At 63.8% G+C, this 445339-nt stretch carries 420 protein-coding genes, 2 tRNA genes, 3 pseudogenes and 1 riboswitch (1 of these 426 running past the window's edge); of the genes and pseudogenes, 188 read left to right on the top strand and 237 right to left on the bottom strand.

The features are described 5' to 3' along the window. The 4 genes from X741_RS163830 to X741_RS163845 all read left to right on the top strand — a co-directional run. A partial coding sequence (locus tag X741_RS163830; protein ID WP_023776095.1) for an LLM class flavin-dependent oxidoreductase occupies positions 1 to 479 on the top strand: 479 nt, incomplete at its 5' end. Between the two features lie 123 nt (positions 480 to 602). Then, positions 603 to 1772 carry an AI-2E family transporter gene (locus tag X741_RS163835; RefSeq protein WP_023765481.1) on the top strand — a complete coding sequence of 390 codons (1170 nt, stop codon included), beginning with the start codon at positions 603 to 605 and terminating at the stop codon, positions 1770 to 1772. 72 nt (positions 1773 to 1844) lie between these two features. Beyond that, positions 1845 to 2678: an arylamine N-acetyltransferase gene (locus X741_RS163840; RefSeq protein ID WP_023776094.1), complete on the top strand. Its 834-nt coding sequence runs from the start codon at positions 1845 to 1847 to the stop codon at positions 2676 to 2678. Beyond that, on the top strand, positions 2675 to 3676 hold the full coding sequence (locus tag X741_RS163845; protein ID WP_023776093.1) for an LLM class flavin-dependent oxidoreductase: 1002 nt from the start codon (positions 2675 to 2677) through the stop codon (positions 3674 to 3676). The genes X741_RS163840 and X741_RS163845 overlap by 4 nt, the downstream gene beginning before the upstream one ends. A 46-nt stretch (positions 3677 to 3722) precedes the next feature. On the opposite strand, the gene X741_RS163850 is transcribed toward X741_RS163845, so the two are convergent. The 6 genes from X741_RS163850 to X741_RS163875 are packed head-to-tail and all read right to left on the bottom strand — an operon-like array spanning position 3723 to position 10853. Further along, the gene (locus X741_RS163850) at positions 3723 to 4178 is read right to left on the bottom strand and encodes a MarR family transcriptional regulator (RefSeq protein ID WP_023765484.1); all 456 of its coding nucleotides are present in this window, start codon (positions 4176 to 4178) and stop codon (positions 3723 to 3725) included. Then, the gene (locus X741_RS163855; protein ID WP_023765485.1) at positions 4175 to 4759 is read right to left on the bottom strand and encodes an amino acid synthesis family protein; all 585 of its coding nucleotides are present in this window, start codon (positions 4757 to 4759) and stop codon (positions 4175 to 4177) included. Before X741_RS163855 ends, X741_RS163850 begins: the two co-directional genes overlap by 4 nt. After that, the gene (locus tag X741_RS163860; RefSeq protein WP_023776092.1) at positions 4752 to 5636 is read right to left on the bottom strand and encodes a thiamine biosynthesis protein ApbE; all 885 of its coding nucleotides are present in this window, start codon (positions 5634 to 5636) and stop codon (positions 4752 to 4754) included. The genes X741_RS163855 and X741_RS163860 overlap by 8 nt, the downstream gene beginning before the upstream one ends. Continuing rightward, positions 5636 to 7177: a hypothetical protein gene (locus X741_RS163865; protein ID WP_023776091.1), complete on the bottom strand. Its 1542-nt coding sequence runs from the start codon at positions 7175 to 7177 to the stop codon at positions 5636 to 5638. The genes X741_RS163860 and X741_RS163865 overlap by 1 nt, the downstream gene beginning before the upstream one ends. Then, positions 7174 to 9981: a molybdopterin-dependent oxidoreductase gene (locus tag X741_RS163870; protein ID WP_198023924.1), complete on the bottom strand. Its 2808-nt coding sequence runs from the start codon at positions 9979 to 9981 to the stop codon at positions 7174 to 7176. Before X741_RS163870 ends, X741_RS163865 begins: the two co-directional genes overlap by 4 nt. A gap of 17 nt (positions 9982 to 9998) precedes the next feature. Further along, positions 9999 to 10853, bottom strand: coding sequence for a xanthine dehydrogenase family protein subunit M (locus X741_RS163875; protein WP_023776089.1), 855 nt, complete (start codon positions 10851 to 10853; stop codon positions 9999 to 10001). Positions 10854 to 11110: 257 nt separating this feature from the next. Between X741_RS163875 and pncA the strand changes: the two genes are divergently transcribed. Together pncA and X741_RS163885 are read left to right on the top strand one after the other, a co-directional pair. Next, on the top strand, positions 11111 to 11725 hold the full coding sequence (gene pncA / locus X741_RS163880; RefSeq protein ID WP_023776088.1) for a bifunctional nicotinamidase/pyrazinamidase: 615 nt from the start codon (positions 11111 to 11113) through the stop codon (positions 11723 to 11725). Between the two features lie 220 nt (positions 11726 to 11945). Continuing rightward, complete coding sequence (locus X741_RS163885; RefSeq protein ID WP_023776087.1) at positions 11946 to 13328, top strand: sodium:proton antiporter; 1383 nt, start codon at positions 11946 to 11948, stop codon at positions 13326 to 13328. Here the strand turns inward: X741_RS163885 and X741_RS163890 are convergent, their stop codons facing one another. The 8 genes from X741_RS163890 to gcvA (X741_RS163925) all read right to left on the bottom strand — a co-directional run bounded on the left by X741_RS163890 (position 13329) and on the right by gcvA (X741_RS163925) (position 22352). Then, positions 13329 to 14051, bottom strand: coding sequence for an ABC transporter ATP-binding protein (locus X741_RS163890; RefSeq protein ID WP_023776086.1), 723 nt, complete (start codon positions 14049 to 14051; stop codon positions 13329 to 13331). It lies immediately after the preceding gene. 11 nt (positions 14052 to 14062) lie between these two features. Next, positions 14063 to 14788 carry an ABC transporter ATP-binding protein gene (locus X741_RS163895; protein WP_023776085.1) on the bottom strand — a complete coding sequence of 242 codons (726 nt, stop codon included), beginning with the start codon at positions 14786 to 14788 and terminating at the stop codon, positions 14063 to 14065. Further along, positions 14785 to 15747 carry a branched-chain amino acid ABC transporter permease gene (locus X741_RS163900; RefSeq protein WP_023776084.1) on the bottom strand — a complete coding sequence of 321 codons (963 nt, stop codon included), beginning with the start codon at positions 15745 to 15747 and terminating at the stop codon, positions 14785 to 14787. The genes X741_RS163895 and X741_RS163900 overlap by 4 nt, the downstream gene beginning before the upstream one ends. After that, positions 15744 to 16625: a branched-chain amino acid ABC transporter permease gene (locus X741_RS163905; protein WP_023776083.1), complete on the bottom strand. Its 882-nt coding sequence runs from the start codon at positions 16623 to 16625 to the stop codon at positions 15744 to 15746. Before X741_RS163905 ends, X741_RS163900 begins: the two co-directional genes overlap by 4 nt. 218 nt (positions 16626 to 16843) lie before the next feature. Continuing rightward, on the bottom strand, positions 16844 to 18148 hold the full coding sequence (locus tag X741_RS163910; RefSeq protein WP_023776082.1) for an ABC transporter substrate-binding protein: 1305 nt from the start codon (positions 18146 to 18148) through the stop codon (positions 16844 to 16846). Between the two features lie 153 nt (positions 18149 to 18301). Next, the gene (locus X741_RS163915) at positions 18302 to 19741 is read right to left on the bottom strand and encodes a hypothetical protein (protein WP_023776081.1); all 1440 of its coding nucleotides are present in this window, start codon (positions 19739 to 19741) and stop codon (positions 18302 to 18304) included. Positions 19742 to 19937: 196 nt separating this feature from the next. Further along, on the bottom strand, positions 19938 to 21242 hold the full coding sequence (gene pncB / locus X741_RS163920) for a nicotinate phosphoribosyltransferase (RefSeq protein WP_023776080.1): 1305 nt from the start codon (positions 21240 to 21242) through the stop codon (positions 19938 to 19940). A gap of 135 nt (positions 21243 to 21377) precedes the next feature. Next, complete coding sequence (gcvA, locus tag X741_RS163925; RefSeq protein ID WP_023776079.1) at positions 21378 to 22352, bottom strand: transcriptional regulator GcvA; 975 nt, start codon at positions 22350 to 22352, stop codon at positions 21378 to 21380. Between the two features lie 212 nt (positions 22353 to 22564). Here gcvA (X741_RS163925) and speB point away from each other — a divergent pair, with 212 nt between their 5' ends. From speB to X741_RS163955, 7 genes and pseudogenes are all read left to right on the top strand, one after another. Further along, positions 22565 to 23626: an agmatinase gene (gene speB / locus X741_RS163930; RefSeq protein WP_023776078.1), complete on the top strand. Its 1062-nt coding sequence runs from the start codon at positions 22565 to 22567 to the stop codon at positions 23624 to 23626. 81 nt (positions 23627 to 23707) lie between these two features. Further along, positions 23708 to 24517, top strand: coding sequence for a transporter substrate-binding domain-containing protein (locus X741_RS163935; RefSeq protein WP_023776077.1), 810 nt, complete (start codon positions 23708 to 23710; stop codon positions 24515 to 24517). Between the two features lie 6 nt (positions 24518 to 24523). Further along, positions 24524 to 25180, top strand: a complete 657-nt coding sequence (locus tag X741_RS163940; protein WP_023765502.1) for an amino acid ABC transporter permease — start codon at positions 24524 to 24526, stop codon at positions 25178 to 25180. Next, positions 25177 to 25824, top strand: a complete 648-nt coding sequence (locus tag X741_RS163945) for an amino acid ABC transporter permease (protein ID WP_023776076.1) — start codon at positions 25177 to 25179, stop codon at positions 25822 to 25824. The genes X741_RS163940 and X741_RS163945 overlap by 4 nt, the downstream gene beginning before the upstream one ends. Before the next feature lie 300 nt (positions 25825 to 26124). Then, entirely contained in the window at positions 26125 to 28809 is a 2685-nt protein-coding gene (locus tag X741_RS163950; RefSeq protein ID WP_023776075.1) for an EAL domain-containing protein, read from the top strand. Positions 28810 to 28990: 181 nt separating this feature from the next. Further along, positions 28991 to 29098 (top strand): annotated as a pseudogene (locus tag X741_RS1000000169470) (amino acid ABC transporter permease); the annotation flags it as partial. Positions 29099 to 29323: 225 nt separating this feature from the next. Beyond that, on the top strand, positions 29324 to 29758 hold the full coding sequence (locus X741_RS163955; protein ID WP_013891815.1) for a peptidylprolyl isomerase: 435 nt from the start codon (positions 29324 to 29326) through the stop codon (positions 29756 to 29758). 64 nt (positions 29759 to 29822) lie between these two features. Here X741_RS163955 and X741_RS163960 read toward each other — a convergent pair whose 3' ends face one another. Further along, the gene (locus X741_RS163960) at positions 29823 to 31226 is read right to left on the bottom strand and encodes an MATE family efflux transporter (protein WP_023776073.1); all 1404 of its coding nucleotides are present in this window, start codon (positions 31224 to 31226) and stop codon (positions 29823 to 29825) included. A 251-nt stretch (positions 31227 to 31477) separates the two neighbouring features. On the opposite strand from X741_RS163960, the gene X741_RS163965 reads away from it, so the two are divergent. From X741_RS163965 to ugpC (X741_RS163990), 6 genes are all read left to right on the top strand, one after another. Next, positions 31478 to 32395 carry an AraC family transcriptional regulator gene (locus X741_RS163965; protein ID WP_023776072.1) on the top strand — a complete coding sequence of 306 codons (918 nt, stop codon included), beginning with the start codon at positions 31478 to 31480 and terminating at the stop codon, positions 32393 to 32395. Between the two features lie 229 nt (positions 32396 to 32624). Then, positions 32625 to 33896, top strand: coding sequence for a sugar ABC transporter substrate-binding protein (locus X741_RS163970; RefSeq protein ID WP_023776071.1), 1272 nt, complete (start codon positions 32625 to 32627; stop codon positions 33894 to 33896). Between the two features lie 150 nt (positions 33897 to 34046). Continuing rightward, entirely contained in the window at positions 34047 to 34913 is an 867-nt protein-coding gene (locus X741_RS163975) for a sugar ABC transporter permease (RefSeq protein ID WP_023776070.1), read from the top strand. Next, positions 34910 to 35722, top strand: a complete 813-nt coding sequence (locus tag X741_RS163980; RefSeq protein WP_023765510.1) for a carbohydrate ABC transporter permease — start codon at positions 34910 to 34912, stop codon at positions 35720 to 35722. The genes X741_RS163975 and X741_RS163980 overlap by 4 nt, the downstream gene beginning before the upstream one ends. A 15-nt stretch (positions 35723 to 35737) precedes the next feature. Beyond that, entirely contained in the window at positions 35738 to 36784 is a 1047-nt protein-coding gene (locus tag X741_RS163985) for an NAD(P)-dependent alcohol dehydrogenase (protein WP_023776069.1), read from the top strand. A 7-nt stretch (positions 36785 to 36791) separates the two neighbouring features. Beyond that, positions 36792 to 37880, top strand: a complete 1089-nt coding sequence (gene ugpC, locus X741_RS163990) for a sn-glycerol-3-phosphate ABC transporter ATP-binding protein UgpC (protein ID WP_023776068.1) — start codon at positions 36792 to 36794, stop codon at positions 37878 to 37880. 8 nt (positions 37881 to 37888) lie between these two features. Here ugpC (X741_RS163990) and X741_RS163995 read toward each other — a convergent pair whose 3' ends face one another. From X741_RS163995 to gcvA (X741_RS164035), 9 genes are all read right to left on the bottom strand, one after another. Further along, positions 37889 to 39475: an FGGY-family carbohydrate kinase gene (locus X741_RS163995; RefSeq protein ID WP_023776067.1), complete on the bottom strand. Its 1587-nt coding sequence runs from the start codon at positions 39473 to 39475 to the stop codon at positions 37889 to 37891. Then, positions 39472 to 40155, bottom strand: coding sequence for an HAD family hydrolase (locus tag X741_RS164000; protein ID WP_023776066.1), 684 nt, complete (start codon positions 40153 to 40155; stop codon positions 39472 to 39474). Before X741_RS164000 ends, X741_RS163995 begins: the two co-directional genes overlap by 4 nt. A 15-nt stretch (positions 40156 to 40170) precedes the next feature. Beyond that, complete coding sequence (locus X741_RS164005) at positions 40171 to 41649, bottom strand: mannitol dehydrogenase family protein (protein WP_023776065.1); 1479 nt, start codon at positions 41647 to 41649, stop codon at positions 40171 to 40173. A 166-nt stretch (positions 41650 to 41815) separates the two neighbouring features. Then, on the bottom strand, positions 41816 to 42586 hold the full coding sequence (locus tag X741_RS164010) for an L-iditol 2-dehydrogenase (protein WP_023776064.1): 771 nt from the start codon (positions 42584 to 42586) through the stop codon (positions 41816 to 41818). Further along, positions 42583 to 43587 carry an ABC transporter ATP-binding protein gene (locus X741_RS164015; protein WP_023765515.1) on the bottom strand — a complete coding sequence of 335 codons (1005 nt, stop codon included), beginning with the start codon at positions 43585 to 43587 and terminating at the stop codon, positions 42583 to 42585. The genes X741_RS164010 and X741_RS164015 overlap by 4 nt, the downstream gene beginning before the upstream one ends. A 71-nt stretch (positions 43588 to 43658) precedes the next feature. Continuing rightward, positions 43659 to 44483, bottom strand: a complete 825-nt coding sequence (locus X741_RS164020; protein WP_013891802.1) for a carbohydrate ABC transporter permease — start codon at positions 44481 to 44483, stop codon at positions 43659 to 43661. A gap of 11 nt (positions 44484 to 44494) precedes the next feature. After that, on the bottom strand, positions 44495 to 45367 hold the full coding sequence (locus X741_RS164025; RefSeq protein WP_013891801.1) for a sugar ABC transporter permease: 873 nt from the start codon (positions 45365 to 45367) through the stop codon (positions 44495 to 44497). Positions 45368 to 45506: 139 nt separating this feature from the next. Further along, complete coding sequence (locus X741_RS164030; RefSeq protein WP_023765516.1) at positions 45507 to 46817, bottom strand: sugar ABC transporter substrate-binding protein; 1311 nt, start codon at positions 46815 to 46817, stop codon at positions 45507 to 45509. Between the two features lie 284 nt (positions 46818 to 47101). Then, positions 47102 to 48007: a transcriptional regulator GcvA gene (gcvA, locus tag X741_RS164035; RefSeq protein ID WP_023776063.1), complete on the bottom strand. Its 906-nt coding sequence runs from the start codon at positions 48005 to 48007 to the stop codon at positions 47102 to 47104. 110 nt (positions 48008 to 48117) lie between these two features. On the opposite strand from gcvA (X741_RS164035), the gene X741_RS164040 reads away from it, so the two are divergent. Next, a complete protein-coding gene (locus tag X741_RS164040; RefSeq protein ID WP_023765518.1) occupies positions 48118 to 48303 on the top strand; it encodes a hypothetical protein in 186 nt (61 codons plus the stop codon). A 41-nt stretch (positions 48304 to 48344) separates the two neighbouring features. Here X741_RS164040 and X741_RS164045 read toward each other — a convergent pair whose 3' ends face one another. Next, the gene (locus tag X741_RS164045; RefSeq protein ID WP_013891797.1) at positions 48345 to 49304 is read right to left on the bottom strand and encodes a sugar-binding transcriptional regulator; all 960 of its coding nucleotides are present in this window, start codon (positions 49302 to 49304) and stop codon (positions 48345 to 48347) included. 246 nt (positions 49305 to 49550) lie between these two features. On the opposite strand from X741_RS164045, the gene X741_RS164050 reads away from it, so the two are divergent. Next, positions 49551 to 50183: an HAD family phosphatase gene (locus X741_RS164050; protein ID WP_023776062.1), complete on the top strand. Its 633-nt coding sequence runs from the start codon at positions 49551 to 49553 to the stop codon at positions 50181 to 50183. Between the two features lie 12 nt (positions 50184 to 50195). On the opposite strand, the gene X741_RS164055 is transcribed toward X741_RS164050, so the two are convergent. From X741_RS164055 to ureC, 8 genes are all read right to left on the bottom strand, one after another. Beyond that, the gene (locus X741_RS164055) at positions 50196 to 50963 is read right to left on the bottom strand and encodes a class II aldolase and adducin N-terminal domain-containing protein (protein WP_023776061.1); all 768 of its coding nucleotides are present in this window, start codon (positions 50961 to 50963) and stop codon (positions 50196 to 50198) included. 86 nt (positions 50964 to 51049) lie between these two features. Beyond that, on the bottom strand, positions 51050 to 51691 hold the full coding sequence (ureG, locus tag X741_RS164060; RefSeq protein WP_013891794.1) for an urease accessory protein UreG: 642 nt from the start codon (positions 51689 to 51691) through the stop codon (positions 51050 to 51052). Beyond that, complete coding sequence (locus X741_RS164065) at positions 51688 to 52128, bottom strand: DUF3995 domain-containing protein (protein WP_023776060.1); 441 nt, start codon at positions 52126 to 52128, stop codon at positions 51688 to 51690. The genes ureG and X741_RS164065 overlap by 4 nt, the downstream gene beginning before the upstream one ends. After that, positions 52125 to 52796, bottom strand: coding sequence for an urease accessory protein UreF (locus X741_RS164070; protein ID WP_023776059.1), 672 nt, complete (start codon positions 52794 to 52796; stop codon positions 52125 to 52127). The genes X741_RS164065 and X741_RS164070 overlap by 4 nt, the downstream gene beginning before the upstream one ends. Further along, complete coding sequence (ureE, locus tag X741_RS164075) at positions 52789 to 53403, bottom strand: urease accessory protein UreE (protein ID WP_023776058.1); 615 nt, start codon at positions 53401 to 53403, stop codon at positions 52789 to 52791. Before ureE ends, X741_RS164070 begins: the two co-directional genes overlap by 8 nt. 184 nt (positions 53404 to 53587) lie before the next feature. Then, positions 53588 to 54181 (bottom strand): hypothetical protein, encoded by a 594-nt coding sequence (locus X741_RS164080; RefSeq protein WP_023776057.1) that lies wholly within the window; start codon positions 54179 to 54181, stop codon positions 53588 to 53590. A 50-nt stretch (positions 54182 to 54231) separates the two neighbouring features. Next, positions 54232 to 54720 (bottom strand): DUF29 domain-containing protein, encoded by a 489-nt coding sequence (locus X741_RS164085; RefSeq protein WP_023776056.1) that lies wholly within the window; start codon positions 54718 to 54720, stop codon positions 54232 to 54234. A gap of 202 nt (positions 54721 to 54922) precedes the next feature. Beyond that, positions 54923 to 56638 carry an urease subunit alpha gene (gene ureC, locus X741_RS164090; RefSeq protein WP_023776055.1) on the bottom strand — a complete coding sequence of 572 codons (1716 nt, stop codon included), beginning with the start codon at positions 56636 to 56638 and terminating at the stop codon, positions 54923 to 54925. Between the two features lie 166 nt (positions 56639 to 56804). On the opposite strand from ureC, the gene X741_RS164095 reads away from it, so the two are divergent. Then, positions 56805 to 57179 carry a hypothetical protein gene (locus tag X741_RS164095; protein WP_023765527.1) on the top strand — a complete coding sequence of 125 codons (375 nt, stop codon included), beginning with the start codon at positions 56805 to 56807 and terminating at the stop codon, positions 57177 to 57179. A 114-nt stretch (positions 57180 to 57293) separates the two neighbouring features. Next, a complete protein-coding gene (locus X741_RS164100; protein WP_023776054.1) occupies positions 57294 to 57788 on the top strand; it encodes a hypothetical protein in 495 nt (164 codons plus the stop codon). Positions 57789 to 57883: 95 nt separating this feature from the next. Here X741_RS164100 and X741_RS164105 read toward each other — a convergent pair whose 3' ends face one another. From X741_RS164105 to X741_RS164125, 5 genes are read right to left on the bottom strand one after another with little or no spacing between them, the layout of a single operon-like run. Then, positions 57884 to 58189, bottom strand: a complete 306-nt coding sequence (locus tag X741_RS164105) for an urease subunit beta (protein WP_023776053.1) — start codon at positions 58187 to 58189, stop codon at positions 57884 to 57886. Positions 58190 to 58195: 6 nt separating this feature from the next. Beyond that, positions 58196 to 58783: a HupE/UreJ family protein gene (locus tag X741_RS164110; protein ID WP_023776052.1), complete on the bottom strand. Its 588-nt coding sequence runs from the start codon at positions 58781 to 58783 to the stop codon at positions 58196 to 58198. A gap of 33 nt (positions 58784 to 58816) precedes the next feature. Further along, positions 58817 to 59071: a DUF1272 domain-containing protein gene (locus tag X741_RS164115; protein WP_023776051.1), complete on the bottom strand. Its 255-nt coding sequence runs from the start codon at positions 59069 to 59071 to the stop codon at positions 58817 to 58819. Between the two features lie 10 nt (positions 59072 to 59081). Next, the gene (locus X741_RS164120) at positions 59082 to 59384 is read right to left on the bottom strand and encodes an urease subunit gamma (protein WP_013891781.1); all 303 of its coding nucleotides are present in this window, start codon (positions 59382 to 59384) and stop codon (positions 59082 to 59084) included. A 28-nt stretch (positions 59385 to 59412) separates the two neighbouring features. After that, positions 59413 to 60198 carry an urease accessory protein UreD gene (locus X741_RS164125; protein WP_224689673.1) on the bottom strand — a complete coding sequence of 262 codons (786 nt, stop codon included), beginning with the start codon at positions 60196 to 60198 and terminating at the stop codon, positions 59413 to 59415. A gap of 259 nt (positions 60199 to 60457) precedes the next feature. On the opposite strand from X741_RS164125, the gene X741_RS164130 reads away from it, so the two are divergent. The 3 genes from X741_RS164130 to X741_RS164140 all read left to right on the top strand — a co-directional run bounded on the left by X741_RS164130 (position 60458) and on the right by X741_RS164140 (position 62851). Further along, positions 60458 to 60712: an acyl carrier protein gene (locus X741_RS164130; protein ID WP_013891779.1), complete on the top strand. Its 255-nt coding sequence runs from the start codon at positions 60458 to 60460 to the stop codon at positions 60710 to 60712. 4 nt (positions 60713 to 60716) lie between these two features. Beyond that, positions 60717 to 61925, top strand: a complete 1209-nt coding sequence (locus tag X741_RS164135; RefSeq protein WP_023776050.1) for a beta-ketoacyl-[acyl-carrier-protein] synthase family protein — start codon at positions 60717 to 60719, stop codon at positions 61923 to 61925. A gap of 221 nt (positions 61926 to 62146) precedes the next feature. Further along, positions 62147 to 62851 carry a glutathione S-transferase N-terminal domain-containing protein gene (locus X741_RS164140; RefSeq protein WP_023776049.1) on the top strand — a complete coding sequence of 235 codons (705 nt, stop codon included), beginning with the start codon at positions 62147 to 62149 and terminating at the stop codon, positions 62849 to 62851. Positions 62852 to 62875: 24 nt separating this feature from the next. Here the strand turns inward: X741_RS164140 and X741_RS164145 are convergent, their stop codons facing one another. From X741_RS164145 to X741_RS164160, 4 genes are all read right to left on the bottom strand, one after another. Then, on the bottom strand, positions 62876 to 63184 hold the full coding sequence (locus tag X741_RS164145; protein WP_023776048.1) for a hypothetical protein: 309 nt from the start codon (positions 63182 to 63184) through the stop codon (positions 62876 to 62878). 93 nt (positions 63185 to 63277) lie between these two features. Beyond that, positions 63278 to 63889, bottom strand: a complete 612-nt coding sequence (locus X741_RS164150; RefSeq protein ID WP_023776047.1) for a nucleoside triphosphate hydrolase — start codon at positions 63887 to 63889, stop codon at positions 63278 to 63280. A gap of 135 nt (positions 63890 to 64024) precedes the next feature. After that, positions 64025 to 65119 carry a hypothetical protein gene (locus X741_RS164155; protein ID WP_023776046.1) on the bottom strand — a complete coding sequence of 365 codons (1095 nt, stop codon included), beginning with the start codon at positions 65117 to 65119 and terminating at the stop codon, positions 64025 to 64027. Positions 65120 to 65209: 90 nt separating this feature from the next. After that, a complete protein-coding gene (locus X741_RS164160) occupies positions 65210 to 67066 on the bottom strand; it encodes a hypothetical protein (protein WP_023776045.1) in 1857 nt (618 codons plus the stop codon). A gap of 288 nt (positions 67067 to 67354) precedes the next feature. On the opposite strand from X741_RS164160, the gene X741_RS164165 reads away from it, so the two are divergent. The 3 genes from X741_RS164165 to X741_RS164175 all read left to right on the top strand — a co-directional run bounded on the left by X741_RS164165 (position 67355) and on the right by X741_RS164175 (position 69685). Further along, positions 67355 to 68248, top strand: coding sequence for a D-alanyl-D-alanine carboxypeptidase family protein (locus X741_RS164165; protein ID WP_023776044.1), 894 nt, complete (start codon positions 67355 to 67357; stop codon positions 68246 to 68248). A gap of 321 nt (positions 68249 to 68569) precedes the next feature. After that, entirely contained in the window at positions 68570 to 69499 is a 930-nt protein-coding gene (locus X741_RS164170) for a DUF1003 domain-containing protein (protein ID WP_023776043.1), read from the top strand. Positions 69500 to 69608: 109 nt separating this feature from the next. After that, positions 69609 to 69685, top strand: a tRNA-Arg gene (locus X741_RS164175). Positions 69686 to 69794: 109 nt separating this feature from the next. Here X741_RS164175 and X741_RS1000000167855 read toward each other — a convergent pair. Continuing rightward, positions 69795 to 69929 carry an SEC-C metal-binding domain-containing protein gene (locus X741_RS1000000167855; protein ID WP_245272627.1) on the bottom strand — a complete coding sequence of 45 codons (135 nt, stop codon included), beginning with the start codon at positions 69927 to 69929 and terminating at the stop codon, positions 69795 to 69797. Positions 69930 to 70086: 157 nt separating this feature from the next. Between X741_RS1000000167855 and X741_RS164180 the strand changes: the two genes are divergently transcribed. Both X741_RS164180 and X741_RS164190 read left to right on the top strand, forming a co-directional pair. Next, positions 70087 to 70287, top strand: coding sequence for a KTSC domain-containing protein (locus X741_RS164180; protein ID WP_023769281.1), 201 nt, complete (start codon positions 70087 to 70089; stop codon positions 70285 to 70287). A 281-nt stretch (positions 70288 to 70568) separates the two neighbouring features. Next, positions 70569 to 71429, top strand: a complete 861-nt coding sequence (locus X741_RS164190) for an ATP-dependent DNA ligase (protein ID WP_023776041.1) — start codon at positions 70569 to 70571, stop codon at positions 71427 to 71429. 107 nt (positions 71430 to 71536) lie between these two features. Here X741_RS164190 and X741_RS164195 read toward each other — a convergent pair whose 3' ends face one another. The 3 genes from X741_RS164195 to X741_RS164200 form a co-directional block, all read right to left on the bottom strand. Beyond that, complete coding sequence (locus tag X741_RS164195) at positions 71537 to 72181, bottom strand: outer membrane protein (protein ID WP_023776040.1); 645 nt, start codon at positions 72179 to 72181, stop codon at positions 71537 to 71539. Positions 72182 to 72416: 235 nt separating this feature from the next. Next, positions 72417 to 72593: a hypothetical protein gene (locus tag X741_RS1000000169465; protein ID WP_023776039.1), complete on the bottom strand. Its 177-nt coding sequence runs from the start codon at positions 72591 to 72593 to the stop codon at positions 72417 to 72419. Positions 72594 to 72621: 28 nt separating this feature from the next. Beyond that, on the bottom strand, positions 72622 to 73323 hold the full coding sequence (locus tag X741_RS164200; protein WP_023776038.1) for a haloacid dehalogenase type II: 702 nt from the start codon (positions 73321 to 73323) through the stop codon (positions 72622 to 72624). A 265-nt stretch (positions 73324 to 73588) separates the two neighbouring features. On the opposite strand from X741_RS164200, the gene X741_RS164205 reads away from it, so the two are divergent. Beyond that, complete coding sequence (locus X741_RS164205) at positions 73589 to 73819, top strand: hypothetical protein (RefSeq protein ID WP_023776037.1); 231 nt, start codon at positions 73589 to 73591, stop codon at positions 73817 to 73819. Between the two features lie 59 nt (positions 73820 to 73878). Here X741_RS164205 and X741_RS164210 read toward each other — a convergent pair whose 3' ends face one another. Continuing rightward, positions 73879 to 75012 carry a LacI family DNA-binding transcriptional regulator gene (locus X741_RS164210; RefSeq protein ID WP_023776036.1) on the bottom strand — a complete coding sequence of 378 codons (1134 nt, stop codon included), beginning with the start codon at positions 75010 to 75012 and terminating at the stop codon, positions 73879 to 73881. Positions 75013 to 75617: 605 nt separating this feature from the next. Between X741_RS164210 and X741_RS164215 the strand changes: the two genes are divergently transcribed. From X741_RS164215 to X741_RS164225, 3 genes are all read left to right on the top strand, one after another. Further along, positions 75618 to 76580 (top strand): sugar-binding protein, encoded by a 963-nt coding sequence (locus tag X741_RS164215; RefSeq protein ID WP_023769273.1) that lies wholly within the window; start codon positions 75618 to 75620, stop codon positions 76578 to 76580. Positions 76581 to 76694: 114 nt separating this feature from the next. Beyond that, positions 76695 to 78233, top strand: a complete 1539-nt coding sequence (locus X741_RS164220; protein ID WP_023769272.1) for a sugar ABC transporter ATP-binding protein — start codon at positions 76695 to 76697, stop codon at positions 78231 to 78233. A gap of 54 nt (positions 78234 to 78287) precedes the next feature. Beyond that, positions 78288 to 79283, top strand: coding sequence for an ABC transporter permease (locus X741_RS164225; RefSeq protein WP_023769271.1), 996 nt, complete (start codon positions 78288 to 78290; stop codon positions 79281 to 79283). A 47-nt stretch (positions 79284 to 79330) separates the two neighbouring features. Here the strand turns inward: X741_RS164225 and X741_RS164230 are convergent, their stop codons facing one another. The 11 genes from X741_RS164230 to X741_RS164280 form a co-directional block, all read right to left on the bottom strand. After that, complete coding sequence (locus X741_RS164230) at positions 79331 to 79546, bottom strand: hypothetical protein (RefSeq protein ID WP_023776035.1); 216 nt, start codon at positions 79544 to 79546, stop codon at positions 79331 to 79333. Further along, positions 79543 to 80298, bottom strand: coding sequence for a COG4280 domain-containing protein (locus X741_RS164235; RefSeq protein WP_023776034.1), 756 nt, complete (start codon positions 80296 to 80298; stop codon positions 79543 to 79545). Before X741_RS164235 ends, X741_RS164230 begins: the two co-directional genes overlap by 4 nt. A 258-nt stretch (positions 80299 to 80556) precedes the next feature. Beyond that, positions 80557 to 81186 (bottom strand): phosphonate metabolism protein/1,5-bisphosphokinase (PRPP-forming) PhnN, encoded by a 630-nt coding sequence (gene phnN, locus X741_RS164240; protein ID WP_023776033.1) that lies wholly within the window; start codon positions 81184 to 81186, stop codon positions 80557 to 80559. Further along, positions 81183 to 82322, bottom strand: a complete 1140-nt coding sequence (locus tag X741_RS164245) for an alpha-D-ribose 1-methylphosphonate 5-triphosphate diphosphatase (protein WP_023776032.1) — start codon at positions 82320 to 82322, stop codon at positions 81183 to 81185. Before X741_RS164245 ends, phnN begins: the two co-directional genes overlap by 4 nt. Positions 82323 to 82363: 41 nt before the next feature. Next, positions 82364 to 83071: a DUF1045 domain-containing protein gene (locus X741_RS164250; protein ID WP_023776031.1), complete on the bottom strand. Its 708-nt coding sequence runs from the start codon at positions 83069 to 83071 to the stop codon at positions 82364 to 82366. Between the two features lie 153 nt (positions 83072 to 83224). Continuing rightward, positions 83225 to 84037 (bottom strand): 5-deoxy-glucuronate isomerase, encoded by an 813-nt coding sequence (iolB, locus tag X741_RS164255; protein ID WP_023776030.1) that lies wholly within the window; start codon positions 84035 to 84037, stop codon positions 83225 to 83227. Positions 84038 to 84380: 343 nt separating this feature from the next. Beyond that, complete coding sequence (locus X741_RS164260; protein ID WP_023769264.1) at positions 84381 to 84599, bottom strand: hypothetical protein; 219 nt, start codon at positions 84597 to 84599, stop codon at positions 84381 to 84383. Positions 84600 to 84642: 43 nt separating this feature from the next. Continuing rightward, positions 84643 to 85560: a myo-inosose-2 dehydratase gene (iolE, locus tag X741_RS164265; protein WP_023776029.1), complete on the bottom strand. Its 918-nt coding sequence runs from the start codon at positions 85558 to 85560 to the stop codon at positions 84643 to 84645. An 82-nt stretch (positions 85561 to 85642) separates the two neighbouring features. After that, complete coding sequence (gene iolD / locus X741_RS164270) at positions 85643 to 87493, bottom strand: 3D-(3,5/4)-trihydroxycyclohexane-1,2-dione acylhydrolase (decyclizing) (RefSeq protein ID WP_023776028.1); 1851 nt, start codon at positions 87491 to 87493, stop codon at positions 85643 to 85645. A gap of 51 nt (positions 87494 to 87544) precedes the next feature. Further along, entirely contained in the window at positions 87545 to 89479 is a 1935-nt protein-coding gene (iolC, locus tag X741_RS164275) for a 5-dehydro-2-deoxygluconokinase (protein WP_023776027.1), read from the bottom strand. A 223-nt stretch (positions 89480 to 89702) separates the two neighbouring features. After that, positions 89703 to 90548: a MurR/RpiR family transcriptional regulator gene (locus tag X741_RS164280; protein ID WP_023776026.1), complete on the bottom strand. Its 846-nt coding sequence runs from the start codon at positions 90546 to 90548 to the stop codon at positions 89703 to 89705. A 158-nt stretch (positions 90549 to 90706) separates the two neighbouring features. Between X741_RS164280 and X741_RS164285 the strand changes: the two genes are divergently transcribed. Then, positions 90707 to 91816, top strand: a complete 1110-nt coding sequence (locus X741_RS164285; RefSeq protein ID WP_023776025.1) for a Gfo/Idh/MocA family oxidoreductase — start codon at positions 90707 to 90709, stop codon at positions 91814 to 91816. A gap of 168 nt (positions 91817 to 91984) precedes the next feature. Here X741_RS164285 and X741_RS164290 read toward each other — a convergent pair whose 3' ends face one another. Further along, positions 91985 to 92683 carry a YafY family protein gene (locus X741_RS164290; RefSeq protein WP_023776024.1) on the bottom strand — a complete coding sequence of 233 codons (699 nt, stop codon included), beginning with the start codon at positions 92681 to 92683 and terminating at the stop codon, positions 91985 to 91987. Between the two features lie 148 nt (positions 92684 to 92831). On the opposite strand from X741_RS164290, the gene X741_RS164295 reads away from it, so the two are divergent. After that, positions 92832 to 93467, top strand: coding sequence for a LysE family translocator (locus tag X741_RS164295; RefSeq protein WP_023776023.1), 636 nt, complete (start codon positions 92832 to 92834; stop codon positions 93465 to 93467). A gap of 47 nt (positions 93468 to 93514) precedes the next feature. On the opposite strand, the gene X741_RS164300 is transcribed toward X741_RS164295, so the two are convergent. From X741_RS164300 to X741_RS164335, 7 genes are all read right to left on the bottom strand, one after another. Continuing rightward, complete coding sequence (locus X741_RS164300) at positions 93515 to 94606, bottom strand: 3-deoxy-7-phosphoheptulonate synthase (RefSeq protein ID WP_023776022.1); 1092 nt, start codon at positions 94604 to 94606, stop codon at positions 93515 to 93517. A 545-nt stretch (positions 94607 to 95151) separates the two neighbouring features. Continuing rightward, positions 95152 to 95946, bottom strand: a complete 795-nt coding sequence (locus X741_RS164310; protein WP_023776020.1) for an SDR family oxidoreductase — start codon at positions 95944 to 95946, stop codon at positions 95152 to 95154. A gap of 31 nt (positions 95947 to 95977) precedes the next feature. After that, positions 95978 to 96973 (bottom strand): inositol 2-dehydrogenase, encoded by a 996-nt coding sequence (iolG, locus tag X741_RS164315; protein ID WP_023776019.1) that lies wholly within the window; start codon positions 96971 to 96973, stop codon positions 95978 to 95980. 121 nt (positions 96974 to 97094) lie between these two features. Continuing rightward, on the bottom strand, positions 97095 to 97877 hold the full coding sequence (locus tag X741_RS164320; RefSeq protein WP_013891716.1) for an ATP-binding cassette domain-containing protein: 783 nt from the start codon (positions 97875 to 97877) through the stop codon (positions 97095 to 97097). Positions 97878 to 97879: 2 nt separating this feature from the next. After that, on the bottom strand, positions 97880 to 98956 hold the full coding sequence (locus X741_RS164325; protein ID WP_023776018.1) for an ABC transporter permease: 1077 nt from the start codon (positions 98954 to 98956) through the stop codon (positions 97880 to 97882). 104 nt (positions 98957 to 99060) lie between these two features. Further along, the gene (locus X741_RS164330) at positions 99061 to 100002 is read right to left on the bottom strand and encodes a sugar ABC transporter substrate-binding protein (RefSeq protein ID WP_023776017.1); all 942 of its coding nucleotides are present in this window, start codon (positions 100000 to 100002) and stop codon (positions 99061 to 99063) included. Positions 100003 to 100299: 297 nt separating this feature from the next. After that, complete coding sequence (locus X741_RS164335) at positions 100300 to 101331, bottom strand: LacI family DNA-binding transcriptional regulator (RefSeq protein WP_023776016.1); 1032 nt, start codon at positions 101329 to 101331, stop codon at positions 100300 to 100302. A gap of 160 nt (positions 101332 to 101491) precedes the next feature. On the opposite strand from X741_RS164335, the gene X741_RS164340 reads away from it, so the two are divergent. From X741_RS164340 to X741_RS164350, 3 genes are read left to right on the top strand one after another with little or no spacing between them, the layout of a single operon-like run. After that, positions 101492 to 102583 carry a fatty acid desaturase family protein gene (locus X741_RS164340; RefSeq protein ID WP_023776015.1) on the top strand — a complete coding sequence of 364 codons (1092 nt, stop codon included), beginning with the start codon at positions 101492 to 101494 and terminating at the stop codon, positions 102581 to 102583. Between the two features lie 25 nt (positions 102584 to 102608). Then, complete coding sequence (locus X741_RS164345) at positions 102609 to 102923, top strand: MocE family 2Fe-2S type ferredoxin (RefSeq protein WP_023765670.1); 315 nt, start codon at positions 102609 to 102611, stop codon at positions 102921 to 102923. Beyond that, on the top strand, positions 102923 to 104158 hold the full coding sequence (locus X741_RS164350; RefSeq protein ID WP_031249659.1) for an FAD-dependent oxidoreductase: 1236 nt from the start codon (positions 102923 to 102925) through the stop codon (positions 104156 to 104158). Before X741_RS164345 ends, X741_RS164350 begins: the two co-directional genes overlap by 1 nt. A gap of 124 nt (positions 104159 to 104282) precedes the next feature. Here X741_RS164350 and X741_RS164355 read toward each other — a convergent pair whose 3' ends face one another. The 5 genes from X741_RS164355 to hslV form a co-directional block, all read right to left on the bottom strand. Continuing rightward, positions 104283 to 105242, bottom strand: a complete 960-nt coding sequence (locus X741_RS164355) for a DUF1402 family protein (RefSeq protein ID WP_023776013.1) — start codon at positions 105240 to 105242, stop codon at positions 104283 to 104285. 235 nt (positions 105243 to 105477) lie between these two features. Further along, a complete protein-coding gene (hslU, locus tag X741_RS164360) occupies positions 105478 to 106788 on the bottom strand; it encodes an ATP-dependent protease ATPase subunit HslU (RefSeq protein ID WP_023776012.1) in 1311 nt (436 codons plus the stop codon). Positions 106789 to 106790: 2 nt separating this feature from the next. Beyond that, entirely contained in the window at positions 106791 to 107390 is a 600-nt protein-coding gene (locus X741_RS164365; protein ID WP_023776011.1) for a DUF2585 domain-containing protein, read from the bottom strand. Positions 107391 to 107394: 4 nt separating this feature from the next. After that, complete coding sequence (locus X741_RS164370; RefSeq protein ID WP_023776010.1) at positions 107395 to 107913, bottom strand: GNAT family N-acetyltransferase; 519 nt, start codon at positions 107911 to 107913, stop codon at positions 107395 to 107397. Between the two features lie 70 nt (positions 107914 to 107983). Then, positions 107984 to 108535 (bottom strand): ATP-dependent protease subunit HslV, encoded by a 552-nt coding sequence (gene hslV, locus X741_RS164375; protein ID WP_023776009.1) that lies wholly within the window; start codon positions 108533 to 108535, stop codon positions 107984 to 107986. Positions 108536 to 108762: 227 nt separating this feature from the next. Between hslV and hisB the strand changes: the two genes are divergently transcribed. The 8 genes from hisB (at position 108763) to coaA (ending at position 114344) form a co-directional block, all read left to right on the top strand. Continuing rightward, entirely contained in the window at positions 108763 to 109362 is a 600-nt protein-coding gene (gene hisB, locus X741_RS164380) for an imidazoleglycerol-phosphate dehydratase HisB (protein WP_023776008.1), read from the top strand. 4 nt (positions 109363 to 109366) lie between these two features. Continuing rightward, on the top strand, positions 109367 to 109843 hold the full coding sequence (locus tag X741_RS164385) for a DUF2628 domain-containing protein (protein ID WP_023776007.1): 477 nt from the start codon (positions 109367 to 109369) through the stop codon (positions 109841 to 109843). 1 nt (position 109844) lies between these two features. Then, positions 109845 to 110495, top strand: coding sequence for an imidazole glycerol phosphate synthase subunit HisH (gene hisH / locus X741_RS164390; protein ID WP_023776006.1), 651 nt, complete (start codon positions 109845 to 109847; stop codon positions 110493 to 110495). 59 nt (positions 110496 to 110554) lie between these two features. Next, on the top strand, positions 110555 to 111304 hold the full coding sequence (gene hisA / locus X741_RS164395) for a 1-(5-phosphoribosyl)-5-[(5-phosphoribosylamino)methylideneamino]imidazole-4-carboxamide isomerase (RefSeq protein ID WP_023776005.1): 750 nt from the start codon (positions 110555 to 110557) through the stop codon (positions 111302 to 111304). Further along, positions 111301 to 112137: an arginase family protein gene (locus X741_RS164400; protein ID WP_023776004.1), complete on the top strand. Its 837-nt coding sequence runs from the start codon at positions 111301 to 111303 to the stop codon at positions 112135 to 112137. The genes hisA and X741_RS164400 overlap by 4 nt, the downstream gene beginning before the upstream one ends. Next, positions 112137 to 112928: an imidazole glycerol phosphate synthase subunit HisF gene (hisF, locus tag X741_RS164405; protein WP_031249657.1), complete on the top strand. Its 792-nt coding sequence runs from the start codon at positions 112137 to 112139 to the stop codon at positions 112926 to 112928. The genes X741_RS164400 and hisF overlap by 1 nt, the downstream gene beginning before the upstream one ends. Before the next feature lie 108 nt (positions 112929 to 113036). Continuing rightward, the gene (locus X741_RS164410; protein ID WP_023776002.1) at positions 113037 to 113360 is read left to right on the top strand and encodes a phosphoribosyl-ATP diphosphatase; all 324 of its coding nucleotides are present in this window, start codon (positions 113037 to 113039) and stop codon (positions 113358 to 113360) included. Positions 113361 to 113384: 24 nt separating this feature from the next. Beyond that, a complete protein-coding gene (gene coaA, locus X741_RS164415; RefSeq protein ID WP_023765656.1) occupies positions 113385 to 114344 on the top strand; it encodes a type I pantothenate kinase in 960 nt (319 codons plus the stop codon). A 72-nt stretch (positions 114345 to 114416) separates the two neighbouring features. Here coaA and X741_RS164420 read toward each other — a convergent pair whose 3' ends face one another. The 4 genes from X741_RS164420 to X741_RS164435 all read right to left on the bottom strand — a co-directional run bounded on the left by X741_RS164420 (position 114417) and on the right by X741_RS164435 (position 118982). Further along, the gene (locus X741_RS164420) at positions 114417 to 115958 is read right to left on the bottom strand and encodes a DegQ family serine endoprotease (protein ID WP_023776001.1); all 1542 of its coding nucleotides are present in this window, start codon (positions 115956 to 115958) and stop codon (positions 114417 to 114419) included. A gap of 196 nt (positions 115959 to 116154) precedes the next feature. Then, positions 116155 to 116871 (bottom strand): MBL fold metallo-hydrolase, encoded by a 717-nt coding sequence (locus X741_RS164425; RefSeq protein WP_023776000.1) that lies wholly within the window; start codon positions 116869 to 116871, stop codon positions 116155 to 116157. Beyond that, positions 116871 to 118037, bottom strand: coding sequence for a diphosphate--fructose-6-phosphate 1-phosphotransferase (locus X741_RS164430; protein WP_023775999.1), 1167 nt, complete (start codon positions 118035 to 118037; stop codon positions 116871 to 116873). The genes X741_RS164425 and X741_RS164430 overlap by 1 nt, the downstream gene beginning before the upstream one ends. A 174-nt stretch (positions 118038 to 118211) precedes the next feature. After that, a complete protein-coding gene (locus X741_RS164435) occupies positions 118212 to 118982 on the bottom strand; it encodes a L,D-transpeptidase (protein WP_023775998.1) in 771 nt (256 codons plus the stop codon). A gap of 364 nt (positions 118983 to 119346) precedes the next feature. Here X741_RS164435 and X741_RS164440 point away from each other — a divergent pair, with 364 nt between their 5' ends. Then, positions 119347 to 119970: a LysE family translocator gene (locus X741_RS164440; protein ID WP_023775997.1), complete on the top strand. Its 624-nt coding sequence runs from the start codon at positions 119347 to 119349 to the stop codon at positions 119968 to 119970. Between the two features lie 72 nt (positions 119971 to 120042). On the opposite strand, the gene X741_RS164445 is transcribed toward X741_RS164440, so the two are convergent. Next, positions 120043 to 122832: an autotransporter outer membrane beta-barrel domain-containing protein gene (locus tag X741_RS164445; RefSeq protein ID WP_023775996.1), complete on the bottom strand. Its 2790-nt coding sequence runs from the start codon at positions 122830 to 122832 to the stop codon at positions 120043 to 120045. A gap of 225 nt (positions 122833 to 123057) precedes the next feature. Between X741_RS164445 and X741_RS164450 the strand changes: the two genes are divergently transcribed. Further along, positions 123058 to 124380, top strand: a complete 1323-nt coding sequence (locus tag X741_RS164450) for a tetratricopeptide repeat protein (RefSeq protein WP_023775995.1) — start codon at positions 123058 to 123060, stop codon at positions 124378 to 124380. Positions 124381 to 124461: 81 nt separating this feature from the next. Next, positions 124462 to 125916: a xylulokinase gene (gene xylB, locus X741_RS164455; RefSeq protein WP_023775994.1), complete on the top strand. Its 1455-nt coding sequence runs from the start codon at positions 124462 to 124464 to the stop codon at positions 125914 to 125916. A gap of 197 nt (positions 125917 to 126113) precedes the next feature. On the opposite strand, the gene X741_RS164460 is transcribed toward xylB, so the two are convergent. Continuing rightward, positions 126114 to 126476, bottom strand: coding sequence for a nuclear transport factor 2 family protein (locus tag X741_RS164460; RefSeq protein ID WP_023775993.1), 363 nt, complete (start codon positions 126474 to 126476; stop codon positions 126114 to 126116). A gap of 124 nt (positions 126477 to 126600) precedes the next feature. Here X741_RS164460 and xylA point away from each other — a divergent pair, with 124 nt between their 5' ends. Then, positions 126601 to 127926, top strand: a complete 1326-nt coding sequence (xylA, locus tag X741_RS164465) for a xylose isomerase (protein WP_023775992.1) — start codon at positions 126601 to 126603, stop codon at positions 127924 to 127926. Positions 127927 to 128129: 203 nt separating this feature from the next. Continuing rightward, positions 128130 to 128333 (top strand): hypothetical protein, encoded by a 204-nt coding sequence (locus X741_RS164470; protein ID WP_013891685.1) that lies wholly within the window; start codon positions 128130 to 128132, stop codon positions 128331 to 128333. A 16-nt stretch (positions 128334 to 128349) separates the two neighbouring features. Here X741_RS164470 and X741_RS164475 read toward each other — a convergent pair whose 3' ends face one another. Beyond that, on the bottom strand, positions 128350 to 129330 hold the full coding sequence (locus X741_RS164475; protein ID WP_023775991.1) for a GlxA family transcriptional regulator: 981 nt from the start codon (positions 129328 to 129330) through the stop codon (positions 128350 to 128352). A gap of 77 nt (positions 129331 to 129407) precedes the next feature. Between X741_RS164475 and X741_RS164480 the strand changes: the two genes are divergently transcribed. The 7 genes from X741_RS164480 to X741_RS164510 all read left to right on the top strand — a co-directional run bounded on the left by X741_RS164480 (position 129408) and on the right by X741_RS164510 (position 137248). Further along, on the top strand, positions 129408 to 130325 hold the full coding sequence (locus X741_RS164480; protein WP_023775990.1) for a 3-keto-5-aminohexanoate cleavage protein: 918 nt from the start codon (positions 129408 to 129410) through the stop codon (positions 130323 to 130325). A gap of 16 nt (positions 130326 to 130341) precedes the next feature. Next, positions 130342 to 130971, top strand: coding sequence for an HD domain-containing protein (locus tag X741_RS164485; RefSeq protein ID WP_023775989.1), 630 nt, complete (start codon positions 130342 to 130344; stop codon positions 130969 to 130971). Beyond that, complete coding sequence (locus X741_RS164490; protein WP_023775988.1) at positions 130968 to 132062, top strand: carnitine 3-dehydrogenase; 1095 nt, start codon at positions 130968 to 130970, stop codon at positions 132060 to 132062. Before X741_RS164485 ends, X741_RS164490 begins: the two co-directional genes overlap by 4 nt. A gap of 4 nt (positions 132063 to 132066) precedes the next feature. Further along, entirely contained in the window at positions 132067 to 133230 is a 1164-nt protein-coding gene (locus tag X741_RS164495; RefSeq protein ID WP_013891680.1) for an acyl-CoA dehydrogenase, read from the top strand. A gap of 3 nt (positions 133231 to 133233) precedes the next feature. Continuing rightward, positions 133234 to 135312, top strand: a complete 2079-nt coding sequence (locus X741_RS164500) for an acetate--CoA ligase family protein (RefSeq protein WP_023775987.1) — start codon at positions 133234 to 133236, stop codon at positions 135310 to 135312. Then, positions 135305 to 136087 carry a carnitinyl-CoA dehydratase gene (locus tag X741_RS164505; protein WP_023775986.1) on the top strand — a complete coding sequence of 261 codons (783 nt, stop codon included), beginning with the start codon at positions 135305 to 135307 and terminating at the stop codon, positions 136085 to 136087. The genes X741_RS164500 and X741_RS164505 overlap by 8 nt, the downstream gene beginning before the upstream one ends. A gap of 222 nt (positions 136088 to 136309) precedes the next feature. Then, on the top strand, positions 136310 to 137248 hold the full coding sequence (locus X741_RS164510; RefSeq protein ID WP_023775985.1) for an alpha/beta hydrolase: 939 nt from the start codon (positions 136310 to 136312) through the stop codon (positions 137246 to 137248). A 21-nt stretch (positions 137249 to 137269) separates the two neighbouring features. Here X741_RS164510 and X741_RS164515 read toward each other — a convergent pair whose 3' ends face one another. The 5 genes from X741_RS164515 to X741_RS164535 form a co-directional block, all read right to left on the bottom strand. Beyond that, positions 137270 to 138928, bottom strand: coding sequence for an FAD-binding dehydrogenase (locus tag X741_RS164515; protein WP_023775984.1), 1659 nt, complete (start codon positions 138926 to 138928; stop codon positions 137270 to 137272). 39 nt (positions 138929 to 138967) lie between these two features. After that, the gene (locus tag X741_RS164520; protein ID WP_023775983.1) at positions 138968 to 139954 is read right to left on the bottom strand and encodes a Gfo/Idh/MocA family oxidoreductase; all 987 of its coding nucleotides are present in this window, start codon (positions 139952 to 139954) and stop codon (positions 138968 to 138970) included. Between the two features lie 122 nt (positions 139955 to 140076). Further along, complete coding sequence (locus tag X741_RS164525) at positions 140077 to 140652, bottom strand: YceI family protein (protein WP_023775982.1); 576 nt, start codon at positions 140650 to 140652, stop codon at positions 140077 to 140079. Between the two features lie 116 nt (positions 140653 to 140768). Continuing rightward, positions 140769 to 141341 carry a cytochrome b gene (locus tag X741_RS164530; RefSeq protein ID WP_023775981.1) on the bottom strand — a complete coding sequence of 191 codons (573 nt, stop codon included), beginning with the start codon at positions 141339 to 141341 and terminating at the stop codon, positions 140769 to 140771. Between the two features lie 77 nt (positions 141342 to 141418). Continuing rightward, positions 141419 to 142309: a LysR family transcriptional regulator gene (locus tag X741_RS164535; protein WP_023775980.1), complete on the bottom strand. Its 891-nt coding sequence runs from the start codon at positions 142307 to 142309 to the stop codon at positions 141419 to 141421. A 96-nt stretch (positions 142310 to 142405) separates the two neighbouring features. Here X741_RS164535 and X741_RS164540 point away from each other — a divergent pair, with 96 nt between their 5' ends. Beyond that, the gene (locus tag X741_RS164540; RefSeq protein ID WP_023775979.1) at positions 142406 to 143401 is read left to right on the top strand and encodes an aldo/keto reductase; all 996 of its coding nucleotides are present in this window, start codon (positions 142406 to 142408) and stop codon (positions 143399 to 143401) included. A 252-nt stretch (positions 143402 to 143653) separates the two neighbouring features. Here the strand turns inward: X741_RS164540 and X741_RS164545 are convergent, their stop codons facing one another. The 8 genes from X741_RS164545 to infC all read right to left on the bottom strand — a co-directional run bounded on the left by X741_RS164545 (position 143654) and on the right by infC (position 150615). Beyond that, a complete protein-coding gene (locus X741_RS164545; protein WP_023775978.1) occupies positions 143654 to 144256 on the bottom strand; it encodes a nucleotidyltransferase family protein in 603 nt (200 codons plus the stop codon). A 95-nt stretch (positions 144257 to 144351) separates the two neighbouring features. Beyond that, positions 144352 to 146760: a phenylalanine--tRNA ligase subunit beta gene (gene pheT / locus X741_RS164550; protein ID WP_023775977.1), complete on the bottom strand. Its 2409-nt coding sequence runs from the start codon at positions 146758 to 146760 to the stop codon at positions 144352 to 144354. Beyond that, the gene (locus tag X741_RS164555) at positions 146757 to 147179 is read right to left on the bottom strand and encodes a GFA family protein (RefSeq protein WP_023775976.1); all 423 of its coding nucleotides are present in this window, start codon (positions 147177 to 147179) and stop codon (positions 146757 to 146759) included. Before X741_RS164555 ends, pheT begins: the two co-directional genes overlap by 4 nt. After that, positions 147176 to 148228 carry a phenylalanine--tRNA ligase subunit alpha gene (gene pheS, locus X741_RS164560; protein WP_032927370.1) on the bottom strand — a complete coding sequence of 351 codons (1053 nt, stop codon included), beginning with the start codon at positions 148226 to 148228 and terminating at the stop codon, positions 147176 to 147178. The genes X741_RS164555 and pheS overlap by 4 nt, the downstream gene beginning before the upstream one ends. Before the next feature lie 187 nt (positions 148229 to 148415). Beyond that, on the bottom strand, positions 148416 to 148817 hold the full coding sequence (rplT, locus tag X741_RS164565) for a 50S ribosomal protein L20 (protein WP_006201247.1): 402 nt from the start codon (positions 148815 to 148817) through the stop codon (positions 148416 to 148418). Between the two features lie 92 nt (positions 148818 to 148909). Continuing rightward, a complete protein-coding gene (gene rpmI / locus X741_RS164570; protein WP_006201248.1) occupies positions 148910 to 149113 on the bottom strand; it encodes a 50S ribosomal protein L35 in 204 nt (67 codons plus the stop codon). A 182-nt stretch (positions 149114 to 149295) separates the two neighbouring features. Then, on the bottom strand, positions 149296 to 149922 hold the full coding sequence (locus X741_RS164575) for an isoprenylcysteine carboxylmethyltransferase family protein (RefSeq protein ID WP_023775974.1): 627 nt from the start codon (positions 149920 to 149922) through the stop codon (positions 149296 to 149298). A gap of 156 nt (positions 149923 to 150078) precedes the next feature. Next, positions 150079 to 150615: a translation initiation factor IF-3 gene (infC, locus tag X741_RS164580; RefSeq protein ID WP_010912915.1), complete on the bottom strand. Its 537-nt coding sequence runs from the start codon at positions 150613 to 150615 to the stop codon at positions 150079 to 150081. A 219-nt stretch (positions 150616 to 150834) separates the two neighbouring features. Between infC and X741_RS164585 the strand changes: the two genes are divergently transcribed. From X741_RS164585 to X741_RS164600, 4 genes are all read left to right on the top strand, one after another. After that, positions 150835 to 151602 carry an alpha/beta hydrolase gene (locus X741_RS164585; RefSeq protein WP_023775973.1) on the top strand — a complete coding sequence of 256 codons (768 nt, stop codon included), beginning with the start codon at positions 150835 to 150837 and terminating at the stop codon, positions 151600 to 151602. A gap of 5 nt (positions 151603 to 151607) precedes the next feature. Further along, entirely contained in the window at positions 151608 to 152750 is a 1143-nt protein-coding gene (locus X741_RS164590; RefSeq protein WP_023765625.1) for a benzoate/H(+) symporter BenE family transporter, read from the top strand. A 117-nt stretch (positions 152751 to 152867) separates the two neighbouring features. Then, positions 152868 to 153350, top strand: coding sequence for a DUF2852 domain-containing protein (locus tag X741_RS164595; protein ID WP_013891662.1), 483 nt, complete (start codon positions 152868 to 152870; stop codon positions 153348 to 153350). A gap of 99 nt (positions 153351 to 153449) precedes the next feature. Beyond that, positions 153450 to 154208, top strand: a complete 759-nt coding sequence (locus X741_RS164600) for a M48 family metallopeptidase (protein ID WP_023775972.1) — start codon at positions 153450 to 153452, stop codon at positions 154206 to 154208. A 6-nt stretch (positions 154209 to 154214) separates the two neighbouring features. Here the strand turns inward: X741_RS164600 and X741_RS164605 are convergent, their stop codons facing one another. After that, positions 154215 to 154433, bottom strand: coding sequence for a hypothetical protein (locus X741_RS164605; RefSeq protein WP_023775971.1), 219 nt, complete (start codon positions 154431 to 154433; stop codon positions 154215 to 154217). 112 nt (positions 154434 to 154545) lie between these two features. Between X741_RS164605 and X741_RS164610 the strand changes: the two genes are divergently transcribed. From X741_RS164610 to X741_RS164635, 6 genes are all read left to right on the top strand, one after another. Further along, on the top strand, positions 154546 to 155205 hold the full coding sequence (locus tag X741_RS164610; RefSeq protein WP_023775970.1) for a phosphoribosylanthranilate isomerase: 660 nt from the start codon (positions 154546 to 154548) through the stop codon (positions 155203 to 155205). 28 nt (positions 155206 to 155233) lie between these two features. Beyond that, positions 155234 to 156484 carry a tryptophan synthase subunit beta gene (trpB, locus tag X741_RS164615; RefSeq protein WP_023775969.1) on the top strand — a complete coding sequence of 417 codons (1251 nt, stop codon included), beginning with the start codon at positions 155234 to 155236 and terminating at the stop codon, positions 156482 to 156484. A gap of 2 nt (positions 156485 to 156486) precedes the next feature. Continuing rightward, the gene (gene trpA, locus X741_RS164620) at positions 156487 to 157326 is read left to right on the top strand and encodes a tryptophan synthase subunit alpha (RefSeq protein ID WP_013891653.1); all 840 of its coding nucleotides are present in this window, start codon (positions 156487 to 156489) and stop codon (positions 157324 to 157326) included. 79 nt (positions 157327 to 157405) lie between these two features. Further along, complete coding sequence (accD, locus tag X741_RS164625; RefSeq protein ID WP_023775968.1) at positions 157406 to 158332, top strand: acetyl-CoA carboxylase, carboxyltransferase subunit beta; 927 nt, start codon at positions 157406 to 157408, stop codon at positions 158330 to 158332. A gap of 119 nt (positions 158333 to 158451) precedes the next feature. Beyond that, positions 158452 to 159777, top strand: coding sequence for a folylpolyglutamate synthase/dihydrofolate synthase family protein (locus tag X741_RS164630; RefSeq protein ID WP_023775967.1), 1326 nt, complete (start codon positions 158452 to 158454; stop codon positions 159775 to 159777). Between the two features lie 25 nt (positions 159778 to 159802). Then, positions 159803 to 160222: a VOC family protein gene (locus X741_RS164635; protein ID WP_023775966.1), complete on the top strand. Its 420-nt coding sequence runs from the start codon at positions 159803 to 159805 to the stop codon at positions 160220 to 160222. Positions 160223 to 160243: 21 nt separating this feature from the next. On the opposite strand, the gene X741_RS164640 is transcribed toward X741_RS164635, so the two are convergent. The 13 genes from X741_RS164640 to X741_RS164700 all read right to left on the bottom strand — a co-directional run bounded on the left by X741_RS164640 (position 160244) and on the right by X741_RS164700 (position 178215). Further along, a complete protein-coding gene (locus X741_RS164640; protein WP_023775965.1) occupies positions 160244 to 160525 on the bottom strand; it encodes a cupin domain-containing protein in 282 nt (93 codons plus the stop codon). Between the two features lie 132 nt (positions 160526 to 160657). After that, positions 160658 to 160981 (bottom strand): thioredoxin, encoded by a 324-nt coding sequence (trxA, locus tag X741_RS164645; protein WP_013891648.1) that lies wholly within the window; start codon positions 160979 to 160981, stop codon positions 160658 to 160660. 75 nt (positions 160982 to 161056) lie between these two features. Beyond that, positions 161057 to 164557 (bottom strand): double-strand break repair helicase AddA, encoded by a 3501-nt coding sequence (gene addA, locus X741_RS164650; protein WP_023775964.1) that lies wholly within the window; start codon positions 164555 to 164557, stop codon positions 161057 to 161059. Continuing rightward, on the bottom strand, positions 164554 to 167688 hold the full coding sequence (gene addB, locus X741_RS164655; protein WP_023775963.1) for a double-strand break repair protein AddB: 3135 nt from the start codon (positions 167686 to 167688) through the stop codon (positions 164554 to 164556). Before addB ends, addA begins: the two co-directional genes overlap by 4 nt. After that, complete coding sequence (locus X741_RS164660) at positions 167685 to 168413, bottom strand: nucleotidyltransferase family protein (protein ID WP_023775962.1); 729 nt, start codon at positions 168411 to 168413, stop codon at positions 167685 to 167687. Before X741_RS164660 ends, addB begins: the two co-directional genes overlap by 4 nt. Then, positions 168410 to 169921 (bottom strand): tRNA (adenosine(37)-N6)-threonylcarbamoyltransferase complex ATPase subunit type 1 TsaE, encoded by a 1512-nt coding sequence (tsaE, locus tag X741_RS164665; protein ID WP_023775961.1) that lies wholly within the window; start codon positions 169919 to 169921, stop codon positions 168410 to 168412. The genes X741_RS164660 and tsaE overlap by 4 nt, the downstream gene beginning before the upstream one ends. Before the next feature lie 9 nt (positions 169922 to 169930). Beyond that, positions 169931 to 172486, bottom strand: a complete 2556-nt coding sequence (locus X741_RS164670) for a PAS domain-containing sensor histidine kinase (RefSeq protein WP_023775960.1) — start codon at positions 172484 to 172486, stop codon at positions 169931 to 169933. A 199-nt stretch (positions 172487 to 172685) separates the two neighbouring features. Next, positions 172686 to 174086, bottom strand: a complete 1401-nt coding sequence (gene ahcY / locus X741_RS164675) for an adenosylhomocysteinase (RefSeq protein WP_023775959.1) — start codon at positions 174084 to 174086, stop codon at positions 172686 to 172688. Positions 174087 to 174265: 179 nt separating this feature from the next. Continuing rightward, entirely contained in the window at positions 174266 to 174562 is a 297-nt protein-coding gene (locus tag X741_RS164680) for an HPr family phosphocarrier protein (protein ID WP_013891641.1), read from the bottom strand. After that, positions 174559 to 174960 carry a PTS sugar transporter subunit IIA gene (locus X741_RS164685; RefSeq protein WP_013891640.1) on the bottom strand — a complete coding sequence of 134 codons (402 nt, stop codon included), beginning with the start codon at positions 174958 to 174960 and terminating at the stop codon, positions 174559 to 174561. Before X741_RS164685 ends, X741_RS164680 begins: the two co-directional genes overlap by 4 nt. Positions 174961 to 175124: 164 nt before the next feature. Then, entirely contained in the window at positions 175125 to 175589 is a 465-nt protein-coding gene (locus X741_RS164690) for an HPr kinase (protein ID WP_023775958.1), read from the bottom strand. Next, positions 175586 to 177370 (bottom strand): sensor histidine kinase, encoded by a 1785-nt coding sequence (locus X741_RS164695; RefSeq protein ID WP_023775957.1) that lies wholly within the window; start codon positions 177368 to 177370, stop codon positions 175586 to 175588. Before X741_RS164695 ends, X741_RS164690 begins: the two co-directional genes overlap by 4 nt. Before the next feature lie 143 nt (positions 177371 to 177513). Continuing rightward, entirely contained in the window at positions 177514 to 178215 is a 702-nt protein-coding gene (locus X741_RS164700) for a response regulator transcription factor (protein ID WP_010912942.1), read from the bottom strand. Between the two features lie 342 nt (positions 178216 to 178557). Here X741_RS164700 and X741_RS164705 point away from each other — a divergent pair, with 342 nt between their 5' ends. The 3 genes from X741_RS164705 to X741_RS164715 all read left to right on the top strand — a co-directional run bounded on the left by X741_RS164705 (position 178558) and on the right by X741_RS164715 (position 181545). Further along, on the top strand, positions 178558 to 180168 hold the full coding sequence (locus X741_RS164705) for a phosphoenolpyruvate carboxykinase (RefSeq protein ID WP_023775956.1): 1611 nt from the start codon (positions 178558 to 178560) through the stop codon (positions 180166 to 180168). A 95-nt stretch (positions 180169 to 180263) separates the two neighbouring features. Further along, positions 180264 to 180701 carry an alternative ribosome rescue aminoacyl-tRNA hydrolase ArfB gene (arfB, locus tag X741_RS164710; protein WP_023775955.1) on the top strand — a complete coding sequence of 146 codons (438 nt, stop codon included), beginning with the start codon at positions 180264 to 180266 and terminating at the stop codon, positions 180699 to 180701. A 214-nt stretch (positions 180702 to 180915) separates the two neighbouring features. After that, on the top strand, positions 180916 to 181545 hold the full coding sequence (locus X741_RS164715) for an alpha-ketoglutarate-dependent dioxygenase AlkB (protein WP_023775954.1): 630 nt from the start codon (positions 180916 to 180918) through the stop codon (positions 181543 to 181545). Positions 181546 to 181583: 38 nt separating this feature from the next. On the opposite strand, the gene X741_RS164720 is transcribed toward X741_RS164715, so the two are convergent. The 8 genes from X741_RS164720 to X741_RS164755 form a co-directional block, all read right to left on the bottom strand. Next, positions 181584 to 183056, bottom strand: coding sequence for a nucleotidyltransferase family protein (locus X741_RS164720; RefSeq protein WP_023775953.1), 1473 nt, complete (start codon positions 183054 to 183056; stop codon positions 181584 to 181586). Beyond that, positions 183056 to 183748, bottom strand: a complete 693-nt coding sequence (locus X741_RS164725) for a glycosyltransferase family A protein (RefSeq protein WP_245272626.1) — start codon at positions 183746 to 183748, stop codon at positions 183056 to 183058. Before X741_RS164725 ends, X741_RS164720 begins: the two co-directional genes overlap by 1 nt. Further along, the gene (locus tag X741_RS164730; protein WP_023775951.1) at positions 183733 to 184485 is read right to left on the bottom strand and encodes a glycosyltransferase family A protein; all 753 of its coding nucleotides are present in this window, start codon (positions 184483 to 184485) and stop codon (positions 183733 to 183735) included. Before X741_RS164730 ends, X741_RS164725 begins: the two co-directional genes overlap by 16 nt. A 36-nt stretch (positions 184486 to 184521) precedes the next feature. Then, entirely contained in the window at positions 184522 to 185274 is a 753-nt protein-coding gene (locus tag X741_RS164735) for a glycosyltransferase (protein ID WP_023775950.1), read from the bottom strand. Then, positions 185271 to 186320: a hypothetical protein gene (locus tag X741_RS164740; protein WP_023775949.1), complete on the bottom strand. Its 1050-nt coding sequence runs from the start codon at positions 186318 to 186320 to the stop codon at positions 185271 to 185273. The genes X741_RS164735 and X741_RS164740 overlap by 4 nt, the downstream gene beginning before the upstream one ends. A 52-nt stretch (positions 186321 to 186372) precedes the next feature. Further along, entirely contained in the window at positions 186373 to 186804 is a 432-nt protein-coding gene (locus X741_RS164745) for a PqqD family protein (RefSeq protein WP_023775948.1), read from the bottom strand. Positions 186805 to 186951: 147 nt separating this feature from the next. Continuing rightward, positions 186952 to 188052, bottom strand: coding sequence for a hybrid-cluster NAD(P)-dependent oxidoreductase (locus X741_RS164750; RefSeq protein WP_023775947.1), 1101 nt, complete (start codon positions 188050 to 188052; stop codon positions 186952 to 186954). A 57-nt stretch (positions 188053 to 188109) separates the two neighbouring features. Further along, complete coding sequence (locus tag X741_RS164755; RefSeq protein WP_023775946.1) at positions 188110 to 189357, bottom strand: aromatic ring-hydroxylating dioxygenase subunit alpha; 1248 nt, start codon at positions 189355 to 189357, stop codon at positions 188110 to 188112. 113 nt (positions 189358 to 189470) lie between these two features. Continuing rightward, a riboswitch (cobalamin riboswitch) is annotated at positions 189471 to 189673 on the bottom strand. 491 nt (positions 189674 to 190164) lie between these two features. On the opposite strand from X741_RS164755, the gene X741_RS164760 reads away from it, so the two are divergent. The 4 genes from X741_RS164760 to X741_RS164775 all read left to right on the top strand — a co-directional run bounded on the left by X741_RS164760 (position 190165) and on the right by X741_RS164775 (position 191303). Next, positions 190165 to 190380, top strand: coding sequence for a DUF680 domain-containing protein (locus X741_RS164760; protein WP_023765597.1), 216 nt, complete (start codon positions 190165 to 190167; stop codon positions 190378 to 190380). 78 nt (positions 190381 to 190458) lie between these two features. Further along, positions 190459 to 190656, top strand: a complete 198-nt coding sequence (locus tag X741_RS164765; protein ID WP_023765596.1) for a DUF680 domain-containing protein — start codon at positions 190459 to 190461, stop codon at positions 190654 to 190656. A gap of 65 nt (positions 190657 to 190721) precedes the next feature. Beyond that, complete coding sequence (locus tag X741_RS164770; protein ID WP_023775945.1) at positions 190722 to 190928, top strand: DUF680 domain-containing protein; 207 nt, start codon at positions 190722 to 190724, stop codon at positions 190926 to 190928. Positions 190929 to 191057: 129 nt separating this feature from the next. Continuing rightward, positions 191058 to 191303, top strand: a complete 246-nt coding sequence (locus X741_RS164775) for a DUF680 domain-containing protein (RefSeq protein ID WP_023775944.1) — start codon at positions 191058 to 191060, stop codon at positions 191301 to 191303. Positions 191304 to 191377: 74 nt separating this feature from the next. Here the strand turns inward: X741_RS164775 and ugpC (X741_RS164780) are convergent, their stop codons facing one another. From ugpC (X741_RS164780) to X741_RS164800, 5 genes are all read right to left on the bottom strand, one after another. After that, the gene (gene ugpC / locus X741_RS164780) at positions 191378 to 192490 is read right to left on the bottom strand and encodes a sn-glycerol-3-phosphate ABC transporter ATP-binding protein UgpC (protein WP_023775943.1); all 1113 of its coding nucleotides are present in this window, start codon (positions 192488 to 192490) and stop codon (positions 191378 to 191380) included. 26 nt (positions 192491 to 192516) lie between these two features. Next, the gene (locus tag X741_RS164785; protein ID WP_031249654.1) at positions 192517 to 194181 is read right to left on the bottom strand and encodes an alpha-glucosidase; all 1665 of its coding nucleotides are present in this window, start codon (positions 194179 to 194181) and stop codon (positions 192517 to 192519) included. Between the two features lie 4 nt (positions 194182 to 194185). Next, positions 194186 to 195340: a carbohydrate ABC transporter permease gene (locus X741_RS164790; protein WP_023765593.1), complete on the bottom strand. Its 1155-nt coding sequence runs from the start codon at positions 195338 to 195340 to the stop codon at positions 194186 to 194188. A gap of 1 nt (position 195341) precedes the next feature. Next, positions 195342 to 196355 carry a sugar ABC transporter permease gene (locus tag X741_RS164795; protein WP_013891616.1) on the bottom strand — a complete coding sequence of 338 codons (1014 nt, stop codon included), beginning with the start codon at positions 196353 to 196355 and terminating at the stop codon, positions 195342 to 195344. 234 nt (positions 196356 to 196589) lie between these two features. Next, positions 196590 to 197945, bottom strand: coding sequence for an ABC transporter substrate-binding protein (locus X741_RS164800; protein WP_023775941.1), 1356 nt, complete (start codon positions 197943 to 197945; stop codon positions 196590 to 196592). 361 nt (positions 197946 to 198306) lie between these two features. Here X741_RS164800 and X741_RS164805 point away from each other — a divergent pair, with 361 nt between their 5' ends. Beyond that, positions 198307 to 199329: a substrate-binding domain-containing protein gene (locus X741_RS164805; RefSeq protein ID WP_023765591.1), complete on the top strand. Its 1023-nt coding sequence runs from the start codon at positions 198307 to 198309 to the stop codon at positions 199327 to 199329. 115 nt (positions 199330 to 199444) lie between these two features. Here the strand turns inward: X741_RS164805 and X741_RS164810 are convergent, their stop codons facing one another. From X741_RS164810 to puuE, 15 genes are all read right to left on the bottom strand, one after another. Continuing rightward, positions 199445 to 200899, bottom strand: a complete 1455-nt coding sequence (locus X741_RS164810; RefSeq protein ID WP_023775940.1) for a S8 family serine peptidase — start codon at positions 200897 to 200899, stop codon at positions 199445 to 199447. Next, positions 200889 to 201557: a hypothetical protein gene (locus X741_RS164815; RefSeq protein WP_023775939.1), complete on the bottom strand. Its 669-nt coding sequence runs from the start codon at positions 201555 to 201557 to the stop codon at positions 200889 to 200891. Before X741_RS164815 ends, X741_RS164810 begins: the two co-directional genes overlap by 11 nt. After that, positions 201554 to 202120, bottom strand: coding sequence for a sigma-70 family RNA polymerase sigma factor (locus tag X741_RS164820; RefSeq protein ID WP_023765589.1), 567 nt, complete (start codon positions 202118 to 202120; stop codon positions 201554 to 201556). Before X741_RS164820 ends, X741_RS164815 begins: the two co-directional genes overlap by 4 nt. A 167-nt stretch (positions 202121 to 202287) precedes the next feature. After that, positions 202288 to 203127, bottom strand: a complete 840-nt coding sequence (locus X741_RS164825; RefSeq protein WP_023775938.1) for an alkaline phosphatase family protein — start codon at positions 203125 to 203127, stop codon at positions 202288 to 202290. A gap of 51 nt (positions 203128 to 203178) precedes the next feature. Further along, positions 203179 to 204849, bottom strand: a complete 1671-nt coding sequence (locus tag X741_RS164830; protein WP_023775937.1) for an ABC transporter ATP-binding protein — start codon at positions 204847 to 204849, stop codon at positions 203179 to 203181. Further along, positions 204849 to 205673: an ABC transporter permease gene (locus X741_RS164835; protein WP_013891607.1), complete on the bottom strand. Its 825-nt coding sequence runs from the start codon at positions 205671 to 205673 to the stop codon at positions 204849 to 204851. The genes X741_RS164830 and X741_RS164835 overlap by 1 nt, the downstream gene beginning before the upstream one ends. Before the next feature lie 9 nt (positions 205674 to 205682). Next, the gene (locus tag X741_RS164840; protein WP_023775936.1) at positions 205683 to 206642 is read right to left on the bottom strand and encodes an ABC transporter permease; all 960 of its coding nucleotides are present in this window, start codon (positions 206640 to 206642) and stop codon (positions 205683 to 205685) included. 16 nt (positions 206643 to 206658) lie between these two features. Continuing rightward, positions 206659 to 208245, bottom strand: a complete 1587-nt coding sequence (locus X741_RS164845; protein WP_023775935.1) for an ABC transporter substrate-binding protein — start codon at positions 208243 to 208245, stop codon at positions 206659 to 206661. 154 nt (positions 208246 to 208399) lie between these two features. Continuing rightward, the gene (locus tag X741_RS164850) at positions 208400 to 210385 is read right to left on the bottom strand and encodes a CocE/NonD family hydrolase (protein WP_023775934.1); all 1986 of its coding nucleotides are present in this window, start codon (positions 210383 to 210385) and stop codon (positions 208400 to 208402) included. 79 nt (positions 210386 to 210464) lie between these two features. Beyond that, positions 210465 to 210851, bottom strand: coding sequence for a type II toxin-antitoxin system MqsA family antitoxin (locus X741_RS164855; RefSeq protein WP_084018235.1), 387 nt, complete (start codon positions 210849 to 210851; stop codon positions 210465 to 210467). Positions 210852 to 210880: 29 nt separating this feature from the next. Then, entirely contained in the window at positions 210881 to 211228 is a 348-nt protein-coding gene (locus X741_RS164860; protein ID WP_245272625.1) for a type II toxin-antitoxin system MqsR family toxin, read from the bottom strand. A gap of 22 nt (positions 211229 to 211250) precedes the next feature. Then, positions 211251 to 211844, bottom strand: coding sequence for a nucleoside deaminase (locus tag X741_RS164865; RefSeq protein WP_023775931.1), 594 nt, complete (start codon positions 211842 to 211844; stop codon positions 211251 to 211253). A gap of 66 nt (positions 211845 to 211910) precedes the next feature. Beyond that, positions 211911 to 212402, bottom strand: coding sequence for an ureidoglycolate lyase (locus tag X741_RS164870; RefSeq protein ID WP_023775930.1), 492 nt, complete (start codon positions 212400 to 212402; stop codon positions 211911 to 211913). After that, positions 212399 to 213262, bottom strand: coding sequence for a bifunctional allantoicase/(S)-ureidoglycine aminohydrolase (locus X741_RS164875; protein WP_023775929.1), 864 nt, complete (start codon positions 213260 to 213262; stop codon positions 212399 to 212401). The genes X741_RS164870 and X741_RS164875 overlap by 4 nt, the downstream gene beginning before the upstream one ends. Before the next feature lie 10 nt (positions 213263 to 213272). Beyond that, entirely contained in the window at positions 213273 to 214691 is a 1419-nt protein-coding gene (puuE, locus tag X741_RS164880) for an allantoinase PuuE (protein WP_023775928.1), read from the bottom strand. A gap of 202 nt (positions 214692 to 214893) precedes the next feature. On the opposite strand from puuE, the gene uraH reads away from it, so the two are divergent. From uraH to xdhC, 4 genes are all read left to right on the top strand, one after another. Continuing rightward, complete coding sequence (gene uraH / locus X741_RS164885) at positions 214894 to 215268, top strand: hydroxyisourate hydrolase (protein ID WP_013891597.1); 375 nt, start codon at positions 214894 to 214896, stop codon at positions 215266 to 215268. 3 nt (positions 215269 to 215271) lie between these two features. Next, positions 215272 to 216753 carry a xanthine dehydrogenase small subunit gene (gene xdhA / locus X741_RS164890; protein WP_023775927.1) on the top strand — a complete coding sequence of 494 codons (1482 nt, stop codon included), beginning with the start codon at positions 215272 to 215274 and terminating at the stop codon, positions 216751 to 216753. Further along, on the top strand, positions 216753 to 219077 hold the full coding sequence (gene xdhB / locus X741_RS164895; protein ID WP_023775926.1) for a xanthine dehydrogenase molybdopterin binding subunit: 2325 nt from the start codon (positions 216753 to 216755) through the stop codon (positions 219075 to 219077). Before xdhA ends, xdhB begins: the two co-directional genes overlap by 1 nt. 60 nt (positions 219078 to 219137) lie before the next feature. Next, positions 219138 to 220226, top strand: a complete 1089-nt coding sequence (gene xdhC, locus X741_RS164900; RefSeq protein ID WP_023775925.1) for a xanthine dehydrogenase accessory protein XdhC — start codon at positions 219138 to 219140, stop codon at positions 220224 to 220226. 7 nt (positions 220227 to 220233) lie between these two features. Here the strand turns inward: xdhC and X741_RS164905 are convergent, their stop codons facing one another. The 3 genes from X741_RS164905 to X741_RS164915 all read right to left on the bottom strand — a co-directional run bounded on the left by X741_RS164905 (position 220234) and on the right by X741_RS164915 (position 223482). After that, positions 220234 to 221487, bottom strand: a complete 1254-nt coding sequence (locus tag X741_RS164905; protein ID WP_023775924.1) for an LLM class flavin-dependent oxidoreductase — start codon at positions 221485 to 221487, stop codon at positions 220234 to 220236. Further along, positions 221484 to 222443, bottom strand: coding sequence for an LLM class flavin-dependent oxidoreductase (locus X741_RS164910; RefSeq protein WP_023775923.1), 960 nt, complete (start codon positions 222441 to 222443; stop codon positions 221484 to 221486). Before X741_RS164910 ends, X741_RS164905 begins: the two co-directional genes overlap by 4 nt. Positions 222444 to 222561: 118 nt before the next feature. After that, positions 222562 to 223482, bottom strand: coding sequence for a LysR family transcriptional regulator (locus X741_RS164915; protein ID WP_023775922.1), 921 nt, complete (start codon positions 223480 to 223482; stop codon positions 222562 to 222564). Between the two features lie 236 nt (positions 223483 to 223718). On the opposite strand from X741_RS164915, the gene X741_RS164920 reads away from it, so the two are divergent. The 4 genes from X741_RS164920 (at position 223719) to X741_RS164935 (ending at position 228161) form a co-directional block, all read left to right on the top strand. Further along, on the top strand, positions 223719 to 224936 hold the full coding sequence (locus X741_RS164920) for a urate hydroxylase PuuD (RefSeq protein ID WP_023775921.1): 1218 nt from the start codon (positions 223719 to 223721) through the stop codon (positions 224934 to 224936). A gap of 2 nt (positions 224937 to 224938) precedes the next feature. Next, a complete protein-coding gene (gene guaD, locus X741_RS164925) occupies positions 224939 to 226255 on the top strand; it encodes a guanine deaminase (RefSeq protein WP_023775920.1) in 1317 nt (438 codons plus the stop codon). Between the two features lie 140 nt (positions 226256 to 226395). Beyond that, positions 226396 to 226899 carry a heme-degrading domain-containing protein gene (locus tag X741_RS164930; protein ID WP_023775919.1) on the top strand — a complete coding sequence of 168 codons (504 nt, stop codon included), beginning with the start codon at positions 226396 to 226398 and terminating at the stop codon, positions 226897 to 226899. Next, complete coding sequence (locus tag X741_RS164935) at positions 226896 to 228161, top strand: glycerate kinase (RefSeq protein ID WP_023775918.1); 1266 nt, start codon at positions 226896 to 226898, stop codon at positions 228159 to 228161. Before X741_RS164930 ends, X741_RS164935 begins: the two co-directional genes overlap by 4 nt. 9 nt (positions 228162 to 228170) lie before the next feature. Here X741_RS164935 and X741_RS164940 read toward each other — a convergent pair whose 3' ends face one another. The 3 genes from X741_RS164940 to X741_RS164950 form a co-directional block, all read right to left on the bottom strand. Next, positions 228171 to 228818, bottom strand: coding sequence for a UdgX family uracil-DNA binding protein (locus X741_RS164940; protein WP_023775917.1), 648 nt, complete (start codon positions 228816 to 228818; stop codon positions 228171 to 228173). A 90-nt stretch (positions 228819 to 228908) separates the two neighbouring features. Next, positions 228909 to 230309 (bottom strand): glutamine synthetase family protein, encoded by a 1401-nt coding sequence (locus tag X741_RS164945; protein ID WP_031249649.1) that lies wholly within the window; start codon positions 230307 to 230309, stop codon positions 228909 to 228911. 11 nt (positions 230310 to 230320) lie between these two features. Continuing rightward, the gene (locus X741_RS164950) at positions 230321 to 231703 is read right to left on the bottom strand and encodes an aspartate aminotransferase family protein (protein ID WP_023775915.1); all 1383 of its coding nucleotides are present in this window, start codon (positions 231701 to 231703) and stop codon (positions 230321 to 230323) included. Between the two features lie 157 nt (positions 231704 to 231860). On the opposite strand from X741_RS164950, the gene X741_RS164955 reads away from it, so the two are divergent. Then, a complete protein-coding gene (locus X741_RS164955) occupies positions 231861 to 232313 on the top strand; it encodes a hypothetical protein (protein ID WP_023765566.1) in 453 nt (150 codons plus the stop codon). Positions 232314 to 232328: 15 nt separating this feature from the next. On the opposite strand, the gene X741_RS164960 is transcribed toward X741_RS164955, so the two are convergent. Further along, entirely contained in the window at positions 232329 to 233303 is a 975-nt protein-coding gene (locus X741_RS164960) for a WD40 repeat domain-containing protein (protein ID WP_023775914.1), read from the bottom strand. 311 nt (positions 233304 to 233614) lie between these two features. Next, a complete protein-coding gene (locus tag X741_RS164965) occupies positions 233615 to 234670 on the bottom strand; it encodes a GTP-binding protein (RefSeq protein ID WP_023775913.1) in 1056 nt (351 codons plus the stop codon). A gap of 417 nt (positions 234671 to 235087) precedes the next feature. Here X741_RS164965 and X741_RS164970 point away from each other — a divergent pair, with 417 nt between their 5' ends. After that, on the top strand, positions 235088 to 235558 hold the full coding sequence (locus X741_RS164970; RefSeq protein ID WP_013891578.1) for a MarR family winged helix-turn-helix transcriptional regulator: 471 nt from the start codon (positions 235088 to 235090) through the stop codon (positions 235556 to 235558). 16 nt (positions 235559 to 235574) lie between these two features. Here X741_RS164970 and X741_RS164975 read toward each other — a convergent pair whose 3' ends face one another. After that, positions 235575 to 236450, bottom strand: coding sequence for an AraC family transcriptional regulator (locus tag X741_RS164975; protein ID WP_023775912.1), 876 nt, complete (start codon positions 236448 to 236450; stop codon positions 235575 to 235577). A 47-nt stretch (positions 236451 to 236497) separates the two neighbouring features. On the opposite strand from X741_RS164975, the gene X741_RS164980 reads away from it, so the two are divergent. From X741_RS164980 to X741_RS165000, 5 genes are all read left to right on the top strand, one after another. Beyond that, a complete protein-coding gene (locus tag X741_RS164980; protein ID WP_023775911.1) occupies positions 236498 to 236905 on the top strand; it encodes a DUF2000 family protein in 408 nt (135 codons plus the stop codon). Positions 236906 to 237102: 197 nt separating this feature from the next. Further along, positions 237103 to 237987 (top strand): DMT family transporter, encoded by an 885-nt coding sequence (locus X741_RS164985; RefSeq protein ID WP_032927365.1) that lies wholly within the window; start codon positions 237103 to 237105, stop codon positions 237985 to 237987. 78 nt (positions 237988 to 238065) lie between these two features. After that, positions 238066 to 239088, top strand: coding sequence for a LacI family DNA-binding transcriptional regulator (locus tag X741_RS164990; protein WP_023775909.1), 1023 nt, complete (start codon positions 238066 to 238068; stop codon positions 239086 to 239088). Further along, entirely contained in the window at positions 239085 to 240068 is a 984-nt protein-coding gene (locus X741_RS164995; protein WP_023775908.1) for a 2-hydroxyacid dehydrogenase, read from the top strand. Before X741_RS164990 ends, X741_RS164995 begins: the two co-directional genes overlap by 4 nt. A gap of 85 nt (positions 240069 to 240153) precedes the next feature. Beyond that, positions 240154 to 240558 (top strand): hypothetical protein, encoded by a 405-nt coding sequence (locus tag X741_RS165000; protein WP_023775907.1) that lies wholly within the window; start codon positions 240154 to 240156, stop codon positions 240556 to 240558. On the opposite strand, the gene X741_RS165005 is transcribed toward X741_RS165000, so the two are convergent. Beyond that, complete coding sequence (locus X741_RS165005) at positions 240559 to 241332, bottom strand: gamma-glutamyl-gamma-aminobutyrate hydrolase family protein (protein ID WP_023775906.1); 774 nt, start codon at positions 241330 to 241332, stop codon at positions 240559 to 240561. A gap of 261 nt (positions 241333 to 241593) precedes the next feature. On the opposite strand from X741_RS165005, the gene X741_RS165010 reads away from it, so the two are divergent. Continuing rightward, positions 241594 to 242703, top strand: a complete 1110-nt coding sequence (locus X741_RS165010) for a TRAP transporter substrate-binding protein (protein ID WP_023775905.1) — start codon at positions 241594 to 241596, stop codon at positions 242701 to 242703. Between the two features lie 77 nt (positions 242704 to 242780). Here X741_RS165010 and X741_RS165015 read toward each other — a convergent pair whose 3' ends face one another. The 4 genes from X741_RS165015 to X741_RS165030 form a co-directional block, all read right to left on the bottom strand. Continuing rightward, entirely contained in the window at positions 242781 to 243809 is a 1029-nt protein-coding gene (locus X741_RS165015) for a zinc-dependent alcohol dehydrogenase family protein (protein ID WP_023775904.1), read from the bottom strand. 13 nt (positions 243810 to 243822) lie between these two features. Beyond that, positions 243823 to 245613, bottom strand: a complete 1791-nt coding sequence (locus X741_RS165020) for a TRAP transporter large permease subunit (RefSeq protein ID WP_023775903.1) — start codon at positions 245611 to 245613, stop codon at positions 243823 to 243825. Beyond that, positions 245610 to 246194 (bottom strand): TRAP transporter small permease subunit, encoded by a 585-nt coding sequence (locus tag X741_RS165025; protein ID WP_023775902.1) that lies wholly within the window; start codon positions 246192 to 246194, stop codon positions 245610 to 245612. Before X741_RS165025 ends, X741_RS165020 begins: the two co-directional genes overlap by 4 nt. Positions 246195 to 246380: 186 nt before the next feature. Beyond that, positions 246381 to 247286, bottom strand: a complete 906-nt coding sequence (locus X741_RS165030) for a branched-chain amino acid ABC transporter permease (RefSeq protein ID WP_023775901.1) — start codon at positions 247284 to 247286, stop codon at positions 246381 to 246383. A gap of 145 nt (positions 247287 to 247431) precedes the next feature. On the opposite strand from X741_RS165030, the gene X741_RS165035 reads away from it, so the two are divergent. From X741_RS165035 to X741_RS1000000167835, 6 genes are all read left to right on the top strand, one after another. Continuing rightward, positions 247432 to 248040, top strand: coding sequence for a CGNR zinc finger domain-containing protein (locus X741_RS165035; RefSeq protein ID WP_023775900.1), 609 nt, complete (start codon positions 247432 to 247434; stop codon positions 248038 to 248040). Continuing rightward, positions 248033 to 248572 carry a hypothetical protein gene (locus X741_RS165040; protein ID WP_023775899.1) on the top strand — a complete coding sequence of 180 codons (540 nt, stop codon included), beginning with the start codon at positions 248033 to 248035 and terminating at the stop codon, positions 248570 to 248572. Before X741_RS165035 ends, X741_RS165040 begins: the two co-directional genes overlap by 8 nt. A gap of 217 nt (positions 248573 to 248789) precedes the next feature. Then, positions 248790 to 252269 carry an indolepyruvate ferredoxin oxidoreductase family protein gene (locus X741_RS165045; RefSeq protein ID WP_023775898.1) on the top strand — a complete coding sequence of 1160 codons (3480 nt, stop codon included), beginning with the start codon at positions 248790 to 248792 and terminating at the stop codon, positions 252267 to 252269. Between the two features lie 143 nt (positions 252270 to 252412). After that, positions 252413 to 254725: an EAL domain-containing protein gene (locus X741_RS165050; RefSeq protein WP_023775897.1), complete on the top strand. Its 2313-nt coding sequence runs from the start codon at positions 252413 to 252415 to the stop codon at positions 254723 to 254725. Between the two features lie 185 nt (positions 254726 to 254910). Then, the gene (locus X741_RS165055; protein WP_348625667.1) at positions 254911 to 255651 is read left to right on the top strand and encodes a hypothetical protein; all 741 of its coding nucleotides are present in this window, start codon (positions 254911 to 254913) and stop codon (positions 255649 to 255651) included. A 170-nt stretch (positions 255652 to 255821) separates the two neighbouring features. Then, the gene (locus X741_RS1000000167835; RefSeq protein ID WP_023775896.1) at positions 255822 to 255971 is read left to right on the top strand and encodes a DUF3096 domain-containing protein; all 150 of its coding nucleotides are present in this window, start codon (positions 255822 to 255824) and stop codon (positions 255969 to 255971) included. A 63-nt stretch (positions 255972 to 256034) separates the two neighbouring features. Here the strand turns inward: X741_RS1000000167835 and X741_RS165060 are convergent, their stop codons facing one another. Beyond that, positions 256035 to 256850 (bottom strand): alpha/beta hydrolase, encoded by an 816-nt coding sequence (locus tag X741_RS165060; protein ID WP_023775895.1) that lies wholly within the window; start codon positions 256848 to 256850, stop codon positions 256035 to 256037. Between the two features lie 220 nt (positions 256851 to 257070). Here X741_RS165060 and X741_RS165065 point away from each other — a divergent pair, with 220 nt between their 5' ends. The 4 genes from X741_RS165065 (at position 257071) to X741_RS165080 (ending at position 260488) form a co-directional block, all read left to right on the top strand. Continuing rightward, a complete protein-coding gene (locus tag X741_RS165065; RefSeq protein WP_013891558.1) occupies positions 257071 to 257295 on the top strand; it encodes an aa3-type cytochrome c oxidase subunit IV in 225 nt (74 codons plus the stop codon). A gap of 86 nt (positions 257296 to 257381) precedes the next feature. Beyond that, positions 257382 to 258662: a Re/Si-specific NAD(P)(+) transhydrogenase subunit alpha gene (locus tag X741_RS165070; RefSeq protein WP_023775894.1), complete on the top strand. Its 1281-nt coding sequence runs from the start codon at positions 257382 to 257384 to the stop codon at positions 258660 to 258662. Next, a complete protein-coding gene (locus tag X741_RS165075; protein WP_023775893.1) occupies positions 258659 to 259084 on the top strand; it encodes a proton-translocating transhydrogenase family protein in 426 nt (141 codons plus the stop codon). Before X741_RS165070 ends, X741_RS165075 begins: the two co-directional genes overlap by 4 nt. 6 nt (positions 259085 to 259090) lie before the next feature. Next, positions 259091 to 260488 (top strand): NAD(P)(+) transhydrogenase (Re/Si-specific) subunit beta, encoded by a 1398-nt coding sequence (locus X741_RS165080; RefSeq protein WP_023775892.1) that lies wholly within the window; start codon positions 259091 to 259093, stop codon positions 260486 to 260488. A gap of 84 nt (positions 260489 to 260572) precedes the next feature. Here X741_RS165080 and X741_RS165085 read toward each other — a convergent pair whose 3' ends face one another. From X741_RS165085 to X741_RS165095, 5 genes are all read right to left on the bottom strand, one after another. Further along, positions 260573 to 261499 carry a membrane protein gene (locus X741_RS165085; protein WP_023775891.1) on the bottom strand — a complete coding sequence of 309 codons (927 nt, stop codon included), beginning with the start codon at positions 261497 to 261499 and terminating at the stop codon, positions 260573 to 260575. A 236-nt stretch (positions 261500 to 261735) separates the two neighbouring features. Continuing rightward, positions 261736 to 264207 (bottom strand): DNA topoisomerase (ATP-hydrolyzing) subunit B, encoded by a 2472-nt coding sequence (gene gyrB / locus X741_RS165090; RefSeq protein ID WP_023775890.1) that lies wholly within the window; start codon positions 264205 to 264207, stop codon positions 261736 to 261738. Positions 264208 to 264352: 145 nt separating this feature from the next. Continuing rightward, the gene (locus tag X741_RS1000000170695) at positions 264353 to 265291 is read right to left on the bottom strand and encodes a tetratricopeptide repeat protein (RefSeq protein ID WP_245272624.1); all 939 of its coding nucleotides are present in this window, start codon (positions 265289 to 265291) and stop codon (positions 264353 to 264355) included. Next, positions 265233 to 267059 (bottom strand): caspase domain-containing protein, encoded by a 1827-nt coding sequence (locus X741_RS1000000170690; protein WP_245272623.1) that lies wholly within the window; start codon positions 267057 to 267059, stop codon positions 265233 to 265235. Before X741_RS1000000170690 ends, X741_RS1000000170695 begins: the two co-directional genes overlap by 59 nt. Before the next feature lie 82 nt (positions 267060 to 267141). Then, positions 267142 to 267711: an NADPH-dependent FMN reductase gene (locus tag X741_RS165095; RefSeq protein WP_023775889.1), complete on the bottom strand. Its 570-nt coding sequence runs from the start codon at positions 267709 to 267711 to the stop codon at positions 267142 to 267144. 214 nt (positions 267712 to 267925) lie between these two features. On the opposite strand from X741_RS165095, the gene X741_RS165100 reads away from it, so the two are divergent. Continuing rightward, a complete protein-coding gene (locus tag X741_RS165100) occupies positions 267926 to 269293 on the top strand; it encodes a cytochrome P450 (protein WP_023767459.1) in 1368 nt (455 codons plus the stop codon). A gap of 53 nt (positions 269294 to 269346) precedes the next feature. On the opposite strand, the gene X741_RS165105 is transcribed toward X741_RS165100, so the two are convergent. Continuing rightward, a complete protein-coding gene (locus tag X741_RS165105; RefSeq protein ID WP_023775888.1) occupies positions 269347 to 270324 on the bottom strand; it encodes a complex I NDUFA9 subunit family protein in 978 nt (325 codons plus the stop codon). Positions 270325 to 270606: 282 nt separating this feature from the next. Further along, positions 270607 to 270888, bottom strand: coding sequence for a hypothetical protein (locus X741_RS165110; protein ID WP_023775887.1), 282 nt, complete (start codon positions 270886 to 270888; stop codon positions 270607 to 270609). Between X741_RS165110 and X741_RS165115 the strand changes: the two genes are divergently transcribed. Continuing rightward, complete coding sequence (locus X741_RS165115; RefSeq protein ID WP_023775886.1) at positions 270887 to 271117, top strand: hypothetical protein; 231 nt, start codon at positions 270887 to 270889, stop codon at positions 271115 to 271117. The genes X741_RS165110 and X741_RS165115 overlap by 2 nt on opposite strands. Before the next feature lie 9 nt (positions 271118 to 271126). On the opposite strand, the gene X741_RS165120 is transcribed toward X741_RS165115, so the two are convergent. The 5 genes from X741_RS165120 to X741_RS165140 all read right to left on the bottom strand — a co-directional run bounded on the left by X741_RS165120 (position 271127) and on the right by X741_RS165140 (position 275784). Beyond that, positions 271127 to 272131, bottom strand: coding sequence for an Ldh family oxidoreductase (locus X741_RS165120; protein WP_023775885.1), 1005 nt, complete (start codon positions 272129 to 272131; stop codon positions 271127 to 271129). Between the two features lie 304 nt (positions 272132 to 272435). Beyond that, the gene (locus X741_RS165125) at positions 272436 to 273245 is read right to left on the bottom strand and encodes an ABC transporter permease (RefSeq protein WP_023775884.1); all 810 of its coding nucleotides are present in this window, start codon (positions 273243 to 273245) and stop codon (positions 272436 to 272438) included. Then, complete coding sequence (locus X741_RS165130) at positions 273245 to 273958, bottom strand: ABC transporter permease (protein ID WP_198023926.1); 714 nt, start codon at positions 273956 to 273958, stop codon at positions 273245 to 273247. The genes X741_RS165125 and X741_RS165130 overlap by 1 nt, the downstream gene beginning before the upstream one ends. 159 nt (positions 273959 to 274117) lie before the next feature. Further along, positions 274118 to 274915, bottom strand: coding sequence for a transporter substrate-binding domain-containing protein (locus X741_RS165135; protein WP_023767465.1), 798 nt, complete (start codon positions 274913 to 274915; stop codon positions 274118 to 274120). Between the two features lie 53 nt (positions 274916 to 274968). After that, the gene (locus tag X741_RS165140; RefSeq protein ID WP_013891542.1) at positions 274969 to 275784 is read right to left on the bottom strand and encodes an ABC transporter ATP-binding protein; all 816 of its coding nucleotides are present in this window, start codon (positions 275782 to 275784) and stop codon (positions 274969 to 274971) included. Between the two features lie 210 nt (positions 275785 to 275994). On the opposite strand from X741_RS165140, the gene X741_RS165145 reads away from it, so the two are divergent. The 4 genes from X741_RS165145 (at position 275995) to X741_RS165160 (ending at position 280032) form a co-directional block, all read left to right on the top strand. After that, complete coding sequence (locus X741_RS165145) at positions 275995 to 276867, top strand: dimethylarginine dimethylaminohydrolase family protein (protein WP_023775882.1); 873 nt, start codon at positions 275995 to 275997, stop codon at positions 276865 to 276867. After that, positions 276837 to 277511, top strand: coding sequence for a TetR family transcriptional regulator C-terminal domain-containing protein (locus tag X741_RS165150; RefSeq protein ID WP_023775881.1), 675 nt, complete (start codon positions 276837 to 276839; stop codon positions 277509 to 277511). Before X741_RS165145 ends, X741_RS165150 begins: the two co-directional genes overlap by 31 nt. Then, on the top strand, positions 277508 to 279088 hold the full coding sequence (locus X741_RS165155) for a 5-guanidino-2-oxopentanoate decarboxylase (RefSeq protein WP_023775880.1): 1581 nt from the start codon (positions 277508 to 277510) through the stop codon (positions 279086 to 279088). Before X741_RS165150 ends, X741_RS165155 begins: the two co-directional genes overlap by 4 nt. 236 nt (positions 279089 to 279324) lie before the next feature. Then, positions 279325 to 280032, top strand: coding sequence for an SDR family NAD(P)-dependent oxidoreductase (locus X741_RS165160; RefSeq protein WP_023775879.1), 708 nt, complete (start codon positions 279325 to 279327; stop codon positions 280030 to 280032). Here X741_RS165160 and X741_RS165165 read toward each other — a convergent pair. From X741_RS165165 to aroA, 4 genes are all read right to left on the bottom strand, one after another. Next, positions 280017 to 281489, bottom strand: a complete 1473-nt coding sequence (locus X741_RS165165; protein WP_245272622.1) for a hypothetical protein — start codon at positions 281487 to 281489, stop codon at positions 280017 to 280019. The genes X741_RS165160 and X741_RS165165 overlap by 16 nt on opposite strands. A gap of 529 nt (positions 281490 to 282018) precedes the next feature. Then, positions 282019 to 283716, bottom strand: a complete 1698-nt coding sequence (gene rpsA, locus X741_RS165170) for a 30S ribosomal protein S1 (protein WP_013891536.1) — start codon at positions 283714 to 283716, stop codon at positions 282019 to 282021. Positions 283717 to 283921: 205 nt separating this feature from the next. Beyond that, positions 283922 to 284572 (bottom strand): (d)CMP kinase, encoded by a 651-nt coding sequence (gene cmk, locus X741_RS165175; RefSeq protein WP_023775877.1) that lies wholly within the window; start codon positions 284570 to 284572, stop codon positions 283922 to 283924. Between the two features lie 242 nt (positions 284573 to 284814). Further along, positions 284815 to 286173: a 3-phosphoshikimate 1-carboxyvinyltransferase gene (gene aroA / locus X741_RS165180; protein ID WP_023775876.1), complete on the bottom strand. Its 1359-nt coding sequence runs from the start codon at positions 286171 to 286173 to the stop codon at positions 284815 to 284817. A gap of 206 nt (positions 286174 to 286379) precedes the next feature. On the opposite strand from aroA, the gene X741_RS165185 reads away from it, so the two are divergent. Beyond that, positions 286380 to 286766: a TIGR02300 family protein gene (locus X741_RS165185; RefSeq protein ID WP_023767474.1), complete on the top strand. Its 387-nt coding sequence runs from the start codon at positions 286380 to 286382 to the stop codon at positions 286764 to 286766. A 172-nt stretch (positions 286767 to 286938) separates the two neighbouring features. Next, a tRNA-Ala gene (locus tag X741_RS165190) sits at positions 286939 to 287014 on the top strand. Between the two features lie 280 nt (positions 287015 to 287294). Here the strand turns inward: X741_RS165190 and X741_RS165200 are convergent. From X741_RS165200 to dgoD, 3 genes and pseudogenes are all read right to left on the bottom strand, one after another. Beyond that, positions 287295 to 287534, bottom strand: coding sequence for a hypothetical protein (locus X741_RS165200; protein ID WP_023767476.1), 240 nt, complete (start codon positions 287532 to 287534; stop codon positions 287295 to 287297). Positions 287535 to 287663: 129 nt separating this feature from the next. Continuing rightward, on the bottom strand, positions 287664 to 288392 hold the full coding sequence (locus X741_RS165205; RefSeq protein ID WP_348625666.1) for a Crp/Fnr family transcriptional regulator: 729 nt from the start codon (positions 288390 to 288392) through the stop codon (positions 287664 to 287666). Between the two features lie 114 nt (positions 288393 to 288506). Then, positions 288507 to 289077: pseudogene (dgoD, locus tag X741_RS1000000167830) on the bottom strand (galactonate dehydratase); the annotation flags it as partial. Here dgoD and X741_RS01000000166150 point away from each other — a divergent pair. The 12 genes and pseudogenes from X741_RS01000000166150 to X741_RS165260 all read left to right on the top strand — a co-directional run bounded on the left by X741_RS01000000166150 (position 289058) and on the right by X741_RS165260 (position 301457). After that, positions 289058 to 289408, top strand: a complete 351-nt coding sequence (locus tag X741_RS01000000166150) for a hypothetical protein (protein ID WP_245272621.1) — start codon at positions 289058 to 289060, stop codon at positions 289406 to 289408. The pseudogene dgoD and the gene X741_RS01000000166150 sit on opposite strands and share 20 nt — an antisense overlap. Positions 289409 to 289751: 343 nt before the next feature. Continuing rightward, positions 289752 to 290924 (top strand): FMNH2-dependent alkanesulfonate monooxygenase, encoded by a 1173-nt coding sequence (ssuD, locus tag X741_RS165215; protein ID WP_023775871.1) that lies wholly within the window; start codon positions 289752 to 289754, stop codon positions 290922 to 290924. Next, on the top strand, positions 290921 to 292381 hold the full coding sequence (locus X741_RS165220) for an FAD/NAD(P)-binding protein (protein ID WP_023775870.1): 1461 nt from the start codon (positions 290921 to 290923) through the stop codon (positions 292379 to 292381). The genes ssuD and X741_RS165220 overlap by 4 nt, the downstream gene beginning before the upstream one ends. A gap of 163 nt (positions 292382 to 292544) precedes the next feature. Continuing rightward, positions 292545 to 293648: a dimethylsulfone monooxygenase SfnG gene (gene sfnG / locus X741_RS165225; protein WP_023775869.1), complete on the top strand. Its 1104-nt coding sequence runs from the start codon at positions 292545 to 292547 to the stop codon at positions 293646 to 293648. Between the two features lie 123 nt (positions 293649 to 293771). Further along, positions 293772 to 294707: an ABC transporter ATP-binding protein gene (locus X741_RS165230; RefSeq protein WP_023775868.1), complete on the top strand. Its 936-nt coding sequence runs from the start codon at positions 293772 to 293774 to the stop codon at positions 294705 to 294707. After that, a pseudogene (locus X741_RS01000000166145) lies at positions 294707 to 295611 on the top strand (branched-chain amino acid ABC transporter permease). Before X741_RS165230 ends, X741_RS01000000166145 begins: the two are co-directional and overlap by 1 nt. Before the next feature lie 3 nt (positions 295612 to 295614). After that, entirely contained in the window at positions 295615 to 296655 is a 1041-nt protein-coding gene (locus tag X741_RS165235; RefSeq protein ID WP_023775867.1) for a branched-chain amino acid ABC transporter permease, read from the top strand. 81 nt (positions 296656 to 296736) lie between these two features. Beyond that, the gene (locus X741_RS165240; RefSeq protein ID WP_023775866.1) at positions 296737 to 298074 is read left to right on the top strand and encodes an ABC transporter substrate-binding protein; all 1338 of its coding nucleotides are present in this window, start codon (positions 296737 to 296739) and stop codon (positions 298072 to 298074) included. A 78-nt stretch (positions 298075 to 298152) separates the two neighbouring features. Then, complete coding sequence (locus X741_RS165245; protein ID WP_023775865.1) at positions 298153 to 298959, top strand: ABC transporter ATP-binding protein; 807 nt, start codon at positions 298153 to 298155, stop codon at positions 298957 to 298959. A gap of 24 nt (positions 298960 to 298983) precedes the next feature. Beyond that, positions 298984 to 300231, top strand: a complete 1248-nt coding sequence (locus X741_RS165250; RefSeq protein WP_023775864.1) for an SfnB family sulfur acquisition oxidoreductase — start codon at positions 298984 to 298986, stop codon at positions 300229 to 300231. 61 nt (positions 300232 to 300292) lie between these two features. Continuing rightward, positions 300293 to 300853, top strand: coding sequence for an FMN reductase (gene msuE / locus X741_RS165255; protein WP_023775863.1), 561 nt, complete (start codon positions 300293 to 300295; stop codon positions 300851 to 300853). Positions 300854 to 300971: 118 nt separating this feature from the next. Then, positions 300972 to 301457: a hypothetical protein gene (locus X741_RS165260; RefSeq protein ID WP_023775862.1), complete on the top strand. Its 486-nt coding sequence runs from the start codon at positions 300972 to 300974 to the stop codon at positions 301455 to 301457. Here X741_RS165260 and X741_RS1000000167825 read toward each other — a convergent pair. Together X741_RS1000000167825 and X741_RS165265 are read right to left on the bottom strand one after the other, a co-directional pair. Then, entirely contained in the window at positions 301447 to 301767 is a 321-nt protein-coding gene (locus tag X741_RS1000000167825) for an FAD-dependent oxidoreductase (protein WP_084018218.1), read from the bottom strand. The genes X741_RS165260 and X741_RS1000000167825 overlap by 11 nt on opposite strands. 94 nt (positions 301768 to 301861) lie before the next feature. Further along, positions 301862 to 302521 (bottom strand): TetR/AcrR family transcriptional regulator, encoded by a 660-nt coding sequence (locus X741_RS165265; RefSeq protein WP_023775860.1) that lies wholly within the window; start codon positions 302519 to 302521, stop codon positions 301862 to 301864. Positions 302522 to 302801: 280 nt separating this feature from the next. Between X741_RS165265 and X741_RS165270 the strand changes: the two genes are divergently transcribed. Together X741_RS165270 and X741_RS165275 are read left to right on the top strand one after the other, a co-directional pair. Continuing rightward, entirely contained in the window at positions 302802 to 304241 is a 1440-nt protein-coding gene (locus X741_RS165270) for an aldehyde dehydrogenase family protein (RefSeq protein ID WP_023775859.1), read from the top strand. A 75-nt stretch (positions 304242 to 304316) separates the two neighbouring features. Further along, positions 304317 to 304892 (top strand): DUF1349 domain-containing protein, encoded by a 576-nt coding sequence (locus X741_RS165275; protein ID WP_023775858.1) that lies wholly within the window; start codon positions 304317 to 304319, stop codon positions 304890 to 304892. Between the two features lie 69 nt (positions 304893 to 304961). Here X741_RS165275 and X741_RS165280 read toward each other — a convergent pair whose 3' ends face one another. The 6 genes from X741_RS165280 to X741_RS165295 form a co-directional block, all read right to left on the bottom strand. Then, on the bottom strand, positions 304962 to 306536 hold the full coding sequence (locus X741_RS165280; RefSeq protein ID WP_023775857.1) for a glycosyltransferase: 1575 nt from the start codon (positions 306534 to 306536) through the stop codon (positions 304962 to 304964). Then, the gene (locus tag X741_RS0133795) at positions 306533 to 308665 is read right to left on the bottom strand and encodes a glycosyltransferase (RefSeq protein WP_031249639.1); all 2133 of its coding nucleotides are present in this window, start codon (positions 308663 to 308665) and stop codon (positions 306533 to 306535) included. Before X741_RS0133795 ends, X741_RS165280 begins: the two co-directional genes overlap by 4 nt. Positions 308666 to 308695: 30 nt before the next feature. Further along, a complete protein-coding gene (locus X741_RS0133790) occupies positions 308696 to 309307 on the bottom strand; it encodes a bifunctional DNA primase/polymerase (RefSeq protein ID WP_245272620.1) in 612 nt (203 codons plus the stop codon). Between the two features lie 167 nt (positions 309308 to 309474). Then, positions 309475 to 311004: a mercuric reductase gene (locus tag X741_RS165285; RefSeq protein WP_023775855.1), complete on the bottom strand. Its 1530-nt coding sequence runs from the start codon at positions 311002 to 311004 to the stop codon at positions 309475 to 309477. Beyond that, positions 310994 to 312343, bottom strand: a complete 1350-nt coding sequence (locus X741_RS165290) for a glucoamylase family protein (protein WP_023775854.1) — start codon at positions 312341 to 312343, stop codon at positions 310994 to 310996. Before X741_RS165290 ends, X741_RS165285 begins: the two co-directional genes overlap by 11 nt. A gap of 234 nt (positions 312344 to 312577) precedes the next feature. Beyond that, positions 312578 to 313330 (bottom strand): SDR family NAD(P)-dependent oxidoreductase, encoded by a 753-nt coding sequence (locus tag X741_RS165295; protein ID WP_023775852.1) that lies wholly within the window; start codon positions 313328 to 313330, stop codon positions 312578 to 312580. Positions 313331 to 313678: 348 nt separating this feature from the next. On the opposite strand from X741_RS165295, the gene X741_RS165300 reads away from it, so the two are divergent. Beyond that, a complete protein-coding gene (locus X741_RS165300; RefSeq protein WP_023767499.1) occupies positions 313679 to 314992 on the top strand; it encodes an O-antigen ligase in 1314 nt (437 codons plus the stop codon). Then, a complete protein-coding gene (locus tag X741_RS1000000171380; RefSeq protein WP_280940325.1) occupies positions 314989 to 315111 on the top strand; it encodes a hypothetical protein in 123 nt (40 codons plus the stop codon). The genes X741_RS165300 and X741_RS1000000171380 overlap by 4 nt, the downstream gene beginning before the upstream one ends. Before the next feature lie 169 nt (positions 315112 to 315280). Here the strand turns inward: X741_RS1000000171380 and X741_RS165305 are convergent, their stop codons facing one another. After that, the gene (locus tag X741_RS165305; protein ID WP_031249635.1) at positions 315281 to 316537 is read right to left on the bottom strand and encodes a polysaccharide biosynthesis/export family protein; all 1257 of its coding nucleotides are present in this window, start codon (positions 316535 to 316537) and stop codon (positions 315281 to 315283) included. An 85-nt stretch (positions 316538 to 316622) separates the two neighbouring features. Continuing rightward, positions 316623 to 317300, bottom strand: a complete 678-nt coding sequence (locus tag X741_RS165310; RefSeq protein ID WP_023767502.1) for a sugar transferase — start codon at positions 317298 to 317300, stop codon at positions 316623 to 316625. Positions 317301 to 317899: 599 nt separating this feature from the next. Between X741_RS165310 and X741_RS165315 the strand changes: the two genes are divergently transcribed. Continuing rightward, positions 317900 to 318172 carry a hypothetical protein gene (locus X741_RS165315; RefSeq protein WP_031249634.1) on the top strand — a complete coding sequence of 91 codons (273 nt, stop codon included), beginning with the start codon at positions 317900 to 317902 and terminating at the stop codon, positions 318170 to 318172. A gap of 25 nt (positions 318173 to 318197) precedes the next feature. Here the strand turns inward: X741_RS165315 and X741_RS165320 are convergent, their stop codons facing one another. The 6 genes from X741_RS165320 to X741_RS1000000167820 form a co-directional block, all read right to left on the bottom strand. Continuing rightward, entirely contained in the window at positions 318198 to 320057 is a 1860-nt protein-coding gene (locus X741_RS165320) for an ABC transporter ATP-binding protein (protein ID WP_023775849.1), read from the bottom strand. Further along, complete coding sequence (locus X741_RS165325) at positions 320050 to 321027, bottom strand: HPr kinase (protein ID WP_023775848.1); 978 nt, start codon at positions 321025 to 321027, stop codon at positions 320050 to 320052. The genes X741_RS165320 and X741_RS165325 overlap by 8 nt, the downstream gene beginning before the upstream one ends. Next, the gene (locus tag X741_RS165330) at positions 321024 to 322964 is read right to left on the bottom strand and encodes a lasso peptide isopeptide bond-forming cyclase (protein WP_023775847.1); all 1941 of its coding nucleotides are present in this window, start codon (positions 322962 to 322964) and stop codon (positions 321024 to 321026) included. Before X741_RS165330 ends, X741_RS165325 begins: the two co-directional genes overlap by 4 nt. After that, positions 322961 to 323314 carry a lasso peptide biosynthesis B2 protein gene (locus tag X741_RS165335; protein ID WP_245272619.1) on the bottom strand — a complete coding sequence of 118 codons (354 nt, stop codon included), beginning with the start codon at positions 323312 to 323314 and terminating at the stop codon, positions 322961 to 322963. The genes X741_RS165330 and X741_RS165335 overlap by 4 nt, the downstream gene beginning before the upstream one ends. Positions 323315 to 323462: 148 nt before the next feature. Beyond that, positions 323463 to 323762, bottom strand: a complete 300-nt coding sequence (locus X741_RS165340) for a PqqD family protein (RefSeq protein ID WP_023767508.1) — start codon at positions 323760 to 323762, stop codon at positions 323463 to 323465. 153 nt (positions 323763 to 323915) lie between these two features. Next, positions 323916 to 324068 carry a lasso peptide gene (locus tag X741_RS1000000167820; RefSeq protein WP_010913078.1) on the bottom strand — a complete coding sequence of 51 codons (153 nt, stop codon included), beginning with the start codon at positions 324066 to 324068 and terminating at the stop codon, positions 323916 to 323918. A gap of 517 nt (positions 324069 to 324585) precedes the next feature. On the opposite strand from X741_RS1000000167820, the gene X741_RS165345 reads away from it, so the two are divergent. The 8 genes from X741_RS165345 to X741_RS165380 all read left to right on the top strand — a co-directional run bounded on the left by X741_RS165345 (position 324586) and on the right by X741_RS165380 (position 333022). After that, positions 324586 to 325710 (top strand): nucleotidyltransferase family protein, encoded by a 1125-nt coding sequence (locus X741_RS165345; protein WP_023775845.1) that lies wholly within the window; start codon positions 324586 to 324588, stop codon positions 325708 to 325710. Between the two features lie 71 nt (positions 325711 to 325781). After that, positions 325782 to 326804 (top strand): glycosyltransferase family 2 protein, encoded by a 1023-nt coding sequence (locus X741_RS165350; RefSeq protein WP_023775844.1) that lies wholly within the window; start codon positions 325782 to 325784, stop codon positions 326802 to 326804. A gap of 286 nt (positions 326805 to 327090) precedes the next feature. Continuing rightward, positions 327091 to 327492, top strand: a complete 402-nt coding sequence (locus tag X741_RS165355) for a hypothetical protein (protein WP_023775843.1) — start codon at positions 327091 to 327093, stop codon at positions 327490 to 327492. Positions 327493 to 327640: 148 nt separating this feature from the next. Beyond that, positions 327641 to 328513 (top strand): family 16 glycosylhydrolase, encoded by an 873-nt coding sequence (locus X741_RS165360; RefSeq protein WP_023775842.1) that lies wholly within the window; start codon positions 327641 to 327643, stop codon positions 328511 to 328513. Between the two features lie 49 nt (positions 328514 to 328562). Further along, positions 328563 to 329894 carry a UDP-glucose/GDP-mannose dehydrogenase family protein gene (locus tag X741_RS165365; protein WP_023767513.1) on the top strand — a complete coding sequence of 444 codons (1332 nt, stop codon included), beginning with the start codon at positions 328563 to 328565 and terminating at the stop codon, positions 329892 to 329894. Between the two features lie 76 nt (positions 329895 to 329970). Continuing rightward, complete coding sequence (locus X741_RS165370; RefSeq protein ID WP_023775841.1) at positions 329971 to 331413, top strand: GMC family oxidoreductase; 1443 nt, start codon at positions 329971 to 329973, stop codon at positions 331411 to 331413. Between the two features lie 13 nt (positions 331414 to 331426). After that, a complete protein-coding gene (locus X741_RS165375; RefSeq protein ID WP_023775840.1) occupies positions 331427 to 331876 on the top strand; it encodes a hypothetical protein in 450 nt (149 codons plus the stop codon). 66 nt (positions 331877 to 331942) lie between these two features. Next, positions 331943 to 333022 (top strand): glycosyltransferase, encoded by a 1080-nt coding sequence (locus X741_RS165380; protein ID WP_023767516.1) that lies wholly within the window; start codon positions 331943 to 331945, stop codon positions 333020 to 333022. 54 nt (positions 333023 to 333076) lie between these two features. Here X741_RS165380 and X741_RS165385 read toward each other — a convergent pair whose 3' ends face one another. Both X741_RS165385 and X741_RS165390 read right to left on the bottom strand, forming a co-directional pair. Continuing rightward, positions 333077 to 334099 (bottom strand): phosphoribosyltransferase family protein, encoded by a 1023-nt coding sequence (locus X741_RS165385; RefSeq protein WP_023775839.1) that lies wholly within the window; start codon positions 334097 to 334099, stop codon positions 333077 to 333079. Between the two features lie 54 nt (positions 334100 to 334153). Then, entirely contained in the window at positions 334154 to 335650 is a 1497-nt protein-coding gene (locus X741_RS165390) for a lipopolysaccharide biosynthesis protein (protein ID WP_023775838.1), read from the bottom strand. Positions 335651 to 335834: 184 nt separating this feature from the next. Here X741_RS165390 and X741_RS165395 point away from each other — a divergent pair, with 184 nt between their 5' ends. From X741_RS165395 to X741_RS1000000169455, 7 genes are all read left to right on the top strand, one after another. Continuing rightward, entirely contained in the window at positions 335835 to 337007 is a 1173-nt protein-coding gene (locus X741_RS165395) for a glycosyl transferase family 1 (RefSeq protein WP_023775837.1), read from the top strand. Between the two features lie 15 nt (positions 337008 to 337022). After that, positions 337023 to 338012, top strand: coding sequence for a glycosyltransferase family 2 protein (locus tag X741_RS165400; protein ID WP_023775836.1), 990 nt, complete (start codon positions 337023 to 337025; stop codon positions 338010 to 338012). Further along, on the top strand, positions 338012 to 338962 hold the full coding sequence (locus X741_RS165405) for a glycosyltransferase family 2 protein (RefSeq protein ID WP_023775835.1): 951 nt from the start codon (positions 338012 to 338014) through the stop codon (positions 338960 to 338962). The genes X741_RS165400 and X741_RS165405 overlap by 1 nt, the downstream gene beginning before the upstream one ends. Further along, positions 338952 to 339920 (top strand): glycosyltransferase family 2 protein, encoded by a 969-nt coding sequence (locus X741_RS165410; protein WP_023775834.1) that lies wholly within the window; start codon positions 338952 to 338954, stop codon positions 339918 to 339920. Before X741_RS165405 ends, X741_RS165410 begins: the two co-directional genes overlap by 11 nt. A 74-nt stretch (positions 339921 to 339994) precedes the next feature. Then, positions 339995 to 340891 (top strand): UTP--glucose-1-phosphate uridylyltransferase, encoded by an 897-nt coding sequence (locus tag X741_RS165415; protein WP_023767523.1) that lies wholly within the window; start codon positions 339995 to 339997, stop codon positions 340889 to 340891. A gap of 234 nt (positions 340892 to 341125) precedes the next feature. Beyond that, the gene (locus X741_RS165420) at positions 341126 to 343519 is read left to right on the top strand and encodes a polysaccharide biosynthesis tyrosine autokinase (RefSeq protein ID WP_023775833.1); all 2394 of its coding nucleotides are present in this window, start codon (positions 341126 to 341128) and stop codon (positions 343517 to 343519) included. A 13-nt stretch (positions 343520 to 343532) separates the two neighbouring features. Then, the gene (locus X741_RS1000000169455; RefSeq protein WP_156934482.1) at positions 343533 to 343778 is read left to right on the top strand and encodes a hypothetical protein; all 246 of its coding nucleotides are present in this window, start codon (positions 343533 to 343535) and stop codon (positions 343776 to 343778) included. A gap of 197 nt (positions 343779 to 343975) precedes the next feature. On the opposite strand, the gene X741_RS165425 is transcribed toward X741_RS1000000169455, so the two are convergent. Continuing rightward, entirely contained in the window at positions 343976 to 345058 is a 1083-nt protein-coding gene (locus X741_RS165425; RefSeq protein ID WP_023767527.1) for an acyltransferase, read from the bottom strand. A gap of 135 nt (positions 345059 to 345193) precedes the next feature. Continuing rightward, positions 345194 to 347101 carry a propionyl-CoA synthetase gene (locus X741_RS165430; RefSeq protein WP_023775832.1) on the bottom strand — a complete coding sequence of 636 codons (1908 nt, stop codon included), beginning with the start codon at positions 347099 to 347101 and terminating at the stop codon, positions 345194 to 345196. A 155-nt stretch (positions 347102 to 347256) separates the two neighbouring features. On the opposite strand from X741_RS165430, the gene X741_RS165435 reads away from it, so the two are divergent. From X741_RS165435 to X741_RS165450, 4 genes are all read left to right on the top strand, one after another. Beyond that, positions 347257 to 348087 (top strand): DUF2259 domain-containing protein, encoded by an 831-nt coding sequence (locus X741_RS165435; protein ID WP_023775831.1) that lies wholly within the window; start codon positions 347257 to 347259, stop codon positions 348085 to 348087. 439 nt (positions 348088 to 348526) lie between these two features. After that, a complete protein-coding gene (locus X741_RS165440) occupies positions 348527 to 348811 on the top strand; it encodes a PqqD family protein (protein ID WP_023775829.1) in 285 nt (94 codons plus the stop codon). Between the two features lie 33 nt (positions 348812 to 348844). Then, positions 348845 to 349279, top strand: a complete 435-nt coding sequence (locus X741_RS165445; protein ID WP_023775828.1) for a lasso peptide biosynthesis B2 protein — start codon at positions 348845 to 348847, stop codon at positions 349277 to 349279. Then, positions 349276 to 350262: an HPr kinase gene (locus X741_RS165450; protein WP_023775827.1), complete on the top strand. Its 987-nt coding sequence runs from the start codon at positions 349276 to 349278 to the stop codon at positions 350260 to 350262. The genes X741_RS165445 and X741_RS165450 overlap by 4 nt, the downstream gene beginning before the upstream one ends. A 9-nt stretch (positions 350263 to 350271) precedes the next feature. Here the strand turns inward: X741_RS165450 and X741_RS165455 are convergent, their stop codons facing one another. The 15 genes from X741_RS165455 to X741_RS165525 all read right to left on the bottom strand — a co-directional run bounded on the left by X741_RS165455 (position 350272) and on the right by X741_RS165525 (position 364383). Then, a complete protein-coding gene (locus X741_RS165455) occupies positions 350272 to 351294 on the bottom strand; it encodes a nucleotidyltransferase family protein (RefSeq protein WP_023775826.1) in 1023 nt (340 codons plus the stop codon). A 62-nt stretch (positions 351295 to 351356) separates the two neighbouring features. Then, positions 351357 to 352343 (bottom strand): dihydroxyacetone kinase subunit DhaK, encoded by a 987-nt coding sequence (gene dhaK / locus X741_RS165460; protein ID WP_023775825.1) that lies wholly within the window; start codon positions 352341 to 352343, stop codon positions 351357 to 351359. A 31-nt stretch (positions 352344 to 352374) separates the two neighbouring features. Then, positions 352375 to 352800: a hypothetical protein gene (locus X741_RS165465; RefSeq protein ID WP_013891462.1), complete on the bottom strand. Its 426-nt coding sequence runs from the start codon at positions 352798 to 352800 to the stop codon at positions 352375 to 352377. Positions 352801 to 352811: 11 nt separating this feature from the next. After that, entirely contained in the window at positions 352812 to 354386 is a 1575-nt protein-coding gene (gene ptsP / locus X741_RS165470; RefSeq protein ID WP_023775824.1) for a phosphoenolpyruvate--protein phosphotransferase, read from the bottom strand. A gap of 41 nt (positions 354387 to 354427) precedes the next feature. After that, on the bottom strand, positions 354428 to 354730 hold the full coding sequence (locus X741_RS165475) for an HPr family phosphocarrier protein (RefSeq protein ID WP_013891460.1): 303 nt from the start codon (positions 354728 to 354730) through the stop codon (positions 354428 to 354430). Between the two features lie 22 nt (positions 354731 to 354752). Beyond that, on the bottom strand, positions 354753 to 355142 hold the full coding sequence (gene dhaM / locus X741_RS165480; protein WP_006325214.1) for a dihydroxyacetone kinase phosphoryl donor subunit DhaM: 390 nt from the start codon (positions 355140 to 355142) through the stop codon (positions 354753 to 354755). Then, the gene (gene dhaL / locus X741_RS165485; RefSeq protein ID WP_023775823.1) at positions 355139 to 355741 is read right to left on the bottom strand and encodes a dihydroxyacetone kinase subunit DhaL; all 603 of its coding nucleotides are present in this window, start codon (positions 355739 to 355741) and stop codon (positions 355139 to 355141) included. Before dhaL ends, dhaM begins: the two co-directional genes overlap by 4 nt. A gap of 72 nt (positions 355742 to 355813) precedes the next feature. Beyond that, the gene (locus tag X741_RS165490; RefSeq protein ID WP_023775822.1) at positions 355814 to 357457 is read right to left on the bottom strand and encodes a dihydroxyacetone kinase subunit DhaK; all 1644 of its coding nucleotides are present in this window, start codon (positions 357455 to 357457) and stop codon (positions 355814 to 355816) included. 73 nt (positions 357458 to 357530) lie between these two features. Continuing rightward, the gene (locus X741_RS165495; RefSeq protein WP_023775821.1) at positions 357531 to 358544 is read right to left on the bottom strand and encodes an ABC transporter ATP-binding protein; all 1014 of its coding nucleotides are present in this window, start codon (positions 358542 to 358544) and stop codon (positions 357531 to 357533) included. Continuing rightward, entirely contained in the window at positions 358537 to 359649 is a 1113-nt protein-coding gene (locus X741_RS165500) for an ABC transporter ATP-binding protein (protein WP_023775820.1), read from the bottom strand. The genes X741_RS165495 and X741_RS165500 overlap by 8 nt, the downstream gene beginning before the upstream one ends. Before the next feature lie 2 nt (positions 359650 to 359651). Continuing rightward, positions 359652 to 359855, bottom strand: coding sequence for a hypothetical protein (locus tag X741_RS165505; RefSeq protein ID WP_023775819.1), 204 nt, complete (start codon positions 359853 to 359855; stop codon positions 359652 to 359654). Between the two features lie 214 nt (positions 359856 to 360069). After that, complete coding sequence (locus tag X741_RS165510; protein WP_013891454.1) at positions 360070 to 361020, bottom strand: carbohydrate ABC transporter permease; 951 nt, start codon at positions 361018 to 361020, stop codon at positions 360070 to 360072. Further along, the gene (locus X741_RS165515; protein WP_031249631.1) at positions 361017 to 361964 is read right to left on the bottom strand and encodes a sugar ABC transporter permease; all 948 of its coding nucleotides are present in this window, start codon (positions 361962 to 361964) and stop codon (positions 361017 to 361019) included. Before X741_RS165515 ends, X741_RS165510 begins: the two co-directional genes overlap by 4 nt. A gap of 111 nt (positions 361965 to 362075) precedes the next feature. Further along, on the bottom strand, positions 362076 to 363407 hold the full coding sequence (locus X741_RS165520; protein ID WP_023775817.1) for an ABC transporter substrate-binding protein: 1332 nt from the start codon (positions 363405 to 363407) through the stop codon (positions 362076 to 362078). 286 nt (positions 363408 to 363693) lie between these two features. Further along, positions 363694 to 364383, bottom strand: a complete 690-nt coding sequence (locus X741_RS165525; protein ID WP_023775816.1) for a PIG-L deacetylase family protein — start codon at positions 364381 to 364383, stop codon at positions 363694 to 363696. 27 nt (positions 364384 to 364410) lie between these two features. Here X741_RS165525 and X741_RS165530 point away from each other — a divergent pair, with 27 nt between their 5' ends. From X741_RS165530 to nhaA, 5 genes are all read left to right on the top strand, one after another. Continuing rightward, positions 364411 to 365301: a DMT family transporter gene (locus X741_RS165530; RefSeq protein WP_023775815.1), complete on the top strand. Its 891-nt coding sequence runs from the start codon at positions 364411 to 364413 to the stop codon at positions 365299 to 365301. Between the two features lie 47 nt (positions 365302 to 365348). Further along, positions 365349 to 367811 (top strand): ATP-dependent helicase HrpB, encoded by a 2463-nt coding sequence (hrpB, locus tag X741_RS165535; RefSeq protein ID WP_023775814.1) that lies wholly within the window; start codon positions 365349 to 365351, stop codon positions 367809 to 367811. 332 nt (positions 367812 to 368143) lie between these two features. Next, positions 368144 to 369475 carry an ActS/PrrB/RegB family redox-sensitive histidine kinase gene (locus tag X741_RS165540; RefSeq protein ID WP_032927349.1) on the top strand — a complete coding sequence of 444 codons (1332 nt, stop codon included), beginning with the start codon at positions 368144 to 368146 and terminating at the stop codon, positions 369473 to 369475. A gap of 63 nt (positions 369476 to 369538) precedes the next feature. Continuing rightward, positions 369539 to 370102, top strand: a complete 564-nt coding sequence (locus X741_RS165545; protein ID WP_013891447.1) for an ActR/PrrA/RegA family redox response regulator transcription factor — start codon at positions 369539 to 369541, stop codon at positions 370100 to 370102. A 294-nt stretch (positions 370103 to 370396) separates the two neighbouring features. Next, positions 370397 to 371587, top strand: a complete 1191-nt coding sequence (gene nhaA, locus X741_RS165550; RefSeq protein ID WP_023775812.1) for a Na+/H+ antiporter NhaA — start codon at positions 370397 to 370399, stop codon at positions 371585 to 371587. Between the two features lie 14 nt (positions 371588 to 371601). On the opposite strand, the gene X741_RS165555 is transcribed toward nhaA, so the two are convergent. After that, complete coding sequence (locus X741_RS165555; protein WP_023775811.1) at positions 371602 to 372102, bottom strand: MmcB family DNA repair protein; 501 nt, start codon at positions 372100 to 372102, stop codon at positions 371602 to 371604. 110 nt (positions 372103 to 372212) lie between these two features. Here X741_RS165555 and X741_RS165560 point away from each other — a divergent pair, with 110 nt between their 5' ends. The 5 genes from X741_RS165560 (at position 372213) to X741_RS165575 (ending at position 375500) form a co-directional block, all read left to right on the top strand. Further along, positions 372213 to 373166, top strand: a complete 954-nt coding sequence (locus tag X741_RS165560) for an IS1595 family transposase (RefSeq protein WP_023775810.1) — start codon at positions 372213 to 372215, stop codon at positions 373164 to 373166. A 189-nt stretch (positions 373167 to 373355) separates the two neighbouring features. After that, entirely contained in the window at positions 373356 to 373913 is a 558-nt protein-coding gene (locus X741_RS165565; protein ID WP_023775809.1) for a hypothetical protein, read from the top strand. A gap of 177 nt (positions 373914 to 374090) precedes the next feature. Beyond that, the gene (locus tag X741_RS1000000169450) at positions 374091 to 374261 is read left to right on the top strand and encodes a hypothetical protein (RefSeq protein ID WP_023775808.1); all 171 of its coding nucleotides are present in this window, start codon (positions 374091 to 374093) and stop codon (positions 374259 to 374261) included. Continuing rightward, complete coding sequence (locus tag X741_RS165570) at positions 374262 to 374810, top strand: ATP-dependent Clp protease proteolytic subunit (protein ID WP_023775807.1); 549 nt, start codon at positions 374262 to 374264, stop codon at positions 374808 to 374810. 447 nt (positions 374811 to 375257) lie between these two features. Continuing rightward, the gene (locus X741_RS165575) at positions 375258 to 375500 is read left to right on the top strand and encodes a hypothetical protein (RefSeq protein ID WP_023775806.1); all 243 of its coding nucleotides are present in this window, start codon (positions 375258 to 375260) and stop codon (positions 375498 to 375500) included. A gap of 103 nt (positions 375501 to 375603) precedes the next feature. Here X741_RS165575 and X741_RS165580 read toward each other — a convergent pair whose 3' ends face one another. Continuing rightward, positions 375604 to 375978, bottom strand: a complete 375-nt coding sequence (locus X741_RS165580; protein WP_023775805.1) for a hypothetical protein — start codon at positions 375976 to 375978, stop codon at positions 375604 to 375606. A gap of 269 nt (positions 375979 to 376247) precedes the next feature. On the opposite strand from X741_RS165580, the gene X741_RS1000000169445 reads away from it, so the two are divergent. Then, positions 376248 to 376418 (top strand): hypothetical protein, encoded by a 171-nt coding sequence (locus X741_RS1000000169445; protein ID WP_156937824.1) that lies wholly within the window; start codon positions 376248 to 376250, stop codon positions 376416 to 376418. Positions 376419 to 377238: 820 nt separating this feature from the next. Here X741_RS1000000169445 and cueR read toward each other — a convergent pair. Then, positions 377239 to 377655, bottom strand: coding sequence for a Cu(I)-responsive transcriptional regulator (cueR, locus tag X741_RS165590; RefSeq protein ID WP_023775802.1), 417 nt, complete (start codon positions 377653 to 377655; stop codon positions 377239 to 377241). 226 nt (positions 377656 to 377881) lie between these two features. Here cueR and X741_RS165595 point away from each other — a divergent pair, with 226 nt between their 5' ends. Beyond that, on the top strand, positions 377882 to 378499 hold the full coding sequence (locus X741_RS165595; protein WP_023775801.1) for a L,D-transpeptidase: 618 nt from the start codon (positions 377882 to 377884) through the stop codon (positions 378497 to 378499). Between the two features lie 133 nt (positions 378500 to 378632). On the opposite strand, the gene X741_RS165600 is transcribed toward X741_RS165595, so the two are convergent. The 3 genes from X741_RS165600 to trpS all read right to left on the bottom strand — a co-directional run bounded on the left by X741_RS165600 (position 378633) and on the right by trpS (position 380998). Continuing rightward, a complete protein-coding gene (locus tag X741_RS165600; RefSeq protein ID WP_023775800.1) occupies positions 378633 to 379202 on the bottom strand; it encodes a NifU family protein in 570 nt (189 codons plus the stop codon). A 146-nt stretch (positions 379203 to 379348) separates the two neighbouring features. After that, complete coding sequence (locus X741_RS165605) at positions 379349 to 379840, bottom strand: universal stress protein (protein WP_013891439.1); 492 nt, start codon at positions 379838 to 379840, stop codon at positions 379349 to 379351. A gap of 90 nt (positions 379841 to 379930) precedes the next feature. Then, positions 379931 to 380998: a tryptophan--tRNA ligase gene (gene trpS / locus X741_RS165610; RefSeq protein WP_023775799.1), complete on the bottom strand. Its 1068-nt coding sequence runs from the start codon at positions 380996 to 380998 to the stop codon at positions 379931 to 379933. 240 nt (positions 380999 to 381238) lie between these two features. Between trpS and X741_RS165615 the strand changes: the two genes are divergently transcribed. Together X741_RS165615 and X741_RS165620 are read left to right on the top strand one after the other, a co-directional pair. Beyond that, positions 381239 to 381484, top strand: coding sequence for a type II toxin-antitoxin system VapB family antitoxin (locus X741_RS165615; protein WP_023766315.1), 246 nt, complete (start codon positions 381239 to 381241; stop codon positions 381482 to 381484). After that, on the top strand, positions 381484 to 381888 hold the full coding sequence (locus tag X741_RS165620) for a type II toxin-antitoxin system VapC family toxin (RefSeq protein WP_023775798.1): 405 nt from the start codon (positions 381484 to 381486) through the stop codon (positions 381886 to 381888). Before X741_RS165615 ends, X741_RS165620 begins: the two co-directional genes overlap by 1 nt. Here the strand turns inward: X741_RS165620 and murJ are convergent. The 4 genes from murJ to X741_RS165640 all read right to left on the bottom strand — a co-directional run bounded on the left by murJ (position 381863) and on the right by X741_RS165640 (position 388354). Further along, complete coding sequence (gene murJ / locus X741_RS165625) at positions 381863 to 383461, bottom strand: murein biosynthesis integral membrane protein MurJ (protein WP_023766317.1); 1599 nt, start codon at positions 383459 to 383461, stop codon at positions 381863 to 381865. The genes X741_RS165620 and murJ overlap by 26 nt on opposite strands. 148 nt (positions 383462 to 383609) lie before the next feature. After that, positions 383610 to 386411 carry a [protein-PII] uridylyltransferase gene (locus X741_RS165630; protein ID WP_023775797.1) on the bottom strand — a complete coding sequence of 934 codons (2802 nt, stop codon included), beginning with the start codon at positions 386409 to 386411 and terminating at the stop codon, positions 383610 to 383612. Between the two features lie 89 nt (positions 386412 to 386500). Beyond that, positions 386501 to 387298 (bottom strand): glycosyltransferase family 25 protein, encoded by a 798-nt coding sequence (locus tag X741_RS165635; RefSeq protein ID WP_023775796.1) that lies wholly within the window; start codon positions 387296 to 387298, stop codon positions 386501 to 386503. Between the two features lie 213 nt (positions 387299 to 387511). Further along, positions 387512 to 388354 carry a glycosyltransferase family 25 protein gene (locus X741_RS165640; protein WP_023775795.1) on the bottom strand — a complete coding sequence of 281 codons (843 nt, stop codon included), beginning with the start codon at positions 388352 to 388354 and terminating at the stop codon, positions 387512 to 387514. A 190-nt stretch (positions 388355 to 388544) separates the two neighbouring features. Between X741_RS165640 and X741_RS165645 the strand changes: the two genes are divergently transcribed. The 3 genes from X741_RS165645 (at position 388545) to X741_RS165655 (ending at position 392410) form a co-directional block, all read left to right on the top strand. Next, on the top strand, positions 388545 to 391043 hold the full coding sequence (locus X741_RS165645) for a heavy metal translocating P-type ATPase (protein ID WP_023775794.1): 2499 nt from the start codon (positions 388545 to 388547) through the stop codon (positions 391041 to 391043). 43 nt (positions 391044 to 391086) lie between these two features. Next, entirely contained in the window at positions 391087 to 391479 is a 393-nt protein-coding gene (locus X741_RS165650) for a DUF305 domain-containing protein (RefSeq protein WP_023775793.1), read from the top strand. Positions 391480 to 391564: 85 nt separating this feature from the next. After that, the gene (locus X741_RS165655; RefSeq protein ID WP_023775792.1) at positions 391565 to 392410 is read left to right on the top strand and encodes an aldo/keto reductase; all 846 of its coding nucleotides are present in this window, start codon (positions 391565 to 391567) and stop codon (positions 392408 to 392410) included. An 81-nt stretch (positions 392411 to 392491) separates the two neighbouring features. Here X741_RS165655 and mutS read toward each other — a convergent pair whose 3' ends face one another. Next, positions 392492 to 395221, bottom strand: a complete 2730-nt coding sequence (mutS, locus tag X741_RS165660; protein ID WP_023775791.1) for a DNA mismatch repair protein MutS — start codon at positions 395219 to 395221, stop codon at positions 392492 to 392494. A 211-nt stretch (positions 395222 to 395432) separates the two neighbouring features. Here mutS and X741_RS165665 point away from each other — a divergent pair, with 211 nt between their 5' ends. Then, positions 395433 to 397712: an NADP-dependent malic enzyme gene (locus tag X741_RS165665; protein ID WP_023775790.1), complete on the top strand. Its 2280-nt coding sequence runs from the start codon at positions 395433 to 395435 to the stop codon at positions 397710 to 397712. Between the two features lie 62 nt (positions 397713 to 397774). Here X741_RS165665 and X741_RS165670 read toward each other — a convergent pair whose 3' ends face one another. Together X741_RS165670 and X741_RS165675 are read right to left on the bottom strand one after the other, a co-directional pair. Further along, positions 397775 to 398467 (bottom strand): antitoxin Xre/MbcA/ParS toxin-binding domain-containing protein, encoded by a 693-nt coding sequence (locus tag X741_RS165670; protein ID WP_023775789.1) that lies wholly within the window; start codon positions 398465 to 398467, stop codon positions 397775 to 397777. A gap of 392 nt (positions 398468 to 398859) precedes the next feature. After that, the gene (locus X741_RS165675; RefSeq protein WP_023775788.1) at positions 398860 to 399852 is read right to left on the bottom strand and encodes an adenosine kinase; all 993 of its coding nucleotides are present in this window, start codon (positions 399850 to 399852) and stop codon (positions 398860 to 398862) included. A gap of 224 nt (positions 399853 to 400076) precedes the next feature. On the opposite strand from X741_RS165675, the gene X741_RS165680 reads away from it, so the two are divergent. Both X741_RS165680 and X741_RS165685 read left to right on the top strand, forming a co-directional pair. Then, entirely contained in the window at positions 400077 to 400979 is a 903-nt protein-coding gene (locus X741_RS165680; RefSeq protein ID WP_023766327.1) for an EamA family transporter, read from the top strand. Between the two features lie 88 nt (positions 400980 to 401067). Continuing rightward, positions 401068 to 401775 (top strand): sulfate transporter family protein, encoded by a 708-nt coding sequence (locus tag X741_RS165685; protein ID WP_023775787.1) that lies wholly within the window; start codon positions 401068 to 401070, stop codon positions 401773 to 401775. A 46-nt stretch (positions 401776 to 401821) separates the two neighbouring features. Here X741_RS165685 and X741_RS165690 read toward each other — a convergent pair whose 3' ends face one another. The 5 genes from X741_RS165690 to X741_RS165710 form a co-directional block, all read right to left on the bottom strand. Then, entirely contained in the window at positions 401822 to 402622 is an 801-nt protein-coding gene (locus X741_RS165690) for an oxaloacetate decarboxylase (protein ID WP_023775786.1), read from the bottom strand. A gap of 79 nt (positions 402623 to 402701) precedes the next feature. Further along, entirely contained in the window at positions 402702 to 403550 is an 849-nt protein-coding gene (locus X741_RS165695; RefSeq protein WP_023775785.1) for a hypothetical protein, read from the bottom strand. A 78-nt stretch (positions 403551 to 403628) separates the two neighbouring features. Continuing rightward, positions 403629 to 404288 carry an HAD family phosphatase gene (locus X741_RS165700; protein WP_023775784.1) on the bottom strand — a complete coding sequence of 220 codons (660 nt, stop codon included), beginning with the start codon at positions 404286 to 404288 and terminating at the stop codon, positions 403629 to 403631. Then, positions 404288 to 404773: a dUTP diphosphatase gene (gene dut / locus X741_RS165705; protein WP_023775783.1), complete on the bottom strand. Its 486-nt coding sequence runs from the start codon at positions 404771 to 404773 to the stop codon at positions 404288 to 404290. The genes X741_RS165700 and dut overlap by 1 nt, the downstream gene beginning before the upstream one ends. A 229-nt stretch (positions 404774 to 405002) precedes the next feature. Beyond that, complete coding sequence (locus tag X741_RS165710; RefSeq protein WP_023775782.1) at positions 405003 to 405473, bottom strand: Lrp/AsnC family transcriptional regulator; 471 nt, start codon at positions 405471 to 405473, stop codon at positions 405003 to 405005. Positions 405474 to 405587: 114 nt separating this feature from the next. Here X741_RS165710 and X741_RS165715 point away from each other — a divergent pair, with 114 nt between their 5' ends. Together X741_RS165715 and X741_RS165720 are read left to right on the top strand one after the other, a co-directional pair. Beyond that, on the top strand, positions 405588 to 405836 hold the full coding sequence (locus X741_RS165715) for a DUF6356 family protein (RefSeq protein WP_023766333.1): 249 nt from the start codon (positions 405588 to 405590) through the stop codon (positions 405834 to 405836). Positions 405837 to 405846: 10 nt separating this feature from the next. Further along, the gene (locus X741_RS165720; protein WP_023775781.1) at positions 405847 to 406647 is read left to right on the top strand and encodes a class II glutamine amidotransferase; all 801 of its coding nucleotides are present in this window, start codon (positions 405847 to 405849) and stop codon (positions 406645 to 406647) included. A gap of 42 nt (positions 406648 to 406689) precedes the next feature. Here X741_RS165720 and X741_RS165725 read toward each other — a convergent pair whose 3' ends face one another. Further along, a complete protein-coding gene (locus X741_RS165725) occupies positions 406690 to 407640 on the bottom strand; it encodes a hypothetical protein (RefSeq protein WP_032927345.1) in 951 nt (316 codons plus the stop codon). Between the two features lie 324 nt (positions 407641 to 407964). On the opposite strand from X741_RS165725, the gene X741_RS165730 reads away from it, so the two are divergent. The 3 genes from X741_RS165730 (at position 407965) to X741_RS165740 (ending at position 410300) form a co-directional block, all read left to right on the top strand. Next, on the top strand, positions 407965 to 408207 hold the full coding sequence (locus X741_RS165730) for a hypothetical protein (RefSeq protein WP_013891414.1): 243 nt from the start codon (positions 407965 to 407967) through the stop codon (positions 408205 to 408207). A 120-nt stretch (positions 408208 to 408327) separates the two neighbouring features. Continuing rightward, positions 408328 to 408552 carry a hypothetical protein gene (locus X741_RS165735; protein ID WP_013891413.1) on the top strand — a complete coding sequence of 75 codons (225 nt, stop codon included), beginning with the start codon at positions 408328 to 408330 and terminating at the stop codon, positions 408550 to 408552. Positions 408553 to 408926: 374 nt separating this feature from the next. Further along, positions 408927 to 410300: an amidase gene (locus tag X741_RS165740; protein ID WP_023775779.1), complete on the top strand. Its 1374-nt coding sequence runs from the start codon at positions 408927 to 408929 to the stop codon at positions 410298 to 410300. Here X741_RS165740 and X741_RS165745 read toward each other — a convergent pair. Further along, the gene (locus X741_RS165745; protein WP_023775778.1) at positions 410294 to 411370 is read right to left on the bottom strand and encodes an FAD-binding oxidoreductase; all 1077 of its coding nucleotides are present in this window, start codon (positions 411368 to 411370) and stop codon (positions 410294 to 410296) included. The genes X741_RS165740 and X741_RS165745 overlap by 7 nt on opposite strands. Before the next feature lie 141 nt (positions 411371 to 411511). Between X741_RS165745 and X741_RS165750 the strand changes: the two genes are divergently transcribed. Further along, entirely contained in the window at positions 411512 to 413104 is a 1593-nt protein-coding gene (locus tag X741_RS165750; RefSeq protein WP_023775777.1) for a peptide chain release factor 3, read from the top strand. A gap of 82 nt (positions 413105 to 413186) precedes the next feature. On the opposite strand, the gene X741_RS165755 is transcribed toward X741_RS165750, so the two are convergent. After that, positions 413187 to 413654 (bottom strand): VOC family protein, encoded by a 468-nt coding sequence (locus X741_RS165755; RefSeq protein ID WP_023775776.1) that lies wholly within the window; start codon positions 413652 to 413654, stop codon positions 413187 to 413189. Between the two features lie 265 nt (positions 413655 to 413919). Between X741_RS165755 and ilvD the strand changes: the two genes are divergently transcribed. Continuing rightward, the gene (gene ilvD, locus X741_RS165760) at positions 413920 to 415764 is read left to right on the top strand and encodes a dihydroxy-acid dehydratase (RefSeq protein ID WP_023775775.1); all 1845 of its coding nucleotides are present in this window, start codon (positions 413920 to 413922) and stop codon (positions 415762 to 415764) included. A gap of 166 nt (positions 415765 to 415930) precedes the next feature. Here ilvD and X741_RS165765 read toward each other — a convergent pair whose 3' ends face one another. Beyond that, positions 415931 to 417685, bottom strand: coding sequence for an ABC transporter ATP-binding protein (locus X741_RS165765; RefSeq protein WP_023775774.1), 1755 nt, complete (start codon positions 417683 to 417685; stop codon positions 415931 to 415933). 150 nt (positions 417686 to 417835) lie between these two features. On the opposite strand from X741_RS165765, the gene X741_RS165770 reads away from it, so the two are divergent. Further along, positions 417836 to 419116 (top strand): amidohydrolase family protein, encoded by a 1281-nt coding sequence (locus X741_RS165770; RefSeq protein ID WP_023766342.1) that lies wholly within the window; start codon positions 417836 to 417838, stop codon positions 419114 to 419116. A 107-nt stretch (positions 419117 to 419223) separates the two neighbouring features. Next, positions 419224 to 420156 carry a DMT family transporter gene (locus X741_RS165775; protein WP_023775773.1) on the top strand — a complete coding sequence of 311 codons (933 nt, stop codon included), beginning with the start codon at positions 419224 to 419226 and terminating at the stop codon, positions 420154 to 420156. Here the strand turns inward: X741_RS165775 and X741_RS165780 are convergent. Next, positions 420153 to 421055 carry a phosphotransferase family protein gene (locus X741_RS165780; protein ID WP_023775772.1) on the bottom strand — a complete coding sequence of 301 codons (903 nt, stop codon included), beginning with the start codon at positions 421053 to 421055 and terminating at the stop codon, positions 420153 to 420155. The genes X741_RS165775 and X741_RS165780 overlap by 4 nt on opposite strands. Positions 421056 to 421153: 98 nt before the next feature. On the opposite strand from X741_RS165780, the gene X741_RS165785 reads away from it, so the two are divergent. Then, positions 421154 to 421786 carry a class I SAM-dependent methyltransferase gene (locus X741_RS165785; protein WP_023775771.1) on the top strand — a complete coding sequence of 211 codons (633 nt, stop codon included), beginning with the start codon at positions 421154 to 421156 and terminating at the stop codon, positions 421784 to 421786. Here X741_RS165785 and X741_RS165790 read toward each other — a convergent pair. Further along, a complete protein-coding gene (locus X741_RS165790; protein ID WP_023775770.1) occupies positions 421783 to 424236 on the bottom strand; it encodes an FAD-dependent oxidoreductase in 2454 nt (817 codons plus the stop codon). The genes X741_RS165785 and X741_RS165790 overlap by 4 nt on opposite strands. Further along, positions 424233 to 425120, bottom strand: a complete 888-nt coding sequence (locus tag X741_RS165795) for a phosphotransferase family protein (protein ID WP_013891401.1) — start codon at positions 425118 to 425120, stop codon at positions 424233 to 424235. Before X741_RS165795 ends, X741_RS165790 begins: the two co-directional genes overlap by 4 nt. Before the next feature lie 420 nt (positions 425121 to 425540). On the opposite strand from X741_RS165795, the gene X741_RS165800 reads away from it, so the two are divergent. From X741_RS165800 to X741_RS165830, 7 genes are all read left to right on the top strand, one after another. Beyond that, positions 425541 to 426317, top strand: a complete 777-nt coding sequence (locus tag X741_RS165800; RefSeq protein ID WP_023766347.1) for a DeoR/GlpR family DNA-binding transcription regulator — start codon at positions 425541 to 425543, stop codon at positions 426315 to 426317. Between the two features lie 118 nt (positions 426318 to 426435). Further along, complete coding sequence (locus tag X741_RS165805; protein ID WP_023766348.1) at positions 426436 to 427347, top strand: LysR family transcriptional regulator; 912 nt, start codon at positions 426436 to 426438, stop codon at positions 427345 to 427347. Positions 427348 to 427486: 139 nt separating this feature from the next. Beyond that, on the top strand, positions 427487 to 428641 hold the full coding sequence (locus X741_RS165810; RefSeq protein ID WP_023775769.1) for an ABC transporter substrate-binding protein: 1155 nt from the start codon (positions 427487 to 427489) through the stop codon (positions 428639 to 428641). A gap of 179 nt (positions 428642 to 428820) precedes the next feature. Further along, positions 428821 to 429819: an ABC transporter ATP-binding protein gene (locus tag X741_RS165815; protein WP_023775768.1), complete on the top strand. Its 999-nt coding sequence runs from the start codon at positions 428821 to 428823 to the stop codon at positions 429817 to 429819. Between the two features lie 223 nt (positions 429820 to 430042). Further along, a complete protein-coding gene (locus X741_RS165820) occupies positions 430043 to 431008 on the top strand; it encodes an ABC transporter permease (protein ID WP_023775767.1) in 966 nt (321 codons plus the stop codon). After that, on the top strand, positions 430998 to 431813 hold the full coding sequence (locus tag X741_RS165825; protein WP_023775766.1) for an ABC transporter permease: 816 nt from the start codon (positions 430998 to 431000) through the stop codon (positions 431811 to 431813). The genes X741_RS165820 and X741_RS165825 overlap by 11 nt, the downstream gene beginning before the upstream one ends. 107 nt (positions 431814 to 431920) lie before the next feature. Then, on the top strand, positions 431921 to 433348 hold the full coding sequence (locus X741_RS165830; protein ID WP_023775765.1) for a gamma-aminobutyraldehyde dehydrogenase: 1428 nt from the start codon (positions 431921 to 431923) through the stop codon (positions 433346 to 433348). Between the two features lie 183 nt (positions 433349 to 433531). Here X741_RS165830 and X741_RS165835 read toward each other — a convergent pair whose 3' ends face one another. The 10 genes from X741_RS165835 to X741_RS165880 all read right to left on the bottom strand — a co-directional run bounded on the left by X741_RS165835 (position 433532) and on the right by X741_RS165880 (position 444040). Next, on the bottom strand, positions 433532 to 433846 hold the full coding sequence (locus X741_RS165835; RefSeq protein ID WP_023775764.1) for a hypothetical protein: 315 nt from the start codon (positions 433844 to 433846) through the stop codon (positions 433532 to 433534). Positions 433847 to 433980: 134 nt separating this feature from the next. Beyond that, positions 433981 to 434343, bottom strand: a complete 363-nt coding sequence (locus tag X741_RS165840; protein WP_023766355.1) for a nuclear transport factor 2 family protein — start codon at positions 434341 to 434343, stop codon at positions 433981 to 433983. 83 nt (positions 434344 to 434426) lie between these two features. Next, a complete protein-coding gene (locus X741_RS165845) occupies positions 434427 to 434906 on the bottom strand; it encodes a carboxymuconolactone decarboxylase family protein (protein ID WP_023775763.1) in 480 nt (159 codons plus the stop codon). Between the two features lie 108 nt (positions 434907 to 435014). Continuing rightward, on the bottom strand, positions 435015 to 436568 hold the full coding sequence (locus X741_RS165850) for an alpha/beta fold hydrolase (RefSeq protein ID WP_023775762.1): 1554 nt from the start codon (positions 436566 to 436568) through the stop codon (positions 435015 to 435017). A gap of 112 nt (positions 436569 to 436680) precedes the next feature. Continuing rightward, complete coding sequence (locus tag X741_RS165855) at positions 436681 to 436992, bottom strand: formate dehydrogenase subunit delta (protein WP_013891388.1); 312 nt, start codon at positions 436990 to 436992, stop codon at positions 436681 to 436683. Further along, positions 436982 to 437812 (bottom strand): formate dehydrogenase accessory sulfurtransferase FdhD, encoded by an 831-nt coding sequence (gene fdhD, locus X741_RS165860; protein ID WP_023775761.1) that lies wholly within the window; start codon positions 437810 to 437812, stop codon positions 436982 to 436984. Before fdhD ends, X741_RS165855 begins: the two co-directional genes overlap by 11 nt. Before the next feature lie 179 nt (positions 437813 to 437991). Next, positions 437992 to 440904 carry a formate dehydrogenase subunit alpha gene (gene fdhF, locus X741_RS165865; protein WP_023775760.1) on the bottom strand — a complete coding sequence of 971 codons (2913 nt, stop codon included), beginning with the start codon at positions 440902 to 440904 and terminating at the stop codon, positions 437992 to 437994. A 10-nt stretch (positions 440905 to 440914) separates the two neighbouring features. Further along, entirely contained in the window at positions 440915 to 442471 is a 1557-nt protein-coding gene (locus X741_RS165870) for an NADH-quinone oxidoreductase subunit NuoF (RefSeq protein ID WP_023775759.1), read from the bottom strand. Next, entirely contained in the window at positions 442468 to 442947 is a 480-nt protein-coding gene (locus tag X741_RS165875; protein ID WP_023775758.1) for a formate dehydrogenase subunit gamma, read from the bottom strand. Before X741_RS165875 ends, X741_RS165870 begins: the two co-directional genes overlap by 4 nt. A gap of 193 nt (positions 442948 to 443140) precedes the next feature. Continuing rightward, positions 443141 to 444040 (bottom strand): LysR family transcriptional regulator, encoded by a 900-nt coding sequence (locus tag X741_RS165880; protein ID WP_023775757.1) that lies wholly within the window; start codon positions 444038 to 444040, stop codon positions 443141 to 443143. A 167-nt stretch (positions 444041 to 444207) separates the two neighbouring features. Here X741_RS165880 and X741_RS165885 point away from each other — a divergent pair, with 167 nt between their 5' ends. Next, entirely contained in the window at positions 444208 to 444849 is a 642-nt protein-coding gene (locus tag X741_RS165885) for a DUF47 domain-containing protein (RefSeq protein ID WP_023775756.1), read from the top strand. 3 nt (positions 444850 to 444852) lie between these two features. Continuing rightward, a protein-coding gene (locus X741_RS165890; protein WP_023766364.1) for an inorganic phosphate transporter crosses the window boundary here: on the top strand, positions 444853 to 445339 show its 5' end (the start). It continues 518 nt past the right edge of the window; the window shows 487 of its 1005 coding nt (coding positions 1-487); its start codon is at positions 444853 to 444855; the stop codon falls past the right edge of the window.

Raw genomic sequence — 445339 nt, 5'->3', positions numbered from 1 at the left:
TGGCGCTCGCCATCATCGGCGGCGAGCCGGCACGCTTCGCGCCGCTGCTGGACCTCTACCGCGAGGCGGCCAAACGCGCCGGCAGCGACCCGGCGGGCCTCGCCACCAGCATCAACGTGCACGGCTTCATCGCCGAGACGACCGAGCAGGCCGCCGACGATTTCTACGGGCCGCAAGCCGAGGTGATGAACCGCATCGGCCGCGAGCGCGGCTGGGGCCCGACATCGCGGGCGCATTTCGACCAGTCGCGCGGTCCGAATGGCGCCCTGTTCGTCGGCAATCCCGAGCAGGTCGCCGAAAAGATCGTCGCCCAGCACAGGATCTTCAACAATGACCGCTTCCTGTTGCAGATGGCGATCGGCACCATGCCGCATGCCAAGATCATGAAGGCGATCGAACTCTACGGCACCAGGGTGGCGCCGATCGTGCGCAAGGAAACCGCGAAGTCCGCGCCGGTAGTGGCAACACCCGCCGCCTGAGCGGCGGGCGGGCTCGCCAGCCACGCCCGTTCGCAAAGCCGGCTCATGGAACCTACAGCCTGAACTTCGCGTTTCCTGCAGGCAATTGCCGGCCGCGGAGAGGTGGACGGCTCGAGGGTGACCATGAAAACCGAACCCGCTGCCTTGGGCGCAGGCGCCGCCGACGAGCCGGATCCGCGCGTCGAGGCGCGCGCCGACACGCATCTGATGCGATCGCTGCTGGTCGGCATTTTCCTGTTCATGGCCATCTACGCGCTCTACTTCGCTCGCGCCTTCTTCATGCCGGTCATCCTGGCTTTTCTGCTCGCCCTGACGCTCACCCCGATCGTGCGGATACTGCGCAAGCGCGGCATTCCCGAAGTGGCCTCGGCGACCCTTCTGGTGCTGCTGTCGATCTGCGTCTTCGCCAGCGCCGGCTACCTGCTCTCCAGCCCGGTCATCGACCTCATCAACAACTCCTCGTCGATCGGTCAGCAGCTTACCGAGCGGCTGGCGCAATTGCGGCGCCCGCTGGAAAAGATCATGCAGATTTCGCATCAGATCGAGCAGCTGACCGAGACCTCGCAGGAGTCCGGCATCCAAAAAGTCGCGGTGGCGCAGTCCGGTATCCTGTCGGCGGCCGCCAGCAACATCCTGTCGGCGGGAACCAGCCTCACCATCATCTTCGTGCTCTCGCTGTTCCTGCTCGCCTCGGGAACGATGTTCTACGAGAAGATCATCCAGTCTTTCGCCAGCCTCAGCGAGAAGAAGCGGGCGCTGCGCGTGGTCTATGACGTCGAGCGCGAAATCTCGCACTATCTGCTCACCGTAACCGTCATCAATGCCGGCCTCGGTACGGTCATCGGCCTTGGCCTGTGGGCGCTCGGCGTGCCCAATCCGCTGGTCTGGGGCGTGGCCGCCGCCCTGTTCAACTTCCTGCCCTATGTCGGGGCGCTCTTGACCATCGTGCTGGTCGCGGTGATTGCGCTGATCAGCTTCGACACCATTTCCTACGCGCTGTTGGCACCCGCCTTCGTGCTTTTGTGCGACGTCGTCGAAGGCCAGTTCGTGACGCCGATGGTGGTTGGCCGACGCCTCGAGATCAACGCCGTGGCGATCTTCATCGCCATCGCCTTCTGGTCGTGGCTGTGGGGTTTCGTCGGCGCCCTGATGGCGGTGCCGTTGCTGGTCGTCATCAAGGTGTTCTGCGACCATTTCGACGGGCTCAGCCATGTCGGCAATTTTCTCGCCGCGCAGCACACCGCCGTGGTGGAAGAGGAACCAGCCGAGGAGGACGGCAAGGCTTCGGCATGAACGGCTGGCCGTGTTTGCGGCGCCGGGATCGAATGCCTATATCCGGCCGATCAATGCCCGGTGCCCTTCCCGATGAGCGATGCTCCCTTCGACCTCGACGCCTATTTCGCCCGCATCGGCTATGCCGGTTCCAGGGATGCTTCGCTGGATACGCTGAAGGCGCTTCACTTCCTGCAGCCGCAGGCAATCCCCTTCGAGAACATCGATCCGTTTCTCGGCCGCCCGGTCAGGCTCGACCTTGCCGCGCTGCAGGACAAGATCGTCGCTGGCGGGCGCGGCGGCTATTGCTTCGAGCACAATCTTCTATTCATGCATGCGCTGAAAGCGCTTGGCTTCGAGGTTGGCGGCCTTGCCGCGCGCGTGCTTTGGGGGCAGGCGGAAGACGCCATCACCGCGCGCAGCCACATGCTGCTGCGCGTCGAACTCGATGGCCGGACCTATATCGCCGATGTCGGCTTCGGCGGCCTGACCCTGACCGCACCGCTGCTGCTGGAGCCCGGCACCGACCAGAAAACCCCGCATGAGACCTTCCGTATCGCCGCGGCTGACGATCATTTCCGCCTGCAGGCCGCCATTGGCGGCGATTGGCGCTCGCTTTACCGCTTCGACCTGCAGCCGCAATACGAGGTCGACTATTCCATCGCCAGCTACTTCCTGTCGACTAACCCGATATCGCATTTCCTCACCTCTGTCCTGGCGGCGCGCGCCGCGCCCGACCGACGGTACGCGTTGCGCGGCAATCGGCTGTCGATCCACCACATCGGCGGCCGCACCGAGCAGAAGGACATAGCCACTGCCGCCGAACTCGCCGACACGCTGGAAGGCCAGCTCGGCATCATCATTCCAGACCGTGCCGGCTTCGAGGCCAGGGTGCGCGAGAAGAAGATCGTGGAGACCAACGCATGACCAAACTGTCCGTTCTCGACCTGTCGCCGATCGTCGAAGGCAGCGATGCCTCGCAGTCGCTGTCCAATTCGCTCGATCTCGCCCGCCATGCCGAGCGGTTGGGCTACAAGCGCTACTGGCTGGCCGAGCATCACAACATGCCGGGCATCGCCAGTGCCGCGACGGCCGTGGTGATCGCCCATGTCGCCGGCGGCACCAGGACCATTCGTGTCGGCGCGGGCGGCATCATGCTGCCCAACCATGCGCCGCTGGTGATTGCCGAGCAGTTCGGCACGCTGGCCGCCTTGTTTCCCGGCCGCATCGATCTCGGCCTCGGCCGCGCGCCCGGCACCGACATGAATACCGCGCGCGCCTTGCGCCGCAACCTCGAAGCCGGCGTCGACAATTTCCCGCAGGATGTCGTCGAGCTGATGGGCTATTTCCTGCCGGCCGAGGAGGGCCAGCGCCTGCGCGCCGTGCCCGGCGAAGGCCAGACCGTGCCGATCTGGATCCTCGGCTCCAGCCTCTATGGCGCGCAGCTCGCCGCCATGCTCGGCCTGCCCTACGCCTTCGCCTCGCATTTCGCGCCGGCGGAGCTCGACCACGCGCTCGACATCTACCGTTCGCGCTTCCAGCCCTCCGAACAGCTCGACAAGCCGCATGTCATGCTCGGCCTCAATGTCTTTGCAGCACCCACCGATGCCGAGGCGCGATTGCTGTTCACCTCGCTGCAGCAGGCCTTCGTCAACCTGCGCACCGGCCGGCCCGGCAGATTGCCGCCGCCGGTCGAGAATTATGATCGCGACCTCGACCCGATGGCCAAGACCATGCTTGGCCAGGCGCTGTCCTGCGCCGTCGTCGGCTCTCCCGAAACGGTCCGCCAGGGCATCGATGCGTTCGTGCGCCGCACCGGCGCCGACGAACTGATGGTCACCGCGCAGATATCGGATCATGCCGCCCGGGTGCGGTCGTTCGAGATTTTGGCGGAGGCCCATAAATCGCTGTCGCAGGCGGCCTGAGGCGGCGTGGCACGGGATCGTGCGAAAAAAATGGGGCTGGGCAGCCTTACGCCAGCTTCACCAGCAGCCTCATGAAGGTAGCGGCCTCCTTGGCCGACAGTGGCGCCAGCGTTTCCGCGGTGATTTCGCGCGCCAGCGGGATCAGGCGTTCGATCGCTTCACGCCCTTCGGCGGTCAGGTTGACCAGCAGCCGCCTTTTGTCGACCTCATGCTTGGAAAGCTCGACCAGGCCGCGCGCCTTCAGCCGGTCGATGACGCCCTTCACCGTCGCCGCATCCATGGCGATCAGCGTGCCGAGCTGGTTCTGCGAGGTTTCGCCGACGTCGCGCAGCTTGGCGAGCGCGGCGAATTGCGGCGGCGTCAGGTCGCCGATATGCGCGGCGAAGATCGAGACATGGCGCTGATGCGCCTTGCGCAGGATGAAGCCGACCTGCTCCTGCAGGAGGTAATCCTCCGGCGTCTCGACCTCGACCAGCTTGAGCAGATTGTCCTCGCCGCTCACCGCAAGCCGTCCCATGCCTTGATGTCGTCGGCCGCCAGCCCACCCATGCGATTATGGATGCGCGGGCCGCAAGTCATGGCCAGGCAGAACAGGATCTCATCGGGGCGCGGGCCGTCGCTGATGCCGACCTCCATGGCGTCGAAATGGCTGCGCACATAGGCTGCGTTGATGTGGCCGAGCGGCACGTCGAGCTTCGAGCCGAAAGCGCCGACCTTCTTGGCCGACGGCACGATCGCCTTGGCGTCGCCCAACCGTTCGCGCATCGCATAGCCGCCAGGCACATGCCAGAGCGCGCCGTGCTCGAGCTCGCCCGCTATGCCGACAATGGCGCCCTTGCCGTAGCCGTCGATCTGCTTGACGTCGCCACCGAGCGCTGCGATCAGCCGGTCGGCGAGCAGCAGGCCGAGCGGTTTCAGATCGTCCATGGCGCTCTGCAGCTCCTCGGCATAGCGCCCGGCGAACGGATTTTTCACCAGCGCCATGGCGGCTGCGCGCCGGCGCGGCACCTTGGCCGCCGGTCCGCCCTCGTGAAAGATCTCTTCGGTCAGGACAGCGATCTTGCGGATCGGAAACTCAGGCATGCGCAACTTCCTCCCTCGAATTTTCGTTGGGCGCCGCAAGCGCAACGGAGCCGCTGACGCGGGCCTCACCGCCAAGAAACAGCGCCGATCCGGCGATCAGGCCGCGCCGGCGAAAATCTTCGGCGACAGCAAGGCCGTTGTCCAGCGCCCGCGCTACTTCGCCAGGCGCAAGCGTGCCGACGTTTTGTGTCACCAGCCGCGGGCCGAGATCGCTGTCGGGGGACAGTTCGCTTGCGGGAATGCGCTTGATGGCGGGGTTGCCGGGCAGATCCACGGCGTTGGCAATGAGTGTCGCCGCCGCGTCGGCCTCGGCGCCAGTCCGCGCCAGCACGGTGACGGCGTCGGCAATACCAAGCGAGAAGGAGCGGCCACGCCAGCCGCTGGTTGCAACGCCGCGCACACCATCCTGCGCGCGGATCATGATCCGGTCGGCCATGTCGTGGCCCGTGCCGGCGATCGCCAGCTTCATCGAAAGGCCGTTGCCGATATGGAGTGCGCTGTCGCCGCCATTATTGACATAGGCGCGATCAAGCTTGCGACCCGCAAGCAGCGCGGCGAGCATTTCGTCGGCTACCGACCCGGCAACGGCGGCCATCGGCGTGATGAAGCATTCCGCCAACGGGATGACGGCCGCCTCCATGCGACGCGCGGTCGGGCCGTCAAAGGCGCGCGGCGCCAGGAAAAATGCCGGCAGCCGCAATTCGGGAAGCTCCTTGACCAACTCGATCAGGATCGTCTGGAAGCGCGCCACGGCTTGTTCGTAGGCGGCACGGCACTCATCCGCCTCGCCAAAGGCTTCGACGATCAGGTCGATCGGCCCGTGGTTGAGGTGCAGCCGCTTGCCGTCCTGCAGCCACTGGACCTGCGGGCCTTGCATCACCCGGCACCGTTCGCGGGCACACGGTGCAATTGCGCCAGCGGCGGCCACGGATTGCTGCCCGGCGCGCCGGTACCGCAGCGCGCATTGAGGTATTCGCCGCCCTTGGCAACGATGTCGTGGACACTGCGGATTTCGGCCTCGTAGCCGCCCAGCTTGATGTAGTCGTCGCGGCGCAAGGTGAATTCGATCGGCGCCACCAGCGCCGGTGTCGGCACATAGCCGAAGGCGCCTTCGGGCACCCGCGTGACATCGACCATCAGCGTGATGCCGCCGCCCGGCCAGACATAGACCGGCGCGCCGCCGACCGTGACATAGGTCTTCAGCCCTTGCACCGAACGGGTAAGATTGACCGGGTTTTCGGTGACGCCGGCGCGCAGCGAGCCGCCGGCGCCGCCGACGAACAGCACGGTGCACAAAGCCGGCTCGCAATTGTCCTCGATCAGACCGACCGACTTCTGCAACCGCTCGGGGAACGGCTTTTCGACCGGCTTCAATTCGTCATCGAGCTCGTAATAGGCGAACTGCTCGCCGGTGGTCGAAACCATCAGCAGCGACAGGCCGGGCCGCGCGCCCTTCTTGGCGTTCCATTCGCCGAGGATCGACAGCGGGTCGGAAATCGAGGTGCCGCCCCAGCCAAGGCCGGGTTCGGAGACCTTGAAATAGCGTCCCGGCGTCGAACGGCGGCCGATGATCTTGATGCCCGTATCCTGCCAGCCCAGCACCTTGCCGGCCTGATGCTCGGAGACGACGCCGGTGATGTGGTCGTCGACCACCACCACCTCGTCGACCAGGCCGCGCCATTGCGTGGCGAACATGCCGATGGTGGCCGAGCCGCAGCCGACGCGCATTCGCTGTTCCTGCTTGCCATCGATGACAGGCGGTTTGCCGGCTTCGACGATGATGGTGGCGCCGCCGTCGATGGTCAGTTCCACCGGCTTGCGGTTGCACAGATTGAGCATCGCGTCGCAGGTGGCGCGCCCCTCCGCCTTGGAGCCGCCGGTCAAATGATGCACGCCGCCCAGCGACAGCATCTGCGAGCCGTATTCGCCCGTGGTGACATGACCGATCGCCTCGCCTTGCGCGCGCACGATTGCTGTTTCGGGGCCGAGATGACGGTCGGTGTCGATCTTCACCTTGACGCCGCAATAGGAGAAGATGCCTTCGGTGACGACGGTCACCAGATCGACGCCCTCGACCTCCTGGCTGACGATGAACGGGGCCGGCTTGTAGTCGGGATAGGTGGTGCCGGCGCCTATTGCCGTGACGAAGCGGCGGCCGGTGTTGACCAACTCGCCGTCCCACGCTTCGCCTTCGGCGACGAAAGGCACCATCGCGGCTCCGGTCTCCGCCGCATGATCGAGGATGGTCAGCGGGTCCATGCGCACGATGCGGCCGCCGACATTGCCGTAGCGGTCGCAGGCGCCGGTGCGGCCATCGGCGATGTAGCACATCACCGGGCAGGCATCGCAGCGGATCTTCTCAGCCACCAGCTTCTCGCCCGGATCATGCGTCTCAAAACGCTCGGCAAGCTCGCTCATCGGCGTGCCTCCTGTTCGCGGATGCCATCTTGTTCGCGAATGCCAGCGCGGATACGCGTCGGCGTCGCCGGAACCTTGGTGACCAGGACGCCAGTGGCGTGGCGGATGGCGTTGAGGATCGCCGGCGCCGTCGGGATCAGCACATGCTCGCCCAGGCCCTTGGCGCCGAACGGCCCCTCGGGATCGGGAACCTCGACCAGTATGGTCTCGATCGGCGGCACGTCGCCAATCGTTGGGATGAGATAGTCGTGCAGGTTTTCGGTGCGCCCCGGAATGTATTCTTCCATCAGCGCCATGCCGATGCCTTGCGCGATGCCGCCTTCGATCTGGCCCTCGACCAGCAGCGGGTTGATCGCCTTGCCGACATCGTGCGCGGCGGTGATCTTGATCAGCTTCACCGTGCCGAGCTTGAGGTCGACCTCGAGCTCGGCGATCTGCGCGCCATAGCCGTAGACGGCGTAGGGTTTGCCCTGGCCCTTGGCATCGAGCGGCAGCGTCGGCGGATCGTAGGTCTCCTCGGCGCGAAAAACGAAGCCACCGCCATCCACCTCGAGCGAGGCGAGATCGATACGGCGCGTGGCCTCGCCCTCGCGGATGACGATTGCCACGCCATCGAGCTGCATGGTGGCTTTTTCGGAAACATTGGCAAAACGCAGGATCTTTTCGCGCAAGGCGCGCCCAGCCTTTTCGGCCGCCTTGCCGGTGACGAAAGTCTGGCGCGACGCGGATGTCTTGCCAGCGTCCGGACTGATCGCCGTATCGGCGCCCTTCAGCCGGAATTTGTCCAGCGGCAGGCCAAGCGCATCGGCGCAGATCTGGGCGATGACGGTGTTGGAGCCCTGGCCGATATCGACGGCGCCCTGGTGCAGGATGACGTCGCCCGATGGCGAGATGCCGACCCGGATGGTCGACGGATTGGGCAATGACGTGTTGCCGCAGCCATACCAGCACGAGGCGACGCCAATGCCGCGCTTTTTATCCGGATTGGCGCTGTTGAATGCATCCGCGTCCGCCATCGCACGTGCCCAATGCGGACGAAGCGACTCCAGGCACTCGGCAATGCCGACGCCGGACTCCAGCCTCTGCCCCGTAACCGTTTCGGAGCCGTTCCGAAGGCAGTTTTTCAGCCGAAAATCGAGCCGGTCGATACCGAGCTTGCCGGCCAGCTCGTCATAGAGCGTCTCCTGCATGATCGTTGCCTGCGGCACGCCGAAGCCGCGGAAGGCGCCGGAAATCGGCCCATGCGTATGCACGGCGCGGCCCTCGGCGCGGTAATTCGGCGTCGCATAGGGGCCGGAAGCATGTACAGGCACGCGGTTGGCGACGGTCGGGCCCCAGCTTGCATAGGCGCCGGTGTTGAAATCGCCTGAAAAAATCATGCCGGTGACATGGCCGTCGGCATCGGCGCCGATGGTCGCCTTCATCTCAGCGGGATGACGCTTGGTGGTCGAAATCATTGATTCGTTGCGTGTGTAGGCAAGTGCTGCCGGCCGTCCGGTCTTCAGCGCCACCAGGCCGATCAGCGGCTGCAGCGAGACATCGAGTTTCGAGCCGAAGCCGCCGCCGGTCGCCGTCGGCACGATGCGCACCTTGTCGACGGCAAGGCCGAGCACCTTCGCCGTCTCGTCGCGGTCCATGTACGGCGCCTGGGTGCAGGCGACGACGACCAGCGTGTCGCCATCCATATAGGCATGGCCGGCTTCGGGCTCGATATAGGCGTGCTCGACATAGGACGTGTCGATCGCGCCGGAAACCGTGACGGCGGCACTGGCGAGCGCTGCCTCGGGATCGCCACGCTCGACGAAGCCCTTGGTCAACAGGTTGGCCGGGCGGTGTTCATGAATTGATGCAGCACCTTCGGCCTGTGCTTCGCCAGGCTGCAGAAAATGCGGCAATTCGCTCCAGCGGACTGGAAAATCCGACAAATCGAGATCGAGCATCGCCTCACGCTCGCCGGCAACCAGCGCCACCGCTTCGCCGCGAAGCCGCGCCAATCCGTCGGCCAGCGCCGGCTGGTCGGCGAACGGGCTGATAACACCGAAACAGTTTTTTCCCGGAATATCGGCCGCCGTGAACACGCCGACGATGCCGGGGTGTGCCTTTGCCCAACTGTCGAGATCGCCGAAGGCAAAACTGGCGTGATAATGTGGCGAGCGGACCACCAGCACGGCAAGCGCATCGGCGGGGAAGGCATCGCCGCCGAATTTCTCAGCCCCGGTGACTTTCGGCACGCCATCGAGCCGGATCGGGGAGGAGCCAATGGCGTGGCCGGACTGAGGCAGGCGGAAATCCAGGCTTGCCGGCTGCAAGGAGGCATCCATCACCGCCGCGATGATCTTCCGATAACCGGTGCAACGGCACAGAATGCCGCCGAGCGCGTCCTGCACCTCGATCTCGGTCGGGCTGGCCTTCTTGTCCAGCAACGCCGTCGCCGCGACCAGCAGCGCCGGCGTGCAGATCCCGCATTGCGCCGCGCCATGGGCAAGGAATGAGGCCTGCAAGGCCGACAGCCGGCCATCGGCAAGCCCTTCGACTGTGGTCACCGATGCCCCGGCGGCGGAGGCCGCCGGCACCAGGCAGGCGCAGACGGGATCGCCGTCGACCAGCACCGTGCAGGCGCCGCAGTCGCCGGCATCGCAGCCGACCTTGGTGCCGGTCAGCTGCAATTCGTCGCGCAAAACCTGCGACAGCCGGCGCAGCGGCGGCACGTTGACCGAGACGGCGGCGCCGTTGACCGCGAAGGCGATGTCGGCGCGTTCGAGGCCGAGCGGAACGCCACCCAGATCGGGCAGAGCTTCACTCATTTCAGGCAGAACCTGGCTCATGCCGCCACCATGTGGTCGTTCATCGGTCCGGCGGCCGTTAGCACGGCGCGGGCAACGATTTCGCGCACCGCGTCGAGCCGGTACTCGGCACTGCCGCGCACATCGGCGATCGGCGACAGCTCGGCCATTGGCGCGGATTGGACCGCATCGGCGAGCCCGCCATCCACTGCCCGCCCACGCAACGCCCCCTCGACACAGGCAAGCCGCTTGGCGACGGCCGAACACGAGCCGACAGCTATCGCCGCGCCCGTGACCGTGCCGCCCTCAACGACCAGGCGCGCCGCCACCATGGCGATGGAAATGACGAGGTAGCGCCGCGCACCGAGCTTGACGAAGGCGGACGTACCCGCGGGCTTCGGCACGCGGATGGCCATGACCATTTCGCCCGGCTGCAGGGCCGTGCGGCGGTTGCCGAGAATGAAATCCGGCAAGGGTAGATGGCGCGTCGCCGCCGCCGAGCGCAGCTCGACCTCGGCGTCGAGGATAAGCAGGCCCGGCACGCCGTCGGCGGCCGGCGAGGCGTTGCAAAGATTGCCGGCGACCGAGGCGACGTTCTGGATCTGCGCCGAACCGACCTCGCGCGCTGCCTGTTTCAGTGCATCGAAGGCCGGCGGCAAGGGGTGGCGGATGATGTCGGTCCACGTCGTGCGCGCGCCGATGACAAAGTGGCCATCCGTCTCGGCAATACCGCGCAGCACCGTCAGGCCGTTGATGTCGAGGACATTGTCGCGGAACGGCTTGCTGCCCTGTGCCGGATAGAAATCCGTGCCGCCGGCAAGAATGCGCCAGGCGCCCTCGCCAAGCAAAGCGAGCGCCTCGTCGACCGTGGTGGGTTTCGCGTAACGGATCACGCTTTGCCTTACCGAAAAGAGGCCTTCCAGAGCTGGTACTTCGAAGATCCTTCCAGCGCAGGGCCGGGAAATTCATTCGTATGCAAATGATATCAAGCCGGCAGGAATTGTCAAAGCCGGAGTTTGCGGCGGCTCCGCCTCCACGCATTTGTTACGCTTCCAGAGGTTGACGCAGGCGGCCATCTGGTCAAGTTTCTGCGTCCGGTCGCGTCAGCGGCATTTTCCACTGGAGCCTGCATACGGAAGAGGAAAGCCCCATGGCCGACGAAGCGCTTGTTGTCATCGACCTGCAGAACGACTTTTGCCCCGGCGGCGCGCTGGCGGTTGCCGGCGGCGACGAGATCGTGCCGCTGGTCAACGATATGATACGGCATGCCGACCATGTAGTGCTGACGCAGGACTGGCATCCCGCCGGCCATTCGAGCTTTGCCTCCAGCCATCCGGGCGCGCAGCCTTTCACCGTGATCGAGATGCCGTACGGGCAGCAGACTTTGTGGCCGGACCATTGCATCCAGGGCAGCCTCGGCTCGGACTTTCACTCCGGCCTCGCCTGGACCAAGGCCGAGCTCGTCATCCGCAAGGGATTTCGCCCCGCCATCGACAGTTACTCGGCCTTCTTCGAGAACGACCACAAGACGCCGACCGGCCTCGCCGGCTATCTCAGGGAACGCGGCATCGACACGCTGACCCTGGTCGGGCTGGCGACCGATTTCTGCGTCGGCTTTTCGGCGCTCGACGCCGTCAGCCATGGCTTCAAGACCACGGTCCGGCTCGATGCCTGCCGCGGCATCGATCTCAACGGATCGCTTGATGCCATGCTGCAGCGCATGCGCGACGCCGGCGTGACGCTAGAAAACCAGTTGTCGGACTGAAAGGCCTTTGGGAAAGAACCCCCTCACCCGGATTGCCAACCGAATTGCGAAGGGCAATTCGGGGCAATCCGACCTCTCCCCGAGGGGAGAGGAGGCCGCTGGCGTTGGCGCTTCTCTCTTCTCCCCAGCGGGGAGAAGGTGGCCGCGAAGCGGCCGGATGAGGGGGCCTTTCTTATATCCAATCTCCCTATGGGCCACATATGCCATAGTCGCTTTCGCGATGCTGCTTCCCACACCGGCTTTCGCGGCGGAAGAACACGGCCTGCCCGGCGCCGCGATGTCGCTGTGGTGGGCGCTGCCATTCGCCGGGCTGCTGCTGTCGATCGCCACCGGTCCGCTGCTGTTCCACCATGTATGGGAGCATCACTACGGCAAGATCACAGCCCTATGGGCGGCGCTGGTGATCGTGCCGTTGGCGCTGGCCTTCGGCGTCCCCTCGGCGACCGAGGCGGTGCTGCATGCGCTGCTCACCGAATACATGTCGTTCATCATCCTTCTGTTCGCGCTCTACACGATCTCGGGCGGCATCCTGCTTGCCGGCAACATCCATGGCACGCCGCTGGTCAATGCCGGGCTGCTGCTTGCCGGCGCGATCCTCGCCTCGGTGATCGGCACCACCGGCGCCTCGATGATCCTGATCCGGCCGATCCTGCGCGCCAACGACAACAGGCCGTTCAACGCCCATGTCGTCATCTTCTTCATTTTCCTGGTTTCCAACATCGGAGGCTCGCTGACGCCGCTCGGCGACCCGCCGCTGTTCGTCGGCTTCCTGCGCGGTGTCGATTTCTTCTGGACAACGACCAATCTCTACCGGGAGACGCTTTTCGTCGGTCTCGTCGTGCTGGCGGTGTTCCTGGTCATCGACATCGTCCTGCACAGGCGCGAGGCCGGCGCGCCGAAGATCAAGGACCCGACGCCGGATACGAAGGTGCGCCTGCGCGGCCTGGCCAACCTTCCGCTGCTGGCCGGCGTCATCGCTGCGATCCTTTTGTCGGCAGCCTGGAAGCCAGGCGTCAGCTTCTCCGTGTTCGGCGTCGGTCTCGAACTGCAGAACCTGGTGCGCGACGCCTTCATCCTGGCGCTGGCCCTCCTGTCGCTCCCCCTCTCCTACAAAAGCCACCGCGAAGCGAACGGCTTCAACTGGGGGCCGATCGCGGAGGTGGCGAAATTGTTTGCCGGCATCTTCATCTGCATCGTGCCGGTCATCGCCATCCTCAGGGCAAGCCACGAGGGAGCATTGGCGCCGCTGGTGTCGCTGGTCAGCTCTCCTTCGGGCCAGCCCAACGACCTCGCCTATTTCTGGCTGACCGGGGCGCTGTCGTCCTTCCTCGACAATGCGCCGACCTACCTGGTGTTCTTCGAGCTTGCCGGCGGCGATCCCCAGCATCTGATGACCGAGTTCGCCTCCACTCTGGCGGCAATCTCGGCGGGCGCCGTGTTCATGGGCGCCAACACCTATATCGGCAACGCGCCCAACTTCATGGTCTATGCCATCGCCCGGCACCGCGGCGTCAGGATGCCGGGCTTCTTCGGCTACATGCTGTGGTCCGGCCTGGTGCTGATCCCGACGTTTCTGGTTGCGGGCTTTCTGTTCTTCGGCTGATCAACCGACGCCCACGTAGCGCCTGACCGCCGATGGGTCGGTGCGTAGGTCCTCGACATCCACGGTTTCGCGGTTGCGTCCGTTCTCGATGAACGAGACCCGGTCGGCGACCGACAGCACCGCGTCGACCCGTTGTTCGACCAGTATGGTCGAGACGCCCATGTCGCGCAGCTTGGCCACCGTCTCGCGGATTTTGGCGATCATCGACGGCATCAGCCCTTCGGTCGGCTCGTCTAGCAGCAGCACCTGCGGTTCGAGGCAAAGCGCGCGCGCCATGGCCAGCATCTGCTGCTCGCCGCCCGACAGGGTGCCGGAACGCTGCCGCAGCCGCTGGCGAAGCAGCGGGAAGAGGTCGAGGACATTTTCCCGCACGTCCTTGCCCTTGCTGCGCGCCATCAGCCCGATCTCGATGTTTTCCGCCACCGTCATCTCGGCGAACAGCCGCCGTCCCTGCGGCACATAGGCGACGCCGGCCTTCGGCACCTCATGCGCCGGGAGGCCGGTCAGTTCCTGGCCGCCGAGCTTCATCGAGCCGGCGCTTGAGGTAACCAGTCCCATGATCGCCTTCAGCGTCGTCGTCTTGCCGGCGCCGTTGCGGCCGAACAGGCACAAAACCTCGCCCTTGTTCAGCACGAGATCGAGACCATAGAGCACCTGGACCTCGCCGTAGAAACAGTCCAGTCTCGTGATCCGCAATGCTTCTGGCTTGCCGGTCTGCGTCATCTTCGTTTCAATCATGGGGCCGTCCCCAGATAGGCTTCCTGCACCGCAGCGTTTTCGCGGATCGCCTCGGGCGTGCCCTCGGCCAGGATCTTGCCGGCATTGAAGACGGTGATGCGGTCCGCAAGCTGCATGACGACCGGCATGTTGTGCTCGATCAGGAGCACCGTGGCGCCGTTGGCTATGTCGCGCACAAGCGCGATAAAATTGTCGATCTCGCTGTCGGCCAGCCCCTGCGTCGGCTCGTCGAGGATCAGCAGGCGTGGTTTCAGCGCCAGACCCATCGCCACTTCCAGCAGGCGCTGGTGGCCATAGGACAATTGCCCGGCCGGCATATGGGCGCGATCGCCCAGTCCCGTGCGTTCGAGCGCCGACATGACGCCAGCACGCACGGCACCCTTCGAGCGGCCGTCGCTCAGCGTGCGCTGCACCGGCAGCGCGACATTGTCGTAGGCGCTGAGATTGGCGAAGACGCTGGTGATCTGGAACGTGTAGGCGATGCCCTGGCGGACCCGGACATAGGCCGGCAGACCGGTGATGTCGGTGCCATCGAAGACGATCGCTCCCGAAGTCGGTTGGATGCGGCCGCTGACCAGGCTGACGAAGGTGGTTTTCCCCGCTCCGTTGGGGCCGATCACGGCGCGGATCTCGCCCGGCATCAGGGTGAAATCGACACCGTCGACGGCACGCAGACCGCCAAAACTGCGCGACAGGCCTTTCGTCGTCAGAAGCGGCGTCATGGCAGCCATCCGAGCCAGCGCTGGCGGAGGCTGCCCAGAATGCCCTTCGGGAAGAACAGCACCAGCAGGATAAGCGCGATGCCGACGATCAGCAGATAGGCCGAGGTGTAGCCGCTGGTGATGTCGATGACGTAGTACATGAACAGCGTGCCGATCAGCGGTCCAAGCGTCGTGGCGGCGCCGCCGAGCAGCACCCACAGCAGCGGCAGGATCGAATACTGCACCGAGGCGAAGCTCGAGCCGATATAGCCGAACAGCAGCGCATAGGCGGCGCCCGACGCCGCACAGATCGCGCCGGAGACGACGACGGCGGCGAGCTTGTTGGAGAAGGTGTCGTAGCCCAGCATCTTCGTCCGCTCCTCGTTCTCGCGGATGGCGACCAGCACGCGGCCATGGCGGGATCGGACGATGGCCAGCGTGATCATGAGCACGAGCGAGAACAGCGTCAGCGCACTCATGTAGCGCACCGTCGGATTGGTGAGGTCGAGCGAGGTCGCACCGAGATCGAGCACGCGTGCCGGCTGCGGCACGACCTGGCCCTGGTCGCCCCCGGTCCACACGGCGAAGTAGAGGATGAGCAGATAAAACACCTGCGCGAACATCATGGTGACGATCATGAAGGCGACGCCGGTGGTGCGCAGCGCCAGAAGGCCGATCACCAGCGCCAGCACGGCGCCGCAGGCAATTCCGGCGGCGAAGGCCAGCGGCACGTTCCAGCCGAGTTGGATGACGGCGAGGCCAGCACCATAGAGACCGGCAGCGAAGAACATCGCATGGCCGAGGCTGAGCAGGCCGACATAGCCGAACAGCAAATTGTAGCCCATGGCGAACACCGCCAGCACCAGGATGCGGGCGAGCAGGCCGTGATAGTAGTCGGGCAGCACGAAGCTAAGCACGAACAGCAGCGCGATCACGCCGAGGTGGATCGCGTAGGCCTTAGCCGGCGAAGCTTCACTCATCGCGATGCCGTCCCGAACAAGCCTTGCGGCCGGAACACCAGCACCATGGCGACCAGCAGCGTGGCGATGATCTTGGCCAGCGTCGGCGAGAAGAACATCGAGATGATGCCGTCCGACATGCCGATCAGCACGGCGGCGACGACCGTGCCGCGCAACGAGCCGAGGCCGCCGATGATGACGACGATGAAGGACAACAGCAGCGGATCCTGTCCCATCAGGTAATGCGCCTGGCTGATCGGCACGATCAGCACCGCGGCGATGGCCGCCAGCATGGCGCCGAGAGCGAAGACGCCGCCATAGACGCGGCCGACAGGAATGCCGAAGGCCTGCGCCGTCTCGCTGTCATACTGCGTGGCGCGCATGACGAGGCCGGCCTTGGTGCGCGTCAGCACCAGCCAGGTCGCGATCAGCAAGAGCGCGGAAGCGGCGACGACAGACAGCTTGTAGCCAGAATAGCCGAACCACGGCAAAAGGATGCGGTAATTGAAGGGCGGCTCCACCGGCCGCGCCTCCGGACCGTAGAAGGTCAGTGCCAGCTGCTGGATGATGTAGAGCATGCCGATGGTGGCAACGATCGTGGCTTCCGGATTGTAGTTCAGCCGGCGCAGCACCAGCCGCTCGGCGACGAGCGCAATGGCGCCGACGATCAGCGGCGCGATCACCAATGCCGCCAGGAAACCGAGCGCCGGATGGCCGCCGATCGCCGTCGAGATCGCCCAGGCGAGCACCGCGCCCAGCATGAAGAACTCGCCATGCGCGACATTGACGACACGCATGACTCCGAACACCAGCGACAGCCCAAGCGCAGTCAGCGCCAGCACGGCGGAGGTGACAAGGCCTTCGAGGGCGGCGAGGAGGAGATGGGGTCCGAAGTGCATCGGCTAGACACCAGCGGATGCGCGAGGCACCCCCCTCTGCCCTGCCGGGCATCTCCCCCGCAGGGGGGGAGATTGGCAGTTTCCGCGAAGGCGGCCACCTACTGACCTTGGCGATTGGCGAATCCGGTGGACACAGCCAATCTCCCTCCTTGCGGGGGAGATGGCCGGCAGGCCAGAGGGGGGTGCCTTGGCGCTCACGCTTACAGGCAAAGCTGGGTCTACAGCGCCTGCGTCGTATAATCCCCCTCGGCCTCGTAAAGCCCGTCCTCGATCTTGGTCTTGTGCACGACCTTGAGCTTGCCGCTCTCGACCTTGGAGATGTTCTGGATGCCGAAACACTGGTGGATCTTGCCGTTGAAGGTTTTCGGCCCCTGCGGGTGCTCCGGGCCTTCGGCGAAGGCGGTCAGCGCCTCGGTTGCCTCGACCAGCTTGGCGCGGTCCTCCGGTCCCTTGTAGCCGGCGTCTTCCATCGCCTTCTTGACGACATAGAGCGTCTCCCAGCAGCCGAACATGTGCGCGGCGGTGGAGACGTCCTTGGGGTCGCCGACGGCCGCCCCATTGTCGTCGATGCCGACAGCGGCGCGATAGGCCTTCTGCGCTTCGCTGTCATCGGGCTGCGCGTAGCGCGGCGAGCCTTCCCAGAAATGGCTGCCGTCGAGGAATTCCAGGCCGGGGCTGTTGATGTCGGTGGCCTCGAGCGAATCGATGAAGCCGAACAGCTGCGGCCGGTTGGAGCCGTAGAATTCGCCGAGTTCCTTGACGAAGGTGAGCACCGCCGGGCCGACCATCACGTGGTAGATCACTTCGGTCTCGGCCGGGATCTGCGGGAAATATTTGGTGAAGGACGATTCCGTCGGCGGGATGGCGATCTGTGCGATGACCTCTGCGCCTTGCGCCTTCAGCGCCGGCGGCAGGTAGTCGCGGTGGTCGTAGCCGAACGCGAAATCGGGGAATATCTGGGTCACCTTCTTGCCGGCATTGGCCGCGATCCACGGCGCCATCGACTGGATCTGGCTCTTCACATCGGTGATGCCGGGCTGGAAGACATAGCGGTTAAGCTTCGTCGATGCGACGTGGTGGCCTTCGCTAACGACGAAATAGGGCATCTTGTTTTCGCCGGCGGCGGGCGCCGAGCCGATGACGACGTGCGAGAACAGCGTGCCGAAGACGACGTCGGTCTTGTGCTGGGTGGCGAACTTGCCGACCACCTCGGCGCCACGGCCGGGGTCGGTGCCGTCATCTTCGATGATGACCTCGACCTGGCGGCCGTTGATGCCGCCGGCGGCGTTGATCGCCTTCACTGCGGCGGCGGTGGTCTTCTCGTACCAGCGGCCATAGGCGGCACCAATGCCGGTGCGGTGCGATTGGAAGCCGATCTTGATCGGCGCCGAACTCTGCGCCTGGCTGTAGCGCACGAAGCCGGGAGCGAGCGTCAAGCCGGCGCCGGCGGCGAGGCCCTTCAGCGCCGTGCGGCGAGAGAGCGTGGTTTTGGAGAGATCGAAAAACCCATTCTTGTCAGTCACGGCAGTTCCCCTGTTTTTTGAGTTTTGACCTATGGCTGTAGCGCGGCGGGCCGCCCTTGTCGGAGGGCCGAAATTGCATGTGTACAAACTAAATCACCAAAGCCCTGATGTAGCAAGCGAGCTTTCCCCAACGACATCGGGGCCGCTCTTTTCTCATCCAACTGTCGGCGTGGCAAGCAGCCAGAGGCCGAAGACGGTGTAGGCGATCATCGGCAGCGTGAGCGGAAACTGGCTGAGCGCGGCGCGGGCAGGCCGCGGATGCAGACGCCAGGCAAGCCGGTGGGCGACGAGGACGGCGAGCACATGGCCAAGGATAATGGCGCCGGCCTGGACGTTCCACAGCCACCAGGCCGAGCCGGCGCCAGCGACGATGCCGGCCTCGACCTGCATTTCGGCGGTGCCGAACAGGTTCCAGCCCAGCGCGAACGGATCGGACAGGGCGGCCAACGCATACTGGCCGTCGACCAGCAGTGCCGTCAGGTAGTGCGCGACATGATAGGCAAGCGCGATCGGCACGATCGACCAGACCAACAGGCCTGCCGCCTGGCCAAATGGCCGATCGAGACCGGCAAGTCGCTGGCCGAGCCAGACCGCAAGAAGAAAAATCGCCGCCAGCAGCAGGAACGTCAGGACGAGCCCGAAAGTGCCGCTGCCGATCACGGCGGTGCGGCCGGGGAATTCGAGCGGGTTGACGCCGAACAGGCCTAGCCAGAAGAAGGTTTTGGACAGGCCATCGAAGGACACCGACGACAGCGCAAGCAGCAGGAAGGCGATGCCGCTGGGCGGCAACGGCTCGGCGGCGAGCAGCTTTGCGCCGGGCCAGCAGAGCGCGAGCCGGCCGGCGTCGTTGCGCTCGACGGGCGCGAAGCGCGCCACCATCGAAAAGAAGACCGTCAGGAATTCGCCGCCGCGGCTCCAGCCGCGATAGCCGAATGCCAGCATGGCCAGGAAGGTGAGCAGCCAATAGACACCGGCGGCAACGGCAAGCCGCGCGGGATCGTCGGGTGCAGGATCGACGAGTTCGAACCAGGCAAAGGCGAAAAACAGGATGACGGCTGGCCAACAGCCGAGCCATCGGGGAAGCCGCAGTATCCCTTCATCGCCCGCGCGCAAGAGACCTGAGATCAGACGCCAAGGCCCGTACCAGGGATTGAGCCATGACCAAAGGTCGCCGAACACGCCCTGCAGCAGCGTGAGGCCGGCCCACATCAGCGTCCAGACCAGCAGCGGCAGCGGATTGGAGAGCGGGTCGCGGCTGCCGAACAGGCCGGCGGCAATGAGAATTGCAAAGCCGGCAAAGGATATCAGGCTGACGGCGGTGCGCGCCCCGTCGCTGACGGTGAAGAGTTGCAAGCGCCGACGCCAGAATTTGTCGAGAGCCACGTGCGGCAGCAGGGCCAGCACGAGGAAGCTGACGGCCACGGCGAAAGCGCCGCCGGCGAGATAATAGCCGGTCGGCAAGAGCAGAACGTGGCCACGGTCGGAGGCGTGGGCGAAGGCGGGGGTGGGGAGGAGGGCCAACAGCGCCGCAGATAATAACGCCAACAGCAGATGGTAGCGCTCTACGGCGCCCCCCTCTGTCCTGCCGGACATCTCCCCCACAGGTGGGGAGATCGGCTGAACGGTCTGTTGGCGCCATTCACCAAGAGTTGGAGATTGGCGAAAGCAGAGACCAAGTCTAATCTCCCCCCTTGAGGGGGAGATGTCCGGCAGGACAGAGGGGGGCGCCAAGGAACTCAGCCTATCCAACTTTGAGGCTCATATGGCGATGTCGGAAGCCCCGCCCCCCTCACACCTTGACCAGCTGCTCCACGCGATCCTTCTCGCCAAAAATCCTGAGATACCGCTCGATCTCCCTAGGGTTCCCGGTCGCCTTGGCCGGGTTGTCGGAAAGCTTCACCGCAGGCCTGCCATTGGCCTCGGTGACCTTGCAGACCAGCGATATGGCGTCCAGCCTGTTGGTTTCGATCGGTGCGCAGTCCTCGAAATCATTGGTCAGATTGGTGCCCCAGCCGAAGGACATGCGCACCTTGCCTTTGAAGTGGCGGTAGGTCTCCTCGATGGTCTCGACCTCGAGCCCGTCGGAGAAGATCAAAAGCTTCTGCTTGGGATCCTTGCCCTTCTCGCGCCACCAGGACAGGATCTTCTCGCCGCCCTCGATCGGCGGCGCGCTGTCGGGGCGGAAGCCGGTCCAGTCGGCGACCCAGTCCGGCGCGTCGCGCAGGAACGAGGCGGTGCCGAAGGCATCGGGCAGCACGATCAGCAAATTGCCGCCATAGTAGCGCTGCCAGTCCTGCAGCACCTTGTAGGGCGACTCTCTCAGCTCTTTTTCCGAGTTGGCAAGGGCGGCAAACACCATCGGCAGCTCGTGCGCGTTGGTGCCGAGCGCCTCGAGATCGTTGTCCATGGCGAGCAGCACGTTGGAGGTGCCGGTGAAGGCTTCGCCGATGCCTTCCTTCAACGCTTCGACGCACCAGCGTTGCCACAGGAAGGAATGCCGCCGGCGCGTGCCGAAATCCGAGATGCGGATGCCGGGCAGCGCCTTCAGCCGCTCGGTCTTGGCCCACATCTTGGCCTTGGCGCGGGCATAGAGCACATCGAGCGCGAAGGGCCCGAAGGCCCGCATGGCGGCGCGAGACCGAAGCTCGTTGATGATGGCGAGCGCCGGGATCTCCCACAGCGTGGTGTACATCCATGGCCCGCTGAAGGTCAGCTCATACTGGCCATCACGCTTCGACAGCTCGTAGTCGGGCAGCCGGAAGCCTTCCAGCCAGGCAAGGAACTCCGGCTCGAAGATCTGCTTGCGGCCGTAGAAAGTGTTGCCGCCGAGCCAGATCATCTCCTTCTTGGAGAAGCGCAAGGTACGGGCATGGTCGAGCTGTTCGCGCAGCTCGCCTTCGTCGATCTCGTCGGCAAGCTTTACCGAGGTCGTGCGGTTGATCAACGAGAAGGTAGTGTCGACCTTGGGATACATGCCCCAGATCATCTGCAGCATCAAAAGCTTGTAGAAATCCGTGTCGAGCAGGCTGCGCACGATCGGATCGAGCTTCCAGGTGTGGTTGTAGACGCGCCGCGCTATATCGGTTTTTGCCATGCTCGCTGCCGCCTTCGCTGCCTGCCATCCACAATCGCGACAGGCCTCATAGCATCGAATTGGCCAAAACGCTGCCCGCTTTCAGGCTGGCCCGACAAAAAAAGAACGGCCTGCGTATGGCCATCTGCGGCCGGCTCAACCCGCGGTCTTCGCGCCGATGACCTTGAGCGCCGGACGCTTGCGGCGGCTGATGATACGGCCGGCGACCGGAGCGCCGGCGCGGCCGTCATCCCCGGCCTTCTCGGCGAACAGCCAGTCGATGAACACCTGCACGATCGGCGTCGCCCGCATTTCATTGCGGCAGACGACGTAGAACTCATCGACCGCCGGTACGGACAGGCTGAACGGCGCGACCAGCATGCCCCTGGCCAGCAGCGCGCTTGCCGTGACGGAGTCGCCCAGCGCCACGCCATGGCCGTGCACCGCGGCCTCGGTCGCCATGCGGGCATCGCCGAGATGATGGCGGCGGCCACGTTCGAGGTCCAATGCGTCGGCGGCGGCCAGCCAGGTGTGCCACTCGCGGCCGTCGTCGCCATGCAGGAAGACATGGTCGGCGAGATCCCTGACGCTGCGGATCGGACGGTTGTTGGTCAAGGTCGGGCTGACCACCGGGAACAGTTCGAGGCCCGACCATTTGCGCATCCAGCAATCGGTCCAGGTTCCGTTGCCATAGTGCACGCAGACATCGATATGCGGCGCACGGATATCCCTGGCATCGTTGGAGGGGATGAGCGTCAGCTGGATGTCGGGATATTGCGCGGTGAAGCTGCCCAGCCTCGGCGTCATCCACAAAAGCAGCAGCGCCGGCACGCAGGACACCGACAGCGCGCCGCTGCTTGCCGGCCGTGTCAGCCGCTGCGTGGCGGCGGCGATGCCGTCGAAGGCGGTCGATACCGCCGGCAGGAGTTCGGCGCCATGCGGTGTCAGCTTGACCCGCTGGCCGACCCGCTCGAACAACTTGACACCGAGCGACTGCTCCAGCGCCTTGATCTGGTGGCTGACGGCGCCATGCGTGACGTTGAGCTCACTCGCCGCCTTGGTCAGCGAGCCATGGCGCGCCGTTGCTTCGAAGGCGCGCAGCGGGTTCAGGGGTGGCAGGCGCTTGGCCATCTAGCACTCTAAACTTTGTGAGTTTTTCTCACAGAAAACACCCTAACAATATCAATTGCTTTTTCAAGGCGGCTGCCGGACACTTTGGCACGGAATAGCACCAAGACGTCAAATCTGCAGGCAGCCAGCGGGACAGCCGACCCGGCCGGATGACGGCCAGTTCGCATCGGATCGTCGACGGGCCGCACTGCATCAGCCCAGGAGGAGCGGATATGGGTTACGATCGCGGCAAGCTCGACGCGTTGCGTCGGAAATATGGCGAGAGCCATGGCGGCGAGATGTTCGACCCGAAGTTCCGCAAGGTCGCCGACAAGATCTTTTCCAAGAGCGGCACCCGGCTTGCGCCCTATGCCGGCATCCCGACCTTCCTTGCCGCGCCCTACCGCGAGATAGCGGCCGAGAATCCGGATTTCGGCGATTTGCAGGTGGCGATGATCGGCGTGCCGATGGACCTCGGCGTCACCAACCGGCCGGGCTCGCGCTTCGGGCCGAGGGCGCTGCGGGCCATCGAACGCATCGGCCCCTACAATCACGTGCTGGAATGCGCGCCGACCCATGAACTCAGGGTCGCCGACATCGGCGATACGCCCTTCCGCAGCCGCTATCGGCTCGAGACCAGCCATGAGGACATCGAACGCCGTACCAACCAGATCGTCGATGCCGGCGTCATTCCGCTGTCGGTCGGCGGCGACCATTCGATCAGCCATCCGATCCTGAAGGCCGTCGGCAAGAAAGCGCCGGTCGGCCTGATCCACATCGATGCCCATTGCGACACCAGCGGCCTGTTCGACATGACCAAGTTCCACCACGGCGGTCCGTTCCGCAACGCGGTGCTCGACGGCGTGCTCGACCCGACCCGCACCATCCAGATCGGCATCCGCGGCTCGGCCGAGTATCTGTGGGAGTTCACCTACGAGTCCGGCATGACGGTCGTTCACGCCGAGGAGGTGACCGGGCTCGGCATCCCGGCCATCATCGAGAAAGCGCGCAAGATCGTCGGCGACGGTCCGACCTATGTGTCCTTCGACATCGACAGCGTCGATCCGGCCTTCGCGCCGGGCACCGGCACGCCGGAAGTCGGCGGTCTGACCACGCGCGAAGTGCTGGAACTGCTGCGCGGCCTCAAAGGCCTTAACATTGTCGGCGGCGACGTCGTCGAGGTGGCGCCGCAATATGACGCCACCACCAACACCGCCCATGCCGCCGCCCAGGTGCTGTTCGAGATATTGAGCCTGATGGTGTTCAGCCCCGCAATTACTGGCAAGAACGCCTGACGTTCGAAAACGCAAAGGCGGCCGCCGCGCTGGAGCCGGCGGCCGACCCAACAATCAAAGCTTCCAGACAGGGGAATGACAATGACAATCCGCACGACACTCAAATCATCCATCGCCGCCGTCCTGGTGCTCGGCGCCGCCGGTATGGGCTTCGCCACGCAGGCGGCCAACGCCGACGCGCTGGCCGATATCACCAAGGCCGGCAGCATCAATGTCGGCGTCTTCGCCGACTTCCCGCCCTTCTCCTCGGCCAGCGCCGACATGAGCCTCAAGGGCTACGACATGGACGTCGCGCAATACATCGCAGATACGCTCAAGGTGAAGCTCAATCCGGTCGCCGTCACCGGCCAGAACCGCATTCCCTATCTGAACGACCATCGTGTCGACATCCTGATGAGCGTTGGCTATTCGAAGGAGCGCGAGCAGGTCATCGACTTCGCCGCCGCCTACGCCCCCTATTACATCGCGGTGATCGGGCCGGCCGCGATGGCGGTCAAAGGCAAGGAAGATCTTGCCGACAAGTCGATCGCCGTCAATCGCGGCACGCTCGAAGACACCTCGCTGACCGAGGCCGCGCCCGCCTCGGCCGACATCAAGCGTTTCGACAATTATAATTCGGTGATCCAGGCCTTCATCTCCGGCCAGACCCAGCTGATGGTCGTCGGCAACGATGTCGGCGCGCAGGTGCTGGCCAAGCAGGACGCGCTGAAACCGGAGCAGAAATTCCAGCTTCTCACCTCGCCCTCGCATATCGGCCTCAACAAGAATGAGGACGGACTGAAAAAGGCGGTCAACGATGCCATCGCCAAGATGCTGGCCGACGGCAAGCTGGACGAAAGCTCGAAAGCCTGGCTGAAGACGCCGCTCAATCCCGACAACCTCAAGGATTGAGTTTCCGTGGCCTTCGGCTGGCTCCCAGGTGCTGTGGGCGACATTGCCCACGGCGCCGCCACGACGATCCTTTTGATCGCCGTCACAACGCTGGCCGGAACGCTGCTCAGCATCCTTGGCGCCGCGGGACGGCGGAACGGTCCCGTGCCGCTCAAACGGGCGATCGCCTGCTATGTCGAGGTGATGCGCAACACGCCGTTCCTGGTACAGCTGTTCTTCATCTTCTTCGGCCTGCCGAGCCTCGGCATCAGGCTCGATCCGATCCTGGCCGCCATGCTGGCGATGACGCTCAATATGGCGGCTTACACCATCGAGATCGTTGGCGCCGGGCTCGACGCGGTGCCGGGCGGGCAGACGGAAGCAGCCCTTGCGCTCGGGCTGCGCCCGCGCCAGGTGTTCATCAAGATCGTGCTGCCGCAGGCGCTCAAGATCATCTATCCGGCACTCACCAGCCAGATCGTCATCATGATGCTCGAATCGGCCGTGGTGTCGCAGATCGCGGTGCGCGAGCTGACCTATGAGGCCGACATGCTGCAGGCGCGCACCTTCCGCTCGTTCGAGACCTATTTCGTCGTGACGCTGGTCTATCTTTTGCTGTCGATGGCCTTGCGCCGGCTTCTGGTCACAGGCGGGCGCCAGGTTCTGGGGGCTGGCGTGTCATGATCGATTTCACGCTTTGGGACATCATTCGCAACCTTCTCCTGGCCGCCCGGTGGACGGTGTTGTTGTCGCTGGCCGCCTTCATCTGCGGCGCGATTGTCGGCATGATTGTGCTGTTCTTCAGGATATCCAAGAACACATGGAGCCGGCGCATCGCCTCGGGCTACATCGCGCTCTTCCAGGGAACGCCGCTGCTGATGCAGCTCTTCCTGATGTTCTTCGGCCTGCCGATGCTCGGCCTGCGCATCGAGCCATGGACGGCGGCCGTGCTCGGCCTGACCTTCTTCGCCAGCGCCTATCTCGCCGAGATATGGCGCTCCGGTGTCGACGCGCTGCCATTGGGTCAGTGGGACGCCGGCGCCAGCCTCGGCCTGCACTATCTGCAGGAGCTCAGGCTGATCATCCTGCCGCAGGCGTTCTCGATCACCCGCGCGCCGACGGTCGGCTTCCTGGTGCAGCTGATCAAATCGACGGCGCTGACCTCGATCATCGGCTTCGAGGAGCTGGTCAGGACATCCAACGCCATCAACAACGCGACCTTCGAACCGTTCAAGGTCTACGGGCTGGTGGCGCTGATCTTCTTCGTCATGTGCTTTCCACTGACGCAATACGCGCGGCGGCTGGAGAAGCGGGTGCAAGCTCGCTGAGCTGAGAGCATGAGGGCGCAGATGACTGTTGCGCTTCATGTCGGCCGTATGGATCAGCTTCACCATTCCCGAAAGCTGACGTCGCAGGCGGCCGCCTTGGGATCGTGGTGTCGCCACAAGCCGATTCGAGTCTCCGGCGGCAGAAGGCAATCACGGCTTCTCACCATGAGACCGATCGCAATGCGTTGGCAAAATCCTGTCCAATTCACCTGCGGTCAGTCAGTTTTCAATAACGTTTACGGGCTAGGCTCAATCTGGGTTTGTTGCTTTCGGAGGAGTAGCTAACCGGAGGAGCCCAGCTTGGCATCAAAATCAGCGAAGAAGGCGGTAGAAGATTCGGAGTCGGTAGGGCTTGCCGCATTGGCCAAACTGGTCAGGACTTCCTACGGAGGTCGCCAGTCCGATTTGGAAGCTAAACTTCAAAATCTCGAAGCTCAGGCCCTTCGGCTAGCGACTGTCATTGATAACATCTCCCAAGGTATCTGTTTATTCGATCCCGAGGAGCGGTTGATATTATCGAACCCTCGGTACTCTGAAATTTACCGGGTGCCGCCCGAGCGTCTTGTCCCGGGCATTACACTACGGGAGATCGTGGTGCACCGCGTCGCCGCAGGGACATCCGCAATGTCGGTCGACGAATATCTTGCTTTGGCCAGATCAGTTAATTCAGGTGCGATATCGCGAACGTGGGCTGCCGATCTTGCCGACGGACGAACGGTGCAAGTCTATCATCACCCTATGCCGGACGGAGGTTGGGTTTCGACCCACGAGGATGTCACCGAGCTAATCGCTACACGCCAGATAGTCGACGAGCGGATATCGCTGCAGACCTTGATCGACTGGGTACCCGATTATCTTTGGGTCAAAGATTCGGAAAGCCGCTTCATTGTGGCCAATAGGTCGCTCGCAGCTGACAGCGGACGCGAAACGACCCGCGACATGATTGGATTGACAGACTTCGATCTTCACGCCCCCGAACTTGCGAGCAAATTTCGAGCTGACGAATTGAGTGTTCTGCAGACAGGGCAGCCGATGATCGATGAGGAAGAATTCGTTGTCGATCGATCAGGGGCGGGCAAATGGCTTTCCTCAACCAAGGTACCGTTGCGCAACGACCGAAATGACGTCTTTGGCTTGGTCGGCATTGCTCACGACATAACAGGCCGCAAGCGGGAAGACATGCTCCGCACCGGGCAGGCGCAAATCCTTGAGATGATTGCGACCGGCGCGCCGCTGGACGACGTGCTGGACCGCCTGATGCATCTCATGGAATCGCAACTCACGGGGATTCTGGGTTCGGTGCTGCTCCTCGACAAGGAGGGCAGGCATCTGCGGCACGGCGCGGCGCCGAGCTTGGCGGAAGGGTACATAAATGCCATCGATGGAGTCGCCATCGGACCCAAGGTCGGATCTTGCGGGACCGCTGTGTTTCGACGCGAACCGGTTGTAGTTGCGGACATCATGCGAGATCCTCTCTGGGAGGATTATCGCGACCTGGCGGAGAGGTACGGTTACCGCTCTTGCTGGTCCACTCCGATAGTTTCCCACCAAGGCGCTGTTCTGGGTGTCTTTGCAATGTACTCTATGACGGTTCGTGAGCCCGCGGAGGCCGAGACCCGTCTGATCAACTTTACCACTCGCATCGCCGGCATCGCCATTGAGCGCAAGAAGGCGGAAGACCAGATCCACTTCATGGCTAACCATGATGTGCTTACCGGACTGCCCAATCGAGCCCTGCTTCAGGACCGACTTTCGCAAGCGATTTTACACGCCGAAAGATATGATCGCTGGGTTTCGGTCGTCTTCATCGATCTGGACAATTTTAAGCTCATCAATGACACACTCGGCCACAACGCAGGCGACAGGCTGCTAAAAACGGCCGCCGAACGGATGGTGGGGTGCATCAGTTCGACCGATACTATTGTTCGACTTGGCGGTGACGAGTTCGTCCTTGTGCTTTCGGATCAACCGAAGAACGTCGACCTCATCGCAGAAACGCTGCAGAAACTCCGCACAGCAATAGCGGAGCCGCTTCAATTGGGCGACCATTGCGTAAGGGCGACAGCAAGCTTCGGTATCGCAAATTACCCAAAAGATGGAAAAGCCCCGGAAAGCCTCGTGGCCAATGCCGATGCTGCAATGTACCGGGCGAAAGAGGTCGGGCGCGACAACTTCCAGTTCTATGCTCCTGAGTTCAACACCAGAGCCCATGAACGCTTCTTATTGCAGGAAGAGCTTCGAAATGCGCTGGAACGATCAGAGTTCGAACTCTTATATCAGCCGCAGATAGATCTCCGATCCGGGCAGATCATGGCGGTAGAAGCGCTGATACGCTGGACCCATCCAACACACGGGACGATGGCTCCAGTTGGCTTCATCCCCACGGCCGAGGAGACAGGCCTGATCGTGCCCATAGGCGATTGGGTCCTGCATGAGGCTTGTCGACAGAACAAGGCATGGCAAGATATCGGATTGGAGCCGATCACCGTTTCCGTGAATGTCTCGGCTCGCCAGTTCAGTGAAAAAAACCTGGTTGAACGTGTCGTTCACGCGCTCAATGAGAGCGACCTGGAGGGCTGCTATCTCGAACTTGAGCTCACAGAGAGCCTGATCATGCAGGATGTCGGTCTGGCAGTCACAACGATGAACAAACTCCAAAGCTTAGGGGTTCAGATTTCGATCGACGATTTCGGCACAGGGTATTCAAGCTTGACTGCTCTCAAGACATTTCCAATCGCACGGCTAAAAATCGACAAGTCCTTCATCGACGACGTCGCTACGAACGAAGACGATCAGGCGGTCGCGAGTGCCGTCATATCGCTCGGTCAAAAACTCAATATGAGAGTCATTGCGGAAGGAGTTGAGACTGACGAGCAGGTGGCGTTTCTCCGCAAAAACAATTGCGATGAGATGCAGGGTTATCACTTCAGCAAACCGGTGTCCTCCCGACAGATCGAAAGGTTGCTGGAGAGCCGCAGCAGATAGCTCAGATTGCATTGATCACCGGCGCCGACCGAAAAGGCTTCAGCCCTCACGCGATGGCGATCCACACAAAGTGTGAATGAGTAGAGGCGGTCGCGGCGGAGCATCGATTCCCCTGCGCCGTCGAGGAGTTTGCGGAAATCTGGACTGTCCCGACTGAGGGGGCATGACCGCCTACGCGATCTTCGAACCGTTCAAGGTCTACGGCCTGGTCGCACTGATCTTCTTCGCCATGTGCTTTCCACTGACGCAGTATGCCCGCCGCCTGGAGAAGCGCGCGTCGGGGCACTGAGCCGCGAGGACGTTGTATTGACCCGGCATCGACGGCGACTACATCGAGTGATTTCGGTGGTGAAGGCGGCACACGGGGAAGCCGGTTGGCAGCTCCAGCGCTTTACATCTGCGGCCGGGCACCTAGTTTTAGAGTTTCGCGCCGTGCACCTCAGTGCGTGGATGATCGAAACGGGACCGTGACCTCTGGCCGGTCCCCTCAAAAGCTCCCAAAAGGATGACTGCCATGACACAGGCCAAGAATGGCGACACCGTGCGCATCAATTATACTGGACGTCTGGCCGACGGCACTCAATTCGATGCTTCCGGCGGCGAACCGTTGCAATTCACCCTGGGTGAAGGGCAGGTGATCGCCGGTCTCGAAACCCATGTCGAGGGCATGGAGGTCGGCGCGAAAAGCACCGTCACCGTTCCCGCCGAAGCCGCCTATGGCCCCCACCGCCCCGAAGCGGTCATGACCATCGATCGCGCCCGCGTGCCGGATAACATCAATGTCGATATCGGTACTCGATTGCAGGTCAGAACCAGCGAGGGCCGCCCCATGCCGGTGACGGTCGTCGGCGTGAACGACGCCAGCGTCAAGCTCGATGGCAATCATCCGTTGGCCGGAAAGGACCTGGTGTTCGACGTTGAATTGGTCGAGATCGTCCAGGCGGCGTAGTTCTTACGTCAACGGGATGAATCCCGGCTGAAAGGTGGTGGCGGGCAACCGGCGATGGGCTGTTTCAATGCCCGAACGCCAGCGGCGGTGCGATCTGATCCCGCCGCAGCCAGCGCCCCAGAAGCAGGGCCGCCACCACGGCCAGTCCCGACGACAGCCCGATCCAGATGCCGACCCCGTCGAAGCCGAAATGGAAGGCGAGCAGCACGCCGAGCGGCAGGCCGACGCCCCAATAGCCGATCGCTGCATAGATCATCGGCACCTTGGTGTCGTGCAGGCCGCGCAACATGCCGGCGGCCACCGCTTGCGCGCCGTCGAACACTTGGAACAGGGCAGCAAACACCAGGAACGACACGGCAAGCGCGATCACCCTGGCATTGGCCGGGTTGGCGAGATCGATGAAGGCGCTGATCAAAAGGTGCGGCCACAGGACCATTACCAAGCCCATCAGCGCCATGAACGAGACGCCGATGACGAAGGCGGTCCAACCGGCGCGCGACACGCCTTCCGGATTGCCGGCGCCATGGGCAAGACCAACGCGCACCGTCACCGCCTGATTGAGGCCAAGCGGCACCATGAAGGAGATCGAGGCGATCTGGATGGCGATGGCGTGCGCGGCAAGCGAGTCCGCGTCGATCAGGCCCATCAGCAGCGCCGCCGCATTGAAGATCGTCACCTCGAAGGCAAGGATGCCGGCGATCGGCAGGCCGAGCCGCAGCAGGCCCTTGAAGCGCGGCCAGTCGGACCGCCAGAAGCGGCCGAACAGGCGGTAGCGCCGGAACTTCTTCTCCAGCATCACCACCACAGCCATGCCGGTGAACATCAGCGTCGAGGACAGCGAGGTGGCAAGGCCCGAGCCGGCGATGCCCATCGACGGCACGCCGAGATTGCCGAACATGAACACCCAGTTGAAGAAGGCGTTGCAGGCGACGGCGACGAAGACGATGACCAGCGCCCAGCCCGGCCGCTCCAGCGCCGAGATGAACGAGCGCAGCACGATATAGCCATAGAACGGCAGCACCGCCCATTCGAGCCAGCGCAGGTAAATGCCGGCCTGATGCGCCAGGGCCGGTTCCTGGCCCATGGCCAGAAGGATGGCCTCGCCATGCCAGAGCACCAGCCAGATCGGGATCGAGATCAGGATCGCCAGCCACAGGCCCTGGCGCACGGTGCGGCGCAGGTCGCGCACCGAATGGCGGCGACGGCCAAGCTCGGTGGCGATCATCGGCGAGGTCGCCAGCATCAGGCCGAGGCCGAAGATCAGCGGCATGAAATAGAGATTGGCGCCAAGCGCGCCGCTGGCCAGCGTGTCCGGCCCCAGACGCCCCATCATCATGACGTCGGTCGCCGTCATCGCGGTCTGGCCCAGATTGGTCAGCACCATCGGCCAGGCGAGCGCCAGCGTCGCCCTGATTTCCTGACGCCAAAGGTTTTCCGGCGCGCGAGCGCCGGCTTCGATCGCAGACATTGTTCCGCTCTTTCCAGATACGGCACGTCGGCATTAAAGCCGGAAGCCGCATATCAAACGGCAAAACCTTCGGTTTCGCGGCGTTTGCGCCAGCTTTTGGACGAAACGCGACATGAAGGCAAGGGAGGAGGGGCGGGAACAGATTGAGCCAGCACCGTTCCAGGGAAGCGTTGCCTCGTTCCCTTGCCGGCCACGGGCTGTTACGGATTGTCTCGGAGATAGGCAGCCGGCGAACCCGCCGGGAGGAATGGATGGCGTTCAGACAGCGAAAAAACCCGGTTGCGACGCTGCGCACGGCGCCGGCCTTCGAACATATCGTCACCGAGGCGAGCGACAGTTTCCTGTGGCGGCTCGACGACTATCCGTGGGAGCGCAACGTCTGGAACTTCCATCCGGAATACGAAATCCATCTGTTGCGGAAATCCTCCGGCGTGGTCCTGGTCGGCGATCATATCGGCGAGTTCGGGCCGGGTTACCTGACCATCGTCGGCGGCGGGCTGCCGCACGATTGGGTGACGGCGGTGCAGCCGGGCGAACTGATCGAGGGCCGCGACATCGTCCTGCAGTTCGATGCGCAGAGGCTGCGCGGCTCGGCCGGCCTGTTGCCTGAATTGCGCGAACTGGAACCATTCCTGGAGCGGTCGGCGCGCGGCATGGTCTTTCACGGCCGCACCGCGTTGGAAGGCGCCGCGCTTATGGAGCGGATGGGAACCGTGCATGGGCTCGCCCGCCTCTGCCTGTTCCTCGAACTGGTCGATCTCCTCGCCAGGACCGACGAATACGAACTGCTGTCGTCGCCGGATTTCTCGCCGGTCCTGGATGCCGCCTCGTTGGACATCATCCAGCGCGCGCTGACCTATCTCTTCCAGCATTTCGCCGAGGACCTGAAGCTGCCGGAAGTGGCGGAACTCGCGGGGATGACCGAGAGCACGTTCTCGCGCTTCTTCCAGAAGAACACCGGCAACTCCTTCAGCGACCACCTCGCCAAGCTCCGGCTCTGGCAGGCCTGCAAGCTGTTGGCCGACACCGATATTCCGATCACCGACATCTGTTTCCAGGTCGGCTACATGAACATCTCGAACTTCAACCGTGCGTTCATGCGCAAGCACAAGATGACGCCGTCGTCCTATCGCAAGCTGTCGCGGCAGCGGCTGACGATGCGCGCATAAACCGCCATTTCAGGTGCAATCGGTACTCACGTGAATGGTGCCCTGGATGGGCGCCCTTTTTTGCGCTGCACAATGCATAAAAGTACAGGTCTGCTGCAACGGAGCTTCTAGCACGAGCCGCCGCAACTCCGCATTTTGGCGATGGGTGGCATGTCGCTCGGGCGATGGTGAGGATCGCTGAACCGAGGACTTTGCGCTTCCTGCGAAGTGTACCTGGAGGAGAAAGACCATGAAACCAGTTCGGCTCGCTGCCAGCCTTGGCGCAGCTTTTTTGCTTTCCGCTACCGTTTCCACCCTCGCGCTCGCGCAGGCACCTGTCTGCTCGGCGCCGGTCAAGGTGCTGGCTCAGCCACGCGATGGCCTGACCCTTCTGGAGGACTCCAAGGCCGAGTTCGAGAAGCTAGCCGGCGCCGGTTTCCAGATCGATTATCTGAACGAGAACGACCGCCGGGCCAAATCGCGTGCCGATGCGTCCACTGTCGGCAACTACAATGTCTATTATGTCGACGAAGCCAACGTCGCGTTGTTTGCCTCCTCGAAATGGATCGTGCCGCTGACCGATTACTATCCGGCTGACTATGACTACGCCGACTTCGATCCTGGCCGCCAGAAGGTCGCGACCTATGACGGCAAGGTGTGGTTTGCGCCGCTGACCGGTGGCGGCGACCTGATGGTCTACCGCAAGGACGTGCTTGAAGCCGCCGGCATCCAGCCGCCGAAGACGCTGGACGAGCTGATCGCCGATGTGCCGAAGCTGACCAATCCGGACAAGGGCATGTACGGCATCGCGCTGCGAGGCGCACGCGGCTCGGGCGCCAATGTCTGGCGCTGGATGCCGTTCTTCAAGGCCTATGGCGGCCAGTGGTTCGACGGCGACAAGCCGGCATTCAACTCGGATGCGGCGGTCAAGGCAACCGAGACCTACCTGAAGCTGTTCAAGGATTCTGCGCCCGGCACGCAGACCGGCAGCTGGGATGAATCGACCGGCGCCTTCCTGTCGGGCCAGGTCGCCATCCTCGTCGAATCGACGCCGCTGTCGGGCATGGCGGTCGACCCGAAGACCTCGCAAGTGGTCGGCAAGATCGGCTTCCTGCCGCCGCCCTCGCCGCTCACCGGCGGCGGCTATGGCCATGGCCTCGCCATCGCCACGAAAGCCAACGCCGACGATGCCTCGAAGAAATGCGCCGGCCTGTTCATTGCCTGGGCGACTTCGAAGGAAAACGAGAAGCGCCGGCTCGATGCCCACCAGTTCGGTGAGCTGAACCGCACCAGTGTCCTGTCCAGCAAGGAATTCGCCGATATCTACGGCGCCGATCTCGGGCAGGCGCTGGCCGAAACCGGCAAGGTCACGGCGGTCAACTTCTGGCAGGATCCGCGCTGGCCGGATCTCGGCGACCGCTGGGGCATCATCCTCGAGGAACTGGTCACCGGCACCCGCACCGACATCAAGGGCGGCCTCAACGAGCTCGAGGCCTATGCCAACGATCTGGTGAAGAAATAAGCTATCCTCCCCCCGCGGCGCACGGTCCAAGGCATTCAAGCGGATGTCGGGACCTGTGCGCCGCGGGTTCCCATCATTGCCGTTCGAGCCAGCCATCGCGAAAAGGTCCAGCCATGCTCAATCGCTCGAGACGCAGCCAGGGATAGACAGATGCCACGACGCTCTTCCTTGCCGGTCACATTTGTGGTGCCGACGCTCGTCATTCTCTTGATCCTGTCGATGGTGCCGACACTCTATGCCATTGTCATCGCCCTGCAGAACCGCGAGCTCTCTTCGACAGCCTATTCCTATGTCTGGCTCTCGAATTTCGCCGACCTGTTCGCCGACCGGCGTTTTCTCAACGCTGTCTGGGTGTCGGTGAAATGGGAGTTCGTCACTGTTGTCGCGACGATGGCCGTGGCCATTGGCCTCGGCGTCCTGATGTTCGAGGTCGCCAGCCCACGCCTGCGCAATGTCTACTGCCTGCTGTTCATCATCCCGGTGCTGCTGCCGCGCGTTTCGGCGGCCTTCGTCTGGAAGTTCGCCTATCACCCGCTCTACGGCATCGCCACCTACCCTTATCGCCTGCTGACCGGCGGGCTGATCTTCGACCCACTGTCCAAGCCGGCGACGGCGTTGTTCGCCGTCGCCTCGGTCGATGTCTGGCAATGGGGCCTGTTCTTCGCCGTCATCGTCCTGAAATTGCTGGAAACGCTGCCGCCGCAGCCGATCGAGGCCGCGCGGCTCGACCATGCCAGGCGCTGGCAGATCCACGCCTATGTGACCTTGCCGATGCTCAAGGCGCCGCTGATCAGCCTGATGTTCGTCAAGATGATCGAATCGCTGCGCTCCTTCGACCTGATCTATGTCATGACCCGCGGCGGTCCGGGCGTGGCCACCGAAACGCTCGACATGTACGCCTTCTCGCAAGGCTTCATCGAATCCGGCAAGGTGTCCTACGCCTCGGCGATGGCCGTGCTGATGATGATCGCCACCGTCATCACCTTCACCATGCTGTGGAAGCGGGTGCAGGCATGAGGCCGGGTAGGCTCATCGGCAAGGCCGTGCTGGCATTTGCCGGCTTCATGGCTGTGTTTCCGCTGCTGTGGACAGCGCTCAATTCGCTGAAGAACAATGTCGACATCATCACCCGCGTCCCGCGCCTGGTGTTCACGCCGACCCTTGCCAATATCAGCTACATCATCGGCCGCGACAGCGTCATGACCGGTCTCTACAACTCGGTCATCGCCTGCGGGGTCGCGGTGCTGATCGGCGTGGTGCTCGGCCTGCCGGCCGCCTACGCCGTCGCGCGCTATCCCAACCGCTGGGCCGGCGACATCCAGTTCTTCGTGCTGTCGCTGCGCTTCCTGCCGCCGGTGGCGGTCGCCATCCCGCTGATGGTGATCTGGCTTCAGCTCGGGCTCTACGACACGCTGGCGGCGCTGATCGTCACCTATTCGCTGCTCACCATCTCGGTGATCATGTGGCTGGCCATTCCCGCCTTCCAGGCCGTGCCGAAGGAAGTCGAGGAAGCTGCCTTCGTCGATGGCTACGGCGCCTATTCGGTGTTCTGGCGGATCGCGCTGCCCGTGGCTGCCCGCTCCCTGGCGGGCGCGGTCGCCTTCAGCTTCGTGCTGGTCTGGAACGAGTTCCTGATCGCGCTGATGCTGTCCAGTTCCAACGCCAAGACCTTGCCGATCGTCGCTTCGGAACTGTCCCAGCAAGGCATGAACGTGCCGTGGGGGATACTCAACGCCTCGGTCGTGCTTTTGTCGCTGCCGCCGCTTTTGTTTCTCGGCGTGCTCAGCGGCTTCCTGAATTCCGTTTTCCGGCAAAAAAAGACTTGAAGCGAGGACGATACGATGCGGGCACTGGTGCTTGAGAAGAAGGGTGAGCTGGTCTTGCGCGAGATCGCGTTGCCGCTCGATGTCGGGCCGGACGACGTCAGGATCGCCATCCACACGGTCGGTGTCTGCGGCAGCGACGTGCATTACTACACCCACGGCGCCATCGGCAGCTATGTCGTGCGCGCGCCCATGGTGCTCGGCCACGAAGCGTCCGGAACGATTATCGAAATCGGCGCCAATGTCAGGACGCTGAAGGTCGGCGACCGCGTCTGCATGGAGCCGGGCGTGCCGAACCTGTCGTCGCGCGCGACAAAGCTCGGCATCTACAATGTCGACCCGGACGTCACCTTCTGGGCGACGCCGCCGGTGCATGGCATTCTCGCCCCTGAAGCCGTCCATCCGGCCGCGTTCACCTACAGGCTGCCGGACAATGTCTCCTTCGCCGAAGGCGCGATGGTCGAACCTTTCGCCATCGGCATGCAGGCGGCCGCCCGCGCACGCATCGTTCCGGGCGACGTCGCCGTCGTCGTCGGCTGCGGCCCGATCGGCATCATGATCGCGTTGGCGTCCCTCGCCGGCGGGTGCTCGAAGGTGCTGATTTCCGACTTCTCCGCCCCCAAGCTCGAAATCGCGGCGCGTTATCCCGGCATCGTCCCGGTCAATATCGGCGAACAGTCGCTGGCCGATGCGGTGGCGGTAGCGACCGACAATTGGGGGGCCGATATCGTTTTCGAGGCCAGCGGCAGCCCAAAGGCGTTCACCAATTTGTTCGACGTCGTGCGCCCCGGTGGCGCGGTGGTGCTGGTCGGGCTGCCGGTGGAGCCTGTGTTGCTCAACGTGCCGGCGGCCATATCGAAGGAAGTACGCATCGAGACGGTGTTCCGCTACGCCAACATCTTCGACCGCGCCTTGCAGCTCATCGCATCGGGCAAGGTCGACCTCAATCCGCTGATCACCGGCACCTATGATTTCTCCGACAGCATCGCGGCGTTCGAGCGGGCGGCGGCGGGCAAGCCGGAAGACGTCAAGCTGCAGATCCTGATTTCGAGCGAGAAGGCCTGACCAGAGCATGTCCGCGATCGTCTGTTCCCATGTCGACAAATCCTACGGCGCCACGTCAGTCATCCGTGACCTGAATCTCGCCATCGAGGATCACGAGTTCGTCGTCTTCCTCGGCCCATCCGGCTGCGGCAAGTCGACCCTGCTCAGGATGCTGGCCGGCCTGGAGGACATCAGCGGCGGCGAGGTCTCGATCGGCGGCAAAGTGGTCAACGACCTCGATCCCGGCGATCGCGGCATCGCCATGGTGTTCCAGAACTACGCGCTCTACCCGCACATGACGATCTTCGACAACATCGCCTTCGGCCTGAAGCGGCAGAAGGTGCCGAAGACCGAGATACAGCAGCGCGTCGAGGCGGTCTCGAAGACCCTGGGTCTCGACCCCTATCTCGGCCGCAAGCCCGCCGAACTGTCCGGCGGCCAGCAGCAGCGCGTCGCCATTGCCCGTGCCATGATCAAGACGCCGAAAGTCTTCCTGTTCGACGAGCCGCTGTCCAATCTCGATGCCAAGCTGCGCAACCACATGCGCGTCGAGATCGCCCGGCTGCACCAGTCGTTGAACACGACCACCGTCTACGTCACCCACGACCAGCTGGAGGCGATGACGCTCGCCGATCGCATCGTGCTGCTGCGCGACGGCAGGATCGAGCAGATCGGCTCGCCGGCGGAAATCTACGAGCGGCCGGGCAATCTGTTCGTTGCCGGCTTCATCGGAACGCCGAACATGAATTTCATCGAGGTGACGGTGGGCCGGAAAGGCAATGGCTGGACGCTGACCAATGGCGCAACTGTCTTCACCGTCGATGGCTCGCGCTTCAAGCTTCAGCAGGGCGAGCAGGCGGTGCTTGGGATCCGGCCTCCCGATCTGAGGATCGCGGCAGCCGACCGCTCCGAAAATATCCTGGCGGGAACGGCCGATCTCATCGAATTCCACGGCAACGATGCGCTGGTGACGTTCGCTCTCGGCGGCAAGGAGATCAGCGCGCTGGTATCAAGCCGCGCCTGTCCCGTTGTCCGCAGCGATGTCCGCTATACGTTCGACGAATCGAACATGCATCTGTTCGATGCCAAATCCGGCCTGTCCTTGCTGGCACGGTAAGGCGCGTTCTACCGGATCGCGTCGAGCGCCTGCCGCTGCCGGTGCATCTCGAGGAAGATCCGGTAATCACGATCGAAACGGGCGCCGGCGGCCGGGTTCGCGGCGCGCGTCTTGCCGCCCTGCTGCATGGCGAGGCAGGCCGCGTTGAGGTCGGGGAACAGCCCGGCCGCGGTCGCCGCCACCATGCCGGTGCCGAGCAGCACCGCCTCGTCGGCCAGCGGCTCGACCACCGTGCAGCGGGTGGCGTCGGCATAGAGCTCCATCAGGAGCGGGTTCTTGGTGTGGCCGCCGGTGACATGCAGCGTGTCGATCAGATAGCCGTTCTCGTTCAGCGCCTCCAGCACATGGCGCACGCCGAGCGCGATACCGACGGCGGTGCGCCAGTATAGCTTGCACAGACTGTCGAAGGAGGAATCCAGCGTCAGTCCGCTGACCACGCCCACGGCATGTGGGTCGGCGAGCGGCGAGCGGTTGCCGTGAAAGTCCGGCAGCACGTGCAGCCTTGCGGCGAGATTGTCACCTTCGGCGGCGCGCAGTTCGGCGACACGCTTGGCGATCCTGGCATGCATCGCTGCGTCCGGTTCGCCGCCGGCGCCATGCCAGCGGATGATGTGGTCGAGCAGGGCGCCGGTCGCCGACTGGCCGCCTTCCGACAGCCACAGCTTCGGCAGCGCCGCGCCGTAGTAAGGCCCCCAGACGCCGGCGAAAGGCTGCGGGTCGGGCGACATCGCCATGACACAGGAGGATGTGCCGGCGATCAGCGCCAGATGCCGGCCGATATTCTGCTCGTCGCCGGCAAAGCCGCCGAGCACGCCGAGCGCGCCGGCATAGGCATCGATGACCCCGGCGCCGACCCGGCATTTTTCGGTGAGACCGAGCTCGTCTGCGGCTCGTGCCGTCAACGAGCCGATGTAGCCGCCGACGGGGCTCGCCCGCTCGGGCAGATTGCCGTGTTCGAACAGGTCATCGAGGCCGACGAGCGCAAAGAAATCGCGCTGCCATGCGGCGTCTTCGTGTGCCAGATAAGTCCACTTGGCCGTCAGCGTGCATTGCGATCTGGCCAGGGATCCCGTCGCTTGCCAGGTCAGGAAGTCAGTGAGGTCGAATAGATAGCCGGCTTCATTCCATGTCTTCGGCAGGTTGCGCTTCAGCCACATAAGCTTCGGCGTCGCCATTTCCGGCGACATGACGCCACCGATATAGTTGAGCACCTCGTGGCCGCTCGCCGTGCATTCGTCGGCTTCGGCGATGGCGCGGTGGTCGAGCCAGACGATGGTGTCCCAACGCTTGTCGCCGGTGGTCGAAATGCTGAGCTGACCGCCCTGCCGGTCGCGCACCACCAGCGAACAGGTGGCGTCAAAGGAGATGCCGGCAATATCCCCAGCGGCGACGCCGGCCTTTTCGCGCGCCGCACGCACGGCGGCGCAGACGGCCGACCAGATATCGCGCGAATCGTGCTCGGCGTGATCGGCCTTCGGCTGGTTCATGGCGATCGGCCGCTCGGCGCGGCCGAGTAAGCTGCCACCAGTGTCGAGAATGCCCGCGCGGGCGCTCCCGGTGCCGACATCGACCGCGCAAACAAACTGTTTCGTCAAGATGCTCTAACTCTCGCTCCCAGGCCTGCAATCAGATCGGGCAATTGCAGCATGTCAGCGAATATAAAGTCCGGTTCACTCGACGCAAGCCGCGCTTTCAGTGCGGGGTTGCCGGCATGCGCACCGCCGGTGAAGGCAAACACGCGCATGCCCGCCGCCCGCGCTGCCGCGATGCCCGCCGGACTGTCCTCGATGACCAGGCATTTGCGCGGATGCGCCCGCATGCTGGCGGCGGCATGCAGGAAAAGGTCGGGCGCCGGCTTTCCCTTGGCCACCATGGCGGCGCTGAACAGATGCGGCTCCAACAGCCCGAGCAGGCCGGTGACGTCGAGCGCGTAGCGGATGCGTTCCAGCGTCCCGGAGGAGGCGACGCAGAACGGCAGGCCGAGCTTCGGCAGCACCTCGCTGATGCCGGGGATCGGCTTCAGCTCTTCACGAAACTTTCGCATCAGGTCGACGCGCATGGCGGTGAGGTGCTGGTCGCTGATCTCCAGGCCGAAGTCGCGGCCGAGGATTTCGCGCACGCTTTTCATGCTCTTGCCCAGGAAATGCTCGTAGGCGGCGTCCTCGCCGACATTGCCGCCGGCCAGTGCGATCATGCCGAGCAGCGCCGAAACGGAGAGCGCCTCGCTGTCGACCAGCACGCCATCGCAGTCGAAGATGACCAATTCAGGCGTCATGGGCGTCGACGGCCCTCAGAGCTTGCCGGCGATGTAGCGTGCCAGCGTGGCGCGCGCGCCATTCGCCCACAGCACGTTGAGCGCATGGGCAAAGGCCTCGACGAACGCCGTCGCGCGGCCGACATCGCCATAGATGTCCTCCATGGCAAGCCAGGCGGCGGGCGCGTCCTTTGCCGCCTTGGCCGTTGCCTGCATCCGGTCCCAGCTCGGGTCGTTGGGCTCGATGACGGCGCCGCTGTCCGACGTGCCGAAGCAGTAACGGCACCAAAGCGCCGATTCCAGCGCCAGACCCGCGACGCCGTTTCCGGCCTTCAGCCGGTCGGCGATGGTCGGGATGATGAATTTCGGCTGGCGGTTGGAGCCATCGAGGCAGAGCCTGCGCACCGTGTCGCCGATCTTCGGGTTGGAGAAGCGCTTCTCGATGAGCTGGTAGTAGTCTTCCAGCACCGTGTCCGGTACCGGCGGCACGGTCGGAATGATCTCGTCGTGCTCGAGCTTGTCGAGAAAGCCGCGCACCAGCGGCTCTCGCATCGCCTCATGGACGAAATGGATGTCCATCAGCCCGGCCGGATAGGCGATGGTGGCGTGGCCGCCATTGAGGATGCGGATCTTCATCAGCTCGTAGGGCGCGACATCCCTGACGAATTGTACGCCGACCTTTTCCAGCGGCGGACGGCCATCGGTGAAATGGTCTTCCAGCACCCACTGCCGGAACGGCTCGCAGAACACCGGCCAGCCGTCCTCGACGCCAAAGTCCTTGGCCAGGATGTCGCGCTCGCGATCGGTGGTGGCTGGCGTGATGCGATCGACCATGCCGTTCGGGAAGGCGACATGCTCGCTGACCCAGGCCGCCAGATCCTCGTCGATCAGGCGGGCCAGGCCAATGACCCCATCCGACGTGACGTGGCCATTGTGGGGGATGTTGTCGCAGGACATCACGGTGAACGGCACGATGCCGTCGTCGCGGCGGCGCATCAGGCCGGCGAGGATGATGCCGAACACCGTCTTCGGCGTGGCGCCCGGTTGCGCGTCGGCGACGATGTCGGGATGGGCCGAGTTGAAGACGCCGGACGCCGGATCGATAAAATAGCCGCCTTCGGTGATGGTCAGCGAAACGATCTTGATCGCCGGGTCGGCCAGCCTCTCGATGATTTCAGCCGCATCGCCCGGCATCAGGAAGTCGATCATGGCGCCGGTGACGCGGGCGCTCATGTGACCTTCATCCTGCTCGACCACCGTGGTCAGCCAGTCCTGCTCTTCCAGCTTGCCGCGGCCGATCTTCTCGCCCTCGAATACGCCGGCGCCGACCAACGCCCAGTCATGGCCGATGCCCGCATTGAACAAATCGTCGAGATAGACGGCCTGGTGCGAGCGATGGAAATTGCCGACGCCGAAATGCACGATGCCGGCCTTGAGCTTCGAACGGTCGTATTTCGGTCCGGCGACGTTGGCCGGAAGCCTGGCGAGATTGGAGGAAGAGAGTTTCACGGTCATCTGCTTACCCTTTGGCCGGGCTCCGGCCTTCGTTACGCTCCTCTCCCCGTCTTCTACGGGGAGGGCAAAGGCGAGGGCGGCGCATCATCGGTACGAATGCTCGCCTCTCACTGGACTGTCGGCCTCCTCTCCCCGCGGAGGTACGGGAAGAAGAGGCCGTCCCCCCTCAACTCATCCACTGGCCGCCATCGACATTGTAGGTCTGGGCGACGATGTATTCGGCGTCGTCGCTGGCCAGGAACACGGCCATGCCGGCGAGATCCTCCGGTCGGCCCATGCGGCCGTAAGGCACGCCTTCGCCGACCAGTCTTTTCTTCTCGCCCTTGGGCCGGTTCTCGTATTTGGCGAACAGCGCATCGACCTGATCCCACATATCGCTGTCGACGACGCCGGGCGCGATGCCGTTGACGTTGATGCGGTGCTTGATCAGGTCGAGCCCGGCCGACTGGGTCAGCGAGATGACGGCGGCCTTGGTGGCGCAATAGACGCCGACAAGGGCCTCGCCGCGCCGCCCGGCCTGGCTCGCCATGTTGATGATCCTGCCGCCCTTGCCACACGCGATCATCGAGCGGGCCGCAGCCTGCAGCATGAACAGCGTGCCGGCGACATTGACGGAGAACAGTTTCTCGTAGCTTGCCCGCGATATCTCGACGATCGGCGCCAGGTCGAACAAGGCGGCGTTGTTGATCAGGATGTCGAGGCCGCCGGTCCTGGTCTCGACCGCCTTCACCGCCGCATCGATGGAGGACTGGTCCGTGACATCGAGTTTCACGGCGTAGGCTTTGGCACCGATCTCGGCGGCTGTCTTCTGCGCAGCTTCCAGGTTGATGTCGGCAATCGCCACGACAGCGCCTTCGCGCGCGTAGGCTTCGGCGAAGGCCCTGCCGATGCCACGGGCCGAACCCGTGATCAGCGCCGATTTGCCGTTCAACCTCACTGCACCATTGCCTTTCCGTCGGCGCCGAAGCGATGCAGCTTGGCCTTGTCGGGCGTGAGATAGATGGTGTCGCCGTGATGAACCGCCAGCTCGCCGTCGGCGCGCACCGTCAGCGGCCCGACGCCATCGGCCTGGACATGCAGGAACGTGTCCGATCCCAGATGCTCGGCGACACCGACGGTCGCCTTCCATTCGCCCGCCGTGGTCGAGATTTCCATGTGCTCGGGACGGATGCCGACGGTCTTGGCGCCATGTTTGGCCGCCGGTGCGCCTTCGATGAGGTTCATCTTCGGCGAGCCGATGAAGCCGGCGACGAAAAGGTTGCGCGGCGTCTTGTAGAGCTCCATCGGCGAGCCGACCTGCTCGATGTTGCCGGCGTTGAGCACGACGATCTTGTCGGCCATGGTCATGGCTTCGACCTGGTCGTGGGTGACATAGATCATCGTGGTTTTGAGCTGATGATGCAGTTCGCTGATTTCCAGCCGCATCGTGCCCCGTAGTGCGGCGTCGAGGTTGGACAGCGGCTCGTCGAACAGGAAGGCCGATGGCTGGCGCACGATGGCGCGGCCGATGGCGACGCGCTGGCGCTGGCCGCCCGAGAGCTGGCCCGGCCGGCGCTCGAGATAGTTGGTGAGGTTGAGCACGCGCGCCGCATCCTTCACCTTCTTGTCGATGGTGGCCTGGTCCTCGCCCGCCATCTTCAGCGGGAAGGCGATGTTCTTGGCCACCGTCATATGCGGGTAGAGCGCGTAGGACTGGAACACCATGGCGAGCTTGCGCTTGGCCGGCGCCTCGCCGGTGACATCACGGCCATCGATGTTGATGGTGCCGCCGCTGGTGTCCTCCAGCCCGGCGATCAGCCGCAGCAGCGTGGACTTGCCGCAACCGGACGGACCGACGAAGACGACGAACTCGCCATTCTCGATGACCAGGTCGAGGCCGGGGATGATGGACGTCGATCCAAAGGATTTGGAGACGTTCTTGAGCGTGATGTTTCCCATGGTTTCCTCCCCGAGGGGTTATTTTCCTGCCGGTTGCTTCAGGCAAATTCCGTTACTTCACCGCACCGCCATTATTTGACGGCGCCAAATGTCAGGCCGCGCACCAGCTGCTTCTGGCTGAACCAGCCCATGATCAGGATCGGCGCGATGGCCAGTGTCGAGGCCGCCGAAAGCTTGGCCCAGAACAGGCCTTGCGGACTGGAGAAGGAACTGATGAAGGCGGTCAGCGGAGCAGCGTCCGTGGTGGTCAGCCGGATTGTCCAGAACGCCTCGTTCCAGGCCAGGATGATGTTGAGCAGCATGGTCGAGGCAATGCCGGGTACCGCCATCGGGGTCAGCACATAGACGATCTCGTTCCACAGCGATGCGCCGTCCATGCGTGCCGCTTCCAGGATCTCGCCCGGGATTTCGCGGAAATAGGTGTAGAGCATCCACACCACGATCGGCAGGTTGATCAGCATCAGCATGACCATCAGGCCGATACGGCTGTCGAGCAGTCCGAGATTGCGGAAGATCAGGTAGATCGGGAACAGCACGGCGACCGCCGGCATCATCTTGGTGGACAGCATCCACATCAATATGTCCTTGGTCCGCTTGGTCGGCGAGAAAGCCATCGACCATGCCGCCGGAATGGCGACCAGCAAGGCCAGGATGGTCGAGCCGACCGAGAGCAGCACCGAATTGAAGAAGAATTTGAAGTAGCCGCTCTGCGCCTGGACCTCGGTATAGCTCTCGAATGTCCCCGACGGGATCAGGTTGAAGCCCTGGATCGCCTCCTGTTCCGACTTGAACGAGGTGATGATCGTATAGAGGATCGGGAAGAAGATCAGCAGGGCGACAATCCAGGCCGCAACGGTCGCGATCGTCTTGTGCTGGGTGGTGACTGAGCGTGCCATCGTATCCTCCCTTACTTGTCCAGGTTCTTGCCGACGGCGCGCATGGCGAAGAAGGCAACGATGTTGGCGAGAATGACGGCGATCACACCGCCTGCGGATGCCTGGCCGATTTTGAATTCCAGCAACGCCTTTTGGTAGACCAGGAAGGGCAGGTTGGTGGAGGCGTATCCCGGGCCGCCATTGGTGGTGACGAGGATCTCGGCGTAGACCGACAAAAGGAAGATCGTCTGGATCAGGATGACGACGGTGATGGCGCGCGACATGTGTGGCAGCGTCAAGTAGATGAAGCGGCTGATGAAGCCGGCGCCGTCCATCTCGGCGGCCTCCTTCTGCTCGCCGTCGAGCGACTGCAGGGCGGTGAGCAGGATCAGCGTCGCGAAAGGCAGCCATTGCCAGGCGACGATGATGATGATCGCCGTCATCGGATGCTGCCCGAACCAGTCGATCGGCTGCGCCCCGAAGAAGCGCGCTATATCGGCGAACACCCCGTATTGCGGATGCATGATCATGTTCTTCCAGACCAATGCGGCCACCGGCGGCATGACGAAGAACGGCGAGATGACGAGGATGCGCACAATCCCTTGCCCCCACATCGGCTGGTCGATCAGCAGCGCCAAAAGGATGCCGCCGATCACCGTGATCAGCAGCACGCTGATCACAAGCACCAGCGTGTTGAGGATCGACTGCAGGAAGGCTGGATTGGAATAGAACAGCGCGTAGTTGGAGACACCGACGAACCCGTCGCGGATCGGATTGAGCGGATTGTACTGCTGGAAGGAGAACCAAAGCGTGAGTGCCAGTGGGACGACCATCCAGACCAGGAGCAGGACGACAGATGGCGCCATCATGAAACGGGCAAGCGAACGGGTCTGCTGAGTAGCCATGACGGTCACCCTCCAAAGGTCAGCTGGATTTTAGAGTTGCGCCAGAAATTCCAGGATTTTGAAGATGGCCGCCCGAACTGGGACTCGGGCGGCCATTGCCGGTCATGATGCGCGACCGGCATTCGGCACCGGGAGGAGCCTACTTGATATAACCGCCTTCGGTCATTGTCGCCGTGGCGGCGTCCTGGGCCTGCTTCAGGGCATCGTCGACGCTCGACTGGCCGGCGAGAGCCGCCGAGAACAGCTGGCCGACAGTGGTGCCAAGGCCCTGGAATTCAGGGATGGCGACGAACTGCACGCCGACATAGGGCACCGGCTTGACCGTCGGATGCGTCGGGTCGGCCGCGTTGATCGAGTCCAGCGTCATCTTGGCGAACGGAGCCGCCTTCTGGTACTCGGCATTGGCGTAGAGCGAGGTGCGCGTTCCTGGAGGAGCGCTGGCCCAGCCCAGCTTGGAAGCGACGAGCTCCGAGTAATGCTTACTGGTCGCCCAGCCGACGAACTTCTGGGCTGCGTCACCCTTCTGCGTACCGGCCGGAATGGCAAGCGACCATGCCCACAGCCAGTTGCCGCGCTTGCCGAGGCCATTGTCGGGCGCCAGGGCGTAGCCAACCTTGTCGGCCACCTTGGAGCTCTTCGGGTCGGAGACCATGGATGCGGCGACCGTGGCATCGATCCACATGCCGCACTTGCCCTGCTGGAACAGCGCCAGGTTTTCGTTGAAGCCGTTGGATGACGCCCCCTCGGGGCCGTCGGCCTTCATCAGGTCCACATAGAACTGCAGCGTGTTCTTCCATTCCGGCTGGTCGAACTGTGGCTTCCAGTTCTCGTCGAACCAGCGGGCGCCGAAGGAGTTCGACATGGCGGTCAGGAAGGCCATGTTTTCGCCCCAGCCGGCCTTGCCGCGCAGGCACACGCCGTTCACGCCATTGGCGCGGTCGGTCATCTTGTCGGCGGCCTGCTTGATGAAGTCCCAGGTCGGCGCATCGGGCATCTTCAGCCCGGCCTTGTCCATCAGGTCCTTGCGGTACATGACGAACGAGCTTTCGCCGTAGAAGGGCGCGGCGTAGAGCTTGCCGTCGACCGAAAGACCGCCGGCGATGGCCGGGAGGATGTCCTTGGTGTCATAATCGTCGCCGAGCTTGTCGAGCGGCAGGAGCCAGCTCTGCTTGGCCCAGATCGGAACCTCATAGGTACCGATCGTCATCACGTCGTACTGGCCGCCCTTGGTGGCGATGTCGGTGGTGACCCGCTCGCGCAGCACGTTCTCTTCGAGCGTCACCCAATTGAGCGTGATGTCGGGGTTCGCCTTGGTGAAGTCGTCGGTCAGCGTCTGCATGCGGACCATATCGGCATTGTTGACGGTGGCGATGGTGATGGATTCGGCGTGCGCAGCGAACGCCAGCGCGCTGGTCGAGCACAAGCCCAGGATGAGCGTACGAAGTTTCATCAAATTCCTCCCATGGACCAAGATGAGCATTTGCCTTGGCTGTGGGCAATTACTCATTAAGTCCCATATTATGTCAAGCCAGATTCGATGCTGCAGCGCAGCACTCGACGACGCTGGCCGGATATGGAGTGGAGGAAATAGCCGGGCAGGCTGTGGCTGCTGCCTCTCATAATTCAGAGGTCGCGCAGCCCGATCGGATCCGGAGGCCAAAACGACCGGCATTTTGAACGGCATGCATGAAGACGCGTCGCGGAACTTCGCTTCGAAGCGATGCGCCTTGCCAGTCAGCAGGCTATTTCGGCCAGCAGCCAGTCGCGGAAGGCGCGGATCTTCGGCACGTTGCGCCGTGCCTCCGGATAGACCAGCCAGTAGGCGTGGCCATCGTCGCCGACGAGATCGAAGGGCTGGATCAGGCGGCCGTCGGCGAGTTCCGCCTTGAACAGCGCCCTGGTCAGGATCGCCACGCCATGGCCGGCGATCGCCGCATTGGCCTCATAGGCCTGTGCGCCCATGCTGCTGCCAGGCCGCTTGGCGAGATCGTGCGAATGCACGCCGGCAGCCTCGAACCATTGCGTCCACCAGACGTCGCCGGGATCGAGGATCGGCAGCCGTAACAGGTCCGCCGGTTCCCTGACGCCGCCGATGCTTGCCGCGAGCTTCGGGCTCAGCATCGGCGTGAAATCGGCATCGAGAAGCTTGTAGGCTTCCAGCCCCGGCCACTTGCCGCCGCCCGAGCGGATGGCGAGGTCGACATCCTCGCGGGCGAAATCCGTCAGCCGGCTCGACGTTTCGAGCCGCACGGCGAGCGAAGGATGAGCGATCTGGAACGAGCCCAGATGGTGCGCCAGCCAGTTCGAGGCGAAGGTCAGCACGGTGGTGACGCACAGCACGCCATCCGCGCCGCCGCGCGCCGCGGCATAGGCCTGGCCAAGAATGGCGAAGGCCTCGCTGACCGCCGGCGCGAGGCGCTGTCCGGCCTCGGTGAGTGCGATCTGGCGCGGCCGCCGCAGAAACAGCGGCGCGCCGACCCGTTCCTCCAGCACCTTGATCTGATAGCTGACCGCCGCTTGCGTCATGGCGAGCTCCTCGGCCGCCCTGGTGAAGGAAAGGTGCCGCGCCACCGCTTCGAACACCCGGATCGCCTGCAGAGGCGGGAGCTGCGAAACCTGCCGCGAGCTGAGGTCCGGCATAAAGCCTCCTTATGGGTCCTTATCGACGTTCGATTGGCCAAGGCGGCCGGCAAGACCGACATTCAGCGTCAACCCGTCATGCGGGTCCAGGATAGCGAAGGTTGACGATCATGACCATGGCACAGCAAAAATGCACTCCCGCACCCGATCATCGCTGGATTTCGTGGCTCGCGGACGGATTCGGCTGGTTTTCAGTGAGAAAAAAGGCACATCTCGACATCAGGGACCTGTCGCCGCATCTGCAGCGCGACCTCGGGTTCCTCGACGGCAACGACCCTTTCGGACGGCACGGATAGCATTGCTCTCTTTATCGCAAATCGCTCGCAGCGGGTTCCAGTCAGATGCTGGCCAACAGCGCGGCTGCCGTCCGCTCGTCGGTGATGAGCCCGTTGACCAGCCGGCGGTTCACGGCCGCCAGGATACCCGGCAGCTTGCGCTCGCCCATGGCCAGCGCAATGACCAGCGATTTCTCGCGCGACGGCAGCGATGCCGACGACACCCGGTCATTGGTGATGCCCTCGATCATGCGGCCTTCGCGATCGAACACCCAGCCGACGATCTCGGCGATGCCGCCCGCCTTTTGCAGGGCTTTCAGCTCGCTTTCTGAAATGAAGCCGTCCTCGTAGAGCGGCGCCTTCGGGCCGAGGTCGCCGATGCCGATGAAGGTGACGTCGGCCTCGGCTGCCAGCGCCAGAGTCGGTTGGATCATCGGCTGGTTGAGCAGCATCTCGCGCTCCTGCGGCGAGGAGGCGATGACCGGCAGCGGCATCGGAAAGGAGCGCGCCTTGACCCTGTCGGCCATGGTGAAGATGACGTTGTAGAAGGCGGCCGAGCCGTCCGGCGAGATGTTGCCGGTCAACGACACCACCTTGTGCTGCGGGCATTCCATCGGCGGCAGCTGTTCGATTGCCGCCTTCAGCGTGCGCCCGGTGCCGATCCCCATGACGATCGGCGTCGGTGACCGCAGCCGGCGCTCGATCTCGGCGGCGGCCGCCTCGGCGATACCGATGGTGGTGGAGGATGAATTCGGGTCGCTCGGCACCACCTCGACCAGGTCGAGCGCGAAACGCGACTTGAGCCGGGCCGCGAGGTCCAGGCAGTTGGCGATCGGATGGTCGACGCGCACCTTGATCAGCCCTTCCGACACCGCCAGCGACACCAGCCGCTGCGCGGTCTGCCGCGATATGCCGAGCGTCGCGGCGATCTGGTCCTGTGTGTTGCCGGCAACATAGTAAAGCCACCCGGCGCGCGCCGCGTCGTCCAGCCTGTTGTTGCCGCCATCCTGCCGCGTATTCACGTCCTGCCTCCCCGAGTCCGCCGGTCATCGAGGCGGTCCATGCCTAGTTTCGCAGGGAACTGCCTACTGTGCAATTGCCAATCGAAAGGGCAAATGCCTGCGTCTGTCCAACCCGGATTTTGCATCCACCAATGTCTGGTCGGAGAAGCAACGCGGCGTCGGTTGCCGGCCGGAGCCGCGTTCTGCCGCCTCGAAGGTTTATCTCCCGGCGCAAACCCTTTAAGGGATCGAAAAAAGGAGCGCTGCATGACACCGAAAGCGGTTTTCTGGGACATGGATGGCACGCTGGTCGACAGCGAACCACTGCATGAGGCAGCCCTCGTGGCGGCGATGCGCAATGCCGGTCTGATACCGCCTGATAATTTGCATGAGCGGGTGCTCGGGGTTGCCGCCTGGCCGGTCTACGAGATGATGCGCGACGAGTTCGGCCTGGACCTGCCCTTCGACGAATGGATCGTCCACAAATACGAGCACTATCTGCCGCTGGTCGAAAGCTTGCAGCCGCGCCCCGGCGCGATCGAGGTTTTCAACGAATTGCGGTCAAAGGGCGTGGCGCAAGCCGTGGTGTCGAATTCGGACCGGATGATCGTCGATGCCAATCTGCGCATGGTCGGGCTGACCTATCCGGGCATGAAGACGATCAGCCGCAACGACGTGCGCGAAGGCAAGCCGCACGCCGAACCCTTCCTGCGCGCCGCCTATCTGGCCGATGTCGATCCCGCGCACGCCGTGGCGATCGACGACAGCTGGCCGGGCGCTCTGGCGGGACTGGCGGCGGGCATGAAGACGATCTTCTGGCCGGAGAAGCCGATGGAAGGACCGCCCGGCGCCGTCGTCATCAACAGCACCGAAGAGTTGCGCGGAGAGCTTGGGCTCTGAGTTCTCAGAAACTCAGTTCCGGTAGACCGGTTCCTGCTCGTCGAGGATCGCCTTCAGTTCGCTGAGATGGCGCTCGGCCTGGCCGGGATAGTCGTCCATTTCGCTGGCCGTCTTCTCGGCGATCGCGTCGGACAGCGTGCGCAGCGGCCGGCCGGTCCAAAGTGCCTTGATGTAGGTTTCGGCGGCGCGCTCGAAATAGAACATGCGGTTGAAGGCGTCCGCGACGGTATCGCCGATGACCAGCACGCCGTGATTGCCCATCACCATCACCTTGACCTTGGGGCCGGTCAGAAGCTGCGAGCAGCGTTCGCCCTCTTCCTCGAAGGCCAGCCCGCCATAATGGGCGTCGACGACATGGCGGTTGAAGAACATCGCCGAATTCTGGTCGATCGGCGGCAGGCGGGAATCGGCGAGCGAGGCCAGCACCGTGGCGTGGATCGAATGGACATGCATGACGCAGCGCGCGTGGCGGACATTGCGATGGATGGCGCCGTGCAGTCCCCAGGCGGTCGGGTCGGGCGCGTTCGGCCCCGTAAGCGTGTCGGGATCGTTGGCGTCGATCATCAACAGGTCGCTCGCCTTGATGCGCGAGAAATGCACCTGGTTGGGGTTCATCAGGAATTGCGTGCCGTCCTCGTTGACCGCTAGCGAGAAATGGTTGGCCACCGCCTCATGCATGTTGAGCCGTGCCGTCCAGCGGAAGGCGCAGGCGAGATCGACGCGCTCCTCGTAGAAGGGCAGGTTGGTCAGCGTTTCCTTCTGCAGGCGGGCGATGCTCATCGAAAATCCTCCGGTTTTGCAAAGAATGCCGCGACCCACGTCCGCCCGCAACGGGTTTCGGTTGGTGCAGAAGAGGCGGCTGCTGGTCAGGCCGCCGTGCTGGCGGCAATGCCGGCCCGCAAGCCGCCATGCTCGACGATGAAGTCGATAACCTCCTGCAGCCCTTTGCCGCGCGACAGGTCGGTGAAGCCGAACGGGCGCTTGCCACGCATGCGGCCGGCGTCGCTCTCCATCACGTCGAGGTTGACGTTCACATAGGGCGCCAGGTCGCTCTTGTTGATGATCAGGAAGTCCGAGCGGGTGATCGCCGGTCCGCCTTTCCGCGGGATTTCTTCGCCCTGGCAGACCGAGATGACGTAGAGTGTCAGGTCGGCAAGGTCCGGCGAGAAGGTGGCGGCAAGGTTGTCGCCGCCGGATTCGATGAAGATGATGTCGAGATCGGGGAACTTCCGGTTGAGCTCGGCGATCGCCTGCAGATTGATCGAGGCATCCTCGCGGATGGCGGTGTGCGGGCAGCCGCCAGTTTCCACACCGACGATGCGGTCCTCCGGCAGCGCCTGCAGCCGCGCCAGCATCATGGCGTCTTCCCTGGTGTAGATGTCGTTGGTGACGACGGCGATGGAGAATTCATCGCGCAGCGCCTTGCAGAGTTTTTCGGTGAGCGTCGTCTTGCCCGAGCCGACGGGGCCGCCAATACCGATGCGAAGGGGACCGTTGGCTTGGGTCATGTCGGGAACTCCGTGATGGCAAGGACTGCGAAGCCGAGCCCGATCAACAGGCACAGCGGCGAATAATAGCTGGTATCGAGCCGCGCGAAGGGCTGCTCTGGGGTCAGCCGGCGCCACCAGGGTGTGAAGCCGGCAATGCCGCGCCCGAGAAACACCAGTCCGATGAGCAGCGCGGTGGCGGCGAGGCCTTCCCTCGGGAACGGCGATGCGAAAAAGCCGATCAGCGCCAGAGGCCACAACGTTGCCAGGGCGAGACAGGCGGCAACGGCGAAACTGGCGGATGGCGTCGGCATTTCATCGACGCCGCGAAAACCGACGACGGCATGCGCGCATGACCTGGCATCCCTGCCCGGCCAGATGCCGCCAATGCCCCAATAGACATGCAGCGCCGTGATCAGCAGCAGGACGAATGAGAGGATGAAGGCGAGGGCGATCATGAGCGGAACAGCCGCGAATATTGGGTTTCGTGTTTCATCGCCATGACATCGGAGACGAAGGCGCAGCCGCCGAGATCGTCGAGCGAGGAACTGGCGGCGCGGGCAGCGGTTGCCAGGGCTAGCGGCTCGAAGCCGGCAAGCAGCACTGTTGCTTCCGACTGGCCGACGACACCCAGCCTGATCGCCGCCTGGACAAGGTTGGAGAAGAAGGCTTGCAGGAAGGCGGACAACGCGTCCCGCAGCGCAATGCCATTGCCGCCGGCGATGGTCCCGACAGCGACGCAATAGGCGCATTCCGCCGGCAAGCGCTCCAGCACGGGATTTCGCCAGGCCGATGCGGCCTTGATGAAGGCGGCACCTTGCAGCATGGTCTCGGTGTGGCGTTCGCGCGAACCGGCGAGCGCCTCGGCGAGCGCGGCCACTTCGACGAGATCGCCGGCGTTGCGGGCGCGGCGCCAGGCCTCGGCGAACAGCACGGCATCGTTCCAGCCCGAGCCCATCTCGACCAGCGTTTCCAGCCATCCGGCGAGGCTTGCGGCATCGGCCACCAGCCCGCCATGCACCGCGCGCTCCAGACCGTGGCTGTAGGCAAAGCCACCGACCGGAAAGGCCGGCGACAACCACGCCATCAGCCGCAGCAGGGCGATGTTGGAGGGCTGGTCAGTCATGGTCGTGGTGGTGATGGTCGTGGGCATGGCTGTGCGAATGGGAACGCTGTTCGCCGTGTGCGTGCGAATGCGCCTCCGAGTGGCTGTGAGCATGCGCCTCCGCGTGATGATGGCCGTGATCATGACGATGGGCACCACCATGGGCTGAATAGGCGCCGCGCACCGGCTTGAACGGCTCGGAGACCTCGCGCACCGTGGCGCCGAGCCCCTCCAGCATCGCCTTGATGACATGATCGCGAAGGATGACGATGCGGTCCGCCTCGATGCCCGCCGCGAGGTGACGGTTGCCGATATGCCAGGCAAGCTCGGTCAGATGCACGGCGTCGCGGGCTCGGATGTCATAGACGTCCTCCGGCGCCGCGATGATCTCGATATGGCCGCCATCCTCCAGCACCAGCCGGTCGCCATCGTTGAGAGCGACAGGCTCGGGCAGGTCGACCAGCACCTTGCTGCCGTCGGCAAGTTCGATGGCGCGGCGGCGCAGATGCCGTTCGTCATGGGCCAGAACCGCACGGCCCGATGGCGCGCCGGTTCCGGCATTGCCGGCGGTCAGCACCGAGACGGCGCGCGGGAATTTCGTGAAGTCGGTGTTGAGATTGAGCTTCATTTCATCGAGCCTCCATTAGCCTGTGCCCGGACGAGCGCAGGGCGCGCCAGAACACGGTCGAAATACGCGTTGACGCGCCCGGACTCGATCGGAAATTTTCCGGCGCGGGCCCAGCCTCGCGATCCGACGGCCTTGTACATGGTTGGACCCTGCCTTTCTCTGGACTCTAGACCATGCGCCCTGGTCATACGATCGTGTCGAAGAGCCGCAGGATGAACGATATCTGATAGATCAGCGCTGCCGTGACAAAGGCGATGTGAAAGCGGCGGTCGCGCACCAGGATCGCGGCGATGCACAACGCGACGAAGACCGGCGTGCGGAACAGATACTCGTTGCCGAAGCGGGCGAAATGCTCCGGCCCTTTCAGCAGCGTATCGATCACATCGAGCAGATATGTCGCCGCCAGCAGGCCGAAAAACCAGGCGCGGCGCGAATAGAAGAAATCCTCGTAGCTGGTGTAGTCCAGCATCGAATCTGGAAACAGCAGCGCGCACAGCAGGAACAGCGTGATCGCGTAGAAGATGATGAACAGGTATTTGCCGAAGGTCCATGTTTCGATGGCGTAAAGGCCGAACTCCCACCACCAGAAATGCACCAGCATCAACAGCACCGAAGCGACCCAGGCCAGATGCACGGGATAAAGCCGGTATTGGCCCGGATGCTGGACGATGCGCGCCACGCCCGACAGCAGGCGGGCGACGCCAAGCCCGATCACCATGCCCATGACGATGCGGATATGCGGGAAGATGTCGTGGGGAGAGGCTATTTCGGTGGCCATCGGCGGATAATAACAATGCTCACGACGGGATGCGACGGGCCACTTCGCGGCTACTCGCGAATAAGTTTATTCGAAGCCCACGGCGTGCCTGGAAAATAGCCATGGTCCAGAATTTCCCTGATTGTAAATGGGCAATCAACAGGAAAATCGCGATCGCTCAAGCCGGTTTCGTCCAGCGCCTTTAACCTCGCTATCTTGAACTCTCGTCCGAGCATCTGCGCCGGATACGCTTTCAGGCTCGGACTTTCATCGAGCAGATTTTCAATCCGATGTCGCTGTTCACGGATTGTGAGCAGCCATCCGGTTTTGCGCTGCTCGGGCTGAAACTCCCATTTGAGCAAATGCAGGATCAAGGTGCCAAGCCTGCTCGCAATTTCCCTTTTGTCGCTCCGCCCCAAGCTCTCGATCTCCTCGGCAAGATTCTCGCGATCAAGATCGGACAGACGACCTTCGCGCAACAGCGCGCCTTGCTCGGCGCACCACTGAGCATAGTCCGCCTCGTAGGGCGTCAATTGCTGTTTGCGAAAAATCTTGTTCATGCAGCCTATATTGCTCCAATGGCCCCGAATTTCCAAGTTGGAAGCAAAGGATAGGGGCGATAAGGCGATCCAGCGAAAACTTTGTCGGCGTCGAGGTTGACCAACCGTGTACGGTTTTTGCGCTAGCGATTGACGCAATGCGCGCATCTTCAGTCAGACGCATCTAACCGAATTCATGAACCAGTCACGACCTGGGGAGGCATCAAAACAGAAAATACCGCTGCGCCATCGGCAGCACCGTTGCCGGCTCGCAGGTGAGCAATTCACCATCGGCGCGGACCTCATAGGTTTCTGGGTCGACCTCGACATGCGGCGTGGCGTCGTTGAGCACCATCGAATGCTTGCCGATGCCGCCACGGGTGTTTTCGACCGCGACCATCTGCTTGTCGACGCCAAGCCGGCCATGCAGCCCCGACTCGAGCGCTGCCTTGGAAACGAAGGTCACCGACGAGTTGGTCCTGGCCTTGCCATAGGCGCCGAACATCGGCCGGTAATGCATCGGCTGCGGCGTCGGGATCGAGGCGTTGGGGTCGCCCATCGGGGCGGCGGCAATCATGCCGCCGATCAGCACCATATCCGGCTTCACCCCGAAGAAGGCCGGGTTCCACAGCACCAGGTCGGCGCGTTTGCCGACCGCGATCGAGCCGATCTCCTTCGACAGGCCATGCGCGATGGCCGGGTTGATCGTGTATTTGGCGATGTAGCGGCGGACGCGGAAATTGTCGTTGTTGCCGGTCTCCTGCGGCAGCGAACCGCGCTGGCGCTTCATCTTGTCCGCCGTCTGCCAGGTGCGGATCGCCACCTCGCCGACGCGGCCCATGGCCTGGCTGTCGGACGAGATGATCGAGAAGGCGCCGATGTCGTGCAAGATGTCCTCGGCGGCGATCGTCTCCTTGCGGATGCGGCTTTCGGCAAAGGCGATGTCCTCGGGGATCGACGGCGACAGATGATGGCAGACCATCAGCATGTCGAGATGCTCGGCCAGCGTGTTGACCGTGTAGGGCCGCGTCGGATTGGTCGAGGACGGGATGACGTTGGGCAGGCCGCAGACCTTGATGATATCGGGTGCGTGGCCGCCGCCCGCACCTTCGGTGTGGAAGGCGTGGATGGTGCGTCCCTTGATCGCAGCCACGGTGTTTTCGACAAAGCCGGATTCGTTCAGCGTGTCGGTGTGGATCATCACCTGTACGTCATGATCGTCGGCCACCGACAGGCAGCAGTCGATGGCCGCCGGCGTCGTGCCCCAGTCCTCGTGCAGCTTCAGCGAGCAGGCGCCGCCCAGCACCATTTCTTCCAATGCCGCCGGCAGCGAGGCGTTGCCCTTGCCCGACAGGCCGATATTCATCGGAAAGGCGTCGAAGGACTGGATCATGCGGGCCATGTGCCAGGGTCCCGGCGTGCAGGTGGTCGCCAGCGTGCCGTGCGCGGGGCCGGTGCCGCCGCCGAGCATCGTGGTGATGCCTGACATCAGCGCTTCCTCGATCTGCTGCGGGCAGATGAAATGGATATGCGCGTCGAAGCCGCCGGCGGTCAGGATCTTGCCCTCGCCGGCGATGATTTCGGTGCCGGGGCCAATGATGATGGTGACCCCATCTTGCGTGTCTGGATTGCCGGCCTTGCCGATCGCGGCAATGCGGCCGTCCCGGAGGCCGATATCGGCCTTGAAGATGCCGGCGCTGGCGTCGATCACCAGCGCGTTGGTGACGACCGTGTCGACCGCGCCCTGGGCGCGGGAAACCTGGCTCTGGCCCATGCCGTCGCGGATGACCTTGCCGCCGCCGAATTTCACCTCCTCGCCATGGATGGTGAAATCCTTCTCGACCTCGATGAAGAGTTCGGTGTCGGCAAGCCGCACCCGGTCGCCGACCGTCGGGCCATACATCTGCGCATAGGCGGCACGGGTGATTCTAGCCATCAGCGATTGCTCCCGAATTGCGGTGCGGTTGAAGCCGGCTTGCACATTGTCGCCATCCAATGGTCATGCAATGACCCGCTGGGCGACACCTTCTGATCCCATTTGGCGGTTGAGGTTTGGGGGGGTCACCCCAAAACGACCGTTTGCCAAATCGATGGAAGGAAGATCCATGCGCAAAGCGATAGTTCTTGCAGCCGCCGCCACCCTCATGCTGGCTGGCGCCGCCAGTGCCCAGCAGCAACCCGCGCAACAGCCCGCCCAGGCGCCGGCAGCGCCCGCTCCTGGCGGTCAGCAGGCCGCGCCGGCGATCCAGAGCGTCAACATCGTCGACATCACCGAGCTGCCGAAGGACACCCAGACGCAGGTCAACCAGGTGATCGCCCAGCGCGGCGATGACGGCCTGAAGAAACTGCGCAGCTCGATCGATGCCACGCCCAAGGTCAAATCCGCGCTGGAGGCCAAGGGAATGACCTCCGCGCAAGTGGTCGCGGCCAGCATGGAGCCCAATGGCGCGCTGACCCTGATCACCAAGAAAGCCAGCTGACGATCCGGCCTGGCGGGCCGGCATCCGGTCCGCCGGGCGCATCGTGAAGGGAACCGTGGCAAGGCTGGAAGCGTTTCGTTTCCCAGAGGTTGGAACGAACCACGAAAGCGAGCGATGACCGTCACGATACTGCCCGATGCCAGATGGCCGCATGCCTTTGCGGCGGCGGCTTTTCTCGCGGCAAGCATCCCCCAGGCCGTGTTGAACGCGCAGGGCCTCGAAAGTCCGGAGACCGTCGACAGGATCGTCGGATCGCAGGTCAATCAGGAAGAGGCTAAGGCCACCGCGGAAATTGGAAAAGTCAGTTCGGCGATCGACCGCACGCGTGAAAACATCAGCACCGTGCGCAAGACGTCCAAGCTCGACAAGGTCGACATCGTCTTCCTCACCGATGCGGCACGCAGCGAAGGCGGCCCGCCGCCGGTCATCGAGAACAAGGTTCGGCAGCATCAGGACGATGTGGCGGAGCTGCGCAAGGAAATCGAGGCCAACGCCTTGCTCTTCAATGCCATCGATTCGCGGCGCGTGCTGGCCGAGGACGTCCTTGCCGTCGAGTTCGACGATCCCGGAAAGATCGTCATCTATGCGGCCGCCAAACCGCCTGGCTGAAAATCGCCCGGCTGGGCTGAAAGCACCGTGTGCTAGTGCGCTTGCCCCAAAGCCTGTCGCCGTCTTGGCGCCCCACGCATGAGATCCCACCGATCTCACAGCTTGCCCATCACCTTCTGCTGGAATCCATAGACCTCGCGCTTGCCGCCGAGTGGCACCAGCGTGACGTCGCGTTCCTGGCCCGGTTCGAAGCGCATGGCGGTGCCGGCGGCGATGTCGAGGCGCATGCCGCGTGCCCGTTCGCGGTCGAACTTCAGCCCTTCATTGGTTTCGAAGAAATGATAGTGGCTGCCGACCTGGACTGGCCGGTCGCCGCTGTTGGCGACTTTCAGGGTGATGGTCGCCAAGCCCTTGTTGAGTTCGATGTCGCCTGGTGCGGGGATGATTTCGCCGGGGATCATTGGACCTCACACCACGCCGAAGGCAAGGCCGACGCCGATCGCCGCGCAGGCCGCGCCCGCGATGCGGGCCAGGCCGCGAAACCTCTGGCCGAGGCTGAGGCCGGCGGCAATGCCGGTGGCATGGAGCAGCACGGTGGCGACGGCAAAGCCGGCCATGTATTCAAGCCCGCCGGCATTCTCCGGCACTTCGGTGCCATGGGCATGGCCATGAAACAGCGCGAACAGGGCGAGGATGGCGGCACCCGTGGACACCGGGAGATCGGTCGCCAGCGCCACCAGCAGCCCAAGCGCCACGACCGACGCCAATATGCCCGGCTCGACGAAAGGCAGCGGCATGTGCAGCATGCCGAGTGCGCCGCCCACCAGCATGACGCAGGCAAAAGCTGCCGGCCAGGCCCAGATCGCCTTGCCGCCCTTGAGGGCCGCCCATAGTCCGACCGCGACCATCACCGTCATGTGGTCAAGGCCGGAGAGCGGATGCATGAAGCCGGCCGTGAAGGAGGATGTCGTGCCGATGCCGACATGGGCATAGGCCGGCATGGCGGCGGCCAGGAGCAGGATCGCCGAGAGGCACAGGCGTTTGGCAGGGATCATTCTACTTGCCTTTCATTTGCGGTGGCGAAAGGGTCACGCGGCCTTGCTCGGGCCGCAGCCCTCGGCCTTGAGGACGCGCTTGGTCGAAGCCGGGTATTTCTTCAGCATCGCGGCGGGACGGATCGGCCGGGCCGAAAAATTGCCGCCGCAGTTCGGGCAGACGCCACCCAGCACGCCTTCCGCGCAGTCGGCGCAGAAGGTGCACTCGAATGTGCAGATCAACGCGTCCGTCGCCTCCGGCGGCAGGTCCTTGTCGCAGCATTCGCAGTTTGGACGCAGATCCAGCATTCCGGTCTCCTCACCTGATGGGTTCGTGCACGGTCACCAGTTTCGTGCCGTCGGGGAAGGTCGCCTCCACCTGCACGTCATGGATCATCTCGGCGATGCCTTCCATGACCTGGGCGCGGCTGACGACATGGGCGCCCGCCTCCATCAGCTCGGCGACCGGGCGGCCGTCGCGGGCGCCTTCGACGACGAAGTCGGTGATCAGCGCGATCGCTTCCGGATGGTTGAGCCTGACACCGCGCTCCAGCCGCTTGCGTGCCACGATTGCCGCCATGGCGATCAGCAGCTTGTCCTTTTCCCTTGGCGTCAGGTTCATGCGTTTGCCTGAAATGATGCGAACAGAATCACAGTGACCATAATTTGGGCAGTCCCGCCTCTCCATTGAGCAATCCGACGAGCGGAACCAGCCGCTGGCGCAACTGGTAGCCGTCCTCGGCGTAAAGCCTCGCAAGAAGCTTGCCAGATGTCCCTACGCTCCAGACGCTGGCGCCACCCTGGTCGCCGATGATCTCCCGGACCGGATCGAGCAGCGCCTCTGCCCGTGGCGACACCAGCAGCAGCGTTGCCACCGCGATCGCGCCGCCGGCGACAGCCGGACGGCCAAGGATCGCGGCGATGTCGGGTCCGATGCGGAAATCCTCGGCATGGATGAGGGACCCATTGCCACGGACGCGCCAGCGGTCATGGAAATTGCCCTGCGCGGCACGTTCGCCCATTGCCAGGCGGCCAAAGACGGTCGCCTCCACCAGCAGCGCCTCGGCGCCGGCGGCAAGTTCGACATCCAATGTCCTGGCAAAGGCCGCCCGGTCGAAGACGATGGTTTCCTGGGGCAGCCACGCAATACGGCCGTTTTCGCCGACGGTCAGCTTGATCGACACCTCGGCGCGGTCGGACGCGGCGCGATAGACCTTCTCGCAGGCCTGGGTGGTTATCGCAGCGCTGGCATTTGCGCCGACATCCACGTCCCATCCGAGGCGGTCGCCGCCGGTCAGCCCGCCGGCGGTATTGATCAGCACCGCTTCCAGCGGTCCGGCCGAAACCGCCGGCAGCCTTATCTTGGCGGAGCCGTCCTGATAGAGGCGGCGCAGCCGCGTGCGGCCATCGATGCTGGCGCAGCCAAGCTGGGCCAGGCCAGCGGCGCGCTGGGCCGGTTGGCCTGAAAACTTCGTATATTCGATCGTGTCCACGCCGCCAGGTTAAGCACTGCGGCGGTTTTGTCGATATATAGCTTGTTGCTTGATGGCGTTTCCGTTTCTATAGAGGGAGCCACCTTGGTGCGGTCATGCGATGCCTGGCGGGGGTAGAAGGCGACAATCGCGGCCTGATATCGAGGACAAAAAGGCGCTGTTCAGTTGGCGTCGGGAAACGAAAAAGTGGGGAAGAAACCGAATGGCCGACCAACTGGCAACGGAAATCATCGAAAAGATCAAGGCCCATGCCGAGCCGGGCGGTGAGGAAATCACCACCGCCACCGAATTGACGGCGCTCGGCATCCATTCGCTGGAACTGACGGAGATCATCTTCGATCTCGAGGAGCAGTATGGCATCGAGATCGAGATGAACACGGTCGATGCCTGGAGCAATCTGAAGAACGTTGGCGACATGGTCGAGGCCGTTCGCGCGCTGATCGCGAAAAAAGCCTGACCGAATGCTGAAACGCGTCGTCATCACCGGCCTTGGCGGCATATGCGGGCTCGGCACCAATGCGCCGGCAATCTGGGGCGAGATGCGCGCCGGCCGCTCGGCTATAGGCCCGATCGAAAATCATTCCCTGCACGACCTGAAGGTCAGGACGGGCTGCGAGGTCAAGGCGCTGCCCGATCACGGCATCGAGCGCAAGCAACTGGTGTCGATGGACCGTTTCAGCCTGCTGGCGGTGATCGCGGCGCGCGAAGCCCTGCAACAGTCCGGATTGGCCCCCCACGCCGACAATACCTATCGCATGGGAACCATTGTCGGCGTCGGCGTCTGCGGGTTCGAAACGGTCGAGGAGAACTATCGCGCCATCCTGGTCGAGGGCAAGAATCGCGCCGGCATCTTCACCGTGCCCCGGGTCATGCCGGGTGCCGCCGCCGGCCAGGTCAGCATGCACCTTGGCCTGCGTGGGCCTGTGTTCGGCGTCACTTCGGCCTGCTCGTCGGCCAACCACGCCATCGCCTCGGCGGTCGACCAGATCAGGCTCGGCCGCGCCGACGTCATGGTTGCCGGCGGCACCGATGCGCCGCTGGTCTGGGGCGTGCTGAAGGGCTGGGAGGCATTGCGCGTGCTGTCGCCCGACACGTGCCGGCCGTTCTCGGCCGATCGCCAGGGGCTGGTGCTGGGCGAAGGCGCCGGCATGGCTGTCCTGGAAAGCTATGAACATGCGACGGCGCGCGGCGCCACCATCCTCGCCGAAATCGCCGGCGCCGGCCTGTCGGCCGATGCGTCCGACATCGTCGCGCCGACCATCGAGGGCCCGGAAGCCGCGATGCGCTTCTGCCTGGCCGATGCCGGGCTCAATCCCGAGGACATCGACTATCTCAACGCCCATGGCACCGGCACCAAGGCCAACGACCAGATCGAGACCACCGCCATCAAGCGCGTCTTCGGCGAGCACGCCTACAAGCTGTCGGTCTCCTCGACCAAGTCGATGCACGCCCATTGCCTGGGCGCCTCTGGCGGACTGGAGATGATCGCCTGCGTCATGGCGATCCGCGAAGGCGTCGTGCCGCCGACGGCGAATTTCCGCGAGGCCGATCCCGATTGCGACCTCGACGTGACGCCGAATGTGGCCCGCGAACGCAAGGTGCGCGTCGCGATCAGCAACGGCTTTGCCTTCGGCGGCACCAACGCGGTGCTGGCCTTCAAGGCTGTTTGATCGCTGCGGTCACCACCGCATCCCTGCGGTCACCACCGCATCCCTGCGGTCACGACCTGCCGGTGATTCCGATGCCACGGCGGTGGCGCTCCGTCCGGTCCGGTTGACGGTCGCTCATGGCGAAACCGTCGCCGCCATATTGATCACACCCGGCTGCGCGCCTAATTCTTTGCGGACCCGCCAGCACCGCGCTTTTGCGCATCCCCTTTCAGGAGTTCACCATGGCCGACCTGTCCGCCTTTCCAATCACCGCGCGCTGGCCGGCCAAGCACCCGGACCAGATCCAGCTCTATTCGGCAACGACGCCGAATGGAGTGAAGATATCGATCGCCCTGGAAGAGATCGGCCTGCCCTACGAACCGCATTGGATCAATATCGGCCAGAACGAAAGCTGGACCCCGGAATTCCTGGCGCTCAACCCCAACGGCAAGATACCGGCGATCATCGATCCCAACGGCCCGGACGGCAAGCCGATCGGCCTGTTTGAATCCGGCGCCATCCTGCTCTATCTCGCCGACAAGACCGGCCTGCTCATGCCCGTGGACGCCGCGCGCCGCTACGAGACGATCCAGTGGGTGTTCTTCCAGATGGCTTCGGTCGGTCCGATGTTCGGCCAGGTCGGTTTCTTCCACAAATTCGCCGGCCGCGAGATCGCCGACAAGCGCCCGCTGGAGCGCTATCGCGACGAATCGCGGCGGCTCCTCGGTGTGCTCGACGCCAGGCTGAAGGGCCGCAAATGGATCATGGCCAACGACTACACCATCGCCGACATCTCGCTGCTCGGCTGGGTGCGAAACCTGATCGGCTTCTATGAAGCCCGCGACCTCGTCGGTTTCGATGATTTTGGCAATGTGGCGGCATGGCTGGAGCGCGGCCTGACACGGCCGGCGGTTCAAAAGGGCCTTACCATTCCGGCAAAGGCCTGAGGCGGACTGCCCCCCTGCTGCCTGCTACTTCGCTTTCGCCTTCGAACTGCCCCTGCCGATCACGGAGGCGGCAAGCGAGGCGGCGCCGCGGGCGGTTGCAACCACCGCACCTGCGGCGACATTCGCCGCGGTTCGAACGGCACCGGCTTTGTTCGGCGCCGCTTTGCGCGGGCTGGCCGTCTTGGCGGCCGGGACCACTTTTCTAGGTGCCGCCTTGCCGAAAGCGCCTTTGGCGTCTTTTGAGCGTTCGGCTACCGCGGCGCCAGCACCGGCTTTCGCTTGCGTTGCCTTCGCGGGTTTCGTCTTTGCGGGTTTTCTAGCCTTGGTTGCCATGCAAAAATCCCTCACGCCACACAAACTGGTTCTGAGGCATAACGGCGCGAAACTCTTAAGGTTCCCGTCAAAGAATACCGAAAATTAAGCAGGTTAACCAATGACCAGGTCGGCCGCCCGACGCCGTGCCAGCACGCGTTCGATGTTCGGCATGTCGTTGGAGGCGATCCAGGCGCGCGCCTCGGCGTCGGAACGGCCATGCTCGTGCCAGCGCTCCATCAGGCGGCGCTCGAGTTCGTTGCGCGGCACGTCGACGAAAATCGAATAATCGAACAGCGGCGCCAGCCGCGACCACGGCTCCTCGTCGAGCAGCAGGTAATTGCCTTCGACCAGGATGAACTTGGTCTCGGTGCCGACGATCGCGGCAGCAGCGCGCGACAGCTCCAAGCCGCGGTCGAAGACGGGAATCGCGATATCGGCCTCGCCGGCCCGAATGCGCTTCAGCAGGGTTTCGAAACCGGCGAAGTCGAAGGTTTCCGGCGCGCCCTTGCGCGCGCGCAGGCCGCGCGCGTTGAGCACGATGTCGTCATAATGGAAGCCGTCCATCGGCACGACTTCCACGGCTCCTTCGGGCAAAAGGTCATGCAGCCTCGCCGACAATGTCGACTTGCCTGCTCCCGGTGGTCCCGCAATGGCGACGATGAAGCGCTTTGCCTTGCCGGCGCGCTTGAAGATGGTGGCGGCGAGGTGCGCGATTTCGGACATGGGAGCCTCACTTGCCCAGATGGTCGGCCCAGATGGTCGGCCCAGATGGTCGGCCCTGATGATGCAGGACAATTTCGCCCCCATCTTGGCGGCAGTCGACGGAAATTTCAAATCCGCCATTGCGCGATCTCGTGCCTATGCCGCGGCAGGCTGGCCGATGCGCAGGAAATCGCTGTCGAACGGCACGTCCCATGTCGAGCCGCCGGCCGACAGCCGCATGCGGCCATCCGTCGTGGCAACCTCCTGCGGCGGTTCGCCACCCGGCAGCGGCATGGCGCCGATGACATGGCGAAACGAGAAGCTGTCGCCGAGCGCAAAGGCGGTCGCCACGCCCTCGCGCTTCAGCCAGTTGTCGCCGATCGAGGCGGCGTGGCCGACGGCGGCGCGCCCATCCTCGATGCCGAGCACGCCCAGGTGGCGGCCGCTCCACGGCGCGTAGTCGCGGCCGCCATTGCTGAGCCACAGCATGGTAACAGGCAGTTCGGCCGGGTTCTTCAACACCAGCACCAGGTCGCCCTCGGCCTTGCGGGCCAGCGCCGTCCAGCCCGGCCCGCCATGGTCGGCCTCGACCAGGGTGACGAAATCCTCGCGCCGATCGTCCATGCGGTAGTCCGTCAGGTCGCGTGTGCCTCCGGCGGCGGCAGGAAAATGGCCGAGGTCGGCCGACCGCGCCGGATAGGCGAGCATGAAGCGGCCGCGTGCGGGATCGGGCTCCAGCGGGTCGGCCGGCGTCGCGGCAAAGCGCTTCGGCGAAAACGCCAGCCTGCCGCCGCCCTTCATCGCCGTCATCGGGTGATGGGCGACGGAAATCGCGCCTTGGCCGCCGGAAAACACGTGCTCCTGGTAGAGGAAGGGATGGCCGTCGATGAGGGTGAGGATCTTGTCGACGCTGGCGCCCATGACCTTGTGGCGCAGCCGGAAAACGGCGCGCCAGCCACCGTCCGTGGCGCTGCTTTCGGTGATGTCCCAGGCGCTGTTGGCCGGCCAGCCATGCAGCGGAGCGTCCTCGACATCGCTGCGCGAAAACGGCGCGCAGAGGAAATCGCCGGAGAGCCTAACGGTGCCTTGCGGCAGATCTTTCGGCAAGGTCTCGCCCGCGTCGACCCAAGGCGCGCGATGCAGAGGCTTCAACCGGCGTCCGTCGCCGTCGACGGTCATGTCGGCGATGTGGCCGACGGTGAGATCGAGCGAAACCGAAATGCCCCTGGCCTTGATCGTGCTGATGTCCATTGCGCTCTCACCCGATTCTGAAGCCGCAACCAGAACCCGTTCGGCGCGGCTTGCGCAAGCGTGATGTCGGGCATTTCGCATCACGCTGCCTCACCCTTCCCACAGGGAACACAAGGGGGAGGGTAAGCAGACCTGCTGCCGCTTGTATTCCCGCACCGGTGATTTTGTGCTGTCGGTGTAGGTGACCTGCACCGACATCGATTTCACGCTGTCCGCGACCTTGAAATAGGGCTGGTAGTCGTAGGGGATGGCATAAGGATCTTTCTTGTCGCAGGGCGGCATCTTGATCTGCTTGTCGAGTGCCGCGCCGTTCAGGCTGTAGCGGACTTCCTTGATGGCGCAGCGGTAGGACAGCATCTGCGTGAAATAGACCAGCCCATGATTGCCGCCGGCATCGAAGGCGATCCATGACGTCCAGAACTGGTCGAGGATCTGCTTGTCGCCTTGCTGAAGCGCCGCATCGGGATCGAAGCGGATGTCGAACGGACCGGTCTCTCGGCCCCGGATGTCGAGATATTTTATCGCGATGGTGGTCGCGGCCGTGCTGTCCGGCAACTCGAAGCTCGGATTGGGCATCGGCTTGCCGGTGCGCTGGTCGTTGAGTGCCAGCACGCCAGTATCGGTAAAGGCGCCGCTGTCGCCGAGACGCCAGGAAATCGCGGTCGCCGGCTCCGGCAGCGAGATGGTCATCGACCAGCCCTGGTTGGAGCGCATCGGCGTCAGCGACGGCGCGAAGCGGGCGGGGTCGAGCACGTCGCCAAGCGCTGTCAGCCGGCTGCGGCTGCGGTCCAGCCAATCGGCCAACTGGGTCTGGTCGACGAAATATTTGAGCAGCCCGCCATCCTTTTCGTAAGCGACGAATTTCGTCAGCGCCTGGACTTCGCCGCGCTTGTCGGCCAGCGTCTGGCTACCGAGGCGGTCTTCCGAAAATTCCTGCGCCAGGAGGTAATAGGCCGGCGCGTAGCCGGGATTGGCGGCGACGAAGGCATTGAGCTTGTCGACGCGCTGGGCGTCGTCGAACTGCAGCAGGTGGACGAGCTTGATCGACGGCGACTTGGCCTTCTCCGCAAGCTGGCCGAACACTTCGCGCGCGCCGGCCTTGCCGTCCTGCACCCGAAGCAGGGTGGCGAAGCGCGTATAGGGGTCGATGGCATCGACATCGAAGCCGGCAAAGGCAAGGTAGGCGCGCCGCGCGTTGAGCATGTCGCCCGACAGTTCGTAGACGCGGGCATTGTGGTAGAACTCGTCCGGCCGTTTTGGCTCGGCGATCGCCCCGCCCTGCGCTGCCAATAGGGCAAAGCCCTTGGCGATGGTGTCGATCGAGACGGCGATCTGCTCGGTCGTCACCTGCAGTTTCTCCGCCTGGGCCTGCTGCTGTTGCTGGCCGGCGGCAAGCGTGTCGGTGGTTTGCTTGACCGCCTCGACGGTCTTTTGCGTCTCGGCGCCCTGCTGCGTCTGCTGCTGCTGGGCGGACGCGATCTGATCGGCCTTCTGCGCCACCGTGTCGGTCGATTTCTTGACCTCTTCGACGGTCTTCTGCGTTTGCGTGACCGTCTGCTCGATCTTCGCCACCTTTTCGGAGACGATGCCGATCGACTGCTGCAGTTTCGCGACCGCCGGCACAAGGCTGGCGATGATGCCGTTCTGCGAGCTGGTCTCCTTCTGCACGGCATAGACGCCGCCCGCGACCGCCGCCGCACTGGTGGCGAACACCAGCGCCGGCAGCGCCTTGGCCGCCAGCACGAGCCGCAGCACGATGGCAATGGCGATGATGACCGCCGCGATCGAGGCGACCAGCGCGATATAGGCGGCGAACGGCGCCAGCGGATTGAGGATGTCGGAAACCGCGCCGCCGATAAAGGCGATGCTGCCGGCCCATTTGCCGGTGCGGCTGAGAGATGCCCTGATAAGCGAGGGCGCTGCGCCCCCGGCCCCGATATTCGTCATGCCACCCCCCAAGCCGCCAGATGCCGCGCCCCTTCCCACAGGAAACGCGATTCTGGCACAGAAAGATAGGAACGGGGCTATTTCGGGGCGGCCTTCGCAACCTCTTCCTCTCCCCACTCCGCAGGGCGATCGCATATCACCGACCCCTCGGTTAGGGAGAGGAACCCAGGTCTCCGATGGCCACCATATTCCTGGGGCTAACCATCATTAACCAAATGGACGCACCAATCGCGTTACGTTAGCTTCGCCGCATCTCGAGCAACGGCCTACCAAGAACAGACCTGCCCCTTGTCCCACCTGCATCCCCTTTCGTTCGTCCACAAAGTTCTCGCGGCATTTGCCTTGCTGGTGCTGCTGGCCGGCTGCTCGACCACGACGCCGCCGGATTCGGTTCTGGCCGTGCCCGCGCCGCCGCAGAAATATGCCGCCATCGTCGTCGACGCACAGACCGGAAAGCAGCTGTTCGAGGTCAACTCGACCGCGCAGCGCTACCCGGCCTCGCTGACCAAGATGATGACGCTCTATCTGCTGTTCGAGGCGATGGACTCCGGCCGCGTCACCAAGGAAACGCAGATCCCGGTCTCCGACCACGCCGCCTCGCAACCGCCGACCAAGATGCGCTTCCGGCGCGGCGAAACCATCGACGTCGATTCCGCCATCCGCGCCATCGTCGTCAAGTCGGCCAATGACGTGGCGGTGGCGGTCGGCGAATATCTCGGCGGCTCGGAGGATCAGTTCGCCGCCATGATGACCTCCAAGGCGCGCCAGCTCGGCATGGCCAGCACCACCTTCCGCAACGCATCCGGCCTGCCCGACGACAGCCAGATGACGACGGCGCGCGACATGGCGGTGCTCGGCATGGCGCTGCATTCCCGCTTTCCCCAGCATTTCCACTATTTCTCCGAGAGTGATTTCATGTTCCGTGGCCGGCTGGTGCGCGGCCACAACGACATGCTCGGCCGCGTGCGCGGCGTCGACGGCATCAAGACCGGCTACATCAGGGCCTCCGGCTTCAACATCGTCACCTCCTACAATGCCGATGGCCACCGCCTGATCGTGGTGGTGATGGGCGCCGACTCGGCCCGCCAGCGCAACGACCATGTCGAGGCGCTGATCCAGCGCAGCCTGTCGCCCATGGTGGCCGACACCAAGACCCGGCTGATGTTCGCCGAACAGCAGTAGTCCTGCGGCCTGAGCCGACAAAGGTGGGCAGCCGGCTATTGTTTCACGACTGTCACGCAATTGTCCGGAAGCCATGGCATAGGCTGCGAAGACCGACGGTGGCTATGCGCCGCCTCGTTGGCGTATCGTCTGCCTGCGACAGGCGGAAGGCCCAAGGTGTGTTGAGATTCAGGTCAGGCCAAGCTGAAAACGATGGCTTTCGAGAACCGGAGCGGAGCGTACTTTTCGTACGTGAGCACCGGAAGCGCAGAAGGCCGTCGTTTGCAGGCCGGCCTCACCTGGATATCATCACACCTTAGCGCCACAGCAGGAGCCAGCACCATGAGCACCGTTCCCAAGGCATCCGAGCAGAAGGCGGCGGACAATGAGAACGACAGCGGCGGCGAATATTTCGAGGCGTCGACCACGCAGGAAGACCTGCACGAGGTTTCCGACGAGCATTTCGACACGCCCGAGGTTCCGGACTCCGAACCTTCAGGCCCCGGCGCATCGCGGTTCAAGCCGAAGAAGAAACCGTCGGCTATCTCGGGCCGCAAATTCCGCAAGCGCGACCTCGTGCGCATCGACACGCTGCGCCCGAGCCTCGCCGACCGCATCCACGCGGATCATCCGGACCTGCCCAAGGGCGCCCGCATCAGCCGCGAGGAGCTCGGCCGCTACCGCATGCGCTACATGGAGGAGCTGCTGCAGCAGGAGCACGGCGAGTTCTCCGAGCTCGACCGCCAGGTGGTGGAATCGATCGCCCGGCAGGACACGATTTCCGAAAACTCGGAAGAAGAATTCGAGGAGCACCGTTCCTTCGCCGACCGGGTCTCCGACAACATGGCGGCCTTCGGCGGCAGCTGGTGGTTCCTGATCTCGTTTGGCAGCGTGCTTCTGATCTGGATCGGCATCAACCTGGTCGCGGGCATGAGCAGCGCCTTCGACCCCTATCCCTTCATCCTGCTCAACCTCCTGCTCTCCTGCATCGCCGCCATCCAGGCGCCGATCATCATGATGAGCCAGAAGCGCCAGGAGACCAAGGACCGCCTGCGCTCCTTCAACGACTACCGCGTCAACCTCAAGGCCGAGCTCGAAGTGCGCCACCTGCACGAAAAGCTGGATTACCTCATCTCCCGCCAATGGACGCGGCTCGCCGAAATGCAGCAGATGCAGCTCGATGCCATGCATGAGCTGACCGGCGCGAAGAAGGCGAAGCGAGCGGTGCGCGGGGTGCGGCGGCGGACGGTGAAGAGTGAGGCTGGGCAGTAGGGGTCCGTGCAGCCAATCGCCGATTGCCCGTTGAAGCCCGCCCCGGCTTCCGCTAAGAAGCCGTGACTTGCCGGTTCACCGGCTGGTTCGTTTTCCGGCCCGCCGGGAAGCACCCGTAGCTCAGCTGGATAGAGCGCTGCCCTCCGAAGGCAGAGGTCACAGGTTCGAATCCTGTCGGGTGCGCCAACAGAATCAGGGTCCGTTCCGGACACATAGGTTACGCGGAGAGATCTTCAATGGCTGATCTCATCCCACAGATTTGTCCCACATAACAACGAGATTGCCGCACGTTCCCCTATGCAACTCGGTAGTGACAGAATTTGTATTTGTCGCCCCTCCCGCAGGGGCAAGGTTCATTGCGCCCAACCTTCCGGGTGCCAGGTGGAAGCGAATCCTTTGGTTTGACCGCGGCGCTCGCAACCACAGACATGCCACGAATAATCCGAATCGGCCGAACCGGCCCACCTGCCGCGTCCGCCTGGATATCGCAACCAACCCCGCCGCGATTCGTTGACTCGTGCTGGTTGATCCCAGCGCACTCTAGACCTTCCCGCTGGCTCCGGCCGGCGGGCCTTTTCGGGCATGCCATGCCGTCGACCTCGATACGCAAGTTCGAATACGATCCAGACAGCAGGATTTTGTCGGTGTGGTTCGTGGCAAGCGGCAGGCATTACCAATTCTTGGACGTGCCGCCGGAGAGCTTTGCCGGGTTCAAATCTGCCTTTGCCAAAGGCCGCTATTTCAACGACCACATCCGCAACCGCTTTGCATTTCGGCTGGTGACATAAAGGGCAAAGCGTTCTCTAGGCATCCATCTCCAGCGGCTCGTGCCCTGGCTGCTCATGCCAGATGACCTGCCGCAGGTCGCGCTGGTCCACGGGCTGGCCACACGTCGGACAAGTATAGAGATGGTCAGCTTCGCTAGCCGGCGGCCCGCCGTGAAGCGTACCTTTGATAGCAGGTCCAAGGTCGGATAGCTTCGTCATAGCTATCAAACATTTGATTTACCTAAAATGTTCCGGAACCATTTTAGCGCGCGCTAATTGAATCGCACTATGCGGGTTAGCGCATGCCACTGAATTTCATCAAGCCCATGGAACCCGAGCTGGTCGACACGCCACCGCAAGGCGACGAATGGCTCCATGAAATCAAATTTGACGGGTATCGCACCCAGATCATCAAGGATGAAAACGGGATCCGTCTGTTCACCAAGAACGGTTACGACTGGACCGGCCGCTATATCGAACTTGCCGGAGAGGCGGAGGCGATCGAGGCGGAAAGTTTCATCATCGATGGCGAGACAATCACGGTCAACGAGGCTGGTTTGTCCGACTTCCCCGCCCTACAATCAGCCGTCACCAGCCGTAAGCCATCGCGCGCCCTGTATTTGGTGGCCTTCGATCTCCTGCACCTGAACGGGCATGATTTGCGCAACATGCCGGTGGAAGACCGCCGCGAAATCCTGCAGGAATTGATACCAGCCGTCGGCCGCATTCAGTTCAGCAAAGCCATGCCCGGCACCGGGGCCGCAGTCTATAGCCGGGTGGACAGGGCAGGGCTGGAGGGCATGGTCTCAAAGCGTAAGGACAGCGTCTACCGCAGCGGGCCGACGATGAACTGGCGCAAGATCAAATGCTATGCCGAAAAGGAAATGGATATCATTGGCGTGCAGCGCGAAGTGGGAAAGCCCGCAATGGTGCTCATGGCCGACAAGGGCAGATATGCCGGCAGCGCTTTCGTCACCTTCAAGGCCGATATGCGCCAGCGCCTATGGGATCGCGTGCAAGGAAAGGTAGGCGGGCCAGCGCCTGTAGGGCTCAAGAGCGACAAGGCCGAATGGCTGAAGCCAGGTCTCGTCGGTCGCGTGCGATTCCTGAAGGGTGAGGAGAAGCTTCGGCACGCGAAGCTGCTGGACTACCGGGAAAAGTGAATGCCTGTTGCAAACAGGATCAGGAGCGCATCGCAAAGTGACTGGCTGGCCACGCAAAGAAAAAGCCCCGGACGATGCCGGGGCTGGAGTCGCGGTCTGCTGATGGACTAAAACTTGTAATTCAGGCCGACGCGAACAGTGTGGAACTTGTCGGTGATGTCAAGGTTGGTCCCACCAATGGTGAACGTCGATTTGCCCAAGTCGGTGTAGAGATATTCAGACTTGAAGGTCCAGTTCGTGTTGATGGCATACTCAACGCCCCCTCCAACGGTCCAGCCGGCCTTGGTCTTGGAAAAACTGAATCCGCCGCCGGCAGAGGTCTTATCGTGACCATAGGCAAAGCCGCCAGTGCCATAAACCAGGAAGCGATCGACGGGCGTGTAGCCGATGCGGGCGCGCACCGTACCGAACCAGTCAATCTTTGTTTCGATGTCGCCGCCAAAACCAGAAATGGAGGACTTTACAGTGGAACCCTGGAAGTCGGCTTCCACGCCGTAGACGATCTGGCCGGATTGCCAGTTGTAACCAGCCTGGACGCCTCCCAGAAACCCACTTGCCGTGATGTCCAGACCAGTGCCGAGACTAGGTTCAAATTTGAACTTGCCGAAGCCGCCGCCGGCATTCACACCGATATAGGCGCCAGTCCAATCAAAAGAGGCGGCAATCGGAGCAGCCTCTGAGATCACGTCGGCAGCATAAGCGCCGCTGGAGAGTCCCATCAGAACGGTGGTCGCAAGCAGGATAGATTTCATAGAAAAGCCCCTTCAATCGAATGAACGCATCGCGGAAGGCCGGCGCCGTGTCGATGCCTTCGATCCTGGCATTGAACATCGCTGCCTTGGGCATTTCCTTCGCCCAAACGGCACCAGCCACCGTCGACCAGTGCGCAGCTTGTGGCCATCCTCCGCCCCGGTGATGAATGGCACCTCATCTGTCGGTGCGATGTTGTAGCGCGGCTCATCGTTGCCGCCGATTTCGGCCGCGCTGTCAGCCAGTAAAGGTGATGGAGACATCCTCGACATCGAGCGTCATGTCTTCAGGACAGAGAGAATTGGAGCTGCGGAGCTCTTCAAACTGCCGATGCGGGCCTCGGCCGTCTATGTCACCGGCAGTTTCGTTGAGAAGGTCCAGAACGCCGGTCTTCGCGGTGTCTCGTTCGCCCATGTGTGGACGTCTGCGGAGAAATGAGCAGTTAGAGCCACCCAGCCTTCTGGAAAAACCCCGGCACGTCATCCAGCCCATGCGCAATCGCGTCCGGCTCATAGTGCGCCGGCGCCCGCCGCCCAGTACCGCGATCGACCCATACGGCGCGAAAGCCGAGGTCGCGCGCGGCGGTCAGGTCGAGATGCGGGCTGGCGCAGATGTGCACCAGCTCTTCCCTGGTCACGCCAAGGGTCCGCCAGGCATGTTGGAAAATCTGCCGCGACGGTTTATAGGCTTGCGCCTGTTGCGCCGTGATGACCCGGTCTATTGCGCCGCCCAACTGCGCGACATTGCCGGCGATGATCGCGTCGTCGGTGTTCGAGATGATCGCCAGCTTGAAGCCGGCTTGCTTCAGCCGGCGCAACGTCGCGACAACTTCCGGGAAAGGCGGCATCCGTCCGATCGAGGACGTCAGCAGCTCCGCGTCGCCGGCATCCGCTTCCAGGGAAAAATCGCGCATCGCCAGCTGCAAGGCTTTTGCCGTGACGTCGGCGAAGGAGAGATGCGGCTTGGTATGCTCCAGCTGGTGTTCGTGCCGGTCGTAGACGGGAATGAATTCTTCCGCCTCGATCTTGCGGCCCTTGCGCGACAGGATCGTCTCCATCGCCGCCATCAGCCCTTCATCCCACTGGATCAACGTTCCGTAGCAGTCGAAGGTAAGCCAGGTAGGGCGGGGACCGTTGAGTGCCATTCGGGAGACCTTTGCGAAGAGCGGCTGGTCAATCATATTTGAGTAGCCTGTCGAGGAATGAAATATTCCAAACCCGCCTTTTATCCAGTCCATGGCGCCCGGATCGGTGCCCGTTCGCCAATCAAGTCGCCGTCAGCCGGCATTCACCGCCCTCACAAGCTCCGCTCCACCAGCGGGACTCCAGCTTGAAGGCGAGCCGGGAACATTATCTTGCGCGGATGCGTTCATGATCCTGCAAGGGACGGATTTTTTCCGGAGGCTGACGATGCACAGCTTCGAAATGATCGATCTGCTTTGCGTGGTCGAGGCGTGCAAGCGCGAGCACGCGGTTGGGAATTTCGTCTCGATGGCCGAAGGGGTGGAAGAGTTGCGGGTGCTGACCGGCGATTTCGTGTCATCTGACCACGCGGTGGCAAATGCGCTTTCGAAGGTGGCGCTTGCGCGAGGGTGCTCGGTTCTGTTCGACGAACAGGCGGGCGCTGAAATCCCTTTCTGAGGCCTGGACGGCCAAATCCTGGCCCCGCAGCCAGAGCCTTGCGGGGAGAACCCTCCCGTCTAGCCGCCCTTCACCGCCCGCACGCTCTCCCGTTCCACCAGCGGGCACTCCAGCTTGGTGATCGGATAGCGTCCTCGCCCAGGCGCCGGCGGCGCTTCCAGCTGTTCGATCGCCCACTGCCCCATCGCCATGTGCGGCAGGATCGAGGTGGTCAGCGGCGGGAACAGGTGACGGGCGATTTCCTCGTCGTCGTAGCCGACCACGGAGATGTCCTGCGGAATGTGCAGGCCGGCCTCCTTCAGCGCTTCGTAGCAGCCGATCGCGGTGCGGTCGTTCTGGCAGAAGATGGCGGTCGGGCGGTCTTTTAGCGCGAGCAATTTGACGGTCGCGGCATAGCCGGCGCTCGCCGACCAGTCGCCCTCGACCACCAGTTCGGGATCGAACGGGATGTCGGCGGTGGCGAGCGCGCGGCGATAGCCTTTCAGCCGGTCCTGCGCGGCCTGCATCCAGGGTTCGCCGGTGATGGTGGCGATGCGGCGGTGACCGTGGCTGATCAGGTGCCGGGTGGAACTCTGGCCGCCAGCGATCTCGGAGGGCACCACGGCCGGGAAGGCATAGTCCGCCGTGTAGCAGTTGAGCAGGATCACCGGGATGTCGAGGCCGTAGAGGTAGTCGGGCGCGTTGATCTCGCGGGTGAAGATGGTCATGTAGATCAGCGCCGAAATGCCCCGCCGGGTCAGCGCCTGGATGGCGCGCGGTTCCATCACGGCGTCGCCCATGGTCTGCGCCACCAGAAGCACGTTGCCGGCGTTCCACGAGGCCTGGCGGGCGCCCTCGATGGCGACCACCGCTTCCGGGCTGGTCGCCAACTGGTCGACGGCGAAGCCGATCACCCCGTCAAGTCCATCGAAGGCCGGTCCTTCGAAGACTGGCCCCTCGAAGGCGGCAATTGGCATCTTCAGCGCCGAGAAGGCGGGCGCGCTGTAGCCGAGCGCGCGGGCGGCCTCGATCACCCGTTCGCGGGTTTGCTGCGACAGTTTTATCCCCGGCGAATTGTTGAGCACGAAGGAAACCGTCGCCTGCGAACAGCCGGCGGCCCTGGCGATGTCGGTCATGGTCACCCGGCCCTTGGGCTTCGCCGCTGCCTTGCGGCGCCGCGCCGCTTCAATCGGGTCGTCCGTTGTCTCGCTCATTGCATTCGTGTCCCCAGATCCCGGCCTGTCCTAGCGGCGGCCTGGCCGTCCGACAAGATGGCGCGGCGTCGCCAGCTTATAGAAACTGTCGCGGCGTTTATATCTATTAGTAGACTGTCCGTCCATCGGCCATGTGACGATGTCCATCCCGGAACGGCAAGGACAGAAAGGCGTGAACGCCCGCGCGCCAACGCAGCGTTTTGTCGGCAAAGCGGCCACGATGTCGCAACGATGGATGCCTCAACAGGCTCAAACTAATACTGTTTACTAATACAAAAATGCGCTGTAACGTCGATCGGTCGCGTCCAGGTCCGGTTGGATCCGGAGCGGCGGGAGGTGCATGTAAACGGCCCGATGGCGAGCGGATAGTGCCCCGCGAAGCTTTGTCTCGGACATGTGATATGTCAGACAAATCGGACTATTTACGAATGAGGGATGAGTCTCTAAAGTCCGTGCTCGTGGCTGGAACGACGCCATTCTTTCAGTGCCGGGTACCCTTGAGGAGGAGGGGCGTCCAAGCCGCAAGCGGCATATTCAGGTGAGCAAGCAATTCTAGTGACTAAGACCGGTCAGCCGAATGGCTGCACCAAAACGGGAGGTTGAACATGAAATCCTTGATACGCAATGCATCCGTGGCCACCGCAGCGCTGCTGCTTGGCCTCACGGCGACAGCCATCGCGCGCGCCGACGACAAGCCGACGCTGGCCTTCGTCGTCAACGGCGCTTCCGATTTCTGGAAGGCGGCCGAAGCCGGCGTCAAGAAGGCGCAGGGCGAACTGCCGGACTACACGCTCGAGCTCAAATATCCGGAACAGTCCTCGGTCGCCATCCAGCAGCGGCTAATGGACGATCTGGTGACGGCCGGCGTCAAGGGCATCATGGTCTCGGCCGTCGATCCCAAGACCTCGACCGACGGCCTGAACAAGATCGCCTCGCAAACGGCGCTGTTCACCACCGACTCGGATGCTCCGCAGACCAAACGCGTCGCCTATATCGGCTCGTCCAACGTCGATGCCGGCAAGCAGGCGGCCGAAATCGCCAAGAAGGCGATGCCCGATGGCGGCAAGTGCCTGGGCTTCGTCGGCCTGCTCGGCGCCGACAATGCCAAGGAGCGTATCCAGGGCATGAAGGACGGTCTGGCCGGTACCAAGATCGAACTCGTCGACGTGCGCGGCGACGACATCGATCAGGCCCGCGCCAAGAAGAATGTCGAGGACGCGCTGGTCGCGAGCCCCGACGTCACCTGCATGGTCGGCTTCTATTCCTACAATACGCCGCGCATCTATGAAGCGCTGCGCGACGCCGGCAAGCTCGGCTCGATCACCGTCGTCGGTTTCGATGACGATCCGATCACGCTGGGCGGCGTCAAGGAAGGCACCATTGCCGCCACCGTCGTGCAGCAGCCCTTCGAATGGGCCTATCAGGGCATGAAGCTGATGGCCGCCTATCTCAAGGGCGACAAGTCGGGCATCCCGGAAGGCAATTTGATCATCATCCCGACCAAGATCATCGGCAAGGATGACGTTGACGCCTACGCCGCCAATCTGAAGGCGATGTCTGGAAACTAAGCCCAAAGGCAGTTCAGCCGGCTCAAGTCGCTTGAGCCGGCTGTTCGCATTGACGAACCCTTCGAGGACCGTCAGTCTGCCGGGAGGCCGGCCCGCCAACTGCTGTCAGGCATGATGAATTATTCCGACACATCCATCGCCGCGACCAACCCGTTTCTCAGCCTTGAGAACGTGCGCAAGACCTATCCGGGCGTCGTCGCGCTCGATGGTTTTTCCATGGAGGTGAGGCCGGGCGAGGTCATCGGCCTCGTCGGCGAGAACGGCGCCGGCAAATCCACCTTGATGAAGATCCTCGGCGGCGTCACCAAGCCGGACACCGGCACCATCACCGTCGACGGCACCGCCCACAACAGCCTGACGGTCGAAGGCAGCCTGGGTTCGGGCATCGCCTTCGTGCACCAGGAACTCAACCTGTTCGACAATCTCGACGTCGCCGCCAACATCTTCTTCGGCCGCGAGCCGCTGCGCGCCGGGCCGCTCAGGCTCGTCGATCGCGCCCGGCTGCGCGCCATGGTGGCGCCGCTGCTCAAGCGCGTCGGCGCCAATTTCTCAGCCGACATGCAAGTCGCCGACCTGTCGCTCGCCCAGCAGCAGATGGTCGAGATCGCCAAGGCGCTGTCGATCAAGGCGCGGCTGGTCATCCTCGACGAGCCGACATCGAGCCTGCCGATCGCCGAGACCGACAAATTGCTCGACGTCATCAAGGCGCTGAAGGCCGACGGCATCAGCGTCATCTTCATTTCGCACCGCCTGCACGAGATCGAGCGCGTCGCCGACCGTGTCGTCGTGCTGCGCGACGGCATGCTGGCCGGCACGCTTCAGAAACGCGACATCAACCACGACCAGATGGTCAAGCTGATGATCGGCCGCATGCTGAAGGAACGCGAGAAGGCCTCCGAAGCAGCCCGGGCCCCCGGTGCCGTTGCCCTTGCGGCCAAGGCGGTGCGCACCCCCACCTATCCCGGCCGGCCCGTCGACCTCGACGTCAGGCGCGGCGAAATCCTCGGCCTTGCCGGCCTTGTCGGCTCCGGCCGCACCGAACTGGCGCGGGTGTTCTTCGGCATCGAAGGCAGCCTTGGCGGCACGCTCGAACTCGATGGCAAACCGCTTGTGCTGGGCTCGGCCGCCGACGCCGTCGCGCGCGGCATCTTCCTGGTCCCGGAAGACCGCAAGCTGACCGGCATCCTGCTCGACCTGTCGATCGCGCAGAACATTTCGCTGCCCAATCTGCCGGCGCATGCCAAGCGTTCCCTGGTCTCGGCAAGTGCGGAAAGCGCCACCGCCGAGAAGCAGAAGAAAGACCTCGGCATCAAGGCGCCTTCGGTGCAGACGCGCACCGGCACGCTGTCGGGCGGCAACCAGCAGAAGGTCGTGCTCGGCAAATGGCTGGCCATGAACCCGAAAGTGATGATCCTCGACGAGCCGACGCGCGGCATCGACATCGGCGCCAAGGCCGAAATCTACGGGCTGATGCGGGCGCTCGCCGATGCCGGCGTCGCCGTGCTGATGATCTCCAGCGACATGGAAGAGGTGATCGGCGTGTCCGATCGCATCGCCGTCATGCATGAGGGCCAGATATCCGGCATTCTCGACAAGGACCAGTTCAGCCAGGAAAACGTGCTGCTGCTGGCGGTGGGCAAGCAGCCGAAATAGTTTTTGCCTCGGCGTCGCTGAAAAAGCGCCCGGGCAGGCATTGGGGAGAAGACGATGAGCAAGAAAGATCTCGGCCTGCTGATCCTGATCCTGGTGGTCGGCGCGATTGTCGCCATCATCAATCCGCGCTTCCTGTTGCCAATCAACCTTGCCAACACCTCGAACCTGATCGGCCTGTTCGGCATCCTGTCGATCGGCCAGGCCTTCGTCATCATCACCGGCGGCATCGAATTGTCGGTCGGCTCGGTGGTCGCCTTGCTGGGAACGCTGTTCATCGACTTCATCGCCGTGCGCGATCTGGACTGGCCGCTGGCCTTCGTGCTGATCATCGCGCTCGGCGCCATCATCGGCCTGGTGCATGGCTGGCTGATCACGCGGCTCAAGCTGCAGCCCTTCGTGGTGACCTTGTGCGGTCTTCTGATCTATCGCGGCGTCGCCCGCTTCTACACCGCCGACGGCACCGCCGGCTTCGCCTTCGGCCAGAATTTCCCCGAGCTGGAATTCCTCACCGCCGGCCGCTCCTGGGGTGTGCCGAACTCCTTCATCGCGCTGATCGTCATCGCCATCGTCATGTGGGTGGTGCTGCACCGCTCGGTGTTCGGCCGTTATCTCTACGCCATCGGCAAGAACGAGGAAGCGGCGAAATATTCGGGCATCCGCACCGGCCGCATCGTCATGGCCGCCTATGTCATCTGCGGCGTGCTGACGGCCTTGTCGGCGATCTATTTCGCCATGTACACGCGCTCGATCTCGCCCGCCAGCCACGGCCAGTTCTACGAGCTCTACGCCATCGCGGCGGCAGTGCTGGGCGGCTTCTCGCTGCGCGGCGGCGAAGGCTCGCTGATTGGCGTCGTTCTCGGCACCGTGCTGCTGCAGGAGCTGCAGAACCTCGTCAATCTGCTCGGCATTCCGTCCTCCCTCAACTTCGCGGTGATGGGCGGCGTCATCCTCATCGGCGTGCTGGTCGATCAGCAATGGGGCGTGTTCAGGGCACGGCGGCTGATGGTCGAGGCCGCCCGCAAGAACGTCGCCGGGGCGCCGGCGGAATAGCCGCGCCGCCAATTCAGCGGCAAGGAACATCCCGTGCGGGGCGGTCGCTATCGATCGGTCCGGCGGGCCGCGCGGCGAACGCTATGCAGCAGGACGGCGAGGCAGCCGACCAGCAGCAGCACGCCGCCGATGAGCGGCGGCAGCGCCAGCAGCTTCACCGCCGCCACGACGGCGGCCACCAGGACCAGCGCCAGCAGCGCCAGGTTGCCGTCATCGACGAACATGCCGAAGAACTCCTTGGCAATGAGACGAACGGCGTTCATCGGGCGAGCCCTCCAGCGGCGGCGGGATAGGTGCTGCGCAGCCAGCGCACCATGGCGAAGGACGCCAGCGCGACCATTGCGAAGATGGCGAGCAGAGCGAGATCGGCGCCCGGCCAGTCGGCACCAATGCCCTCGCCGGTCCAGAAGATGCCGAAGCTGGTCAGCATCAGCCCGACCACGAATTTGAGCGCATTCTCGGGAACGCGCGCCAGCGGCCGGTGGACGGCCGATCCGACAAGCATCACCAGGATGAATGCCACCAGCGCGCCCAGGCCGGCGTAAAGCGTCTGCCCGTGGGCCGCGCCGACGGCAATGACGATGAACACCACCTCGACGCCTTCCAGCACCACCGCCTTGAACGAGGCCAACCCGGCGAGGTAGTCGGCGCGGCGGTCATTGGCCTGTTGGTGCAAAGCGGCGGTTTCCTTGGCGAAGGCTGCTTCCTCGTCATGCAGGGCGATGACGCCGACACTGCGCAGGATGGCCTTCCGCAGCCAGCGCATGCCGAACAGGATCAAGAGTACCCCAACGGCGAATTGCAGCGCGGTGGTCGGCACCAGCGCCAGCAACGGGCCAAACGCCAGTACCAGCGCCGCCAGCACCGCCAGGGCCAGCGCGGCACCCGTCAGCGACGGGCGCCAACCGCGCGCCACTCCGACCGCAAGCACGATGGTGAAAGCCTCGACGACCTCGACGACGGACGCGAGAAACGCCGCCGTGACCGTCGAGAGGATGGGCGTCAGTGTTTGCATGAGAGGCTTCCTGTATCGTCTCGGTCGAGCATGATCTTTTTTGCTGTTCGTTTCCACCTTCGGAAGGGCAGTTCAGATCACTATGCGGTCAGCACCACGCAATGCTTCGATGGCAGCAAAAGCAAGCGAGGCGCTAGCCGGCGGAGCTTCGTCCAGTCGAGCCGCACACGCCGCGGCTGCAGGAGGGCAGGTCCTACCTCCGTGTTCGGCGCAATTCTGATTGGAAACCGTTTCACACTTTCCTGGATCTGCTCTTGATCAGATCAGGCCCGACATGTCGGAAAAGGCCATGGCCTTGCGCAACAGCTCGGCGAAGCGTTCGCCGGCGACTTCGCGCGCGCCGCTGTTGTCGATCGAGGTGACGCCAGGACCGGACAGGGTGACATTGGCGCTGCGTGCCAGCCGCGCCAGCACTTCGCCGCGCGACTCGCGGCCGCGCATCGCCAGGCGCTCGGCCAGCACATCGGGCGAGGCGGTGATCTCGACGATGGCCAGGTTGGCGTAGCGCTCGCGCAACACCGGAATGACCGCGCGCGATACATTCGCCACCGCAACGTGGCCGTTGGCCACCGACCAGTCGACATCGGCAGGCAGGCCATAGCGCAGGCCATGCGCCTCCCAGGAGATGGCGAAGGCGCCGTCGGCCTCGGCCTCGACGAAGGCGGCGTCGGCCAGCGTGTCGTGATCCTCGCTCGCCGCATCGCTCGGCCTTGTGATGACGCGGCGGACGAACTCCAGCCGGGTCTCGTCGGTGAACAGCGCGCGCGCGTAGCCGATCACCGTGTCCTTGCCGGCGCCGCTTGGGCCGACGATAGCGACGAAAACGCCATGGCGGATCGGAAACGCTTCCGCGGACAGTTCACGCTCGATCAAGGCCGACACCATCATGCAACCCGCAGTCCCTGCCGCCAGACGGTGCGCACCACCGGGACATGGTCGTCGACGCGCACGCGCACCAGGTCGGCGCGGCGGCCCTGCTCGATGATGCCGCGGTCGTTGAGGCCAACGGCTTCGGCCGGGTTCTTCGAAACCATGGCGACCGCCTGCGGCAGCGAAATGCCTTCGACCATGTCGCCGAGGAAGAAGGCGGACTGGATCAGGCTGAAGGGAATATAGTCGGATGACAAGATGTCGAGCAGGCCGTCGCTGGCCAGCGTTCGCGCCGAGACATTGCCCGAATGCGAGGCGCCGCGCATGACGTTGGGCGCACCCATCAGCACGCCCAGGCCTGCGGCCTTCGAAGCGCGTGCCGCTTCCTCGGTGGTCGGGAACTCGGCGACGCGCACGCCCTGTTCGATCGCCTCGCCGACGTGGCCAATGGTGGCATCGTCATGGCTGGCCAGCACGATGCCGCGCTCCTGGCAGGCGGCGGCGATGTGCACCCGGTTCGGCCTCGAATTGAGCGCCGACTCGCCCATTCGCTTCTCGCAGAACTTCTGGAAGTCGCGGTCGGTCAGCTTCAGCTTGCGCTGGTAATAATAGGCGTAGGTTTCCAGATTGACGAACTGGCGCTGTCCCGGCGCATGGTCCATCAGCGATGCCAGCTTGACCCGCTCGTCGCCGTCGAAATTGGCGAAGGCCTGCAAGCAGTCTGGCGCCGAAACCTCACAGCGCAGATGCAGGAAATGATCGGCGCGCAGACGATCCTGCGCGACGCTGTCCTCGATGGCATCGGCTAGCTTGCGGATATCGGCCAAGGTAAGATCGGCGTCCTCGTCCATGCCGACGCGCAAGGCGTCGAGCACGGTGGTGATGCCGGCCGTCGCCACCTGCGCGTCATGGGCAAGCACAGCCGCGATCGGATTCCAGCGCACCTTCGGCCTTGGTGCGTAATGGCCCTCGAGATGATCGGTATGCAGTTCGACCAGCCCAGGAATGACATAGTCGCCGCCCATGTCCTCGCCGGTCCGGCTGCTACCTGCATCGACGTCGGCGATAAACCCGTCGCGCAGCACCAGCGAGCCCTCGACGATCTCGTCGGCAAGCACGATGCGGGCATTGGAAAGAACGGTCTCGGCGGTCATTTCAGGCAATCCTTGGTTCTTCCTGTCGGAATTGTTTCGGTTCAGGCGGTCTTTCTGGCCGGGCGGCGCCCAAGCGCGTGATGGGAAAGCACCATGAACGGTGCTCCCGGCTCGAGTTCGACGAACAGCGTCAGCGCATCCACCAGCACCGGCTGCGAAAGCACCTCCGCGAACAGGCTGTCGATTGCTGCACGCAGACGTGGGCTTTCCTGTGGCCCGGCCCGGCCGGACAGCGTCATGTGGAAGCGGAAGGTCTCGAAGACATAAGGGTAACCCCACTGGCACAGGTTGCGAAACTCGGCCGGCTTCAGCGAATCCGGGCTGCGCCGCTCGATCTCGGCCTCGGTCAGCGGCGCGCGGAACCGGTCGAAATCGCGCACCACGTCATCGGCGAAACGGTTGAGCGGCGGCAGCGGCCCTTCCGGCAGGAGCGCGAAAAAACTGTCGATCTGGCTGACGACGAGACGCGGGATCGTCACCACCGGCGTTGCTTCGGCGAAATGGTCGAGTGCCGCGCGCAGCGAGGCCTCGGTCTCGTTGGCCGCCAGGCGGAAGGGCGCCTTCAGCGTCGCGTGGAAGCCGTAGCGGCGCGCCGAAGCGGTGTGAAAGGCGACTTCCGCCGCCGACAGGTCGGCCACCGCCTCGACCGGCTTCGTCGCGGCGCCGAACGGGTCGCGGCCCAGCCAGTTGGCTGCGATCCGCGCCAGCGGTTCGTCCTGCCGGGGGGTGAAATAAATGGCATAACGCATGAAAAATCCTCGTCAGTCTCGCTGCCATAGGTGATTTCCATGACGGATTGACGAAGCTTTGAAGGGTTTTCGATGGCAAATCGACCCCTGTCGGTCCTTAGCCGACGATTTTTCCGAGCTGGACCAGTGGCTTCGGCCGAAAACCCGGAAGGCTCAGGCCTTCATCAACCATTCGTGCTCGGGCGCGTTGTGGAATTTCCACGTCCGCTTCGGCCCGGCCATGACGTTGAGATAGTAGAGGTCATAGCCATGGCAGGCGGCGCAGGGATGATAGCCCTCGGGCACCAGCACGACATCGCCGTCCTCGATCGCCATCGCCTCGTCGAGCGCGCGATGGCCGCTCTTGTCGGCGTCGGTGTAGACGCGCTGGAAGGCAAAGCCCTGCGGCGGGTTGAGGCGATGATAGTAGGTTTCCTCGAGATAGGATTCGGCGGGCAGATTGTCCCGGTCATGCTTGTGCGGCGGGTAGCTCGATGTATGGCCGCCGGGCGTGATGACCTCGACCACCAGCAGCGAGTCCGCCGGCTGACCTTCCGGCAGTATATTGGTGACGTAGCGCGTGTTGGTGCCCTTGCCGCGCACCTCCTGGCCGAGGTCGTCGGGTCCGATCACCCGGACCGGCAATCCGCCGCCAAGGCCCGGTGCCGAGCAGATGGCGAGTTCCAGCTCGGTTCCCGCGGTCACCGACCAGTCCGATCCCTGCGGCACATAGACCGACCATGGCTTGCCTTCGAAGGGCGACATGCGTTGCCCGAGCAGGCCGAGATCCTTGCCGCCGGCCTTCGCCTTGCCCTTGCCGGTGACGAACACCAGGCAGATTTCGCGGTCGTCAGTCTTTCCGGAAGCCGTTTCGCCCGGCTTCAGCCGATGCAGGTCGAAACCGACATAGGTCCAGCCGGCGCTTTCCGGCGTCACATGAGCGACGCGGCCATGGCCCTTGTCGGCTTTGACGAGCAGCTTCGACATTTTTTGTCTCCTATTCCGTTGGCGTGAAGGCTCCGGGAAGCCAAGCCGTGTGTTTGAAAGGGCCATCGCAAATCTTCGGCCGGCGCCCTTCCGACTTCGTCATCCTAGGGCGTAGCAGGAGCGAAGCTCCGTCGCGAAGACCCTAGGATCCATGCCGTTACCTCAGTCCAAGAGCGCAGCGGAACGGAATTCTGCACCGTAGCGGCCGTCTTGATGTCCCGGCATGGATCCTGGGGTCTGCGCCGCGTCGCTTCGCTCCTTGCTACGCCCCAGGATGACGAAGCGGGAGGCGTTTTAGCCAATCTCCAACACACGCGACCTGTTTTGCACCTAACGGGCCGCTCTATTCCTTCGGTTCGCCCTCGGCCGGCGCCTTGTTCTCGTCCGCCGGCTTGTAGAGGTAGAAAAACTGCCAGACGCCGTAGCCGGCAAAGCCCAGCGCGATGACTCCCCAGAACGGGGTGCCGGTGGCGAATTCGATGATCGACCAGATGACGCAGACCGCGACGACGGCGACACGACGCCACAAGGGCCGGAAAAAGGGGTGCTCGGAATCTTTCATCGCGCCAATCTACAGCAACCTGCCTCGCCGTGAACCCATCGCGTCAGGCATTCGGGAAACCCTGGGTTTCCACTGTGTAACCGGCTGATGTCATCACCCGCATCAACTCCTTGTGGCCAACCTCAGCCATCTTGAGCGGCGGGTTTTTCTTCGGGTCCTGTTCGGCCTCGACCACGAACCAGCCCTCATAGCCATGGTCGGCGAAGCGCTGCACGATGGCGCCGAAATCCAGCGAACCGTCGCCCGGCACGGTGAAGGCGCCGAGCGCCACCGCGTCGAGGAAGGATTGTTTCGTGCGATCGAGCTTGTCGATCACCCCCATGCGCACATCCTTCACATGCACGTGGCTGATGCGCTTGTGGTGGTTGTCGATGGCGCGCAGCACGTCGCCGCCGGCAAAGGCCAGATGTCCGGCATCGAGCAGCAGCGGAATGCCTTCGCCGGAATGGCGCATGAAGGCATCGAGCTCCGGCTCGGTCTCGACCACGGCCGCCATGTGGTGGTGATAGGACAGCGGCATGCCTTGCCCGGCGCACCATTCGCCGAAAGCGGTCACGCGCTTGGCATAGGCCTTCATCTCATCGTCCGAGAGTTTCGGCTTGGTGGCCAGCGGCTTGGAACGGTCGCCCTGGATCGAGCGGCCGACCTCGCCATAGACGATGCAAGGCGCGTTCACCGCCTTGAACAGGTCGATCATCGGCTGGATGCGATCCTGGTTCTTGCTCATCTCCTCGTCGACCAGCGTGCCCGAAAACCAGCCGCCGCATAGCGTCACATCGGCCGCCCTGAGAATCGGCAGCATGACAGCGGGATCGTTGGGAAAACGCCGGCCCATTTCCATGCCGGTGAAGCCGGCCGAGCGCGACTGGCGCAGGCACTCTTCCAGCGACACGTCATCGCTGAGTTCGGCAAGATCGTCATTCCACCACGCAATGGGGGACATGCCCAGTTTGGCTTTCAAGTTCTAGCTCCGGTTTCTTGTTCACCCTCTCCCTTGTGGGGAGGGTCGCTGCGAAGCAGCGGGGTGGGGGGCGGCGCCGATATCAATCGCCAACGCTCTGCATCTGCCGCTTTTCGTCATAGGCCTTGCGTGCCGCGTTGACCTGGGGCCGCGCGGACACTTCCGGCACCGCCACATCCCACCAATGGCCGCCGGCATCGGTGGAGACAAGCGGGTCGGTGTCGATGACCAGCACCGTGGTGCGGTCGTTTGTCTTGGCCTTTTGCAGCGCGTTTTCCAGCCCGGCGATCGACGGCACTTTCTCGGCGATCGCACCCAGGCTCGCCGCGTGAGCGGCGAAGTCGATGTCGGGCAGGATCTCGTGGCGCGAGTCCTTCAGGAGGTTGTTGAAGTTGGCGCCGCCGGTCGCCATCTGCAGCCGGTTGATGCAGCCATAACCCCTGTTGTCGAGCACCACGATGGTGAGCTTCAGGCCGAGCATCACCGATGTGGCGATTTCGGAATTCATCATGAGGTAGGAGCCGTCGCCGACCATGACGACGACCTCCCGATCGGGCTTGGCCATCTTGGCGCCGAGCCCGCCGGCAATCTCGTAACCCATGGTCGAGAAGCCATATTCGCCATGGTACGAGCCGGGCGCTCCCGCCTGCCAGAGTTTATGCAGTTCACCCGGCAGGCCGCCCGACGCGTTCAGCAAAATCACGCCTGACCCCATTGAACGCTGTACGGCGCCGATCACCTGCGCATCCGAGGGGAAGGCGGCGTTGGTCGACGCCGTCACCTTGGAGGCGTCAACCTGCCAGGCCTTCTTGCCGGTGGCCGCATTCTCGGTCCAGGCGGAAGGCGCTTTCCAGCCGCCCAGCGCCGCACCCAGTTCGGCCAGCCCCTCGGCCGCGTCGGCCACCAGCGGCAGCGCGCGATGCTTGCCGGCATCGAAAGGCTGCACGTTCAGCCCGACGATGGTCTTGCCGGAGTTCTTGAACAGCGCCCACGAGCCGGTGGTGAAATCCTGCAGGCGCGTGCCGATGGCCAGCACCACATCGGCCTCTTCGGCCAGCCGGTTGGCGGCAGACGTGCCGGTGACGCCGACCGCCGCCATGTTGAGCGGATGATTGTCCGGCAGCGAGGATTTGCCGCCTTGCGTCTCGCACACAGGAATGCCGGCGCCTTCCACGAATTTCGCCAGTTCATCGGAAGCCTGCGAATAGAGCACGCCACCGCCGGCGATGATCAGCGGCTTCTTCGCGCCGTTGAGCGCCGCCACCGCCGCTGCCAGTTCGCCGCGATCCGGACGCGGCCGGCGCTGGTGCCAGACCCGCTCGGCGAAGAAGCTCTCGGGATAGTCGTAGGCCTCGGCCTGTACGTCCTGGCAGAGCGACAGCGTTACCGGGCCACATTCGGCCGGATCGGTCAACACCTGCATCGCGCGGCTCAGCGCCGGGATGATCTGCTCCGGCCGGGTGATGCGGTCGAAATAGCGCGACACGGGCTTAAAGCAGTCATTGACCGTCGCCGTGCCGTCGGAAAAGTCCTCGGCCTGCTGCAGCACCGGATCGGGAATGCGGTTGGCGAAGACATCGCCCGGCAAAAACAGGACGGGCAACCTGTTTACGTGCGCCAGTGCCGCCGCCGTCACCATGTTGAGCGCGCCGGGGCCGATCGAAGAGGTCGCGGCCATGAAGCGGCGGCGGAAATTGGCCTTGCCATAGGCGATCGCCGCATGCGCCATCGCCTGTTCATTATGGGCCCGAAAAGTCGGCAGTTCGTCGCGAACCTGGTAGAGCGCCTCGCCGATGCCGGCGACATTGCCGTGGCCGAAGATCGCCCAGACGCCACCAAAGATCGGCACTTTCTTGCCGTCGATCTCGGTCATCTGTCGGCTGAGGAAGCGGGTCAGCGCCTGCGCCATCGTCAGGCGGATTGTCTTGCTCATGGTGTTTTTCCTCCGCGGTCCTGCGTCGCGTCTTGCTATGCTGCGCTCTTCTTATGCTGCTTTGCGGCCGCGCGCGGCAAGCCACGCTTCGGTCAACTGCTCGAAGCGCGACGCCATGTCGGCGACGGCCTCGTCATCCGACATCTTGCCGGCCAGCCATTGTTCGGCCGCGTGGACGAAGATGGTGCGGCCAACGGCAAAACCCTTGACGATCGGCGCCTTGGCGGTAGCGGCGAAGGCCGCTTCCAGCTCGTCTTGCGGCGCTTCCAACCCAAGCAACACGATGCCCCGGCACCATGGGTCGTGCTTCAGGATGACGGCTTCGATCCTGGCCCAGGCGCCGCTCGACGCCTGCGGTTCGAGCTTCCACCAGTCCGGTTTGATGCCGAGCGCATAGAGTTCCTCCAGCGCGCGCGGGATTGTCGTGTCGTCGAGCTTGCCATGCTTGCCGGCGATGACCTCGATGAGAAGCTCCCGGCCGACTTTCCGCGCCGCCTCGAACAGCGCGCGCAGCTTCTGCTGCTGCTCTTCCTTGAGCGCCGCCGGATCGTCCGGGTGGTAGAAACACAGGCACTTGATGCAGTGATCGACAGGCCATTCCACCAATTGCGAGCCGATGTCCTGCGAGAACTCGAAGCGCAGCGGCCGCGAACCCGGCAATTCGACCGGCCGGCCGAGCCAGGCGAAGGGATGGTGGGCGAATTCGAACATCGCCTCGCGGCCATGTTTCTCATCGATCAGCATGCCGTAGCCGTCGCGCCCGGCGGCGACCCTGGCCGCCGCCTTGACCGCCAGCACCTTGAAATCGCGGATGCGCGCCGGATCGGCGCCGGCCTTCGCGGCGACATCCTCGAGCTGGATGCGATGGTCGCAGGCGAGCGCCATCAGCGAGGGAACGTCGCGCCGGCGGGTTGTCGCCCAATGAATGTGGTTGATCGCCTCGTCCTTGCGCAGCGCCCGATGCTTGCTGCCGTTCTTGAGGAAGAACTGCAGCTCCTCGAAGGTCGGATATTCCGGCGCGCACAGCAGCCGCGAGACGGCGAAGGCGCCGCAGGCATTGGCCCAGGTCGCCGCCGTCGCATGGTCTTCGCCGCCGAGCCAACCGCGCAGGAAGCCGGACATGAACGCGTCGCCGGCGCCCAGCACATTGTAGATCTCGATCGGAAAGCCCATGCCGACGACACCGTCTTCCAGATCGTCGCTGATCGGCCCGTCATAGACGATGCAGCCCATGGCGCCTCGCTTGAGCACGATGGTCGCCGAAGACAGCGCGCGGATCGTCTTCAGCGCGCTCAGGCAGTCGTCGGCGCCCGACGCGATCATGATCTCTTCCTCGGTGCCGACGATGAGATCGCAATCGGGCAGCACCGTCTTCAACTGGGCCGAGACCCGATCGGACTTCACATAGCGCTCGAAGCCCTCGGCATGGCCGGCGAGGCCCCACAGGTTCGGCCGGTAGTCGATGTCGAAGACCACCTTGCCGCCTTTGGCCTTCATGATGCGGATCGCCTTGCGCTGGGCGGCATCGCTGTTGGGGCGCGAAAAATGCGTGCCGGTGACGACGACCGCACGGGCCGAGGAGATGAACCCTTCGTCGATGTCCTCTTCGGCCAGCGCCATGTCGGCGCAGTCCGAGCGGTAGAAGATCATCGGCGAAACGCCTTCATCCTCGACCGAGAGCAGCACCAGCGCGGTCAGCCGCTCCTTGTCGGTCTTCAGGCCGTCGGTGTTGACGCCTTCGCGCTTCAGCTGCTCGCGGATGAAGCGGCCCATCTGCTCGTCCCCGACGCGCGTCAGCAGTGCCGAGCGCAGGCCGAGCCTGGCCGTGCCGACCGAGATGTTGGCCGGGCAGCCGCCGACCGACTTGGCGAAGGAGGTGATGTCCTCCAGCCGCGAGCCGATCTGCTGGCCATAGAGGTCGACGGAGGCGCGACCGATGGTGATGACGTCGAGCGGCGCCTGTCTTGCGTCCACGGCTTCGCTCATTGGAACCTCCCGTCGGTCTTGTTGTCATGAACAACATTGTTTGGGTAACACGCGCGAGCGGCAGCGTGGCGCCGGCAATATGAAATAATAATTCCAATCCATAGTCAATATGGAATGAGCATTCCCGGCCGAAAAGTGCGGGAGCATGATCCCCGATCGAAGCCGCGGCAAGCGACCGGCTGGGCCCGGCTCCCAGCCTCGGCCGCGTCGCGTCAGGACCTGCTCAGGCCTTGCGCTTGCGGCCGACGTCGCGCCGTTTCTCGCCGACGCCGACGGTCAGCGCCATGGCCAGCGCCATCGTTGCCGACAGCGAACGGAAGCCGGCGAAATCCGCCTCGGCAACCTCGAACCACACGCTGGCAAACTGGGCAAGCGGCGAAAACGAACTGTCGGTGATGGCCACGATCGGCACGCCCTGCTCGGAAATGGAGCGGGCTTCCTCGATGGTGGCCGGCGCGTAGGGCGAGAAGCTGATGGCGATGACGGCGTCCGCCGGCGTGGCGAAGGAGACCATCTCGGCGTTCAGGCCGGCTGCCGATTCGATCAGCTGGTTGCGGATCTTCAACTTGCCCAAAGCATAGGCGATGTAGCTCGCCACCGGGTAGGAGCGCCGCTTGGCCAGCACATAGATGGTCTGCGCCTTCGCCAGCAGCGAAATCGCATCTTCGAAGTGCGCGTCGTCAAGCGTGCGCGAAATGTCGTTGAGCGAGGTGCTGGCGGCGGCGACGAAGCCGTCGAAGATCGCCCGGTGGCCCGCGCCGGCATCGGCCTTGGCGCGCAGCGCCTGCAGCCGTTCGTCATAGGACGAATTGCGCTCGCGCAGCCGCTCGCGAAACACCTGCTGCAGGCTGGTGAAGCCATCGAAGCCAAGCTGCTGGGCAAAGCGGATGAGGGTGGAGGGCTGCACGCCGGCCGAGGCGGCGATGCTGGCCGCAGTGCCGAAGGCGATGTCATCGGGATTGTCGAGCGCATAGGCGGCGATCTGGGCGATACGCTTGGGCAGGCTTTCGCGACGATCGAGGATCGTGGCGCGCAGCGTCTCGAAGTCGCGAGGTACCCGTTCGTCCATCGTCGGCCCGTCCAAGCTCATCCGTGAAGCGTCCTCTGTGCCCCATCATAGCGAGCCTGCGCAAGAACACCATAAAAAATGAGGCAGACATTCCATTTCAGATAAAAATGGACTAATTCATCCACGAAACGTTTCTGTCAGTGGAGGAACGAGGGAAGATGGTCGGCGTAGGTCTTATCGGCACCGGGTTCATGGGCAAATGCCACGCCATCGCGTGGAGCGCCGTCGGTGCCGTCTTTCCGGACGTGGCCAAGCCACGGCTCGTCCACCTCGGCGAGGTCAATGAGGACTTGGCCCGGCGCAAGGCCGGCGAGTTCGGCTTCGAGAAAGCGTCCGGCGACTGGCGCGCGGTCGTCAACGATCCGGAGGTCGATGTCGTCTCGCTGACCACGCCCAACCAGTTCCATCCGGAAATGGCCATCGCGGTTCTTCAGGCCGGCAAGCATTTGTGGTGCGAAAAGCCGATGGCGCCGAGCTTCGCCGAGGCCGAGGCGATGGCGGCAGCGGCGAAGAAGTCGGGCAAGGTCGCCGCGCTTGGCTACAACTATATCCAGAGCCCGGCCATCCGTCACATCGGCGCGCTGCTCGACGAGAAGATCATCGGCGAGGTCAACCATCTGCGCATCGAGATGGACGAGGATTTCATGGCCGACCCGGAAGCGCTGTTCTTCTGGAAGCACGAGGCCGCTTCCGGCTATGGCGCGCTCGACGATTTCGCCGTGCATCCGCTGTCGCTGGTCACCGCGCTGTTCGGCCGCGTCGCCAGCGTCATCTGCGACATGGCCAAACCCTATGCCGACCGCAAGCTGGCGGCGGGCGGACGCCGCGCCGTCGAGACCTATGATATCGCCAGCGTCTTGATGCATCTGGAAAACGGCATTGCCGGCACGCTGCTGGTCAATCGTTCGGCATGGGGCCGCAAGGGCCGCATCGCCATCCAGATCTTCGGCTCGAAAGGGTCGATCCTGTTCGACCAGGAACGGATGAACGAGTTCCAGCTCTATCTCACGTCCGATCGCCCGACCGAACAGGGCTATCGCACCGTCCTGGTGGCGCCGCAGCACAAGCCCTACGATCTTTTCGTGCCGGCGCCCGGCCACAGCCTCGGCTTCAACGATCTCAAGATCATCGAGTGCCACGAATTGCTGACGCGGCTTGCCGGCGAGCCGGCACGGCTCATCGAGTTCGCCGAAGGCCTGGAGATCGAGCGCACCGTGCATGCAATGGCACGCTCCTTCGAGGAAAAGCGCTGGGTCGACGTGAGATAGAGCGGCTGCTTCCCTTCTCCCCCTTTGTGGGAGAAGGTGTCGCCGAAGGCGACGGATGAGGGGTGTTCCAGGGAACGCCAGCGTCTCATTCCGCTGGAACACCCCTCAACCGTCTCGGCGCTAACGCGCCGATCCACCTTCTCCCACAAGGGGAGAAGGGAAATCGCGTCAGCTGCCAACCGCCGCATTCGCCTCCCAGCCGTTGACCCAGACCTGCCGCAAGCGGTCGCCTTCGCCCTTGAAGCGCAGCCCGGTCGGCTGGCAATCCGCGATGCGGTCGCTGCGGAAATTGCGGATCGCCTGGCGCAGCTCGCACCAGGCGACGATGTTGGCGGTTTCGGCGTAATAGATGAGCGCGATCGGCCGGACGAGGCGCTCGGAGGCGCGGCCCATCTCGTCGCGATAGGAAAGGTCGAGCTTTTCCTCGTCGCGGATGGCGCGGCGCACCAGCGCCAGGTCGATGGTGCCGGCCGAGGGCGCGGCGAATCCCCACGCATGCAGCGCATTGGCGTCGAGCGTCTGCCGCAAAGGTGGCGGCACTGCGCCGGCGATCTTGGCGCCGACACGCTTGGCCGCCTGCTTGAGCTCGTCGTCTCCCGTGCGCTCCAGCAGCTTCAGCGACAGGACGATCGCCTCCATCTCCTCGATCGAAAACATCAGCGGCGGCAGGTCGAAGCCGGGACGCAATATGTAACCGATGCCGCGTCCGCCCTCGATCGGCACGCGCATCGCCTGCAGGGCCGCGATGTCGCGGTAGATGGAGCGGATGGTCACTTCCAGCTGCGCGGCGATCATTGCGGCCGTCACCGGCTGCCGCGCCAGCCGCAGGATCTGGATGATCTCGAACAGGCGTGACGCCTTGCGCATTTTCTCACCCGGCTCCGATCGCAACTGACACATCATCGTCAGTTGGGTTGGTCTATAGGACTGCCTATCGAGTTGAAAATCAACAAATTCCTCTGCGGCGCGCCGTCAGGAGGCGACGAGCAACTGACATGAATTATGCGGAAAATCCATGAATTATGCGGAAAATCTTTGGCTCTTCTTTATCCTCCTGTTCGGCATCATCGCCGTTCCGGGCATGGACATGCTGTTCGTGCTGGCCAATGCGCTGACCGGCGGACGCGACAGGGGGCTTGCCGCCACCGGCGGCATTATGGTCGGCGGCATGGTGCACACGCTGAACGGCGCCATCGGCGTCGGCCTGCTCATGCATTTCGTGCCGATCCTGTTCACGCCGCTGCTGATCGCCGGCGCCGCCTACATGGCCTTCATCGGCATAACGCTGATGCGCAGCTCGATCACCGTCGGTGATGACGGGCCCGCCGGCAGCCGCTCCGCATGGAAGGCGTTTCGCCAGGGTTTCGTGACCTGCCTGATCAACCCGAAGGCCTACCTCTTCGTGCTGGCCGTCTACCCGCAATTCCTGAAGCCCGACTACGGTCCGATCTGGATGCAGGCGACTGTCATGGGCCTGATGACGGTCCTGACCCAGGCGGCGATCTATGGCGGGCTCGCAATATCAGCCGGCCGCAGCCGCAAGCTTCTGATCGCCAATCCGCGGGCGACCGTTCTCGCCGGCCGGGCGGCCGGCTTGCTGTTGTTTGCGGTCTCGGTGTTCACCGCGTGGGAAGGGCTGAGGACGGCGTGATCCCTGGCTGAATCGGGAACCGCCGCCCTGCCTTGTGCCCGGCCAGATCAAGCGGCGCCCGGTCGGCTCTCCATCATGGCGCGGCGTGTCGAGCGGCGCCATTCGACGGCGCCGGCAAGGCCGTGCAGCACGGTCTCGGTGGTTGCCCAGTCGATGCAGCCATCGGTGATGCTCTGGCCGTAGACGAGCGGCTTGCCTGCCACCACGTCCTGCCGGCCGGCGACGAGATTGCTCTCGATCATGACGCCGACGATGCGCTCGTCGCCAGCCGCCACCTGCCCCGCGACATCCGCCGCCACCTTGGGCTGGTTCTCCGGCTTCTTCGAGCTGTTGGCGTGGCTGACATCGATCATCAGCCTGGGTACGACGCCGATGCGGCCGAGTTCCAAGCTAGCCGCCTCGACGCTCGCCGCGTCATAGTTGGGCTGAACGCCGCCGCGCAGGATCACGTGGCAGTCCTCATTGCCCGTGGTGGTCGCGATGCCGCTGCGGCCGCCCTTGGTCACCGCCATGAAATGATGCGGCTGCGCGGCGGATTTCACCGCCTCGGCGGCGATCCTGAGATTGCCGTCGGTGCCGTTCTTGAAGCCGACCGGGCAGGAGAGGCCCGATGCCAGTTCGCGGTGGATCTGGCTCTCGGTCGTGCGCGCGCCGATCGCGCCCCAGGCGACGAGGTCGGCAATGTATTGCGGGGTGGTCATGTCGAGGAATTCGGTCGCCGCCGGCAGGCCGAGATTGTTGACGGCGGACAGCACGTTGCGCGCCATCCGCAAACCCTTGTCGATGTTGAAGCTGCCGTCGAGGTCCGGATCGTTGATCAGGCCTTTCCAGCCGACCGTCGTGCGTGGCTTTTCGAAATAGACCCGCATGACGATCTCCAACCGGTCGGACAGGGCCTCGCGCAGCGCCGCCAGACGGCTGGCATAGTCGACCGCAGCGACCGGATCGTGGATCGAACAGGGGCCGACGACGACGAGCAGCCGGTCGTCGGTCCCGTTCAGGATGGCATGGATGGCGTTTCGTGACGCGCTGACGGTGCGCGTTGCCGTCAGCGTGCGAGGGATTTCCCGCATCACCTGGTCGGGTGTGCTCAGTTCTCGGATTTCCTTGACCCGAAGGTCGTCTGTGGTGGTCAACACGGCTTTCTGCTCCTTTTTTGGGAACCTGCCGGCTGAAACAAAAAAGCCGCCAGGTCTGGCGGCTGTTCGGATATTGTTGCTGCAATCTTCAGATCGAGCGCAATCCTCCCGCCGCCAGCGAGCTGCTAAAGTACCAATAGGTGGCGGTCAGGTGGATCATGCGGCTCATATAGTGGAAGCCGAGGCGTTTGTCACGTGCCGTAGATGAGTTGGCAAAATCGCTGGCGAGAGCCCCTCTCCCCGTCACTATACGGGGAGAGGATGCCGGCAGGCAGGTGAGGGGCGGCGCTTGCGTCAACGGATAGGACGGGGGCGAAAAGCACCGGCTTCAATCGAACCATGTAACTATCAAAGTCGGCGCTGCCCCTCATTGCCCTGCCGGGCATTTCTCCCCGTATAGTGACGGGGAGAAAGGGGGCCGGCNGAAAAGCACCGGCTTCAATCGAACCATGTAACTATCAAAGTCGGCGCTGCCCCTCATTGCCCTGCCGGGCATTTCTCCCCGTATAGTGACGGGGAGAAAGGGGGCCGGCCACTCAGCTGGCCTACTCCGGTGACGCCCCCGCAACGCTCTGGTCATAGTCGACCAGCGATCCGGTCATGACACCAGACTGCGGGCTGACCATGTAGCTGATCAGCCGGGCAAGCTGGTCCGGCTTCACCAGCTGGCCCATCGGCTGCGCGGCTTCGGCCTTGGCCAGCCAATCATCCGGCGCGTCGTGCCATTTCTTCTGCACGATGTCCTCGCCCTCGGTGTCCATCCAGCCGGGCAGCACGGCGTTGCAGCGGATGCGGTTGAAGCGATAGGCGTTGGCGACGTTCTTGGTCAGCGTCATCAGCGCGCCCTTGCTGGTCGAATAGGGCGTCAGGAACGACTGGCCGGTATGCGCCGACATCGACAGCACGTTGACGATCGAGCCGGGTGCTTTCTTTTCCAGGAGATGCGCCACCACGCCCTGCATCAGGAAAAACGGGCCGCGCACATTGGTGTCGAAGATCGTGTCGAACAGCTCTTCCGAGGTTTCGACCAGCGAGCCCCGTGCGGAAGTGGCGGCGGCGTTGACCAGCGCGTTGATGGTGCCGAAATGCGAGAGCGCGGCGGCGACCGCGCGCTTGCAGTCGGCCACCTTCGAAACGTCGGCGCTGATGAAGATCGCGTCGACGCCCGCTTTCTTGAAATGGGCGACCGCCTTGTCACCCTTCTCCTGCGAGCGGCCGATAAGCGCCAGCGCCCGGCAGCCTTCGTCGGCCAATGCTTCGGCGACGGCAAAGCCAATGCCTTGCGCCCCGCCGGTGACGATGGCGCGTGTGTTCGAATTGCGATCGGCTGATGCGCTCATCGCTTTGCTCCTGTGGCTTGGGTCCGGGTTCTTACTTGTCGAGGCGAACGGTCTTGCCTGATGTCGCCGACTTCAGCGCCGCGTCCGCCAGCTTTAGCGCCACCAGTCCGTCCGCGCCGCTCGGCGACGCCTTCTTGCCCGAGGTCGCGGCGGCAATGAACGCGGCTATCTCGATGGCATAGGCGTCGAGATAGCGGGTCATGAAGAAATCGTGCAGCGGCGGGCGGGTATAGCCCTTGTCGTTGGCGACTTCGATCGACACCGGCCGCTGGTTCTCGGCGGCCACCATGCCTTTCGAGCCATGCACCTCGATGCGCTGGTCGTAGCCATAGGTGGCGCGGCGCGAATTGGAGATGACGGCCTGCTTGCCGGACGCGGTCTCGAGGATGACGCTGACCGAGTCGAAATCGCCGGCCTCGCCGATCTTCTTGTCCACAAGCACCGAGGCATGCGCGCTGACCGCCACCGGTTCCTCGCCGAGCAGGAAGCGCGCCATGTCGAAATCATGGATGGTCATGTCGCGGAAAATGCCGCCCGAGCGCTTGATGTAATCGATCGGCGGCGCGCCCGGATCGCGCGAGGTGATGGTGACCATCTCGACGGTGCCGATGGCGCCGTCGTCGATCGCCTTGCGCACGGCGGCGAAATGCGGGTCGAAACGCCGGTTGAAGCCGACCATCAGCGTCGCCTTGGCCTTATCGACCACCGCCAGGCACTTCTCGACGCGCTTGACGTCGAGGTCGATCGGCTTCTCGCAGAAGATCGCCTTGCCGGCCTTGGCGAAGCGCTCGATCAGATCGGCATGGGTGTCGGTCGGCGTGCAGATGACGACGGCGTCGATATCACCGGCTTTCTCGATGGCATCGATGCTGCGCACCTCGGCGCCATAGGCGCTTGCCAGTTCGGTCGCCGCCTTCTCGAAGGCATCGGCGACGGCCACCAGTTTGGCCTGCGGGTTGGAGCCGACGGCGCGGGCATGGACCTTGCCGATGCGGCCGGCACCGAGGAGGGCGAAACGAACAGTCATGGATATTTCCTCTAGGGGGATGGGGTTCGAGAGAATTGTGTCTCCACCTTCCCGTCGGGAAAAGGTGGCAAGTTGTTTCCGAGCGCCGCGGATCGTCCCGGAACCGGGTGATCGCCCTGTTTTAGGCCGCGAGTTCCGCCTCTCCGGTCTTGGCCCCGGTGATGTAGGAGACGATGTCCTGCCCGTCCGTGTTCTCCTTGCGCAGATTGGCGACGATGCGGCCGCGCCGGAAGACGACGATGCGGTCGCAGAGGTCGAACACCTGGCGCATGTTGTGGCTGATCAGGATCAGCGGCTCGCCATTGTCCTTCAATGTGCGGATGATGTTTTCGACCTGTGCGGTCTCCTGCACGCCGAGCGCCGCCGTCGGCTCGTCCATAATGATCAGCTTGGAGGCGAAGGTCGCGGTCCGGGCGATCGCCACGCATTGCCGCTGGCCGCCCGACATATGGCGGATGGTGTTGGACAGATTGGGGATCTTCACCGCGGTGCGGATCAGCGCAGCTTCGGTCGCCTTGCGCATGTATTTGCGGTCTAGGATCGAGAACGGCCCGAGGTTGAACAGCACTTTTTCGCGGCCGAGGAACAGGTTCGACGGCACGTCGAGGTCGTCGGCCAGCGCTAGGTTCTGGAACACGGTCTCGATGCCGGCCGTGCGAGCCTCGATCGGCCCGGCAAAATTCACTTCCTTGCCATCGAACCAGACCTGGCCGCTGGTGCGCTGTTCGACGGCGGTGATCTGGCGCACGAAGGTCGACTTGCCGGCGCCGTTGTCACCCATGATGGCGACATGCTCCCCTTTGCGCAGCTCGAAATTGGCGCCTTCCAGCGCATGGACGCCGCCATAGCGCTTGGTCAGGTTTTCGGTCTTCAGGACGATGTCTGTCGTGGAGATATCTGGCATGGTCAAGCCCTCAATGCCCGCATACGCTGGCGCCATTGGTCGAGAACGACGGCGCCGACGATGATCACGCCCTTGACCATCTCCTGGTAATAGGCGTCGAGGCGCAGGAAGGTGAAGCCGGAGATGATGACGCCGAAGATCAGCGAGCCGATAACCGTGCCGACGATCGAGCCGCGGCCGCCCGACAGCGAGACGCCGCCGATGACCGCCATGGCGATGGCGTCGAGCTCGTACATCACGCCCATGCCGGACTGCGCGGTGAGGTTCTTGGAAGAAAGCACCACGGCGGCGAGCGCGGCGAGAATGCCGGCGATGACGTAGACCAGGATCTTGTGGTTGGCGATCTTGATGCCGGACATGCGCGCGGCGTCCTCGTTGGAACCGATCGCGTAACAGTGCTTGCCATACCTGGTGTAGGTCATGATCAGCTGGAACAGGATAGCCAGCGACAGGAAGATGATGACCGGCATCAACCCCTTGCCGATCGCCGCGAAACTTTCGGTGGGAAACGAGATCGGCTGGCCCTTGGACCACCATTTGGCGATGCCGCGCGCGGTGACCATCATGCCGAGCGTGGCGATGAATGGCGGAATGCGCGTGTAGGCGATCAGCGCGCCGTTGACCAGGCCGGCGAACAGGCCGCAGCCGATCGCCACCAGCACCGGCACGATGACCGGCAGGTCGGTCCAGCCTTGCGCCAAGAACATCGCCTTGGGATTGGGGTTGCCGTTGACCGTCGCCACCTGGGCGAAGCTCATGGCGATCATGGCGGTCGCGCCGACGATCGAGCCCGAGGACAGGTCGATGCCGCCGGTGATGATCACTTGCGTCACGCCGATGGCGATGATGCCGACGATCGACACCTGCAGGATGATGATCTGCAGGCGTGCCTCGTTGAAGAGACCGCCGACGTCGCTGCGTGTGTTGAACAGGAAACTGTCGCCGAGAAAGATACGGCCGATCAGTTCGAAGATGACGACCAGGATGACGAGCGCCAGGAAGACGTTGAATTCGGCCGGCCAGTTGCGCTTCTTCGCGTCATAGCTGACCCCGCCGACGCCGTGAGATGTCTGTGCCAATCTTCTATCCTCCATCAGCCACGGTCGTCCTCGGCACCCGAAGGCGCCCGGGGGAAGAGGAGCGGCGCTGTCTTTGCGAGAGCGCCGCTCCGTGGATCCGTTGCTCAGTTCTTCTTCAGGAACTTGTCGATGTTGGCCGGCGTCACCAGCTGGAAGGGCACGTAGACCTTGTGCTCGACCTTCTCGCCCTTGGCGAGCTTCAGTGCCGCATCCAGCGCACCGGCGCCCTGGCCGGCCGCGTCCTGGAACACGGTTGCGTCGAGGTCGCCGGCTTGCATGGCCGCCAGCGCGTCCTGGGTGGCGTCGACGCCTCCGACAACGACCGACTTCATGTCGATGTTGGCGGCTTTCATCGCCTGGATGGCGCCGATGGCGCTTTCGTCATTGTTGGCGATGACGCCGTCGAACGGCTTGCCGGTCGACAGCCAGTTGGTCATCAGATTCTGCGCTTCGTCGCGGTTCCAGTTCGACGTCTGCTTGTCGATGATCTTGATGAAGCTGCAATCTGGCGTGGCGATGACCTCTTCGATGTCCTTGGTGCGCTGCACGGCGGCCTGGTTGGAAAGCTCGCCCATGATGACATAGACATTGGCTTCCTTTTTGCCGGCTTCCTTGAACAGGCGGCAGACTTCCTTGGTTTCAAGCGTGCCGGAATCGGCCTCGTTCGAGGCGACGAAAGCCTGGTTGTCCGGCAGCGTGTTCACATTGACCGGCTCGCGGTTGACGTAGACCAGCGGGATCTTGGCGGCCGCTGCGGCGTCCGACATGGCCTGCGTGGCCGAGGTGTCGACCGGATTGACGATGATGGCGTCGACGCCCGAAGCCGCGAAGTTCTTGATCTGATCGAGCTGCTTGGCAACGTCGTTCTGCGCGTCTTCGACCTGCAGTTCGACGCCGCTCATGCCCTTGGCCTGCTCGATCATGCCGTTGCGCAGCACGGTCAGGAAGTTGTCGTCGAACTTGGCCATCGACACGCCGATCTTGGCGGCCATGGCCGATGAACTCATCAGCGCCGCGAAGGCGACGCCCAAAAGCAGTTTCTTCATTGTAATCTCTCCTCCACTTTTGGTGTCCGGTTGCACCGATCTATCCGGAATCCCCGATCTCCCCGGGGAATCTCTCCCTGATGTCATTCCGTTCCCTGTGGCTCCCGCATCGGCAGGAATGCCAAACCGTCTGTTTGAAACAGATATTCCGGAACGAAAGAACCAAAATACATAGCTAGTGAAATATTTATTCCATTCCAGCGGAACGTCAAGGGCGATTCCGCGGCCTCTCGCCGGAATTTCGGATCGTTCTGATGGATTCTATCATTTCCGGCCGCTACTCTCGGGCGGGAAAGGCTAGATATTTTCCGGCAGATAGATGTCGAAGGGCAGGAAGGTCTGGCCTGGCGCGTTGGCGGCGCCAGCCTCGATGGCATGCACCATTCGATCGACCAGTTCGCGGCAGAGCGCGGCCAGCGGCGTCGAGATCACCATGGTGAGGATGTTGTCGGCGAGTGCCGCGCGCGACGCGGCATTGATCTCGTTGCAGACGACCACCGGCATGTTTACGGGCCTTGCTGCCCGCAGCGCCGAGACCGCGCCTTCCATGCCGCCACCGGCGACGTAGCAGCCGGCAAGGTCCGGATAGCGCGCCAGGAGATCGATCATCGCATCATGGGTCACCTGGTTTGCCTCCAGATTGACCAGCGTTTCGAGCACGCTGAAGTCGGGTGCATGCTCGCGAAAGAACGAGCGGAAGCCGATCTCGCGCAACTCGTGGCCATGGAAGCGATGGCTGCCGACGAAGAGGGCGACTTTGCCGGGCTGCCGCGCCGCCCTGGCGATCATCCAGGCCGCGGTACGGCCGACCTTGCGGTTATCAAGGCCGACATAGCCCTCGCGGATGCCGGCTGCGAAATCTGACAGCAGCGAGAACACCGGTTGCCCTCTCGCCTTCAACGCCTCGACCGCCGCGGTCAGGGTCGGATGGTCCGGGCCAACAACGGCGATGGCCCTCGATTTTGCCGCCAGCCTGCGCATCTGGGCGGCGATCTCGTCTGGGACCAGGGAACTGGCGAAGTCGATGGTTGCGGCGCCACGGAACCGCTGCGACTGCGAGACCGCCAGTTCGAGCTCCGTTGCGAAGTCGCCGTAGAAGACGTCATTACCTCGCAAAAGCAGGAAGCCGAGCCGGTATTCGGGCAGTTCATGGCGCATGCGCTGCTTGATCAGGCCGGCCGCGTGATAGCCGATCTCGGTCGCGGTCTCATAGACGCGGCGCGCGGTTTCCTCGCGCACCGGCAGGCGATTGTTGAGCACGCGGTCCACCGTGGCCACGCTAACACCGGAGATACGCGCCAGGTCGGTGATGGTCGGCCGTTTCGCCATGATCGCCCTCATTCGAATTGCAGGATATCAATACGTCATTCTGATAGGAAATGATAGAAACTATCTTTATGATGTTGAGTCTATCATGGCTCGGCGTTATTTTGACGGTGGAAGCTGGCAATATCAGGCATTCGCCAATGCCCTGCCGAGGGAGGCAACCATGACCACAGCGCCGTCCCGGCGTGACTACAGCCTGATCGGCCGCGACGCCAAGCTTGCCGTGGAGAAAGGCCTGTCGGCGGCCGAGTGGTATCACACCGACATTCCGCGCAAGCAGATGAAGGAGCTGATGCAGCGCTCCGACGGTCCGGCGATCCGCGATACCGCGATCTGGATTGCCGCGCTCGTCGTCAGCGGCGCCGGCGGCGCCTGGTTCTGGGGCAGTTGGTGGTGCGTGCCGTTCTTCTTCGTCTATGGCGTGCTCTACGGCTCCTCGACCGATTCACGCTGGCACGAATGCGGCCACGGCACGGCCTTCCGCACGCAGTGGATGAACGACGTCGTCTACCAGATCGCCTGCTTCATGATCATGCGCAATCCGGTGACCTGGCGCTGGAGCCACACGCGCCACCACACCGACACCATCATCGTCGGCCGCGACCCGGAAATCTCCGTCATGCGGCCGCCGGACCTGGTGCGCGCCATCCTCGGCTTTGTCGGCGTGCTCGACGCCTGGCATGCGATGTCAGACATGCTGCGCAACGCCGCCGGCAACATCAGCGCCGCCGAAAAGACCTTCATTCCGGAGCAGGAACAGGGCAAGGCGATCCGCATTGCCCGCATCTGGACCGCCATCTATGCCGCGACCATCGCGCTGGCGCTCTATTCCGGCTCGTTCCTGCCCTTGATGCTGGTCGGCCTGCCCAGGCTTTATGGCGCCTGGCATCATGTCATGGTCGGCCTGCTGCAGCATGGCGGCCTGGCCGACAACGTCACCGACCACAGGCTGAACAGCCGCACCGTGTACATGAACCCGATCAGCCGCTTCATCTACTGGAACATGAACTATCACGTGGAGCATCACATGTTCCCGATGGTGCCCTACCATGCGCTGCCAAAGCTGCATGCGCTGATCAAGCACGATTTGCCGGCGCCGACCCCGTCGATCCTGGCCGGCTACCGCGAGATGATACCGGTCTTCCTGCGCCAGCTGCGCAACGAGGATTATTTCCTCAAGCGCGAACTGCCGCCGACCGCCAGGCCGTATCGCGAGGAATTCCACAGCGATGCCGTCGCCGCCGCGGCGGAATGACAATGCGATTTTTGCGGAGGAACAAATGAGCGACTGGGTCGAGGCCTGTGCTGCCGATGACATCGACGAAGAGGACGTGATGCGCTTCGATCATGGCGGCCGCACCTTCGCCATCTACCGCAGCCCTGACGACGAGTACTTCGCCACCGACGGGCTTTGCTCGCATGAGAAGGTGCATCTCGCCGACGGGCTGGTGATGGACGACATTATCGAATGCCCCAAGCACAATGGCCGCTTCAACTACAAGACGGGTGCGGCCAGGGGCGCGCCGGTCTGCGTCAACTTGAAAACCTATCCGGTCAAGGTCGACGCCGGCAAAGTCCTGGTCCAGATCGGGTGATGGATATGGCGCGCGGAATGGTCATCATCGGCGCCGGCGAATGCGGCGGGCGGGCAGCGCTCGCGCTGCGCGATCTCGGCTATGACGAGCCGGTGACGCTGGTCGGCGACGAACCGCACCTGCCCTATGAAAGGCCGCCTTTGTCCAAGGACGCGATGGCCAGCGACGCGCCGGAAATCAAGGCGATCGCCAGCGACGAGATGCTGGCTGAAAAGTCGATCCGCCATATCCATTCCGTTCAGGCCGTGGCGATCGATCGCGCGGCGCATGCGGTGCGCCTGTCGGATGGCTCGGTGGTGCCCTACGACAAGCTCCTGCTGGCCACCGGCTCGACCCCGCGCAAGCTGCCGATGCCCGGCCTTGGCGCGCGCTGTGTTTATCTCCGCACCTTCGCCGATGCGCTGGCCATCCGCGCCCATCTCAGCGCCGGCAACCGCATTGCCATCATCGGCGGCGGCTTCATCGGCCTGGAACTCGCCGCCGCGGCCCGCAAGCTCGGTGCCTCGGTCACCGTCATCGAGGCGCAGCCGCGCATCCTGATGCGCGGCGTGCCCGCCGAGATCGCCGAAATCATCCATCAGGCGCACATTGCCGAAGGCGTCGACATATTGTGCGGCGACGGCATCGCGTCGATCGCCGACGACGGCAGGCAGGTTCGCATCGCCCTTGCCGGCGGCCGAGAGGTATCCGCCGATCTCGCCATCATTGGCATCGGTGCCATGCCGGTGACCGCGCTGGCCGCCGAAGCTTTCCTGGCGATCGAAAACGGCATTGCCGTGGACGAGCAACTGCGCAGCAGCGATCCCGACATCTTTGCCGCCGGCGACTGCTGTTCGTTCCCGCTCGCCGTCTATGACGGCCGTCGCGTGCGGCTGGAAGCCTGGCGCAACGCCCAGGAACAGGGCGCACTGGCCGCCAGAAACATGCTGGGCGCCGGCGAGGCGCATGCGGCGGTGCCATGGTTCTGGTCGGATCAGTATGGCCTGTCGCTGCAGATCGCCGGGCTCTCGGACGAAGGCCGGAGCACAGTGCGCCGCGATCTCGGCGAAGGCGCCTTCATCCTGTTCCATTTGGCTGAGGACGGCAGGCTGGTGGCGGCGAGCGGCATCGGCCCCGGCAATGCGGTTGCCCGCGACATCAGGCTGGCCGAAATGCTGATCAGCAAGCGGGCAAAGCCCACGCCGGAAGCGCTGGGATCCCAGGACGTTAAGCTGAAGTCGTTGCTGGCGGCGTAGAGAGACTGGCCACCCTCCCCCTTGTGGGAGGGTCGCTGCGAAGCAGCGGGATGAGGGGCGGCACCGACCCCCACCCGGACCTTCGGTCCGACCTCCCCACAAAGGGAAGGTAGAGGGCCGCGCCCTAAAACAGCGCCTTCAGCTCCGACAATTTGTCGTTGACCAGCCAGCCGTAATAATTCTCTTCCGGCAGTTTCGCCGGCTCGCCGGCAGCGCGGCGCTTGTCGTTTTCGGCCTTCAGCGCATAGGCGCGCTGCTCCGGATTGCCGACATTGTAGAGCGTGGCGGTCAGTCCCGGATTGCCCGAAATGTCGAAGCCGGCAATGCTCTTGTAGGCGTCGATCGATTTCCGGATCGTCGCCGCCACGTAAGGCAGTGTCAGGTCCGGATCCATGATGGTCTTGTAGACCGCATTGGGGTCGGCGACGTCGAGCTCCGGCAGTCCGGACACCTTGTGCACGAGATCGCTCATCTGCAGGGCGGTCAGCGGGTTCAACTGGCCGAGCCCGAAAGTCTGGCCGGCATAGTAGGGCTGGAAGAAGGTGGCGCCGAAACGGTCGTCGGGAAAGCTTGTCCCGCCAACGGTCTTGCCGCGAAACGAGCGGTTCCACACCTGTTCGCGGCATTCCCACAAATCGTAGCTGTCCGACATACCGGCGCATTTCCTGAATTCCGGCCGCTGCACGAAATCCGTGATGTCCTCGCCGTCATAGGCGAAGGACAGCTTGCTGGAGAGATAGGAGATCGCCTTGACGTAGTAGGTCTGCAGCCGGTCATAGGCATCGACATTGTAGGTGTGCTCGCCGACGATGGCGCCGACGATGTGCATCGGATCGATGCCGTAGGCGGAAGCCGCCTTCTTGATCTTGGCGCGTAGGTCGGCGTCATTCTGCAGCAAAGCGTAGACCTTGCGGTATTTCGCCTGGAAGGTGGTGTTGGTCGCCTGCGTGCGCCGGCTCGAGGCACCCGGAATGTCCGGCTGCTCGGCATTGCGGTTTCCCGGCGGCACCAATGTCGCCGCTTGTGCGCCGAACAGCGTCGCCGCCAGCGTCAGGCCGAGAAGGACCAGGATCAGTTTTTTCATGCGCCGCCGCTGCCCAAGCAATTCCAAGGAAAGTGTGAAACGGTTTTCCGTCCGGAATTGCGTCAACCAAGAGATCGAGAATTGCCGCGCAAACTAGGTAAAGCTCTTGGTCGAGTCGAGAGCGCCCCCGCACAAGGCAAGACGAAAGGTGGCCAGATGGTACCATCTGGCCACACATGATGCTTTTGCCGGGACGTGTTGCCTGAACCGGCGCCGGATGAACCGGCGCCGGCTTTTAAAGGATGAATCGCGACAAATCTGTGTTTCGCGAGAGATCGCCGACATGCTTTTCAACATAGGCGGCGTCGATGGTGACCGATGTGCCGTTGCGGTCCGGCGCATCGTAGGAAATCTCGTCCAGCACCCGCTCCATCACCGTCTGCAGCCGCCGGGCGCCGATATTCTCGACGCTGGCATTGAGGTCGACGGCAATGCCGGCGAGCGAATCGATGGCATCGTCGGTGAAGGTCAGCTCGACGCCCTCGGTTTTCATCAGCGCGATATACTGCTTGATCAGGCTCGCTTCCGTCTCGGTCAGGATGCGGACGAAATCCTCCTTCTCCAGCGCGCGCAGCTCGACGCGGATCGGCAGGCGGCCTTGCAGCTCCGGCAAAAGGTCGGACGGCTTCGAGACATGGAACGCGCCGGAAGCGATGAACAGGATGTGATCCGTCTTCAACGGCCCGTATTTGGTCGCCACCGTGGTGCCTTCGACCAGCGGCAGCAGGTCGCGCTGCACGCCTTCGCGCGAAGGTCCGCCGGAAATGTCGGATCTCGCCGCGATCTTGTCGATCTCGTCGAGGAAGACGATGCCGTCATTTTCCGCAGCATCGAGCGCCCGGCGCACAACCTCGTCCTGGTCGAGCAGCTTGTCGGACTCGTCGTTGACCAAGAGGTCGTAGGATTCCTTCACCGTCGTCTTGCGCAATTTGGTCTTCTTGCCGCCCATCGCCTTCGACAGCATGTCGTTGATGTTGAGCACGCCGATATTGGCGCCCGGCATGCCGGGGATCTCGAAGCCGGGCATGCCGCCATTGCCGGTGTCCGCCACCTCGATCTCGATTTCCTTGTCGTCGAGTTCGCCGTCGCGCAGCTTCTTGCGGAAACTGTCGCGCGTGGCCGGGCTCGCCGTCTTGCCGACCAGCGCTTCCAGCACGCGTTCCTCGGCGTTGACGTGGGCGCGCGCCTTGACGTCCTCTCGCATCTTCTCGCGCACCAGGCCGATGGCGATCTCGACCAGGTCGCGGATGATCTGCTCGACATCGCGTCCGACATAGCCGACTTCGGTGAACTTGGTGGCTTCGACCTTGACGAAAGGCGCACCGGCCAGCCGCGCCAGGCGACGCGAGATCTCGGTCTTGCCGACGCCGGTCGGCCCGATCATCAGGATGTTCTTCGGCATCACCTCTTCGCGCATCTGGCCTTCAAGCTGCTGGCGGCGCCAGCGGTTGCGCAGGGCGATGGCCACGGCGCGCTTGGCGTCCTTCTGGCCGATGATGAAGCGGTCGAGTTCCGAAACGATTTCGCGGGGAGAAAATGTCGTCATAGCTAAATTCCACTTTGCCACTGCTTGATGGCCTCGAACGGATGCAGCAGCATGATCACGTTGAGTGTCAGGTTGTCCCGGATGAGATAGCCGGTACCCAGTTCGAAGAGGACGGCGAGGCTGACGATCACCCATATAGGTAGCTTTCGCGCCATCACAAATCCCATCACCATGGCCAGCGTGTCGGACACCGAATTGATGATGCTGTCGCCATAATAGTCGAGCGAGATGGTGCCCGCGCGATACCGTTCGATGATGAACGGGCTGTTCTCGAGCAGCTCCCAGCCGCCCTCGATGAAGACGGCGAAGGCCAGCCGCAAGCCGATCGGCGAACGCGGGAACAGGAACTGGGCCAGCGCATAGAACAGGAAGCCGTGGATGATGTGCGAGAAGGTGTACCAGTCCGAAATGTGCTGGGAGTTCTCCGAACTGTTCACCACGCCATGCCAGAGCTTGACGTAGCCACAGGTGCATATCGGGGGATGGCCCATTCCGTAGAGGGCTCCGGCCTGGAAGATGAGCAGCCCAAGGACGAGCAGAAGTCCCATGCGCCAGCTGTCTTCATAGGCCGAATAGCCCTCGTCAACGCCGGGTGTGCTCATTTGGTTATTTCCCCTCTTGTTCATCGTCGGCATCGATCGCCATCAGCACGACGTCGCCATAGACCGATTGCCTGCGATCAATGACCCGGAATCCGGCCTTTTCATAGGCCCGGATGGCCCGGATGTTGGCGGGGTCGGGGTCGATGATGACGCGCGGCACGCCCTCCTCGAACAATTGCTCGACGAACCGGCGCACGATCGCCGAGCCATGGCCGATGCCGACCAGCTCCGGCCGGCCGATCGACACGTCGATGCCGAGCGTGCCGAACGGCTGGTCGGCATAGGGATGATCGTCTTCCAGATGCGGGTCGTAGCTCTGCAGATAGCCGATCGGAATTCCGTCGAGTTCGATGATCAGCGGTTCGACGGAAATACTGTCGATGTGACCGCGAATCTCGGCGATTTCGGCCTCCGGATCGTCCCACCATTGCGCGACATGCGGCTCGGCGAGCCAGCCGGCGATCATCGGCAGGTCTTTCTCCGTCACTGGCCGAAAATCGTAGCTAGCTTCTTGTTTGGCCATGATCTCTTCCGAAAACCGGGCTCCACTTTTCGCTTATGCGGTCCTGCGGTTCGGGATCATGCTGGCCGGATCAGCCGGCATCGAGCATTTCGACGACGAAATTGTTGTTGGTGTAGACGCAGATGTCGGATGCAATCTGCATCGCCTTGCGGGCGATCTCCTCGGCATCCTTGTCGGTGTCCATCAGCGCGCGTGCGGCGGCCAGCGCGTAATTGCCGCCGGAACCGATGGCCATGACGCCAAATTCGGGTTCGAGCACGTCGCCGGTGCCGGTCAGTGCCAGCGAGACTGACTTGTCGGCAACCAGCATCATGGCCTCCAGCCGGCGCAGATAGCGGTCGGTGCGCCAGTCCTTGGCAAGCTCGACGCAGGCGCGCGTCAGCTGGTCGGGATATTGTTCGAGCTTGGCTTCCAGCCGCTCCAGCAGCGTGAAGGCGTCGGCCGTGGCGCCGGCGAAACCCGCAATCACATTGCCGCCCTTGCCGATACGGCGGACTTTGCGGGCATTGCCCTTCATGATGGTCTGGCCAAGGCTGACCTGGCCGTCGCCGGCGATCACCACCTTGTTGCCCTTGCGGACCGTCACGATGGTCGTGGCGTGCATGGTCAGATTATCAGACATTTTTAGCTCCGATTCGCGCGATCCCAAAAGGCGATTGGCGCGGTACGAGTGATTTTATCGGCCATATGTATGCATGGGAGCAATGATTGCAAACGGCTGGATAGCGGCGGGGATGGCAACTGGCAATCGCCGGATCATGCTGATAGAAGGCTTTCGTTTTCAAGCCCGCGAGCGCTTGAGGCCCGTGAACCGGTCACCATGTGAACCAATGGGACAAGGATAAAGTGATGGCGCCCCGTTCCGCCGAAGCCAGCCGCAAGACCAGGGAAACCGACATCTCGGTGTCGGTCCATGTCGACGGTTCGGGAAAATCCGATATCGCCACCGGCGTCGGCTTCTTCGACCATATGCTCGACCAGCTTTCACGCCATTCTCTGATCGACATGACGGTCAAGGCCAAGGGCGACCTCCACATCGACGATCATCACACCGTCGAGGATACCGGCATCGCGCTTGGCCAAGCCTTGACCAAGGCGCTTGGTGAGCGGCGCGGCATCATGCGCTATGCCTCGATCGACCTTGCCATGGACGAGACGCTGACGCGCGCGGCGATCGACGTCTCCGGCCGTCCCTTCCTGGTCTGGAACGTTTCGTTCTCGTCGCCGAAGATCGGCACCTTCGACACCGAACTGGTGCGTGAATTCTTCCAGGCGCTGGCGCAGAATGCCGGCATCACCCTGCATGTCACCAACCACTATGGCGCCAACAATCATCATATCGCCGAGACCTGCTTCAAGGCGGTGGCGCGCGCGCTGCGTGCCGCACTGGAACGCGATCCGCGTCAGCCGGACGCGGTTCCCTCCACCAAGGGATCTTTGAAGGGATAGCGTCATGGCCAGCTATGTCGTGATGGAACCACCCGGGCGCAGCGAGAGAGCCGGCGCAACGGTCTTTGTCCGTGACGGCTTTACCTGGCTCGGCCTCCTGGTGCCGCCACTATGGTTCGCCTGGCATCGGCTGTGGATCGAGGCGGCGCTGACCTTCGTCGTCATGGGCCTGCTTTCGATGCTTGGTGAGAAGCTCGGCCTTGGCCCTGCCGGCTCGCTGCTGTCCCTGCTCGTCTCGCTCTATGTCGGCCTGGAAGGGCAGGCGCTGCGCATCGCTGCGCTCCGCCGCCGCGGCTGGCATGAATGGGGCGTGGTCCAGGCCGGCTGGCTGGATGATGCCGACATCCGCTATGCGCTGGAGGCCGAGGCGCATGCGGAAGAAGCCGCACCTGCGCCGCGCATGGTTCCGGATGCCGCCTTGGCGCGTCCGGCGCAGCCGGGCATGGCGCTAGGACTGACCCACATTCCGGGACGGCGCTGACATGCGGGTGGCAATCATCGATTATGGCTCGGGCAATCTGCGCTCGGCCACCAAGGCATTCGAGCGCGCCGCGCGCGAAGCCGGCATCGAGGCTGAGATCGACCTGACGGCCGATGCCGAGCGGGTGCGCACCGCCGACCGCATCGTCCTGCCGGGCGTCGGCGCCTATGCCGACTGCGCGGCCGGCTTGCGCGCCGTCGACGGCATGTGGGAAGCGGTCGAGGACGTCGCCATCGCCAAGGGCCGTCCTTTCCTCGGCATTTGCGTCGGCATGCAGCTGATGTCCGAGCGCGGCCTCGAAAAGACCGTCACCAACGGCTTTGGCTGGATTGCCGGTGACGTCAAGGAGATCGCGCCAGCCGATCCGGCGCTGAAGATCCCGCAGATCGGCTGGAACACGATCGAACTGAGGCGTGAGCATCCGCTGTTTTCAGGCATTCCCACTGGACCGACGGGGCTGCACGCCTATTTCGTCCATTCCTACCATCTCGATGCGCGCCAGGCGGACGAGGTCCTGGCGGTCGCCGACTATGGCGGCCCGGTGACGGCCGCCGTTGCCCGCGACAATCTCGCCGGCACCCAGTTCCATCCCGAAAAGAGCCAGGCGCTCGGCTTGGCTCTGATCACCAATTTCCTGAAGTGGAGGCCCTGACGAGCATGAGCAAACTTGCCGCCTCATCAGGTCATTTCGTCATCGTCGAGGGCGCCTAGATGATCCTTTTTCCCGCCATCGACCTCAAGGACGGCAAGTGCGTGCGCCTGAAGCACGGCGACATGGCCACCGCGACCATCTACAACGATGATCCAGCCGCGCAGGCAAAAGCCTTCGAGGAGCAAGGCTTCGAGTGGCTGCATGTCGTCGACCTCAACGGCGCCTTCAAGGGCCAGAGCGTCAACAGCGCGGCCGTCGGCGCCATCCTCAAGGCGACGAAGAACCCGGTGCAGCTCGGCGGCGGCATCCGCACGCTGGAGCAGATCGAGGACTGGCTCGCCCGTGGCCTCGCCCGCGTCATCCTTGGCACCGTGGCGGTGCGCGATCCCGACATGGTCAGGCAGGCCTGCAAGGCCTTCCCGGGCAAGGTCGCCGTCGGCATCGACGCCAAGGGCGGCAAGGTCGCGGTCGAGGGCTGGGCCGAGGCGTCGAGCCTCGGCGTCATCGAACTGGCCAGGAAATTCGAAGGCGCCGGCGTCGCCGCTATCATCTACACCGACATCGACCGCGACGGCGTGCTGACCGGCATCAACTGGGACGCCACCATCGATCTCGCCGAGGCGGTGTCGATCCCGGTCATCGCTTCGGGTGGCCTCGCCTCGATCGCCGATATCGTGCGTATGACCATGCCGGACGCGCAAAAGCTCGAAGGCGCCATTTCGGGCCGCGCACTCTATGACGGCCGCATCGATCCGGCCGAGGCGCTGGCGATCCTGCGGGGCAAACCGGCAATGGAGGCGCGGTCGTGAAGCTCACCATCATCCTGGCCTCCTATGACAGCGGCCATTATCATGGCGGCATGGGCCAGGGTCCCGATGCGCTGATCGCGGGCGGCCTCGTCGACGCCCTGACCATGGCCGGCCACGACGTGACCGTGGAGGACATCGGCAGGGTCGGCGATGCCCAGGAACGCGAGATCGCCACCGGCTTTGCCGTCTGCAATGCCGTCTCAGGCGAGGTTCGCATTGCCATCGACAGGGGCCGGTTCCCCATAGTGCTGGCCGGAAATTGCCTGACGTCAGCCGGCGCGGTCGCGGGCGAGGGCGCCGATGCGATCATCTGGGCCGACCAGCATGGCGACCTCAACACGCCCGAGACATCCACATACGGCTTTCTCGACGGCATGGCGCTGGCGACGGTGCTCGGCCTGTGCTGGCGTCCGATGGCGGGCGCCATCCCCGGCTTCAAGCCGATCGATCCCTCGCGCTGCGTGCTCGTCAACGCGCGCGATCTCGATCCGGCCGAGGAAAAACTTGTCGAGACGCTGCCGATCATCCGCACGGAATGCCCCGGCGTGGGGCAAGCGACGGCAAAGCTGAAGGCTGCCGGCGCCGAACGCGTGCATATGCACCTCGATCTCGACGTGCACGATCCCGAGGAGCTGCAGGCCAACCGCTATGTCACCCCCGGCGGACCAGACCCGGAACAATTGCGCGACGCGGCTTGCGCCATCGCGCTTGCCGTGCCGATCGTCGGCATCACCGTTTCCGCTTACGATCCGGCCTTCGACGCCAAGGCCGACGTGCCGCCGCTGGTTGGCCAGCTGCTCAACGATCTCATCGCCACGATAGAGGGCCGCTGATGCTGAAAGCCCGCGTCATCCCTTGCCTCGACGTCAAGAACGGCCGTGTGGTCAAGGGCGTCAACTTCGTCGATCTCATCGATGCCGGCGATCCGGTCGAGACGGCCAAGGCCTATGACGCGGCCGGCGCCGACGAGCTTTGTTTTCTCGACATCACCGCTTCGTCGGACAATCGCGAGACCATCTTCGATGTCGTCGCGCGCACCGCCGAGCAATGCTTCATGCCGTTGACCGTCGGCGGCGGCGTGCGCCAAGTCGCCGACATCCGGAAATTGCTGCTGGCCGGCGCCGACAAGGTGTCGATCAACACAGCAGCGGTGACTAACCCGGATTTCGTCGCCGAAGCCGCCGACAAGTTCGGCAATCAATGCATTGTCGTCGCCATCGACGCCAAGAAAGTGTCCGGTGCCGGCGAAGCCGACCGCTGGGAGATCTTCACCCATGGCGGACGCGAGAAGACCGGCATCGATGCGGTCGAATTCGCTCGCAAAATGGTCGATCGCGGCGCCGGCGAGATCCTTTTGACCTCGATGGACCGCGACGGCACCAAGGCCGGCTACGACATCGCGCTCACCCGCGCGGTTGCCGACGCGGTGCGCGCCCCGGTTATCGCTTCGGGCGGCGTCGGCACGCTCGATCACATGGTCGAAGGCATCCGCGACGGCCATGCCGGCGCGGTGCTGGCGGCCTCGATCTTCCATTTCGGCACCTACACCATAGCCCAGGCCAAGGCACATATGGCCGCGGCCGGGCTGCCGATGCGGCTAGACTCCTCGGGCGATCGGTCCTAGAGCAATTCGGAATTGCGTAAAAACAAAGAGATAGAGCGGTTCGCCGTTTCCGTGAAACGGTGAAATGCTCTAGAGGCTTTCCGGCTAAGAAAAGGGGCCTCAGGCGCCATGGCTGAATTTTCGCTGTCCGACCTGGAAAAATTCCTCCACGAGCGCGCCCATTCCGGTGACCCCGACTCGTGGACGGCGAAACTGTTCGCCCGTGGCATCGACAAGGCGGCGCAGAAGCTCGGCGAAGAGGCGGTCGAGACGGTGATTGCCGCCGTCAAGGGCGACAAGCAGGGCCTCGTTTCCGAAAGTGCCGATCTTATATATCATTGGCTCGTCGTTCTCGGCCTCTCGGGTGTCCCGTTGAGCGACGTGCTCAAGGAGCTTGAAGACCGCACGGGGCGTTCGGGCATCGCCGAGAAGGCGTCACGGCCCAAGGGCTGACCGCGAGGAAGGGCAGGTATCTCGATGGATCAGCTCGCGCCGACCGAGAAATATTCCCCGTTTCGTTTCTTCTCCGCCGAGCAATGGTCGCGATTCCGCGCCGACACGCCGCTGACGCTGAGCGAGGACGAGTTCCGCCGCTTGCGTTCGCTGAACGACCCGGTCGACCTCGCGGAGGTCTCGCGCATCTATCTGTCGCTGTCGCGGCTGCTGTCCGCCCATGTCGAGGCGAGCCAGCTTCTGTTCCGGCAGCGCCAGGCCTTCTTCAACGCCGTCGATATCGTCAAGACGCCGTTCATCATCGGCATTGCCGGCTCCGTCGCGGTCGGCAAATCGACCACGGCGCGCGTGCTGAAGGAGCTTCTGGCGCGCTGGCCGTCGAGCCCCAAGGTCGATCTCATCACCACCGACGGTTTTCTGCTGCCCAACGAGGTGCTGCGCCGCGAAAACCTGATGGAACGCAAGGGCTTCCCTGACAGCTACGATGTCGGCGCGCTGCTGCGCTTCCTCTCCGGCATCAAGTCCGCGCTGCCCGATGTCCGCGCGCCTGTTTATTCGCACCTGACTTATGACGTCATTCCCGGCGAGTTCGTCACCATCGACCGGCCGGATATCCTGATCTTCGAAGGCATCAACGTGCTGCAGCCGGGCAAGCTGCCGCAGGACGGCAAGATCGTGCCTTTCCTGTCGGACTTCTTCGACTTCGCCATCTATATCGATGCCGACGAGAAGCTGATCCACGAGTGGTATATTTCCCGCTTCATGCGGCTGCGGGAGACCGCTTTCCGCAATCCGGACTCCTTCTTCCACCGCTATTCCCAGCTCTCGGAGGATTCGGCGCGGGCCATCGCCGAAGGCCTGTGGACCAACATCAACTTGAAGAATTTGCGCGAAAACATCCTGCCGACGCGTGCCCGCGCCGACCTCATCCTGCGCAAGGGCGCCGACCACCTGGTCGAGGAAGTGGCGCTGCGCAAACTGTAGTTGCGGTGCCCGCACGGCTGGCGGCTCGTCGTCGACAAGCCGCCACGCCGTTATTCAAGCCAGCGTCGCGTCTCAGCCATTGGCGAACGGCACGGCGACATAGATCTGGCTGCCGCCGCGTTCGACCAGCAACAGCACCGACTTGCGCCCTGATTTGCCTGCCTGGGCAACCGCCTGGGTCACCTGTTTGGCGCTCTTCACCGGAACCTGGTTGACGGCGACGATGATGTCGCCCGGCTGGATGCCGGCAGCGGCCGCTGCCTTGTCGGGATTGACGCGGGCAACAACCGCGCCACGCTCGTTATCGGCGAGGTTCATTTGCTGGCGAATGTCGGGCGTGATGTCCATCAGGCCGAGGCCGAGCGCTGGCGCACCGGAGCCCTGCTCGGCGCCAGGCGCGCCGGAGCCGCCGGTCGATGCCGTCTTCGCATCGTCGCTGTTGCGTCCGACATCGACGGAGATCTTCATGGCCTTGCCCTTGCGCCAGACATCGAGCGATTCCCTGGTGCCAGGGGCGACGTCGGCGACGGCCCGCGACAGATCCTTGGGATCCTTCACGTCCTGTCCGGCGAAGCCGGTGATGACGTCGCCGGTTTCGACGCCGGCAAGGGCCGCCGGGGAGCCGTCATTGACCTGGGAAACCAGCGCGCCGCCGGGATGATCGAGCCCCATGGCGCTGGCAACGTCCGGCGTCACCGGCTGGATATCGACGCCGAGATAGCCGTACTGGATGGAGCCGCCCTTCTCCAGCTTGGCGACCACCTTCTGGGCCTGGTCGGAGGGAATGGCGAAGCCGACGCCGACGCTGCCGCCATTGGGCGAATAGATCGCCGTGTTGATGCCGATGACATTGCCGCTCACATCCACCAGCGGACCGCCGGAATTGCCATGGTTGATCGGCGCGTCGATCTGGATGAAGTCGTCGAACGGCCCGCTGTGCAGATCGCGGCCGCGCGCCGAGACGATGCCCGCGCTAACCGTGGTGCCGATGCCGAACGGATTGCCGATCGCCAGCACCTGGTCGCCGGTCATCAATTTGTCCGAGTCACCCCATTTGACCGTCGGCAAGGGCTTGCTGGCCTTGATCTTGAGCACCGCGAGATCGTTCTTGGCGTCGCTGCCGACGACCTTGGCCGGCAGTTCCGTGCCGTCGTCGAGCGTCACCTTGATCGAGGAGGCGCCGTCGACGACATGGTTGTTGGTGACGATGGTGCCGTCGGCATCGACGATGAAGCCGGAGCCCAGGGCCTCGGTACGCGGCGCCTGCTGTTGTGGCGGCGTCCTGGGCATGGGCATGCCCTGGTCACCGAAGAACTGCCGGAAATAGTCGTCGAACGGGGAATTGTCCTGGAAGGGCGACGCTTCGTTCATGGCTTCCGGTTGTGCCTTCATGACGGTCGTTACCGTCACGACGGCCGGTTTGGTCGCGGCCACGACCGGCGCGAACGAACCGTTCGGCGCCGATATGCCGGGTAGCGGGGTCTGGGTGGTCGCGACGATCTTGGCAATGCCGTTCGTGTTCTGGGCGAATGAAACGACAACAGGGGAGATAATCAGCGCGGCGCCCAGCAGGGCGGCGACGCGATGTCTGCGAAGGATGCCTAGAGGTGACATGGTCGTTCTGTCCGGGCGAGAGTTGATCCGGCGCCGCGAGCGTGCCTGGGCAGCGCCCCTCGGCGCGTCGAGGACCGGGAGTGCCTGTCTCGCCGTACATGGCGGCCGGCCGGATCGACAACCAACTATCTAGGGCGCGGATCGGCCCGATTTAGGGTTTTTGACCGACCTTACGAAGATTTAATTCAGCGAGCGCTCACAGACCGGCATGCGAGCGCAGATAGGCCGTTGCAATCGCACGCATGCGCTCGCCGTCGAAGCTTGGGCCGTGGCCGCCGTGGCCGATGCGGATCGGCAGGTCGAGCAGGCGCCGCATGGTGCCGATATAGGCGGCGCGGTCGGAATCCGGCAGGCTGTCGATCAGCGTGTCGTCGTAGATGGCGTCGCCGCTGAAGAACAGGCCGTCGGCCTCGTCGAACAGCGCGATCGAATCCGGCGAATGCCCGGGCAGGTGCAACACGCGGAATTGCCGGCCGCCGAGATCGATCACGTCGCCTTCTTCGAGGGTCCGCGTCAGCGGCGCCGACGGGATCTTGTAGTCGGCGGCTTTCCAGCCGGGCTCAGGCAGTTTCGAAACGGCGCCTTCGAGATCATGGAACATGTAGGCGTAGGTCGCGGCCTCATCCATGCTTTCGAATTGCGCCGCACTCATCCTGGGTCCCGCCCGCCATGGAAATTCATGCAGCGAGCCGACATGGTCGAGATGGATATGGGTGGCGACGACCAGCAGCGGCTTTCCACAGCGCGTTTCGATCTCCGGCGCCAGCGGACGGATGCCCATGCCGGTGTCGACCAACAGGTCGGCGTCGCGCCCACGCAGATGCCAGATATTGGCGCGCAGATAATCATGCACGAACGGCTCGGTCAGCATCGTCGTCTCGTCGTCGACGATGTTCTTGCTGAACCATTCCATCAGACGAATGGCTTCCCGACCTTGTACTTTTCCGGCACCAGCCGCTTGAGATAGGCCTTACCGGCCTCGGACAACTGGTTGACGTCGGGCTTCATGAAATTGTCGGGCATGTGGCGGGTCTTGCCGGCGACGTTCTTCAGCGGCACCTTCTTCAGCACTGTTTTAGCGCCGTCATACTGCAGCGCCACCGAGCCGCCGCCTTGTTCGGCGACGGAGACGGCGAAGGCGCCGGCATCGAAGGCCTCTTGCGCGTCGACGGCGCTGATGGCGCCGACATAGCCGCGCGGCATGTAGCCGAGCGCGTCGACGCGGGCGCGCTTGCCCGGCAGGCCTTCGGCCAGAGCCCGCTCGAGCGCCGCCGGCAGGTCGCTGCCCGACAGCTTGACGTTGCCATGCGCGTCACGCTCGAGCTTGTCCGGCGGCACCAGGCTCTCGACCAGCGCCTTGCCGTCGGCGGTGCTGACACCTTCCGACACCGCGACGATGCAGCGCTTGTGGCGGTCTAGCGTGGCGCGCACGTCATCGATGAAGCCGGCGGCCGAGAATGGCCGTTCCGGCACGTAGACCAGATGCGGGCCGCTATCGGGATCGAGCTGCCAGGCGGCGGCGGCCGCGGTCAGGAAGCCTGCATGCCGGCCCATGACGATGCCGACATAGATGCCGGGCAGGGCGCGGAAATCGAGATCGACGGACAGGAAGGCGCCGGCGACGAACTCGGCGGCCGAGATGAATCCCGGCGTGTGGTCGTTTTCCTCGAGGTCATTGTCGATGGTTTTCGGCGCATGGACGAAAGCGATGCTGCCGCCGGCCGCATCGGTCAGGATTTGCTGTGTCCCCGACGTGTCGTTGCCGCCAATATAGATGAAGGCGTCGGCGCCGGCCTTTTTGAGGCCGTTGAGGATGACGTCGCAATAGGCGGCATCCGGCTTGTCGCGCGTCGAGCCCAGTGCAGCGCTTGGCGTTCCGGCGATCAGCCGCAGGCGGTCTTCGGGAATAGCCGAGAGGTCGACATAATTGCCGTCACGAATGCCGCGCACGCCGTGGATGGAGCCCAGCACCTTGGCGCCGGGATGCCGCTTGCGGATCTCCAGCGTCGCACCGACCACCGTCTGGTTGATGACGGCGGTCGGGCCGCCGCCCTGCGCGATGACAAAAGTTCCGGTCATTCCTGGCGTCTCCCGAAGCGATGATTTTCAAGGCACCTTGGCCTGTCTTTCCGCATCGCGCAACGGGAGAGTCCGGGGCAGGGCCCCGAACCGAAGGACTGCGTAAGGGGAAAGCGGACCGGTTTCGGAGAAGGTCCCGCTCAAAAATAGGACGGCCGCAAGCGGCGGCCACGATCACATGACGACCACCGGGTTTTTCTTCGAAACGCGGCTGTAGAGGTCGATGATGTCCTGGTTGATCAGGCGCACGCAGCCAGACGACATCGCCTGGCCGATGCTCCACCATTCGGGCGAGCCGTGAATGCGATAGCCGGTGTCCTTGCCGTCCTGATAGATGTAGAGCGCACGCGCCCCGAGCGGATTGGTCAGGCCGCCGGGCTGGCCGCCCTGCCATTTCACCAGTTCCGGCTTGCGCTGGATCATCTCGGGCGGCGGCGTCCAGGTCGGCCATTCCCTGCCATACTGGATGTTTGCGCGGCCGGACCAGCGGAAGCCGTCCTTGCCGATGCCGACGCCGTAGCGGATGGCATCGCCTCCCGGCTGGACGAGGTAGAGCATGCGCTCCTTGAGATGTACGACGATGGTGCCGGGCGCCTCGCCTGTGGTGTCGACGACGATCTGGCGGCGGAATTCCGGCTTGACCTTCAGGTACGGCACTTCAGGCACGTTGAAGCCGTTGTCGGTCAAGGCGGCGTACATGACATCGGCGCCGGTGATGTTCTTGTCGACGCTGATCGCAGGCCGCATCGGCGGCACCGAGCCGGTGACCGTATTGTCGAGTTGGAGCACCGGCATACCGCCGTCCCCGGAAGTCGAGCAGCCGGCGGCGCTGAGCAGCGCCAGCGCGCCTGCCCCGGTCAGGATGGCGCGGCGGGAAAGATGAAGATCGATATCGACTGCGCCGCCGTTTCGTGGCGGCGTCGGACCTTGCGGCAACTCACGCATGTACCCAAACCCTACGCTGTCGGCGGGAAGCACGGTCCGGCCGGATAGCGGGCATTTTCGTCATTCATGGTTGATAAAGCGTGAACGCCTTGTGTCGCCTGCGTTTGCGCGTTCCCCTGGCGCCGTTCGGCTGTCCGCAATGAACGCCAACCGGGAGGCTCCTCAACAAAATCACCTCGGCCGGGTGTCTCCTGGCCGATATCGTGAGCGCGCTGAGCGGCGCGAACCGACGACGAACTGCCGCCGGCGCACTGACAGCGTGGCAATTCCCAAGAGAGCGATTTGCGTAAAACAAAAATCAGGCCCCTTTACATTCTCCCAGGGCTCAGGATTTATCCTTCTCTTTAACCCTAGGGAGACAAGCATGTCGTTCGAAAACTGGGCCGCTTTCGCCGCCGCGTCGAGCATCCTCCTCATCATTCCGGGTCCGACGATCCTGCTGGTCGTGTCCTATGCGCTGGGCCAGGGCTGGCGCACCGCCTTGCCGATGGCGGTCGGCGTGGCGCTCGGCGATTTCACCGCCATGACACTGTCGATGCTGGGCATCGGCGCCCTGCTTGCGGCCTCGGCGACCATCTTCACCGTCCTGAAGCTGATCGGCGCCGGCTATCTGATCTATCTCGGCGTAAAGCTGTTTCGCGCCGGCGGCACGCTGAAGGCCGAGCCGCGCACCGATGCAGTGTCGGCGGCCAAGATGATGGCGCATGCCTGGCTGGTCACCGCTCTCAACCCGAAAAGCATCACCTTCTTCGTCGCCTTCCTGCCCCAGTTCCTCGACCGGCATGCCAATTTCTGGACGCAGATGCTGGTCTTCGAGACGACCTTCCTGGCGCTCGCCTTCGCCAATGCCTTCGGTTATGCGCTGGTCGCGGCGCGCGCCCGCAATGTCGTGCGCAATCCCAAGGCGATCCGCATCTTCAACCGCACCGGCGGCACGCTGCTGGTCGGCGCCGGCATCGCCACGGTGGCGATGCGCTCGGGCAATTGAGGCAAGGTAAGTTCAAGGAGTCGCGGCACCGCGAGCCCTGAAGGGACGCGCGGTGCTGCCGGGTCACAGGCGTTACCATTTGACGCTGAAGCCGAGATTGCCCTCGAGGATGCGGCGCTTGTCGCCGCCGAGATTGGTGGTGTAGTCGCCGGTGGCGAAGATGCTGACCTTGTCGTTCACCTTAGCCACAACGCCCCCGCCGAATTCGAACGAGGTCGATCGGCCCTCGGTCGTGATGTCGGTGGTGTCGAAGCTGACGGTGTCGGTGCCGCCGAAATCGTGCCAGAAATTGGCTTTGAGGTAGGGCTGCAAGGCCATGCCGTTGATCGTTGTCTCGCCTTGCAGCCTCGCGCCCAGCCGGCCGGTGGCGCTGCTGTCGGTGCCGAACGAAACCGACGAGAAGCGGTCCTCGGTATCGTCCAGCGACAAATGCTGCCAGACCAGTTGCGCTTGCGGCTCGAGCGTCCAGCCCTGTCCCAGCGCTATGGGATAGCCGCCTTCCAGCGATGCCGTGACACCGGTGCCGTCGACATCGATGCCGACGCCGCGCGACGATGTCGCGTCGCCACCGAAGAACGTGGCCATCAGGACGCCGTCCAGGTACCAGCCGCCTTGGCCGATGCGGGTCCAGTAACCACCGACACTGGTGCCGTTGACGTCGAGCTTGCCGACGGACAGATCGTTTTGTCCCAGCGCCTGGCCGCTCACGTCGCCGCGCATGCTGCCATAGGCGACGAAGAGGCCCGCGCGATCGATTCCACCTGAAGCGGTCTCGCGTCCGAACACGTCGAAGCCTGCCTGAAGCCCGAACAGCGTGCCGTCGAAGGAGGGCGACACCGTTCCCGACCAGCCCATCTTGGCGTCCTGGCCGAAAATGCGGCCCCATACCGGCGACATCTCGGTGTCCGACAGCAGACTCTGTTCGCCGCGCCGCTCGTGGAAGGTGCCGAGTGTCGTCATCGCCAGATGTTCGGCCACCGGCGGCAAGGCCGAATAGACCGGCACCTCGATGCGATAGAGCAGGATCTGCTCACCCGGTGCCGGGGTTGGCAGGTCAGGCACGACGGTAGGCACAACAGGTGGGGGTGGCGGTGGATCCGCAGGCGGTGCCGGTGGTGGTGGCGGAGGCGGCGCGGGTTCCGGGTCAGCGGCCTGCACCGGCGGCGTCGGGTCGACCGGCGGGTTGTTGATGTCGCCCTCGGTCGGCACAGGCACCGGTGGCAGATTCGACGGCGGTGGCGGTGGAGGCTCGGCCGCGGGCGGTTCGGGTTGGAGATTTGGCGCGGGTTCCAGCGCAGACGGCGCCGCCGCCGGCGATGTCGGCGTTATCAGCGTCGAGCGCAGATACCAGTTTTCCCCGCTACCGGCGCTGACGCCGCCCTTGAACAGATAATATTCGAAGGCGCCTGCCGCGACCGGCGCGTCGAGGGCAAAGGCACTGGCGCTGGATGTGGCACCGTTGATCGCCTGGACGACCATGATGCCGTCCGCGGTGGTCTCGGCGCCTGCGCCGCCGACATTGATCACTCCGATGCCGGTCGAGCCGGACGCCGTTCCTCCCGACAGGATCAGCCTGTCGGAAGCGGACGTGTCATCGCCAAGTTCGGTCTGGATGAGCAGCAGCCCGCCGAGTCCGGTATAGTTGCCTGATATCGTCAGCTGGTCGGTGGCGCCGGTTGTGCCGTTGGTCAGGTCGATACGGCCGGCATTGACGACATTGGCCAACTGGCCGGATGTGAAGGCTTGGATCGCCGAGTTGAAGCCACCGCCATAGAGCGTGCTTGCCTGATCGACATTGAGCGACCCGGTGCCCGTGCCGCTGTCGCCGAGCACGAGATTGCCGTCCAACATCAATTGGGTGTCGTTGGTGGCGTTGATCGTCTCCCAGTTCTGGACCCTGGCGATCCCCTCCAGCTTGACGTTGTCGAAGCTGAGCGTGTCGGCGCCTGCACCGCCCGTGATCGCCTTGGTGTCGCCGAGATTGCCATTGGTGAGGTTGCTGAGCTTGGCGGTGTCGTTGTCGCCGCCCAGATCGACGGAACCATAGATGATGCCGCCGCCGTTCCAGACGAAATTGTCGGAACCAACGCTCATCAGCACATCGCCGCCGACCGTGCCGCCGGTAACCGTCACGCTGTCGGCGCCGCCGCTGACACTGATGTTGCCGCCGATTATGCCGCCCGACAGGATGATGGTGTCCTTGTCGAAACCGGTGACGAGGTTGCGGTCGATGGTGCCGCCGGACATGTTGAAATAGTTCTGGTCGAGCTTCATGTTGACACGGCCGATGCGCCCGCCGGTCATCACGGCACGATCGCCGTCGTCGAAGAAATCCACGATGCGCCCACCGGTCATGGTGAACGTGTCCAGCCCGTCGCCCTGGTTGAGCGAGCCGATCAGGCCGTCGCTCATGTTGAAGTCGTCGATGCCGGCGCCCTGCTGCACATTGCCGGCGACAGTGCCGGCGCCAATGGTGAAGAAATCCGTGCCGCCACCCTGATCGACCGTGCCGGTGATGGTGCCGGACTGCATGTCGATCCGGTCCGTTCCGACGCCAAAGGTGACGTTCCCGCTGATCTGCCCGGTACCACCTGCGGGAAAGTTCAGCGTGTTGTCGCCGTCAGTATCGGTGAGGCTTCCGCCCGAATCGCCACTATCGCAGGTGTAAACGGTATTCCCCGCGGTTGGGCCCAGCACGCATGCCGCGAAGGCCGCGGAATTGGGCAGCAACGTCAGTGCTGTAGTTGCAAGAAAGCTAATAAGCCGTGGATTGATTCGTTGCTGCCCTTGCCACTGCAAAGCAACCGATTCGCTGGGGTACTCCGAACGACAGTTCGGAAGCTGTATTTCACTATGCCGCATCGCGTCCCCTCTCAGATCGCGATTTCAAGCCCGCCGCCGCGCCGCAATGAAGACACAATTCGTTCGCTTTTACAAAGCCTAATCTGCACCGCATGGTTGATGAACTGCAAAAACTACTGGAATGGACATGGGCAACATCCGGTTGGCGCGGCTGTGGCCCATGCGTTAAGATCGCTTTGGACCGAGGGGCAGCGTCCCCATGACGGTCCGATCGAGGGATTTCGCATGGCGATCAGGGATGGATTCGGCCTGGCATTTTCGGGCGCTACGGAAGCCGGGCTCACGCCTTACAGCCAGGCGGTGCGCGAATTGCAGTGCTTCATCGGCGATCCCGTAGCCTCGGTCGACCGCGCTATCGCGGAAAATCCCGGTTTCGTCATGGCCCATGTCTTCAAGGGCTATCTGTTTGGCCTTGCCACCGAGCAGGAGGCGACGGCCGTGGCCAGGGCCTGCCACGAGGCGGCCCTGCCGCTTGCCGCGACAACGCGCGAGCAGGCGCATGTCCTGGCCCTCGGTCACCTCGCCAACGGGCGCTGGCATGATGCAGCCGGCATTCTCGAGGACATCGCCATCGATTTCCCGCTCGACGCCGTGGCATTGCAGGTCGGTCACCAGGTCGACTTCTTCACCGGCAATGCCCGCATGCTGCGCGACCGCATCGCCCGCGCCTTGCCATCCTGGCAAAGCGGCATGCCCGGCTACCATGCCATCCTCGGCATGCAGGCGTTCGGGCTGGAGGAGATGGGCGACTATGGCAGGGCCGAGAGGCTTGGCCGCGCGGCGGTCGAGATCGAGCCGCGCGACGGCTGGGCGCAGCACGCGGTTGCCCATGTCATGGAAATGCAAAGCCGGCAAAGGGATGGCATTGCCTGGATGCGCGCCGATCCCGAGGCGTGGACGAAAGAAAGCTTCCTGCAGGTGCACAATTGGTGGCACCTGGCGCTGTTTCATTACGATCTCGGCGAGACCGACGAGGTGCTGGCGCTCTATGACGGGCCGATCTACGGCACGCCGTCGGCGATGGCGCTAAACATGGTCGATGCGTCGGCGATCCTGTGGCGGCTTTATCTCGGCGGCGTCGATGTCGGCGATCGCTGGGCTGCGCTCGCCGCCAACTGGCCCAAGGTCGGCGCCGGCAACTATGCCTTCAACGACGCGCACGCGATGATGGCCTTTGTCGGGGCGGGTCTCGACGCGGCAGCCCTTGGCTTGCTCGAGGCGCAGCGTGAGGCCATGCATGGCAGCGACGACAATGCGGCTTTCACCCGCGATGTCGGCCATCCGCTGACGCGGGCGATCAAGGCATTCGGCGAGGGCAACTACACCGAGGCCATACGTTTTATCAGGCCGATCCGGGCGATCGCCCATCGATTCGGCGGCAGCCACGCACAGCGCGACGTCATCGACCTGACGCTGATCGAAGCCGCCCTGCGAGCCGGTGACGGCGCGCTTGCCCGGGCGCTCACGGCCGAGCGTTCGGCGGCGCGGCCGGACAGTCCGCTGTCGGTGCTGTTTTCGCGACGCGCGGCCGATTTGTCGGAGAATTGACCCGAAGCGGATCTTGCCTTAAAAACTGGCTCGGCCAGATTTTTTCGAGATCCGAAAAAAATAATGGCATGGGAGGATAACATGTATCTCGGCCTCGACCTGGGCACGTCGGGCGTCAAGGCGCTGCTGATCGATGCCGGACAATCCGTCATCGGCTCCGGCCATGGTTCGCTTGACGTCTCGCGGCCGCATCCCGGCTGGTCCGAACAGGATCCTTCGCACTGGATACGCGCCTGCGAAGAGGCGATTGCCGAACTGAAAGCTTCCCATCCCCGGCAGTTCGCGGCGGTGAAAGGCATCGGCCTGTCGGGCCAGATGCATGGCGCGACCTTGCTCGATGCGGCCGATCATGTTCTGCGCCCCTGCATCTTGTGGAACGACACACGCAGCCATGTCGAGGCGGCAGCACTGGACGCCGATCCGCGTTTCCGCGCACTCACCGGCAACATCGTCTTTCCTGGCTTCACCGCGCCCAAGCTCGCCTGGGTGAAGAACAACGAGCCCGCGGTCTTCGCCAAAGTGGCCAAGGTGCTGCTGCCGAAGGATTTCCTGCGGCTTTGGCTGACCGGCGAACACATTTCGGAAATGTCCGACGCAGCCGGCACGGCCTGGCTCGATGTCGGCAAGCGCCGCTGGTCAGCGGACCTGCTCGCCGCCACCTCGCTCGGCGAGACACAGATGCCGTCCCTTGTCGAGGGCACCGCGAAGGCCGGCGGATTGCGCGCCGAATTAGCGTCGAAATGGGGCGTCGAGGCCGGCATCCCGATTGCCGGCGGCGCCGGCGACAATGCGGCTTCGGCCTGCGGCATGGGCACGGTCGGTGCCGGCCATGCCTTTGTTTCGCTGGGCACGTCGGGTGTGCTGTTTGCCGCCAACGCGTCCTATCTGCCCAACCCGGCAAGCGCGGTCCACACCTTCTGCCATGCGCTGCCCAACACCTGGCACCAGATGGGCGTCATCCTGTCGGCGACCGATTCGCTCAACTGGCTGTCGGAGATCACGGGCAAGGGCGCGGGCGAGCTGACAACGGAACTCGGCGATGCGTTGAAGGCACCGAGCGGCGTGTCGTTCCTACCCTACCTTTCTGGCGAGCGCACGCCGCACAATGATTCCGCCATTCGCGGCTCCTTCACCGGGCTGGCGCATGAATCGAGCCGCGCGGTGCTGACCCAGGCTGTGCTCGAAGGCGTCGCCTTTGCCTTCCGCGACAGCCTGGAAGCGTTGAAGACCGCCGGCACCACATTGACGCGCGTGACCGCGATCGGCGGCGGCTCGCGCTCGCGCTACTGGATGAAGGCGATTGCCACGGCGCTGCAGGTGCCGGTGGATATTCCAGCCGATGGCGATTTCGGGGCCGCCTTCGGCGCCGCCAGGCTCGGCCTGATCGCGGCGACCGGCGCGGATCCGCTGGCGGTGTGCACGGCGCCTAAGACGGACGCCACGATCGAACCGGATGCAGCACTTGGCGGCGCGTATGCGGATGGTTACCAGCGCTACCGGGCGCTCTACCCGGCGATCAGGGCTGTGACCGCGTGAGTGAGCGCGAGGCGCCCCTCTCTGCCCTGCCGGGCATCTCCCCCTCTAGGGGGGAGATCGGCAGCGTTGACGGCTTTGCTCGTCTTGCAAGGTTGATAATTAGCGAAGGCGGGAAAGACAACCAATCTCCCCCCTTGAGGGGGAGATGCCCGGCAGGGCAGAGGGGGGTGCCTCGCACCTGCCTTACCCGGAAACCCTCACTGCGCCGGCACCTTGTCGAGAAAACCGGTGACGCTCTTCAGGCGTCCGTTCTCGATAATGCCGATATCCGTGCCTTCGATGACGGAGGGCGTGCCCTCCGGGCCGAGGTTCCAGGAGAAGCGGATCTTGTCGGCAAACCCGTCCGGCGTGCCCTTCAGCGAGAAACGGAAGCCGGCAAAGCGCTGCTGCACGCCGTCGATCAGGGCCGCGACGCCTTCGTGTCCGTCGCCCTGCATGATCGGATCGCGATAGCTGACGTCTTCGGTGAAGGTGGCCTTCAGCAATTCGGCGCGGCGGCTGGCATCGCTTTCGTTCCAGGCGGTGATGTAGCCCTCGGCGATTGTGTTGAGGTCGGTCATGGTCAGTCTCCTTTGCTTGACGGCTTTGACATGAGCCTTTTCGACCACGGCGGACCCGAAACCAATTACGCCTGAGGTAATCAAGGCGAATTACCCGAGCCCTATTCGAGAGAGGACAGAAATCATGAGCAGCGGATTTTTCGGCGACATCCAGAAGATCAAATACGAGGGACCGGATTCGACCAATCCGCTGGCCTACCGGTTCTACAACCCCGATGAGGTGGTGGCGGGCAAGCGGCTGGAAGACCATCTGCGCTTCGCCGTCGCTTACTGGCATTCCTTCGCCTGGCCGGGCGGCGATCCGTTCGGCGGCCAGACTTTCGACCGCCCGTGGTTCCCCAAGGCCGGCGGCGTCGACACGATGGAACTGGCGAAACTGAAAGCCGACGTCGCCTTCGAGATGTTCTCGCTGCTCGGCGCACCTTATTTCTGCTTCCACGACGCCGACGTGCGGCCCGAGGGCAAGGATTTCTCCGAGAGCGCCGCGCGCCTGGATGAAATCGCCGATTATTTCGCCGGCAAGATGAAGCAGACCGGCGTCAAGCTCTTGTGGGGCACGGCGAACCTGTTCTCCAACCGCCGCTTCATGTCGGGCGCCGCCACCAATCCCGATCCGGATGTCTTTGCCTATGCGGCGGCGACGGTGAAAAGCTGCATCGACGTCACCAAGCGGCTGAAGGGTGAGAACTACGTGCTGTGGGGCGGCCGCGAAGGCTATGAGACGCTGCTCAACACCGATCTTGCCCGCGAGCAGGAACAGGCCGGCCGTTTCCTCAGCCTCGTCGTCGACTACAAGCACAAGATCGGCTTCAAGGGCACCATCCTGATCGAGCCGAAGCCGCAGGAGCCGACCAAGCACCAGTACGATTACGACGTCGCCACCGTTTACGGCTTCCTCAAGCGCTTCGGCCTGGAGAAGGAAGTAAAACTCAACATCGAGCAGGGCCATGCGATCCTGGCCGGCCATTCCTTCGAGCACGAGTTGGCGCTGGCCAACGCGCTCGGCGTCTTCGGCTCGATCGACATGAACCGCAACGACTACCAGTCGGGCTGGGACACTGACCAGTTCCCCAACAACGTGCCGGAAATGGCGCTGGCTTATTATCAGGTCCTGCAGGCCGGCGGCTTCAAGACCGGCGGCACCAACTTCGACGCCAAGCTGCGCCGCCAGTCGCTCGATCCGCAGGATCTGCTGATCGGCCATATCGGCGGCATGGATGCCTGCGCACGCGGCCTGAAGGCCGCCGCCCGCATGGTCGAGGATAAGGCACTGTCCGCGCCCCTTGCCGAGCGCTATGCCGGCTGGAACAGCGCCGAGGCCAAGGCAATGCTGTCGGGCAAACGCACGCTGGAGGAGATCGCCGAGCGCGTGGTGAAGAAGAAGATCGAGCCGCAGCCGCGCTCCGGCCGCCAGGAACTGCTGGAAAATATCGTCAACCGTTACGTCTGAGACGGAAGGCCGATTCGTATTGCTCGAGGGCGGCTGGGTAACACTCCCGCCGCCCTGGAACAGCCTGCGCCAAAGCGCCCGTCCGGCGACAAGCTTTTGCCCCCAGACGCCCCTCAATGGCCTCGCTCTTGCCTTCAAACAGCCGTCACGTATCTCGTATAAGAGGGACCTGTGGCGGGTGAAAAGGAAGGAGGCGAACCGATATGCAGCACGAACGCGAAATCGACGCCCTACTGGCATCCGGCGAGACCGGATCGATCATCGACCGGCTGATGGCGCTGCCGAGGCCGACCGACGACGTGAAAAACCAATGGGATCGCGCCGTCAGCAACCGTTTTGAAGTCCGGCTGGCGAGACAGATGCGCTCGCAGATCGACGCTGGCGGCGATCGTCAGAACGCCGCATAATCTCCCCGAACTAAAACTATCCTCGGCGCAGCCTGACCGGTGCTTCGCCGAAAGCTCTTGAAAACGCTCTGGAAAATGCCGCGGCGGACGAGAACCCTGTGCGCCCGGCAATATCCGCCATGGCCACCCGCGTGTCGACCACCAGCCGGCGCGCCGCGCCCAGCCGCAGCCTGAGATAGTAGGCGCCCGGGGTCTCCCCGATCGATCTCCGAAAAATGCTTTCCAAGGTGCGCGCCGTCACCCCGGCACGCTTGGCTATGGCCTCTATGGTCAGCGGCTGGTCGACATGCGATTCCATCAGCCGGATGGCCTGCGCCAGGCGCGGATCGTAGCCGTCGAGCCGGCCGAGCGAGACCAATGGCTGTGCGTCGGTCGCGGCACGGGCCTGGTCGTAGATGAAGACGCTGGCGACATCGAGCGCCACGGCCATGCCGAGCCGCGTGCGAATCAAATGCAACATCAGGTCGAAGGTCGGCGAGGCGCCGCCTGAGGTGAACACCGGCCCGTCGATGACATAGCGATCCGGGCGGACATCGACGCCGGGAAAGGCCGACGAGAAATCCTCCATGTCTTCCCAGTGAGTGGTGGCGCTGCGCCCCTCCAGCAGGCCGGCGCGGGCGACCAGCCAGGTGCCGGCCTCGACGCCGCCGCATGCGCGGGCCGCGCGAGCCGCTCGCCGCAGCCCTGACAGCAGCGCTGTCGTGGCATAATTCTGGGTGCCGAAACCGGCGACGACGACGAGAACGTCGGTTGGCTCGGCCGCGTCGAAGCGCCCGCTGACCGCCACCGGCAGCCCGCATGTGGTGACCGGAGCCTCGCCGGTCACCGAGACCAGCTTGAAACCGAACAAGGTCTCGCCGGAGATGCGATTGGCGGCGCGCAGCGGATCGACGGCCGAGGCCACGCACATGATCGACGAGCCGGAAAACACCAGCAGCGTCACCTTGAGCGGCGAGCGCTCGGCGCGAAAGATAGTCGGTTTTTCGCTTTTGATCATGGAAGCTTCGTAAAACGCAAAACAGTTTCCGGCAAGTCAGTCATTGTTGAAATCTGTTTCTATGGGAGGAGAGTTCCATGCCGCTCGCGATGAACCGTGAGGTCTTCATTACCTGTGCCGTGACCGGATCCGGCGGGTCGCAGGATCGCAGCCCGCATGTGCCGCGCTCGCCCAAGCAGATCGCCGATTCGGCCATCGACGCGGCCAAGGCCGGTGCCGCGATCGTCCACTGCCATGTCCGCGACCCCGAAACCGGCAAGCCCAGGCGCGACGTGCATCTCTACCGCGAAGTCACCGAGCGCATCCGCGAAGCCAATGTCGATGTCGTGCTCAATCTCACAGCCGGCATGGGTGGCGACATGGTCTTCGGCTCGCCCGAAGCCCCGCTGCCGCTCAACGAAAAGGGCACCGACATGGGCGGCGCCACCAACCGCATGGAGCATGTGCGCCAGTGCCTGCCGGAAATCTGCACGCTGGATTGCGGCACCATGAACTTCGCCGAGGCAGACTACGTCATGACCAACACGCCCGGCATGCTGCGCGCCATGGGCGGCATGATGACGGCGCTCGGCGTCAAGCCGGAGATCGAGGCCTTCGACACCGGCCATCTCTGGTTCGCCAAGCAGCTGGTCGAGGAGAAGGTGCTCAATCCCGATGCGCTGGTGCAGCTCTGCATGGGCGTGCCGTGGGGCGCGCCTGACGACCTCAACACCTTCATGGCCATGGTCAACAACGTGCCCTCGACCTGGAACTGGTCGGCCTTCGCCATCGGCCGCAACCAGATGGCCTATGCCGCCGCGGCGGTGCTGGCCGGCGGCAATGTCCGCGTCGGGCTGGAAGACAATCTCTGGCTCGACAAGGGCGTGCTGGCCACCAACGCGCAACTGGTCGAGCGCGCTGCCAGCATCGTCACCAATCTCGGCGCCAGGATCATCGGACCGGAAGAAGTGCGCAAGAAGCTGAACCTGACCAAGCGGGCGCCGATCGCCGCGTGATTTGAGGGAGTCGACGATGACAACCGTCAAATTCACCGCGATGAAGGATGGCGACAGGGACGACTACGAGTTCCTGACCGCGCATGAAGTCGACTACGCCGCCAAGACCGGCGAGCGTTTGCTCGACGCGCTGGTGCAGCTCGACGAGGGCCTCTCCGGCTACAAGATCACGCGGCTCGGCCATTCGCTGCAGGCGGCGACGCGCGCCTGGCGTGACGGCGCCGACACCGACTGGATCGCCTGCGCGGTGCTGCACGACATCGGCGACATCTACGCGCCCTATAATCACGATGAGTATGCCGCTTCGATCCTGAAGCCCTTCGTGCGCGAGCAATGCACCTGGGTGGTGGAAAAGCACGGCGATTTCCAGCGCCTCTATTACGCCCATCATCTCGGCGGCAATCGCCATGCCCGCGACCGCTTCGCCGGCCACGCCTATTTCGACGATTGCGACCAGTTTTGCGAACGCTGGGACCAGTCGAGCTTCGACCCCGACTACGACACGCTGCCGATCGAGTTTTTCCGGCCCTTCGTGCTCGAGGTCTTTGCCCGCAAGGCCTACGACCCCTCGGTCATTCGCGCCGGCGAGCGCGTGCCCCTCGTCGATCCCACAACAGCCAAGACAAGAACCGGAGCATCCGCATGAGCATCGTCAACAAGGCAGCCGCCATCGGCGGCGGTGTCATCGGCGCCGGCTGGGTGGCGCGCCTGCTCTTGAACGGCATCGACGTGTCGATCTTCGATCCGGATCCCGAGGCCTCGCGCAAGGTTTCGGAAGTGATGAAAGGCGCGCGGCGCGCCTACAAGCAGATGGTTCCCGGCGGCCTGCCCAAGGAGGGCAAGCTGACTTTCGCCAAGACCATCGCCGAAGCCGTGGCCGATGCCGATTTCATCCAGGAAAGCGTGCCGGAACGGCTCGACCTCAAGCACCGTGTGCTGGCCGAGATCGACACCCATGCGCCGGCCAACGCCATCGTCGGCTCTTCCACCTCCGGCATCAAGCCGACCGACATGCAGGTGGCGATGAAGAAGCATCCGGAGCGGCTGGTCGTCGGCCATCCGTTCAACCCGGTCTATCTGCTGCCGCTGGTCGAGATCGTCGGCGGCGAGCAGACCTTTCCCGAGGCGATCGAGGTCGCCAGGGAGATCTATGCCTCGATCGGCATGAAGCCTGTCGTCATCCGCAAGGAGATAGAGGCCTTCGTCGGCGACCGCCTGCTCGAAGCGGCATGGCGCGAGGCGCTGTGGCTGATCAAGGACGGCATCTGCACCGTCGAGGAACTCGACGACATCATGCGCTATGGCTTCGGCCTGCGCTGGGCGCAGATGGGCATGTTCCAGGTCTATCGCGTCGCCGGCGGCGAGGCCGGCATGCGTCACTTCATGGCGCAGTTCGGGCCTTGCCTGAAATGGCCGTGGACCAAGCTGATGGACGTGCCGGAGTTCAACGACGAACTGGTCGACCTGATCGCCACCCAGTCGGACGACCAGGCTCACGGCCTGTCGATCCGCGAGTTGGAAAAGATCCGCGACGACAATCTGGTCGCGATCATGGATGCGCTGTCGAAGCAGAACAAGGGCAAGGGCTGGGGCGCCGGCGCCCTGCACAAGGACTATACCAGGCAGCTGGCCAAGCTGGCGGCGAAGAAGCCGGCGGCCTCCAAGGCAGCCGAGAAGGCCAAGGCCGGCAAGCCGGTGAAGAAAGCCGAAAAGCCGAAGAAAAAGAAGAAGGGCTAAGACCATGGATTTCGGTCTGTCGGAGGAACAGAAGCTCATTGTCGAGACCACGCGCGCCTTCGTCGAGAATGAGCTTTACCCGCATGAGCGCGAGGTCGAACGCACCGGCGTGCTGCGCCGCGAACTGATCGAGGAGATCAAGGCCAAGGCGATCGAAGCCGGTCTCTATGCCGCCAACATGCCCGCCGATGTCGGCGGCGCGGGCCTCGATACGGTGACCTGGCTGCTCTACGAAAAGGAACTCGGTCGCGCCAACTACGCGCTGCACTGGACTTGCGTGGCTCGCCCCTCCAACATCCTGCTCGCCGGCACGCCCGAACAACGCGAGAAATACCTGTTCCCTTGCATCCGTGGCGAGAAATGGGACTGCCTGGCGATGACCGAGCCGGGCGCCGGCTCGGACCTGCGCGGCATGAAGGCGACCGCCGTGCAGGACGGCGACGACTGGGTGCTGAACGGCACCAAGCATTTTATCTCCCACGCCGATCTTGCCGATTTCGCCATTTGTTTCATGGCCTCGGGAGAGGAAGAAACGGCGCGCGGCAAGCGCAAGAAGATCACCGCCTTCTTCGTCGACAAGGGCACCAAGGGTTTCACGGTGCGCGACGGCTACCGCAACGTCTCGCATCGCGGCTACACCAACGCCATTCTTGAATTCGACGATTGCCGTTTGCCGGCAAGCCAGGTTCTCGGCGAGGTGCACAAGGGCTTTGACGTCGCCAATTCCTGGCTCGGCGCCACGCGCCTGCAGGTCGGCGCCACCTGTCTCGGCCGCGCCGAGCGGGCGCTCGGCCACGCTATCGAATATTCCGCGCAGCGCCAGCAGTTCGGCCAGCAGATCGGCAAGTTCCAGGGCGTGTCGTTCAAGCTCGCCGACATGGCGACGGAGCTCAAGGCCGCCGACCTGATGGTGTTCGAAGCCGGCTGGAAGTACGATCAGGGCACAGTCACCGACCAGGACATGGCCATGGCCAAGCTGAAGGCCACCGAAATGCTCGCTTTCGTCGCCGACGAGGCGATCCAGATCCATGGTGGCATGGGGCTGATGGACGACCTGCCGCTGGAGCGCATCTGGCGCGACGCTCGCGTCGAACGCATCTGGGAAGGCACGTCGGAAATCCAGCGTCACATCATTTCGCGGGCGCTGCTGCGCCCGTTCGGGGCATGACATATGCACAAGCTTGAGCGTCTCTTGCGCCCAAAATCGATCGCCGTGTTCGGTGGCGTGCAGGCCGCCGCCGTGGTCGCGCAATCGATCAAGATGGGCTTTGCCGGCGAAATCTGGCCGGTGCACCCGACCAAGGACGAGGTTGCCGGACGCAAGGCCTATCGGTCCGTGGCGGACCTGCCCGGCGCGCCGGATGCCGCCTTTGTCGGCGTCAACCGGCATTTGACCATCGAGGTCGTCAAGGCGCTGGCCGAGCGGGGTGCGGGCGGCGCCGTCTGCTTTGCCGCCGGCTTCCTCGAAACCGAGGCCTATGACGATGATGGCGAGCGGCTGCAGGCCGAGCTGGTGGCGGCGGCGGGCGAGATGCCGATCATCGGGCCCAACTGCTACGGCCTGATCAATTATGCCGATGGCGCGCTGCTGTGGCCCGACCAGCATGGCGGCATCCGGCTCGAACAAGGCGGCAAAGGCGTCGCCATCATCACCCAGTCCTCCAACATCGCCATCAACATGACGATGCAGAAGCGCGGCCTGCCGATCGCCTTCCTGATGACCGCTGGCAACCAGGCGCAGACCGGCCTCTCCGAAATGGCGCTGGGCCTGATCGAGGACGAGCGGGTGACATCGCTCGGCCTGCACATCGAGGCCTTCGATTCGGTAGCCGGCTTTGAAAGACTGGCGACGCGTGCCCGCGAGCTGAAAAAGCCGATCATCGCCATGAAGGTCGGCCGTTCCGAGCAGGCGCGGCAAGCGACAGTCTCGCACACCGCGTCGCTCGCCGGCTCGGACGCGGCCTCGGGCGCCTTCCTCAGGCGGCTCGGCATTGCTCGCGTCGATTCCATTCCAGCCTTCATCGAAGCCCTGAAGCTGTTGCACATCACCGGCCCACTCCCCGGCTACAGGCTGTCGTCGATGAGCTGTTCGGGCGGCGAGGCCTCTGTCATGGCCGACAGCGCCGAGGGCCGCTGGGTCAACTTCCCGGTTCTCACCGACAGCCATCGCGCGCATGTCAAATCGACGCTCGGGCCGCTGGTCGCGGTCGCCAACCCGCTCGACTACCACACCTTCATCTGGAACAACGAGCCGGCGATGACGGCCACCTTCACCGCCATGGTGTCGGGCGGCTTCGACCTCAACATGCTGGTGCTCGACTTTCCGCGCCCGGATCGTTGCTCGGTGACCGACTGGTGGGCGACACTGCGCGCCTTCGAAGCGGCGCTGAAGACCAACAAGGCGCACGGCGCCATCGTCTCCTCGCTGCCGGAGAACCTGCCCGAGGAATACACCGCAGAGCTCATGGCGCGGGGCATGGTGCCGCTGTTCGGCATTTCCGAGGCGATGGACGCCGCCCAGGCCGCGGCCTTCATCGGCTGGGTCTGGCGCGAGCCGCAGGCGCAGCCGGTCGACACCTCCGCCTCGGGTGCCGCCGGCGGCGAGCATGTCACGCCTGACGAGGCGCAAGCCAAGGCGCGGCTGATCATGGCCGGCTTGCCGGTGCCGAAGGGCGAGCGCGCCGGCAATGCGGTCGAGGCGGTGATTTCGTCGATGGCACTCGGCTTTCCCGTTGCCCTGAAGGCGCTGGGCGTCACCCATAAATCCGAGGTCGGCGCTGTCAGGCTGAACCTCAAGGACGCGGAATCGGTCAGCACGGCGGCGCATGATCTGCTGCCGCTCGGCACCGGGCTCTATGTCGAGCGCATGGTGCGCGACGGCGTCGCCGAACTGATCGTCGGCTTCACCCGCGATCCGATGTTCGGCGCGGTGATGACGCTTGGCACCGGCGGCGTGCTGGTCGAATTGCTGCGCGACAGCGTCACGCTGATGCTGCCGGCAACGCGCGACGACATCGAGGCCGCACTGCGCGGCCTCAAGCTGTTCCCGCTGCTCGAAGGCTATCGCGGCCGGCCGAAGGCCGATGTCCAGGCCGCCATCGATGCCATCGCGGGTATCGCCGCCTTCGTGCAGATGAATGCCGGCGAGATCGAGGAACTGGACATCAACCCGCTGATCGTCTGCGCGGAAGGCAAGGGTGCCTGGATCGCCGACGCGCTGCTGGTGCTGGGAGAGAACAAGAATGTCTGACGTCATTTCGACCCGCCGCGAGGGCACCATCCTCGAGGTCACGCTCGACCGGCCCAAGGCCAACGCCATCGACCTGAAGACGTCACGGCTGATGGGCGAGACCTTCAAGGCGTTCCGCGACGATCCGGAGCTTCGCGTCGCCATCGTCAAGACCGCTGGCGACAAGTTCTTCTGCGCCGGCTGGGACCTCAAGGCTGCCGCCGGCGGCGACGCGGTCGACGGAGATTATGGCGTCGGCGGCTTTGCCGGCCTGCAGGAGCTGCGTGACCTCAACAAGCCGGTCATTGCTTGCGTCAACGGCATGGCGGTCGGCGGCGGTTTCGAGCTGGCGCTGTCCTGCGACCTCATCTACGCCTCCGACCATTCCTCCTTCGCACTGCCCGAAATCCGCGCCGGTACGCTTGCCGACGCCGCGACGATCAAGCTGCCGAAGCGCATTCCCTACCATGTCGCCATGGACCTTCTGCTCACCGGCCGTTGGATGGACGTCGCCGAGGCGCATCGCTGGGGCCTGGTCAACGAAGTGCTGCCCAAGGACAAACTCGAGGACCGCGTCTGGGAGATCGCAAGGCTGCTCGCCGGCGGCCCGCCGCTGGTCTTCGCCGCGATCAAGGAGACCGCGCGCGTGGCCGAGGCGCTGACCTTCCAGGATGCCATGAACAAGGTCACGCGCCGCCAGTTGGCGACCGTCGACGCGCTCTACGGTTCCGAGGACAACATGGAAGGTTTTCGCGCCTTTGCCGAGAAGCGCGAGCCTGTGTGGAAGGGGAAGTGACGGTAGTTTGGAAATGATGGCGTTCCGTCACACCCCCCTCTGGCCTGCCGGCCATCTCCCCCGCAAGGGGGGAGATCGGATGTCACTTTCGCTTTCGCCAATCACGAGCGCTGCTAGAAAAGCGTTGCAACCGAAGCTGCCAATCTCCCCCCTTGCGGGGGAGATGGCCGGCAGGCCAGAGGGGGGTGCCCGGGCTCAGCCTTTGCAGTCGGCGCGGCCAGCATGACCGACTACAGCACCCTCATCGACGCCGAGACCTGGGCCTTCATCGAGCGCACCAATTCCTATTACCCGCCAGATACGATCGATTATACGATCGCCGAACAGCGCGCGATCTACGATCGCATGTGTCGGGAATTCTTTGCCGGCTATCCCGAGGGCGTTGCGGTCGAAACCTCCGCCATAGCGACATCGACGCACGACATCCCGATCCGCCTTTACCGAAGCGCGCGCCAGGCAGCGGCGACGGTGCTCTATATCCATGGCGGCGGCTTCATCCTTGGCGGGCTGGACAGCCATGACGATGTCTGCGCCGAATTCTGCGCCCGCACCGGCTATGAGGTGGTCTCGGTCGACTACCGGCTGGCGCCGGAGCACCTGCATCCGGCCGCCTTCGACGATGCGATGAGCGCCTTCGAATGGACTGCCGCAAATCGCGACCATCCCATCGTGCTTTGCGGCGACAGCGCCGGCGGCAATCTCTGCGCCGCCGTCAGCCATGCCACGCGCGGCCAGGCAAAACGCCCGTTTGGCCAAGTGCTGATCTATCCCGGCCTCGGTGGCGACCGCTCGCGCGGCTCTTATGTGACGCATGCCGAGGCGCCGATGCTGACGGCGCGCGATATAGAATTCTACAAGCATATCCGCACCGGCGGAGTGGACCGGACCGGCGACATAACGCTGTCGCCGCTCGCCGACGCCGATTTCGCCAATCTGCCGCCGACGGTGCTGATCACCGCGCAGTGCGACCCGCTGTCATCAGACGGCGAGGCCTACCGCGACCGCATCGTCGCGGCGGGCGGACGGGCGTATTGGTTCCAGGAACCGGGGCTGGTGCACGGCTATCTCCGGGCCAGGCACACGGTCGGCCGCGCCCGCGCCAGCTTCACCCGGATCGTCGACGCGGTGGCCGCCCTCGGCCAGGGCGCCTGGCTCTGGTGAGCGCAGGCTGGCCACCCAAGTTTACTGTATAGCCGCGGCCGCTGCCCGGCCTGCGCCGCGGCCGGAGAAGATGCAGCCGCCGAGGAAGGTGCCTTCCAGCGCGGCATAGCCATGCACTCCGCCGCCGCCGAAACCGGCGGCCTCGCCAACGGCATAGAGTCCGGGCACCGGTTGGCCATCCTCGCCCAGCACGCGGCTGTCGAGATCGGTCTGCAGGCCGCCCAGCGTCTTGCGGGTCAGGATGTTGAGACGCACCGCGATCAGCGGGCCGTTCGCCGGGTCGAGCATCTTGTGCGGCCTGGCCGTGCGGATCAGCCGGTCACCGAGATAGGCTCGCGCGCCGCGCAGCGCGGTGACCTGCATGTCCTTTGAGAACGGATTATCGAGCTGCCGGTCGCGGGCGCGGATTTCGCGCTCGACCTGCCCAAGCTCGAGCAGCGGCTCGCCGCCGGCCAGCGCGTTCATGCGGGCAACCAGCTTAGAAAGATCGGCCTCGACGATGAAGTCCTCGCCCTTCTCCATGAAGGCTTTCACCGGTCCCGGAATGCCCGAGGTGGCGCGTCCGAGAACCTGGCGCCAGCTCTTGCCGGTCAGGTCCGGGTTCTGTTCGGAGCCCGACAGGGCGAACTCCTTCTGGATGATTTTCCTGGTCAGGATGAACCAGGAGTAATCGAAGCCGGTGCTCATGATATGGCTGAGCGTGCCCAGCGTGTCGAAGCCGGGATAGAGCGGCACCGGCAGGCGTTTGCCCCGGGCATCGAGCCACAGCGACGACGGGCCAGGCAGGATGCGGATGGCGTGGTCGGTCCAGATCGGCGCCCAGTTCTTGATGCCCTCGACATAGTGCCACATGCGGTCGCGGTTGATGATCGAGCCGCCGGCCTGCTCCGTGATCGCCAGCATGCGGCCGTCGACATGGTCGGGCACGCCGGTGATCATGCGCTTCGGCGCCGCGCCAAGCCGCTTGGGCCAATTTTCCCGGACAAGCTGATGGTTGGCGCCGATGCCGCCGGAAGCGACGATCACCGCTTGTGCATGAAGTTCGAAATCGCCTGATATTTCGCGCGAGCTCTTGTGGCCGCGCTCGACCGTGCTCGGCTCAAGGATATCGCCGCGCACACCGGTGACGGCAGCGCCCGTCCGCGTCAGTTCGTTGACGCGGTGGCGGAATCTGAAGCTGATCAATCCGCGCTTTTGCGCCTCGCGCACGCGCAGGACGAAGGGTTCCAGCACGCCGGGACCGGTGCCCCAGGTGATATGGAAGCGCGGCACTGAATTGCCGTGCCCGATGGCATTGCCGCCGCCGCGCTCGGCCCAGCCGACCACGGGGAAGAACTTCAGGCCGCGCTCCATCAGCCAGGAGCGCTTCTCGCCGGCGGCGAAGCCGACATAGGCTTCCGCCCATTTGCGGGGCCAGTGATCTTCCGGCCGGTCGAAAGCGGCGGTGCCCAGCCAGTCCTCGAGCGCCAGATCATGCGAATCGCGGATGCGCATGCGCCGCTGCTCGGGTGAATCGACGAGGAAAAGCCCGCCGAACGACCAGAACGCCTGACCGCCCAGCGACTGTTCCGGCTCCTGGTCGACGATGATGATCTTCTTGCCGGCCTCGGCAAGTTCGGCGGCCGCAACCAGCCCGGCCAGGCCGGCGCCCACAACGATCACGTCCGCATCGTCAGCCATTTTCCCTCCCAGAATAGCCGGCTATTTTAATGCAAGCAGCTAGACAGCCTCCCAGCCATCCTTGCCGCCGGCGCGGAAGATGGCGTCGATGACCTTCTGGTTGAGCACGGACTCCTCCAGTGTGAAGACGCGCTCCTTGCCGCCCGCCGCTGCCCGCGCGAAGGTCTCGACCTCCAGCCGGTATTGCTGCGTGCCGGGAAAGCGGAACACCTGCGCCTCGGTGTGGTTCTGGTTGTGCAGTTCGATGCGGTGATGGTCGTAGAGCCCGGCGTTGAACGGAGAAAAAACCTCGATGAAACCTTTCTCGCCGTGGAACACCATCACCTGCCGCGCCGCCATTTGCGTCGACAAATAGAAGGACAGTTCGAAGTCGCCGAAATCGGCGCGGATCGAGGAGTAGATATCGGTGCCGAATTTCTTGTCGCGCTCGATCGTCGCCTGCACGCGAAGCGGCTCCTTGCCGGTCGAAAAGCGTGTCGACACGGTCGGATAGACGCCGATGTCGGGCAGCGCGCCACCGCCGAGATCGAGCTGGTTGCGCATGTTGTTGGGATCGACATTGTAATAGGAAAACGCGCCCTGCACGTGGCGCAGCCGGCCGATGGCGCCGCTGGCGATGAGATCGCGCACCTTGATCCACTGCGGATGATAGATGACCATGAACGCCTCGCAGACCAGCACCTTCTTCTGGTCGCGCAGCTTGATCAGCGGCGGGATGTCCTTGGCGTCGAGCGCCAGCGGCTTTTCCACCAGCACATGCTTGCCGGCTTCGATGGCCTTCGCCGTCCACTCGACATGCTGCGAGGTCGGCAGCGGGATGTAGACGCCGTCAATGTCCTTGGAGGCAAGCAGTTCCTCATAGGAGCCGAAGGCATGGTGCGCACCGAAGCGCTCGGCCAGTGTCTTGGCCTTCGACAGGTCGCGGCTGGCTATCGCCGACAGCACGCCGTTCTCCGCCTCGACAATTGCCGGCAACAACTGCTCGCGGCCGATCTTGGCCGTCGACAACACACCCCATCGGAACATCACGCTTCTCCATGTCGATTTTTACAGGCGACGAGGTTTGCCTGAAATCGCCGGAAAAGCCAATGCGATGTGCCGTGGCAACTAACCCCGTTTTCCCCGGGTCAGCTCCGCTTACCCCCGGGTCAGCTCCGCTTACCCGTCAGTGTCATTTCGAAGTCGACGATATTGGAATAGAGCGGCGTGCCGACATCCATGCCGTAACGCGACCTCAGCACCTTGCCGGTGACATGGAATTTGATCGTGCCGCCCTTCGACCCGTCGAACTCGGCGGTGAACTTTTCCGCAAACGTCTTGCGGCGTGCCGTCAGCCGGCCGGTGACAAGGGCCGATGTGTCGCCGGTGCGGGTCACGCTGGTCGAGCGAAACTGGATCTCCGGGCTGTTGGCGGCGTCGAACACCGCGTCGGAGCGCAGGAAGGCATCGATGCGGCCCTGGCCGGTGCCGACGCTTTCCGGATAGATGGTAAAGTCGACCTTGGAGCGCCCGACATCGGAATTGTCGATGCGGATCGTGCCCTTGAAGCGGCCGAAGGCGCCATCGAAGCCCCCGCCACCGGCCTTGCCGATGGTGAAACGGATGCTGGAGGCTGCCGGATTGATCGTATAGCTGCCGGCGGCCTCGCCAAGCGAAATGGCCGCTGAAACAGGCATGGCAAGACAAGCGGCAACCGCCGCAAATCCGAAGATGCGTGCATACATGGGGAGTAATCCTTTTTGGAGGCAACGCTGTTCGCGTCCTCGCCCCACCAACGAACCAACTGCCGGTTCTATTCCCGGCCTGATCTATTCCCGGCCAGATCTAATCCCGGCCAGATCTAATCCCGGCTTGACGAAGGCGTGATCATGCGCGTGAGCACGCTGTCGCGCAGCAGGAAGTGATGGCGCAACGCGGCGGCGACATGCAGCGCGACCAGCGCGATGCCGGCATAGGCGAGATACCAGTGCACCGATGCCCAGAGGCTTTCGGCAAAGTCGGACTCGGCGAGCGGCAGGTTGGGCATCACGAACAGATTGAACGGCATGGTCGGGATTTCCAGCGTCGAGACCGACACCAATGCCCAGCCCGACAAGGGCAGGGCGATCTGGAAGGCATAGAGCGCCAGATGCGCCATCGGCCCGGCGCGCCGCTCAAGCGTGCCGACCGAGGACGGCAAGGCAGGCGCCGCATTCCCGAGCCGCCATGCGATGCGCAGGATGACGAGGCCAAGCAGCAGGAAGCCCAGGGATTTGTGCAGTTGGATCAGCTCGAAGGCGGTGCGCTGGCTGCTGAGCCGCACCATGACGAAGCCGAGGGCGAACTGGCCGATGAAGATAATGCCGATCAGCCAGTGAATAAGAATGGTTGCCCAGCCGTAGCGGGTTCGGGTGTTGGTGATAGCAGATTGCATGGGAGGCGAACGAACGGCAGGACGGGTTTCTTCCAGCGCTCCTCACCCTCCCCACAAGGGGGAAGGTAAAGCGCGCCTCATGCGCTCACCTTGAAGAAATCCACGAAAGCCCTTAGCGCTGGACGCATCTGGCGGCGGCTCGGATAGTAAACGAAGAACCCGTCGAAGGACGGGCACCAGTCCTCCAGCACGCGGATCAGCCTGCCGTCGGCGAGCGGCGCGCGGACATAGGGCTCGAAGACGAAGGCCAGCCCGGCGCCGTCGACCGCGGCCTGCGCGATGAGATGGTCCTCGTCGAGGATCAGCGGCCCTTCCACCGCCATCTCGATCTCCTCGCTCCCCCTCTCGAACTCCCAGCGGTAGAGGACGCCGCTGGAGAAGCGGAAGCGGATGCAGCGATGATCGGCAAGCTCGCGCGGGTGGCGCGGTCTGGGCATCGCTCTGAAATAGGCCGGCGCGCCGACCACCGCACCGCGAATATCCGGCCCGATGCGCACCGCGATCATGTCGCGCTGCAGGCTCTCACCCAGTCGCACGCCGGCATCGAAGCCACCTTCCACCACGTCGGTGAAGCGGTCCTCGACGACGATCTCAAGCACGATGTCTGGGTAGGCCGATGCAAAGGCGCCGAGCCGTGGCGTCAGCACCAGATGCGCTGCCGTGCGCGGCACGCTGAGCCGCAGATTGCCGGCGGGCCGGTCGCGCGCCTCGACCGCCGTCTCCAGAGCCAGGTCGATCTCGGACAGCGCCGGCCGCAGCCGTTCCAGCAATTGCGCGCCTTCTTCCGTGGGCGCGACACTGCGTGTACTGCGCGACAGGAGGCGAACACCAAGCCGGGCTTCCAGGCTGGACACCGCGTGGCTGACCGCCGACGGCGCGATGGCCAACTCCCTAGCGGCGCCGCGGAAGCTGCCGCATTGGGCGACGGTTGCCAGCACGGCCAGTTGGGAAAGGTTCGCTCGGTTCATTGATCTATATTCTAGAACAGCCCGTGCAAATGAGAGCCGATTATCGAACACAAGGCAAGACGCTATTTCTCCCGCATCGCAACAAGGAGACGCGTTATGCAAACCCGCAAGCTAGGAACTGAATTGAACGTCTACCCCGTCGGCCTCGGCTGCATGGGCATGAGCTTCGCCTATGGCGGCCAGCCGGAGGCTGAAGCGATCGCCACATTGCGCCGCGCCGTCGACATCGGCGTCAATTTCTTCGACACGGCGGAGGTCTACGGCCCCTACGAGAACGAGGTTCTGGTCGGCAAGGCGCTGAAGCCGGTGCGTGACAAGGTGACCATCGCCACGAAATTCGGCTTCAAGATTCTGGAGGAAGGTGCCGGTATGGACCGCATGGCCGGCGTCGACAGCCGCCCCGAGCACGCCAAGGCTGTCGCCGAGGCGTCGCTGAAGCGGCTGGGCACCGATGTGATCGACCTCTACTACCAGCATCGCGTCGACCCCAACGTGCCGATCGAAGACACGGTCGGCGCCATGGCCGAACTGGTGCGCGAGGGCAAGGTGCGGGCGCTCGGCCTTTCGGAAGCGAGCGCCGCGACCATCCGCCGGGCGCACGCCGTGCATCCGATCGCGGCCGTGCAGAGCGAATATTCGCTGTGGAGCCGCGACCCGGAAGACGAGGTGTTCGCCGTCTGCCGCGAACTCGGCATCGGCTTCGTTCCCTACAGCCCGCTGGGTCGTGGCCTGCTGACGGGTACGATCGCCAAGCCCGAGGCCTTGAGCGACGATGACTGGCGCCGCACCTTGCCACGCTTCCAAGCCGAGGCGATGGAAGCCAACGCCAAAATTGTCGCCACGCTGGAGAAGATGGCGGCTGAAAAAGGCGTCACCTCGGCGCAGCTGGCGCTCGCGTGGGTGCTGCACCAGGGCGATTTCATCGTGCCGATCCCCGGCGCAAGAAAGATACGTCATCTGGAGCAGAACACGGCGGCGGCCGCGATCGAGCTGAGCGTGGCCGAGGTGGCGACGATCGGTGATGCGCTGTCGCCCGATAAGGTGGTTGGCAAGCGCTACACGGAGGAGTTGCTGGCGCTGGTGAATGGGTGAGGAGCGCTTCGGCGCTCCTTCTTCAATGCCGCGCGATGCAAATGACTGGGAAAATTGGCGCGAGGCACCCCCCTCTGTCCTGCCGGACATCTCCCCCGCAAGGGGGGAGATCGGCCTCATCTAGGCTTTCGCCAATCTTCGGCGCAGAAGGCGAGGCGGGACCGGGAAGCTGCCGATCTCCCCCCTTTGCGGGGGAGATGCCCGGCAGGGCAGAGGGGCGTGCCTCGCACCGGCATCTCTTATCCCTGACTGTCACCAAGGCACCACCGAAATTTCCGGCCAACATTCCTTCGCGCGCCGGCCCTTCGCATCATGCGTTCGCTGATTATCCATCACCCGGTTGGGCGTGATGCGGAACGAAAAGATATCGTCGAGCCCGAACGGCGCCACCAACTCCAATTGCCCGTCGGCATCGTATCGCACCCCGACCGCATGGGTCTTCGAGGCAAAATGCCCAACCGAGTCGCTGGAACTCGTATAGCGCGGGCAGGGCTGCCCGAACTTCTGCTGATACCACAGATGCACCCGAGCCTGGTTGCGCACCTCGACCGGCAGTGCCAGCCCTTCGAAATGCCGTGCCGCCCGGCGGATGACGGTGTCCTCGGCCTCGTAGGATAAATCCGCATCATCGAAATAGAACAAATCGACATCTTTGATGCCATAGCCCGACGGCTTGCCGGTTAGATGGTTCCAGACCGTGTTGTAAAGCGCGCCGGAAACCACCAGCCAGTCCGGCAGGTCGAGCGCTCGGGCACGCACCAGCGCTTCGCGGACGAGCGGATCGGCCGACACGATGTCGAGAAACGCTTCGCGTTGTGTTTCGAACGGCAGCCCGGAATAGCGCAGATGGTCCATCGCCTTTTGGAGGACGATTCGCCATCTGCCCGCAATCCGTAATTCCTGCGCAATTCCGGACGGGAAAACCGCTAAACACTCTTCCTGGAATTGCTTCAGCCGCGCAGAACACCACCGGTCTGCTTGCCGACATTCTCGACGATGCGCTTGGCGAGCGCCTCGAAATCCTCGTCGGTCAGCGTCCTTTCGACCGGCTGGATCGACACCTCGATGGCGATCGATTTCTTGTCGGCGCCGAGCGATGCACCCTCGAAGATGTCGAAGACCGAGACACCAGTGATCAGCTTCTTGTCGGCGGCAAGGGCGGCGCGCACCAGCGTGCCGGCCTCCACGGATCTATCGACGACGAAGGCGAAGTCGCGCTTCACCGCCTGGAAGGCGGACAGATCCAGTCTCGGCTTGGTCTTCGTCGGCTTGGCCTTCGGCTCGGGCACGGCGTCGACGAACACTTCGAAGCCGCACAGCGGCCCGGAGACGTCGAGCCCTTCCAGCGTCTTCGGATGGAACTCGCCGAAGGTGCCCAGCACCGTTTTCGGCCCGAGCTTGATCGTGCCGGAGCGGCCGGGATGATACCAGGCCGGACCGCCCGCCTCGATCTGCAGCCGGTCGACCGGCGCGCCGCAGGCTTCGAGCGCCGCGATCGCATCGGCCTTGGCGTCGAACACGCCGACCGGCCCCGAATTGCCGGCCCAGTTGCGGCCAGAGCCGTCGAGCTTGGCGGTGCCGCGGCGCACGCCGGCAGCGACGCGGCGCTGCTGGTCGGCGCCGTCGCCCTCATAGGTGCCCGAGACTTCGAACAGCGCCACGTCGCCGATGCCCTTGTCGGCATTGCGCTGGGCAGCGGCGATCAGCCCCGGCAGCAGCGAGGGCCGCATGTCGGACATATCGGCGGCGATCGGGTTGGCGAGCTTGAGCGCCGTCTGGCCGCCGCCGAACAGCTCGGCATGCCTTGCCGGGATGAACGACCAGGTGACGGCCTCCATCATGCCGCGCACTGCCAATGCGCGCTTGGCCGTGCGGGTGCGCACCTGCAGCGTGGTGAGGATTTTTGCATTGACCGCGTCATGCGCGCCGAGCGGCTGCGGCGCGATGTTGTCGACGCCGTGGATGCGCATCACCTCCTCGACCAGGTCGGCCTTGCCGTCGACATCGGGACGCCAGGAGGGCACGGTGACGTTGACGACATCGCCCGATCCGTCCGCCGTGAAACCGAGGCGCGAGAGGATGCCCAGGCTTTCCGCCCTGGGGACCTCGATCCCGGTCAGGCGCTTGATGTCCGACAGCGGGAAGGAGACCATCTTGGGCTGGTGGCCGGCATAACCGGCCACTTCGATCTCCGTCGGCGTGCCGCCGCAGAAATCGAGCACCAGTTTCGTCGCCAGTTCCACGCCTGGCACCATGAATTCGGGATCGACGCCGCGTTCGAAGCGATAGCGCGCATCGGTGATGATGCCGAGCGTGCGGCCGGTGCGGGCGGTGGTGATCGGATCCCAAAGCGCGGACTCGATCAGCACGTCGGTGGTGTTCTCGTCGCAGCCGGAATGCTCGCCGCCCATGATGCCGGCGATCGATTCGACGCCATCGTCATCCGCGATCACGCACATCTCCGGCGTCAGCGTGTATTCGCGGCCGTCGAGCGCCAGCACCTTCTCGCCGTCGCGCGCGCGGCGCACGACCAGGTTGCCGGCGACCTTCCTGGCATCGAACACATGCAGCGGCCGGCCACGATCGAAGGTGACGTAATTGGTGATGTCGACCAGCGCGCTGATCGGCCGAAGACCAATGGCGATCAGCCGCTGCTGCAGCCATTTCGGCGACGGGCCGTTCTTCACGCCCTTGACCAGCCTGAGCGCGAAGCCGGGACAGAGTTCCGGGGCCTCGATCGTCACCTTGACCGGACACATGCCGCTGCCGGCGTGGGGCATGATGGCGCCGCCGACGAGACGGCCGAGCCCGCTTGCCGCCAGATCCCTGGCGATGCCGTAGACGCTGGTCGCATCAGGCCGGTTCGGCGTCAGATTGATCTCGATGACCGGATCGTCGAGATGCGCATAGGTCGCGAAGCTGGTGCCGACCGGCGCATCGGCGGGCAGGTCGATGATGCCGTTATGCTCGTCGGAAAGCTCCAGTTCGCGCTCGGAGCACATCATGCCGTGGCTTTCGACGCCCCGGATCTTGCCGACCGTCAGCGTTACGTCGATGCCGGGCACATAGGTGCCGGGCGCGGCAAAGGCGCCGATCAGGCCCGCGCGGGCGTTCGGCGCTCCGCACACCACTTGCACCGGCGGCTTGCCGTCGCCGGTGTCGACGGTCAGCACCCGCAGGCGGTCGGCATCGGGATGCTGCACCGCCGTCAGCACTTTGGCGATGACGAAGGGTTTCAGGCCCGACTTGTCGTCGACATGCTCGACTTCGAGACCGATCGAGGTCAGCCGCTCGACGATCTCGGCGAGCGTGGCGTCGGTCTCGAGATGATCCTTGAGCCAGGAGAGGGTGAATTTCATTGAATTGTTCCGTCTGGTCTTTTGACGCTTGTTTTCAAATGTCTCGGCAAGTCGTCGGACATATGCAGGAAAGGAAGCTGCTCGCTCACATAGGCATGCTGCGTCGGCTTGAAATCGGCCGGCCTGTCCATGGCGCCGAGCACGAAATAGATATCGTCCTCGAGCCGATCGTCGACATAGGCGATCGGCGAGCCGCAGATGCCGCAGAACGAACGCGTCACCAGCCCGTTCTCGTACATTTTCAACGCCTTGCCCGTAAACGCCACCTTGTCGACCGGGAAGCCGACAAAGGCCGATACGGGCGCGCCGCTGGCCCGCCTGCAATCGCCGCAATGGCAATAGCTGACGTGGTGCGGTTCGACGGAGACCTCGAACCGCACGGCACCGCAGCGGCAGCCGCCGATGTGGGCTTCTGTCACGCGCTCAGGCCCCCAAACAGCGTCGGCATGTCGAGCGGCCTGAAACCGTAATGGGACAGCCAGCGCACATCGGCATCGAAGAAGGCGCGCAGGTCCGGCATGCCGTATTTCAGCATGGCGATGCGGTCGATTCCCATGCCCCAGGCAAAACCCTGGTACTCATCCGGATCGAGCCCGCCGGCGCGCAGCACGTTGGGATGCACCATGCCGCAGCCGAGGATCTCCATCCAGTCGGAGCCTTCGCCGAAGCGCACTTCGCCGGGCCGCGAGCGGTCGCATTGGATGTCGACCTCGAGGCTAGGCTCGGTGAACGGGAAGAAGGACGGCCGGAAACGCATCTTGACCGAGGGCACCTCGAAGAATGCCTTGCAGAACTCTTCCAGCACCCACTTCATGTTGGCGACATTGGCCGACTTGTCGATCACCAGACCCTCGACCTGATGGAACATCGGCGAGTGGGTGGCGTCGGAATCCTGGCGGTAGGTCTTGCCCGGAATGACGATGCGGATCGGCGGCTTCTGCTTCTCCATGGTGCGGATCTGCACCGGCGAGGTGTGGGTGCGCAAAAGCTTGCGCTCGCCCTTCTCGTCTGGCTGGAAGAAGAAAGTGTCGTGCATCTCGCGCGCCGGATGGCCTTCCGGGAAATTCAGCGCGGTGAAATTGTAATAGTCGGTCTCGATATCCGGCCCTTCGGCGATCGCGAAGCCGAGGTCGCCGAAGATCGCCGCGATCTCGTCGATGACCTGGCTGATCGGATGGATGCGGCCGCGCTCTGCCGGCGACTGCCGCACCGGCAGCGTCACATCGACCTTCTCGGCGGCTAGCCGTGCGGCGATCGCCACGTCCTTCAACTCGGTCTTGCGGGCCGTCAGCGCCTCGGTGACGCGGTTCTTGAGGCCGTTGATGGCAGGGCCCTTGACCTGGCGCTCCTCGGCGGTCATGGCGCCAAGCGTTTTCAGCATCTCGGACACGGTGCCCTTCTTGCCGAAGGCAGCGATGCGCACGGCCTCGATCGCCGGCTCATCGGCGGCCGACGCGATGTCGGCCATCAGGGAATTTTCGAGCGTATCCAAGCCGGTAGTTACGTCGTTCACGGTCAAACTCGCTACGTTGGAAGTCAGCTTTAAAGTGAAAGTCACTTCTAAGTTGAAAGGTCAGGCATAAGAAAAACCCGCGCCAGCCGTGCCAGCGCGGGTTCCCCAAATCAAGTGTCGAAGTGCTTGGGAAGCGCTGGTCTTAAGCGACAGCGCTCTCAAAAGCGTTCGGCGTGGTGTTCTTCAGATATTCGAGCGCGACCTTGGCCTTGGCGACCAGCGCGGCGAAAGCCTGCGGCTCATGAATGGCCATGTCGGACAGGATCTTGCGATCGATCTCGATGCCGGCCTTGTTGAGGCCGTCGATGAAGCGGCCATAGGTCAGGCCGTGCTCGTGGGTCGCCGCGTTGATGCGCTGGATCCACAGCGCGCGGAACGAGCGCTTGCGGTTCTTGCGGTCGCGGTAAGCGTACTGCAGCGACTTTTCCACCGCCTGCTTGGCGATGCGGATGGTGTTCTTGCGGCGGCCGTAGAAGCCTTTGGCGGCTTTCAGGACCTTCTTGTGCTTGGCGTGCGAGGTGACGCCTCTCTTTACGCGTGCCATGTCATGATCTCCTTAAAAGCAATTCCAGGAAAGTGTGTTGCGGTTTTCCGTTCGGAATTGCGTAAAAACAAACGCCGTCCAGACCGAATGCCTTAGAGGCCGTTCGGCAGAAAATTCTTGATGACCTTCTTGCCATCCGGTTCAGCCAGAACCATCGTGCCGCGGGCATTTCGAATGAACTTGTTGGAACGCTTGATCATGCCGTGACGCTTGCCGGCCGCAGCCGACAGGACTTTACCCGTACCTGTGATCTTGAACCGCTTCTTGGCGGCCGACTTGGTCTTCATCTTGGGCATTTTGCTACTCCGTCTCGTTGGCGCACTATCGCGCTTCTTGTTCGCTTCGGGCCGACCAAAGCCCGAAAAGCAAATGAAACCGCCACGGCATGCCCTGCCGGGCGGTTTTCTTGAACGGCGGTGCTATACGTCAAAGCGGGCTTGTGTGCAACACCCACCGCGCCGCGCCTTTGCAGCCTCGGTCAGGGCAGCGTGAACCAGACCGGCAGCATGCCCGACTGCTGGGCGCCGTCGATCAGTTCGAACGCCGGCAGCGCAATGAGGAACACCAGGCCATCGAGCAGCGTGGTCAACAGCAGACGCGGCTTGAAGCTACCCGTATCTCCCTCCTGGTAGAGGGAAAGGTTCGGGAAGAAGCGCGGCACCCGCGCCAGATAGGCGGCATAGGGCGCACCGAGCGCTTCCTTGAGGAATTTCTCCTCGCGCAGAATGACGATGTGGAAGGCGCCCGCGCAGAGCAGCGCGAACAGGATGATGCCCGAGAAGGAGCCGATCTGGGCGCCGACGCCGGCCGCCGCCACGGTCGAGAACACATAGAGCGGGTTGCGGGTCATCGAATAGGGTCCGCCCGTCACTACCTCGGACGATTTGCGCCCGCCGATATAGAGCGTCGCCCAGAGGCGGCCGACGATGCCGAGGAAGATCAGCAGCACGCCGAACATCTCGATTGTTTCATGCACCGGCGTGTCGGGTGGGAAGGTCGACTGGCCGAAAAGCAGCGCCAGAAACAGCACCACCACGAGCACGGCAAGCACGAGCCGGCGTATCTGCTGGTAATTGCCCAGCCCGTATTTGAGTTCGTTGTCCAAGGGGTGTCCGATCGTCGAGGAGCTTAGCCGGCGATCGCGGCTTTAGCCGAGAAACAGGCGTCCCGCCGATCGCCGGGACGCTCTGCAAGACAATTCAGGCGGATTTGGAGCGCTGGCCACGCCTGACTTTATCGTGATCTCAGATGTTCAGCACACCTAGCGCGGCGCCAGCACCATCATCATCTGGCGGCCTTCGAGCTTCGGCTCGGCCTCGACCTTGGCGATGGTCGCCACTTCTTCGCGCACCTTGTTCAGAAGCTGCATGCCGAGCTCCATATGCGCCATCTCGCGGCCACGGAAGCGCAGCGTCAGCTTGACCTTGTCGCCTTCCTCGAAGAAGCGGCGAACCGCCTTCATCTTGGTCTCGTAGTCGTGGCTGTCGATGTTCGGGCGCATCTTGATCTCCTTGATCTCGATGACCTTCTGATTCTTGCGCGCCTCGGCCGCCTTCTTCTGGTTGGCGTATTTCAACTTGCCGAGATCGAGGATTTTTACGACGGGCGGCACCGCATTGGGCGATATTTCGACGAGATCGAGCCCTGCCTCTTCGGCGAGCAGCAATGCGTCGTTGATGGAAACATCACCGCGGTTCTGGCCTTCTGCGTCGATAAGCTGGACCCGGGGAACCCGGATATCACGGTTGGAGCGCGGCCCATCCTTGGTCGGCGCCGCTGCTTTGAAAGGTCTGCGAATGGTCGTGGTCTCCTTGGCCGTTTCGTTCCGGGTTTCGTCGGTCTGATGTGTGGACGCGTCAATGTGGTGAGCGCGCGGGCGGAGTCAATAGCACAGCATTGACAGAAAATCACCCTGATCGCGGGCCTGCACCAAACAAAGAGCATCGTGAGCACTTTTCGCCACGCCTGTGGCTGTGTCACAAGAACCCCGCGCCGAACAGGGCCCGAGGAAAAAGCCATGACCGCCACGCCCCCAGCCTTTCTGGATGTCGATGGATCGCGCATAGCAGTGCGCCATTCGACGGGTTCCACGCCGGGCATTGTCTGGCTCGGCGGCTACAAGTCGGACATGCTGGGCACGAAGGCTGAGACGCTGTCGGACTGGGCCGCGAGCGAAGGCCGGGCTTTCCTGCGCCATGACTATTCGGGCCATGGCGAGTCCGGCGGCGCCTTTGCCGACGGCACGATTTCGACATGGCTGTCGCAGAGCCTTGCCGTGTTCCGGAACTTCGCCAGGGGTAACCAGATACTGGTCGGTTCCTCGATGGGCGCCTGGATCGCGCTGCGCATGGTGCAGGAATTGCGCAAGGCGGGTGATGCAAGCGTCGTCGGCCTGGTGCTGCTGGCGCCGGCGCCGGATTTTACCGCCGAACTGGTCGAACCAGTGCTGACCAAGGCGCAGAAACGCGACCTCGCAAAAAAGGGGTTCTTCGCCGAGCCGTCGGACTATTCCCAGGAACCCTACATCTACACGCGCGCCTTGATCGAGGACGGGCGCGACAACCGGGTGATGACGGGTCCGATCGACACCCATTGCCCGGTTCACATCCTGCAAGGCTTGGCCGATGCGGACGTGCCGTCGAGCCACGCGCTGAAGCTGGTCAGTCTGCTGCCGGCCGATGATGTGACGCTGTCGCTGATCCCCGATGGTGACCACCGCCTGTCGCGGCCGCAGGATCTCGACATGCTGGTGCGGTCGGTCAGTGACATGGCCAAGCGGGGCTGATGAGCATGCGCCTTTCCATCCCGATCTCAGCCTTTGTCGCGGCCATCGTCGGCTTTGGCGGCACCCTGGCCATCGTCATTGCCGCCGCCCATGCGGTCGGCGCGACGCAAATCCAGACGGCGAGCTGGGTGACGACTATCTGCCTTGCCATGGCCATCGAGAGCCTGTGGCTGTCCTGGCGCACGAAAATGCCCGTCATCACCGCATGGTCGACGCCGGGCCTGGCGCTGATGGCGGCGTCGAGCGGTTTTTCGATCGGCGAGGCCGTCGCCGCCTTCATCGTCACCGCCATCCTGTTGATCGCCACCGGCCTGTTCAAGCCGTTGACGCAGCTGATCTCCAGGATACCGCCCTCGGTTGCTTCCGGCATGCTGGCCGGCATCGTCGTCACCTTCGCCCTCAACGCGGTCAAGACCGTTCCCGTCGACCCCTGGCTGATCCTGCCGCTGATCGCGGCCTTCTTCATCATCCGCCTGTTCAACCCGGCGCTGTCGGTGCTGGCGGTGCTGATCGGTGGCGGTCTCGCCGCCTTCTTGACCGGCCGTGTCGGCGGCCTGCCGACACCCGAATTGTCGACGCTGACGCTGATCGCGCCCGATTTCACCGCCAAGGCGATGATCGGCCTGGCGCTGCCGCTCTATCTCGTCACCATGGCCTCGCAGAACCTGTCGGGCCTCGCCGTGCTGCGCGCCGCCGGCTACCACCCCGAGCCCGGCCCGCTGATCGGCGTCACCGGCTTGTTTTCGCTGCTGTCGGCGCCGTTTGGCGGCTCGACCACCAATCTGGCGGCGATTTCGGCGGCGATCTGCACCGGGCCGGACGTTCACCCCGACCCAGCCGAGCGCTGGAAAACCGGGCCGTTCTATGCGCTCGCCTATCTCATCTTCGCGATTTTCGGCGCCTCGCTGGTGGCGATCTTCGCCGTCCTGCCGCAGAGCCTGATCGTGCTGGTGGCAGGGCTCGCGCTGATGGCGTCGCTCGCCAACGCGCTGGCCATCGCATTGAAGGACGAGGGGCAGCGCATGGCCGCCACGGTCACTTTCGTCGTCACCGCCTCGGGGCTGACGCTGTTCGGCGTCGGCGCCGCATTCTGGGGGCTGATTGCCGGCCTGGTCGTGCTTTTCCTCGATACGCTCAAAAAGCGATAATCATTTCAGACCTTTGTCCGGTTTTGGCGGACATTGTCTTGAATCGCCGTTTTTGCCTTCCCATTTCGATTCCACGCAGCCGGTCCTGGCTGTCTCCAACCGAAGGAATGGGAGAAAATGAACACATCTGCATTGATCCGCCCGGCCTGGACGCCGGCGACCATCGCCTTGATGGTGATCGGCTTCATGGTGTTCTGGCCGCTCGGCTTCGCCATGCTCGCCTACATCATCTGGGGCGACCGGCTCGACGGCTTCAAGCGTGACGTCAACCGCGCGACCGACGGCATCTTCGCCGGCTGCCGCCGTGGTTCCGACAAGGCCGCGCGCTGGGGTCACGGCTCCGCCCGCACCGGCAACGTCGCTTTCGACGACTGGCGCGAAAAGGAACTTGAGCGCTTGAACGAAGAGCGCCGCAAGCTCGACGAGATGCTGACGCAGTTCGACGAGTATGCCCGCGAATTGCGCCGCGCCAAGGACCAGGACGAGTTCGATCGCTTCATGGCGAACCGCAACAAGTCGACTGCCCCGACGAAGACCGATCCGAGCACCGGAACGACCACCACCAAGCGTGGCAAAGGTTCGAACCTGCTCGACGACTGAAGCCTAGCGACAGGGCCAAGGTATGATGACGGCGTCGCGTGAGCGGCGCCGTTTCTTTTTTGTTCTATTCGTTTTTCTCGAATCGCGTATCGTCCCGCCATGACCATCGGATTCTTTCGCAATCTGACGAAGCCCAAGCCCACGCCCGCCGTGGAGCGGGAATATTGTGTCGCCGGCCGCACGCTGCCGCTCAAGATCGTCGAGAGCGCCAGGGCGCGGCGCCTGACGCTGCGCATCGATTCCGGCGGCCAGGGCCTGCGCATCACCGTTCCGCCGGGCCTGCGCCGAGGCGAGGTGGACCGGTTCCTCGAGCGCCATCAGGCCTGGCTGGAGCAGCGGCTGGCCAAGGTGCCGACCCGGCCGCAGGTGCGGCCCGGCATCAGGATCCCGATACGCGGCGTGCCGCACCGCATCGTCCATGAGCCGTCGAAGCGCGGCACAGTCACCGTCTCGCGCGACGAGCGCGGCCCGCTGCTCATCGTGCATGGCGACCGGATCCACCTGCCGCGCCGCATCGCCGATTTCTTGAAGCGCGAGGCCAAGAAGGAGATCGAGAAGCTGGTGGTCAAACACACCGGGGCGCTCGGCAAGCGCGCCAAGGCGATCCGCTACAAGGACACCTCCAGCCGCTGGGGTTCATGCACCTCGGAGGGCAACCTGTCCTTCTCGTGGCGCATCATGATGGCGCCGCAGCCCGTCATAAACTACCTCGTGGCCCATGAGGTGGCGCATCTCAAGGAGATGAACCACGGTCCGAAATTCTGGAAATTGTGCGAGAAACTCTGCCCCGACACCGACCGCTGCAAGGATTGGCTGAAGCGCAATGGCGGGGCGCTGCAGGCGATCATGTTCGAGTAGGGTGCCTCAATCGTCGTTCGCCGCATTGAGCTCATCCGGCCGCAGCCCCTCGTCGCCATGATGCGGCCAGGGCAGGAAGTCGCGGTCGAAGGCGTCGCTGCCGAAATAATCCAGTGCCCGGTGCGCCTCGGCGCCGTTGAAGGCGGCCTTGTCTATCAGGTGGGCGATGACCTCGCGCGCCTGCACGATCTTCTGCCTCAATTCGGCAACGGTTCTGTCGGCCATGATTGTGCTCCCGCCTGGCATTCACTCCATCAATAGGTAGTGCCTTTGGCGTTGCCGGCAAACAGCATGCTTTTTCTCGACTCTTGGCGCGTTTCATGCCAATTCCCGCGTCATGGCGCTCGACATCAAGATCTGCGGCTTGAAGACCGACCAGGCAATGGCCGCAGCCCTTGCCGGCGGTGCCAGCCATGTCGGCTTTATTTTCTTTGCCAAGAGCCCGCGCTATCTTGAACCGGCCGAGGCCGGTCGTCTGCGCGAAGCCGCGCGCGGCAAAGCCTTGGCCGTTGCCGTGACGGTTGACGCCGGCGACGGCTTCCTGGACGAGATCGTCGCCAAAATGCAGCCCGACATGCTGCAGCTGCACGGTTCGGAAACGCCCGAGAGGGTGGCCGAGGTCAAGGCCCGCCATAGCCTGCCGGTGATGAAGGCGCTGCCGCTCAGCGAGGCTGCCGATCTCGACCGGATAAGGCCGTTCATCGGCGTCGCCGACCGGTTCCTGTTCGACGCCAAGCGGCCAAAGGGTTCCGAGCTGCCGGGCGGCAACGGCGTCACCTTCGACTGGCGCATTCTCGCCGGCCTTGACGCCGGCGTCGATTACATGCTTTCCGGTGGGCTCAACGCCGCCAACATCGGCGATGCCCTTCGCCTTGCCAATCCGCCCGCAATAGACATTTCCTCGGGCGTGGAAAGCGCGCCGGGCGTCAAGGATCCGGCGCTGATCGAGCAGTTTTTCCGGGCCGTCAGGGCAGCACGCGACGATCGCGCCGCCTGAACAACTCTTTCAAACCAGGAGATCGGCGATGAACAAGCCGGCGACACCCAATTCCTTCCGCACCGGACCCGACGAGCAGGGCATGTTCGGCATCTTCGGCGGTCGTTTCGTCGCCGAAACGTTGATGCCGCTGATCCTCGACCTCGAACGGCACTGGAACGAGGTCAAGGACGATCCGGATTTCAGAGCTGAACTGACGGATCTTTCGACCCACTATGCCGGCCGGCCCTCGAAACTCTATTTCGCCGAAGGCCTGACCAGGCATCTTCGCGAGGTTTCCGCGGCGAAGGGCCTGGGCGGCGGCGCAAAGGTCTATTTCAAGCGCGAGGACCTGAACCACACCGGTTCGCACAAGATCAACAACTGCCTCGGCCAGATCCTGCTTGCCAAGCGCATGGGCAAGAAGCGCATCATCGCCGAGACCGGCGCCGGCCAGCACGGCGTCGCGTCCGCCACCGTCGCCGCCCGCTTCGGCTTTCCCTGCGTCGTCTATATGGGTGCCACCGACGTCGCCCGCCAAAGCCCCAACGTCTTCCGCATGAAGCTGCTCGGGGCCGAAGTGCGGCCGGTGACAGCAGGCCACGGCACGCTGAAGGACGCCATGAACGAGGCCCTTCGCGATTGGGTGACCAATGTCGAGGATACCTATTACCTGATCGGCACCGCCGCCGGCCCGCATCCCTATCCGGAGCTGGTGCGCGACTTCCAGTCGGTCATCGGCACCGAGGCGCGCGCGCAGATCCTCGAACAGGAAGGCCGGCTGCCGGACACCATCATCGCGGCTGTCGGCGGCGGCTCCAATGCCATCGGCCTGTTCCATCCCTTCCTCGACGACAAGGAGGTCCGCATCATCGGCATCGAAGCCGGCGGACGCGGTCTCGACGGCATCGAGCATTGCGCCTCGATGAACGCCGGCGCGCCGGGCGTGCTGCACGGCAACCGCACCTACCTCCTGCAGAATGCCGACGGCCAGATCATGGACGGCCATTCGATCTCGGCCGGTCTCGACTATCCCGGCGTCGGCCCCGAGCATTCCTGGCTGCGCGACTCCGGCCGCGTCGACTATGTGCCGATCCTCGACGACGAGGCGCTGGAGGCCTTCAAGCTGACGACGCGGGTCGAAGGCATCATCCCGGCGCTGGAATCCGCGCACGCCATTGCGCATGCGGTGAAGATCGTGCCCGCCATGGACAAGGACCAGATCGTCATCGTCAACCTGTCCGGCCGTGGCGACAAGGACGTGCACACGGTTGCCTCGATGCTGGGTATGGAGATCTGATCATGGTGACCCGCATCGACCGCCGCATGGCAAAACTGAAAGCCGAAGGCCGCCCGGCGCTCGTCACCTATTTCATGGGCGGCGACCCCGACTACGACACCTCCCTGTCGATCATGAAGGCGCTGCCCAAGGCCGGCGCCGACGTCATCGAGCTCGGCATGCCGTTTTCCGATCCGATGGCCGATGGCCCGGCGATCCAGGCGGCAGGCCTGCGTGCGCTGAAAGGCGGCCAGACGCTGGTCAAGACGCTGAAGATGGCGTCGGACTTCCGCTCCGGTGACAATGAAACGCCGATCGTGCTGATGGGCTATTACAACCCGATCTACATCTACGGCGTCGATCGCTTCCTCAAGGACGCCATCGCCAGCGGCATCGATGGGTTGATCGTCGTCGACCTGCCGCCGGAGATGGATGAGGAACTCTGCATTCCGGCGCTGAAAGCCGGCATCAACTTCATCCGCCTGGCGACGCCGACCACCGACGACAAGCGCCTGCCCAAGGTGCTGCAGAACACGTCGGGTTTCGTCTACTACGTGTCGATGACCGGGATCACCGGCTCGGCGCTCGCCGATACCGGCAAGGTGGCGGCGGCTGTCCAGCGCATCAAGGGCCATACAGACCTGCCGGTCTGCGTCGGCTTCGGCGTCAAGACCGCCGAGCAGGCGCGTGTCATCGGCGCCAATGCCGATGGCGTCGTCGTCGGCACCGCGATCGTTAACGCGGTCGCCAATGTGCTGGGGCCGAAGGGCGAGAAGACCGCCGACCCGGCGGAGGCCGTCGCCACGCTGGTCAGCGGGCTGGCGCAAGGCGTGCGCTCGGCCCGCCTTGCTGCCGCCGAATAGTTTCCTTACCTCTGGTCTTGTGCATGTCGTTCTCCCGCGTGGCCTGCACTAACTCTTCGTCAGGACAGGAGCCGAAGCGATGAACTGGATCACCAATTACGTTCGCCCGAAGATCAATTCGATGCTCGGCCGGCGCACCGACATGCCCGAGAATCTCTGGATCAAGGATCCCGAGACCGGTGAGATGGTGTTCCACAAGGACCTGGAGTCCAACCAGTTCGTCATCCCGTCCTCCGGCCACCACATGAAGATCTCGGCCAAGGAGCGGCTGAAATACTTCCTCGATGACGGCAAGTACGAGCAGCTCGAAAACCCCAAGGTGGTGCAGGACCCGCTGAAGTTCCGCGACGAGAAGCGCTACACCGACCGGTTGAAGGACGCCAAGGCCAAGACCGGCCTGGAAGATGCGATCGTCAACGCGCTGGGCTCCGTCGAAGGGCTGCCGGTGGTGGTGACGGTGCAGGACTTCGCCTTCATGGGCGGCTCGCTCGGCATGGCGGCGGGCGACGCCATCGTGCATGCTTTCGAGGTCGCCTTGCAGCGCAAGCGGCCGCTGATCCTGTTCGCCGCCTCTGGCGGCGCCCGCATGCAGGAAGGCATTTTGTCCCTCATGCAATTACCGCGCACCACGGTCGGTGTCGACCGGCTGAAGGAAGCCGGCCTTCCCTACATCGTCGTGCTGACCAATCCGACCACCGGCGGCGTCACCGCCTCCTACGCCATGCTGGGCGACGTGCACATCGCGGAACCCGGCGCCCTGATCGGCTTTGCCGGGCCGCGCGTCATCGAACAGACCATCCGCGAAAAACTGCCGGACGGCTTCCAGCGCTCCGAATATCTGATGGAGCATGGCATGGTCGATATGGTGGTGTCGCGGCTGGAACTGCGCCAGACCATCTCACGGCTGCTGAAGATGCTGCTCAAGATGCCGGAAGAGCAAAAGCCGCTGCAGCCGGAAATCCTGCCGCCGGCGGTGGTCTCCGCCGAGGCACGGCCGCAGGCCTGACGCGACACGACACGCCGCGACCGTGATTGCACGAGGGCAGTCGCGCGCTGTAGCCTTTTGATTGCCATGGCCATTCCGGAATTGATTCTGGTTCTCGGGCCATGCTCAGGGAATCTGTCATGACGACGCTCGCCGCCGACCGCGAAATCGAAGCCCTGATGGCGCTTCACCCGAAAGGCTTCGACCTTTCGCTCGAACGCATCACGCGGCTCTTGGAGCGGCTTGGCAATCCGCAGGATCTGCTGCCGCCGGTCATCCATATCGCCGGTACCAACGGCAAGGGCTCCTGCGCCGCCTTCTCGCGGGCGCTGCTTGAGGCTTCCGGCCGTCTCGTCCACGTCCACACCTCGCCGCATCTGGTCAGCTGGCACGAGCGCTACCGGCTTGCCGCCGAGGGTGGCGGCAGGCTGGTCGACGACGATGTCTTCGCCGAGGCCATCGCCCGCGTCGCCAAGGCCAATGACGGCCAGAAGATCACCGTCTTCGAAATCCTCACCGCCGTCACCTTCATCCTGTTTTCCGAACACCCGGCCGAAGCCGCCATCATCGAGGTCGGCCTCGGCGGCCGCTTCGACGCCACCAATGTCGTGGAAAGGCCCGCCGTGTCGGTGATCATGCCGGTGTCGATGGACCACGAGGCCTATCTCGGCGACCGGGTCGAGCTGATCGCCGCCGAAAAGGCCGGCATCATGAAGCGTGGTTGCCCCGTGGTGATCGGCTCGCAGGAAAGCGAGACAGCGCTGCAGGTGCTGATCGAAACCGCCGAGCGGCTGGAATGCCCGACCTTCGTCTACGGCCAGGATTTCCTCGCCTTCGAGGAAAACGGCCGCATGGTCTACCAGGACGAGGACGGGCTGATGGACCTGCCGCTGCCGCGCCTGCCCGGTCGCCACCAGGTCGCCAACGCGGCGGCGGCGATCGCCGCGGTCAAGGCAGCCGGCTTCGAGATCAGCCACCGCGCCGCCGAAAAGGCGATGGCCGCCGTCGCCTGGCCCGGCCGTATGCAGAAACNGGCGCAGGGCCGGCTGGCGGAGCTGGCGCCAAGGGGCGCCGACATCTGGCTCGACGGCGGTCACAATCCGGGCGCCGGCGTGGTCGTTGCCGAGGCACTGGCCGAACAGGAAGAAAAGAACCCGCGTCCGCTGTTTCTCATCTCGGGCATGATCAACACCAAGGACCAGAGTGGCTATTTCCGTGCCTTCAAGGGCCTCGTCCGGCATGTCTACACCGTGCCGGTGAATACGAGCGACGCCGGCGTGCCGAATGACGAACTGGCGATCCGCGCCACGGAAGCCGGGTTGACGGCCGAGCCGATGAGTTCCGTTGCCAACGCGCTGATGCTGCTGCGCGACACCTGGGACGGTCCGCCGCCGCGTATCCTGATCGGCGGCTCGCTTTATTTGGCCGGCGCGGTGTTGGACGAGAACGGCACGCCACCGACCTGAGGCCATTCACTGCAAGGAGCCAGTCATGATCAAGGTCAAGCAGCTCGCCCATGTCTGCATCTTCGCGCATGACCTCGAAGCGACGCGGAGCTTCTATCGCGACGTGCTCGGCCTCGACACGCAGTTCAACTTCGTGCGCGGCGGCAAGGTGTTCGGCTTCTATCTCAATTGCGGCGGCCGCAGCCATGTCGAGGTGTTCCAGAAGGATGGCACTGCATACAGCGAGCAGAACCAGATCAACCACTTCTGCCTTGAGGTGGAAAACATCGACGCGGCGATTGCCCATATCAAGTCAAAGGGCATCGAGGTCACGGCCAAAAAACACGCATGCGACGACACTTTCCAAGCATGGATCCGCGATCCCAACGGTGTGAAGATCGAACTGTTCGAATACACCGACGAAAGCGCGCAATTCGTCGGTGGCGACCGCATCGCCGACTGGTGATCGCTCAGCGGTGCGACCGGCTTATTTCAGCTCGACCTCGATAAACGCGTACTCGCCCTCATTGGCGTTGATGACATCGTGTTCAACACCCTCCTTGCGGAAATAGGGTGAGCCCTTCTTCATTTCGGCGAAGGTTTCGCCATCCTTGGTGACCAGTTTCACCTTGCCGTCCATCAGCGGCACCACGACATAGTCGTGGCCGTGGCGGTGCCAGCCGGTGTTGTCGCCCGGCTGGAAGCGGTACTCGGTGACGATGACGCGCTCATTGTCGATGAAGACGGTGGCCTTGGCGGATCCGGTCATGACGTTCTCCCTCTATCTGCTGCCACCAGTAGACATGGAGTGCCCGGACGTGAGGGCCAGAGAAGCCCAGCGATGACGCCAACAAAAAGCCCGGCGCGAGGCCGGGCTTTTCAATCCGAATTTTTCCGGGGGTCAGGCGAGGCTGCCATTGATCCAGTGCGAGAGCGCGGTCTTGGGTGCGGCACCAACCTTCATGTCGGCCACTTCGCCGCCCTTGAAGATCATGAGCGTCGGGATCGAGCGCACGCCGAACTGCGCGGCGAGTTCGGGGTTCTCGTCGATGTTGAGCTTGGCGATCTTCACTTTAGCGCCAAGTTCGGTGGCGATGTCTTCGAGCGCCGGGGCGATCATCTTGCAGGGACCGCACCATTCCGCCCAGAAATCGACGACCACCGGTACGTTGGCGTTAAGCACATCGGCCTGGAAATTGCTCTTGTCGACCTTGACCGTAGTCATGCGGAAAATCCTTTCGAAAGTTTTCGTCGCACCAAATGTGGTGGTTATCGCGCCCTTCTTCAAGCAGGTCTTGTGTCACGCTCCCGTGAGTCGGGCAAGGGCGTCATCCATGGCCCTGGCCGGCAGTTCGATCAGCCGTGGCGCTTCGGTAAACAGCAAGGCCGCCTTGACCTCGCGCCCTGGATAAAGCGGCTGCAAGAGGGCGCGATAGAGCGCCAACTGCAGCAGATAGGCCGGCGGGACCTCCGCCAGGGAGGCAGGCGCAGGCCGGTTGGTCTTGTAGTCGACGATCGACACCGCGTCCGCTGTCACCGCCAGCCGGTCGATCTTGCCCGAAATCGAGCGCGTTTTACCCCTTACCTCCAGGCTGCCCATGATCGCGACCTCGGCGCGCGAGGATGGCGCAAACAGCTGGCCGAGATGGGGGTCGGCAAGGATGGCGATGACCGAGGCCAGGGCTTTTTCGCGCTCTGCCGGCGGCCATTCCGCACCCGTTCGCGCGAGGTAGCGTGCCGCCGCGCCCTCCCGTTGGTCCTCGGCAATGCCGGGCAGCATTTGCAGCAATTTATGCAGCGCGAGCCCGCGCAGCACGGCAAATCCTGGCTCGGCATCGGCATCGAGCACCGGCGAAGCTTTGTCGACCACCGTTTCCTTGCCTTCTTCGATCAGCGCCGAGGCGCCGGACGGTGACAGGGGGCGCGGCAGATCCTCGAAGGGCGGCAAGGGCCGAAACAGGTTCGCCGGCAAAGGGCCGAAAGCATCGGTCTGGCGCCTCTGTTCGACAGCGCTTGGCGCGACCGGGGGCAGCTCGGTGACACGGAAACGGTACACCGGCTCGCCGCTGGCAGGATGCGCACGCTGTTCGCTCTCCGGCGCCCCGATCAGCGCACGGCTTACGATCGAATGCCAGGTGCCGGTGTTCGGCGCCCGCTTGCCGTGATAGCCGCAGACGATCAGCCGGTCCTCGGCGCGGGTCATGCCGACATAGAGCAGCCGGCGGTATTCGTCGTCGGCGAGTTCGCGAGCCCGCGCCGCTGCTGCCTTCGAGAAGCCGTTCGCGACATCGCTGGCCGAACGCCAGAGATAACCTTTGCCGACCCAGCCCGAGCCGTCGAATGGCATCAGGCGTGGCAAATGCTGGTCGCTGAACGGGGCGGAGCCGCCATCGACCAGGAACACGACAGGCGCTTCCAGGCCCTTGGCGGCATGCACGGTCATGACGCGGACCTCGTCGCGGGTCTGGTCCATCTCACGCTTGATCTCGGGCCCGGCGTTTTCCAGCGTCGACAGGAAGGCTTCCAGCCCGGGCAGGCCGGTTCGTTCCTCGGCAAGGCAGAAACTCAGGAACTCATCGAGAATGTCGCCGGCTTCCGGGCCGAGCCGCGCGATCATCTTGCGGCGCACGCCATCACGTGCCAGGAGGCCGGCATAAAATTCGAACACCGGCTTGAAGGCGGCCTCATCGGTCCAGATGTCGAGTTGGGCGACGACTAGCGCCAGCGCTTCGCTTTCGCCGGCATGCTGGCGCAGCGACGCGGCCAGCGACAGGCCGGGCGCTCGTTGCGCTGCCAGCGCAAAAAGCGTCTCCTCCGGCAGGTCGAAGATCGGGCTGCGCAGCACGGCTGCAAGCGACAGATCGTCCTGCGGCTGGATGAGGAGGCGGCCGAGCGCGATCAGGTCCTTGACCGCGATGTGGCCGGGCAAGCTCAGCCGGTCGGCGCCGGCGACCGGGATATCACGGCGCTTGAGCGCCCGCGTCAGCGCGTGGACGAAGCTGTCGCGCTTGCGCACCAGCACCAGCACGTCGCCCGGCCGCAGCCGCTTGCCGCGGCCCTCGATGATCTCTCCGCTGCCGATCCAGCCGGCAATCGTGGCCGCGACATTCTCGGCAACCCGCACCGCCGGCGCGTGGGCGTGGTCGATTGCCTGCGTCCAGTCGTCGGGCTCGTCGACGATATCGGCACCGATCGACGGCCACACCTCGACATAGCCCGGCGCGTCGGTGCGGATCGCCTTGTGGCTCAGCGGGTCGGGATCGTGGCTGATGCCGCGCCGCACGACAGGATCGGCAAAGACGCGGTCGACGGCGGAAAGCACATCGTCGGTCGAGCGGAACGACCAGGTCAGCTTGAGGTCGGCGAAGGAAGCCTCGGCATCGCGCACCCGCCCGGCGAACAGCAGCCGGCTGTCGGCGAAGGAATCTGGCGCGGCCCCTTGGAAGGAATAAATCGACTGCTTCTCGTCGCCGACCGCGAACACCGTGCGGTGGACACGGTCGCGGGCGCCGAAGCCGGCGAAAAATTCTTCCGCCAGCCGCTTCACCACTTCCCATTGATCCGGGCTGGTGTCCTGCGCCTCGTCGAGCAGGATGTGGTCGATGCCTTGGTCGAGCTTGTATTGCACCCACGGGCCGGCATCGGGCCGCGCCAGGAGGTTGACCGTGCGGGTGATCAAATCGTTGAAGTCGAGAAAGCCGCGGCCGCGCTTCAGCACCTCGTAGCGGGCGATCAGCCAGTCGGCGATGGTCAGCGCGGCAGCCGTGCCTTCCAGCATCCGGAACAGCGCCAGCCGGTCGACGGTCTCGATGATGGCGTTGGATGCCGACAGGAAACGCTCGGCCAGATCCGGCAGCCGGTCGGTCAGCGCTTTCTTGAAGGCCTTTGCCGGATCGTAGGGATGGCCATCGGTCTTGAGGAAGGCCCTTGCAAGCTGCTGCAGGCGGCGAACCGGATCGGTCTGGGCGAAGGCCTGGCGCGCATAGGGCAGGATGTTGTTCAGCACCGACCTGGCGTCGGTGGATTCGGCGGCCTGGGCAAAGCCGGTGAAATAGTCCGGCAGGAAGCCGGGCAGCGGCCAGGCCGAGGCCGCTATGCCCTCGGCGCTCTGGCCAGGGCGGAAATGGAATTCATCGAACAAGGGCTGGAAGCCGTCGCGCCCGACCGCTTCGAGGAAGTGGCGCAAGCCGTCGCGCTTGCGCACGATCTCGCCCAGCAAGGCGTCAAGCCCGGCTTCGCCGCCGCGCTCCAGTACGGTTGCGAAGGCCTCGGTCAAATCCGCGTCACCGGCGGCCGAAATCATCTCCCGGCGCGCGGCGGCAAAGAGCGACGCTTCCATCTGGCTGTCCAGCATCTCGAAATGGGCCGGGATGTTGGCTTCCAGCGGGAACTGGTGGAGCACGGATTCGCAGAAGGCGTGGATGGTCTGGATCTTCAGCCCGCCCGGCGTCTCCAGCGCCTCGGCGAACAGCCGACGCGCGCGGCGCATGGTGTCGCGGTCGGGCCGGCGGCCTTCCAGCGCTTCGATCCTGGCGGCGAGGTCCGGGTCGCCGAGGGATGTCCATTCCGACAGCGTCGAGAACACCCGGTTCGACATGTTGGCGGCCGCGGCGCGCGTGTAGGTTAGGCACAGGATCTTCGACGGATCGGTGCCGTTGAGCAGCAGCCGGATGACGCGCTGGGCCAGCACATGGGTCTTGCCGGAGCCGGCATTGGCCGACACCCAGGCGGAGTTCTGGGGATCGGCCGCGCGAGCCTGGCTGGTCGCGGTGTCGCTCGGGATGGGATAGGCCTTCTTCATGCCTCCCCTCCCTCGTCACCGGCATCGCCGCCGGCCGACCATTCGAGCACGCGGGCGAGGTGGTCGTAGTCGCCATCGGTCTCGCCTTCGCGAAACGGCAGCGCCCGCGACAGATAGCCGGTCTTAGAGTCGGCATAATTGATCAGAAGCTTTTCCAGCCGTGCCCAGGCTTCTTCCGCCAGATCGGAAGCGGTTCGCGGCTGGCGATTGTGTTCGAGGATGGACTCTTCGAACACCTCGCCGTTCGGCTTCAGCCGGATGAAGGCCAATTGGGAGGGCTCGCATGCGCCCAGATCCTTGAAGGCACCGCGCCTGAGCAGTGCGCCTTCGAGCGCCAGCTGCGGCGCCAGCAGCGTGTGTGCCTGTGCCTTGGAGGGCGAGGAGCCGGTCTTGTAGTCTAGTATGTCGGCCATGCCGCCGGCCAGCAGGTCGACGCGGTCGGCATAACCGGACAGCGTCACGCCGGACTGGCTGACGACGGTTTTTCCGGCGCGCTCCTCGGCATGCCGCCGTATCACCGCGTCGGCGCGGGTGCGTTCCCATTCGATGATGTTGGCGGCGAGTTTTTCGAAGCGCGGCCACCACACCGCCTCGACATCGGGCGGCAGGGCGGCCTCGGCAAAACAGGCGCGCCCGGCAGCGATAAGGCCGGCAAGCGCGTCTGGCGCGCGCGGGTCGGCCACGCTGGAGGAGAACAGGTGGAGAATGGCGTGGAACAGCGTGCCGCGCTCGGCCGCACCGGGATCGCGGATGAGCGGCTCGAGCGGCATCAGGCCGAGGATCCGCCTGGCATAGACGGCGTAGGGGTCGCGGCGCAGGGTCTCGATCTCGGTGACGGAGAAGTGCGTCGGGCGCACTGACAGCGGCGGCTTGGGCTGCGGCCGTGGTGCGAAATCTTGCTTAGGCCCGGTATCCAGCGCGCGCGCCCAGGCGAGCAGCTCGTCGCCTCGCCGGCGCAGTGTTGCCGCCTGGTCGCTGCCGATGAAGGTCAGCAGCCGCTGCAGCCAGCGCGACGGAACCGCCGGTGCGTCGCCGGAACGCGCCGAGCGCGCCAACAGCACCTTCCTCGCGCCCATCGCCATCTGGAAATCATGAGCGGCAAGGCCGATGCGCCGTTCGGGAGGCTCGAGGTCGATGCCGGTCTTCATCAGCCGCGACATGAAGCGGTCGCTCTCGGGCTTGCGCGGCCACACGCCTTCGTTGAGCCCGCCGATGACCAGCGTGTCGACATCCTGCAGCCGTGCTTCCAGCGCGCCCCAGATGGCGATGTTCCGGTCGGTGCCCTGTGCCGGCTTCACCGTTTCGGGCGCGATCAGCGCGTCCATCACGTCGGGCCACTCGTTCGCCGCGAACGACAGCGTTGCCGGAGCCGCGACCAGCCCGCGCAGCAATTCGGCGAGTTTTTCGCCGGCATCGCCGGCGTAGAGTTCGCCAAGCCCGCCATCGGCGGTACGGCCGAGATCCTCCAGCGCCACCACGCTGGCTTCCACCAGCGCGGCAAGGTCGGCGGTCGCCTGGCCGCGAAACGCTGCAAGCGGCGCCAGCGCTCGGTTGAGACGTTCGAGCAAATCCCGCGCGCTTTCAATGGCGCGCACGGTCAGCTGCGCAACCCAGAAGGGCGGCCGGCTGCCTTCGCCGAGGTTGGTGAGGCGGGCCTCGAACAAGTCCGGCAGCGAAGCGATGTCGGGGCGGCCGGTACCGCCGCGCAGCGCCACCAGTTCGACCAGTTCCGCCGCATGGCGCACGTCGGCTCTCCCCAGACCCAGACAGAGCAGGGGATGCTTGAGCAGGGACAAGAGACCGACCGGATCGCCTGGCCGGAACACCGCTTCGAGCGCCAGCCTGAGCAGGCTTGCCGCCGGGCTGTTGGCGAGCGGCGTGCCGCCGGAATCATCGGCGACGACGCCGAAGCGCTTGAGTTCGACCGAGACGCGTCGCGCCAGCGCACGGTCGCCGGTGACGAGAGCAGCCCTTTGGCCCGGTTCTTCGACCGCTCGCTTGAGCGCGACGGCGATGGCGACGGCCTCGTCGCGCTCGCTGGCGGCTTCGAGCAGCGTCACGTCGGCGAAGGCAGCGGCAATGTCCGGCGCGGAAAATGCGTTACGCGTCTCGGCCCACAATTCGGTGGTTTCGGCCGGCCGCAGCGCCTCGCCGACAAGGGCCGCGCGGAGCGCCAGCCGGGGTTCGGCCACGCCGATCTCCTCGACATCGCCGCGCAGCACGCCGATCTTGCCGATCAGCCTGGCCAGGCCGTATTGCGGATGGCCGAGCACGGCCGGCCGCGCGCCGGGTGCGACAAGCGCCTGGAAGGACGCTTCGTCCAACGTCCGGTCGAGCCCGGGCAGCACGATGGCGCCGCCGGGCAAGCGGGCTATCGCGGCAAGCAGTTCAGCCGTCGCGGGTATCGAACCGGTCGACCCCGCGGCGATCACCGGCCCGGCGGGCGGATTGCGCCGCAGCCGCGCGGCTTCCGCCCTAATCAGCGCGCTGCGATGCGCGGCCGGATTGGACCGGTCTTGCTCTTCGAGGAATTTCGGCCAGGCATCGGTGACGATGCCGAGGAACTCCAGCGTCACCTGCCACCATCCGGCAAGATTGCCGGTCACCAGGCCTTCAAGCTTCGCCCAGTCCGTGCCTTCCGTCTCGATCTCGTCCATCAGCCCCGCAAGGTCGCGCGCCAGCCAGATCGCGTCGGCGGTCGAGGCCGGAATGACGATCTCCTCGGAGAAAAGTTTGGCCACATGGGCCGGCAGCCGGCGTTTCCAGGCGCGCACCAGCGGCGTCAGCAGCAACAGCCGTTCGGTCGCCCCGATCGGTGGCGCAAGGTCGATCGCCGCCGACGGCTCTGCTTCGAAAGCGGCTTCGTCCTCGTCGAATTCGCCGAGCGGCCGGATGACCGGCAGGATCGCCGAACCGCCGCCGCCGCGCGCCTTCAGGCTGTCGACGAAGACGCCGCGCAAGGCCCGCGCCGCGCGGCGCGTCGGCACATAGATGGTGACGTCGGCCAAAGCGAGCGGATCGCCATCGAAGCGAAACCCTGGAACCAGTCGGCCGGCAAGCAGCGCCTCGGCCAGCGTCGGCAGGAACGGCGCACCGGAGGGAATGGAGAAAACGCGGCTTGGGCCGCTCATTGCGACTCGTATGGCGCGCCGGCGACTGCTGCTTCGGCGAGCGGGATGGCATCGGGCGTGCCGACGGTGATCCAATGACCGTGCATCGGCATGCCGAACAGGCGGCCGGCTGCAATGGCTTTGTCGAAATAGGCGTTGAGCGAATGCGGTTCGGTCGACGCATTCTTGAACAGACGCGGATGGATGATCGCCGCGCCGGCATAGATCAGGCCCGCCGGGTCTCCTTTCGAACGCCGCAAGGCGCCGTCTGGCGCCACGAGGAAGTCGGTGGAGCCGCAATGTCCGGTCGCCTGATGGAGATCCGCCAGCATCAGCAGAATATCCATTTTTGCCGCGTGCCATGCAAGGGCGAGGCGGCCGAGATTGAGCGGACCATGATCGATCCAGAACGTGTCGGCGTTGAGGATGTAGAAGGGTTGCGCGCCCAGCTGCGGCAGCGCCTTGACGATGCCGCCGGCGGAATCGAGCAGCCGCTCGCTTTCATCGGAGATGATGATGCGCGGCACATGGCGCGCCGCGACATGGGCGACGATCTGTTCGTGGAGATAGTGGACGTTGACCACGGCCTTGCCGACACCGGCGGCGGCCAGGCTGTCGAGACCCCAGTCGAGCAAGGTCTTGCCGGCGACCCGGACCAGCGGCTTGGGGATGGTGTCGGTGATCGGCCGCATGCGCTTGCCGAGCCCGGCGGCGAGTACGATCGCAGTGTCTGGTCTCGCTGTCACAGCGCACGTTCCTCCAGCAGCCCGTGCGCATCGTAGAACTCCCGCAGGCTGCCGAGCGCGGGGTGGGACAGTGCCCGGCGCAGATAGTCGCGGATGCGCGGCAGGTGCTTCAGATAATAGGGTTTGCCGTCGCGCTTTTCGAGCCGCACGAAAATGCCGAGGATCTTGGAATTGCGCTGCGCGGCCATGATTGCATAGAATTCCAGAAAGCTCGCCTCGTCGAAAGCGCCCGCCGCATGGCGCGCCGCGACATAGGCATTGAGCGTCTTTCTCTCGATCCCGGGCGATATGGTGACGCGGGCATCCATGGCAAGCGACGCCAGATCATAGGCTGAAGGCCCGATCAGCGCATCCTGGAAATCGACGATGCCCAGCCGGTCATGGCCGGAGCGGTCGCCGCGCCAGATGATGTTGGGCGAATGGAAGTCGCGCAGCATCAGCGTGTATTCACTGGCCCGCAGCCGGTCGAAAAGCGCGTTCCACTCCCTGGTATAGCCGGCGCGCAAATCGTCGCTTGGCGGACCGCCCGATATCGCCGGCACGTACCAGTCGACCAGCAGGTCGGCCTCGATCATCATCGCGGCGCGGTCGAATGGCGGTACGGTATGGAACCTGCCCGGCCCGGTTCCGAGGCGATGCGGCCAGGTCTTGCCATGCATCATGGCCAGCAGTTCGGCGGCCGCCGCGTAGCGCTCCGCCAGCGGCTCGCCATCTTTCCCGAGAAAACCTTCCGAGCCGAGATGTTCGATGAGCAGGAATCCCTGGTCCTGGTCCTCGGCATGGATGTCGGGAACGCTGACGCCGCCGGCCTTCAAGGCACGGTCGATGGCGACGAAGGCCGAGACCGACTGGGCGGTGTGGGCGATCACCGCATAGGGCTTGCCGTCGCGCACCGGCGGGCCGAGCACCAGCCGCGGCGAGTTCATCAGCACCCGCGGCTCCTGGCCGGCAAGCGACACGATCTCATAGGAACGGGCAGAGGCATCGCCGATGAAATGGCGACGTTGTGCCTCGCCCCAGCCGGCGCTTTCCAGAAAGCCGCGCATGGCCAGCGACCGTGCCGCGCGGTCGAAGGCCGCCCCTTGCCCCGACAAGCGTGCCAGACGCCCTTCGCCATGCTGGACAAGCTCGATCAACAGCGATGCCTTCGGCAGATAGCCTTCTGCCCGTTCAGGCCATTCGACCAGGGCTGCCCCTTGCGTCAGCGCTTCGTCGAAACCGAGTTCGTCGAGTTCGGCCGCCGAGGACAGGCGGTAGAGATCGAAATGATGGACCGGAATACGGGTGTCGTAGCTTTGCACCAGGGTGAAGGTCGGGCTCGGCACGTCGAGACCGGCATCGTCCGCCAGCGTCCGGATCAGGGCCCGCGCCAGCGTCGATTTGCCGGCGCCGAGGTCGCCCTTGAGCGCCAGCACGTCGCCCGCGCGCAGAGCCAGCGCCAGGTCCTCGCCCAGCCGCGCCGTCTCTGTCTCGTCCGCGAGCAAACGCTCCAGCACCAGGGCCGTCATCGAAGCGCGCTACTCGGCCGCGGCGCGGATGCCGGGCATGTCGGGGAAAGTGCAGATGACGGTCGTGCCCTTGTCCTTGCCGGTTTCGATGCGGACGCCGCCGCCATGCAGCTCGACGAAGCTCTTGACGATCGACAGGCCGAGCCCGGCGCCACGCCGGCGGCCGCCATTGGCGCGCGGCTCGAAGCGGCGGAACACCGAATCGAGCACATCGGGCGGCATGCCGGGCCCATCGTCATGAACCGAGAATTCCACCCCGTCCGCCAGATGGCGGCAGGCGAGCCGGATGGTGCTGGCCTCCGGCGCATAGTTGGCGGCGTTGCTGAGCAGATTGTAGAGGATCTGGCGGATGCGGGTCTCGTCGCCGTGGAACGTCTTGGGCGCAGCCTTGGCATTGACCTCGAGCCGGATCGAATGTTCCTGCAACCGGTCGGCAACCAGTTCGGCGGCCGCCTCGATGGTGCGGTCGACATGCACCTCGGAAATGTCGAGCTGCATGATGCCGGCATCCACCGTCGCGAGGTCCAGTATGTCGTTGACGATGGTCAGCAGCACCGAGGACGAAGAACCGACATGCTCGACATATTCGCGCTGCTTTTGCGTCAAGGGCCCGGTCGTCGGCAGCGAGAGCAATTCGGTGAAGCCGATGATGTTGGTCAGCGGCGAACGCAGCTCGTAGGACACGTGCTGGACGAAGTCGTTCTTGAGCTGGTCGGACTTTTCCAGGGCCTCGTTCTTGTCCTTCAGCGCGCGTTCGACACGGACGCCGTCGGTGACGTCGACGAAGGTCATCATCACCTGCCCGTTGGGCAACGGGATCATGGCGTAGCGCAGCACGGTGCCGTTGTTGAGTTCGGTCTGGCCGTGGCGGTCGCGGCGTTCGTCGTCGAAGCCGGTGATGGCGGCGACGAAGCTGGGCCAGGGACTGTCCACCGCTTGCCGGTCGCAAAGGTCGCGTATGGTGGAAACGTGCACATTCGGCTTGGTCGCTTCGGCATCCAGCCTCCACAGCGTGGCGAAGGCCGGGTTCGACAGCCGAAGCTTGCCATCGGGACCGAACACCGCCACGCCTTCGGCGAGATTGTCGAGCGTTTCGCCCTGGACACGCACGGCTGTCCGGTAGCGGCTTTCGAGATCCATTTTCTCGGTCAGGTTCTCGAACACCCAGGTGACGCCGCCCTTGGGTTGCGGGTTGGCGACGACGCGGATGGTCTTTCCATCCGGCAGGTGCCACCAGTGCTCCTGCGATTCGACCGCGCGGTAGGCGCCAAGCAGGCCTTCCTTCCAGCGGCGCCATTCGGGCTGCTCGGCGATCTTGCCTTCGCTGCGCAGCCGGTCGAGCAAGAGGGCGTTGTCGGGTGCGCTGTGCAGGAAGCCGCTGTCCAGCCCCCACAATTTCTGGAAGGCCTGGTTGAAGAAGCGCAGTTTCTCGTCGGTGTCGAAGATGGCGACCGCGGTGTTGAGCTGGTCGAGCGTGTCGGCGTGGCTTCGCACGGTGCGTTCATACTCGCCGCGAATGGACTCGATGGCGCTGGTGTCGCAGGCAAGGCCGGCCGAGCCGTCGGCGCTGGCGAAGTCGGTCACCGCGAACACCCGGCGATCGCCTTCGATCACCGTGGAGAGCGACTGCTCGAACACCGGATGCAGTTTGTGCTGGGCGTCGATCGCCTCGCGCGCCTGGCCGCCGAGGAATTCCTTGGCGTCGCGCACGGCGGCTTCCGCGCTCTCGGCTTCGACCGCGTCGGCATAGGCGCGGTTGACCCATTTCAGGCGCCCATGCTCGTCGCGCAGCCACGCCGGCATTTTCAACGCTTCGAGCAGGCCGATCATGGTGTCGTGGTCGGCGGCCAGCCGGTGGTTCTCGATCTTCAGCCGCGCCTGGCTGCGCTGTGTTTCGGAAAGCGACACAAACCGCACCAGCACATGCGCCGCGCTCTTGCGGCCATGCACTTCGAGCGGGGCGCCGGCCTGCGATTCGATGACGAGGTCGAAGGGTCTGGCCTTTTCGCGCAACGCCGCGATGGCATGTTCGAGCGCCGCCGCCGAGCGCGGCATCAGCCAGCGGCCGAAGGCGAGGAACGCTGCCCGTTCCTCCGGAGCGCCGCTTTCGACCGGCAATACGCCGACAAGCTCGGGTTTCTTGTTTTCCGAGGCCCAGACGATCACGCGCTGGTCGCGCAGATTGAGCAGCGCCTCCGAACGGCGCAGCGCCGCGTTGACGTCGGCGACGCGGCTTCTCAATTCGACATTCTCCGCCGAGGTGCGGGCGCGTTCGCGGATCAGCACGATAGCCGACAGAAATGCCGTGCCCGTCACGCCGACGAACACGGCAAGCTGCATGACCTCGATCGTGCTGATCGAAAGGCCGGCCGTCGATACACCGGCAGCCTGGGCACGCGCCGCCGCGCCAAACAGCGGGCTGGCAAGCATGGAGCCGGCAAGCAGCAGTCCCGCGCGGCCACGCCATGAAAGACGCTCGCGCCGGGTTGCGGAGCCAGTAGTCCCCGAATCGTCATGGCCGCCGGAAACGGCCTGTCCCGCTCCGTGCGGGTATTGCCCCGGCATGTCTTGGTCCTCTCCGCCGACTGAATGCAAGACCGCCCTGATACGCGCCTCTCTTGATCCCCTCTCGGGCCGGAAGCGTCGCGAATCACCTGACAATAAACCCTCGCCGAATCGCCGTGAAGGCTGATCGCGCGCAAAAATAAAGCCGGGCGAAAGTCAATCGCCCGGCGTCAATATCTGGTAGTAAATTTAGCTTTGGTTAATAGCGGTAGTGTTCCGGCTTGAAAGGACCCTGCGGCGTGACGCCGATATAGGCGGCCTGTTCGCCCGACAGTTCGGTCAGGCGGGCGCCAAGCTTGTCGAGGTGCAGGCGCGCGACCTTCTCGTCGAGGTGCTTGGGCAGGACATAGACCTGGTTCTGGTACTGCTCGCCCTTGGTGAACAGCTCGATCTGCGCCAGCACCTGGTTGGTGAAGGACGCCGACATGACGAAGCTCGGATGGCCGGTCGCGTTGCCGAGATTGAGCAGGCGGCCTTCCGACAAGAGGATCATACGCTTGCCGTCCGGGAAGGTGATCATGTCGACCTGCGGCTTGACGTTGGTCCACTTCAGGTTGCGCAGCGACGCCACCTGGATCTCGTTGTCGAAATGGCCGATGTTGCCGACGATCACCATGTCCTTCATCGAGCGCATGTGGTCGAGGGTGACGACATCCTTGTTGCCGGTGGTGGTGATGACGATGTCGGCGGTTGGAGCCGCGTCTTCGAGCGTGACGACTTCAAAGCCGTCCATCGCCGCCTGCAGGGCGCAGATCGGATCGACCTCTGTGACCTTGACGCGGGCGCCGGCGCCCTTGAGCGAGGCCGACGAGCCCTTGCCGACGTCGCCATAGCCGCAGACGACCGCGACTTTGCCGGCCATCATCGTGTCGGTGCCGCGGCGGATACCGTCGACCAGCGATTCCTTGCAGCCATACTTGTTGTCGAACTTCGACTTGGTGACCGAGTCGTTGACGTTGATGGCCGGGAAGGGCAGCAGGCCCTTCTTCTGCAACTGATAGAGCCGGTTGACGCCGGTGGTCGTCTCTTCGGTGACTCCGCGGATCGCCGCCTTCTGCTTGGTGAAGAAACCGGGCGAAGCCTTCAGGCGCTTTTTGACCTGCGCATAGAAATATTCCTCTTCCTCGCTCTGCGGGTTGGACAGCACGTCCTCGCCGGCCTCGGCGCGGGCGCCGATCAGGATGTACATGGTGGCGTCGCCGCCATCATCGAGGATCATGTTGGAGAGGCCGCCATCGGTCCACTGGAAGATCCGGTCGGTGTAGTCCCAGTACTGCTCCAGGCTCTCGCCCTTGACGGCGAACACCGGAATGCCGGTTTCGGCGATGGCCGCGGCCGCGTGGTCCTGGGTCGAGAAGATGTTGCAGGACGCCCAGCGGATATCGGCGCCGAGCGCCTTCAGCGTCTCGATCAGCACCGCGGTCTGGATGGTCATGTGCAGCGAGCCAGTGATGCGCGCGCCCGTGAGCGGCTTCTTTGCGCCGAATTCCTCGCGGCAGGCCATCAGGCCCGGCATTTCGGTTTCGGCGATATCCAGTTCCTTGCGGCCCCAGCCGGCAAGCGAGATGTCGGCGACCACATAGTCCTTGCTACCCGTCATGGCAGTGCTCCGTGCGAAGTGTTGTGCGTGGAATTGGTTGCGGATGCGCCCGCGTTGGTTGGCGCGTGGAAGGGCGCGAATTGCCGGCCTGACTAGCAGATCGGCGCCGAGACGACAATGGGATATAAAGAAATCTTTATCCCTGCATGTCCTTAGGACTGCTCGGGCTGGGCCCGGGATCAGCTTTCCTCGCCGAAACGGGAGGCGACGAGCTGCTCCAGCGCGTCCATGACCTCAAGCGCTTCCGGGCCGCTGGCGGTGACGCGGATCGAGTATCCAGGACTGGCCGCAAGCATCATCAGGCCCATGATCGACGTGCCGCCGACCTTGACGCCGTCCTTCTCGACATGGACCGAGGCGTCGAAACCGCTGGCGAGCTGGACGAACTTCGCCGAGGCGCGCGCATGCAGGCCGCGCTGGTTGACGATCGGAAACTCCCGGACGATCTGGTCTTTTTCCGGGGATAGTGCGTTCATTTGCTGCTCAGAAGCTGGCTGGCGACGTTGATGTATTTGCGGCCGGCGGCCTGCGCCTCGTCGAGCGCTGCGGCCATGTTGTCGCCCTTGCGGATCGATGACAGCTTGATCAGCATCGGCAGGTTCATGCCGGCGATCACTTCGGTGCGGCCGGACTCCATCACCGAGATGGCAAGGTTCGACGGCGTGCCGCCGAACATGTCGGTCAGCACGATCACGCCCGCCCCGGTATCGACTCGGGCCACGGCGTCGATGATGTCGCGGCGACGCTGCTCCATATCGTCGTCGGCACCGATCGCCACGGTTTCGAAATTGTCTTGTGGCCCGACGACATGTTCGACGGCATGTCTGAACTCGGTGGCCAGTTGACCGTGCGTTACAAGCACGAGTCCGATCATTCTTTGGTGGCTCCCGTCATCGCCGCTTCACAGGCGCATTTTATGCTCGCCAGCCATTCCAGGCGGCGGGAGCGCTATCTTGTCGACGCGAGGCCCGTTGACAAGCCCAAAATTGCGCCGGCCCATGCCATTTTGACGCATTGCAGCAAAAAACCCGGGGCAGATCATAGAAAAGGCATGATCGACAGCCGCGCCATCACGGCGGGCAGGGCAGCCTGGACATTGCGCTCGGCAAGATCGATCCGCGGTACCGCGCAGCCGGCGATGTCGTCGCTGGCGTCCTCCTGGAAGCGGGCGATTTCACCAGCCGGCAGCAGGCGCACATGCAGGTCGACGACGCAGGCAGGTTCGAACGCCAGCGGCCGCGGCCCAAGTCCCGGCACTTCGGCGAGACCTTCTATGGTGGCGGGGGCGCGGCACACCAGCCGCCCCGCAAGCGCCTCGGCGAAAAGCTGATCGTCGCCGACGAGCCGTGAGAACAGGCCGCGTTGGCGGCAATGGTCGATCAGCGCCAGCGCCAGCGTCGTCTTGCCCGAACCGGACGCCCCGCTGACGAGAATGCCGCGTTCGCCGATCAGCAAGCCCGTAGCGTGGATGTTTTCAGGCCGCACGACTGGACCAGCATTCACGCTTCGGCCGGCAGCGTCACGACGAAGCGCGCGCCCTTGATCTCGCCGGGCTTGGTGCCGGGGATGTTTTCGGCGGTCAGCGTGCCGCCATGGGCCTCGACGATCTGCCTGGAGATCGACAGGCCAAGGCCCGAATTCTGGCCAAACGCCTCTCCGGCCGGCCGGTCGGTGTAGAAGCGTTCGAAGATGCGGTCGATGTTGTCGGCGCGGATGCCGGGACCGTTGTCGTCGATGGTGAGGATGTTGAACTTGCCGGCACGCGCCAGCGACAGGCTGATATGGCCATGGTCCTCGGGAACGAAGGAGCGGGCGTTTTCGATCAGATTGGTGATGACCTGGCCGATGCGCAGATCGTGTCCGACGACGAAATAGCCTTTGACGCCTTGCGGCAGCTTGGCGACCTTGAACTCGATCTCGACTGCCTTCTTGTTGCGAGTTGCCTCGCGCGACACAGCGACGAGGTCGGTGATGAATTTCTTCAGGTCCACCGTTCCGGCGTCTTCGCGCGCGAGCTCGGCGTCGAGACGCGAGGCGTCGGAAATGTCGGTGATGAGCCGGTCCAGCCGCCTGACGTCGTGCTGGATGATTTCCATCAGCCGGCTGCGCGAATTGTCGTTCTTGGCCAGCGGCAACGTTTCCACCGCGCTGCGCAGCGAGGTCAGCGGGTTCTTCAATTCATGTGAAACATCGGCGGCGAAGCTTTCGATCGCCTCGATGCGCGCATAGAGCGCGTTGGTCATGTCGCGCACGGCGATCGACAGATTGCCGATCTCGTCCTGGCGGTCGGAAAAATCCGGGATTTCCTCGCGGCTCTTGACGCCGCGCCGGACCCGCACCGCCGCGGCAGACAGCCGGCGCAGCGGGTTGGCGATGGTGGAAGCCAAAAGCATCGACAGGATGGCGGTGACCAGAGCCGCGATGCCGAACACGCGCAGGATCGCCTTGCGTTCGGCGGCGACGATCTTGTCGATGTCGCCGCCTTCGGTCGACAGCATCAGCACGCCGAGGACGGCGCGGAAGCGCTGGATCGGCACCGCCACCGAAACGATCTGCTCGCCCTGTTCGGAGACGCGCACGATCGTCGACGGGCTGCCGGTCAGCGCCTTGACCACTTCCGGGAAGGCAGCGCCATTGCCGCCCGGCTGCTCGCGATAGACCGGCAGGTCGGTGTTGCGGAAGAAGTCGAAGATGAACTTCTGGATGCGCTCGACGAGGTCGGGCTCCTCCTCCTCGACCGGCGGCAGGTCGTAGCGCAGGATCTGGCCGCGCGAATAGAGATGGCGCGAATCGAGCAGCAAATTGGCGTCGCGGTCATAGATGCGGGCCCGTGTCCGCGTCGGCGAGATCAGCCGCCGCAGCACCGGCGCGACGCGCTCCGGATTGATTGGGAAGTCGAGATTATCGAGCTGGTCCGAACCGGGCCCGAGGCTTTCGCCGGCCTGCAGCTCCAGCAGCTTTTCCGGGTCGATGCTGATCGAATCGGTCTCGACCGTCGCCGACGCCGCGATCGCGCCGGCGATGATCTCGCCCTGCGTCATCAGGCTTTCGACGCGGGCGTCGATCAGCCCGTCGCGAAATGTGTTGAGGTAGAGGATGCCGGTGACCAGGACAGCCAGTCCGGCAAGGTTGAGGAACAGGATGCGCCGCGTCAGGCTGGAAAAGATGTGATGGCCGAGGAAGCGGCGCATCGGCACCGTGATCTTCGAAACGAAGGACGGCATGATGCGCGACGGCCGCCTGGCGGCGCCCGTCGGCCTGCTTCGCTGTGCTTCCACTGCCATCGAATAGCAGCTCCCGCCTAATTAGTGAGTAGTGCGTAGGCAGTAGGGAATAGAGAAGTGGCTGAGATCGTGGCCATGTGTGAGTGGCCGCTCGCACCATTCAAAAACGGACTACTGACTATTCCCTACTGCCTACTGCCTATTCACGCTTCGCGGAACCGGTATCCGACTCCGTAAAGGGTTTCGATCATCTCGAAGTCGTCGTCGACAGCCTTGAACTTCTTGCGCAGCCGCTTGATATGGCTGTCGATCGTACGGTCATCGACATAGACCTGTTCATCATAGGCTGAATCCATCAGCGCATCACGGCTTTTTACGACACCAGGGCGCTGCGCCAGCGAATGCAGGATCAGGAATTCGGTGACGGTGAGCGTCACCGGCTCGCCCTTCCAGGTGCAGGTGTGGCGTTCCTGGTCCATGACCAGTTGGCCGCGCTCGAGCGAACGGGCCTGCTGGCTGGGCGCTTTTGCCGCGGCCTCGCGGGCGCTGGCTCGGCGCAGGACGGCCCGTACCCGCTCGACCAGCAGGCGCTGCGAGAACGGTTTGCGGATGAAGTCGTCGGCGCCCATCTTGAGGCCGAACAATTCATCGATCTCGTCGTCCTTGGAGGTCAGGAAGATCACCGGCAGGTCGGACTTCTGGCGCATCCGGCGCAGAAGTTCCATGCCGTCCATGCGCGGCATCTTGATGTCGAGGATGGCAAGATTTGGCGGGCGCGCCGCCAGGCCTTCCAGCGCGGACGCACCATCCGTATAGGTCTCGACGCGATATCCCTCGGATTCGAGGGCGATCGACACCGACGTCAGAATGTTGCGGTCGTCATCGACAAGCGCGATTGTTGCCATTTCAAGCGGCTCCCTCATGAGCTGTCCCTTCTTTAGTAGAGAAGGGGCTTTTGCAGGACAAATTAGGTACAAAATGTGGCATAGGCCTTGTCCGCTGTCACGCGCGGGGTGCCGCCGGCCACAATCCAACCTCGACATGGATTGGACGAACGAACATCGCCAATCCTTTGGGCAACCGTGAAACTTTTCGCATATATAAACGATTTAAACAACTTTCAAAATTTTTAAATCGATTAATGATTTGATATCATTTGGCTTTTCTGGTTCTGACCATATTAGCCTGCGTGGTGGGCATGCCGGAAATGGCCGGCAAAGATGCGGAAAATCTAAGAAGGGACACCCATGTCGGAAGTCGGCATACGCAATCCTGCTTGCGCGATCGATCGTATCGGCCTGAAAACCTCTGGCGTGGTGCGCTACAATTTCGGTGCGGCGGCGCTTTACGAGGAATCGATCCGGCGCAATGAGGCCCGGCTGACCGCGCATGGCGCCCTGGTCGCCGAGACCGGCCAGCACACAGGCCGTTCTCCCAAGGACAAGTTCGTGGTCCGCGACGCTGCCACGGAGCCGCATGTCTGGTGGGACAACAACAAGGCGATCTCGCCGGCGCAGTTCGAAACGCTGCTTGCCGATTTCCGCGCCCACGCCGCGGACAAGGATCTTTATGTACAGGACCTGGTCGGCGGCGCCGATGCCGAGCTGAAGCTGCCCACCAGGGTAATCACCGAATTCGCCTGGCACTCGCTGTTCATCCGCAATCTGCTGATCCGACCGGGCAAGACGGAACTCGAGCAGTTCGTGCCCGAGATGACGATCATCGACCTGCCGTCCTTCCGCGCCGATCCCGCCCGCCACGGCAGCCGCACCGAAACGGTGATCGCCGTCGATCTGACCCGCAAGATCGTGCTGATCGGCGGCACCTCCTATGCCGGCGAGATGAAGAAGTCGGTGTTCACAATGCTCAACTATCTGTTGCCGGAAAAAGGCGTGATGCCGATGCACTGCTCGGCCAATGAAGGTGCCGGCGGCGACGCCGCCATCTTCTTCGGCCTGTCGGGCACCGGCAAGACCACGTTGTCGGCCGATCCGTCGCGCACGCTGATCGGCGACGACGAGCATGGCTGGGGGCCGCACGGCATCTTCAATTTCGAAGGCGGCTGCTACGCCAAGACGATCAAGCTGTCGGCCGAAGCCGAGCCGGAGATCTTCGCCACCACGCAGCGCTTCGGCACCGTGCTGGAAAATGTCATCCTCGACGCCGATGGCGCGCCGGATTTCAACGACGGCCGGCTCACCGAGAACACGCGCTGCGCCTACCCGCTCGACTTCATACCCAACGCCTCGAAGACCGGGCGCGCCAGCCATCCCAAGAACATCATCATGCTGACCGCCGACGCTTTCGGCGTGATGCCGCCGATCGCACGGCTGACGCCGGCGCAGGCGATGTATCACTTCCTGTCCGGCTACACCGCCAAGGTGGCCGGAACCGAAAAGGGCGTCACCGAGCCGGAGGCGACGTTCTCGACCTGCTTCGGTGCGCCGTTCATGCCGCGCCATCCGTCGGAATACGGCAATCTGCTGCGCGAACTCATTGCCCTTCACGGCGCCGATTGCTGGCTGGTCAACACCGGCTGGACCGGCGGCGCCTACGGCACCGGCAAGCGCATGCCGATCAAGGCGACGCGCGCGCTGCTTGCCGCCGCTCTCGATGGCTCGTTGAAGGCAACCGAATTCCGCACCGACGCCAATTTCGGCTTCGAGGTGCCGGTGGCCGTGCCTGGCGTTGATAGCGCCATTCTCGATCCGCGCTCGACCTGGGCCGACAAGGCTGGCTATGACCGGCAGGCAGCAAGGCTCGTCGGCATGTTCGCCGTCAACTTCGAGAAATTCGAAAGCCATGTCGATGCCGTCGTACTGGGTGCGGCACCCCGAATGCAGGAAGCGGCGGAGTAATCGCCAACCCGCTCGACATCGTTGCGTTCAGTGTCGTGTAGGCCCGGTTTCGATCGGGCCTTTTCTTTTTCGGCCCGCCGCGCCATGACTGCGGCATGCCGATCGACGACGACATCATCATATCCGGCGAAGCCGTGATCCATCCGGGCGACCTGCACGAGGATTTCATCCGCTCGTCGGGTCCAGGCGGCCAGAACGTCAACAAGGTGGCCACGGCGGTGCAGCTGCGCTTCGATGCGCAAAACGCCGCGGGCCTGTCGGAACGCGTGCGGACCCGCACCATCAAGCTTGCCGGCCAGCGCGCCACCAAGGACGGCGTCATCGTCATCGAGGCCGGACGCTTCCGCACCCAGGAACAGAACCGCGCCGATGCGCGCGCAAGGCTGACCGCACTGGTCGCCAAGGCCGCCGAGCCGCCACCGCCGCCACGCAAGAAGACGCGGCCCTCGAAAGGCGCGGTGGAACGGCGGCTGAAGAGCAAGGCCGGTCGCGGCACGATCAAGAAGCTGCGCGGCCGGGTAGAGAACGATTAAGCACCGCGAAAGCTGCAGCGAGGCAGCGAAATCGGGCGCCGCGCATCCCAAAGGTTGCGCGGCGTTTTCGATTCTACCAGCGGCGCTTCAATGAAGCCGTGATGCTGCGGCCCTGGCCCATCTAGCAATAGCCGCTGCTGCAGGCTTTCGGGTCGCCGTTTGCGTTCGATAGTGGCATGTTGAGGCGACGAAACATCGCCATGCGAGGCAATCCATGCTCGTCCTGCCCAAGGGCGTCCGCCATATGCCGGCCTATCTGCCGCGCGCTGCCCAGGAGGCGCTGGTCGAGGATGTGAGAAGCATCGTCCAGCAGGCTCCGCTGTTCGTGCCGGCCATGCCGCGCACTGGCAAGGAGATGAGCGTACGGATGACCAATTGCGGGCCGCTCGGCTGGGTCACCGACAAGGAACGAGGCTATCGCTACCAGCCGACGCATCCGGTGACCGGGATGCCGTGGCCACCTATTCCGGATCGTCTGCTCGACCTGTGGCGGCAGGTCTCGGGCTACGGGCATCCGCCGGAAGCCTGCCTGGTCAATTTCTACACGGCCGAAGCGAAGATGGGCCTGCACCAGGACCGCGACGAGGTGGATTTCTCGGCGCCTGTCGTCTCCGTCTCGCTGGGCGACGATTGCCTGTTCAGGGTCGGCCAGACGACGCGTGACGGCGGCACCAAATCCTTCAGGTTGAAGAGCGGCGACGTCGTCGTGCTCGGCGGTGAGGGCCGTCTGGCCTTCCACGGCGTCGACCGCATCTACCCGTCGACCTCGGCATTGCTGAAAAACGGCGGGCGGATCAATTTGACATTGCGGCGGGTGACCAAGCCGGACGAGGGTGCCGCATAAGCCCATACCATGGAGCCATGTGACGGCACGGCGTTCTGTCAGCGCAGCGGCGAAAATGTCGCCGAGATCAGTTGGAACGGCAGCGCGCCATAGGTGGCGACAGTCTCCGCATCGTCCCACCGGCGAAATTGCCGGGAGGGTCGCGCCTCCAGCGTCATGGCCTGCCGTTCGCCGTCAAGCGTCACCTTGCCGCGAAAATGCAGAACCCTTTCTCCACCGGATCGGCTGATGGCCATGGCGCGCAGGCGTGCGACATGGTCGTCATCGGCATTGATCTCCATTTCGATGCGGCGCCGGACCGGTGGCACACTGATCCTGACGGTGATGTCCAGCATCATGTCCCCCGCCGTTCGCGGACAGGGTATGGCCTGGGAGAACGCCGGTGGCGACGATGCATTCAGCGGTTCGGGGCGGCCCGGCTTGCTCCGCCAGGCTTTGGCGGGCGGTTCCTGCCGCAGGCGGCCGCTCTTGCGGCGAAGCCGCAATTGCTTGGCAAGGCCGCGTGACAGCCAGACCAGCCTGCCGAAATCGGTTCGTGGCTTGGCCTGCAGCACGCCGGACCAGCGCGAGGGGCCGGCGCTGTCGGCCATCTCCAGCACACGGGCCAGCACCTTGTCCGGCGCGGTCACGCCAATTTCAAGCGCGAGGTAGGAGAGCGCCACCGCCGCGGCAACGGCAAGGCCGCGCCTGGCCAAGACATCGAGGAACACGTCCCAGTCGACATCGCCGCCGCGAATGGCCACCGCACAATCGACCAGCCAGTCGCTGTGCGTGTGGGCGTCGAGCCCGCCATGCGCGATGGCAAGCGCGATGCGGTCGGCGGGCGACGGCACCAGCACGCCGACGCCGCTGAAAATGGCGGGGTCCGCCCGCCGCCAGATGGCGATGTCGTCTTCATCGCTTTGCTGCGAACCGTCATAGGCAAGCTGGTGCAGGTCGATGTCGCCAAAATTGCCCTTGAAGAAGTTCATCGAGCGCAGCGAGGCCAGTCTTGTCCTCAGATATTGCGGGCTGACGCCGGTGGCGATCTGCCATTCGCGGTCGCGCAGCACGTCGAAGGCTGTTTGCATGTCCTGCGGCCGCACCAGTATGTCGATGTCGTGCGCCACCCGGCCGCGCTGCGCCGCCGCGTCGAGGGCAATTCGGCTGGCGCCCTTGATGAGCATCACCATGCATCCGGCATCCGCCATCGCCTTCAGTGCCGGTTCGGCTTCGCGCATCGCCATCCGCGACTTGGTCCACAGCATCTTCTGCAGGCCGACAAGCCGTGGGAAGGCGGTATGGCCAGCCAATTTCCTGCCGAATCGGTCCGAAATGGCGGCCAGCAGCCGGTGTTCGCGGAAGGAGACGAGATCGATGTCGTTCACGGCCAACCAGTGCATCGCGCATTGGCTGGCCGCCTCCTCGTCATCGAGGAGTGCCGCCTTGAGCAACTGGTCGAGACCCCCGGTCGGCCAGGACCAGCCATAGTCGGGAAACCGGCGGGTGATGCGACGGACAGCCTTGGCCATCAGCCACCACCCGCTCTGCCTTGCGCGCGCCTTTTCATGGCCAGCCTTGCGACTTCGAGATAGCCGCGATCGCGCGCCGGGTCGCGTCCATAAGAGAGGCTGCCGGGCCTGATGCGGCGCAAGGCCAGCACGTCGTCGAGCATGGCAAGGACAAAGCCTGCCTCGCGAACCCGGGCGATCCAGTCGATCATTTCGCCGCGGCCGCCTTGTGGGTCGACAATGGGGCCGACGGCCGTCACCACCTCCTGGCGGATCATCATCGTCGTGCGCGACCAGCCTGCCACGCTGGCCGTCTCGGGCAAATCGGGCCTGTCGCCGCGAAACGTCCGCCAGTGCGCGAAGACGCCCGCTGTTCCGGGATCACGGTCGAGGCAGGCCAGCTGCTTTTCGATCTTGTCCGGCAGCCACAGGTCGTCGGCGTCGAGCGTCGCGACGAACGGGGTCGAGAGTGCGTCAAAACCCCTGGTGGTGGCGCTTCCGGGGCCTGCATTCTCTTGCCGCAGCACCGTCACCGGCAGGTTCATCGCCTCGATCACGGCAACCGTATCGTCGGTCGATCCGTCATCGACCACGACGATGGCTTCCGCCTTGACCGTCTGGGCCAGAACCGAGTTCAGCGCCGCGCCGATGGTTGCGGCCGCGTTGAAAGCCGGAATGACGACGCCATAGCCCGCCATTACAGGAACCGCCACTGCGCGAGATCCTTGAAGTCGAATATGCCCTCGACCCGCCGCAAGCCGGGGTCTGCCTTGCGGCGCTTCATCGACTTGTGGATGGCGCGCATGAACTCGCGAAAGGGCACGTCGGCTTCCTTGGTCATGTTGCCGGGATGACGCCTGTAATAGAGAGCCACCGTATCGGGCATAATGTATTTTGCCTGGCTCTCGAAGATGCGCAACAGATAGTCGGTGTCCTCCGCCTGCCTGAAGTCCTCGTCGAAGCCGCCGGTGCGCTCGATGAGTTCCCGTGCAAAAATCCCGGCTGACAGGTGGATTCCCCGCACGGTGATGGCGTGGCTGTCGGCGGTCGGCTCCAGCGTCTCGCCATCGATCTTGTCGACCAGCGTCATGCGCGAATAGGTCAGGTCGAGGCCAGGATCCTCTTCGAAGCAGGCGATATCCGCCGCGAAGCGCCCTATCGGCGAGATGTCGTCGGAATCGAGAAACGATACCAGCCGCGTCTGCGGCAGCAATTGTTTCAGCCCTGCATTGCGTGCCTTGGTGACCCCGCCATTGGCCTGCTGGAAAAGACGAATGCATGGGGCCTGGTCGACCAATGACCGCACGACGGCCGCCGAGCCGTCGGTCGAACCATCGTCGATGACGATGATGTCGAGATCGACGTTTTCGCGTTGCCTGAGCAGCGAGCGCAGCGCGAGGCCAACGAATTGTTCGCGATTGTGGACCGGCATGATCACGCTCAGCTTCATATGTCGCCCCGGATCATGAATTCGCCGCCCGACATATCACATGAACCGCCAGTCGGCGGAGTCTTTCAGGTCGAAAATGCCGTCGACCGTATGCAGCGAGGGATCCGCCTTGCGCCGCTTCATCGATTTGTGGATCGCACGCATGTACTCGCGAAGCGGTACGCCGGGCTCCCTGGTCATGTTGCCGGGGTGACGTCTGTAGTAGAGCGCAATGGTGTCTGGCATCACGAATCTGGGGCCGCTTTCAAAGACGCGCAGCAGGTAATCTGTATCTTCGGCCTGACGGAATGCCTCGTCAAAGCTGCCGATCCGGTCGATAAGGCTTCTGCTGAATGTTCCTGCCGCCAAGGAAAGCCCTCGGGCGATCTTGCGGCGGCTGCCAGGAGTCGGCTCCAGCATCTCGTCGTCGAGATCTTCAACCATCATCATCAGGGAATAGGTCAGGTCGAGGCTCGGATCGGCTTTGAAATGGACGAGGTCGGCCTTGAAGCGTCCGGATGGCGAGATGTCATCGGAGTCCAGGAACGATACGAATTGCGTCTGTGGCTGCAATTGGCCAAGACCGGTGTTGCGCGCACTTGCCACACCCTGGTGGGCCTGGTGGAAAAGCCGGATGCACGATGCTTCCCGCATGACGGCGCGGACGATGTCCACGGTGCCATCCGTCGACCCGTCATCGACGACGATGACATCGAGCTCGGCATCGTCCCGCTGCCTGAGCAGCGATCGCAAGGCCGCAACGACATAGTGCTCGCGGTTGTAGACGGGCATGATGACGCTCAATCTCACGCGTTGCTCCGCATGATGAAATCCGAAATCGTGCCGGCGATCTCCTGTGGGTGCGTCCCCAGCGAGAGTTGGTAGCATGGCAGCTGCCGGGTGAGGTCGCTGAAAAAGCGAAAGCCGCTCTCGCGCTCGCCAGGCATTTGCGAGATGCCGGACGGCGCCATTGCAATCATTGCCTCCTTGCGCGACACGGGCATGATCGAACTTGCCTCGCCCCCACTGATATGAGGCACCATCAACGCGACGATGTCCAGCCGCGCGGGTATTGCCCGTGCCGCGATGTCATCGATGCGGAACTGGTGCTTGCCTTGCCAGTTGAGCGGACCATAGGATTTCAGCCGATGTTCCAAGCCCAGCCGCTCGAAACCCGCGGGATCCTGTTTGAGCGTGGCAAACAACGGGTGCGCGGTCGGCCCGCCGGCAAGGTCGATCAGCACATAGTCGTCACCGACGCTGTCGAGCCCGTTGAGCAGGCCGGCGACGACCGTTCCCGATTTGCCGGCGCCGCCCGATCCGGCGAGGAGAATGCCCTTGCCGCCGACACCCAGCGTGCCCGCATGGGCCAGCCGCATGCCGCGCGCCGCATATTCCCAATGCAGGAAAGGGCGGAGCGGCGCCCCCGGCTCCCAAGGCGGGAACCTGTCATCGGCGGTCATCAGTTGCACGCCCAGACGGCGATCGGGGTCGTAGAACTGCCAGAAATCCAGGTCGTGGAAATGGTTGCCGCGCAGTCCGGCTTCCGCCAGCCGGCTGGCGAAGGCATGTTGCGTGAAGGGTCCCTGACCCCAACTGGCCGGCGCCGCGATGCCGTCCACGCCGGCATGGGCGACGAAGATACGGCAGGTATCGGCAGCTGCCGCGTTGCTCGAAGCAGCGACAAAGCCGTGAACGACGGCATTCGCCAACGCGCCGGCACTCAGATGCGCGGTCAGCTCCAGATGCGGCAGGCCCACCGTGCGCGTCAGCGGATAATGCGCGGCGCTGCTTTCGGCCTGCGCCAGCACATGACGTGCGTAGTCCGCCAGGTTCTCGAGAGTGACTTTCGGCATGGTTTGCCTGTTCCGACGCCGTCCAGCGACGAGAGTGCCTGATGCGCGCGCCTCAGTTGGCCTGCTTCACCGCGGGCCAACCGAAGGGTTCCTCGACCTCGTGGATGGGGTCAACGACGATGAGATCGGCAAGGTCGTCATGGATATCGACCTTGAGGGGCTCGCTGGCACCCGCAAGCTGAGCCAGCAATTCGCTGGGAACCGGTTTTGCAGCGGCATCGGCCACGGCCGCCAGCAAGCCGAATTCGAGCAATTGTGAAACAAAGCCGTCAATCTCGGCGACACCCAGCGCACCGGTTGCCGTTGCGGCGCCGACCAGTTCGGAGGCAGGCACGCCGGATGACAGCGCATCCCAAAGCCTGCTGCCTGAATCCGAGAAGCCGAAATATTTGCCCGTCGTCAGGTCGAGAACGACGGCTTCGCCGTCGAAGGATTCAAAGACGATGTCCTTGCTCGCTATGGCATAGATGCCGGATTGTCGCATGTTTGCTCCCCGCCGAAGCAGGCCGCGCGGATGATCGCCGGCCCTCACGGTCAACCCTACCGTTGTAGAGGCGTCTAACCATTTGCAGGGTTTTTGGCAAGATGGCCCGCAGGCCCGGCGAGCGCGACCGCAGGCCCTGCCTGCTGGTTACGCCTCGATTTCCAGTGCCGACAGCGGCTTGGAGCAACAGGCCAGGATGAAGCCGTCGTCGATCTCATGATCGAGGATGCCGCCATTGTGGCTCATCTCGACATCGCCGGAGACCTTCTTCACCTTGCAGGTTCCGCACAGGCCGAATTCGCAGGCGGCGGGAATCCGCACGCCCGAAGCGCGCGCCGTCTGCAGCACCGTCTGGCCGGCGACGCATTCGGCGTCGACCTCCGAAAGCGAGAAGCGGATTGGCGTTGCCGCTTCGACCGGAACAACCGTGCCGCCTTCCGCGGGCGCCGCGAACGGCGCCGGGACCTCCTCCACGGCAGGGGCTGCAAAGCTCTCCTGATGGTATTGCGTCATGTCGAAGCCGGAGGCTTCAAGCATGCCGCGCACGGCGCGCATGAAGGGATCGGGGCCGCAGCAGAAGATTTCGCGCTCGCGGAAATCCGGCGCCAGCAATGGCAGCCGGATCGCGTCGATGCGGCCCATATGGCCGTACCAGCCCTCGCGGCTCGACCGCTCCTCGATCATGAAGCCGAGCGACAGGCCGGGCATATGGCCGCCGAGCAGTTCGAGCTCCTTGCGGAAGATGATCTCTTCCGCGCGCCGCGCGCAATTGACGAAGCCGACATCGGTCCACGGCGCGCAGTCGTTCAGCCAGCGCAGCATCGACATCATCGGTGTCACGCCCGAACCGGCCGAGATGAACAGATATTTGGCCGCCGGATGGCTGTGCAGCGAGAAGTCGCCTGCCGGCCCGTAGGCCTTGACGTGCGAGCCGGGCACCAGATGGTCGAACATCCAGCGCGTGCCGATGCTGCCGGCCTGCGCCTTTACCGTCACCGCGATCGAGAATGGCCGCGACGGTGACGATGACAGCGTGTAGGTGCGCATCAGCGGCCCGTCCGAAGTCGGCAGCTCCAGCGTCACGAACTGGCCCGGCTTGTAGCGGAACCAGGTCTGGTTGTCGGACCGGAAGGTGAAGGTCTTCACGTCGGGCGCCTCATCGCTGACGCCGATCACTTCCAGCACCTGGAGCCGGTCGTTCCACGGCGCCATCTGGTCGAGATGGCGATAGAGGCCAAGATCGGTCATCGCATTCATCCTCTGGTCCTTGTTGCCCTGCTCATGTCGTGTTTGGGCGACATGAGCTCACGCAACGCTGCGCAGCGCCGGCTTGCCGTCTTCGGCAAGGCGCGGACCGATGAAGCGGGCGTACCAGTCGACGAACTGGATGACGCCTCCCTCGTGCAACTCCGAATAAGGGCCGGGCTCATAGGCCGGCGACAGGATGCCGAAGGCGTTCTCCTCGACGATGCGGCGGTCCTGGTCGTTGGTCTCGGTCCACACATGGGTGAGTTCGGCGAGATCGTAGTCGACGCCCTCGACCGCATCCTTGTGGACCAGCCATTTGGTCGTCACGGCGGTTTCCGTGGCGCTGATCGGCAGCACGCGGAAGGTCACGGCATGGTCGATGAGGATATGGTTCCATGTCGTCGGGTAGTGATAGTGCATCAAGGTGCCGATGCGGTCGGCCGAGACGTTGTCGGAGAGGTTCTTCCTCACCGCCCGCTTGCCGCTCATCGTGTAGCTGACGGCATCGCGCAGCAGCGGCGCGCGGGTGGCGCGATACTGCCCGGCCGGATCGATGCGGAACTTGCTCGGCAGGCCGGCCGCCTCGCATTTCGCCCAGTGCGCCAGCATCTCCGGATCGCTGTCGGCGCCCTGCACGCCGGTGACGGTCGGTGCTTCCGGGAATGTCTTGCACAGCTCCGGGTGATTGCCCGCGCAATGATAGCACTCGCGGTTGTTTTCCCAGACGAGCTTCCAATTGCCCTTCTCGATGATCGTGCTCTCGAAGGCGATCTTCGCCTCGCCGAGCCGGTGCGGCTTGAGGTAGGGTTCGATCATCGCCCGCATCGGCGCGAAGTCGGCCGGCTCCTTGCCCAGGCAGATGAAGATATAGCCGGCGACGCTTTCGCAGGCGACCGGCTTCAGCCCGAACTGGCTCTTGTCGAAACCCTCGGCCATCTGGCGGGCGAACAGCAGGCGGCCGTCCAGCTCATAGGTCCACTGGTGATAGGGGCAGACCAGTTTGGCGGCCATGCCCTTGTCGGTGTTGCAGACGCGGCTGCCGCGGTGGCGGCAGGAATTGTGGAAGGCGTTTATCTTGCCCTGCTGATCGCGCACCAGCACGACCGGATAGTCGCCGATCTGCACGGTGATGAAGCTGCCTGGCTTGGGCAGCTCGCAATCATGGCCGATGAACAGCCAATCGCGATACCAGATCAGCTCCATGTCGAGCTTGAAGTAGTCCGGATCGGTGTAAAAGGGCTGTTCCAGCGAAAAGCCCTGTCTGCGGCTGTTCAAGAGCCTCAGCATGTCGTTGCGAGCATCCATGTCCTGTCCTCATATCCAAGGACTGAACTGGTGGTGATGGAGGAAGGATCGGACGCAGGCCGGCGCCAGCCGGGAATGCATCATCCGCCCCTTGACCGCCCACCGCGATCAGTCGAGTTCTAGCAATCTCGGGCTGGTTTCCGGGCTCTGGAGTCGTCCTTGCGGACCATCGCGACACCTTCCCAGGCTTTCGCCCAGTGGTCTCCCGTTGCGACTTGAACTCCACCACCGTTGCGGGGGCAGCGCCGGATTCTGACCGGCTTCCCAATTCTCCACTCCGTCGTCACGAAGCGGCACCTGATTTGGCGTGATCTAATCACGGCACGCATCGCGGCGTCGGCATGAAAACGACATCGCATCCATGCGGCGCGACACGCATGCAAGATCGTCCCTACAAGGATCGCGACCGTTGAAACCGGCTCGTCGCCAGCACCCCAACGTTGTTTTTCGATCCTTGGCCGGAGCCAAAAAAAGGTTAACAGTTTCGAAAAGTGACTATTAGCGAAACCTAAAATCGAACCGAACGGTTCGTTTCTGTTGACGGTGCGTGCAGGACGTTGTGAACGCTGGGCCTCCGACACAGTTGGTGATAGCTCCCTTGATCCTTCTAACTGATTGATAAAAAAAGCAAAAAAATTGATGTGGAAGCCGGTGGTACAATTTCAAGTGGTGGATTCATGGTCCACGCGGAACAACTTCGTGATTGGAAACGGCCATCTGGCTTTCCCAAATCGGGGCTGTCCGAACGACGCGATTTCATCCCAAGACACGCCGCTAGACGGACGGAAAAATACTGGAGTACCCAAAATGAAAAAGATTGTTCTCACTGCCGCCGCCCTTCTGGCCATTTCCGGCAGCGCCTTCGCTGGTAGCGACCATTATAGTTCGGACCATTACGGCTCGAATGCGACCCCTGCAGCCACTGCCGTCGACAGCTCGTACACCGCTTCGGTCAAGAAGTCGGAACCGGCTGCTCAGACGCCTGTCCAGGGTGCCGACCACAACCTTTTCGGTAACCGCTAACAGGCGACCGCCGGTTGACGGCTGCTTGCCCGCCGTCCTGGCGAACTCAAAAACCCATCAAAATTCAGGAGACTTGAAATGAAGAAGATCATTCTTGCTGCCGCCGCCGTTCTGGCCATTTCCGGCAGCGCTCTCGCCGGCAGCGACAACTATGGCGCCAACCAGCCTGCCGTGACTTCGACCGACAATTCGTACACGGCTTCGACCAAGAAGTCGGAACCGGCTGACCAGAAGCCTGTCGTCGGCGCCGACCACAACCTCTTCGGCAACAACTAAAGCCGACCCGGCAATGGCGGGTTTGCCCGCCATGCCGTGGAATTCGAGACTTCAGGAGACTTGAAATGAAGAAGATCATCCTTGCTGCCGCTGCCGTCCAGGCCGTTTTCGGCAGCGCTTTTGCCGGCAGTGACAACTATGACTCCAATGGCGCCAACCAGCCTGCCGTGACTTCGACCGACAATTCGTACACGGCTTCGACCAAGAAGTCGGAGCCGGCTGACCAGAAGCCTGTCGTCGGCGCCGACCGCAACCTCTTCGGCAACAACTAATAGCCGACCCGGCAGCGGCGGGTTTGCCCGCCGCTGCCTTCAGGAGACTTGAAATGAAGAAGATCATCCTTGCTGCCGCCGCCGTTCTGGCGCTTTCCGGCAGCGCTTTCGCCNTTCAGGAGACTTGAAATGAAGAAGATCATCCTTGCTGCCGCCGCCGTTCTGGCGCTTTCCGGCAGCGCTTTCGCCGGCAGCGACAATTATGGCTCCAATGGCGCCAACCAGCCTGCCGTGACTTCGACCGATGTGGACGCTTCGCATACCGGTTCGATCCGCGACAGCGGCTCGCCTGTCTACAAGCTGCTCAATTCGTCGGGCAACGTGCAGAAGCCGGCCCCTCAGAGCAACGACCGGGACCACGTCGGCAATCACTAACAGTCGAAGTCGGTTTTAAAAATGAGCGGCGGGCATGGCCCGCCGTTTTTTTTGTCGTTAGGCCGGCTTTTAGCTCAAGCCGCCTTTGCTTCCGCCTCGTGCAGCGCGAAGGACCGCCCATCCGCGTCGAAGATATGCAGGTCCTCGGCATTGGCGCTCAGCCGCAATGTCGAGCCGCGCTTGACCTCGACATTGCCGGGCAGCTTGGTCACCAGCGGCAGGTCGGCGCGGCCGATGTCGACATAGACCAGCTGGACCTCGCCGAGCTGTTCGACATAATCCACCGTGCCTTCGAACAGATAGTCCGTGCCGCTGGCGATGATCAGATCCTCTGGCCGCACGCCGAAGCTTACCGCCGCGCCCTTCGCCGAAGCCGGCGTCGCGATCGGCACCGTCGCCTTGCGGCCACCGACGTGGCTGACGACGGTCGGGTTTCCGGTCTTGTCGATGGTCGCCGGCAGGATGTTCATGGCCGGCGAGCCGATGAACTGGGCGACGAACAGATTGCCGGGCTTCTTGTAGAGCTCCATCGGCGTGCCGACCTGTTCGATATGGCCTTCCTTGAGCACGACGATGCGATCGGCCAGCGTCATGGCCTCGACCTGGTCATGGGTGACGTAGATCATGGTCGTGTTGGGCATCGATTCCTTGAGCTTGGCGATCTCGATGCGGGTGGCGACGCGGAGCGCCGCGTCGAGGTTCGACAGCGGCTCGTCGAACAGGAACACTTTCGGATTGCGCACGATGGCGCGGCCGATGGCGACGCGCTGGCGCTGGCCGCCCGACATCGCCTTGGGCAGCCGGTCGAGATATTTGGTCAGCTGCAGGATCTCCGCTGCCTGGCGCACGCGACGGTCGATCTCGGCCTTGTTCTCCTTGCCGATCTTCATCGAGAACGCCATGTTGTCGTAGACGGTCATGTGCGGATAGAGCGCGTAGGACTGGAACACCATGGCGATGCCCCGCTTCGACGGCGGCACGTCGTTGACCACCTCGCCATCGATCTTGAGCTCGCCTGAGGTGATTTCCTCGAGCCCGGCTATGGAGCGCAGCAGGGTCGACTTGCCGCAGCCCGACGGACCCACGAAGACGATGAACTCGCCCGATTTGATATCGAGGTCGATGCCGTGGAGAATGTTGAGATTGCCGTAGGACTTCTTCACTTGCCTCAAATTGACATCGGCCATTGGTTCCTCCCAGTAATTCCTAAAATTCAGTCGATGCGTCCGAACCAGGCGCCGTAACCGCCGAGTTCGATCGAACCGGTGCTCGCCTGCCCGGAAAACCCGTGTCCCGGCAAAGGGTGCAGTGATCGGCCGCCAAGGTCAACCTTGGCCGGCTTGGCGCCAATGTTGAAGACACAGACGATCTGCTCGTTGCCGGCCCGGCGGGTGAAGGCGACGGTGTCGCCCTGGCTTTCGATGAAGGTGATATCGCCCTTGGCCAGCGCGGGGTGGGCGCGGCGGAAGGTGAGAAAGCGCCGGTAGTGCTCGAGCAGGGAAGTCTCGTCGCCCTGCTGCACATTGACGGCCTGCGACAAATGCTTGGCCGGCACCGGCAACCAGGGTTTTGCTAGGGAAAAGCCGCCGTTCTTGGCGATGCCATCCCACACCATGGGCGTGCGGCAGCCGTCGCGGCCCTTGAATTCCGGCCAGAAGCGGATGCCGTAGGGATCCTGCAGATCCTCGAAGCGCAGTTCGGCCTCGCCGAGGCCCAGCTCTTCGCCCTGGTAGATGCAGACCGAGCCGCGCAGCGACATCAGCAATGCCGAGATGACCTTGAGATAGGCGGTCGGATCGGCTTCGCCAGCCGCCCAGCGCGAGGCCGGGCGCATCACGTCATGGTTGGAGAACGCCCAGCACGACCAGCCGTCGGTTGCGACCTTGCCGAAGGTTTCCAGCACCGAACGGACCTTGGCGGCGCTGATCTTTTCCGGCGCCAGGAAGTCGAAGGAATAGCACATGTGCACGCGCTTGCCGCCGGCCGTATAGGCGGCCACCACGTCCAGCCCACGCTGCGAATCGCCGACTTCGCCGACAGCGGCGGTTGCCGGATACTCGTCGAGCAGGGCGCGGAAACGTTCGAGGAAACCGAGGTTCTCCGGCCGGCTCTTGTCGTAGATATGGTCCTGGTAGTTGTAGGGGTTGACCGCCGGTGCCGTCTGGTCGTTGCGCTCCTCGGGCGCCAGCGGTGGATTGTTTTCCAGGCCCTGGCTGTGGAAGTAGAAATTGATGGTGTCGAGCCTGAAGCCGTCGACGCCGCGCTCCAGCCAGAAACGGGTGACGTCGAGCAGGGCGTCCTGGACCTCGCGGCTGTGGAAGTTGAGATCGGGCTGCTCGGCCAGGAAATTATGCAGGTAATATTGCTGGCGGCTGGTGTCCCATTGCCAGGCCGATCCGCCGAAGATCGACAGCCAGTTGTTGGGCGGCGTGCCGTCGGGCTTGGCGTCCGCCCAGACATACCAGTCCGCCTTGGGATTGGTGCGGCTCGACCGGCTTTCCTTGAACCAGGGATGGATGTCTGCGGTGTGCGACAGCACCTCGTCGATCATCACCTTGAGACCCAGCCGGTGGGCTTCCGCCGTCAGCGCATCGAAATCGGCCAGCGTGCCGAACATCGGGTCGACATCGCAATAGTCCGAGACGTCGTAGCCGAAATCCTTCATCGGCGACGTGAAGAAAGGCGAAATCCAGATGGCGTCCGCACCGAGTGCGGCAATATAGGGCAGCCGCTGGATGATGCCCTTGAGGTCGCCAATGCCGTCGCCGTTCGAATCCTGATAGCTGCGCGGATAGATCTGGTAGATCACCGCACCGCGCCACCAGTCGCGATCGATGGCGAGGTCAGGTTTCGAACTGGCTTTCAAAGCGGATTGCATGGTCTCAGCCTCCTTTCACCGAGCCGGCAAGCAGCCCGCGGACGAAATAGCGCTGCAGCGAGAAGAACACGATCAGCGGCACGATGATGGTCACGAATGCCGATGTCGTCAGGATCTCCCAATCGCCGCCGCGTGAACCAAGCAGCGCATTGAGCTTGGCCGTCAGCACGATCTGGTCTGCTTCCGTACCGAGGAAAACCATCGCCACCAGAAGATCGTTCCATACCCACAGGAACTGGAAGATGGCAAACGAGGCCAGCACCGGGAACGACAGCGGCAACACGATCTTGACGAAGATCTCGAAATCGCTGGCGCCGTCGATGCGCGCCGATTCCATGATTTCGCGCGGCAGGCCGGCTATGTAGCTGCGTAGGAGGTAGATGGCGAAGGGCAGGCCGAAGCCGGTATGCGCCAGCCAGATGCCGAGATAGGTTTTCGACGGTACGCCGAAGAACGAGCCGACGCCGTTGTAGAGTTTCAGCAGCGGGATCAGCGACATCTGCAGCGGCACCACCAGGAGGCCGATGATCACCGCGATCAGCAGCGCCCGGCCGGGAAAGCGCATCCAGGCCAGCGCATAGGCCGCGAAAGCCGCGATCAGGATCGGGATCACCGTCGCCGGGATGGTGACGGTGAGCGAGTTCATGAACGAGCGGCCGATGCCTTCCGAAAACAGCACGGACCGGTAGTTGTCGGTGGTGAATTTCGGCGGCGCCGACGAGGCGTAATAGAGGCGCTGGCCGCGGTCGCCCTCGAAAGCCTTGGGCGAGGTCATGACGAAGCTGCCGTCGGCATTGACCTGCAGGGTCACGCCGTCGCCGAGATCGGCCGATGTGCCGGCCGCATATTGCGTCGGTGCCGCCGACTTGACGCCGAAGGCGCTGATGTCGCGCTTGGCGCCGTCGCCGAAGATATTGCCTTCCAGAACGAACTTGCCGTCCTTCTGGACTTGCGCCGAGGCGGGCGGCAGGCGGCCGGCCTCGGTCTGGGTGGAACTGGCGAACGAATTCCACCAGCCCGAGGCGATGATCTGGTCCTTGTCACGCAGCGAGGAGACCAGGATGCCGAGCGTTGGAATGGTCCAGATCGTCACGAAGACCAGCACCGCGATGTGAACGCCGAAGCGGCTGGCGAAGGAATTTCCGGTCGCGACGGCCATCTCAGTGTCCTCCCGTCTCTTTGTTGGCCTGGCGGATATTCCAGACCATGATCGGGATGACCGCGATCATGATGATGATGGCTATCGTTGCGCCGCGGCCGAAATCGCCGCCGCCGCGGAACATCCAGTCGAACATTAGATTGGCCAGCACCTGGCTGTTCCATTGGCCGTTGGTCATGGTCAGCACGATGTCGAACACCTTGAGCACGAGAATGGTGATCGTGGTCCAGACGACGGCGATGGTGCCCCAGATCTGCGGCACCATGATCTTCCAGAAGATCTGGAACGGGTTGGCGCCGTCGATGACGGCGGCTTCCAGCGTTTCCTCGGGAATGCCGCGCAGCGCCGACGACAGGATGACCATGGCAAAGCCGGTCTGGATCCAGATCAGGATCACCATCAGGAAGAAATTGTTCCAGAACGGCAGCGATATCCAGACCTGCGGTTGGCCGCCGAAATGCTGGATGATGGCATTGAGGATGCCGATCTGTACCTGGCCCTCGCCGCGATACTCGTAGATGAATTTCCAGATCACGCTGGCGCCGACGAAGGAGATCGCCAGCGGCAGGAAGATCAGGCTCTTGGCGATCGTGCCCCACCAGATCTTGTCGGTGAGCACGGCAATGATCAGGCCGAGGAAAGTGCAGGCGGCGGGCACCACGGCCAGCCACAACACGTTGTTGAGGATCGAGTTGCGGAAGTCGCGGTCGCCGAACGCCCACTGATAGTTGGCCAGGCCGACAAAATTGACGCCGCCGCGATCGAGGAACGACAGCCGTAGCGTCTCGATGACGGGATAGATCAGATAGATGGTCAGGATGATCATCGCCGGACCGACGAACAGCCACGGCCGCACCAGTCCCTGTCGGCGCAGATTGTCGATGGCCGCCGCGCCAGAGACGCCGCGCGACGGGAATATCAGGTCGACCAGTCTGTTGGCGCCCCAAAAATAGGCGACGCAGCCTCCGACGCCGATGATGATGACGAAAATAGCCGAGAAAATCTGAGCCGCCATGGGTCCCTCTCCCTGCGCATGATCGACCAGGCAATGCTGGCGATCGGATGCACCGACTTTCAGTCATTCGGAACAATTGAAACGCGAAGGTTACCGGCGGAAGCCGCCGGTCGGACCGGGCCGAAGCCCGGGTCCAGCATCGGGAGGACGACATGCATGAAACGAAGACCTAAAGCGCGTCGCGTGAATCCGTCTCGACACGACGCGTTTTAGGCTGCGGTCACCGCCGGTTGCCTACTTGATCCCGTCCCAGCTCTTCTGGATGTCGGTGGCGACATCCTGGGCGGACTTGCCGCCGACCAGGTCGATCATGCCGGTCCAGAATGAGCCGGCGCCGATCTTGCCGGGCATCAGGTCGGATCCGTCGAAGCGCACTGTCGTCGCGCCGACCAGGATCTCGCCCTGCTTCTTCAGCGCTTCGCTGCCATAGGCGTCCTTGTTGGCTCCCTTGAACGGGGTCACGAAGCTCTTTTGCGCCATCCACAATTCATGCGCGAGCGGCATCTCCAGGAACTTGATGAACTCGTGGGATGCCTTGGAATCCTTGGTGATCATCACCAATGTTCCGGCCACTTCCAGCGGCGTGCCCAGTTCCGGCTTGGAAGCGTAAGGCGGATAGTTGAAGAAGTCCGCATCCTGGCCGAGCTTTACGCCCTCCGGGAAGAAGGAGGGGATGAACGATGCCTGGTGGTGCATGTAGCATTTCGGCGGCACGCTGAAGAGGCCCTTCGGGCTATCGCGGAAGTCCGTCGCGGCGACCGCCTTGGCGCCGCCGTCGACCATCTTGTCGTCGGTGGCGATCTTGCCGAAAATGTCGATGGCGTTGACCACCGCCGGATCGGTGAACGGAATCTCGTTCTTCACCCACTTGTCGTAGACTTCCGGCGGCTGCGTCCTCAACATGATGTCCTCGACCCAGTCGGTCGCCGGCCATCCGGTGGCACCGCCGGAGCCAAGCCCGATGCACCAGGGCTTGCCGCCATCGGCAATGATCTTCTTTTCGAGCTCGGCCAGTTCCTCCTGCGTCTTCGGCACCTTGTAGCCGGCTTCCTCGAAATTATCGGGCGAGTACCAGACCAGACCCTTCACGTCGATCTTGTAGGGAAGCGCATAGAAGCCTGGCTTGCCGTCCTTTCCTGCGAAAGTGCCGAGCTTGGCCCAGGAATCGCCAGCCGCGTAGTTCTCCTTGACCCATGCGGCGACGTCGTCGCCCAACGGGGTCAGCACGCCCTTGGAGGCAAGGTCCTGGATCAGGCCCGGCTGCGGCAGGATCGCGATGTTCGGCGGGCTGCCCGCCTGCGTGTCGATGACGATCTGCTGCTCGTAGTTTTCGGACGAGGAATATTTGATCTCGGCGCCAGTGGCTTCCGCGAAATAATCGAGTACCGAACGGGCAAGCGTCTCGTCCTCACCGCGCCACGGGCCAAAGATCGTCAGCGTCTCGCCCTTGAGGTCAACCTTCTTGAGTTCGTCGAAGTTGGCCCAGTGAAACCGCGCGTCCTCGCCTGGCTTGAACTTCAGTTCGGCATGCGCGGGCACGTTCAGGGCGAGCGTGGCGAACGCGGCACCCAGCAAAAGCATTTTCTTCATCGGTATTCCCTCCCAGTGGGTCACACACACCGGACGGAACCTCCATTCCGCCCGCCGACGCCGCAGGACTGTGACTCAGTCGCAAGGGAACCGCAACCTTTCGAAGAGTCTTCCAAAGCGCTTTGGCTTTGGTGATCTCGCCATTGAATCGGTCCGGAGTCAAGAGGGTCATGCACTAATCGATTTAATTCGAAGCATTCAGGGTCAAAGAAGTGCGCTGCAGCATGCTTTTTTGGCGGTGCAGCAGCAATTTTTGTTTCAAACCCGCCCCGGGCACGCTTATGGTCATCGCAACATGGCCGCACCTTTATGGTGCTTGGGTCGATTCAATTTAAAAGCGCTTTGGGGATGGAGCCCTCTCGTGAACCTCAAGCAGCTCGCGCATATGCTGGCGCTTTCGCAGACCACGGTAAGCCGGGCGCTGAACGGCTATCCGGAGGTCAACGAGGAAACGCGAAGGCGCGTCATGGACGCCGCCAAGCGCCACGGCTACCGCCCCAATCCGAGCGCGCGGCGGCTGGCAACCGGCAAGTCGGGCATGATCGGCTATGTCCTGCCGACAGGTGCCGCCGTCGACATCGATCCGCATTTCGTCGAATTCCTGTCCGGCCTTGGCGATTATGCGCGTTCGCACGAACTCGACCTCGTGCTGTCGCCGGCCGACGCGGACGACCAGGAGACGACCTATCGGCGCATTGTCGCCAACCGCCAGGTCGATGCCGTCTATATCTCCTCTCCCAAGCCGCAGGACAATCGGGTGGCGCTGGTCAACACGCTCGGCATTCCCTTCATCGTCCATGGCCGCAGCGAAGGCTTCGATTTCGACTATCCCTATCTCGACATCGACAATGAGGGCGCCTTCCACGAGGCGGCGCGGCTGCTGGTCCAGCTCGGCCATCGGCGGCTGGCGCTGATCAATGGCGACGACGGCGAGACCTTCGCCATCCATCGCGAGCGCGGCGTGCGTCGTGCGCTCGCGGCGAGCGGGCTGGCCTTGAGCGAACGCCATGTCTGCTCTCTGGTCATGACAGAGGAGAACGGCTATCGCGCCACCAGGCGCCTGCTGGAAGCAAGCGACGCGCCGACGGCAATCGTCTGCTCCAGCCTGATCATGGCGCTGGGCGTCGTGCGCGCGGTGCGCGACCTCGGTCTGAGCATTCCGGGCGACGTCTCCCTGATCGCCCATGACGATGTCTTTCCCTGGCTGCGGCCGGAGAATTTTTCGGTGCCGCTGTCGACGACGCGCTCGTCCATCCGTCTCGCCGGCGCCCGCGTCGCCGAGCGTCTGGCGGCGCGGATATCGGGACTGGAAGAGGGGGCGCGAGGCGAGATCTGGCCGGTGGACCTGGTGATCAGGGGATCGGTCGCCGGGGCGCCCGCGTAGGTCGTGCCGACGATTGGCGAAAGCGGCGAAGCGAGTAATCTCCCCACTTGCGGGGGAGATGTCCGGCAGGACAGAGGGGGGTGCTGTCCCGCCGACGTCACAGGTCTGAGGGAACCTATTCCTTCCCCGCCCCAGCCGCCTTGATATCCAGCAGCCCATAACCGAAGTCGTTGTCGCGCCCCTTGGGGCCGAGATCCCTGGCCGTTGCCGCCAAGGCCTTCTCGATGTCGTCGGCCGAGCGGTCGGGAGAAGCATGGATGAGATTGGCGATGGCGCCGCTCACGATCGCCGCGGCGAACGAAGTGCCGGTGACCACATCCGAACCGGCGCCGCTCGGCGCCACCATCTCGACGCCGGGCGCCGAGATGAAGACATAGGCGCCGCGATTGGCCTGCGGCATCAGCCCATCCTTGGCGTCGGTTGCGGTCACCGCGATGACGCCGTCGAAGGCGGCCGGGTAGCCATAGGGCGCCTTCGGCCCGTTGTTCCCGGCGGCGGCGATCAGCACGATGCCCAGCGCGCGGGCATTTCTGCAGGCGACGCCGAGCAGGTCGTTCTTGGGCCCGACGAAGCTCATGTTGATGATGCGCACGTCCTGTTCGGCTGCCCAGTCGAGTGCGGAGAGAATGACGTCCATGGTCGACTTGCCGCCTTCGAAGGCGCGCGCGTGGTAGATCCTGGCGCCCGGCGCCATGCCTTCCAGCGCACCGACACCGGCGATCAGCCCATCGACCGAGGTGCCGTGATCGCGCTTTTCGATCGGCACGTCGGGCATGGCGTCGAACTGCCCGGCGATCACCCCGGCCAGCGCCGGATTGGTGTCGTCGATGCCGGTGTCGATCACCGCGACGCGGACATTCTCGCCGCTGGCCTGTTTGGCGTCGAGCGCGATGCGCTCGAAGGCATAGTTGACGATGCCGGCCGCCTGCTGCAGCGAATAGATGTGGTTGGGCTCGCGCCGCTGCGTGCGGCCGTCGGCGGCCAGCTGCGCCAGCACGATGCCGACCGGACGGCCGTCCGGAATGCCGAAGCGCACCAAAGTGGTGCCGAGCAACCTGGACTGGCGCTGCGAGCGCACTTCGAGGCCGAAGGAGGCGGCGATCTGCTGCACGGCGCCGGCATCGCCGTCGACGGTCACCAGCACCTCGTCGGGTACGAAATCGCCGGCCACCGCGCGCGGCGGCTGAACGGCGATGAGATCGGTCGGCGAGACGATCGGCCCGCCCGGCGGGGTTCCAGCCTGTGTATCGGCGGGCACGGCCGGTGAGGTGTCCGGGTCCTGGCGCGGAGCGGGCGTCGGCACGGGAACCGAGCTTTCGGCAGGATTGGGGAAGAGGTCGACGATCAAAGCAGGCATAAAGACCGCGCCGGTTTGCTTGGCACCCGAACCGCCCTTTTCCCCGCCAATGTCCTTCGCGCAGTCGGCTGCCGCCGCATTGGCCCCGTTGCTGCAATCGATTTTCGTCCGGTCGGGATTGGCGGCGTTGGTCTGTGCCGACGCGGGCACGGCGGCGATTATCATCGCCGCCGCAAGGATCGCCGCAAATCGAATGACCGCCTCAGCCGCCATCTGCCGGTTTCCTCCCCTCGATCACGGTGTCGGTGAAGGGCTGGGCGGCAATAAGGCCGATTTGCCTGGTGTAGTCGGCTGCGTTGGCGGCGGGAATGCCGAGCCGGAACACGCCGTCGGCGGTCGGCCCGCCGATCACCTTCAGCCCGTTGCCGCCGAGGAAGCCCGAAATATCGGACACCTTGGCGTCCGGCTTGAACTTGACCAGCGCGAACGGCATCTTTGCCAAGTCGTCTTCCGTGCCGGCAATCTCGAAATTGCCGCCCTTGCCGCCGGGCTGCACGAACGACTGCACCATGATCAGCGCCAAAAGGACCGCGGCCGCCGCCCAGGCGACGCCGGCGGGCAGCGCCACGAAGCGGCCCCAGGCCTGCGCCAGCCAGGACGAGCCTGCCGGCGCCCGCGCCGGTCCTGCCTCGGCGTCGAACGCCCTTGCGAAGCGGCTGAGCGCATCGGCCGGCGGGCGGATCGCCTCGTTGGCCGCCGATGCGCCCGAGAATTCGGCCTCGGCCTCGCCAAGGGCGGCCAGCGCGGAGGGATCGCTGGCCAGCCATTCCTCGACGGCTTCAAGGTCCGAGCCTTCCAGTGAGCCGTTCAGGTAGAACGGCAGCAGCGTTTCCATTTCGTCGCGGCGCGACATCTTTTCAGCGGCGCTCATGGCCACCCCCTGTCGTAACCGGCGGCCTTGAGGGCCTCGCCGAGTTTCTTGCGGGCGTAGAACATCCGGGTCTTGACGGTCGCGACCGGGATGCCGAGCACTTCGCCGATCTCGGTCACCGACTGTCCGTGGTAATAGGCAAGGTCGATCACCGTGCGGTGCTCTTCGGGCAAGGCGTCGATGAGGCGGCGCAAGGCGGCGGCCTTGTCCTCCTTCATGGTGACGACCTCGGGCGTGTCTGCGCTGTCGGGCACCGCGGCGGCGGCCTCGTCGTCGATCCAGTCTTCCTTTTTCTTGCGCAGCAGCGACAGCGCCTTGAACCGGGCGATGCCGAGCAGCCATGTCGAAACTTCGGAGCGACCCTCGAAGCCCGGCGCCTGGCGCCAAAGTTCGAGAAACACCTCGTTCGCGATATCGTCAGCCATCATTTCCGATCCCGTCTGGCGCACCACGAAGCGGTAGACCCGCGCGTGATGACGCATGAACAGGAGCCGCACGGCGGCACGGTCGCCCTTCGCGACCCGGTCGACAAGCGCGCGATCGGTGTCCGTCGCTGCCGTCATGACCGGTCGAGCCGCCTGGCTCCTGTCTGCTCTGTCGCTGATCGGTCCAAAAAGGTTCATCCTCCGCCAAGGAATTTGCGGAGGCTAACCGAAGAAAGGGGAGGTTGCCAGTGGTGCGCTCTCTTCCTTCCCCCACAAGGGGGGAAGGGGGAAGGCGTTGCGCTACATCACCCCAAAAACGCCTTCGCCTTCATCGTCGCCGGCACCGGCACGCCCAGACGGCTCAGCACCGTCGGCGCCAGCTGCAGTTGGTCGAGCAGCGTGTTCGCATCCGGCCCTTTCCCCAACCCGAAATAATACAGCGCGAAATCCTGCATCTCGTCGTCGTGGCCGCCGTGATGGCCGCGATCGGTCTGGCCGTGGTCGGCGGTCACCATCACCTCATAGCCGGCCGCGATCCAGCCCGGCAGGAACCCCGCCAGCATGGCGTCCATGGCATAGACCGCATGGTCCATCTCATGGCAGTCGTGGCCGAAGCGGTGGCCCATCGAGTCCAGCGTGCAGGTGTGCAGGATGCCGTAGTCGATGCCGTGGCGCTTGGTCAGCATGGTCAGCGTCGCGAACAGGTCGACATCGCTCGGCGTCATCTGGTTGCGCAGATTGTAGCCGGTCATGGTGTGGAAGCGGCCATGCGTAATCGGCCCGTCTGGCTCGTCGAATTCCATGTCCTCGATCAGGTCGAACGGATAGGACCGGAAGAACTCCGACCAGTAGGAGTGGGTGACCGCACCGGTCTTGCCGCCGGCCTTGCTGACCTCGGAGAAGATATCGGGCTGGCCGACGCGGAACCGGTTCTCGTTGGAGAGGATGCCATGCACCTGCGGCGACACGCCGGTGTGGATCGAGGCATAGCAGCAGGCCGAGGTCGACGGCAGCACGGAGCGCATCTTCCAGACCCGCGCCTCGCCCGATTGCACCCAACCCTCGAGATTGCCCATCAGCCGGCGCCAGTTGCGGTAGGGAACGCCATCGAGGACGATCAGCAGAAGCTTGGATTTGAGCGCCATGGGCGGCTCCATGCAGTCTTGTCGCAAGAGGATGACGGCAGTCGTAGGCCGCTAGTTCCCGGCGCTGGCCATGCGCCGTCCCTTGATCGCCTTTTCCAGCCAGCCGATCTCCATCTCGGGAACCGATGACAGCAAAAGGTCGGTATAGGCATCGAAGGGCGGCGTCAGCACCGTACTCTTCGAGCCGTAGCGCACCACTTCGCCGCGATACATCACCGCGATCGAATCGGCGATCGACTTTACCGTCGCGAGATCGTGGGTGATGAACAGGTAGGCGACGTTCTCCTCCTTTTGCAGTTCGAGCAAAAGCTTGAGGATGCCGTTGGCCACCAGCGGGTCGAGCGCCGAGGTCACCTCGTCGCAGATGATCAGCTTGGGCTTGGCGGCGAGCGAGCGGGCGATGCAGACGCGTTGCTTCTGGCCGCCGGAAAGCTCGGCCGGGTAACGGTCGGCAAAACCCTTGCCCATCTCGATCTTGTCGAGCAGTTCGGTCACGCGGGCGTCACGCTGCCTGCCGCGCATGCCGAAATAGAACTCCAGCGGCCGGCCAATGATGGTGCCGACGGTCTGGCGCGGGTTCATCGCCACATCGGCCATCTGGTAGATCATCTGCAACTGGCGCAGATCCTCCTTCGGCCGGTCGGCAAGCCGGTTGGCGAGCGGCCGCCCGTCGAAGGTCACCGTGCCCTGCTCTGGCGGCAAGAGGCCGGTGATGGCCCGCGCCAGGGTCGACTTGCCGGAACCCGACTCGCCGACGACGGCCAGCGTTTGACCCGGGTAGATATCGACCGAGACGTTCTTCAGCACCTTGACATGGCCGCCGGCATAGGCGGCGGTGACGTTCTTGACCGACAGGAACGGTGTCGTGCCGGGCTTCTGCTCGGCGTGCTCGATCTCATGCACCGAGACCAGCGCGTTGGTGTATTCCTGGCGCGGCTCCTTGATGATCTGGCGCGTGCCGCCCCATTCGACCAGCCTTCCATGGCGCAGCACCATGATCTCGTCGGAGACCTGGGCGACGACGGCAAGGTCGTGGGTGATGTAGAGTGCCGCCACATGGGTGTCGCGGATGGCGTCCTTGATTGCCGCCAGAACGTCGATCTGCGTCGTCACGTCGAGCGCCGTCGTCGGCTCGTCGAAGACGATCAGGTCTGGCTCGGAACAGAGCGCCATCGCCGTCATCACACGCTGCAGCTGGCCGCCCGAGACCTGGTGCGGGAAGCGCTCACCGATCGTTTCGGGGTTGGGCAGGCTGAGCTTCTTGAAGAGCGCGATCGCCCGCTTCTCGGCCTCGGCCCGTGTCGCGGTGCCATGCAGCAAGGTGGCTTCCACCACCTGGTCCATCAGCCGGTGCGCCGGGTTGAAGGCGGCCGCCGCCGACTGCGCGACATAGCAGACCTCGCGGCCGCGCAATTTGCGGAAGCCTTCCTTGCCGCCCTTCAGGATATCGCGGCCGTTGAGGAGGACCTCGCCGCCGGTGATGCGCACGCCGCCACGGCCGTAGCCCATGGACGACAGGCCGATGGTCGACTTGCCGGCGCCGGATTCGCCGATCAGGCCAAGCACCTTGCCCTTTTCCAGGGTCAGCGAGACATCGTGCACCAGCACGATATTCTTTGGCGCCTCGCCCGGCGGGTATACCGTCGCCTCGATGCGCAAATTGCGGATATCGAGCAGCACGCCTGGTTTTCGCTGTCCGGGCTTCGCTTTGGTATCGGCCATCACCCGCGTCCTCCCTTCAGGCTTGTCGTGCGGTTGAGGATCCAGTCGGCGACAAGGTTGACCGAGATGGCAAGCGCCGCGATCGCGCCTGCCGGGATGAGCGCCGCGGCGATACCGAAGACGATGCCGTCCTTGTTCTCCTTGACCATGCCGCCCCAATCGGCGTCCGGCGGCTGCACGCCAAGGCCGAGGAAGGACAAGGTCGACAGGAACAGCACGGCATAGATGAAGCGCAAGCCGAGTTCCGAGACCAGCGGCGACAGCGCGTTGGGCAGGATCTCGCGGAAGATGATCCAGCCACTGCCTTCGCCGCGCAGCTTGGCGGCTTCGACATAGTCCATGACGTTGATGTCTACGGCGACCGCACGCGACAGGCGGTAGACGCGGGTCGAGTCGAGGATACCCATCACCAGGATCAGCGTCACCAGGTTCGTCGGCAGCACGGAGAGCACGACCAGGCCCATGATCAGCGTCGGGATCGACATCAGGAGATCGACGAGGCGCGACAGGATGGTGTCGAACCAGCCGCCGAACACCGCCGCCGAGAAACCGAGAATGGCGCCGAGCGAGAAGGACAGCGCGGTGGCAAGCACGGCGATGAACAGCGTGATGCGGGCGCCGTAGATCATGCGTGACAACAGATCGCGGCCGAGATTGTCGGTACCCAGAAAGTGCGCCGCCGACATCGGTTCCCATACGTCGCCGACGATCTCGGCATTGTCGTGCGGCGAAATCCACGGTGCGAAGATCGCCGCCAGCACGAACAGGGCGGTCAGCACCAGGCCGATCAGGGCGGGAATGGGGATGCGTCTTATGTCAAGCATGCCCGCCCCTCACTTTGGATGTCTGAGACGCGGATTGGCGATGATCGCCGCTATGTCCGCGATGATGTTGAGGCTGATGTAGACGGCCGCGAAGATCAGGCCGACCGCCTGCACGACGGGCACGTCGCGCTTGGTGACATGGTCGACCAGATACTGCCCCATGCCGGGATAGACGAAGATCACCTCGACCACGACGACGCCGACGATGAGATAGGCGAGGTTGAGCATGACGACGTTGATGATCGGCGCGATGGCGTTCGGAAAGGCGTGTCTGCGGATGACCGCGAAGGCTGAAAGCCCCTTGAGCTCCGCGGTCTCGACATAGGCCGACTGCATGACATTGAGGATCGCCGCGCGCGTCATGCGCATCATGTGGGCGAGCACGACCAGCGTCAGTGCCGTTGCCGGCAGCGCGATGGCCTGCATGCGTTCGCCAAAGGGCATGCCGTCATAGACGGTCGAGATGGCGGGGAAGATCTGCCATTTCACGGCGAAGAAATAGACCAGGAGATAGCCGATGAAGAACTCGGGGAAGGAGGTCGACGCCAGCGCCAGTCCGGAGATCAGCTTGTCGACCCAGCCATTGCGGTAGCGAACCGCGATCAGGCCGAGGATGATCGCCAACGGCACCGCAACGACCGCCGCCCAGAAGGCGAGGAAGAGCGTGTTCCACAGCCGGCCCTTGATCGAGGTCGCGATATCCTGGCCGCTCGACATGGCGGTACCCAGGTCGCCGGTCAGCACGCCGCCGAGCCAGTGGAAATACCTGACATAGGCCGGGTCGTTCAGCCCGAGCTGCTCACGCAAATTGGCGAGCGACTCCGGTGTAGCCGATTGTCCGAGAATGGCTTGCGCGACGTCGCCGGGCAGAATCTGGGTGCCGGCGAAGATCAGGACCGAAATGGCCAACAAAAGGAGGATGCCCAGCGCAATGCGCTGGGCAATCAGTTTCAGGATGGGTGAAGACATATCCGCAAAGCCGGACTCAGGCCTGCAGCCAGCACTTCGCCAGGGCGTAGCCGTTCATCAGTTCCTGATGCGGATCGTCGACCCAGCCATCAACCTTGGCACCGGTCGCGTCGATGAACTGGTTGAACATCGGCAGGATCAGGCCGCCTTCGTCGCGCACCAGGACAGCCATGTCGTGGTACATCGCCTTGCGCTTGGCCTCGTCGAGCTCGGCGCGTGCCGCCAGCACCATCTTGTCGAAATCCGGGCGCTTGAAACGCGTGTCGTTCCAGTCGGCGGTCGACAGATAGGCGGTCGAATACATCTGGTCCTGCGTCGAGCGCCCGCCCCAGTAGGAAGCGCAGAAGGGCTGCTTGTTCCAGACCTCGTTCCAATAGCCGTCGCCGGGCTCGCGCTTGAGCTCGATCTTGATGCCGGCCTTGGCGGCGCTCTGCTGGAAGAGCTGCGAGGCATCGACCGCGCCCGGGAAGGCGACGTCGGAAGTCCTCAAAAGCACGGTGCCGTCATGGCCCGACTTCTTGTAATGGAACTTCGCCTTGTCCGGATCGTACTTGCGCTGTTCGATCTCGGTGAACAGCGGGTAGGCGGAGTTGATCGGGAAGTCGTTGCCGAGCGAACCGTAGCCGCGCAGCACCTTGGTCAACATCTCTTCGCGGTCGATCGCCAGCTTCAGCGCCATGCGCAAATCGTTGTTGTCGAACGGCGCCGTGTTGCAATGCATGATGAAGACGTAGTGGCCCGGGCCGGCGTGGTTGCGGATGGTCACGCCCGGCACGCGCTTGATCAGGTCGACGATCTTCGGCTCGACGCGGTTGATCATGTTGACCTGGCCGCCCTGCAGGGCCGCCGTGCGCGCGGTCGCATCGTTGATGACGATGATCTCGATCTGGTCGGCATGGCCCATCTTGTCGCTCTGCCAGTAATTGGCGAAGCGCTCGCCGCCATGGCGCACGCCGGGCTCGTTGGTGGTGACCTTATAGGGTCCGGCCGAGATGCCGGCGTCGGCCTTGTCCTTGCCGCCATTGGGCTGGACGATCAGGTGATAGTCGCTGAGCAGGTAGGGAAGGTCGGCATTGGCTTCCTTCAGCGTCAGCACCACTTCCTTGCCATTGGCCTTGATGGTCTCGATGCCCTTCATGTAGCCGAGCGCACCGGATTTCGATTTCTCGTCGGAATGGCGCTCGAGCGTCGCGGCGACGTCGTCGGCGGTCACCTTCTTGCCGTTGTGGAATTCGACGCCGTCGCGGATCTTCAGCGTCCACACCTTGGCGTCCTTGGACGAGCCGATCTCCTCGGCGATACGGTTCTCGAGCTTGCCGTCGGGCGACAGCTCGACGATCATTTCGCCCCAGCACTTGCCGAAGGCGAACGGCACCTGGGTCATGAACAGGGCCGGATCGAGACTGTTGGTGGATTCACCGCCGACCAGACCGGCCTTCAACGTGCCGCCCTTGACCGGACCGGCCGCCCGAGCCGCGCTTGAAAGCAGCGAGTTGGCGAAGGGTGCTGCGATGCCGAGCGCTGCCGCCCGGCCGAGAAAATCACGACGGCTCAGCTTGCCTGCTGCAACACGCCGGCTAAGGAATTCGAGTTCATTTGACATTTTGAGTTCCTCACTCTGTTGGTTCGACTCTGTGGTCGATTTTCTTGTTTCTTGTGAGGGGAATAATGACGGCAAGGCAAAGCGGTAAGCAAGACCGAATGCGACATGCCGTGGCGTAAATCGTATGTCGCATTTGGACCAACGGGTTCAGTCCTCAGACCAGCGCGCGCGGAATTTTTTCCTCGAAATTGCGTTCGAAGACGAGGATATCGCCTTCGTAAGCTTCGATTCTGGCGCTGACGACGAAGTTTTGCGCGTCCGATCGCATCTCCGCCCATGTCTCGGTGCGCACCGACCATTCATTTCGCGACAGGGTCTGCGTCCAGTGGGTCTTGCCCGACGCTGACAAGGGATCGTCAGGATGGATCGCCCAGGTCTCGCGGGCGATGCTGCCATTGGCCAGGCCATGGGCAAGATCGCGCACCTCGCCGAAGTCGTCCGCTATGGATAGCGTGACGATTCCGGTCTTTTCGTCGCGATCGACATGACGTTCGGAATTGGCGGGGCGAACCGTCTGGGTGGCCCAGGGCGCGGCGCCTTCCGGCTCGGCGAATGTCACCTCGCTGCCGGTGGCCAGCGGGCGCAAGGGAAGGGCCAGTGTCGCTGCCGACAAGGTGAGTTGAACCGGCTCCGGCGAGGGCCAGATCATTGGCCAATAGGCGTTCGACACCGCAACGCGCAGGCGGTGGCCGGCCGGAACGCGGTAGGCGCACTGGTCGAGTACGACGCGCGCCGAGATGGCCTCGCCCGGCACCAGCGCTTGCGGGAATTCGTGCGAGTCGCGATGCGTCAGGTTGAGCACGCCATAGGAGATCAGTTCCGACGCGCCGTCCGGATGCACGTCGCACAGTCGGATCGCGATGTTGGCTTGCGGACGATCGGACGAGAGCGTGACTTGGACCTCCGGTGCACCGACAATGTCGAGCGCCTCGGCGAGTTCCGGTTGGTCGAACCACACCGACAGAGCATCGTCGGGACGCTGGTCACCTGGCAGTTCCGGACCGAAGGTGAACGGGAAGTACTCGCCGCCAGCGAGACCGCAGCTTTGCGGCGAGGCTACGATGGCAGGTTTTTTGCCCTTGGAGATCAGCTCGATCGCTTGCGTCTTGATGGCGGGCGACGGCCATTGCTGTTCCGCCACCCAGCGGCCCGGCCGCTCGGGATGCCAGCGCGCCGGGCGCACGCTGTCCATCACATAGGCGCGATAGGCCGGGTCGGCCTCGACACCGGTGTCGGTGCCCTTCAGCCAGTGGTCCCACCAGCGCAGTGCTTCCTGCAGGAAGCCGATGGCCGGCTGAGGTCCGGCATAATGTGGATATTTGTGGATCCATGGGCCGACGATGCCCTTGACCGGTGCCTCGATGTTGCTGACGAGATTGGAGATCGTGTTGCGGTAACCGTCATGCCAGCCGCCGATCGACAGCACCGCTGCCTTGACCGCCGAAAAATCCTCGCAGATGGAGCCGCGTTTCCAGTAAGCGTCGCGGTGCTGGTGGCTGAGCCACAGCGGCAGAAGGAAGGACTGGTTCTCCAGCCGGGTCAGCCACAGATCGCGCCACCGGTTGTCGCCTGCAATCAGCGGGTCCGGCGGTCGTGACGAATAGGAGAGCATCGTCGACGCCCAGCCGAAATTCTCGATCAGCAGGCAGCCGCCCTTGTAGTGGATGTCGTCGGCGTAGCGGTCGACGGTCGAGCACAGGCTGATCACCGCCTTCAGCGCCGGCGGCTGTTTGGCCGCCACCTGCAGGCAGTTGAAGCCGCCCCAGGAAATACCCATCATGCCGACATTGCCGTTGCACCAAGGTTGAGCTGCCGCCCAGGCGATGACGTCGCAGGCGTCCTGCAATTCCTGCTCGGAATATTCGTCGTCCATCAGCCCTTCGGAATCGCCATTGCCGCGCATGTCGACGCGGATCGAGGCGTAGCCGTGGCCGGCAAGATAGGGATGCGTCAGCTGGTCGCGAAAGATGGTGCCGTCGCGCTTGCGGTAGGGCAGGTGCTCGAGAATGGCAGGCACCGGATCGTCGCCGGCGTCCTCCGGCATCCACACCCGCGCCGACAGCCGGCAGCCATCCGGCATGACGATGCCCATGTCCGGGAATTCGACGACCTTGCGGGGAAATTCGGTGACGGTTTTCATGGCAGGCATAACGCCCCGCCGCGCGGCAACTTTCAATTGTCATTCGCGACTGGAGCAGCGAAATATGCGACCTGTACCGCTACCGCAGTTCGTCCAGAAGTTCGGGATGTTTTTCCAATAATGTCATCAGTTGAATGGTCGGGCCGCTCGGTTCGATCAGGCCTCGTTCGTATTTGTCGAAAGCATTCTCGCCGACCTTGAACAGGGATCCCGCCTCGCGCTGCGAAAGTTTGAGCTTGGTTCGCATGCGGCGAATGGTTGCGGGGGCCGGGACGCCATCGATCTTTTCCTTGAGCGCGCGCAAGGCGGCATCGACCGCGGCCATGTCGTCGCCGACATGTACCCCCTCGTCCCCGGATGCCGGGTAGTAACCGGGAAGGTCGACAATCACGCTCTCCCCCTTATAGGTCACGGTGAATGGACGCACCTGACGCGTCAGGGTTTCCCCGGTTTCGGGGGAAATCATGCTCTCGTTTCCTTCTCTTGCCGTCACGGTCATTTCTCCTTGAACGACATGATCGTGAACTCGGTCACGACATTCGCCTGGAATTTCAGGTAGAGGATCAGGTCACGCGCAGGCACGTGGTAGACATCCTGCCAGACGCGATGATCCGCAAAAGTCGTCATCGACTTCACGAACATTTTCCGCGTCATGCCGCCGATCACCTCGACGACACCGACACGATCGAAGCCAAGACTAGTGGCATCCCGCAGCGCGGACGTCGTCATAGCCAGCGAATCCACAGACCCAAATGTCATCTTGATGGCATCAAGATCGTAAGTGGGTCTGCGTTTCTCGATAAGCGTAATATGCCACCATAAAGGTGGCAATTCAAGATGCATGACGAGTTCAGCGAGCGAACGATCAATTCAGCGGAATGTCGTTCTCATCCTTGTTCGCCTGGTAGGCGCCGGAGAGTTCATCGTAGCGCGCCGAAATCTTGCCGATGCGCGTTTCCAGCCGTTGGCGCTCGGCCTCAGGCAGCGCCCGCACCAGCCTGCGTATGGAAAAACTCTTCCAGTAGGCGTTCTCGGCATTGTAGCCGCCGGGATCGAGGGTGAAGACCTCTTTCAGGATTTTAAGATCGTGCGGGATGGCAAAGCTGTCGCGCGAATCCTCATGGCTGAACAGATGGTAGAAATTGTCGAAGCCGGTCCAGGTGATTGCCGACAGGCAGAGCGAGCATGGTTCGTGCGTGGCGAGGAAGATGGCGTCGCCAGTGTCGACACGCTCCGCCCTGGGCATCTCGTAAAACCGTTTCAGGCAGTGCACCTCGCCATGCCAGAGCGGGTTTTCGATCTCGTTGTTGGTCTCGGCCAGCACCAGCGAACGATCGTCCTTCCTCAGGATCGCCGCGCCGAACAGCTTGTTGCCGTGGGCAACGCCTTCCTCCGTCTTCGGCACGATGTCGTGCTCGATGACGTCGAGCAGGCGGTCGATCAGCGAAATGTCGGTCATGACGGCTCTCCTGCTGCATGTCGCCCAAAAGTGCCCCGGTCCTGGGGCAACGACATGCAGGAAAAATTAGGGAAGATGGATCTCGTAGGCGTGCGAGAAATGGAATTCTTCGAGATTGGAGCCGTCGCCGCCACGGTCGACGATCAGGAAGTCCTGAGCTTCGCCAAGCGGCGTCAGCACGCCATGCCAGAGATTGCGGGAATAGTTGATGCCTTGTCCGGGCGCGGTGATGAAGGCGTGCGGTTCGCCCGGCCCCTCCTTGCCGTCATGGCAGACGACGACCATGAACGGGCGCGGCGACAGCGGAATGAAGGCCTGGCTGCCCAAGGGGTGGCGCTCGACCATGGTCAGTTTCAGCGGCAGTTCGTAGGGCGTGCCGCGCACCATCGAGATCAGCACGCGCGCGTTCGGTCCCGTCGCCACAGCGGTGGCAAGATCGTGGTAGCGCTCGGCCTTGCCACCATTGATCGGGTAATGGTTGTCGCCGCCCATGTCGATGACGTCGCCGAAACCGGCAAACGCCTCGCGCGTCAGCGGCCGCGCGACGATGCGGGTCACCGCGTGCGACCGCCAATATCGGCACCGCCGAGCTTGGCGTGCCGGTTGACGTCCTTGTAGAGCAGATAGCGGAATTTCCCCGGGCCGCCGGCATAGCAGGCCTGCGGGCAGAAGGCGCGCAGCCACATATAGTCGCCGGCCTCGACCTCGACCCAGTCCTGGTTCAGGCGGTAGACCGCCTTGCCTTCGAGCACGTAGAGCCCGTGCTCCATCACATGCGTCTCGGCGAACGGAATGACGGCGCCGGGCTCGAGCGTCACGATGGTCATATGCATGTCGTGGCGCATGTCGGCCGGATCGACGAACCGCGTCGTCGCCCAGCGGCCCTCGGTGCCGGGCATCGGCGTCGGTGCGATCTCCTGTTCGTTGGTGAAGAAGGCTTCCGGCGCTTCGATGCCATCGACGGCCTCATAGGCCTTGCGGATCCAGTGGAAGCGAACAGCCGCCTTGCTTTCATTGCGAACCGTCCAGCCGCTGGCCGGCGGTAGGAAGGCAAAGCCGCCTGGCCGCAACATATGCTTCTTCCCGGCAAGCAGGACCGTCAACTCGCCCTCGACCACGAACAGAGCGCCCTCGGCGCCGGCGTCGGGTTCCGGCCGCTCGCTGCCGCCGCCGGGCGCGATCTCGACAATGTACTGTGAAAACGTCTCGGCAAAACCGGACAGCGGACGCGACAGGATCCAGACGCGGGTCTCGTCCCAGAACGGCAAGGCGCTGGTGACGATGTCCTGCATCACCCCCTTGGGGATGACGGCATAGGCCTCGGTGAAGACGGCGCGGCCGGTCAAAAGCTCGTTTTGGCCGGAATGGCCGCCATGTGGAGCATAATAGGTTCGCTCGGGCATCCTGATCGTATCCATGGGTTCAAACCTATTGCGGTAGCATGTCCCTGAGGCGGAGCAGCGCGATGCGCTCGACCTGTTTGCAGGCGGTCTCGAATTCCACGCCGCGGCTGTTGCCGATGCGGGCTTCGAACTCCGCCAGGATCTCCTCCTTGGTTTTGCCCTTCACCGCGATGATGAAGGGGAAGCCGAAGGTGGTGACGTAGGCGGCGTTGAGTTTGGAGAACAGTTCGCGTTCCTTGTCGGTCAGCGCGTCGAGACCGGCGGAGGCCTGTTCCCGGGTCGATTCCGCGGTCAACCGCCTGGCCTTGGCCAATTTGCCGGCCAGGTCGGGATGGGCGTTGAGCACGCCGAGCCGCTCGGTCTCGTTGGCGGAACGGAAGATGCGGCAGAGCGCATTGTGCAGGCCGCCGGCCGTGTCGTGCGCCGGGCCTAGTTCCAGTTCGTAGGCCCGCTCCGCGATCCAGGGCGAATGCTCGAACACGCCACCGAAGCTGTGAACGAATGTCTCGAATTCCATTTTCGACGGGCGCAGCGCCGCCGGCTTGTAGGGGTGGTTCTCCTGCCAGTGCCTGGCTATGTCGATGCGCCGCGCCAGCCAGACCTTGTCGTGCGACTTCACATAGTCGACGAAGCGCTTCAGCGCCGCCACTCGGCCCGGCCGCCCGACGAGCCGGCAATGCAGGCCGATGTTCATCATGCGCGGCCGGCCCGCCTTGCCCTCGGCATAGAGCGTGTCGAAACTGTCTTTGAGGTAGGCGAAGAACTGGTCACCCGAGTTGAAGCCTTGCGGCGTGGCGAAGCGCATATCGTTGGCGTCGAGCGTATAGGGGATGATGAGCTGCGTGCCGCCCGCATGCTCGTACCAGTAGGGTAGCTCGTCGTCATAGGTGTCGGAGACGTAGTCGAAGCCGCCTTCCTCGGCGACCAGCCGCACCGTGTTGACCGAGGTGCGGCCCGTATACCAGCCGGTTGGGCGCTGGCCCGTGACCTCGTAATGCAGCTTGATCGCGGCTTCGAGGTCGCGGCGTTCGTCCTCGGCGCTGTGGTCGCGGTAGTCGATCCATCTCAGCCCATGCGAGGCGATTTCCCAGCCGGCCTCCTGCATGGCCGTCACCTGGTCGGGCGAGCGTGCCAACGCTGTGGCGACGCCGTAGCAGGTCACCGGCACCTGGCTCTCGCTGAACAGGCGCAGCAGCCGCCAGAAACCGGCCCGCGCCCCGTATTCGTAGATCGATTCCATGTTCCAGTGGCGCTGGCCCACCCAGGCCGCGGCGCCGACGATCTCCGACAGGAAGGCTTCCGAAGCCTTGTCGCCGTGCAACACGCAGTTCTCGCCACCCTCTTCGTAGTTGACGACGAACTGCACCGCGACATGCGCGCCGCCAGGCCACTTGGGATCCGGCGGATTGGCTCCATAGCCGCGCATGTCTCTTTCGTAACGCATCGTCCCTCCCGCGGGGCATCGCCCGAAGTATGATCAGGATATCGAAAGGGTGCTTCTCGCATTCCCCCGAAAATTTTTGAAAGTGTTTTTGTCGCACTCCGCTCGACCGGGACTTATGCATCGCCTTTAATTGGCGCACAATTCATCGCTTGTGTTCGATTGTACCAGCCAGTTCGTTCATACTGGGAAAGGGAGGCGGCCAATGGCAGAGACGTCGAAAGCCGATGGCGGACGCCTGACGACCCATGTTCTCGACACGGCGACCGGCAAGCCGGCGGCGGGCCTGTCGATCGCTCTTTACCGTCTCGACGGTGCCGCCCGCACGCTTCTGAAGACGGTCGCGACCAATGCCGACGGCCGCTGCGATGCGCCGTTGCTTGTCGGCGGCGACTTCCGCACCGGCGAATACGAGCTGATCTTCGCGGCGGGCGACTATCTGCGTGGCCAGGGAACAAAGCTGCCCGAGCCGGCTTTCCTGGACCGCGTGCCGATCCGCTTCGGCATGGCGGAGGCGGTGCACTATCATGTGCCCTTGCTGATCTCGCCCTACGGCTATTCGACCTACAGGGGGAGTTGAGGCATGGCCAAGGTCAATATCCGCAACGAAATCCGTTTCATCCTCAATGGCAGGGACGTCGTGCTGTCTTCGGTGGCACCCGACACGACCTTGCTCGACTGGCTGCGGCTCGACCGCTCGCTACGCGGCACCAAGGAAGGCTGCGCGGAGGGCGATTGCGGCGCCTGCACCGTGCTCGTCGGCAAGCTCTCGGCCGGCGGACTGGTCTATGAAAGTGTCAATGCCTGCATCCGCTTCCTCGGCTCGCTGGACGGCACCCATGTCGTGACCGTCGAGCATTTGCGCGGCCTGCCCGGCCAACTGCACCCGGTGCAGCAGGCAATGGTCGATTTCCACGGCTCGCAATGCGGCTTCTGCACGCCGGGCTTCATCATGTCGCTCTACGGCCTGTGGATGAGATCATCGGACCCATCGAACGCGACGATCGAAAAAGCCCTGCAAGGCAACCTTTGCCGCTGCACCGGCTACGAGGCGATCATGCGCGCCGCCCACGCTATCTCCAGCTACGGCAAGGCGGCGAAAGACCCGCTGGCGGCGGAGCGCGAGGCGATCACGGCAAGGCTCGATGCCATGCACGATGGCGCGCGAGTCGAGATCGGCGACGGCAAGGCACTGCTGGTGGTGCCGGCCAATGTTGATGATTTCGCCGCCATACTGGACAAGGAACCCACGGCCACCATCGTTGCCGGGGCGACCGATGTCGGCCTGTGGGTCACCAAGCACATGCGCGATATCTCGCCGGTGATCTTCATCGGCAATCTCGACGGGCTTTGCACGATCTCCGAAGACAAGGGCGTCATATCGATCGGGGCCGGCGTCACCTACACCGAAGCCTTCTCGACGCTGTCGAAGCGTATCTCCGCGCTCGGACCATTGTTCGACCGCATCGGTGGCGAACAGGTGCGCAATATGGGCACCATCGGCGGCAACATCGCCAACGGCTCGCCGATCGGCGACACGCCGCCGCCCTTGATCGCGCTCGGCGCGCGGCTGACGCTGCGCAGGGGCAAGAAGCGGCGCACGATCTCGTTGCAGGATTTCTTCATTGCTTACGGCAAGCAGGACCGGCAGCCGGGCGAGTTCGTCGAAGCCGTGCATGTCCCTGTCCCCGCCAAGGGGACGAAATTCGCCGTCTACAAGATCACCAAGCGCCGCGACGAGGACATCACGGCCGCCCTTGGCGCCTTTTTCCTGACGCTGGCCAAGGACGGCACAGTCGCCGACATCCGTATCGCCTATGGCGGCATGGCGGCGACGCCGAAGCGCGCAACCGCTGTCGAGAAGGCACTGCTCGGCAAGCCCTGGACCGAAGCGACGGTCGAGACGGCGATGACTGAGTACGCCAGGGATTTCACGCCGCTCACCGACATGCGGGCGTCAGCCGAATACCGGGGGCTGGCAGCGAAGAACCTGTTGTTGCGCTTCTTTGTCGAAACCACCGGCACCAGGGCACCATTCCAGGTGTCACGCAACGAGGCGGCATGATGAACAAGCACGCCACCGCTAGTCTCAAGGCTGAGAAAATCGTCGGCGGCGTCGCCACCGACCAGCGGCACGATTCCGCCCACAAGCATGTCAGCGGCACGGCGGTCTATATCGACGACATGCCGGAACCGGCCGGCACGCTGCATGGCTGCCTCGGCCTTTCGGCTGCGACCCATGCCATGATCGTCGAGATGGACCTTTCGGCGGTGCGCGCCGCGCCCGGCGTCGTCGATGTGCTGACGGCGAAGGATGTGCCCGGCGAGAACGACATCTCGCCGACTGGCCGCCATGACGAGCCGGTGCTCGCCGACGGCAAGGTCGAGTTCTACGGTCAGCCGATCTTCTNGGGTGGCCTGCGTCAAATCGAGTTGCCGATGTCGCGACTGGATATCGGCGACCTCGACCCGAGGAAGGACAAGTTGGTCACGCCGCCTCTCACGCTGAGACGCGGCGACGCGGCGGCCGCGATCCGTCAGGCGCCGCGCCGGCTGAAGGGAAAGATGCGCGTCGGCGGGCAGGAGCATTTCTACCTCGAGGGCCATATCGCCATGGCCGTTCCCGGCGAGGACCAGGACGTCACCATCTACTCCTCGACCCAGCATCCGAGTGAAGTCCAGCACATGGTGAGCCATGCGCTCGGCGTGCCGAGCAACGCCATCACGGTGGAAATCCGCCGCATGGGCGGCGGCTTCGGCGGCAAGGAAACACAAGGCAACCAGTTCGCGGCATTGGCCGCGATCGCCGCCAAGAAGCACCATCGCGCGGTAAAAATCCGACCCGACCGCGACGACGACATGACCGCCACCGGCAAGCGCCACGACTTCCTCGTCGATTACGAAGTCGGCTTCGATGATGAAGGCAACATCCTCGGCGTCGACTTCATGTTCGCGGCGCGCTGCGGCTTTTCGTCGGACCTGTCAGGCCCGGTCACCGACCGCGCGCTGTTCCACTGCGACAACACCTATTTCTGGCCGACGGTGCATGCGCAGTCGGCGCCGCTCTACACCAACACTGTATCCAACACCGCTTTCCGCGGCTTTGGCGGCCCGCAAGGCATGGTCGGTGCCGAACGCGTGATCGACGAGGTCGCCTTCGCGGTCGGCAAGGACCCGCTGGAAATCCGCAAGAAGAATTTCTACGGCACCAGTGATGATAGCGAAGGGGGCCGCAACCTCACGCCCTATCACCAGACGGTCGAGGACAACATCATCCAGCGCATCGTCGGCGAACTGGAGGAAAGCGCCAGCTATGCGCGGCGACGGCGGGAAATTTCGGCCTTCAACGCCAACAGCCGTTTCATCAAGCGCGGCCTGGCGCTGACGCCGGTCAAATTCGGCATTTCCTTCACCGCCACGCACTACAACCAGGCCGGCGCGCTTGTGCATGTCTACACCGATGGTTCCGTGCATCTGAACCATGGCGGCACCGAGATGGGGCAGGGCCTCTACCTCAAGGTCGCGCAGGTGGTGGCGGAAGAATTCCAGATCGACCTCGACCAGGTGAAGATCACGGCGACCACTACCGGCAAGGTGCCCAACACCTCGGCCACCGCGGCGTCTTCCGGTTCCGATCTCAACGGCATGGCCGCGCAAAACGGTGCGCGTCAGATCAAGGACCGGCTCATCGACTTCGCCGCCGAAAAGTACCAGGTGCCGCACGACCAGGTGGTTTTCCTGCCCAACCGGGTGCGCGTCGGCAACCAGGAGATCGCCTTCGCCGACCTCGTCAACCAAGCCTACATGGCGCGCATTCAGCTTTCGGCGGCGGGATTCTACAAGACGCCGAAAATCCACTGGAACCGCGACAAGGGACAGGGTCGCCCCTTCTACTATTTCGCCTATGGGGCTTCCTGCTCGGAAGTCTCGGTAGACACGCTGACCGGCGAATATGTGGTCGAGCGCACCGACATCCTGCACGAAACCGGCCGCTCGCTGAACCGCGCCATCGATCTCGGCCAGATCGAAGGTGGCTTCATCCAAGGCATGGGCTGGCTGACGACGGAAGAACTGTGGTGGGACGACAAGGGCCGGCTGCGCACCCATGCGCCGTCGACCTACAAGATCCCGCTGGCGTCAGACCGGCCGAAGATCTTCAACGTGACCCTGGCCGACTGGCCCGAGGCGAGCGAGCCGACGATCCACCGCTCCAAGGCTGTTGGCGAGCCGCCTTTCCCGCTCGGCATGTCCGTTCTGCATGCATTGTCGGATGCGGTCGCCAGTGTCGCCGACCACAAGATCTGCCCGCGTCTCGATGCTCCTGCAACGCCGGAACGCGTGCTGATGACGATCGAGCGGCTAAAGAAAGCGGCCAGGGCTGGCGTTTAAGTCGCCAAAACGTGCAAAATCAGCGTGAAAAGCCTATATTTCCCAATTGGGAATGCAAAAATGAACTCGAAAGTGCAAAGCCTGAAAGCCTTTCTCGCCAGCGCCCACGGGGTCGCCCTGGTCGAAGTGGCTGGCACCAAAGGCTCGACGCCGCGCGAGAAGGGCGCCTTCATGCTCGTCTCGGCATCGGCCACCTTTGGCACGATCGGCGGCGGCCAGCTCGAATACATGGCCATCGACAAGGCCAGGCAGATGCTTTTCTCCCCCCTCGAGGGGGGAGAGGAGCGATCGGCCGTAGGCCGAGAAAAAGCCAACGATTTGGCTTTTTCAGCGACGAGCGCCCGGAGCGATAGCGAAGGGCAGGCCGCGAAGCGGCCAGAGGGGGTCCTCTCAAAAGGCACCGCAAGGACGTCGAGACCGGTCGATCCGACCCCACCCGGCGGCTTTGCCGCCACCCTCCCCTCAAGGGGGAGGGGAACCTGCATCGAGGTCGACGAAGCCTGCGCCACGCTCGACGTCCCGCTGGGGCCCGAAATCGGCCAATGCTGCGGCGGGCGCGTTGAGGTTCTGATCCGGCTGGTCGATGCCGCGCTTGCCGTCGATCTGATTGCGGCCGCGGAAGCCGAACAGGCGCACCTGCCGCATGTCTATATCTTCGGCGGCGGCCATGTCGGCCAGGCGCTGGCGTCGACGATAGCGCTTCTTCCCGTCCACGGCGTCATCATCGAAACGCGGGCCGAAGCGCTGGAATGCATGCCCGAAACCGTCGAGACGCGGCTGACGCCGATGCCGGAGGCCGAGGTGCGCAAGGCGCCCGCCGGCACGGCTTTCGCTATCCTCACCCATGACCACGCGCTGGACTTCCTGATCGTCGCCGAAGCGCTGAGGCGCGGCGACACCGCCTATGTCGGCATGATCGGCTCGAAAGCCAAGAAAGCGACCTTCAGGAACTGGTTCCTGAAATCGGCTGATGGCACGGAAGCGGAGTTTACCCGCCTCGTCTCGCCGATCGGCGGTGATGCCGTCAAGGACAAGCGGCCGCAAGTTATTGCGGCGCTGGCGGCGGCTGAGATCATGACGGCGCTGGTTGCTCACGCCGCTGCCCCGGGTGCCGACCATCAGGTCCAAGACAAGGCGATGGCCGGCTAAGCCGCGACTACACCGGCCGCTTCAAGCCCAGATGGTCGCGCAGCGTTCGGCCTTCATAATCCCTGCGGAACAGGCCGCGCCGCTGCAGCTCCGGCACCACGAGTTCGCAAAAGGCATCGAGTTCGCCGGGGAAGTAAGACGGCATGACGTTGAAGCCGTCGGCCGCGCCGCCTTCGAACCGCGCCTGCAATTCGTCGGCGATCTGGGCCGCCGTGCCGACGATACGCCAATGACCCCTGGCGCCGGCGAAATGACGGGCAAGCTGGCGGATGGAAAGGCCGTCGCGGCGCGATTGTTCGATGACCAGAGCCTGCCGGCTCTTCATGCCCTCGCTTTCCGGCAATTCGGGCAGCGGCCCGTCGATCGGATAGCGCCGCAGATCGGAGATGCTGAGATAGCTGGACAGCAGCGCCACGCCGACGTCGTCGGGGATCAGCGCCTGCAATTCCTCGAATTTTTCCCGGGCCTCGACTTCCGTTTCCGCCACCACGGGCGCGACGCCGGGCATGATCTTGATGTCGTCCGGCTCGCGTCTATAGATTGCCATGCGCCCCTTGAGGTCGTCGTAGAAGGCCTTCGCCTCCTCGAAGGTCTGCGCTGCCGTGAACACCACGTCGGCGGTTCGGGCGGCCAGATCGCGGCCGACATCCGAGGCGCCGGCCTGGACCATGACCGGCGCGCCCTGCGGCGAACGCGGCAGGTCGAGCGGGTCGCGAACCGAAAAGCTCTGGCCGTCATGGCCGGAAGCGCCGAGCTTGCCGTGCCAAAGCCCGGTTACCACCTCGGCGAATTCGCGCGCCCGCTCATAGCGGTCGGCATGGGGCTTGAGGCCGGTCGCGCCGAAATTGGCGGCCTCGATGGGGCTTGCCGATGTGACCAGGTTCCAGCCGGCCCGTCCGTGGCTCAGATGGTCGAGAGACAGGAAGGTCCGCGCCAGCCCGTAGGGCTCGTTGTAGCTCGTCGAGGCGGTGGAGACGAGACCGATGCGGCTGGTCTGCACGGCGAGCGCCGAAAGCAGGCTGATCGGCTCGAAGCCGATCGAGCGCGACGTCTGGCTGGCAATGCCGATATTGGCCTCGCGCAGGCCGGCGGCGTCCTCGCAGAAGATCATGTCAAACTTCGCCGCTTCCGCCGTGCGCGCCAGCTGGATGTAGTGATCGATGTCGATGCCGGCGGTCACATGCGCCTTGGGGTGGCGCCAGGCGGCGATGTGGTGGCCCGTCGCCCACAGGAAGGCGCCGAGCTTCATCTGCGCGGTCATTGGTCACCTCCGCCGGCAAGGCCAAGATGCGAGCGCAACGTCGTGCCCCGATAACCGTCCCGCAAAAGGCCGCGCCGCCGCAGCTCCGGCAACACGCGGCCGACGAAATCGTCCAGTGCCGGGGGCGGCATCGTGATGTTGAACCCATCGCAGTCTTGCGAGCGGAACGATGTATCGAGACGATCGACATCGGTATCGACGCCGACATTCAGCAACACCTTGACAGAGCCTGGTTCACGTCCGCAGACGGCCACGCGCCGCTTCAGATCGTCATGACGCGCCTTGGCGTCCTCGGCAGATCCGTCCAGGAGGATGACGTCGGCGGTCCGGGCGGCGATATCCATGTCGGCTTCGGACAGAACGGACAGCACCAGCACCGGCTGATCCTGCGGCGAGCGCGCGACGTTGAGCGGGCCGCGCACCGAGAAAAATTCGCCCTTGTGGTCGAGCAGGTGCATCTTTGCCGGGTCATGGAAGCGGCCGCCGCCCTTGTCGAACAGCAGCGCATCCGCGTCCCAGCCCTGCCACAAGCCTCGTACGATCCCGATATATTCCTCGGTGCGGCGGCGGAAATCATCGTTGGAAAATTCATCCGGCCGGCTGAAATTGGCCGCCTCGCGTGACGCCTGCGCCATCGTCGCGTGCCAGCCGGCGCGGCCATGGCTGATAATGTCGAGCGAGGCGAAACGGCGCGCCAGATTGTAGGGCTGGTGGGCGACGGTCGAGGCCGCGGCGACCAGCCCGATCCTGCTTGTCACGGTCGCCAATGCGGCCAGCAAGGTGGTCGCTTCGAAAGGGCTGATGGACGCGGGGGCATCTGGCGCGGAGTCTTCAAGGATAATCATATCCAGCCCGGCCGCTTCCGCCTGCCGGACAAAGCCGGCCACATCCCTGAAAGTGAGCGCGCTGGTCTGGCCGGCCATGGAAGCAATGTTGAGCGAAACGGTGAGATGCATTGTGGTTTGCTCGTCGCGCATTCATCGACCATGAGGCGTTGCATGCGAACCTAAGTTCGCCTTCGCGCAAGGCAACCCCTTAGACTGGGCCAGGAGCCGTTCACTTTCCAGCCAGTCCCTATTTGCCCGCCAGTATATCGTTGATCAGCCGCTGGCAGCGCTCGGCCATGAAGTCGAGCAGCAGGCGCACCTTGGGGTCCTGCAGCTTCTTGTGCGGATAGACGGCGGCGAACTGCACCGGCGTCGGCGGGGTGCTGTTCAGGATCACCTTCAGCCGCCGGTCGCGTATAAAGGGTTCGACCTCGAAGCGCGGCTTGTTGATGATGCCGCGCCCGGACAGCGCCCAGCCGGTCAGCACATCGCCGTCATCGGTGTCGTAGGGGCCATGCACTTCGAATTTCTGCGGCCCGGTGGGTGTCTGCAGTGTCCACACATATTCGCGCGCACCGGAATAGCGCAGCATCAGGCAATCGTGCTTGCGGCCGATCAGTTCCTGCGGCTCCACCGGTTCGCCGCGCGCCTCCAGATATTTCGGCGCCGCCACCAGCACGCGTTCGCATTCCATGATGCCGCGCATCCTGAGGCTGGAATCCTCGATGATGCCGAGCCGGAAAGCGACGTCGATGCCTTCCTTCATGATATCGACATTGTGGTCCGAGAGCCTCAGCCGCACCTCGATGTCGGGGTATTTGTCGTGGAAATCGGGGATGCCCGAGGCCACCAGCCGGCGGCCGAGGCCGAGCGGCGCGGTTACGCGGATGGTGCCGCGCGGCTGGCCGGACAGCGCCGAGACGGCGGCCTCCGCTTCGGTGATCGCTTCCAGCACCTGCTTGGCGCCCGCATAAAAAACCGTGCCGTGCTCGGTCGGCATCAATTGCCGCGTGGTGCGGTTGAACAGCCGCACGCCAAGATGCTTTTCCAACTCCTTGATGCGGTTGGAGGCGACCGCCGGCGAAATGCGCATGTCACGGCCCGCCGCCGACAGATTGCCGAGTTCGACGACGCGGACGAAAACGGCGATGTTGTCGAGATAGGCCATGCGGAGCACCTTCGCCGGTTTGCAGCGATTAGCCTAGCGCATGACCCCGAAAAATCGGAATCGATTTTCGGAAAGGATCATGCGCCAGATCAAAGTGCTACAGCGTCCTTTGCGCGTCCAAGAGGACGCGCGGCGCTGTAGTATTTTCCATTTTTTTTTGAAAGTCATCGTACACGTCGCCTCTTTTCGTTTGCGCGCGACACCGTAAAGTCGCGTCATCGGCAGGGACGACGTCAATGATGGATTTCGCGATTTTCTGGGACTGGCTGAGCTTCGCCGTGCGCTGGCTGCATGTCATCACCGGCATCGCCTGGATCGGCTCGTCTTTCTATTTCGTCGCGCTCGATCTTGGCTTGCGCCAGCGTCCGGGCATGCCGGTCGGTGCCTTCGGCGAGGAATGGCAGGTGCATGGCGGCGGCTTCTACCACATCCAGAAATATCTGGTGGCGCCGGCCGAGATGCCCGAGCACCTGACCTGGTTCAAATGGGAATCCTACGCCACCTGGCTGTCAGGCTTCGCCATGCTGTGCGTGGTCTATTATGCCGGAGCCGATCTGTTCCTGATCGATCCCAACGTGCTGCCGATGTCGGTACCCGTGGGCATCTTGCTGTCCATGGCGACAATCGGCGTCGGCTGGGTGGTTTATGATCTCCTGTGCCGCTCGCCGCTGGGCAAAAGCGATACCGGCCTGATGCTGGTGCTCTACTGCGTGCTGGTGTTCATCGCCTGGGGGCTGACGCACCTGTTCACTGGCCGCGCCGCCTTCCTGCATCTGGGCGCCATCACCGCCACCATCATGTCGGCCAATGTCTTCATGGTCATCATCCCCAACCAGAAGATCGTCGTTGCCGACCTCATCGCCGGCCGCAAGCCCGATCCGAAATACGGCAAGATCGCCAAGCAGCGCTCGCTCCACAACAACTATCTGACGCTGCCGGTGCTCTTCCTGATGCTGTCGAACCATTATCCGCTGGCGTTCGGGACCGAGTTCAACTGGGTCATCGCCTCGCTGGTGTTCATCATCGGCGTGCTGATCCGGCACTATTTCAACAGCGTCCATGCGCGCAAGGGCAACCCGCACTGGACCTGGCTGGGCGCCCTTGTCCTATTCATCATCATCATCTGGCTGTCGACCGTGCCGAGGGTGCTGACCGACGAACCCAAGCCATCCGCATCGGCGGAACTCTATATCGCCTCCGCGCATTTCCCCGCCGTGCGCGACACCGTGCTCGGCCGCTGTTCGATGTGCCATGCGGCGGAGCCGGTCTATGAGGGCATCTATCATGCACCCAAGGGCGTGATGCTCGACACCGACGCAGGTATCGCCGAGCATGCCCGCGAGATTTATCTGCAGGCCGGACGCAGCCACGCCATGCCGCCTGCCAATGTCTCGCAGATATCAGACAAGGAGCGGGCGCTGCTGGTGGCCTGGTTCGAAGGCGCAGGGAAATAGGCATGACCTCGATACTTCTGCGCGGCCGCACGCTGTCCTTCGAGCGCTGGCCGCAAACCATCGACGACCATTCGGCCTGGCGCTACGAGGAAGATGGCGGCCTGCTGATCGGCGATGGCAGGATCGTCGCCGCCGGTGCCTATGCCGACGTCGAAAAGCAGGCTGGCGAGGCGGTGAGAAAAATCGACCACCGGCCGCATCTGTTGCTGCCCGGCTTGATCGATGCGCATGCGCATTTTCCGCAGATGCAGGTCATTGCTTCCTATGGCGCCGAACTGCTCGACTGGCTGAACACCTACACCTTCCCGGAGGAGAAAAAATTCGCCAACGCGCAGCATGGACGCCGCATAGCGCGGCTGTTCCTCGACGAGATGGTGCGTCACGGCACCACGACGGTGGTCGCCTACTGCTCGGTGCACAAGGCCTCGGCGGAGGCCTTCTTCGCCGAATCGCACGATCGCAACATGCTCAACATCGCCGGCAAGGTGATGATGGACCGCAATGCGCCCGAAGGTGTGCTCGACACGCCGCAATCCGGTTATGACGACACCAAGGCGCTGATAAAGGAATGGCATGGCAAGGGGCGCCAGCTTTATGCCATCACCCCGCGCTTCGCCATCACCTCGTCGCCGCAGCAGATGGAGATGGCAGGAGCGCTCTGCCGCGAGCACCCCGACCTGCACATGCAGACGCATCTGTCGGAAAACCACGCCGAGATCGCCTTCACACAACAGCTTTATCCGTGGTCGCGCGACTACACCGAGGTCTACGAGCATTACGGCCTGCTGGGCAAAAAGAGCCTGTTCGGCCACTGCATCCATCTCTCCGAGCGCGAGGCGGACGCGCTGTCGAATAGCGGCTCGGTTGCGGTATTCTGTCCGACCTCCAACCTCTTCCTCGGCTCCGGCCTGTTCGATTATCAGCGCTACCGCAAGCGTGACAAAGCGCTGCGCATCGCCGCCGCCACCGATGTCGGCGGCGGCACCAACTATTCGATGCTGCGCACCATGGACGAGGGCTACAAGGTGATCGCGTTGAATGGCGAGAAGCTGAACCCGTTCCAGTCTTTCTGGCAGATCACGCGCGGCAATGCCGAGGCGCTGTCGGCGGTGGAAAGGATCGGCACGCTGACCGAAGGCACCGATGCCGACATCGTGGTGCTGGATGCGAACGCCACGCCGGCGATGCGGCTCAGGATGGAAACGGTCGAGACCCTGGCCCAGGAACTGTTTCTCCTGCAGACGCTGGGCGATGACCGCGCCGTGCGCGAGGTCTATGTCGCCGGGCGGGCAGCGAAGACAGACATGATCGCGGTTTAAGACCGACCGCCGAGGGGAGAGGACCGCAACTCGGTGGAGTGGGGGGGCGACGCTGGCGGGGCAAGACGACCGCTGCGACGGAGCTTGACCGGGCAGAGCTTGTCGTACAAACGACGTGTGACGATTTTCGGAGGAAGAAAATGGCCGCCGCGGACGACATCGCTCTGATCAAGAGACAGGAAGAGGTTCTTGTCTTTCCCGCCTTCGACGAGGCTGTCGCTTTCAAGATCGGTTCGGCCATCCGCGACCGCGCGCTTGCCGAGAACATGCCAGTTATCGTCGACATCAGGACTTTCGACCGGCCGCTGTTCTATGCGGCGATGCCGGGCTCGAACGCCTCCAATCCCGACTGGGCGCGGCGCAAGATCAACGTCGTCAGGCGGTATCTCAGGAGCACCTATCGGCTGGTGCTGGAGCAGCAACGCCCGGACCGCACCTTCAAGGTCGGCGAAGGCCTCGACATCTCGGACTATGTGTTGGCCGGCGGTGGTTTTCCGGTCACGGTCAAGGGCTCCGGCGTCATCGGCGTGATCGCGGTGTCCGGCCTGCCGGAGCGCGAGGATCACGGCGTGGTCGTCGATGCGCTGTGCGCACACCTGGGCATCGACCGCCAAGAGCTTGCCTTGCCGCCGGAAGCCAAATGACAGAGCTCGACCCCAAGGCCTTCCTCATCTCGATCTTCGACGCCGCCGTCGCCGCCGCCGATCCGGAGCGCACCATCAGGGATCATCTGCCGGCCAGACCCAAAGGTCGCACCATCGTCATTGGCGCGGGAAAAGGCTCGGCGCAGATGGCGGCGGCATTCGAGAAGGTCTGGGACGGGCCGATCGAAGGTCTGGTTGTCACCCGCTACGGCTATGGTGCCAAATGCGAGCGGATCGAGATCATCGAGGCGGCGCATCCTGTGCCGGACGCCGCTGGCCTGGAAGCCTCGCGGCGATTGCTGGAAAAGGTCCGGGGGCTGACCGCGGACGACCTTGTCGTGGCGCTGATTTCCGGCGGCGGCTCGGCGCTGCTGCCGTCGCCGGCCGCCGGCCTGACCCTCGCCGACGAGATAGCCGTCAACGAGGCGCTGCTTGCTTCCGGCGCACCGATCGCGGCGATGAACACCATCCGCAAGCACCTTTCCACCATCAAGGGTGGCCGGCTGGCGGCCGCCGCATGGCCGGCCAAGGTGGTGTCGCTGGTTGTCTCCGACATTCCCGGCGACAATCCTGCACTTGTCGCCTCCGGGCCAACCGTGCCGGACGTTGGCAGCCGTGAAGATGCGCTGGCATCGATAGCGGCCTATGGCATGAAGCTGCCGGCTGCGGTGATGGCGCACATCAATTCGCCGGCTGCCGATGCCCCAAATCCCGACGATCAGCGCTTTTCGCGCAACGAGGTGCATCTCATCGCCTCGGCCGGCGTCTCGCTGGAAGCGGCCGCGGCGGAAGCGAGGCGCCGGGGCATCGAAGCGGTCATCCTCTCCGACGCCATCGAGGGCGAAGCGCGTGAGGTCGGCGGCGTGCATGCGGCGATTGCGCGTGAGGTCGCGACGCGCAACCGCCCATTCCAAAAGCCGGTGCTGATCCTGTCCGGTGGCGAAACAACCGTGACTTTGCGCGCCAAGGGCAAGGGTGGCCGCAACTCGGAATTCCTGCTCGCCTTCGCCATCGGCACCAACGGCGTTGAGGGTGTCCACGCCTTGGCCGCCGACACGGACGGCATCGACGGGTCGGAAGACAATGCCGGCGCCTTCGCCGATGGTTCGACCGTTTCGCGCATGCGGGCGGCGGGTGTGGATGCCAAGGCCATGCTGGCGGGCAACAACGCCTGGACGGCGTTCGACGCCGTCGGCGACCTTTTCGTGCCCGGCCCGACGGGCACGAATGTCAATGATCTCCGGGCGATCCTTATACGTTAGGGTAACAACTCAAGCAGCCATCAACCGCTTCACCTGCTTCATGTCCTGCAGGAAGCGCTCGCGTTCGGCCGCCTTGTCCGCGGCCTCGCGGATGCGCAGGATGAAGGAGGGGTGGATGGTGACGAACACACGCAAGCCGTCCTCGCGCTCGATCACCTGGCCGCGCATCTTCGTCACCGGGATCGCCTTGCCCAGCAGCGACAATGCCGCAGTGGCGCCGAGCGCCACGGCGAGGTTCGGCTTGATGAGATCGAACTCCTGGTCGAGCCACCAGCGGCAAGCCTGAACCTCGCCGGCATTCGGCTTGGAGTGGATGCGACGCTTGCCGCGCGGCTCGAATTTGAAGTGCTTGACCGCGTTGGTGACGTAGACTTTTTGACGGTCAACGTCCGCGTCATCAAGGATGGCATCGAACACCCTGCCCGCCGGGCCGACAAATGGTTTGCCGGCGAGATCCTCCTGGTCACCGGGCTGTTCGCCGACGAAGATCACCTTGGCCCCATCAGGCCCTTCGCCGAACACGGTCTGCGTTGCATTGCGCCACAGCGGACAGCGACGGCAACCTTCCGCCGCCTCGCGCAGTTCCGGGATCGAGTTGGCATCAGGCTCGTCCGATTTCAGTTCGGCGCGTGGCGCGGAAACGCGCCGGGCCGGCATCTTCGCATCGCGCGGAAGGCCTGTGGTCGCCATCATCCTGCCTCGTCCATTCCAATATTGAAATGGTCGAAGGGGGCGATGGTTCCCTGCTCAGACCTCGTGCAGGTAGAGATGATAATCCAGTTCGCTCACCGTGCGCGCGACGCGAAGATATTCGGACTGCTTGATCGCCACGAAGGTGCGGTGCAAATCCTCGCCGAGCGCACCCTTCAGGAAGCTCGACCCCCTCGCGGCCTCGATGGCGGCGCGCCAGTCGGCCGGCATCGTCGTACGGGTGACGGCCGCCTCATAGCCATTGCCGGTCGTTTCGGGGCCGGGATCAAGCCCCTCGTCGAGGCCCTTGATGATACCGGCGAGCACTGTCGCGGCAATCAGGTAGGGGTTGGCGTCGACACCGGACGGCCGGTGCTCGATGCGCCGGTTCTTGGCGTCGCCCGCCGGCACGCGCAACGCCACGGAACGGTTGTTGACGCCCCAGGTCGGTGCGACCGGGGCGTAGGATTGCGAGACGAAACGCCGCCAGGAATTGGCGTGCGGCGCAAACACCAGCATCGATTCCGCCATCGTCTGGATCAGGCCGCCGAGACCGCGCAGCAGGGGCAGCGACCAGCTTTCGCCGCCGGCTTCCGAAAATACGTTTCGGCCCGCCTTGTCCTGCAGCGAGACGTGGAAATGCATGCCCGAACCGGCGTATTTCTCGATCGGCTTGGCCATGAAACAGGCGGTGACGCCGTGACGGCGCGCCTGTGCCCGCACCAGCCGCTTCAGCATGACGAGGTCGTCGGCTGCCCGCATCACGTCCTTGCGGTAGTTCAGCGTCAATTCGTACTGGCCCGGCGCATATTCGGAAATCACCGTCTCGGCCGGAATTCCCTGCACCTTGGCGGCCGCATAGATGTCGGAGAACAGCGGCTCCATGCCGTGCAGATGGTCGACGGAATAAACTTCCGTCTTGCCTGAGACCCGGCCGTCAAGCACCGCGCGCGCCGGCTGCACCTTGCCGTCGGCGTCGCGTTCGTTGGCCAGCAGGAAAAATTCGAGTTCGAAGGCACCGGCCGGATAGAGGCCCTTTGCCGCCAGTATGTCGACTTGCCGGGCCAGTGCCAGCCGCGGGTCCGAAGACATCGGCTGGCCTTCGAGATGGTACATCGCCATCAGCACTTGGCCGCGCGGCGGGTTGGTGCCATGGAGCGGCACAAGCGTGCCGGGGATCGGCCATGCCCGGAGATCGCCGTCACCGGTCGTCCAGATCAGTCCGGTTTCGTGCACATCCTCGCCGGTGATGTCGAGGCCGAGGATCGAGATCGGCATGTGGCGGCCGCCCTCGAAGATGCTTTTCAGCTCATGCCGGCGCACGATCTTGCCGCGGCCGACGCCATTGGCGTCTGTCAGCACGATATCGAAGGCTTCGATTTCGGGATGGGCGTCGAGAAAGGCTTGCGCCTCGGTGGGCGAGGAGCCCGAAGGTGAGGTCACGATGGCATTGTCCATGGCCGCTTGTCTCATGCCGCAAGCTTTGCCGCAACCGCGCCGAAGGCGGCGATCAGCCGGTTGACCTGGGCGCCTGACGTCGCCGGCGAGATCAGCATCATGTTGTGGAAGGGCGCGATCAACACGCCGCGATTGACCAGCGCGACATGGATGGCGGCTTCCAGCTCCGGCGCATGCGCACCCTCCGCCTCGGCGCCATTGCGCAGCGGGCCGGGCGCGCAGATGAACTCGACCCGGGCGCCGACACGGGCGACATGCCAGGGCAGGCGATAGCGGTCGATCGCGCCGGTCAGGCCGGCATCGAGCTGCCGTGCCAGATGGTCCATGCGAGCGTAATTGTCCTCGGTCATCACCTCTTCGAGCGTGGCGCGCATGGTGGCGAACTGCAGCGGGTTGGCCGAGAGCGTCGTGCCCATGCCGGAATAGCCCGGTTCCTTCGTCCTGTTGTAATCGGCGTAGCGCGAGGCGACCTCGTCGCTCATGCCCCAGACGCTTGCCGGCACACCGCCGGCGATCGGCTTGCCCAGCACGAACAAGTCCGGATCGAGCCCGTATTTCCTTGTGTAGCCGCCCGGACCGGTCGAAATCGTGTGCGTTTCGTCGATCAGAAGCAGCGTGCCGGTCGCGCGGGTGAGACGCCGCAACGCATCGTGGAAGCCGGGATCGGCCAGAACCATGCAGGAATTGGTCAGCACCGGTTCCGCGATGACGCAGGCGACATCCTTGTCCTTGAGCGCTGCCTCGAGCGCCGGAATGTTGTTGAACTCGATGACCTTGGCCGTTCGGGTCAGGTCGCGGAACTCGCCAGCCAGTCCCGGCCGGTTGACGGGCTTTCCGTCGATCAGCCGCACCATCGTCTCGTCCACCGAGCCGTGATAGCAGCCGTTGAAGACCAGGATCTTTTCCCGGCCGGTGACGGCGCGGGCGACGCGCAGCGCAAAGCGGTTGGCGTCGGTCGCCGTCGTCGCGATCTGCCAGAACGGCAGGCCGAAACGCTGCTGCAGCAGCGGCCCGATGGCGAGCGCGTCTTCCGAAGGCAGCATATAGGTCAGCCCGCGCCCGGCCTGGCGGCGGATGGCGCGCGCCACCGCTGGCGGCGAATGACCGAACATCGAGCCGGTGTCGCCGAGGCAGAAATCGTCGAGCCTGTTGCCGTCGATGTCGGTGATCGTGGCGCCCCTGGCGCTGTCGACCAGGATCGGAAATGGCGTTGGCCAGTCCTTCATCCAGTGCATTGGCACGCCGCCGAAGAAGCCGGGCAGGCCGTTGCCGACCTTCGCTTGCGATTTCGGCCGTGCCTTGCGGAACACTTCTCCTTCGGTCTCGCGCAGATTGGCGATGCGGTCGCGGCTGATGCCGCCGATGACCGTCTTTGACATGTCGCTGCTGTGCATGGAAACCCCTCTGATCGTTCCTCTTAGCCAATCCGTGTCGGCATCCGCAATTGGCCGGGCGCCCGTCCTCTATTGGCGCAGCGTTCGGCAGCGGCGCTTGACCGTGCCGCTGAAGTCAGCGCCAATATGAGTGTAGGATTGAGGTGGGGAGGCAAAAATGCGGACGATTGTCTGTGTGGCAATGTTTCTGTCGTCGGCCGGCGCGGCCCTCGCCTCGGGCGGCATCTGGTGCAACGCCGACGATACGGCTGTCACATTCGACGTCGGCGCCGGCGTCACCAGAGGAATGGGCGGCCCGACCTTCAACTTTCGCGGCGATCTCGAAATCAAGGCGCGGCCGGCCGGCGACGGATTGCGCAAGACGGTGTTCGAGGATTCCAACCTGACCCAGTACTGGCTGGACGACAAGGAGCTGCGGCTGAACATCTACCGCGAGTACGAGGTGGCAAGCACCTTCAATTCAGTTGAACTGACGATCCTGACCAAAACCAGCGACGAAGGCGTCTATGACGGGCAGTACACGCTTGCCGTCTATGACAATGCCGCCGACACGGACAAGGACGGCAAGCCGACGGAGTTGACGGGCAAGGTGTCGTGCGGCGCCGAGTGATCCGCTATTTTGAAACTACGCCGTGATGTCGATGACGCCGCAGTCGCCGGCGGCACTGCCGAAGGCGATGCGGCGTTCTTCCTTGTCCCACATCATCGAGGTGATCGCGCCCTTGCCTGGCCGCCGCAACAGCACTTCCTTGGCGTCCGAGAAGCGCACCGCCATCACCATGCCGTCATCATAGCCGACGGCGACGACATCCTGGCTCGGGTGGCAAGCGACTGCCGTCACCATGGCGTTGCCGCGCGTGCCGAGTTCCAGCGGCGCCTTGCCCATCGGGCCGTCCTTGCCTGAAAACGGCCAGACGATCGCCGCCGGCGCGCCGGAACTCGCCAGCCATTTGCCTTTGACGCTCCATGACAGGCTTTTGACCTTGCCGGGATAGCCGGTCATGCGCATGTGCTTGCCGTCCGCCAGCTTCCAGCCGTGCAAGGCGTTTTCCTGCATGGTGGTGACGAGGAAGGCGCCGTCCGGCGAAAAGGTGATGCCGGTGTGGGCGCCGGCCCATTCAAGTTCCACCGGCTTGCCCTCGGCGGCTGGGAAATGCAGCGTCGCGCCATTGTAGCGGGCAACACCGAAGCGCATGCCCTTGGGCGAAAACGCCAGTCCCTCGACCGAGCGCGGATGGACGAATTCCCGGGTCTTGCCGTCGGCGAAACGCACGAAGGCGGTTTTCCCCGTCGCATAGGCAATGGCGCCCTGCGGTCCGGCCGCGACGCTGGTGATCCACTTCTTGCCGGCTGTCGCCAATTCCTGTGCCTCGCCACCTGCCTTCACGGCAAACACCTTGCCGTCCTCACCGCCGGTGATCAGCCGGTCGTTGGCTGCGTCGTGGAAGGCCGCGAGCAGCCCGTCATTGGCCTGAACCGTCTTGTGGCCATTGTCGAGCCGGTGGACGGCGCCATCGGCCAGCACGAAATGCGGCACATCGCCGAGGAAGACGGCGGCAAGGCAGTGGCCTTCGAGATCAAGCGGGGCGACGGTGGGCATGTAAGAACATTCCATTCGATCGGAAGCCGCCAGCGCGGCTGGGTGCGCTCCGCCTTCTCCCCCTGTGGGAGAAGGTGGATCGGCGCGCAGCGCCGAGACGGATGAGGGGTGCGTGACGGAGTGCCGTCATTGCCAAGCTGGAACACCCCTCATCCGACCTCGCTTCGCGAGGCCACCTTCTCCCACAAGGGGAGAAGGAAGAACNGGCGCCAAGCTGGAACACCCCTCATCCGACCTCGCTTCGCGAGGCCACCTTCTCCCACAAGGGGAGAAGGAAGAACGGGCAGCGCTAGCGCTATAAACTTCGGAAATCAAGCAGCCTGGCAGGCGTCAAAGCTCTTCTTCAGCCGCTCGGCGTCGAGTTCGCGGCCGATGAACACCAGCCGGCTCTCGTGTTTCTCGCCGTCTTTCCAGGCGCGCTGGTGGTCGCCCTCGATGATCATGTGCACACCCTGGATGACGTAGCGCTCATCGTCGCCCTTGAGCGCGATGATGCCCTTCAGCCGCAGGATGTTCGGGCCTTCCATCTGGGTGATCTTCTCGATCCACGGGAAGAATTTCTTCGGGTCCATCTCGCCGCCGCGCAGCGACACCGACTGCACCGTCACATCATGGATGTCGGAGGGATGCGCATGATGGTGGTGGTCATGCCCATGATGGTCATGGTGATCGTGACCATCGTGGGCATGATGATGGTGATCGTGGTCGTCATGCGCCTCGAGGAAATGCGGATCGTTTTCCAGCGCCTTGGAGAGGTCGAAGGCGCCACGGTCGAGCACCTCGGAAAGGGCGACACCGGCGCGCGTCGTGCGGTGGATCCTCGCCGCCGGATTGATGGCGCGGATCGTCGCCTCGACCTTGGCAAGCTCTTCGGGCGTGACCAGATCGGTCTTGTTGAGCACGACGACGTCGGCGAAGGCGATCTGGTCCTCGGCTTCCCTGGAATCCTTGAGCCGGAGCGGCAGATGCTTGGCGTCGACCAGCGCTACCACCGCGTCGAGCTTGGTCTTGGAGCGCACGTCGTCGTCCATGAAGAAGGTCTGCGCCACAGGCACCGGATCGGCGAGACCGGTGGTCTCGACCACGATGGCGTCGAAGCGGCCGGGGCGGCGCATCAGGCCTTCGACGACGCGGATCAGGTCACCGCGCACAGTGCAGCAGACGCAGCCATTGTTCATCTCGTAGATCTCCTCGTCGGATTCCACGATCAGGTCGTTGTCGATGCCGATTTCGCCGAATTCATTGACGATGACGGCGTAGCGCTTGCCGTGGCTCTCCGACAGGATGCGGTTGAGCAGTGTCGTCTTGCCGGCACCGAGATAGCCGGTGAGAACGGTTACGGGGATCTGCGTCTGTGCGTCGCTCATGGCTTGCCTCGAACTGACTAGGCCAAAATCTGGGGCCGCGAAAGGGATTGTCGGTTCCATATAGGATGTGTGCCGGGCTTTTGCACGGGGCAAACCAATGGGCCAAGGCGGCCCCCCCGGGATTGTCCCACGATCCTGGCTGCGAAAAGCTTCGCTGCCTCCGCGACGTGACGACAAACGGGGCGTCCGTCCAGGTCTGCCGACCGTCACATCGCGCCCGCTCGGTGGCTGTGAATCCGCAACTGCCGAAACTCGTTTGTCATCTAACTGAAATAAACATCTGGCATTAGCCACGGCGGACACCGCAATGCTTGCCGGCAAAGCTGTTTGAAGCGCCGGAATCTTTTCGATCGTCGATTGCCAACCGGCCGGCTGCGTCTATGCTGCACGCACCGGTACGGCCGAAGAGGGATGACCATGGCCAAGGCGGACAAGACTGCAACGATGAGCCGGCTGCATTCCGCGGCAAGGCTGGCAAGGACCGCACTGGCGGCTCGGCTTCTGGCGCACGGCTTCTATGCCGGCCAGGACCAGATCATGCTGGCGCTCGACCGCGAGGACGGCCAGACGCCGGGCAATCTTGCCGGTCGCCTCGGCGTGCGCCCGCCCACCATCACCAAGACCATCAACAGGCTGCAGGCGCAGGGTTTCCTGGAAAAGCGCGCCTCCGAGGCCGATGCCCGCCAGGCGCACATCTTCTTGACCGACACCGGCCGCGAAACCATCCGCGCCATCGAAAAGTCGGTGAAGAAGACCGAGAAGCAGGCGCTGAAAGGCCTCGACAAGAAGGACCAGAAGGCGCTGTTCAAGCTGCTTGCCCGCATCGAGGCCAACCTCTCCAACGAGGAGCTGGTGTTGATGGACGACGACGCCGAGTCGGACGACTGATCGTCCGGTACGACGATCAGGCCGCCGCCATCGCGGCCGGTCCACGGATCAGCGAAGACCAGCGTCCCGGCGTCATGCCGAACGCCTTCTTGAATTGCCTGTTGAAATGGCTCTGGTCGCTGAAGCCGGCCTCGACGGCAATCTGCGCCAATGGTTCGCCGGCCATGATCATCCGCCGCGCGTGCTGAAGCCGGCGCATCACCAGGAAACGATGCGGGCTGGTTGAGAAGGCGGCGCGGAAATGCCGTGACAAGGCATAGCGGTCGAGCCCGGTGATCGCCTCCAATTCGCTCGAACCCACCGGACGGTTCAGGTTTTCCGTGAGATAGTCACGCGCGGCCGCTGCCGCTTGCCACGCCGTCCTGGCCATCGGCTTGCCCGGCTGGCCGGCGTGCCGCGAGAGCCTCTGTATCAGCTGCGCCAGGAAGTCGTCGACGAACAGTTCGTCGAGTTCCTGCTCCAGCGGCCCCAGTGCCGAAAGCAGCGTTGCGCAAAAGGCATCGTCCGTCACCACGGCGTCCCTGACGAAGGGCAACGATGCGCCGCCAAGGCAGTCGAGCATCAGCGACGGTTCGAGATAGAGCATCCTGTAGCGCAACCCGTCCTCGGTGCCGGCGCCGCCGTCATGCAATTCGTCGGGATGCAGCACGATGATCTGGCCGGGCAGGCTTACCCGCGTCGCACCACGATAGCGAAAGGTCTGCACGCCCTGCAGCGTCACCCCGATCGCATAGGTGTCATGGCGGTGCAGGTCGAAGGCGCTGCCGTGGAACCGCGCCTCGATCCGCTCCATGCCCGCAGGGTCGGGAGCGGAAATGATGCAGTTTTGCGCCGCATCGGCGCACAAACGTCCAAGACCCTCGAAGGCCTGGCTGCCTAGATCGTGCGACATCGTCTCCTTCAGCCTCGAATGGGGACAGTTCGAATGGGTAATGTCTCATGTTCGATACGAAATTTGCAATCGTGCTCAGGGAGGACCTGCCGGTCTGGCAGAAACTCAACGTCACGGCCTTCCTGACCAGCGGCGTCGTCGCCCAGTTCCCTGGCATCATTGGCGAACCCTACCGCGACCGGTCAGGCAATCTTTACAATCCGCTGTCGATCCAGCCGGTCATCGTGCTGTCGGCGGATCAGGCGACGCTCGCTGCGATCCACCGGCGCACGCTCGAGCGTGGCGTGACGACCTCGCTCTATGTCGAGAAGATGTTTTCGACCGGCTTCGACGCCGCCAATCGCGCCGTCTTCGCCGAGTTTGCGCCCGAAGACGCCAAGGTGGTCGGCATCGCGCTGCGCGCCGAGAAGAAGGTGGTCGACAAGGTTACCAAGGGCGCCCGCATGCACGCCTAGCGACATAGGCATGGACTAAGCCTGGCGGCACCTGTTGTTAGGCCAGCACGCTCAGGCGCGGCAGCGGGCGACAATTGGCTTGCCGGCAAGCGGCAATTCCCGCAAAGGTGGGCTTCAGCCCAGCTTTTCCCGGCCTGCAAGTGAATGCTCCCCAAAGACACTTAGAAAGCGCGACGCCGCCGGTGGCGATCCTGTGCATGCTTTCCACCTATGTCTTCTTCACCTTCCTCGACACCTCAAGCAAATATCTTGTCCTGGCCGGGGTCTCGGTGCTGATCGTCGCCTGGGTGCGCTTTGCCGTGCATGTCGTATTGGTCGGCGCTCTCCTGCGCGGCTGGCGCCAGCCGGTGCGGTTTCGCCCGGTCAGTCTGCCGGCGCATGTGCTGCGCGGACTGTTCCTGTTCGGCTCCACCATTTTCAACGTCCTGGCGCTGCGGTCCCTGCAATTGGCCGAGACGACATCGATCTATTTCTTTGGACCGATGGTGATCACCGCACTTGCCGGCCCGCTGCTCGGCGAATGGGCCGGCTGGCGGCGTTGGCTGGCTATCGTGGCTGCCTTCACCGGTGTTCTGATCATCACCAGGCCGGGTGTCGGCGTTTTCGGCATCGGGCATCTCTTCGCGCTCGGCTCGATGCTGTCGAACTGCTTCTACGTCATCATGACCCGCCGCATGTCGGCGACCGAAACTCCGGAAAGCCTTATCTTGTTTTCGGCGCTCGCGCCGACGGTGCTGCTGTTGCCCCTGCTGCCGTTCTCGTTCTCGCTGCCGCATGATGGCTGGCACTGGTTCATCCTGCTCATGCTTGGCGTGTTCGGCGGCGTCGGGCACTGGCTGCTGGTCCAGGCCTACCGGCTGGCGACGACAACGGCGCTCGCTCCCTATCCCTATTCGCAGATGGTGTGGATGATCATTTCCGGCTGGATCGTCTTCAAGCAGTTCCCCGACCGCTGGACGCTGCTCGGCGCGGCCATCATCGTCGCCAGTGGCCTCTACATCGTGCACCGCGAACACCGGCTTCGGCTGCAGAGCCGCGCGGCTTCCGATGTCGAGGCGGAAGCGCTGGCAAAAAAACTTTGATTTGCCCCCGATCGGTGGCATAACGCCGCCTTTAAACAGTTTAGGTCAGAATTCAGGTCGTTCGGGGAGCGCAAGGCGCTGGCACAAAAAATCAAGCTTTCGACGATCGCGGATGCGCTCGGCGTGTCCACGGCCACGGTTTCGCTGGCGCTGCGCGACAGCCCATTGGTCGCCGGCTCGACGCGCGACCGCATCAAGGAGCATGCCCGCGCCATCGGCTATATCTACAACCGCCGCGCCGCCAGCCTGCGCACCTCGCGCTCGGGGATTGTCGGCGTCGTCGTGCACGACATCATGAACCCGTTCTTCGCCGAGATACTGCGCTCGATCGAAAGCGAGCTCGACCGCAGCCGGCAGACCTTCATCCTGTCCAACCACTACGACCAGCTCGAGAAGCAGCGCACCTTCATCGACACGCTGCTGCAGCTCGGCGCCGATGGCGTCATCATGTCACCGGCCATCGGCACCCCGGCTTCCGACATCGTGATGGCCGAGGAGAACGGCCTGCCGGCGGTGCTGATCGCGCGCACTGTCGAGGGCGCCGACGTGCCGGTGTTCCGCGGCGACGATGCCTATGGAACGGGGCTCGCCACCAATCACCTGATCTCGCTCGGCCACAAGCGCATCGCCATGATCGGCGGCACCGACCAGACCTCGACCGGACGCGACCGCTATCAGGGCTATGTCAACGCCATGGAAGCGGCAGGAATGGAAGTCAGGCCGTCCTGGCGCATTGCCGGCCCGCGCACCAAGCAGGCCGGCTTCGAGGCCGCCGGGCAGTTCCTGGCACTGAAGGACAAGCCGACCGCGGCCTGCTGCTGGAACGACCTTGTCGCCATCGGATTGATGAACGGTATCGCGCGTGCCGGCCTGGTGCCCGGCGTCGACATCTCCGTCACCGGCTATGACGATCTCGAAGAGGCGGCGATCGCCACGCCGGCGCTGACCACCGTCTGGAACGGGCAGCGCGAGGTTGGCCGCCGCGCCGCCAGCGCACTGCTCGACAAGCTCAACGGGCAGACGGTGCGGCCCTCGCAGGAATTGATCAAGCCGGAACTGCATGTGCGCCAGTCGACCGGCAAACCGGTGGAGCGTGCATGATGAAGGCCGAAGAGTTGCAAGCCGTCGCCATTCTGGTGCCGGCGGGTTTCAGCGACCACGCGGTTGGGCGCATCGAGCGGACCTTCAGGCGCATCGCCATCGAGCGCGCCGATCCGGCGCTGGTCACCGACGAGATGAGCAGCACGGTGCGGGGCATTGCTTCGTTTGCCGGCATCAACGCGGCGATGATGGATGCGCTGCCCAATCTCGAACTGATCGCCTCCTTCGGCGTCGGTTATGATTCGGTCGATGTTGGCCATGCGGCGGCGAACAACATCATGGTCACCAACACGCCCGACGTCTTGACCGAGGAGGTCGCCGACACCGCGATCGGGCTGCTTATCAACACCATCCGTGACCTGCCGCGCGCCGAAACCTGGCTGCGCGACGGCAGCTGGGCGAAGAAGGGCGACTATCCGCTGAGCCGGCTGACCTTGCGTGCACGCCGCGTCGGCATTTTCGGCATGGGCCGCATCGGACGAGCCATCGCCCGGCGGCTGGAAGCGTTCGGCCTACCGGTCGCCTACCACAACCGGCGTCGCGTCGAAGGTCTTGCTTACCAGTATCACCCGACGCTCAAGGGCCTCGCCGAAGCGGTCGACACGCTGATTTCGGTGGCGCCTGGCGGCGCTTCGACACAGAAGGCAGTCAACGCCGAGATCCTGTCGGCGCTCGGCGCCAACGGCGTCTTCGTCAACATCGGCCGTGGCAGCACGGTTGATGAGGCCGCCCTTGCGGCAGCCCTGGCCAACGGCACCATCGCGGCCGCCGGGCTCGATGTCTTCGCCGCCGAGCCGAATGTTCCGAAGGCGCTGCTCGACGCACCGAACGCCTCCTTGTTGCCGCATGTCGGTTCGGCCTCGCAGCACACGCGCCGCGCCATGGCGGATCTGTGCGTCGACAATCTGGTGTCCTGGTTCGGCGAGCACCGCCCGCTGACGCCCGTGCCGGAGACTGCGAATGTGAGGGCTCGCGGCTGAGTGGCAGTTTGCCACATTTATTAACGTCGGCTTAACCCTTGGAAATCACTGTTTATCCTGTCCGTGTACAGGGATGAAGACCAGGATGAAGACGCTCTCCGCATTGATCGCAGCCGCTGCGCTGTTTGGCGGTATCCAGCTGTTTCATGGCGGCACTGGGGAAAGCGCGGCCAACGAGCCCGCCCCGTTCAACACCTACAGGCTTGTCGCCAATGGCGACGAGGCGGCTTGCGCGGTCAGCCGCGGCGCCGAAATTTCCGATGGCTTGTCGCTGGTTACCGTCGCGCCGACCTGCCGCCGGCTCCTGCCAGGTATCGAGCAAGCAAAATTCTGGCGTGAACAAACCGACGGCTCGGTCGCCTTCAGCGCCAACGGCATCGATCCGATCGTCACTTTCAGTATTGCCGACGGCAACGGTTACGAATCCTATGCCCCAGCCACGCCCTTGCTGTCGCTGGCAGCCACCGGTGGTTTGAAGTCGGAAGACTGATTATTCCGCAGCGGCCCGCGCACCGGCTTTCGCAGCCGCATGCAGGCGTACCGCATCGCCGAAGGCGCGGAAAATCTTGACCGAGTTGCTGTCCGATTTGACCCAGTATTCCGGATGCCATTGGACCCCGACGGCAAAGGCGCGGGCCCCCTTGACCGAAACCGCTTCGACCGTGCCGTCAGTGGCGACAGCCTCGATCTCGAGCTTCGACCCCAGCCGGTCGATCGCCTGGCGGTGCAACGAATTGACCTTCATGTCGCCGGCACCGAACACGCCGGCCAGGCAGCTGCCTGGCTTGATCGAAATGGTCTGGTGGATGGCGAAGCGTTCGTCCTGCTTGTCGCTCACGGGCGCGCGGTGGTCGAGCGAACCTTCGCGCTCCTGGATCTCGGTGCCGAGCGTGCCGCCGAGCGCGACGTTCAACTCCTGGATGCCGCGGCAGATTGCAAGCAGCGGCACGCCGCGCTCGATCGCCTTGCGGATCAGCGGCAGCGTGGTGGCGTCACGAGCCGGATCATAAGGGCCGTTGGCCTCGCTGGCGTCGCCGCCGTAAAGCGAGGGATGTACGTTGGACTTCGAGCCGGTGACCATGACACCGTCGACTGAGGACAGGAGTTCGTCGAAGTCGAGCCTGTCGCCGAATGACGGCACCAGCAGCGGGAACACGCCGGCGCCGGTGATCGCGGCTTCCAGATACTGCTGTGGGGCGGCATGCCAGGTGTAGTTGTCGAACTGACGGACGTCGGTCGATATGGCGACGAGCGGCTGGTGCATTTGGCTCTGTTTTCCATCTGGGCAAGGATGTCCTGCCTCCAAAATAGGCGATCTCCCGAAATTTTTCCATGCCAAGTTTCAGCATCTCGCATGGGCCACGAAACCGGCTGTTAGACTATAGTTGCAGGGCTGCACGGCTTGGTCACCAAATCCGGCCGCCGTGCTGGACTAGGCTTCTCGCCTGTGTATTGTTTCGGCCAACCGATGCGGGAGCCGAGGATTTCCCGAGGTCGGTCTGTTGATCCAATAGGGAGGAACTTCATGGATCGTCGTTCATTCATCCGCAGGGCCGGCGTGACCGGCGTCGGTGCCGCCGCCGCGGCCGCCACGCTTGCGGCACCGGCAATAGCCCAGTCAAATCCCAAGGTGACATGGCGGCTTGCGTCGTCCTTCCCGAAGTCGCTCGACACCATCTATGGCGGCGCCGAAGTGTTCTCCAAGATGCTGTCGGAAGCCACCGACGGCAATTTCCAGATCCAGGTCTTTGCCGCCGGTGAACTCGTGCCAGGCCTGCAGGCCGCCGACGCCACCACGGCCGGCACTGTCGAAGCCTGCCACACGGTGGCATATTATTACTGGGGCAAGGATCCGACATGGGCGCTGGGTGCGGCCGTTCCCTTCTCGCTCAACGCGCGCGGCATGAACGCCTGGCACTACCATGGCGGCGGCATCGACCTGTTCAACGAGTTTCTCGCCACGCAAGGGTTGTTCGGCCTGCCCGGCGGCAACACCGGCGTGCAGATGGGCGGCTGGTTCCGCAAGGAGATCAACACGGTCGCCGACCTCTCCGGCCTCAAGATGCGCATCGGCGGCTTCGCCGGCAAAGTGGTGCAGAAGCTCGGCGTCGTGCCGCAGCAGATCGCCGGCGGCGACATCTATCCGGCGCTGGAAAAAGGCACCATCGACGCCGCCGAATGGGTCGGCCCCTATGACGACGAGAAGCTCGGCTTCTACAAGGTCGCGCCCTATTACTACTATCCCGGCTGGTGGGAGGGCGGACCGACCGTCCACCTGATGTTCAACAAGTCGAAATACGAAGAGCTTTCGCCGACCTACAAGTCGCTGCTGCGCACCGCGGCCCAGGCCGCCGATGCCAACATGCTGCAGAAATACGACTATTTGAACCCTCCGGCGGTGAAGCGGCTGGTGGCCGGGGGCGCCAAGCTGCGTCCGTTCAGCCAGGACATCATGGCCGCCTGCTTCGAGAAGGCCAACGAAGTCTACGCCGAAATGGAAGCCTCCAACGCGCCGTTCAAGAAGATCTGGGATTCGATCAAGGGCTTCCGCAAGGAGCACTATCTCTGGGCGCAGGTGGCCGAATACAATTACGACACCTTCATGATGGTCCAGCAGCGCAACGGCAAACTGTAGCGCTGTCGAAGTCTACGCCGCCCCTCATCCGCCCGGCAGGGCGACAAGGGGCGGCGCCAACTCCGAAAGCTCGCCCGTCAGGCCAAACCGGGCACCACCAGCACCTTGACCTCGCCTGGAGCCGGTGGGTTGGCAATCACGTCAGCCGCCTCTTCGAGCGGCACTTGCCTGGAGATCAGCCGGTCGACCTCGATCGCGCCCGACGCGATCAGCTCGGCGGCGCGGCGGTGCGTGTAGGGATTGAGGAAAGAGCCAAGCACCTTGAGTTCGCGAAACAACAGGTCGAAGGGTTCGAATTCCACTTTCATGCCTTGCGGCGTCACGCCGACGATGACGACCGTGCCGCCGGCCCGTGCCAGCCGCATTGATTGCTCGACGGTCTCGCGCACCCCGGCGCATTCGAACACCACGTCGGCGCCGCCGGGCACAAGACCGGTTGGCCCGGCGATGGCATCGATGATGTCGCCGGCGATCGGGTCGACCGTCGCTGTCGCGCCTAACTCCTCGGCGAGTGCGCGCCGTGAAGCCTGCCTGGTCGACAGGATGATGGTCGTGGCGCCGGCCAGCCGCGCCAGTTGCACGGTGAGCAGGCCGATCACGCCGCCGCCGAGCACGACCACCGAGCTGCCGGGCTTGATCTCGGCCAGGTCCACGCCATGCAGGCAGCAGCCGAGCGGCTCGCAGAACGCGCCATGCGTCGGCTTCAAACCGGCGGGCAGGATAAAAGCCTGTTTCTGCGGCAGCACGACATAGTCGGCAAAGCCGCCGTCGCGGTGGATGCCGATGGCGTTGAGATTGCGGCAGAGATTGACCCGGCCGGCATGGCAATGCGGACACCGCCCGCAGGCGATATTGGGGTCGCCGGTGACGCGGTCGCCGACGGCAAAGCCGGAGACTTCGGCTCCAACAGCCTCGATGATGCCCGAGAATTCGTGGCCGGGCGTCACTGGCGGCCTGCAGGGAAACTCGCCGTGGAAAAGATGCCGGTCGGTGCCGCAGACGCCACAGGCTTCGACCCGCACCAGAAGATCGTCCGGTCCGGGAACGGGTTTGTCGACCTTGCGCAGCGAAATGCTGCCTACCGCTTCCAGCCGCACCGCTCTCATGGCGTGGTCCCCATCAGTTGAAGCTCGGCGGCTGCGAAAGGTCCGGCGTCGGTGTCGCCGGCTTGGCCGGCGGCGCATCGCCGAAACTCGGCGGTTGCGACAGGTCCGGCGTGCCGGGCGCGGCCGGCGCATTGCCGCCATTGGCAGGTGCGCTGCCGTCCTGCGGGGCGCCGAGCGGCGATAGAGAGGGCATTTCCGGTACCTTGTAGTCGATCGTGCCTGGATCGGTCGCCGTGCCTTTGTAGCGCATCACCATTTGCGGGAAGGAGATGGTCAGTCCGATCATGATCACCTGGATCAGGACGAACGGCACCGCGCCCCAATAGATCTGGCCTGTCGTCACCGGCGCGACCTGCTTGCCGGTGAGGCGGTCGAGATAGGGTACCCGCGCGGCGACCGAGCGCAGGTAGAACAGCGCGAAGCCGAAGGGCGGGTGCATGAAGCTGGTCTGCATGTTGACGCCGAGCAGCACGCCGAACCAGATCAGGTCGATGCCGAGCTTGTCGGCCGCCGGCGCCAGCAGCGGCACGATGATGAAGGCCAGCTCGAAGAAATCGAGGAAGAAGGCCAGGAAGAAGACGAGGATGTTGACGCCGATCAGGAAGCCGACTTCGCCGCCCGGCAGCGAAGTCAAAAGGTGCTCGACCCATATCTGGCCGTTGACGCCGTAGAAGGTCAGCGAGAACACGCGCGCGCCGATCAGGATGAACAGCACGAAGGACGATAGTCGCGTCGTCGAGGCGAGTGCTTGCTTGATCACATCCAGCGACAGCCGGCCCTTTGCCGCGGCCATCGCCAATGCGCCGACCGCGCCCATGGCGCCGCCTTCCGTCGGCGTGGCAATGCCGAGGAAGATGGTGCCCAGCACCAGGAAGATCAGCGCCAGCGGCGGGATCAGCACGATGACCACCTGCTGCGCCAGCCTGGACATCATGTGGATATTCAGCCGCCGGTCGGCAATCGCGACGATATAGATCACGATCACGCCGGCCGTGGCGCCCAGAATATCGGCATTGTCGCCATGCGCCGGCGCCAGATAGCGGTACGCCGCATAGGATATGGCCACCGCTGCCACCAGCGCCACCAGCAGCGACATCACGCCATGTCCAAGCGTGCGTGCTTCGAGTGGCAGCGCCGGCATCATCTTCGGCCGGAAGATCGACACGATGAGAATGTAAAGCGCGTAGAGTCCGGTCAGCACCAGGCCGGGGATCAGCGCGCCGGCATACATGTCGCCGACCGAGCGGCCGAGCTGGTCGGCGAGCACGATCAGCACCAGCGACGGTGGGATGATCTGCGCGAGCGTGCCGGAGGCGGCGATGACGCCGGACGCCAGCCGGCGGTCATAGCCGTAGCGCAGCATGATCGGCAGCGAGATCAGTCCCATGGCGATGACCGATGCCGCCACCACGCCGGTGGTCGCCGCCAGCAGAGCGCCGACGAAGATCACCGCGTAGGCGAGACCGCCGCGGATCGGTCCGAACAGCTGGCCGATCGTGTCGAGCAGGTCCTCGGCCATGCCCGATCGCTCGAGCACGATGCCCATGAAGGTGAAGAACGGGATCGCCAGCAGCGTGTCGTTCGACATCACCCGGCTGCCGTAGAAATTGTCCGGAAGCGCATAGAGCAGCGGCCAGGCGAGGTTGATCGCACCGCCCGAATAGGGCGTCAGGAGCACGCCGATAAAGAAGAACATCAATCCGTTGGCGGCGAGCGAAAAGGCCACGGGATAGCCGATCAGCATGAACAGGATCAGCGAGGCGAACATGATCGGCGCCATGTTCTGGGCAATGAACTCCATCACGAGCGCACCTCGTCGGCGAGCGCCTTGGCTTCGAGCTCAGCCTGTTCGTGCACGGAAATGAAGGGGTTGGGATCGTCCATGTCGCCGCGTATGATGGCGATCTTCTTGATGATCTCGGAAATGCCCTGCAGCGCCAGCAGGAAAAAGCCGACCAGCAGGATGGCCTTGGCCGGCCAAACGATCAGGCCTCCGGAATTGTTGGACATTTCGCCGCTGTGAAACGACAGCCGCACGTAGGGCACGAAATAGAACACCATCAGCGTCACGAACGGCATCAGGAACAGGAGATGGCCGAGAAGGTCGATCCAGTGTTGTACGCGGCGTGAGAACAGGCCGTAGACGATGTCGATGCGGATATGCTCGTTCTGCTTCAGCGTATAGGCGGCAGCCAGCATGAAGGCGGCGCCAAACAGATACCATTGCAGCTCCAGCCACGCATTCGACGAAATGTCGAAAACCTTGCGGATGACGGCGTTGACCGCGCTCACGAGGATCGCCAGCAGGATCAGCCAGGACACCGACTTGCCGATGAATTCGTTGAGGCGGTCGATCGCCCTGGAGAGAGCGAGAAGCCCTGCCATGCATTCCTCCCTTTTATCGGAGGCGTGCCGACTCCCCCTTTTTGTCGTCACGCCGCGTGGCCCAACGGTATGCCGCGCGTGGCCGGACGGGTCAACAAGGATGGAGGCAACAAAACAGCATCGATCAAAGCGAGGGCCAAAGACTGGCTGCCTGCCGCCGCGTCATGCAACCAAAGTCTGATCGGTTCAGGCGATTTTGCTGGTGTCGCGGCCAGCGCCGATCAGCACCAGCATGGCCACCAGGAACAGATACATCCACGCATCGCGCCATTCGATCGGGAAATAGCCGGCCCACAGCGATTCGGCCATGCCGAAGGCGGCTGCGCCCAGCGCTGCCCGTGGCGGCGAGAGATATCCGCCGACCGCCGTCACGAACAGGATCTTCAACCCGTAGACGAGGCCGGACCCGAAGCTGACATTGCCGTAATAGAGGCTGGCCATCACGCCGGCCAGCGCCGCGCACAAGCCACCGAACAGCACGGCGCGTCGGAACACAGCGCGCACGTCGACGCCGCACAGCGCGGCCGCGCCCGGGTCGTCGGAGACCGCGCGCCAGGACCGGCCGAAGCTCGAGCGAGCAAACACCCAGGTGGCGAGCAGAACCGCTGCCAGGACAGCCGCGCAGTCGAGCACCTGGATCAGCGTCAACGTCGCCTTGAAGCCGGCGCCCTCGGCGAAAACGATGGGCTGGGCCAGCATTGGCGGCAGCCACATATCATGCGTGTCGGCCGCGATGCGGCTCGCTTCCGATAGCACCAGCAGGATGCCGAGCGTCGTCACCACGATGGCATTGGGCGTGCGGTCGGCCAGCGGCTCGAAGACGCTGCGCGACAGGACATGGCTGATGAGCGCGGCATAGAGCAAGGCCGCGACGACGCCGAGCAGCACCGAAGCCAGCAGCGTCAGCCACAGCACCTGGTAGCCGAAGGCGACGGTCAGGATCATTGCCTGGCCGCAGAAGGCGAACAGCGCGCCATAGGCAAGGTTGGTGCGGTGCAGGATGCCGTTGGTCAGCACGTAGCCGAAGGCAAGCAGCGCATAGAGCGCACCCGAATGCAGCCCGTTCAGCACCTGCTGGAAGAAATAGAGCATGCAAAACCTGCAAAGCATGTCGCCCAAAGCGCAGCGGTTTGGGCAGACGGAATGCTCAAGACAAAGGCGACGATAGCGTACCCACAGGAGGTTTGCATCGGCGAATCTAACTTGTCAAATGCGATTTATCGGTTAGATTTTGGGCATGACAGTTGCCTGGACCCCGCATCGCTTCACCGGCGGCCTGCTCGCGCTCGATACGGCGAACACCGTCGTGCTGCGCGGCGATCCGCAGCGCACCTTCGACCGCTTCGACGATCCCGCCGAAATCGCCCGCTTTGCCGAGGCAGCCAGCGGTTTTCGCGCCGACGAGCTTGGCGACAGGCGGCTTGCGGTTTCCTCTCCCTCAGCGATCGCGCCCGTCGTGCTGTCGATCCGCGAGGCGACCGACCGGCTGTTTCGCGGTGCGGTGTCGAAAGGGGTGCTCGAGACCGCGGATATGCCCGGGTTCCTGACGGCCTGTGCCGAGGGCCTGGCTGGCAGCCGGACCGAGATCGGCGCACCGGGAAGGCCGTTCGGCGACCCCGTGACGCCGATCGCCTTCGAGACGGCGCTGGCGGTTTCGGCGCTGTCGCTGCTTCGGGACGATACAGTCGCGAGATTGAGGATCTGTCCCAACTGCAACTGGCTGTTCGTCGACAGGAGCCGCAATTCCAGCCGCCTTTGGTGCGACATGGCGGTGTGCGGCAACCGGCAGAAGGCAAGCCGTCACTATCGCCGCCGCATGGCGGCCCATGAGGTCAAGGATGCTTAGAAGGATTTCCCGTTCGGTCGTTGTCGGCGCAATGCTGATCGCCGCCGTTGCGCTCGGCGCCTGCCGGGATACTGGCAAGGACGGCGAAGGCAAGCTTTTCGAGGTTTCGGGCAAGATATTCGTCTTCAACTACCGTCTCGCCCGGGCGACCTATGTCGTGACGCTGCGGCCCTTGCAGCCGATAGGTGAGGGCCAGGTAGCGGTTGCCAGTTTCCAGAATCCGGCCGGCGGTGCGCCTATCGTGGTCGAGCAGAAGGTCTGGCCGAAGCTCGGCAAGGTGAGCCTCGAGAGCCCGGCGCTGACCTGCATCGTCAAGAACAAGCCCTATGCCATCGCCATCAGCATCAAGGGCGCCGACGGTGCGGTCCTGCAGAAGATCGAAACCACGCTGATGTCGACGGAAGACCAGTCGATCCTGCCCGACCGGCCGCTGGTCATCGACCAGCTCTATACGGCCAATCCCGACCTCGCCGGCCATCCCGATGGCAAGCTGCCCGGCGAGCCGAAGCCGGATTGTTCGAAAGCCGGCTGATACTCTCCGACCGGCATCGATTTGGCTGGAATTTTCGTGCGTCGTCGCACGATCGGGGCGCTTGTTCGTGCGCGATCCGGCACCTGCCGGACTGTTTGTTGCGCGTCGCCTGGTCCCTTCGATTTTGTTTGACCTGCCTTGCAAGGGGAGAAAGGATGCGTCATCCGATCCCGACGTTGGCTGCTGCCCCACGCGGCCTTCGCAGAGGAAATGCCTGATGACGCTGCATGATGTCGCGCTCGACGACAAGTTCGATCTCGGGAAGGAGCGCATCTTCCTGTCCGGCGCGCAGGCGGTCATCCGCATGCTTCTGATGCAGCGCGAGCGCGACCGTCGCGCGGGCTTGAACACGGCCGGTTTCGTCTCCGGCTATCGCGGTTCGCCGCTCGGCGGCCTCGACATGCAGCTGTGGAAGGCGAAGAAGCAGCTCGCCGGGGCCGACATCGTCTTCCAGCCAGGCCTCAACGAGGAACTGGCCGCGACCGCCTGCTGGGGATCGCAGCAGACGGAATTGCTGGGCGAGGGCACCCATGACGGCGTGTTTTCCGTCTGGTACGGCAAGGGGCCTGGCGTCGATCGTTCGGGCGACGTGTTCCGCCACGCCAATCTCGCCGGCTCGTCGAAGCATGGCGGGGTGCTCGCGCTGATGGGCGACGACCACATGGCCGAATCCTCGACCAATGCGCATGCCACCGAATTCCTGTTCGTCGACACCATGGTGCCGATCCTCAACCCGGCAGGTGTCCAGGAGATCATCGATTACGGCCTCTACGGCTTTGCCATGTCGCGCTTTGCCGGCACCTGGGCGGCGATCAAATGCGTCAAGGACAATATCGAATCGACGGCCTCGGTCGATGCCTCGCTCGAGCGGCTGAACATCGTCGTGCCGGAGTTCGACATGCCGCCCGGCGGCCTCAACATCCGTCACGAGATCGACATGCTGGGCCAGGAGGAGCGCCTGCATGAACACAAGCGCGCCGCGGCTTCCGCCTTCATCCATGCCAACGGATTGAACCGCATCGTCTATTCGGGCGGCCGCAGCCCGAAGATCGGCATCATCACGCTGGGCAAGAGCTATCTGGATGTGCGCCAGGCGCTGGAGGACATCGGCATTGACGAGGCGGCCGCCAACCGCATCGGCGTGCGGCTGTTCAAGGTCGGCTGCCCCTGGCCGCTCGATCTGCACCACATCGCCGACTTTGCCCGCGGCCTCGACACCATCGTCGTCGTCGAGGAGAAGCGCTCGCTGATCGAGGTGCAACTGCGCGAAAGCCTCTACGGCACCGCCTCGCAGCCGGTCATCGTTGGTAAGAAGGATGAGCGCGGCGACTGGCTGTTTCCGGCCAAGGGCGCGCTCGATCCCAACGAGATCGCGATTGCGCTCGGCGAGCGGATCGTGAAGACCATTGGTCCGTCGGAAGAGATTTCGGCGCGGGTGGGCAAGCTGCGCCAGTTCCAGGCGATGCTTGCGGACGCCACCGACATCGGCTCGCGCACGCCTTTCTTCTGTTCGGGTTGTCCGCACAATTCCTCGACCAAGGTGCCGGACGGCTCGATCGCCGCCGCCGGCATCGGCTGCCATTTCATGGCGCTGTGGATGGACCGCAACACGCTCGGCTTCACGGCCATGGGCGGCGAGGGCGCGCAATGGGTCGGCCAGGCGCCGTTCTCCAAGCGCGACCACATCTTCCAGAATCTCGGCGACGGCACCTACAACCATTCCGGCACGCTGGCGATCCGCTTCGCCCTGTCGAGCGAAGCCAACATCACCTACAAGATCCTCTACAACGACGCCGTCGCGATGACCGGCGGCCAGCCGCATGAGGGTGGCCTGACCGTCGACATGATCGCCAGGCAGGTGCGGGCGGAGGGCGTCGACCGCATCGCCATCGTCACCGACGAGCCCGACAAATATGCGGGCAAGGTCGAATTCCCCGCCGGCGCATCCATCCATCACCGCGACGACCTAGATCTCGTCCAGCGCGAGCTGCGCGACGTCAAGGGTGTGTCGATCCTGATCTACGACCAGACCTGCGCGGCCGAAAAGCGCCGCCGCCGCAAGCGCGGCACCTTTCCCGATCCTGACAAGCGCGTCTTCATCAACGAGCTGGTCTGCGAAGGGTGCGGCGACTGCGGCGTGCAGTCGAACTGCGTCTCGATCCAGCCGGTCGAAACCGAATTCGGCCGCAAGCGCAAGATCGACCAGTCGAGTTGCAACAAGGACTTCTCCTGCGTCAACGGCTTCTGCCCCTCCTTCGTCACCGTGCACGGCGCCAAGATCAGGAAGGCCGAAGGCTTGGCCGGCAAGGCCGATCCGCTCGACGGGGTGCCGACACCGGCCGAATTCCCGCTGGGCTCCGAGGGCTGGGCGGCGATCATCGACGGCGTCGGCGGCACCGGCGTGGTCACCGTCGGTGCAGTCCTCGGCATGGCGGCCCATCTCGAGGACAAGGGCTGCGGCATGATCGACATGGCCGGCCTCGCCCAGAAGGGCGGTTCGGTGTTTACCCATGTGCGCATCGCCCGCGCACCGGACGACATCCATGCCATCCGCGTTTCGGCGGGCAAGGCCGACCTGGTGCTTGGCTGCGACCTCGTCGTGTCGGGCGCCAAGAAGGTGCTGACGGCGGTGCGCGAGGGTCACACGATCTTTCTCGCCAACACCGCCGAGATCATGCCCGGCGAGTTTGCGCGCTCGGCCGATTTCTCGCTGCCCATCGAGCGGCTGAAGAAGGCGATCCGGAGCGCGGCCGGCGACGACAAGGCGCATTTCTTCGACGCCACCCGCACCGCCACCGCGCTGTTCGGCAATTCGCTTGGCGCCAACATGTTCATGCTCGGCTTCGCCTTCCAGCATGGCGGCCTGCCGCTGTCGGCCGAGGCGGTCGAAAGGGCGATCGAACTCAACGGCGAAGCCGTGGCGATGAACATCGCCGCCTTCCGCTGGGGCCGCCGCGCGGCACACGAGCCGGATTTCGTGCGTGGCCTCGTCGCGCAGCCGGGCAAGGCCGGGCAGGCCGCCCCGATCGCGCAGACGCTGGACGAGATCATTGGCCGCCGTGTCGCCTTCCTGACCGCCTACCAGAACGCCGCCTACGGCAAGCGTTATGCCGACACGCTGGCCCGCCTGCGTGCTGCCGAAACGAAGGCCGTGCCCGGTTCGACCGCCGTGACCGAGGCCGCGGCCAGGAACCTGTTCAAGCTGATGGCGATCAAGGACGAGTACGAGGTGGCGCGGCTTTACACCGACGGTTCCTTCGCCGCCGAGCTTGGCAAGCAGTTCCAGAGCTACGAAAAGCTCGAATTCCATCTCGCGCCGCCGATCATGGGACGGCGCGGCAATGACGGCAAACCGAGGAAATCGAGCTTCGGCCCCTGGATGATGAAGGGGTTTCGCCTGCTGGCGGCGCTCAAGAGGCTGCGCGGCACCGCTTTCGACCTGTTCGGATACACCGGCGAGCGGCGTATGGAACGGCAGCTTTTGGCACGGTATGAGAGCGATCTCGAGCTTGTCGCCAAGTCGCTGGCGCCGGGCAAGGTCGGGGCTGCGACCGCCCTCGTGTCGGTTCCGGCACTCATCCGCGGTTATGGCCATGTCCGGCAAGCCAGCGCCGAAAAGGCCGCCGGAGAGCGCCAAAGGCTCCTCGAACGCCTGTCAGCCGCCTCGAAGCGGCCGGAACTCCAGGCCGCCGAATGACGGATACGGCTTGTTTACCTGAACCGCATTTTCTCCACTTTCCCTAGCGTCAACTCCCTTGACCGCGAGCGGGCGACCGCTCCTCTAAATGTTTCTTAAGGCGAATATGGCACTGCTTGGCTCCCAAGGGTTGGGATTCAGGCGTGAATCTGAGAAAAAAGAACGAGATCCCGGTCGACGTCTACATTCCGTTCGTGGAAACCCTGTTTCGCGACGGACTGACGCTTTCGATCGGATTCTTTGCCCAGACCCTGCTGGTGGTGCTCGTCTATTGGAAAACCAGGGACCCGGCCTATCTTGCTGTGACCTTTGGTTTCCTGACCGTCGCCTTCCTGCGCTTGCGCAACATCCGCAAGTACCGGCACGCACCGACGCCCAAGAGCTGGGAGGAGGCCCGCCGGCGCGAGAACGACTATATTTTGTACGGCTCCATGCATGGTTTCATGCTGGGAGCCTTCTGTTTCGTCGGCATCTATCTTGCCTATGACGGATTTGCCGAGATCGCCGCGGTCTGCGTGACGCTGGCGTCGGCAACGTCGATCGCCGGCCGCAACTATGGTTCGCCCAGGATGGTGATGATCTTCATCATGACCATGACCTGGCCGATCTCTCTCGGCTTCATCCTGCGCGGCGATCCGTACCATTTCATTCTTGGCCTGCTTTCGGCGCCCTTCCTGTTCGCCATCAAGCGCTTCGCCGATCTGGTCCGCGAGGTGCTTTTCGCAGCGCTGTCGGAGGAAAAGAAGGCAAACCGCCTTGCCCAGCGTTTCAACCGGGCGCTCAACACCATGTCGCACGGCCTGGTCATGCTTGGCCCGGATGGCCGGGTGGCGGTCGCCAATGCCGAGGCCGCGCATTTGATGTCGCTCAAATCGGCCGACGCGCTGCTCGGACGATCGATCCACGGTCTCTTGATGCGCGGCGTCGCCGGCGGCATGCTGGCGCCGAAGGACTGCCGCTACATCGAGGCCCAGCTGACGCGCGCGCTGCGCGAAGGCCGCGACCGCAAGGTTCTAGTGTCCCTCGCCAATGGCCAGCATTATGAATTCTCGGCCCGCGAAGGCAGCCAGGAACTGGGGGTCATCACCTTCGAGGAAGTGACGGCGCGGGTCGAGGCGGAAGACAAGATCCGCTTCATGGCGCGCTACGACAATCTGACCGGCCTGCCCAATCGAGCCTATTTCCACGAACTGATCGGCGAGGCGATGGCTTCGGGCGATCGTGAGCGTCTCTGCGGCCTCGCCGTGCTCGACCTCGACGACTTCAAGAGTGTCAACGATACGCTTGGGCATCCCATCGGCGACGGGTTGATCTATGCGGTCGCCGAACGTCTTGCCGCCGTCGCCGGGCAAGGCATCACCGTCAGCCGTTTCGGCGGCGACGAGTTCATGGTTTTCTTCGACCGCATCGAGGATGAGAGTCACCTGACCATCGAGATCGACGAGATCTTTGCCGCGTTGCAGGGCGAAGTGGACGTCGCCGGCCACGGGCTGCGCATCCAGGCCAGCGGCGGCGCGGTGCTGTCGCGTGTCAGCGACAGCGATGTCGATGCCATGATCGTCAAGGCGGATCTGGCGCTCTACAAGGCCAAGGAACTCGGCAAGAACGGGTGGCGCCTGTTCGAGGCGGCGATGGACGCCGCCTTCCGCAATCGCCAGCTGATGAAAGCTGACCTGCGCAGCGCGGTGGAAAGCAAGGGCCTGCGGGTGGTCTACCAGCCGATCGTGGCGATGAGCACCATGCGCATCGCCAGCTGCGAGGCGCTGTGCCGCTGGGACCATCCCGATCTCGGACCGGTCTCACCAGGCATCTTCATTCCGCTGGCCGAGGAAATGGGCATCATTTCGGAAATCAGCACCTTCGTGCTGCATGCGGCCTGCACCGAATGTTCCAAATGGCCTGACCAGACCAGCGTCTCGGTCAACCTCTCCGCCAAGGATTTCCGCAGCCGCGACGTCATCCAGAAGGTTCGCGATGCCTTGGCGAGCTCCGGTCTCGCTGCCGGCCGGCTGGAGATCGAGGTCACCGAAACGGCGCTGCTCGACGATAAGTCGCTGACGCGCCAGTACATCGAGGAGCTGAAGCAGATTGGCGTGCGCATCGCGCTCGACGACTTCGGCACCGGCTATTCGAGCCTGAGCTATCTGCACAAGCTGCCGCTCGACAAGATCAAGATCGATCGATCGTTCCTCATGGACGTCACCCAGAACTCTCGTTCCCTGGAGCTGCTCAAGGGCATCGTCAATCTTTCGCGGCCGCTGGGGCTTTCGGTAACGGTCGAAGGCGTCGAGACCTTCGAACAGCTCAAGATCCTGGCGCTCGAGGTCAAGCCGGATCTCGTGCAGGGCTTCCTGTTCGGCTCCGCGCTCAGCGCGTCCGGTATCGAGACCATGTCGACCACGGTCTGGCCCTTCGCCAAGGAAATCAAAAGCGCCAAGAGGGCATCCCGCGGCTAGTTTGCGGGACGGATGCTTTTAATTTTAGTAAAATTTACCGATTGTTAACCTTAACGTTCGGTAAACAGTGCCCGGATCATTTTCATCTTTACATCCCGTGGTCTCGTCGTAGGGTTGAAACGCGGCGGCATTTACGGGGAAAGTCCATGGACGCGCATTTGACAGCGCTTCGCCAGGTGGCGGGCGTGAGCGAAGAAAATTCGCCCGACAACATGTCGAGCTTTGCCCGAAACATCTCAGCGATGTTGGAGCGCACTGAATATCGCCGCTGCGACAAGGGCGAAGACCTCGAAGACATCTACAGGTTGCGCTACAAATCCTATCGGTTGAGCGACATGGTCCCGGAGAATCCGGATCATATTATCCACGACGAGCTCGATGAAGCCGAGAACTGTTCGAAGTTCGGCATCTACATTGACGGCGACCTGGTCAGCACGCTGCGCATCCACCATGCCTGCCACGAGACGCCGCAGTCGCCTTCCACTACGGTTTACGGTGATATCCTGCGGCCAATGCTTGCCGCCGGCGCCCATTTTGCCGATCCGAGCCGCTTTGCCGCCGACCCGGACTGGTCGAGGGTTTATCCGCAGATCCCTTATCTCACGCTGCGCCTTGCCGGCATGGCCTGCTTCTACTTCGATGCGCCCTACTGCCTTTCCACCATCCGGCCTGAGCATGCGGGCTTCTATCGCCGCATCTATTGCTCCGAGCAGATCGGCGAATTGCGCGACTATCCGGGCCTGAACTACAAGGTCGTGCTCTACCGCGCCAACGTCAACGCGATCCGCGAGCGCTCCTTCTCCCGGTTCCCCTTCTTCCGCTCGACGCCGCTAGAGCAGCGCATGCTGTTCGAGACGCCTGGTGCGGGCGAACTGGCACCGCTGACCATCCTGCCGACGGCAAAGTATTTTCGCGAAGCCGCCTGAGGCCTCGCGACCGACGCCGCGCGCGATTTTTCCCGACATCCGTGGAGCTTCCAGGCGGTTTCCGCGTTCTGGGTGACGGCGGGCGCGCCGGGAATGTGCGCCGGCTGTCGCGTCGTTATCGCATGGGCCATACAGTCGTCGACCAGACAGGGTCGAAAGGAGTTCCCCATATGACCGTTTCAACGCTCGCGCTCACGCCGCTGATCTCCTTGATAGCCGGCGTGCTGATCCTCGTGATGCCACAGCTGTTGAACTACATTGTCGCGATCTACCTGATCATCGCCGGCCTGCTTGGATTGTTCCCGCACCTCGCCGGCTGAAGCCGGCGCAATTTCAGGAAAGTGTAAGGCGCTTTCCCTTGGGAGTTGCGTCAGCATCAACTCTCAGCCGGCGAAGAAGCGTAGCGCTGCGGCGACGACGGCCTCCGGCCTGTCCTCCTGCATGAGATGGCCGGAACCGGGGACGAGGGTCAAGGCGCAATCCGGCAACATGGCCGCGAGCCTTTGGCCGCTTTGCGGTGATATCCAGCGGTCGTCCTCTCCCCACAGCAAAGCGACGGGGCAGCGGAGTTCGCCGTAGAGCGGTTCGACCTCGTCGGTGAAACGCGGGTCCATCTGGGCGATCTGCCGATAGAAAGCCGGCTGGCCAATAGGCCCGGTCCAAGGCGCGATGTAGGGTTCCAGTTCGCTGTCCGACAGAGGCCTGGCCGCAGCGCCCGAAACATACGCCTTCAGGATCGCCACCTGTATGTAGTCAGGCACGCCGGCGAAGGCAGCCTCATGTCGTCGGACATGCTGAACGAAGGGCGAGCCCCATGGCCGCACCGCCACCGGGTCGATCAAAAGCAACCTGTCGTAGTCACGGCCGTCGATCAGGTGCGCGCGCAGCGCCGTGGCGCCGCCGAAATCATGGGCGATGACCTTGGGTCGATCGAGCTCCCAAAAGGCCAGCATCGCTGCCAGCGCCTCGTTCTGGATGCCCAGCGAAACATCCTGGCCATCCCGTTTGGTTGATCGCCCATATCCGGGGAGATCGTAGAAATACAGCGTATGCTCGCGCGCCAGTTCCGGTGCGACGCGATGCCAGACATGCGAGGAGAACGGCGTGCCATGCACGAGCACGATCGGAGGGCCTGAGCCGGCGGTCCCCCACGCAATGGCAGTGTCGTTCCAGTCAAATGTCTGTGTGGGCGTGATCATGGCACTTCACCACCGGCTGTTCATCCGGCGACGATACTCCCCCGCGACAACGTCCAGAACCGCCAAATTCTCACAGCAGCTTCAACGGAGCTGACACATGATGCTGGCAGTTTCAATTTTCCCTTGAGGCAGTTGTCGGCTGCCATGCGGCAATAGCGCCATTGCTCTTGGCCCGGCTTTTCGCTATGTGCCTCAAAGATGTCTTCGAAGGGGTATTCCTATGGCTGATCACACGCCGAGCGGTCCTGTAGAACTGGGCGCGAAGATGGACTACGCCGAGCATGACCGCACCTATGCGGGCTTTCTCATGCTGGCCAAATACGGATCGCTTTTCTGCGGCGCCATACTCCTGGCGATGGCTTTCGGCTTCTTCGCTGGCGGCTTCTTCTCGGCGACCATCCTGTTCATCCTGATCATGGCCGTTGGCGCTTTCATTCTGCGGTAGACTTTCCAAAACCCTCTTGCCTTGACGTCGCCGGACGCCCCGGCCGACACTTTGCGCAGACAGGTTCCAGCCGAAAGGATCATGCGGTGGGACAGACGGTTTTCATCCCTCGTGAGCTTGACGCGAACGAACCGCGTGTCGCGGCCTCGCCGGATACGGTGAAGCGGCTGGCCGGACTTGGCTTCGATGTCGTCGTCGAGACCGGTGCCGGCACCAGGTCGCGCATCCCCGACGACGAGTTCGCCAAGGCAGGGGCTGCCATCGGCAAGGCCGCGGATGTCGCCAAGGCCGATGTCGTGCTCAAGGTGCGCCGGCCGTCGGAAGCCGAGCTGAAGGGCTACAAATCCGGCGCCGCCGTCATCGCCATCATGGACCCCTACGGCAACGATGCCGCCGTCGCGGCCCTGGCCAAGGCCGGTGTCACCGCCTTCTCGATGGAATTCATGCCGCGCATCACCCGCGCGCAATCGATGGACGTCCTGTCCAGCCAGGCCAACCTTGCCGGCTACCAGGCGGTGATCGACGGCGCCTCGGAATATGATCGCGCGCTGCCGATGATGATGACGGCGGCCGGCACTGTTCCTGCCGCCAAGGTGTTCATCATGGGCGTCGGCGTCGCCGGCCTGCAGGCGATCGCCACGGCGCGCCGCCTCGGTGCGGTCGTCACCGCCACCGACGTGCGCCCCGCCGCCAAGGAACAGGTCGCTTCGCTCGGCGCAAAGTTCCTCGCCGTCGAGGACGAGGAATTCAAGGCCGCCGAGACGGCCGGCGGCTACGCCAAGGAAATGTCCAGGGAATACCAGGCCAAGCAGGCGGCGCTCACCGCCGAACACATCGCCAAGCAGGACATCGTCATCACCACGGCACTGATCCCCGGCCGGCCGGCGCCCAAGCTGGTGTCGGAGGCCATGGTCGCTTCGATGAAGCCGGGCTCGGTGCTCGTCGACCTCGCGGTCGAGCGTGGCGGCAATGTCGAAGGCGCGGTTCCAGGTCAGGTGGTGAACACGGCCAATGGCGTAAAAATCGTCGGCCACCTCAACGTGCCGGGCCGCGTCGCCGCATCCGCCTCGCTGCTCTATGCCAGGAACCTGTTCGCCTTCCTCGAGACGCTGGTCGACAAGACGACGAAGACGCTCGCCATCAACCGCGATGACGATCTGGTCAAGGCGACGATGCTGACCGATGGCGGCAAAGTCATTCATCCGGCCTTCGCCAAGGCCGACCAGCAGCCGCCAAAGGGCCAATATGTCGAGCCGGCCGCGATCCCGGCCAAGACCATGGTCGCAGACGCTTCGTCCAAGAAAGCCGCGCCCAAGAAGGCAGCCGCACCCAAGTCGCCCTCGTCGAAGCCGAAAGGGATCGCGTGATGGACCAGACCCTGCAGAAAGCCCTCGACCAGCTCGACCAGGCAAGTGCCGCCGTCCGGCTCGCGGTGCAGAACTTGGCCAATGCTCCCGGCGCCGATGCGGCGGGTGATGCCGCGCACGCGCTGTCGGGCGGCGCCATCGACCCCTTCGTCTTCCGTTTCGCCATCTTCGTGCTGGCGATCTTCGTCGGCTATTACGTCGTCTGGTCGGTGACCCCGGCACTGCACACGCCGCTGATGGCCGTCACCAACGCCATCTCCTCGGTCATCGTCGTCGGCGCGCTGTTGGCCGTCGGCATCGCCGCCTCCGGTGTTGCCGCCGGCTTCGGCTTCGTTGCGCTGATGCTGGTTTCGGTCAACATCTTCGGCGGCTTCCTGGTCACCCAGCGCATGCTGGCCATGTACAAGAAGAAGGACAAGTAGAGCGCCATGAACGCCAACTTCGCGTCCTTCCTCTACCTCGTTTCCGGCGTCCTGTTCATCATGGCGCTGCGCGGTCTGTCGCATCCGACCACCAGCCGCCAGGGCAATCTCTACGGCATGATCGGCATGGGCATCGCGATTGCCACCACGCTGGCACTGGCAACCCCGTCCGCCCCGCGCTTCGGCCTGATCGTGCTTGGCCTCGCCATTGGCGGCGGTGTCGGCGCCGTCACCGCGCGCCGCATCGCCATGACCTCGATGCCGCAGCTGGTCGCCGCCTTTCACTCGCTGGTCGGCCTCGCCGCCGTCATGGTGGCGGCCGCCGCCATCTATGCGCCGGAAAGCTTCGGCATCGGCACCGCGGGCGACATCCATGCCCAGGCACTGATCGAGATGAGCCTTGGCGTTGCCATCGGCGCCATCACCTTCACCGGCTCCGTCATCGCCTTCCTCAAGCTCGACGGTCGCATGTCGGGCAAGCCGATAATGATCGGCGGTCGCCACTTCATCAACGCCGCGCTCGGCGTGGCGCTGATCGTGCTGATCGTCCTGCTCGTCACCACCGAGTCAAAACTGGTGTTCTGGCTGATCGTCGCTGCCTCGCTGGTGCTCGGCATCCTGTTGATCATCCCGATCGGCGGCGCCGACATGCCGGTGGTCGTCTCGATGCTGAATTCCTATTCAGGCTGGGCGGCGGCCGCACTCGGCTTCACGCTCGGCAATCTGGCGCTGATCATCACCGGCGCGCTGGTCGGCTCGTCCGGTGCGATCCTGTCCTACATCATGTGCAAGGGCATGAACCGCAGCTTCATCTCGGTCATTCTCGGCGGCTTCGGCGGCGAGACGACTGCTGCCGCCGATGACGGCATCGAGCGCACGGTCAAGCAGGGCTCAGCCGACGATGCCGCTTACCTGATGATGAATGCCCAGAAGGTCATCATCGTGCCGGGCTACGGCATGGCGGTCGCCCAGGCGCAGCACGCGTTGCGCGAAATGGCCGACAAGCTCAAGGCCAACGGCGTCGACGTCAAATACGCCATCCATCCGGTCGCGGGCCGCATGCCTGGCCACATGAACGTGCTGCTCGCCGAAGCCAACGTGCCCTATGACGAGGTGTTCGAACTCGAGGACATCAACTCCGAATTCGCGCAGGCCGACGTCGCCTATGTCATCGGCGCCAACGACGTCACCAACCCGTCCGCGCGCGACGACAAGAGCAGCCCCATCTACGGCATGCCGATCCTCGATGTCGACAAGGCGCGCACCTGCCTGTTCGTCAAGCGCTCGCTCGGCTCGGGCTATGCAGGCATCGACAACACGTTGTTCTACAAGGACGGCACCATGATGCTGCTCGGCGACGCCAAGAAAATGACCGAGGAAATCGTCAAGGCCATGGATCACTGATCCGGCCGGCAGAAATCTCGACGTACACACGCAAAGAGCCCGGTTTCAAAGCCGGGCTCTTCTCGTTTCCATGGACGATTGCGTTCAGGGGTTCGCGAGAAATACCGCTTCCTCGTCGTCGCGTTGCCTGCCGCCCAGCGCCGCGGCGGCACTGGCGATGAAGGCGCCGATGACGAGTGACAGGGCGCCGAGCAGGGCGAAAGTCGCGCTTGCTTTTCGGGCTGTGTCGGCCGCCTGCTGTGCCTTGACCTTGGCATCCTGCGCCTTGGCCAGGACAGCATCGACACGCGTTTTGGCGTCCGCCTCGGAGAGGCCGGTGCGCGCGGCCACCAGTTGCGACAGGTATGTCTTGTCCTCCGCGGATACTTCACCCGCGACGGCACCGGCGATCAGGATGCGCGAGGCCTGCCCCGCCGCGGCGGCCTGATCGCCGGGGTTGCCGGTGGCGAGCTTGGCCGGATCGGCCGGCCGGAACAGCGAATCCACCAGATAGGAGGTCGCATTGTCGGCCGATGCCGATGCGTTGCTGGCATTGGCGGAGGCGCCCGCCGACGCTCCCATGGCGGCGCCCGAAGCCACATTGGATGCTGCCTGCACGCCCGTTCCAATCGCTGCCGAAAGTGCCGAGCCAAGCACGCCTACGACGAGCAAGGTGGCCAATGCCCAAGCGAGGAAGCCGTGAGCGGTGTCACGGAAATAGACTTCGTCGGTGTGGATGCCGACCCATTTGGTGCGCAGCCGGCCCGCCAGATAGCCGCCGACACCCGACGACAACCATTGCACGACGACCAGCCAGATCGCAGTCGATACCGCGAAACTGGTCGCCGAGAGGCCAGAGCCCGACCAGGGTGAAACCATCGTTAGCCCAAGCCCGGAGCCGAGCAGCATGAGGATGAAGGTCAGCGTCGAGGCCGCGAAGGCACCGGCGATGATCGGTCCCCAACTGACAGCCGTGGAGGATGATTCCGTTGCAGTCGATACGCCGACAGCCGATAGGGTGGAGGACTGCATGGAGGCCTCCTATCGCATGAAAAGCATGAGGAGAATGATGATCGGAATCGGAACTCCGAGCAGCCACAGTAGAATGCCGCGTCCCATGAAAGCCTCCTGTAAGAAATTGTGATCGACACTGTCACAATGTCTTTGAAGGCCTTCTGTTCCGGCAACTCCTCAATGATTTTGATTGTGCAAGCCGACATTGGCGGGCCCCGGGGCACGCCAATATCTCAAAAAAGCTTGCCGAGACCTCAAATATCGAGATTGGCGACCGACAGCGCATTGTCCTGGATGAACTCGCGCCGCGGCTCGACCTCGTCGCCCATCAGCCGCGAGAACAGCGAGTCCGCGTCGGTGGCATCATTGACCTTGACCTGCAGCAGCGAGCGCACATTCGGGTCGAGCGTGGTTTCCCAGAGCTGCTCGGCGTTCATCTCGCCGAGACCCTTGTAGCGCTGCATGGTCAGCCCCTTGCGGCCGGTCGCAAAGACGGCGTTGAGCAGCGCCAGCGGCCCCGACACGGTTTCGGACACATCCTTGCGGCGCAGCACCGGCGGCGTCCCATAGACCTCGCTGAGGCGCTGTGCGTAGCGGTCGAGCTGGCGGGCGTCGGCCGAATTGATCAGTGCCATGTCGAGATGGGCGTATTCCTTGACGCTGCGCACGGTGCGCTCGAACACATAGCCGCCGATCCCTTCGTTCGACGTCGACATCCGCCCCGTCCAGCCGCGCTCGGTATCCTCGGCTATGATGTCGAGACGTTGTGCGACCCGCTCCGCCATCGCATTGGCGCGGCCGAGGTCGGCAAAGACGTCGGGGTTGAGCCCGCCGGCGATCGCGGCCTGTTCGACCACGCCCCTGTTGTAGCGCGTGTGCAGGCCGTTGATGAGCTGGCGCACGGCCAGCGCATCGTCGATGGCGCTGCGCAGGTCCTGCCCGGCCCGAACCTCGCCGGAGCCCAGCGCAAGCGAGGCTTCCTCGAGCCCGGAGCCGATCAGGAATTCCTCGAAGGCGCTCTCGTTCTTGATGTATTGCGAGCTCTTGCCGCGCGTCACCTTATAGAGCGGCGGCTGGGCTATGTAGAGGTGGCCGCGCTCGATCAGTTCCGGCATCTGCCGGAAGAAGAAGGTCAACAGCAAGGTCCTGATATGGGCACCGTCGACGTCGGCGTCGGTCATCAGGATGATCTTGTGGTAGCGCAATTTGTCGGCATTGAACTCGTCCTTGCCGATCGAGGTGCCGAGCGCGGTGATCAGCGTGCCGATCATGTCGGAGCCGAGCATGCGGTCGAAGCGTGCCCGCTCGACATTGAGGATCTTGCCGCGCAAGGGAAGGATCGCCTGGTTCTGCCGCGAACGGCCACCCTTGGCCGAGCCGCCGGCGGAATCACCCTCGACGATGAAGATTTCGGATTTCGCCGGGTCGCGTTCCTGGCAGTCGGCCAGCTTGCCGGGCAGGGACGTGACGCCGAGCGAGCTCTTGCGGGTGATGTCGCGCGCCTTGCGCGCGGCTTCGCGCGCCGCCGCGGCCTGGATCACCTTGTCGATGACCACCTTGCCCTCGGTCGGGTGCTCTTCCAGCCAGGTGCCGAGCGCCTCGTTGACCAGCCCCTCGACCACCGGACGGACTTCCGACGAGACCAGCTTGTCCTTGGTCTGCGAGGAGAATTTCGGGTCGGGAACCTTGACCGACAGCACCGCCGTCAGGCCTTCGCGGCAATCGTCGCCGATCAGCGAGACCTTTTCCTTCTTGGTCAGGCCGGAGGAGTCGCCGTAGCCGGTGATCTGGCGCGTCAGCGCGCCACGGAAGCCGGCCAGGTGGGTGCCGCCATCGCGCTGCGGGATGTTGTTGGTGAAGGCCAGCACGTTCTCGTGGTAGCTGTCGTTCCACCACATCGCCACTTCGACGGTAATGCCGTCGCGCTCGGCCTTGATGGCGATCGGTTTGTCGATCAGCGGTTTCTTGACCCGGTCGAGATATTTGACGAACTCTTCGAGGCCGCCATCGTAATGCAGCTCATGCCGCAACACGTCGGCATGGCGGGCATCGGTCAAGACGATCCGCACGCCGGAATTGAGGAAGGCGAGTTCGCGCAGCCGGTGTTCCAGCGTGCCGAAGTCGAATTCGACCATGGTGAAGGTCTCGGCCGACGGAAAAAAGGTGATTTCCGAGCCGCTGCGCCCCTCATAGGTGCCCGGCTGCTTGTCCTGTTCATAAGTGCCGGTCACCTTCAGCGGCGCGTCCGCATTGCCATGCGTGAAGCTCATCTCGAAGATCTGGCCATTGCGGCGGATTTTGAGTTTCAGCCACGCCGAAAGGGCGTTCACCACCGAGACGCCCACACCATGCAGGCCGCCCGACACCTTGTAGGAATTCTGGTCGAACTTGCCGCCCGCATGCAGCTGCGTCATGATCACTTCGGCGGCCGAAATGCCTTCGCCGGTGTGGATATCGGTCGGAATGCCGCGGCCATTGTCGATAACCGTCACCGAACCATCGGGGTTGAGCGTCACCGTGACCAGGTCGGCGTGACCGGCCAGGGCCTCGTCGATGGCGTTGTCGACCACCTCATAGACCATGTGATGCAGGCCTGAACCGTCGTCGGTATCGCCGATATACATGCCGGGGCGTTTGCGGACGGCGTCCAACCCCTTCAAAACCTTGATGGAATCGGCGCCGTATTCGGCTTCAGCGCCGTTGGTGTTCTCGATCTGGTCGCTCATGAAAACCTGTTGTCTAGATGCCGCTTGTACAGCGCGAAAAATCGGCCCCGAATCGCGCCTCTGCTATGCACAAGATATAGGCGCTAAAGGCGGTTTTTCCAAGGTTTGCAGGCATTTCCGGCCCAAATGCCCAGCCGGCAGCCAGCTATTTTTTTCGGGCGCCGAATTTAGCGAGAAGCCCGCGCAGATATTTGATCGTGGGTTTGTCCCTGGGCGCCAGCCGGCCCGTGCGATCGAGCTCCAGCGTCAGGTTCAGCGCCTTGGTCAGCACCGCCTTCGGATCCTTGGCCACATACGCATAGTTGATGTAGGCCTGCACCAGGTCAAATTGCCAGATCGCATTGTTCGGGTCGGACCGGGCCAATTGCTGGCGAATGCCAAGGCTGGCTTCGAAGGCTTTCTTGGAGGCCTCGAAGTGGCGCTGCTTGGTCTCCAGCATACCGATTTCCGACAGGGTGATCGACAGATCGCGTTGCCAGTCGGAATTGCCTGGGTCGAGCTTCGCCAGCCGGTCGGCAATGGCAAGGCTGTCCTGGTAGTTTTGCAGTGCCTCGCTGGTATTGCCTTGGGCGTCGAGCACGCCGGCAACCTTCTCCAGGCAGACCGACAGGTCGCGCTGCCACTCGGTGTTGGCGGGGTCACCAGCGGCAAGGTCACGCGCCACTGCCAGTGCTTGCCGGTAGGAAGCCAGTGCCGCCGGCCAGTTCTCCTGGTCGTTGAGCGCATTGCCGATCTTGGCGTAACTGATCGACAGGTCGCGCTTCAAGTCGGTATCGTTGGGGTCGCGGCGTACCAGGTCCTCGGCGATTGCCTGGCTCCTGCTGTAGGCCACGAGCGCACCGGCGGCGTCGCCGCGTTGGCGCAGCACGTCACCGATCCGCTCCTGGCTGACCGAGACAGCGCGCTGGCGCTCTGGGTCATCGGGTTTGTTCCCCGCCAGCACCAGCCGAATTCTCAGGCTCTCTTCAAAGGCCGTCTGGGCGTCGTCCAACTGGCCGGCGGTGCGGGCAAGGTCGCCGATCTCGTCATAGCTTATGGTCAGGTCGCGCAGCCGATAGGCGCTGTCCGGCTCGGCATCGGCCAATTTCTGCTTGNATCTCGTCATAGCTTATGGTCAGGTCGCGCAGCCGATAGGCGCTGTCCGGCTCGGCATCGGCCAATTTCTGCTTGATCGACAGGCTCTCTCGATAGGCTTGGGCCGCCGCTCCCACATCGCCTTGCGTGGCCAGCACGTTGCCGATCTTGTCATTGGCCATGGCAAGATCACCGAGCCAGTCTTTCTTGTCCGGCATGCTTGCGGTCAGCGCCTGCAGCATGCCCCTGGCCGCCTCATAGTTTTCGAGCGAGGTCGGCAGGTCGCCTTGCGCCATTTTTATGTTGGCGAGCTTGATGTGGCTGATGGCGAGATCCCGCTTGACGCTAGGATCGGCTTCCTGACGCGACCGCTGCTCGAGATTGGCCAACAGGGCGGTGAAGGCGCGGCCGGCCGCCTCGACATTCCCGACCGTCGTATGGAGCTGACCGAGTTCCTCCAGCGTGCGGCTCTGACGGTCGGCCTGTTCCAGGTTGAGAGCGGTCTGCCCAGCTTCGCCATACAGCGACAGCACCGTTTCATAGCCCTTGATGGCCGCCGTATAGTTGAGATCGGCGCGCGCGGCACCCGCCGACAAGAACAGTGTTGCGGCCTGCGACAGCGTGCGGTCGACGAAATTCGCCTTCAGCGCCTTGCGCGACACCTCGTCGACAGCGACCGCTTCGGCGAGCTTCGCCTGGGCCGCGCCGAAGGCGCCCAGGGCCAGCTGCTCCTCGGCCTGGCGGCGCAGTTCAGTCACCCGCGGATCGTCGGCAGCCAGCGTCTTCATCTCGGCGCGCACCTTGACGAAGGCGTCGGCCGCCTCGCGCAGCCGGGCATTCAGGCTGTCCGCCGACAGGTGGCTGGTGTCGGCGCTGATCAGCGCGCCATAGAGCGGCGCCAGCGGCATGTCGGCATCGCTGGCGATCTGCTCGACCTGGCCGCGCATTTCCGGCGTCACGTCGGCCATGGCCAGCAGCAGGCGTTCGCGCTCCGGCAACTGTTCCCTGGCGGTAGCGGCGAAGAACAGCTTCGGCAGGCCGCTTTCGACATAGGGCAGCTGCTTGCCGCGCGACAGATCATAGACCTCCTGCTGCACCAGCGTCAGGACGGAGCGGATTTCGAGCCCATCGGTGCCGAGATATTTGGTCAGCGCCGTGGTGAAGGGCGAGTTCTGGCCGGTTCCGTCGGCGGCCGTCTCGCCGGGCGCGGCCGAAAAAGCAAACAGGATGTTTTCCGCCCGGCCAACGCGCCCGAGGCCCGGCTTGACCTTGTCCGCGACATCCTTTGCCATGGCGGTGGCGCCGCGTCCTTCGCCACCGTTCCCCGAGAACGGGTCGCTGCGGCAGGCATCGAGCACGATCAGCCCGACCTTGGCCGTGGCGGCGACCGCGTCGCGCACCTCTTCCAGCGGCAGGCTGGTCTTGTCCAGCGCGTCGAGCGAGGACGCGTCGGCATCGACCGGCAGCAGCCGGTTGTCGCCTGAGATCTCGACGCCATGGCCGGAGAAATAGACCAGCGCCACGTCGGCACCCTTGGCGTCTTCGCGAAAATCATCGAGTGCGCGCCGCATGCGCCGCAGATCCCGGTTGGTTTCGAGGACGACCTCGAAACCGAGCTTCTTCAGCGCCGCTTCCATCGCCTCGCCGTCATGGACGGGATTGGCGAGCGGCCGGACCAGCCGGTAGTCGTCGTCGGCCATGACCAGCGCCACGCGCCGCTCGGCCACCGCCGTGGCGGTGGTCGCGAGCATCAGCAGCAAGGCAAACAGCAAACGCAAGTGGAACCGCCCCCCGGGCTCGGTCGTTTGCCGACCATTCCACCTCTTTATCGCGCGGGCAAGCCGGCTCGAACCGGCTCGTTCAGGCCGCGCGCATCGGCTTCAGTGCCTCGCTCCAGCGCGACAGCTCGTCCAGCATGGTCCTGGCTCCGCCAGCCACCTGCTCGCTGGCGTTGAAAGCACGGTTTTCGTCGAGCAGCTTCTGGTACATCGGCAGCGCGACGCCTTCGGGGATAGGCATGATTCCGACCGATGTCAGTAACGGCTTCAGCGCCTGCGCCGCGCGCAGGCCACCGGAAACGCCGCCATAGCTGAAAATGGCGGCGGGTTTGTATTTCCATTCCCGCGCGAGGTAATCGACCGCGTTGACGATCGCAGGCGCGACGAAATAATTGTACTCCGGCGCCACGAACACAAACGCGTCGGCGGCGTCGGTCGCCTTCGACCAAGCCTTGGTGTGGTCGTTCTGGTAGTTGCCAAGTCTCGGATGATGCGGCTCGTCCAGCACCGGCAGGTCGAACGCAGCGATATCGGTCAGCACCGGCTCGAATTTTCCATGCTCGCGCGCGAACGCCTCCAGCCACTCGGCAAAAACCGGACCGGCGCGCCCGGGCCGCGTGCTGCCGATGATGATGTTCAACTGGTGCTTCAAGGCGGGCTCCTTCGATTGGCGGTATCCGTTGGTGACGGTCCCTACGGCAGAGCGCAGCGAGGGACAAGGCGGGAGCCTGCGCCCGGCGGTCACGATCGGATGAACAAAACCGTCTGCTTTCGCTTCTCGTGCTGGCCTGGTTCGTCCTGCCGTTCGGCCACATGGACGCCCGCATCGCCAGTCACTACATTGAGGGCGAACAGCGGAGCACTTCATGGACACGCAGCCCGCCCCATTCGTTCCGCCCGCGCCGAAGCCGCGCACGTCGCCGCCTTCGACGCTGGAGATGATCCGCATCGTCTACCGCAATCCGCTCGAACTGTGGGGCGAGCAGACCTACAACGAACCCTGGATTTCGGCCAACGGCGCCGGCGGACCGCTGGTCATCGCCAACGACCCCGGTCTTATCCGCCATGTGCTGGTCGACAATGCCAGGAACTACAAGATGGCGACGGTGCGCCAGAAGATCCTGCGCCCGATCCTGCGCGATGGCCTGCTGACCGCCGAGGGCGAGGTCTGGAAGCGGTCGCGCAAGGCAATGGCGCCGGTGTTCACCCCGCGCCACATTTTCGGCTTCGCCCAGCCGATGCTGAAGCGCACGCGCGAGTTCGCCACCCGCTACGAAGCGGGCGGGACGTCCGATATCGCCCATGACATGACGATGCTCACCTACGACATCCTGGCCGAGACGCTGTTTTCCGGCGAGATCGCTGGCGAGCAGGGCAGTTTCGCCAATGAGATCGATCGTCTGTTCGAGACCATGGGCCGTGTCGATCCGCTCGACCTGTTGCGCGCGCCCGACTGGCTGCCGCGGCTCACCCGCATCCGCGGCCGCAAGACCATGGCCTATTTCCGCAAGATCGTCACCGACACGGTCAATATGCGCGAAGAGAAGGTCAGGCGCGATCCCGATGCCGTGCCGCAGGATTTCCTGACGCTCCTGCTCAAGGCCGAGGGGCCAGAGGGGCTGACGCGGGCCGAGGTCGAGGACAACATCATCACCTTCATTGGCGCCGGCCATGAGACCACGGCGCGCGCACTCGGCTGGACGCTTTATTGCTTGGCGGAATCGCCATGGGAGCGCAACAGGGTCGAACAGGAGATCGATCACGTGCTGGCGCGCGAAGCCGATCCGACGAAGTGGCTGGACGCCATGCCATTGACGCGCGCCGCCTTCGAGGAGGCGCTCCGGCTCTATCCGCCGGCGCCATCCATCAACCGTGAGCCGATCGTGCCGGAGATGTGGAAGGATCTTTATATCCCCAAGCACGCGGCCGTGCTGGTCATGCCATGGGTCGTTCACCGCCACCGCAAGCTTTGGGACAGGCCCGATGCCTTCCTGCCGGAGCGTTTTCACCCGGGAAACCGCGAAAAGATCGACCGCTTCCAGTATCTGCCGTTCGGCGCGGGGCCGCGCGTCTGCATCGGCGCCAGCTTCGCCATGCAGGAGGCGATCATCGCGCTCGCCATCCTGCTATCGCGCTTCCGCTTCGACGTGACCGCTGAAACGAAGCCCTGGCCGGTGCAGAAACTCACCACGCAGCCGCAAGGTGGCTTGCCCATGCAGGTCACGCCCCGCTAGGCGTGCCAATAGTCAGGTGGTGCCGGCCTGACCTTTGGATCGGTTGCGGCAGTTTATGCCGCGGGCTTGCGCTGCTGGAACTGGCCGGCGGCGCGGAAGCGCCAGAGATAGCTGGGCAGGACCGTCGCGATCGATTGCGGCTGGATGCCCAGCCCGGTGAGTGTCCGGTTGGCCTTGGTTGCCGCGTCGGAAACGATGTTGTGCTCGCGCAGCTGCTTCACCTGGTCTTTGGTCAGCAGCGGATTGGGCAACAGTCCGAGGATAGAGGCCTGGATGTTGGCCACCCACCACGGCACCGGCACCAGCAGGCGTTTGCGCTCGATCACCTCGAGCAGCTCTTCCATGCATTCCTTGAAGGTGAGCACCTGGGGGCCGCCAAGCTCGTAGATCTGGCCGCCATGGATCTTGCCGTCGACCGAGCGCGCCACCGCTTCGGCGACATCGCCGACATAGACCGGCTGCAGCTTGTTGTTGCCGCCGCCGATCAGTGGCAGCACCGGTGAATAGCGCGCCATATTGGCGAAGCGGTTGAAGAAGGAGTCCTCAGGCCCGAAATTGATCGATGGCCGGAAGATCACGGCATCCGCGATCGTCTCCAGCACGGCCTTTTCGCCAAGCGCCTTGGTGCGCGCGTAATCCGATTGGGAGTTCGGATCGGCGCCAATCGCCGAAATATGGGTGAGGCCGGCCCCGACGGAGCGCGCCGCTTCGGCCACCGCGCGGGCGCCGAACTCGTGCACGGCGGAGAATTTCTGCCGGCCGCTCTCATGCAGGACGGCGACCAGGTTGATGACGTGATCGGCGCCTTGGACGGCGCGGTCAACCGACCAGCGCACCCGCACATTGGCCTGTACCGGCTGGATCTGGCCGACATTGCCGAGCGGCTGCAAATGGCCTGCAAGGTCAGGCCGCCTGCAGGCGACCCGGATGCGATAGCCGCGCTTGGCCAGCGCGCGCACGACATGGCGGCCGACAAAGCCGGACCCGCCAAACACGACGACGAGCTTCGGGGTCTGCAGGATTTCGGTCATGGCGGGCTCCGGCGCACGTTCCAGATGGCTTGGCTGAAGCCGTTTCATAGTCCGTTTTGCGCCAAAGGCAAAGGGTGACGCTACGTCGCTGTCACCCTTGTCTCCGAGCAATTCCAGGAAAAGTGCAAGGCGGTTCTTCCTTGGGAATTGCGTCAGGACAAAAACACCTCAGAACGCCTTGCCGATGCGGGCGTCGACGCAGAAAACCCCGCCGAAGCGGGGTTTTCCGGATGACATCATGCGAAGCCAGGGGCCGACGGAGCGGCCTGACCTGAGACGGTATCAGGAGGGCGTGAAGCAAGTACGCCCACCCCAGCCCTGAACATCCGACATGGTGCCACCAACCTTCTTGCAGGCCGCGACGAAATCGGCGCTGCAATTGGCGAATTTGGCGTGGCCGTTCTTGCAGTAGTGGTCCTCGGTGGCGCCGCCGCTCGGGGCGGTGATGACGCCGGGCGTGGACGGTTTCCCCGGAGCGGCCTTCAATGTGGCTGCCTGGGTGGCGCCCATGAACGAGCCGAGAAGAAGGACCGCGGTGAGCATGGTGATCTTGGTGTTGGTCATGGCAATTTTCCTTTTGATTTCGGTTGGGTTTTCCGAGGCGCGAAGGGACATCCTCCGCGAGAAGCAGGCTTTCGCTTTCGGTTTGCTGTTTCCCCCGGTGTGGATCGGGCAAGCTCGCCTTGCCCTGGACAAAGCTGGGTGTTTGCAACGCGCAAAAAGGTTCAGGAGCGCGCAGAAAAAAACGCACCGTGCCGCGCCGTGCGCCGGCAGTCTTCAGGTAACCGTCTGAAATATTGGGCTATTCAGCCGAATAGCGCTCGGCGAATTGGGAAATGCGCTGCACGACCGCCTTCGGCGCGGTGATGCCGCGTGCCTGCGCCTTCTCGGCCGCCTCTGCCCGGGCGCGGCCAGGCACATGCACACCATAGCGGCGGCGCAGCCGGTCGAGCTGGTCCTTCATGCGCTGCTCGAAATCCGGATCGAGCAGCTTGGGTTCGACGGCAAGCACGAACAGGCCGGTTCCGGGACTGTCCGGGCCGCCGCTGAACCATGGCGCGTCGAGCGACCAGTTGGCACCCGACAGGCCGGCTGCCAGCACTTCGACCATCAGAGCGATGTTGGCGCCGCGCTGGCCGCCGAAGGCAAGCATGGCGCCCTTCATGGCGGCCGCCGGATCGGTGGTCGGGTTGCCGCTCTCGTCCAGCGCCCAGCCTTCGGGAATTTTCTTGCTGTCCTCGGCCGCCTTGCGGATGTTGACGAAAGCGGTGGCGCTCGACGACTGGTCGATGACCAGCGGCGCGCCGTCGGCGGCAGGGGCGGCGAACGACATCGGGTTGGTGCAATAGACCGGCTTGACCGAGCCGGAACCAGCCAGAACGGCCGGGCCATTGGTGGCGGCGAACGACACCAGCCCCTGCGCCGCCAGCCGGCCGGTAAAGTAGCCGAGCGCGCCGCATGTATAGGCGTTCTTCTGCGAGAAGATGGCGACGCCGAACAGCCTTGCCGCCTTGGCGAGGTCGTCGATGGTGCGGTCGAAACCGGTATGCGCCAGCCCGCCGCGCGCGTCGGAGAGATAGACCGCCAGCGCCGGCCTCGTGATCACCGGATCGGCATTGCCGTCGATGCGGCCGGCCTCGAGCGCTTCGAGATAGTCGATGAAATGCGTGAGCCCGACGTTCGAAAGCCCTTCCGCCTCGGCCGAAATGATCGAGGCGGTGAGCGATTGCGCCGCTTCTTCATTGGCGCCGGCGCCGAGTGCCGCCATCCGGCACAGTCCTTTTGCCTGGTCGAGACTGAGTTGCATCGTAGCTGCCTTTAAGTGGGTAGGGAGTGGTGGGTAGTAAATAGAGGATGCGGCGAGCCGCTTCCACTCACTATTCGCTACTCACTCCTCACGAGAGCAATTCCAGGAAAAGTGTGACACGGTTTTCCGTCCGGAATTGCGTAAAAACAAAGAGATAGAGCGGTTCGNCGCCCGCGTCCGAGGACGCGAAGACGTTGCGGCTTTAGAGCAATTCCAGGAAAAGTGTGACACGGTTTTCCGTCCGGAATTGCGTAAAAACAAAGAGATAGAGCGGTTCGCCGTTTCCGTGAAACGGTGAAATGCTCTAGCCGATCTTGTTCGGGATGCGCGCCTCTATCCTGCCGAAGGCGAACACCAGGATACCGGTGATCGTCATGTAGATCAGCGCCAGCAGCAGCAAGGGTTCGTAGGTGAGGTAGGTGTCCTGCCGCACCTTGGACGAAACGGCGAAGATATCGATGACGCTGATCGTCGCCACCAGCGGCGTCGATTTCAATTGCAGCACGGTCTCGCCCGTCAGTGTCGGCAGCGCCCTGTAGAAGGCCTGCGGCAGCCAGATGCGCCGAAAGATTTTCCAGCGGCTCATGCCAAAGGCGCGAGCCGCCTCCAATTGTCCCTTGGGCACGCCGGCAAAGGCACCGCGCATCACCTCGCCCTCGTAACCGGCGAACGACAGGGTCAGCGCCAGCACGCCATAAGGCCAGGCTTGCCGCAGATACGGCCACATCCAGGATTCGCGGATCCACGGATATTGGGGAAACAGCGAACCCAGACCGTAATAGAGCAGCCACAGCTGGATCAGCAGCGGTGTTCCCCGGATCACCGTACAGAAGGCCTTGGCGGGTGCCGCGAACCAGAACGAGCCGGTGGCCTGCGCCAGCCCGAGCGGCACGGCGAGCAGGAAGCCGAGCACGCAAGTAACGGCCAGGATCCACAGCGAGCGCCAGATGCCGATCAATCCCATTTCCCAATATTGCGGCAGCCAATCCCAGCGCATGAAAAACACCGCCGACAGCACCAGCGCCAGCGCGACCAGGATCAGCACGATGCGGTGCGGCTGCAGCCACAGCGATCTTCGCGCGACAACGTTGATGATGGCCGCTTCGTTCGCCATCAGCGTGTTTCCTTGAGCGAAGGCATGCCGCGCCGCGACCATGCCTCGACGCGGCCGATAAGGAAATTGGAAATCAGCGACAGCAGCAGGTAAAGAACGGCTGCGGCGAAAAAGAAGGTGAAATAGGCTTTGGTGACACCTGCGGCCTGCCGCGTTGCCAGCGCCAGTTCGTAGAACCCGACGACCGCCAGCAGGGCGGTGTCCTTGGTAGCGATCAGCCAGAGATTGGCGAGGCCCGGTATGGCAAACGGCAGCATGGCCGGCAGTGTTATGCGCCGCAGCATCAGGCCGGGAGACATTCCGTAGGCACGGGCGGCTTCGATCTGGCCCTGCGGAATAGCCAGGATCGCTCCGCGTATCACCTCGGTCGAATAGGCACCCTGGACGAAGCCGAGCACGGCGATGCCGGCGGCAAGGCCACTGATGTCGACGCGCTGATAGCCCATTGCCGTCAGCGCCTGGTTGATCAGGTCGGTTCCGGCGTAATAGAGCAGCAGGATCAGCACCAGTTCGGGCACGGCGCGCACGACGGTGGTGTAAACCGCCAGCAGATCGCGTACCACCGGGCCGCCATAAAGCTTGCCGAAGGCGCCGCCAGTGCCGATCAAAAGGCCGAGGCAGGTGGCCCCGAGCGCGATCTCGATCGAATGCAGGAGTCCGAACAGAAGCGTTCCGCCCCAGCCTGGCGGATAGGGCGAGAGCAGTTCGATGATGCCGGCCGCGGAGGCCGAAAGAAATGCGTCGATCAGCGTCGCCCCCGAATTGCTGGCGTCAGCCGCTGTCAATTCTCGTCAGCGGCAAGCGTGCCTGGACAGGTTTCGGCGAAACCGCACGGCGGATGCCGTGCGGCTGTTGCTCATGCCTTGGCGATGTCAGTTCGACTGCGGATCGTCACCATAGACATCGAAGTCGAAGTATTTCTTGGTGATCTCGGCATATTTGCCGTTCGCGCGGATGGCTTTGATGCCGGCGTTGATCTTGTCCTTCAGCTCTGTGTCTTCCTTGCGGAGGCCGGCGCCGACGCCAGGGCCAAGGACCTCGAGATCAGGAGCCACGTTGCCCTTCATGTCGCAGCACGCCTTGCCCTGATCGGATTTCAGAAACTCGCCAAGCGCGATGGCATCGGCTTGCACCGCGTCGACGCGGCCGGCGGCGAGATCCTGGTTGGCTTCGTCCTGGGTCTGGTATTCCTTGATCTCGGAAGCCGTGGCGCCGAAGTGCTTCTTGGCGTAAACGGCATGCACGGTCGACACTTGGACGCCGACCACCTTGCCCTTGAGGTCTTCAGGCGTGGCGCCGAACTTCTGGTCCTTCGGTCCGATGATGGCGGTCGGCGTGTTGTAGTACTTGTCCGAGAAGGCGATCGTCTTCTCGCGCTCGGCGGTGATCGACATCGAAGCGGCGATCAGATCGATCTTCTTGGTCGTCAGCGCCGGGATGATGCCGTCCCAGGCGACCGGCGTGATGACACAGTCGAGTTTCTCCTCGGCGCAAACGGCGTCGATGAATTCGATCTCCCAGCCGACCCATTTTCCCGAGGCATCCGGCGAGGCGAAGGGCGGATAGGGTTCGGCGGCGACGCCGACCTTCACCGGGTCGGCCTTGGCCACGCCCATGGCGGCGACGCCGAGCAGCAGTGCCGCGGCGAATGTCTTCAGAACAGTCTTCATTTCAAACTCCCAGTTGCTGTTGGTTCCCGGTTTTCTTCCGTCCCGGCCTGTCCCTAGCCGATGTTGCGGATGAACTGCTTGAGCCTTTCGGATTTCGGTGCGCCGAAGATCTGCTCCGGCGGCCCTTCTTCCTCGACCAGCCCGTTGTAGAGATAGACGACGTGGGTCGCGACCTCGCGGGCGAACTTCATCTCGTGGGTGACCAGCACCATGGTGCGGCCTTCGCGCGCCAGGTCGCCGATCACCTTCAGCACCTCGCCGACCAGTTCGGGGTCGAGCGCCGAAGTCGGCTCGTCGAACAGCATGACGCGCGGATTGATGGCAAGCGCGCGAGCGATCGCGGCGCGCTGCTGCTGGCCGCCTGAAAGATAGGCCGGATAGACATCGCGCTTTTCGGCAAGCCCGACGCGCGCCAGCAATTTCTCGGCCTGGGCGATAGCCTCGTCGCGCTTGACGCCGAGCACATGCACCGGAACCTCGATGACGTTCTCGATCAGCGTCATGTGGCTCCACAGGTTGAAATTCTGGAACACCATGCCGAGCTTGGAGCGGATGCGCTCGATCTGCTTGCGGTCCGCCGGAACGGTGTGGCCATAGCTGTCGGCCCTGAGCTTGATCTCCTCGCCATTGACGCGGATGATGCCGCTGGTTGGATTTTCCAGGCAGTTGATGCAGCGCAGCAGTGTCGATTTGCCCGAGCCCGAGCCGCCGATAATGGCGATCACCTCGCCGTCGCGCGCCGAGAGCGACACGCCCTTCAGCACGTGCAGTTCGCCGAATTTCTTGTGCAGGTTCTCGACGTGGATGGCTTCGGCGGCGCCGTCCTGCACCTTGCCTGATTGGACTGTGGCAGCTTCCACCACGGTCACTGGGTGACCTCTGTAGAGTCGGCGGTTCGTCGAACGTCTATCCGGCTAATCAACATATACGCTGTACTGCCCACTCCAGACTTCAGCATGGACCCAACGGCGAGAGCCCGTCAATCCTGCTCATTACGGCACTTGCGAGCTTGTTGTGCAAGTGTATAAATAGCCTTCCGTGAAATTTTTTCGATTTTTTTCAGCAGAAAAAGGGCCTCTATGAGCGCTTTCGGATCACAGTCCATGGCGGCACCGCTGCGACGCGTGCTGATGCGGTCGGCGGCCAACGCCATGCGCGATGCCGACAGGGATGCCTGGCACTATGGCCCGGGTTTCGACCCGGCGAAAGCGGCATCGCAGCACGCGCTCCTTGCTGAACTGGTGACGGCTTCCGGTGCCGAGATCGAATGGATCGAGGACACTGCGGATGGACTTTCGGACTCGGTGTTCACGCACGACCCGTCTCTGATGACCGACCGCGGCGCGCTGATCCTGTCCATGGGCAAGCCCTTGCGCGCCAGGGAGCCCTCGCTGCATGAGGAAACCTACCGAAGGCTGGGCATTCCAATCCTCGGCCGGGTCGAGGCTCCCGGCCAGGTCGAAGGCGGTGATTGTGTATGGCTTGATGCCCGCACGCTGGTGATCGGGCGCGGTGTCCGCTCCAACCAGGAAGGCATCCAGCAGGTTTCCAACCTGCTGACGCCGCTCGGCGTTTCCGTCTACGGCTTTGACCTGCCGCTGTGGCAGGGCGAGGAGGCGTGCCTGCATCTGATGTCGGTGATCAGCCCGCTGGCCGACGACCTCGCACTGGTCTATTCACCGCTTTTGCCGGCCCCATTCTATCAGATGCTGAAGGCGCGCAACATCCGGCTGGTCGAAGGCGACGCCGAAGAGTTCGCGGCTTCCAATGGCCTCAGCCTGAACGTGTTGCCGACCAGCCCACTCAAGGTCATTGCCGTTGCAGGCTTTCCAAAGACCAAAGCCGCGATGGAAGCCGCCGGCTGCACGGTCGAAATCTTCGAGGCGGATGCACTCTGCATCGCCTGCGAGGGCGGGCCGACATGCCTGACGCGGCCGATCCTGCGCCAATGAATACGCCATCCCGCCGCAGCTTCCGTCGCGAGGGCGAGGAGCGGCGGCGGCAGGATCTGATCGAAGCCACCCTGGACAGCGTGGCGGAACATGGCCTGCAGGGCGCCACCTTGCGCACCATCGCATTGCGTGCCGGCGTCACCGCCGGGCTGATCCGGCACTATTTTCCCAGCAAGGAAGAATTGCTGCAGGAAGCCTATGCGGCGCTGATGGGCCGCATGACCGAGCAGGCGAAAGCGGCGTTGGTCATGGAAGACGCCTCGCCTCGTCAGCGTCTTGCGGCTTTCATCACCGCCAACCTCGATGCGCCGATCATCGATACGCGGGTGTTTTCGCTCTGGGCAACCTTCATCGGCCGCGCCAGCGCGGATCCGACCCTGGCTCATGCCCACCGCGAAGGCTACCTTGGTTTTCGCAATGAGGTGGAGGCGGTTGTGGCCGAGGTACTCGCCGCCGAGCAGCGCAATCCGGACACAAGCCAATTGCGCCACCATGCCATCGCGATCAATGCGATCATCGACGGACTCTGGATCGAAGGCTGCCTGGCCGGCGAGATGTTCTCGCCCGGCGAACTGGCGGCGATTGGCATCAAGACTGTCGAGGCCGAACTGGGCCTCGAGCCGGAAGGGGAGGAAAACCAATGACGACACTCGGCGAAGCCCTCATCACGCTGCTTGAAGCGCATGGCGTCGATACCGTCTTCGGCATTCCAGGCGTCCACACGGTCGAGCTCTACCGTGGCCTGGCGCGCTCGAAGATCCGTCACGTCACGCCGCGCCATGAGCAGGGCGCCGGCTTCATGGCCGACGGCTATGCCCGCGCCAGCGGCAGGCCCGGCGTCGCCTTCGTCATCACCGGACCGGGGCTGACCAACACCATCACCGCCATGGGCCAGGCGCGCGCCGATTCGGTGCCGATGCTGGTCATCTCGGGCGTCAACGCCATGCCGACGCTGGGCAAGGGGCTGGGCTTCCTGCATGAGCTGCCGGATCAGCGCGGCATGATGGAAACGGTGGCCCTGTTTTCGCAACGCATAACCGAAGCCGATGAATTGCCCGGCGCGCTGGCACGGGCCTTCGCGCTGTTTTCGTCTTCCCGCCCCGGCCCGGTGCATATCGAGATCCCGACCGATGTCATGGTCAAGCCGGCGGACGGCGTCGCCGCCCTGTTGAGCAACGCCGCGCCGCCGGCGCCCGACGGCGCGGCAATTGCGGATGCGGCCAAACTCATCGCCGCCGCGCGCCGTCCGCTGATCCTTGCCGGCGGCGGCGCCAAGCGTGCCGACATGGCGCTGCGTCGCCTGGCCGAGACGTTGGGCGCACCGGTCGTCGAGACCACCAATGCGCGCGGCCTGCTGCACCGCCATCCGCTCTGCGTTCCGGCAAGCCCGAGCCTGAAGGCGGTTCGCGCCCTGATGGCGGACGCCGATCTGGTGATTGCCGCCGGCACGGAATTCGGGCCGACCGACTATGACGGCTATGGCGACGGCGGCTTCGTCCTGCCTTCCAATCTGATCCGCATCGACATCGGCGCCGACCAGCTTGCGCGACGTCCGGTGACGGTCGCCATCCAGGCCGATTGCACCGAGGCGATCGACGCCCTGCTTGCCGCGATCGGCGCCGCTCACCCGGCCGCGCCGGACGGCCAGGGGCGCGCCGCGGCTGCACGCGAGGCCGGCTTTGCCGAGCTGAGCCCGGCCTATGTGGCGCAGGTGCATGCGGTGGAAATGATACGCGACACCTTGCCGTGCGCGATTATCGTCGGTGATTCGACACAGCCGATCTACGCCGCGAACCTCTACTATGATCACGACCGGCCAGGCGGCTGGTTCAACGCCTCCACCGGCTTCGGCGCGCTCGGCTACGGCCCGCCGGCGGCGATCGGCGCAGCACTTGCCGTGCCCGATGCGCCGGTCGTTTGCCTGACCGGCGACGGTGGGTTCCAGTTCACGTTGCCGGAGCTCGGCGCGGCGCTCGATGCCGCAGCCCCCGTCATCTTCGTCGTCTGGAACAATCGCGGCTATCGCGAGATCGAAACCTCGATGCTCGATGTCGGCGTGGAACCTGTCGGCGTATCGCCGGCGCCGCCGGATTTCTGCAAGCTGGCCGAGGCCTATGGCATCGGCGCCGAACGGCTGGCCGATGTCGGCGCCTTGCCGCGGGCCCTGAAGCGCGCCCGGGCGACGGGACTGCCATGCGTCATCGAAATCACGATCGATTGAAGCCTTCGGGACAGCGTTGATTTTCCATCCAGTATCGTATCCTTCGCCGGCTTGGCTTTTGCGCGGGCATGAGCCGCGGCCCGCGGCTCTGTCTGTCGCATGGCTGCCTGACGCATGCAAAGACGTGACGGCTGCCATGTCGAGATATCAATTGAGTGATCGCCCGAAAGGCGCGACGCTTCGCGTCGGGCGGCAACAAGCGACAAAATCATAAAAAACGACAGGAGCGGTCCAGGATGACGGAAACACTTAAGGGCAGGCATATCGTTGTGACCGGCGGAACCGGTGCGCTCGGTGGCGCAGTGGTCGGCAGGCTGCTGGAGCAAGGTGCGATCTGCCACGTGCCGAACGCGCACGCCGCGGCACCCCAGCATTTTCCTTTCGCCGCGCACGAGAACGTCATGCTGGCACACAATGTCGACCTGTCGGACTCCGCCAAGGTCGAGGCCTTCTATGCTCAGGTTCCCGCCTTGTGGGGGTCCGTCCATCTGGCCGGCGGCTTTGCCGCGGCGCCGGTGGAAAAGATCGAATCGGCGTCCTTTGCCGAGATGATGGACACCAATGCCCGCACCACCTTCCTGTGCAGCCGCGCGGCCATCCGCTCGATGCTGGAGTCAGGCACCGCCGGCCGCATCGTCAATGTCACCGCGCGCGCCGGGCTCGACCTCAGGCGCGGTGCCGGCATGGTTGCCTACGCGGCCAGCAAGGCAGCCGTCGCGGCGATGACGGTGGCGATGGCGGAGGAACTCAAGGCCGAGGGTATTCTGGTCAATGCCGTGGCGCCGTCGACGCTCGACACGCCGGCGAACCGTGCCGATATGCCGGACGCCGATTTCACCAGATGGCTCAGCCTCGAAGCCGCAGCCGAGGCCATCGCCTACCTGGCCTCACCCGCCAATCAGGCGATGAGCGGAACGCTGGTGCCGCTCTACGGCCGGGCCTGAACCGCGAGCGTCGAAGCCGGGCACACGGCATCCGATCCATCGGCATTGCGATAGCTGTAGATCCGAAGCGGCGATGAAGCGGCCGTGGGGCACTCGCGCAACCATGCCGGCGGCCGGCCTTCAATCAGCCCCGCCGCGAATGGATAGGCGGCTTCCAGCGCCGGCAAGGGCGGGCCTCGCCAGGCGCAAATCGCGACATGCGTTGCTTTCGTGGCATCGAGTATCGCGCGTGGGTCGGCGGTCGCCGGATCAAGAAAACGATAGCTTCGTTCGATTCCCTTGGCCGATGGATGATTGGCGATCGTCACCACCTTGGGACCTTCGGCAAGAGCAACGAAACGCGAGCCGACCAACGGTGGGGAAAGGACAATGGCGCCCGCCGGCCAACCCTGTTCAGGCTCAAAAGGGCTGGAATAGCAGTTATCGGCGAGCTCGCCCGCGGGAACCGCCGCTTCGGACGGTTTTACCGACAGGTTGTACAGCGCCATTGCGACGGACAAAACGAGACCCGGCAGAATCAACGTATATCTGCGCGATGCCGCCGGGACCGGAGATTTCAAATAGCGTCCCAACCTCGCATCCGGCGGCAGCAGACTCGCCAGCACGAAAACGAGGCCTATGCCGGCAAAGATCGGAAGGTAGCGGTAGTAGCGGACATAACCGACCGCAAGCACCAGCGCGAGCAGCGAGAACAGCGCCAATATCACGAGAGGCCGGCTTCGACCGTGCCGCCCGGCGCAGATCACGGCTGGCGCAAGCGCACCGATAAACAGCAGCGCCATGCTGGGAAAGCCCGTCGACAGGACGACATCAGGGCGCCGGAACAGACTCAGTTCCTGAAGAATTCTGTTGATCATGTTGTCGCGAACATAGGCGTCGAGCGAGGCATAGGGGCTGGCCAGGCATTGCGGAAACAACATCGCCAGCGCCGCCGCGCTGGCCGCCGCGAACACCAGCAGGATTGCCGTGCGCATGGGCCATCCTCCACGCCGGCCGGCAAGCCAGGGTACGACGGCAAATGACAGCCCGGCCGCGACCAGCGCCGTCACGTGCGGCGTTGAATAGCTGTCGCATCTGACCGCAGTATAGGCGGAGGGCGGCACGATCGCCGCGAACAGGCCGATCGCCCCGGCAGCCAAGGCGAGGCCGAAACCGACCATCCGGTTTTCACCGCCCTCGCGGTCAAAGATCCAGTCGAAGGCATACACCGCGATCACCAGCGCATAGAACGGCGCGAACTCGGCGCTGACGGCGATTGACAGGGCCGTCAGCAGCCCGTTGACGAAGGCGGAAAAGCGATTTCGCGACATCATCAACACCAGCGCTGCCAGAAGCAGCAGGATTTGCAGATTGTGATAGTCGATCCGTCCCGGGGCGAATTCGAAGAAGGTGCGCGCGGCAAAGATCAGCGCCAACGGGAATGCAACGGCCGGATAGGCAAAGCCGGTGGCGATCACCAGCCGGTTGTAGAAATAGAGCGCCGGCGCAAGCAGCAGCAGCGGGACAGCGAAGCTTGCCAGCATCAGAGCCGGCTCGAAGCCGGCGAACGGGGTGACCAGCCGCGCGAAGGCGGCATAGGGCAAGTCCACGATCCATGGCCAGTGCGAGACATAGGGCTCGGGCTGGACGATACCGGGCAGCGTCCGGTCGAAGATATTGCCCGTCTCAAGCAAAGTACGGATTTCGTGGAGCTTGAGCAGATCGTCCGCGTCATTGTTGAGTCTGAAGCCCAGGCACCAAAGGGCGGTCATCAGGATCGCCATTGCGCAAAAGCAGAACAGGACAGGCGCGTTGGTGTAAGGACGCAGCAACCAGGAAGGTCGCGCGGCGGCATTGTTGGCGCCATTGCTCATGGAAGGTATTCCCTTGGACCACTGGCAAATACGCGACGAAGTTTATGTTCCCGTAAAGAAAAGACCCGCCGGATCGCTCCGGCGGGTCTTTTTGTAAGGTCGCACGCGAGGCGTGCCGTCGATGGCTGACGCCTTAGTTGCCCTGCTTCTTCAGCGCGGCACCCAGGATGTCGCCCAGCGAAGCGCCGGAGTCGGTCGAGCCGTACTGAGCGACGGCTTCCTTCTCTTCGGCGATTTCCAGCGCCTTGATCGAGACCTGCAGCTTGCGGGTCTTCTTGTCGAAGGCGATGACGCGGGCATCGACCTTCTGGCCGACGGTGAAGCGCTCGGGGCGCTGCTCGTCGCGGTCGCGGCTGAGGTCGGAACGCTTGATGAAGGTCTCGATGCCGCTTTCGACAAGCCGCACTTCCAGACCGCCATCCTTGACGCCGATGACCTCGCAGGTGACGACGGCGTTCTTGCGCAGTTCGCCGCTGTTGGCCGCTTCGCCGACCGTATCCTTGGCCAGCTGCTTGATGCCGAGCGAGATGCGCTCCTTGTCGATGTCGACGTCGAGCACCTGCGCCTTGACCATGTCGCCGCGATTGTACTCTTCGATGACCTGCTCGCCCGGACGGGTCCAGTCGAGATCGGACAGGTGCACCATGCCGTCCACGTCGCCTTCCAGGCCGATGAACAGGCCGAACTCGGTCTTGTTCTTGACCTCGCCCTCGACCTGGCTGCCGACCGGATGGCTAGAGGCGAACGCCTGCCACGGATTCTCAAGCGTCTGCTTGAGGCCGAGCGAGATGCGGCGCTTGGCCGGATCGACCTCGAGCACGACCACGTCGACTTCCTGCGTCGTCGACAGGATCTTGCCGGGATGAACGTTCTTCTTGGTCCACGACATTTCCGAAACGTGGATGAGGCCTTCGATGCCCGGCTCCAGCTCTACGAACGCGCCGTAGTCGGTGATGTTGGTGACGGTACCCTTGATCTTCTTGCCGATCGGGAACTTGGTGCCGATCTCGGACCACGGATCGCTCTCGAGCTGCTTCATGCCGAGCGAGATGCGGTGGGTTTCCTGGTTGATGCGGATGATCTGCACCTTGACAGTCTGACCGATGTTGAGGATTTCGGTCGGATGGTTGACGCGGCGCCATGCCATGTCGGTGACATGCAGCAGGCCATCGATGCCGCCGAGGTCGACGAACGCACCGTAATCGGTGATGTTCTTGACGACGCCTTCGACAACCTGGCCCTCTTCGAGGTTCTGCACGATTTCCGAACGCTGTTCGGCGCGGCTTTCCTCGAGCACGGTGCGGCGCGAGACCACGATGTTGCCGCGGCGGCGATCCATCTTGAGGATCTCGAAGGGCTGCGGGTTGTGCATCAGCGGGGAGACGTCGCGGATCGGGCGGATATCGACCTGGCTGCGCGGCAGGAAGGCCACGGCGCCGTCGAGGTCGACGGTGAAGCCGCCCTTGACCTGGTTGAAGATGACGCCTTCGACGCGCTCACCCTTGGTGAACTTCTCTTCGAGACGGACCCAGCTCTCTTCGCGGCGGGCCTTCTCACGCGAAAGCATCGCTTCGCCAAGCGCGTTCTCGATGCGCTCGACATAGACTTCGACGGTGTCACCGACCTTGAGGGTGGTGTCCTTGCCCTTGACGCCGAATTCCTTCAGCGGCACGCGGCCTTCGACCTTGAGGCCGACGTCGATAATGGCCATGTCCTTTTCGATCGCGGTGATCGTGCCCTTGACGACCTGGCCTTCGCCGGAATGGCCGGCGGTGAATGATTCTTCGAGCAGGCTCGCGAAATCATCGCGAGTGGGATTTGCAGCTGACATATTTTCTCCTGGAGTGCCCCGCATCTGAAGCGGGACGGGCGCCGTGGGTTAGCGTTGCGTTGGCCTGCCGGCGTTCCGGGTTGAAAAACCCTGGGCCGCTTTTCAAGCGGCAATTCCGGCGCATGAAGAATGCTGGCAGGCTGGTTCGTGCCCGATATGGGTATTTTCCGCGATTCCGGCAACGGAAAACGAGGGAAAACCCGGATCAGGCTTTATTTCTCTTGGCCAGCACGTCGTCGATGATCGTCATGGCCGCGAGAAACGCGGCTTCTATAGCCATTTCGCTGGTATCAAGCAAGTGCGCGTCGGCGGCCGGCTTGAGCGGCGAGTCGGCACGGCCCATGTCGCGCTCGTCGCGGCGCTCGATGTCGGCGAGGATTTCGGTGAAATTGGCGGTGCCGCCGATGCTCTCGATCTCCGCCAGCCGGCGCCTTGCGCGTACTTCGGCGCTTGCCGTGACATAGAGTTTGATGTCGGCGTCGGGACAGACGACGGTGCCGATGTCACGCCCGTCGAGCACCGCGCCCGGCGGCGTCTTGGCGAACGCGCGCTGCTTTTCCACCAGGATGCGCCGCACGGTCGGGAACACCGCGACCTTCGAGGCAGCCTCGCCGACCGCATGCGCCGACAAAACCGCGCGGTCGAGCGTCGCCAGATCGACCTGGCGCGCGGCGGTTTCGGCAGCCGAGACATTGTCGAGCGGCAGGCCGAGCCGCAGCAGCGCATGGGCCACCGCGCGGTAGGTGAGGCCAGTGTCGAGCAGGTTCAGCCGGTAATGGTCGGCCAGCCGCCGGGCGAGCGTGCCCTTGCCGGCGCCGGCGGGTCCATCGATGGCGATGGTGAAGACGTGTGTCATTGGCGGGTCAACAAAAGGGTTGAGCGCCGCGATCCTTCACGCCCCCCTCTGTCCTGCCGGACATCTCCCCCACGAGGGGGGAGATCGCCTATAATCGCGGCCTTCAACAATTGTCCACGTTGCAGAATTGAACGGGGCGCCCAAGCTGCCAATCTCCCCCCTTGTGGGGGAGATGTCCGGCAGGACAGAGGGGGGCGCTGTCCCGCCGACATCTCTGCTTGCTTCGCGCTTACCATCAACCTTTACCCTATTTCTGCGCCCAGTCCCTTCATCAGCCCCATGAATTCCGGGAAACTCGTCGCGATCATCGCCTGGTCGTCGATCGTCACCGGCTTTTCCGTCGCCAGGCCCATCACCAGAAAGCTCATGGCGATGCGGTGATCGAGATGGGTCCGCACCTTCGTATCCAACCCGTTGGGATGGCCGCCCAGCCCCCTTCCGCCCGGCTTGCCGCGTACCGCGAGCGAAGCCTCGCCCTCGGTGCAGTCGACGCCGTTGAGCTTCAGCCCGTTGGCCACCGCCGACAGCCGGTCGGATTCCTTCACCCGCAGTTCCTCCAGCCCCTGCATCAGCGTCTCGCCCTCGGCAAAGCTCGCCGCGACCGCCAGCACCGGATACTCGTCGATCATCGACGGCGCCCGCTCGGGCGGCACGGTGACGCCCTTGAGCTCGGAATAACGCACACGCAGGTCGGCGACATCCTCGCCGCCGGCATTGCGCGGGTTGAGGATTTCGATGTTGCCGCCCATCTCCTGCAGCGTCAGCAGAAGGCCGGTGCGGGTCGGGTTCATCAGTACGTTTTCGATTGTGATGTCGGAACCCGGCACGATCAGTGCCGCCACCAGCGGGAAGCCGGCCGAGGACGGGTCGCCCGGCACCGCGATCGTCTGGCCGTTAAGCTTGCCTTGGCCTTCGATGAAGATGTGGCGCACGCCGCGCTCGTCGGTTTCGACCGACAGATTGGCGCCAAACCCCTTCAGCATCTTTTCGGTGTGATCGCGTGTCATCACCGGCTCGATCACCGTGGTGATGCCGGGCGTGTTGAGGCCGGCGAGCAGCACCGCCGACTTCACCTGCGCCGAGGCCATCGGCACGCGGTAGGTGATCGGGGCGGCGTGCTTGGGTCCATGCAGCGTGATCGGCATGCGGTCGCCTGGCGTCGCCTTCAACACCTGCACGCCCATCTGGCGCAGCGGCTCAAGCACGCGGCCCATCGGCCGGCCGGACAGCGAGGCATCGCCGATGAAGGTGGTTTCCATGTCATAGGTGCCGACGAGGCCCATGGTGAGGCGCGAGCCGGTCCCGGCATTGCCGAAATCGAGCGGGCCTTCCGGCTGCAGCAGCGCGCCGTTGCCGGTGCCGCGGATCACCCACTCGGTGCCGCGCTTTTCGATATGCGCGCCCATTGCCTTCATGGCCGCACCGGTGCGCATCACGTCTTCGCCTTCGAGCAGGCCGGTGATGCGGGTCTCACCGGAGGCGAGGCCGCCGAACATGAAGGAGCGGTGCGAAATCGATTTGTCGCCCGGCACCCGTGCGGTGCCGGAAAGGGCTGACGATTTGCGGGCGGTGGCCGGCTTGGCAGCGGCGGCGTGAGACATGGAATTTCCCTGGACGCAGTGCCGGCGGGCCGGCGCTTTTCATTTGTTGCGGCGGTCTCGTATCACGGCGGGGCGAAATGGTCATCCCCATGGCCGTCAGTTGGCGCGAGGCCTTTCGGGACTTGGTTTTGTGACGCCGGCTTTTCGCTTTGACACCGCCCCAAACTGTGGTTAAGGGGACCACTCTTTTATTGACGAGGCTTGCCGTGGCAAAAAACGAACTTGGCACAAAGCGTATCGACCCTGAGACGGGTCGAAAATTCTACGACCTGAACAAGGACCCGATCGTCTCGCCCTATACGGGCAAGACCTATCCGCGCTCCTATTTCGAGGAAGGCAAGATCGCCGCCCTCGAGGAGGAAGAGGAAGTGGCCGAGAAGGAAGTGGACGCCGAGGACGAAGAGGGCGTTGAAGTCGTCTCGCTCGAAGAGGCCGACGAGGACGCCAAGGGCGACGATCTGCCCGATCTCGGCGACGATGAGGATGTCGAGCTGGGCGACGACGAGGATGACACCTTCCTTGCCGACGAAGAGGAAGAAGACGACGACGTCGCCGACATGATCGGCGTCGGCGACGACGACGACGAGGTCTGATCGGCCTGGAATGCAAGTGTTTGCAGGCTTTCTCGGCCTGTGGACAAAAAGCCGGAACTCAAGGCTTGATATCTGGGAAAGGCGGGGTTAGAAGCCGCCTGCACTAACGGCGCGGTGTTCCAACCCGCGCCGGATCTCTTCGCCGGCAACGGCGCCGGTTGACTCCGGAAGTGGGGCCATAGCTCAGTTGGGAGAGCGCTTGAATGGCATTCAAGAGGTCGTCGGTTCGATTCCGATTGGCTCCACCAGTCACCTTCTAGGCCGCTGATTTTCCGATCGGTTTCCGATACGGCCAGGATCCTCCCGCGTCGAAATCGATCGCAAATCCAGCGCCGATCGCGCTTCGCGCAATGAGATCGTCAAGTTCCCAATCGGTAAGTTCGCAAAGCGGAAACACGCGCCTCACGGCGCGGTTCACCTCGGATATCGAAATGCTCGTGCTCTCGACATTGTCGATCAGGTGCCGGACGATCGCCAGTCGGACGTCCGACAAGGTTGGCGTCTCCACGGGCGCGGACATCAACGGGCCTACGAATGGAGCCGTGGTGCTTTGGCCCTTCTTGCGTCGAAGGCGACGGGCACGCCATGAACGAAGGATGCGGCCGCCACCAATTCCTCCAACTCGCGGTCGGTGGCCTTGCATGCCGGCATCAGTGTTCGGATGGCAAGGATCGCCTGTGCGATGGAGAGAAACCGGGTCCTTCCCCTGGAAAGGACATAGGCTTCGGCGGCTTTTTCAACAGTGATGGTGCGAAACGAATTGGTCATGAAGAATTCCTTCCTGAAAACCCTGACCAACCCGACTTTATGGCAGGAATTCGACCGCCTTCAAGCCTATGTCCGATAGCGGACAGTCGCTGCGAACCGCCCAAAACTGCATATGCTTTTGGGCATGCTTCAGGCAGCGGCCAGGCCGAAGTAACGCTGCTCCTCCTCGCCGTAAGCGCCATGTGTGAGCTTTATCAATCCGGCGCGGTCGACGATCGTGATCTCGCCGCGCTTGGCGTGCACCAGTCCTCGATATTCAAGCATTTGCAGGGCCGTGGTGACCCCGGGGCGGTGGGCGCCGAGCATGGTCGCCAGAAATTCATGCGTCAGGTAGATCTTGTCTCCTTCGGCGCGGTCATGGATCATCAGCAGCCAGCGGGCCAGGCGTTCCTCGATTTTCGAATGACCATTGACCAGTGCCGTCCGCGACGATTGCACAAGGAATGCGTGGGCATAGTCCAGCACTGACGTGCGAAGCGACGGGCTTTCCGCAATCGCAGGGCGAAGGTTTTCAACCGGCAGGCGCCACCCATTGCCCGCGACCTGGATATAGGTCTCGTTGGCAGTGCTTTCCTGTCCGAGAATGACGGCAATTCCTGTCATCCCGTCATAGCCGATAATGCCGACTTCACTTTGCCGCCCGCCGGTCATGGTGGCGACCACCGACGCGATGCCCCTCTCGGGGAAATATACGTTCTTGATCGGCTGATGCGCGACCTCCAACTGGTCCTTGATCTCCAGTTCTACGTGATGCAGCGATGGCCGCAAAAGCGCGAAGTCCTGCGAGGAGAGGGCCTTCAGCACCTGGTTGCGAAAGAGGGATTGGGGCAAGGCTCTCTCCCATACGGGCAAGAGCACGCACCTCTCACTGTCGGACGCATCCGAAGAACTGGCGGCCGATGCCGAAGCATAGGCCTTAAATTAGCGATTGCAAAGAAATAGCTGACCTGCCGAGACGGGCGATCTATCTCTTCACCACTCGGCGAAGGAGCCGTCCTTGTGGCGCCAGATCGGATTGCGCCAGCGATGGCCTTCCTTGGCGCGCTCCTTGACATGCTCTTCGTCGATCTCGACGCCCAGGCCCGGACCGTCGGGAATGGCGACATAGCCGTCCTCGTAGCGAAAGACGTCTTTGTTGGCGGCATAGTCGAGCAGGTCGTCGCCGGCATTGTAATGGATGCCGAGGCTCTGCTCCTGGGCAATTGTAGCTGACCGCGTCGAGCTGCAGGCAGGCGGCGAGCGCTATCGGCCCCAGCGGGCAGCGCGCCGCCACCGCCACGTCGTAGGGCTCGGCCATCGCCGCGATCTTGCGGCATTCGGTGATACCGCCGGCGTCCGACAGGTCAGGCTGGATGATGTCGACGACGCCTTGCTCGAATACCGACTTGAAGTCCCAGCGGCTGTAGAGCCGTTCGCTGAGCGCGATCGGGGTCGAGCCAAGCGCGGCGATCTCCTCCAGCGCTTCGCGGTTTTCGCTGAGCACCGGCTCCTCGATGAACATCAACCGGTAGGGCTCGAGCTCCTTGACCAGGATGCGTGCCATCATCAGGCTGATCAAGGGCGAGGGGCCAGTCACCGACATTGCCGGCTTGATCGAGCGCACCGAGGACCGGCTTCCCGTTTTCAACGGGCGTGGCGGGCTGGAACTGATCGACAATTTTCGCATCGGCTGCCGTGGCATGATCCTGGCGCCTGATTGTGTCGACTATGCCGTGCGTGCCTGGGAGGCGTTCCACGCCGGAAACGAAGCGGCAGCCGAGGTCGAGTATGCCAAAATGCCGGCCGGCGGCGGTTTTCGTCATGCAGGGCATCGAGAACTTGATCTGCTACGGCAAGCGGCTGTTCGGCGCCCGCACCGACATCCCGATCCATGATCGCGCACCGGCGATGCGGCCCAGCGGGACCGGGTCTTGCGATGGTCGAGCGCTTCGCGGCAGGGCTTGGCCGATTGCCGGGCTAGAACGGCAGCCATCGGTAGCAGGTGGCTGCCGTGATGCTGCGAATAGGCGAAGAACCGGGGTACATCAGCCTGGGTGCGAGCTGGCGGAGAGAAATTTCTAATAATCCCGTCGGAATTGGAATAAACTAACTCTACAGAATTTATAGAATAAGCAAAATGCACTGGCGATCTGGCTTTCCCGGACAGGACCACGCCATGCCCACTTTCTTGCGCCCGCTCTCAGCCTGCCGCCGTCGCCCGCGCGTGGGAGGCAAGCCATGACCGCTGATTTCCCCGACCGCATCAAGGTGCTCTGGTTCCTGCCGACGCATGGCGACAGCCGCTACCTCGGCACGACGGAAGGCGGCAGGGCCGTCGACCTGCCCTATCTGACGCAAGTGGCCAAGGCCGCCGACACGCTGGGCTATTACGGCGTGCTGTTGCCGACCGGCCGGGCCTGCGAGGATTCCTGGGTGATCGCCTCGGCGCTGGCGCCGCTCACCGAGCGGCTGCGTTTTCTCGTCGCCGTGCGGCCCGGCCTGCAGTCGCCGACGCTCGCCGCGCGTATGACCGCCACGCTCGACCGCATCTCCAACGGCCGCCTGCTGATCAACGTCGTCACCGGCGGCGATCCGCTGGAGAACAAGGGCGACGGCATCTTTCTCTCGCATGCCGAACGTTACGAGGTGACGCAGGAATTCCTGCGCATCTACAAGCGCGTGCTGAGCGGCGAGACGGTCGAGCATCAGGGCAAGCATTTCCGCATCGAGGATGGCCGCCTGCTGTTCCCGCCGGTGCAGACGCCATATCCGCCTCTCTATTTCGGCGGCTCGTCCGATGCCGGCTCCGTCGTGGCGGCGCAGGAGATCGACAAATATCTGACCTGGGGCGAACCGCCAGCCGATGTCGAGCGCAAGCTGGACGCCGTGCGCGAACTGGCAGGAAAGGCCGGCCGCAAGCTCTCCTTCGGCATTCGCCTGCATGTCATTGCCCGCGAGACGACCGAGCAGGCCTGGGCCGCGGCGGACAGCCTGATCAGCCGGCTCGACGACGCCACGATCGCTTTGGCGCAGAAGGTGTTTGCCCGCATGGATTCGGTTGGCCAGGCGCGCATGAGCGCGCTGCATGGCGGCAGCCGCGACAAGCTCGAGATCGCCCCCAATCTCTGGGCCGGCGTCGGCCTGGTGCGCGGCGGCGCCGGAACCGCCCTTGTCGGCGACCCGGACACGATTGCCGAGCGGATCGACGAATATCGGCGCCTCGGCATCGACACCTTCATCCTGTCCGGCTACCCGCATCTTGAAGAAGCCTATCGTTTCGGCGAACTGGTGCTGCCGAAACTGCCAACCGATCACCCGGTCAAATCGGCCGGCTCATCCGTCAACACCGGGCCATTCGGCGAAACCATTGCCGGCGACCACCGCCCGAAGTCGCTCGCCAGCGCCTCGTGAACGCGCTACCCCAATCCCGCCGGCTGCGCGTCGCCATCATCGGCGGCGGCTTCTCCGGCGCTGCGGTCGCCTGGCATCTGGCGCAATTGCCCTTGTTCGAACGTCTGTCGATTTCCGTGATCGAGCCGCGCCCGGCCCTCGGCGGAGGCCTTGCCTATTCCGGCGCGGAGCCGGCGCATCGGGTCAATGTCCCGGCGATCAGGATGAGCATGGCTCCGGACGATCCGCAGCACTTCGCACGCTGGTTGACCGGCAGTGGCGAACTCGAGCGCGATACCGACGCCATCTGGAAGAATGGCGACGCCTATCCGCGCCGGCGCGTGTTCGGCCGCTACGTCGCCGAGCATCTGGCGCCCTGGCTCGGTTCGGGCGTGGTCCGTCATGTCCAAGGTCTTGCCACGCGCGTGACCCGTGACGCGGATGGCGCTGGCTGGTCCGTGCACACTTCCGGCGGCCCGGTCGCAGCCGACATTGTCGTTCTGGCGGCGACGCATCTGCCGCCTGGAATTCCGGCCGCGCTGGCCTCCCTGGCCGAAGCGCCGGGTTTCGTCGCCGACCCATACGCCGCTTCCGCTCTTGCCCATATCGGACGGGAAGCATCGGTGCTGATTGTCGGTTCCGGATTGAGCTCGGCCGACATGGTGGCCGAACTCGATCGCCGCGGCCATCGCGGCCGCATCCTGGCGTTGTCGCGCCGCGGGTTGCGCTCGCGCGGCCATCCTGACGTCAGGGGCGAGCCCTTCGGCGACTTTGCGTCATCGCCGGCCGCAACGGCGCTTGGCCTGCTGAAGACTATTCGCGCCACGCTGGCGGCTGCGCGAGCCGCCAATGTCAACTGGCAGTCGGTCTTCGACCAATTGCGGCTGCAGGGACCGGTGCTGTGGGCAGCACTTGCACCGCGCGAGCGGGCAAGGCTGGTCCGCCAGTTGCGCGTGTTCTGGGACGTGCATCGCTTCAGGATCGCACCGCAGGTGGCGGCGGTGCTGGATCGCCGTCAGGCCGCCGGCACCTACGAAACTGTTGCCGCCAGGCTTGTCGCCTCGAACCATGAGGATGATGGCCCGGCGGTCAGCTTCCAGCGGCGCGGACAGACAGGGATCGAGACGGTGCGCTTCGATGCGGTCATCAACACGACTGGCCCGGCGCATGGGCAAGCCCTTCGGCTCAACCCGGCGCTGCGCTCCTTGGCCGAAGCTGGGCTGATCAGGGCTGACGCATACGGGCTGGGTATCGAGACCAGCCTCGATAGCCGCGCCATCGGCCGGGATGACAGGGCGATCGCCACGCTTTTCGTCGCCGGCCCGCTGGCTCGGGGCAGGTTTGGCGAACTCATGGGCCTGCCGGAGGTGGCCCGTCATGCCCAGGCGGTTGCCACGGAGATCGCAAGGCTGCTGGACACGGTCCCGTCAGCCGAGACGATCGGCGTCGACGCGGACAGCGTTGCCGAGGCCCGCTGACGGCCGGAAGCCGGTTCGACGGGCAAATTGGTATTTCTGTTCCAGAAAGGCTCCAAAAACGGAAAATGTTTCTTTGTATATAAATTCCATAAACATAATAAATATCAGGGAAGGCCGGCGCCGACCGGATCGATAACGACACCGCCTGAATGGGAGACAGTTCATGGCACACGCAGACACCGACGCGCTCAAATTCGCCTATTGGGTACCCAATGTTTCGGGCGGCCTGGTGATCTCCAACATCGAGCAGCGCACCAATCATTCGGCCGAATACAACCGCAAGCTGGCGCAGATCGCCGAGAAGGCCGGGTTCGACTATGCGCTCAGCCAGATTCGTTTCACCGCCGGCTACGGCGCCGACGAACAGCATGAATCGGTAGCGTTCAGCCATGACCTGCTCGCAGCCACCACGACGCTGAAGGTGATCGCCGCGATCCTGCCCGGCCCGTGGAATCCGGCGCTGGCAGCCAAGCAGATCGCCACCATCAGCTATCTGACCAATGGCCGTGTTGCCATCAACCTCGTCTCCGGCTGGTTCCGTGGCGAGTTTCACGCCATCGGCGAGCACTGGCTTGACCATGACGAGCGCTATCGCCGCTCGGAGGAGTTCATCCGCGCGCTGCGCGGAATATGGACCGAAGACAGTTTCACCTTCCGCGGCGATTTCTATCGCTTCAACGAATATTCGCTGAAGCCGAAACCACCGCAGCCACTGCCGGAAATCTTCCAGGGCGGTTCATCGCGTGCCGCGCGCGACATGGCATCGCGTGTCTCGGACTGGTACTTCACCAACGGCAACACGCCGGCCGAGATTGCCAAGCAGGTCGATGACCTCAGGACCAAGGCGAAGGCCAACAACCATTCGGTCAAGGTCGGCGTCAACGCCTTCGCCGTCGTCCGCGAAACCGAGGACGAAGCCAAGGCGGTGCTTGCCGAAATCATTGCCAAGGCCAACCCCGAAGCGGTCAATGCCTTTGGCCACGAGGTCAAGAATGCCGGCAAGGCCTCGCCGGAAGGCGAGGGCAATTGGGCGAAATCCTCCTTCGACGATCTGGTCCAGTACAATGACGGCTTCCGCTCGAACCTGATCGGCACGCCGAGGCAGGTCGCGGAGCGCATCGTCGACCTGAAGCGCGCCGGCGCCGATCTCATCCTGCTCGGCTTCCTGCACTTCCAGGAGGAGGTCGAGTATTTCGGCAAGCATGTCATTCCGCTCGTCCGCGAGCTGGAAGACACCGAACAGGCAGCGTCACTGGCGGCGGAATAGTCATCCCGCAAGCTGGCCGGACAAGCTCCGGCCAACGCACGATGAAGGTTTTTCAGGCGCGCTCGATCTCTTCGGGCGGCATCGAGAATTCGCGCGCCTAGGGCGCAATCGAGGACCTTGGAAATGCCATTGGCCAGCTATGCCCTTGGAATGATGGAGGCTTCGGTCTACGCGCCGGAAATTTTCGCGCGCGGCTTGCCGTCGGCACCCCAGCCGGCGCAGCCTTCCGCGGGCCGCGTCGAGCCGGCGGGGTCCGTTTCGGGTGCCGACTCTCCGCTGCTTTCACTGAAAGCTATCGGCCTGTCGTTCGGCGGCGTCGTGGCATTGGCCGATATCGACCTGTCGGTGCAACCCGGCGAGATCCGCGCCATCATCGGGCCGAACGGCGCCGGCAAGAGCTCGCTGATCAACGTCATCAGCGGCGTCTACCGGCCGGATCGCGGCCATGTCCTGCTCGACGGCGTCAGCCATGCCCATGTGCCGACGCAGCGGCTGGCGCGTCTCGGCGTCGCCAGGACCTTCCAGAACCTGGCCTTGTTCAAAGGCCTCAGCGTCCTCGACAATGTCGCGTCCGGCCTTGCCTACAAGGTCCGCTCCAATTTTGCCGGCCAGGTGCTCGGCATTGGCCGCTCGCGCAGCGAGCAGCGTGAAACACGCGGCCGCGCCGACCAGGTTCTCGAATTCCTCGACCTCACCGCCGTTCGCGATCGCCTTGTCGGCACGCTGCCATACGGGCTGCAGAAGCGCGTCGAATTGGCCCGCGCACTGGTCGCGCAACCGCGCCTGCTTCTGCTCGACGAACCGATGGCTGGCATGACATCAGGCGAGAAAAGCGAGATGGCGGGTTTCGTTCGCGCCGCGCGCGATCGTTTCGCCACCACCGTCGTTCTGATCGAACACGATGTCGGCGTCGTCATGGGCCTGTCCGATCGGATCGCCGTTCTCGACTACGGCCGCAAGATCGCCGACGGCACGCCTGACGAAGTCAGGAACGACCAGCGTGTCATCGATGCCTATCTGGGCGTCGCCTCCGACAATGAGGACGGGGCAGGCATATGATCGCCGACTTCGATTATCAGTTCTTCATCGAAGTGCTCGTCGGCGGCCTGCTCTCCGGCGTCATGTACTCGCTGGTCGCGATCGGCTTCGTGCTGATCTACAAGACCTCGGGCGTGCTCAATTTCGCGCAGGGCGCGCTGCTCCTGTTCGCGGCACTCACCTTCGTTAGCCTCGTCGAACGCGGCGTCCCGTTCGCGTTGGCCTTGGTCGCCACCTTCGCCATCATGGTGGCGATCGGCATCGCCATCGAACGCACGGTGCTCAGGCCGCTCACCAACAAGCCGCCGGTCACTTTGTTCATGGCCACGCTCGGCCTGTCCTACATCATCGAGGGTGCCGCCCAATTGATCTGGGGCACGCAGGTCCACGGCCTCGATCTCGGCATCGAGGACGTGCCGCTGGAAGTCGGCGGAGTGCTGATCAGCCAGTTCGATATCTTCGCCGCAGTGGTTGCCGCCGGTATGGTTCTCCTGTTGTCGCTGTTCTTCCGCTACACGCGCATCGGCCTCTCGTTCCGCGCCGTCGCCGACGACCAGTTCGCCGCGCTTGCGGTTGGTCTGCGGCTGCCGCTGATCTGGGCGACCGTCTGGGCGGCCGCCGGCCTGGTCGCATTGGTGGCGGGACTGCTCTGGGGCGCCCGCCTCGGCGTGCAGTTCTCGCTGTCCCTGGTGGTGCTCAAGGCGCTGCCTGTGCTGGTGCTCGGCGGCTTCGATTCCATCCTTGGCGCCATCGTCGGCGGGCTGTTGATCGGTGCCAGCGAAAAGCCCGCCGAGGTCTATATCGGCGACTATTTCGGCGGCGGCATCGAGAGCTGGNGAGCTGGTTCGCCTATGTCGTCGCGCTCGTCTTCCTCTTGATCCGCCCTTCCGGCCTGTTCGGCCAGAAGCTCGTCGAAAGGGTCTGAGCGATGACCGCGATAGCAAGCGATTTTCCGTCCACGCCGGTGCTGCCGAAATGGCTCGCGCCTGTCCTGCTGCTCGCCTTCGCCTATGGCGTCGTGCCGCTGATCGGCTCGAGCTATCTGTTCGAAGCGATCCTGCTGCCGTTCCTGGCGCTCAGCCTCGCCGGCGTCGGCTTGAACATTCTTACCGGCTATGCCGGCCAGGTGTCGCTTGGCAGTGCTGCCTTCATGGCGGCCGGCGCCTTCGCCGCCTATAATTTCAACTTGCGCGTCGAAGGCCTGCCGTTGATCGGCAGCATTGTTCTGGCCGGCCTCGCCGCCGCCGCGATCGGCATCGTCTTCGGCCTGCCGAGCCTGCGGCTGAGGGGCTTCTATCTCGCCGTCTCGACGCTTGCCGCGCAGTTCTTCGTGCAATGGGCGCTGACCAAGTTCAGCTGGTTCTCCAACAATTCGGCATCGGGCGTCATCGACGCGCCAAGGCTTTCGATTTCAGGCTTCGCGCTCGACGGCGCCGTCGGCCGCTATCTGTTTGCGCTGACCATCGTCGCCGTGCTGACCTTCCTTGCCCACCGGCTGGTCTCGTCGCAGACCGGGCGCAACTTCATCGCCATTCGCGACAATGAAACCGCCGCCCGCATCATCGGCATTCCGGTGCTGAGGACCAAGCTTCTGGCCTTCGCCATCTCGTCCTTCATCATCGGTGTTGCCGGTGTCATCTGGGCCTTCGCCTATCTCAGAACCGTCGAGCCGGACGGCTTCGATCTCGACCGATCCTTCCAGATCCTGTTCATCATCATCATCGGCGGGCTGGCTTCGATCCGTGGCGCGTTCTTCGGCGCCGCCCTCATCGTGGTCTTCCCGCTCGCGCTGTCCCGCATCGGCGGCTTCCTGCTCGGCGATGTCTTCGATTCCGGCGTGCTCGACATGAGCCAGCGCATCGTGCTGGGCGCGCTCATCATCCTGTTTCTGATCCTTGAACCCGACGGGCTGGTGGCCCTGTGGGACAGGCTCCGAAGACGGCTCCTGTTCGCCTGGCAGACGAGCTGAGCTGCATCATCGACATCAATCGCATTTGGAAATGAACCAGAGGCCGAACCAAGGACGGCCCATACCGGGAGTACCCAACCCATGAATTTTCTCAGCACAATCAAGGCGGCGGCGCTGTCCGTGGCGATGATCGTGTCGGTGGCCTTGCCATCAGCTCACGCCGACGACCAATATTTCCCGCTGCAGAGCTATCGCGTCGGGCCTTACGCGGCTGGCGGCACCGGCTTCTTCGGCGGCTTCATCGACTATCTCAACCTCATCAACATCCGCGACGGCGGCGTCAACGGCGTCAAGCTGACCTGGGACGAATGCGAAACCCAGTACGAGGTCGAGCGCGGCGTCGAATGCTACGAGCGGCAGAAGAGCCATGCCGGTGCCGCCGCCTGGAACCCGCTCTCGGTCGGCATCGCCTATGCCATGATCGACCGCATCACCGCCGACAAGGTGCCGCTGATCACGGTCAACCACGGCCGCACCGATTCCACCGACGGGCGCGTTTTCCCCTATGTCTTCCCGCTGCTGCTTAATCCCTACAGCGAGACGTCGGGGATCGTGAACTACATCGCCTCCAAGGAGGGCGGCATCGACAAGCTGAAGGGCAAGAAGATCGTCGTGCTCTACCATGGCTCGCCCTACGGCAAGGAGACCATCCCGATCTATGAATTGCTGGCCCAGAAATACGGCTTCACCGTCCAGCAGATCGAGGTGCCGCATCCCGGCAACGAGCAGCAGTCGCAATGGCTGACGATCCGCCGCGCCAAGCCGGACTTCGTCGTCCTGCGCGGCTGGGGCGTGATGAACCCGGTGGCGCTGAAGACGGCGGTCAAGGTCGGCTATCCCGTCGACCACATCGTCGGCAATGTCTGGTCGAATTCGGAAGAGGATGTCATCCCCGCCGGCGTCGCCGCCAAGGGCTACACCGCCATCACCACCCAGGCGTCGGGCAACAGCTATCCGGTGGTGCAGGAGATCGTGAAGACGGTCTACGACGCCGGCAAGGGCAATCTGGAAGACAAGTCGCGCATCGGCTCGGTCTACCACAATCTCGGCATCGTCAACGGCATACTGAATGTCGAGGCGATCCGCGTCGCGCAGGAGAAGTTCGGCCACCGCACGCTGACCGGCGACGAGGTCCGCTGGGGCTTCGAACATCTCAAGCTCGATCCGGCCAAGGTCGAGGCGCTCGGCGCCAAGGATCTGTTCCATTCGATCAATGTCAGCTGGGACAACCATGAAGGTGAGGGCTACGTGACCTTCCAGCAGTGGGACGGCAAGAAATGGAACGTGGTCTCCGACTGGATCGCGCCGGACTGGGCGCTGCTGCGGCCCATCATCGAGAAGTCGGCCGAGGCCTATGCCGCCGAGAAGGGCATCAAGCTGCGCACCGCCGATGATGCCAACGCCGTGACCACCAACTGATCAGCCAGTGCCGGGCGCCGCGGACAGGTTTCCGCGGCGCCGGCCACTTTCGCTCCGCGGACCAGGGAAGAAGAGCCCATGCCGGACAATGACGTCATTCTTGCCGTGAATGCGGTCCACGCGACCTACAACCACGCCGTCACAGCGCTGCACGGCGTCAGCTTCGAGATCAGGCGCGGCGAGATCCTGGCGCTGCTCGGCGCCAATGGTGCTGGCAAGACCACCACGCTGAAGGCGGTCTCGAACCTGCTGCCGGCCGAACGCGGCCAGGTCAACGCCGGCACCATCCGCTATGACGGCTCGGATGTCTCGCGCCGCAAGCCGGGCGATCTGGTGCGCGCCGGCCTGGTGCCGGTGCTCGAAGGCCGCCACTGCTTCAAGAGCCTCACGGTCGAGGAAAACCTGGTCGCCGGCGGCATCGGCCGCAGCGGTCGTCGCGCCGAAATCAACGTCGATCTCGAACGCATCTACGGCTATTTCCCCCGCCTCAGGGAAAAGCGCCGGACACTGTCCGGACTGACCTCCGGCGGCGAGCAGCAGATGACCGCGATTGGCCGGGCGCTGATGTCGCGGCCGCGCCTGCTGGTCCTCGACGAACCGTCGATGGGGCTCGCCCCGCTCATCGTCCAGGATATTTTCCAGACCCTGAGAAAGTTGAACCGCGAGACCGGCCTGTCGATCCTGGTGGCCGAGCAGAATTCCGCGGTCGCGCTCAGATATGCCGACCACGCCACGGTGCTCGAAAACGGTGTCTCCGTCCTCTCCGGTCCGGCTGCAGAGCTTCGCCAGCGCGAGGATGTGCGCGCCTTCTATCTCGGTCAATCGACCCCCGGGCAACAGCCGTCACCGGCTGCCAAAACAGCCCATCTCCATGCCGTCGCCTGAAGCGAAATTCGAAGGAGCAGCGAAATGACCGTCTCGACCGTCAAGACAGACCATGCCTCCGCCGCCGTGCCGCCCGTCGCAAGGCCGTCGGCGCTGGCCCACATCATCAAGGATGACGCCGAAGCGATCGCCATCGCCCACGCGCTCGCCGCCGAATTCGCCAAGGACTCTTCCAGGCGGGACCGCGAGCGGATCTGGCCGGTTGCCGAACTCGACGCCTTCTCGCAAAGCGGCCTGTGGTCCATCAATGTGCCCAGGGCATTCGGCGGACCGGAACTATCCTACGCGACGTTGGCCAAGGTGATCGAGATCATCTCTGCGGCGGATTCTTCCATCGGCCAGGTGGCGCAGAACCATCTCGGGGTCATTGCCGCCATCCGCACCGTGTCGGACGCCGAACAGCAGAAACTGCTCTTCGGTGAGGCGTTGAAAGGCACGCGGTTCGGCAACGCCTTTTCCGAGTTCGGTTCCAAGCGTGCCGCCGATTTCGAGACCCGCTTCACCGATGCCGGCGACCATGTCGTCGTCAATGGCCGCAAATTCTATTCCTCCGGCGCGCTGCTTGCGCATCTGGTACCGATTGTGGCGCTCGATGACGAGGGCCGCGCCTGGTATGCGATCGCCGACCGTGGTGCGCCCGGCCTGACGGTCATCGATGACTGGTCGAGCTTCGGCCAGCGCACGACGCTCTCCGGCACCGTCATCATCGACAACGTCAAGGTGCCGAAGACTTTTCTGGTGCCCGGCTATAAGGGTTACGACAGGCCGACCGCCGACGGCGCCATCTTCCAGATCATCCAGGTCGCGGTGGACACCGGCATCGCCCAGGCGGCGATCGACGAGACGGTTCACTTCGTCAGGACCAGGAGCCGCGCCTGGATCGACAGCGGCGTCGACAATGCCTGGGACGATCCCTACACCATCCAGGCGATCGGCGATCTGACGCTGCGTCTGCACGCGGCACAGGCGCTACTCGAAAAGGCCGGCCATGCGATCGACCGGGCCGTGATCGAGCCGACCGCCGAGACGGTCGCGCATGCGCAGATCGTCACCGCCGAGGCCAAGATCCTGTCGACCGAGATCGCCATCGCCGCGACGAACAAGCTGTTCGAACTCGCCGGCACGCGCTCGACGCTGGCCGAGCACAATCTCGACCGTCATTGGCGCAATGCCCGCACGCACACGCTGCACGATCCGGTGCGCTGGAAGTATTCGATCCTCGGCAAATATTTTCTCAACGGCGAAAATCCGCCGCTGCACGCCTGGAGCTGATTTCCATCGGCGGGCTAAAGCTCGCCCTAGTAAAACTTCGACCATCAAGAGGCCCACCGCCATGTCAAATCCAACAGTCGTCGGCTTTTCCGGCAACATCACCCGGCCGTCAAAGACACGTGCCTTCGTCGATTTCGTCACCAGGGACATTGCCGCGCGCCACGGCCTGTCGGCCAGCACCTATGACATCGAGGATGTCGGCCCATCGCTGGGCACGGCAAGGTGGGCCCGCGACCTCGACAGCCAGGCGCAACCGATCCTGGCCCAGATCCTCTCCGCGGATGTGCTGGTGGTGGGTTCGCCGACCTACAAGGGCAGCTATACCGGCCTGTTCAAGCACTTCTTCGACCTCATCGATCCGGCCGCGTTGCGCGGCAAGCCCATCCTTCTGACCGCGACCGGCGGCGGCGAGCGCCACGCCTTGATCGTCGAACACCAGCTGCGGCCGCTGTTCGGCTTCTTCGAGGCCTTCACCCTGCCGACCGCCGTCTACGCCACCGACAAGGATTTCACCGACGGCGTGCTGCGCTCCGAGGCGATCCTGAAGCGCGCCGCGCAGGCCGTGGACGAGATCGGCTTCGTGCTGGCGAACCGCTCGGCGGGCAGGGTCGCCGCCGAATAGCCGCTCGTCATCGGCTTGCGCAGAGGTCGAAATCGGCGTCCCGGGTAAGCTCGCTTACCCGCAGTTTACGACCGCCGGCTACAACGTTCCTGTCTGATTCGTCTGGGACAGGAACATCATGAGCAAAGCCCTCATATCCTTCGCGCTGGTCGCTGTGCTGACCGCCTTGCTCATGGCGTTGAGCCTTGCGGTGGCCAGGCACGGCTATCCGTATGGGGCGATCGGCGTCAGGCGCCTCGACGGCATTGCCGATGCCGGGACGTTCATTCCGCTGGCCGCCGTCTACTTCTTCACCGCGCTGCTGATGATGATCCTGCCGATCCGTGCGGCCAGCATCGTGCTGACCCATGCCGCCGACGCGATCTTCTGGACAGTGATCGTGCTGCTTGCCACCATTGTCGGTGGTCTTCTTGCAAGATGGGCCTTCGGCCAGGGCAGCGCCCTGCTGGCATTATTGAACTGGCGGTTCCTGTTTGCCGTGGTCGTCATCGGCTGTCACTTCGTCATGAACGAGCTGCGCCGCAACGTGCTGCTGCGCAGCCTGTTCTTCGTGGTCTTCGCCGCCGCGATGCTGGCCTGCCTGTTCTGGTCCTTCACGCTCTAGCTTCCGGCCGCGACGTGGCCTGCTCCATCCACGTCCAGAGATAGGCGGCAAGACCGCGGTCGACATGGATACGCAGCTTGCTTCGGCCGGTGTTGCCGCCGCCGATCCAGCTTTTTTCCAGCACGGCCACTCGGGCGATGTTGTGGTTTTTGGCCAGGTAATAGGCTGTCGCCAGCCCGTGGCCGCCGCCGCCGATGACGATCGCGTCAGAGGCCGGTTTCGGCTCGGGCGAGCGCCAGGCCTGCTTCCAGCCGGTCTGCCCGGCCAGGCCTTCCTTGAAGAGCGATAACGCGGAATAGCGTCTGGTTATGGTGCGGCGGACAAGCCTGATTTCTCAGGGAAGCGTAGTGGCATTGTACATATATGTCTAATTTGCGTGCCGGCTTTGTACACAACGACTGGCACTAGCGTTTGCGTGCCATCGTCTCCACCACATAACGCGAGAAATCCTCGACATCCTGGGTCGTGGGTTCCTGGCCGGTAAAGCTGCGCAAGTATGAAGCGACATGAGGCAGGCGGCTGCTCATCGGCTCGTCGAGTTCGAGCGAGTAATAGCCGATCTGCATGAAGTAGAGGATGCGGGCACGAACGAATGCGTCCTCCTCGTCATAACCATGGCGCATGAACATGTCGCGGATGGCGTTGACGCGTTCCTCGTCGGCTTCGTCGAGCGCGCGCCGGATTGCCGGCGAACGACGCGCCCAGGCCCGGATCGCGAAATCCAGTCGGGGATCGAACAGCCTTTCGTCGACCCAGCATTCGAAGATGCTCATCACCCCGCGGACCACGGTGGCGGAAGGTCGCCTGGCGCGCTCGACGATGAATTTCGTGTTGGTCTGCCGCCAATGATCCAGCAACTGGTCGAGAAGATCCTGCCGGCTCTTGAAATACCAGTAGAAGCTCGAGCGCGAGACGTCGAGCTGCTGGCCCAGCGTCAGCACGCGGACGCGCTCGACACCATCCGAGATCAGCGTTTCAAGCGCAAGCTTCAGCCAGTCTTCACGAGTGGCCTTGACGTTGCCGGTGGCGCCGGCGCGCTGGATCGTCGTTTCGAGTGCCGCCATCGGCACGACGCATGACACGCCGCACCGGCCAAATCAAGGTCATGGACACTGCTGTACAGGGCGATTCATCGGGGCCTGGATCACGCCGCGTGGATATTAGCCGGGTTGGTTTTCGAAATGCCGCACTATCGGCGCGGAGACAAGCCTGGGCATTTTTGTCGCGGCGCATCGGCCAGTGCGTGCTTTCCCGTAAGGCAATTGTCTGGCAAATACCAATTCAGACGGATGCCGCCGCGCGGCCAGCAGCCAAGCCAGCAGCCAAGGCAAGGAAGGCAAGATCATGAACGTATTTCGCAAGAACCTCATCGATGGCGAGTGGGTCGGCGACGCCGGCTCCCGCAACATCAACCCCTCGGATACCGGCGATGTGGTCGGCGAATATGCCTCGGCTGGCGTCGAACAGGCCGGCCAGGCAATCGCCGCGGCCAAGGCGGCGTTTCCGGCATGGTCCCGTTCCGGTCCGCTGGCACGCCATGCGGTGCTGAAGAAGACCGCGGACGAGATCATGGCCCGCAAGGACGAGATCGGCCGCAATCTGGCGCGCGAGGAGGGCAAGACGCTGGCCGAAGGCATTGGCGAGACCATTCGCGCCGCCCAGATATTCGATTTCTTCGCCGGCGAGACATTGCGCCTGTCCGGAGAAATGGTGCCAAGCGTGCGCCCGGGCGTCGGCGTCGAGATCACCCGCGAAGCGGTCGGCGTGGTCGGCATCATCACGCCTTGGAATTTCCCGATCGCCATTCCGGCCTGGAAGATCGCGCCCGCTTTGGCCCATGGCAACACCATCGTCTTCAAGCCGGCGGAACTCGTTCCCGAAAGCGCCTGGTCCATCGTCGACATCCTGCATCGCGCCGGCCTGCCCAAGGGCGTGCTCAACCTCGTCATGGGCAAGGGCTCCGTGGTCGGCCAGGCCATGCTCGACAGCCCCGATGTCAACGCCATCACCTTCACCGGCTCGGTCGGCACGGGAAAACGCGTCGCCGCCGCCAGCGTCGAGCACCTGCGCAAGTTCCAGCTCGAAATGGGCGGCAAGAACCCGCTGGTCGTGCTCGACGATGCCGATCTCGCGGTCGCCGTCGATTGCGCGCTCAACGGCGCCTTCTTCTCGACCGGCCAGCGCTGCACGGCCTCGTCCAGGCTGATCGTGACCGACGCCATCCACGATCGTTTCGTCGACGCACTCAAGGACCGCATGGGCAAGCTGGTCATCGGCGATGCGCTCGACGCGCAGACCCAGATCGGCCCCGTCGTCGACGCCACTCAGCTGAAGCAGGACGAGGATTACATCGCCATCGGTGTCAGGGAAGGCGCGACCCTCGCCTTCGGCGGCGAACGGCTCGACCGCAAGACGCCAGGCTTCTTCCTGCGCCCGGCGCTGCTGACCGAGGCCACCAATGCCATGCGCTCTTCGCGCGAGGAGATATTTGGCCCTGTCGCCAGCGTCATCCGCGTCAAGGATTATGACGAGGCGCTTGCCGTCGCCAACGACACGCCTTTCGGGCTGACGTCGGGCATCTGCACGTCGAGCCTGAAGCACGCCACCCACTTCAAGCGCAACTCCGAAGCCGGCATGGTGATGGTCAATCTGCCGACGGCGGGCGTCGACTTCCACGTTCCCTTCGGCGGCCGCAAGGGCTCGAGTTTCGGCCCGCGCGAACAGGGCCGCTATGCCATGGAGTTCTACACCACCGTGAAGACCGCCTACACGTTTGCAGGCTGATCGGGTGCAAGGTGGTCGGCGCCGGCCGGTCGGGCCAGCGGTCACGCAGCTCAAGAAACGGATTGGCGCGACGCCATGGCATTGCAGGACCTGACCTGGCTCAACCCGCCGCCGCACCACGCCATCGACGGCGATACCGTCCATGCACGCACCGGCAAGGAGACCGATTTCTGGCGTGAGACCTTCTACGGTTTCTGGCGCGACAACGGCCATTTCCTGCATCGGCCGGTCGAGGGCGATTTCACCGCCGAAGTCACCGTCAAGGGCGACTACAAGGTGCTCTACGACCAGGCGGGGCTGATGCTCCGGCTGAGCGAAACGCACTGGATCAAGGCCGGCATCGAATACACGGACGGCCTCGCCTATGTCTCGGTCGTCGTCACCAACGACACGTCGGACTGGTCGCTGGTGGCCATTCATGCCGGTCCGGACGGCGTCAGGATCCGCCTGACCCGCCACGCCGAGGCGATCCGCGTCCAGTATCTCGATGCTTCGGACGGTCATTGGAAGCCGGTGCGGCTCGCCTATTTCCCGGTCTCGAAGACGGTCGATGTCGGCATGATGTGCTGTTCGCCGCAGCGCGAGGGTTTCGAGGTCACATTCTCCGGCTACTCTGTCGGTCCGCCGATATCGCGCGAGTTGCATGACTGACGCCTTGGCGACATCTGTGGCCATCGCCGATCTGGAACCCTTAGGGAAGAAACTTCGGCGGCTGCCGGCTCACCACGGCACGTGCAGTATTTCCAGCTTAGGCAGGCCGACCGGCCTGATGCCGAGATCGTTGGCGAGCACGCCAAAAGCTTCGGTCTCGATCAGGTCGCGGTAGGGAATTTCGGGGAAACGAAGGCCGCCGCGATGCAAGGCGGCATCGACCAGGAGCATGGTTCCGCCGACCGCATCGAGGCCGATGATGTCGAGATGTCTGACATCGCTGAGATGATACCGGTTTGGTGTTTGCGCGGGAGGCTGATGGAGACCGCCACGGATGTCGCGGTAGTAGCGATAATCCCTTGTCTGCCGCCTTACTATGAAGCTGTTGAGATCGAAACTGCCGCCGCCGGCGATCTTCACGCAGTTGGGCACCGCGATGCGATGTCCCGTGGCGATCAGCCGGTTGAGGGCATCACCGGGAAAGCGCCAGACGTCGATGTCGATCCACACCGCCCAGTCGTCGTCTTTGCCCAGCCCGTGATCGATCAGGTAATTTCGCACCTTGGCGATCGCGCCCCGCCTCACGCGTTGCATCCTGGGTTTTGCCCGTTTTGCCCGGTCGAGGCTGGTGCCGACCCGCCTTTGCAGCAGGACGATGTCACGATATTTGCCGGCTAATCCCGCCGTCGCGGCCTGCAGCCGCTCCCAGCTCCCATCCAGGCTGTCGCCCTCGCAGAAAACCAGCTTGATCCTCTCCTTGGGATAGTCGAGCCCTTCCAACGCATCGAGAAATGGCTGGATGAGGTCGGCGGCGTCGCGAAGCGGCACCAGTACGGCGACATTTTTGCCTGAAGGCGGCGGCGCCGACAGCACCGCTTTGTCGACGCCCGCTTTCGCCACGGCCTCATCGAGATACGCGCCACGCGTCAGCTGATACCAAAGCCGGTAGGCTCGGTTGCGAAGCTTGGTCGACCATTTCGGCGGCGGCTCAGGGATCCACCAGGTGCCGGCCCAGTGATGGATCGAAAGCGACGTTGCATCTTCGGCGGCCTCGCGCTCGGTGCTGCCGGCCGACGTCACCGGCGTGAACAGGCCTGAAGGATGAATGGCGAATCCCGCCTGATCGCCGTAATTGCGCTGGGCGGAGGTCAGCAGGCAAGGACCCGTGGCGTCGAGCACGTCCTTGGCGCCGGCGAGACCGGGCATCATCGACAACAGATGCAGCCAGAACGGATGACCGGGCGGGCTCGCTATCGTCCCGTTGAACAGGAGATAGGGCAGGCCACGAAATTCCATCTGGACGGCCGAATGCGAAGACGGCTCCTTGCACAGCACGATCCGGGTCTCGTTCATGACCGGATCGAAGGGCGCGACGCATTCGCAATCGATGTCGGCGTAGACCCCGCCAAAATGATGCAGAAGCATGTAGCGGGCCGCATCCGACCGCTCCACGCCGTTCAGATACGTGCAGAACACCGGCAGGAAATCCGGGTAGTGCTCGGCAACGAAGTCGAGCAGCATCCGGTCGCTCCAGAACATCACCGTCCAGTGTGGATTGTGCCGCTTCCAGCTGTCGGCATACGCCTGGAAGCGCGCGGGGACACGGTCGGTCTTCCACGTCTGGTGCAGGATTGCTGGAATCATGCGGCGGGGCCGTTTGGTCCAAGCCCATCACGAACGGCGTCGCGGATCGCTTGCAGGCCGAACCTTGCCCATGCCGCCTGATGCGCGCGAAGGCGTTGCCGCGCCCGGCGTTCGGGGTCGAGACAGAGTCCGATGGCCATCTCGGCAAGCGTCTCGTCAGTGTCAGACAGCAGCACCTCGTCGTTCTCGACCAGGTCCAGGCCCTCGGCCGCGATCGGCGTGGCGATCACCGGCACGCCCGCGGCCATTGCTTCCAGGATCTTGATGCGTGTGCCGCCACCCGCCGTCAGCGGAACGACGGTGAGATGCGCGCTGGACAAGAGTGGCGCCACGTCAGCGGGATCCTCGATGAGCTCCACACCAGGCAATCTGGCCAGTGCCTGCACGGCCGGTCTCGGCGTGCGTCCAGCCAGGACAAGCCTGGCATCCGGCAGGGCGTGTCGGATACGGGGAAATATGACACTGGCCAATCGCTGTGCGGCATCGACGTTTGGCGGGTAGGCGAGATGACCGATGAACACGATCACCGGAAAGCCGTTGCCGGTCGACGGCTCGGCAGGCAGTTGCGTGGCAACATCGCCGGCTTGCGGAATTCCGTTCGGAACCACGTGGATAGGAATCTTGTGCCGGGAAAGCCTCATCAGCTTCTGACGATCCAGGTTCGAGCAGATCCATACCCTGTCGACAAGGGACAGCGCTTTTCTTTCAAGGAACCTGACGCCGAATGCCGCCGCGGTTCGCTTGGCACTGAGACGCCTGATCTGTGCGGCAAGGTCGGACTCGACATTGTGCATGTCGAGAATGAGCTGCGCCGCCAGCGGGCGCAGCGGCCGCAGCAGCTTGAACAGGCCGACGCCCTCGACAATGATGGTGTCAGGGCGGAATTCACGGGCGAGCGCCTCAAGCCGCGCCAGGGCGGAACGCGGTATGCGATTCTCCGCCCTAGTGCGCCACCACCCGACCGAGGCCGTGCGGGGCTCACCCTCGATCGACAGGGCCTCGATGCGGATCAATGGATCAGCCGCGTTCCCCGCGAACTTCGGCTTCACCGAAACCAGGCACACCGGTCCGAACCTGGCGGCTGCGTCGGCATTGCGGTAGTTTCTCAGATCTGAACCTGAAGTTGGCGGAAAGGCCGGGTCGTACGACACGATCAGCGTGCGTCTTTCCCTGTCCCTCCTGGCATCCAACCGATGGCCAGGCCGCTCCACCATGGCCCCGGCATGAATTCGGGTACGATATTGCAATGTCTTCCAACTCCCGCCAAGGGTCTTGTGGGCGCGAACGGCACGCATCATGCGCATCGCAGCCCCGTATTGCTTGTGCTTGAGGAGCTGTCTGGAAATCCGCTGCGCGATCCAGGCTTTCCTCCATTGCAGAACGTCTTTAGCAATGCCTAAACCGGCAAGCTTGTCCAGTTCCAGTGCTATCGCGAGAAATGTAGCTCGGGGGGTCTGGACGAATCGCCGCGCCATTCTCGCTTCGTCATGGTGATAGAGAAGCACCGGTGCGGGGGTCGTCGCCACGTCGAAGCGTGCAAGCAGGGCTGCCCAATAGCAGGTATCCTCATCGAGACCAGCCGTTTCGGGAAAGCTGATGGCGGCCGTCGCCGCGGCTGCGACCAATGCGCTTCCCACGGCGATCGGCCACGCCTCGTTGAGGAGGTAGCGTCGGGCGTTCAGGGCCCGATCGCTTGTATATCCATGTGGAGCCTTGAGCTTATCCGGCCGGCCCGCGGTGCGTCGAACGCTGGATCCGATCGACAGGCCGGCTCCGGGATTGCTCACAAGCGCCTCACGCAACAGCCCCAAGCCTCCCGCGATCACCTCGTCGTCGGCATCGAGGAAGAACAGGAACTTGCCCTTGGCACGCGCCATACCGGCGTTGCGGGCGGCGCCGGCGCTGCCAAGCCGCATGCTGAGGACCTGCAGCGGCAATTCATATTCGCGGGCGCTTTGGATCGAGATAGCCGCGGTCTGATCGTTGGATCCATCGTCGACCAGAAGGATCTCACCGATGAGGTCTCTGTCGGCCACAAGGCTGCGCAGGGTCGCGTCGATCGTCGCGGCCGCATTCCTTGCGGGGATGACGATGCTGATGTCCGGTCGCGCGCCGTCCGGGATACTCATGCGGGCTGGCTACTCATGCGGGCTGGATACTCAGGGGGGCTCGAAGAAGCCACGGTTCAGCATGCGGTCATAGTGGTATTTGAACGGCGAGACTGCGCGAAGCGAGAGACTAGCGAGGCCCTCGATGGGCGACGGATCGACGTCGAATGGTGAATGGTCCTTCAGCCAGCTGTAGGACGAACCATCCTTGAGCACGGACGGGCTGCCAACGACATAGCCCCCAAGCGCCTTCACGTGGCCGATCCGGCGCATGCCGGCATAGAGGCTGGACGAAGCCGTCGGGTCGCGTGTCCTGAGATAGACATGAAACCCGTTCGGCGATCTTGCAATCGGCGTGCGACTTAAAAGGGCCTCGTGCTTGCTCGACCAGCTCAGATAGGTCGCGGCATCATCGAAATCCAAGATGAGAAGGTTGGAGAACCCTCCAAGGATTCCGACATTTCCGGCAAACTTACGGAACCAGCGCCGGATGTCGTCGCCGGTTGGCGGCTTCTGCGACAGATGAAAGGCAACCGATTGGAACGCCAACTCTTTCAGGTCCCTTCGACGGGCCTGCAAATGTAAGGGATGATACTCCATTGCCTGGAGATCGAGATGCTTGCCCCCGGCACACAACGGCACGCAGATGTAGCCCTTGGCCAAGAGCCGGATTGCATATTCGGTTTCAGTTACAGGCTGCATCCCCGAGTGTTCCGCGGTCGCACCGTGCTCCAATCTTCCTTAGTCGTACTGGGTGCCGTCAAGCGCCGGGCGGGATACTTGGTCGTGTATTTGCGGACATTTCAGAGAAAAGCATGCTTCATGCGCTGTCATCGCCTCGACCAGGCCAGCCAGCGCGCTGCCAGACGCCTGCGCAAGCTTGTGAACCGCGTTCGCCGGTAGGCGTCGCCCGCCATCTTGATGCCTTGGGCCTGCGTCGGGAAGGGGTGGATCACGTCGGCCAGTGCATGCAATCCCATGCCCGACCGGATGGCGAGCGTCACCGCGTTGATCATCTCGCCGGCGTGGGCGGCGACCACCGTCGCGCCGAGGATGCGGTCGGACCCCTCCCTGACATGGATCTTGACGAATCCCTCTTCCTCGCCGTCCATCACGGCACGGGCGACATCGTGCATCAGCACCGTATAGGTCTTGACCGGAATGCCGTTCCGACGGGCCTCCACCGGATAGAGACCGACATGGGCGATCTCCGGATCGGTATAGGTGCACCAGGGAACGACAAGTTCGCTGAGCCTTTCGCGGCCGCGAAACAGCGCATTGCGCACGACAATGCGGGCGGTCGCTTCGGCGGTATGGGTGAACTTGTATTCGAGGCACACATCGCCCGCCGCGTAGATGTGCGGATTTGTCGTTCTCAGGTGATCGTCCACCTTGATGCCGTTGACGTCATACACCACGCCGGCATTTTCCAGGTCGAGATCGTCGACATTGGGCGAACGGCCGACGCCGGTGATGATCTCGTCGACGGAAATGGTCGTCACGTCGCCGTCCCGCATCAGGTCGGCGAGCTTCTTGCCGCCCTTTGTCCGCACCGCCACCACTTCGGTGTTCAGCCGGACCTCGACCCCCTCGCGCGCCAGCGCGTCCGAAAGGATCTGCGCGGCGTCGCGTTCCTCGCCGGGCAGGAACATCGGATCGCTCTGCGCCAGGATGACCTTGGCGCCGAGCAGGCAGAAGGCCTGCGCCGTCTCGCAGCCGAGCGGCCCGCCGCCGATAACCAGGAGCCGTGGCGGGCACTTCGTGAGATCGAACATGGTTTCGTTGTTGAGATAGCCGGCCTCGGCAAGCCCCGGAATCGCGGGCCCGCTTGGATGCGCACCTGTCGCGATCAAAGCCTTTCTGAACCGCAGCGTCTTGCCGGCGACCACCACCGTGTCCGTGCCGGCGAAGCGTGCCTCACCGAAATAGAGGTCGATGCCTTGCGAAGCGATGGCAACGGCCGCATCGGCGCGGCTGATCCGCTCCCGGATCTGCCGCATTCGCATCATGGCGCGCTCGAAGTCGACGTGCAGACGCTCCGGCGTGTCGCCGCCGAAATTCTCGGCGTCGCGCATGTCGGCATAGAGCCTGGCCGTGCGGATGATCGACTTCGACGGCACCCCGCCGACATTGACGCACGCACCGCCGATCAGCCCGCGCTCGATCAGCGCGACCTTGGCGCCAAGGCTCGCGGCGTCGCGCGCGGCGGTCAGTCCGGCAGGCCCGGCGCCGATGACGACGAGATTGTAGGAACCGTCCGGCTCCGGGTTCTTCCAGCGCGGCGGATGCGCGCCCCGGATCAGCTCGACATCGTTGCGGTCGACCGGGAAGGCGGCGGCTTTGGTCCGTTCATGCGACATCGCGGCCCCCAGGCTCGGGGCTTGCGAGCTGCGACAGCCATCCGCCGGTGAAACCGGCCTTGTCCAGGCCGCGACGGATGTGAGGATTGGACCGCATCAACTCCCAGATCAGGCGCGAGCGGTGGTTCTCGATCATCATGACCACGATGCCCTGGTCCAGCCCATAATGGCCTTCCGAGATCCAACCGTTGCGGCCGAATTTTCGCCGGCTGGCCAATGTCGGATTGAAGCCGCTCGGCAGCCGGAAATTGTCGATCACCTGCGGATAGCGGTCGCCGAGATGGCGCAAGGCAGCCAGGCAAATGTCAGGCGCGAAGGGCAGCGACGCCGGATAGGACCATGGCGCGATCGTCCCGTCATCCGGCCCGAAAGGCGCCCCGCGCGCGGCATATCCGGAAAACCGGTGGCGCCGTCGCTCCACGCTGGCGCGGAAGCCGCCCGGTCCGTCCCCGGCCGACAGTCCCCACAGGTTCTCGCCATAGCCGTCGAAGCCATAGGGGTTGTGCCGGGCATAGTCGCGGTGCAGGTAGGTCGAACGGCGGCTGTTCTCGAAATAGTCGGAATTCTTCTCGCGCATGAAGGCATCGCGGATGCCGGCGAAATCGATCCAGGCATGCGAGAACTGATGCATGAACAGCGGTCCGCCATAGAGCACGTCATGGCCATAGATGTTTTCCCACTGGTAGGTCGCCGTCCAGCCTTCGTAGCAGTCGTCCGACGTCGGGCTGTCCGGCGAGGCCATCGACAGCACATAGAGGATCGTCGCCTCGTTGTAGCCTTCCCAGCCATAGTGCAGAAAGCCGCTCCTGGGCTTCCAGCCTTGCCGCAAGGTCGGACTGCTGCCTTGCGCCCAGCGCCAGTCGACGCGCCGGTAGAGCGCCTCGGCCAGCTGGCGGATTTCGGTTTCCTTCTCATCCCTGCCGGCGAAATAGGCGCTCGCCACCAGGAAGCCGGCAATCAGCAAGGCGGTGTCGACCATCGACAGCTCGCAGCGCCAGACCCGCAGCCCGGTCCGCATATCGAGGAAGTGGTAGTAAAAGCCCTTGTGGCCGGTGACCTCGTTGCCGCTGCCTTGCGGGCTGGTCGAGAAGAAACGCAGCGCGGCGAGGGTAAGCTCCACCGCCGCCTCGCGCGTCATCCAGCCGCGCTCGACGCCGATTGGATAGCAGGACAGCGCGAAGCCGACGACCGCGATGCTGGCCGGCGAATTCGGCCGTGACGTGTCGGCAACCAGCCCGTTGTCGGGGTTCACATTCTCCAGGAAATAGCCGAAGGCGGCGCGCTGATAGCGATCCAGAAGCTCGTCATCGGATAGCGTGGCGGGATATGCTTCAGGCAAACGATGCAAACTCCGGCCTAATGGTCGCGGCTCCCGCCGATCGCGCTTCATCGGCACGGCGGCCGTGGGTCATCGCCCCTGCCGGGCTGTCTCGTCGCATCATGGCTTCCCGCAACTCTGTTATGTCATCACCGTCCATCCAGACCTCAGCCACCATACGCCTGTCAGCTCCGTTCGTTGCTCCGTCACGCGGAATTGTAGTTGGATCTGGCAGAGGCGGGAGCCCCCGGCTGGTCAATAGGTAGCGCGGCCGCCGGAGACGTCGAACACCGCGGCCGTCGTGAACGAGCATTCTTCCGAGGCGATCCAGCAGATCAGTGCCGCCACTTCCTCGACCTCGCCGAAGCGCGCCATCGGTATCTTGGACAGCATGAAATCGATGTGCTCCTGGCTCATCTGCTTGAAGATCGCGGTGCGCACGGCCGCCGGCGTCACGCAATTGACCGTTATCTTGGTCTTGGCCAATTCCTTGCCGAGCGACTTGGTCAGGCCGATCACCGCTGCTTTCGACGTGCTGTAGGCGGAGGCGTTGGGATTGCCTTCCTTGCCGGCGATCGAGGCGATGTTGACGATGCGGCCATAGTCGCGTTCGAGCATGTGCGCGACGAGCGCCTTGTTGCAGTAGAAGACACCGTTGATGTTGATGTCGATGACCTTCTGCCAATCCTCCGTCGAATAGGACCAGGTCGTCATGTTGGGTCCGGTGATGGCCGCGCTGGTGACCAGGATGTCGACGCCGCCAAGGGCTTCGATCGTCCGCGCTGTGGCGACCTCAACACCCTTCGCATCCGCAACGTCCAACGTCACCCCGTGCAGGCCGGCAACAACGGCTTTGGCCTGATCGATCTGGGCCGGATCGCGATCCCAGACGCTGACGCGCCCGCCCTCCTCGACGATCCTTTGCGCCACCGCCAGGCCGATGCCCGAGGCCCCGCCGGTGATGACCGCCGACCGGCCGGCGAAACGTCCCGCAAAATGCATAGGCATCTGATTTTCCTCTGTCCGTGACCGATGCAACCGGCCGCCTCACCCTAGGTGGACTGTGAAGTCGCCGGCAGGCAAGTTCAAGCCGGCATGTGGGGCGATCGTCTGGGCCAATCCCGGAGCTGCGCCGACCCGTCGATCTCTCGGCAATCGCCCGTCTGTAAGACAAGGTGACCGGATTTGCCCCGGATTTGCCATTGAGCAAGGGGTGCGATAGGTTATATTGCACTGCACAATGGAGACGCTGTTTATTGTACGCCCCTGTTTGCGGATATGCCGGCCGGTTTTCGGCCTGCCGGGCTTGGTGGTCTCTGGCTTGCCGGTCTTGGGTCGCGTCGACGGGACTCTGAGATGAAGATTCCCAAGTCCTTGCTGGTCGATCCCGAAAAGAACTCCGCCTATGGCGCGTTTGCCGTTGCCGTCTCGATCTGGGCGTTCTCCTATTCCGTCATATTCGGCCAGGTACTGATCCTGGCCTACTACGCCGTCTGGCTTCCGCTCATCCTGGTCGACTACCGGCGCTTCCTGCGGCAGCTGTCCAGCGCCTGGCTGCCGCTGCTGTTCGCGGCCTATGTCTGCTTCTCCGTCTTCTGGTCGCAGGCGCCCGGCACCACCGCAAGGACGGCGATCCAGTACCTTTCCCACATTGCCTGCGCCTATGTCGCGGCGCGCACCGTCAGCGCGCGCACCCTGACGCTGGGCGCCCTGATCGGGATATTCTTCGTCCTGCTCTATTCACTCAAGGTCGGGGGCTATTCCGAGGACGTCCTCGACGGCACCTACAATTTCGTCGGCGCCTTCGCGTCCAAGAACCAGATCGGTTTTGTCGGCTCGCTCGGCATCTATTTCTCCGTTGTGTTCCTCGCCTTCCTGCGGCGCGGCCGGCTCAGCTTCATCCTGACGGTGCCGGTCGTGCTGTTGTCGGCCTATGTGCTGGTCGTCTCGCATTCCGCCACCTCGATGGCCTCGATACCGGCGGTCCTGGCGCTGATTGCACTGCTTGCCATGAGCAAACTCTTGTCGCGGCGCTATCGCCGCGTGATCTTCCTGGTCGGTGCCGGCATGATCGTCGTGGTGGCTGTGGTGGCGCTCAATCTCGGGCTTATGGACTTCGTGCTTGGCATCTTCGGCAAGGATTCGACGCTCACCGGGCGGACCTATCTCTGGGAGCAGGGCTGGGATGCCGCCCAGCGGTCGCCGATCCTCGGCGTCGGTTATGCCGCCTATTGGGTGCAGGGATTTGCCGAGGCCGAACGGCTGTGGAACGAATTCTACATCACCACCCGCACCGGCTTCCATTTCCACAGCACCTATATCGAGGCGCTTGTCGAACTCGGCTTCACCGGTGCGACGATGGTGTCGCTGATCTTGCTGCGCACGCTTTACGGCCACGTCTCGATGGTGATCTTCAAGGCCTGGCAGGCCGAATCGGTGGTTCTCTTCGGCGTGATGGTGCTGCTGCTGATCCGCTCCTTCGTCGAGGTCGAGATCCTCAACCCCTACATCATGGGCTCCTTCCTGATGTATTTCAGCTATTTCAAGCTGGCACGGCTGCCCGTTACCGGCACGCGGCGGTCGCCGGCCTTCGAGCCGGCGGATGCGAACAGGGGCGAGGCCGAATGGCCGCGGCACGCCGGCCGTCCGGCGACTGCCGACCCTTCGTGAGCCAACGCACCCTGTCCAAAAAGGGCGTAGCGGTTTTGGGCAACGACATGCACAAAAAGACAAAAGCGCGTCGCGTGATTTCCTTCGAAGGCGGCGCGCTTGATCGTTTCGCCGCTTGAAGATCTCCCGGCCCGAAAAATCTCAAAGTCTTGAAAATCTCACGGCCTTGAAAATCGCGCTACCAAAGAAAATCGCACCAACAAAAACCTCCGCCAGGCAGGCCTGACGGAGGTTGGATGTCTTTGCGATTGGGGATCGAAGGCGCTGGACGCGCCAAAGGCGGCGTGTCTATTGGCTGGCCAGCGGCGCCAGCTTGACCTTGATCACATCGCCGGGCAGCACTTGCGTTTCTTCCTTCGCCGCGATCTCGCTGGTCTTGCCCTCGACATTGCGCACCAGTGAATAGAGCGGGGTGGGCTGCTGGTCGTTGGTGATGGCCGCCGTCATCGCTGGATCGGTGGCCTGGGCTATCAGGCCTTTCTGCATATTCACCTTCAGCGCGGCCTCGTTCAGGTCGGCTTCGGTCTGCTGCCGGTCGGCGGCGAGGCTCGAACTCAACGTGTTCTGGGCATCGATGGCGTCCTGCGTCGCCTTGCTGATTGCCTGCTTGGCGGTGAGGATGGCTGTCTCGTAGTCGAGGATCTTGCCCTGCAGGTCGGTGACGGACTGCTGCGAATCCAGAAGTCTCGCATTGGCGACCAAGCCCTTCTGGGCCAATGGACCGATGCTGGCGAGCTGCTGCTGCGCAAGGTCGACCTGCTTCTGCTGGTTGACGATCTTCTTTTGCAGCGATTCGATTTCGGCCTGCAGGACACCCTTGAGATCGTCGAGCGCCTCGAGCTTCAGCTTCAGCGCCTTCTGGTCGGCCGTCAGGATCGTCATCTCGTCGGCGACGATGGTCGGCAGCCGTGGATCGCCCTCGACCTCCTTCGGTGCCTCGAAGCTCGTCTTGCCCGCAAGGTCGGCATCGATGCGGGCGCGCCTGACGAGCAGCCGGACACGCTGGTCGTCGGAGATGTCGAAGTTGCCCTTGGCGGTGACCAGGTCCTTGCCGAGCTGCGGGCCGTAGTCCGCAGTGCGCCGGATGCCGCCGGCGACGCTGATCGCTTTCAGCACCGTCAGATCGGGCACGTAGGGAAACTGACCGGGGTTCTGCACTTCGCCCGAGATGTAGAACGGCCGGAACTGCGCCATTTCGACCGAGGCTTCGGGCTTGTCCGACAGAGCGAGCTTACGCTGCAGCGCCTCGCCGATAGCCGCCGCGACTTCCGCCGTGGTCTTGCCGGCCGCCGGCAACTCGCCGACGAAAGGCACCGACAGCGTGCCGCTCGGGCCAACCGTGTATTGGCCATTGACCGCCGTCCAGTCCCTGAACGTGCCTTCGACGGTCTGCCACTCCGCGATGCGGATGGTGAGCTTGTCCTGCGAGCCGAGATGGTATTCGTCGGCGGTTGCGAGTTGGGGAAAAGCGAGCGACAACGCAAGGCATGTGGCCATGAGCCGCGAGCGGCCGGAGAGTGGGCCGCTGCTAAAGGCTTCGAACATGTCTGTCTTCAAGTGAACGTTCCGATCCGTTTTAGCCCCATCGCCCGATGAGCTTGCCGCCGGATGCCTGGTATCGGCCGGCCGGTCAGTAAGAACCGCGTGACATCCAAACGGCCGGCACGGTCCTGATGATGATGCGAACGTCTTCGAACAGCGACCAGTTCTCGACATAGTGGCGATCGAACGCGACGCGGCTGTCATAGGAGACGTCGTTGCGGCCGCTGACCTGCCACAGGCCGGTCAGGCCGGGCCGCGACTTCAGATAATAAACGGCGGCGCTGCCGTAGATTTCCAGCTCGTCGCGCACAACGGGGCGGGGTCCGACAAGGCTCATGTCGCCCTGCAGGATGTTGATGATCTGCGGCAATTCATCGAGGCTGAGTTTCCTCAACACCGCTCCGACGCGGGTGACGCGCGGATCGTTCTTCAGCTTGCGGGTCGCAATCCATTCCGCGTTGGCTTCCGGATTGGTGGCCAGATAGGCGGTCAGCACCTTGTCGCCATCCGGAACCATGGTGCGGAACTTCAGGCACGGGAAAACCCGGCCGCCACGGCCGATTCGCCGGTGACCGTAGAAAACCGATCCGCCGTCGGATAATTTGACGAGCAGCGCTATCATGACGAACAGCGGGCTGAGAGCGATCAGTCCCGCCAGCGAACCGATAATATCGAAACTTCGCTTCATGAGGCCGCCGATCGGCGGCGGAAAATCGGTGTCAGCCTGCGAAAAGTCCGCCGTGGCCGACTTGGCAATATCCCTCATGCCGTAACTCCATGCGTTGAACGAATGGTTCACCACACGATACCAAAAAAATGTTGCAGCGCAACACACAATTTCCCAGCCCATTGAAATAGTCACGTCATGAATTGACCAAATAATAAGCTCGCAATGCACATTTTTCAGGATGCATAGCACATTTGTGACAATAAATGGGCAAGTGGAAAAAATGCCGACGTTTTTGAGGCGAATTTTGGGCAGGACGTTCTCCGCGGCCCAGAGTGATGCACATGAGTGCTTTAGAAGGCCCCGAAGATCACGACTATTAACATAAAATACTACTTAATATTACGGATTGTACTAAAAAACGTCAACCGCCCCTGGTTGAGTAAAGTGCGATCGTGTGCGTTGCAGCATGGCAGAGTCGAACTCGAAAGCTCAATGAAAAATATGTGCGGTTGCCCTTGCCGCCTTCTGCTCGCCTTAATAGAATTGCAAATTATACCTGTCAGAGTAGCGACAGGTTGAAAGGCCGGAAGCAACCGGTCGACGGCGGGTGGTTTAACAAGCCCGCATAACAAGGGACGGCGCTCGGGTGGGGCAATTGTTGGATATAACCCGAGCCGGTTTATGGGCTGTTGGGTATGTCGCTTCCAAAATTCATCGTTGGGATGATTTTCGCACTTGCGATCGTCGTCGGCTGGTCCTGGATTGACGGCGTTTCGCTGGGCACGACCCTGCTGCGCGTCATCATTTGCGCCGTGGTCATCCAGGCCGGGTATTTCGCCATCATTTATGTCATGGTTGCCAGGAGCGCGCCGACGCCGGCCGACAGGCTACGCGAAGCCGAAAGAAAGCTGAACTCACCCGAAGTAGAAGGCGAGAAGCTGGGCAGTGCCCGGCGAGGCCTGCACTAATTCCAACGCGCGGCATCGCCCGGCCTCAGGCCACATGGGCCGGTTCGGTCTCCGACTGCTCTCCCGAGAGCATCCTGGACAAACGGCTTGCCGGCTTCGCCTTCAAGCGCTGATACTGCCCGACTTCCACGACACGGCCGTCTTCCATCGCCACCACCCAGTCGGCGAAGGCGATCATCGACGGCCGGTGGGCGATGGTCAGGATCGTCATCGCGCCGCGCAACCCGTCGATCGACCTGGCGATCAGCGACTGGTTCTGCCAGTCGAGCGCGCTGGTCGCCTCGTCGAGGATGAGCAGTGACGGCTTGCGCAGCAGCGCCCGCGCCAGTGCGATGCGCTGGCGCTCGCCGCCCGAAAGCCGCACGCCCCGGTCGCCGACTACCGTATCAAGCCTATGGTCGAGCCGCTCGACGAACTCGCCGGCATGCGCGGCGCGCAGCGCGGTCCACAGATCGTCGTCGCTGGCCTGCGGCGCGGCAAGACGCAGGTTCGCCGCGATCGTATCATGCAGCAGGAACACGTCCTGCGGCACATAAGCCACCTGATCGCGCCATCGGCGTCGATTGGCGGCGTCGATCTCGACGCCGTCGACCAGGATCTTGCCGGCGGTCGGTTCGAGCAGGCCAAGCAGCATGTCGGCGATCGTGCTCTTGCCTGATCCGGAGGGGCCGATCAGGGCGGTGATCTTGCCGGCCGGAAGGCCGAAGGTGATGTCGCTTACCACCGCCTTGCCGGCGCCGTCGTCATAGGCGCCGTCGTCATAGGCGAAGGAAACGCCACGGATGTTCAGCCCCGTATCGAGTGCCAGCTTGCTTGCATCTTCGACCTCCGCATGGCCCGGTTCGCGCTCGGCGTCGAAACGTGCCTGCAGGCTGCGCATTGCCGTGTAGGCGGGCAGGTTGATCAGCACTTGCTGGGCCTGCGTCTGCATGTCCATGAAGCGTGGCGCGATGCGCATGAAAACCAGGAGCAGCACGACGATCTCGGCGAGCGAGAGGTTGAAGCGGACCAGCGCCACATAGATGAACAGGCTCAAGCCGACGACGCTCGCCACTTGGAATACGGCGGTGCCGATCGAGCTGTTGCGGACATAGTCGATGTTGTCGGCCTTCATCTTTTCGAGCGTTGCCTGCAGCTGCGCGAAATAGCTGGCTTCGACGTTCAAGCTCTTGGCCACCTTGATGCCGCCGAGGAATTCCGAGACCGTCCGGTACTGATCCTGGCGATTGCTTGTCAGCACGCGCCCAAAGGCGGTGGCGCGCGAGCGAAACGGCTGCAACGCCACGAACATGACGATGCCGATAGCGATCGCAAACGCCGTCATGACCGGCGAGATGAACATGGAGATCACGAGGTAGCCCACCAGCAGCACGGCGATCTGCACCAGCATCAGCAGCGAGAAAGCGGCCCCCTGGACACGGTCTATGTCGCCGGTCAGGGCGTGGTCGAGATCTGAGCCGCGCATGCGCGAAAACACGCCCCAGCGCGCCTTGCCGATGCTCTCGAACAGGTTCATGCGCAAGCGGTTGATGAAATCGAACAGAAGCCTGGCCATGTAGACCGACTTGAAGCGGTTGAACGCCGCCTGCGCGGCAACAAGCCCGACCAGCGTAACCAGCACCGTCGTCAGCTGCAACGTCCCCGCTGGCACCAGCCAGCGCACGAAATCGATATTCGGCAACCGCACCGCGAAATCCTGGTCGGCGCGCCCGACAAGGTGCAGCAGCGGTACAAGCAGCAGGATGGAGATGCCTTCGGTCAGGCTGCCGAGCACCAGGAACAGCAGCGCCGTCCAGGTCCGCCGGCCGCCGATCTGGGCGATCACGGCGCCGAAGGCGGCGACGTCGCGAAACAGCGACAGACGAAAGACCGATGACCTAGACATCTTCAGCCAGTTCTCTCTCAAGCAGCGCCACAGCCTCGCCGATCCTGTCGAGACCGGCCGGAACTTCCAGCCGGCACACGCCGACATGGTTAGCGATTGCTGAACATTGGCGAAGATGCATCGCCGCGAAGTCGCCGGAGAGCGCGGCGCGGCCGAACCGGGTGACGTAGGAGAATTTGATGATGGCCGGCAAGGCGGCGATGGCGGGCAAGGGCGTCATCGCGGCCCTTTGGCCGCGCTCGAGGACATAGATCCCGGCCGCGGGCACCATGCTGTCGGAAAAGGCGCCGTGCAGGCGATGTTGCATCTTGTCGATCGCCGGATGGACTTGCGGCCGCACCTCGGCTTGCCCAAGCGGGATCGCGGCCGCGGCGTCGGCCGCCAGCTTGATCTGCGGAAAGCCCGGCACGATCATCGGCTGCCCCGGGTTGGTGAGGTCGAGCGCCACGACGTCATCGGTAAGCAGTTCATGACCGGCCCGGATCAGCGCGCTTGCCGTCGTCGATTTGCCGGCGCCCTTGTCGCCCATGAAGATGGCGCCCTTGCCGGCCACCGCGATGGCGCTGGCATGCAGGACGAGCAGGCCGCGCCGATGCAGCAGCAGCGCCATCACCGGCCCGAGCAGCGGGAAGGCAAGCAGCGCGTCGTCGACGCCGGGCGCCGGTTCGACATCGATGCGGCGGCCGCCGCTGATCAGGAACGCGCCGACGGCATGCCATGCCAGATATTGCCGGTCCGGCTCGAAGCGGAAGGTGGTCGCCGCCTGCGGCGAAGGCATTGGCATATCGATTGCGCCGACGGCGATCATTATGTCCGCCGCGGCCGGCTTTACCGGCTCCAGTTCGGGCAACGCCACGTCGGACGCGACCGTCAGCCCATAGGCTCGGTAGAAGTGGCGTTGCCTCTCCGGCATGCCCGCCACGGCGGGATGGTGTGGGGCGAGGGGAAGTGGCCCATTGCGAGGCATCATGCGGCACTCCCGCCCTGTTGCACCTGCCGCAGCCACAGCGACAGCGACGCCGAGCGCCAGACATACTGGACGTCGAGCGGGGCCGCCTGATCCGGCTGGCGCAGCAGCCGCGCATAGGCGGCACTCACCTGGGGCAGGTTGACGTAGGGTGCGATGCGATCCGTGTCCGAAACCAGCAACTGCTCAAGCAGATCACGGTGGTTGCGCACCATGCCGTTGACGAGATTGGCGGTGAAATCGATCTTGTCGCGCCGCCACTGGACCGCCGGCGGCAGGATCCCTTCCATGGCCCGGCGCAGCACGGAGCGGCCAAAGCCGTGGCTGAGCTTCTCCTCGCCCGGCAGCCCCAGGCAGAACTCGACCAGCGGCTTGTCCCAGAACGGATAGCGCGGCTCGACGCCGAAATTGGCGGCGGCTTTGTCGAGAACCTCGAAGGAATGCGGGACATAGCCGTTCGACAGGATCCAGCGGTGGCTCAAGGCGTCGCTGGCCTGGACGCCGCGCGGCATGTACCCGGCCCGGTGAAAACGGTCGATGAGTTCGGTCCGCTTGGCCAGGTCCGGATTGACCAGGTCGCGCCAGCTTCGGCCACGCGTTGGCGTGGACCTGCGTATCTTGTTCAGCGTCCGGTTTGCCAGCTGCCTCAGTTTGGCGATCCGCCAGGCCGGCCCATAGAGGGTCAGGAACTGGAAATATAGGCCGAGCGTGCTGTCGCCATAGGTGTTGGAAGCGCTGCGGATCTCGCGCCAAAGGTCCAGCCATCTGCCGCCATTGGCCAGTTCGTGCAGATGGCCATGGCCCTGCGAGACGACCTCGTCGCCGCCATGGCCGTCGAGCAGCACTTTTATCCCCTTGGGGCCAGCCGTCCTGTAGATGCCGCGGGTCAGCGTCAGGCCCGGCGCCAGGAAGGTGCCTTCCTGCTCCTCCAGCACCCGTTCGAATTCAGCGAAGGGCGCATAGTCGCCGACCGCGATCAGTGTCGGGTCGACCTTCTGCTGGTCGAGCACGGCATCGATGAAGGGGCGTTCGTCCATCGACGACCCTTTCTCGAAGATCAGCGAGAAGGTCGGCAGCCTTGGCTTGCGTTCGGCGGCGTTCCGTAGGCCGGCCACGCAGGCGATCGAGGAGGAATCGAGACCGCCGCTCAGCATCGCGCCTATGGACGATGTCCCCCGCATGCGGTTGCGCACCGATTGCGAGAACAGATGGGCGAATTCCTCCGCCGCATCCGACCGCGGCGGCCGCGAAGACGGCTCGATCTGCCAGTACCGCCGCAGCACCACCTGCCGAGCGCTGACGGTGAGGCTGTGACGGGCCGGCAGGCTGAAAATATCGCTGTAGGGCGTCGACTGCGGGTCGTCGGGAAGCCCGGCCAGGAATCCCGAGATCCGGTGTTCGCTGATGCGCGCGCCGACCCCGTCCAGGCCAAGCATCGGCCCGATCTCGGAGGCAAAGGCAAAGCGCCGGTCCGCCGCGTGGTAGTAGAATGGCTTGACCCCGAAATGGTCACGCGCGCAAAACAACAGCTGCCGTTCGGCATCCCAGATGGCAAAGGCGAAGTCACCTTGCAGATGCTCGGGGCAAGCTTCGCCCCAGCGCAGATAGGTCCGCATCAGCAACACCGCGTCGGCGACCGAGCTGTCCCGTATGCCGAGCCTGGCGAGCAGTTCGTCGCGGTTGTCCAGCCGGCAATCGGCGGTGATGGCCAGCTTGCCGCCAGCCATGGTCAGCGGGCCGGGGCCGGCTTCATCCAATGTGTTGAGCCAGGCGTGGCCAAGGGCAATGCCGGCGTCCAGCCACCACGAGCTGCCGTCGGGGCCGCGATGGCGCATGCGTGCCAGCATCTGCTGGATGTCGGTCGCCGCGTCCGCCGGCGCGGATCCGCGGGCCGCGAGTGCGTGTTCCTGTCGCAGCAGGATTCCGGCCACGCCGCTCATCGGCTGCCATGATCGACCAGATGGGCGAAACCATCGACGGATCCGCCGAGCACGATATGGTTGTCGCTGATCAGCCAGGCATGCGCTTTCAACTGTTCGCCCGTGCCGCGTTCGACACCGATGCGGATATTCGAGGCATTGCCTTGGCGCGCGAGAATGTATTGGCCCGAAAGCGCCTGGGTGAGGCACGTGGCGCGCGGCACGAACCGTGCCGCCGCGGCAACCCCCCAGGCGACGAGCCGCAACTCGCCCATGCTGGCGCACTGGTGCGCGTTGAGCCGGGTCACCATGGCGCGAACACGGTTGTACGAGAACAATGTCAGCCCCAGCCGGACAACCGCGACCACCACCAGGCATTGGCAAAGGAAAAGCGCTTCCGAGCCGCTCAGTGAGAGGATTCCGGTTAGGCTCCGCCTGCCGGGCCGACTTTTCGCCTGCCTGGGGCTCTTTTCCGTCGCAGGTCTTTGCCGCGAAACCATGGCCTTTTGCGAAACCTGCCTAGACAAGTGCCTCATGCTGCAGCCTCGCAAGCCCGTTTTCGGCCAGCCCCTTCAGCAATGCGTCGACGTCGGCCTTGCAGCGCTCGGCGTCGACATTATAGGACGCAAGCACGGCGCTACGGATATCGGCGATCGACTTCGGCTCCTGGATCAACTCCCAGATGAACGCGCCGACGCCGTTGAGGCTGTAATAAATATTGGATTTCAGATTGAGAAGCGCGAGGCCGTCGCCGAATTCGCAAGCCACGGCATCTTTGGTGGCACTTATGCAATCGTGGTCTGATGGGTTCCAGTTCATCCTAAAACCTCGTTTGCAACACACGGTCTACACATCGTCGCTTCAAAAGCGGAAAGGCTCCAAAAGCGGAAAGTCGGGGATTTTCATCCCCGGCTCCATTTATGGTCTTGAATCCCAGAGGCCCAACGTAACTCCTCCAGGATCAGCCTAGTCTCACGAGAACGTCAGGTCGCCGATCGGGGTGTGCGCGGGAAACGATGCGTCGATCGCCGTGCTGCCCCCGCCGCCCTGAGTGATGGTTTCAATCGAACCATGCACCGTCAAGCTTGGCGTTTCATACTCATGCTTTTCAACATTCTGTTCCATTTTACTCTCCAATGAGGACTGGAAACGGCCTGTCGAGTGCCGTCAGCACTTGCATGCTGCGATGCAATAGCTGCATAGCAACATTTATGAGTCAAGCCTGATTTACCTCTGGTTAATCAATTACGGGTTGCGGACGTCACCATGTATGTGTGGGATGCTCAAAATCTCGCCGCATTCGGGGTAAAACCAAGTGCGGTCTGGTCTTGTTGCTGACGATTCTTTAAGCAATTGATTTTGCTTGTATAAAACATCTACGCTGCCGCTGCTTTTTTAGGCGGCGCTAAAAGATGAATTTAATTTAGCCGATCCAGGTTGATGTCGGCTGGAATGCTTCGGCATGAGCGGAATTCCAACCGGGTATTTCCACCACTTTCGCGGAACGCCGGTAAACGTTCTGGTTGCAAAATTCCGCACTGCGAAAGGAAAGACTTTACGGCGCCGAGGTTTTTGAGGATGCTTTGCTTCGCACCTGCAGCATACCTATCGCGCGAACCGCTTTTTGGAGACTGTGCGCTCAATGGCCTTGCCGGAAAGCTCTTATGAACGACTGCGCGCCGCCGATTGCGCCGACGAGGTCGCCTATGTGCAGGCCTGCCTGCGGTTGTATTTCGCGAGGCCGGCCGCCGGCAAAGTCTCGACGCCCGGTCTTTCAGATGCCGTCGTCGCCGACATCGCTAGGCTGAACAAGGTTGCCATCTTTGTCCTGAAGGCGCTGTCGCGTGCGCCGGCCGGCGAAAGGCCGGCTGAGCTCTTCCAGTGGCTCGACACCTATCGCAGGCGCACGGTCTCGATGAACGCCGCCTGCCTGATGGACTCGATGACGATCCATGAGGCGCTGCGCGACAGGCAGATCGATTTCGTCTTCCTGAAGGGGCCGTTCCAGCAGCATCTGCTCTACGACGACCATTTCATGAAGCCTTCGGGCGATGTCGACATCCTGGTTTCTCCCGCCGGCTTTTTTAGGGCGCGCGACGCACTGCGCTCGATCGGCTACGAGGTGTCGGGCAAGTCCCGCTCGGTCTGGTGGGTGCGTTTCCTCGGCGAACAGCACATGATTCGCGGCAACGGGCCAAAATCGTCCACGGTCGACCTTCACTATCGCCTGCAGCAGCCCGGTTCGCCCAGTCCACGCGACGCCGACGGGTTCCTGCGGCGCAAACGGCTGGTCGAGATTGGCGGCACTGAGGTGCCGTTCACATCGGTCGCCGACACGCTGATGCTGTCCTGCATCAGCGTCGCCAAGGCCCTGTTCAACCGCGAACCCTGCGCTGGCTATGTCTGCGATATCAGGGCCAGCGCCAATCGTCTCGACGAGGCCGATCAGCAGCGTCTGCTCGACGCGGCGGTGAGCCAGGGGCTGGACGATACGCTGCTGCTCGGCCTGCGCGCCGCCGACGTTCTGCTGGGCGGCACCGGCACGCTTTTGTCGGAGCGCGCCAAGCCGATCCTGTCGCGCATCGGCAATGAGGATCTGCTCAGCATGGTCATCGCGCCTTGGCTGTCGTCGCTGCGATGGCCGCAACGGCGAACGGTGTTGTGGGAATTATGCGGCCGTGCTCCCGTCCGCTACCTGGCCGAGGCCGGCTGGGCGGCGTCGGCGGACATCAGTCGCCGCATCTTCGAACGGCCGGCCAGTCCGTGATGGTGGTGCTGTCGGAAATCGAATGCGTACAGGGCGAGGGCAGATCGGAACCTGTGCAAGAGGCTAAACCCATGTCGATGACGAAATCCGAGGTCTGCGTGATCATCGCGGCCAAAAACGCGGCACGCACGATCGCGGTCGCCATCGCGTCCGCGTTGCGCGAACCGGAAGTGGTGGAGGTCGTCGTCGTCGACGACGGCTCCACCGACAACACGGCCGAGGTCGCCGTGTCCGCCGACGACGGCAGCGGCCGGCTCATGGTGATGCGCCTCGACGTCAATAGGGGCCCTTCCTTTGCCCGCAACGCCGCGATCGCCGGCTCGAAAGCGCCGTTCATCGCCATTCTGGACGCCGACGACTTCTTCCTGGAGGGCAGGTTCCGCAACCTGTTTGCCGACGCCGACTGGGATTTCGCGGCCGACAACATCATGCTGATCAGGGATGACGCGACGAAGGATGCGACGACAATTGTCGCGCCGGATTTCGCGGCGGAGCCGGAATTCCTCGATTTCGAGCGCTTCGTCGAGGGCAACATCTCCAGACGCCGCGTTCAAAGAGGTGAACTGGGCTTCCTCAAGCCGGTGATCAGCCGTGCCTTCCTCGACCGCCACGGGTTGCGCTATGACGAAACCCTGCGCCTGGGCGAGGACTACGAGCTCTACGCGCGCGCGGTCGCTCACGGCGCACGGTTCAAGGTCATCCGCTCCTGCGGCTACGGCGCCATCGTGCGCGCCGATTCGCTCAGCGGCCGCCACAAGACGCAGGATCTGAAGCGGCTGGCCGACGCCGATCTGGCGTTGCTGGCTATCGACGGCCTGCCGGAAGGCGCCAAAGCGGTGCTGCGGCGGCATGAGCGGCACGTGCGCGACAAATACCGGCTGCGCAATTTTCTCGACGTGAAGGCCGAGCGTGGGCTGGCTTCGGCCGCGGCCTATGCCTTCGCGAGTCAATCCAACCTCGTTCCCATCGTCCAGGGCGTGGCGTCCGACAAGCTCGAGGCGCTGTTTCGCCGCGTCGGCCTCATGTCCGGCCAAAGGCATATGCCGCCGCTGCGTTTCCTGATGGCCGGAACCAGCACGGGCAAGGCGCGGTAAGGCGCGGAAATGTCCGGATTATCCATGGACAGCGGTCTCGTCACGCGAACCATTTCCTTCGGATTTATGAGTTTACGAATTGGGTGGTTGCCTCGCGGCTCCGGGAATGGCAGTCTATGTTGCGCTGCAGCAAATTGGACGACCAGCCGAACTGGCCCCCGATCGGATTGGTCTGAAGTCTCTCCCCTCAGAGGAGCAGGACGATACGGTACGAGTTTTTTCAGCCCCGGCGCGGGGATCGGCCAAGAGCCCGACCCGAAAGCCGGCGATGACAGGAATTTAGTTCATGGCCTCGATATTCGGCTTCAGATCAAGGGATCCGGCCCGAGACCGGCAGACCGACATCGCGCGCCTCGACCGGCTGGCGAAACTGTTCGAGCAGATCGCCGCCGAGATCGAGGCCGAGAGGACCGGCCTGGAGATCCGCTATCGCAAGACATCGACCAATGCGGCCTTCCTTGTTGAAGCCATGGAAAACGATCCCGCTTCCGATCGTCGCTCCTTCGAAGTCAGCGCGCTGACGACGTCGATCCTGAATTGCGAGCGCCGCATCGCGGCGCTGTCGCGCCAGGACGGCATGATGAAGGATCTCCGCCATGCGCTGGATATGGTTTTCGACGAAAGTGGCGCGCCCGATCCGGCCGCCATGGTCGAATTCACCAAGCCGGCGGGCGCCGGCCGAGGGTGAAGGTGAAGGTGCGGGACTGTTGCGGAAGACGTGATTCGAGACGGCAAAAGGAGTTGGAGAGGGTCAAGAAGGCCGAGGTTGGCCCGTTTGGAAGTGGTTCGAACGTCGACTTTGGGTTGGGGACGCACAGCACAAAGGTGAGTTTGGTATGAATTCGGATCCGAAGACTACGTCCAAGGCGGCAATTGGTGCGCATCAGGCAGAGCAAGGCGGCTGGGGGCGAATGGCTTGGCTCGGTGCTTCTTTGCTGCTGGTTGCTCTTGGCAGCTTGTCGACAGTTCCTTCCCACGCGCAGGACATCCAGTCCTCGCCGTCGTTCGTCGACGATTTCAAGAGTTTAGATCGCTCGCGCTGGTACGTGTCCGACGGGTGGACGAACGGCAGCCATCAGAATTGCACCTGGTCGAAGGGGCAGGTCAGCCTGTCGGAGGGAACGCTGTCGCTGGGCTTCGAGAAGCAGAAGACCAAGGATCGCGAATTCGCCTGCGGCGAGATCCAGACCAAGCAGCGCTTCGGCTATGGCACCTATGAGGCGCGCATGAAGACCGACGCCGCTCCCGGCCTCAACGCGGCGTTCTTTTCCTATATCGGCCCGTCCGACAAGCAGCCTTGGGACGAGATCGATTTCGAGATCCTGACCAAGGACACCTCCAAGGTGCAGGTCAACGCCTATATCGCCGGCAAGGGCAAGAACGAGAAGCTGGTCGAGGTACCCGGCGGCACCGACAAGGCTTTCAACGATTACGCCTTCGTCTGGGAGAAGGACAGCTTGCGCTGGTACGTCAACGGCCAGCTGGTGAATACCATCACCGATCCGGCGAAGCTGCCCTCTCACGCGCAGAAGATATTCTTCAGCCTTTGGGGCAGCGACACCATGAAAGGCTGGATGGGCGCGTTCGCGGATCCTGGCCGTAAACTTTCGCTGCAGATCGAGCGGGTTGCCTTCACCGCGCTCGGCGAACCCTGCCAGTTTCCGGAATCGCTCGTATGCAGCGTAAAAGAGTTGGGAAAGACGAATTGAACCGGCCGGATCGAAAACAGTCCGCCGCCATGGACAGGAATGAAACCGAATGAACTTGACGGTGTTTGGAATTGGCTATGTCGGCCTGGTGCAGGCGGCGGTGCTTGCCGAGGTCGGGCACCAGGTGGTTTGCGTCGACGTCGACGCAAACAAGGTCGAGCGGCTCAACCAGGGCCTGGTCCCGATCTTCGAGCCGGGCCTCGAAAGCATCGTCAAGGAAAACCACGCAGCCGGCCGCATCAAATTCACCACCGATGCCGCCGCCGCCGTCAGGCATGGTGAAATCCAGATGATCGCGGTCGGCACGCCGCCCGGCGAGGATGGCTCGGCCGACCTCAAATATGTGCTGGCGGTCGCCGAGACCATCGGCCGTGAAATGGAGACGCCCAAGATCGTCGTCGGCAAATCGACGGTGCCGGTCGGCACCTGCGAAAAGGTCAAGGCCAGGATCGCCGAGACGCTGAAGAAAAGGGGCCGCGAGGACCTGGCGTTCGACGTCGCTTCCAACCCGGAATTCCTCAAGGAGGGCTCCGCCGTCGCCGACTGCATGAAGCCCGACCGCATCATCGTCGGCACCAATAGCGAGGCCACCGAGGCGGTGATGCGCGAGCTCTACGCACCGTTCAACCGCAACCACGAGAAGATGATCGTGATGGACGTGCGCAGCGCTGAATTCACGAAATACGCCGCCAACTGCATGCTGGCGACCAAGATCAGCTTCATGAACGAGATGGCCAATCTGGCCGAGCAGCTGGGCGCAGACATAGAGGAGGTGCGCAAGGGCATCGGCAGCGATCCGCGCATCGGCTACCACTTCATCTATCCGGGCCTCGGCTATGGCGGCTCGTGCTTCCCCAAGGACGTCCGCGCCCTGATCAAGACCGCCGAAGGCGTCAAGTTCGACGCCAAGCTGCTGCGCGCCGTCGAGGAGCGCAACAACGATCAGAAGTCCGTGCTGTTCGACAAGGTGAACCGCTACTTCAAGGGCAATCTCAAGGGCAAGACCTTCGCCTTGTGGGGCCTGGCCTTCAAGCCCAACACCGACGACATGCGCGAGGCGCCGGCCCGCACGCTGATGGAAGCGCTATGGCAGGCCGGCGCCAGCGTGCAGGCCTACGACCCGGAAGCGATGCAGGAATGCCAGGCCATCTACGGGCTGCGCGATGATTTGCTTTTGTGCGGTACCAAGGAGGCGGCCCTGCGCGGCGCCGATGCGCTGCTGATCGCGACCGAATGGAAGAGCTTTCGCGCGCCGTCCTTCGACGCGGTCAAGGATGCGCTGACCACGCCGGTCATCTTCGACGGCCGCAACCTCTATGACCCCAAGGTCATCGCGCGCCACGGCATCGAATATCACTCGATCGGCAGAATGGCGGCGTGAGAGCGGGCACCGGCAAGCCCGAAACGGATGGGATGGCCAGGATGAACGCGCCGGACGCGGAAAGGATGAACAGCTGATGGTGCTGGACGTAAAACCGGAGCAAATCACCAAGGACCATTTCGATCTTGTCGCGATCGGTTCCGGCTTCGGTTCGGCCTTCTTCCTGCATGAGTTCGCCAAGCGCCGCAAGGCACGCATCCTGGTGCTGGAATGGGGCCGTCACAACACCCATGAGTGGCAGCTCAACCAGAACGCCAACACCGACATCGATGACGAGACGACCTACAAGACCAACTCGGACAAGCCGTGGAACTACACCATCGGGCTGGGTGGCGGCACCAACTGCTGGTTCGCGCAGACGCCAAGGTTCCATCCCAACGACTTCAGGCTGAAAAGCACCTACGGCATCGGCAACGACTGGCCGATCAGCTATGACGACGTCGAGCCGTTCTATTGCGACGCCGAAGACATCATGTCGATCTCGGGTGATCCAGACATGGCGGCGATGCTGCCGCGTTCGAAGCCGTTTCCGCAGCCGCCGCATCGCATGTCGACGCCGGACAAGATGATGAAGGCGGCCCAGCCCGGCCAGCACTTCGTCATGCCCACCGCCCGCGCCCGGGTGCCGACGTCGCAACGCACCTCGTGCTGCGCCAATTTGCGCTGCTGGCTGTGCCCGGTCGACGCCAAGTTCACCGCCAACAACGGCCTGATGCATGTCTTCGAGCATCCCGACATTTCGGTCTGCCTCGGCTCCGAAGTGCGGCGGCTCGACCATGTCGGCGGCACGGTCCGTTCGGTGACCTTCGTTCACGACGGCAAGGAATACCAGGTCAGCGGCGACCTTTTCATTCTCGGCGCCAATGCCATCCAGAGTGCGGCGATCATGCTGCGATCGGGCCTCGGAGACGAATTCGTCGGGCGCGGCCTGCACGAATCCTACGGCTGGAACTTCGAGGTCTATCTCGACGGCGTCGACAATTTCGACGGCAGCACCATCACCACCGGCCTGAATTTCGGCCTCTATGATGGACCGCACCGATCCGAGCACGCCGCGGCGCTGGTGTATTTCGAGAACCGCTGGCAGCACGGGATGCGCGCCGAAAAGGGGCGGCTGCGGCAGGCGCTGCCGCTTGTCGTGGTCACCGAGAACCTGCTCGATCACGAGAATTTCGTCACCCTCGACGAGGACGACAATGCCTTCGTAAGCTTCAAGGCACCGTCGGATTATGCGGTCAAGGGCATGGCGCGGGCGCTGGAGAAATTGCCGGGGCTGCTTGCCCCGCTGCCCGTCGAAGGGCTCTTCGACCGCGGCATCCGGCCGACCGAATCGCATGTCCAGGGCACGTTGAGGATGGGCACCGGCCCGGCCGATTCGGTTGTCGATAGCGGCATGATCCATCACCGGCTGCGGAACCTGGTTGTCGTCGGCACCAGCACCTATCCGAGCTGTTCCTGCGCCAACCCGAGCCTGACCGCGGCGGCGCTGTCCTTGCGGGCGGCGGGCCGGATCGCATGAGAGGAGCGATCAGATGATTGAAGTCTCACGACGTTCGGCGCTGGCAATCGTGGCCGGGGGCGTGGTGTCGACAGGTGTCGCCTATGCCGCCGTCTCCTCGTTCTCCGACGAGGACCTGGTTCGTGTCACGCTCGAGAAATACCTCGGCCGGCTGAACATGCGCATCGAGCATCTGCAGCAGTTCGCGCTGGAGTTTCGCAACCGCAACCCGTGGATATTCCCGAGTTCGAAGCTCAGTGACGCGGTCACGCTGGTCGAGGAGCTCAAATTGGGTGCCGTCCGCCGCCTGCTGCCCCAGGAGAAGCGGGAAGATCTGACACATTTCGACCGCTGGGTCGTCGCCGAATTCCATATGCTGACGGACTACGCATGGCGCAGTTCGCCTGACGATCCGATCCGGTTTACCGGCTGGCAATCCTGCACCAATCCGTTCGCGAACCTGGAGCCACCGAAGCTTGCATGACGTCGAATGCGAGGCGCCGTCGGTTGCCTCGGAACGAAATACGAAATGCGACAAGGAGCCGATCCCATGAAAGTCCTTTTTGCAGGCGGCAATGGCTACACCCCCGAATTCAGCGGTGGCGTCCAGTCGAGCACGCATCATCTGGCTGAACAGCTGATCGAGAACGGGCACGAGGCCTCGGTGCTTGCCGCCCTGTTCGGCGACGGCGTCTTTGGCTTCAAGGCGCGCGCCAAGATGAAGCTCTTGCGCCAGCCCGCCGTCGTCGACAGCTTCCCCGGCTACCCGGTGGTCCGGGCCTGGTTCCCCTGGGAGGCGGCAAGCTTTGCCGTCGACCGGATGAAGCCGGATGTGGCGGTGGTCCAGTGTCACAAGTCGGTGCCGATCGGCAAGGCGCTGCAGGCCAAGGGGGTGCCGCTGGTCGTCTATCTCCGCAATGTCGAGTTCCACGAGCTGGGCGGCGACCTGCGCGAATTGCGCTCCGCGCTCTACATCGCCAATTCCGAATTCACCGCGCGCACCTACCGCAGGGAGTTCGGCATCGAGACGACGGTGATCCCGCCAACCATCAACCCGACGCACTACAGCACGCCGACGACGGGCCAGTTCGTGACCCTGATCAACCCCTATGAGGAAAAGGGCTTCGAGCTTGCGGTGCGTCTTGCCGGCGCCTGCCCCGAAATCCCGTTCCTGTTCGTCGAAAGCTGGAAGCTGGACGACGACCATCGGGCACGCATCGAAGAGACGATCGCGCCGCTCGGCAATGTCACGCTGGAGAGCCGCACCAGCGACATGAAGACGGTCTATGGCCGCACCCGGATCCTGCTGGCGCCCAGCAAATGGGAAGAGGCCTGGGGCCGCGTCGCCTCGGAGGCCCATTGCAGCGGCATCCCGGTCGTCGGCTCGCGGCGCGGCGGCCTGCCTGAGGCGATCGGACCTGGCGGCGTGGTGCTCGACTACGACTCTCCGCTCGTCGACTGGGTCGCGGCCGTCAGGCGGTTGTGGAACGACAACCAGGAATATGAGCGGGTCTCCAGTCTCGCGCGCAGTTTCGCGGCGCGCCCGGAACTCGATCCCGATCGCCAGTTCGTCACCTTCTTTTCGATATTGGACAAGGCGATCCAGCAGCGCGCGCTCCAAGCCGCCTGACTAAATTAGGCCGCCTGAAAAGGCACTCCGCCGCGCACCAGATGGCGATGCTGGTCAGGCCGGACGCTTGACCCGGCTCTTCAGCGTCTCGTAGCCGCGGGCGCCAAGCAGGGCGCGGGCGAGGGCCTTGGCGACGCCCTTGCGTCCTTCCTGCGAATTGACCTGCCGCAGCCTCGCCGGCAGGTTGCGCGCCACCTGGCCGAGCGCCGGCAGCGACAGCGCATCGGGAAAGCTCACAATGTGCGTTTCGACGCACAATACCGGCTTGCCTGACAGCTCCGTGATCTTCAGCGCCTGCGCATGCTCGCTTTCGATGAACAGCATGGCGTCGGATTTGCGATAGAAATCGGCCTTGAAACTGCCATGCGCGCCAAGCCGTTGCCGCTCTGCCTTGCTCGGCAGATCGAGCATGATCAACTGGTCGTACTGAATACCGTTCTTCGCCAGCCATGCCTCGGTCAGCGCGCGGTATTTCTCCAGCCGGCTGGTGACCAGCCAGCCGATCCTGTGGGTCGGGGCATGAAGCGGCCGTGCCTCGCTGAGGAATTTCTCGTAGGCCGGGCCGTCGTCGTTTTCCGCTTCGGTCGGGTCGAGGCACAGCACCCCGTCTATGTCGACGCAGCATTGCGCCAGAAATTTGTGGTGCATGAAGTTCCACTGGAACATGCGCGGATGCGGCACCACCTCCAAGACGATATCGGTCTCCTGATGCTGTGGCTGCAGGCCGAACACGGCGGCAAAGGTGTACTCGGCCTCGATGCCGGCGGCCTGAATGCGGGCGCGGGCGTCGCGCATGGCATTGCCGCCGGAAACGCTGTCGTCGATCACCAGCACCTTGCGCATGTCCGAGACCTTGCGGTCGAGCGCGGCGCGGCGCTTGGTGATGCCCGACGTGTAGACGCGTCCGTCCAGGAAAGAATCCAAATCGGTCATCGGAATGTTCGCCGCTAGGCTGACCAGGGTCGCCGCCAGAACGCCGCTTCTTGGAACGCCGACCACCAGGTCGATGTCGCGCGGCAGCCGGTGAAGGTTGCTGACGATGGCGTCGTTCATGTCGGAGATCGAACGGTAGTGCATGGATCGGACCTGATGCTTGGGTGGATATGGAGATAGCGGTCGAAAGCGCCGAAATTATTGCGCCTGGCGTGGTGCCGCCGCTGGCGGCCTTGCCGGCAGCATTTTCCCGGCTTCGCGCAAGGCCTCGCGACCGGCTGCGAACGCCAACGCGACAATGATGGTGATGGCGTAGGCGAGGATGGCGCCGCCGGCCAGGGCAATGACAGGCTGCTGCGGCAGCAGCGGCTTGGCCAGCCAGACCGCCGCCAGCGCCAGATGCGCGCCGAGTACGAAGGGCGTTGCCGCGCGCAGCACATGGCTGGCCCGCAACGGCCCGCTCCTGCCGACATAGAGCCACAGGAACGGCGTGCGCAGATATTCGCTGGCCGCATAGGCGATGGCCACGCCGAGCGCGCCGTAGGGCAGGCCGAGCGCGAAGGCGAGCACCGACGTCACCGCAGTGATGATGCCCCAGCGCATGAAGTCGCCGGAGCGGCCCTGGCTGACGAAGAGCCATCCCGCCGGGTTGTTGAGCGGCTGCAGCAGGCCGGCAAAGCCGAGCGCCAGGAAGATCGAGGCACTCGCCCGCCACTGCTCGCCGAGCACGAAGGGGATCAGCACGTCCGACATCGCGGTGGCGAAGGCGACGCCGGGCAGCGCCACCAAAAGGATCAGCGGCATGACGCGCAGATAGGCGCTGCGGTAGCGGTCTGGCTCGTCCTTCAGCCTGGAGAGCGCTGGCACCATGACCTTGGACAGCGGATTGGTGATCTGGCTGAGCGGGAACAAAAGCAGCTTGTAGGCGCGGTCGTAAAGGCCGAGCTGGGCCTCGCCCCAATATTTGCCGATCAGCACGTTGTCGAGGTTGCGGGCGAAGAAATTGGCGAAGTTGAAGCCGGTGATGCCGGCGCCGAAATTGATCAGTTCGCCGATGCCGGCGACCTTGCGCGGCAGGCCGGGCCGCCAGCGTGAGCTTGCCCAGTAGCACAGCGTCGGCAGCACGGCGCCGGTCAGCGTGCCGGCAAACAGCGCCCAGTAGGAGCGGTCGATGAAGGTCCAGCCGATCGATACCGCCAGACCCGCGACGGCGCTGGCGACATCGATGATCGCCAGGCGTCCGAACTGCATGCGCCGCGTCAGAAGCGCCAGATGCTGGGCGCCGAGCCCATAGGCCATGATCTGCAGGCCGAGGGCGGCCACCAGGCCGGCCACGCGCGGCTCGCCGTAGAAGGCGGCGACCAGCGGTGCGGCGCCCGCGAGCACGCAGGCCAGGATGGCGCTGACGGCGACGTTGATCCAGAAGAGGTAGTTCACCTCCTCATGCCGGATGCCCGACTTCTGGATCGTCGCCTGAGTCAGGCCGAAATCCTGGAACAGGGCGATGAAGGCCAGCACCGGCGCGCACATCGCCACGACGCCGAAATCCTGCGGCGACAGGAGCCGCGACAGCACGATGACGGATATGATCTGTGTCGCGACCCGCACCGATTGCGACATGGCGGTCACGACCGCGCCACGGCCGACCGATTTGCGCAACGAGCCTTCTGGCGGGTCGAATGGATTGGCTTCCAAATTCAGGATTCCTGATCTTTGCGCGGATTCCGGAGCCCGAAATCCACAACCGCCGCCGACCCCAAACTACGGCAATAATTTTGCAGTGCAACAGAAAATGTCCCTCTCCGCGCCAAAAATGTTGCGATGCAGCAAGAGCTGTACTAGCATTCCCTTGGGTGGGTCAAACAGCGGTCGAGTTTTCATGCTGCATGTCTTGTACCTGGTGCACGATGTTTCCGATCCGGCGGTCCGCCGACGGATCACGATGCTCCGGACAGGCGGCGCCCGGGTCACTTTGGCGGGTTTCCGCCGCACCGCGACCCCGATCGCCGACATCGAAGGATTGCGGCCGATCGACCTTGGCGCGACGCGCGACGGCCGATTCGCCCAGCGCCTGGCGGCGGTGGCGAAAGCGGCGGTTTCTCTTCGGGCGAAGCTGAGCGGCACGCCGAGACCCGATCTGATCATCGCGCGCAACCTGGAAATGCTGGCGCTTGCCGGTCGTGCCAGATCGGCCTTCGGTGCCACGGTCCCGATCGTCTATGAATGCCTCGACATCCATCGCCTGGTGCTTCGCAACGATGTCCTGGGCAAGGCGTTGCGCGCCACGGAGCGCCATCTGGCGCGGGACGTGAAGCTGCTGGTGACCAGTTCGCCGGCCTTCATCGCCAATTACTTCAAGCCCTTCCGCCAGGTCGCCGCACCCGTCGAACTGGTCGAGAACAAGTATTTCGAGACGGCGGCGATTTTGCCCGGCGCACGTCAGGTGGCGGAAACGCCTGCCGCGCCGCCATGGCGAATCGGCTGGTTCGGAGCGCTGCGCTGCCGCCGCTCGCTCGAACTGCTGGCCGATTTCACGCGCCGTATGGACGGACGCTTCGAGGTCGTGCTACGCGGCCGCCCGGCTCTGTCCGAATTCCCGGATTTCCATGCTTTCGTCGAAGCCGAACCGTATCTGTCGTTTCGCGGCCCCTACCGAAATCCGGAGGACATGGCGTCGATCTACCAGGACGTCCATTTCTCCTGGGCGATCGATTTCTTCGAAGAGGGGCAGAATTCGGAATGGCTGCTGCCCAACCGCCTCTATGAAGGCTGCCGCTTCGGCGCGGTGCCGATCTCGATGGGCCACACAGAGACGGGACGGTTCCTCAGCCAGCAGGACATCGGCATCCTTTTGCCGCAAGCCACGCCCGATGCGCTCGAAAGCGCGATCGGCAAGATGGAGGAGCACCGCTTCGACAGGCTGAAAGCCCGCGTGCTGTCCCAAAATCCGAGGATGTGGAGCTACGATCGCAGCGACTGCAGGGCACTGGTCGAAAAACTGCGCCGTCTGACCATCGTGCGCGAACCCCTCGCGGCCGAAGCCCTGGCATAGGATGGACCTCGCCCGATGACGCAAGCGCTGCCTTCCAGCCTGATCGTGATCCCCTGCCTGAACGAGGCGGCCCATATCGGTGCGCTGCTCGACCAGTTGCGGCCCTCGGCCGAAAGGCTGGGCGCCAGGATTGTCGTTGCCGATGGCGGCAGCACCGATGGCACGCTGGCCATCGTCGAGGATGTCGCGACCAGGGACGCGCGCGTCATCCTGCTGCACAACCAGCGGCGCATACAGAGCGCGGCGATCAATCTCGCCGTCGGCACATTCGGCGAGGGTGCCCAGTATCTGATCCGGATCGACGCTCATGGCGGCTATCCCGACGATTATTGCGACCGGCTGGTCGAGGAGGCACTGGCCACGGGCGCTGATTCGGTGGTGGTTTCCATGCTGACCAGCGGCAGCGGCCCCGTGCAGAAGGCGGCGGCGGCGGCGCAAAATTCAAAACTCGGCACCGGCGGTTCCAAGCACCGCCACCTCTCCGCCGGAGAGTGGATCGACCATGGCCACCATGCGCTGATGCGGATTTCGGCCTTCGGCGCTGTCGGCGGCTATGACGAGACATTCAGCCACAATGAGGACGCCGAACTCGACTACCGGCTGCGGCAAGCCGGCTACAAGATCTGGATGAGCGGCAAGACGCAGATGGTCTACTACCCGCGCACCTCGCTGAAGGGTCTCTATTTCCAGTATCTCGGCTATGGCCGCGGCCGCGCCAAGAACGTGCTGAAGCACCGTGTCATCCCGAAGGTCCGGCAGATGGTGCCGCTGGCGGTGTTCCCGGTGGTTCTTCTCGCGGCCTTCTCGTTCGTGCACTGGATCGCGGCGGTGCCGCTGCTGGTCTGGGCGTCGGTGTGCCTGGGTTATGGCCTGGTGGCGGCCATTCGCCAACGCAAGGCCGATCTCACGCTGGCCGGGGTCTCGGCGATGGTCATGCATCTCGGCTGGTCTGTCGGTTTCTGGCTGCAGCTTCTCGGCCTCGGCTCGCGGCGCGGGGTGGCTTGATGGCTGTTCAGGCCAAGAACCGCAGCATCGACATTGGCGTGTGCACGTTCCGGCGGCCGGAACTGGCCGACACACTGCGCTCGCTTGCCGCCATGGATATGCCCGGGGGTTTCGATGTCGGCATCATCGTCGCCGACAATGACGACACGCCGAGCGCCAGGGAATTGGTGATGGCGCTGTCGCGGGAACTGGCGGTGCCGGTCCGCTATCGTCATTGCCCGGCGCGCAACATCTCGATCGCCCGCAACGCTTGCCTCGATGCCAGCGAGGCGGATTTTCTCGCCTTCATCGACGATGACGAGACGGCGACTGCCCGCTGGCTCGCGGAACTGGTCACGACGGCTGAAACGAGCGGTGCCGCCGCCGTGCTCGGCCCGGTGCGGGCGCTTTACCGCCCGGATGCGCCGGACTGGATGCGGCGCGGCGATTTTCACTCCACCTTGCCCGTCTGGGTGCAGGGCGAGATCCGCACCGGCTACACCTGCAACGTGCTGCTGCGCGTGGGGGCGGACAGCCTGCGCGGCCGTCGCTTCAGCCTGGCGCGCGGCCAGACCGGCGGCGAGGACACCGAGTACTTCGACCAGATGCACAAGGCGGGAGGCCGTATCGCTTTTTCCCCAGACGCCTGGGTAAACGAGGTGGTGCCGCGAACCAGGGCTGCGTTCGACTGGCTGGGCCGCCGGCGCTTCCGGGTCGGCCAGACGCACGGCCATCTCCTGGGCCACAACGCCGGTGGCATCGGCCTGGTCAAACAGATCGGCCTGGCTTCGGTAAAGGCGCTTTATTGCTTCGCCGCGGCGCTTCCCGTCGTCGCCAGCCCGGTGCGCCGGAACCGAAGCGTGCTGCGCGGCATTATGCATGTCGGGGTCGTCAGCGGTCTCGTCGGCATTCGAGAGATCCGCCTCTACGGCCAGCCCTCGCCACGGGAAGGAGGCAAGCGTGCAGCCTGACGTTTCCTCCGTCCCCGATGTCTCCTTCATCATTGCCGCCTACAATGCCGAGGCAACGCTGGACCGGGCGATCGCCAGCGCCATCGCCCAGAAGGATGTCAGCGTCGAAATCATCGTCGTCGACGACAAGTCGCGTGACGCGACGCTCGATGTGGCAAGGGCCTATCCGCAGGACATCGTGCGCGTTGTCGCGCTCCCGCAAAACAGGGGCCCCGGCGGGGCCAGGAATGCCGGGCTCGACGTCGCCCGCGGCAGGTGGGTCGCGGTGCTGGATTCCGACGACGCGGTCTTTCCAGGCCGCATGGCAGCCATGATTGCCCGCGCCGAGAGGGCGGATGCCCAGATCGCCGTCGACAATCTCCAGGTCGTCCGCGAGGACGGTGTCGTCGAAGACGCGATGTTCCCGCGGCAGTACCTGGAGCGCCTGGGCGAGATTTCGCTGGCCACCTATATCGCCGGCAACGTCGTTTTCGAATCGAAGTTCAACCTCGGCTACCTCAAGCCGATCTTCCAGCGCCGGTTCCTGGATGAAAACCGGCTTCGCTATGACGAGAAACTGAGGATCGGCGAGGATTACATCCTGTTTGCCGACGCCCTGGCCAAGGGCGGCAGATGCGTGGTCGAGCCTGATATCGGCTATGCCTACCACATTCTCAGCGGCTCCATCTCGCGTGTGCTCGAGCTTCACCATGTCGAGGCGATGCGCGAGGCGGATGCCAAATTCGCTCAAACCCATCGGATGGATGAGGCGGCCCTGGCCGCCTTCGCCCGGCGCGGCCGCAGCTTGCGCAAGGCGGCCTCCTTCCTGGCGATGGTCCAGCACATCAAGGCGCGGTCCCCGTTCAAGGCGATCCGGACGGCGCTCAGCGACCCGGCGGCGGTCAGGCATATGGGCATGCCGATCGCCGTGCGGTTGCGAAGAGTAGCGGCACAGTTTGCCGTGGGGGTGGGGAGGTGAAGATGCAGGCACATGAAGGGATTTCTCGTGGCCTGTGAATGGACTGAAGTCGATCTCCTCAGAAGGAATTTGCGATGAAGAAAATCAGGAAGGCCGTGATACCGGTGGCGGGGCTTGGAACACGGTTCCTGCCGGCGACCAAGTCGATGCCGAAGGAAATGCTGCCGGTGGTCGACAGGCCCGTCGTGCAATATGCGGTGGACGAGGCCTTCGAGGCCGGCATCGAGCACATCGTGTTCGTGACCGGCCGCAACAAGGCGGTCATCGAGGACTATTTCGACCTGCATCCGGAATTGATCGGAACCCTGGAGCAGACCGGCAAGAAGACCCAGCTGGAGGCGCTCGAAAGCATGCTTCCCGTGGCCGGCGCCACCTCCTTCATCCGCCAGCAGTCGCCGCAGGGCCTTGGCCATGCCGTCTGGTGCGCCCGCGAGGTCATCGGCAACGAGCCCTTCGCCCTGCTTTTGCCCGACATGGTTTCCTTCGGTCGCCGCGGATGTCTCGCCGAAACGGTCGACCTTTATGAGCGCACCGGCGGCAACGTCATCGCCGTCGAGCGCTGCGATCCGAGCGAGACCAACAAATATGGCATCGTCGGCCGCGGTGCCGACGTCGGCGGCGGTTTCGAGGTCTCGGCCATGGTTGAAAAGCCTGCACCGGCCAATGCACCGTCGAACTTCTACATCAATGGCCGCTACATCCTGCAGCCCGAGATCTTCGCGCTTCTGGGCAATCAGCAGCGCGGCGCCGGCAACGAGATCCAGCTGACGGACGCCATGGTCCGGCTGTCGAAGGATCAGCCGTTCTTCGCCCAGCCTTTCCTCGGCCGCATGTTCGATTGCGGTTCCAAGGAAGGCTTCATCCAGGCCAACATCGCCTTCGCTCTGGCGCGAGACGACATGAAGGGCCCGGTCTTCGAGATGCTTCAGGAGTTCGTCCAGTCGCATGAACGTCAGGAAGAAGCCGCATAATGCCCATCTTTCGGGAGTATTGCCGGATGTCCGGCGGCGAGGGCCGACAGGCCCCGCCGTCTGGCATGAAGCTTGCGTTGCCTGTGGGCGATGCTTCCGATCTTCGAGGCGCCTGACAGCCAAGGCATGATCCCGGAATGTGGGTTCCGGTTTTCGGAAAAGATCATGCTCAAACAGAGAGATAGAGCCCAGCCCAATGATCGGGATGGAACAGGCTCTGGAATTGGACCGACGATGAATTATGCCAACTTTCCTCTCGACAAGAGGATGCCATTGCCGAATTCGGATGCAGGAGACGGCGAAGACTTCATCGACATCGAGCGGCTGCTTGGCATGGCCGCACGGCAGGCCAAGGTGGTCGCCGTGTGTGCCGTCATCGGCCTTTTTTTGGGCTTGCTCTATATCCAGACCACGCCGCCCAAATATGTGTCGGTCGCCAGCGTGCTGATCGACGAGGGTCTGAACAAGATCGTCGACGACATTTCGGCGGCGTCCACAACCATGCAGACCGATAGCGCCATTCTGAGCCAGATCGAGATCCTGACCTCGACACGGCTTGCCGCGGTGGTCGTCGACAAGCTCAAGCTGGACCAGAACGATGCGTTCATGAACCCGCCCCAGTCGGCGCTTGCCCAGGGCGTCGGCCTCATCCGCGGGCTGATCCAGTATGTCCGCCCCAGCCCGGTCATGCCGGGCGTCGGCGACGTCAGCCAGCTCTCCCCCGCCGCTCGCGATGCGCTGATTGCGACGTCGCGGCGCGACTATGCGATCCTCAAGCTGCAGAATGAAATCCAGGCGGACCGTGTCGGGCGAAGCTACGTCATCGCGCTTGGCTACCAGGCGACGGATCCGGGGCTGGCGACCGCGATCACCAAGGCCTATGCCGACGCCTATCTTGCCGATCAGCTCGATGCCAGCTTCGACGCCACCGAGCGCGCGGCGGTCTGGCTGCAGGGCCGGCTGACGGAACTGCGCGAAAGTTCGCAACAGGCATCGCTCGCGGTCGAAAAATTCAGGGCCGAGCACGGCCTGTCGGCCAACAGCGATGGCCAGTTGATGAGCGACAAGCAGCTCGCCGACCTCAACGCCCAGCTCATCGTGGCCCAAGCCGACACGGCGCGCGCCAGCGCCCGCTACCAGCAGTACAAGTCGATCGTCGACAGCGGCTCCGAAAACGCCTTCAAGGATGCCGCCATATCGTCCGACCAGCCAAGCGGTGCGCTCATCTCGGCACTCAAGACCCGCTATCTCGCGGTCTCCAAGCGGCAGCAGGATGTCGAGGCGAATTTCGGCGCCCAGCACCCGCAAGCGGTGGCGCTCGCCAAGGAAAAGGCCGACATTTCCGCGCAGATCTTCGGCGAGCTGAAACAGCTGACCCAAAACTATCGCAACGAATATGAGGTTGCGCAGGCGCGCGAGACCGCGCTCAGGGCCAACGTCGCGGCAGCACAGGGCAAGAGTTCCATCGACAACCAGTCGCAGGTCAAACTGCGCGACCTCGACCAGAAGGCGACGGCGCTCTCGACGCTCTATCAGACCTTTCTTGGCCGTTACGAGGAAGCCGCGCAGCAGCAATCCTTCCCGGTCGGCAAGATCCGCATCATCTCGGACGCGTCGACGCCGCTCTCCGCCTCGAGCCCGCGCACCATCATCGTGCTTGGACTTTCGCTCGTGCTCGGCATGCTGATGGGCGCCGGTTTCGGCGGTCTCAATGAATTCAACGAGCGGTTCTTCCGGACCGGCGAGGAAGTGCGGGACCGCGTCGGCCTCAAGTTCCTCGGCTACCTGCCGACCATCGGCAGCAAGGCCGTCGCCAAGGAGGACAAGGCGGCGGTCGACGGTCAATTGGATGCCAAGGTCGCCAGATCGCCGGCCGCCATCGAAAGGCGCGCGCGCATGCGGGTGAGCATCGACGCTCCGGCTTCGATGTTCTCCGAAACGCTGCGCAGCGCCAAGATCGCCTTCGATGTCGTGATGGAAGGGCAAGGCAGCCGCGTCATCGGCGTCATCTCGGTGCTTCCCGGCGAAGGCAAGTCGACGGTTGCGGCCAATCTCGCCGGGCTGCTTGCCGCCAATGGCTCCAAGACATTGCTGGTCGACGGCGACCTGCGCAATCCGGGCCTCAGCCGCAGCCTCGGCATGGAGGCCGAGCAAGGCTTGATGGAAGCGGTGGTGAATGGCCAGACCTGGCAGTCCGTCGGCAAGATCGACCGGCAGACCAAGCTGGCGATCATCCCGGCCGTATCGCGCGGGCATTTCTCGCACACCAGCGAGCTGCTCTCCTCGGCGGGAATGCGGCGCTTCATCGAGAACGCCAAGGAGACCTTCGAATACATCGTCGTCGACCTGCCTCCGCTCGGGCCGGTGGTCGACGCCAAGGCCTTCGCGCCGCTGGTCGACGGTTTCGTGCTGGTCACCGAATGGGGCCGCACGCCGCGCGCCATGGTGCGGTCGATGCTGGAATCCGAACCCTATGTCGCCAACAAGATCGTCGGCGCGGTGCTGAACAAGGTCGACCTGAAGAAGCTGGCCAAATACGGATCGTTCGGGGCGTCGGAAAAATTCTTCGACAAGTACTCGGCCTACTATCTCGACAAGTCGGAAGTGCGCAGCAAGGCGCGGGTCTGAGGTAGGCCATTGCTTGGCCAGCATGTTCGCCGAGCATCGAGTATGCCAGGAACGTTTGGGTGGACAAGCGAAGGAACTCGTCGGCGGCAAGTTGATGGAGCGTGCGGGAGGCGCGACGGTAGCTCGTCGCCTTCAATCAATCGAAGATGGTTTCCATCTCGACCTCAAAACCCTGACCGGTGCGATCCTTCGCGGACGGATTGCTGGCCCTTTTCAAAGGCTTTCTGGAGAGCCGCGCGCTCATCCCATTCTGGGTTGACGATCAATTTATAGCGTTCTGCCGTCGGCGGGTGCGTCGGTCCGTGGCGGAAGCGATGCTGGGCGCCGGCGAGCGTGAGCGCAAAGCTGCGTTTGGATTCGAAGCTTTGCCAGTGACGCTACCCGACGCCATCATTGATTTCTTGAGCAGTGGCGGCAGGGCCAAGCATTATGCTCAGCCCTCGTACCGGTCCGCGCCTACGCAGCCTTCAGCCGGTAGCGGAAAACGGTGTGGTCGAGCAGCAGTCGGACACGCGGCTCCGCCTCGGTCGCCACCAGCCAGCTTGCCGCGATCATGGTCGCGGCGACCGCCGCCATCGACAGGAGATAGGGCAGCCCGGCGCGCACCATGGCGCCAAGCATCGCCGCGCCGATGACGTCGTGGATCAGATAGAGCGGGTAGGTCATCAGGCCGATGCGGCGCCAGCCGCTCCAGGAGAGCTGAAGCCGCAGCGACAGCGCCATCAGGGCGATGGCGACGAGGAAGATCAGGATCGGTGGCGCATAGGGCATCACGGCCCCGACCTTGATGCTGTGAACGTCGACCGAACTGGCGATCTGCAGCACGCCGCCACCAAGGAACAGCAGGCAGAAGCCAAGGCGCGACGGCGTCAGCGCCTTGAACCGCATCAGCCAGAGCAGCACGCCGACAGCGAAGAAGCAGCCATGATGCACCAGGACGAGCTGCAGCCAGCGCGTTTCGGCGAAGTCGGACCAGCCGAGCGGGTAATAGAGGCACCAGAACAGCGTGCTGACCAGGCCGATGGCGATGGCGACCGCCTCCATAAGGTGGAAGCGGCCGAGCCGCAGCAGCACCCAGACGATGGCATAGAAGGCGATCTCGATGCCGAGCGTCCAGTAGACGCTGTCCACCCACGGGCCATAGGGCGCGAACAGGCCGGTGCGGACCAGCCTGACCACCGCATCGGTTGGCCAGCTCAGGCCGATGGCGAGCAGCAGCACGGCGGTGACCGGCGCGCAGATCCAGACCGCCGGCGCCAGCCTTTTCACCCTTGCCTCGAAGAACCGCAGCGGCGTCGAATTCTCCGCGCTGAAGGCAATGACGAAGCCGCTGATGACGAAGAATATCTCGACGCCGACCCAGCCGGACTCGACCCAGGCGCCTATTGCCGGCTGCTGGGGAACGCCGCCCGTGGCCTGCGCCGAGATGCCGTCGGGATAAGCCCACACCCAGAAGCCATAGTGGTAGACCATGACCAGCACGGCGGCGAGAAACCGCAGGATGTCGACGCCGCCAAATGTAATTTTCTGCTGAGCCATACCGAACCGCCGGATGGCCCCCCATTTGCCACTGTAGGGAGGGTTGCTGCATTGCACAATAAAAGTATTGCTTGCCGATTCGGCATAGGCTTGTTGGCAAGCAAGGCTGCGCGGGATCGCTCCCGGCCGGCGGCCTCAGACCCCGATCCCGCGCTCCTTCATGGCGGCGGCGATCTCGTCGAGGATGACCGGGTCGTCGATGGTCGCCGGCATGGTCCATTCCTCCTTGTCGGCGATCTTCTGCATGGTGCCGCGCAGGATCTTGCCCGACCGCGTCTTGGGCAAGCGCTTGATCGTCACCACGGTCTTGAAGGCGGCGACCGGGCCGATGCGCTCGCGCACCAGCGCGGCGACCTCCTTCTCGATGGTGCCGCCGTCACGCGCGACACCGGCATTCAGCACCACGAAGCCGAGCGGAATTTGGCCCTTCATGGCGTCGGCGATGCCGACGACAGCGCATTCGGCGACATCGGGATGGGCGGCCAGCACCTCTTCCATGGCGCCGGTCGACAGCCGGTGGCCGGCGACATTGATGATGTCGTCGGTGCGGGCCATCACATAGAGATAGCCATCCTCGTCGATCATGCCGGCATCGGCCGTCTTGTAGAAGCCGGGGAACTCGTCGAGATAGGCTTGGCGGAACCGCTGGTCGGCGTGCCACAGTGTCGGCAGGCAGCCCGCCGGCAGCGGCAGCTTGACCACCACATTGCCCAGCGTGCCGCGCACCACCTCGTGGCCGGCATCGTCGAGCACGCGTATGTCATAGCCGGGCATCGGCACGCCGGGCGAGCCGTATTTCACCGGCAGCAGGCCGAGGCCTGCCGGGTTGATCGTCATCGGCGAGCCGGTCTCGGTCTGCCACCAATGGTCGACCACCGGCACGTTGAGCTTTTGCTCCGCCCATTTGATGGTTTCGGGGTCGGCGCGCTCGCCGGCGAGGAACAGCGTGCGGAATTTGGAGAGGTCGTATTTGGCAACGAACTCGCCTTTGGGGTCTTGGCCCTTGATCGCCCGAAAGGCGGTCGGCGCGGTGAACAGCGCCACCACGCCGTGTTCCGCGATCACCCGCCAAAAGGTGCCGGCATCGGGCGTGCCGATCGGCTTGCCTTCGAACAGGATGCTGGTGCAGCCATGCAGCAGCGGTCCGTAGACGATGTAGGAATGGCCGACGACCCAGCCGACATCGGATGCCGCCCAGAACACTTCGCCCGGCTTGACGCCGAACTCGTTTTCCATCGTCCATTTCAGTGCGACCATGTGGCCGCCATTGTCGCGCACGATGCCCTTGGGTTGGCCGGTCGTGCCGGACGTGTAGATGATGTAGAGCGGGTCGGTGGCGAGCACCGCCACGCAGTCGACATTGGCGCCGGCCGCCCGCTCGCGGGCAACGGCATCGGCATAGTCGATATCGAAATGGTCCTTCAGTTCGCAACGCAACTGGTCGCGCTGCAGGATCAGGCAGGCGTCCGGCTTGTGGCGGGACATCTCGATCGCCTTGTCGAGCAGCGGCTTGTAGGCGACGATGCGGCCCGGCTCCAGCCCGCAAGAGGCCGATATGATCAGTTTCGGCCTGGCGTCGTCGATGCGGGTGGCCAATTCATGCGAGGCAAAGCCGCCGAACACGACCGAATGCACCGCGCCGATCCGGGCGCAGGCGAGCATGGCGATGGCCGCCTCCGCCACCATCGGCATGTAGATGATGACGCGGTCGCCCTTGCCGACGCCACGGTTCTTCAGCACCGAGGTCAGCGCCACCACTTCGCGCTTCAGCTCGGCATAGGTGAATTTTTTCACCGTTCCGGTGATGGCGCTGTCGTGGATCAGCGCGATCTGGTCGGCGCGCCCGCCGGCGACATGCCGGTCGATGGCGTTGTAGCAGGTGTTGCAGGTCGCGCCGGTGAACCAGCGGCCGTAGACGCCGGCGGTGGCATCGAACACCTTGTCCCAGGGCGAATACCAGTCGATGGCGCCGGCCGCGTCCGCCCAGAATTTTGCCGGATCGCGTCTCCAACCCTCATAGACCTCGTGATAGCGTGAAGCCATCCGTACCTCCCCAGGAACGATTTGCCGCCTTTGCATACAGCCTATGCTGTTTTTTCCGGCGCTGTCTTCCCTGATTTTCGTCTGAGACGTTCCCTGGCTTGACCAGGGAGGCGCGGTGTCGTGAACTGCCGTAGCGGCGGGGAGGATGCGAACGAATGCGCCATTGGTGGTCGATCGCGGCGTGGCCGCTGGTTACGCTGGCGGTCGGTACGGCGATCGTTGTCTCGGCCGGTGTCGCCCGCGCCGGGGATGCCGCGGCACGGCGCATCATCGGCTTCTCGGCCGATGGCGCCTATTTCGCCTTCGAGCAGTATGGAACGCTCGACGCCGGCGCCTCGGATTCGGGCTACTCGGAGATCGACATCATCGACACCCGCACCGACCAGCTCGTTGGCGGCAAGCCCATTCTCGTCGTCGACGAAACCGAGGAGGCGACACTGACCCTGGAACAGGCCAGGGCGCAAGCGGCTGCCAAGGCGGCGCCGATCCTGGCGAAGTACGCCATTGCATCGCGGGGCACGCAAACAGCGTCCGACAAGTTCACCTTTCCCGGCGAGATCGTCGGCTACAACGACATTTCGCGTCTTGAGCAGGCGTCGCGGAAATGGCTTTCCCCGCTCTATGACGAGACCGAGGTTTCAACCATCCGGCTCGATGAGATCCTGGCCGACAGTGCGATCGATTGCTCAGCGAGTTTCAATGACATCCAGCAGGGCGACCAGGCGCTACAAGGCGACAAACCAGGCAAGGCGCTCGGCTTCCGGCTGACCTTGCAAGGCCAGGACGGCAAGCCGTTCAAGACCCTGCACGAAGACAAGGCCGTGCCCGGGTCGAGGAACTGCCCGACCTCCTACAGCCTGTCGGAATCCTATGAATTCACCCCTGTCGGCAAACCGGCGGTGATCGTTGTGCTCGTGCAGCGCTTCAGTCAGGGCTTTGAAGGGCGCGACCGCCGTTTCATTGCCGTGACCGGGCAGCCTCGCTGAAGGTCGGTGGGTCCGCTTAACAGCCGGTATTCATTGGGCAAATGCCGATTGCACTAGATCGGCAGGGCCACAAGCATGAGGCCTACGCCGCCGAAGATCAAAATGGCTGCTGCCATCGCTTTTCGATGACGTTCGAAAGTCGTCGGAGCCCGCTCCCAGTTGTAACGCATACGCCATCTCCCCAAAACCCCGGGAGTCCTTACCTTACTCTGGGGAAGAAAAGCAACGGTCCCGCCGGCCAACTCCCTTGTCTGCGGCGTCGCGCCGGCGACCATTTCTGGGATGATTTCGGCTGGAACAGGTGGTGGAGGCATTTTGCAGCCGGCACGGATCTGTCGCGGACGCAAGGCGCACGAGCCCATCCCCCGCCGGCCGATAGACAGCGCTCCACCGCCGCGCTATCTCATTTCGGGGTTCTTATGGCTTGGTGGGGTTGGTGATGGAAATTGCCTCTGGAACGGTTCTGCGGCTGGCCGACGACGCTTCGGTCCAGCATGTCGGCGACGGTGCCGTCGTGCTTCTGGCGCGCAGCGGCCAGCTTTATACCTGCAACGGCACGACCGAAGCCTTTCTCGACAAGGTGGACGGCGCGCGCAGTCTCGATCAGATCGTCGGCCTGCTTTGCGAGGAGTTCGAGGTCGACAAGGGCACGCTGGATGAAGACATGGCGGCGCTGGCCACCGAACTGGTCTCGGAAGGCATCCTCGCCGCCCCAAATGCGTGATGGGGGTAGGTGCGTGATGGAGCTAGGTGCGTGATGGCCGACGGTCCGCTCCTGCGTGCCCTGTTTCGATGCCATCTCTGGGCAAGCGCGCGGCTGATGCCGGTCCTCATCGCAAACCGCAGCTTCGAGCAGGTGCTGAAGTGGGCGCCGTTGGCCTCGTCGATGCCCTATCGCGGTCTGCCGGCCGCCTACATCGTCGCCAGGGTCAACCGCACCGTCCGCCATCCCTGGCTGATGCGCGACCGCAGATGCCTGCGCGAGGGGCTGCTCGGCCATCGCTTCCTGCGTCTCGCCGGTTTCGATCCGGAGCTGCGCTTCGGCGTTGATCCGAAGTCGCTGCAGGCACCGCATCTGTCGGCGCATTGCTGGGTTTGTCTTGATGGCAGGCCGGTGGTCAGCGATCGCCTTCCGGGCATGGTGGAGATCTATCGCCACCATGCCGACCCCACAAAGGTGCGCCCCGCTTGACCGTGAGCTCTGCCTGCTATGGCCTCAACGGCCAGATCTTCGGCATATCGGCCGAACGCCCCGACCTATGGGAGGATTTCGACAGGATGCTGGGCGTCCTGCGCATCACGGATCCCGTCGAGCCGGGCTTTCGTCTGGATATCACCGAGGCGGACGTTCTGGACGAGACCCCCGGCGGTTCGCTCGTCTTCGACGGCGAGATACCGGAGGATGGCCACTGCCGGATGATCGCCGATGGCGCCACGATCCACCTCGTCTTTCCCGGTCGCCAGACCGTAGCCATCAATGACGAGGAGGCTTGGGCCAAACTCCGGGTTCGGCCCGGCACGAAAGCCGCCTGGACGCCATCGATGCTGGTGCTGGACGCCGCCCTCGACGCCGGCGGCCAGCATATGCTGCACACGGCCGGCCTGACATTGCCGGGCCGTGATGCCGTCGTGCTGATCCATGCGCCGAGCGGCACCGGCAAGACCACCACGTCGCTGGCGCTGGCTACGCAAGGCTTTGGCCTCTGTTCCGACGACGCCATGATCCTGGATCTGACTTCAGGCAAGCCGATGGCTTGGGGTCTGCCGCGGCACGTCAAGATCCACCAGATAACCGCCGAAATGATCCCGCAGGTGGCGCCATGCCTTGGTCACTCCTGGGACCGCAATGGGGAGCAGGCGGTCTCGCTGGAGCGGTTGAGCGAGATCGTGCGGATCGAAAGCCCGGTGGCCCGACCGGTGGCCGCCCTCCTGCACCTGGCGCGCTCCGCCGACAGGCAGACGCGGCTCGTCGCCATGGCCCGGACCGACGCGATGGTGGCGCTGGCGATGGACAATGTCCGCACCGGCATGACCGGCCTGCTGCCGCTGCAGAAACGCCGGCTGGCGACGATCGGCAAGCTGGTCTCGTCGGTGCCGACCTTCACGCTGGAAGTCGGAGCCCGCCCGGCCGACGCCGCGGCGCTGATAAATGCCACATTGGCCAGGCAGGACTGAGCCGGAGCTTCAGGCTGGGTATGGCCTGGCCTTGGCCAGGCGCTGGATCCAGCGGAAGGCATCACGGCGCAGGCGTGAGCCGATCTTTTCCCTGGAATTGACCCTGAGCAGGGTGTTCGTGGTGATCAGCCGTTTGGCCAGCCTTATCGAAAGATCGGGCTTGATGCGGCCGGCGAGTTCAAGCGCACGGCGCTCGCCGAACAGCTCGCCGGTCACATTGAGCACGATCGCCAGTTCGAGTTCGATGCCGGTCATGCGGGCCGCGTCGAGCAGTCTGGCTTCCGCTTCGGGGGACTGCAGTGCCCGCACGCCTTGCAGCACGTCGACGCAAAGCTGCAGCCGATGAAATTTGTGGCCGCCGGCGGCATGCACGATGGCGATCGTCAGCAGGGCTGCCGGCGTGTCGGTCGCATCGCCGTCGATGACGCGCAATTCGCGGAAACCGAGCGACAGGCGTCGGCGCATGCCGGTGTCGTGCACGAGGTCGCCATGCAGTTCTACCAGCAGGCTCGAATTCCCCTTTTCCAGCCATTTGAATTCCTGCAGCTGGTAGGATTCGGCTTCATTGCTGCCAAGCTCGAAGCCGCATGAAGCGATCGCCCGGTTTGCCCGTGCAAGGTTGGCCGGCTCGACGAGGATGTCGATGTCGGTGAACGGCCTGTCGGTGACGTGGCGATAGAGCTTTCCCGCAAAGACCGGGCCCTTGACGATCCGTGCCGGAATGCCCTCGGCGGCGAGCACCTTCATGATGCGGCCGCCATGGTAATTCAGCAGCATCGATTGGCCGGTGGCGATCGGCGCTTTCTGGCGCAGTTCGTGAAGTTTGCTCTGCACGTTCGCATCCGATGTCAGATGCGCGTTGCCACGTTCATGGAGCTTGCGCAGCATGATCGGCAGAACGCCATGAAACTCCGCGTTGTCGAGCAGTGCCGACAAAGCCTCTGCCGACAAATCGTCCTCGACTGCCGCGGCCTCCGGATCGGCGAAGCGCAGCAGCAGTTTTTCTTCGGCGGAGTTGAGGAATGGCAGCATCAGCCCCGGGCGCCAAGTGGACGGCCCAGGATGGTTGCAGAAAAGCGCTGTGGAAGCCAGCGCTACATGCCCCACCGCAGTGCTGCCGTGTGGACGGGCGCATCCCACCAGCCGGTCGTCTCATCATCAAGCATGGTCAGCGTGACAGAGCAGCCGGCCATGTCGAGCGAGGTGACATAGGTGCCGACCAGCGAGCGGGCAATCGTCACGCCATGCCTCTCGAAGATACGACGCGCGCTGTTGTACATCAGATAGAGCTCCATCAGCGGCGTGCCGCCGAAGCCGTTGACGAACAGCAGCGCCGGGCCTTTCGCCTCGTCGCCGAGATCGCCCAGGATCGCGGCGCAGATTTCCTCGGCGATGGCGTCAGCGCTCTTCAACGTATCGCGCCGGCGGCCGGGTTCGCCATGGATGCCGACGCCAAACTCCATCTCGCCGTCGCCGATGGCGAAGGTCGGCTTGCCGGCCGCCGGCACCGTGCCGCTGGTCAGCGCCACGCCCATCGAGCGAGTGGCGGCATTGACCCGGTCGCCCAGCGCCTTCAACGTCGGCAACGCCATGCCTTGCTCAGACGCCGCGCCGACGATCTTTTCCACCACCAGCGTGCCGGCGACGCCGCGCCGGCCTGTCGTGTAGGATGAATTCTCGACGGCGACGTCGTCATTGGTCACCACCTGCAGGATGCCGTCTGACATTTCCGCCGCCATGTCGAAGTTCATCACGTCGCCCTCATAATTCTTGACGATGAACAGGCAACCGGCACCGGTGTCGACGGCTTGCGCCGCCGCCAGCATCTGGTCAGGCGTCGGCGAGGTGAACACCTGGCCGGGGCAGGCGGCATCCAGCATGCCATGGCCGACAAAGCCGCCATGCAGCGGCTCGTGGCCGGAGCCGCCGCCGGAGATCAGCGCCACCTTGCCTGGCCGCAGGGTTCTGCGACGGATGAATTTATGCTCCTCGCCAAGCGCCAGGATATCGGCATGGGCGGCGACGAAACCGTCGAGGCTCTCGGTCAGCACCGTGTCCACCGAATTCATAAATTTCTTCATGGCGTCCTCCCAAACAGTCCGGCAAGAATGGTCAGCCGCCACCCTTGCCGGTGATGCTGGTGATCTTCTGGATGAAGTCGTTGACCGCCCTGTCGAGCGCGGCATTCTGCTTGTCGTCGCCGAAATCCGGCACGACAAGCGAAACATGCCGCGTCTTGCGCATGCCAGCCGCGACCGACATCTTTCCCGGATGCGCCTGGTGGTAGGCGGCGAGGAACTGATCGCGTTCGGCCGGGCTGAAATGGCAGACGGAGAAAATTGCCGGCAAATGTTTTGACGGAATCGGGATCGAGTAGGTCGGACTGGAGATTTGCGTGACGAAGCTGCGGTGCTTGCCGAGCGCGTCGGCGAGACGCTGACGCATGCCGGACGGCCGCTGGTCGATGACATGCGACAGGATCGTCTTGTAGGCTCGGATCGCTTCTTCGGAACCGGGTTCGGGCGTCTTGTCGACCATGCCTGCCACGCCTACACCGAAATGTCCGCGATGGCCGCCTTGGCCATAGCGAGTTGCGCCGGCGCCACGGAGAGATCGCGCAAGCCGGCCTCGAGCAGCGCCGGGATCGAGGCTGGATCGCCGCCGGCATCGCCGCACAGGCTGACGGGAATACCATTGTCCCGTCCGAAGGCGGTGACCGAGCCGATCAGCCGCAGCACCGCGGGATGGCGGACCGAATTGAGATGCGCGACCGCGGCATTGTCGCGCGCCGCCGCCATCACATATTGCGTCAAATCGTTGGAGCCGATCGAGAAGAAGGCCGCGCCGGCCAAAGCCTCCGGCGCGATGGCCACCGACGGCACTTCGACCATGATGCCGAGCGGCGGCATCCGCTGCGCTGTGCCGCGCGCGGCAAGGGCTGCCTGTTCGTCGGTGAACAAGGCGGCTGCGCGCTCATACTCCTCGGCCGTGGCGATCATTGGAAACATGACCCTGAGATTGCCGTGTGGCGCGGCGCGCAGCAATGCCCTGATCTGAACACGGAAGATATCGAGCCGCGCCAGCGACAGCCTGATCCCGCGCAGGCCGAGGAATGGGTTGCCTTCCTCGACGGTGAAGCCCGGCACCGGCTTGTCGCCGCCGGCATCGACAGTGCGGATCGTCACCGGCTTGTCGCCGGCCCATTCCAGCACCTTGCGATAGGCGCGATACTGGGTCTCCTCGTCCGGCAACGTCTTGCCGAACAGGAATTCCGTGCGCATCAGCCCGACGCCGTCGCAGGTCGCGATGTCGATGGCGTCGACATCCGACGGATCGGCGATGTTGACCTGGACGCGCACCGCCGTGCCGGCTTTGGTCAGCGCCGGCCTTGCCAGAAACGTCTGCGCCTTGCCTTGGCGGGCGGCGAAGGAAGAGGACGACTGCCGAAAAGAGCCGATCTCCGCCGGCGAGGGCGCCAGCACGACATTGCCGTGCTCGGCGTCGAGCAGCGCCATGCCGGCCAGACCGGCGGGTGGTTCGCGTAGGCTCACGACCATCGGTACGCCGCGTGAGCGCGCCAGCATGGCGACATGGCTGGCGGTGCTGCCCGCCTTCAGCGCGATGCCGCCGCCGCTGCTCCAATCGGTTTCGAGAAAACGCGTCGGCGCGATGTCCTCGCCATATAGAATGGCGCCGGCCGGGGCTGTGCTGGCACCGTTATCGGTCAGGGCATGCAGCACCTGGTCCCTGATATCGCGCAGGTCTCCGGCGCGGGCGCGAAAATAATCCTGGTCGGAGGCTTCATAGCCGGCGATCTCGCCGTCGAGTGCCTGCCGCCAGGCCGCGTCGGCGGCCCGTCCGGAATCGATCGACGCGAAGGCTGGCCCGCTCAGCGCATCGTCTTCCAGCATGGCGATGTGGAATTCGAGTATGCCGGCGGCGTCGCTGTCGGCGGTTTCGACCATGGTCATGAGCCGGCTCACCGCCTTGCCGATCGCCGTCCTCAGTGACGCCTTCTCCTCCTCGGGAGTGGCCTTGCTGGTGTAGACTGCCGGCGGCCGGTCGAGCTCGAACAGCGGCCCCTCGGCGTAGCCGGCCGAGGCCGGTACACCCTCAATCCGCATGGCCCGCATCCCCCGCGGGTTGACGCAGACGTGGGCCGGCCTCACGCCGACCGGACATGACCGGCACCCTCGTCGAAATCGCGCCGCACCAGTTCGACCAGCGCGTCGACGGCATCATTGGCGCCGTCGCCGCGGGCCCTGATGTGCAGCACCGTGCCCTTCGGCGCCTTGGCCGCCATCACCTTGACGATGCTCTTGGCGTCGAACCACGGCCCGTTGGCGGCAAGCGCTATTTCCACGTCGGCGGCAAACGTCTTGGCGAGCTTGGTGAATTTCACCGAAGGACGCGCATGCAGGCCCACATCGTGGGTGATCAGGACGGTCGCTTCGGCGGCTGCGGACATGTCTTTCAAAATTCCCGTTTACTCACGACGGCGACAATTCATGCGCCGTCGCCACCACTTCCCGAAGCGAGGCGCCGCCGGACGCCTCGGTCGCCGCCATCACCGCGCCTTCGACGATCGGCGCGTTGCAGACGATGATCTTCTGCGCGCGGGGTTCGCCGATCATCTCCACCGCCATTTCCGAGTTGGTCTCGGCGCCGCCGAGATCGACCAGTATGGCGACGCCGGCTTCCGACCAGGCCTTGTCGATGGCGCCCATGATCGCCTCGACATTGGTGCCGAGCCCGCCATGGCCGTTTCCGCCGCACCATGCAAGCGGCACTTCGTCGCCCACCATCTGGCGCACCATGTCGGCCGTGCCTTCCGCGACCAGCGGCGAATGTGACACGATCACGATCCCGACATTGCTCATGCGCTTTCCCCGATCGCTTGTCCCACCGTGCGCACCAGCAGCGCCGTCGAGCGCGCGCCGGGATCCATATGGCCGATCGAGCGGTCGCCGAGGAACGAGGCGCGGCCACGCTGAGCCTTCATCGGCACGGTCGCCTCGGCCGCAGCGTCGGCGATGTCGGCTATCTCGGCCGCGGTCTTTCCCCCGGCCAATGCGTCATGCACCGGCTGCAGCACATCGAGCATGGTTTTTTGGCCAACCTGCGACTTGCCGCGCGCCGCCACCGCTTCGATCGCCTTGCCGAAGGCAGCCGCCAGGTTGGCACGATCGGGCTCCGCCGAAATCTCCTTGCCGAGCGCCATGAACAATGTGCCGAACAACGGACCGGAGGCGCCGCCCACCGTCATCACCAGCTTGGTCCCGATCGCCTTCAAGGCCTCGGGCAGCGGCTTTGCCGCGAACGCATCCGCCTCGGCCCGCACGGCCTCGAAGCCGCGCTTCATGTTCAGGCCATGGTCGCCATCGCCGATCGCCTGGTCGAGCGCCGTCAATTCCTCGGCGTGGGCAGCGATCGTATCCGCCGCGGCCGCGACCAGCCTGGCAAGGTTCAACATCGCCATGTCGCCCAGACTCCCGGTTTCCACCTTGCCGGCAGTAGCGAAAGAACGGTCATTCGGCAACGGGTGCATGGGTCAGGCCGCGACAAGCAGCGTGGCGGCCGCCGAGAACACCTCGGCCACGGCATGGGCGCCGGGATCGGCCACGCCCTGCAACTGGCTGCCGACATAGGCCGACCGCCCGGCCTTCGCCTTCTCCATGGCGGCAGTCGCCTCGGCGCCGCGCCGGGCCGCCGCCGCCGCTTCTTCCAGCCCGTTGGCGTCGAGCGCTTTCAGGGCTGGCTCCAGGGCATCGACCATCGTGCGGTCGCCAAGCTGTGCGCCGCCATAAAAAATCATTCGCTCGAGGCCGGCAAGCAGCGCCTTGGCCAAATCAGCGCCGCCATCCAGAGCCTGCGCCGCCGCGGTGAAGAAGATCGACAGCAGCACCCCGCTGGAGCCGCCCATCGATGCGCTCAATACGTCACCTATTGCCCCGAGGGTTGCCGCAGGCTCGGCAAGCGGCAGTGTATCGAGACGTTCGAGGATGCTGCGCGCGCCGGTCGCCACCGTCGAGCCTGTGTCGCCGTCGCCCGCCTTGGCGTCGAGCCCGTTCAACGTGGCTTCAAGCGAAATCAGCCTTTCGCAGACCGTGACGATCACGCGCCTGGTGCCGGCATCCTGGCTGGCCTTGTATGCAGCACTTTGTCCGGCTGCTTTCGCCATTGGCACGATAGCAGGCGCTGCGACCGGCTTGGCTGGCATCCAGGCATGCGGACCGACCGGCGCCAGCAAGGCTGTCTCACGCGCGGCGTCGAGCTGGATCAGCGACAGCGAGAAGCCGTTCATGTTGAGTGCCGTCATCAGCGGGCCGGGCCCGACGGTCAGTTTGACCGCCTTGCCGAGCGGCGAGGCAAGCACCGCATTGGCGATAACAGACATTTCGAGCGGCGGCACGGAGCCGAGATTGTTGATCAGCAAGGCATAGGCGGCCTTCGGATCGAGCCGCACCGCCAGGCGCTCCGCCATGATCGCCACCAGCCTGTCGGCGCTTTGCACCGCGATGCGCTCGACGCCCGGCTCGCCATGAATGCCGAGGCCGAGCTCGCCGTCGTTTTCGCCAAACCGGTCCTCATGCGGCTGGCCGGGAATGGAGCAGGACGACAGCGACATGCCGAGCGAGGCGATGTCCTTCGCCGCCGCCCGCGCCGCCGTCGCGACAGTCGCCAGGTCGTGGCCGGCTTCCGACAGGTGTCCCGCGATCTTGTGGACGAACAAGGTGCCGGCAACGCCGCGCGGCTGGGCGATGTCGGGCAATGCGATGTCGTCGGCGACGATCACCGTCTCGACGCGAAAGCCTTCGGCGCGCGCCTTCTCGGCGGCCAGGCCGAAATTGAGACGGTCGCCGGTGTAGTTCTTGACGATCAGCAGGCAGCCGGCCGGTCCGGTGACTGTGCGGATGGCCGCCAGCACCGCCTCGACGCTCGGCGAGGCGAAGATCTCGCCGGAGACCGCCGCCGTCAGCATGCCCTTGCCGACGAAGCCCGCATGCGACGGCTCATGCCCGGCGCCGCCGCCGGAAACGACGCTGACTTTCGACTTGTCCCAGTCGGCACGCAGCACGACCTTGAGCTCGGGATAGCCGTCGAGGCGCGCCAGTTCGCCTGAGCCGATGGTCCGCAACAGGCCATCCAGCGCCTCGGTGACGATCGTTTCCCTGCGGTTGAAAAAGTGCTTCATCGAATTCGTCCCGTATTCGCAATCGTCAATCACAAGCCGGCATTATCCTTTGGGGGAAAACACCGAAAACCGTTCACATCAGTCGTTGTCCGTCGGCGCCGAAATAGAGCGGCGAGCGGTAGCGGATCACCACTCTGTCGCCTTGCGCCAGGTCCGTGTCCGGGTCGGTCAGCGTCACCAGTTTCTTCGGGCCGACCGTCACATGCAGGTGGTTCTGGTCGCCGAGATGCTCGACCCAGTCGACGACGCCGTCGGCATGACCATTCATGGCCTTTTCGATCGTCAGATGTTCGGTGCGCGCGCCGATCGTCCTGGTGCCGGCCGGCGCGCCGCCATCGGGCAGCAGCCCCGTCGGCAGCAGATTGATCGCCGGCTGGCCGAGCCTTGCCGCGACATGCAGGTTCGCCGGCTCGGAATAGATCGTTCTCGGCGACCCGATCTGCACCAGCACGCCGTCCGCAAGGATGCCGATGCGGTCGGCCATCGTCATCGCCTCGATCTGGTCATGCGTGACGTAGAGCATGGTGGCGCCAAGTTCGGACTGGATGCGCTTCAGTTCGAGCCGCAGATCCGCGCGCAGCTTGGCGTCGAGCGACGACAGCGGCTCGTCCATCAGATAGATGGCGGGCTTGCGCACCAGCGCGCGGCCGATGGCGACGCGCTGCATTTCGCCGCCCGACAGCTTGGTCGAGCGGTTGGCGAGCTTGTGGTGGATATGCACCATCTTCGCCACCTCCTCGACCCGGCGGCGGATCTGGTCCTCCGGTATTTTCCGGGCCGGCGAGCGCAGCGGAAAGGCGAGATTGTCGAACACCGACAGATGCGGATAGAGCGAGTATTGCTGGAACACGAAGGCGGTGTCGCGCTCGGCCGGCGACAGCGTCGTCGCATTGTGGCCGCCGATCTCGATCGTGCCGCTGTCCGGCCGCTCCAGTCCGGCGATCAGGCGCAGCGTCGTCGTCTTGCCGGCCCCCGTCGGCCCGAGCAGCACGACGAATTCGCCGTCTTCTATGTGCAGGTCCAGACCGTCGACGGCGACATGCTCGCCAAAGCTCTTGGTCACGTTCTTGATACGGACGTCAGCCATGCTGCGCTCTCCCTTGAGAGGCGGTATCGTGAACAGCGGTTCTCACCGCGCGGCCGGATCCCTTGTCGAAGAGCGACAGCCGCGCGCTGTTGAGGGTCAGGCCGACATGATCGCCGGCGTTGAGCCGGATTTCGGCCGGCACCCGCGCCTTGATGATGCCGTCCGCCGTTTCCACCGCGACGATCTGCGTCGTGCCGAGATATTCGGTGCCGTAGATGGCGCCGCGAAGCTTCGAGGCGTCGTCGAAGCGAATATGCTCAGGTCGGATGCCAAGCGCCATGTCGGCCGGCGCAATGTCCTCGCGCACCTCCGGCACCGCGACCTTCGCGCCCTGGACGACGATCTCCTTCGCGCCCTTGGTCAGCCCGCCGCCAAACCCAAGAAAATTCATCGGCGGCGAGCCGATGAAGTCGGCGACGAACATAGTCGCCGGGCGGTCGTAGATTTCGCGGGGTGTTCCGAACTGTTCGATGACGCCGTGGTTCATGACAGCGATCTTGTCGGCCATCGACATCGCTTCCATCTGGTCGTGGGTGACATAGACCGTGGTGGCGCGGATGCGGTTGTGCAGCTCGCGCAGCTCATGAACCATCAAATCGCGGAATTCGGTATCGAGCGTGCCGAGCGGTTCATCCATCAGGAAGCATTTTGGCCGCCGCACGATGGCGCGGCCGAGCGCCACGCGCTGGCGGTCGCCGCCGGCAAGGCCCGACACGGATTTGTTGAGCAGATGGTCGATGCGCAGGAGTTTTGCCGTCTCCTCGACCCGCGTGCGGATTTCGGCCGCCGGCATGCCTTGCGCCAGGAGCGGAAAGCCGATGTTCTTGCGCACGTTCATGTGTGGGTAGAGCGCGAACAGCTGGAACACGAAGGCGATGTCGCGTTCGCGGGCCCGCAGCATGGTGACGTCCTCGCCGCCGAGCAGGATATCGCCGCCGGTCGGCAGTTCGAGCCCGGCGATCATGCGCAAGGTCGTCGTCTTGCCGCAGCCCGAAGGCCCAAGCATGACGAAGAACTCGCCATCCTCGACGACGAAGTTGGAATCCTGCACGGCGACGAAATCGCCGAAGGCCTTTCTCAAATGTTGAACGCGGATTTCGGCCATGATTATTCCGGGAACTTCGAGACGATGATGAACATCACGGTGCCGGCGAGCATGGTGATGAAGGAATAGGTGTAGAGCGACAGCGCGAAGGGCTGGAACAGCATCAGGAAGCCGATGGCGATCAGCGCCGTGGCGATGTTTTCCATCAGCCCGCGCCTGGCCCAACGGGGCCATGATGTTTTCCTGGAGATGGCGAGGCGGGTCATGCGTAGCTCCCTTCCTTCTCGCCGTTCAAGCGGAGAGATGGTTGCGGGGTGGTTCCTCCACTCCGTCGCTGCTTCGCAGCGCCACCTCTCCCCCCTCCGGAGGGAGAGGAAAAGAGCCTGGCTGAATGACGTTCGCGCCCTTCCTCTCCCCCGTCGATCGGGGGAGAGGTGTCGAGCGAAGCTCGACGGAGTGGGGGTCGACCTCGCACATCACTCATTTCCGCACCGCCCCAAAAGTGATGCCGCGCAGCAATTGTTTGCGAAGCAGGATGGTGAAAACCAGGATCGGCACCAAGAAGATCGTCGTGCCGGCCGCCACCGCCGGCCAGTCCTGGCCGCCTTCGCCGATGATGGTCGGGATGAAAGGCGGTGCCGTCTGTGCCGTACCGGAGGTCAGGAGCGCAGCGAACGCATATTCGTTCCAGGCGAAGATCAGGCAGAAGATGGCGGTCGCGGCAATGCCGGTCGTCGCCTGCGGCAGCACGGTGCGCCAGAAGGCCTGCAGCCGCGTATAGCCGTCGATCATCGCCGCTTCCTCGTATTCGCGCGGGATCTCGTCGATGAAGCCTTTCAGGAGCCACACCGCCAGCGAGACATTGACCGCCGTGTAGAGCAGGATCATGCCGAGCGCGGTGTCGGAGAGGCCAAGCTCGCGGTACATCAGGTAGATCGGGATGGCGACGGCGATCGGCGGCATGAAGCGCGTCGACAGGATGAAGAACAGAAGGTCGTCGGCAAGCGGCACCTTGAAGCGCGAGAAGCCATAGGCCGACAGCGTGCCGAGGAAGACGGCGCAAAAGGTCGAGCCGAAGGCGATGATCAGCGAGTTGGCGAAGCGCGGCAGGAAGTTGGACGGGCCGGCGATCACCATGTTGCGCTTGCGCACCGTCTCGTCGCAGAAGCCGGTCGCCGGTCCCAGCGAGTTGATGTACTCCGGCGTCTGCCTTGTGCGCGTCGTGAACAGGTTGCAGTAACCTTCGATGCTTGGCTGGAACAGGACCTTGGGCGGATAGGCGATCGAGTCCGGCGGCGTCTTGAAGCTGGTGGCGAATATCCACAACAGCGGCACGATCGAGATCAACGCGTAGGCGATGATGATCGCGCCGGCGATGCGCTTCGAGTTGGCCGAGGGGGCGACGACCGAATGGGCAGTGGTCAGGCTCATCTCTGCTTCACCTTGTTGAGCGCCTTGACGTAGATGTTGGCGAGGCCAAACACCGCGACGAACAGGATGATGGCGAAGGCCGAGGAATAGCCGGTGCGCCAGCTCTCGAAAGCCTGCCGCTTCAGCGTGATCGAGGCGACCTCCGTGGTCGATCCAGGCCCGCCGCCGGTCAGGAGATTGACCATGTCGAACATCTTGAAGTTCTCGATGCCGCGAAACAGCACCGCCAGCATGATGAAGGGCAGCGCCATAGGCAGCGTGATCGACCAGAATTGCCGCCAGTTGGAGGCGCGGTCGACCTCGGCCGCCTCATAGATGTATTCGGGGATCGAGCGCAGCCCGGCGAGGCAGATCAGCATCACGTAGGGTGTCCACATCCAGGTATCGACGATGATGATCGACCACGGCGCCAGCGACACGTTGGAGAGCATCTGGATGCTTGTCGGTGGAATGCCGGAGACAAACGAGATGACATAAGAGAACAGGCCGATCTGCGGTTCGTAGAGGAAGCGCCAGAAATTGCCGACCACCGCTGGCGACAGCATCATCGGTACCAGGATCAGCGTCGTCCAGAAGGCGTGGCCGCGGAACTTCCTGTCGATCAGCCAGGCCAGCGTGAAGCCGATCAGCGTCTGCAAAAGGATCGTCCAGAACACGAAATGCGCGGTCGTCTGCATGGCGATCCAGATATCGTTGTCGCCGAGGATGCGCTGGTAGTTGGCAAAGCCGAGATTCTTCACCACTTCGTTGGGCCGGTTGGCCCGGTAATTGGTGAAGGAGAGATAGATCGCCCAGAACAGCGGGAAGATGTTGATGGCGAGCAGCAACAGGATCGTCGGCGAAATGAACAGCCAGGCGAGGCCCTTGTCGCTGATGCCCCGGACCTTGCGGGCCAACGGCTCCGGGGTCGCCCGGGCAACGTTCTCCGCGGTCCGATTGAGCATGGTGAGTCCTGCTTCGGTCACTTTAAAAACGTCTCTGTCATGGAATTTATCTGAACCGCGTCCCGTGCCAAGGGTGGCACGGGACGCTCGGCTTAGCTCGGGAGGAGCCGGTTACATCTTGCCGTCGTCCTGGAACACCTGCGTCCAGTCCTTGACCAGGCCGTCAAGCGCATCCTTGGCCGAACCCTGGCCGGCGACGACATAGTCGTGGAAGCGCTTCTGCGAGGCCTGCAGCAGCGGGGCGTAGCTCGGCTCGGCCCAGAAGTCCTTCACGATGGCCATCGAGTCGAGGAAGGTCTGCGCATAGGGCTGGCTGGCCGGGAATTTCGGATCCTTCACCACGGCGTTCAGGCAGGAGTAGCCACCGAGTGACCACCACTTGGCCTGCACATCCTTGTTGGCGAACCACTTGATGTATTTCAGCGCCGATTCCTGCTTGTCGGAATAGGACACCACCGAAATGCCCTGGCCGCCGAGCTGGGCAAACTGTTCGCCGTCGGGGCCCTTGGGATTGACGAAATAGCCGATCTTGTCGCCGCCGACATTCTCGTCCTTCTGCAGGCCTGGCCAGGTGAAGGCGAAGTTCATGTGCATCGCCACCTGGCCGGATTTGAAGGCATCGACGCCTTCGCCCATGTAGCTGTTCGAGGCGCCCGGCGGGGTGCAGCAATCATAGAGGGCCTTGTAGAACTCCAGCCCCTTCACCGACTTGTCGGAATTGACGAAACCTTCCATCTCGTAGGGCTTCTTCGGGTTCTCGTACTGGAAGCCGTAGCTGTAGAGCACGTCCATGGCGCCCATGGTGATGCCTTCGGAGCCGCGCTCGGTATAGATCGAAGCGCCATAGACGGTCTTGCCGTCGATCTGCCGCTTCTGGAAGAATTCGGCGATCTGCTTCAGCTGGTCGAAGGTGGCCGGCGGGCCGAGATCCCAGCCATACTTCTCCTTGAATTCCTTCTGCAGTTCCGGCTTGGAGAACCAGTCCTTGCGATAGGTCCAGCCGACGACGTCGCCCATGGCCGGCAGCGCCCAGTAGTTCGGCGTGTTCTTCGGCCATTCCGAATAGCCGACCACGGTTGCCGGCACGAAGTCGTCCATGCTGATCTTCTCCTTGTCGAAGAAGTCGTTCAGCTTGACGTAGTGGCCGTTCTCGGCGGCGCCGCCGATCCACTGGCTGTCGCCGATGATCAGGTCGCAGAGCTTGCCGTGCGAGTTCAGCTCGTTGAGGAAGCGGTCGGCGTAGTTGGTCCACGGCACGAACTCGAATTTCATGCCGATGCCGGTTTCCTTGGTAAAATCCTTGGACAGTTCGACAAGCGCGTTTGCCGGATCCCAGGCGGCCCAGCACAGCGTCAGGTCTTCAGCGTGCGCAGCGTTCGAGACGGCTGTCGACGCGGATATCGCCGAGGCCAGTCCCAACGCCAGTTTAAAGCTCGATTTCATGCCTTCCTCCCATTTGCGAAACGCGCCCGGATGACGGTTTCAAGAGCCCTCAACCCCTCTCCTCAGGGGCCCAAACATGGCAGCGCCAGAGCGCCGCGGATGTTTAGTAATTTGTTTAGTGATGCAATTTTTACTAAACAAGGCAAGCGAATTCGTCGCTGCGCCGCAACATGACGGCGCCGGCATCTGAAAACGTTGGGAAAAGCGCCGAGCGTGGTGTGGACGGGCGCGGAGTCTGGAGGCCGTGCGGGCTGATTTCGACCAGGCTCGTAGGCCGTCTCCCGGCTCAGTCGACCTTCTTGGTGCTCACCATGACTGTCCGGATCGGTGGTGCCGGCGGCAGCAGCGCGCGAATGTCGCCGAAAGGAAATATCGGCTCGAAGCGGAAGGCTTCGGCCTGCGAGGCTTGCGCACCATTGCACTGGCCGGAGCGAAAAAGGTTCTGCGTCCGGGCGGCGTCGGCGAAGCGGTCCGGGTCCTGCGATTGGTGCATGCGGATGGCCTGCGCCTTGATCTCGGCATGGTTGGAAATATCGACATAGTGCGTCGGCGAAAATCCGGTGCCGCCCATCGTGTCGGCATGCAGCACCGGAACGCCGAACGAGGCCGCGATGCGCACGCCGTCGGACAGCGCGCGGTGGTCGGCGTGATAGTCGTTGGGCGCGTGCGTGATCACAAGGTCCGGCCCGATCTCGCGAATGAGCCCTTTCAGTGCGCCGATCAGCGCGGCGTCGGCCACCAGCTCGCCGTCGGGAAAGTCGAGGAAGCGCGGCGTCGCCCCCAGCAGCGCGGCAGCGGCCGTGGCTTCCTCGCGCCGGACACGGGCGAGAATGACGGGATCGCTCTTGCCGCCCCTGGCCCCATCCGTGGCCACGGCAAAAGTGAGTTCTGCGCCTTGCGCCGCATAGGCGGCCATCGTACCGAACATGAAGATCTCGATGTCGTCCGGATGCGCACCGAGAGCCAGTATTTTCAATGCTTCTCTCCCCGGAAATGGAACAACGTGACGAACGGAATTCTGCTCGCCCTGATCGCCTATGCAAGCTATTCGGGCAGCGATGCCGTTATCAAGAGCCTGGGCGGACAGTTCACCGTCTTCGAGATCGGTTTCTTCTCGACCTTGTTTGCCGGCTGTTTCCTGTTCTTCACCCGCCCGGCGGGCGAACGCTGGCGCGATTTCTGGCGCATGAAGCGGCCATGGGCCGTGCAGGCGCGGGCCTGGGCCGGCATCGCGTCCGGCGTACTCAGCGTCTATGCTTTCACCCACATTCCCCTGGCCGAAGTCTACGCCTTGATCTTCCTGGCACCCTTGCTGGTCACCATCCTGTCGACCGTCATCCTGAAGGAAAAGGTCGGCCCCTGGCGATGGCTGGCCGTGGTCGCCGGCTTTGCCGGGGTGATGCTGGTGGTGCGGCCGGGCTTTCGTGAATTGAACCTCGGCCATCTGGCCGCCTTCGTGGTTGCCTTCCTCGCCGCGACCAGCGTCATCCTGATGCGCTCGCTCGCCCAGCAGGAGAAGCGCACGTCGATGCTCGGCGTGCTTGTCGGCTACGGCTTGGTGTTCAACGGGCTCGGCGCCGCCGCCACCTCGTTCACCTTGCCGAATGCCATGCAGCTGGTCTGGCTGGCGTTGGCCGGCGCCTTCACCGCAGGCGGACAATTGCTGCAATTGCTCGCCGCCAAATACGCCCCAGCCAACCGTATAGCGCCGACGCATTATTCGCAGATCGTCTGGGCGGTCATCCTCGGCACGCTGTTCTTCAAGGAATATCCCGACTGGCTGTCGTTGGTCGGCCTCGCGGTCGTCGGCGGTTCCGGCTTGCTGACCATGGTGCGCGAGGAAGTAAGGCTGGGCACGGTGCGCTGGAACCCGTTTTCGCGGACCCGGCTCTGAGCTGGTGCCAGTTGCACGGCGACCGTGACCGCTGATATGCGGACGCGATGACCGCAAAACCCTTGCCGGAGCTTCCGGTATCAGCCGTGCTGCCGGCGCTGAGCGAGGCGCTTGGCTCCGATAACAGCGCCGTGCTGGTGGCGCCACCCGGCGCCGGCAAGACGACGCTGGTGCCGCTGGCGCTGCTCGACGCGCCGTGGCTGAGTGCGGGCAAGATCGTGCTGCTCGAACCGCGCCGGCTTGCCGCTCGCGCCGCCGCCCGCCGCATGGCTGAACTGCTCGACGAAGAACCCGGCGCCGCCGTCGGCTATGCCATGCGCATGGAAAACCGCACCTCGGCAAAAACCAGGATATTGGTCGTCACCGAAGGCGTGCTGGCGCGCATGATCCTCGACGATCCCGAATTGCCCGGCGTCTCGGCGGTGATCTTCGACGAATTCCACGAGCGTTCGCTCGATGGCGATTTCGGCTTGGCGCTGGCGCTCGATGTGCAAGGCGCCCTGCGGCCGGACCTGCGGCTGCTGGTGATGTCGGCGACACTCGATGGCGCGCGCGTCGCAAAACTCCTGTCGGGCGCGCCGGTGATCGAAAGCGAGGGCCGTGCCTTCCCCGTCGACATCCGCTACGACGAACGACCGGCCGGCATCCCTATCGAGGACGCCATGGCCAAGGCGATCCGCAACGCTCTCGCGGACGAAAGCGGCAGCGTGCTTGCCTTCCTGCCCGGCCAGCGCGAGATCGAGCGCACCGCCGAGCGGCTGTCCGGCAAGGTCGGCGCCGATACCGACATCGTGCCGCTTTACGGCCAGCTTGACGGCAAAGCGCAGGACGCGGCGATCAAGCCGGCGCAACCAGGCCGCCGCAAGGTGGTGCTGGCGACCTCGATCGCGGAAACCTCGATCACCATCGACGGCGTGCGTGTCGTCATCGATTCCGGCCTGTCGCGGCTGCCGCGCTATGAGCCGGCCAGCGGTCTCACCCGGCTGGAGACGGTCCGCGGCAGCAAGGCTTCCGCCGACCAGCGCGCCGGCCGCGCCGGGCGCACGCAGGCTGGCGTCGCCATCCGGCTGTGGCGCGCCGAGCAGACGGCGGCATTGCCAGCCTTCACGCCGCCGGAAATCCTTGAAGCGGACCTTTCGGGCCTGCTGCTCGACTGCGCCGCCTTTGGCGTCGCCGATCCCGCGACGCTCGCCTTCCTCGATCCGCCGCCGGCCCCGGCGCTCAACGAGGCAAGGGTGCTGCTGCGCGCGCTCCATGCCATCGACGAGGCCGGGCGTCTGACCGAAGCGGGCGCATCGATGCGCAAGCTCGCTCTGCCGGTGCGGCTGGCGCATATGGTCGCCGAGGCTGCGAAGAGCGGCCATGCCGGGGAGGCGGCCATGCTGGCCGTGTTGCTCACCGAACGCGGGCTTGGCGGCGACGGCGCTGATCTGGAGCGACGGCTGATGCGCTTTCGTGGGGAGAGATCGCCGCGCGCCACCGCCGCGCGGCAACTGGCTGAGAGGCTGGCAAGGCAGGTGGGCGGTACAAAACAAAGCGAAGCTGCTTCAGCCGGTCCTCTGCTCATCCACGCCTGGCCGGACCGCGTCGCCAAGGCGCGCGGTGAACGCGGGCGTTTCGTGCTGGCCAATGGCTCTGGCGCCATGCTCGATGCCGCCGATCCGCTGGCGGGCGAGCCGTTTCTGGTCGTCGCCGACCTGCACGGCAAGGCGCAGAATGCGCGCATCGCGGCAGCGGCGGCAATCGGCGAGGACGACATCCGCGCCGCGCTGGCCGACCGGATCGAGACACGCAGGCAAACGAGCTTCGATCGCGAGCGCCGCGCCGTGCGGGTGCGCGAAACCGTGCGCCTCGGCGCCATCACGCTCGCCGAGCGCATGCTGCCGGCGCCTTCAGGCGCCGATGCGGACAGGGCGATCCTCGATGCCTTGCGCGAACACGGATTGTCGCTGCTGAGCTGGGGCAAGGAGGCCGAGACGCTGCGCCAGCGGCTCTCCTGGCTGCATCGTGGGCTTGGGTCGCCCTTGCCCGACATGTCGGATGCGGCGCTTCTCGAACATCTCGACGACTGGCTGCTGCCGTTCCTGTCCGGCGCCGCATCCTTTGCCGCCATCGATCCCGGTGCTGTTTCGGCCGGGCTAACTTCGCTTGTGCCGCACGACCTCCAGCGCAAGATCGACACGCTGGCGCCGACCCATTTCGACGCGCCGTCCGGCAGCCACGTACCGATCCGCTACGACGGCGAATGGCCGGTGCTGGCTATCCGCGTGCAGGAACTGTTCGGCCTCGACCGGCATCCTTCGATCGCCAACGGCACCGTACCGCTGACGCTGGAACTGTTGTCTCCGGCGCACCGGCCGATCCAGACCACGCGCGACCTGCCCGGCTTCTGGCGCGGCTCCTGGGCGGATGTGCGCGCCGACATGCGCGGCCGCTATCCCAAGCATGTCTGGCCGGAAAATCCGCTGCTGGCGGCGGCTACCGCAAGAGCGAAGCCGAGAGGCACCTAGCCTCGGGAAGCTTGGGCGGACCGCTTGGATCAGGAGGGATCCCTTGAAAATTTGGCGCAAACATCAACCAGTTCGTCATCCATGGGCGGAGCAAGGAGCGCAGCGACGCGGCGCAGACCCGAGTATCCATGCCGGGACTCTGAAGCGTCACTACGGTCCAGAATTCTGCACCGCTGCACTCCACGTCCAGGGTCGCGGCATGGATCCCAGGGTCTCCGCGACGGAGCTTCGCTCCTGCTTCGCCCAGGGATGACGACGTCGGGGGACTTCGGCCAATCGCGAATGCCGACTGCGCACCGCTACTAGCGCTTGCCCTCCCGCGGCTGTAATCCATGGCCATGATCAACGTTTTACGTTCGCCCGATTTCCAGCAGAGCCAGCGGTTGCGCCTCAACACGCTGATCCGGCTGCGCTGGCTTGCCATTGTCGGCCAGAGCGTGACGGTGCTCGTCGTCGCCTATGGCCTGAAATTCCCGCTGCCGGTCAGCCTGTGCTTCGCGCTGATCGCCTGCTCGGCCTGGATGAACCTGTATCTCGCCTTCCGCTTTCCGGCGGCGCACCGGCTCACTCCGTTCGCGGCCTTCGGCATCCTGATCTTCGACAGCCTGCAGCTTGCCGGCCTGCTTTACATGACCGGTGGCCTGACCAATCCGTTCTCGCTGCTGATGACCGTGCCTGTCGTCATCTCGGCGACGTCGCTGCCTTTGCGGCTGACCGCGCTGCTCGGCGGGTTGGTGATGATCGCGGCGACCTTGCTTGTGTTCATCCACCTGCCGCTGCCCTGGCACGAGGGCGCGCCGCTGGAGATGCCCTTCATCTATGTCGCCGGCATGTGGATGGCGGTGCTGTCCTCGATCGCCTTCACCGCGATGTACGCCTTCCGGGTGGCGGCCGAAGCCCGGCTTCTGGCCAATGCGCTTGCCGCCACGGAACTGGTGCTGCAGCGCGAGCAGCATCTTTCGGCGCTCGACGGCCTCGCGGCGGCGGCGGCGCACGAGCTTGGCACGCCGCTCGCCACCATCACGCTTGTCGCCAAGGAGATGGAGAAGGCGCTTGGCAAGGATCCGAAATACGGTGAGGACGTAAAATTGCTTCGCTCCCAGAGCGAACGCTGCCGTGAAATCCTCAAGCGCCTCACCAGCCTGTCGACCGAGGGCGAAGCGCATCTTTCCCGTCTGCCGCTGACCTCGTTGGTCGAGGAGGTCACCGCGCCGCATCGCGACTTCGGCATCTCGATCAAGCTTCGCCCCGGCGAGCGAACCGGGCCGGAACCGGTCGGGCGCCGCAATCCGGGCGTCATCTACGGCCTCGGCAATTTGGTTGAGAACGCCGTCGATTTCGCCCGCAAGAGCGTCACCGTGCGCTGGAGCTGGGACGAGGCCATCGTCACCTTCTCGATCATCGACGACGGCCCCGGCTTCCCGCCCGAGATCATCGACCGCATCGGCGAGCCCTATATGTCGACGCGCCAGGGCAATGAAGCCGGCGGTGGCCTGGGGCTTGGCCTGTTCATCGCCAAGACGCTGCTCGAACGCTCCGGCGCCACGCTCGACTTCCGCAACTCGAGCGGACTGGGCGAGGGCGCCGTGGTGCAGATTTCGTGGCCCAGAAACGTCTTCCTGAACCCGGAATCGGCGCCCGCGACGATGTTTGACACTGCGTAAATTGGACAATAGCGACGCAAAACTATATCTGCGTAAAATTAAGGCAGCAGGATTTTCAAGACGATGACTGGCGATGAAAATATCGGTGCAATGGTTGAAGGCGAGGACACCTCCCTTCTGATCGTCGATGACGACAAGCCGTTCCTCACACGCCTGGCCCGGGCCATGGAAACCAGGGGTTTCGTGGTCGAGACCGCCGAGAGCGTCGAGGAGGCTGTCGGCAAAGCGCGCGCCAACCCGCCCGCCTACGCCGTGGTCGATATGCGGCTCGGCGACGGCAACGGGCTCGACGTCGTTGCCGCCATCCGCGAGAAGCGCGAGGACTCCCGCACCATCATCCTGACCGGCTACGGCAACATCGCCACCGCGGTGACCGCGGTAAAACTCGGCGCCGTCGATTATCTGTCGAAACCCGCCGATGCCGACGACATCTTCGCCGCACTCACCCGCACCGCCGGCGAGCGCGCCGCGCCCCCGGAAAATCCGATGTCGGCCGACCGCGTCCGCTGGGAGCACATCCAGCGTGTCTACGAAATGTGCGAGCGCAACGTTTCCGAAACCGCGCGCCGGCTCAACATGCATCGCCGCACGCTGCAGCGCATACTGGCCAAGCGCGCGCCGCGTTAGGATCGCAGGACACGCGGGATCGCTTGGATCGTTGCGGAGACCACCCAATTGTTGAAGACGGCGCCGCCCCTCATCGCCCTGCCGGGCACTTCTCCCCGTATAGTGACGGGGAGAAGGGGCTGACGCCGCGCCGGCATCTCTTCTGCAGCGCTGACAATTGGCGAAAGCATCGATGACAAGACCCCTCTCCCCGTCACTATACGGGGAGAGGATGCCGGCAGGCAGGTGAGGGGCAGAGCTGGCGTTCGGAATTGGTTGATGGGGCAAATTCGAATCTGAGGTGACGGAGGCGACATGCAGGACTTGAAGCAGCGGCCGGTTTCCGTCTTCCGCGAATTTCTCGACAGCGAGGCGGCCGGCGGCGTCATTCTCATGGTGGCCGCCGCGCTGGCGCTGATCGTCGCCAATTCGCCGCTCTCGCAAACCTATTTCTCCGTTCTCCACGCCTATCTTGGCCCGCTCAGCGTCTCGCATTGGGTCAATGACGGGCTGATGGCGGTGTTCTTCCTGCTTGTGGGCCTCGAGATCAAGCGCGAGATGCTGGACGGCCAGCTGTCCACCTGGCCCAGGCGCGTGCTGCCCGGCGTCGCGGCCGCCGGCGGCATGGTGGTGCCGGCGCTGGTCTATGTCTTCGTCAACCGCGGCAATTCGGCCGCGCTCGCCGGCTGGGCCATCCCGACCGCCACCGACATCGCTTTCGCGCTCGGCGTGCTGTCGCTGCTCGGCAGCCGCGTGCCGGCATCGCTGAAGGTCTTCCTCACCGCGCTTGCCATCATCGACGACCTCGGCGCCGTCATCATCATCGCCATCTTCTACACCAGCGGCCTGTCGCTGGCGTATCTGGGGGCGGCCTTCGCCGTCATTGCCGCGCTCGTCGTGCTCAACCGCATGCGGGTGATGACGCTGGTGCCTTACCTGGTGCTCGGCGCCCTATTGTGGGTGCTGGTGCTGAAATCGGGCGTCCATGCCACGCTTGCCGGCGTGGCGCTGGCTTTGACCATTCCGCTCGAACGCTCCGCCGGGATCGGCCATGACCTCGACCATTCGCCGCTGCATCGGCTCGAACATGGCCTGCACAAGATCGTGCCCTTCATCGTCATTCCGATCTTCGGCTTTGCCAATGCCGGCGTTTCGTTCGCCGGCCTGAGCCTTGGCGCGCTGATCGAGCCGTTGACGCTGGGTGTCGCCGCCGGCCTCGTGCTCGGCAAGCTGGTCGGCGTCTTCGGCTCCTCCGCGCTCGCCATAGGGCTTGGCCTGGCTGATTTGCCGGCCCATGCCGGCTGGCGGCATATGATCGGCATTTCGCTGCTCTGCGGCATCGGCTTCACCATGAGCCTGTTCATCGGCCTGCTCGCCTTCGCCAGCGATGTCGCGCTGCAGGACGCCGTCAAGGTCGGCATTCTGGCAGGCTCCTTCATCGCCGCCATCCTCGGCGCCGCAGTGCTGTTGATGGCACCGGCGGCTGGCGAGGAGAGCGAGGAGTAGCGCGCGTCCGGAAGCTACTCGCTTTCCCCGTCGAGCGCCGGAACCGACACGCCTGCCAGTTCCGCGGCCAGCAGCCGCGAAGCCCCGGCGCGCGCGATCCGCAGCATCAGCGCCTTGCGCGTTGCCGCCGCCATGCGGTGCTCGGGTGCGTCGCGTAGGATTTCGGCGCCATAGCCGTCGGAGAGGATGAAGCCGCACTCCTCCGGAAAAATCTCCGAGGGCACGCCGGGATGTGTGGCGAAAAAGAACCGGTCGGAATGCAGCCGGTAGTCGGGCCATTTGCGGTCGACGCGAAAATCCTCGATCGAGGATTTGATCTCGATGATCCAGATGTCGCCTTGTCGGGTCAGTGCCACGAGATCGGCGCGGCGGCCAGTCGCCAGCGACAGCTCAGGCAACACATGCGCGCCCATTTCCATGAGCAGCCGCTGCACGCCACGCCGCACCAGCATGGCGCGCTCCGACTGGCGTCCGTCGATCAATGGATTGATTGCGATAGGGGAGATGATTGGCATGGCAGGCACCATGCCAGATTCTGTTCACGGTTTGAACCCGTTTTGTGGGGGCGATTATCCGGTTGACAAACCCAAACCGCTTACGTAGGGTAAGGGCATAGGAGATTTCCATGTCCGTTCTGTCCCGCCCCGAGTTCCATGACGAAGCCAAGGCTTTCGAGCATGTGGAATCCATACTGTGGCCCCAAGGACCGGTTTGCCCTAAGTGCGGCTCCGTGGATCGCCACTACGCGCTGAAGGGCGTTCGCACCAAGCCTTCCAAGAAAAATCCCCACGGCGTCGAGCGTCATGGCCTGTACAAGTGCGGCGCTTGCCGTTCGCAGTTCACCGTCCGCATGGGATCCATTTTCGAGGAAAGCCATTTGCCGCTGACCAAGTGGCTTCAGGCTATCCATCTTATGTCTTCCTCTAAGAAGGGCATTAGCGCCCACCAGATGCACCGCATACTCGAATGCACCTATGAGGCGGCATGGTTCCTGTGCCACCGCATTCGCCTTGCAATGGCGTCTGGTGACTTTTCCCCGCTTGGCGGCAACGGCAAGACCGTCGAAGTTGACGAAACCTATATCGGTCGCCTGAAAGGCACACCGGTCAAGTCTGGCGGCGGCGCTCACAAGAACACCGTCATTACGCTGGTCGAGCGCGGTGGCCGTGCCCGTTCCTTCCACGTTGATACCGCTCGCATGGGCAACGTGATGCCCATCGTTCGCGCCAACATCGCCAAGGAAAGCGCGTTGATGACCGACGAGAGCGGCATCTATCGCCGCGCGGGCCAGGAATTTGCCTCTCACGATGTCGTCACGCATTCCAAGGACGAATACGTTCGCTACGAAGGCGCAAAGACCGTCCACACCAACACCGTGGAAGGCTTCTACAGCGTTTTCAAGCGCGGCATGAAGGGCGTTTACCAGCATTGCGCCGAACAGCACTTGCACCGCTATCTTGCCGAATTCGACTTCCGCTACAGCAACCGTATCGCGCTTGGCGTCGACGACGGCACCCGCGCTTTCATCGCGTTGAAGGGTGCTGCCGGCAAGCGCCTCACCTATCGCGGGCCTAATTGAGGCTAAGGCGCTTCACTTCAGAAAGCCGGTCCAATTGGAGTTGCCGCTATGGCGATCTAGGCGTCGCAGGTGACGTTAAAGAGCATTTAACAACCCAATAGCAAAGCCCAAACCCAATAGACAACCCCCTCCGATTGACTCTGCGCTCCATTTGGCTTCATAAAGGCTCACGAATTGGAGCCCGAATCGATGTCTCTGGCATTGGACATTCTGAAAAAGAAGAAACAGGAGCTGCTGGCACAGGCAGCGGAAATCCGGAAGGATATCCGCGAGCTTGATGCGGCTCTTGAGTTGCTGGAGGACGCGGGCAAGGGGGCATCTGGAGGCGGAACGTTCTTTTCGGCCACAGTGACCGCCGGTCCAAGCCCGATCAATAACGCGATCATCGATGCCATTTCTCAGGGCAACACTACGCCCGCCACCATCTTCGATTTCATCACCGAGCATCGCCAAATCGATACCAGTAAGGCTTCCGTTAGCACTCGCCTATCGAAGATGAAGCATGAAGGCTTAATCGATAACGACGGCCAAGGTTGGGTGGTGGTCGGAAAGGCAGAAGGCCCCGGCGCGGAAACGCCAGAGCCTTCTAACACAGAATTGGGGCCGGTTGGACGGGAGAGGGGCTACCCACCTTCTGCTCCCGAGGGTTCGAATCCCTCCGGCTCCACCGCTTCTCTGAGTCTAGAAGACGCTGCTGAGGCCCTGCGGCCAAAGTCGCGTGATCTAGACGATGAGATTCCCTTTTAACCCGCCGTTGCGAGGCACAGGAGAAAGGAGCATCCCATGTGGCAAACCCGTATAATAGTTGAATGAGGGCCGAAGCTCTGCATTGCATCTAAGGCTCGGGTTGCCCCACTGGTGAGTCACCTCGCCAGTGGGCTACTTATATATATGAACCCATCGAATCCGTCCAGAGTCGTGACCATGACCAAGGAAAAAGAGCAGATCGATAAGTTCCGCGAAGCGGCGCGCGAACTGAAAATCGATCAATCCGATGCCGCTTTCGAGGCTACGGTCAATAAGATCGCAAAAGCTCCGAAGCTGACCAAGGAACAGATAAAAGAATTTCTACGCCGACAGCGCGAAGGAAAATAAATGCCCGAACGGACGATATTGTTTTCTACCGACATCACGCCGCAAGCCGTCGATAATTTTGTCGCCATCCTAGGCAAAATGGCCGGGGACGGAACAACGCGGCTAATCATTGGAATGAACTCCAGCGGAGGGAACGTGGTCCCCGGCGTGTTCCTTCACAACATTCTTTCGATGATGCCGTTCGAAATCGTGATGCACAATGTCGGCAACGTCGACTCTATTGCCAATGTAATTTTCATGGCAGGTCATGTGCGGAAATGCTGCCAGAACGCGACGTTCATGTTCCACGGCGTAGGCTTCTCTTCCAACCCTGCCGAACGCCTAGAGGAGAAAAACCTCAAGGAGAAACTGGACGTAATCGAGGCTGACCATGCGCGACTGGCGCGGGTTATCGCTTCAAAGACAAATCTTTCCGAGGCCGAATGCCGTTCACTATTCGAACAGCAAGGCACTCGCGGTGCCGACTGGGCGCTTGAGAGCGGTCTCGTCGGAGAGATCACTGACTTCGCTTTCCCTGCGAACGGTGAATTCTACACGTTCCTTGGGTAGCACAGCAGCGTTCTGGGCGTATTGGGCGGGCAATCCTGCATAGCCACGATCATGGTACATTAGTCCGCCAGTGAGGTGTTCACGCATAAAGACTTACTCCTATCCAATCATTAACGCACGACCGCGTTAATGTCTCCCTAAGTTTTCGAGGGCCGGCCTGTCAGGCATATATTCCTATTTCACTCTGGGTTTGTCAACCGGATAATCGCCTTTGTGGGGCGATTATGTACTTTACAAACCACGAACACGAACCCGGCGAATGAATTCTTCGGCCAACGAACGCACGCCGGCAGCGCAAGGCCAGGTGATTTGGGATGGCGGTCGCGGCTCTGCGATCTTATCAGGAACGAGAGCCGAAATCGTCAATTGCGCAAACGAAGGCCTTTACGCCGAACGACCATTGCAGGACGATAATCCTAGGTGGGGCGATTCTCGTAGGAGATCGCAATGGCTAGGTCGAAACCGTCAAAGCAGTTATCGCAGGCTGAAATCGAGCGCTTTCTGGCGGCAGCGGAGGCGTTGCACCTAAGCATCATCAAGCCGCTCATATCGCCGCATTGCGACCACTACCGGGCAACGCGGACCCTGCATGAGGTGCTTTTGAAGGCTGTGCGGGACATCACCGGGCAGGAAGTCGAGTTCATCCGTTGGAACACCACAGGACCGGTCAGGCCGCCTACGGGTGGGTAAGCCCTTCGACTTAATTTAGGCATCGCTAATTTAGAGCATAGTGTGTGACGCGGGCCACCCAAAGGGGCACGGTGCCGGCCATTCCCCTACGGTTCGGTAGCGCCTACTTGCCGGTCATCCAATCCACCAAGCAAGCTTCCACCCGCTCACACCCGGTGTATTCGTATACCAGGCTCGCCGCAATATCGCGCCACTGACACTCTGGCAAATTCGTTTCCCTGACCAGTTCGCCGAATGCAGAGCGGAGAATGTCGGCATCGAACGCTGAGATGACAACCGGAGCCGGGTCGGCGCCTTCCCAATCAAGCGCCCTGTCCCGGCCGCGAAGGCGTTTCAGCAGTTCGCGTGACGCTTTGATAGCCTTGCGGGATTGATCCATGTCCCGGCGGAATGCGGCTGTTCCCGCCAGGCTATGATGCCGCAATCTGTAGCTGGTTTCTAGGACCGTCTGTGCGATCTCTATGTGAGTTGGGACCATCGCAGCCTCCCCTGCCGAGCAATGGTTAACGTCCAATTTGTAAGCCCGCTGAACCGGGTCTTTCAATAACAAATGCTTGTACGGAATCAGACCGAGAGGGAAGGCGGCGGCCCGTTGCGATTTGGGCCGGGTCTGTCAAATATGATCGCCCACAAAGGGCGATTATCGCTTTGAGAAACCCAAAAGCCCCCAAAAGAAGTCAGACCTCAGCTCTTGAACGCCTAATTTGGAGGCAATACCATCGACTCGATGGGGCTGGTGAAGTGACGTTGAACGACGATAAGGGCGAACATCTTTGGGCATTTGACCTTGCCGCTCTGCGCGAGGCCTTTGGCAAGTTCGTTCAGGAGCACAAGACCACGGTTCCTGAATGGGGCGAACACGCCAAGCTGTTTCTCGAAAAACAGAGAGATCACCAGGCACAGCGCCGCCTTCCGTGATCGCACCATATCTTCCTGAGTATAATCTGGTATTGATCCGGCGTGGCCTCATGCCGTGTCGATTAATTTTCAATTTTAACTATAAAGAATCGCAAGACTAAAGTCTTGCATCTCGCCAACGAAGGTCTGACGTAACCGCTTTAGTTCCGGTCTTGTCCATCGGATGTTCTATTACTTTAGCAAATTAGCATATAGCGCAATCCTCCTATTTTCGATGCTCGGTTTCTAGCCGGGCTTTCTTCTAGTCCTGAGGACCGGATTCTCTCGATGGCATCCGCGGTCATGCCGACATGGGCCGAGATATCCTGTGCCTCGACTTCCTTTGCGATGACTTCCCGCAGAATGTTCAACAGCACCATGCAAGCCACCTTAGCTGTCGGTTGCGGCCTCATCGATCTTGGCCATCTCCGCTCCATGGCGAGAATGCGACTTGCCGGGTGGAGACTGGACGGGGCCACCGGCTACAGGCAGCCAACCGGGCTCCGGGGCAACCCGAGCGCCTTCCGCGATCGCACCATAATTTGTCTGAGCGCAGTCTGGTAATGATCCGGCGCGGCCCTATGTCATGCCGATCACCTTCCGCCCTTAACTATAAGACGGCAGGACTAAAGTCTTGCGTCGTGAGCGCAAAGGTCTGACGTAACCGCTTTGGTTCCGTTCTTGTGCATTGGACGTTCCGTACTTTAGCCAATTAGCATATTAGACTTACCTAAATCAGTTTTCGCGCGCGAGTCAGCCGAAGCACGCCTATCCGGTCCGTTCCAGACATTGAACGGATGGGTACACGAGGTCATCGCGCCGGCCGGCCAACCTCTTTTCGCTATCGCCTCGCCGAAACGGCTCCGTCGCGAGCCGCTCCCGCCATATCATCCAGGATCGGGCAGTCCGGCCTGTTGTCGCCATGGCAGGCATGGATCAGCGTCTGCAGGGTCGAACGCATCGACTGCAGCTCGCGCACCTTGTCCTCGATCGCCCTGACATGGGCGGCGGCGATCTCGCGCACGTCGTGGCTGGCGCGGCTGCGGTCCTGGTAGAGCGCCATTAGCTGGCGGCAATCGTCGATGGAAAAGCCGAGATTGCGCGCGCGGCGCAGGAAGGCCAGCCGGTGGATGTCGTCGCCGGAATAGTCGCGGTAGCCGTTGGCGGCGCGCGCCGGCGCGATCAGGCCGATCTCCTCATAGTAACGGATGGTCTTGGCCGGCAGGCCCGAGCGGTTGGCGGCGTCGCCGACATTCATGGCGGTTTCCCTGATTTTGCAGGCCCGCGGTTCAGGCCCATTGAATTTGCTTCACAATCCGGCGGAGGCTGTTGCCGAAATGCCGCAGTGATACGCTTACCAGCAGGTAAGGTCCTGGATATAGGCATCGCGTGCTTGGCAAGCAAAGCAAATGCCAGCATGAATGATGGCGAGAAGGCGGCCGACTCGTGCCGCTCTAAGTTTGGGCGGGGCTCCGGATCACCTCATGCGCATGAAGTCGCTCGCAATAGTTGCCGCAATGGCGCTGTCCACTGCACTCGCCGGTTGCAGCACCATTGGCGGGCAGATATTTTCCAACGACTATGGCGCGGTGACCGATGCCGGTTACCAGCTGCCGCGCATCCCGATCGAGAAGGTGCCGTCGAAGTATCACCGCCAGGAAGTGAATTACGACACCAAGGAAAAGCCCGGCACGATCATCGTCGATACGCAGAACAAGTTCCTCTACTTCGTCGAGAGCGACGGCCTGGCGATCCGCTACGGCATCGGCGTCGGCCGCGAGGGCTTCGAGTGGCATGGCACCGCCCATATCGCGATCAAGCGTGAGTGGCCGACCTGGACGCCGCCGTCGCAGATGATCAAGCGCCAGCCGGAACTCGCCAAGTTCGCCAGCGGCATGGAGCCGGGCCTGAAGAACCCGCTCGGCGCCCGCGCCATGTATCTGTTCAACAAGGGCGGTGACATGGGTTACCGCCTGCACGGCAGCCCGGAATGGAACTCGATCGGCAAGGCGATGTCGTCGGGCTGCATCCGGCTGATGAATCAGGACGTCATCGACCTTTATGATCGCGCCTCGGTCGGCGCCAAGGTCATCGTCCTCTGATCGTGGTCGCAAGGACCAGGGTCAAAGCAGTTCGTACGCGGACCGTCTAGGCAACAATGGACGTCCCAAAACAGAAAACCGGGCAATTCGGCCCGGTTTTTTGTTTTTCACAGTTGGCAATAGAGCGAAACGATCAGGCGACCTGCTCGACCTGCTGCACTTCCGGCACGAAATGGCGAAGCAGGTTCTGGATGCCGTGCTTCAGCGTAGCCGTCGATGACGGGCAACCGGCGCAGGCGCCCTTCATGTGCAGGAACACGGTGCCGTTCTCGAAGCCGCGGAAGGTGATGTCGCCGCCATCCTGGGCCACCGCCGGGCGCACCCGCGTGTCGAGCAACTCCTTGATGGTGATGACGAGCTCCTCGTCCGCCTTGTCGTAGAATTCGCCGGTCTGGCTGGTTTCGGCGGCGGGACCCGCCTTGGCCATGACAGGCGCGCCGGACATGAAATGCTCCATGATGGCGCCAAGGATCGCCGGCTTCAAATGCTGCCAGTCGGGGCCGTCCTTGGTCACAGTGATGAAGTCATAGCCGAAGAACACGCCGGTGACGCCGGGGATTTCGAACAGCCGGCCGGCCAGCGGCGAGGCCACCGCCGCGCTGTCGGCATCGCGGAAATCGGCGGTGCCTTCCAGAACCACTTCCTTGCCGGGCAGGAATTTCAGCGTCGCCGGGTTTGGCGTCGATTCGGTCTGGATGAACATGGACGTCTCCGTGCCCGTATCGGGCAGATAGTTTGGAATAGTTCTAAATAAGCTCTATCGGCTGAACATTCAAGCGAAACGCGTCACCGGAACGGCTGGCTGGCGGAATGTTTTGCTAGCTGGGGAATCGAAATTCCTGGCAGGCTTCAGGCGAGACTGTCGATCTCCTCGTCGGAAAGGTTCTGCGGCACGACGGTCACCGGAATGGGGAACGCCGCACCCTTGCCGGCCACGGCGCCGACCAGCGGCCCCGGGCCTTCCTTGCCGGCGCCGGCCGCCAGCACCAGGATGGCGATATCCTGGTCTTCCTCGATCAGCCTGTGGATCTCTTCCGTCGGCTTGCCTTCGCGCACCACCATTTCCGGCTCGATGCCGAGCTTCTGGCGCACCTTGTTGGCATAGCCATCAAGCGCCGCGCGCGCCGTGGCGTTGGCCTCTTCGCGCATGATCTTCTCGACGCCCAGCCAGTGCTGGAAATCATCAGGGACGATGACATAGAGCAGCACCAGCGTGCCGCTCGTGCTCTGCGCCCGCTTCGAGGCGTAGGCGACGGCACGCTCGCATTCCGGCGTATCGTCGATGATCGTCAGGAATTTCCTGCGATGACCGGCTTCACGGATGAGGCGTTTGGAGACCATGTCTATCTGCTCGATGTGTTTTCGGCCGCAATCTGCCACCGCCACCATCTGGCCGCAAGCGGCCGGCTGGCGGCGGTGTCTTGGTACAGGTCAGCCCTGCAGCAGGCCGACGATGTCGCGCACCGTCTTCATCGTCGTTTCGGCCAGCACGCCGGCGCGTTCGCCGCCATCCCTGAGCACCGCGTCGACATAGGCGCGATCGCCCTGGATGCGGCGCATCTCGCCGGCGATTGGCGCCAGCTTCTCCACTGCCAGATCGGCCAGCGCCGGCTTGAACACCGAAAACTGCTGACCGCCGAATTCCTTCAGCACCTCGGCTTTGGAAAGCTCGGCGAGACCGGCATAGATGCCGACCAGGTTTTCGGCTTCCGGCCGGGTTTCCAGCCCGTCGACTTCGCTCGGCAAGGCTTCCGGATCGGTCTTGGCCTTGCGGATCTTCTTCGAGATGGTATCGGCGTCATCCGTCAGGTTGATGCGCGACAGGTCCGACGGATCCGACTTCGACATCTTCTTCGACCCGTCGCGCAGGCTCATGATGCGCGCCGCCGGGCCGCCGATGACCGGTTCGGTGATCGGGAAGAAGCCGTTCACCGTCTCCTCGCCAACCTGCATCTCGACGCCGACGCCAAGGCTGGCAATCCGGCCGGAGAAATCGTTGTTGAATTTCTGCGCGATGTCGCGGGTCAGCTCCAGGTGCTGCTTCTGGTCTTCGCCGACCGGCACATGGGTGGCGCGGTAAAGCAGGATGTCGGCCGCCATCAGCGAGGGATAGGCGAGCAGGCCCAACGAGGCATTCTCGCGGTCCTTGCCGGCCTTGTCCTTGAACTGCGTCATCTTGTTCATCCAACCGATGCGCGCCACGCAATTGAAGATCCAGGCAAGCTCGGCATGCTGCATGACCCGCGACTGGTTGAAGACGATATGCTTCTTCGGGTCGATGCCGGAGGCGAGGAAGGCCGCGGTAATCGACCGCGTCTGGTCGGCAAGGTCGTCATAGACGAGCTGCGCGGTCAGCGAATGCAAGTCGACGACGCAATAGATGCAGTCGGACGTGTCCTGCAGGGCGACGAATTTCTTGATGGCGCCGAGATAGTTGCCGAGGTGCAGATTGCCGGTCGGCTGGACACCGGAGAAGACGAGTGGCTTGAAGGCGGACATGGGTTTCCTCATGGCTTGTGGAGGGCCGTATAAGCATGATTCCAAAAAGTTGCAGACTTTTTGGAGCCAATCATGCGGCTGGAAACCGCACGCGGCGAAAGTCTTTGGACGGCGCGCTTATGGACGAAGGGGGCGGCAGGATCAAGGGGCTGGTTGGCCCTCCAAAGGCTCCTCTAGATATTGACATTTTGATGTAGGTGGCTACATTATTTCCGCTACATTCGATTGAGTGGGCACGTTATGGCGATCAACATCAACAACAAAGAAGCGGATGACTTAACGCGCACCTTCGCTAGAATTGAGGGCGTTGGCATAACCGAGGCGATCGTGATTGCCATGCGCGAAGCGCTTGAGCGCCGCCGCAATCGCGAGACGCCGTTGGAGACGGCGGCAAGGCTGCGCGCCGAATTTGGAATCGAGCTCAGCGAGCAGGCGCGCAAACCGCTGCCGCGCTCGGTCTACGACGAATTGTCCGGCGAAGACTGATGTTTGTCGACGCAGCCGCTATCGTCGCGATGCTCAGCCACGAGGCCGAAGCGCAGCGCTGCGCACGGGCCGTCTTGGAAGCATCGGCTCCGTTCACGTCGGCAATCGCGGTGTGGGAAGCGGCAATGGCCCTTTCGCGATCCGAAAAGCTAGCGGTGCCGGTCGAAGTGAGCCTCAAGATAGTCAGTCGTTTTCTCGAAGAACGGGCTATTGCCGTGCGGGAGCTTCCGCCTGCCGCGGACGCAACGTCCTTGTCCGTTGAGGCTGCGTCGCGGTTTCGCAACAACGCCATCCGACTGAATTTGGCGGATTGTTTTCACTATGCTTGCGCGCGCTACTATGCCGTCCCGATGCTTTCGACAGCCGACGAATTCCGGCTCACGGATCTGAAGACTGTTCCTTAGGCTGTGGTGTCTCCTTGCGTCCGACATTGCGCCGGATCATGCCGAAGTCGGCGCCACCCGTGGCAAACGCGGTGACGAAGTAGAGCAGCGCTCCACCGGCGACGAGCGTCAGAAGCGTCGTCGCTTTGACCACCAGCGGCGAGCCGGGGCCGAGTCTGACGGCCAGCCAATGCTCCGCAAAATACAGCGCCACCGCCATGACCGCCGCCGACAGCACCAGGCGTGGAATGCGCTTCAGGAGCGGCACGTCGCGGCCCCAATGGCCGCGCCGGATGAGCATGCCAAGCAGCATCAGCGCGTTGACCCAGCCGGCCACGGCGGACGCCACCGCGATGCCGGGTGCGCCCATCCTGGGAAACAGCGTCAGCGCCGTGGCGACATTCACCGCCACCGAGATGGCGGCGAAGATCATCGGCGTGCGCGTGTCCTCGCGGGCGAAATACCCAGGGGTGAAGGCCTTGATCAGCACGAAAGCCGGCAGGCCTAGGCCGAAGATCGCCAGGATCGCCGCCACCGTCGGCGTCGAATGGTTGGCGGCGAATGCGCCGCGCTCATAGACCAGCCGCACGATCGGCTCCGACATCACCCAGAGTGCCGCCGCCGCCGGCAAGGTCATGAACAGGGTGAACTCGACGGAGCGGTTCTGCAGGTTGGCCGCCTCGATCAGATTGCCTGATTTCAGCGCCCGCGACAGTTCCGGCAACAGCACGATCGCCACTGCCACGCCGACGACGCCGAGCGGCAGCTGGTAGACGCGGTCGGCATAGGCGAGCGAGGACACGGCGCTGTCTTGCGCCGACGCGATCGCCGTGCCGATCAGCTGGTTGATCTGGGTGATGCCGCCGGTGATCGCCGCCGGCAGCGCCAGGATCAACAGCCGCTTCACGTTCGGCGTCATCTTCGGCCGGCGGAAGCCGATAGAGATGCCGGCGTTGCGCACCGCCACCCAGACGATTGCGAGTTGCACGATGCCTGCCGCCAAAACGCCCCAGGACAGGCTGAACCCGACAGCACGGGCATCCAGCCCATGATACCAGGCGTAGCCAAGCACGCTGATCAGGATGATGTTGAGGAACGCGGGCGCGATCGCCGCCGCGAAATAGCGGCGCAGCGAATTCAGCATGCCCGCCATCATGGCGGCAAGCGACATGCAGATGAGGTACGGGAACATGATCGTCGCCAGTGCGACGGTCGTCTCGAACTTTCCAGGCGTGTCGGCAAAGCCCGGCGCCACCAGGTAGCGCACGATCAGCGGCATCGCCAGTTCCATGACGATGGTCAGTGCCAGCAGCGCGGTGAACAGCACGCCGAACACTTCCTCGGAGAAGCGCTTGGCGCCATCAGTGCCGTGCGTTTCGATCTCCTTGGCGAACAGCGGCACGAAGGCTGCGTTGAAGGCGCCCTCGGCGAACAGCCGGCGAAAGGTGTTGGGAAACTGGAAGGCGGCGTTGAACGCGTCGGCCACCGGCCCGGTGCCCAGCGCCGCCGCCATCAGCATCTCGCGGCCAAACCCCAGCGCGCGGCTCATCAGCGTGCCGGAAGCGACTGTTGCGAATTTCTTGACGAGGCTCATGCGTTCGGAGACTGCCTGTGAGCAATTCCAGGAAAAGTGTTAAACGGCTTTCCGTTTGGAATTGTGTTAAAACAAAAAGTTAGAGCTATTCGCCGTTTCCGTGAAACGGCGAATAGCTCTGGAGATTGGGACAAAGTGATGATGGCTCTCACTCGGCGGCCGCCTTGGCCCTGCCGCCGCGCTCCGGCGCGGCGCCTTCGAGCGTCGCTATCAGCCGGTTGCGGATGGCGGCAATGCGCGCCGGACTGTCGATCTTCTGGCCGGTAAGGTCGGTGACGTAGAAGGTGTCGATGACCTTTTCGCCGAAGGTGGTGATATGGGCCGACGCAATGTCGAGCGACAGGTCGGACAGGGTTCTGGTGATCTCCGACAGCAGGCCCGGGCGGTCGAGGCCCTCGACCTCGATGACCGAAAAGCGGTTCGACAGCGCATTGCGGATTTCGGCGCGGGGCGGGATCTTGAACACCTTGGAGCCGCGCCGTGGCTTGGTGCGCTTCTCGATCATCTCCGGCAGCCAGCTCTTGCCGGACAACACGTCCTCGATCAGCCGGCCGACACGCTCGGCGCGCCGCCGCTCGTCCTCGTCACGGTCGAATTCCCTCGAGATCAGGATCGTGTCGAGGGCGCGGCCGTCCGACGTGGTGAAGATCTGCGCGTCGACAATGTTGCCGCCGGCGCCGGCGCATGCCCCGGCAATGACGGAGAGAAGACGCGGATGGTCCTGCGCCAGCACGGTGATTTCGGTCACCGCTTCGAACTGGTGCGTCTTGACCATGGTGGCAAGCTTTTTGCCCACCGCATCCGCATCGCGGATGAATTCGGCATGGCGAAGCTGGTCCGGCAGGTCGACGGTCAGGAGATAATTCTCGTAGTGCTGGCCGACATAGCGTTTGCGGGCCTTGTCTGGCCAGTCGGCGAGCGCCTCGGCCAGACGCTCGCGCGACGCCGCCGTCCGCTGCGCACGGGACACTTCCGAGAAGCCGCCGGTCAAAAGCAGTTCGGTCTCATAGTAGAGCGTGCGCAGCAACTGGCCCTTCCAGCCGTTCCAGACACCTGGTCCGACGCCCCTGATGTCGCAAACGGTCAGGATCAAAAGCATCTTCAGCCGCTCGACCGACTGCACGATCGCGGCAAAATCCTCGATGGTCTTGCGGTCGTTGAGATCGCGGGTCTGCGCCGTCATCGACATCACGAGATGGTTCTCGACCAGCCAGGCAACGGTTTCGGTATCGGCCGGCGACAGCCCCATATGCGGGCAGATGCGGCGTGCGATCCGGGCGCCGGCCTCCGAATGATCTTCCGGCCTGCCCTTGGCGATGTCGTGCAGCAGCACCGCGACATAAAGCGCCTCGCGGCTCTTCTTCAGGCCAGGCATCAGCGAATGCGACAGCGGATGCACCTTCTCGCCATCGCCGCGCTCGATCTCGGCCAGCACGCCGATACAGCGGATCAGGTGCTCGTCCACCGTGTAGTGGTGGTACATCGAGAACTGCATCATGGCGACGATCTTGCCGAAATCCGGGATCAGCCTGCCCAGCAGCCCGGCCTCGTTCATCCGGCGCAGGTTGAGTTCGGCATTGCGGTCCGACGTCAGGATGTCGAGGAACAGCCGGTTGGCCTCCTCGTCGCGCCTGAGCGACTTGTTGACCAGGCCGAGCGAACGGGTGAGCAGCTTCAGCGCGTCGGGGTGGAATTCCAGACCGTGCTTGTCGGCGAACCAGAATAGTCTGAGCAGATTGACCGGATCGCGTTCGAACACCTGGTCGTCGGCGATGTTGATGCGGTGGTTGTCGACAATGAAGTCCGACGTGCCGGCAAGCTTGCGCTTGCGGCGCTGGAAGGTGAGGAAGATGCGGTTGAAACCGGGCACATGCTTGGCCTGCTCCTCCTCGAGTGCCGCGCAGAAGATGCGCGTGAGGTCGCCGACATCCTTGGCGACGAGAAAGTAGTGTTTCATGAAGCGCTCGACCGCCGACAGGCCGGGATGCGTCGTGTAGCCCAGCCGTTCGGCGATCTCGCGCTGGATGTCGAAATGCAGCCGCTCCTCGGCTTTGCCGGTGAGGAAATGCATATGGCAGCGCACCGCCCACAGGAAGTCCTCGGCCTTCTGGAACTCGCGGTACTCGGCGTCGGTGAAGACGCCCTTTTCGACCAGTTCTTCTCCGGTGCGCACCCGATAGAAATACTTGCCGATCCAGAACAGCGTCTGCAGGTCGCGCAGGCCGCCCTTGCCGTCCTTGACGTTGGGCTCGACCAGATAGCGGCTTTCGCCGGCCTTGGCGTGGCGCTCGTCGCGTTCGGCAAGCTTGGCCTGGACATATTCCGGGCCGGTCGTGCGCACCACCTCATGGTCGAAGCGCAGCATCAACTCTTCATAGAGCTTGCGTTCCCCCCACAGGAAGCGCGCTTCCAGGATCGAGGTGCGAATGGTGATGTCGGTGCGCGACAGCCGCAGACACTCGTCGATATTGCGGGTGGCATGGCCGACCTTCAGTCCGAGGTCCCACAGCATGTAGAGCATGTATTCGACTGTCTGTTCGCCCCACGGCGTCTGCTTGTAGGGCAACAGAAACAGAAGGTCGATGTCGGATCCCGGCGCCAGCGTGCCGCGCCCATAGCCGCCAACCGCAACCACGGCCATGCGCTCGGCCGACGACGGGTTCTTCACCGGGTAGACATGGGTCGCGGCGAAATCGTAAAGCGCCCGGATCAGCTGATCCATCACATGCGACAGCCGCTCGGCGCAGGCATTGCCGCCGCCATCCTCTCTCAGCATGGCCTCGGTTTTTCTGCGGCCTTCGGCGAGCCGGCCCTTGAGAAGCTGGAGAGCGGCCGTGCGGATGATAGCGCTGGAACCATCGCCGGCGCTCGCCGCGGTCAGAGCGGTCATCTCGCGGCGCAAGGCTTCGCCGTCGATCAGTTCATTGAGCTTCAGGGAGATTTTCGCCATAGGTACCGGTTGGCCTTGCCTTTTGGGCGGCGTCTATAGCGCGTTTTCGCGGCGCTGGGTATGGGGCCGGCCGACAGCCCGGAATCGGCCTAGTCGGTTGCCTCGATGGGGCCGAAGGGCACGACAATCTGCCGCCGCAGCCTGCAGAAGTCGGCGATCCACCTCACGGTTCGCCCGGCTTCCCTGCTGATTCTCACGGCTGTCGGCTTGCTCTGCCTTGCCATAAGCCCGCTCGCGGTCCGTGCGGCATCCCGTTCCTGGTCAAGCAGGCTCGGCAGCCTGTCGCCGACGAACTGGTCTTGCGCGCAGAGCGCGGGAACAAGCTGGTAGATATTCCTGCCGGCCGACATAGCGGGGTTAAAGATGAGATCGTCGACAGCTATATTGACCTGCGCCGTTGCCTCCAGAAACGCGCGCGCCATTTGCCGCGAGAGGAGATAGCCCCCAGCCCCTGGATGGCCCTTGCGGAGCCGGACCGTGGAAAAACCGTGTCCGGCAGGGGCCCTTCTCCTCTGGATCACGGTTCTGGAGAAGAACGTCTCGAGCTTCACGACGTCCGCGCCCGCCGGAACCCAGCTCGTATCGCCCAGCAACGCACCGGCTCTGCCGGAAAACACCATGTCGTCCTCGAAGACGGCGCCGTACGGGGCGTCGTCCTGGGCAATGATCGTCCAGCAGGCACGATGGCTATGCAGGCAGGCGATCTCGCTGCCGGCGAGGGGCCGGATGGCATGTATCGCGTGCTGCGGCTGCAGCACCAGATTGGGATGGTCCTGGGCATCGATCCCCGCGACCCGCTCGAACCCAATGCCGATACGGGCGAACTCCGATGCCATGTGGGCAAGTCGGTCGGGAGATCGATCGAGATTGATGACCAGGCGCTTCATTGTTCGACGAAATCGTTGTCTTTCGGGAGTGGCGGCGTTCTCTAGCACACCGGAGCCGGTGTCTGCTGACTTTTTAAGAGTATTTTGCACCGTGATGAAATGATAGGGCCGAAATGGTCAATTTCTACTTTGCCGGCCACAGCAAGTTCGAAGCAGTGCCTGAACCAAAACTACCAGGCTTTCGGATACGGATCGGTCTTGCCCGTTGGGCGTCTAAAGCGCGTTCTCGTTGCCGCCGGCGGCCAGGCAAGACATCGGCTCTTCCGCAGGGGGATCGAGCGCAACGACCGTATAATGCCGCAGCTTGCAGTGATCGATGACCCACTCGACGACCCGCCTGATTTCTACCCTTATCTTCTCGGCGACGGGCTTTCTGCGCTTGATGGTCAGCCCGCTTGCGACCCATTCGGCTTCGCGCTCTTCGAAAAGCAGGCTTGGCAATCTGTCGCCCACGAACTGGTCCTGCGCACAGAGTGCGGGAACAAGCTGGTAGATCGTCTTGCTTCCCGACGTCGGGAACGCGGGGTTGAAGAGGAGATCGTCGGCAGCTGCGCTGGCCTGCGCGGTAGCTTCCAGGAGGTCGCGCGCCATCTGCCTGGAGACGATGTAGCCGCCGGTCCCCATATGGCTCCTGCGAAGCCTGAACATGGAGAAGCCGTTGCCGACGGCGATCCTTTTCCTCTGGATCATGGTCTTGCTGAAGAATGTTTCGAGTTTGATGGCATCGGCATCGGCCGCAATCCAGCCACTATCGGCCAGAAGGGCACCGGCTTTCGCGGAGAACACAACGTCGTCCTCGAAGACGGCGCCATAAGGGGCATCGTCTTGAGCGATGATCGACCAGCAGGCGCGATGGCTGTGCATGCAGGCGACCTCGCTGGAGGACAGGTGCCGGACGGCGTAGATCGCATCTTGTGGCTGCAGCACCAACTCAGGATGGTCACGGGCATCGGTTGCGACGATTCGCTCGAAGGCGATGCCGATGCGGGCAAACTCCGCCGTGATGTGGGCGAGCCGGTCGGGAGACCGATCAAGATTGATGACCAGACATTTCATTGATTTACCGGGATTCGAATTGTTGTCGAAAGGCCGAGCGTTAGCACACGCAGCGCTGCGGAATGTCGACTTTTTCTGGGCGAACAGCCGGGTCGAGCCTCGAAATACGAATAATCATAACGGCCCTTGACCTTCCAGTTACTGGAAGCACTACCTCCTGCCCGAAGCAGTTTGCTAAGGGCATTTTGGAATGGCGCATTCAGATCACGATCATCACACGCATGGCGGCTGCTGCGCGCCGAAAGCCGCGGCCGTGGACGCGGTCCTGCGCGATCCGGTCTGCGGCATGGCCGTGGATCCGGCCGCCGGCAAGCCGACAGCAGAACATGGCGGCCGGCTCTATCATTTCTGCAGCGAGGGCTGCCGCACGAAATTCCTGGCCGAGCCGGAGAAATACCTGACGGCCACCGACCCGGTCTGCGGCATGAGCGTCGATCGCGCCACGGCCAGGCACTTTGTCCGCCATGAAGGCCAGGGCTTCTATTTCTGCTCCGCCGGCTGCAAGGCCAAGTTCGAGGCGGCCCCACAAGCCTATCTCGGCGACAGGCCGGCGCCCGCGCCGATGCCCAAGGGTACGCAGTACACCTGCCCCATGCATCCCGAGATCGTCCGCGACAAGCCCGGCTCTTGCCCGATCTGTGGCATGGCGCTGGAGCCAATGGGCGTGCCGACTGGCGATGAAGGGCCTAATCCGGAGTTGATCGACTTCACCAGGAGGTTCTGGGTCAGCGCGGGCCTGTCGATCCCGCTTCTGATCGTCGCCATGGCGCCGATGGTCGGCCTGTCGTTCGAGGGACTGGTCGGGGATCGCACAAAGGTCTGGATCGAGCTGGCCCTGGCAAGCCCGGTGGTGCTTTGGGCCGCCTTTCCCTTCTTTCATCGCGGCTGGGAATCGATACTCAACCGCAGCCCCAACATGTGGACGCTGATTTCGCTCGGTGTCGGTGCCGCCTATCTCTACAGCGTCGTCGCCACGCTGTTCCCGGACATTTTCCCGCATCAGTTCCGCGGCCATGGCGGTGCGGTGCCGGTCTATTTCGAGGCCGCCGCCGTCATCGTCGCGCTGGTCTTCCTCGGCCAGGTGCTGGAATTGCGCGCCCGAGAAAAGACCGGCTCGGCAATCCGCGCTTTGCTCGATCTGGCGCCCAAGACAGCGCGGCGGATCGCCGAAGACGGCTCCGAGAGCGACGTCCCGCTGGACGGCGTCAAGGCCGGGGACCGCTTGCGCATCCGGCCGGGTGAAGCCGTGCCGGTCGACGGCACCGTGCTCGAAGGCCGCTCTTCCATCGACGAATCGATGATCACGGGCGAGCCGTTGCCGGTCGAAAAGACCGAAGGCAACGCACTCACCGGCGGCACACTCAACAGGCAAGGCTCGCTGATCATGCGCGCCGAACGGATCGGTTCCGAGACCACGCTCGCGCGCATCGTCGAACTCGTCGCCAAGGCACAGCGCTCGCGTGCGCCGATCCAGGGGTTGGCAGACCGCGTTTCCTTCTACTTTGTTCCGGCCGTCGTCCTGGTTGCCGCCGCGGCCTTCATCGCTTGGGCGGTCCTTGGTCCCGAGCCCAGCCTGGTCTTTGCCGTCGTCTCGGCGGTCTCGGTGCTGATCATCGCCTGTCCCTGTGCGCTTGGGCTTGCCACGCCGATGTCGATCATGACCGCCACCGGTCGCGGCGCTCTTGCCGGCGTGCTGATCAAGGAGGCCGCCGCACTCGAACGCTTCGCCTCCGTCGACACGCTGATCGTCGACAAGACCGGCACGCTGACCGAAGGCCGGCCGAAGCTGACCGATATCGTGGCTGCCAGCGGCTTTGCAGAGGACGAATTGCTGGGGCTTGCGGCAAGTCTCGAGAAGGGGTCTGAACACCCCTTGGCCGAGGCCATCGTCGAAGGTGCCGCGGCGCGCGGCATGACCGTCGCCGACGTCGGCGATTTCGAGGCGACCACCGGCAAGGGCGTTTCAGGCACCGTGTCGGGCAAGACGGTCGCGCTCGGCAACGCCGCGATGATGCGCGACCTCGGCGTCGATGTTTCCGCCGTTGCGGCCAGCGCCGAGGCGTTGCAGGGCGACGGCAAGACGGCGATGTTCGTCGCTGTCGGCGGCAGGCTGGCCGGCATCGTCGCCGTTGCCGATCCGGTCAAGGCGACCACCGCCGAGGCGATCAAGGCCCTGCATGACAGCGGCTTGAGGATCATCATGGCCACCGGCGACAACGAGCGCACGGCCAAGGCGATCGCCGGCCGCCTCGGTATCGACGAGGTGCGCGCCGGGCTCTTGCCCGAACAGAAGGCAGCCCTCGTCGACGAGTTGCGCGGCGAGGGCGCCGGCGTTGCCATGGCCGGTGACGGCGTCAACGACGCACCCGCGCTTGCCGCCGCCGATGTCGGCATCGCCATGGGTACCGGCGCCGATGTCGCGGTCGAAAGTGCCGGCATCACCCTGGTCAAGGGCGATCTCAACGGCATCGTGCGGGCGCGCACGCTGGCCCAGGGCACCATCCGCAACATCCGCCAGAACCTGTTCTTCGCTTTCCTCTACAATGTGCTTGGCGTACCGGTCGCCGCCGGCGTGCTCTATCCGCTCACCGGCACGCTTTTGTCGCCGATGCTGGCGGCGGCGGCGATGAGCCTGTCGTCGGTGTCGGTGATCGCCAACGCATTGCGGCTGAGAACGTTGAAACTCTGATCCAAGCCCCCAAATACCAAATCCATGCAACAGGAGACCATGAATGACCCTGGCTAAGAAACTCGTGCTTTTGCTGATGGCGGCCGGAATGCTGCTTGCCGTCTTCCTCGAAAGCGTCCCGGCGCAAAGCGAAGAGATGAAACACGACATGGCCGGCATGGCGATGGGCGCGGAAAGCCCGTCGACAGAGGGCTACAAGGCGGCGATGGACAAGATGCACGCCGGCATGATGGCCTCGCAATATACCGGCAATGCCGACGTTGATTTCGTTCGCGGCATGATCCCGCACCATCAGGGCGCCATCGACATGGCCAAGGTCGAGCTTGCCAATGGCAAGGATCCGGAAATCCGCAAACTGGCCAAAGGGGTCATCGCCGCGCAGGAGACCGAGATCAAGCAGATGCGGGACTGGCTCGCCGCCCATCCGGTGAAATAGGCGTTCGACAGATCGCCGGCGGCGAGAACGCCTCTGGATTTCTCGCCCGGCCTGTGATGCGATCCGACCCCGAACGGAGCCTGCCATGCCATCGACCGTCAGAACCACCACGCTGCCCTCCGGCGAAGCCATTGCCGTTCTCGGCCAGGGCACATGGAAAATGGGCGAGGATATCAGGCGCCGTGGCGATGAGGTCGCTGCTCTCAAGCTTGGCCTCGATCTCGGCGTCACGCTGATCGACACCGCCGAGATGTATGCCAGCGGCGGTGCCGAGGAAGTGGTGGCCGAAGCCATCGCCGGCCGCCGTGCCGAGGTTTTCCTGGTCACGAAGGTTCTGCCGTCGAACGCTTCGCGCGCCGGCGTGCAGCGCGCCTGCGAGAACAGCCTGAAGCGCCTCGCCACCGACCGCATTGATCTCTATCTCTTGCATTGGCCTGGCAGCGTGCCCTTGGCGGAGACGGTCGAAGCCTTCGAGGCGCTGAAGAAAGCCGGCAAGATCCGCCACTGGGGCGTCAGCAATTTCGACATCGAGGAGATGGAAGACCTCGCCGGCTTACCCAATGGCGGCAATGTCCAGACCAATCAGGTGCTTTACAATCTGGTCCGGCGCGGCCTCGAGTTCGATCTGGCGCCCTGGAGCCGGAAGCGAGGCATTCCGCTGATGGCCTATTCTCCGGTCGAACAAGGTGCATTGGCGCGCAATGCCAGGCTCGACGCGGTCGCCGCCCGCCATGGCGCCACCGCGGCACAGATAGCCCTGGCCTGGGTGATGCAGCAGGAGGGCGTCATCGCCATTCCCAAGGCCAGCAGCCAGGAGCACGTCCGCCAGAACTTTGCCGCGCTCGACATCAAGCTCACCGGTGAGGATCTCGCCGATCTCGACCGCGCCTTCCCGCCGCCGACGCGCAAGCGCGGACTGGAGATGATCTAAGCGCGGCGATGAAGCTGCCAATCTCCCCACCTGAGGGGGAGATTGGCGGTTTCGGCGACGCAGCCATGCCCACAGCCCAATCTACTTTCCCGCCAGCCCCTTCAGCCGGTAAAGCGCCTCCAGCGCTTCCCTTGGTGTCATCTCGTCGGGGTTGATGTCGCCGAGTGCTGCGCCCAGTGCGTCGCTTTTCACCGGCTTCGGTGCTTCGCGCTTCACCGCCACGGAAAACAGCGGCAAATCGTCGACCAGCCGGTTGGTCTTGCCGGAAACCTCGCCTTCCTCCAACTGGTGCAGCACTTGTTTGGCCCGGTCGACCACTGCTTCCGGCAGGCCGGCGAGCCGCGCCACCTGGACGCCGTAGGAGCGGTCGGCCGCACCCTTGCCGACCTCATGCAGGAAGACGACGTCGTTTTCCCATTCCTTGACCCGCATGGTGACGTTGTGGAGCCGCGCCAGCTTGCCGGCGAGCGAAGTCATTTCGTGGAAATGGGTGGCGAAGATTGCCCGGCAGCGGTTCTTCTCATGCAGGTACTCCACCGCCGCCCAGGCGATCGACAGGCCGTCGAAGGTTGCGGTGCCGCGGCCGATCTCGTCGAGGATCACCAACGCCCGCTCGCCGGCCTGGTTGAGGATCGCCGCCGTCTCGACCATCTCGACCATGAAGGTCGAACGACCGCGCGCCAGGTCGTCGGAAGCGCCGACGCGCGAGAACAGCCGGTCGACGACACCGATATGGGCCGATGCCGCCGGCACGAACGAGCCGGTCTGGGCGAGGATGGCGATCAGCGCGTTTTGCCGCAGGAACGTCGATTTACCGCCCATGTTGGGGCCGGTCAGCAGCCAGATCGCGCCGTTCTTGGCGCTGCCCTCCGGCGAGAGGTCGCAATCGTTGGCGACGAACGGACCATCGCCCGAACGGCGCAGAGCCTGCTCGACCACGGGATGCCTGCCGCCCGCTATGTCGAAGGCGAGGCTGGAATCCACCACCGGCCGGCACCAGGCCTCGCTTTCCGACAAAAGCGCCAGTGCCGCCGAGACGTCGAGCACGGCGAGCGCATCGGCGCCGGCGCGGATTTTCTCCGCCTCGCCGACCGCTTCCGCCGTCAGTGCATCGAAGGCCGCCAGTTCGATGCCCAGCGCCCGGTCGGCGGCATTGGCGATCTTGGTCTCGAGTTCGGCAAGTTCAGTCGTGGTGAAGCGCATGGCGTTGGCCATGGTCTGGCGGTGGATGAAGCGCGCCTTGGCGCCATCGCTGCCGGTCATCACCGCATGATGGTTGGCGGTCACCTCGATGTAGTAGCCCAGCACATTGTTGTGGCGGATCTTCAGCGAGCGGATGCCGGTCTCTTCGATCAGCGAGCGCTCCAGCCCGGCGATCACTTTTCGCGACTCGTCGCGCAGCGCCCGCATCTCGTCGAGTTCGCCGTGATAGCCACCGCGCAGGAAGCCGCCGTCGCGCTTGAGCAGCGGCAGTTCCTCGCCAAGCGCCTGCGTCAGATGCCGGGCGAGCGCCTGGGGCAGCGCATGAATCGCGGCGAGCGCGCTCGCCAACTCCTGTGGCAGGGTGGTCTCGGCAAAGATTTCGGCGATGGCGCCGGCCGCCTCGAAACCGGCGCGCAATGCGCCGAGGTCGCGCGGGCCGCCGCGGTTGAGCGCCAGCCTGGAAAGCGCGCGCGGCATGTCGGCGACGCTCTTCAGGCTTGTCCGCACTGCCTGGCACAGCCGCGTCTCGGAGCGGAAGAACGACACCGAATCCAGGCGCGCGCCGATCGCTGCCGGGTCGGTCAGCGGCGCCATCAGCCGATCGGCGAGCAACCTGGCGCCACCACCGGTCACAGTGCGGTCGATCGCCTTGAACAATGAGCCTTCGCGGCTGCCAGACAACGTGCGCAGGAGTTCGAGATTGCCACGCGTCGCCGGATCGATGAACAGCGTCGAGCCCTGTTCCTCGCGCTCGGGCCGTGACAATGGCGGGCGCTCGGCCTTCTGCGTCTTCTCGACATAGGCGATGGCGCCCGAGATCGCAGACAGCTCGGCGCGCGAAAACGTGCCGAAACTGTCCGGTGTCGCCACATCGAAGAAGCGCGCGATGCGCCCGGTGGCCGAGGCCGAATCGAACAGCGATGGCGGCTGCGGGTTGGCGACCCGGCCGAGCACGTCGAACACCGGCTTCAGCTCGGCATCGTAAAACACCGGCTCGGCGACGATCAGCTCGCGCGGATCGACGCGGAAGATGTCCGCCAGCAACCGATCGGCGGTGGTCTCGGCGACGCGGAAGGCGCCGGTCGAGATGTCGATCCAGGCAATTGCAAAGCTGTGATCGCTGCCGCCCTTCACCCGCCCCAGCGCCATCAGGAAGCTCGATTCCGACGGCGCCAGCAATTTGTCCTCGGTGATGGTGCCCGGCGTCACCAGCCTCACCACGTCGCGGCGCACCACCGATTTGGAGCCGCGCTTCTTGGCCTCGGCCGGATCCTCGATCTGCTCGCAGACGGCAACGCGGAATCCCTGGCCGATCAGCTTCTGCAGGTAGTCGTCGGCTGCGTGCACCGGCACGCCGCACATCGGAATGTCGAGGCCCTGGTGCTTGCCGCGCTTGGTCAAGACGATGCCCAGTGCCCGGCTGGCCTTTTCGGCATCGTCGAAGAACAGCTCGTAGAAGTCGCCCATGCGGTAGAACAGCAGCGAATCCGGGTTCGCCGCCTTGATCTCGATGAACTGCTCCATCATCGGCGTGACGGCGGCCGCACCAGGCTGCGGCGGCGTCATCGCCTCGGGGGCGTCTGGCTCGTTCGGGCTGTGCATATTCATGCGCGGCACGCTAGCAGATGTGATTGCCCGGTTTAATGCCGGAGCCTCGAAAAGCAGGGGACGACTGGCTGGTCGCTTGCCGGCATTTGCGCGCCGGCCTGCGATTCCCACGCTCTGGCGGTTTACACGCGGCGGCGCGTGGTCTTAATTCGGACCGAAACAAAGCACCCGCTTCAAGGAGGTGCTGCACCGGTGAGGAAATCAAGACATCATGGCCAGGAAAACCGAGAACAGCGGTCCGTCCGTCAGCGCGCAGGAAGCGCTCGAATTCCACGCGATGGGCCGGCCCGGCAAGCTGGAGATCGTCGCCACCAAGCCGATGACGACGCAGCGCGATCTCAGCCTCGCCTATTCGCCGGGTGTCGCCGTGCCGGTGCGCGCCATCGCCGAGGATCCGAGCCGCGCCTTCGACTACACGACGCGCGGCAACATGGTCGCCGTCATCTCCAACGGCACCGCCATCCTCGGTCTGGGCAATCTCGGCGCGTTGGCCTCCAAGCCGGTCATGGAAGGCAAGGCGGTGCTGTTCAAGCGCTTCGCCGATGTCGATTCCATCGACCTCGAGGTCGACACCGAGGATGCCGAGGAGTTCATCAACTGCGTGCGTTACCTCGGCCCCTCCTTCGGCGGCATCAATCTCGAAGACATCAAGGCGCCGGAATGCTTCATCATCGAGCAGCGTCTGCGCGAGCTGATGGATATCCCGGTCTTCCACGACGACCAGCACGGCACCGCCATCATTTCGTCCGCCGGCCTGATCAACGCACTGGAGGTCACCGGTCGCGACATGAAGACCACCAGGCTGGTCTGCAATGGCGCCGGTGCCGCGGGCATCGCCTGCATCGAACTGATGAAGGCGATGGGTTTTGCCCCGGAAAACATCATCCTGTGCGACACCAAGGGCGTCGTCTACCAGGGCCGCACCGAAGGCATGAACCAGTGGAAGTCGGCGCATGCGGTCAAGACCGACAGGCGCAGCCTTGCCGAAGCGCTCGACGGCGCCGACGTCTTCCTCGGCCTCTCCGCCAAGGGTGCGCTGACGACCGCCATGGTGCAGTCGATGGCCAAGAACCCGATCATCTTCGCCATGGCCAATCCCGATCCCGAGATCACGCCGGAAGAAGTGGCCGAGATCCGCACCGACGCGATCATGGCCACCGGGCGGTCCGATTACCCCAACCAGGTCAACAACGTGCTCGGCTTCCCCTATATCTTCCGCGGTGCGCTGGATGTGCGGGCGACCACCATCAACGACGACATGAAGATCGCCGCCGCGCGCGCTCTCGCCGAACTGGCGCGCCAGGACGTGCCCGACGACGTCGCCGCCGCCTACCAGGGCAACAGGCCGAGATTCGGACCCAACTACATCATTCCGGTGCCGTTCGACCCGCGCCTGATCTCGGCCATTCCGCTCGCGGTGGCCAAGGCGGCGATGGATTCGGGCGTGGCCCGCAAGCCGATCCTCGACCTCGACCGCTACGCGCAGGAACTGTCCGCCCGGCGCGATCCGATCGCCTCCACCTTGCAACGCATCTACGACCGCGTGCGCCGCCAGCCCAAGCGCATCGTCTTCGCAGAGGGCGAGGAGGAGCAGGTGATGCGCGCCGCCGTCTCCTATGTGAACCAGAAGCTCGGCACCGCCATCCTGCTTGGCCGCGACGACGTCATCAAGGAGAACGCCAAGCACGCCGGCATCGACCTCAACAAGCAAGGCATCGAGATCATCAATGCCCGGCTGTCGCGCCGCAACGGCATCTACACCGATTACCTCTACGAGCGCATGCAGCGCAAAGGCTTCCTGTTCCGCGACTGCCAGCGCCTGATCAACAACGACCGCAACCACTTCGCCGCCTGCATGGTGGCGCTGGGTGACGCCGACGGCATCGTCACCGGCGTCACCCGCAACTATTCCACCGCGCTCGACGACATTCGCCGCGTCATCGACGCCAAGCCCGGCCATCGCGTCATCGGCGTCTCGATCGTGCTCGCGCGGGGTAAGACTGTCCTCGTCGCCGACACCGCCGTGCACGACATGCCCAATGCCGAGCAGATCGCCGACATCGCCGAGGAAGCGGCCGGCTTTGCCCGCCGCATGGGCTACGAGCCGAGGCTCGCCATGCTTGCCTATTCCACCTTCGGCCACCCGCAGGGCGAGCGTTCCGAGCGCGTCCAGGAGGCCGTGCGCATCCTCGACAAGCGCCGCGTCGACTTCGAATATGACGGCGAAATGGCCGCCGATGTCGCGCTCAACGCACGCGCCATGGCACAATACCCGTTCATCAGGCTCACCGGCCCGGCCAATGTGCTGATCATGCCGGCGTTCCACTCGGCCTCGATCTCGACCAAGATGCTGCAGGAACTCGGCGGCTCGACGGTCATCGGCCCGCTGCTGGTCGGCCTCAACAAGCCGGTGCAGATCGTGTCGCTCAATGCCAAGGACTCAGACATCGTCAACATGGCGGCGATCGCGGCCTATACGGCGGGGACTTGAGCGGCGATCAGGGCGACAGGCGAGAGCCGATTGGGAGACTGTGAACGCTTTTCGAACGAAGCTCAGCCCGGTGCGAAAACCCGCGCGGCCTCGACCACCTCGTCAACCTGATCCTGCCGCAGCAGATCGATCGGTATGCGGCCGTCGAGTTGCGCCGCCGGGCGTGTCAGCCACAGCCAGGCGAGCCTCGGATTGCCGATCAGCTTGAGCACGTCGCTTATGCCCGCGACCGGCCTGCCGTCGACGAACTGCGCCAGCGGGAAAACGTGCTTGCGGCCGCCCTTGCGCAAGGCGATGACGTCGCCGCGTCTTTGCCAGCGGTGCAGGGTCGAGCGGGCGATGCGCAAATTTTCTTCCAGATAGGTCGAGCCGGCGACACGGCCAGCCCAGTCCTCGATCAGCATCGATTCGAGGTCGTCGGATTGTGGGGGCGGGGGAGGTGGTTCGCCGGCCGACAAATGCACCGGCAGTCCGGCGGTGCCGGCTTCGCTGCGGCGCGCGGCTTCCGCCGCGAGCGCGCGGACGAATTTCTGGGCAAGGCCGGGAAGGTCGGCATGGATGGTGTCGATGGCGCGCTGGTGCCTCGGCGACAGCGAGGTGACTGCGGACGCTATGCTGCCGGCAATCTTGCCGACGGAGACCACGGTGGATTGGTTTATGGCCTCGTCATAATGGGCAAGCGCGCGTTCGACATCCTCCGCGACCATCTCCGCGAAGTCGTCTTGCCCGAGACCGGTTGTCTGAAATCTGTTCATGCATCTGTCTTCCGGGCCGCGCTCCTCCCTTGGCCGCGGCCGGTTGCTGAATTTCTAGTGCTGAAAACGAAGATCGCGGCGGCAACGACCCGCGCCGCCCGACAGCTTGCTGCCTTGCATTTTTGAACATCCATCTGATTGCGGGCGCGCCCCGAAATGTCAGTCGCGGGAGGCTCGCGATGTCGTGTAGGAGCGATATGTGACAGTGACGCGACGGTGAGCAGCGGGGCACTTTTTTCCTTCTCCCCTTGTGGGAGAAGGTGGATCGGCGCGCAGCGCCGAGACGGATGAGGGGTGCGTGACGGATCGCCGTCCTGTCAAGCTGGAGCACCCCTCATCCGTCGCCTTCGGCGACACCTTCTCCCACAGGGGGAGAAGGAAAAAAGTGCCCCCTACAACAACCCCGCCTGCTCGGCCTCGCGGCGCAAATTCTGTCTTGGCCTTGGCCCGATCTGCTGGATCACCAGGCCGGCCGCCAGTGAGCCAAGGTCACCGCAGGTCTTGAGGTCGCGGCCTTGCGTGTAGCCATGCAGGAAGCCGGCGGCGTAGAGGTCGCCAGCGCCGGTCGTGTCGACCAGCTCCTTGATGGCGGTGGCCTTGATGACCACGGTCTCGTCGCCGCGCACGATGACGGAGCCTTTCTCGGACCGCGTCACGGCGGCGATCCGGCAATCCTTGCGGATCTGCGCCAGCGCCTCGTCGAACGACGATGTTTGGTAGAGCGACTTGATCTCGTGGCTGTTGGCAAAGACGATATCGACCGTGCCCGAGCGCATCAACTCGAGGAATTCGTCGCGATAGCGGTCGACGCAGAACGAATCCGAAAGTGTCATCGACACTTCGCGGCCTGCCGCGTGCGCCAGTTTCGCGGTCTGCCGGATCGCTTCCTTGGCGCGCGGCGGATCCCACAGATAGCCCTCGAAATAGGTGACCTTGGCGCCAGACGCCTTGTCGGCCTCGACGTCCTCCGGCCCCAGCTCGACGCAGGCGCCGAGATAGGTGTTCATCGAGCGCTCGCCATCGGGGGTGACGAAGATCATCGAGCGGGCCGTCGGCGGGTCGCCCTTGAGCGGCTTGGTGTCGAAAGCGACGCCCTGGGCATGGATGTCGTGCGCGTAGATTTCGCCCAGCGCATCGTTGGAAACCTTGCCGAAGAAGGCGGCACGGCCGCCGAAGGAGGCGACGCCGGCCGCCGTGTTGCCGGCGCTGCCGCCGGAGGCTTCGATCGCCGGACCCATGCGGCTGTAGAGCAGTTCGGCGCGCTGGGTATCGATGAGGTTCATCGCGCCCTTGATGATGCCGTTGGTTTCGAGGAATTCCTCCTCGCACTGGGCGATGATGTCGACAATGGCATTGCCGATGCAAAGCACGTCATAATCCGGCATCAATATCTCCGCCAAAAACCAGAGCCAGCTTCTTGCCATGCAGGCCGGGCGCGGGTCTAGCGATTCGAAACGGCTTTGCCTAGAGCGCGGCACTCAACTTTGGCGGATCATCCCAGCGCATCCACTTGAGGCGCTACGACAATTCGACCGTGGCCGAAGCATTTTGTCGCGATCTTGCCTACAACTCTGGCCTGTTCGATCACGGCCCGAAGGCGAGCCAGCGGATGCCGACACGAAACGATACAACGACCGACCTGGCGCTGCTCGGCGTGCTGGCTGTATTGTGGGGCGCCTCCTACACCTTCATCAAGATCGGCGTCGAAACGATCCCGCCGATCACCTTCATTGCCGCGCGCACTTTGATTGCCGGCGCTATTCTTCTGGCCATCATCCATTGGCGTGGGCTCGCCATGCCCAGCGATGCGGCGAGCTGGCGCCGCTTCGCCTTCCAGGCATGCCTCAACAGCGTCGTCCCGTTCACGCTGATCGCCGCCGCCGAGCGTTCGGTGGATGCCGGCCTCGCTACCATCCTGAACGCGACCTCGCCGATCTTCACCTTCCTGCTCACCGCGCTGATCACCCGCCATGAACCGGTCACGCTGCGCAAACTGGTCGGTGTCGGCGCCGGCATTGCCGGCATCTGCCTCATCATCGGTACCGAAGCGCTGGGCGGTCTCGGTCATGAACTGTGGGCGCAGCTTGCCATCGTCGTGGCGACGATCTGCTATGCCGGCGCCGCGATTTTCGGCCGTGGCTTCAAGGGCCTCGATCCGATGCTGCCGGCGGCCGGTTCGATGCTCTGCGGTGCGGTGATGCTGGTGCCGCTCAGCCTCGTGGTGGACCAGCCCTGGACGCTCACGCCATCTCTGGCGTCGATCCTGGCGCTGCTCGGCCTGTCGGTGTTCTCGACGGCGCTCGCCTTCGTCATCTATTTCCGCCTCATCCACACGCTGGGCTCGGTCGGCACGACGTCGCAGGCCTATCTGCGCGTGCCGATCGGCGTCGGCATCGGCGCTGTCTTCCTCGGCGAAACCTTGGGGCCGACTGCGTGGCTCGGCATGGCTTGTGTCGTTGCCGGCGTCGCGGCCATGACCATCCCGGTTCGCAAACCGGCGCTTGCAAGATAGCTGCGCGCTTGTGCTCATGGCTTGGGCTGCCTATCTCGGGAGCGTCCGTCCATTCGGCGGTGTCTGCTCATCGAGGGGTTGAAGCACGGTGATTTTCGACGCTGCCCGCACCGCGGCCCTTGAGCTGCTCTCGCCGCCTTTTCGAGCCGTGTTCCTCAAGACGCTGGGCTTGACCCTGCTGGCGCTGGTCGCCCTGTGGTTCGGCCTGACCAGCCTTGTCGAATGGCTGGCCCTGCCATGGCTGCAGACGCTGTTGCCGGGCATACCGTCCTGGGCCGGCTGGCTGGGCGGCATCATTGCGGCAATTGCGCTCGCCTTCGGCATGGCATTGCTCGTCGCGCCGGTGACGGCCGTGATCGCCGGCCTGTTCCTCGACGATGTCGCCGAAGTGGTCGAGCGCACCGATTATCCCGCCGATCCGCCCGGCCGCGCCATGCCGGCGCTGCGCTCGCTGGTGCTGGCGATAAAGTTCTTCGGCGTCGTCATCCTCGGCAACATCGTCGCCCTGTTGCTTCTCCTGGTGCCGGGCATCAACATCGCCGCCTTCTTCGTCGTCAACGGCTACCTGCTCGGGCGGGAATTCTTCGAATTCGCCGCCATGCGCTTCCGTCCGGAGGAGGAAGCCAGGGCCTTGCGCAGGCACCATGCCGGAACGGTGTTCCTCGCCGGGCTGGTCATCGCGGCCTTCCTCGCCGTGCCGCTGCTCAACCTGGTGACGCCGCTTTTCGCCGCCGCCATGATGGTGCACCTGCACAAGGCGATTTCGGCGCGGGCGGCTAACCCCTCGCGGGGCTAAACTCGCGGGAATCCGCCGCCCCGTCTATTCATGAGGACTTCCCTGTTCATGAGGACTCACGAAACAGCGCCTGCAACTTGCCGAACGGCATGGCGGCGCGGGTGAAGCCGAACGTCCCGTCCTGCTGGATCTCGCGTGCCGCCGTTTCCAGCATGCCGTAGGCGAAATTGGTCAGCCACGGCCCGAGCGAAATGCGCTTGACGCCGGCCATGGCGAGATCGGCGATGGTGAAGCCTGGCCGCGCCATGACATTGACCGGCTTGCTCACCGCCGAACAGATGGTGCGCACCATCTCGACGTCGTCGATACCAGGCGCATAGAGCACGTCGGCGCCGGCCTTCTCGAAGGCCTGCAGCCGCTTGATGGTGTCGTCGAGGTCGGACTTGCCCCACAAGAAGTTCTCGGCCCGCGCCGTGAACACGAAATCGCGCTTCAGCGCCCGCGCCGCCTCCACCGCCGCCGCGACGCGCTCGACCGCGTGGGCAAAATCATAGATCGGCTTGTCGGGATCGCCGGTGTGGTCCTCGATCGAGCAGCCGGCAAGGCCCGCCGCTTCCGCCGCGAAGATCGTCTCGGCGGCCTGCTCGGCGCTGTCGCCCTTGCCTTTTTCGAGATCGGCCGAAACCGGCAGGCTGGTTGCTGCCGTCACGTCGCGGCAATGATGGATCATCTGGTCGAAGGTCACGGCGCCATCCGGCAGGCCGCGCGAAAAGGCAAAGCCGGCGCTGGTCGTCGCCAGCGCCTTGAAGCCGAACGAGCCAAGCAGCTTCGTCGTGCCGACATCCCAGGGATTGGGCATGACGAAGCTCGAGGCATGCAGGTCACGAAAGATCTTACCCTTGTCCATGGCAATTCCCCCATATGTGCAGTGCGATGGCGCGGATTTTAGCTTGCCCGCCCTGCCCGGGCAAATGAATGCGCCTGGATCAGAAGCGTTTCTCGTTCTCTGCTGCCAATTTTTCGAACGCGTCGGAATCCTTGACGTAGTGCGTCTTGTCCCAATGGTAGGTTACGGAAATCTCGTGCGACGCAGCCTTGGGCGCGGCCTCGTCACAGCTTTCACCGCTTGGCTCGGTGGCGTCGGTGACTGTCGCCTTGATGGCGGCATAAGGCTGTCCGTCCGCGATGGTCTGGAACCCGATGTCCTGCTTGCGGCTGTAGGCGCACAGCTTCTCATCGAACGTATAGATCATGTCGATCAGTTCGAACCTGTCCTTGGCAACCATGATCAGCGGCGTGGCCACATAGTTCTGGTTCGAATTGAAATGCGCGCTCATGGTTATGAGCGCGTCGTCGCCGTCGCCGATCGAAAGCTTGTTCGGCTCGCGGAAATAGGTGCTGCGGTCGACCGCGACATTGGCCGCGTCGAGCAATTTCGGTTTGGCCGTGATGTCGTACAGCGCCAGCACCGCGTAGCCCTCGGCGCTGTCGGGAGAATCGCCAAGGTCGAACAGCATCGCCAGCCGGTCCTTGCCGCCGGCCTTGATGGCCAGCACCGCGGCATTGGAAAAGCTGGAGGTCTCGGGTGGCGACCCGCCATCATCCGGTCCCTCGATGTGGCGCATGTCGATGGGCGACCCGCCCTTGTAGAAGCCGTCCTTATCAGCGGCGAGGCCCGGAATGACCATTTTTGCCAGATCGAGATAGGTCACATCGGTGCGGCCGGGCAGCGCGCTGCCGAGATCCGGAAAGCCGACCGCTTGCGCGCCGGCTGCGGTCCACAAGAACGGCAGCAGCACCAAGGCGAGGATGAAGCGAAAGAGGTTCGTTGGCATGGACGCCTCGGGCTGTCGGGCGCACGGACCGTAGCACAGCGCCCTACGGCGTCCAGCCCGTCCATCAAGCCCGGCGGATCAGTGGATCGGCACCAGTCCCGCCAGTTCGCGCATGTCGTCGAACAGGATGCCGCCGGCGTGGATCAGGCCATCGCGGTCGGAATAGGGGTCGCCATGATAGGAAAACACCCGCATGCCGGCGGCGATGCCGGCCTGCGTGCCGGCGACGCTGTCCTCGATGACGATGCAGTCGGCGGGCGGAAAGCCCATCGTCTTGGCCGCATGCAGGAACAGGTCCGGGAACGGTTTGCCGCGCGAGACCATGGTGGCGCTGAACATCGCATGTTCGAACAGCGGCAACAGCCCGGTCTGGCCAAGCGTGATGTGCATCTTCGAGATCCGGGCCGACGTGGCGACGCAATAGGCGATGCCGGCCGCGCGAACCGCCTCGATGAACTCGCGCACATAGGGGATCGCCTCAACGCCATGGGCGAACAGGTCCGGCAGGCCGGCGTTCCAGCGATCGACGAAGTCGGCGCCGAGCCGGACTTCGGTCTGCGCCTCGATCTCCTTCTGCACCGACACCATGCTGCGGCCGGAGAAGTTCTTGCGGCAATATTCGAACGTCGTTGGATAGCCCGCCGCGCTCAGCCATTCGGCGAGGCGTCGGTTGGCAAGATTCTCCGTGTCGACCAGGATCCCGTCGCAGTCGAAGATGACCAGCTTTGGAATTTGCATCAGGCGGTGCCGGTCGATCCGAACCCGCCCGAGCCACGCGCGGTGCCGCCGGCCAGCGAGCGTTCTTCGACGCCCACCTGCGTCACGGCGGCGAAAACCAGCTGGGCAATGCGCATGCCGCGCGTCACGGCGAAATCCTCGTCGCCGAGATTGATCAGCAGCACCTTCACCTCGCCGCGATAGTCGCTGTCGACCGTGCCCGGTGAATTGAGGACGGTAAGGCCATGCTTGAAGGCAAGGCCGGAGCGCGGCCGCACCTGGCCTTCCATGCCTTCGGGGATTTCGAGGATCAGCCCGGTCGGCACGAGAGCGCGTTTTCCCGGCAGGATCAGCAGCGGCCGGTCGTCAGGCACCGCCGCGCGCAGATCCATGCCGGCGGCGCCGGCGCTTTCGTAAGCGGGAAGCGGTAGTCCTTCAGCATGCGGCAGCCTGACGACGCCGACAGTCGGACCGATGACGGAGGGGTTTTGGAGGGCTGCGCGCATAAAATCGATCCTATCGGCGCGAATGCCGATTCGGTCAATTCGCCCGCAAGCCTATCAACGGCTTTCTTTCAGGCATCAGTATGGCCTGAGGTGTGTTGAGATTCAGGTCAGGCCGAGTCGAAAACGGCGGATTTCGAGAACCGGAGCGGAGCGGACATTCGGTCCGTGAGCACCGGAAGCGGAGAAACCCGTCGTTTGCAGGCCGGCATCACCTGAATATCAACATACCTTAGCGCACTTCCATCGGAACCACCGTCGTCTCCTTGATCTCTTCCATCACGAAAGAGGCGGAAACATCGGACAGCGCCACCTTGGCGATCAGCCGCTGGTAGAGCCGGTCGTAGGCCTTCACGTCGGCGACGCGGGCGCGCAGGACATAGTCGAGGTCGCCGGACATGCGGTAGACGCCGATGATCTCGGAAAGACCGGTCACCGCCGCGCGGAACTTCTGCAGCCAGTCGGGATCGTGATTGGACGTGCGGACCAGAATGAACACCGAAAGGCCAAGTCCGAGCTTCTCGGCATCGACCAGCGCCACCCGGCCGGTGATGACGCCATCCTCCTCCAGCCGCTTGACGCGCCGCCAGCAGGCATTGCGCGACAAGGCCACCCGCTCCGACAGCTGGTCGACCGACAGCGTGCCGTCGCGTTGCAATTCGGTTAGCAATCTCCGGTCGATTTCATCGATATTCAGCGCCATGTGGGATGTTTGTCCCACAAAATGACAAAATACAAGGACATTTTGAGACCAATGAACCTGCGAAGCGTGTCAGGATACTCATATCGGAACCTGAAGCGCTGAAGGGGAACCAGCATGTCGGTCGCAAGGATTTTCACCTCTCATCCGGCCAAGGTCGGCGAAACCTATTTCAGCCATATGGCCTTTGCGGCGTGGTTCTCCTCGCGGCTGCTGACGGCGGCCGGTGCCGCGCTCGTTCACGCTTTCTTGCCATTTCTGTTTGAGACTACCGCCAGCCGAATCGTTCGCGAGCTTTACGAGCGGACGCACAACAGAGGCACGCACGCGACCAAGGAGCCGGCGGCTCTTCCGGATCGCGCCTAGGAGAGAAGCGATGTGCCGGTGGGCGGCCTATCTCGGTGAAGCGGTCTTTCTCGAAGACATCCTCACCGCGCCCTGCCATTCGCTGATTGCCCAGAGCCATTGCGCCCAGGAAGCGAAGTCGCCGACCAATGGCGATGGTTTCGGCCTTGCCTGGTATGACGACCGGCCGGAGCCCGGCCTCTACCGCGACATCCTGCCGGCCTGGTCCGATCCCAATCTGAAGAGCCTGTGCCGGCAGATCAAATCCGGCCTGTTCCTTGCCCATGTGCGGGCCTCGACCGGCGGCGCGACCAGCCGCATGAACTGCCATCCGTTCATCTCGGGCCGTTGGTCGTTCATGCACAATGGCCAGATAGGCGGCTTCGAAAAGATCCGCCGCGCGCTGGAGAACACGCTCTGCGACGCCGTCTTCGACCAGCGCGAAGGCACCACCGATTCCGAACTGTTTTTCCTGCTGATGATCGACGAGGGATTGGCCGGTGACCCGCAAGGCGCAGTGTCGCGCGCCACCAGCCGCGTGCTCGACGCTTCGCGCCGCGCCGGCCTCGAACCGGCGCTGAAGCTTACCGCCGCCTTCTCGGACGGGCAGGCGCTGCATGCGGTGCGCTATGCCACCGACGCTCACGCGCCGACGCTCTACACCTCCGCCCTGCGAAAAGGCGGCGGCCGCTGCATCGTCTCCGAACCGTTCGATCGCGAGGGCGGCGATTGGCAGGCGATCCCGCCGTCGAGCTTCGTCACCATGACCCGGGACGGCATCGCCATTCGACCGTTTGCGCCCGCATCTGCAAGGCTTGCCCTGGCCCTTTAGGTTACAAATCAGTCAGCGCCGCGACATCCGGCGTTTGGCACTTCAGGGGCTTTGCCGCGCGCTCGAGTGCTTCAGCCAGTGGCGGTCGAAGACATCGAGGATGGCGCGGAACTCGGCAGGCGGGATCTGGTGGACGCCGCCATCGCTCCCTCCAACGAGGAACCGCGTGAGCTGCCGGTCGACCTGCTCGGGATGCTCGATGGACATGCCGACCGATGCCAGATCTGCCGAAATCGACTCATCGGGCAGCAGGTATCCGCCCCACGGGGTGGCGCCCCGCGCCTGATCGCGCAGACGCACCATGAGGATCCTTGTAAGCGACGGCTGCGCCTCCGGGCCGATAATCGCCGTTCCACACATATATCCGCCAAGAACGCTCCCCGGCTGCGACCGCGGGAACAGGCTGACGAAGAACTGCGCATCCCCGCCGACTTCCCTCAGATGCATGTAAAGGGCACGCTTGGCCGGCGTGACCGGGCCGCCAAGCACCAACTGGCCTGTCGGCAAGATTTCGCGATAGCTGGCGGTCAGGCCATGTGAGCCAGGCCCCGGCTCCATCGACAGGATGCCCCTGATGAATTGGCCGCGATAGTAAGGAGACCAGGCACGCGAATAGCATGCATAGGTACCGGCAAGCGCCAAGGCGAGGCTGCGCTCTTCATGGTTGGACGAGGTCTCGAACTGAGACCCGGCGCGGCGTTCGAGATCTGCGCTGTCGATGTTGTGGCGGGTCGCGATCGCGGCCGTGAAGTTTGGCAGGTCGCAGTCGGCGATCCATGCGCCTGACTGTTCCAAGCCCAGCAGCTTCACCCAGTCTTCATACACACTATGCTCGCGCGGCTGGGCGCGGCCCTGCAGCCATTTGTCGGCACGGCCGAGATCGAATGAGGTCTTCGGATTGACGGACCGGAAAGCCGCCGCCAGATCCTTGCGGGTTACCGTCCCCAACAACGCCGAAGTCAGCCGTAATTTCTGAGCAATGTGCTGTGCCACGTGGCTGCCTTTGCGGTTTGGTTTCCGCCATAACACGCCGTGGCAAAACCTCACACCTTACTTTTCGATCTGCTAATATAAAAGGAATTCCAGAGAATTCCACGGCATTCCGCGCGTGCAGCCTTCCCGGCTTGTGGGCCGGCGCTAAGCTCGCGAAGGGCAAGGGGCATACTGTCAGCGAACGTTCTGAACGTGCGCCGGGGAGGTCATTCCCCTTTCTTTCGAAAAGCTGTGACACGCTCCCATCGAGCAACGGCGAAACCAGGCTGAGAAGCCCGGTAGCAACCGAACCGTAATGCCACCTCGAATTGAAGGAATGACCGGATGACCGCAAACGCCTCTTCCAGACTGACATTCATCGTATTTACCGCAGGCTGCATCGCACTGGTGCTGCTGTTTCGATACGCGCCGGCCGGCGACTCTCACTCGAGATATCTCAAGGGCGCAACGGCTGTGGTGGCCGCCAAGCCGACCCGCATCGACGTCGATAACGAGGCGCACGCGATTCGCTTCTATATCGACGGCAAGCAGGTCGCCCTGCTCGACGAGTCCGGATTCAGGCAGTGAGGCGGCCAAGCCGCGCACAGCGGCGAGGTGGAGTTGATGACTCATGAAGAGGAACTTGGGCGCGCCGTATGAGCCTATCCAGGAAATGCGCGCGCTTTGTAGCCAGAGAGGAAAACTGTCATGAAACTCGTTCTGTCCGCACTGCTCGTGCTGCTTGTCTTGTCGCAAGCGGCGGAGGCCAAGAAGAAAGTTGCGGTGACGCAAGACAATGCCGCCACGGCGCAGGTGACCCGGCCGCCCCTGGACGACACGTCGACAGGCGGAATCAGGTCGGCCGCGGGGGCAACCGCGACGGCCACCGAAGGGCAGCAATACCCGCCGGCGCTGTATTTCAATTTCCAGTAAGCCAATTGCTTGTCGACGCGGGTGCTTGTCGACGCGGGGATCCATGATCCGCAACGGGATATCGCTTCGAGCTATTTAGGGAGAGCCCGAGGATCGCGGCTCCCCCCGAGTGCTGCCGGCCGGGATGCCCAATCGTGATTGGCTGGCGATACATTTTGGGCCGCCTGAGGTGGAACCATAGCGAAGATCACGGCCCCGTCGATGACCGGCAGGAACATTTCGCAGCCGAAGCGAGACCGTCGACTAAATCCGATTGGCCTTGACCGGCGCAATTCCAATCAAGCACAGCCGATCCTCGAATGCTCAACTCCGCTTGAAGCCGTGCCTCGATCCGCCATCTTCAAGGCGAGTGCCGCCAAGCCGGAGCATTCCTCATGCACATTGCCTTCTCCTCAACCGTCGATCTCGCCACGGCAATCGCCGCGCGCAAAATCTCCGCCGTCGAGGCACTCGACGCCCATCTGGCGCAGATCGACAGTCACAACGAGACAGTCAACGCGGTCGTCTCGCTCGACAGGGAGGGCGCGCGCGAACGCGCCAAGAAAGCGGACGCAGCGCTGGTGCGGGGCGAAGCGCTCGGTCCGCTGCATGGCGTTCCCTTCACCCTGAAGGACATGCACGAGACAGCAGGCATGAAAACAACCGTCGGCTTTCCGCTCTTCGCCGACTATGTCGCGCAGCAGGACAGCCCGGTCGTCGCCAGGCTGAAGGCGGCCGGCGGCGTGCTGATGGCCAAGACGAACGTTGCCAGCATGCTGTCCGATTGGCAGTCGAACAATCCGCTGTTCGGCCGCACAAGCAATCCTTGGAACCTTGAGCGCACCTCTGGCGGCTCCAGCGGCGGCGCGGCAGCGGCGATCGCGGCTAGCATGACGCCGTTCGATGTCGGTACCGACATGCAGGGTTCGATCCGTCTCCCAGCCGCCTTTTGCGGCGTCTACGGCTTGAAACCAACGGAGCATCGCGTCTCGTTGGCCGGTGCCTTTCCCAATCCGGGCGATGCCGCGCGCAGCGTCCGGCTGATGTCCTGCGTCGGGCCGCTGGCGCGCAGCGTGGACGATTTGTGCTTGATCTATCGCATCATTGCCGGATCGGACGGGCGTGACACCGATCTCGCGCCGGTGCCGGTCGAGGACATGCCGAAGCTCGACCTCAAGACATTGCGCATCGCCTTTGCACCGACCTTTCCAGGCTTCCCGGTGACCGACGACATCGGTGCTGCTGTTGAAAATATCGCAAAGCAGTTGCAATCGGCCGGCGCGACCGTCGAGAAAGCGAAACTTCCAAAACTGGATTTGCATGACGATCTCGCGCAAGGAGGCGCGCTGATCGGCATGATGATGGAGGCCGCGCAGCCCGAGCCGCCGGACGAGCCGACACCCGTCTCGCGCTGGTTCGAGGCGCTCGCCCGCCGTGACAGATCGATTCTCGCCTGGGATCAGTTCCTTGAAAAACATGATGCGCTGCTCTGCCCGGTCGCCATGACCACGGCCTTTTCACATTGCGAGTCTGGCACGCCGATCAAAGTCGACGGCAAGGACCAGAGCTACTGGATGCTCCCGGCCTATGGTGCTGTCTTCAACTACAGCGGCCACCCGGCGCTCTCGATGCCCTGCGGACAGGACAGCGACGGCCTGCCGATCGGCCTGCAACTGGTCGGCAGGCGCTGGTCGGAATCACGGCTGCTCGGCATCGCCAGGGCAATGATGCCGTTGACCGGTGGCTTCAGCCGCCCGCCAGGCTATTGAGCGAAGCGACCCAATCCATAGGGCGCCAGCAGCGGATCGCGCTCGCCGTCAAGGATTTCGCGAGCGGCAAACAGGCCGACGGCCGGCGCCAGCGTGATGCCGGAATGCATGACGCTGACATAGACGCCGTCCATGCCCTCCGCGCGGCCGATGATCGGAAAACCGTCGATCGGCGTCGGCCGGTAGCCGACCGTGTGGAAGTCGAGCGCCAGCCCGTCTCCGCCGCGCAGGCTGGCTTTCAGGACCGCGAACAGTTCGCTGGCGGTGGCTTGCGCATCCACGCCGGGATCGGCGCCAGCGAAATCGGAACCGGCGATGATGCGGCCCTCGGCCGTCTGGCGCATATGCAGCCGCTCGGCCAGCACCAGTCCGTTCAGCAGTTTCTGGTGGGGCCGCGAGTGGACGATCAGGCCGGGTGGCGTCTCGAGCGGCAGATTTATGCCGGCGGTGGCGGCAATATCTGCTGAGCCGACGCCGGCCGCGATCACCACCTCGTCGGTGGCAAGCAGCCCATGCGATGTGTCGACGCCCGAAATCCTGCCGCCTGTCTGGACAAGCGCCGTCACCGTGCTGGAGATGATCCCCGCGCCGCGTCGTTCGGCATCGGCCAGCAGCGCCTTCGTTGCCGCGACCGGCTCGGCAACACCCTCTTCGGCGACATGCAAGGCGACATCCGGGAGTTCGATGAGATTGGGCTCTATACGTGCCGCGCCAGCGCGGTCGACGCGCTCGATGCCATAGCCCCAGGCCGAATGCTGCGCGGTATAGGTTTCCATGTCAGTCGCCGACAAATCCCAGCACAGGCCGCCGCACCAGCTGAGCGGCAGGCCGGGCAGGTCCCGTGCCAGCCGCGACCATTCGGCCATGGCGCGGGTGCGCAGCCGGAAATAGGGCTCCGGATTGCCCCATGTGGCGTTGATCCAGGCAAAGGAGTTCGGCGTGGCGACCCCACCTGCGGCGCTGTCGGCGGCGATGACCGTCACCCGCGCCCCGGCCCTGGTCAGGTGCCAGGTCATGGAAGCACCGATAATACCGGCGCCGATGACGATCACTTGCTTGGCTGCGCCCATGCGGAACCTCCGTCGAACAGGGTCTTCTGATGCCATCGCGTCGAACCTATCTCAAGTGCCGGCAGGCCAATCCGGCCAAATCTGTTCGACAGGCCCGAAATGCGCTGCTAGAAGCCCGCGCCACAGACAGGATTCCAAAAATTGGCTGAAGACATCGAACAGGCGGTATCGCGCCGCCGCACCTTCGCGATCATCGCGCATCCGGACGCCGGCAAGACGACGCTCACCGAAAAGCTGCTGCTGTTCGGCGGCGCCATCCAGCTTGCCGGCGAGGTCAAGGCCAAGAAGGACCGCATCCAGACCCGGTCCGACTGGATGAAGATCGAGCGCGAGCGCGGCATTTCGGTCGTCACCTCGGTGATGACCTTCGAGTATGAGGATAATGTCTTCAACCTGCTCGACACGCCCGGCCACGAGGATTTCGCCGACGACACCTATCGCACGCTGTCGGCGGTCGACTCGGCCGTCATGGTCATCGACGCCGCCAAGGGCATCGAGCCGCGCACGCTGAAGCTGTTCGAGGTCTGCCGGCTGCGCGACATCCCGATCATCACCTTCGTCAACAAGATGGACCGTGAAAGCCGCGACCCGTTCGAAATCCTCGACGAGATCGAGCAGAAGCTGGCGCTGGATACAGCGCCCATCACCTGGCCGATCGGTCGCGGCAAGACGTTTTCCGGCACTTACCATTTGGCGCTGAACGCGGTGCGCAGGGGCGACGACGAGAAGGAACGCACGCCCGTCAATGGTCCCGATTCCAACCGCGTCGCCGGCCTGCTGCCGGAGAACGAGCGCGAAGCGTTCATCGAGGAACTGGAACTGGCGCGCGAAGCGTGCCGACCCCTTGATGTCGAAGCGTTTCGCGAGGGCCATCTGACGCCGGTCTATTTCGGCTCGGCGCTGCGCAATTATGGCGTTCGCGACCTGATCGAGGCGCTTGGCGCTTTTGGCCCGCCGCCGCGCGCGCAGGAGGCGGACACCCGCACGATCGAGGCGACCGAGGAGAAGATGACCTCCTTCGTCTTCAAGATCCAGGCCAACATGGACCCCAACCACCGTGACCGCATCGCTTTCGTGCGCGTCTGCTCGGGCAAGCTCGAGCGCGGCATGAAGGCCAAGCTGGTGCGCACCGGCAAACCGATGTCGCTCTCGGCGCCGCAGTTCTTCTTTGCCCGCACCCGCGTCACAGCGGACGAAGCGTTCGCCGGCGATGTCGTCGGCATTCCCAACCACGGCACGCTGCGCATCGGCGACACGCTGACCGAGGGTGAGGAAATCCTGTTTCGCGGCGTGCCGAACTTCGCGCCCGAAATCCTGCGTCGTGTGCGTCTCGGCGATGCGATGAAGGCCAAGAAGCTCAAGGAAGCGCTGCACCAGATGGCCGAGGAGGGCGTCGTGCAACTGTTTTCGCCCGAGGACGGCTCGCCGGCCATCGTCGGCGTCGTCGGCGCGCTGCAACTCGACGTGCTGAAGGAGCGGCTGAACTTCGAATACACGCTGCCGGTCGAATTCGAGATGTCGCGCTTCTCAGTGTGTCGCTGGATCTCGGCCGACGACAAGGCCGAGACACTCCGCTTCATCGAGGCGCATCGCGGCGACATCGCCCGCGACCTCGACAACGACCCTGTATTCCTCGCCCAGCACGCCTTCTCGCTGAACTACGAAGCCGAACGCTGGAAAGCGATCCGCTTCGCCACCATCAAGGACTACCAGGTCCGCGACAAGGCGGCGTAAGCGCCAGCTTGCCTTCTCCCCGTTCACGGGGAGAAGGTGCCCGAAGGGCGGATGAGGGGCAGCGCGGCGTTGAGGGCTTCACTCAGCCTCTTGCAGCCGCTTCGATCGTGGCAATATCGATCTTGCCCATCTTCATCATCGCCGACATCACCCGGCCGGCCTTGGCCCGGTCCGGATCCAGAAGCAGCTTCGGCAGCTGCTCCGGCACGACCTGCCAGGAAACGCCGAACTTGTCTTTCAGCCAGCTGCAGGGGCCGGGCTCGCCGCCCTCGGTGAGCTTCTCCCAGAAATAATCCACCTCTTCCTGCGTCTTGCAGTCGATCGACTGTGACATCGCCTCGTTGAACTTGAATTGCGGCCCGCCATTGAGCGCCTGAAACGGCACGCCGTCGAGTTCGAACGTAGTCACCAGCACCTTGCCTTCATCGGCGTGGCCTTCGGGCCAACGCATCACGCTCAGCACCTTCGAATTCTTGAAAATGGAGACATAGAAATTCATCGCCTCCTCGGCCTGGCCGTCGAACCACAGGCAGGTGGTGATCTTTTGCATGTCGTGCTCCTCGGTTTGCTCTTTTGCTGTTATAGGGAAACGGCTGACTCCGAGAATGGTGCCATTCCTGCCGTTTGCCCAAGGACGGCCACGCGCCGAGCGATCCGACAGCGGCCTGAAATTTTTTGCGACATCCGGTCTTTCGCGGAATCTGGCGCATAGCAAAATTGTGGCCAGACCGGACTTGCGCGTCTATAACGCCTGCGATCCGAATTCAGCGCCGCCGCGCCCTTCCTCGGCTGCGGCCAGCCACCAAGGAAAAAACATGCCTGCCTATCGCTCCCGCACCACCACCCATGGCCGCAACATGGCCGGCGCCCGGGGCCTCTGGCGCGCCACTGGCATGAAGGACAGTGATTTCGGCAAGCCGATCATCGCCGTGGTCAACTCCTTCACCCAGTTCGTGCCGGGCCATGTCCATTTGAAGGACCTTGGCCAGCTGGTCGCGCGTGAAATCGAGAAGGCCGGCGGCGTCGCCAAGGAATTCAATACCATCGCCGTCGATGACGGTATCGCCATGGGCCATGACGGCATGCTCTATTCGCTGCCGTCGCGCGAGCTGATCGCCGATTCCGTCGAATACATGGTCAATGCGCACTGCGCCGACGCCATGGTCTGTATCTCCAATTGCGACAAGATCACCCCCGGCATGTTGATGGCCTCGTTGCGCCTCAACATCCCGACCGTCTTCGTGTCCGGCGGGCCGATGGAGGCGGGCAAGGTGGTACTCGCCGGCAAAACGCAGGCGCTTGACCTGGTCGATGCCATGGTCGCGGCCGCAGACGACAAGATCTCCGATGAGGACGTCAAGGTCATCGAGCGCTCGGCCTGCCCGACCTGCGGCTCCTGCTCGGGCATGTTCACCGCCAATTCGATGAACTGCCTGACCGAGGCGCTCGGCCTGTCGCTGCCCGGCAACGGTTCGACGCTGGCGACGCATGCCGACCGCAAGCGGTTGTTCGTCGAGGCCGGCCATCTCATCGTCGATCTGGCCCAGCGCTATTACGAACAGGACGACGAGACCGCACTGCCGCGCAGCATTGCCTCCAAGGGCGCCTTCGAGAACGCCATGACGCTCGACATCGCCATGGGCGGCTCGACCAACACGGTGCTGCATATATTGGCTGCCGCGCATGAGGGCGAGGTCGACTTTACGATGGAGGACATCGACCGGCTGTCGCGGCGGGTTCCGGTGCTCTGCAAGGTGGCGCCGGCCAAGTCCGACGTCCACATGGAAGACGTCCACCGCGCCGGCGGCATCATGGCGATCCTCGGCCAACTCGACAAAGCCGGACTGATTAACCGCGACCTGCCGACGGTGCACACATCAAGCCTTGGCGAGGCGCTCGACCATTGGGATATCTCGCGCACGACCAGCCAGAACGTCCGCGATTTCTTCCTCGCCGCACCCGGCGGCGTGCCGACGCAGGTCGCCTTCAGCCAGGATCGCCGCTGGGACGATCTTGATCTCGACCGCGAGAAAGGCGTCATCCGATCGGCCGAGACGCCGTTCTCGAAGGACGGCGGCCTTGCCGTGCTCAAGGGCAATCTGGCGCTCGACGGCTGCATCGTGAAGACCGCCGGCGTCGACGAGTCGATCCTGAAGTTCACCGGGCCAGCTCGCGTGTTCGAAAGCCAGGATGCCTCGGTCAAGGCGATCCTGTCCAACGAGATCAGGGCCGGCGATGTCGTCGTCATCCGCTATGAAGGCCCGCGCGGCGGCCCCGGCATGCAGGAAATGCTCTACCCGACCAGCTATCTGAAGTCGAAAGGGCTCGGCAAGGCCTGCGCGCTGGTCACCGATGGCCGCTTCTCGGGCGGCACATCGGGCCTGTCGATCGGCCATGCTTCGCCGGAAGCGGCGGAGGGCGGCATGATCGGTCTGGTGCAGGAGGGCGACACGATCGAGATCGACATCCCTAACCGCACCATCCGCCTGGCGGTCAGCGACGAAGAGCTCGATGCCCGGCGTGCTGCAATGGAGGCAAAAGGCGCCCTGGCCTGGAAGCCCGAGGAAAAGCGCAAGCGCAAGGTGACGACGGCGCTCCGCGCCTACGCTGCCTTTGCCACCAGCGCCGACAAGGGCGCGGTGAGGCACGTGCCGGAGTAGCGTGGTTCTTCCTTCTCCCCTTGTGGGAGAAGGTGGATCGGTGCGCAGCGCCGAGACGGTTGAGGGGTGGGTGACGGAGTGCCAGCGGCGCCAAGCTGGAGCACCCCTCATCCGACCTCGCTACGCGAGGCCACCTTCTCCCGCAAGGGGAGAAGGAAGAAGCGCCTCACGGCATCAACTGGTACTCATAGAGCTTCTGATACAGCCCACCCTGCTTGAGCAAGGTCCGGTGTGGGCCGCTCTCTACCACCTTGCCGCCTTCCAGCACCACGATCGTATCGGCCTGGTGAACCGTCGACAGGCGGTGCGCGATGACGATCGTCGTGCGGCCTTCGGTCAGTTGCTGCAGCGCGTCGCGGAACAGCGCTTCCGATTCGGCGTCGAGCGCGCTGGTCGCCTCGTCCAGGAGCAGGATTTCGGCGTTGCGCAGCATGGCGCGTGCGATCGAGATGCGCTGGCGCTGGCCGCCGGACAAGAGGCCGCCATTCTCGCCGACGTCGGTCTCGTAGCCTTTCGCCTGCGCCATGATGAAGTCATGCGCGTTGGCCGCCCTGGCGGCGGCGATCACCTCTTCGTCGGTCGCATCCTGCCGCCCGAGCCGGATGTTGTGCATGATCGTGCCGGCAAACAGGAACGTATCCTGGCTGACATAGGCGATCTTTTCCCGCAGCGACGCGAGTGTGGCGTGGGAGATGTCCTGGCCGTCGAGCAGCACCTTGCCGCCCTGCGGGTCGTACATGCGCATGATCAGGTTCAGGATCGTCGACTTGCCGCTGCCGGAAGGCCCGACCAGCGCCGTCATCTTGCCGGGCGCCAGGGTCAGGTCGAACCGATCCAGCACCGGCGGGCCATTCTGATAGGCGAAGCTGACGGCGTCGAAGCGGATCTCGCCCGGTCCGGCCAGAAGCGGTCTCGCATCCGGCTTTTCGGCCAACGTCAGCGGTTCGTCGGCGAGTTGGAACATCATGCGCACGCCGACAATGCCGCTTTCCAGCGATATCCGCACGCGGGCCAGCCGCTTTGCCGGTTCATAAGCCAGCAGCAGCGCCGCGATGAAGGCCATGATGTTGCCGGGCATCTGGCCGCCCTGCAGAACCAGCATGCCGCTCACCGTGACCGCACCGGCGATCGCCAGCCCGGCCAGCGTCTCCATCACCGGGCTGGTCACCGCTTCCAGCGCGGCGATGTTGTTGGCCCTGTCCTCGACGTCCGATACCGCCTTGTACATGCGCTTGCGCATCAACCCTTCGAGGTTGAAGGACTTGACCACGCGCACGCCGATCGCGGTTTCCTGCATCACCTGTACGATCTGGCCGACCGAGCGGAACTCCATGGCAGCGAACTTACGCACACGCTTCAGGATGCGGTTGACGCCATAGATGGCCACCGGGCCGACGACGAAGCAGATCAGCGACAGCGCCGGCTGCTGCCATACCATGACCCCAATCAGGGCAGCCAAGGTCACCAGATCGCGCACATAGGAGGTGACGATCAGGTCGAGCACGTTGCGCGCCGCCTGGGCATTGTTGGTCATGCGGGTGATCAGGTCGGACGACGAGGTCGAATGGTAGAATTCGATGCCTTGCGCCAGGATGCGGTCGTAGATCTTGCGCTGCCGCTCGGCGATGATGGCGTTGCCGACCCGGCTCATGAAATAGGCCTGCACGAAATTGGCGAGGCCCTTGATGACGAAGATTCCGGCGACCGCCAGGGCAATCATGTTGACGCGGTCGACACGTTTGTCGATCACGAATTCATTGGTGATTTCGCGCAGGATCCAGGCGCTGGCAGCCGTCATGCCGGCCACCACCAGCATCGACAGGATGGCGGCGCCGTAGCCGACCCTGTGCTGCCGGAAAGATTCCTTGAGCAGCCTTGCGACGAGGCGCTGGTTTTCCGTCGAACGGAAGAAACGAAACAACGGCTGATCCTTGATGCCGGGAGGACGAAGGCGGCTTATAGAGGGAGTTGCCGCTGGAGGGAACTGTCCGCAACGGTCGGCAAGAAACGGCTGCGGCATGGTGCCTTTTGCGACACGATGTCAAAGTGATTCTTCAGGGGACGACGAACGATGGATTTCGACCTTATCGTGCGCGGCGGAACGCTGCCTGACGGCACCATCGCCGATATCGGCATTATCGGTGAGACAATCGCGGCAATCGAGCCCGAACTGAATGTCACCGCCGGTGTGGCAATCGATGCATATGGCAATCTGGTGTCGCCGCCCTTCGTCGACCCGCATTTCCACATGGACGCCACGCTCTCCTACGGCATCCCGCGCATCAACGCGTCGGGTACGCTGCTCGAAGGCATTTCGCTCTGGGGCGAACTGAAGCCGCTGCTGACACATGAGGCGGTGCGCGACCGGGCGCTCGCCTATTGCGACTGGGCGGTGTCGATGGGCCTGCTCGCCATTCGCACCCATGTCGATGTCTGCGACGACCGGCTGCTGGCGGTCGAGGCCCTGCTCGACGTCAAGAAGACCATCGCCCCTTACATAGACCTGCAATTGGTGGCTTTTCCGCAGGACGGCTTCTATCGCTCGCCGACGGCACGCCAAAACACCATCCGCGCGCTGGACATGGGCGTCGACGTGGTCGGCGGCATCCCGCATTTCGAACGCACCATGGCCGATGGTACGCGCTCGGTGACCGAACTCTGCGAGATCGCGGCAAGACGCGGCCTGATGGTCGACCTGCATTGCGACGAGACCGACGACCCGCTGTCGCGCCATATCGAGCAACTGGCCTATGAGACGCAGCGGCTGGGCCTGCAGGGCAAGGTGGCCGGCTCGCACCTCACCTCGATGCATTCGATGGACAATTACTATGTCTCGAAGCTTCTGCCGCTGATTGCCGAGGCCGGTGTGTCGGCCATTCCCAACCCGCTGATCAACATCATGCTGCAGGGCCGCCACGACACCTTCCCGAAGCGCCGCGGCCTGACCCGGGTCAAGGAGATGCAGGCGCTGGGCATCCGCGTCGGCTGGGGCCAGGATTGCGTGCTCGATCCCTGGTATTCGCTGGGCACCGCCGACATGCTCGACGTCGCCTTCATGGGGCTGCATGTGGCCCAGATGTCCAGCCCGGCCGACATGGCGCGCTGCTTCGACATGGTCACCAGCGTCAATGCCGCGATCATGGGGCTCGATCATCTCGGCCTGGCGGTCGGCAAGCGCGCCAGCCTTGTCATCCTCGATGCCGGCAACCCGATCGAGGCCCTGCGCCTGCGCGCCGAGCGCATTTGCGTCGTCGCCAGGGGCAAGGTGGTGGCGGAAAGGACAAGGCAGGACACCAGGCTGTCCATCCCCGGCCGGCCGGCAACGGTCAACCGCAGGCATCAGGCAGGGTAGGCCCAGTCGATTCCCGGTTCTGGTCTCGCCCTTTCCCGGATTCTCCTCGTCAAAGTGGCCGCTTCCGTCTAGGACGCAGTTACGAAAAGGGAGGAATCGGGATCGGCATGACGCAACCCGTGGCGCAAAATTCCACGATCAGGAACGTGCTTCTGGCCGGCATTCTGCTGATGCTGGCCGGCGATTTCCTGTTTGCGCTGAACGATGCGATGGGCAAGTGGCTGGTCGCCAGCTTCTCCGTTGGCCAGGTGGTGCTGATCCGGTCGATCGGCGCCTTCTTCGTGCTTGGTCCGATGATCGCCAACCAGGGCGCCGGCAGACTGTTCCAGATGGAGCGGCCGGGGCTGCAAATCCTGCGCGTGGTGGCGACGACGCTGGACACAGCCTTGTTCTACGCCGCCGTCGTCTATCTGCCGCTCGCCGATGTCATGAGCTTCTACATGGCAGGGCCGATCTATGTCGCCGCGCTGTCGCACTTCCTGCTGGGCGAAAAGGTCGGCTGGCGCCGCTGGGCGGCGATCCTGCTCGGCTTCTTCGGCGTGCTGANCGTGCTGATCATGCTGAAGCCGTCTTCGGCGGCGTTTTCGCTGTCGTCGGGCTTCGCGCTCGTCGGCAGCATCGCCTTTGCCTTTGCCATCATCCTCAACCGCCGGCTGCGCGGCACCAGCGACACCAATCTGGTGACGTGGCAGACCATCGGCACGCTGGTGGTCGGCGGCGTCATGACCATCGGCGCCTGGCGGACACCGTCGGCGCTCGATTTCGGCGCCATGCTGCTGCTCGGCATCGTCTCCTGCGGCGCGCATCTGATGATCACCAGGGCGCTCAAGCTGGCGCCGGCCTCGACGCTGGCGCCGCTGCACTACACGCTGCTGTTATGGGCGGTGGTCTTCGGGCTGGCGTTCTTCGGCGACGTTCCCGGCCCGCGCATCCTGATCGGCTCCGGCATTGTGGTGCTCGCCGGCCTGTTCATCTTCCACCGCCAGAAAGTGGTCGAGACCACGGTGCCGCCGGAAAACGTGCCGAAGGGCGTGAACTAACCCCTACGCACGGCCGCCAGGTGCCGTGAAAACTCCGGCGTCTCCATCAACGCCTTGCAGCGGGCAAACCGCCCGTCGGCATAGGCGCGGAAATCGTCGACCGGGTTGTCGTTGGCGAGCTGGATCAGGCCCCACAGCGTCCACAAGAGGTCGCACATCGCCTTGTAGATGACGACGCGGCCGCGCTCCGCCGGCGTCGCTTCGCCGCCGAAATAGGCGCGCATCATCTCCTCGTCCTGCGCGGTGTCGAATCTGCCCTCCACACTGAGGTCGCCGAGATCCCAGAGCGGGTCGTTCATCCCGGAATATTCCCAGTCGACGATCCACATCCGCTCTCCCGTATCGAGAAAGTTCTCGCACAGCGGATCGCAGTGGCAGGCGACGATGGGGAGCGGATGCGCGGCAAGCGCCGATCGCACGGTCTCGGCCTCGCGCACCACATCGTGATAGCCGGCGGGCAGCGCGACATTCTTGGTCGACAGCACCTTGAGATAATCGTCGATCATTGCAAACAGTTCGAAGCGGAACGGGAATACGGCGCCCGAAGCATGCAACTTGCGGAAGGCCTCGCCGGCACGCGCCGGACTGCCCGGCCGGGCCTTGAATTTCTCCGGCGACATCGTCTCGGCGCCGGCGATGAATCGCGTCACCATCATCCCGGTGCCGGGGTCGACATGCAGCACCTCGGGGGCTACGCCTGCCTTGGCTGCCTCGCACGCCGCCACCGCCTCATTGGCGCGGTTGATATACTCTTCCGTACCCTTGCCGGGAATGCGCAGGCAGAATTCGCCGGCCTTGAAGACCAGGTTGGTGAGGCCGCCGAGCCGATCCAGCGGCCCGGTATAGCCGGCCAGCATCGGAATTGCGGCAAGTTTCGCCCGCACCTCGTCCGTCACCATGCCTTCGCCCCACGCGGTTATTTCTCGCCGCAACGGTTCCACAATTTTCGCCGTTTGGCTATCATCCGATCGAAGGCAACTCGATCGGGCGAGAAAGCATGACGGACGATAAACACCTGGGCGCGCTCAGCGCAGCCTATGCCGCGACACGGCCCGAGGAAGTGGCGGCGCTGTATGATCGCTGGTCGCAAACCTATGATGCCGACATGTCGGCCGCCGGCTACCGCCATCCGACGATCTGCCTTGCCTTGCTGGCCCGCCATCTGCCGCGCGGCTCAGTCCCGCTGCTCGACGCCGGCGCGGGCACCGGGCTCATCGGCGAATGGTTGAACATTGCAGGCTATCCTGAGGTCGAGGCGCTCGACATCTCGCAAGGCATGCTGGATCAGGCCGCTCGCAAGGGCGTCTATTCGGCGCTGCATTGCCTGGCGCTCGGCGGCGAGCTGCCCTTTGCCGATGATGCCTACGCCGGCATCGTATCGGCCGGCGTCTTCACCTCGGGCCATGTCGGCGTCGAAGGGCTGGACGAACTGATCCGCATCTGCCGCCCGGGCGGCATCATCGTGCTGACGGTCAAGAACACGCTCTGGGATCAAGGCTTTGCCGCGCGCATCGCCGAACTCGAGGCGCAAGGCCTCGTCACCCGCGTCGAGGAAACGCGGCCTTACGTCTCCATGCCTGGCGAGGCCGACACCGTGCCCAGCCGCGGTCTTGCGCTGCGCGTCAACTAGGCCTTCACTCGCCCCGCTGCCGGATCGTACATCGGCTCGAGATGGATTTTGGCAGGCGCCCGCTCCATGGCCACGACCAGTTCATAGTCGCCCGAGGCGAGAAAATCGTCGCTCACCCCATCGGCGTTGCGCACATAGCCGTAGCCGATGTTCTTGCCCAGCGTGTAGCCATAGCCGCCGCTGGTCAGATAGCCGACCGGCTCGCCATTGCGCAGGATGGTCTCGCGTCCGAGCAGCACGATGTCGGGATCATCGACCGTGAAGCCGGCAAAGCGCTTCTTCAATGCCGTGCCGTTGGCCTTCTCCAGCGCGCGCCGGCCGACAAAATCGGTGTTCTTGCGCAGCTTGACCGCCCAGCCGAGCCCGGCTTCCTGCGGCGTGTCGTTGGGCGTGATGTCGGAGCCCCAGGCGCGATAGCCCTTTTCCAGCCGCAGCGATTCCAGCGCGCGATAGCCGACAGGGCGGATGCCGTGCCTCTTGCCGGCCGCCATCAGCGCGTCGAAGACTTCGCCGGTGGCGGCGATCGGTACGTGCAACTCCCAGCCGAGTTCGCCGACATAGGTGACGCGCAACGCCCGTACCGTGTGGCCGGCAATGGCAATTTCACGGACATGGCCGAACGGGAATGCTGTGTTCGACACGTCCGCATCGGTCACGCCAGCCAGCACGTCGCGCGCCCGGGGTCCCATCAGCGAGAGCGTGCCGAAATCCTCGGTGACATCGGCAAGTGTGGCATCGAGGCCCTCGCCAATATGGTCGCTGATCCACGAGGCATCGTGGGTGCGGAACCCGGTGCCGGTGACGATGTAGAATGTCTCCTCGGCCAGCCGCGCAACGGTCAGGTCGGCCTCAATGCCGCCGCGCGTGTTGAGAAGCTGGGTGTAGGTCAGCCGGCCGGCCGGCTTGCTGACGTCGTTGGCGCAGATCCAGTCCAGCGCCTTCGCCGCGTCAGGTCCGCTCAACTCGTATTTGGCGAAGGACGATTGGTCGAAAATACCGACCTTTTCACGCACATGCCGGTGTTCGTCGCCGACCGCCGCGAACCAGTTCTGCCGGCCCATGGAATAGATGTCCCGCGGTTCGACCCCCTCTGGCGCGAACCAGTTCGGCCGTTCCCAGCCGAGCTTCGAGCCGAACACGGCCTGCCGCTGTTTCAGCCGCTCATAAAGCGGCGAGACGATGCGCGGCCGACCGCTGGCATACTCCTCATGCGGGAAGCCGATCGTGTAGTGCTTGCCATAGGCTTCCAGCGTGCGGTCGCACACCCATTGCCGGTCGCGATGCAAGTTGGAAAAGCGCCTGATGTCGACCACCCACAGGTCGAGCGGCGCCTCGCCATCGACCACCCACTGCGCCAGCACCCAGCCGGCACCGCCGCCGGACGCGATGCCGAACGCGTTGAAGCCGGCGCCGACGAACATGTTGGCGCATTCCGGTGCCGTGCCGAGGATGAAATTGCCGTCCGGCGTAAAGCTCTCCGGCCCGTTGATCATCTGCTTGACGCCGACGGTTTCCAGCGCCGGCACGCGCGCGATCGCCTGCGTCATGTGCTGCTCGAAATGATCGTAGTCGTCGTCGAACAGCCGGAATTCCCAATCGTCGGGCACGTCGCCGCCGGGCAGATCGGTCCTCCAGGCCTGCGGATTGGGCTCGTAGCCGCCCATCACCAGCCCGCCGACCTCCTCCTTGAAATAGGTGCGGCGGTCGGGGTCGCGGATTGTCGGCGCGTCGGTCGCCAGGCCAGCGATCTTCTCGGTGATGATGTACTGGTGCTTCACCGGCTGCAGCGGCACGTTGATGCCGGCCATCGCGCCGACCTGCCGCGCCCACTGCCCGGCACAGTTCACCACCTTGTCGCAGGCAATGTCGCCCTTGTTGGTCTTCACCGTTGTGATGCGGCCGTCCTTCATCTCGAAACCGGTGACGCGCACATCCTCGTAAAGCTTCGCGCCATGCATGCGCGCGCCCTTGGCCAGCGACTGCGTGATGTCCGAGGGGCTCGCCTGGCCATCGGTCGGCAGCCAGGAGGCGCCGACGAGATCGCCGGTTTCCATCAGCGGCCACATCGCCTTGACCTCCGCCGGCGACAAAAGCTGCATGTCCATGCCGAAGCTTTTCGCCGTCGTCGCCAGCCTTTTGTATTCGGTCCAGCGGTCGGCATTGGTCGCGAGCCGCAGGCAGCCGGTCATCTTCCAGCCGGTGGCAAGGCCGGTTTCGGCCTCCAGCCCCTTGTAGAGCTCGACCGAGTATTTGAGCACGCGCGTGATCGAGGCCGACGAGCGCAATTGCCCGACCAGGCCGGCGGCGTGCCAGGTCGAGCCCGAGGTCAGCTTGCCTTGCTCGAGCAGCACCACGTCGGCCTTGTGATCGCGCGCTAGATGATAGGCCGTCGAACAGCCGATGATGCCGCCGCCGATGACGACGATCGCGGCATGGCCAGGCAATGTCATGATTTCAGGATCCCGTATTTTGTCCGGTAGTTTTCCAGCGCCGCGTCGAGCCGCACCAGGTTTTCCTCGGTATAGGCGACGTAGTCGATGCCCGGCGCGTCGAGATAGAGTTCCGACACCATGCTCCACATCGCCTCGCGCAGCAGCGAGGCGCATTGCATGGCCGCGTGCGAGCGGCGGATCGCCTCGTCCGGCTCCTTCATGAAATAGGCGGTCAGGAAGGCGAAGGATTCCTCGTCGCTCATGCCGGCATTCGAGGCAACGCCGGAAAGGTCGAACATGGCCGTGTTGAAACCGGCATATTCGAAATCGATCAGCCACAGCCTGTTGCCGTCGTCGAGAATGTTGGCCGGCAACAGATCGTTGTGGCCAAAGACGATCGGCAGCAGTTTCTGAGCGCGCTCCAGTTCGTCCGCCAGTGTCAGCAGGTGCGGCAGTTCGCTGCGCTTGCGGCTGCCGCCTTCCTCCAGCGTACGTGCATAATCGCGGATGACGTGGAACACCCAGAACATGAAGCCGGCGCCGGAGATATGGTTGGGCATCTCCCGGTGGAAACCGCGCATCAGGGCCGCGACCCGGCCAAGATTGGCGCGCACATCGTCGGCCAGATAGGTCCTGGCTCCAAGATACGCCGTCACCATGATCCCCGGTTCTGCATAGTGCACCGCCGGCGCGAAACCGGCGGCGTGCGCGGCCCGCGCGGTCATCACCTCGCGCTCGCGGAAGACATGGTGGAAGGGATAGTCCTGGCCGAAGCGCACGACATGCCGTCCCGCGGCGTCGCTGACCACATAATTGGCGTTGCTCAGGCCGCCGGGCAGCGGGGCGATCTCGATGGCCCCGGTCCAGCAGGGCAGGGCACGGATGCGGTCTTCTGCAATCACGGAGCTATCCCTGGTTTGTGGCCTGGTTTGCTGGTTTCGACGAGGCGCTACGGGCAGCGCGACGACAGCGGGGAAAAACGCGGATAATCTCGTCGGTGCGGGACGCCAGGATCGGTATCCCGCACCGCACCGACGAGCCCCGTGGCCGGGTTTTTGAGCCCGGCATCCGCCCCCGCGGATCTGAAAATTCCTTGCGCCAGCCACATGCCAAGCTGTCTGGCTCTGCGAGTTCCGGCTCTGCCATCGCCCTCCCGTTGCAGCTCCGAACCCTCTGACATTGAATTTCACGCCAAGGTTGCTCGGCTGTCAACAAAAAGATGTGACCTTTTTTGGGTATTTTGCCCGAAATGAAGGGACAGTTCCTTTAAAACCGCTTCAATTACCTTAGAATCGGTCAAAGTTCTGAACCCGGGAAACCAGATGGTCCATTCGAAACGCCACGGCGAAATCCTGCGGCTGCTGCAGGAGGAGGGCACCGTCACCATCGCCAGCCTCGCCGACCGGCTGGGCGTTTCACTCGAAACCGTGCGCCGCGACGTCAAGCCGCTCACCGGCGACGGCTCGGTCCTGAAGATGCATGGTGCCATCGGCCTGCCTTCGATGGTCGGCGAAGCGCCTTTCGAACGGCGCATGCGCGAGAATGCCGATGCCAAGCGCGTCATTGCCCGCATGGTCGCCGCCACCATCCGCGACGGTGAATCGATCATGCTCGACACCGGCACCACGACCTCGTTCCTGGCGCGGGAATTGCTCGGCCACCGGCGGCTGACGGTCGTCACCAATTCGTCCGACATCGCCCGCACGCTGGCCACCATCAACGGCAACAAAGTCTATATGGCCGGTGGCGAGTTGCGCAGCGATTCCGGTGCCGCCTTCGGTGCCTCGGCCATCGAGTTCGTCAGCCGTTTTTCAGTCAGCCACGCCGTCATCTCCACCGGCGCCGTCGACGCGGTGACGGGCGTCATGGATTACGATCTGGACGAGGCCGAATTCGCCCGCATGGTGCTGTCGCGCGGCCAGCGCTCGCTTGTTGTCACCGACCACACGAAATTCGGCCGTCAGGGCCTGGTCCAGGTCTGCGGCTTCGATGGCTTTTCCGAACTCGCCACCGACCGCTCGCCGCCACGTGACATTGCCGCCGCCCTCGCGCAGGCCGGCGCGCGGCTCAGCGTCGCCGGCGACGCCGCCGGGTTCTGATCCGGCCAATGCCTTTTGACGACTAGGCCTGGACGACCAGGCCTGTTGACGACTGGGCCTGTTGACGATCGGCCGACCAGCACTTCCCACAGCCGCTTGCGCCGTGTTTAGTCCGGCCATGGCTTTCACCATCCGCCAGTTGCAGTTCTTCATTGCCGTCGCCGAGCAGGGCACTGTCTCGGGCGCGGCACAGAACCTCTCCATTTCGCAATCGTCGGTCACCGAGGCGATCAAGGAGCTCGAAAGCGATCTCGGCGTCGAACTGTTCGAACGCCATCCGCGCGGCCTCAACATCACCCACAAGGGCCATCAGTTCCTGCGCCACGCGACGAAGATCCTCGCCGACGTTTCCGATGCCCGCCGCTCCTTCTCCGGCGAGCAGGCCGCGACCGGCGGGCGGCTGCAGCTCGGCGTCACCTCGCTGGTCGCCGGCTATGTGCTGTCGGATCTGCTTTCCCGCTACCGCCGCGCCTATCCGGGCGTCGAGGTCTCGGCCATCGAGGACAATGGCGACTACCTCGAGCATCTCCTGATCGGCGGCAAGCTCGACATTGCCGTCATGGTCACGTCCAATTTGCGCGACCGCACCGCCCTGCAATCGGAAATCCTCGAGGTCTCGGCCTATCGCTTGTGGCTGCCGCTCGGCCATCCGCTCGCCGGCGCCGACATCATCGGCATCGGCGACATCGCCTCCGAGCCGCTGATCATGCTCACCGTCGATGAGATCGAGGAGAACACCGGCAAGCTGCTGACGGCGATCGGCGCCAGGCCGCATGTCGCCTTCCGCACTCGTTCCGTGGAAGCCGTGCGCAGCCTGGTCGCCACCGGCGCCGGCGTGGCGCTGCTGCCCGACCTTGTCTACCGCCCATGGTCGCTGGAAGGCGACCGCATCGAATCGCGTGATATCTCCGGCTCCTTGCCGGTGGTGCAGGTCGGCATGGTCTGGCGGCGTGGCTCAGGCCTGCCGCAGGCGGCGCGCGATTTCATCGGGCTTGCCCAGTCGCAGCGGATGGTCCGCCAGCGCCTCTGATCCAGCAGTGCCAGCTATCGGAAAAACCGATACCGCCCTTCTGATAAATGAATTTGCGAAACCGGAGTTTTCCGAGCACTTTCCGTACAGGGAACAAAGCCGTCACAGCAGCGCGGCCCCTCAAAATGGGAGATCGACGATGAATTCATTCCTGAAGTCATGCACGGCGCTGACGGTCGCGCTGGCCTTCTCCGGTCAGGCCATCGCCCAGGTCAAGGAACTCGGCAAGGGCGAAGGCGAAGTCAACATCGTTGCCTGGCCGGGCTATATCGAGCGCGGTGAGACCGACAAGGGCTATGACTGGGTCGCCGCCTTCGAGAAGGAAAGCGGCTGCAAGGTCAACGTCAAGACCGCCAACACCTCGGACGAGATGGTCTCGCTGATGAACGAGGGCGGTTTCGACCTCGTCACGGCTTCGGGCGATGCGTCGCTGCGCCTCGTCGCCGGCAAGCGCGTGCAGCCGATCAACACCGATCTCATCCCGAGCTGGAAGGCGGTCGACGACCGGCTCAAGGACGCGCCCTGGTTCACCGTCGACAAGGTCCACTATGGCGTCCCCTATCAGTGGGGACCGAACATCCTGATGTACAACACCGAGGTCTTCAAGGAAGCGCCGAAGAGCTGGAACGTCGTCTTCGAGGAGATGAAGCTGCCCGACGGCAAATCCAACAAGGGCCGCGTCCAGGCCTATGACGGACCGATCCACATCGCCGACGCCGCCAACTATTTGATGTTCCACAAGCCGGAACTCGGCATCAAGGATCCCTACGAGCTCAACGAAGACCAGTACAAGGCAGCCCTCGACCTGCTGCGCGTGCAGCGCACGCTGGTCGGCCGCTACTGGCACGATGCCGCCATCCAGGTCGACGACTTCCAGAACGAAGGCGTCGTCGCCTCGGGTTCATGGCCGTACCAGGTCAACACGCTGGTCGCCGCCAAGAAGCCGGTCGCCTCGACCGTGCCGGAGGAAGGCGTCACCGGCTGGGCCGACACCACCATGATGGAAGCCGACGCGGCCCACCCGAACTGTGCCTATATGTGGCTCGAACATTCGCTGTCGCCCAAGGTGCAAGGCGACGTCTCGGCCTGGTTCGGATCGCTCCCCGTGGTGCCCGCCGCCTGCAAGGGCAACGAGCTGCTCGGCGAGGAAGGCTGCAAGACCAACGGCTACGACAATTTCGACAAGATCAAGTTCTGGAAGACGCCGGTCTCGAAATGCGCCACCCAGAACAACCAGTGCGTACCCTACTATCGTTGGGTGTCCGACTATATCGGCGTCATCGGCGGGCGGTGAGTTCTCTTACCCTCCCCCTCGTGGGGAGGGTCGACGCGCAGCGTCGGGGTGGGGGCCTGTCCGATAGGTCCGCGCCATCACCCCCACCCGCGGCTTCGCCGCGACCTCCCCCATCGAGGGGGAGGTGAAGCGGCGCGTGAATTCGTCCTTGTTTGACCCGGCAAAACAGACTGGCAGCCATGACATCAGCCGTTTCCTTCCAGAAGGTTTCCCGCCATTTCGGCAGCGTTCGCGCCGTCGACGCGGTCGATCTCGACATCGTGCCGGGCGAGTTCTTCGCCATGCTCGGGCCGTCGGGTTCGGGCAAGACCACGTGCCTGCGGCTGATCGCCGGCTTCGAGCAGCCGACTGCGGGTTCGATCTCGATCTTCGGTGAGCGCGCCGAGGGCATTCCGCCCTACCGTCGCAACGTCAACACCGTGTTTCAGGATTATGCGCTGTTCCCGCATCTCAACGTGCTCGACAATGTCGCCTACGGGCTGATGGTCAAGGGTGTCGGCAAGGCTGGGCGGCACAAGGCGGCTGAGGAAGCGCTGACGCTGGTGCGGCTGCCCGGCTATGGCGCCCGCCGCCCCGGCCAGCTTTCCGGCGGCCAGCGCCAGCGCGTCGCGCTTGCCCGCGCGCTGGTCAACCAGCCCAAGGTGCTGCTGCTCGACGAGCCGCTCGGTGCGCTGGACCTGAAATTGCGCGAGAACATGCAGGAAGAGCTGAAGTCGCTGCAGAAGGCGCTCGGCATCACCTTCGTCTTCGTCACCCACGACCAGGGCGAGGCGCTGTCGATGGCCGATCGCGTCGCCGTCTTCAATGACGGCAAGATCATGCAGATCGGCACGCCGGAGGACATCTACCAGCGGCCGAAGACGCGCTTCGTCGCCGATTTCGTCGGCTCGTCCAACGTGCTGCCGCCGGATTTCGTCCAGCGCTATTCCGGCCAGCACCGCTGGGGCAGCCTGCGCCCCGAATCCATTCGTGTCGGCCGCGCCGCAAGCGGCGAAGGCGTCGCCGCACGACTGGTCTCGACCAACTATCTCGGCGCCACCACCAGGCTGGCGCTCGATGCCGACGGCTTGAAGCTGCATGCCATCGTGCCGGCCGGCGCGGCCCTCCCAGCGGAAGGCGACGCCGTGGTGCTGACCTTCAACCGCGAGCACCTGCATCTGATGGATGAGCCGGCATGAGGAAGGTTTGCGCTAGGCGCCCCCCTCTGTCCTGCCGGACATCTCCCCCTCAAGGGGGGAGATTGGCTGCCATTTCGGGTTTCGCCAGCTTCCAACGTCGCAGGACTGGCGCGGCCGAGAAATTGCCAATCTCCCTCCTTGAGGGGGAGATGTCCGGCAGGACAGAGGGGGGCGACGTAGAGCGCGGCTTCTCGCATAATCCCCTTCAACACAGAGTGGCGTCATGACCATCGTCGCCCTCAATGCCAATCCCGCCCCCGCCATCCTGCCCGGCAGCGGCGGCTTGCGTGGCGCGCTGTCGGACCTGTTCTGGCGCCGGCCGCAACTCCTGCTGCTCCTCATGCTGCTGCCGCCAGTGCTGTGGCTCGGCATCGTCTATATCGGCTCGCTGTTCGCCCTTCTGGCGCAAAGCTTTTTCTCCATCGACGAGTTCTCCGGCCTCATCAATCGTGAGTTCACGCTGAAGACCTATGGCGACCTGCTTCAGGCCGCCAATCTCGACATCATACTGCGTACGGTGACCATGGCGGCACTGGTTACGCTCGCCTCGGCCGTCGTCGCCTTTCCGATCGCCTACTATGCCGCGCGTTATGCGCGCGGCCGCTGGAAGGCGCTGTTCTATCTCGGCGTCATGCTGCCGCTGTGGTCGAGCTACCTGGTGAAGATCTATGCCTGGAAGCTGATCCTGGCCAAGGAAGGCATCCTCACCTGGCTGCTCGCCAAGCTGCATTTGCTGTGGCTGCTCGATGCCTGGCTGTCGTTGCCGGTCGTCGGCGGCAACTCGCTGTCGGTGTCGTTCACCGGCACTTTCATCGTCTTCGTCTATGTCTGGCTGCCCTTCATGATCCTGCCGGTTCAGGCGGCGCTCGAACGCGTGCCCGGCAATCTGGTCGAGGCCTCGTCCGATCTCGGCGCCTCACCCGGCCAGACCTTCCGCAACGTGCTGTTCCCGCTGGCGTTGCCCGGCATTGTCGCCGGCTCGATCTTCACCTTCTCGCTGACATTGGGCGACTACATCATCCCGCAGATCATCGGCACCTCGCGGCTGTTCATCGGCCAGGCCGTCTATTCGCAGCAGGGCACCGCCGGCAACATCCCGCTCGCCGCCGCCTTCACCGTGGTGCCCATCGTCATCATGGGCTTCTATCTCTGGAGTGCCAAGCGCATGGGGGCTTTCGATGCGCTCTGACCGTGGTCAATCGGCTCCGCTCGGCCTGAAGATCGCCGCCGCCTGCGGTCTGCTTTTCCTGCATCTGCCGATCCTGCTGATCTTCGTCTACGCCTTCACCACCGAAGAGAAGAGCTTCGTCTGGCCGCCGCCCGGGCTCACCATGCAGTGGTTCGCCGTCACCTGGAACCGGCCCGATGTCTGGGAAGCACTGTCGCTTTCGGTGCGTGTCGCCGCCATCTCGACCGCGATTGCTTTGATCCTCGGCACGCTCTGCGCCGCCGCGGTGTCGCGGACCAAATTCTTCGGCCGCGAGACCATCTCGCTGCTGGTCATCTTGCCGATCGCCTTGCCCGGTATCATCACCGGCATCGCACTGCGCTCGGCCTTCGCGCTCGCCGAGATTCCCTTCTCGTTCTGGACGATCGTGCTCGGCCACGCCACCTTTTGCGTGGTCGTCGTCTACAACAACGCGGTCGCCCGTTTCCGGCGCACCTCCGGTTCGATGATCGAAGCGTCGATGGATCTCGGCGCCGACGGTTTCCAGACCTTTCGGCATGTCGTGCTGCCCAACATCGCCACCGCGCTGCTTGCCGGCGGCATGCTGGCCTTCGCGCTTTCGTTCGACGAGGTCATCGTCACCACCTTCACCGCCGGCCAGCAGCAGACGGTGCCGATCTGGATGCTGGAGGAGCTGATCCGTCCGCGCCAGCGCCCGGTCACCAATGTCGTGGCCATGGTCGTTGTGTTGGTGACGCTGCTGCCCATCCTGTTTGCCTATTACCTGACCCGCGACGGCGACCAGATCGCCGGAAGCGGGAAATGAAACAGCGAATAGGGAGTAGCCAAGTGAGTAGTAAGTAGTAAGTAGTGAGTATACTCACTACTCACTACTCACTACTCACTACTCACTTCCGTCCAAGGAGGAACCCAATGGACACCCAGATGCTGATCGGCTCGAAATTCGAGAAGGGCACGGACGCCGAGGAGCCGATCCTCAATCCGAAGACCGGGGCGACCATCCTCAACCTGCCCGAGGCCAGCCAGGCGCAGATCGAGGCAGCGGTATTGGCGGCCGAACAGGCGTTCGTCTTGTGGTCGCGCACCACGCCGGCGCAGCGCTCGGGTTATCTGCTCAAGATCGCCGACCGTATCGAAGCCGAAGCCAGGGAATTCGCAACTCTCGAAGCCCTGAACTGCGGCAAGCCGGTCAATTCCGTGCTCAATGACGAGATTCCGGCGATCGTCGACTGCTACCGCTTCTTTGCCGGCGCTGTCCGCTCGATGCCCGGTGTCGTCGCCGGCGAATATCTGCCTGGCCACACCTCCATGGTGCGGCGCGATCCGATCGGCATCGTCGCCTCGATCGCGCCCTGGAACTATCCGCTGATGATGATGGCCTGGAAGGTCGCGCCGGCCATCGCCGGCGGCAACACCGTCGTCTTCAAGCCGTCTGAGCAGACGCCGCTGACGGCACTCAAGCTGGCGAAAATCCTGGCCGAGATCCTGCCTGAAGGCGTCGTCAATGTCGTGCTCGGCCGTGGCGACAGCGTCGGCAACACGCTGATCAACCACCCCAAGATCAACATGATCTCGATTACCGGCGACGTCGCCACCGGCAAGAAGGTGCTGCAAGCCGCCGCCAAGTCGGTCAAGCGCACGCATCTGGAGCTCGGCGGCAAGGCGCCGGTCATCGTCTTCGACGACGCGGACCTTGGCTCCGTCGTCGCAGGCCTGCGCGCCTTCGGCTATTACAATGCCGGCCAGGACTGCACCGCCGCCTGCCGCATCTATGCCGGCAAGAAGATCTACGACAAGCTCGTCGCCGATCTCTCGTCGGCCGTGTCGACCATCAAGTACAATCTATCAGACGATACCGAGAACGAGATCGGGCCGCTGATCTCACGCCGCCAGCGCGACCGCGTCTCGAGCTTCGTCGAGCGCGCCTCGGAACTGAAGCATATCGAGATCACCACGGGCGGAAAGCCGGGCGAGGGCACCGGCTTTTACTATCAGCCGACCGTTGTTGCCGGCGCGCTGCAGGAGGACGAGATCGTGCGCCGAGAAGTCTTCGGCCCGGTCGTCTCGGTCACTCGGTTCACGGAAGTCGACGAGGCGGTGGGCTGGGCCAATGACAGCGACTACGGCTTGGCGTCGTCCGTGTGGACCAAGGACGTCTCGCGCGCCATGGCGACGGCCGCCCGCCTGCAATATGGCTGCACCTGGATCAACACCCACTTCATGCTGACCAACGAGATGCCGCATGGCGGGCTGAAGCAGTCCGGCTACGGCAAGGACATGTCGCTCTATGCCTTGGAGGACTATACCGCGGTGCGCCACGTGATGGTGGCGCATGGGTAGTAGCGCTTCTACCTCTCCCCCTGTGGGAGAGGTCGGATTGCCCCGATTTGCCCTTCGCAAATCGGTTGGCAATCCGGGTGAGGGGTAGCTTGGCGCCAAGCTGGAACACCCCTCATCCGTCTCGACGCTGACGCGTCGATCCACCTTCTCCCGCAAGGGGAGAAGGAAGGTCGAGCGTAATCACTACTCCACGATGCGATAGATGTTCCACAGGCTGGTGCCCGACACGACATAGGGCTCCATCTCCTTGCCCCATTTGGCATGCGCGTCGATCTTGCCGATCTTGGCGAAGAACGCTTCCAGCTGGGCCAGGCTCTCGACCTGGTGGTGTGACTCGACCGTCGCTTCCCGGGCGCCGATCGATCCGGTCATGATCTGGAATTGCAGGTCGGCGAGGCCGACCTGCGAGCCGATCTCGCGTTCCCATTTCTTGAGCAGTTCGAGCACGGTCTGCTTGTGTCCGAACTTGGCGTCGATCTGCCATCTGGCGCTGAACATCTTCTTCTCCTCCTGGTTGCGGCCAAGGCATGGTCCCGAAAAGTGGTGTTCGGTTTTCGGGAAAAGATCATGCTCCAGCACTGAAACAGAGCTCCATCCCGATTTGAATCGGGATGGCCAGCTCCGCGGTTGATCTACTCGTCCCAGGCCTGCACGACGGTCTGCCGTGCGATCTGCCCGTTTTTCAGCTCCAGCATCGCGGCGGCGAACACCTTGGTGCCGTCCGGATAGGAGCAGGCCTGGGTGAAGGCCAGGCTGTCGCCGTTGGCGATGGTGGTGTCGACCTTGTGGGTCATGGCCCGGCTGCAGATGTCGTCCCAGAACGTCGTGATCGCTGCGCGCCCGCGGATTTCGCGTGGCTTGCTCGGCGGGTTGTTGCGGTCGATCACCCGCACCAGCGCATCGTCGGCGTAGAAGCTCGACAGCATCTTTCCATCGCGGCCTTCGATCGCCTTCTTGATCGCCGCGCCGTCCACTGTGTGAGTCTTGGTCAGCATTTTACCCTCCATGTGCCCGTCTACCCGATCGGGCGGTTGATGCTTGGAAGCACGGCCCGTCGATCATCGACGGGCCGTGTTTTTCACTGCGACTTCGCCTTCACGGCTGCGAACACGTCGTCGGTCTGCTTCTTGAAAGTCGCCAGATCGACCTGGCTGCCGTTGAGGATCGTCGACCAGTGGCGCACGATCGCCGCCATTGCGATCGTCTCCTTGATCTCCTCGTCGCTCGCGCCGTTGAGCCTGGCAGCCTCTGTGTGGAAATAGATGCAGTACTGGCAGGGGATCTGCGCGGCGACCGCAAGGCCCATCAGTTCCTTGGTCTTGCCGTCCAGCGCGGTGTTGGGGTTGAGCTGCACCCCCTTGATCTCGGCCCAGGCGCCGGCGATGGCGACGTCGGGCAGCGTCTTGAACATGTCAGGCACCGAACCGAGCGTTGCCTCGATGTCCTTGTAGGCGGCCGCCGCCGATGCATCCTCGGCTCTCGCGGGAGAGATCGTGAACAGCGCGCCAATGCCTGCCGCTATCACGAGTGATCTGACATTCAGCTTTGACTTGAGCATTTCATCCTCCGTTCGCAGCGCCTTCCTGGCAATACCCGTCTGGCCTGCATGGGGACATTGATAGCCCTTACTTCGGCCCCGGCGCTTCGCCCGAAAGCGCCATGGCTCTCATGGCCCGTCCGGGCCAGCGTGCCTGACGGAAAATGCCGCTGCCGCGGCTCGCGAGGGTAGGTCGAGCTTGAGCAATATATTGGCGACGTGGCGCTTGACCGTGTGCTCGCTCAGCCTGAGTTCGGCGGCGATCGCGGCATTGCTCTTGCCGTCGGCGATCAGATTCACGACTTCGCTCTCGCGCACCGTCAGCGAGGCCGGCTCGGCCGCTTTGACCTTGGGACGGCAGGCCGGCTCCAGATGCTGTTCGGACGTCGCGAGCACAAGCGCCAGCGGCTCGTCCAGCTCATCGATGCTGACACGCCCCGCTTCGACGAAGTGAAGTCCCGAGCCGACCGCCAGGTCGGCGACCAGCCGCGACGCGAGTATGTCGCCGCGCCCGGCGTGAGCGGCGAGCTGAATGGTCACGCGGCCCGTCAATCCTATGGGAGGGCCGCGCGTCTCGATCTCGCCGACATGCGCGCCCTGTGCGCTTGCCACGCCGATCTGCTGCGCCGCGTCGCGCAACGCCGCCGCGCAGCGCAAGGCACGCCCGGGTCCATCGAAGCGTGAAATCATCATCTCGCCGTGTATATCCACGCAGCGCCCGCCATGGCGTCCGACAAGCGTCCGCCACGTTTCGTGGAAATGCTGGCTGCGTTCGCTCCACATCCGGTCGCCAAGCCGCGCCGTATCGTAGATACGTGTCACCAGAAGCGCCGCCAGAACGCGCTCCGCCTCCGCCACCGCGCGCTCGCCGGTCAGGAACTCCTCGATCAGGTCGGCCACCCGGTCGACATCGCCGGTCCAGATCGGATGGTCGCGCCCCGGGATTTCGACCAGCCGCGCATTGGAGATCTTCCTGGCCAGGAAGCGGCTGGCGTCGGGATCGACCCGGACGTCGTTGCGGCGATGGATCAGCAGCGTCGGCGCGCCGATCGCCGCCAGCACGCCGCGTATGTCGATCTCGGCGTTCATCCGCGCCAGTGCCGCCGCCGCGGTCGGGCTCGCCGACAGGCGCTCGAAGCGCGCCCACCAGGTTGAAAAACGGGCGTCGTCAACCCGGCCCGGCGCGAAATGGGGCAAGGTGGCGCCGGTGCCCCAGGCCGTCTCGGCCATCTCGATGAAGGCGTCGAGGCGCTCCGGCGGCATCACCCATTTGTGGAAATGCGCATAGCCGCCATAGAGCGCCAAAGCCCGTGTCCGCTCCGGATAGGTGGCGGCGAACAGCATGGCCATCGGCGCGCCTTCGGAAGCGCCGAGCAGCGCGGCACGCCCACTGCCGGCCGCATCCATCACCGCGCGCACATCGTCCATGCGGGTTTCCAGGCTGGGCAGGTTATGGACATCGACACGGTCGGAAAGGCCCGTGCCGCGCTTGTCGAACATGATCAACCGCGAGAACGCCGAAAGCCGCTTGAGCAACCGGCTGTAGCCCTCGTCATCCCAGTGCAGGTCGAGGTTGGAAATGAAGCCTGGCACGAAGACGAGATCGAACGATCCTTGGCCGACCACCTGATAGGCGATCCGCACCTCGCCACTGAGGGCATATCGGGTCGCGATCGGCCTCACGAGTTTTCCGCCCGGCCTGACGATTTCTGATCGTCAACCATAGCAGAGCCGCGCCGCTTGCGGCAGCTTAAACTTTAGCAAGCAGAAATATAAGCCTGCGCGGCTCCTGCGGCTATTTTTGTGAGGCGGCGATGTCGGCCGGGGAGGCCTTCAATCCCAGCTTGAGATCGGCCTCGGCCGGCGAGATCGGCCGCTTGATCCTGGCGGAAGCGACCACGACGAGTTCGTCGAAGCCTTCGCCGCCACTGTCCAGCATCTCGAAGAACTGCCGCCGCATCCTGGGTTCCCAGAATTTGTTGATGTGCTCGGCGACGCCCGCGACACCCTCTTCGCGCGGCCTGGAATGAAAAAAGGCCGCGATCTGGTTGGCCATGCGCACCAGCTTCTCGCTGGTGCTCGTGATGTGGTCTTCGTCATGCGACATGCTGGGCAACTCCCAAGACCACCCGGTCAGGGTGGGTGAAAACATCGAAATCATCGCCGCGCACCAGCGCCACCAGCGTCATGCCGGCCTCTTGCGCCGTGCGGATGGCAAGTGCGGTCGGCGCCGAGACGGCGATGATGAAGGCGGAACCGATCGCCGCCGTCTTCTGCACCATCTCGACCGAGACACGGCTGGTCACCACGACGGCGCCCGTCGAACCGTCGATGCCGGCCTTGGCCAGAGCGCCGGCCAGCTTGTCCAGCGCATTGTGGCGGCCGACATCCTCGCGCGCCATGACGACGTCCTTGCCCGGAACGTAGAAACCGGCGGCATGCACGGCTCCGGTCTCGGCATGCAGCGGCTGCACTTTCGACAAGAGCTTCACGGAGCGCACGACGTCGTTCGCATCAAGCGTAAGTTTTGACGCACCAACCGCGTCGACGGAGCGCATGGCTTCCTCGATGGATTCGATGCCGCAAAGCCCGCAGCCGACCGGCCCGGCAAGCCGGCGCCGCCGCGCCTCGAAGCGCGTGTTGGCCTGGTCCTTCAGCCGGATCTGGATATCGATGCCGGCGCCATGATCCTCGACCTCGATCGCCTCGATTTCCTCAGGCGCGGCGATAATGCCTTCGGTGAGCGAGAAGCCGAGCGCGAAATCCTCGAAATCGGCCGGGCTCGCCATCATCACCGCATGGGTGGTGCCGGCGAACGAGAATGCCACCGGCGTCTCCTCCGGAACCATGCGGTTGGCCGCGACAGTGCCACTGGCGCGGTGCGCCAGGCGAGAGATTTGCGTAATGGCTTGACGTTTGCGGGTCACGCGCCCCCCTCTGGCCTGCCGGCCATCTCCCCCTCAAGGGGGGAGATTGGCAGCTTGGCCGATATCACCCACTTTTCGACGTTGGCGATTGGCGAAAGGCGGTGCGCCATCCAATCTCCCCCCTTGAGGGGGAGATGGCCGGCAGGCCAGAGGGGGGCGCCTCGCCGAGACACCAAACCCTACTCCGCCGCTTCCAACTTCGCGATACGGCGGCTGTTGCGCGCTTGCTCGTCGTAATCGCGCTGCCAGTCCGACGGCCCATTGGAGGCGCCGACCTGAACCGCCGTCACCTTGTACTCCGGACAGTTCGTCGCCCAGTCGGAGAAGTCGGTGGTGATGACATTGGCCTGCGTGTCCGGATGGTGGAAGGTCGTATAGACCACGCCCGGCGACACCCGATCGGTGATCAGCGCCCGCAGCGTCGTCTCGCCAGAGCGGCTGGTCAGCCGCACCCAGTCGCCATCGCGCAGGCCACGGTTCTCGGCATCGTGCGGATGGATCTCCAGCCGGTCTTCCGAGTGCCACATGACGTTTTCGGTGCGCCTTGTCTGCGCCCCGACATTGTACTGGCTGAGGATGCGGCCGGTGGTGAGCAGCAGCGGGAAGCGCGGCCCGGTCCGCTCGTCCGTCGCCACATATTCGGTGCGGATGAACTTGCCCTTGCCGCGCACGAAGCCGTCGACATGCATGATCGGTGTGCCGAGCGGTGCCTTCTCGTTGCAGGGCCATTGCACGGATCCGACACGGTCGAGCAGCCCGAACGAGACACCGGCGAAGCTCGGCGTCGTCTGGGCGATTTCGTCCATGATCTCAGAGGGATGCTGGTAGTTCCAGTCGAGCCCGATCGCGCGGGCAAGCTCCTGCGTCGCTTCCCAGTCGGCGTAGCGTGCCTTCGGCTCCAGAACCTTGCGCACCATGTTGATGCGGCGCTCGGCATTGGTGAAGGTGCCGTCCTTCTCAAGGAAGGTCGAGCCCGGCAGGAAGACATGCGCGTAATTCGCCGTCTCGTTGAGGAACAGGTCGTGCACGACTACGCATTCCATGGCCGCCAGGCCGGCGGCGACATGCTTGGTGTCGGGGTCGGACTGCAGGATGTCCTCGCCCTGGATGTAGATGCCTTTGAAGGAGCCGTCGACGGCGGCATCCAGCATGTTGGGAATGCGCAGGCCAGGCTCGTCGTCGAGCTTCACGCCCCACAGGCTCTCGTAGATGTCGCGCACGGCGTCGCCCGAGATATGGCGATAGCCCGGCAGTTCGTGCGGGAAAGAGCCCATGTCGCACGAGCCCTGCACGTTGTTCTGGCCGCGCAGCGGGTTAACGCCGACGCCCGGCCGTCCGATATTGCCGGTCGCCATGGCGAGGTTGGCGATCGCCATAACCGTGGTCGAACCCTGGCTGTGCTCCGTCACGCCGAGTCCGTAATAGATCGCGCCGTTGCCACCGGTGGCATAGAGACGCGCGGCACCCCGGATCAGCTCGGGATCGACGCCGGACAATTTGCCGACGGTTTCAGGGCTGTTTTCCGGCAAGGCGACGAAGGACGCCCAGTCCTGGAATTCCGTCCAGTCGCAGCGTTCGCGGATGAAGGCCTCGTTGAACAGGCCTTCCGTGACGATGACATGCGCCAGCGCCGTCAGCACCGCCACATTGGTGCCGGGCTTCAGCGGCAGGTGATAGTCCGCTTCGATATGCGCCGACTTGACCATCTCGGTGCGGCGCGGATCGAGCACGATCAGTTTGGCGCCCTGGCGCAGCCGCTTCTTCAGCCGCGAGGCGAACACCGGGTGCGCCGAAGCCGGATTGGCGCCGATGATGACGGCGACGTCGGTGTAATCGACGGAATCGAAATCCTGCGTGCCGGCCGAGGTGCCATAGGTCTGGCCGAGCCCATAGCCGGTCGGCGAATGGCAGACGCGCGCGCAGGTGTCGACATTGTTGTTGCGGAAGCCCTGGCGTACCAGCTTCTGCACGAGATAGGTCTCTTCGTTGGTGCAGCGCGACGAGGTGATGCCGCCGATGGATGTGCGTCCGTATTGATACTGGATGCGGCGGAATTCCTTGGCCGTATGGGCGATCGCCTCTTCCCAGCTCACCTCGCGCCAGGGATCGCTGACCTTCTCGCGGATCATCGGCGACAGGATGCGGTCCTTGTGGGTGGCGTAGCCATAGGCGAAACGGCCCTTCACGCAGGAGTGGCCATGGTTTGCCTTGCCCTCCTTGTAGGGCATCATGCGAATGACTTCGTCGTCCTTGACTTCGGCCTTGAACGAGCAGCCGACGCCGCAATAGGCGCAGGTGGTGATGGCCGAGCGCTCCGGCAGGCCCTTGGCAAGCACGGTCTTCTCGCGCAGCGCATCGGTCGGGCAAGCCTGCACGCAGGCGCCGCAGGACACGCATTCGGAAGCGATGAAGTCCTCATGCATGCCGGCGACCATGCGCGATTCGAAACCGCGGCCCTCGATCGTCAGCGCGAAGGTGCCTTGCACTTCCTCGCAGGCGCGCACGCAGCGCGAGCAGACGATGCATTGCGCCGGATCATAGGTGAAATAGGGATTGGATTCATCGCGGGCGATGTAGTCGACCGCAAGCGAGCCATGGCCGGGCGCAACGCCGTCTTCCTGCTTGACGTGATTGCGGCCCTCGACGCCGTAGCGGTTCTCGGCCAGGCCGACCGACTTCGCCACCGCGTCGAACTCGCTGGCGCCGGTTCCGGCCTTCTCGTTCCAGCCGGTCGGATGGTCGGAGACATAGAGTTCCATGACGCCGCGGCGAATGGCGTCGAGCCGCTCGGATTGCGTCTTGACCACCATGCCTTCGCCGACCGGCGTCGTGCAGGATGCCGGCGTGCCGCCGCGCCCTTCGATCTCGACCAGGCAGACGCGGCAGGAGCCGAACGAGTCCAGCATGTCGGTGGCGCAGAGTTTCGGGATCTCGACCCCGCCTTCCATCGCCGCGCGCATGATCGACGTGCCTTCCGGCACGCTGATGCTGCGGCCGTCGACGGTCAGCGTGACCTGCTTTTGCGCCTTCGATTCCGGGGTTCCGTAATCGAGTTCTTCGATGAGTGTCGGGAAGTCGGCCTTGATGTTCATCTGCCAGCTCCTATTCAGCAGCCACGCGCGCGGGCGCCGGCTTGAAATCCTCGGGGAAATGGGTGATCGAACTCATCACCGGGTAGGGCGTGAAGCCGCCCAGCGCGCAGAGCGATCCGAACTTCATCGTGTTGCAGAGGTCGGTGACCAGAGCGAGGTTCTTTTCCGGTTCGATGCCGGCGGCGAGCCTGTCGATGGTCTCCACCCCGCGCGTCGAACCGATGCGGCAAGGGGTGCACTTGCCGCAGCTTTCGATGGCGCAGAACTCCATGGCGAAGCGCGCCTGCTTCAGCATGTCGGCGGTGTCGTCGAAGACGGTGATGCCGGCATGGCCGATCAGCCCGTCACGCTTGGCGAATTCTTCGTAGTCGAACGGGGTGTCGAACAGCGCGCGCGGGAAATAGGCGCCGAGCGGGCCGCCGACCTGAACGGCCTTCACCGGCCGGCCGGTGGCCGTGCCGCCGCCGATATCGTCGACGATCTCGCCCAGCGTCAGGCCGAAGGCGGTTTCGAACAGGCCGCCATTCCTGACGTTGCCGGCAATCTGGATCGGGATCGTGCCGCGCGAGCGGCCCATGCCGAAATCCTTGTAGAAGGCGGCGCCCTTGTCCATGATGACCGGGACGGAGGCCAGCGAGATGACGTTGTTGATCACCGTCGGCTTGCCGAACAGGCCCTGGATGGCCGGCAGCGGCGGCTTGGCGCGCACCACGCCACGCTTGCCTTCGAGGCTATTCAAGAGCGAGGTTTCCTCGCCACAGACATAGGCGCCGGCTCCGACGCGGATCTCCATGTCGAAGGCGTTGGGCGAGCCCAGCACGTTGACGCCGAGCACGCCGGCCTTGCGGGCGACCTCGACGGCCTTGTTCACGACAGCCACCGCATGCGGATATTCCGAGCGGATATAGACGAAACCCTTGGTCGCGCCGGTGGCGATGCCGGCGATCGTCATGCCTTCGATCAGCACGAAGGGGTCGCCTTCCATGATCATGCGGTCGGCGAAAGTGGCGCTGTCGCCCTCGTCGGCGTTGCAGACGATGTATTTGCGGTCACCCGTCGTATCCAGCACTGTCTTCCACTTGATGCCGGTCGGGAAGCCTGCGCCGCCGCGGCCGCGCAGGCCGGACTCCGTCACCTGTTTGACGATTTCGGCGGGCGCCATGGCCACCGCGTTCTGCAGGCCCTTCAGTCCGCCGAGCGCTTTATAGGCATCGAGCGACAGCGGGTCGTTGATGCCGCAGCGCGCGAAGGTCAGCCTGGTCTGCTTGCCCAGGAAGGGGATCTTGTCCGGCGAGCCCAGCCAGCGCTTGTGATGGCCGCCGGTGAGGAAGCCGCCGTCGAACAGGCTCTTGACGTCGGAAGCCTTTACGGGACCGTAGGCGACGCGGCCGTTGGCGGTCGCGACCTCGACCATCGGTTCGAGGAAATAGGCGCCCCGTGAGCCGTTGCGCACGATCTTGGCTTCGATCCCGCGCTCGGCGAGCTCCGCGCGGACCGCCTTGGCGACCTTTTCGGCGCCCAGCGCCAGCGCGCCGGAATCGCCGGGGATGTAGATGCGGGGGATCATGAGCGCACCTCGGCGACGATCTCGTCGATCTTGTCGTCGTCAAGCCGTCCTATCACCTCGCCGTCGAGCATTGCCGAAGGCGAACAGGCGCAAAGCCCGAGGCAATAGACGGGCTCGAGTGTAACCGATCCGTCGCGTGTGGTCTCATGGAAATCGATGCCGAGCAGCTGCTTGACCTTGGCGGCGACAGCATCCGAGCCCATCGACTGGCAGGCTTCCGCCTGGCAAAGCTTGAGCACATGCCGGCCGGCCGGCCGGGCACGAAAATCATGATAGAAGGTCACGACGCCATGCACCTCCGCCCTGGAGAGGTTCAGCCCGTCGGCGATGACGGGCAGCACATCATGCGGCACATGGCCGAATTCCTCCTGGATGCCGTGCAGGATCGGCAGCAGCGGGCCTTCGAGGCCTTTCAACTCCTGGACGATCGCGGCCGTGCGCGATGCAATTTCGGTATTTGCAGGCTGCATCGTCATGCAGCGCCCTCCCTGGTCGTGGCTTTCCTATGCATGTCGCCCAAAAATGCGAAGCGGTGTTGGGGCAACGACATGCATAAGGCGCAAAATCGCTAAGTGCTTAAGAAATCAGAGGAAACCTCCGAAATCAATAAAGCGGTTTCGTCGTTCGATAGAAATTTTCTATCAAGCGTCTTCTCACGGCATTCCTAGCCTAGCGATGGGCGCGGAAATCGTCTGCCAGCGCCATTGCCTCGTCCAGCAGCGCCTGCACCAGCGGCGTGTGCGGCTCGCGCGGCGCCGCCACCAGTCCGACGGTATGGCTGGCATCCGGTTCGACGATCGGAATGGCCCGGATCGGCTCCGAAAAGCCGAATGTTTCCGCGAGGTTGAGCGGCATGATCGATGACCATTTGCCGGTCCGGATATGCGAGAACAGCACGATCATAGAGTTGGATTCCAGCGTCGGCCGCACCTGTACGCCGGCTTCCGCCAGATGCTGGTCGATGATGCGCCGGTTCTGCATGTCCGGCGTAAGCAGGCAAAGCGGCAGATGGCTGATCTCGGCCCACGTCACTTTGTCGCGGTCGGAATAGGGATTTCCGACCGCCGTGATCAGCTGGTAGCGCTCGTCATAGAGCGGCACGCTGGTCACCCGCCCAAGGGGCTCGTTGTCGAGATAGGTGATGCCGGCATCGACATCGAAATTGCCGAGCAGCGTCAGCACCTCGATCGACGTCCGCGACAGGACGGAAAAAGTGACGCCGGGATGCTTTTCGCGGAACGGCGTCGTCAGCCGCGCCACCATGGCCAGCGCCGTCGGGACGGCGGCGATGCGGATGCGGCCGGCAAGGCCGTGGCGCGCCGCGCGCATTTCCTCGCGCATGATCCTTGAGTCGCCAACGATGCGTCGCGCCCAAACCAGCACCTGCTTGCCTTCCGGCGTCAGGCCCTGGAAGCGCGAGCCGCGCAGCACCAGCATGACGCCGAGCTGGCCTTCCAGCTGCTTGATTCCGGCCGAAAGCGTCGGCTGGGTGACACCGCACACTTCCGCCGCCCGGCCGAAATGCTCTTCTTTGGCCAGCGCGATGAAGAATTCGAGTTTGTCGATCATGCCATCCTTCCGGTCGTCACACAGGCTCGGGCAATTTGTCCTTTGCCGCAAGCGATATGCATAACGCTCCGCATCCACATCTTTTCAGCCGGCTTACGGTTTCCCGCGGCGCCATGCGGCGCTATGTCAGTAAAACGGTCGTGAACCGGCCGGGATGGGAGACTGACATGCTGGGCTGGTTCCGCAAGCTGCTGCCGCGCGAAGATCGCTTCTTTGATCTGTTCGAGCGGCATTCCCGCACGGTGGTCGGCGGCGCGGAGGCGCTGCAGCTCCTCCTCCAGGGCAAGGATATCGATCGCTGGTGCCAGAAGATCGTCGATCTCGAGGACGAGGCCGACCACATCACCGCCGAAGTCCTGCTTGCCGTGCGGCGCTCCTTCATCACGCCTTTCGATCGCGGCGACATCAAGGACCTGATCCAGTCGATGGATGATGCCATCGATATGATGCACAAGACGGTCAAGACGGTAAGACTGTTCGAAAAGAAGGAATTCGACCCGCTGATGCAGGAAATGGGTGGCGTCATTGTCGCTGCCGCCAAGCTGGTGGCCGAGGCGATCCCGCTGCTCGCCAAGGTCGGCACCCACACGGTGCGCCTCAACGCCATCGCCGAAGAAGTCATGCGCGTCGAAAGCCGGGCCGATGATCTGCATGAGCAGGGGCTGAAAGACCTGTTCAGGAAACACGGCAGCAGCGACCCTATGGCCTATCTGATCGGCAGCGAGATCTATGGCCAGCTCGAGAAGGTGGTCGACCGTTTCGAGGACGTCGCCAACGAGATCAGCGGCATCGTCATCGAGAACGTCTAGGCGATGGAAGCCACCATAGCCTTTCCCCTGCTGGCCGGCCTTGTCGCCGTCGCACTGTTCTTCGATTTTCTCAACGGCCTGCACGACGCGGCCAACTCCATCGCCACGATCGTCTCCACGCGCGTGCTGCGGCCGCATTATGCGGTGTTCTGGGCGGCTTTCTTCAATTTCATCGCCTTCATGTTCTTCGGCCTCCATGTCGCCGAAACCGTGGGCAAGGGCATCGTCGACGTCAGCATCGTCACGCCGGCGGTGATCTTCTCGGCTCTCGTCGGCGCCATCGTCTGGAACATCGTCACCTGGATCGCCGGCATCCCGTCGAGCAGCTCGCACGCGCTGATCGGCGGGCTGGTCGGCGCCGGCGTTGCAAAGGCGGGCGTCGGCGCCATCGTCTGGTCGGGGCTCGGCAAGACGGTCGCCGCGATCGTCCTGTCGCCGGCAACGGGTTTTGTCCTGGCGCTCGTCCTCATCCTCGTGGTTTCGTGGCTGT

The sequence above is a fragment of the Mesorhizobium sp. LNHC221B00 genome (assembly GCF_000502935.1).
Taxonomy (GTDB): domain Bacteria; phylum Pseudomonadota; class Alphaproteobacteria; order Rhizobiales; family Rhizobiaceae; genus Mesorhizobium; species Mesorhizobium opportunistum.
The sequence above is the reverse complement of the archived record's forward strand: the minus strand, read 5'-3'. Positions and strand labels throughout refer to the sequence as shown.

Coding starts and splice junctions, on each gene's coding strand:
- X741_RS163835 (WP_023765481.1), top strand. CDS start 603: ATGAAAACCGAACCCGCTGCCTTGGGCGCAGGCGCCGCCGACGAGCCG.
- X741_RS163840 (WP_023776094.1), top strand. CDS start 1,845: ATGAGCGATGCTCCCTTCGACCTCGACGCCTATTTCGCCCGCATCGGC.
- X741_RS163845 (WP_023776093.1), top strand. CDS start 2,675: ATGACCAAACTGTCCGTTCTCGACCTGTCGCCGATCGTCGAAGGCAGC.
- X741_RS163855 (WP_023765485.1), bottom strand. CDS start 4,759: ATGCCTGAGTTTCCGATCCGCAAGATCGCTGTCCTGACCGAAGAGATC.
- X741_RS163860 (WP_023776092.1), bottom strand. CDS start 5,636: ATGCAAGGCCCGCAGGTCCAGTGGCTGCAGGACGGCAAGCGGCTGCAC.
- X741_RS163865 (WP_023776091.1), bottom strand. CDS start 7,177: ATGAGCGAGCTTGCCGAGCGTTTTGAGACGCATGATCCGGGCGAGAAG.
- X741_RS163870 (WP_198023924.1), bottom strand. CDS start 9,981: ATGAGTGAAGCTCTGCCCGATCTGGGTGGCGTTCCGCTCGGCCTCGAA.
- pncA (WP_023776088.1), top strand. CDS start 11,111: ATGGCCGACGAAGCGCTTGTTGTCATCGACCTGCAGAACGACTTTTGC.
- X741_RS163885 (WP_023776087.1), top strand. CDS start 11,946: ATGCTGCTTCCCACACCGGCTTTCGCGGCGGAAGAACACGGCCTGCCC.
- X741_RS163890 (WP_023776086.1), bottom strand. CDS start 14,051: ATGACGCAGACCGGCAAGCCAGAAGCATTGCGGATCACGAGACTGGAC.
- X741_RS163895 (WP_023776085.1), bottom strand. CDS start 14,788: ATGACGCCGCTTCTGACGACGAAAGGCCTGTCGCGCAGTTTTGGCGGT.
- X741_RS163900 (WP_023776084.1), bottom strand. CDS start 15,747: ATGAGTGAAGCTTCGCCGGCTAAGGCCTACGCGATCCACCTCGGCGTG.
- X741_RS163905 (WP_023776083.1), bottom strand. CDS start 16,625: ATGCACTTCGGACCCCATCTCCTCCTCGCCGCCCTCGAAGGCCTTGTC.
- X741_RS163915 (WP_023776081.1), bottom strand. CDS start 19,741: ATGTCCGGCAGGACAGAGGGGGGCGCCGTAGAGCGCTACCATCTGCTG.
- pncB (WP_023776080.1), bottom strand. CDS start 21,242: ATGGCAAAAACCGATATAGCGCGGCGCGTCTACAACCACACCTGGAAG.
- gcvA (WP_023776079.1), bottom strand. CDS start 22,352: ATGGCCAAGCGCCTGCCACCCCTGAACCCGCTGCGCGCCTTCGAAGCA.
- speB (WP_023776078.1), top strand. CDS start 22,565: ATGGGTTACGATCGCGGCAAGCTCGACGCGTTGCGTCGGAAATATGGC.
- X741_RS163935 (WP_023776077.1), top strand. CDS start 23,708: ATGACAATCCGCACGACACTCAAATCATCCATCGCCGCCGTCCTGGTG.
- X741_RS163945 (WP_023776076.1), top strand. CDS start 25,177: ATGATCGATTTCACGCTTTGGGACATCATTCGCAACCTTCTCCTGGCC.
- X741_RS163955 (WP_013891815.1), top strand. CDS start 29,324: ATGACACAGGCCAAGAATGGCGACACCGTGCGCATCAATTATACTGGA.
- X741_RS163960 (WP_023776073.1), bottom strand. CDS start 31,226: ATGTCTGCGATCGAAGCCGGCGCTCGCGCGCCGGAAAACCTTTGGCGT.
- X741_RS163965 (WP_023776072.1), top strand. CDS start 31,478: ATGGCGTTCAGACAGCGAAAAAACCCGGTTGCGACGCTGCGCACGGCG.
- X741_RS163970 (WP_023776071.1), top strand. CDS start 32,625: ATGAAACCAGTTCGGCTCGCTGCCAGCCTTGGCGCAGCTTTTTTGCTT.
- X741_RS163975 (WP_023776070.1), top strand. CDS start 34,047: ATGCCACGACGCTCTTCCTTGCCGGTCACATTTGTGGTGCCGACGCTC.
- X741_RS163980 (WP_023765510.1), top strand. CDS start 34,910: ATGAGGCCGGGTAGGCTCATCGGCAAGGCCGTGCTGGCATTTGCCGGC.
- X741_RS163985 (WP_023776069.1), top strand. CDS start 35,738: ATGCGGGCACTGGTGCTTGAGAAGAAGGGTGAGCTGGTCTTGCGCGAG.
- ugpC (WP_023776068.1), top strand. CDS start 36,792: ATGTCCGCGATCGTCTGTTCCCATGTCGACAAATCCTACGGCGCCACG.
- X741_RS164000 (WP_023776066.1), bottom strand. CDS start 40,155: ATGACGCCTGAATTGGTCATCTTCGACTGCGATGGCGTGCTGGTCGAC.
- X741_RS164005 (WP_023776065.1), bottom strand. CDS start 41,649: ATGACCGTGAAACTCTCTTCCTCCAATCTCGCCAGGCTTCCGGCCAAC.
- X741_RS164015 (WP_023765515.1), bottom strand. CDS start 43,587: ATGGGAAACATCACGCTCAAGAACGTCTCCAAATCCTTTGGATCGACG.
- X741_RS164020 (WP_013891802.1), bottom strand. CDS start 44,483: ATGGCACGCTCAGTCACCACCCAGCACAAGACGATCGCGACCGTTGCG.
- X741_RS164025 (WP_013891801.1), bottom strand. CDS start 45,367: ATGGCTACTCAGCAGACCCGTTCGCTTGCCCGTTTCATGATGGCGCCA.
- X741_RS164030 (WP_023765516.1), bottom strand. CDS start 46,817: ATGAAACTTCGTACGCTCATCCTGGGCTTGTGCTCGACCAGCGCGCTG.
- gcvA (WP_023776063.1), bottom strand. CDS start 48,007: ATGCCGGACCTCAGCTCGCGGCAGGTTTCGCAGCTCCCGCCTCTGCAG.
- X741_RS164040 (WP_023765518.1), top strand. CDS start 48,118: ATGACCATGGCACAGCAAAAATGCACTCCCGCACCCGATCATCGCTGG.
- X741_RS164050 (WP_023776062.1), top strand. CDS start 49,551: ATGACACCGAAAGCGGTTTTCTGGGACATGGATGGCACGCTGGTCGAC.
- X741_RS164055 (WP_023776061.1), bottom strand. CDS start 50,963: ATGAGCATCGCCCGCCTGCAGAAGGAAACGCTGACCAACCTGCCCTTC.
- ureG (WP_013891794.1), bottom strand. CDS start 51,691: ATGACCCAAGCCAACGGTCCCCTTCGCATCGGTATTGGCGGCCCCGTC.
- X741_RS164065 (WP_023776060.1), bottom strand. CDS start 52,128: ATGATCGCCCTCGCCTTCATCCTCTCATTCGTCCTGCTGCTGATCACG.
- X741_RS164070 (WP_023776059.1), bottom strand. CDS start 52,796: ATGACTGACCAGCCCTCCAACATCGCCCTGCTGCGGCTGATGGCGTGG.
- ureE (WP_023776058.1), bottom strand. CDS start 53,403: ATGAAGCTCAATCTCAACACCGACTTCACGAAATTCCCGCGCGCCGTC.
- X741_RS164080 (WP_023776057.1), bottom strand. CDS start 54,181: ATGGCCACCGAAATAGCCTCTCCCCACGACATCTTCCCGCATATCCGC.
- X741_RS164085 (WP_023776056.1), bottom strand. CDS start 54,720: ATGAACAAGATTTTTCGCAAACAGCAATTGACGCCCTACGAGGCGGAC.
- X741_RS164095 (WP_023765527.1), top strand. CDS start 56,805: ATGCGCAAAGCGATAGTTCTTGCAGCCGCCGCCACCCTCATGCTGGCT.
- X741_RS164100 (WP_023776054.1), top strand. CDS start 57,294: ATGACCGTCACGATACTGCCCGATGCCAGATGGCCGCATGCCTTTGCG.
- X741_RS164105 (WP_023776053.1), bottom strand. CDS start 58,189: ATGATCCCCGGCGAAATCATCCCCGCACCAGGCGACATCGAACTCAAC.
- X741_RS164110 (WP_023776052.1), bottom strand. CDS start 58,783: ATGATCCCTGCCAAACGCCTGTGCCTCTCGGCGATCCTGCTCCTGGCC.
- X741_RS164115 (WP_023776051.1), bottom strand. CDS start 59,071: ATGCTGGATCTGCGTCCAAACTGCGAATGCTGCGACAAGGACCTGCCG.
- X741_RS164120 (WP_013891781.1), bottom strand. CDS start 59,384: ATGAACCTGACGCCAAGGGAAAAGGACAAGCTGCTGATCGCCATGGCG.
- X741_RS164130 (WP_013891779.1), top strand. CDS start 60,458: ATGGCCGACCAACTGGCAACGGAAATCATCGAAAAGATCAAGGCCCAT.
- X741_RS164135 (WP_023776050.1), top strand. CDS start 60,717: ATGCTGAAACGCGTCGTCATCACCGGCCTTGGCGGCATATGCGGGCTC.
- X741_RS164140 (WP_023776049.1), top strand. CDS start 62,147: ATGGCCGACCTGTCCGCCTTTCCAATCACCGCGCGCTGGCCGGCCAAG.
- X741_RS164145 (WP_023776048.1), bottom strand. CDS start 63,184: ATGGCAACCAAGGCTAGAAAACCCGCAAAGACGAAACCCGCGAAGGCA.
- X741_RS164150 (WP_023776047.1), bottom strand. CDS start 63,889: ATGTCCGAAATCGCGCACCTCGCCGCCACCATCTTCAAGCGCGCCGGC.
- X741_RS164155 (WP_023776046.1), bottom strand. CDS start 65,119: ATGGACATCAGCACGATCAAGGCCAGGGGCATTTCGGTTTCGCTCGAT.
- X741_RS164160 (WP_023776045.1), bottom strand. CDS start 67,066: ATGACGAATATCGGGGCCGGGGGCGCAGCGCCCTCGCTTATCAGGGCA.
- X741_RS164170 (WP_023776043.1), top strand. CDS start 68,570: ATGAGCACCGTTCCCAAGGCATCCGAGCAGAAGGCGGCGGACAATGAG.
- X741_RS1000000167855 (WP_245272627.1), bottom strand. CDS start 69,929: ATGTCTGTGGTTGCGAGCGCCGCGGTCAAACCAAAGGATTCGCTTCCA.
- X741_RS164180 (WP_023769281.1), top strand. CDS start 70,087: ATGCCGTCGACCTCGATACGCAAGTTCGAATACGATCCAGACAGCAGG.
- X741_RS164190 (WP_023776041.1), top strand. CDS start 70,569: ATGCCACTGAATTTCATCAAGCCCATGGAACCCGAGCTGGTCGACACG.
- X741_RS164195 (WP_023776040.1), bottom strand. CDS start 72,181: ATGAAATCTATCCTGCTTGCGACCACCGTTCTGATGGGACTCTCCAGC.
- X741_RS1000000169465 (WP_023776039.1), bottom strand. CDS start 72,593: ATGGGCGAACGAGACACCGCGAAGACCGGCGTTCTGGACCTTCTCAAC.
- X741_RS164200 (WP_023776038.1), bottom strand. CDS start 73,323: ATGGCACTCAACGGTCCCCGCCCTACCTGGCTTACCTTCGACTGCTAC.
- X741_RS164205 (WP_023776037.1), top strand. CDS start 73,589: ATGCACAGCTTCGAAATGATCGATCTGCTTTGCGTGGTCGAGGCGTGC.
- X741_RS164210 (WP_023776036.1), bottom strand. CDS start 75,012: ATGAGCGAGACAACGGACGACCCGATTGAAGCGGCGCGGCGCCGCAAG.
- X741_RS164215 (WP_023769273.1), top strand. CDS start 75,618: ATGAAATCCTTGATACGCAATGCATCCGTGGCCACCGCAGCGCTGCTG.
- X741_RS164220 (WP_023769272.1), top strand. CDS start 76,695: ATGAATTATTCCGACACATCCATCGCCGCGACCAACCCGTTTCTCAGC.
- X741_RS164225 (WP_023769271.1), top strand. CDS start 78,288: ATGAGCAAGAAAGATCTCGGCCTGCTGATCCTGATCCTGGTGGTCGGC.
- X741_RS164230 (WP_023776035.1), bottom strand. CDS start 79,546: ATGAACGCCGTTCGTCTCATTGCCAAGGAGTTCTTCGGCATGTTCGTC.
- X741_RS164235 (WP_023776034.1), bottom strand. CDS start 80,298: ATGCAAACACTGACGCCCATCCTCTCGACGGTCACGGCGGCGTTTCTC.
- phnN (WP_023776033.1), bottom strand. CDS start 81,186: ATGATGGTGTCGGCCTTGATCGAGCGTGAACTGTCCGCGGAAGCGTTT.
- X741_RS164245 (WP_023776032.1), bottom strand. CDS start 82,322: ATGACCGCCGAGACCGTTCTTTCCAATGCCCGCATCGTGCTTGCCGAC.
- X741_RS164250 (WP_023776031.1), bottom strand. CDS start 83,071: ATGCGTTATGCCATTTATTTCACCCCCCGGCAGGACGAACCGCTGGCG.
- iolB (WP_023776030.1), bottom strand. CDS start 84,037: ATGTCGAAGCTGCTCGTCAAAGCCGACAAGGGCCATGGCCGCGTCGCT.
- X741_RS164260 (WP_023769264.1), bottom strand. CDS start 84,599: ATGAAAGATTCCGAGCACCCCTTTTTCCGGCCCTTGTGGCGTCGTGTC.
- iolD (WP_023776028.1), bottom strand. CDS start 87,493: ATGAGCAAGACAATCCGCCTGACGATGGCGCAGGCGCTGACCCGCTTC.
- iolC (WP_023776027.1), bottom strand. CDS start 89,479: ATGAGCGAAGCCGTGGACGCAAGACAGGCGCCGCTCGACGTCATCACC.
- X741_RS164280 (WP_023776026.1), bottom strand. CDS start 90,548: ATGGACGAACGGGTACCTCGCGACTTCGAGACGCTGCGCGCCACGATC.
- X741_RS164285 (WP_023776025.1), top strand. CDS start 90,707: ATGGTCGGCGTAGGTCTTATCGGCACCGGGTTCATGGGCAAATGCCAC.
- X741_RS164290 (WP_023776024.1), bottom strand. CDS start 92,683: ATGCGCAAGGCGTCACGCCTGTTCGAGATCATCCAGATCCTGCGGCTG.
- X741_RS164295 (WP_023776023.1), top strand. CDS start 92,832: ATGAATTATGCGGAAAATCTTTGGCTCTTCTTTATCCTCCTGTTCGGC.
- X741_RS164310 (WP_023776020.1), bottom strand. CDS start 95,946: ATGAGCGCATCAGCCGATCGCAATTCGAACACACGCGCCATCGTCACC.
- iolG (WP_023776019.1), bottom strand. CDS start 96,973: ATGACTGTTCGTTTCGCCCTCCTCGGTGCCGGCCGCATCGGCAAGGTC.
- X741_RS164320 (WP_013891716.1), bottom strand. CDS start 97,877: ATGCCAGATATCTCCACGACAGACATCGTCCTGAAGACCGAAAACCTG.
- X741_RS164330 (WP_023776017.1), bottom strand. CDS start 100,002: ATGAAGAAACTGCTTTTGGGCGTCGCCTTCGCGGCGCTGATGAGTTCA.
- X741_RS164335 (WP_023776016.1), bottom strand. CDS start 101,331: ATGGCGAAACGGCCGACCATCACCGACCTGGCGCGTATCTCCGGTGTT.
- X741_RS164340 (WP_023776015.1), top strand. CDS start 101,492: ATGACCACAGCGCCGTCCCGGCGTGACTACAGCCTGATCGGCCGCGAC.
- X741_RS164345 (WP_023765670.1), top strand. CDS start 102,609: ATGAGCGACTGGGTCGAGGCCTGTGCTGCCGATGACATCGACGAAGAG.
- X741_RS164350 (WP_031249659.1), top strand. CDS start 102,923: ATGGATATGGCGCGCGGAATGGTCATCATCGGCGCCGGCGAATGCGGC.
- X741_RS164355 (WP_023776013.1), bottom strand. CDS start 105,242: ATGAAAAAACTGATCCTGGTCCTTCTCGGCCTGACGCTGGCGGCGACG.
- hslU (WP_023776012.1), bottom strand. CDS start 106,788: ATGACGACATTTTCTCCCCGCGAAATCGTTTCGGAACTCGACCGCTTC.
- X741_RS164365 (WP_023776011.1), bottom strand. CDS start 107,390: ATGAGCACACCCGGCGTTGACGAGGGCTATTCGGCCTATGAAGACAGC.
- X741_RS164370 (WP_023776010.1), bottom strand. CDS start 107,913: ATGGCCAAACAAGAAGCTAGCTACGATTTTCGGCCAGTGACGGAGAAA.
- hslV (WP_023776009.1), bottom strand. CDS start 108,535: ATGTCTGATAATCTGACCATGCACGCCACGACCATCGTGACGGTCCGC.
- hisB (WP_023776008.1), top strand. CDS start 108,763: ATGGCGCCCCGTTCCGCCGAAGCCAGCCGCAAGACCAGGGAAACCGAC.
- X741_RS164385 (WP_023776007.1), top strand. CDS start 109,367: ATGGCCAGCTATGTCGTGATGGAACCACCCGGGCGCAGCGAGAGAGCC.
- hisH (WP_023776006.1), top strand. CDS start 109,845: ATGCGGGTGGCAATCATCGATTATGGCTCGGGCAATCTGCGCTCGGCC.
- hisA (WP_023776005.1), top strand. CDS start 110,555: ATGATCCTTTTTCCCGCCATCGACCTCAAGGACGGCAAGTGCGTGCGC.
- hisF (WP_031249657.1), top strand. CDS start 112,137: ATGCTGAAAGCCCGCGTCATCCCTTGCCTCGACGTCAAGAACGGCCGT.
- X741_RS164410 (WP_023776002.1), top strand. CDS start 113,037: ATGGCTGAATTTTCGCTGTCCGACCTGGAAAAATTCCTCCACGAGCGC.
- coaA (WP_023765656.1), top strand. CDS start 113,385: ATGGATCAGCTCGCGCCGACCGAGAAATATTCCCCGTTTCGTTTCTTC.
- X741_RS164420 (WP_023776001.1), bottom strand. CDS start 115,958: ATGTCACCTCTAGGCATCCTTCGCAGACATCGCGTCGCCGCCCTGCTG.
- X741_RS164425 (WP_023776000.1), bottom strand. CDS start 116,871: ATGGAATGGTTCAGCAAGAACATCGTCGACGACGAGACGACGATGCTG.
- X741_RS164430 (WP_023775999.1), bottom strand. CDS start 118,037: ATGACCGGAACTTTTGTCATCGCGCAGGGCGGCGGCCCGACCGCCGTC.
- X741_RS164435 (WP_023775998.1), bottom strand. CDS start 118,982: ATGCGTGAGTTGCCGCAAGGTCCGACGCCGCCACGAAACGGCGGCGCA.
- X741_RS164440 (WP_023775997.1), top strand. CDS start 119,347: ATGTCGTTCGAAAACTGGGCCGCTTTCGCCGCCGCGTCGAGCATCCTC.
- X741_RS164445 (WP_023775996.1), bottom strand. CDS start 122,832: ATGCGGCATAGTGAAATACAGCTTCCGAACTGTCGTTCGGAGTACCCC.
- X741_RS164450 (WP_023775995.1), top strand. CDS start 123,058: ATGGCGATCAGGGATGGATTCGGCCTGGCATTTTCGGGCGCTACGGAA.
- xylB (WP_023775994.1), top strand. CDS start 124,462: ATGTATCTCGGCCTCGACCTGGGCACGTCGGGCGTCAAGGCGCTGCTG.
- X741_RS164460 (WP_023775993.1), bottom strand. CDS start 126,476: ATGACCGACCTCAACACAATCGCCGAGGGCTACATCACCGCCTGGAAC.
- xylA (WP_023775992.1), top strand. CDS start 126,601: ATGAGCAGCGGATTTTTCGGCGACATCCAGAAGATCAAATACGAGGGA.
- X741_RS164470 (WP_013891685.1), top strand. CDS start 128,130: ATGCAGCACGAACGCGAAATCGACGCCCTACTGGCATCCGGCGAGACC.
- X741_RS164475 (WP_023775991.1), bottom strand. CDS start 129,330: ATGATCAAAAGCGAAAAACCGACTATCTTTCGCGCCGAGCGCTCGCCG.
- X741_RS164480 (WP_023775990.1), top strand. CDS start 129,408: ATGCCGCTCGCGATGAACCGTGAGGTCTTCATTACCTGTGCCGTGACC.
- X741_RS164485 (WP_023775989.1), top strand. CDS start 130,342: ATGACAACCGTCAAATTCACCGCGATGAAGGATGGCGACAGGGACGAC.
- X741_RS164490 (WP_023775988.1), top strand. CDS start 130,968: ATGAGCATCGTCAACAAGGCAGCCGCCATCGGCGGCGGTGTCATCGGC.
- X741_RS164495 (WP_013891680.1), top strand. CDS start 132,067: ATGGATTTCGGTCTGTCGGAGGAACAGAAGCTCATTGTCGAGACCACG.
- X741_RS164500 (WP_023775987.1), top strand. CDS start 133,234: ATGCACAAGCTTGAGCGTCTCTTGCGCCCAAAATCGATCGCCGTGTTC.
- X741_RS164505 (WP_023775986.1), top strand. CDS start 135,305: ATGTCTGACGTCATTTCGACCCGCCGCGAGGGCACCATCCTCGAGGTC.
- X741_RS164510 (WP_023775985.1), top strand. CDS start 136,310: ATGACCGACTACAGCACCCTCATCGACGCCGAGACCTGGGCCTTCATC.
- X741_RS164515 (WP_023775984.1), bottom strand. CDS start 138,928: ATGGCTGACGATGCGGACGTGATCGTTGTGGGCGCCGGCCTGGCCGGG.
- X741_RS164520 (WP_023775983.1), bottom strand. CDS start 139,954: ATGTTCCGATGGGGTGTGTTGTCGACGGCCAAGATCGGCCGCGAGCAG.
- X741_RS164525 (WP_023775982.1), bottom strand. CDS start 140,652: ATGTATGCACGCATCTTCGGATTTGCGGCGGTTGCCGCTTGTCTTGCC.
- X741_RS164530 (WP_023775981.1), bottom strand. CDS start 141,341: ATGCAATCTGCTATCACCAACACCCGAACCCGCTACGGCTGGGCAACC.
- X741_RS164535 (WP_023775980.1), bottom strand. CDS start 142,309: ATGAACCGAGCGAACCTTTCCCAACTGGCCGTGCTGGCAACCGTCGCC.
- X741_RS164540 (WP_023775979.1), top strand. CDS start 142,406: ATGCAAACCCGCAAGCTAGGAACTGAATTGAACGTCTACCCCGTCGGC.
- X741_RS164545 (WP_023775978.1), bottom strand. CDS start 144,256: ATGGACCATCTGCGCTATTCCGGGCTGCCGTTCGAAACACAACGCGAA.
- pheT (WP_023775977.1), bottom strand. CDS start 146,760: ATGAAATTCACCCTCTCCTGGCTCAAGGATCATCTCGAGACCGACGCC.
- pheS (WP_032927370.1), bottom strand. CDS start 148,228: ATGGCCGACATCGCGTCGGCCGCCGATGAGCCGGCGATCGAGGCCGTG.
- rplT (WP_006201247.1), bottom strand. CDS start 148,817: ATGGCACGCGTAAAGAGAGGCGTCACCTCGCACGCCAAGCACAAGAAG.
- rpmI (WP_006201248.1), bottom strand. CDS start 149,113: ATGCCCAAGATGAAGACCAAGTCGGCCGCCAAGAAGCGGTTCAAGATC.
- X741_RS164585 (WP_023775973.1), top strand. CDS start 150,835: ATGACCGCCACGCCCCCAGCCTTTCTGGATGTCGATGGATCGCGCATA.
- X741_RS164590 (WP_023765625.1), top strand. CDS start 151,608: ATGCGCCTTTCCATCCCGATCTCAGCCTTTGTCGCGGCCATCGTCGGC.
- X741_RS164595 (WP_013891662.1), top strand. CDS start 152,868: ATGAACACATCTGCATTGATCCGCCCGGCCTGGACGCCGGCGACCATC.
- X741_RS164600 (WP_023775972.1), top strand. CDS start 153,450: ATGACCATCGGATTCTTTCGCAATCTGACGAAGCCCAAGCCCACGCCC.
- X741_RS164605 (WP_023775971.1), bottom strand. CDS start 154,433: ATGGCCGACAGAACCGTTGCCGAATTGAGGCAGAAGATCGTGCAGGCG.
- X741_RS164610 (WP_023775970.1), top strand. CDS start 154,546: ATGGCGCTCGACATCAAGATCTGCGGCTTGAAGACCGACCAGGCAATG.
- trpB (WP_023775969.1), top strand. CDS start 155,234: ATGAACAAGCCGGCGACACCCAATTCCTTCCGCACCGGACCCGACGAG.
- trpA (WP_013891653.1), top strand. CDS start 156,487: ATGGTGACCCGCATCGACCGCCGCATGGCAAAACTGAAAGCCGAAGGC.
- accD (WP_023775968.1), top strand. CDS start 157,406: ATGAACTGGATCACCAATTACGTTCGCCCGAAGATCAATTCGATGCTC.
- X741_RS164635 (WP_023775966.1), top strand. CDS start 159,803: ATGATCAAGGTCAAGCAGCTCGCCCATGTCTGCATCTTCGCGCATGAC.
- X741_RS164640 (WP_023775965.1), bottom strand. CDS start 160,525: ATGACCGGATCCGCCAAGGCCACCGTCTTCATCGACAATGAGCGCGTC.
- trxA (WP_013891648.1), bottom strand. CDS start 160,981: ATGACTACGGTCAAGGTCGACAAGAGCAATTTCCAGGCCGATGTGCTT.
- addA (WP_023775964.1), bottom strand. CDS start 164,557: ATGAAGAAGGCCTATCCCATCCCGAGCGACACCGCGACCAGCCAGGCT.
- addB (WP_023775963.1), bottom strand. CDS start 167,688: ATGAGCGGCCCAAGCCGCGTTTTCTCCATTCCCTCCGGTGCGCCGTTC.
- tsaE (WP_023775961.1), bottom strand. CDS start 169,921: ATGACGGCCCTGGTGCTGGAGCGTTTGCTCGCGGACGAGACAGAGACG.
- X741_RS164670 (WP_023775960.1), bottom strand. CDS start 172,486: ATGCCGGGGCAATACCCGCACGGAGCGGGACAGGCCGTTTCCGGCGGC.
- ahcY (WP_023775959.1), bottom strand. CDS start 174,086: ATGACGGGTAGCAAGGACTATGTGGTCGCCGACATCTCGCTTGCCGGC.
- X741_RS164680 (WP_013891641.1), bottom strand. CDS start 174,562: ATGAACGCACTATCCCCGGAAAAAGACCAGATCGTCCGGGAGTTTCCG.
- X741_RS164685 (WP_013891640.1), bottom strand. CDS start 174,960: ATGATCGGACTCGTGCTTGTAACGCACGGTCAACTGGCCACCGAGTTC.
- X741_RS164695 (WP_023775957.1), bottom strand. CDS start 177,370: ATGGCAGTGGAAGCACAGCGAAGCAGGCCGACGGGCGCCGCCAGGCGG.
- X741_RS164700 (WP_010912942.1), bottom strand. CDS start 178,215: ATGGCAACAATCGCGCTTGTCGATGACGACCGCAACATTCTGACGTCG.
- X741_RS164705 (WP_023775956.1), top strand. CDS start 178,558: ATGTCGGAAGTCGGCATACGCAATCCTGCTTGCGCGATCGATCGTATC.
- arfB (WP_023775955.1), top strand. CDS start 180,264: ATGCCGATCGACGACGACATCATCATATCCGGCGAAGCCGTGATCCAT.
- X741_RS164715 (WP_023775954.1), top strand. CDS start 180,916: ATGCTCGTCCTGCCCAAGGGCGTCCGCCATATGCCGGCCTATCTGCCG.
- X741_RS164720 (WP_023775953.1), bottom strand. CDS start 183,056: ATGGCCAAGGCTGTCCGTCGCATCACCCGCCGGTTTCCCGACTATGGC.
- X741_RS164730 (WP_023775951.1), bottom strand. CDS start 184,485: ATGAAGCTGAGCGTGATCATGCCGGTCCACAATCGCGAACAATTCGTT.
- X741_RS164740 (WP_023775949.1), bottom strand. CDS start 186,320: ATGCCGAAAGTCACTCTCGAGAACCTGGCGGACTACGCACGTCATGTG.
- X741_RS164745 (WP_023775948.1), bottom strand. CDS start 186,804: ATGCGACAATCCGGCATCTATGCCATAGCGAGCAAGGACATCGTCTTT.
- X741_RS164750 (WP_023775947.1), bottom strand. CDS start 188,052: ATGACCGATCTTGGCCTCTATCGCCATCTCGACCAGATGGCGCCGTGG.
- X741_RS164755 (WP_023775946.1), bottom strand. CDS start 189,357: ATGGATGCTCGCAACGACATGCTGAGGCTCTTGAACAGCCGCAGACAG.
- X741_RS164760 (WP_023765597.1), top strand. CDS start 190,165: ATGAAAAAGATTGTTCTCACTGCCGCCGCCCTTCTGGCCATTTCCGGC.
- X741_RS164765 (WP_023765596.1), top strand. CDS start 190,459: ATGAAGAAGATCATTCTTGCTGCCGCCGCCGTTCTGGCCATTTCCGGC.
- X741_RS164770 (WP_023775945.1), top strand. CDS start 190,722: ATGAAGAAGATCATCCTTGCTGCCGCTGCCGTCCAGGCCGTTTTCGGC.
- X741_RS164775 (WP_023775944.1), top strand. CDS start 191,058: ATGAAGAAGATCATCCTTGCTGCCGCCGCCGTTCTGGCGCTTTCCGGC.
- ugpC (WP_023775943.1), bottom strand. CDS start 192,490: ATGGCCGATGTCAATTTGAGGCAAGTGAAGAAGTCCTACGGCAATCTC.
- X741_RS164785 (WP_031249654.1), bottom strand. CDS start 194,181: ATGCAATCCGCTTTGAAAGCCAGTTCGAAACCTGACCTCGCCATCGAT.
- X741_RS164790 (WP_023765593.1), bottom strand. CDS start 195,340: ATGGCCGTCGCGACCGGAAATTCCTTCGCCAGCCGCTTCGGCGTTCAC.
- X741_RS164795 (WP_013891616.1), bottom strand. CDS start 196,355: ATGGCGGCTCAGATTTTCTCGGCTATTTTCGTCATCATCATCGGCGTC.
- X741_RS164800 (WP_023775941.1), bottom strand. CDS start 197,945: ATGAAGAAAATGCTTTTGCTGGGTGCCGCGTTCGCCACGCTCGCCCTG.
- X741_RS164810 (WP_023775940.1), bottom strand. CDS start 200,899: ATGGCGGCTGAGGCGGTCATTCGATTTGCGGCGATCCTTGCGGCGGCG.
- X741_RS164815 (WP_023775939.1), bottom strand. CDS start 201,557: ATGAGCGCCGCTGAAAAGATGTCGCGCCGCGACGAAATGGAAACGCTG.
- X741_RS164820 (WP_023765589.1), bottom strand. CDS start 202,120: ATGACGGCAGCGACGGACACCGATCGCGCGCTTGTCGACCGGGTCGCG.
- X741_RS164825 (WP_023775938.1), bottom strand. CDS start 203,127: ATGGCGCTCAAATCCAAGCTTCTGCTGATCGTCCTCGATGGCGTTCCC.
- X741_RS164830 (WP_023775937.1), bottom strand. CDS start 204,849: ATGGCCGATACCAAAGCGAAGCCCGGACAGCGAAAACCAGGCGTGCTG.
- X741_RS164835 (WP_013891607.1), bottom strand. CDS start 205,673: ATGCTTGACATAAGACGCATCCCCATTCCCGCCCTGATCGGCCTGGTG.
- X741_RS164840 (WP_023775936.1), bottom strand. CDS start 206,642: ATGTCTTCACCCATCCTGAAACTGATTGCCCAGCGCATTGCGCTGGGC.
- X741_RS164845 (WP_023775935.1), bottom strand. CDS start 208,245: ATGTCAAATGAACTCGAATTCCTTAGCCGGCGTGTTGCAGCAGGCAAG.
- X741_RS164850 (WP_023775934.1), bottom strand. CDS start 210,385: ATGAAAACCGTCACCGAATTTCCCCGCAAGGTCGTCGAATTCCCGGAC.
- X741_RS164855 (WP_084018235.1), bottom strand. CDS start 210,851: ATGATTTCCCCCGAAACCGGGGAAACCCTGACGCGTCAGGTGCGTCCA.
- X741_RS164860 (WP_245272625.1), bottom strand. CDS start 211,228: ATGCATCTTGAATTGCCACCTTTATGGTGGCATATTACGCTTATCGAG.
- X741_RS164865 (WP_023775931.1), bottom strand. CDS start 211,844: ATGACCGACATTTCGCTGATCGACCGCCTGCTCGACGTCATCGAGCAC.
- X741_RS164875 (WP_023775929.1), bottom strand. CDS start 213,262: ATGGATACGATCAGGATGCCCGAGCGAACCTATTATGCTCCACATGGC.
- puuE (WP_023775928.1), bottom strand. CDS start 214,691: ATGCGTTACGAAAGAGACATGCGCGGCTATGGAGCCAATCCGCCGGAT.
- uraH (WP_013891597.1), top strand. CDS start 214,894: ATGGCAGAGACGTCGAAAGCCGATGGCGGACGCCTGACGACCCATGTT.
- xdhA (WP_023775927.1), top strand. CDS start 215,272: ATGGCCAAGGTCAATATCCGCAACGAAATCCGTTTCATCCTCAATGGC.
- xdhC (WP_023775925.1), top strand. CDS start 219,138: ATGAACTCGAAAGTGCAAAGCCTGAAAGCCTTTCTCGCCAGCGCCCAC.
- X741_RS164905 (WP_023775924.1), bottom strand. CDS start 221,487: ATGACCGCGCAGATGAAGCTCGGCGCCTTCCTGTGGGCGACGGGCCAC.
- X741_RS164910 (WP_023775923.1), bottom strand. CDS start 222,443: ATGCATCTCACCGTTTCGCTCAACATTGCTTCCATGGCCGGCCAGACC.
- X741_RS164915 (WP_023775922.1), bottom strand. CDS start 223,482: ATGGCCTATCTCGACAACATCGCCGTTTTCGTCCGCGTCGTCGAACTC.
- X741_RS164920 (WP_023775921.1), top strand. CDS start 223,719: ATGATGGATTTCGCGATTTTCTGGGACTGGCTGAGCTTCGCCGTGCGC.
- guaD (WP_023775920.1), top strand. CDS start 224,939: ATGACCTCGATACTTCTGCGCGGCCGCACGCTGTCCTTCGAGCGCTGG.
- X741_RS164930 (WP_023775919.1), top strand. CDS start 226,396: ATGGCCGCCGCGGACGACATCGCTCTGATCAAGAGACAGGAAGAGGTT.
- X741_RS164935 (WP_023775918.1), top strand. CDS start 226,896: ATGACAGAGCTCGACCCCAAGGCCTTCCTCATCTCGATCTTCGACGCC.
- X741_RS164940 (WP_023775917.1), bottom strand. CDS start 228,818: ATGCCGGCCCGGCGCGTTTCCGCGCCACGCGCCGAACTGAAATCGGAC.
- X741_RS164945 (WP_031249649.1), bottom strand. CDS start 230,309: ATGGACAATGCCATCGTGACCTCACCTTCGGGCTCCTCGCCCACCGAG.
- X741_RS164950 (WP_023775915.1), bottom strand. CDS start 231,703: ATGCACAGCAGCGACATGTCAAAGACGGTCATCGGCGGCATCAGCCGC.
- X741_RS164955 (WP_023765566.1), top strand. CDS start 231,861: ATGCGGACGATTGTCTGTGTGGCAATGTTTCTGTCGTCGGCCGGCGCG.
- X741_RS164960 (WP_023775914.1), bottom strand. CDS start 233,303: ATGCCCACCGTCGCCCCGCTTGATCTCGAAGGCCACTGCCTTGCCGCC.
- X741_RS164965 (WP_023775913.1), bottom strand. CDS start 234,670: ATGAGCGACGCACAGACGCAGATCCCCGTAACCGTTCTCACCGGCTAT.
- X741_RS164970 (WP_013891578.1), top strand. CDS start 235,088: ATGGCCAAGGCGGACAAGACTGCAACGATGAGCCGGCTGCATTCCGCG.
- X741_RS164975 (WP_023775912.1), bottom strand. CDS start 236,450: ATGTCGCACGATCTAGGCAGCCAGGCCTTCGAGGGTCTTGGACGTTTG.
- X741_RS164980 (WP_023775911.1), top strand. CDS start 236,498: ATGTTCGATACGAAATTTGCAATCGTGCTCAGGGAGGACCTGCCGGTC.
- X741_RS164985 (WP_032927365.1), top strand. CDS start 237,103: ATGCTTTCCACCTATGTCTTCTTCACCTTCCTCGACACCTCAAGCAAA.
- X741_RS164995 (WP_023775908.1), top strand. CDS start 239,085: ATGATGAAGGCCGAAGAGTTGCAAGCCGTCGCCATTCTGGTGCCGGCG.
- X741_RS165000 (WP_023775907.1), top strand. CDS start 240,154: ATGAAGACGCTCTCCGCATTGATCGCAGCCGCTGCGCTGTTTGGCGGT.
- X741_RS165005 (WP_023775906.1), bottom strand. CDS start 241,332: ATGCACCAGCCGCTCGTCGCCATATCGACCGACGTCCGTCAGTTCGAC.
- X741_RS165010 (WP_023775905.1), top strand. CDS start 241,594: ATGGATCGTCGTTCATTCATCCGCAGGGCCGGCGTGACCGGCGTCGGT.
- X741_RS165015 (WP_023775904.1), bottom strand. CDS start 243,809: ATGAGAGCGGTGCGGCTGGAAGCGGTAGGCAGCATTTCGCTGCGCAAG.
- X741_RS165025 (WP_023775902.1), bottom strand. CDS start 246,194: ATGGCAGGGCTTCTCGCTCTCTCCAGGGCGATCGACCGCCTCAACGAA.
- X741_RS165030 (WP_023775901.1), bottom strand. CDS start 247,286: ATGCTCTATTTCTTCCAGCAGGTGCTGAACGGGCTGCATTCGGGTGCG.
- X741_RS165035 (WP_023775900.1), top strand. CDS start 247,432: ATGACAGTTGCCTGGACCCCGCATCGCTTCACCGGCGGCCTGCTCGCG.
- X741_RS165040 (WP_023775899.1), top strand. CDS start 248,033: ATGCTTAGAAGGATTTCCCGTTCGGTCGTTGTCGGCGCAATGCTGATC.
- X741_RS165045 (WP_023775898.1), top strand. CDS start 248,790: ATGACGCTGCATGATGTCGCGCTCGACGACAAGTTCGATCTCGGGAAG.
- X741_RS1000000167835 (WP_023775896.1), top strand. CDS start 255,822: ATGACCGTTTCAACGCTCGCGCTCACGCCGCTGATCTCCTTGATAGCC.
- X741_RS165060 (WP_023775895.1), bottom strand. CDS start 256,850: ATGATCACGCCCACACAGACATTTGACTGGAACGACACTGCCATTGCG.
- X741_RS165065 (WP_013891558.1), top strand. CDS start 257,071: ATGGCTGATCACACGCCGAGCGGTCCTGTAGAACTGGGCGCGAAGATG.
- X741_RS165080 (WP_023775892.1), top strand. CDS start 259,091: ATGAACGCCAACTTCGCGTCCTTCCTCTACCTCGTTTCCGGCGTCCTG.
- X741_RS165085 (WP_023775891.1), bottom strand. CDS start 261,499: ATGCAGTCCTCCACCCTATCGGCTGTCGGCGTATCGACTGCAACGGAA.
- gyrB (WP_023775890.1), bottom strand. CDS start 264,207: ATGAGCGACCAGATCGAGAACACCAACGGCGCTGAAGCCGAATACGGC.
- X741_RS165100 (WP_023767459.1), top strand. CDS start 267,926: ATGGACACGCAGCCCGCCCCATTCGTTCCGCCCGCGCCGAAGCCGCGC.
- X741_RS165105 (WP_023775888.1), bottom strand. CDS start 270,324: ATGACCGAAATCCTGCAGACCCCGAAGCTCGTCGTCGTGTTTGGCGGG.
- X741_RS165115 (WP_023775886.1), top strand. CDS start 270,887: ATGGCAATTTTCCTTTTGATTTCGGTTGGGTTTTCCGAGGCGCGAAGG.
- X741_RS165110 (WP_023775887.1), bottom strand. CDS start 270,888: ATGACCAACACCAAGATCACCATGCTCACCGCGGTCCTTCTTCTCGGC.
- X741_RS165120 (WP_023775885.1), bottom strand. CDS start 272,131: ATGCAACTCAGTCTCGACCAGGCAAAAGGACTGTGCCGGATGGCGGCA.
- X741_RS165125 (WP_023775884.1), bottom strand. CDS start 273,245: ATGGCGAACGAAGCGGCCATCATCAACGTTGTCGCGCGAAGATCGCTG.
- X741_RS165135 (WP_023767465.1), bottom strand. CDS start 274,915: ATGAAGACTGTTCTGAAGACATTCGCCGCGGCACTGCTGCTCGGCGTC.
- X741_RS165145 (WP_023775882.1), top strand. CDS start 275,995: ATGAGCGCTTTCGGATCACAGTCCATGGCGGCACCGCTGCGACGCGTG.
- X741_RS165150 (WP_023775881.1), top strand. CDS start 276,837: ATGCCTGACGCGGCCGATCCTGCGCCAATGAATACGCCATCCCGCCGC.
- X741_RS165155 (WP_023775880.1), top strand. CDS start 277,508: ATGACGACACTCGGCGAAGCCCTCATCACGCTGCTTGAAGCGCATGGC.
- X741_RS165160 (WP_023775879.1), top strand. CDS start 279,325: ATGACGGAAACACTTAAGGGCAGGCATATCGTTGTGACCGGCGGAACC.
- rpsA (WP_013891536.1), bottom strand. CDS start 283,716: ATGTCAGCTGCAAATCCCACTCGCGATGATTTCGCGAGCCTGCTCGAA.
- cmk (WP_023775877.1), bottom strand. CDS start 284,572: ATGACACACGTCTTCACCATCGCCATCGATGGACCCGCCGGCGCCGGC.
- aroA (WP_023775876.1), bottom strand. CDS start 286,173: ATGTCTCACGCCGCCGCTGCCAAGCCGGCCACCGCCCGCAAATCGTCA.
- X741_RS165200 (WP_023767476.1), bottom strand. CDS start 287,534: ATGACCAATTCGTTTCGCACCATCACTGTTGAAAAAGCCGCCGAAGCC.
- ssuD (WP_023775871.1), top strand. CDS start 289,752: ATGACCGCTGATTTCCCCGACCGCATCAAGGTGCTCTGGTTCCTGCCG.
- sfnG (WP_023775869.1), top strand. CDS start 292,545: ATGGCACACGCAGACACCGACGCGCTCAAATTCGCCTATTGGGTACCC.
- X741_RS165230 (WP_023775868.1), top strand. CDS start 293,772: ATGCCATTGGCCAGCTATGCCCTTGGAATGATGGAGGCTTCGGTCTAC.
- X741_RS165235 (WP_023775867.1), top strand. CDS start 295,615: ATGACCGCGATAGCAAGCGATTTTCCGTCCACGCCGGTGCTGCCGAAA.
- X741_RS165240 (WP_023775866.1), top strand. CDS start 296,737: ATGAATTTTCTCAGCACAATCAAGGCGGCGGCGCTGTCCGTGGCGATG.
- X741_RS165245 (WP_023775865.1), top strand. CDS start 298,153: ATGCCGGACAATGACGTCATTCTTGCCGTGAATGCGGTCCACGCGACC.
- X741_RS165250 (WP_023775864.1), top strand. CDS start 298,984: ATGACCGTCTCGACCGTCAAGACAGACCATGCCTCCGCCGCCGTGCCG.
- msuE (WP_023775863.1), top strand. CDS start 300,293: ATGTCAAATCCAACAGTCGTCGGCTTTTCCGGCAACATCACCCGGCCG.
- X741_RS165260 (WP_023775862.1), top strand. CDS start 300,972: ATGAGCAAAGCCCTCATATCCTTCGCGCTGGTCGCTGTGCTGACCGCC.
- X741_RS165265 (WP_023775860.1), bottom strand. CDS start 302,521: ATGGCGGCACTCGAAACGACGATCCAGCGCGCCGGCGCCACCGGCAAC.
- X741_RS165270 (WP_023775859.1), top strand. CDS start 302,802: ATGAACGTATTTCGCAAGAACCTCATCGATGGCGAGTGGGTCGGCGAC.
- X741_RS165275 (WP_023775858.1), top strand. CDS start 304,317: ATGGCATTGCAGGACCTGACCTGGCTCAACCCGCCGCCGCACCACGCC.
- X741_RS165280 (WP_023775857.1), bottom strand. CDS start 306,536: ATGATTCCAGCAATCCTGCACCAGACGTGGAAGACCGACCGTGTCCCC.
- X741_RS0133795 (WP_031249639.1), bottom strand. CDS start 308,665: ATGAGTATCCCGGACGGCGCGCGACCGGACATCAGCATCGTCATCCCC.
- X741_RS165285 (WP_023775855.1), bottom strand. CDS start 311,004: ATGTCGCATGAACGGACCAAAGCCGCCGCCTTCCCGGTCGACCGCAAC.
- X741_RS165295 (WP_023775852.1), bottom strand. CDS start 313,330: ATGCCTATGCATTTTGCGGGACGTTTCGCCGGCCGGTCGGCGGTCATC.
- X741_RS165300 (WP_023767499.1), top strand. CDS start 313,679: ATGAAGATTCCCAAGTCCTTGCTGGTCGATCCCGAAAAGAACTCCGCC.
- X741_RS165305 (WP_031249635.1), bottom strand. CDS start 316,537: ATGTTCGAAGCCTTTAGCAGCGGCCCACTCTCCGGCCGCTCGCGGCTC.
- X741_RS165310 (WP_023767502.1), bottom strand. CDS start 317,300: ATGAGGGATATTGCCAAGTCGGCCACGGCGGACTTTTCGCAGGCTGAC.
- X741_RS165315 (WP_031249634.1), top strand. CDS start 317,900: ATGTCGCTTCCAAAATTCATCGTTGGGATGATTTTCGCACTTGCGATC.
- X741_RS165320 (WP_023775849.1), bottom strand. CDS start 320,057: ATGTCTAGGTCATCGGTCTTTCGTCTGTCGCTGTTTCGCGACGTCGCC.
- X741_RS165325 (WP_023775848.1), bottom strand. CDS start 321,027: ATGATGCCTCGCAATGGGCCACTTCCCCTCGCCCCACACCATCCCGCC.
- X741_RS165330 (WP_023775847.1), bottom strand. CDS start 322,964: ATGAGCGGCGTGGCCGGAATCCTGCTGCGACAGGAACACGCACTCGCG.
- X741_RS165340 (WP_023767508.1), bottom strand. CDS start 323,762: ATGAACTGGAACCCATCAGACCACGATTGCATAAGTGCCACCAAAGAT.
- X741_RS1000000167820 (WP_010913078.1), bottom strand. CDS start 324,068: ATGGAACAGAATGTTGAAAAGCATGAGTATGAAACGCCAAGCTTGACG.
- X741_RS165345 (WP_023775845.1), top strand. CDS start 324,586: ATGGCCTTGCCGGAAAGCTCTTATGAACGACTGCGCGCCGCCGATTGC.
- X741_RS165350 (WP_023775844.1), top strand. CDS start 325,782: ATGTCGATGACGAAATCCGAGGTCTGCGTGATCATCGCGGCCAAAAAC.
- X741_RS165355 (WP_023775843.1), top strand. CDS start 327,091: ATGGCCTCGATATTCGGCTTCAGATCAAGGGATCCGGCCCGAGACCGG.
- X741_RS165360 (WP_023775842.1), top strand. CDS start 327,641: ATGAATTCGGATCCGAAGACTACGTCCAAGGCGGCAATTGGTGCGCAT.
- X741_RS165365 (WP_023767513.1), top strand. CDS start 328,563: ATGAACTTGACGGTGTTTGGAATTGGCTATGTCGGCCTGGTGCAGGCG.
- X741_RS165370 (WP_023775841.1), top strand. CDS start 329,971: ATGGTGCTGGACGTAAAACCGGAGCAAATCACCAAGGACCATTTCGAT.
- X741_RS165375 (WP_023775840.1), top strand. CDS start 331,427: ATGATTGAAGTCTCACGACGTTCGGCGCTGGCAATCGTGGCCGGGGGC.
- X741_RS165380 (WP_023767516.1), top strand. CDS start 331,943: ATGAAAGTCCTTTTTGCAGGCGGCAATGGCTACACCCCCGAATTCAGC.
- X741_RS165385 (WP_023775839.1), bottom strand. CDS start 334,099: ATGCACTACCGTTCGATCTCCGACATGAACGACGCCATCGTCAGCAAC.
- X741_RS165395 (WP_023775837.1), top strand. CDS start 335,835: ATGCTGCATGTCTTGTACCTGGTGCACGATGTTTCCGATCCGGCGGTC.
- X741_RS165400 (WP_023775836.1), top strand. CDS start 337,023: ATGACGCAAGCGCTGCCTTCCAGCCTGATCGTGATCCCCTGCCTGAAC.
- X741_RS165405 (WP_023775835.1), top strand. CDS start 338,012: ATGGCTGTTCAGGCCAAGAACCGCAGCATCGACATTGGCGTGTGCACG.
- X741_RS165415 (WP_023767523.1), top strand. CDS start 339,995: ATGAAGAAAATCAGGAAGGCCGTGATACCGGTGGCGGGGCTTGGAACA.
- X741_RS165420 (WP_023775833.1), top strand. CDS start 341,126: ATGAATTATGCCAACTTTCCTCTCGACAAGAGGATGCCATTGCCGAAT.
- X741_RS165425 (WP_023767527.1), bottom strand. CDS start 345,058: ATGGCTCAGCAGAAAATTACATTTGGCGGCGTCGACATCCTGCGGTTT.
- X741_RS165430 (WP_023775832.1), bottom strand. CDS start 347,101: ATGGCTTCACGCTATCACGAGGTCTATGAGGGTTGGAGACGCGATCCG.
- X741_RS165435 (WP_023775831.1), top strand. CDS start 347,257: ATGCGCCATTGGTGGTCGATCGCGGCGTGGCCGCTGGTTACGCTGGCG.
- X741_RS165440 (WP_023775829.1), top strand. CDS start 348,527: ATGGAAATTGCCTCTGGAACGGTTCTGCGGCTGGCCGACGACGCTTCG.
- X741_RS165445 (WP_023775828.1), top strand. CDS start 348,845: ATGGCCGACGGTCCGCTCCTGCGTGCCCTGTTTCGATGCCATCTCTGG.
- X741_RS165455 (WP_023775826.1), bottom strand. CDS start 351,294: ATGCTGCCATTCCTCAACTCCGCCGAAGAAAAACTGCTGCTGCGCTTC.
- dhaK (WP_023775825.1), bottom strand. CDS start 352,343: ATGAAGAAATTTATGAATTCGGTGGACACGGTGCTGACCGAGAGCCTC.
- X741_RS165465 (WP_013891462.1), bottom strand. CDS start 352,800: ATGGTCGACAAGACGCCCGAACCCGGTTCCGAAGAAGCGATCCGAGCC.
- ptsP (WP_023775824.1), bottom strand. CDS start 354,386: ATGCGGATTGAGGGTGTACCGGCCTCGGCCGGCTACGCCGAGGGGCCG.
- X741_RS165475 (WP_013891460.1), bottom strand. CDS start 354,730: ATGTCCGCAGCCGCCGAAGCGACCGTCCTGATCACCCACGATGTGGGC.
- dhaM (WP_006325214.1), bottom strand. CDS start 355,142: ATGAGCAATGTCGGGATCGTGATCGTGTCACATTCGCCGCTGGTCGCG.
- dhaL (WP_023775823.1), bottom strand. CDS start 355,741: ATGGCGATGTTGAACCTTGCCAGGCTGGTCGCGGCCGCGGCGGATACG.
- X741_RS165490 (WP_023775822.1), bottom strand. CDS start 357,457: ATGAAGCACTTTTTCAACCGCAGGGAAACGATCGTCACCGAGGCGCTG.
- X741_RS165495 (WP_023775821.1), bottom strand. CDS start 358,544: ATGGCTGACGTCCGTATCAAGAACGTGACCAAGAGCTTTGGCGAGCAT.
- X741_RS165500 (WP_023775820.1), bottom strand. CDS start 359,649: ATGGCCGAAATCCGCGTTCAACATTTGAGAAAGGCCTTCGGCGATTTC.
- X741_RS165505 (WP_023775819.1), bottom strand. CDS start 359,855: ATGACCCGCCTCGCCATCTCCAGGAAAACATCATGGCCCCGTTGGGCC.
- X741_RS165510 (WP_013891454.1), bottom strand. CDS start 361,020: ATGAGCCTGACCACTGCCCATTCGGTCGTCGCCCCCTCGGCCAACTCG.
- X741_RS165515 (WP_031249631.1), bottom strand. CDS start 361,964: ATGCTCAATCGGACCGCGGAGAACGTTGCCCGGGCGACCCCGGAGCCG.
- X741_RS165520 (WP_023775817.1), bottom strand. CDS start 363,407: ATGAAATCGAGCTTTAAACTGGCGTTGGGACTGGCCTCGGCGATATCC.
- hrpB (WP_023775814.1), top strand. CDS start 365,349: ATGACCGCAAAACCCTTGCCGGAGCTTCCGGTATCAGCCGTGCTGCCG.
- X741_RS165540 (WP_032927349.1), top strand. CDS start 368,144: ATGGCCATGATCAACGTTTTACGTTCGCCCGATTTCCAGCAGAGCCAG.
- X741_RS165545 (WP_013891447.1), top strand. CDS start 369,539: ATGACTGGCGATGAAAATATCGGTGCAATGGTTGAAGGCGAGGACACC.
- nhaA (WP_023775812.1), top strand. CDS start 370,397: ATGCAGGACTTGAAGCAGCGGCCGGTTTCCGTCTTCCGCGAATTTCTC.
- X741_RS165555 (WP_023775811.1), bottom strand. CDS start 372,102: ATGCCAATCATCTCCCCTATCGCAATCAATCCATTGATCGACGGACGC.
- X741_RS165560 (WP_023775810.1), top strand. CDS start 372,213: ATGTCCGTTCTGTCCCGCCCCGAGTTCCATGACGAAGCCAAGGCTTTC.
- X741_RS165565 (WP_023775809.1), top strand. CDS start 373,356: ATGTCTCTGGCATTGGACATTCTGAAAAAGAAGAAACAGGAGCTGCTG.
- X741_RS1000000169450 (WP_023775808.1), top strand. CDS start 374,091: ATGACCAAGGAAAAAGAGCAGATCGATAAGTTCCGCGAAGCGGCGCGC.
- X741_RS165570 (WP_023775807.1), top strand. CDS start 374,262: ATGCCCGAACGGACGATATTGTTTTCTACCGACATCACGCCGCAAGCC.
- X741_RS165575 (WP_023775806.1), top strand. CDS start 375,258: ATGGCTAGGTCGAAACCGTCAAAGCAGTTATCGCAGGCTGAAATCGAG.
- X741_RS165580 (WP_023775805.1), bottom strand. CDS start 375,978: ATGGTCCCAACTCACATAGAGATCGCACAGACGGTCCTAGAAACCAGC.
- cueR (WP_023775802.1), bottom strand. CDS start 377,655: ATGAATGTCGGCGACGCCGCCAACCGCTCGGGCCTGCCGGCCAAGACC.
- X741_RS165595 (WP_023775801.1), top strand. CDS start 377,882: ATGCGCATGAAGTCGCTCGCAATAGTTGCCGCAATGGCGCTGTCCACT.
- X741_RS165600 (WP_023775800.1), bottom strand. CDS start 379,202: ATGTTCATCCAGACCGAATCGACGCCAAACCCGGCGACGCTGAAATTC.
- X741_RS165605 (WP_013891439.1), bottom strand. CDS start 379,840: ATGGTCTCCAAACGCCTCATCCGTGAAGCCGGTCATCGCAGGAAATTC.
- trpS (WP_023775799.1), bottom strand. CDS start 380,998: ATGTCCGCCTTCAAGCCACTCGTCTTCTCCGGTGTCCAGCCGACCGGC.
- X741_RS165615 (WP_023766315.1), top strand. CDS start 381,239: ATGGCGATCAACATCAACAACAAAGAAGCGGATGACTTAACGCGCACC.
- X741_RS165620 (WP_023775798.1), top strand. CDS start 381,484: ATGTTTGTCGACGCAGCCGCTATCGTCGCGATGCTCAGCCACGAGGCC.
- murJ (WP_023766317.1), bottom strand. CDS start 383,461: ATGAGCCTCGTCAAGAAATTCGCAACAGTCGCTTCCGGCACGCTGATG.
- X741_RS165630 (WP_023775797.1), bottom strand. CDS start 386,411: ATGGCGAAAATCTCCCTGAAGCTCAATGAACTGATCGACGGCGAAGCC.
- X741_RS165635 (WP_023775796.1), bottom strand. CDS start 387,298: ATGAAGCGCCTGGTCATCAATCTCGATCGATCTCCCGACCGACTTGCC.
- X741_RS165640 (WP_023775795.1), bottom strand. CDS start 388,354: ATGAAATGTCTGGTCATCAATCTTGATCGGTCTCCCGACCGGCTCGCC.
- X741_RS165645 (WP_023775794.1), top strand. CDS start 388,545: ATGGCGCATTCAGATCACGATCATCACACGCATGGCGGCTGCTGCGCG.
- X741_RS165650 (WP_023775793.1), top strand. CDS start 391,087: ATGACCCTGGCTAAGAAACTCGTGCTTTTGCTGATGGCGGCCGGAATG.
- X741_RS165655 (WP_023775792.1), top strand. CDS start 391,565: ATGCCATCGACCGTCAGAACCACCACGCTGCCCTCCGGCGAAGCCATT.
- mutS (WP_023775791.1), bottom strand. CDS start 395,221: ATGAATATGCACAGCCCGAACGAGCCAGACGCCCCCGAGGCGATGACG.
- X741_RS165665 (WP_023775790.1), top strand. CDS start 395,433: ATGGCCAGGAAAACCGAGAACAGCGGTCCGTCCGTCAGCGCGCAGGAA.
- X741_RS165670 (WP_023775789.1), bottom strand. CDS start 398,467: ATGAACAGATTTCAGACAACCGGTCTCGGGCAAGACGACTTCGCGGAG.
- X741_RS165675 (WP_023775788.1), bottom strand. CDS start 399,852: ATGCCGGATTATGACGTGCTTTGCATCGGCAATGCCATTGTCGACATC.
- X741_RS165680 (WP_023766327.1), top strand. CDS start 400,077: ATGCCGACACGAAACGATACAACGACCGACCTGGCGCTGCTCGGCGTG.
- X741_RS165690 (WP_023775786.1), bottom strand. CDS start 402,622: ATGGACAAGGGTAAGATCTTTCGTGACCTGCATGCCTCGAGCTTCGTC.
- X741_RS165695 (WP_023775785.1), bottom strand. CDS start 403,550: ATGCCAACGAACCTCTTTCGCTTCATCCTCGCCTTGGTGCTGCTGCCG.
- X741_RS165700 (WP_023775784.1), bottom strand. CDS start 404,288: ATGCAAATTCCAAAGCTGGTCATCTTCGACTGCGACGGGATCCTGGTC.
- dut (WP_023775783.1), bottom strand. CDS start 404,773: ATGCGCGCAGCCCTCCAAAACCCCTCCGTCATCGGTCCGACTGTCGGC.
- X741_RS165710 (WP_023775782.1), bottom strand. CDS start 405,473: ATGGCGCTGAATATCGATGAAATCGACCGGAGATTGCTAACCGAATTG.
- X741_RS165715 (WP_023766333.1), top strand. CDS start 405,588: ATGTCGGTCGCAAGGATTTTCACCTCTCATCCGGCCAAGGTCGGCGAA.
- X741_RS165720 (WP_023775781.1), top strand. CDS start 405,847: ATGTGCCGGTGGGCGGCCTATCTCGGTGAAGCGGTCTTTCTCGAAGAC.
- X741_RS165730 (WP_013891414.1), top strand. CDS start 407,965: ATGACCGCAAACGCCTCTTCCAGACTGACATTCATCGTATTTACCGCA.
- X741_RS165735 (WP_013891413.1), top strand. CDS start 408,328: ATGAAACTCGTTCTGTCCGCACTGCTCGTGCTGCTTGTCTTGTCGCAA.
- X741_RS165740 (WP_023775779.1), top strand. CDS start 408,927: ATGCACATTGCCTTCTCCTCAACCGTCGATCTCGCCACGGCAATCGCC.
- X741_RS165745 (WP_023775778.1), bottom strand. CDS start 411,370: ATGGGCGCAGCCAAGCAAGTGATCGTCATCGGCGCCGGTATTATCGGT.
- X741_RS165755 (WP_023775776.1), bottom strand. CDS start 413,654: ATGCAAAAGATCACCACCTGCCTGTGGTTCGACGGCCAGGCCGAGGAG.
- ilvD (WP_023775775.1), top strand. CDS start 413,920: ATGCCTGCCTATCGCTCCCGCACCACCACCCATGGCCGCAACATGGCC.
- X741_RS165770 (WP_023766342.1), top strand. CDS start 417,836: ATGGATTTCGACCTTATCGTGCGCGGCGGAACGCTGCCTGACGGCACC.
- X741_RS165780 (WP_023775772.1), bottom strand. CDS start 421,055: ATGGTGACGGACGAGGTGCGGGCGAAACTTGCCGCAATTCCGATGCTG.
- X741_RS165785 (WP_023775771.1), top strand. CDS start 421,154: ATGACGGACGATAAACACCTGGGCGCGCTCAGCGCAGCCTATGCCGCG.
- X741_RS165790 (WP_023775770.1), bottom strand. CDS start 424,236: ATGACATTGCCTGGCCATGCCGCGATCGTCGTCATCGGCGGCGGCATC.
- X741_RS165800 (WP_023766347.1), top strand. CDS start 425,541: ATGGTCCATTCGAAACGCCACGGCGAAATCCTGCGGCTGCTGCAGGAG.
- X741_RS165805 (WP_023766348.1), top strand. CDS start 426,436: ATGGCTTTCACCATCCGCCAGTTGCAGTTCTTCATTGCCGTCGCCGAG.
- X741_RS165810 (WP_023775769.1), top strand. CDS start 427,487: ATGAATTCATTCCTGAAGTCATGCACGGCGCTGACGGTCGCGCTGGCC.
- X741_RS165815 (WP_023775768.1), top strand. CDS start 428,821: ATGACATCAGCCGTTTCCTTCCAGAAGGTTTCCCGCCATTTCGGCAGC.
- X741_RS165820 (WP_023775767.1), top strand. CDS start 430,043: ATGACCATCGTCGCCCTCAATGCCAATCCCGCCCCCGCCATCCTGCCC.
- X741_RS165825 (WP_023775766.1), top strand. CDS start 430,998: ATGCGCTCTGACCGTGGTCAATCGGCTCCGCTCGGCCTGAAGATCGCC.
- X741_RS165830 (WP_023775765.1), top strand. CDS start 431,921: ATGGACACCCAGATGCTGATCGGCTCGAAATTCGAGAAGGGCACGGAC.
- X741_RS165835 (WP_023775764.1), bottom strand. CDS start 433,846: ATGTTCAGCGCCAGATGGCAGATCGACGCCAAGTTCGGACACAAGCAG.
- X741_RS165840 (WP_023766355.1), bottom strand. CDS start 434,343: ATGCTGACCAAGACTCACACAGTGGACGGCGCGGCGATCAAGAAGGCG.
- X741_RS165845 (WP_023775763.1), bottom strand. CDS start 434,906: ATGCTCAAGTCAAAGCTGAATGTCAGATCACTCGTGATAGCGGCAGGC.
- X741_RS165855 (WP_013891388.1), bottom strand. CDS start 436,992: ATGTCGCATGACGAAGACCACATCACGAGCACCAGCGAGAAGCTGGTG.
- fdhF (WP_023775760.1), bottom strand. CDS start 440,904: ATGAACATCAAGGCCGACTTCCCGACACTCATCGAAGAACTCGATTAC.
- X741_RS165870 (WP_023775759.1), bottom strand. CDS start 442,471: ATGATCCCCCGCATCTACATCCCCGGCGATTCCGGCGCGCTGGCGCTG.
- X741_RS165875 (WP_023775758.1), bottom strand. CDS start 442,947: ATGACGATGCAGCCTGCAAATACCGAAATTGCATCGCGCACGGCCGCG.
- X741_RS165880 (WP_023775757.1), bottom strand. CDS start 444,040: ATGATCGACAAACTCGAATTCTTCATCGCGCTGGCCAAAGAAGAGCAT.
- X741_RS165885 (WP_023775756.1), top strand. CDS start 444,208: ATGCTGGGCTGGTTCCGCAAGCTGCTGCCGCGCGAAGATCGCTTCTTT.